A 461,373-nucleotide genomic window follows, 5' to 3' on the forward strand; every position below is an offset into this window, starting at 1 on the left:
CCTTTCGTTGTCCTTAACCTTATAGCCTTATTCTAGGGTAAATCGCAGACTTTCAAAACAGACCAACGACGGTTTTTCGTACTGGACCTTAGTCGAGGTAGCTGTACGACTACAGACCACTGTTGGGCTAGTTGTAGCTCATAACCAACCTTTGCACATATAAATGGGAATGCACCCATCAAAAATTAAAAGGACACCACCCTATATAGGTGATGCCCTTTTGAACTTTCCTTTAGGGTTAACTATGCGGCTCTTTATCAAAAAACCTCGCTCCGTAATCTTTCAATAATAGTCTTCTTAGATATGCTGTGGTAACACAAAACGGGTACTACAATAGAGATCAGCATAAAGGGGATTATACTAAGTAAAATAGGGGTTAATGTAAAAGTCCAAGTAAAATAATCAAGTTCTGCTCCCATTGCGGGTACTAGGGTAGTATTTGCCAAGCTTCCTAGCACAATCGAAAACATCAGCCCTAGGAAGGCATACCCGACCCCCTCAAAGATAAGCATTTCTTTTACCTGCTTATCCGTCATGGCTATTGATTGCAGCATGGCAATTTCTCGTTTTCTGGTTAAAATAGAAGTTTGCATGGAATTTATGAAATTCAGAATCCCAATAACACCTAGCAGAATACAAAATGCACCTCCTACCACCTCATACATAAAGATTAAACTACGAAAGGTTTCTCTAGAAGTATTCTTCGAATAGAAATCCAATCCGGTATCCGTATGTAAGCAATAGTCCTCCAGCCATTTTTCTGTCTGAGTTAAATGTTCATCATCTACATTAAAGATTGTATACATTGGCAGCATAGAATCTGCATGGGCAAGCAGTTCATCCGAAGGCAACAAATACTCTAATCCTATATCATAATATGCCACTGAGTGAATAGCTCCCGGAAAATCAACAATGGCAAGCACTTCATATTCCTTTTCCTTTCCGTTTCCAAAACTCACTTTAACTTTATCTCCCGGATGATAAATGCTGCTTGTACCATCTAGGAATTTCTTACAGTTAGTAACATAGATTCCCTCTCCTTTCTCCCAGCGTTTTTGATCCAAAGCTCCTTCCTTTACTTGAATCATCTGTGCCGGCCACTCACTGAAACCAAATGTATTCACTATTGATCTCCGTTTCACCATTTCCTGAGAACTCAGAAATTCCTCTTGGTCCTTTTCATTCATCAAGCCGACTTCTCTTTTCAGCGCAGACATTGCCTGATCACTTAAATTTTGTGTTAAAGGGAGTACATAAACATTACCGCTATTTTCAAGCCCGTCCAATGACTCTACTTGTTTTATGAACTCATTGCTTACACCGGAAGTATCAAATGGAGGCGAATTATTTATGATCGAAGTATCAGCAACCGTAAAGTCCGAAACAGACTGAAACTCAATGAACTTATTAAAATCAAAAGAATGCACAAGACCATAAGTACTATTAAGAATAACCAAACTAAGTGTAAAAGAAAGCGTGACGATGATCACTTTTCGGGGGTTCCTCTTTAAATTAGCCATTGCTAGACGAACGGATGTTATTGGTTGAGCTTTTTTCTTTTTTCTTCTTAGTTCTCCCGCCTGTTTTCCTTCAACATAACTTAGAGCTTCTATTGGAGAAACCCTTGATGCAACCTTTGCTGGCCCTAAGCAACTTAATAACACTGTGCAGAGGCTGAATATAGCGGCAATAGCAAAAATAAGCGGGTGTACACTTGTTACGACGCGCATATCTTCACCAAAAATATCGATAATAGCCGGAACAAGAAAACGACCGATCGTCCAACCTATCACTAGTCCAAAAGGAATACCGATACAAGCAAGATATATTGCCTTATAACGAACCATTCTTTTGATTTGTTTTGAAGTTGTCCCAATGACTTTTAATAAACCATAAGATTTAATTTCTTGTGCAATTGAAATATAGAATATATTGTAGATTAACAAATATCCAGCTAAGGAAATCACTATGATTACAAGGAAACCTAGAAGTATATTTTGAGGTTCAGATCCTAGAATATCATAAGAAGCGTTAACAGTTATTTGACCATCAAAATCACTTCTGCTGGCAAGTTGTTCAGATTTCGTTTCAATATCCCACGTATTCGAAAACCAAAATTGACTGTTGATATAGCCTGAGTACACATTGGGACGGTTGTTCCATGGTTCAGTTGCCACAGGAGCTATTAAATCTGCATATTCACGAGAAAGCCAAATATTTTGACGCCAAGAGAGCGGATTTCCATCCCAAATTCCACAAACGGTAAAGGTATCTGTTATTGTTTTTTCATCTGTTTTGAAGGTTAACGAAATAGATTGACCTAATGTATGGGGAAGACCCAGCGCATCCAATACCAAGGTGCTTACACTTATGTCTTTCTTTTGCTGTGGCATGTTTCCAAGCTGTGGTAAGCTATACGCCCATTTTGCATACTTTTCCTCACCATACCTCACTTCTGTAGGTAACTTAGAAAAGGCAATCCCCTGTGCATCACCGATAAGAACCGAATAGGAGATGTCCTTAATCATTAAATCTGAAGAGACTCTTTTATACTCAGGCATAGACATTTGATGAAATCCACCATGAGCATTGCTCCCCGCGATTCTCATCTTGTTGTCTTTCATTGACTCTAACAAACTCCCTGCAATAGTAAATACACTGGTGAACATAATCGCAGCCAAGGCTATTGCCAGAATAGCAAAATAATTTTTGCTAGATTTAAGAGAGCGCTTTGCCAACTTTTTCATAGTTTTTCCACTATTGTGTTTCAAAGTTCCCACCTCCCTTGCATTATTATTCTGCTTGTCTTAGCTGTTCAATAACACTTGAACGGGAAATAGATTTGTACAACAAACCAGGAATTATTGAACAGATCAACAAAACAACCCCCGAATATATGATTAAAGAGGTGACCGGATATCTAAACACTCCATAGCCTATATATTCATGCAATATATTAAAGACCAGATAACTAATGCCACTACCCACTATTAATGTAAGAACAAAAGCAATTAGAGCAAACCAGATTCCTTCAAAGGTGATCAGCCATTTAATCTGCTTCTTCGTCGCGCCAATAGATGCTAGAACAGCAAACTCCTGTTTTCTGGATACAATGCTTACTAATATAGTGTTAATAAAATTCAAAACACCGATGCTGCTTAAAATGATAATGATAACAATAGAAAGATTGGAAAAAGACTGCTTTAAGTCAGCAAACGCTTTTGCCTGTTCAATTTTTGAGGTGCCTGAAATGCTGCTGTCTCCGCTTGTAAGTAGTTTAACCTCATTCAACACATCCTGTTCTTTTCCTTTTTGCGCATTAATCTTAATAGAGTAAATCACAGCATCAGAATGATATTTGTTGATAACATTATTTGACACAATTAGCCATGGAGCAGCACCACTATTCATAGCATCACGTTCAAACGTCATTTGACCGCCAATTTTCACCTTATAGCTCTTGTTGTTGTCAATTACCGTGAAGGGTATCTGTACACCTATTGGAATGCCATTCCCATTAATATCAGTTACCAATGCTATCTTCCCTTTGGAAAAGTCGCTTAAATTAATCGGGTTCTTAGCAGTACGGTTATACTCCTCCAGTTTTTTATCATCAATGCCGATCAATAAACCCCAAAAGTTAGTTTTAGGATCTTCTTCATAATGTTTTTTATCTCTGAGTTCCTCATTCACACCTGCACGAAATTCATTGTAATTTCGCAGCCACTCACCATGAGTACTATCTGAATAATGCTGGAAAATAGATACTACCGTCGTTCGTTCGAGTTCACGGATCCCGTTTACTGCGGAAATTTGCGACAGCAACTCAGGAGTAAAGTGCTGCTCCTCTGTTGGATTAAAACTGGCTCTGGTCATTTGGTTATACATAGCAATGTCGTATTTAACCTCTGCATTGATGTATTCCTCCGCACTGAAGGATTTTAGAAATGTGGAAAGCACCACAAGTGCAGTGCTGCCTAAGAAGAGCGTTAACACAACAAAAAGCAATCTTTTTTTACTACGGAGTATATTTTTTAACGACATATACGGTATTTTCGCACCATGTCTACCTCTTGATTTTTGTTTTCCGGATTGTGTATCAGTATGTTTCGACGCTTCAATCGGAGAAATTCTCCCTGCCTTCTTTGCAGGTGCTCTATAGCTTAAAAATAGAGTTAACGCTGAGAAAAATAGGGCCAAGAGCAACACCCATAAGTTGACTTGCCTATCTATGGATGAGAAACCCTCATACGAAGATAAGGCAAGCGGCACTACGTAAAATGAAAGCCCCCATCCCAACAGCATCCCCACAGGCAGGGCAAAAAAGGCTACTTTAGCAACACTGTAATAGACAATTTGCTTGATTTGCGCACTAGTCATTCCCAGCATTTTCAGCAGCCCATAAAATCGTACGTCTCGAGTAATAGAGATATACGCAACGTTGAAAATAATAAGGTATCCATCAAACATAAAAAACAAAACCATTATTACTGCAACCAGTGAATCCTTGACATTCATATTCAATTTACCGTCATATGAAGGAATCAACTGCTGATTTCCATCCAAATCAATGGAGGCTCGAATCTGCTCGATTTTATCGTGATAATGTCTGGTATCTTTAAATAATAACCCTACAAGATTCGGCACTTCCTGCGGATGTTCTCTTAAAAATGTTTCTGAAAAAAAGACAATTCGATTGTTTTCAGAATTGATATTTGCCGTGTCCTCATAGAATCCAGACAGAGTAAAGGGAAGGCTCTGAACCTCTGCGTCGCCGTTTTTTGAAATATCACTGATAGCAACAGACAATGAAACCTCCATTCCAGTCTGCGGCTTTGAGTATCCCAACCTATTCAACAGCCATGTTGACATCATGATTTCATTGCCTTTAGCAGGATAGGTACCCTGCATATTATCTACAAGTGATCCGCTATATTCCTCCCAATTTGTAGAACTGATCATCTGTATATCAATCCCAGCCTGTCCCTTATTATTGACAAGTGATCCCATTTTGGTTTGAATATTCATTTCAGGCTTTAAAATATCAAATTTACTTAATAAATCTAATTGATTCTGTGTTGGACGACTCAAAATAACATTAGCACTTGTCCCGGTTTCTTTCATTTCTTGATGTTTAGATAATTTCAAGTAACTGTAAAATGTGCTGCAAGCTGCTGTAATCAGAATGGTCGTAAGAATGATGGCGCATGCCAATATAATATTTCTGGTTTTGTTTGCCTTATAGTATCTCTGAAATAATTTTCGGATGACGGATGAAGAATGATTTCTATACATTTTTTCCCTCTCTAATCCACGATTTTCCCATCCTCCATACGGAGAATCCGATCAGCACGCAAGGAAATTTCGTTGTTATGTGTAATCATAATGATTGTTTGATTTAGTTGGTGACTAGTCATTTCCAGCAGCTTGATTACCTCTTCACTTGTTTGACTATCCAAATTTCCAGTGGGCTCATCGGCAAGGATAATAGCGGGCTTCATCGCTAAAGCCCTTGCAATTGCTACACGCTGTTGTTGGCCCCCAGACAAATTGTTGGGTAAATTATTCAGCTTCTCCTTCAGTCCTAACATCCTTACAATGATGTTCACATACTCCTTATCCACCTTGTTTCCATCAAGTTCAATCGGCAGAACGATATTCTCGTAGACATTAAGTATCGGCATTAGATTATAATTTTGAAAAATGAACCCGATATTTTTACGTCTAAAAATCGTAAGCTGATCACTGTTCATCTTTGACAGTTCTTTCCCATTCACTTCTACGGTGCCAGAGGTAGGATTATCAAGGCCCCCGAGCATATGCAGTAGCGTAGACTTACCGCTGCCGGAAGTCCCAACGATAGCCACAAATTCACCTTGCTCCACACTCATTGTTATGCCATCCAACGCTTTGACAGGGTTTGGTTCACTACCGTAATACTTTCTCAAGTCGTTAGCTTTTAATATACTCATGCACAACCCCTCTATTTCTTTAGAATATCTGATTCTTCATGTGTCATACCGTCGTGAAATTTCTTGCAATACCAATAACTAGAATAAATAGTGTATGCTTCGACATTTTTTTCCAAGATCCATGTTATTCCAAAAATTTACTATTTTATATAAAAAAATTCGTTTACAATGTTTTTTTTGAGGACTATACTAACTATTTGTTCTAGAAAATTACATTTAATATACAATAAAACATTTTTAAAGATTATAAAGAAAAGTCCACTTTCAACTGTCTACTAAATAAAAATCTCGCTTTCGAATAAATCCCGAGAATGTATAATGATCAAATAAGAAACAAAGGAGAATTACTATGAACATACTGATCGTTGAGGACGACCGTAGTTTAAATAAAGGGATCGCTCTCACTCTTTCTCAAAACAATGTCATGATCCATCAAGCCTACGATATTGCCGCGGCGGAGCATATTTTCGCAGTTAACCCTATTGATCTCATCATTCTGGACATCAATCTGCCAGACGGCAGTGGACTGGATTATTGCGAGCAACTTCGCAAGACCTCACGCGTACCCATTATTTTCCTAACCGCCAATGATATGGAGTCCGACATTATCACCGGTTTTGCATTGGGGGGCGATGACTATATCACTAAACCATTCAGCCTAATGGTGCTTCGCGCCAGAGTAATGGCAGTGCTCAGAAGAACGGAATCACTAGGGACTGGAAAAATAACATTGGGTCCCTTAGAACTCGATTTTGAGAAACTGGAGTACAGCAAAAATAAACAATCGCTCCAGCTGAGCAAAACTGAGCAAAAACTGCTGCGGCTGCTGGTGACGAATACGGGCAATATTTTGACCCGAGAACAGCTGATAGACAAGATCTGGAGCAAGGATGCCGAATTTGTGGATGAAAACGCATTGACAGTAGCCATCAAACGGCTGCGTGCTAAACTTGAGGATGACCCGGCAGCACCCAAATATATCAAGACCATTTACGGACTTGGATACATGTGGACTGAAGGGCAAAAACCATGAAAACCAATAGCCCACCTGCTAATTTCAAGCAAATTCATAGGCTCTTTTTACTGATCATCCTTATACTAGTAGCCTGTTTTATCGGCAGTATAATGTTTCTGTACGGGTTCGACCCCACTCTGCTCCAACTGACTTCTCTATTTATCATCTGTATATTAGCGACAGGAGCCGTATGGGTCTGGTTATGGAACCGCCAGATCGCAATCTATATACAGACCTTGGACACTGCGATTGAACGGGCTATACATGACCTGCCGCCACTCACTAACTATGAAGAAACCGCTCTGTCTTCGATGGAACATAAACTAAAGCGGTATATAGGGATGGCTAAGGCGAATGAACGAAATATCCAAACAGAGAAAAACAAAATAAAAGAGCTGATCTCGGATATCTCCCATCAAACCAAGACCCCCCTCTCTAATATCATGGTATTCAGTCAGTTGCTCGAAGAGATGCCCGGACTAAATGAGAATGTCCAGCACTACATACAGCATATTAAAGCGCAGTCAGATAAGTTGGATTGGCTGATCCAGTCTCTAATCAAATTATCACGTTTGGAAACAGGAATGATCTCCCTACAGCAGATTGAGGCGAAACCGCTCATACAAACTCTGACGCAGGCTTTATCCCAGATTTATGCACAAGCGGAAAACAAACAAATTACGATCAATATTGACTGCGGGATACACATCTTAGCCTGCCACGATGTCAAATGGACAAGTGAAGCACTATTCAACCTGCTCGAGAATGCTGTGAAGTACACACCACATAACGGACAAATTTCCGTTCTTGCTGAAAGCAACGAGATGTTCACCTGTCTCCACCTTACCGATACTGGACTTGGAATCCCCAGCGAAGAAATCCCTCACATCTTTAAGCGGTTTTACCGAGGAAAGCAAGCGCGTGAATTCGAGGGGGTCGGCATCGGGTTGTTTTTGTCCAGAGAGATTATCACGGCGCAAGGCGGCCATATCAACGTCATTTCTGAAACTGGAAAAGGTACAACCTTCTCTGTTTACCTGCCCCAGCGCTGAAATAGAATGTGTCATTATGGTCAGAATTCAGACACTCTCCTGTCAGATTGATTTGCTACCCTTAAATCATGGACAAACAGATCTCATTGGAGGGGAAGAGTTATGCCGATTCTACAGACTGAAAATTTAAAAAAACACTATGGAAAGGTTGGCGCAAGCGTTAAGGCTTTGGACGGTATATCACTGTCAGTGGATAAAGGGGAGTTTGTCGCCATTGTCGGCACTAGCGGCAGCGGCAAAAGCACCCTTCTTCATATGCTTGGTGGATTAGATCGGGCAACAGAGGGCAAGGTTTACGTGGACGGGAATGATATTTTTGCGATGAGTGATGAGAAGCTGACCATTTTTCGGCGCAGATCGGTGGGGTTTGTTTTTCAGAACTACAATTTGGTACCCATACTAAATGTGCGGGAGAATATTGTGCTGCCCATTGAACTGGACGGTGGCAAAATTGACGAAACTTATCTTGATCTAATCATCCGCACTTTAGGCTTGCAGGAAAAGATGAATACTCTACCTTCTAATCTGTCTGGCGGACAGCAGCAACGGGTGGCAATAGCCAGAGCATTGGCGACCAAACCTTCAATCATCTTAGCAGATGAACCTACAGGTAATCTGGACAGCAAAACAAGCCAAGAAGTGCTGATTTTACTTAAACAGATGAGTGAAAAATTCAACCAAACCATTGTGATGATCACACACAATGAACAAATTGCTCAAACTGCTGACCGTATTATCCGTATTGAAGATGGCGTCATTTTCACTGGACAACTCCGTAGCTCCGGAGTGAGCCAGCCATGATCAGCACGAATAACCATAAGACCATTGCTACTTTAGCCAAAAAAAGCCTCAAAGCCAACCGTGCTCGCAATTTCACTATCATCTGTGCCATCGTACTGACTACGCTTTTGATCACCAGCGTGTTTACCTTGGCGCTCAGTATTAACAAATCGATGCAACGCGCACAAATGCAGACTACCGGCAGCGATTATCATGGAAGCTTCAAATATCTGAATCCTGCCGAGTTGGAGAAGCTGAAGAATCAACCATCCATCAAAGAGTATGGCGTCTTCCTTAAGGTTGGCGATATAAGCACCAGTCTGTTCAAGAATCACCGGGTAGAGGTCCTTCGAATTGACGAGAATTATGCCAAACACGGTTTTATCAACTTTATAGCCGGCGGACTGCCCTCCCAAGAGAATGAAATCGTCCTAAATACTTGGGCGCTTGACTTGCTAGGAGCAAAACATGAGTTAGGCCAGACTGTGAAGCTGGATATAGACATTGGTGAAAAAGTCATAAGCCAAGACTTTAAGCTCTCCGGATATTACGAAACCGATCAAAATTTGGCGATGTCAGGATTGGCTTTTGTATCCGAAGCATTTACACAGAAGAACATTTCCCATATTGACCCGGACATCTCTGAAGCAACGGGTTCTTATGTGAACACCGCAGGTCTAGGGGTGATGTTTAATAATTCTTATAATATTGAACAGAAGGTACAAAAGATTTTGACGGACACCGGCCTGGATGTACCTTATGGTGTCAATCCGGCTTATACAAGTGTTTCTCTCTCCGATAATCTACTGAATATCATTCCTTATGCAGTTGTCATTCTTATCACCATGCTGAGCGGCTATTTACTAATCTACAATATCTTTTTTATTTCCGTCGTGCGGGATGTCAAATTTTACGGGCTGCTAAAGACCATCGGTACCACACCCCGACAACTGAAAAAGATCATCTCCATTCAGGCCCGGTCACTTTATCTCGTCGCATTGCCTTTTGGATTGGGGTTCGGGTATCTGCTAGGTCTGCTGATTCTCCCTATGGCCTCCTCATTTTTAAACGGTTCTACTGATAATGTCTATTCTGCTAGCCCGTGGATATTTATTGGTGCAGCAGCATTCTCGTTTATGACAGTATGGATCGCCGCAAGCAAACCGGGCCGGATGGCTTCGCGAACCTCGCCGGTAGAGGCTGTAAAATTTGCCGGAGTCAGCAGCGGTGGAAAACGGAATGCCAAAAAATCAAAACATGGCGCAAAACTTCACAACATGGCGTTCTCCAACCTGTTCAGAAGCAAAAAGAAGCTGATCCTGATGCTCTCTTCACTCTCCTTGAGTATCATCTTGTTCAGTACCATTTTTACAGTAATTTCCTCACTGGATGTGAATAAATATCTGCGTGCCTTTATCTCCGGTGATTTTGTGGTTCAGAATGAAGTGCTAGTCAGTATTACAGGGCCTCGAGACGGTGATCCATATAAGCTTTCAGAGGAATTCGCCAACAATCTAAGTAAAATTGACGGTGTAGAAACTGTTGATAAGGTTTACCACAGATATGTTCCATCTCCTGTCGATGATGCTGTCCGGGCTATTTTGGAGCCAATGGCAGCTGCTGACCCACATCCTTATCTTCTCTCCACTTTAGAAAAGGTGGGGATGGTCTACAATCATTTATATGGATTAGATCCGGGCTGGTATGATCTTGTGGACAAGGATATTATTGAAGGGGAGTTTAACAGGCAGAAGTTTGCTTCAGGAAAATATGCGGTCATATCTGAGGCCATGTTTATAGAAGAAGATAGCTACCGCACCTATTATCATCCTGGAGATACAGTCACTTTCGAGAAGTCGGATAAATCTTATGAAGTGATGGCAGTAGTAAAACATGATGCAGTATATGCTGCCACAACAAAATCTTACTCTATGTTAGGTTACAACATCTTCCTCCCTGCTTCGGAGCTGCAGAAGGAAATGCCGAAGGGTACAGATCCAGCCAATATCGTTTCAGCCACACTACATGTCGATCCGACTAAGCTGGACCAGGTAGAACAAGTGGTCAAAGCTTTAACAGATTCAACTGATGAATTAACTTTAAAATCAAGGGAGGATTACAAGGATGAGCTCGGTGGATTCATTCGCATTTTTCAAACCGTCGGGTATGGGCTTAGCCTGGTCATTGCTCTAATCGGGGTGCTGAATTATATCAACACCGTACTCACCGGGGTAGTCTCCCGCCGGAATGAGCTTGCCATGCTGGAGAGTATTGGCATGACCAAAAAGCAGCTAAAACGTATGCTGATCCTTGAAGGATTCTACACCGTTTTGCTAACCGTCCTCATAACCTCAACATTAGGTGTATTGCTGACCTATAACCTTTCCAAAAGCATCACGGAAAATATGGCCTTTATGGTATTTCAGATGAGTTGGCTGCCGTTTATCCTCACCGTTCCTATTTTGTTAATTCTCGCTTACACAGTGACACTGAGAGCCTATAAAACGTTATCCCAAGCTTCCATTGTGGAACGGCTGAGAGAAGCCGAGTAATGTAAGACACACCTAAATACTCCTATTACAAAAAGGGCAGCCCGGTAAATATCGCCGGGCTGCCCTTTTTTATAGATCCATATTCAGCTTATTTAAACGCAGGCAACGCAATATCCGCGTAATTATCCTCAAGGAACTTTTTCACTTCAGGACCGCTGATCCGTTTAGCCAGCTTTTGAATGGCGTCAGAATCCTTATTATCTTCACGTGCCACCAAAGTAATTGTGAATTCGGAATCTTCGCCTTCCGTAATCAGTGCATCTTTCTTCGGTGTCAATCCTAGTGGGCTCGCATAAGCCGGAGTCATGGCTACCAGATCGCCATCATCAAGCATACGGGCCAGCATTAGGAGATCGACTTCTTCAAACTTGAATTTTTTTGGATTTTCAGTAATGTCTGCTTGTGTGGCTTGAATGCCTACGCCTTCTTTTAGCTTAATAAGATCAGCTGCAGCGAACATTTGCAATGAACGGCCGATGTTAGATGGATCATTAGCCATTACAAGCGTAGCCCCTTCAGGAAGATCAGCGATAGTCTTATAACGTTTGGAGTATCCGCCATAAATAGCGTCATAAACAGGCTGTACCTCTACCAGATTAGAGCCTTTGCTTTCATTATATTGCTTCATATAAGGAACGTGTTGGAAAAAGTTAGCGTCTACTTCTTTATTAGCCAACGCCTCATTAGGCTGCACATTATCAGAGAGAACAACGATCTCCAGATCAATGCCATCTTCCTTCAGGAGCGGCTTCACAATATCCAGAATTTCTGTCATAGGTGGGATCAGTGTAGCGATCTTTAATTTGGTTAACTCATCATTACTACCTTTTGCAGCATTGTTCTCGGCTGCTTTATTAGAGCCACAACCCGCTACGACCAATACCATTAATGTAAGCACAAGTATCATTGATTTTTTCATTAGTACTACTAACCCCCAGTTTATATATTGAACTATTTTGTATTACCGCTTATCCAACAGCCTTGCGATAGTCCCCCCGGTGAACTGAACCAATTGGACTAATACAATCATCACTAGAATGGCATAGATCATCACTTCCGTCTCAAAACGCTGATAACCATAACGGATAGCGAAATCACCAACCCCTCCCCCACCAACAACTCCCATCACGGTCGAGAAGGAGATAAAGCTAATTGTAGAAGTAGTAAGTCCAAGGACTAGACCCGAACGAGCTTCCACATACAGAAATTTAAAGATCAAGCCCAGCTTCGAGGCTCCCATCGATAATGCTGCTTCAATGACCCCTTTAGGAACCTCCAGCAACGACTGCTCCACTAACCGAGCGTAATAGGCAATAGCGATTATAGATAATGGAACCGCTGCTGCAATCGTACCAATGGCGGTCCCGACCAGGAAACGAGTGACTGGAATTAGCGCAACGACCAGCAGCAGGAACGGAAAAGAGCGGATAATATTAACGATACTGTTGAGCACCAGAGACAACGTTGTATTCTCATAAAGCTGCCCTTTTCGGAAAAAAAACAACAAGGTACCCAGTGGAAGCCCCAGCAGCACGGCCGCTCCAACAGAAATACCAACCATCACAAAGGTTTCACCAATCGAATCCCACATCTGTGCCTGATATTGAAGTACACTATCAAACATGATCTTCCCCCGCTTTACCAAGAATCTGATCGCGGTATGTCCCGGTACTGGCTGCCGCTGGACGGAATTCACCGTCTTCACGAGAGAACGAATCTACAATGCGCCCTTTTTCCATCACCGATACATGAGTACATATGCTTTTAACAACATCCATCTCATGCGTAACAATGACAACCGTTACTCCAAGACTTGAATTCACATGCTTCAGCACGTTCAAGATATCTGTAGTGGTTCCTGGGTCCAGGGAGGACGTTGGCTCGTCACACAGTAATATTCCCGGACTGTTCGCTAGTGCGCGGGCAATCGCAACACGCTGACGTTGTCCTCCGCTGAGCTGTGCCGGATATTGTTTTGCCTTATCTGCCAGTCCAACAAAATCCAGACACTCCTTCACACGCTTCATTCGTTCATGCTTTGGGACATCTGCCAGCTCCAGCGGGATCGAAACATTCCGCTCTACAGTGACGTTATAAACAAGATTAAATTGTTGAAAGATCATTCCAATCTTTTGCCTTGCTTTACGCAGTGCTTTACTAGGCATTTCGGTCAGGTTGTGGCCATCTACGGTAACCGTTCCCTCATCCGGCTGTTCCAGAAGATTCATCAGTCGCAGCAGCGTAGATTTCCCCGCACCACTCTCACCAATGATCCCATGAATGGATCCCTGCTTTACCTCCAGCGATACCTCATCTACAGCCTGATAGATGCCTTCCTTCAGCTTGAACCCTTTACTTACCCGACTCAGCGACAGTATTAGAAGCTCCCCCTTCCTTTCCCTTATATAATGAACCTCCATCAAGTGAGACATTGTATTACAATTTTCTAAAATCTGTTTTATTAAAAATCTCCTTAAATAATAAGACATTTCTTCTGCTGTGTCATCATTTTTCTTTAAATGATATACCAGGAAGGTTGATGAAAACCTAAAAACCCTTTATACCGGGCTCTTTTTACACATTTATTAATAAAATAAAAAGGGTAGCAAAGATAATCCTTCCCTCTTGAAATCATGATTCTCCTATTGCCCCACCACTAAACGCTCCACTGTTAATATAGCCATATTTGGTTTTTTTAAGTGTATGAAATGCAGTTAAAGCTACATTTGGTTCGTTGGAGTGTGATTAAAGACCTGCTGTTACGCAAAAAAGGATGTCTAAGCCAATAGCTTAAGACATCCCATAATTCATATAGTAATCCCTGAATCCCTGATCTATCGAGTCCCATACTCGCTAAATCTTTTATGCCTTTTCGCCAAGCTCTCTGCGAATCTTCAAGAACACTTGGTAGCTGCGTTCCGCACATTCCGAAATCGCTATCGGATGAAATCCGGGCAGATCGGCATATAACGTATCGTGAAGCGGTTCGATCCATGAAGCCGGCAACTTACTTGCTCCAAGCTTCGCTCCCATAATTGAGCCCACAGTAGCCCCGTTACAGTCTGTATCCATCCCACCGTATACGGAAGTAACGACTGTTTTTTCAAAATCATTCCCGCCATAAACAAGCGACGCAGCTACAAGAGCAGCATTATTATTTGTATGGACCGCATCATAGTGACTAAAAGTATCCCAAATGTTACGAACCAACTCCCGCTCACTTTTGGCCTTCTGCGCAATATCTATCCCCCGCAAAACATCACTGGCCAGACGACTGGTACGCGGAATCTCGCTAAGGCCAATCTCTAGGATCCGTTCATTATCCTTCTCTGCAAAAGCTGCCGATATCATCGCCGCATTCAACATCTCACCGTAGATGCCATTTTTCACATGTGAAAATGAAGCGTCGCGCCAGCCTAGTTCTGCCGCAAGCTCAGGATAACCTGCTGCGCCATAAGCCAGTCCATCTGCGCGTATAGCGGCACCAATCCACTCGCGGTAAGGGTTTAAGTGCATCCGCACTCTTTCCTGCCGCACCAGCCAATCCGCAGGTTTCTCGCCATGCAGATGAGAGGTCTCCTGCGCAAAATTCATATATGACTGTGTCTCCGCCGTGCACACCTGACTATATGTTAAATGTGTATGCCACAGCTTTCCGATATCCCAAGAATCCCAGTTCAGACCCTTCTGCTCCAGCAGCATAAGACCCAGGACAGTGTAGCGAATATCGTCATCGCTTTCCATATACTTGATCGTCTCACGGGTACTCGCATGTGTCCATTCACTTAAGCCAAGACCATATTCAGCCTCTGCCCGTGAATGCCCAGGCGTATAGCCAGTAATTGGCCAGGCGTCCGCACCCTGAAACCATAGCTCAATATTCTCCCAGCCCGGACGGCCATCTTTCCCATAGAGATAGTCCCAATACTCCAGCGGTTTCCCGAGTGCGCAGCCGACACTTCTACCGAGCCAGGCTCCATAGAACTTATCTCTCCATTCCGCCTCGCTCCATTCCGCCTCAAGCTTACGTGGGCCTTCTGGACGTAGATGACGAATCTCCTCCAGAGAGGATGGCTCTTGATACGGAAAATCCTCACTGATCGTAAGCTCCATTAGCTCATTGTATACCTGCATCAGCTTGAGCTCATCGGCACCAGCAGCCGCTAGCTTATCCGCAAAACCCTCAATCAGGCAACCTTCTTCTCCACGCTGAGCAATTTCAAACTGCACGGTCTCTTGAAGTCTCTCCCATCCTGCCATAGGCTACTTCCCTTCAGCCGCTAGCAGCAGCTCTTGATCAAGCTTTTCCAGTGAATCAAAGATCAGCTTCATAAATGCTTCCCGGTCAACGCCCACCAATACTTGCACATTCGCTGGACGATCCGTCTTCTTCCGTCTGTCTGCAACTGTCATTCCCCGCGTCAGCTTGCCTTCTGTCTCCACCGTTACATATAGATGCTCAGATTCAAATAGTTCCGGATGCAGCAGCCAGGCAACAGCACATGGATCATGCAGCGCACTGCCGACATAGCCCATTTTTTTACCGTAAATCGAATAGAAATCCAGCAATTCTCCGACCATTGTAGACACTGGTCCCCGCTCTTTCAATGCTAGGATCTCATCTTCAAAAATAGCAGCCTTATCGGTCACATCCAGACCACTCATTGTGATCGGAATCCCCGACTCAAACACAATACGGGCTGCTTCAGGATCTACATAGATATTAAACTCCGCAGTAGAGGTGACATTCCCATAAGAGATACCTCCCCCCATCAGTGAGATTTTTTCAATTCTGTCTTTAATCTCTGGATAAGCCGTGATTAGCAGTGCGATATTTGTTAAAGGAGCCATCGGCACGAGCGTAATCTTCTCCTCTGAAGAACGGATGATATTCAGCATAAACTCCACAGCACCCTGCTCTACAGGGCGGAATTTACTTGGAGGCAAAAGCGGCCCATCCATGCCCGATTCACCATGCGCTTCCTCACCTGTAACAAGCTTGCCGAACAGTGGGCCAGCAGCCCCTTTAGCTACAGGAATGTCAGCATTCACGAAGCTGATCACCTTCAGGGCGTTTTCCGTGATTTTATCTAAAATTTGGTTTCCACCAACCGTTGTAATCCCGCGCAGATCTAACTTCTCCGAATTTGCTATGGCAAGCAGTATCGCTATTGCGTCATCATGCCCTGGATCGCAGTCAATAATAATAGGTGTTGGCATAGTTACTCACTCCTTGTCTGTGTATCAATCATTTCAATCGCTATTTAACTAGCGGACTTTTAAGTTTTTTATTCTTTTTTCGTGTCTCAGATACTGCGTAGATCACAAGTCCAATTACTGTGGCTACATAAGGAAGAGTAGCGATTAGCTCCGCAGGAATCTTCAACACCTGTAGCGCATTCGACAATGCATCTGCAGTACCAAATAATAAAGAGGTCAGCGCCGTGCCTACGGTCGTACTTCTTCCCATCGACTCAGCGGCAATGGCAATCCAGCCCCGGCCAGCGATCATATCGCGGGTAAACAGTGACAAATACCCCATCGACATATAAGCACCGCCTAAACCGGCAAAAAATCCGCTAAGCAGCAAAGCCATATACTGTATTTTCACAACACTTACACCCACGGATTGAGCCGCATGTGGATTTTCACCCACTGAACGAATGCGCAGTCCAAGCGGTGTACGGTTTAATAGATAGTAGACAACAAACACAGCCAATATAGAAACATACGTCAGAATGTGATGCCCCGATAAAATAGGTCCAAGCACCGGGATATCTTTCAACAAAGGAATCTGGACACTAGGCAGAACTTTACTCGCCAGCGAAGTGGAAGAACCCTTGTCGCCACTAAGCAGATAGAGGATAAACACAGTGCCTCCCGAAGCGAACATATTAATGGCCACACCCCCGAGAATGATATGTGTTTTGAATTTCAGGGTGAAAAAAGCTAATATTCCAGCGATCAATGTTCCAGACAGCACCGCCCCAAGCAGACCTACCCATGCGCTATGTGTATAGCTGCTTATGATGACACCCGCTAAAGCGGCAACAAGCATGATGCCCTCCATCCCAATGTTAATGATCCCTGCACGGTTGGAGATGAGTGCGCCGAGCGCGGCAAACAGAATCGGAGTCGTCACGCGAAGGACAGAGAACGCAAAGTCAGTTGTAAAAATCACATCAAACAAACTATTCACGCTTCCTTCGCCTCCTTCAAGAGCATCCGATTTTTCCAGAATTTCAGAAATTGCTCAGCCGAAATCAGAAGAATGATAATTGCCTGTATAATTGAGATCATCTCTGAAGGTACATCAGACAGACGCGCCATCATGTCAGCCCCAATTCGAATGTACGCTAGGAATAATGCAGAGCCGATTACGGACAGCGGATTATTTTTGGCTAACATCGCTACAAGGGCACCATCCAAACCATAACCAGGCAGTGACGTCCATTGGAAACGGTTATACATCCCCAGCACTTCTACGGAGCCCCCCATACCTGCGATAAAACCTGCAATCAAGTGGACGAGAATAATAACCTTGGCTGTCTTCATACCGGAATAACGGGCAAAGTCCCGGTTGATGCCTGTCATGCGCAGCTCATATCCCCATTTCGTTTTGTATAGGAATAGATGAGCTGCAATAATAAGCACGATAACGATAATAAGACCGGTATGAATACGGGTGCCCGAGACCATTTTACTCAGCAGTGCCGTTTTCTCGAATTTGTAGGATACATTGGCAAAAGCTTTAGCATCACGCAGATGATAGTTCAGTAGGTATAGCCCTACTCCGAACAAAATATTATTGAACATTAAGGATGTAACCAACTCATTAGCATTCCATTTTGCCTTCAGAATACCAGGTATTGCCGAGAGCAACGCTCCTACAATTGAACCTGCAGCAATAGCTACCATCGGATGCAGCCAGCCGTCCAGCGTTAAATGAATAGCCAATACGGAAGTTACAACACCGGAGAAATAGAAAATCCCTTCAGCTCCCAGGTTGAACATATTGGCTCGAAACAACAAGGATACTGCCAACCCAGTGAACATGAGCGGAATCGCCATCTCAATCACATTACCAATATGACCTTTACTGGATAACGGCTCTAATAGGAATATACCAATCGTCTTCACAGGCTGATTACTGACCAAAGAGATGATCAGAAAGGCAATAGCGAGTGCAATAACGATTACCGCCGATGTCCGAATGTACTCAAAATATTTAACTTTAAACATGATTTACGGCCCTCCCGATGTGCTCCTCGTCCTGTCGATGAATCCCCAGCATATAAAGACCTAATTCTTCCTCACTAACCTTAGATGGCTCCTCGAAAAAGGCAACAATCTTACCCTCGTACATTACTAACAGACTATCGCTGATCTCCAAGATCTCATTCAAATCTGCCGACACTAGCAAAATCGCGCAATCGTCTGAACGTAATTCCAACAACTTTTGATGTATGAACTGGGCTGCGCCTATATCCACACCCCGTGTCGGCTGTTCTGCAATAAGCAGCTGCGGTTCAGTCGAACACTCTCTAGCTACGACTACCTTCTGCATGTTACCACCTGACAACATTCCTATGGGCTGAGAAGGTCCTGAACAGCGGACTTTAAATTCCTCTACAAGGGATACTGCTAGCTTGGCAATTCGTGAGCCATTCAAAAAAAGACCTTTATTCATTGCTTTTGTACGATACTGAGTAGATAGCAGATTATCAGCTATGCTTGCCTCACTAGCGATCCCTTGCCGCATCCGATCCTCCGGTATATAGGAAACGCCTAGCTTACGAATATCCAAAATATCCGATTCACGGATATCCTTTCCCTTCACTAGTACAGAACCCTGACTTGAGACACCTCTCAAGCTACCTGTAAGAGCTTCAATGAGCTGTGTCTGCCCGTTGCCTTCTACACCAGCAATCCCAACGATCTGCCCACCACGTACCGCAAAATTGATATCCGACAATAATGCTTTGCCATCTGCATCATTCACACCGAGTCCCTGCACCGTTAGTACTGGCTCACTAACAGCCAGAATCTCTTTGTCATATTTCAGCACGACATCTCTGCCGACCATTAATCGCGAGATTTCCTGTTCTGTCACATCCTGTGTTTGAAAAACACCTTCACTACGGCCGCTGCGCATAATCGTAATTCTGTCGCAAATCGCTTTGACTTCCTTTAATTTGTGCGAAATAAAAACTATCGTATGCCCCTGTTCCCTTAATTGCTTAAGCTCGCGGAACAATTCCTCTGTTTCCTGTGGAGTCAACACCGCAGTTGGCTCATCAAGCACCAGAATCTTCGCACCACGCAGCAGCGCCTTAAGAATCTCAACCTTTTGCTTCATCCCAACTGTAAGATCCTCTACTTTTGCCTTTGGATCCACGGCCAGATTGTATTTCCTTGCGGTCTCTTCCGTCATGCGCACAGCCTCGGCATAATTAATGCCAACTCCTCTGCGCGGCTCCATACCCAGCACCATATTCTCTGCCACCGTAAAAGAAGGTACCAACATGAAATGCTGGTGGACCATGCCGATGCCTCTATCAATGGCGTCCTGAGCGGATTGCAGCTTTACTTTTTCACCCTTGATATAGATCTCGCCTTCACTTGGCTCTTCCATGCCGAACATAATCTTCATTAAAGTCGATTTACCAGCACCGTTCTCACCTGCAATCGCATGTATTTCTCCCTCACGTAAAGAAAAATGCACGTCTTTATTTGCAACGACGCCATTGGGATATACCTTGGTAATTCCCCGCATTTCCAGCAGAGCTGTGTACATAGGTCTCAACGCCTTTCAACTTGGAGGTCTGCAAAAATATACAGCTGGAATTCCCCTGACTAGAAGAATCTCCAACTGTAGGTTTATCTCTATAGAGCTGATCTTAAGATTTAAAGCTTAAGGCTTAACTGCGTTACGAATAGCTTCTACCTCTGCGGTTTCCATCCCCATCGCATTATCCACTTTAATTTCTTTATTGATCAGCTTTTGCTTCACTTCTTCAACCTTGGCCTGAAGATCAGCCGGGAATACATTTTTATAAATATCATTCTCAGCAATACCTACACCATCATCTACAAAGCTCAATACATCACGTTTGCCCATTTCTAGCGTACCCTCTTGCAATCTCTTCACTGCACCTAGAATAGCCGTATCAATCTTTTTAATAGATGAAGTAACGATTAGATTTGCTTTTTCACTATCCGTATCGTTAATCAACATTGCCTGATCGGAGTCTACACCGATTGCATATTTTTTCTTCTCTTTAGCTGCGTCAAAGATCCCAAGACCTGTACCCCCAGCCACGTTAAAAATAACATCCACACCGGAGTTATATTGAATTAGAGACAGCTCCTTACCTTTTGCCGGGTTAACAAAATCACCAGCGTACGACACAGCCACTTTTACATCAGGATCAACGTACTGAGCACCTTGAATATAACCGACCAAGAAAGCATTAATCCCCGGAATATCCATACCGCCGACAAACCCAATCACATTCTCAGGGGTAGCATTCGGCATATCCGATTGTGTAGCTAATGCTGCTACGGCACCTGCCAAGAAAGATACTTCATTTGTCGCATAAGACATGTTGTACATGTTATCTGGTGCTTCATCGATGTCGGTATCATAATTAATGAATTTTTTGTCTGGATACAATTCTGCCGTTGCATTAAACATCTCTGTAATTTCAGAACCGCCAGAAATAATTACATCCCAATCCTCGGAAGCGATATCGTTAAATGTAGGCTCCCATTTCGTTTTATCAACGCCCATTTCAACAACCTTTATTTCTGCACCAAGTTCATCCTTAACCTTTTGCAAGCCGTTATTAGCGGAATCAAAAAATGATTTATCCCCAAGTGTCCCCGGAATCAGCAATACAACCTTGAGTTTATCCCCTGCACCTGTTTCTCCGCCTTCGTCCGCTTTGGATCCAGTATTCGTTGAAGAACCGTTATTGGACGTGTTATTCCCACATGCTGTGACCAGAACCATCACCATTAATAACAACAAAGAAAGAACTTTTTTATTCATTACTCTATTCCACCCCTAATTTTAGTTGGTTAGTAATCCGCAGAATCCCATCTTCACCCATTGTATAATTCACGGTTCAAATGGAAATTCTCTTTTTTCCAAATAAAGTATCATTAAAAGTAATAAATTTAACGTTTAGGCTCAAAAATAGCAATAAAAATACCATTATTATTAATAATCCGCTTTATTTCCGAACGAGATGGCCAGTCAGGTTGCGAACTTTCGGATTTATTGATACGATCATAACAAATATTATTAAAAATAATTATATGATTTCGGTCATTGTTTTGTACGATTCGGCTAAAACATAAGTATTGGAGGATCATCATGGATCGTGTTCTATATATTGTAAGTGCCACACATGAGCTAAATACTTATATCCCTCCACACCAGCATGAATGCTACGAACTAGTCTATTATTTACAGGGGGTAGGGACAACCAATGTTGGCCCACGAAGTTACCATTTTCGCTCCTCTTCTTTCGCGCTTGTGCCACCCAATCATAAACATGACGAGCACCACCGTGAGGATGCAAATGTATTATTTGTAGGCTTCCACTCGGAACACCCTAATATGAGTAATCTGCTCGGCGTATATGAAGATGATAAAGATCAGACCGTTCTTCAAATCCTGCTGCGAATGAAAGCAGAGTTTACACGCAAGCAAGACGGATTCTCTGAGCTTCTAAACCTACAAATGAGCGAGATTACCGTCCATCTTATGAGGCTTCTTAGTGCCTCTGGATATCAATCCCCAACAGAAGATCGAGTACAATATGTCCTTAATTATATGAATGAGCATTATCGCCATAAATTGTCCGTCGAAACACTATCAGAAATGTCCGGATATAGTTACGATCGTTTTCGCCATCTATTTAAAGAACGTTTCGGGTCTTCACCCCTGCGGTATTTGCTGTTAAAACGCCTGGATTATGCAAAATCTCTATTACGTCATACTCAGATGCAAATCTCTGAAGTATCTGCTGCTGCAGGTTTTGTGAACGATGCCCAATTCTGCAATATGTTCAAACGAGAAATAGGTCTTACCCCGCGAGCATTCCGCATTAATAATCAATCAGGTTAATCACTAATCAGATTAAAAAAAGCCGTTGAAATAGAGAAACTCTCTATTCAACGGCTTACTGCTGTAAACCCAAGGACATAAAGAAAAAAGGTTTGTAAGATTGCTTATAAAAGCATTCTTACAAACCTTTTTAAGATACCGGCGAGAGGACTCGAACCTCCACGGTTTCCCACTCGATTTTGAGTCGAGCGCGTCTGCCATTCCGCCACGCCGGCACATATGAACTAAATGGAGGCGCCACCCAGATTTGAACTGGGGATAAAGCTTTTGCAGAGCTTTGCCTTACCACTTGGCTATGGCGCCATGAAAACTTGGAGCGGACGACGGGAATCGAACCCGCGACCCTCGCCTTGGCAAGGCGATGCTCTACCGCTGAGCCACGTCCGCATAAAATGGCTGGGGATATAGGATTCGAACCTATGAGTGACGGAGTCAAAGTCCGTTGCCTTACCGCTTGGCTAATCCCCAATAACATTTTAAAGTAAAATGGGGCGACTGATGGGTCTCGAACCCACGAATGCCGGAACCACAATCCGGTGCGTTAACCCCTTCGCCACAGTCGCCATATTAAGTTGATATTGTTGCCATTATTCATTTTAAAGTAAATGGGGCGGCCGATGGGTCTCGAACCCACGAATGCCGGAACCACAATCCGGTGCGTTAACCCCTTCGCCACGGCCGCCATATTAAACTTTAGAAAGAACTTGGCAGGGGCAGCAGGAATTGAACCCACACCAACGGTTTTGGAGACCGTTGTTCTACCTTTAAACTATGCCCCTAAAAACTGGTGGAGGATGATGGATTCGAACCACCGAACACTCACGTGAGCAGATTTACAGTCTGATGCGTTTGGCCACTTCGCTAATCCTCCAAGGATGGTGCCGGCGAGAGGACTTGAACCCCCAACCTACTGATTACAAGTCAGTTGCTCTACCAATTGAGCTACACCGGCATGGCACTCATTCTTTTGTGATGATAAATGGTGGCTCGGGACGGAATCGAACCGCCGACACGAGGATTTTCAGTCCTCTGCTCTACCGACTGAGCTACCGAGCCATGATGAAAATGGCGGAACCGACGGGATTCGAACCCGCGATCTCCTGCGTGACAGGCAGGCATGTTAGGCCAACTACACCACGGTTCCAAAAGATATAATTGCTTAAGTTAATTGGTTGCGGGGGCAGGATTTGAACCTGCGGCCTTCGGGTTATGAGCCCGACGAGCTACCGGGCTGCTCCACCCCGCGTCAGTAAGAAAGTGTTATGGTGGAGGCTGAGGGGATCGAACCCCCGACCCTCTGCTTGTAAGGCAGATGCTCTCCCAGCTGAGCTAAGCCTCCATAAACAACAATTGTTATTGTACCAAAGTCCACTAGGATAAATCAAGTGAAAATTTGGTGACCCGTATGGGATTCGAACCCATGTTACCTCCGTGAAAGGGAGGTGTCTTAACCCCTTGACCAACGGGCCATACTAATTATAAATTTGTGGCGGAGAGAGAGGGATTCGAACCCTCGAGACGCTTGTGGCGCCTACACGATTTCCAATCGTGCTCCTTCGGCCAAACTCGGACACCTCTCCATATGGCTCCCCGAACAGGACTCGAACCTGTGACAACTCGATTAACAGTCGAGTGCTCTACCAACTGAGCTATCAGGGAATATTCATACCAGGCTTGATGCCTGAAAACTGAATCCGAAACGAATCTGCATTCTACGTATAGGATAAGCCCTCGACCGATTAGTATTGGTCAGCTCCATGCATTGCTGCACTTCCACCTCCAACCTATCTACCTCGTCGTCTTCAAGGGGTCTTACTAATTGGGAAATCTCATCTTGAGGGGGGCTTCACGCTTAGATGCTTTCAGCGCTTATCCCGTCCGTACGTAGCTACCCAGCCATGCTCCTGGCGGAACAACTGGTGCACCAGCGGTACGTCCATCCCGGTCCTCTCGTACTAAGGACAGCTCCTCTCAAATTTCCTGCGCCCACGACAGATAGGGACCGAACTGTCTCACGACGTTCTGAACCCAGCTCGCGTACCGCTTTAATGGGCGAACAGCCCAACCCTTGGGACCTACTTCAGCCCCAGGATGCGATGAGCCGACATCGAGGTGCCAAACCTCCCCGTCGATGTGGACTCTTGGGGGAGATAAGCCTGTTATCCCCAGGGTAGCTTTTATCCGTTGAGCGATGGCCCTTCCATGCGGTACCACCGGATCACTAAGTCCGACTTTCGTCCCTGCTCGACTTGTAGGTCTCGCAGTCAAGCTCCCTTATGCCTTTGCACTCTGCGAATGATTTCCAACCATTCTGAGGGAACCTTGGAACGCCTCCGTTACTCTTTAGGAGGCGACCGCCCCAGTCAAACTGCCCGCCTGACACGGTCCCCGTACCCGGTAAGGGCACTAGGTTAGAACCTAGATACGATCAGGGTGGTATCCCAACGGCGCCTCCACCGAAGCTTGCGCTCCGATTTCTACGGCTCCCACCTATCCTGTACAGATCGTACCCAAATTCAATATCAAGCTGCAGTAAAGCTCCATGGGGTCTTTCCGTCTTGTCGCGGGTAACCTGCATCTTCACAGGTATTAAAATTTCACCGGATCTCTCGTTGAGACAGCGCCCAAGTCGTTACGCCATTCGTGCGGGTCAGAATTTACCTGACAAGGAATTTCGCTACCTTAGGACCGTTATAGTTACGGCCGCCGTTTACTGGGGCTTCGGTTCATAGCTTCGGGTTACCCCTAACCACTCCCCTTAACCTTCCAGCACCGGGCAGGCGTCAGCCCGTATACTTCGCCTTGCGGCTTCGCACAGACCTGTGTTTTTGCTAAACAGTCGCTTGGGCCTTTTCACTGCGGCCCCCTCGTGCTATTCACACTACCGGGGCACCCCTTCTCCCGAAGTTACGGGGTCATTTTGCCGAGTTCCTTAACGAGAGTTCTTCCGCGCGCCTTAGAATTCTCTTCTCGCCTACCTGTGTCGGTTTGCGGTACGGGCACCTTCTCCTGGCTAGAGGCTTTTCTTGGCAGTGTGAGATCATGACCTTCGCTACTATAATTTTCGCTCCCCATCACAGCCCAGCCTTAACGATGTGCGGATTTGCCTACACATCAGCCTCACTGCTTAGACGGACATCCATCAGTCCGCGTCACTACCCTCCTGCGTCACCCCATCGCTCATAGCGGATTACGGTGGTACAGTAATTTCAAACTGTTGTCCTTCGACTACGCCTTTCGGCCTCGCCTTAGGTCCCGACTTACCCTGAGCGGACGAGCCTTCCTCAGGAAACCTTGGGCTTTCGGCGGATCAGATTCTCACTGATCTTTTCGTTACTCATACCGGCATTCTCACTTGTGTAGTGTCCAGCGCTCTTTTCAGTACACCTTCAACCCCTACACAACGCTCCCCTACCCCAGATGCAAAGCATCTAGCCATAGCTTCGGTGGTGTGTTTAGCCCCGTTACATTTTCGGCGCAGAGTCACTCGACCAGTGAGCTATTACGCACTCTTTCAATGGTGGCTGCTTCTAAGCCAACATCCTGGTTGTCTGTGCAACTCCACATCCTTTCCCACTTAACACACACTTGGGGACCTTAGCTGATGGTCTGGGCTGTTTCCCTTTTGACAATGGATCTTAGCACTCACTGTCTGACTCCCGGCAATAAGTATATGGCATTCGGAGTTTGACTGAGCTTGGTAATCCTTGCGGACCCCGCACCCAATCAGTGCTCTACCTCCACTACTCTTATACCGAGGCTAGCCCTAAAGCTATTTCGGGGAGAACCAGCTATCTCCGAGTTCGATTGGAATTTCTCCGCTACCCCCACCTCATCCCCGCACTTTTCAACGTACGTGGGTTCGGGCCTCCAGTGCGTGTTACCGCACCTTCACCCTGGACAGGGGTAGATCACACGGTTTCGGGTCTACGTCCACATACTAAGTCGCCCTATTCAGACTCGCTTTCGCTGCGGCTCCACCTTCTCGGCTTAACCTTGCATGTTAAACGTAACTCGCCGGTTCATTCTACAAAAGGCACGCCATCACCCATTAATAGGGCTCTGACTTTTTGTAAGCACACGGTTTCAGGTTCTATTTCACTCCCCTTCCGGGGTGCTTTTCACCTTTCCCTCACGGTACTGTTTCACTATCGGTCGCCAGGTAGTATTTAGCCTTAGCAGATGGTCCTGCTGGATTCATACGGGGTTTCACGTGCCCCGCACTACTCGGGATCCGTCTCGGAGAGAACACAGTTTAGGTTACAGGGCTTTTACCTCTATCGCGGGCCTTTCCAGACCTCTTCACCTACCATATTCCTTTGTAACTCCATGTGAGACGTCCCACAACCCCTAAGAGCAAGCTCTTAGGTTTAGGCTGTTCCGCGTTCGCTCGCCGCTACTGACGGAATCACTATTGTTTTCTCTTCCTCAGGGTACTTAGATGTTTCAGTTCCCCTGGTCTGCCTCTACATTTCCTATGTATTCAGAAATGAGTAACTGCGAATTACCACAGCTGGGTTTCCCCATTCGGACACCCCCGGATCAAAGCTTGCTTACAGCTCCCCGAGGCAGTTTCGTTGTTCGCCACGTCCTTCGTCGGCTCCTGGCGCCTAGGCATCCTCCGTGTGCTCTTATTAGCTTAACCTTGATTCTTCCGCAGGAAAATATCATACGATGACATTCTCTTTGGAATCATCTCACTAATAACATTTACTTGTTTGCACAAGTTGCTAAAAGATGTTCTAAAACGCAAATTCGTTTCGGTATCCAGTTTTCAAGGATCAAGTCTTACTTGAGAGCTTAAACTCTCAAAACTGAGCAACGAGTGAGTAACAGGCCTAAACCTGAGTTTTGGAAGCTTAGCTTCCGATTTGAATGTTCTCATTGCAGAGAACGATTCTCCATAGAAAGGAGGTGATCCAGCCGCACCTTCCGATACGGCTACCTTGTTACGACTTCACCCCAATCATCTACCCCACCTTCGGCGGCTGGCTCCCTTGCGGGTTACCCCACCGACTTCGGGTGTTGTAAACTCTCGTGGTGTGACGGGCGGTGTGTACAAGACCCGGGAACGTATTCACCGCGGCATGCTGATCCGCGATTACTAGCAATTCCGACTTCATGCAGGCGAGTTGCAGCCTGCAATCCGAACTGAGACCGGCTTTGATGGGATTGGCTCCACCTCGCGGCTTCGCTTCCCGTTGTACCGGCCATTGTAGTACGTGTGTAGCCCAGGTCATAAGGGGCATGATGATTTGACGTCATCCCCACCTTCCTCCGGTTTGTCACCGGCAGTCACTCTAGAGTGCCCAGCATTACCTGCTGGCAACTAAAGTTAAGGGTTGCGCTCGTTGCGGGACTTAACCCAACATCTCACGACACGAGCTGACGACAACCATGCACCACCTGTCTCCTCTGTCCCGAAGGCCGCTGCTATCTCTAGCAGATTCAGAGGGATGTCAAGACCTGGTAAGGTTCTTCGCGTTGCTTCGAATTAAACCACATACTCCACTGCTTGTGCGGGTCCCCGTCAATTCCTTTGAGTTTCAGTCTTGCGACCGTACTCCCCAGGCGGAGTGCTTACTGTGTTAACTTCGGCACCAAGGGTATCGAAACCCCTAACACCTAGCACTCATCGTTTACGGCGTGGACTACCAGGGTATCTAATCCTGTTTGCTCCCCACGCTTTCGCGCCTCAGCGTCAGTTACAGCCCAGAAAGTCGCCTTCGCCACTGGTGTTCCTCCACATATCTACGCATTTCACCGCTACACGTGGAATTCCACTTTCCTCTTCTGTACTCAAGCCACCCAGTTTCCAGTGCGACCTCAGGTTGAGCCCAAGGTTTAAACACCAGACTTAAATAGCCGCCTGCGCGCGCTTTACGCCCAATAATTCCGGACAACGCTTGCCCCCTACGTATTACCGCGGCTGCTGGCACGTAGTTAGCCGGGGCTTTCTTCTCAGGTACCGTCACTCCGGTAGCAGTTACTCTACCGGACGTTCTTCCCTGGCAACAGAGCTTTACGATCCGAAAACCTTCATCACTCACGCGGCGTTGCTCCGTCAGGCTTTCGCCCATTGCGGAAGATTCCCTACTGCTGCCTCCCGTAGGAGTCTGGGCCGTGTCTCAGTCCCAGTGTGGCCGTTCACCCTCTCAGGTCGGCTACGCATCGTCGCCTTGGTGGGCCGTTACCCCACCAACTAGCTAATGCGCCGCAGGCCCATCCCTCAGTGACAGATTGCTCCGTCTTTCATTCTTCTCTCAGGAGAAAAAAGAAATTATCCGGTATTAGCTACCGTTTCCGGTAGTTATCCCAGTCTGAAGGGCAGGTTGCCTACGTGTTACTCACCCGTCCGCCGCTAAGTTATTTTGAAAGCAAGCTTTCAAAATAACTCCGCTCGACTTGCATGTATTAGGCACGCCGCCAGCGTTCGTCCTGAGCCAGGATCAAACTCTCCAATTAGTATTGAAAAGAGCGATATGCTCATTTTGAAACATCTGACGAGAAAATTAATTCTCTAATTTTGGATTTCACTTGCGTGATTTCCTACTCACTCGTTGTTCAGTTTTCAAAGATCAAGCTGTTTATTTCGTCGATGTGTTGTTCAGCAGCGACCTTTATAATATATCACAGCGTCCTCGTTTTAGTCAACCTTTTTTTTTAATTTCTTTTTTCGGTTGTCTTTCGAATGTTTTCGAAAGCACATCTCTGTGTCAGAGGGACGAGTTATAATTTAACACATGAACAAGGAAAGAGTCAACCATTAATTTTTCTGAATAAATATGAGCGTTTCATATTAGTAAACAAACAAAAAGAGAGTGCTCAGCCTCTCCCTATCCTTGCTCATCTCTCTATAATTAAACATCTTCTGCTGTATCTAATTCATCTCTATAATGTATAGCGGATCGCATGCCCTTCTCCCTCGTGAACATCAGCCCAAGATGTAATCTCTCGGATTAGCGAACGAGAAACCAGCTTTCGTAAAACAAGGGGTAGTTCAGACTCTAATTGACTCAGACCTGAATGCTGCAGTAATTCTTTAATGCTCCATGCTTCCTTACGGCTATTCAAAATATTAAAGAGCAATAGACAACAATCCGTCATTTTGGACATAATCCCAAATTCACATGCAAGAAGCACAAGCTCAACACGTTGCTCTAAGGTCTCAGTACTGACCGTTAACTCCTCATAAAGTTTATGAACGGAGGTATTCATGCTTTTAACCTGCTCCCAAATAGCTGGCTCGGGGAAAGCACCCACTTCACTCACTTCTATTCTTGCCCAATGATATAAAGCTATCAATACACAGTTGTAAGCATCCATAATAAATCCAGCCTCTATATAGCGCTTGGATTTCACATACATATGCAAAAAGCGAGCAAACTCCATAAATGCGACCCGTTCCTTAATCGGTCCTTCAAATTGTAATATCTCGCGGCGCATTTCCTCGAGTATTCCCTTGGGGTCCCAGATCACTTCCCCCCTCATCAAACTGATAAGAAGTTCGTTATTATCCCCTGCCATAACAGCCTGCTCCAAAGCAAAAAGGCCGATATGGACTGACTGGGTCCGTTGGTCACCGGCAATGGTATGGCGAACAATATGCTCTCTATCCTGTTCTTCATGCAATACTAACACTACCATATCAAAATCTTGAAGAAGTGCGCTTTGAAACGGAATATCCCCATTCTGCCGCAAAACGACCGCTCCTAAAACATTCTCATCAAACGTTTCTCCACTCAACAAAGTTACATTGGACAATTCCATGCTTCCCTCCATTAAATTTGGCGATTTTGCGTCCAGTCAGTTATAATTCAGTTATAATTATTATTCTACATATGAAAGACAGTTCCTTCTGGACAACCCAACTATATTTAGTTAGGAGCAAACACTCATGAAGTTTAAAACGGCTAAGATCAACGCTTTTCGCACATGGGGATTACTGCTCACAATGCTCGGAATGGGACTTATGGTTTTGGGTACAGCGGGCATCGTGTTTTGGGGCTCAACTGGAAAAGTATTCGCTGGAATCGGTCTTGTAATCGGTTTAATCTCAATGATGGCAAGTCTTGCAATCTATTTCTGGGCTGGGATGCTGTCAACTAGCGCAGTCCAACTGGAATGCCCTGAATGTCACAAGCTGACCAAAATGCTGGGCAAAACAGACCGCTGTATGTTCTGCCATACCATCCTTACTATGGATCCAGCTGAGGCCAATATTACTGCGGAACAACTTAAGAGTCAGCAGCTTAATCAATAAAACACATCTTACAGAAGCTTATTACTAGCGATTTATAATGCAATCAAACATTTGCTAAATACAACAAAGGGGCCCCTATATTGGGAGCCCCTTTGTTTAATATGAATGAAATAATAATTACTTATGAATCCCTTGTAATGCCTCCCACGCAGACGGATTACTAAAGCTGCGATTCCATGAACCGATGCCACCAAGCCCTAAAGACTTAGCAAGCTCAACTCTAGCTTTTAAAGAAACTTTGTCTTCGATCCATATTTTTTTAAGAGCGCCATCCTCCTTATACTCAACGTAATTCTGCCCTGCTGCCTTATCAAAGGTTGGGGTCAGCTTCTTCTCTTTAATAATTTTTTCAACGGCATTCATACTAACCGATTTAGAGCTTACTTTGGTCTTGCCATCCACCTGGGCCTCAGTCCAGATTCTAGTATACAGTGGAATCCCTAGAATCAGCTTCTCAGGCGGCACATCGTCTTCCTCTATGATCCGGCTTAACGAGCTTTCTACCCACGGCAGAGACGCAACAGAGCCCGCTACAGGACTAGCAGCCCAATGCTCGTCATAAGCCATAACAATAAGATAATCAACTACTGAATTAAGAGCTCTACGATCAAGGAATGCTGACCACATCTCACTGTTGGATTTAGGGGTTACGTCTATGGAGACGATTAAGTTTTTGGCTTGAGCCATAGGTTTTAGCTCTCGCATAAATTGTGTAACATTCTCCCCGTCTTTCGTATATACATTCTCAAAGTCAATATTAATTCCATCCAGCTTGTATAAATCTGAATACTCGAGGATCTGTACGATCGCGTTCATCCGCTTCTCATAGCTCGACAATGCCTCAGTGGTTATGTCTGGTTCAAAGCTATTGCTGAGCAGCCCCCATACTTCCAAACCGCGCTCATGGGCCCACTGCACATACGCACTATCAGCCTGACTGCGCACATTCCCGTCACCATCTATGATACTGAACCAAGTCGGGCTAGCCACGTTAACGCCCGGAAGCTCACCGAATGTACTTGGGTCAGGTTTGCGTTGATAAACAGCTTCCCAATACAAATTCACTGACTTCCCTTTCCAGCTTCGTTCTGCCCGTGAGGGAGTGGTGCTTTTGGGTTCCACTGTCTTTTGACCGTCTGAGATAATATCACTGGCCTTGGCATAACCCTCATAACCGCTGCTTAACTGCACATACAGCCAGTCCTCATTTTCCTTATTCCAAATACTCACGATGGCGCCTGGGGACATATCGGCCACGATGGGTGCGTGAATCGACGCTTCGCTGCGAAGAGCGACTGTCTTATCACCTGCTTCACCTTTCACTTTCCCCAGCGGTACAGTCTCCCCTGCTGTCATTAACAGCACAGCCCCGGTAGTCGTATCCTCTTGAATCTCAAACCCATACAGGTCTTCTAAAACATCCGCAGGAAGATAAGTTATCTTTTCCTTAACTTCAGGTGCCAGCCGCAGCTGCAGCGGACGATTGTTCAGACTAGCATCGGTTTTATCCTCTTGCATATATAGAAGTTCACTTTCCGTTGATAGGATGACCGATTTAGTCTTTTCTTCATAACGAATAGATGAGTCCACATGTTCCTGCAGTAATGGTAGAGGTAAAAGCATGCTATCACCGGTCCCTGAGGCGGAATATCCTGTTAGCTCTCCTTTTACGAAGATAGGATGTTCTAGGCCTTTCCAGTCTGGATCGATGTGCTGGCGATTTGGCAATACAAAAAACACAACCCAATAAGCTGCTGCCGCAATGAGCAAAAGTCCAAAAAAGCGTCGGAAAAGACCTCCGCGCTTTTTGACGCGTTTCTGTCTATATCTTCTGTCCAAAATATATCCTCCAAATATTAGATGATTTTAAGTTAAGTCTAACAATACGATTATAACATCCACTTGGTTCCGGATAACCAGTATAAGTTAGTCATTTTCACTATATTTTGTTATTTTGAAAAAAAATAAAAACGTGAGTCCTCCGCTTTCGGATTTCACACGTTTATTGTGTAGCTTGGCTATACGCCCTTAAGTACAGTAGTATTCTGTCTTATTGTTGCTTCTCTCTGCAACATTTGCAAACTCCATGCAATTCCATACGCAAACCCGTAATTTTGAAGCCCGTTTCCTGCTCTGCATGTATCTCTACATCATGAAGCGAAGGATAACTAAAATCTTCAATCTTACCGCATAGCTGACAGATGACATGATAATGATCAGATACATTGGCATCAAAACGACTGGAACTATCCCCGTAGGTCAACTCGCGAACCATGCCGGCTTCCATAAACATCTTGAGATTATTATATACAGTTGCTACGCTCATGCTCGGAAATTTCGGCTCTAGCGCCCGGTATATATCGTCAGCTGTAGGATGATTCATTGCTTCCATCAAATACGTAAGAATCGCATGACGCTGGGGCGTTATACGGACACCTGTTGTCTTTAATTGTTCCAGTGCATGTTGTACTCCACTCCCCATTACTGTCACCGCCTTTTGAATTTAAAAATAAAAGAAATACTTCTTAAGATTGTAAGACCGATTTTTCAATATTGTCAACGAAGTCTATACATTATATTTATTATTATATAAGAAAAATTACTTTTTTCAATATTTCCTAACATTTAGATTGCTATTTCCTTCAACATGAAGCTTGAACTCGCCGGTCCCCACTTCACCTGATACTTTTTTCTTATCAATTGTAAGTTCAGGCAAATCTGAAGTAATATCACCATATCCACTGGATCCATTCACTGTATAGTTGCTTAACATCGGTAAATACAATTGAATGTCACCAACTGCGCTATAAATGTCCCAATCTCCAGCGACATCAGAAGAGCGAACATCAATGGTACCATTTAGAGATTCGGCATGTAGCTTGGATCTGGCTCCATCCACCTCTAAATTACCGTTTTTGGTAGTAATATCGATATCATTGCTATTTCCGATCGCACTAATATTGCCGACAGCCGTCGATAATTTCAAAGCACCGGTAACATCCCAAGCATTCATATTGCCTCCGCTCGTTGTTAAATCAACGCTGCCTTGAACAGATCTGGCACGGACAGCTCCATTCAGTGTTTTTCCCTTAACATTACCAAAGATACGATGAAGGATCAGCTCTCCATTCCCCGTTTCCAGAGAAATGTCTTCAATGGCTTCTACATTCTGCAACGTGATCCCGCCATTCATAGTGCGAACATCGAGGTTAAAGCGGCGATCCTCCGGCAAGTAAATGTCTAAATCCATGCGTGGCTGGCGTTTACCGGATTCTCCATAGGCCTTGCTATTCGAGGTGATTTTTATGTTGGGCCCTTCAACAACGTCCACAAAGGACTGTTCTGATATAGCTTCAGCCATCGGCCCATCCAACTGATCTACCCAAATTGTCGTTGTAATTTGAATATCATCCACTGGAGCACGGTGTAATAAAATATCACCATTAATACTATCAATAGATATTTTTGCTGTATTTAATTCCACCGGAACAATTAGCGGGGCTTTCTGATATTTGCTGCCTTTAGCCTCACCATAGTCCACTGCTGCTGCCGTCAGGTTTAGACTGACATTTTTCCATAGATATAAATAATGTTCTTGCTCTGCAACAATAAATACACTCGCAGCTAGCAATATAGCAGATAAAAGCCCACGTAAATCCAATCTGATTCTGGTTCCCTTGGCTGAACGGTTAGAGAAGATAAACATCAGCAGGAACTCAATCCCCCATAACACCGGGATGACTGGCCACCACTTCAAGAGCAGAAGCATATAGTCAGTTCCCTCTCTCCAATCCAAAAACAAAGGAACAGAAATAGCTATCAGTAATACAGAAGCCGTATATCTTCCCACGCGCCGCTTGCGAGGTTCATTGTCTTTACGCTGCACAACTGCTCTGGCAATTTCTCTAGCTCCTATAAATAAGCCACCGCATACTAAAATGACAGACACGACCATTTCGGCATAATGTTCAATAAAGAACTGGAGCCATGTTGGTTTCTGCTGGAACAGAATAAGCAGGGCGCCCCCTAAGAGCAATAAGAGTCCAAAGGATATCCCAGGCTCGCTGACGATACTACGACGTTTAGGAGCCTCGTTTGCTTTGGTCACAGAAATAGCAAGATCATGATCCTCTGGGAAGCGAAGAAGCCTGTCCGCTGATTGCAATACGTCATACACGTTATAAAAATAGATCACTGGAATAATGAGCGCAAGTAAAATAAGCAGTGGAACATTGATCTGCATCCCGATGGATGAGAAATACAATAAAGCTGAGATATCCAAAAGAATTAGAAAGATGAAGGTGATCCCTTTTCGGAGAAGCCCAAAATACAAATGCCCCGTCCCAGGGATGAGTGCTGCCAGCAGTCCAGCAATAAATTTACGTTTGCGGTGGCGCCGCTTCGGACGCGGAGGAATAATCCTCTTCTGTATCTCATTTTCCTTAGTCTCTATATCAACAGAACCTTGCAGTTCTTCCTGCTCTGGGAGCATTGCAGAGTCATGTTTCATTTTGGACTCCTCCTTTCGTAAATAGTTGTCTATGAATATCTTTTTTCAAAGAGAACCACTCCGATGAAATTCAATCAATTCAACTCCTGGAGCGACTTCCTCCACACCGGTAGGCAGAAAACCATGTTTACTGTACAACGAAACGGCAGGTGTATTCTTTTTGCCTGTCGACACAATGAATTGCTCCATCCCTGCAAAATGCTCAAATACATATTCCAAAAGATGGCTAGCGATACCTCTACGAAAAAAGTCCGGCCCCACCATCATTCGTGTAATCGTCAATTTTCCAGGAGATTCTTCCTCTACAGCAACAGCACCCATTAGTTCCTCATCTTTATCGAAGCAGCCATAAAAACCCTCTTTAGAGCTGCTGAGCATTTCTCTCGTCTCCATCAGAGGTGGTATTTCACGAAAGCCTATAAGTTCAGCTTCCAGTCTATAGGCCTTATGCTGAAGACTCCATAATTCATTAACGGTGCTTTCATCCTGCAGATTTAGCTTGTTAATTGTATTCATCCTAACCAGTCCCCTTATATGCCGCTAAGGGCCTGCCGTTGCCGACAAGCCCTTAGCTTATTACATAAGTATATTACCCCAATTATAAACGCCGCTGGCGTCCTTTTACAGACGACAAGCGTTTAGCTGCTCAATACCTCGATGAGAAGTTTATTAGCAAGACCCGGATTCGCCTTACCTTTACTTTCTTTCATGACTTGTCCGACCAGGAAGCCGATTGCTTTCTGTTTACCCGCTTTATAATCTTCCACTGATTGCGGATTGGCGGCTACGACTGCTTCCACTATCCCTTTAATGGCACCTTCATCGCTGATCTGCACTAGACCTTTTTCCTCAACGATAACAGCTGGCAGTTTACCGCTCTCTAGCATTTCTTTAAATACTGTTTTAGCGATTTTGCTGCTGATGGTTCCGGCTGCAATCAGCCCGATCATCTCGCCTAGCCCTTGTGGTGTAATTTGTACCTGCGACAACTCCAGATTATTACCATTCAAATAGGCAAGCAAGTCACCCATAATCCAGTTAGCTACAGCCTTGGCATCCTGCGTATAGGCAAGACACCCTTCGAAAAAGTCCGCTAACAGTTTAGAGGATGTAATGACGCCTGCATCATAAGCTGTCAGGCCCAGTTCCTCGCTATAACGTGCTTTCCGAGCATCCGGAAGTTCTGGAATCGTTGAACGAATGGATTCTTTCCAAGCATCATCAATATGCAGAACGATCAAATCCGGGTCCGGGAAGTAACGATAATCATGCGCTTCTTCTTTCCCGCGCATCGATAATGTTTTCCCTTGTGCTTCATCCCAGCGGCGAGTCTCCTGCACAACAACTCCACCATCATCCAGGATCTCAGCCTGACGATATTGTTCATACTCCAGTCCACGCAATACACCGCGGAAGGAGTTCATGTTCTTAAGCTCTGCTCTAATGCCGAATTCCTCTTGTCCTTCTGGGCGTAGACTGATGTTCGCGTCACAGCGCATCGATCCTTCTTCCATCTTGACATCGGATACGTCACAATACTGCATAATCGCACGGATTTTCTCCAGATAAGCACGAGCTTCCTCAGGGGAGCGCAGATCAGGTTCGGATACGATTTCGATAAGCGGTGTTCCCACCCGGTTAAAATCGACTAGCGAGGCAAAACCGCCATCTACGTGCGTAAGCTTACCTGCATCCTCTTCCAAATGAAGACGAGTAATGCCGATCCGTTTGGTCTCTCCGTTAACTTCAATGTCGATCCAACCGTTCAGGCCGATAGGCTGATCAAATTGTGAAATCTGATAAGCTTTTGGTGAATCCGGGTAAAAATAGTTCTTGCGGTCGAATTTGCTAACATCACCAATGGTGCAATTCAGCGCCATCGCTGCTTTCATAGCGTATTCTACCGCTTGTTTGTTGAGCACTGGCAATACGCCGGGGTGACCCAAGCAGACAGGACAGGTATGAGTGTTAGGTGGGGCTCCAAATTCAGTGGAGCATCCGCAAAAGATTTTGGAGTTGGTATGAAGCTCTACGTGAACTTCCAAGCCGATGACCGTTTCGTATTTAGACATAAGTAATCCCATTCCCTCCTTTACTACAGCTGTGGACGCTGCTTGTGATGATCTGTATTTTGTTCAAAAGCATGAGCGACACGCAGAATCGTGCTCTCGTCAAATTCCTTACCGATAATTTGCAGACCTACAGGCATGCCTTCCGCAAAACCACAAGGAACACTCACGGCCGGAATACCCGCCAAGCTTACAGGAATCGTGAGAATATCGTTCAGATACATGGTCAGCGGATCTTCAGTCTGTGAACCCAATTTGAATGCTGTCGTTGGTGCTGTTGGGCCGATGACCACATCATATTTTTTAAAGATGTCATCAAAGTCCTGTTTAATCAAAGTACGCACCTTTTGTGCTTTTAAATAGTAAGCATCGTAATACCCGGAGCTGAGTGCATAAGTACCCAACATAATACGACGTTTAACCTCAGGGCCAAAGCCGCGGCTGCGGGAATTAAGATATAGATCAAGCAATCCTCCGCCTTCATCTACACGTGCGCCATAACGCACACCGTCAAAACGCGCGAGGTTAGATGAAGCTTCCGAAGAGGACAGCAAATAATAAGCTGCTACTGCGTATTCCGTATGTGGTAATGAAACTTCCTCCCAGACAGCACCCATTCCTTCCAGCACTTTAAGTGCAGACAAAACTGTCTCACGCACAGAAGCATCGACACCTGCTCCCAGGTATTCCTTAGGAACAGCAATGCGAAGTCCGGAAACATCACCAGTAAGTGAACTCAAATAATCAGGAATTTCTACTTTAGCCGAAGTAGAGTCTTGGGCATCATAACCAGCAATTGCTTGAAGCACATAGGCAGAATCCTCTACATTACGTGTTAATGGTCCAATCTGATCTAGTGAGGAGGCAAAGGCTACCAGCCCGTAACGTGATACAAGACCGTAAGTAGGTTTGAGACCTACAACACCACAATAGGAAGCGGGCTGGCGGATGGAACCCCCAGTATCCGAACCTAGTGAGAAGAACACTTCGCCCGCAGCTACTGCTGCTGCAGATCCGCCACTGGAACCGCCGGGCACACGCTCTAAATCCCAAGGATTGCGTACAGGACCAAAGCTTGAGTTCTCATTAGATCCGCCCATTGCGAATTCATCCATATTTAATTTACCGATCGTTACGGCATCTGCTTGCTGCAGTTTAGAAGCTACAGTAGCGTTATAAATCGGCTGGAAGTCGCTCAAAAATTGGCTGGCACAAGTTGTGCGCAGGCCTTTAGTTACAATATTATCCTTGATTCCAGCAGGAAGACCAAACAGCAACCCACGTGCTGCTCCGGATGCCAGTTTGTCGTCCAAAGCGCGTGCAGTGCTACGAGCGCCCTCCTCATTCAAGGTCAAAAATGCATTTACGTTCTTATCCCGCTCAGCGATAATCGCCAGCGATTCTTCAGTCAGTTCACTGACCGATACCTCTTTAGCAGTTAACATGCGGTGTACTTCAGGCAATCGATTTTGAAACAGGCTCAAGATTCTTCCCCCTTTCTAATTATGTAGTTATTCCAAAACAGCTGGAACCTTGAAATGTCCGTCTTCATCATCTGGAGCGTTAAGAAGTGCTTCCTCTTGCGTAAGGCTATCCTTCACAACATCCTCCCGCATTACATTGCTGACTTGCAGCACATGCGTGGTCGGCTTTACATTCTCCGTATCTAGCTCATTTAATTTCTCGGCATATTGTAAAATAGCATTCATTTGTTCTGTAAAGGTTGCCTCTTCTTCCGGGCTCAGCTGCAGACGAGCCAGCTTGGCCACATGCTGCACATCTTTAACGGTAATGCTCATAAGAAAAATCCCTCCTGTTTAAAGGGCTAAAGCGCCCGGATAACGTTTTTAATTATATTGTAGAAGCTTGGACAATTCAATGATGGGCTGTAAAACAAACGCTCCTTTATCAAAGTGAAGGGGATTCCTACACATTTTAAAGGAGCGTATCGTTAGTATATTCATAGAGAAGGGTTTTGACAGTCAGTGATTTCACAGCATTTAGCAGCGGTATGACAAAACAAAAAAGCCGGCTTGCGCCGGCCTTCCTTAAATCCAAGCTCGAAGATTCACTTGTTTGATGAAATCCGCTTGGGACATGCTTTCGCTTGACGTTGATTCCGTCTCTTCTATATCCATATCTTCACCGTTCATCAAATGATGGAACAGCTTCTCATTGTACGTGGACAAAGCATAATCAATCAACGCTTCATGCGTTGCTCTCTCAGCCTCAGCTACTAATAAATGTTCTTCCGCCTCAATGTCCTCAGCCGGAACATAAAAGTTCCTATTAGCCTCTGGTACACGAATAACATAGTCAAACGCATTATCGGGATTGCGGTCGTAAGCAATTAGGTAGCCGTATTCCCCGATAGGAAGACTCTGCTCGAAAGCGTCCGCAACAATGACAATCTTCTCTCCTAAACGCAGCATCGCCCTACCTCCTAACCCCAAAATCTTTCAAGATTTTGCTTGTTTCAACAGTCTACTAAAAAAAGATAGAACTGTCTAGTTGAAGGCTGGCCGATCCTACAAATTCTATGAAAATATACTATATTTAATAAAAATATAACTTATGGTTCAAGCGGGTAAGTTATTCTTCCTTGTCAAAAGTGCAGCACCCACTAAACAAATCAAGATCAAAATAGCTGCTGAAAGATAGGGTCCAACCCTGAAGCCTTCTCCAGCCATAAGAATTCCAGCCGATAACCCGGAAAGCCCCGCAGGTGCCCATTCAAACCATGAAGGTAATAAGCTTTGCCCTAATGATAATCCTGCCATTAGCGCTAATGCTAAAAAGGCGGCAACTGGAGATTTTAAAAATCCACTAAACAACAACGTAGCTGAGACAGCACATAACAGCCATAATCCATATACTCCAGAAGCTGCGATGACATCTCCCCAAGATAGTGAACCAATCAACTGCTCCGTGTAGTAAGCTGCGCCCGCTGCACCTAATCCTAGAGCAACGATCAACAGGGTCAGCTGCGCTGCCCATTTAGCGAACACTATTGCGGCTGGAGAAACCGGCCTTACCAGAATTAATTCCATAGTTCCGCTATAGCGCTCACCGGCTAAAACATTCATCGCGCCAAGCGCCAATACTAACATTCCGATCGTTCCGTACTGTCCCAGAGATTGCGCCATCACAGCTGCGGCACTCGGTATTTCATACCCCTCTAGCAGACCTGGGGGAACATCACCTGAAGCTTTTAATATTTCCGGCAAATAATAAGTAGTTAACGGCTGCATAATACCTAATAGGATAAAAACGACAGGTATCCAGATTAACTTATAACTGCGAGCCATTTCGAGCATTTCTTTGCGATAAAGGACCCAGGCGCTTCTCATACTCCCACCACCTTCATAAATAAATCCTCTAACGTGGAAGAACCCGCTTCAAATTGCAGTAATGGAATTTCGAGCTGCGCCGCTTCTTGCAGAATCGTCCATCGGGCCATGTCTACATCGTTCACATTAAAAATCGCCTGATCTCCGAACAACTGAGTCTCTAGTACAAACGGTTTGGCAGCAAGAGACTCCAGCCACTGAATAGCTTTTTCTTGCTTCTCTGTACGTAAACGAATAACAGGAAGGCTGTATTGTGTACGCAGCTGTGATAAAGACCCCTTCTCAGCAATCAAGCCCTGATTCATTAAAATAATATCATCGCAAATTTCTTCTGCATCATGCAGCACATGTGTAGAAAAAACTACAGTTGTCTCTTCACGTATCTCCCGCAGCAGTCCCATTACTTCTCTGCGGCCAATCGGATCAAGTGCAGATACAGGCTCATCAAGCAACAGCAGACGAGGCCGGTGCACAAGCGCCTGAGCCAGACCCAGCCGCTGCTTCATCCCACCGGAGTATCCACCAATCCGGCGACGAGCATCACCTTTAAGCCCTACACGCTCGAGCGATTCCAATGCCCTGCTGGTTGCGTCTTTGGTTCCCATTCCACTAAGCTTTGCAGCGAAAACAACATATTCATGTCCAGTCATCCAACCATAAAAAGCTGGGGACTGTGGCACATATCCTAATCCTCTGCGATATTCGGCTCCAGGACGGCTCCCCTCAAATGAAATCATTCCAGAGGTGGGTTCTAGCAGCCCTGCCAGCATACGAAGTGTGGTCGTTTTCCCAGCACCGTTAGGCCCCAGTAAAGCGACGCACCGTTCTTTCTCAATTTCAAAGCTTATATCATTTACGGAAATATGCGCCCCATAGCTTTTGCGCAAATTCTTAACTTGAAGGAGTGACATCAGACATCTTTCCTTCCTATTGTGAAATAAGCTACGCTGCCTAATATATTTCCGCAAATAATGATAATAATCCACATCCATTTTGGACCACGAACGTTATCCGCTTTGGCCAGAGATATCAGACCAATAATAGCAAGCAAAGCCTGCAGAATAATTAACGGCATGATTAAACCCCATTTTACCTCTTCCATGAAGTACCACTCCTTGTAATAGGATGAAAGGAACGAGCTTTTTACTAAAGCTTCACAACTGCTTATTCCGTCTACGTCGCTCAGGAAGAATAACAACAAGTAAGTAGACTAATGCGGGTGACGGAACTGTAGTAATCGCCCACAATCCCCAGAACCAAGCTTTTTTCCCGCGCCGTCTTGCGTCCCGGAACAGTAAGGTCCCCTGCAGCATTAACGCTACTGCTATGCCAAACCACAACCAAAGAGGCACATCCTGCAGCTCATTCATTCTTGTACACCTTCTCTATTTCTTCTGATCCTGGCGATCCCTAAGCCACCCAGTCCTACAATAGGAATGATCGCCTGAATAATCCAATAGATCATTGGCGCAGAAGTGAGAATGGATAAAAATGCGCAGATCAGGATCAATGAGACCCCCCAGAATAACAGTAGTTCTTTGCGTTCCCTTCTCTTTCTCTGCACAGCTGCATCAGCCATTAACCACTCCAGTTCCTGTAACGAAGGTGGGGTGAGGTCATCATATTGCGCATCCAAACGTTCAAGCTCTTCAGTAAGCTTGTGCAAATACAGTTCTGGCTCCTTATCCTTCTCCATCCTCATTCAGCTCCTTTCGCAATTGGTTAAGACCAAGGGACACACGCGATTTGGCCGTGCCAGAAGGAATTTGCATGATCACACCGATTTCTTCATAGCTATAGCCATAATAATGCTTCAGCAGCACAGCTACCCTCTGAGCAGAGGGTAGCTTGGAAATGGAATCAAGTACTTCACTCCATTCTTCCCCCCTGCTCTCAAACCGCCAACGAATCGAACGGGTGCCCTGCGCCTGCTGTTCCCGTTTCTTCCATTCTGCCTCACGTTTCCAGCGCCGCTTTCGATCGATAAATATTCTGGTGGCTATCGTAATTAACCAAGAGGAGAACGAAGAAGAACCGTTATAGGTATTGATTTTTTCCATACATCTGACCATCGTGTCCTGTACAAGATCCTCTGCCAGCAACGGATCCATAGTCACTTTGAGTAGATATTTGAACAGAAAAGTATAATGTTCTCGCAGCAGTGAAGACAGTGCTGAAGTATCTCCCTGCTGTGCCCGTCTGATTTTCTCCAGCGCCTGATCGCTCATCTGCCCCTCCATTCAGGATTTCGTTCTTATTTGTAATACGATTATGTATAGTGATTCGTTCAATGCGCTTTAATTTTATTTTTTGAGCTCCCAGAGCTTACGCCGCCATGGCTGAAGCAATCCTGCTTCAGCAGGGAAATGCCAAAAAAGAGGCGTTCTTCTAGGCTCGCCTCCTGAATTCACTGGTATTCTCCCATCCTTATTCTCAGATTGTATGTCCCTGCGTTCTATGGAAGTACAAAAACCGCCCTTTCCAGAACATTCTGAAAAACATCGGCATTTACTGCTGCAAAAACTAGTCCATTTCTCCTTGGAGTCATACCATCCGTAATCCAACGGGTAATATATATTCTTCTCCAATCTATTTCCCCCCATGCTTTTAAACCTATATGTAGACAAAAAAAGAACGCAAACCGGGATTAATTCCGCAGTCTGCGTGCTTCGCGAGGTTAATGTTACATTTAATTAACAATATTGTAGTCCTTTTGTATCCCTTTGTCTATCAAAAATTCCTCGATTCTTGTCAGTTCTACTAGAATGATTGTTTATTGAGGGATATAAGGGTTACGAACTTTTTCAAAACCGATGGTTGTTCGGGAGCCATGACCTGGATAAACCTTCACTTCATCATCCATTTTGTACAGCTTGCCACGAATAGAATCGAACAAATCACGTTCCCTGCCACCAGGCAAATCGGTGCGCCCAACTCCCATCTTAAACAGCACATCTCCAGAGAATAAATCATTCCCGCATAGGAAGCTGACACTGCCCGGAGAGTGCCCAGGTGTATGGTACACGCGGAAGGTATGTCCGATGAATTGCAGAACTTGTCCTTCTGCCAGATCATATTCTGCAGGATCTGTAGTTAAAGGAGATGAAACATCAGGCCACATCAATGAACCATTTAGCTTAGGGCTGCTGAGCCATTCACTCTCTAGTGGATGTAAATAAACAGGGCATTTCTTAGCTTTACGAATTTCGTCTACGCCGCCCATATGGTCAAAGTGCGCATGCGTCAGCAAAATAGCCTCGATCTCCATCCCTTCAATACTCCGCACTAATGCCGCAGGATTCATACCGGGATCAATAATGATACCCTTCGTTGGATCTGCACCTGTCAGCAAGTAGGCATTGGTCTGAAGCGGACCTAAATTAAACGAACGTATATTTAGCATTGGTCTAGAATCCGGAAATCAGACTACGCAGCTCTTTTGCGATAACTGCTTGTGATTCCGTTCCTTCCCCATAAGCTTGCCCCATAGCCTTACGTACTTCTGCGATTTTGCTGTCGTAATCAGCGGCCTCGCGATCAGGATTCTCACGTTTGAACTCTCTCATTAGGCTCTGCACATGCTCTGGACGAGGACCCCAATGTCCAAGCACATATCCGCCGGTATCTGCAAAGATCACAATCGGAACAGATCTTCCGCCCATGGTCAAGAATTCATCCATAAGCTCCTGGTTCTCCTCCAAAATGAATACCTCTGTCTTCATTCCGGCAGTCTCCAAAATACGGAATACCGCAGGGACATTACGAACTACATCTCCACACCAATCAGCGGCAAGGATAAGTACTCGCAAATCATCACGATGGTTCAGGCTTTCAAAAAATTCCTTGTCACTCTCATCTTCCCAAGAAAACTTCTCATACCAGGATTCAAAAGCCTGCTGGTTCTTCGTCATGCTTTCTACAAATTGGCGCGGTGTAAGACCTTTTCCAAATTTATGAGCTACATTCGGTTTCATTTTGCAGTCCCCCTCTTCTTGGATTTAAACCACTTATACACAAAATAAATGATGATTAGTGCTAACGCTACGAGAATAATTTCGTTGGTATACTTAGCTGCTACCTCGTCAATATCTTCCCACTTATTCCCCAATGTCATACCGAGATATACGAACAAAGCACTCCATGGAATAACAGCAAGTGTAGTCAATAAAGTGAACTTACCTAAAGGCATACGAGAAATCCCCGCTGGAACGGAAATGGCATGGCGAACAACGGGAATAAAGCGTGCCGTAAAGATTACGCCTGTCCCATATTTATTGAACCACTCTTCCGAATGATCAATATGCTTTTTTTGGATAAGAATATATTTCCCGTATTTCTCCAGTACAGGCCTGCCCCCATAACGGCCAATCCAATATACAAAGATCTGGGCAATCACTCCGCCTATCGTACCAAACAATACTGCGCCGAAAAAATTAATATCTCCACTCCATACCAAGAAACCACCGAAAGCCAATACAATTTCACTAGGAATAACTTCAATCATCAGTCCGATCATAATCCCAAAATAACCAAGACTCTGAATCCATTCAAATAATGTCGAGATCAGATCAGAAATAAAATGCAAACGTGCTCCTCCTCCCTTTTCCGCAGAATATGGCTACATGTATCAAGCTAATCGCCTTTGGCATCTTTATAAGACACTAAGCGTTTAAGCGAGTGAAATATAAGAACATAAAAGCATAGATACTAATCTTATACTTTCTTATATTTTTAAAAGCTTTGCCGCTCTGCTATATTTTCCAGTTTCTCTTAGCCTATTCTAGCACAAGCAACCTTATCACTTCTACTTACGCGGCAAGCAGCTTCCATCTTCCAATCCATACTTAAAAAGAGTTTGAGTAATAGGCATAAACAAAAAAGGTGAACAAATTCCACCAATAAAGGGAAAATGAACACCTTTTTATCTGCGCTCAATCAATAAGCCATCCAGCCGGCATCCGCCGTTATCACCGATCCATTCAAAAAGCTTGCAGCATCTGAAGCTAAAAATAAAGCTACTGAAGCAATCTCACTGCTCTCTCCTGTCCGTGGCATCGACGCCATACCTTCGCCCGCTTTTTGACTCCCAAAAGGACTTGGATCAGACAGATCAATATTTGTCTTTACCCCGCCCGGCGCTATGGCATTACAGCGAATTCCAAGCTTAGCGTATTGAAATCCTATATTTTTGGTCATCCCGATTACAGCATGCTTAGAGGAAGTATAAGCCACTCCCGCCCGCGAGCCCGCTAAGCCGCCAATAGAGGCTACATTGATGATACATCCGCTTTCCTGCGCCATAAAAATCGGCAAAACCTTACGAATGGCTCTCATCGGACCGGTTACGTTGACCGCAAGCACCTGTTCCCACAAGTCATCAGTGATCTCGTGCGCTGGCGTCATTTTATCCATAATTCCGGCATTATTAACAAGGATATGAAGGCCTCCGAACTGTGTGGTTGCGGCATCAATCATTCGCTGTGTGTCCTCTTCCTTCGAGACATCAGCCTTTACGGGGTAGACGACTCCGTGTCCCTCACCCTTTTCCGCCTTTTTGGCTACCGCTTCTACATTCGCCAGATGGATGTCCGCAGCAATCACTTTAGCACCCTGTCGGGCAAAAAGCAGAGCAATCGCTTCTCCAATCCCCGATCCTGCACCCGTAACAACTGCGACTTTATTGGTTAGTATCATATATCCGCTCCTCTGCGTCGTATGTTCGGTGCATCAAAGAATGCATGCCCATCGTTAGTATTAACACGAGTAGGCTTTGGACGGTCCTTAATTTTAAAGATTCGGTGACACTTTTACACACGCTATTGCTAAGTGAATACTGCATTGACAGCTATTAAAACAAAGAGTTATTATATATTTAGATAATTATTTAAATATCGAAAGGCAGGGTGGAATATGAATGAATCCTTCAAAGCACTAGCTGACCCTACCCGTCGCCAAATCATTCGGTTACTAAGGGAGAAAGATCGAACCGCAGGTGAAATCGCAGATTTTTTCAACATGTCTAAGCCAAGCATTTCTCACCATCTGAATGCGCTGAAGCATGCCGATCTTGTACAGGATGAGCGAAAAGGACAATTTATTATGTACTCGCTAAACACAACAGTCCTTGAAGAGGTTCTCGGTTGGTTATTGGAGCTCACTGGGACAGGTAAGCAAACGGAGACGGAGAGTAAATCACTGGACGGAAAGCAGCAACATCAGGATATCGATTCCAAAAAGGAGGCGGATTAATGATGAAAGATTTCAAATGGAGATGGCAGGATACCCTCATCGTAATATTAGGTTTAGCTACATTAGCCTACGCTCTGATCAATTACAGCAAGCTTCCGCAGGAGTTACCGGCACAATTTGGAATTACGGGTAAGGTCAACAGATACTGGGACAAAAATATAGCTATTTTTGTGTTCGGAATCTTAGGCATTGTGCTCCCGCTGATCATGCAGTTCACACGCAGCATCGACCCTAAGCGGGACAATTACAAAAAATTCGAAAATGCCTATGCCATGAGCAGACTTGCTATTGGGATGCTTTTTAATCTAATGCTGGTGCTGTCGATTGCTTACGGTCTAGGTAAAGATATAAATGTTGGGAAGATCGCCATAGGCGCTGTTGGAATAATGTTTATTGCTCTTGGCAACTACATGCCACAGGTAAAAGATAATTACTTGTTTGGGGTTCGTACAGCCTGGACGCTCGCCAACCCTGAGGTATGGCGAAAAACACATCGTCTATCCGGGATAATGTGGATGATCGGTGGCCTACTTATTTTTGCAGGAGCCTTTTTGAGCGGAGCCTTGTCTCAGCTTCTTATTATTACGGCACTCGTACTTGCAATTATCGTGCCCATTCTCTACTCCTGGATGATTTCACGTCCGCTAAAATCGTAAAGCCAGCATACTAAGCCGTCGACTCAAGTCGTCGGCTTGTTCTGTCATTTGGAACTCACGGTCATTATGTTGCCCTCCTTTATTAGCCTCCTCTTCTGCCAACCTTCTATATTCCAGAAGAAGTTCATTCCCAGAGGCGACGCAGACTAGGCCTTCCTTTCGATTTCCTTCTGCAAGCTTTTTTTGCCCCATAAGAAGCATCCCTTCAATCGCCTTCACCCACTTGGCATTGTTGTACTTATCCAGCCTAAGGCTCTGGCGCATCCAATATAACGACGCCCCCGGACGGCCACTGCTTATCCATCGTTCAGCCAGCTCCCAGCTTAAGCTGGCATTCTCGGGAGAATACAACAAACTCTGCCGAAGCAGACTCACGCTCTGTTCACCCGAGAGCAGCCTAGATAATGCTATAGCCGTTCGAGGTGACCGGGGATTCCACCCCAGCGATTGCTGTAGCAACTCTACCTTCACCGAAGGATCCACCGACATAATCGCTTGTCGATAGAACTTCTCTCCTTGAGCGGCGTGAAAAGATAGCACCCCCAGCAGAAGCGAAAAACAACACGCCGCAGTTCCGATTAGTCGGCGAAGGCGGATTTGGGGCTGTTTCTTGGGTGTGGAGTTAGCGATTAGCGGATTCGCTGGTGTAGAGACATTGGTGAGCCGGTTCGTAGATGTGGATTGAGCAATTAGTGGATTCGCTGGTGTAGAGTGAGTGATCAGCGGATTCGCTGGTGTAGAGTGAGTGATCAGCGGATTCGCTGGTGTAGAGTGAGTGATCAGCGGATTCGCTGGTGTAGTGACATTGGTGAGCGGGTTCGTAGATGTGGATTGAGCAATTAGCGGATTCGCTGGTGTAGTGACATTGGTGAGTGGGTTCGTAGATGTGGATTGAGCGATTAGCGGATTCGCTGGTGTAGTGACATTGGTGAGCGGGTTCGTAGATGTGGATTGAATTGGCAGCTTGGTCTCAGACTGAGGGTGGGTTGGCGCAGATTGATGTTTCTGCTTATCCTCAGCCAGAGCAAGCGCTGGCAGCCAGAATAGCAGCAGCCAAAATAATCCGTAGCTCCAGTCAAAATCGACGACGCTGTGTAAGACGATGACCAGAAACGGCGGCAGCAACCGCGGCGATTTAGTAGCCAGCAGCCAGCCTGCTGCCAACAGCATAAGGAGTATGGCTGCAAGACCAACGAATCCTAAGTTCAACAGGATGTCGAGGTATCCATTATGCACCTGGCTGCCTACATAAGGGCGAGATTGGGCGGCAAGGTAGGCATGCCGCCAAGTCTCACCCCCACGTCCCAGCCAAGGTGCCTCTGCCGCTAGCCGCCAGGCGTCGCGGTAGAACAGCCCGCGCGCGGATACCGTCGATGACGGTCCGGTAATCCGCTCGCGCACGTGCAGGAGGACGGCGATCCCCGCCGCCGTCCAACCCGCCGCCGCCAATGCCAGCATGGCGGCTCGGGCAGTGCCCGCCGCGCTGCGCTGGCGGCGGCACAGCCACAGGCCGGCTAGCAGCGCGCCGGCCCAAAGCCCGGCCAGCAACAGCAGGCCGGGCACAGGCTCTACCGCCAACCCGGCACGGGCCAGTTGGCGGTAGAGTAGCGCCGCGGCGGCCACGGGCGCGGCGCCAGCAGCAAGAAGCGGCGCGATTAGCTGCCGCTTCCAGAGCAAGACGGCGGCGCAGGCGCAAGCCGCCGTCAGCCATGCGCCGCGCGACTCGCTGAGGAGCAGCGCGGCGGTGTACGGGAACAGCGGCAGCAAGCGCAGCAGCGCGGCGGTCGTGCTTCCCGCTTTTCCCTGCTCCGCTTCCACGCCTTCTGCCCCTTTGCTCCTCCGTTCTGCTTCTGCGCACTCCATCCCCAGCCCAACACTTCTTGCTCCCAACATATTCACGCTCTTTTTTGGCTCCCCGTAATAAACAGCAACAGCAAATAGCCGTTCCAGCAGAAAAACAGCCATCACAGCACCAAAAGCATTCGGATATTCCATCAACCCTGCCAATCTAACCCCTGTGGCGCTCACTTCCGCTGAATTGCTGTAGGCCACAGCGAAAGGCAACTTTACCACTCCGCAAACAGCCAACAAAGCGCTCATGCTCAAAAACATACCCACCATAGACCAAGTTACATTTACAATCCGCCGCCCCACCCGGTTCACCGCACAAAAACAAACCAATAATGCAAAGCTAGCATACAAGCCCCACCGCAGCATTTCATTCATAGTTCCCTGGGAGGAAAGCGGCTCGCGCAACCAATGAATCACATAAAGCGATAGAATAATTAAAGGGACGCTTAATAATATTCTTAACGCTTTATTTTCTCCGCTAACTTCACTACCTTCACTACCTTCACTAACTCCATTGACTCCCGTAATACCACTTACTGCACCTCCCCCACTTTTTCTCCATGCGCCAACCCCAACAAGATAATAAAGCGAGCACGTACAACACAATACAAACCATAAAGTTAGAAAGGGATACATCTCCTCAGTAAAAAACAATCCCCGCAACAAACAAGCACCCACCCCAGCCGCTATCACTAAGGCTCCACAAATATATGCGGTTAATGATTCCAGACTCCGGTCTTTTTTAAAACGCCACATTTAGATACCCCTGTATTCGTTAATTTATCTCTATCCTTTCCACATTTCCCTTATACAAGACTAGAACGCAAAAAGACGATACCTCTCCACAAAGGAGCCGCACCGCCCTAACCATTTGATCTCACTAGCTGTAAAATCCGAATTCCCATCCAAAAAAACTATATAGTTGTAAAAAGTGCAGCTATTCCCGTGCTCTCGCTGCTTACTTCCACTTTAATTGTACTTTCTGCAACTGTTTTTCAAGAATCCCGCCATATGCGGGGTATTGTTCGTTTTTAAGTGTACAAAGTGCAACTAAATCACTAAAACGCAGCTTCAGAGCATATCCAGTTGCACAAAGTACAACTAAATCAACTCACCATTAGACCGCACTAGCCGTACCGTCCTAACCTTTAGATCGCACTCACTGCAACATCCTAACCATTAGATCGCACTCACTGCAACATCCTAACCATTAGATCGCACTCACTGCAACATCCTAACCATTAGATCACACTAGCTGCACTATCCGAATTCTCATCAAAAAAGCTATATAGTTGTAAAAAGTGCAGCTATTCCCGTGCTCTCGCCGCTTACTTCCACTTTAATTGTACTTTGTGCAACTGTTTTTCAAGAATCCCGCCATATGCGAAGTATTGTTCGTTTTTAAGTGTACAAAGTGCAACTAAATTACTAAAACGCAGCTTCAGAGCATATCCAGTTGCACAAAGTACAACTAAATCAACTCACCATTTGATCGCACTCACTACAACATCCTAACCATTAGGTCACACTAGCTGCACTATCCGAATTCTCATCAAAAAAGCTATATAGTTGTAAAAAGTGCAGCTAATCCCGTGCTCTCGCTGCTTACTTTCACTTTAATTGTACTTTGTGCAACTGTTTTTCGAGAATCCCCCCATATGCGGAGTATTGTTCGTTTTTAAGTGTACAAAGTGCAACTAAATTACTAAAACGCAGCTTCTGAGCATATCCAGTTGCACAAAGTACAACTAAACCAACTCGCCATTAGATCACACTAGCCGTACCGTCCTAACCATTAGATCGCACTCACTGCAACATCCTAATCATTAGATCACACTAGTTGCACCATCCTAATTCTCATAAAAAAAGCTATATAGTTGTAAAAAGTGCAGCTATTCCCGTGCTCTCGCTGCTTACTCCACTTTAAATGTACTTTCTGCAACTGTTTTTCGAGAATCCCGCCGTATGCGGAGTATTGTTCGTTTTTAAGTGTACAAAGTGCAACTAAATCACTAAAACGCAGCTTCAGAGCATATCCAGTTGCACAAAGTACAACTAAATCAACTCACCATTAGATCGCACGAGCCGTACCGTCCTAACCATTAGATCACACTAGCTGCACCATCCAATTTCCCATTAAAAAAGCTATATAGTTGTAAAAAGTACAACTGATCGAATTAGGCTGCACCTATAAGTGCCCATTCTACAGTCACCGTTCTACCATGCTACAGTCCTACCGTCCTACGCTTTCTACCTTAATATCCTCTACCCTTCTACCGAACTCTCAGTAGGAAGCAGATCCGCGCATACGCGTTCGAGGTAGGGTTTTGCTCCCAGAAAATCGCGGAATGCGGTGTATTCGCGCCATTTGACGGAGTTGTCCCCGGCTGAGCTCTTAACGGCACGAATCAAAATGTTCTTCGGTGTATTCTCCAGATCGATGAATTCCAGCAGCTGGCTGCTATAACCCATCATGTCGAGCAATTTGGCGCGAATGGCGTCTGTAGCCAAGGCGGAAAAACGCTCTTTCAATATGCCATGCGAGAGCATAGGGCTCATTACTTCATTTTCGATTTGTGCGAATAATTCATGCTGGCAGCAGGGCACGGACAAAATAACAGACGCTCCCCAACGTACTGCTTTTTCAAGGGCAGCATCGGTAGCTGTGTCGCAAGCATGAAGTGTGATCACCATGTCCACCTGCTCCAGCTCATTATACTCGGCAATGTCACCCACGAAGAACTTCAAGTGATCATAACCGATTTTGGCAGCAAGTTCGTTACAATGCTCAATCACATCTGCTTTTAAATCTAACCCAATGATATTAAGCTCCCGCTTCTTGCGAACGGTCAGATAGTGATACAGCGCAAAGGTCAAATATGATTTTCCACAGCCAAAATCCACAATCGTCAACGGTCGGCCTGTTGGCAGATCGGCAAGCACGTCCTCTACCATCTCCAGAAAACGATTGATCTGCCGAAACTTATCATATCTTTTGGCCAGCACTTTGCCTTCTTTATTCATGATTCCAAGCTCCACCAGAAATGGCACAGGCTCTCCATCCTCCAGCACATAACGTTTGCGACGGTTGTGAGCTAGATCCGGCTCTTCCTTTTTACTTGGAGACTTGGTTAGGATTGATACTTTGAATTTCTTGCTAATAAGCACCTGATAATCGGCTTCTACTGTACACAACAAACCTTGCCGATACGTTTCTCTAAATAAAAGAGATATTTCTTCCGCCGCTAATTCTGCGGGTACGTTGCGATGTTCTACCTTTGTGCCAATATAGGACGCAAACTGATAATGCAGCTTCCCCTTTAGTTCAACAGGTTTAACCTGCACTTTGGTACAATTTTCGCCTTTATAACGCACTTGACTTAGGGTAGCCGTAATCAAAGTACGGTCGTTAATTAGTTGTTCAATTAGAGCTGTTAAAGATTCCACAACGCACATCTCACTTTCGGGATTAAAAATGGAGAATCTATGTCTCCTAACCATCACCGTTCATTATATCACGTGTTAACAAGAGCCGTTCCTTGTTCTAGCAGGGCTTAACATGCAGTTCTCCACTAACTATAGTTAATGCTCGCCCAGACATCTTAATCTCGTCTTTACTTACCTCTAACTGAAGCAAACCTCCACGTTTCGAAGCTTGATAAGCGGTCAACTGCGTACGATTGAGTCTATCCGCCCAAAAAGGTGCCAATGCAGTATGCGCTGAGCCTGTTACCGGATCCTCATTCACTCCTACCTTCGGCGCAAAAAAACGTGATATACAATCAATACCTTCGATAGAGCTTTCTGCGGTAACCGCGAAACCTCTCCCTTCAAGCCCGGATAAAGCTCCGAAGTCAGGGCTGAGTTCGCGAACCCGGGTTTCCTGATCCAGTCGTACAAGTACATTGTCAGCATATCGCATAGTTTCCACCACATTGGCTTCTGCAATACCAAGTGCTGCTGCGAGACCTGAAATTACAGGAGAGGGTTGAAGCTGATAAGGCGGGAAGTACAGTGAGATCAAATCTCCTGAACGAGAAGCTCTGAGCAACCCACTGCGTGTATAGAACCTTGCTTCCATGTCAGGCGCTAGCAATCCGCTCTCCCATAGTACATGCGCAATTGCTAGAGTCCCATGCCCACATAGCTTGACCTCAACTTTAGGTGTAAACCATCGCAGGCGATATCCATCTTCCTCTGGCCAGAGAAAAGCTGTCTCTGACAAGTTCATTTCCGCTGCTGTCTTCTGCATATAACCTTCATCGACAGGATGCTCCAGTAAACATACCGCCGCAGGATTGCCTGAATAAGCCTGTTCTGCAAAAGCATCGATAATATATAAAGGGATATTCATCGTATTCATCAGGTTCCTGCTTCCTTTCGTATCGCTGTTACCCTGCCCCACTCTTTTAACCCCTGCTCTACTTCCTCCAGAGGAAGGGCACCTTGTTCCAATTCTGCAGATGATTTGAGCAGCAGCCGATTGTACAGCTTATCCCCTTCTATTACAACATCTTCTCCTTGCTCCCACAGCCGGTAGAGGCTGTCCTCCGCTTTACTATATCGTCCTACCGACTCCATATACTCCAACAGTAGCCGCTCCGTTTTAGACGGGAGACGATAGGCCTGCACATCCTGCAAGAGTTCATCAATTTCCTGAGTCATATGCAGCAGCTCCCTGTCTGCTCCATGAAGATCCGCGTACAAATATAAATGTAAAGCTCTCATACTTCTAAATAATGCTGCATCCTTATCGCCATTTGCCGCATAAATGCTGCCTTCTTCCTTCAGCAGTTTGGCCAGACCTTGAAGCTTATCGGACTCAACCACACCGCCAAAACGAAACATATCTATGATATCTTCTACAGATAGTGAATTTAAAAGACGTGAATTCAGCGGAAAATGCCGGTTCAACAGCTCATCGATTTCCCATAAAGCTTCTGTCGTCTTCCGTTCCTGCTTCAGAGAAAATACCTTGGCAACCATCGCCGTCATATCTTCGATCATCCGGACAATATAGTCTCTTCGAAACATGCAATTCCTCCTTTTCCGTACTGTGGTAGCAAAAAATTCAGGACTCAGACCACTTAAGTTATTCTATTGATTTATCTTAAACCATTGCCGAATTCTATGCCAGTTAAGGAGAATACCAGATCATTAGATAGCCCTTAAAAAAAGAGGCAGCACACGCCATAATGGCGCCGTGCTGCCTCTTTGTAGATATTTTTTTTATACGCGGCTATTGTCTAAAACGGAAGCCTGAACAAAATCCTTTATGATCTCGGCTAATCGTTCAGGAGATTCAAAAAGACTCATGTGGCCTGCACCCGATATCGTTGCTTGCGTTATATTCGGTTTATCCGCAGTAAAAGTTCGTTCAGCAGGAATCAATCCATCCTGCTCGCCAGCAACAAGCAATACCGGCAACGTAGTGGCCGTAATTACATCCCGTCGATCTGGACGCTCACGCATCGCCAGTGCAGCTCCTGCCGCTCCTTGTGGAGGCGTTTTGTAGCCGATTTCTTTAGCGCGCTCCAGCAGCTGTGGGGATACAGAAGCGGTTGCTTCAGCAAACAATCCTGGTACGAAGCTGTCTACGAAAGGAGTAATCCCTTCATTTTGAATCGCGCTGACACTCTTCAGTCGTTTTTCCTTAGCTTCTTCACTATCTGGATAAGCAGTAGAATGAATTAATCCAAAGCCTTTCAATCGAGAGGCATAACGCTGAGCAAACGATAGCGTAATATATCCGCCAAGCGAATGACCAAGCATGATGCATTCAGCAATCTCCAGCGAATCTAACAGACCCAGAACATCATCTGCCATTTGTTCAATACTATAAGGTCCTAATGGAGCTTCCGAAGCTCCGTGACCACGTAAATCGGGAGCAATCACTCGGTAGCCGCTGCTTAAGACAGGAATGACTTGTTCCCAATATTCAGCGCTTCCACAAAAGCCATGCAGCAATACAATAACTTCGCCTTTCCCCTGATCACTGTAGCATATATTGCTTCCGTCACAACGAACTCTTTCCATGGCTGCTTCCCTCTTTCTAGAATACTAAGATAATGTCTAATATCTATTATTAAGCAAAACAGCCCGCCTTGAAACGGACAACTTATTTTTAAGTGCCCAATGGGTACTACTGGAGTCCGAATCCTTTTGCTGCCGCTATAGCGATATGTTCTGCCATAACCATCACTCTATGCAGTGGAGTGGTCTGCAACGTTCTATAGGGTTTCGGGCCATTCATATCTACAACGGCCGCCAAACTATAATGACCTACGGCTGGAAGATTTGCCCCCACCGATTGTGCAGGCTGCAGTGGCTCACTCGAAACGAAGTAATATCCAAGCGCGATCGGAGGGCCCAGACAAGCATCTACCGCAATTACAATATGTCCGGAGGGAATCTCAGCCACTCTGGCCACCAAATTATCTGCATCGCAAGGAGACGGCAACGTACCGATTACATGTCGGAAGCCATGTTCCACAAGTTTGCTGCCCGTCAGCGGACCGAGTGCATCTCCTGTAGACCGATCTGTTCCAATGCACAGGAACGTGACTTCCTCGGCGGAATGCAGAGCAGCTATTTCCATGAAAAAGGACACTAATCCAGCATCGTCCATTTTAATGCGTTTTCCGCTTCCCTGTTCTCTGATTGCCAATACATTTCCTCCCTTCGATGATATTTTTGATCTCATGCCTTTAATTTAACATGATTTCAGTGAACCCGACAAAAAAATGGTGGTCAAGCTGCCAAACATGGTAAAATACATGAATCAGTATACAGAGAGGATGTTTTAACCTAATGGATTTAACAAAGCCTAGTCAGGAAAATGTTGAGTATATGATCGAGGCTATCAAGAACAAATTAAAAATGGCCAGTGCCGCGGCGATGCAAGCCTCCGCTTTTTCAGTAGATCATTATGAAGATATCTATGATGTTTATGAGGTAGCCATGGGCAGCGACAGACTGAGTATTTCTCAGGTGGAAGCACTCGTCTCCGAACTCGGCCGTCTACGTCATAAATAATAGTTCTCCCTATTACAAGAAGAACCGATGTTGCCGTCCTTTAAAGATGACCACCGCTTCTCGTAGAAAAAAGCCCTTCGCTGCGTATCCAGAAGATGGATTCGTAGTCGAAGGGCTCTTTTTATATGATCCTACTTTATGAAATTAAGCTTGAACTCAGTATCTGCATGGCCTACTCGTGTACCCCCGTCATTGTAAATCACGCCTGAAAATGCATTGCGCAGCTTTTCCAAGGTATTTTTCTGACTATAACCAATTTGATTTAAAATTCCCTGTACAATAAGTCCCCACTCTTCTTCCGACCCATCCAGAATCTTGAAGGCAATCCCCAGTCGCTCACGGCGTAAGCCGAAGCAATACACACCCTTAAATCCACCCTTAGCAATAATATTATCATCTTCCAAAAGAATAGAATCAAGGCGACCAGATCCAGAAACCATCTCCGGATAAGCATTCATTGCCGTTGTAATAGTAGTAACCGCTTTGCGAGTAGCTTCATCTGCAATCAAATCCGGATTGGCTAATTTCAAATAGGCCGTCGCCAAGGCGGTCAGAGGCAGAGCAAACACCGGCAGCCCGCATCCGTCCGTACCTAAACCGATACTGTCTGGGGCCACACCGGCCATATAAGCAATGGTGGAGATAATCTCACGCTGCACCGTTTGCTCCGGCTGTGAGTATTCTTCAAGCGGCAAACCTTTGAGCTTACTGTAAGATAAGATACCCATGTGCTTGCCCGCACAGTTATGATAGAACTTTCTTTTGCCCGCACCACGAATGGCGTTCTCCCTGCTGGAATAATCCAGTGGGTAACTCGTTGCACAGATCATTTGTTGCTCATCGATGCCAATCTTGGAGGATATGCTCTCTAGCGCAGCTACATGGTAGCTCTCTCCCCGATGAGAGGCGGTCATCAGGGCAACCTCTGCGGGTGTAAAGCCGTAATGCTCCACAATCCCCCCACGTACGCCTGGAATAGCCTGAAGGGGTTTAGCAGCTGAACGGGTGAACGATACAAATTCCGGATCACCTGCATACCCCTTTAAATTTCCGTTCTCTCCTACGATGGCAATATGCCCACTATGGACACATTCCAGCAAATCCGCCCGATACTCTCGTACTAATACGGTTTCCATGATTTCTCTCCTCTTTTAACTAGATGCTCTATAACTCACAAGGACTTATTAGTATTCACATTTAATAAATGCTAGAAAATAACCCCGTGCTCCGGGATTTTTCAGTACTCTACAAACTCCCTTAAGTGTTGGTTCCATGAGGAATTCTACTCCTATTTTCATTATTCTTCAATCCTGTCCCCACCAAGAAGATTTTAGAAACCGGATAAAATATAAAAAACCGCTTCCTTCTCAGAACCTTGATCTCTGAGTAGAAAGCGGTTTTTATGGAATTCAGCGTAGCCTCACAAGGGTAGCGCAGTTCGTCTTATCCTTTGCTTGCACCTGCGGTCAGGCCATCCACCAAGAAACGCTGTAGGAAAATGAACAGCAGCGTGACTGGGAGAGCGACCAATACCGCTCCGGCAGCGAACAACGTAAACTCGGTTGAGTTGCTTTGGTTCACCATCCGGTAAAGCCCAACGGCGAGCGTTCTTGTATCCTCCGTGCGCAATACAAGGTCGGCGAATATAAAATCCACAAAGCAGCCGTTGAAAATCATAAGGCTGGCATAGGTGAGCATCGGCTTAGATAACGGGATCATGATAGAAAGAAATACTTTCATATGACTCGCCCCATCCATTCGCGCAGCATCTTCCAAGCTTTTAGGAATCGTATCAAAAAAACCTTTAGCCACAAAAACATTCGTGATAATAGCACCGCTGCTGTACACGAGCACAAGTGCCCAATGAGAATTCAGTAGCCCAAGTGTGTTCAGCAGCACGTAAACTGCTATCATAGCCATAAATCCCGGAAACATCTGCAGAACTAGGAGCGTGGTTAGTGTAGTTTTTCTGCCCGTAAATCGATAACGAGAAATGGCGTACGAAGTCAGCAGCAGCAAAAAGGTGCCGAGCAGCGTAGACAACGCCGCAATCTTTAGCGTATTCATGAACCATAACAAATATTTAGTTTGCTCAAACAGTTCCTTGTAATGAACAAAGGTGAAATTCTTAGGAATCAATGAGTCACTGAACAAACTGTTTCCTGTTTTGAAAGAAGACATAATAATCCAGAAAGCTGGGAAAAGACTAATAAAACTGAGCACAATCAGCAATAAATGGCTTCCAAACGTTTTTAACGCTTCCGTCAGTCTTAGCTTCATGCAATCATATCCTCCTCTTTAAAGGATCGCGTCCGCCGGTAGCTCCAGATGGAGAATGTCGCGACCATCAGGAAGATGACAATCCCGATGACAGAAGCAAAGCTGTACTGTGACTGGTTCAGCGCCAGTTTATAAAGCCAAGTCACCAGCAGGTCAGTGTGGCCCGCGTACTGGTAGTTGGGATTAACCGGTTCTCCGTTAGTCATTAGATAAATGACATTAAAGCTGTTAATGTTGCCGGCAAACTGCATAATCAGGATAGGCGCGGTTGCGAACAATACCATGGGCAGCGTAATCATGCGGAATTTATAAAATGACCCAGCACCGTCTACTTCTGCCGCTTCATACATATCCTTCGGAATTGTTGTCAGCACCCCGAAGGCCAGAATCATGGTCACCGGAATGCCGATCCACATATTAGCCAGAATTACAGTGACCTTAGCCCAGAAAGGATTGGTTAGCCAGGCCACACCCTCCAGTCCCAAGGCTCTTAAATAACTATTGATCGGTCCGAATTGATTATTGAACATATTGCGCATGACGAGCAGAGAAATCATATTGGGAATAGCGAAAGGAACGATCAGAAGTGTGCGCCAAAGCTTTTTGCAGCGGACACGGGGCTGGTGAATAAGTACTGCAATGAGCACACCTCCAATGTAAGTCGTCGCAGTAGCAATAACCGCCCAGATCAAGGTCCAAGTCAGCACTCCACCGAAGGTGGAACTCCAGACATCCAGACTAAGCATTTTATTAAAATTACCGAAACCCACCCAGTCTACCAGATGTGCTGGCGGTAAAATCGGGTCGGCATAGTTTGTAAACGCTAGTAGCACCGAAAAAACAAGTGGTAATATCGTCAGAAAAACCACGGCCACAAAGGGAATCGCGAGGACAAGATAGGCAAAATTCCTCCGCCCCATAGCTCTGAGCGATTCAGCGAATGAATGAATGGGCTCTTTCCGGTCCCGTGCAGCTCCAACTAGGAATGCATCTCTGATGTTCAGTAAATGAAATGCTGTATAAAAGAGCAGCGCCAGCAATGCCATTAGACCATTGATCATCATAAAAATGGAGTGGTCGCCTTCCACCATCCGGGTTAATTTGCCTACCTTGACCATACGGCTTGGAAATTCACCAAGCGTAATTAAGCCATGCAAATGTCCCATCAGATCATGAGCAATATAGTAGATTCCAGCAGACCCCACCAGCAGGAATACCAATCCTTTCAGCCACTGCCGGTTGTAGAACTGGCCCAGTCCCGGAATAATAGCCGAGAGTAGCGCTGCGCCTGTTTTTTTCCTCATGGTTAAATCACCTGCCCTTTACTTCGACTCCAGATCGGCCTGAATCGTGGTTACAGTCTGATCCAGCGTCTGTTTAACATCAAGATTTGAGTCGTTCCACAGGGACACAAACGCTGCTTTTAGGGGTTCCCAGACCGATTTAATTTCTGAAACGGAAGGCATTGGAACGGAATTTTGGAATTGCTCGAAGAATCCGCCAATAATAGGGTCATCTTTGATTTCCGGCGCTTCTCCAGCCTCTATACTCGCAGGAATCGCTCCCGTCATCTCAAAATTCTTAAGCTGATTCTCCTTATTGCTTGCAAAATGTGCGAACAAACGGCCTGCGACCGGATATTCCGTATATGAGTTGACATAATACGATTTGACCCCGGAGAAAGAAAGACTGTCTTGACCGTCAGGTCCCTTTGGAAGAGGCGCCACACCCAAGTTAACATTTTCCTTAAACGCCGCTATGGACCACGGCCCGTCGATATTCATCGCCAGCTTACCTTCTTGGAACAACTGTGTTTTCACGTCATAAGTGATATCTCCTGCATTCAAAGGCAGAATTTTTTTGAGGCTCTGCAGAAACGTAAACCCTTTGATAGTGCCTTCATTGTTCAATCCAATATCCTTGAAATTCGTATTGTTGTCTCCGTAAATATATCCGCCGAAGCTGCCAATAAACGGATAGCTGTAATATCCGACGAATTCCCACATGATTGCAAATTTGTTTTCCTTCGGATTGTTATACGTATCTGCAAAAGCAATCACATCATCCCACGTTTTAGGAGCGTCAGGAATCAGGTCCTTGTTGTAGAACAGCGCATAGGTTTCTACCGATTTAGGATAACCGTAAAGAATGCCATCATAAGACGACGCCTGAACGGCTGTTGCCACCATCGTTGATTTGGTTTCTTCCTCAAAAACATCATTTGGCAAAAGCAGCCCTGCTTTTACGGCTTGCCCGATCTGGTCATGGGGCAGAGTCAACACATCTGCAGCAAGTTTAGACGGACCATCCGTCGCCAGTCTTGCGCCTTGATCACCACCTGCCATTTCCTCAACTGTGACGGGAACACCATATTCTTTTTCGAAATCAGCAGCAACCTGCTTCATGTACTCAAGCTGCTCCTTGGCTTCCCAGACCATCAGTTTGGCCCCTGCTTCTGGTTTCATTTCCTCATCGTTGGTATTCTCTCCGGAAGTATTTGTCTCATTTGTGGTTCCCCCCGGCTCGTTCACTGCGGAATTTGGACTCGAATTCGGCTTTGATGCGGAGTTCCCATTGCCTGAACCGCATGCGGTGACCGTCAAAGTTAACAGCAGGCATAGGACTAAACTAAATGTTACCGCTTGCATTTTGGAACGTTTACTCTTCTTCATTTGCTCATCTCCCCTTCGTTCATGAGTGATTAAACCTAACCCGCATTGAAAAAAAGCATATAAAAAAGGTACAACCTCATTTGCACAAAGTGCCGAGGTTGTACCTTTCCAGGTAACAGTGCCTTTAATTTGAATGCGTGTTATGAAAAATCAAGTTCGTTCGCCCTCATTCTATAATATCCATAATTTTGATTGCAATCAGAGTATAAGTCCAAAAAATACGGTTTAACAAAGTTTATCTTATCTTTTCTTTTATTTTCTCTTTATCCCTACCACATACTAAATATTCCATATTGTAAATTATTGTGAAATAACCTCTTGCTTTACTCTTGAGGGTTATGGTAAGATGCAGACAAATTTAAAGGCAATGAAACCGCCAAGGGTTCAACCTCTGAAAATCATGAGGTTGGCCCTTTTTTGCGTTTACATGCCCGAAAGGATGGAAAATGAGTATGATTCAACCGGAAGCCGTTTATCACCGTATGGGACAAAATTGGTCATATGCCTACGATGAGTCTACACTTCATATTCGCATAAGAACTAAGCGGGACAACGTATCACAGATCGATCTTTTCTGTGGAGATAAATTTGGCTGGGACACAACGCATGAGGTCATTCCAATGCAGCGCCTCGCTTCTGACGGCTTGTTCGATTACTGGCAAGCCTCCGTCCGTCCCGTTTACCGCAGACTCGCGTATTACTTTGCGCTTTATGACAAAGACGAAGTTCTTTATTTTTTGGAAAAAGGTTTTTATCCAGAGCCACCTGCTGTTGTATATGAGGGCTTGTTCGACTTTCCATTTTTGAATCGTGAAGATGTGCACTCTCCTCCATCATGGGTGAAAGATGCAGTATTTTATCAAATATTCCCGGAGCGTTTCGCAAATGGGGATCCCACCAACGATCCGACAGATGTACTAGAATGGGGCGGCACGCCGAGTCCTCGGAATTTCTTCGGAGGAGACTTACAGGGTGTACTAGATCATTTGGATTATCTCTGTGAATTGGGCATCAATGCTATATATTTTAATCCTTTATTTGCGGCAACCACCAATCATAAATACGATACAAAAGATTATTACTTGGTCGATCCTCATTTTGGCACTAATACATTGCTGAAAGAGCTTGTGGACTCCTGTCATTCTAAAGGCATCCGTGTCATCCTGGACGGTGTCTTTAATCATTGCGGCCATACCTTCCCGCCATTTGTTGATCTGCTCGCGAACGGGCAATCTTCGCGTTATGCGGATTGGTTCCATGTACGCGAGTGGCCGCCACAGGTCATCGACGGAATTCCCACCTATGACACCTTTGCATTTGAGCCTATCATGCCTAAATTCAACACTGAGAATCCTGAAGTCATAGAATATCTACTGAATGCAGGCCGCTATTGGATCGAGGAAATCGGTATAGACGGCTGGCGGCTTGATGTCGCAAATGAAGTCTCCCATTCGTTCTGGCGGCAATTCTGCAGTACGATCAAAAGCATTAATCCAGAAGCCTATCTCGTAGGAGAAATCATGCATGATTCCTTGCCGTGGCTGCTTGGCGATCAATTTGACGCCGTTATGAATTACCCGTTAACGAATATTCAAATTAATTTTTTCGCTCACGGACAGATCAATGCTGCACAATTCTCTCAGTCGGTTGCTACTATGCTAGCGAATTATCCGCAGCAAATTACGGAAGCCGCCTTTAATCTGCTAGACAGCCATGATACAGTTCGTTTCCTGACACTTTGTGGCGGTGACATCAGGAAGTTAAAGCTGGCCGTTTTGTTCCAGATGACCTTTCAAGGAGCACCCTGTGTTTATTATGGCGATGAAATCGGCATGGATGGCGGATACGATCCGGACAACCGAAAATGTATGGAGTGGGACTCCCAGAAACAGAATCAAGAATTGTTCGAATACTATCGCTGGACGATCAGCCTTCGTAAATCTCATCCCGCATTCCGGAGCAGTGGATTTAAAGCGCTGGAGATTCCGGGTTATCCAAAGCTGCTTGTATATGAGCGGTGGGACAAACAAAGCCGGTTCATAATCGTATTGAACAATGAAGATGTTATGGCCGAAGTCATCATTCCTGTAACCGGAGCAGACACGATATGGGTAAATCTAAAGACGCAGAAGCGGACTGAAACCTCCACATCCCAGCTGCATCTGAATCTGCCTGAATTCGGCTATGCGGTACTCCAAGCCGTTAATGATTAATCCGTAACATTATAAATTCAATCGTGGAAGGATGGAGACATATGCTGCATATCACAGCCTGTCTTCGCCCTTCTTTTTGCGCATAAACAAATCTTGATAAAGCCTTAAAAAGGCGGTTTATATGACCTAAAGCCCTCTAGGTTACCGTATCCTCCCTTAAACTCCCGTAATCTCTCCCTTGCTCTTCAACTGTTTCAGCCCATACGCCAAAGTTTATATACGAAGTAAGATAAATTATAAGGAGTGATTGGTGATGAGTAACGTAGAACATGAAGTAGAGAACGGAAGCAGCTTATTAAAAGGTATCTTTATTGGTAGCTTAATTGGTGCCGCAGCAGCCCTGCTATTTGCACCAAAGCCTGGTCGTGAAATGCGCAGTGATCTGTCAGATAAACTTTCTCAAGCTACAGACAAGACCAAAGAAGTTGCTGGTGCCGTAACTGACAAAACCAAAGCTATTGCGACAACAGTTGGCGAAAAAGCAACCGATTTGGCTAGTACGGTGTCAGATAAAGCTTCTGATATCTATACCACTGTCAGTGACAGCAAACAACAAATTGCCGCCACTCTTCAAGAGGCTGGAAGTAAAATTGGTGACACTGTAAGTGAAGCCTCAAGCAATGTAAGCTCGGATGTTAAAGACGCCTCTAAAGACGTAGCTGATGAAGCTAAAGCATCCTCTAAAGAGGTTGCCAATCAGGCTAAGGATGCGAAAGAGGATGTAAAATCCTCCTATAAATCCAATTACTAATCTGCGGCATCATACAGCTATCACTTTAACAAACAACAGCCAGCTGACCGCAGCTGGCTGTTGTTTAGTTACACCTTTATTCACATCAGCAGATACAACTAGACATTTAATTAATGCCCGTTCGGGCTATAGAAAGCAGGGATGGCGCATGGCAGATTCAAATAACCAAACAAAACCTTATGAAATTGATGAACATCCTTTCGAGTTGCGACATGAAGTGAAACGCTTAAACAGTCGTCTTGATAAGATCGCTCACTCACTGGAAAAATCAGAATTCAAAGACATTCTCGACAACTATTCAGATCCGAAAAAAAGAATCATCACAAACCTGATGGCCGGTATATCTCGGGGACTTGGACTGTCTCTCGGAACATTTGTAGTCCTTGGTTTATTAGGCTACATTCTTAGTCTTTTTCTTAATGTTCCAGTAATCGGAGAGTATCTTGGCGAAATTAAAAAATACATTGATGCTAATAGCTAACCGCAAGACTATCAATCTATTCCCCAACTATCGACCGCTTCCCCCGCTTGTCCGTCTAATCCTCTAGGTTGGACGGACAAGCGGGGGAATAAGTCTACAACAGTATACAAATAAAGGACATGCGGGTCTCCAGTCAGCGGAGAGAGGCATGTCCTTATCGTCGAAAATGTATATTACCCATACAGGAACTCAATAGGAAGAGTTGGCCATAATCTGCTTTAACTTCTCAGTGGCCCGCTTCTGTATGCGTGAAACGCTCATCTGTGATACCCCCAGCTTCTGGGCGATCGCCCGCTGGGATTGTCCATCTTGGAACGCTAACAGCAGCACCTGCTGCTCCTGTTCCTTCAATTGACCTAGTGCTTGTTGCAAATCCATACGTTTCTCTACGGTCTCGTAATCATTTGCGTCAGAGCTGATCAGCTCGCCTAGTGTGGCTCCTGTCTCCTCTTGAGAAAGGGGCGAGTCTAGGGAGACGTAATGATAACATTCTCTGCCCGCCAGTACTTCTACAGTTTCTTCAACAGACAAATCAAGATAATGAGCAATCTCATCCACCGCAGGCGAACGTTCCAACTTCACTGTTAGTTCGTCAATCGCGTGTTGAACAAGTGCTCCCTTTTCTTTAATCCGTCTAGGTACCTGTATGTACCAAGATTTATCACGTAGGAAATTCTTCATATGTCCAATCATGCTTTTCATCGCATAGGGCTCAAAAGGGATTCCAAGGCTAATATCATATTGCTGTAATAACCGGATGAGCGCCATTTGCCCGACCTGATATAAATCCTCATACAAGTCGGGGCGGTTGCGAGAAATTTTTCCAGCAGCCATTTTTACCATAGGCTCATATTTCTTAATCAGCACTGTTGCGCGTTCATTATCTTTAGTCTGCTGATATTCCCAAATTTGGGTGACTGCTTCATTCATGGACTCGGGGGGAGTCACCTTATCACTCATACCTTTTCCTCGCTAAAGTTAAGGTGCTTCTTCAAAGTTACTACCGTCCCTCTTCCGGCCTCACTTACGACGCTCACGTCATCCATCAACGCTTGCATTAAGTAGAACCCTAAACCGCCGACCTGAACGTCACTTAACTCTTTATCATGCAGTGTCATACGCTCACTGGACGAGTCTTCCAAACCGTCAAAGCTCTCCCCCTCGTCTTTGACTGTAATGGATAGGGCACTTTCACCCACCTCAAAGATTACATCAACCATTCCGTCTTGTTGTCCATAGGCGTACAATACTGAGTTGTTACACGCCTCTGATACAGCTACCTTCATATCTTCAATATCTTCGTAGGTGAAGCCCATTTTTGAAGCAATACCATATAAATTCAACCTAACAATATCCACATACTCTGCGCTAGCCGGCAGCTGAAGAATTACTTTTTGCACATCATCACTCATTCTTTGTTCTATCCTTTCCTAGTGGGAATTCTCTTGGGAGGCAAAAAACTTGGTAATACCAGTCATGTCAAACAGCTTCTGAATTTGGGGAGGAACATCCTCAACCATAAACTTAACGTCCATACCTTGTCTTGATTTCAGGATCGAAAGTAGAATACCAATACCCGTGCTATCGATGTATTTTAATTCTTTAAGATTTATTACTAAATCATGCTTCGTATCACCTACAAGCGGCTCCATTACCAAACGGAAATCGGAAGCCACGGATAGATCAAGTTCACCATTCAGGAAAACCGTACATACACTTTCTTTTGTCTCTGTCTTAGCGTGAAACTTATTACTTTTATGCGTGTTCATAGACGATCTCTCCTGATAAATATTTTCTATATTAATAACCTCATAGTCCTACCTTTGAAACAAATAACATTAAAATATAAACTAGTAAATCTTGGGTTACGCCTGAAAAATAGAGGTATCTGTTTCAACCATCCGATTATCGCTGCTAGAATACCGAGAGATAATCTGCTTAATACTACTCATCTTAAGTGGCTTGCTGATATAGTCATCCATTCCTGAGGCTTTACAGCGATTCTGGATGCCATCCATGACATTCGCAGTCATTGCAATAATAATAGTCTTCTCAGCCGCCGGACCGCCTTCTCGACGGATTTGAGCGGTTGCCTCCAGGCCATCCATTACTGGCATTTGGAGATCCATAAAGATAAAATCATAGGGCTGCTTAAGCGCCATTTGCACAGCCTGTTTCCCGTCCTCAGCCATATCCGCTTCATAGCCGAGCTTATCTAGCATGCTAACCATCAGACGCTGATTGATAGGATGGTCATCTACAACAAGGATTCGGCTTCTGCTCTCCTGATTAAGAAGAAGATGAGGCGATTCCTCTTCTTGATAACCTCCTGTCAAATCTTCTCCAGGTACGGATGCTTGTATCGTAAAAATAAAGGTAGCTCCTTTTTGCTCCATGGATTCTACCCGTATTTCTCCGCCCATCATGCCTACAAGGGATTTACATATGGCTAAACCAAGCCCTGTCCCCCCGTATTTCCGTGTCATTGAAGAATCCAGTTGTGAGAACGGTTGGAACAATCGGTCGCATTTCTCTGGAGAAATACCAATCCCTGTATCCATGATCGTGAACTCGACTTCTACCTTGTTCCCAGATGTTTCTTTGATGGAAGCGACTAAATAGACACCGCCTTGATTCGTAAATTTAACTGCGTTAGCAATCAGATTAATTAATACTTGGCGTAAACGGGCCATATCTCCATATAAAAGTCTAGGCAACTTCTGATCGATAAAATAAGCGAGCTCCAGGTTCTTTTTTCCCGCTTCCACCGAAAAGAGGCTGAACACCTCTTGAATACATGTGCGAAGTTCGAACAGCTGCTCTTCGATTTCCATTTTACCGGATTCCATTTTGGTGAAATCAAGAATATCGTTTATCACCGTAATCAACGTGTCTGCACTTTTCCGAATGATCTCAGAATACTCCTTCTGCTCAGGAGCAAGGTCAGTCTCCATTAATAAATCAATCATACCCACTACGCCATTCATTGGTGTACGAATCTCATGACTCATCATAGCCAGAAATTCCGACTTCGCTTTGGAGGCGATCTCCGCCTCTTCCTTAGCCTTTACGAGCTCACTATTTATGATTTCCAGTTCTTTCGTCTTTTGCTGCAGCAGCATGGTCTGAGTCTGATGCTTCTTGCTCGTAATATACATCTCGACAAAACCTTGTATCTTAGACTTCAGAATTTGTGGAATGAAGGGCTTGACCATATAATCAATAGCCCCTGCAGAATAGCCCGCGAATAAATGCTCCGCTTCCTTACTATTCGCAGAGATAAAGATAATCGGAATTTCCTTTGTTTTTTCTCTGGCTTTAATCAACTTTGCGGTCTCGATCCCATCCATACCTGGCATCTGCACGTCCAGTACGATGACAGCAAAATCATACCTTAACAAACACCGCAGCGCTTCTTCGCCGGAGGTGGCTTTGACTAGCTCATAATGCTGGCTTTCAAGTACCGCCTCCAGCGCCAGCAGATTTTCAGGACGGTCATCTACTAGTAGTATATGAATTGGTTCTTGAAACCCCATAGGACCACCCTCCTTCATGCGTTATTTTATGTTACGGTATATTTTTTCTACTCTGTCCAAAGACTCATAACAATCGCTGTACTTCGTAAAGTGAATGGATTCTTTAGAGCCTAGAACAAGTATTCCAAAACGACTTAAACTTTCATGAAACAAGCCGTGAACATGATCCCGCAGCTCATCATTGAAATAGATCATCACATTGCGGCAGAAAATAACATTAAACTCATTAAAAGAAGTATCTGTAGCCAAGTTATGCTCAGCGAATATAATGTTTTTGCGTAAATATGGCTGTAAAATAACCGAGTTATACTTCGCTGTATAGTATTCAGAGAATGCCCGGGTACCTCCCGCCTCCAAATAATTCTTAGTGTATTGCTTCATTCTGCTAATATCATAGACGCCTTCCTTAGCCTGCTGTAAAGAACGCTCATTCATATCTGTGGCATAAATCCGAGCCTTATCGTAAAGCCCTTCTTCATGAAGCAGGATGGCCATAGAGTATACTTCTTCACCAGTGGAGCATCCAGCATGCCAGATACGAATATAGGGATAAGTCCTCAACAACGGAACTACCTTCTGGCGAAACGTTAAAAATAACCCCGGGTCCCTAAACATTTCGGTAACCGGAATGGAGAGACTATAGACAAATCGTTCAAAACAGGCACGATCATGCAGCACCTTTTCTTGCAGCGCGGATATGCTGTGTACATTCTCCGCATGCACATGATGCCAGATACGTCGCTTCAAAGAAGGCAACGCATAATTCCGGAAATCATATCCATATAAACGGTGTACTCCATCAAGGAGCAGCTCGATCTCAATTTGCTCCAACTCGTCACTTCCTACCATAACGGGCTGCTCCTCATATCCGTGTTCTATCGCTTTCATTGTTATCCCGACTCCCTTATTAACACACCGTAATTCTAGTCATGTTAGTTCTTAAAAAGGTATTACCCCAAATTTGAGTTTACGAATACAACCAGACACGCATTAACGAAAGAAGTTGACCTGTTGCGATCGGTTTCTTCATATAATCAGAAGCTCCCGCTTCAATACATTTGGCGCGATCCTCTTTCATTGCTTTGGCGGTAAGCGCAATAATAGGCAGTTTCTGATATTGCGGCATTTCACGGATTCGGCGCATAGCTTCATATCCGTCCATTTCCGGCATCATCATATCCATAAGCACGAGATCAAAATCTTCTTGCTCTACCAGCATTTCCAGCGCTTCACGTCCATTCTCCGCAAACTTCACTTCCATGTGGTATTCTTCCAGTACACTAGAGAGTGCAAAAACATTACGAATATCATCATCGACGAGCAGTATTTTCTTCCCTTCGAATAACTCTTCTTTGTTATGCAGCTTCTGCAAAATTTTACGTTTATCTTCCGGAAGATTGGCTTCTACCCGGTGCAAAAACAACGTTGTCTCATCCAGTAGTCGTTCCGGAGAACGAACATCCTTAATAATTATGGATTCAGCATACTTGCGGAGCTGTGTCTCCTCTTTGCTATCTAAATCCTTACCTGTATAAATAATAATAGGAAGATCATTTAATTCTTCATCATCACGAATCTGATCCAGCAATTCAAAGCCGTTCATATCCCCAAGCATAAGATCCAGAACCATACAATCATATCTCTGCTTGCGCAGCTCCATCAGTGCCTCATTGCCGGTTGATACCGCGGTGATAGCTACATCATCGTGACCGATCAATTCCATAATGGAACGACGTTGAATCTCATCATCTTCAACAATCAGAAGGTACTTCACTGTGCTGGACGTATAGTTCTCAATTTGTGAGAAAGCCCGCTCCAATGCTTCTCTTGAAGATGGTTTTCTAAGATACGCCATAGCTCCCATCATCAACCCTTGCTTCACTTCATCGTTCACAGAGATAACATGAACAGGAATATGACGGGTCTGAGATGCACTTTTCAGCTCTCTAAGGATGGTCCAGCCGTCCATTACGGGCAGCTGTATATCGAGAATGATCGCATCTGGCAAATAAGTTTTTGCCATCTGTAGTCCAATATCGCCTTGAAGGGCTACTAAGCCTTTAAATCTGCGACCACGAGCCATGTCTAGCAAGATTTTCGCAAAGCTTTCATCATCTTCAATAATAAGCAGGACTTTGTCATTCGCCGTCAAATTGTCACGGTCATCCTCAATCGTCAGTTGTGGAAGGGGTACATTAACGGCTGCTGGCACTAAGGTTGGAAGCATGTCTCCAATATATTCATCATATGTTGAATCCTCTTTGGACACAGCAGCTTCTATTTCTGCAGGTTGTTTACTGTAATTTGCCTTCACCGGCAAATACAAAGTGAAGGTACTGCCTTGTCCCTCACGGGATTCGAGCACAATAGCTCCACCCATTATACGAACCAATTCACGGCTGATCGACAATCCCAGGCCCGTGCCTCCATATTTACGGCTGGTAGTTCCATCTACTTGCTGGAAGGCTTCGAATACAATATCTGTTTTGTCAGCCGGAATACCAATGCCACTGTCCTTCACAGCAATAGCAATATATTCATTATCACTCGGCAGATTTAGTGGCAAGAGATTACTATCTGCCGGGCTAACTGAAAACTCGATAAAACCTTCGGTTGTAAATTTAAAGGCATTGGAAAGCAGGTTTCTTAAAACCTGCTTCAACCGATGACTATCGGCAATTACGCTATCTGGCAGCGGCTCGTTAAAGGCTATCCGTAAGGAGAGTCCTTTTTTGATCGCCTGCGGAGCAAAATTCTGCTTCACAAAACTTTTCAGCTCAGTCAGTTTAATTTCTTCATGATTCAGTTCCATTTTTCCTGCATCAACCTTGGACAGGTCTAAAATTTCATCAATCATCTTAAGCAGGTCAGCACCTGACATATAAATCGTATGGGCAAATTCAACCTGCTTCTCCGTTAAATTACCATCCTTGTTCTCGGTAAGCAGCTGGGACAAGATCAGCAGACTGTTGAGCGGCGTCCGCAATTCATGGGACATGTTCGCCATAAATTCCGATTTATACTTACTAGTCACGGATAATTGCATAGCCTGTTTCTCTAGCTGAACCTTAGCATGCTCAATTTCATCTTTTTTCTCCTCGACCTCCTGCACTTGTTCCTCTAGTGCACGAGTCTTGGCGACGAGTTCCGTATTGTAATGTTCCAATTCCTCCTGTTGACGTTGCAGCAGTTCTTCTGAACGCTTAAGTGCGTCCGTCTGCTCTTCCAAGTTCTCATTGGAACGACGCAGTTCTTCTTGCTGAGTCTGCAGCTCCTCTGACTGACATTGCAGTTCTTCCGTAAGTGCTTGTGACTCACGCAGTAATTTCTCTACAATCAGACGACGACTAATATTATTGAAAATAATGCTTAAATTATTCGCAAGTTGTTGCAGCAAATCATTTTTCAGACTGCTAAATGGCTGGAATGAAGCGAATTCTACTACACCGAGCAGCTCGTCTTCAAAAATAAGCGGATGAATGGAAATATATCCTGGCTGTGAATCCACAAAGCCGGATTTCACGGAGATATAATCTTCAGGAGCCCGCTCCAATCTGATTGGGTGCATATCAAGCGCACTTTGTCCTACAAGCCCTTCTCCAATCAAAAAACCTTCCTTTGGTTTCTTATCGTTATCTACTGCATAATAACCACTGCTTCGTAAAAAATCGGGACGATTAGCATCCTTCAAATACACAGCTCCAAACTGGGCTCCGAGCACAGGGGTGAACTCGTTGATAAAGGTCTGTGAGACCTGATCCAATGAGCTAACCCCCCGGAGAAGTTCTGTCACCTGAGCAACATTTGCATTCAGCCAGGATTGATCATTCTGTGCCTGTGCATAAGCCTGTTCCATTTGCTGTTTCTCTTCAAGATCTAACGCCATTTTCTTAAAGACAAGGGCAACCTCACCAATCTCATCTTTCGAAGTAACCTTTATGCGCCTTATGGCCCGGATTCTGCCGTTGCCAAAGCTGGTAATCATCATCGAAACGACATTAAGTCCCCGCGTAATGCTTGGAATGATCCATAGAACAACTCCAAGTCCAAGTAATAGACCTACAATCATCATTAAGATGACCATCTGGGTAGAACTTTGATAGGATTCTTTGGCTTTCGCGCTCTCTTCATTCATGATAAAGGCATTATAATCAGAGAGACTGTTCAGAGCGTTTAACACGGCATTCTGAATCGCTTGTCCCTCTGTGTTAGAATACGTACTGGCATTCTGGAAATAACCAGCTGATAGCAGCTTCAATATTTTTTCCTGATAATTTAGATAGATCGTATAAGAATCATCAATTTGATTAACGATCTGCATCTCTTCAGCGCTAGTCATTGATTCTTTTATTTTGTCGTAGTGCTCATTCGCCTTAGCTATTTTTTTATCAATCTCTTTTTTTTGTGATTCTACCGTTGATGTATCCGCACTTAACATGGTCGTCGTTAATATGCGCGCCATATCATTCACTTCTCCACGCATACCTGAAGAAGAGCGCCCCTTCATATATCTATCCTGGTAACCCTCAAGCTGACCATTCATATAATCCAAACGATCGTATCCAATCATAGTAAGTGCCAGCATAATCGCCAGCATCGCACTAAAACCAATTAAGAGTTTAGCCTTTATTTTCATCCTCATTCTGTTCCCTTCTTCAGTGAGATCCACACTATACATTTGTCATCGTCACGCTCTTTAGGAACATCAGCATTGAAAAAAGCAGCCCGTATAGTTTCTTCCTTCCATTCATGCTCAACATTTAAATGCTTAATCATAAACTTCAGCTGCTCTTCCTGTTCACCCTCAACCAGCTCCAGCAGACCATCTGTATAGAGAACCAAATGCCCTTCATCTTCGTAGGTCAAGCTCTGAGGCTGAATATCAATCCGTTCAAACAGGCCTACAGGGTGACAATTACTTTCCAGCAAGACCGGAGTCTTAGCTGCGCCCTCAAAAAATAGCGCAGGTGGATGCCCGGCGTTAACGTAGTCAATACGCTTTATACGAGTGTCGATCACAAGATAAATCGTCGTAAAATAATATTGAATCAGCTTTTTCTCAATATAAAGTTGGTTAAACCTTCGATTGAGTTCCTGAATTACCTTTTCCGGCTCTACATAGGTAGTTACCGTATCCTTTAATACTGACGCAAGGAACATGCAAAAAAGAGAGGACGATATACCGTGTCCCATAATGTCCAGGAGGATTACGCCATATCGGCCATCCCCAAGGGGATACCAGGCATATAAATCACCCGCCAATTCAGAGGAAGGCTGATAGATAGCATGCACCTCGAAATTCTCTTCCTGCAGGGGTAGGCTGAGTACAGCATTCTGCACGAGTGCAGCCAGTCTCAATTCCTCCTGAATCCGCTGATCCCGTTCCTTATGCCAATCTTTCTCACGTTTCAACCGCAGAGCAAGCCGAATCCGGGCCATTAGCTCCACTTTATTAATAGGTTTCGTAACATAATCTACTGCACCTGCATCCAGCGCTTCGGCCAATTTCTTTGAATCACCTACAGCTGTAACCATTATTATTGGAATATCCTTAAGATGTTCGTATTGCTGCACAACACGACATGCTTCGATCCCATCCATTTCTGGCATCATCATATCCAGTAAAATCAGATCAATATCTGACATCCGGGGACGTCCATCTTCACTCCCCGAACCGATTCCAAGCCGTTCCAGCATCTCTTTGGCAGAGGATGCGGTTACGAAATTTCGGTAATCTTCTTTTTTCAGGATTTCACGGATAATGATAACATTAGTCGGATTGTCATCCACGATTAAGATTCTCATCATCTTCACCTCACACGATTAGTATTACGACCGTAAAATTCTGCAAACCTACTAACTATATCATACGCTATTTCACAGTGTTATTTCTATTTTCATAATATGTAAATATAGTCATAGGATCAATTTACGTATTCAGCAAAGTAACCTCCAGCCCCACTATACCTAGTGGGGCTGGAGGTTACTCTATTCTAAAGACAGCCTATGTTTATTAACCAATTTGCTCAAATATGAAACAGATTAGGAAGAAATACTATCAAATAAATCAATTCCTTCGAATTCACCCGCCAAATTTCGATATATTTTGAGTGCGTTATTCCCTCTCAGGTATACATCCCCATCTTCGGCTATAAAATACGGTTTGCCCAGAGTATCTTGCAGATTATCTGTTAAAGGATCGATTTCTACGCCATCTACATGTAAACCGAACTGCTGTGCTTGCGGAGGTGCAACATGTACATAAAGTACAACACCCTCGCCCACACCCACTGTCACATCTGCGTAATGGTACTCCACTGTCTCTAGCAATGGATCATTTGTCACCGCAAGCGGATTGCCTTTGGTCAGAAGCAGTTCTTCCTTTGTGGTGTATAAAGCGACACCTTGCAGAGAATCAAAGCGATTTATATATGGGCTGGATTCTGAAGCATGTTCAAATGCGAGAACCGACTTAGGTTGTTCAATAAAAGTAGAGATAGGCACCAACTGTGGAGACGCATCAAAGTATGGGAAAAGAAGACCAAATAAAAGGATCATCATGTTCATGTTGTGTCCCACCTTTCTTATCTGCAGCCACCGATTACAGAAGCTTTACTATCTTATGCTTAATGACGAAATTTCTTCCAAAGAGTTGCAGCTACGTCTACACCTTTTAGCACTGTAGCTATTTTTCCCGGTGACTTCTCAGTATAAATGGCATCATAGGAGTTAACAGTACGTTCTTCAGCAGGAGTTAGCGGAGCTTCTTTTATAGATACTTCCTTACTTTTCTCCTTCAGCTCACGCGATTTACGATATTTCTCGATCACTGTGACTGACACTTGTTTGACTGTTAAGGTTAGCTCATTCATAACATCACCCAGATTCTTGACAGAATCGATGACTGGGTCAATCTTCTGAATCTTATGCTGTACATCGGCAGTGATTTCATTTGCGTGTCTGACCGTCGTTTTCACTTCATAAGTAAGCTCATCCATCGTCTTCTGTACTTCCACCAAGGTTTGGCTGACTTTGTCGAGTGAATCCTTTGCCGACTTTAAAGTTTTAATTAAAAAGAAAACAAGTACTGCGAATGCAATTGCGACGAGTGCTACACTAAGTTCAATGATCATATTCATAACCCCTTCCATATCTCATAAATATCGGCTAATCAGCCTTGTATACTGCATAGTTACCCCTGGTCCCATAAGCCGAAACATCTTGTCGAGCGTTGTCAAGAGTCCCTCTTCCCTTTTGTTTCAAAATCAAAGCCCCCGTTTATACAATGACTACATTAATCAAAAAAGGATAGGTGATATGTAATGTTAAAATGGTCCGCAATACTACTTGTAGTCGCAGTAATCGCCGGTATCTTTGGTTTCTTCAACCTAGTAGCTGCCGCTGCTGGTCTTGCTAAGATCCTGTTCTTCGTCTTCCTGGTTCTGTTTGTAATTTCTCTCTTCACGGGACGCAGAGGCAGATCTATGTAGCCCCTCTTATTAATGGTGTGACTGTTGTATCCCTCCCATATCTATCCATATATCTTATTCATCTTGCAGAAAGTATAGGTCATTCCTGCACAGATGTCACTTGAGAAAATAAGAAATGTTGAATGGGTGGTTCATCACGCATCAATTACGTTTACTAGCTTATTAACAAACAGCACTTTTGGAAAAAAATACATCCAACCCCCACAGGAGGAACCAAACATGAAAAAAATCGCCAGCCTTACAGTAGCCTTAGGACTTATGGCTTCCATCGCAGCTACAGCTTCAGCAGCTGAAGTAACAGGAACTACTACGGCTCCTGCAACCGTAACTGGAAGCACTTACAGCAATTCTTTTGAAACCATTATTACTCCAGCGGATATGAGTCCAGCTACACCGCAAATAGTGCTGACTGAGAAAACACCTTTCTACTTTTCAGTCGGAGGTATAATTCCAGCAGGCTGGCTTGGCGTTCAGACTCTTGATACAACAGGTGAAGTCATTTCGGATACTTGGGGTAATGAATGGAGAGAAATTTACACTTGGCTAGGAAAAGCATGGGTTAAGGTTCCTGTATCAGCCAATGTGATTTTGCCATAATTAATCAATAAGCGAAGAAGGGGTGTCCCAAGATGATATGCTCCCCATATAGTAGACAGGTGAAATAATAAAAACCTGTCGCTGTATGGGGAGCATTTTTATGGAACAAAAGAAGTTTACAGCACTGGAAAAGTTAACGATTCTCCAAGAAATTGAACGGGGCGACATTGGTTTGAAAACTGCGGCCCGGAAGTATGGAATATCCAAAAACTCATTAGTGAAGTGGCGGCAACGTTATCAATTGTATGGATACGAAGGGCTGGAAGTCCGAAGCTACAATCGTACATATTCTGCAGAACTTAAACTCCATGCCGTTAAGGACTATCTCGAGGGAGGATTGTCGCAAAACCAAATCATCTGCAAGTATAAGATTGCAAGTTCAACCCAACTTGCCAACTGGATTAGGAAGTATAATGGTCATAGCAACAGCTTAACAGCTCATTCAGGAGGAACTAAAGCTATGACCAAAGGACGCGTAACCACTTGGCAGGAACGGATAAATATCGTGCTGTACTGCCTTTCGAACAGAGAAGACTATGCGAAGACGGCAAGCCATTTTCACGTGTCTTACCAACAAGTATATAGCTGGGTAAAGAAGTACGAAGCTGGTGGTGAAGAGGCGTTACGAGACGGTAGAGGACGCACTAAAGCGCCTGAAGAACTTACGGAAGCAGATCGCCACAAACTCGCGATGCAAAAGCTGGAATACGAGAATGCACGCCTGCGTGCGGAGAATGCTTTTCTAAAAAAGTTAGAGGAACTCGAAAGGAGGAGGCGTTAAGAACCATTCGCCAGGTGAACATCTACCTGGCCATTCAGGCCGTACAGCAGGAACAGTCTTGCTCCATTCGGCTTTTGTGTGACATCGCAGGGATTTCACGGTCAAGTTATTACAAATGGTTGAATCGCAAACCCAGTTCTCGAGAGGCTGACAACGAGAAACTGACAGAGGCTATGCTCCTCTTGTATGAGAAGGTGGAACGAACCTTTGGGTATCGCCAATTGACCCTGCATTTGCGCAGACAAATGGATAAATCTATTAACGCAAAGCGAGTGTACCGGCTGATGAGATGCCAAGGCATCCAATCAGTCATCCGCAGAAAGAGAAAGAAGTATGTAGGCTCCACGCCTCAGCAGGTTGCAGAGAATGTGCTGAACCGTAATTTTGAGGCTGAAGCTCCAAACCAAAAATGGGTAACGGATGTAACGGAATTCAAATACGGAAACGGCAAGAAGGCGTATTTAAGTGCAATAAAAGATCTGTATGACAAGTCGATTGTTGCTTACGTTCTGGGTCATTCCAATAATAATTCGCTAGTTTTTAACACACTGGAATTAGCTTTGAAGGCAGCACCGGAGAGCCGAACCTTACTCCATAGCGACCGTGGTTTTCAGTATACCTCTCTGCATTTTAAAAAGATGCTGGACGATGCAGAACTGAAGCAAAGCATGTCCCGAGTAGGCTGCTGCATTGACAATTCGCCGATGGAATCCTTCTGGGGAACATTGAAATGTGAGAAGTACTACTTACATACCTACCAGACCTTTGAAGAACTCCAAACAGATATTGATACCTACATTCATTTTTACAATAACGAACGGTTACAGGCAAAACTAAACGGCCTCAGTCCCATTGAATTTAGGACTAAGGCCGCTTAAACTACTTTTATTTTTTGTGCTGTCTACTTGACGGGGTGCAGTTCAAGAGCCAAGAAAATGGCCGATGGTACTGCCCTTTTTTTATGTGGAGAGTACATATTCTGAACAGATAAACAGGAAGAGCTACCCCTTCAGTAGAGAATTCTACTAAAAGGATAGCTCTCTTGCGCGTACGCCCGCCATCGTTCACCCGTCACAAACATGCGATGCTGTCGCTTCCTGCATTTTCATATATTTAGCGAATGACCGAACCTCCGTAGAGAAAACGATTCATCCAAGAAGCGCTTAGTTTATCTACTCTTACCCCGCCTGAAGCTACGGAATAAGTTTGTAGAACTTGTCCATCTCCTAGATACATTGCAACATGCGATATTCTAGCTGTAGATTTGTCGATTCCCTCATAAGCAGAAGCAGAATTCCCCTTATAATCCATAAAGAACATTAAGTCGCCGCGCTTCAAATTGGAAATAGACGTAACCACCATACTATTCGACTTCACCCAATCTCCCTGTTGACGGGAATCCGCCGGCAGTTTGAGATTGGCTGCATCCATAAAAATTTGCCGGATGAAGTCCGAGCAATCAAAGGTGCTTGTATCATTTCTGCTGGAGCCATACTCATAAGGCGTTCCTAGATATCCCATACCTGCAGCAATCACCCGTTCGATTTGGGCTGAAGCCCCCGGTGTTGTTACAGGTGGATTGGGTGTAGGCGTTGGTGTAGGCGTTGGTGTAGGCGTTGGTGTTACCGTTCCTCCACCGTTTCCTGAAAGTGTACTATATTGTTCACTTGAACTTATATATCCGATGCTACCATCCGCCGCTTTAACTTGATACCAGTAACTGTTAGGCTGCGCCAGAACTTCTACTTTTTCTCCCTTATTCAAAAGCTTCATTATTTTCCCGCTTGTTGAAGGTGAAACTCGAAGATTCACACCATACTTAATGGTGCCAGTTTGTGCCGATGGTGTCGTTACTGAAGCAGAGGATACACTGATATATTTATCTCCTGCACTTGTATAACCCACTGAACCATCAGCCGTTTTTACTTGATACCAATAGCTGTTAGGCTGCGAAAGGATCTGCACTTGATCTCCCTTTTGCAAGTACTTCACTATTTCTCCGTCAGTAGAAGGGGTGCTGCGAAGGCGAACACTAGCCTCGATCACACCTGTTTGAACGGCTGAAGCTGCTGTAACTGAATTAGATGAACTTGAGGCTGCCGCTGCTTGTCCAGGAGCAGATACTCCTAAACCTGCAACAATTGCAGCAGATACTAACAAAGATGCTGTAATTTGCTTATGTGATTTGATCATACGTTCCCCCAAATTCCATGATGAGATTTCAATAAAGGATTGTACTACATTATTCCTTTATGCCCTCATTATAGGCTTGCCCGGGATTTGGAACATGCTCCAAATTTCACATATAATCATGCCACTTTATGGTAACACACAGGTCTAAAGTCTCGATTTCTCCTTGAATATGTGTTATTTTTCCTTAATATAGCATTTCGTGATTTATTTTTTAGGTTCCACGTGCACCTGCACATTCATAATATTATGCATTTTGCTCATTCTTTCTTCGATGGAATCACTTATTTCATGACCTTCCGTCACAGAAATATTCGCATCCACTTCCACTACAACATCCACATGCACATGATTACCATGAACCCGTGCCTTCACATCTTTAATCTCTTCTACTCCCGGCGTTCGAGCAATCGTACTGCGTAGATCCATCAATTTATCTTGATCAAAGCCATCGGTAAGCCGATAGGTCGAATCACGAAAAATATCCCAAGCGGTCTTGGAGATAATGAGTCCGACAAGAACAGCTGCTGCGGAATCAATCCATGGCAAACCAAACTGTGCACCCACAATCCCAACTGCGGCTCCAACACTGACCATTGCATCAGAAAAATTATCCTTAGCCGCTGCCATAAGTGCCCCACTGTTAATTTGTTTGGCCAGTCTTTTGTTATATATGTATACCCCCATCATAGCTACTGCACATACAATAGCCACCCCTGCCGACCAGAGCTGCGGCGTTTCTTTTGTACGATCGAAAAAGGAACGCACCGCCTCCACAATCACTTGAAGGCCCACTACCGCCATGATAAAAGAAGCCAACAACGCCGCTACGGTCTCTGCCCGGAAGTGCCCATAAGCGTGGTCAGAGTCAGGTGGCTTCCGCGAAATCCGTAACCCCACCAGTACAGCTATGGATGCTACGATATCTGTTAAATTGTTGACCCCGTCCGCTACGAGTGCGCTAGATGCAAATAAATAACCACAAACCAGCTTGAATGATGATAGGATGAGGTAAGCCGCTATGCTCACCCAAGCTCCTCGTTCACCTTTACGTATATCTTCGTAAATATCAGTCATTCTTGGCTCCCCCTCTTTTCTCCGATTATTTAAAATACGGAAAAGAATTCTTTCAATTATTCTTGCCCTTGTGGCAGCATTTAAAAACAATTAGAATAAAGTGTAAGGACTTGCTTCGAAGGAGGTTATCATAATGAGCGAAAGCAACGATAAAGGTAAAATCAACTTAGCGGAAGCTATCCGTAAAAAACTGGAACAGAAGAAGCAACAATCTTCCTCCAAGCCTGGATCCACATTTCAGGCCGGTTCCGCCAAACCGCTAAAAAGCCAAAATAACAAAAAGCCTAACAACCAACGCCGTCGTACTGGCGGATCTTAGTATTTACTTATACTTAAACATAAACGGCTGCGAATCCCTCGGGGAAACGCAGCCGTTTATACGTTCGTCCTGCCTGATAGGATGGATTAGAACTCTTCAAATTCATAATTGCTTCTCTTTAATGTACGATTAGCCAGCTAAAAACATGCGCTTTGGGAAACCTCAAGGGCTAAAGACTCCTGTCTTGGAAACCCCGCATACACCCCGTAGAATTCTACTTGTTAATAACTTTTCAAAATTGAAATTATAAAGACAGCTACCCTGATCCTAAAAGGATTAGTGTAGCTGCTTCATGGATTCCTTCCGCATAGCGGAAATTAAATATTATACTTCTACAGGATACATGCGCTGGCGCATTTCCTTAATTTCTGGATTCTCCAAATATTCATCGTAGCTCATGGAGCGATCAATTACACCTGTAGGTGTAATCTCGATGATGCGGTTAGCAATGGTTTGGATGAACTGATGGTCATGGGAAGTGAATAGAATCGTGCCATCGAAATCGATCAGCCCGTTATTCAGTGCCGTGATGGATTCCAGATCCAAGTGATTGGTTGGTTCATCGAACACAAGCACGTTCGCGCCGTTGAGCATCATTTTGGCCAGCATACAGCGAACCTTCTCGCCCCCGGACAGCACACTTGCTTTCTTCAGTGCTTCTTCTCCGGCGAACAACATACGGCCCAAGAATCCACGCAGGAAAGTTTCGTCCTGATCTTTAGAATACTGGCGTAGCCATTCTACAAGATTCATTTCCACACCATCGAAATAGCTGGAGTTGTCTTTCGGGAAATACGCTTGAGTTGTAGTTACTCCCCATGTATATTCGCCCGCATCCGCTTCTTGCTCACCCATGATCACATCAAACAGCAGTGATTTAGGCTGGGAGTAAGGGCCTACAAACGCAATCTTATCCCCTTTATTTACTACAAAGCTAATTTCATCAAGAAGCTTTTCACCTTCAACCGCTTTGGACAATCCGCTGACTGTCAGCAATTGTTTACCCGCTTCACGTTCTGGTTTGAAGTTAAGGAACGGATATTTACGGTTGGACGGACGAATGTCGTCCAGTGTAATTTTCTCAAGTTGCTTCTTACGTGATGTCGCTTGTTTAGACTTGGAAGCATTGGCCGAGAAACGCTGGATAAATGCCTGCAATTCCTTGATTTTATCTTCCTTCTTCTTGTTCGAATCACGCTGCAAAGCTTGCGCAAGCTGACTGGACTCATACCAGAAGTCGTAGTTGCCGACGTACATCTGGATTTTGCCAAAATCAATATCCGCAATATGCGTACATACTTTATTCAGGAAGTGACGGTCATGGGATACGACGATAACAGTACCTTCATAGTCCATGAGGAAGTTCTCTAACCAGCCAATAGATTCGAGATCCAAGTGGTTGGTAGGCTCATCTAGCAGCAGGTTATTTGGACGGCCAAACAAGGCTTGCGCCAAGAGTACCCGTACCTTTTCATTGCCGCTCAGTTCGGCCATTTTTTTGTCATGCAGTTCACGCATAATTCCGAGACCAATCAGCATGGCAGCTGCATCTGGCTCAGCATCCCAGCCGTTAAGCTCAGCGAACTCACCTTCAAGCTCCCCTGCACGCAGGCCATCCGCTTCTGTGAAATCGGACTTCGCATAAAGCGCGTCCTTTTCTTTCATAATTTCATAAAGACGTGTATGACCCATAATTACGGTCTCAAGTACTGGGAATTCATCATACTCAAAATGGTTCTGTTTGAGTACTGCGAGACGTTCGCCCGGTGTAACATGTACCTCACCGGTATTTGCTTCGATCTCACCAGACAGAATTTTCAGAAAGGTTGATTTACCGGCACCATTGGCACCAATCAAACCGTAGCAGTTACCAGGGGTGAATTTTATGTTTACATCTTCAAAGAGAGCGCGTTTTCCGTAGCGGAGTGTTACGCCGCTTGTGCTAATCATTACGCATTACCATCCTTTTCACTTAGGGTTTCGGCTCATTATAGCATAAATAGAGAGCAAAAAGCCCGTAAAATAGCCTTTTCAGCTGTTCTCTCCAATACTAAAGTTATTCCAGCTGCTGTACAGAGGTCGCCAGTTAGGAGGAATTTTTTCAATTATTGTCCAGTTATGCGATTCTCGGGTTGTATAATAAGCGTTTCGCCATAGCTGAGCGTACGGATTCGTTCTTCAGAAATACCCTGTTTAAGCCGGGCACTTTCCATCCGATCCAGCGCTTCCCGGGCCGTATCATCAGCAAGTCTATAGGTGCCGTAATGCATCGGAATCATGGTCTCCGCTCCAACATCTACAAATGCTTGTATAGCCTCTTCAGGGGTTACATGCTGCGAGGTCATGAACCACTCCGGTTCATAAGCTCCAATCGGCATGAGTGCAACATGAAGCTTATAGCGGCTCCCAATCTCCTTAAAACCCGGAAAATAACCGCTATCTCCTGCGAAATACAGGTTAGGAGGCAGCTTGTCGCTATCCGATTCGATCGGCTGCAGAATGTATCCTCCCCAATGAGAAGTATTCGTGTCCCAAGGCGTTCTCCGCGTCCAGTGCTGAGTCGGCACGAAGGTAAGCTTAATTTTACCTAGCGTATTTTCCTGCCACCATTCCATTTCTATGCAGTTATGAAATCCTTTGCGGAGCATCTTTCGTTTCAAGCCTATAGGAACAACAAGGGTTGTCCCTGCTCTATATAATTTACGGATAGAAGCCATATGCAAGTGGTCATAATGAGAGTGCGAGATCAGAATCAGGTCAATGGGAGGCACTTCGCTGAGCGGAATCCCGGGTTGCCCTAATCTTTTCTCAAAGCCTAGTCTTCTCGCCCAAATTGGATCAGTAATGATATTCATCCCTTCATATTGAAGGAAAAACGTTGAATGCCCAATCCACGTAATGGTGGTCTCCAGGCGATTCTCCGCCAGATAAGCTAACCTCGGCGGCGTACTTGGCACTACATATGAATAATCTTTTTTCTTCCGTCGACGTTCCTCCCGCCACTTACGAAACTCTTTAAGTGTTTTATCGGTACTCACATTGTCGAGGTTATTGTAGCGAAATTTAGCCATAGAGCACCTCATCTTTAGAAGTTTGCCGAGCATGCTTTACTTTAGCGAATATAATACAACTATATTGAACGGCAGAGTATTTTGCAAAATATACAAGTTACTTGGTAATGGTGCGCCCTTTTTCCGCAAAATATCTAAGTACCCTTTTGTGTTTCACGCCAGAAATGAGATAATATGTGTATAAAGTATGGCGGTGCATATACCGTTCAAGGGGGAGCTACGTATGAAGATTACTTTTATTGAACCGACTCCAAGTCCAAATACGATGAAGCTTCATTTGGACGAAAGTCTGGAACCTGGAATTCGCAGAACCTATACACCAGAAAGTGAACGTTCCGCACCGGCCTGGGCACGCGAAATGTTAACGATACCGGGCGTTATTAGCATCTATCACGCTGCTGACTTTGCAGCGCTCGAACGCAAGGGCAATGCGGATTGGGCAGCGATTCTAAGAGAAGTCCAGAACCGCTTCGGCAACAGCGAAGGCTTAAATGACGATTGGAATCTTGCCGATGAGAACGCTGGCGCTCATTTCGGCGAAGCTCAAGTCTTCGTCCAGATGTTCCGCGGAATTCCGCTGCAAATCCGCGTTAAGACCGGCGCGAATGAAGAGCGCATCTCCTTAGCAAACCGCTTCACGAAGGCGGTTATGGATGTGGCTAGCGCCGTGATGATTAAAGAGCGTAAGCTCACTGATTACGGCGTGCGTTATGGCGAGCCCGCGGAGATTGCACGCGAGGTGGAGCAAGAGGTCGAAGCGGCGTATCCGCAGGAACGCCTCGACTCTCTCGTGCAGCAAGCCATTGCGCACGGCGCCGAAGGCGAGTTCGTCGAGCAGAGACGAACCCGCAGTCAGGATGAGCTGCTGCGAGACCTGAAGCATGAGGATTGGCGCGTGCGCTACGCCGCGCTGGAGGATCTTACGCCGACGGCGGAGCTCCTGCCGGAGCTTAAGGCGGCGCTGCACGATCCCAAGCTGCATATTCGCAGGCTTGCGGTCGTGTATCTAGGCGACCTTCGCACGCCTGAAGCGATGGAGCTGCTCTATGAGGCGATGGCAGACAGCGCGCCAGCCGTGAGACGTACGGCAGGCGATACGCTGTCCGACATCGGCGATCCTGCCGCCACGCCAGTGATGACGGCGGCACTGACAGATAAGAGCAAGCTTGTCCGCTGGCGCGCAGCTCGTTTCCTCTATGAGGTGGGCACATCAGATGCCCAAGAAGCGCTGTCAGTTGCGGCGGAAGATCCGGAATTCGAGGTTGGACTTCAGGCCAAAATGGCTTTGGAACGTATCGCTTCCGGTGAAGCAGCGGCGGGTACCGTTTGGCAGCAAATGTCAGAGCGTCGTCGCAGCTAACATTCCCTACCGGATTTTGTCATTGCTTGACTTGCGAACTTGCTTTATACTAATTCCTGTTGTTTATAAATGAATGAAGTAAAGATAGCCTCGTCATACTAAGATGAGGTAGAGGTCGCGGATATAAAGAGTACGCGCGTGGAGACGTTAGAGCCGTCTATGAATCGCGTCGAAAGGAATATCTGCCGAAGTCTGCACTGTCGCTCTTACAGCGGTGCAGGCTGGGGCCGTTGCCGAAAGGCACGGAACTGTCACATTGTATAACCTGCATAGCAGCAGGTCATAATGTGTTGCGCTATCTTCACAGGGAGTATGATGCGGAGCTGTATAGATGGAAACCGCAGATATAGTCTGCGGTTTCTTTGCGTTTACAGAATTTGTATATTTAGTGTTTGTCCATAACCTTATGGAGATCACCAAATACACTCTCCCGCTCTGCGGGAGGAAGCAGCTCAGCACTCCCCGTTCATGAATTGAAAGATTAGATCATAAGGAGTGTCAAATCATGCAGGGCAAGCAGCAAAATCTAGCACAAGGCAACGTAAGTAACCCGCCTGAGCTAAAAAAATCATTTAAAGCAAGGCATTTGACCATGATTGCGCTTGGAGGATCTATTGGTACTGGACTCTTCCTGGCCAGTGGTGGCGCTATCGCTTCAGCCGGACCCGGTGGAGCACTTCTAGCCTATACGGCTGTTGGTGTTATGGTTTATTTCCTCATGACCAGTCTGGGAGAGCTCGCTACCTATTTGCCGGATTCGGGCTCATTCAGCACTTACGGCACGCGTTTCGTCAGCCCCGCTTTTGGGTTCGCCATCGGCTGGAACTTCTGGTATAACTGGGCGGTTACGATTGCAGCAGAATTGTCTGCCGCCACCGTCATTATTAAATATTGGTTCCCGGACAGTCCCTCCTTTCTCTGGAGTCTCGTGTTCCTGCTGCTGATGTTCGGTCTTAATTTCCTATCTGCTCGTGGATACGGAGAATCAGAATATTGGTTTGCCATTATCAAAATTATTACTGTTATCGCCTTCCTTATTGTCGGAGTTTTGATGATTTTCGGAATCATGGGCGGAAAAGCCGTAGGCTTCAGCAATTTCCAGATCGGGGGCAGCTCGTTCCACGGTGGCTTCTTCGCTTTCGTCGGTGTCTTTATGGCTGCGGGATTCTCCTTCCAAGGCACCGAGCTAATCGGTGTTGCAGCAGGTGAGAGTGAGAACCCTCGCCGTAACGTACCTATTGCTATTCGCCAAGTCTTCTGGCGTATATTAATCTTTTATATCCTCGCTATACTAGTAATCGGAATGCTGATTCCTTACACGAATCCAGATCTGCTGCGCGGTGGTATTGATGATATCGGAGTCAGTCCGTTTACGATCGTATTTAATAAAGCAGGACTTGCTATTGCCGCATCCGTCATGAATGCTGTCATTCTCAGCTCCGTATTGTCAGCCGGGAACTCGGGAATGTACGCCTCCACCCGCGTCCTGTACGCTATGGCTAAGGATGGAATGGCTCCACGTGCTCTAGGCAAGCTTAATCGCCGCGGTGTTCCTGTTGGCGCTTTGCTCGTGACCACAGCCGTTGGTATGTTAGCCTTTTTAGCATCATTCTTTGGTGATGGTGCTGTATACAACTGGTTGCTTAATGCTTCCGGTATGTGTGGATTTATTAACTGGCTCGGCATCGCTGTCTGCCATTATCGTTTCAGACGCGCCTTTATAGCTCAAGGTCATTCCCTTGATGAGCTGCCTTACCGGGCTAGATGGTTCCCGTTTGGGCCTATATTTGCCTTAGTACTTTGTACGGTAGCCATTCTTGGCCAGAATATGGGTGCCTTCTCAGGTGGAAACATCGACTGGTACGGTATTGCCGTTTCCTATATCAGCCTGCCATTATTCGTCTTGATTTGGGCCGGCTATCGCTTCTTCCGCAAGAGTAATATTATTCCTTTGGATAAATGCGATCTTAGTACTCACCCAGAATAAATAGACTCCTCAAAAAGGGATATCCAGAAGCCTGAAAGGCTGCGGGATATCCCTTTTTATATAAATCAATCTAGTATATTCAACTCCTGATTTTACTTAGCCCTTTGCCTATTCCCAAGTCACATACACTTTTAGATCACCCGTATTATCAAAAGAAGTGCTAGAATAAGACACTTCCTCTAGTCCAAGTTTATATAACTCCTGTAGATCATTCTTCAGCTGGGTTCCACTACCGTCATAACGGAATAATAAAGATCCCTCTCCTGAAGCGACAGCCTTATTCGCCAGCTGAATTAAATCTGCTGCTGAACGTACAATCCGTTCCTCGGCATACAGCTCATAATTAAGGTCCTTCTGAAGCTGCTTATACACCCCGGCGCTCTGTCCTCCACGCTCTACAAGTGCTGACAAGGTCTTATAATAGGCAACCGAGGCTGCCGGATAAGACTTCGTCCAGCTATGGTCCTGACGCATTTGGGCATCAGTCTTCAAGTAATACGCGATGCTTACTACGCCGGCTTTATCAGGTGTCGGGTCATCCCAAGTTGTGTCGAGATGATACCATCTCCCTTCGAGCAGCACTAGATTCCAAGCATGAGACTGGCTGCGTCCTCCCGGCTGTTTTGCAGTGCCCTCAACGATTTTATTACTGAATCCCGCTTCCTTGAGCAGCTTATAGGTCAACAGCGAATACCCTTGGCAAACGGCACTGCCACTCTTCAGGCCTTCATAAGCCGTATATTTACGATAAGAGGTATCATACTTCAGACGCAGCACCACCCAGTCGTGGATAGCCTTAACCTTCTGATGATTATTCATGCCCGGTGTAATGATCTTCTTGAGCGTTGCCTTTACTTCTTTGTTCACAAAAGCGGTCTGCTCCAGCGTTTCCAAGTATTTCACTTCTACCGTAACCTTTACAGAGCTTTTGCTCCCTCGATAAGTGTATCCGTAGCTGTCTATGATGTAATACAAATAGGGATCGCTATTCATCGCTTGATCTAGACCCGTTTGTATCTGTGTTTTTAAATTCGAGGTTTTCCCCTCATAAGTAAAAGTGATAGTCTCTCTACGATTATTCATCGCACCGGTTAGCTTCTGGGCAATCTCACTCACAGAACGAACGGTCGGTGAAGTCGTGGCCGCATAAGCATGCCCCCAGGTCCAATACAATGTCGGGGGAATGGCTGCGCAAATAATCACTCCTCCAAGAATGACTTTTGCCAACGTGAAGCGTTTTTTCCACATAATTATTCTGATCCTCCGGCTCCTACAGACTTATTCAAAACCCTCCATTTAATAGATAATGAAGACTTGGGCAAAAAAAGACTGTTCTCTGTAGAATAATTCTACTCTGAGAACAGCCTCTAAGCCAGATCAATATGAATTATTTCTTTAGGGGTGTAATGAGATAGGTCTCTCCTATTACTGTTTCAAATTCCAGCCCCGCTCCTTCAATCTGTGTACCATCAGGTTTTTGAATGAGCAAAGGCTGGTGTTGAACAATTCTGCAGGATCGGCCATGAGTCGAGGTAACCTCTGCCCTTGTTAAACAGCCCCCGCTCCATTCTATAGTCATGACAAAGCCACCACGTGCCACCAACCCTTTCACGCTGCCTTCAGACCATTCCTCTGGAAGAGCAGGTAATAGTTCCAGACCCTCCTGATGACTCTGCAAAAGCATTTCTGCTATTCCGGCTGTAGTTCCGAAGTTTCCATCAATCTGAAACGGAGGATGATTACCGAACAGGTTCGGCAAACTGGAATCTTGCAAAATGCGACGTAGACAGCTAACCGCACTCTCGCCATCCTTCAGACGCGCATAAAGATTAAGCAACCAAGCTGCGCTCCAGCCTGTATGGCCACCTCCGTGTTCTATACGTTTCTTCAGTGTTAAGGCTGCCGCCTCCGCTAGCTCTGGTGTGGAGGAAGGGCTAATTACGTTCCCAGGATACAGGTCATACAAATGAGAAACATGACGATGCCCAGGCTCTTGTTCAGCAAAATCCTCATTCCATTCGCGGACAGTTCCGTCCGGTGCGATCCCTTGGTGGGCAAGCTGTTTCTGTTTCTGCATAAGCTCCTGACGCAGCTCTACATCGGTATTTAAAATATCAGCAGCCTGAATGCAGTGCTTGAACAACTCAGCGATAAGCGATAAATCCATAGCTGAGCCAGCCGAGACACTGCATGGTGTGCCGTCAGCAGTCAGAAATACATTCTCTGGCGAGGTAGACAGACCTGTGGTCCATCTTCCATCAGGCAGCTCTACTAGCCAATCCAGACAAAACAATGCGGCTCCCTTTAATATGGGATAAGCTGTGCGCAAATAGTCCTCATCTGGACGAAAAGCGTAACGCTCCCATAGATGGCGAGAGAGCCATACCCCGCCCATTGGCCAAAAAGCCCACATCGCCTTACCGTCTGATGGAGAAGTCATCCGCCACAAATCGGTATTATGGTGTACTGTCCAGCCACGTGCGGCATAATGAATACTCGCTGTACGGCTGCCAGCCACGCTAAGCTCCGTGATAAAATCTATTAAAGGTTCATGGCATTCGCCCAATCCGCATAACTCGGCTGGCCAATAATTCATTTCGGTGTTTATATTTGTCGTATAATTGCTGTTCCATGGTGGCTGAATATAGGGATTCCAAATGCCCTGCAGATTCAGAGCTTGCGTCCCCGGCCGTGAGCCAGCAATCATCAGGTAGCGGCCATACTGGAACAGCAACGCTTCCAGTTCAGGATCTGCCTGTCCTTCGCGGTATTGTACCAGGCGCTCATCAGTCGGAAGCTCTCCTCGGGAAGCAGCAGATGCAAGCGTCAACTCCACACGGTGGAACAAGGATTGATGATCCTCTAAGTGGCGCTGCTTAAGCTCTGCGTATCCTTTAGAGGCTGAAGCTAACTGCACTAGGCACAACTCCGCTGGCAGCTTGCCACCGCTTCCCGGCATCCGGTCATACCCGGCATAATCGGTTGCCGCAGCCAGACGAAGGGTAATGGAGTGCGCGCCAGAAATCAACAGCGAGCCGTTCTCCGCTACACAAGTCCCACCTTCCGTCTGAATCTCCATAACCGCAGCAAAACTTATGCCAAGCCCCTCTTCATATAATACGGCACGCGGGTGATCCCCTACGTAGTTATCAGCCACATGCGACGGGGCACGGCCAGTCATAATCAGCATGCCATCCGGAGTAATCTCCGAGTTGAAAGGATGTGGTGATGCCAGATCCGCCCAGAAATCTGGCAGAGTAGCTTGGCCCTCCCCCCCCTCAGCACGGATATGAAGAGCTATAATGTCATCCGGTCTGCTGGCCAATACTTCACGTACGATCCTTACACCACCGGCAGTATAGGATACCGTAGCCAACGCCTGATCCAGATCAAGCTCTCTCCGGTAATCCTCTACAGGACCTGCAAAATTAAACTTCAATCGCAAATCTCCAAGCGGTTGATAGGATTCCGTCCGGCTGCCTAACATTTTGGCGTCCACCAGTGCTTCTGCTTCCTTGTATTTCCCCTCTGCAACTAGCTGTTTAGCTGGAGCCAAATGCCGCAGTGCCTCATAGTTGGCTTTATCCCGCGGGAAACCTGACCATAGAGTGTCTTCATTTAATTGAATCCGTTCTTCTTCGATTCCACCAAAGACCATGCCGCCCAGCCTCCCGTTACCTACGGGCAGCGCCTCTTCCCATACAGCCGCCGGCTGCTTGTACCATAACTCATGCCGTCCGGAGTTCTTGCTCTCTCCCATGTATATTCCTCCTGTCCTGTTATTACCGGTGAAAAGCAATCAGCGGGAGGCCCGGACTTTCGTTCGGACTTCCCGCCATCTTCATGCTTTTATTGGATTAGACGAAATTTAATAATTAATCATTCCAAAGTTTCACGCGTTGTTTAACCAGCTCTTCACGCAAATCTTCAGCTTTCGTTACACCAGCTTTATCAAGCTCAGCCATGTAAGCATCCCAAACTTTATCGAAATCAGCTGGTTTAGACAAGATTGCTTCTGGGATCCGTTTCCAACTGATATCCTTCAGCTTGTTGTCAAGAACGACAATTTCGCTATCCCCAGGAATCGTGATGTTCCATGCTGCGCCCCAAGGTTTAACTTTGAACTCATCTTCACTTGGGAAGAGGTCTTTCCAAGTTGTTGCTTTGTAAGCAGCAAGTGTTTCTTTTTCAACCGCATTGTAACCTACAGTTACTTGCTCAGGGAAACGAGTTGTGTAGTAGTTACCAGATGGATCCAATACACCGTCGCCATAGTGAGCGCTCAGCAATGCATAGTTTGATCCGACATTACCCAAACCAGTTTCTTTTTGGAAGTTGGTAGTGTCATTATATTTACGGTCGTTCACATCTTCAGGAATGACACGTTTGCCATCAACAACATTGTAGTGTTTGCCTTCAATACCCCAGTTAACCAATACTTGACCTTCGTCGGAAGCTAGGTAGTCCAGGAATTTAATTGCACGAACTGGATCTTTAGCATCTACGCTGATCCCAATTCCGTTACCACCCATGAAGCCTGTAGGCCAGAAGGAAGTTTCTTTGTACTCCTCAGACAAGGTTACAGGATAGTGTCCATAGCCTTGATCCAGCTTGCCTTCAGCTTTCAATGCTCTTTCTCCATCGCCATAACCCCAGTCTTGGTCAATCAAACCAATAACGCGGCCGGTAGCGATTTTAGCTTTGTACTGATCATACTTTTGAACGAAACTTTCTGGATCAAGCAATCCGATATCGTTCATGTGGTTGAGCCAGCGGAAATATTCTTTTTCAGCCGGACGACGGAAGTGATAAGTTACTTCTTGGGTGTCGATATCAATCGCATATTCACCATCGTCAGGAGAACCAGTAGTAATAAATGCTGGGTTAGTTACTGTAATGTACATGTACCAATCATCTGCATTCAAAGTCAGGCCGATGTTTTTGTTACCATTTTCATCGGTAGGATGTTTTTCCAGGTAAGCCTTGATTACGTTCTCATAATCTTGAACAGTTTTGATTGCAGGATATCCAGCTTCTTTAACAGCACGGTGCTGTAGTTCAAATCCGCCACCAGCATCAAAATATTTGTTGTCCACACCTGCATAGGTAGGGATGGCATAAATCGCATGATCATCGTCACTGTAACGTGAACGTTTCATGCCTTCTTCGCCCAATACTTTTTTGATATTCGGAGCATATTTTTCAATCAGGTCTGTTAGATCAAGCATTGCGCCTGCATCTACCAGCTTACTGACATCAGTCTTAGCACTGATCAAATCCGGATATTCGCCGCTCGCTGCGATCAAGGCTACTTTTTGTTGAGGATCACCAACTGCATATTCAGCATTTAGGGTTACTCCCGTTTTTTCCGTAATCACTTTACCAACTTCATCTTGCATACCTGTCCAGTTCGGGTTAGGGTCTGCACTGAAGAAGGTCATCGTGAGCGGGGAAATATCCTCAGCCGCATTGGTCGCATTTCCAGCATTAGTTGCGTTGCCGCCTGTATTTCCAGCTGCAGCATTACCATTGTTGCCATTGTTACCGCCGCAGCCTGCAAGCACACCGAGCAGCATAATAGAAGTGAGCGTTAATGCCGTAGCTTTGGCTTTTATCTTTCTATTACTTCCCATTAAATAAACCCTCCTTAAAATTGTTTATCTATCGTATCACAGGTGAAGACCTGTTAATACTTTACCCAGCTTGCCAAAAGAAAACGGATACACAATAGGTTTTAAGCATAGGGGAGACTAAGCTCCCCCGTTAAACTGTGATTAACTCTTCACAGCACCAAGTGTCATACCTTTAACAAAATACTTCTGAATGAACGGATAAACCAACAGGATTGGTACGGTTACGACAATCGTAATCGCCATTTTGAGCGACTCCGGCGAGACCTGATTGGAAGCCAGCGAAGCAATGTTGGAGCGGTAGTCGCCTCCGTTACCACTGGTTGTGGTCTGTAGAACCTTCATCAATTCATATTGCAATGTGGTCAAGTTAGGGCTTGAACCATTGTACAGATAAGTATCAAACCAAGCATTCCATTGACCTACTGCTAGGAACAGCGCGATCGTTGCTAGCGCTGGCTTCATCAATGGCAGAATAACGCGGAAGTAGATAGTAAAGTCATTGGCTCCATCCAGCTTCGCCGATTCCTGCAGCGCATACGGCAGGCCGTCGATGAAGGAGCGGATAACGAAGACGTTAAAGGCACTAACCAGTCCAGGCAATACATAGACTGCAAAGCTGTTCATCATATGCAGATCCTTGATCAGCATATAGATTGGAATCATTCCTCCTGAGATATACATGGTCATTGCCAAGAATGTGGAGACAAACTTGCGACCTGCAAAGTCAGGGCGGCTGATCGTAAACGCCAGCATCGAGGCACTGATCAGTCCGAACAAAGTACCGATAATTGTCCGCAAAGCGGATATTTTAAACCCGGTGATTAATCCGGAGAAAGTGAAGATCTTTAGGTAATTGTCCCAAGTAAAATCCCGGGGATAGATGGTCACTCCACCGCGCACACTGTCCACTGAATCATTCAGTGAGATGGCAAGCACGTTCAAAAACGGATAAATCGTGATTACAACCACGAACAGTACTACAAAATATACAAAGAAATCAAAGATCCGGTCTGACCATGACTTTCCGGTGATAGCTGAATTTCCCACTGTAACGCTCTCCTTTCATGAAAAGGGCAATTTACTGCCACGATTGGGTAGAAGGGCCTTCTGTGCTACAGAAGGCTCTCTTTTGTTGTACGTTTGAAGATTCCATTAATCGTAAACAGTAGAATTACACTGATCACTGAGTTGAATATATTGATCGCAGTACCGTAGGAATATCTCGCCATGCCCAGTCCGTATTTCAGTGAATACAAGTCTAGCACTTGAGAATAGTCGGTAACGAGGTTGTTTCCGAGCAAGAATTGCTTCTCAAAGCCGATATTGAGCAAATTACCCACCGACATAATGAGTAGTACAGTAATTGTTGGGCGAATACCCGGAAGTGTAATATGCCATACCTGACGAAGCCTGCTGGCACCGTCTACCCGGGCCGCTTCGTACAATTCAGGCCCAATACCTGCGATAGCTGCAAGGTAGATGATGGCGTTCCATCCGGTCTCTTTCCAGACATCCGATAAGGTAACGATTCCCCAGAAGAGATGGCCCTGGGCCATAAACTGGATAGGTGCGTCTATGAATCCTATTCCTAACAAGATATCGTTTACAAGACCATTTTCACCAGATAACATTTTAGTTACAATCCCCGCTGCAACCACCCATGATACAAAGTGGGGCAAATACGAGACTGTTTGAGCAAATCTTTTAAAGAAGCCAAGACGCACTTCATTGAGCAATATTGCAAACGTTATTGGAAAGATAAATCCTGCGACTAAGCCCATTCCACTCATCGCCAGCGTATTACGCAGCGCCAGAAGGAATTGCGAGTCACTGAACAGTGTCTTAAAGTGTTCAAAACCTACCCATTCTTGTTCAAAAAAGCCACGTGCGGGCTTGTACTTTTGAAAAGCCATCGTCCAGCCCCATAACGGGAGATAACTGAAGACGAATGCCCAGATCACAAAAGGTATCGACATCATCCATAAGTACTTTTGATTCTTAAAGCTTCTCCAAAACCGTCCTCCTGAAGCAGGCTTTTTGTTGCGTGTTCGGGTATCCGGCGGGATTTGAGAAGTTACTGTGTCCGCTTTCATAAAGCCCCTCCTCTCTATGTCTATATTCTAAATCTCTGTAAGCGATTGCAGTACCCTATAAATTCGACCTAAAATCAGGTGAAAATTAGAGATTTAGAGCCCAAATAAAGCGGATACATCGTTGAAAACACTGAAAACAAACATGAATTTACTGAAAATAAAATTAAGTGAAATTATTTGATTTCATAAATCAATACGATACTTAATCCCCTGTCTATTTCACACAATTAATACTTCATCCCATAATTAAAAAACGCCCCGAGCTAACGTTCTATAAGTGAACGTGGCCGGAAGCGAAGGCGCGGACTGAAATGACCTTATTTAAGCAAATTGCACATCTTATTGGGTTAGGCGGACTATAAAGACCTTATTCACTTAAAAAACCACCTTTTGGAGAACATTTGCAGCTAATAACGTACATGGAGTCCGAAAAATCGAAATTGGACTCGAAATAGCCCAAATAACGACTCTGGAGTCCGTCATACCCGCGAATGAAAACTATAATATGCTCTCAGATGAGGCGTAACAAGTATACCCGTAACCCCTGCCCTGCTCCTCAACGAAAACCTCCGTATGGTTCAATTAAAATTAATTACTTTAATATCATCTAAGCTAGAAAATATTACCTGATACATCAGTACTTCAACTATTTCAGATACATATTCCTTATATGCACATGCCGAGTCGACATTATCTGTTGTACCTGCAATTTATTTTCCTGAAGGAGGGTAATAGGAGAGCAATGAAAAACAAAAACATCAAGATATTATTATTGATTATTGCCGCAGTATTATTGACACTAAATTTATTTCAATTCAATAACAACGTAAGTCATAACAGATTAATGGATAGGCTGGACCTGAATCTGACATCAGAACTCGACGGTCTAAGAGTGGAATTAGAAAGATCCTCAACACCAAGCATTCTTGCTGTAGAGCAAGCGAGTAAAATTGCTGCCCTTTCGACGTATTCAACATTAGGGTTCGATTATGGATATACCTTGGAAACCAGAATACATGACAAATATGTACAAAATGAACCTTTTAAAGAGATGGATCAAATTCAAGAGTTACTTCTTGCCCTTCTAAAGGACCCTGCAAATCAAGAATTGCAACAAAGATTAGATTTATTATTAGTGAAGTAGCTTTAATGTAAGAAAAAAAAGCCACAGCTAAAGCTCAGGTTATACCTGAACTGCAACTGTGGCTTTTTGGGCTTCTATTTTAGATGTTTTTGCGAAAAGAACTTGGGGAGAGTCCTACATATTTACGGAACTTGGCGTTGAAGTAATCGGGGTTCATGTACCCAACTTTCTCGGCCACCTCATATACTTTCATGCCTTGCGCTAGGAATTGCTTCGCCTTCTCAATCCGCACTTTGTCCACATACGTATTGAAGTATTCCCCGGTAGTGTTCTTGAACATTTTACCTAGATATGCGCTGTTGTAATTAAATAACTCGGATAAGGTCTCAAGCTTAAGGTTCTCATTGTAACGGCGGTTGATTAGCTCCGTAATTTTTTTGATCTCATTCCCTTTGCTGCCACTGGACATTTGATCGGCGATCTCCGCCATGAAATTGACGGCCTGCTCTTGCAGGTCTGCCAGATAATGACTATGGTAGAGCTCACCGATCGGCGGGGAATGCTTAGCGGCATTGCTGCGAATCTCTGGATAGACCGGTTCGAGACGGGCCAACACCGTACTGAGAATCCGCACAAATGTATCTTTGATCTGCTGCTCCTCACTGCCCGCAGCCAGTAGCTCTGCACAGATCGTATCCACCAGCGGTTCAATGGCCGCGCGGCTTCCAGTTTCAACAGCAAGCATTAGGCGGCTCTCCGCATCCTGCCCTTCTTCAGTGTACGCCTCCGCCACTCCAGGAAACAACATACCGGAGAGATCGGCGCTGATCAGAATCCCTTTGCGGTAAAAGAATGCCCGGCGCAGCAGTTCACGCGCCACTTGAAAAGACTGTGCCGCCTCTTCTGGTCCAGCTACAGGGCCTCCCGTTGCTGCGCTGAAGTCGTATCCCTCGCGGCAAATTAAGGAAGCAAGCTCTTCCATCAGCCGCTCCTGTTCCTGCTTTCCTGGCAGCGGCTCTTGCAGCAGAAATCCAATATATGGCGGCATCGTGAAAAACATCCGCTCTTCACTGCTGCCAAAATACTGTTCTACCGCGGCCTTAACGGCCCGCTCCCCTTCCTCACTGCCGCCCGCAGGCGCGAGTAATTCGAGTAGGATCACTTCGACACGGTCTGATTTAAGACCCAGTGCTGCCGCCTGCTTAGCAGGATCATTCTCCCCCTCCTCCGCAGTTGAAGGCTGCAGCAATGTACGCAGCAGGCTTTCGCGATTACGGGCAGGCTCCTCTTCATTCCAGCGGCTAAAGCGATCTTCCTGAGCGATCGTGACTCTGAGTTCCTCCAAATAGTTGATTAGCTCTTCCTCATCCACCGGCTTCAGTAAATAGCCGTCAATGCGGTAAGAAATGGCTCGTTTAGCATACTCAAAATCCGCATGACCACTTAAAATTAGCACATGGCTGGTCGAGCCTTCCTCGCGCAGCTCACCGATTAACTCCAGCCCGTCCATACCAGGCATGCGGATATCCACCACAATCAGTTCCGGATAAAAAATATGATATTTCTCCTGAGCTTGCAAGCCGTTGGCGGCCGTAGCCACCACCGTATACCCTAGCTCTTCCCAAGGGATTAGAGCCCGAAGGCCTTCCCGCAGCTTTGGCTCATCATCAACAATCAATACTTTGATCATAGATTTATGTCCTCCATTGGAATACGAAACGTAATAGATGTTCCTTCATTCATCCGGCTTTCGATATTCAGTCCATATTCAACACCGTAGGATAACTTCAAACGGTCGTGTACATTGCGCAGCCCGATCCGTGCCTCTTCCTGCTCATCACGAACCTCAAGGGTATAACGGATCTGCTCCAGCTTGTCCGGAGTGATCCCGGCTCCATTATCGGTAATGGTAAAGACCGCATGATTCTGCTCACGCTTGATATTCACCGTAACCATTGCTCCATCCATCGTGTTGTCTAACCCATGAATCACCGCATTTTCCACAAGCGGCTGCACAATCAGCGGCGGGATGTAGAGTGATTCGACGGCAGGGTCTACAATAAATTGATATTTCAAACGATCCTCATAACGGAATTGCTGAATATCTAAATAACAACGAACCACTTCAAGCTCCTGGCTAAGCAAAATTTTACTTCGGCCTACCTCCAGATTACTGCGCATCATTTTGCCAAGAAGACGCACTACCCGTGCAATCTCCACTTGCCCTTTCATATGGGCCTCCATACGAATAGATTCCAGCGCATTGAACAAGAAATGAGGATTGATCTGGCTTGCCAGCATTTTAAAACGGATATCATTCTGTTTCTGTTCCAGCAGGCTGTTCTGGTCATTAGATTCCTGTACCTCGTACATCAAATCGTTAATACTCCGCACCATAGAATTGAACTGACGAGCTAACAGAGCAATTTCATCTTTGCCATCAATTTTTAATGAAGTGTCAAAATCACCCGTACTAACGCGGTTAATATGTCTGCTTAACTGCAATAATCGACGTGAAAATAATGAAGAGAAACTATATATGATTAAAAAGGCCAATAAAACGCTTACGGCAATCACGGTAATCGAAAGCTTAATCACCCGATTAGGTTCTTTGACTATACTATCAATAGAAAAAACAGAAATAATTCGCAGTGCGTTACGGCTGGCTTGTGGTTTAAGTTCTTCTATCACTATTTTGGAGGCTTCACCATCTACTTCTGCCTCATAGCTCCCGCTTCCTTGCCCCAAAAGCTTTGTATCAAAAGAAACATCTGCCAGTTTCTTTCCTGTCCGATCGCTCCGGTTCGCAGCAATGATATTATCCTGATCATCCACGATCATGGTATCAAATGATTCCTGGCTCAGAATTGAGGTTAGCTGGTGACTGTTTACATTAATAACGAGCACGCCAATTTTACTGGAGCCCTCCAGCTCGATTTTGCGGACAAGACTTAAATAATTCCGCTGATCACGCTCATCCTCTATATATTCCCAACCGACGAGGCTATCGTACCGCTGTGCTCTCTGATACCACTGGCTCTCCTTAATGGCAGACGAAGGATTGATCAGCTCCCAGTTGTTAAGCAGCGTAGCATTATCAGTGTATAAACGTATGTTGGATATGTCTTTATATAATCTTAGGTATTCACGCATATCAGTGTAATCCCGATAAGCCTCAACCACATCATAAGTGCTTACATACTGGCGTATGGCGAGTTTTTTCAGCCGGGCATCATTGGACAATCGATACGCTATATCTTGCGATACACCGATGACTTCTTCTGTTCTTTTTTTTACCCGATCTACGTTAATTGAAGCTTGCTCCAGTGCGTTCTCAAACGCCATGGTCCTCATCTCAATCGTAAGATAACCACCTACCAGTAATACCGGTAAAAGTGTAGTCAGTAAAAAAGCAAGCAGCAGCTTATTGCGGATTTTGATGTCATTCAGCACCTTAACAAACCATTGAAACATGGCCTTTCGCCCCCCGAAACCTTCACTATCTCATGTACAGGCTGCCACTACCTTGGAGATATTCCATACTTTACAGAAGAAAAATGAAAACGGCAACATTTTTGAATATTGCCGTTCATCACCTCTATAAAGAAGATGGTCTTTAAAAAGGCCTTCCGCCAGATGCGAAAGACCTCTTTTATATCAGACAGATTGATAAATGGCGTTTTATTGGCGATATGCAGCCAGCTTGTTATTCAATTCGCGGGTCTGTCCATAAACTTCCTGATAGAGGTTGAATAGACCGTCATAGATTGCCGTTTGTTTCGGATCTGGTTTATAAACATCAGCAGGACGGATAAACGCTTCTGCACATTCCGCAAGGGATGTGAACCATCCGCTTCCATAAGCCGCCAGCATAGCTGCTCCCATTGCCGGACCCTGTTCACTTTCCAGCTTCACGATGGATGCATTGAAAATATCAGCCTGCATTTGCAGCCAAGCCTCATTTTTAGCTCCACCACCAATTGCAATGATCTCTGTAATCTCTTTGCCTGACTCACGTACAATCTCAATGGATTCACGCAGTGAGAAGGTAATGCCTTCTAATACTGCACGTGTAAAATGCGTCAACGTATGCCCTGAATCCATACCAATAAAGCTTCCGCGAATATTCGCATCTGGATGTGGTGTACGTTCTCCTACAATATAAGGTGTGAATAACAGGCCGCCGCTGCCAGCTGGAATAGAGGAAACTCCGCTTAACAGCTCATCAAAGCTTTTGTCCGCCGCAAAGGTTTCTTTGAACCACGTAAGGCTATGACCAGCAGCTAGTGTAACCCCCATAATATAGTAGGCATCTTTTTCACCATGGTTAAAGAAATGGACTTTGCCTTCGAGATTCAAATCTTTATTGCTCTCATAAGAAAGAACTACACCAGATGTACCAATACTGCACATGGTCCGGCCTTCTCCCAATACACCCGCTCCGAGCGCGCCACAAGCATTATCTGCACCACCAGCAAATACCTTCGTTGAAGATAAAAGACCTGACGCTTCAGCAATGTCCGGCAATAAAGTTCCAGTCTGTTCAAAGGATTCTACCAATCTAGGACAAAGAGAAAGCGGAAGTTCAAAAGCCTCTGCGATTTCTGCACTCCATTCTTTAGAACCTACATCCAATAACAACGTTCCGGCAGCATCGGAGTAATCCATTGCATAATCACCCGTCAACCGATAACGAACATAATCTTTTGGCAGCAGGAACTGATGCGCCTGTGATAATACTTCTGGTTCATTCTCTTGAACCCACAGAATCTTAGGCAGTGTAAAACCTTCCAATGCTTTGTTTCTGGCGATATCGATCAACTTCGTTCCAAGCGTCTTCTCAATCTTACGGCATTGTGCAGTAGTACGGGTATCATTCCAAAGAATAGCTGGACGCAGCACTTGCCCTTCTTTATCTACTAGTACCAATCCGTGCATTTGTCCGGAGAAACTTAGACCGTCTACTTGAGACGGGTCTATGCCTGATACTTCAATCAGACGGCGCAGGCTGACCAGCGTGCCTTTTACCCAATCCTCAGGATTTTGCTCACTCCAGTTCGGTTGGGGTCTGCTTAGCGGGTAGGACTCGGAATGCTCAAAAGCCACCTTCCCCTGCGGGTCCACTAGAACAGTCTTCACTGCACTAGTCCCCAAATCAACACCTATAACGTATTTCATTTTTGACCTCCTAAAAGTTTTGTTAGCATAGACTTCATTGAATTACTTCGAGCAAAACTTACTTCGTAAGCATCTTGCTTAGTTTTTACTACAAAAAGGGGGCTGCCGAAGAATGCTCTCTTCAGCAACCCCCGTTGCATTTGTTCAAACTCGACTCAAAGCCTAAGCTTCAAGCTCCCTATAAGGACTACTCAGCCAAGATGTATTGGTTAAGGGTAGCTCTCAGGTATTCTTGACGTCCGGATTGGTTAGGACGTGGGTTCTCATTGTTCAAAGCATATTCAGCCAAAGAAGCCAATGTTGCTTTACCGGAAACGATGTCTGCACCAACGCCTTCTGTGAAGCTGCTGTAGCGTTTGTCAATGAAATCTTCGAATACGCGATCTTCGATTAATTTAGCAGCAACTTTCAAGCCTTTTGCGTAAGTATCCATACCAGCGATGTGTGCCAAGAACAGATCTTGTGGCTCGAAGGAAGGACGACGTACTTTAGCGTCGAAGTTAATTCCGCCTTTGCCAAGACCGTCATTCTTCAATACTTCATAAAGAGTAAGTGTTGCATCGTAGATGTTTACTGGGAATTCATCAGTATCCCAACCAAGCAGTGTATCCCCTTGGTTAGCGTCAAGTGATCCAAGCATGCCATTAATACGAGCTACACGAAGTTCATGTTCAAAAGTATGACCTGCAAGTGTAGCGTGGTTAGCTTCAAGGTTCAGCTTGAAGTGCTTGTCGAGGTTGTATTTTTGCAAGAACGAAATTGTTGTTGCTGCATCGAAATCATATTGATGTTTAGTAGGCTCTTTTGGTTTAGGTTCGATCAGGAATTGACCATCAAAGCCAATTTCCTTAGCGTAATCTACGGCCATGCTGAACAGACGTGCAATGTTATCTTGTTCAAGACCCATATCTGTATTCAGCAATTCTTCGTAACCTTCACGGCCACCCCAGAATACATAGTTGCTTGCGCCCAGACGTTTACCAACTTCCAGACCTTTCTTCACTTGTGCTGCTGCATGTGCGAAAACATCAGCGTTAGGTGTAGAACCTGCACCGTGCATATAACGCGGGTTAGTGAACATATTAGCTGTATTCCACAGCAATTTCTTGCCGGAAGTCTTCATGCCTTGTTCAAGGATATCAACAATAGTGTCGATGTTGCTGTAGAACTCACGCAAAGATGCGCCTTCTGGTGCGATATCTACATCATGGAAGCAGAAGTAAGGCAGATCCATCTTGTCCATAAATTCGAATGCTGCTTCAGCGCGAGCTTTAGCTTTATCAAGACCACTCAATTTGTCCCAGCTGCGAATTGCAGTTTCAGCGCCAAACGGATCAGAACCGCCAGCAGTTAATGTATGCCAATAAGCCATTGCAAATTTCAGATGTTCCTCCATAGTTTTGCCGGCTACGACTTCTTTAGGATTGTAGAATTTAAATGCATAAGGGTTGGTGGAACGGCTTCCCTCGTAAGAGATTTTGTTCACTGTCTCAAAATAAGCCATTGTGTAATCCTCCTCATATTGTGCTACGCTAGCAAGCGTTTACAGCATCATCTTAACACATCTTTTTGACTTTGTATATTGGTTAAACAAAGTTTTTTTATAAAATTTCCGCCTCTTTAAGTCTCCCTTGCCTATCCGTTTAATATTCAAAAAATCCAATAAACATAGATTTCCTCTTTTCTGCCGATGTATTGCAATTTCCAGCACATCACTCTAGACTAAGTGGCATACAACAAAAGGGAACTATGCTAAAAAGGATGTGTGATTCGTGAAGGTTACCGGAGATCAGGCGCTGGTCAAAAAAATCAATAAATCGATCGTACTACATACTATTCGAAGGAACTCTCCGCTCTCGCGCGCCAAGGTTTCAGAGATGACCGGACTGAATAAAGCTACCGTATCCAATCTGGTGGCTGAGCTATGCGCTCAAGAATTAGTGACTGAAGTTGGACCAGGTCAATCCAGTGGCGGACGTAAGCCGCTAATGCTGCATTTTAACAGCATGGCCGGCAGTGTAATCGGTATAGAGCTACGGGTGAAGCAACTGACAGCCGTCTTATGTGATTTAAGTGGTGGCATTCTTTTCGAAAGCGATTTCTCCCTGGACAATCATGCTCTGCCTTATGTACTGGAACGGATGAAAAAAACAATTTCAGACTTGATTGATAAAGCACCTGAATCCCCATACGGTATCGTCGGCATCGGAGTAGGTGTCCCCGGGATGGTGGATGAGAACGGGGTTGTTCTTTTTGCTCCCAACCTTGGCTGGGAAATGGTCGACCTGCGGGGTATTTTGGAGGCGGAATTCGCGGTTCCAGTCACTATTGATAACGAAGCTAACGCAGGTGCACAAGGTGAACTGAACTTTGGGGCGGCAAAAGATGTTAGACATCTGCTCTATATCAGTGCGGGTTCAGGGATCGGATCCGGTATTATTATTGGCGGAGAGCTGTACAAAGGTGCAAGAGGATATGCCGGCGAGACCGGACATATGACGATTGAAGCACAAGGCAAGCCGTGCAGTTGTGGGAGCCGTGGCTGTTGGGAGCTATATGCCTCGGAGAAAACCTATGACCATTCCGAGTTCTCCCTCCCTGCTCATACCACACAAGAACTGGTCCGTTATGCAGCCGCTGGACAAAAAGACGCCTTGCGCCACTTCTCATCTATGGGTGAATATCTCGGCATCGGAGTAACGAATCTAATCAATAGCTTTAATCCAGAGCTGATTGTCATCGGTGGAGCCTTATCCGAAGCAGAAGCCTGGTTAGGGGAGCCCCTTCGCCGGGTTGTAGCCGAGCGTACACTTCCTTATCATAAGCAGCAGCTCGAGATTACCTTCTCCAAGCTGGGCAGCCGAGGCACGATGATAGGCGCGGGGTTCTCTGCAGTTATGCATTTTCTAGGCGATATTCGGGTGACCGTTTAATGTAGTCTAATGGACAACGTTTTGCGGGACAGTTTCACGGGTGAAATTCAAGAGCGGATAGAATTGACGTAAAATTGCCGCATTTAGGTGGATCAAAAGTGCAGTAAAAGCAACTTAAATCCTATATAATAAAGGATAAGTTAGTGTGACATTTATCACTACAACCCCTTTTTTGAAATGGAGAGCGAGTCCATGACCTATGTTGATACGTCTGATATCTCGGCACAGATGTTCATCACTGTGTTGCTTTTTCTGCTCATTATTGCCCCTTTGATCAGTCTCGGTGTGCTCCGTTTTTTTCAAGCCAAAAAGAAATCAGGGTTCATTCTGATCGGCAGCGGTGTTGCTGTATACGTCCTATTTCAGATCATTACCTCTTTCACTCAAGCTTAAATTGAACTTTGCGATTTACATCATAAAAAATAGCCTGCGCATATTAGCGTCAGGCTATTTTTGTATACTTAGACCACAAAAAGATCACCTCCAAAATGGAAGCGACCTTTTGCAATTTCCTCACAGAAATATATTTAATTAAACAGTCGCCAATGCTTTGTCGAACTGAGTTTTATTCATCCCCACGATTTTGTGCTCACCAATTACAGTTACAGGAACAGCTCTCATTCCCATATCCCAAACCTGCTGCGCGTAATCATCATTCTGCTCAATATTACGCTCTTCATAGGCTACGCCTTTTTCACTCAAAAAGCTCTTCACCTGACGGCAATGTGGACAATTTGTTGATGTATATACAATTACATTTTCCATCATTAGACCTCCTATGGAAGATTACAGTTATGTTACAGAATAACCGCGCTATGTTCCAGACTTTCAATGTATTTCTCAGCATCCATAGCTGCCATACATCCACTGCCTGCTGCTGTAATTGCTTGTCTATAACGGGTATCCTGCACATCACCACAAGCGAATACGCCTGGGATATTAGTTTCAGAAGTACCTGGGTTAGTCATGATATAACCTTCAGTATTAGTTGTGATTTGTCCACCCAAAAATGCAGTGTTAGGATGGTGGCCAATCGCCACAAACACTCCGCTTGCTTCAATGATTTCTTCTTGTCCGGTCTCATTGTTCAGCACTTTTAGTCCACTCACGCCTTTGTCTCCAGAAGTTACTTCCAGAGGAGTACGATTCAGGCTCCAAGCTACTTTAACATTATCGCGAACGCGATCCTGCATGATCTTGGAAGCACGTAGCTCTTCACGACGGTGTACCAGCGTTACTTTGGAGGCAAAACGAGTCAAGAAACCCGCTTCCTCAAGCGCAGAATCTCCACCGCCAACAACCACGATCTCTTTATTACGGAAGAAGAATCCATCACAGGTAGCACAGGTGCTCACACCGCGTCCCACATTATCCTGCTCGCCTGGGATACCGAGGTATTTTGCCGTAGCGCCAGTCGAAATGATCAGGGTATCCGTCGTAAGAACACCCAATCCTTCAACATTAAGCTTAAAAGGACGCTCTCCAAGTTCTACACTGTTCACCCAACCCGTACGGAATTCCGCACCAAAACGTTCAGCTTGTTTACGCATATTATCCATTAAGTCTGGACCCATAATTCCATCAGGAAATCCCGGGAAATTCTCCACTTCTGTAGTGGTGGTCAATTGTCCGCCAGGCTGAGGTCCTTCGATTACTAGTGGGTTCAAATTGGCACGAGCCAAGTAGATAGCAGCAGTCAACCCCGCCGGTCCGGTTCCAACAATTATTGATTTATACATATCTATATCCTCCTTGAGTTAGACGGCAGTGACGTCGCTTCTTATTTAAAATAATTATAATGTAGTCTTAATTATGCTAACTGAAAGCAAAAATGTCAATAAGCCAGACTCCCTCAGGGAAAAATCATTTGTGAACAATTTAATTTTTGGCAATAAATAATACACAGTAACATCACTGACCTCTTACCGCAACAATCGCAGCCCATTAAGAATAACCAATATCGTACTGCCTTCATGACCGATCACGCCAAAAGGAAGGGCGATGCCCTGCACAAAGTTACTGATCATCAGAACCGCGATTACTGTTACAGCAAAAATCATATTTTGCTTCACAATACGCTGTGAGCGCCGTGCCAATGAAATGGTCGAGGCGATCTCTTCAATATTATCATTCATAAGCACTACATCGGCGATCTCAAGCGCTGCACCACTGCCTTTCATGCCCATTCCCATACCAACAGTCGCTGTAGCCAGAGCAGGCGCATCATTCACACCGTCACCCACCATCACAACATTACCGTGCTCTTCACGAAGCGCCTTAATATGCTTTACTTTATCCTCTGGTAAAAGGTCGGCAAATACTAAATCTACTCCGGTTGAAGCCGCAATAACTTTTGCTGTAGCTTCCCGGTCACCCGTAAGCATAGCCACTTTAATCCCCAGCTCCTGCAGCTTCCGCACTGCGGCTTCTGCTTGTGGGCGAACTGTATCCTGCAATGCAATCATACCTGCAATATGCTCACCGTCCAAAATAATGGAGACAGTCTTCCCCTCTTCCGCCAACTGCTGCCGTTTAGTTCTCCAGAATGCAAGCTCAGAGTTCATCGCAGATGAAGTCAGCTCATCCAGTAAATTGGACTTTCCAATTTTCCAGAGATGCCCGTCAACTTGACCTTCAATTCCCCAGCCAGTGATGGTTTTACTTTCCTGCACTCCCCGCAGCTCCAGATATTCTTCCTCAGCTTTACGCACAATGGCTTCCGCCAATGGATGGCGTGACATATGCTCAATGGATGCGCTAATCGCCAGTAATTCTTCCCGGTTGTAGCCTTCAGCTGCAATAAAGTCTGTCACCTGCGGAGTTCCCTCTGTAAGGGTCCCTGTCTTATCAAAAGCTACAACAGAGGTCCGGGCCATATTTTCGAGGTGGACCCCGCCTTTAAATAAAACCCCTTTTCGCGCACTTTTGGAAATCGCCGACAGCATCGCAGGCATAATCGATGAGACCAACGCACAAGGCGAGGCTACTACAAGAAAAACCATCGCTTTATAAAAGGTTGCGCTCCAGCTCCAGTCTAGCAAAAAGGGTGGAAGGAAAATAAGAGCCACAGTCGAGGCGACAACTACCCGTGCATAGATGGCTTCCAGTCTTTTAATGAATCGCTGTGAATTTGGAACATCCGTCTCTGCTTCTTCTACCATCTTAATGATCTTGGAAAAAAGTGTGTTCTCTGCTGATTTCGTTACTTCAATATAAAGTGGGCCTTCTCCATTGACCGTACCTGCGAATACTTCGCTGCCGGCACATTTTTCAACAGGCACTGACTCTCCTGTAATGGAAGCCTGATCTACTGCCGATTCTCCTCTGTACACCTTACCATCTGCAGGAATAAGATCCCCTGGACGTACAAGCAACAGATCTCCAATTACTAACTGATCGATAGCTACCTCGTTCATGCTTCCTTTCTCAATCCGCATGGCTGTGGCAGGTTTCAAGGCCATAAGTGAGGAAATATCCTTCTTACTCCGTTCCATCGTATAGCTCTCTAAAGCTCCACTAAGCGCAAAAATAAAGATGAGCATAGCACCTTCATTCCAGTACCCAATGGTAGCTGCGCCTAGTGCGGCCGCAATCATCAGCAGGTTCACATCGAGATCACGTTCTTTGACGAGCGTCTCAACGCCTTCTTTGGCTTTGTTCCAGCCACCAATGGTATACGAAATAACATAAAGTACTATAGAGAAAACTTCTGACCAGCTGCCCATAGCCCAAGCAAAAAGCATAAGTACTCCGCTGCCAAGCGCAGCCTGCATCTCGGAGTTGCTGAGCATGGCTCTCAGATCGAACCGGCGTTTTGGAGCGCCTGGTTTCTTCATGCTGCCGGAGATTGAGGTTTGCTGGGGTAAATGTTTTGATGTTGCTTGCATAATAATCACCATCCTGAAAGTTTTGTGTAGGATTACTTCATTGACTTCTCTTTGCAACAAAACTTGCTTCGGGAGCATACGTTTTGTTTTGTCTAAATGATAATGAGAGCCATTCTTAAGACCCCTAAAATGACACATGCTGCCCCGGCTTAGCCGGGACAGCATGAATGATAACTATGAGTAGTGAGAATGATAATCATTGTTGCAACAGTACAACTATATTTCCTTAGTGCAACTTATATTTTAATAATACCACCTTGAACGAAAAAGTAAACCCTACCTTCTAGGCTATTTGTCATAAATTTAAACTAACGTTTTCCTCTCTTAGCTGCGTATTTTATTTAAAAGCTCGGATAGGACTTGCTCTTCGACTGGCGTCGAATAAGCTCCACCTTCAAAAGACTTCATCGCTCCAATTCCAGCTTGGAACACAAACCGTATACGCCCTTTGCGAACCTTTTTATCCGTATACATCTTATCAATCAGCATTCTATTTGTAATGGTTGCTGGTATTTCAGTCGGAAGTCCCGCCTTCTTCAACAAAGCAATCACACGCTGAGTTTGGTCAGCCGTTACATACCCCAACTGCTCTGCCAGCTGCACCTGAACCGCGAGTCCAATCGCAATAGCCTCACCATGTAATAATTCATAACCACTTAAAGCCTCTAACGCCCGGCCAGCAGTATGCCCCAGATTTAGAATTTGGCGCAGGTTGCTCTCCAGTTCATCCTTTTCCACCACGCTATACTTGATCTCACAATTATGAAAAGCAATCCGTTCGCAAACCTCTCGATCTAATACAAGTTCGCCATCTGAGGAGACCACTCGCTCCATATTCTGTTCAAGAAACTCAAAAAAGTCAGCATCCGCGATGCAGGCATGTTTGATTGTTTCAGCCAAACCACTACGAAGCTCACGTACCGGAAGCGTTTTCCAAGTGGCTAGGTCGATGTAGACCTTTTTAGGCTGATGAAAAACACCAATTAGATTGGTTGCAACTGGTGTATTCACGCCCGTTTTACCACCAATTGAAGCATCCGCTGCTGCTAAAAGGGTAGTTGCATAGTTCAAACTTGGCACTCCCCGACCAAATGTTCCAGCCAAAAAACCTGCCAAATCCGTTACCGCTCCACCTCCGATGGCAAGGATACAGCAATCTCGTCCGTAAGAACGGCTTAATAGCCGGTCCTCCAGCTGTGCCTTCGTTTCTCGGGTTTTAGACTTCTCTCCAGCAGGGAAAGAAAATAACTCCGCTTGAAAATCATTCTGATGCAGTTGTTCCAGCAAGGCTTGTCCATACAGGGCTTCAACTTTTGAATCTGTAACAATCGCGAATTTGCTTACATTCTCGACAATTCCATGTTTCAAATCCTCGATCAGAGCGCCAAAAAGACCTTCCCCAATCTCAATATCGTAAGAATGATCTACAACCTTTTGCAGGCCAACTCTAAAATTTGTAGACATCTACAGCACCCCTATTCAGCAAGATGCTAATAAAATTCGAGCCTTCACTGTCATTATCCTGTTTATGTAAAATGTAAGAAGAAGCTGGAAACGTATGTGGATGTCCTAAAACTAATGTTGTCTGTAGCTACTGGTGATAGTAGAAAGGATCGGTGCAGATTAGTTTGAGTGCGGGGTTGAGTACGGAGGTTGAGCGCAAAGTATGAATACGACACGAGTGATGAACGTATGATGCAAGTTGCTCGCGTATGTTGCTACTATCGGACTCAGCTGACCCTAATCGCTGATTTTAAACACATTTGGTATTCTAACGGACTCCATTGCAGCTATTGACCTGAAAAGCACCAAATATGTACCTCTTCCTAACGAATAGTGTCTCTGGTGTCCGAAACCATGCTTAAAAAGCTAAAATCAGGCAAATAGCGTCATCTGGGTCCTTAAGCATCAGGGGGCGGAGGTTAAGTGCAGACTTTGAGTGTTGATTAGTTTAAGTGCAGAGGTGCACGATTAGTTTAAGTGCGGAGGTTGGGCACAGGGTGGGAGTGCGGAGGTTGCATCCAAAAGCATGAGTGCCAGATTAGTTTAAGAACGGAGGTTGGGCACAGGGTGGGAGTACGGAGGTTGAGTTCAAAGTATGAGTACGACACGATTGATGAGCGTATGATGCAAGTTGCTCGCGTATGTTGCTATTATCGGACTCAGCTGACCCTAATCGCTGATTTTAAACACATTTGGTATTCTAACGGACTCCATTGCAGCTATTGACCTGAAAAGCACCAAATATGTACCTCTTCCTAACGAATAGTGTCTCTGGTGTCCGAAACCATGCTTAAAAAGCTAAAATCAGGCAAATAGCGTCATCTGGGTCCTTAAGCATCAGGGGGCGGAGGTTAAGTGCAGACTTTGCGTGTTGATTAGTTTAAGTGCAGAGGTGCACGATTAGTTTAAGTACGGAGGTTGAGTATAGTGATTGAGTAAAGGGATATATGTACGCTGTTGAAGCAGGCAGCTAACGACCAAAAAAACAAAGCAACGATTCTCCTATAACCGGATAATCGCTGCTCTGAAGTCTTTTTTCGATTCTTATATGAACTGCACCGTATCGTTCATCAGAAAAAGCTTACTGCCTTCCCCCGGCGGCAGTATCCAGCGTTTCTCGCTGCCTGGCGATCCAGATCAGGCAGGCCGCTCTCAGCAGCGCTTCGGTCCGCTGACCGGCGCTGCAAAAGATCCCGCTGAGCCCGATCTGATACAGATCGGCCAAAGCCGACGCCGCCGGTGTCCCCGCGGCGAGCACCACCGCCGCCGGCTTCACGCTCGTCACGGCGGCAAAGATCTTCCCCGCCGCCAGGGCGAATTCCTCCGCGGCGGTCTCTTCCGGCGCGTGTTCGCCCGCCGCGCCGTCCAGCACTAGGAAATCGGCGATACGCGCGATTTCCGCAGCGGCGGCAGGCTCCACATCGGGCGCGATCAGCGCCCCGATGCGGCATGCCGCCGCATAAGCGTGGCCGAGTGTCTGATCGGCCACGTCTTCGATGAATTCGCGCTTTGCGGCGAATTCGGCTGCGCTTGCGGTGTAGGCGACCAGCAGGTCAAGGCGGCAATCGCCGCCTTGCCGCTGGCTCTCCGCCACCGCAGCGAACAGCGCTTCGAGCTGCGCGTCCTGAAGCGCGGCAAGCTTGGCGGGCTGCGCCACCGCAAGTGACTCTGGATGCAGCAGGGTGACTGCCGCCCATTCGCCATCCGGAGATTCGAGCAGCTCTACAACAGCTGCGCGCAGACGATAAGAGATTCGCTGCAGAATACGCGCTGTTTGGAGTTCATCCTCGCTAGATAACCAGTTCTCATAAAGACAGAACAGCTCTGGTTCCAGCAGCCATTCCTCACTCCGTATCAAACACGGGCCCGCTTGAACAGTCCTTGTTCCTTCCCGTCCAGCAAGACGTTCTTCTCTTCCTTCACGCAGCACTAGAAATGTCGATGGTTCCCCCGGCCGCTTAAAATAAGACCGCTTCAAAGGCTCAATGACATCCCTCTGCTCTACTCCAGCGATAAATTCTGCGGCAGCGGAGGCTACGGATCCAGCTTGGCTCATTTCCATTCCCACAGTCCGATCACCAGCCTTATACATGAACTTGAACGGGCGATCTTCACTACTCCGCAAACCATCCTGCTGACGTTCACCCTTCATCCTCGCACCCACCCTTTATCTTTGGATTGCTGCCGGTATGCCAAGCTATATAACATAAGCGACCGACATTTCATTACCTACCTCACTTATAAATACGGGAGCCACACCTGAAATATGCAAGCGTTGCCAAATCCGATGAATATTCCAACTTTTTTAGGCAACAAAAAAAGCATTACCGCAGAGCGGTAATGCTTTTCGAAATATAAACTTCTATTGTTGACTGGCAGCAATAGCTTGCTCCAGATCATAGATAATATCATCAATGGACTCCGTCCCGATCGACAAACGCAGCAATTCCGGCGTTACTCCGGCTGTGATTTGCTCTTCATCCGACAGCTGTGCATGAGTTGTGCTCGCTGGGTGGATGATCAATGACTTGGAATCCCCAACATTCGCTAAATGAGAGAACAACTTCACATTCTCAATCAGCTTACGTCCCGCAGCACTTCCACCTTTAATACCAAAAGTAAGGATCGCACCTTGGCCTTTAGGCAAATACTTTTGCGCCAATTCATGAGATGGATGCGTAGGAAGTCCCGAATAACTTACCCATTCCACATCTGAATGTGCCTCCAAATATTGCGCTACCTTCAGCGCATTCTGGCTATGACGTTCCATCCGCAAATGAAGAGTCTCCAGACCTTGCAGCAGCATCCAAGAGTTGAACGGAGAAATCGCCGCCCCTAAATCGCGAAGCAATTGAACGCGGGCTTTAATAATATAAGCAATCGGGCCCACCGCTTCCGTATAAACCACTCCATGATAGCTTGGATCTGGCTCCGTAAGACCTGGGAATTTACCGCTTGCCTTCCAATCAAATTTACCGCCGTCAACAATAATCCCGCCAATGGATGTACCATGTCCGCCGATGAATTTGGTTGCCGAATGGACAACAATGTCCGCGCCATGCTCTATCGGACGCAATAAATATGGACTTGGGAACGTATTGTCTACGATGAGAGGAATCCCATGTTCATGGGCGATCGCTGCAACTGCCGCAATATCCAGAACATTTCCCTGTGGGTTGCCGATTGTTTCTGCATACAAGGCTTTGGTCTTATCTGTAATCGCAGCACGGAAGTTCTCAGGATTATCCGAATCTACGAAATGTACCTTAATACCAAGCTTAGGCAGTGTTGTCGAGAATAGATTATAAGTTCCGCCATATAGGCTTGCTGCAGATACAATTTCATCCCCAGCGCCCGCAATATTTAGAATGGAAAAGGAAATAGCCGCTGCCCCGGAAGCTGTAGCAAGCGCACCTGCCCCGCCCTCAAGTGCTGCCACACGCTGTTCAAATACATCCGTAGTTGGGTTCATCAGCCGAGTATAAATATTACCGAATTCTTTAAGCGCGAACAGATCGGCTGCATGATCAGCATCACGGAACCCGTAGGAAGTGGTCTGATAAAGCGGTACAGCACGTGAGAAAGTAGTTGGATCAATTTCCTGGCCTGCATGGACAGCCAAAGTTTCAAACGACAGCTTGCGATCTTCTGACATAGGTATTTCCTCCCCTATAATTAAGTATAGAAATGATTAACAATTTTGAATTGTACCCATTCTCTCACAAACCACGTCATTTGAAAAGAAAAAAATCTCATTATTCCGGTGTGAATTATTGTACTTTGGTCAAATGCTTCTGCTAGTGTCCTCTACCTACTGGATAACGCTTTCAATATAAATTATAAAAACCTCAAACTTATGTATAAAACACAATCGCTAATCAAGCTGATCGGTTAATAGCTTGAATCAGGACAGCGGCGAATGAGCTTGTCCTCCTCACTCGCCGCTTCCGATTCAGCCCTTCGGCTTAGTAATTGCTTTGGCTTGTTTCGCCTTTAGCAATCGCTACACCACCGCTAGTTCCAATACGGCTTGCACCTGCTTGTACCATTACATGTGCATCTTCTGCACTACGTACACCACCGGAAGCTTTTACACCGATATTAGGTCCAACTGTAGCACGCATAAGCGCGATATCTTCTTTCGTTGCCCCGCCTGTAGAGAATCCAGTGGATGTTTTTACGTAATCTGCTCCGGCCTCAACAGATAGCTTGCAGGCACGAACTTTTTCTTCTTCCGTTAACAGACAAGCCTCAATGATGACTTTTGTCAGGGCTTTGCCGCGCGCTGCATCTACAACAGCTGCAATATCACGTTTAACCAACTCATCGTTGCCATCTTTTAATGCTCCGATATTGATGACCATATCCACCTCGCCTGCACCTTTAGCGATAGCATCGGTAGTCTCGAATGCTTTGCTCTCTGTTGTCGATGATCCCAGCGGGAAGCCGATTACTGTACATACTTTAACCTCAGGCGTATCTTTCAGCACTTCATGGGCAGTAGCTACCCAAGCAGGGTTTACGCAAACAGAAGCAAACTTATAAGTTTTAGCTTCCTCCGCCAATTTAATAATGTCTTCTTTCCGTGCATCTGCTTTAAGCAGTGTATGATCAATGATCCCCGATAGTGTAATTTCGCTCATTTTTATTATTCCTCCATGATTTGGATAGTAGTTTTTTTCATCTCTGTAATCATACCAATAGAACTGTGCTTTGCAAAGCAAACAGGGTGGGCATGCCTACCTCAAACCTTAATTTGTGCAGATTTTATGGATTTTAAGTAGTTTCTCATTCCCTAAATTATCTTTTTAAAAAAATAAAGGTTTAATCCCCTAAACTTTCCCAATTAAAAATACGATAATAGTCTTAGATAAATAGGTTTTTTTATCCTATTCATCAAAATTTTTCTTAGATAAAACTTAGGAGGAGATTAATCAAAAATGGGAAACTTCAATTTCGCCACAAATGCTACAGATCAAAAACTGAATGTACAAGTCGAAGGAACTATGTCGCCAGAAGATGCAGGACGTTTCATTAATGAGTACAACCAAATCATAAGTGCATTCGACCCGAAACAATATGAGATCATCCTAGATTGCAAGACATTGAATGTATCCTCAAAGGACACACTTCCCATGCTTGAGCAATGCTACATACTGTACAAACAATCCGGATTTAAAAAAGTAACCTTTATTATTGCCAAAAGCCCTGTCCTAAAAATGCAGTTAAGCCGAGTGGCACGGGCAACGAAATTAGAAAATTACGAAATTATTGAAGCATAGGAGGCGCCACTTGGGACATATAGCGATTCGCCAAGCTGCTTATTACCACCCAGAGCATATCGTAGATAACGAATATTATCTGAAGCATTTTCAGAGTATGGGCAAGGACATCAAACGATTCCTAGAAGTCATGGGTCGCGACCGGAGATACATCGTAAAAGAACAGGGTGAAAATGCTCTGACGATGGGATTAAAGGCTGCCCAAAAAGTGCTTAGCGAAGCGAATTTGCAAGGTGAGGATATGGACATGATCATGTTCGCTTCACAGACGCCAGAGTACACCTATCCTACCAATGCACTTCTCCTACACCGTATGCTTCAAGGTAAACACCGGACCATTACGCAGGATTCCAATGCTAACTGCGCAGGAATGGTCTCCGCCGTGGAGCAGACAAGTCGTTATATGCAAGCCAATCCCAGCATCAGGTACGCACTCGTTGTAGGAAGCGACTACAGCTCAGTGAACTGCAATACAGATGATGAAATTACTTACCCTAACTTTGGGGACGCCGCAGCAGCAGTGATTCTAGAGCGCAGCAGTGAGTATGCAGGCTTCATAGATTCCCTTTATTACACCGATTCTGAAGGATCCGAAAATATTATGTTCCCGGCCTGCGGCCTGTCGAATATTTATCAAGAGGGTATGACCCCAGAGCAGATTCGGATACGGTGGACCCCTTTTGACGGTACAGTGTGTGTGGATGCGGCTATAGCGGATATGAAGGAGCTTCTCTCACGCAACGGTCTGACTACGGATGATATCTCTGCATTCTGCCTTTCACAATTCTCACTGAAAAATATCGAGCTCATCCAAATCGGACTTGGGCTAACCGCAGAAAAGTTCATTTATGTAGGCGACGAGTTCGGCTACACAGCCACAAGCAGTCCTTTTATCGCCTTTCAACGCGGAGTCGAGGACGGACGAATTAAACGTGGCGATTATGTCTTCTTTTGGTCAGTTGGCGCTGGCTGGCAAATTCCTACGATGCTTTATCAATATTAATAGCATAAAAAGCCCTACTTCTATAGAAGTAGGGCTTTCCTATCAGAGGATCAGTTGTTGATACACTATGGGCTGTCCTTATTGCCAAACCCGGAATTATATAAGGTAAAATAGGGAGCTTTTTTGCGTACGAGCCACTATCGGATTCAGCTGACCTTATAGGCAGCATAATTGCACATTTGGGAAACTATCGGACCCCATAGCCGCTATTGGCATAAAAAACACCAAATCCGAACCTCTACCTAAGGGATAGCGCCACTGGAGTCCGAAGCCATGCTCCTAAGCCTTAAAACTTACAAATAACATCTTCTGAGTCCGTAAGCGTAAAGGGATAATAAATACTCTGTTGAAGCAGACAGCTACGATCTCAATCACAGAACAGCAAATTGTGAAATAGATCAGAAACCCAATAATGAATTATTTAGTCAGGGATTGAACATCCACAAAAGGTGTGGCTCCCCCTGTTACAGATGGCAACACGCCGTTCCATTTTTCCAGCGCTTTCTCCTGAACTTCAATTTGCTTCAGCTGCACCAGCTCAGGTGTAACCTCTTGCTTCTTAAGTCTTAAAGATTCAGCCTCTGCTTGCGCCTGGGCGATTTTTTGCTTCGCTTCAATCTCAATCCGCCGGAGATCATTTTCGGCCTTCAGCGCCTGCTGCTGGGCGACCTGCTTTGCTTCAATCGACTGGTTAAATGCCTCCGAGAATTTAAAGTTAACGATGTTAATATCGTTGACGATCAGGTCATATTTTGCCAGCCTAGCGGTTAAGTGCTCACTAATCTCACTAGACACTACATCACGACGCGTAATCAAATCCTCTGCTGGATATTTGGCTGTCACTTCTTTAACGATTTCTTGAATGGCCGGATTGATAATTACACTATCAAAATTACCTCCGATATTGTTCATCAGATTAAAGGCGGAAGCCTTATTTACGGAATAGTTCACCGCCACATGTGTGGACACGGGCTGAAGATCTTTTGAAGAGGCTGAAGTATCGGTCTCCGCCTTCGTTACCTGTGTATTGACCTGAATCACCGTCTGAATAAATGGAATTTTAAAATGAATGCCGGGTGACAATGTATTGTCATTTAATTTACCAAAGGTTTTGTATAAACCTACATGCCCATATTCCACAGATACAAAAGAGTTCGCGCCGATCAACAATACAATAAGCACCGCTGCAATACCGGTGACTATTTTTCCCGGACGCAGCTGTTTCAATTTCGGATTCATTTGCATATTCATCCAATACCCCTCCTAGATTATGGATACTCATTCAAGCTTAACCGTCTATACGGAGGTTTAGGGTAAATGGTCGCAGGAAATATTTCAACAGCAGTGGTCATGGCGTTACCGCTCTGGAATCAGTCCTTCTACGGTCAACCGGAATTTCTTGCTCTGCTTGTCCCCGATATTAGAAGCTTCATATATTCCTTCATCCGTTAGCACCACGGAGTCCGCCTTTAAAGCATCATTAACAAAAGTTATCTCAGCGTGATCAACATTCCAGCGGTAAATATAGGCACTCATTGGATTTCCATGTGCGGCTACACCCTCAAAAGATCCATCCTGATCAACATCCAGCTCTTTGGAATGTCCGGTATCAATTTGCAGCAAACCCGAGGGGTTACCGCTCTCGTCGATTAAATAATAGTTACTGAGCGAGTTATTTGCTCCTAGTCCCCCGGTGATTTTCAACACCTTTTCGCTAAATAGCCGCACTACTTCTACCTTCATATCCTCCGGTTGACGATAATTATAAGTTCCTATCGCCCCTAGACTGTATTGTCCTTTGGAAGTAGAAGTTCTGGCATACACATAGTCTTCGTCACTAGCCATCGTATACACACTCACTTTGACTCCTCCAAAATCCTCCAGCTTCTTCTCTGTAATCAAAGTAGCGCCTGTGGGTGGAGCACTTAGTTGAGAGACTATGGGCATTGTATCCACCAGGTTCCACTCCAGCTTAATGAGGTTAGCAGCGGTGTTTGTTGGCTTCGGTCTTGAGGTGTGGTAGTCGTTAGCCGATTGAGCGGGGGATGGGTCCACCTGATGTTGGCAACCTGCCAGTAGATTCATTAGAAGCAAGGCTGTCAGCGTAACGGATTTATGTAAAGGAAACATCCTTGATCACTTCCTAACCTCTTTTTAAAAATAAATCTTTCACTAATCATAGATGAAGTTAGGCATTCAAATGTTACTTTTAGGAGGCGGGAGGGTTAATTTATTGTCTTTTGAAGACCTACTTCGATCAAAAAAATTAAATTGGCATACAAAAAACCCGCATCAAATGCGGGTTAAGGTTAGCTATCCAGAATCAAGAGCCTAGCAGTTCACGCGCCAGTAGCCGGTAAACCTCTAGCCGTTTCTCCTGCGAATGTGGGATGCTGCATATCATTGCTTCTTGGAATCCATATTGTGCTTGTTCTTCTTGCAAACGTACGGCGATGTCTTTAACCGCACCAACTAAATGAATCTTGCGCCCTTCCTTGATTGACATCCGGTCAATTTCCGATAGCGAAATGTTCTGAGCTTCTTTTGGTGTCAGCACCTGAGTAATCCGGCCCTTACTCATCATCAACCGAAAAATATCCTGCGGTAATGCTTCATACTCAGCTTCTTCCTTCGTTTCTGCTGTGGTCACCATATAGGATACACTGATCTCTGGTTTGTCCATAAAGATAGAAGGCTGGTAGTTATTCCGGTAATGGTCCAAGATCTCATTACTCATCGCACCATTAAAAAATTGTGCGAAGGAGTATCCGACTCCCATTTGTGCAGCTTTTCGCGCGCTATTGCCGCTCGAGCCTAACAGCCATACTTCAGGGAGCGCCACCTTCGTTGGAGCAGCGAGATTTTTGGCATATAGCTCATCTTCCGGAATCTGATCACTAAGCAGCTGCATGGTAATGCCAAGCTTGTCATACATATTATGCAGCATTAACTCGCGGCCTTCAGATAAAGCGTACATGGCGCTTGTATCGCCACCAGGAGCTCGTCCCACACCAAAATCAATTCTCCCCGGGGAAAAAGCACTTAACGTTTTAAATACTTCCGCCATCTTAAGCGGAGAATAATGCATCATCATTACACCGCCGGTGCCGATTCGAATACGGTTGGTCTTGGCGGCTAAACGGGCAGCCGTTACTTCCGGAGCTGAGCTAGCAAATGTATTTCCACCATGGTGCTCTGCCATCCATATTCTGCTATATCCCAGCTCATCTGCTAAAATAGCCAGTTCTTCTGCTTTATTCAAGGCACCTTCCGCAGTGTTGCCGCTTGTCACGGGTGCCTGATCCAATAGGCTTAATCTCATGCGAATACATCCCTTCTTTGGTTAGATGACCATTTTATTACTGACCCATTCCTCTAGGGCTGCAATCTTATCTTTAAAGCGTTCACCACGCATTTCCTCCGACAACGAAGCAATAGTCTCCCGCTTTAATACGGCTTTCCAAGAGGATTCAGCTTCTTCCATCAGATTCGATAACAGGCAGCAGCTGTCTTCTTTTTCTAAATCCAACATATCTACCAGAATACCATTCGATGAATACAGCGACTGCTGGCCTTCCACCGCGAGGTAAACGTCATATACACGAATATCTTCAGGGCTTTTCTTTAATTTAAAACCGCCTTTAATGCCGGGAACAGACGTGATGATGTCTGCGGTTACCAGCTTTCTTAACAGTTTCTGAAAATAGGTCGCCGATGCTCCGAGCTGCTGGCTAATCGCTTCCCCAGACAACACCGCCTTATCCGGCAGCATGTTGAGTAGAACCAGTGCATATACCGACTGCTCTACCCCTGTTTTCATATGCATGTACAGCACCTCGATTTACGTAAATAGTTTGATTCAAACTGTAGATAATACCATCCGCGTATAAAGCGGATAAACATTATCCACTTTATACTTTATATCAGTTTGCACCAAAAGTAAAACCTTGCTGGCCTTTCTTTCAGTTAATATCTGCTATAAAAAAAAGATCGCGCATATAGCGCAATCTTTTTTCATATGGATAATCCCACCCGCTGAACCAGCTGTGAGCTCTGGTCATTAAGTCCGGTAATGGTGACTTTTTTACCATGCTCGGCGTATTTGCTCATCGTCTTCGCTATGGCATGGACAGCGGATTGGTCCCACACATGGGAGTGTGAAAAATCGATAATAATATGATCCGGATCGCTATCGTAGGCGAATTCATGAATGAAGTGGCTTGTCGTGCCGAAGAACAACTGGCCGGATACCGCATATGTTTTGGAAGAGGTTGCTTCCTGAACAGTTAGGCGAATCGAAGCTATTTTCCAAGCAAACGTTAAAGCACTTAGCAGAACTCCAAACAAAACCCCAATAGAAAGGTTGTCCGTAACCACCACAGTGACCACCGTCACAATCATAACCAGCGCATCGCTTAGCGGAACACGGGTTAAAGTTTTGAGTGAGCCCCATTCAAAGGTGCTGATACAGACCATTATCATTACGCCGACGAGCGCGCCCATCGGGATCTGCTTCACCACATCGCCAAGTACGATAATTAAGAATAATAAAAAGATCCCTGATACAAACGTGGACAGACGCGTGCGTCCTCCTGACTTCATGTTAACCATCGATTGGCCAATCATCGCACAGCCTGCCATCCCTCCGAAAAAACCAGTGACTACATTCGCAAGCCCCTGTCCCTTCGCCTCTCTGTTCTTATCACTACCTGTGCCCGTAATATCATCTATTAAGGTGGCAGTCATCAGGGATTCCAATAGCCCAACTACAGCCAGCGAAAGTGAATATGGCAAAATAATAAGCAGCGTATCCAACGTAAATGGGATTTGCGGGAGATGGAATAGTGGCAAAGTTGCTGTAATATTCCCCATATCGCCTACGGTTCTTACGTCCAGATGAAGAGCGATGCTAAGAATAGAAACAATAACAATCGCTACAAGTGCTGAAGGTACGGCTTTGGTAAACCGAGGAACTGTGTAGATAATAAGCAAGGTCAGAGCTACCAGTCCGTACATCACCCAGCCTTGTCCTTTAAAATGGGTAAGCTGTGCCATAAAAATTAGTATCGCCAGCGCGTTGACAAAACCCGTCATGACCGGCTGTGGCAAAAAGGTGATAAACCGCCCCAGCTTTAGCATCCCCATCAATATCTGAAACACACCAGCCAGTACAGTTGCCGCGAACAGATACTCTATTCCGTGTTCTAGTACGAGACTTCCGACTAACAGAGCCATAGCTCCCGTAGCCGCCGAGATCATTCCGGGTCTGCCTCCGGCAAGTGCCGTTACAATCGCAATGCAAAAAGAGGCATATAAACCAACCATCGGACTTACTCCCGCCAGGATCGAAAAAGCGATCGCTTCAGGAATCAGCGCAACGGCTACGGTCATCCCCGATAAAATATCGGTTCGAGTGTTAGAAAACCACCCATTATTTAAGGTAAGCTGCTTCAAAATCTATTTTCCTCCTGTGACTATTAAAATGTGTGGATCTTTTGTCAGAAAAGACCCGGGGCCGGTGCAACGCTAATGTTGCTTATTGTACTCGACCCACCTTCACCTTCACAAAAAGATTAGTTAGACTTGTAAGCGCTTATACACCTCATTTTCTAGCGAATCCTTAAAATATCATGCAAATTCTATATTTCTAGATTACCGGTACAATCCGGAAGCCTTCACTTCATTAAAGAAGGTGTTGAATTCATCAATGTTCAGCTGCTGAGCGGCATCAGACAATGCGGTTGCAGGATCAGGATGCACTTCCACCATTATGCCGTCAGCTCCAGCTGCGAGTGCGGCTTTCGCACATGGAATAAGGATGTCTTTGCGGCCTGTCGAGTGAGTTACATCAACCAATACTGGCAAATGACATTCCTGTTTGAGAATTGGCACTGCTGAGATATCAAGCGTATTGCGGGTCGCTTTTTCATAGGTACGAATTCCACGTTCAATCAGCATGATCTGTGTGTTTCCACGAGACATGATGTATTCCGCTGCATGGATGAATTCATCGAGTGTGGCAGCCAATCCACGTTTCAGCAGCACCGGCTTGTCGACTTCTCCGACCGCTTTTAGCAGCTCGAAATTATGCATATTACGTGCACCGATCTGGATGATATCCACATAATCAAGTGACTCTTCAATATGTCTTGGATCTACAATTTCGCTGATGGTCAGCAGTCCATATTCATTTGCTGCTTCTCGTAATATTCTTAAACCGTCCATTCCCAGTCCTTGGAAATCATAAGGTGAAGTCCGAGGCTTGAAGGCACCACCACGCATTACACGTACTCCGGCTTTTTGCAGGGCGGCAGCTACGGTGCGAGTCTGTAGTTCACTTTCCACGGAGCAAGGACCGGCTACCATCAGTGAAGAAGCACCGCCAACCGTTACATCTCCCGGCAGAACAATCACTGTATCCTCTTTGTGGCTCTTGCGGGCTACCAGTAAAGTTTTTTTATGATCATCTGTTTGTAAGTCCAGAGAAGCTGAGAAAATTTGTTTGAAGAGGCTACGGATCGTCCCGTTAGTGAAAGGGCCTTTGTTGCTCGCTACGAGCTTATCCAGCATCTGTTTTTCCCGTTCTGGATCAAATTTAGGGACACCTTGTTTTTCTTTAACTCCTCCAATCTCCTGAACAATCTTAGCCCGCTCGGAGATCAGCTCCAGCAATTGCCCATTAATTTCATCCAGACGACCTCTAAGAACATCCAATTCCACGTTACTCATTACCCTTCCACTCCCTCTTTTTGTTATAATTTGGAACGCAAAAAGGCCCCCCGTCGCAAGGGACGAGGAGCCGTGGTACCACCCTTATTTAGAATTAACCCGAATACTAGCACAAAGGAATAGAATCTCATGTTCCCCTGACTAAGAATTAATTCTGTCTTTCACCCGGTAACGCGGGGCGCGGGCCTCCCTACTCATACCTGCCACCACAACTTGTGACAAACTACTTCAGGGGCCGACTCGGAAGTGAACTTCGGCATTAATCGTCTCATGAGGGTGCTCTCAGTCTCCGGCACACCTTCCCTGTTAAGATCCGCTATAATGCTTACTCTCTTCGTCATAGTCCTTATCTATGTCAGCGCGGCTTTTGCGCTGGTTTCTGCTATCTTAATCAAAAAACGTTCCCGATGCAAGATAATAATGGAACGCAGAGTAGCTTTAACGCAATAAATTTTTTTGACTGATCCATACCCACTATCTATCCTATTCCAACCTGGCAATTACGGTTCCAATTCCTTCAAGCTGTATTGTTTGACAGCGATAATTGAATTGTTTACAATTTAATTATTATAAATATTTCCTGTTCTTTTTCAAAAAGCATAGATAACTGAAGGGATGTAGCAGCCATGAGCATTTATCAATATTCAGCACGCAGTATTCGGGGAAAAGATATCGAGCTAGAGCAATACAAAGGTAAAGTGCTACTGATAGTGAATACAGCAAGTAAGTGCGGATTTACCCACCAATATTCAGATCTGCAAAAGCTTTATGAGCGGTACGAGGAACGCGGCCTCCAAATTCTCGGCTTTCCTTCCAATCAATTTGGAGAGCAAGAACCCGGCAGCAATGAAGAGGTTAATGTATTTTGCCAAATCAATTACGGGGTAACCTTCCCACTCTTTGAAAAGGTTGACGTAAAAGGCGAAGCTAAACACCCTCTTTTCACCTACCTGACAGAACAGGCTGGATTTGAAGGGTTCGATATCAACCATTCTTCAGGAAAGCTGTTGCAAAGCATGCTTGAAGACAAAGATCCAGAGGCTCTGAACAATGACGAAATCAAGTGGAACTTCACTAAATTCCTGATTGATCGCGAAGGCAATGTGGTCACTAGATTCGAATCTACGGTGGACCCGCTGGATATTGAACCAGCTATCGAAGCCCTGCTATAAGTTTCTAATATATGAAAAATCCGCCCAGCTTTCGGGCGGATTTTTTGGGTTTAAGCATCTGCTTAATCATGTACGGTACTGCTCGGTAAATACTTCAAAATAAGGAGTCGTGTCCCTCTCCGCCATCGAACCATTCGCACCAGGTCCCCAGCCGATTTCAGCACGCCAGCTTCCCAACACACCTGACTGAATCAGCGCCTCCTCATTTACACCGATCAGCTGATCCGCCTGTGGTGCCACGTATAAAGCATCTACAGGACAATAAGCTTCACACATGAAACAGGTCTGGCAATCTTCCTGACGGGCAATGACCGGAATCTTCCCCTGCATTTCGAATACGTTCGTCGGACATACTTTCGTACACAGCTTACAACCAACACAACGCTCCAAGCTGATTAATTCGATCATATCGCTTGCCCCTCCTTCAGCGCATTCAGTTCATGAGCATGGGGCACAGCCTCTGTACTGACGCTTATATGTTGAATACCGGATAAGATCAGCCGGTGAGTCTGGCGCGGATCAAGCTCCGGATATTCCGCTAGCTTTTGCAGTCCGCGGGTCTCTTTCCGGGCGAGTGCCGCGGTGTACATCCACCTGCCGACCGCGAGCATAGCCGCGGCTTCACGCGATTGCACGATGCCCTGAACGCTGGCAGGAGCCTGCCCGTTCAAATAGGGCATCAAGGCATTCAGCCGCTTCAAGGCTGAAGAAATGCCCGGCTCGCTGCGGAAATAATTGATCTGCAGCGGCAAGATTTCACGCTGGATTGCCGCGATTAGCGGCTTCACCTCCAGCGTTTCCGAGGCATCGGCGCCAGCCGCCAGCCCGTAGCGTCCCGCTGCGGTCAGCTTGCGGCTGTTCGCCTGTCCTCGGCAGGACAGCGCATGCTGCGCGGCTCCCTGTCCAGCCCAGCTTCCGCTGCACATGGCCCAGGAAGCGTTATAAGCCCCGCCGCCGGAGATGGCGCCGGTCACTTTCTCGCGAGATGCGGCATCACCGGCCGCATAGAGTCCGGGCACGGTCGTCTGGCAATCCGTACCGCTCAAGCGCAGACCCCCAGTGCCGCGCATCGTGCCCTCATAGCGCAGGGTAAGCGGGAATTTCTGCTTAAACGCATCAATTCCCGCCCGCTCCAGCGGCATAAAGAAAATTGGATGCGCTTTGCGCAGAAAATCCTGTTTCTCCGCGGTGTCCGCCAGATCCAGCGAAGCGTAAACCGGACCCTTCAGCATCAGCTCAGGAATGCTGCCAAAGGTCCGATCCCCTCTATGCAACGGATGACCGTCCGCATCATAAAGGGTGGCCCAAGCCAGCATGCGGCCACGTGTTACGGTTCCGTCCGCAAAGCTTGGGGCGTATTGGCGGCTGAATTCCATGCCCGAAAGATCAGCACCCACCTCTGCGGACATCAACAATCCTTCCCCTGTCAGCACGTTGCAACCAAGGCCTTTGCTGAGAAAAGCACAGCCGCCGGTAGCCATCACAACGGCATTAGCCTTCACTTCCCAAGACTCTCCTGTCAGGCGGTTGATCCCACGCGCTCCACCGACACCGTGTTCATCGTGAAGAAGTTCCAGCGCTGGTGACTGATCGAGGATTGTGACCCCTGCTTTGCGCACAACTTTTCGCATAATCCGCATATATTCTGGTCCATGGAGGTGAGTGCGCAGTGAGTTTCCTTCTCCATCCTTCGGAAAGGGATACCCCCACTGCTCCACTTGAGCCAGGTTCTGTTCGACCTGATCCAACACCCGGTGAATCCAAGCATTCTCCGACAAATATCCGCCGGCCTTAAGTCTGGCCTGCACTGCCTGCTCCCGCAGCTCGGCAATGGGAGGGATAACGAGCAACGTTGTTCCTCCCGGTGCAGTTGCGCCACTAGTGCCCAAGTAGCCCTTATCCGCCAGGACTACCTTTGCACCTTGCGAGGCTGCACTCCATGCCGACCACGCCCCAGCAGGACCTCCGCCAAGCACGAGGACATCCACTGTCATTTCCTTCTTAAGCTGCGACATATTTTTTCCTCCTACACCATTAGCTGAGTTAGTTGAACTTAAAAATCACTAAAGGGAGGAGTGGCGGAGAGGCGGCCGAAAGTCCAAACATTCACCGCAGTCACTCAATTACCTTTACAGAAGAATCTTAAGTTCAATTAAAGCAGCTTTTAAGCAACTTTATTTCAGCTGCCAATCGCTAATATTGAAGTCTTTTTTCGCTAACTTCTCTTCGACGAGGAAGTTTTTGGTACCGTCCAGCAGCTTTGTTCCTTCATCAGTGAACGCAGTATCCTTGATATCACTAATCGGATTCACTTGCTTCGCCAGCTCAGGCGTTGTATCTCCGATTTCAGCCAGAAATTGATAATACTCATCTTCATGCTGCTTCAAGTCTGCCAAGGCTTTCTCTCTAGCTTCGTTCCATACCTTCGGAAAATCAGGGAATTTCGCCAGATAATCCTCAGACACAACTGTTGCGCTAGAACCAAGCAGGTTCGGGTGCTTCGAGGCATCATCCAAGTGAGTGTAACCTTGGTCAATCAGCTTCAGCGCAGGAACACCTAGATTTGTTGTAGCATCTACATCTCCACGGGCTAAAGCTGCAGTAGCATCAGGAATGAGCATATGCACGAGTTTGTAGTCGGTCACGCCTTCTTCCTGTAGTAATCCAACTACATATCGGTGCATGAAGGAGCCTTTTTGAATCGCGATAGTTTTACCTTGCAGATCTTTCACCGTCTTGGGCCCATCCTTCTTGCCGATCAAATAACCAATCGTGTTCGCGGAAGATTGTGAAATCAGACGGGTCTTGGCCCCAGAAGCGTAGGCAATAATAGCAGGTGTGTCTCCAAGACTGCCGATATCCAGCCGACCACTAATCAAGGATTCTGTCTGATCCGGACCGTTTGGAAAGCCAGTAAGCTTCACTTCAGTAATGCCGTATTTCTTCAACTCTTCTTGAATAATCCCTTTATAAAAGCCCCAACCCTCTGCACCGCCGGGCACATTCAATTTGTTGGAACCGATAAACCCAAAGTTCAATACCGCTGGAACATTGCTCGTGCTCGTGGCCTCTTCTCCCGCCTTCTCCGTATTTGATCCCCCGGAGGCAGACGCTCCATTGCCGCCCGTATTATTTCCGCAAGCCTGAAGCACCAGCATGGCCATCATAATTGTAGTTAAAAGTGCAAACCGAATCTTCCTAGAACGTTTCCCTTGAATCTCTCTGTACGCTTGTTTCATTGTTTCTCCCCCTAGGTTTATGCTATTTATTTAAATCTTGATCCAGCTCAGAACCCTGCCCTCGATGCCAATTTATACATAAATTCATGGCTTGCTACCGGCTGCCTGCCCTTACCCCAGCCTACTTTTTCACGATAACCGCCAAGTAGTCCCTGCTCCTGAAGTTCCGCTTCTGTCACACCAATAATATTCTCAGAGTCTGGTGCAACGTAGAGAGCATCGACAGGACAATACAGCTCACACATAAAGCAAGTCTGGCAATCGCTCTGCCGGGCAATAACAGGAATGCCATCCTCTACCCGTTCGAAAACATTAGTCGGGCAGACAGATACACATTGGTTGCACTCTACACATCTGGCAGCGCTGATCACCTCAATCACGATAGAACACCCTCCTTAGCCACGGCTTCCGTCTTCACCCATACCTGATCTAATCCGCCACTGATCAAGCGGTGATGCTGGCCATGATCTGTAGCCTTGAAATCCTCACGCTTATGCATGCCTCTCGTCTCTGTACGAGCAAGTGCAGAATTGTACATCCAGCGGGCTGTTGCGGTCATGGCTTCGGCTTCCCGTGCCTTGACCCCTTCTGGCGTACGCTGAATTTCGCGGCTTCGTTGCTCTTTCCACAATCCATCCAGACGATCTAGTGCAGAAGTCAGCCCTTGTTCTGTCCGGAACAAATTGATGTCATACGGCTTCACCTCAGCCTGTACAGCAGACACATACTCTGCCGTTTGGGCCGCCACTCCCGGCTTCACTTCCTGATGCACCAGTGGTGATGATGATAAGCCGACTGGACTACGCTGCGCAGCGTGCGACCCCAGACTCTGTGCATAGACAGCAGCTCCTTCACCAGCAAAAGAACCTGAAGACATCGCCCACGCCGCATTATGGCTGCCACCGCCAGTAAAACCTCCGCAAATCAGCTCGCGGGTAGCCGCATCTCCTGCCGCGTAAAGTCCGGGAACACCTGTGCCGCAGCTTTCATCTGTAATATGGATGCCACCCGTCCCCCGAACCGTGCCTTCGAGCCGCAAAGTAACCGGAAACGCATCCTTGAACGGATCAATTCCCTGGCGGTCAAAAGGAAGGAAAAAGTTCGTCTGCGCCACCCGCAGCAGCGGTCTCAAATCCTCTGGTGCCCCATCCAGCTTGGCGTACACCTGATTACCTGCCAACAGATTCCGGGCAATTACAGAACGGCCCTTCTTGGAACCGGCTCCCTCCACAACGCTTCCATCCTCATAATAAAAGCTGGCATAGCTGTAATACGCCGTCTTGGTCACCGAAGAGAACGTAGGGCAGATCGCATAGGCATTAGAGAATTCCATGCCGGACAGATTCGCCCCAGCCTCAGCAGCAAAGAGATAGCCATCTCCGGTCAACACGTTGCAGCCAAGTGCCTTGCTTAGGAAGGCGCAGCCTCCGGTAGCAATGACGACTGCTCCTGCCTGAACAGTCCAGGTTTCTCCACTCTGGGTATGAACTCCAGCCGCTCCAGCTACGCCATGCTCATCTGCCAGGAGTTCCAAGGCTGGGCTGTGATCTAGAATTTTAACGCCTGCCTTTTTCACCAGCCTACGCATTAATTTCATATATTCCGGTCCTTGCAGACTTCTTCGGAATTGATTGCCCTGCTCATCTACAGGGAATGGATAACCGGAAACACCCAGCTTGTTCATATTGGCATAGGTTTGATCCAGCACCCGGTCCATCCAGCGAGATTCAGCCAGCTGCCCGCCAAGCGCATAACGACTTGCTTTTGCCTCTTTCCGGAGCTTCTCATCCGGCTTCACATACCAGACTCCCGTTCCCGACGGTGCCGTTGCCCCACTTGAACCGCAGTACCCTTTATCTGCAAGGATTACTTTGGCCCCCTTCGCTGATGCAGTAAGGGCTGCCCACGTTCCTGCCGGACCTCCTCCGATAACGAGCACGTCTGCCACCAAATTCACCGATCCTTTTTTCACCGATCCACTCATATGTTCAAGACCTCCTCAGTTTGTTTAGCCTTCGTAACTATCTCGCCAGAACAGGAACTTTCGTTCAATAATCCGGAACAAGGAATCGATCAGCTTACCGACAATTGCGAAAATAATAATACCTACGAATACAACCTCTGTATTAGAGTTCTGCTTCGCTTCATTGATAAGAAACCCAATACCTGACTGTGATCCAATAAGCTCTGCTACAACCAAACCAATCCAAGCTACAGCCAGCGACAACCTTAGCCCTAACAAAATTCCAGGCAGCGCCGCCGGGAGTATAAGCCTGCGCAGCTTCTGATATGGACTGAATCCCAATACACGAGCTACTTCGAACAATTTATTGTCCACATTGCGGATGCCCATAAATGTATTAATATAGAGCGGAAAAAATGAGCCTGTCATAATGATCACAACTTTTGACATCTCTCCAAACCCGAACCAGAGAATAATGAGCGGCGCTATAGCTAAATGGGGAACAAGCCTAAGCACTTGTACGCTAGGATCGAGCACATATTCTACACTGCGAAACAAGCCAGTCAGTACGCCGAATAGAAGACCCAACACACCTCCAATAAGAAATCCGATGCCCGCCCTACCCATGCTGACGCCCAGATGATGAGTTAACTCTCCAGTAACCAACAAGTCGGTAAAAGCTCTTGCAATCGAAAGCGGAGTCGGCAAAAAGGTTGCTGAGACCAGCCCCGTACTCCCTGCCAGCTGCCAAAGGACTAACGTCACCACCGGGATAATTGCACCCATTCCCCAATCAGAGAGCAGGGGTTTCCATGCAACTTGTATTGCGGGTTTCTTCGGTGTCTTCTTGGATAAAGGAGCTGTGCCGCCGCTATCCAGCGTTTCTCTGGCTCTTTTAGTATTTTTGATAATAGCTTCTACTCCATCGCTCATGGTGCATCCCCCTTTTGTTTAATGAGCGTTCAAGGTTATCCGCGATAACTGTCTTGCCATCTCAACAACCGTCGTTCAATGTAACGAACAATGGAATCACTCAACAATCCAGCTACGGCAAAAATAATAATCCCCACGAACACCACTGGTGTGTCCGCAAATTGACGCGCATCGGACATCATGTACCCAATGCCTGAGGTAGATGCAATAAGCTCTGCCACTACTAACCCCAGCCAAGAAAGCCCTAGAGAGAGACGCACTCCGAGAATAATGTTCGGCAGCGCTGCTGGAAGTACTAACCTGCCAATCTGCTTCAACCGGCTGAAGCCAAGTACCCGGGAAACTTCGAACAGCTTGTTATCCACGCCGCGAATTCCCATGAACGTATTAATATAAAGCGGGAAAAAAGCTCCCTTAGCAATCAATAGCACCTTCGACTCCTCACCGATCCCGAACCATAAAATGAACAGCGGTACTACCGCCAGACTGGGAATCATGCGGATCATTTGCAGGGAGGGATCTAACAGCTTCTCCGATCTGCGGAACAGACCTACGAGAAGTCCTAACAGCAGCCCCAGTCCACCACCTAGCAGGAATCCAGAAAAGGCTCTGACCAAGCTGATCCTAAAGTTCGGCCACAAATCGCCTGAAGCCGCTAAAGTTACAAAAGATTCCGCAATCGTATACGGCGTAGGGAACAGCATCTCCGAGATCATTCCATAATGCCCGAGCGTCTGCCACAGAATCAGTACAATGCCCGGCAGCAAAAGACCAAGTCCTAGTGTTGCCGCCTTTCCGGGTCTTCCGGAAGTTCTTATGGCTACAGCCCGATTTGTCATACTTTGAACCCACCTTTTTTCAGCTTTACAATCACTTTAAATAAACAGAAAGAGACCCTCGAATGTTAATGTCTTCGAAAGTCTCCATGGGTATGGTCGACCTATTTTATATTCCGGCTCCGTCTGTAAGCTCTAGCTCATCTACCTTTTCAAAATAATTCAACACCTTCAAACGCAGCTCTTGAAAGGAGGTCGTTGTTTTTTTCCGTGGATACGGTAAATCTATCGGTACAATTTTACGTATTTTCCCGGGACGCGGCTCTAGAATCACTACCCGATTCCCCAAGAACACAGCCTCATCAATATCATGCGTCACAAAAATCATGGTTGTTTGGTTAGCCCGCCAAATGTCCAGCAATACCGTCTGCATATGAGCCCGAGTGAATGCATCCAGTGCACCAAACGGTTCGTCCAGCAGCAGTATTTTCGGATTGCGCAGAAGTGCACGAGCTATTGCCACCCGCTGGGCCATCCCTCCCGACAACTCGCGGGGATAAGATTTCTCAAATCCATTTAACTTCACCAGATCAATCAATTCATCGACCTTCCGCCTAACCTCCTTGTTCCCTAGCGGTAAATCAGAGGCAATATTCTTCTCAACGGTAAGCCAGGGAAAGAGGCGATGCTCCTGAAAAATAAAACCCTTATCGATCCCAGGACCCCCAATCTCCGCCCCTTCCAGGGTGACACTGCCAGTGTACCCGCTATCCAGACCGGCTACGATGCGTAATAGTGTACTTTTTCCACAGCCGCTGGGGCCGATGACTGTAATAAATTCGCCCTCCTGTACATGGAGATCTACATTATGGAGTGCTTGAACATGACCACCGGCAGACTCAAAACGTTTATTTAGGTTCGAAATAGACAGCAACGCTTCTCCCACCTTGACCCCTCCTTTAATCTGTATGGACAAAAAAACAGAGGCATTGCGTTTTTACATTCGCAATACCTCTGTAGGAACAGTCGGCAATCATTATTCAAAGTAAATCAATTGGAATTATAATATTTAAAATATCATCGATTTTATAAGCTGTCAACAAAAAACAAGCCCTTTTATGGAACAGAAGTGGAGTTATTTCTAGTTCATAAGTTAGAAAAGCAATGAATTTAATCACTTTTAGTAGGATGAAAGTATTAAAAAACTTTGCTTTTGCGTCGATATAATGAAGTAAGCTTATGACAAATTGGTTCTAAGGAAGGGGCTTTTGCTTGAAAAGCATATCATTAAAATGGGGAGCAACACTTGTTGCCCTTAACACCTTGTTCGGTGGTACTCTCTATGCATCTGCAGCTGAAATCACTCCACCGTTCTCCGATTTAACCGAAATACAACAGACGAAAAGTGCCGCAATCCTCGAGGCTGCTCGTCTAGGATTGCTTAAAGGCGATCCCAATGGACAATTCAGACCCACTGCGACTATGACCCGCCAAGAGCTGGCAGCCATTTTAGCGAAGACCTTAAAGCTAGATTCCTCAGTGAATTCCGCTTCTTCCTTTAGAGACGTATCTGATTCCAGTTGGAGTGTCTCCGCTATTGAGGCTGTTAAAAAGGCAGGATTTATGGAGGGTGATCTTACAGGTAATTTTAATCCATCCAGACCTGTAACTAGGGAAGAGCTTGCAGTTATATTTGTACGTGCCATCCGCGGAACTGGAGCACAAGGCGGACAAGCCAACAAGGTTAATGACGAATCCACAATCAGCAATTGGGCAAAAGAGTATACTGATGTCGCACTACGTCTTAAACTTATAGACTCTCCCGAAGATATGTTCAGCCCCAAAGGTACTGTTCAGCGGCAGGATATGGCTTCTTTTCTGCTGAATATTTTTAAAGAAGAACAACAAACTGCAACGATCGACAATATAGATGGAGATTTCGTAACGATCAATGGCACGCCTTACCTCATTGAAGGTACACTCAAAGAATTAATGGGTGATAGCAACCATGATGCTTTAAGAGGAGCTGTCCTTAAGTTCAATTCCTTGAATCGTCATGTAGATGGTTTGCAAGAGCTTGAAATTGTACAAAAAGGGGTTCAACTAAATACCTCCGGCTTACCCTCCGGTTCTTTGCTCAATATTTCTGGAAATGATGTTGTTATTAAAGGCAATGTTACCGGTGATTTGAAGATTAAAAATGGCGTTTCGAGTATAACTTTTCAGGGCCAAATTGGGCAGATCATTGTGGATTCTATAACTCCAGTTACTATTCATGGCAGCGGTCCCCTGCAAACCTTAAAAATAGTTGAAGGTGGCGCTAGGATCACCATCGATCCCTCCTTGTCTATTCAAAATCTGCAGTTGCCTGGCATGAGTCTGCCTTCACATTTCATAACAAATTACACAGCCATTCAAAAAAATATCCAAACGGTTCAAAATGCATCTGGAGCCGTTGCTCCTGCATATACTTCGTCCACGTCTGCTAACGCCGTGAGCGATCCGACTCCTGAGCCTACTCCGATAGCGACTCCTAGTCCTACTCCAGTGGCGACTCCTGAGCCTACTCCCGTAGCGACTCCTAGTCCTACTCCGGTCGCGACTCCTGAGCCTACTCCCGTAGCGACTCCTAGTCCTACTCCGGTGACGACTCCTAGTCCTACTCCGGTCGCGACTCCGAGCCCTACTCCGGTGACGACTCCGAGCCCTACTCCCGTAGCGACTCCTAGTCCTACTCCGGTGACGACTCCTAGTCCTACTCCGGTGACGACTCCTAGTCCTACTCCGGTGACGATTCCTAGTCCTACTCCGGTGACGACTCCTAGTCCTACTCCGGTGACGACTCCTGAGCCTACTCCGGCGCCGACTCCTAGTCCTACTCCGGTGGCGACTCCTGAGCCTACTCCGGTAGTGACTCCTAGTCCTACTCCGGTGCTGACTCCTGAGCCTACTCCGGTCGCGACTCCTGAGCCTACTCCGGTCGCGACTCCTGAGCCTACTCCCGCAGTGACTCCTAGTCCTACTCCGGCGCCGACTCCGGTGAACCATGCACCAGTCGTGCAAAATAATATTGATCCAATGTCTGCTCTGATCACAAGTGGTGTCCAAAACGTCGACATCAGTAATGTGTTCATTGATCCGGACGGTGACCCGCTTACATTCGCAGCTGCATCCTCTGACGCTAGCGTTGCCACTGTATCTGTAAATGGGAATCATCTCAACCTTGTGCCGATCGATTCAGGCACAGCCATGATTACAATAATAGCAATGGACGGCCAAGGTGGCGTTAACACTGCTACTTTTGCATTCACTGTAACGTCTAATCAGCCACCAATTGCGATATCTGGAATCACTACTCAACTCTTAACACCAGGTATCACTGCACCACGTACATTTGATCTGGCCCAGCTTTTTCAAGATCCCGACAATGACATGCTTACTTATTCAGCTTCTATAGATAACGTAAATGCTGGTACACTTAGCCTTAATGGCAACACTCTGACGGTAACTCCGGCAGCTAATAGTTCAGCTAGTGGTTTAGTGACCCTCACAGCAACGGATGATAAAGGAGGTTCAGCTACCTCAACTTTCACCTTGATTACAGCCCAGCTTGTAAACAACGGCTTTGTGCCAATAACCACCAAGCAAGGTGTATCCAATATTTCCTTCGATATTTCCAAGCTGATTCCTAATCAGAGTCAATTTAAAGTGTATACAGAAAGCAGCACAGGTTCATTGAGCGGACCTGCAACTCTGAATGGAGCTATATGGAATGGTCCTACAAGTCCAGGAACGGTATGGATAGTAGGTTCTGATGGCAAAGCGGTTGTATTATCTATAAGCGTGGCTTCACAGGGTACCTCCGAGCTATTCTTCTCAGAGTATCTGGACGGCGGTGACGGCAGAATCGCAGTTGAGCTGTACTATAAAGGAAATGGTAATCCCGCAGGAAAAGCAGAAGGTTACACCCTTGAAGTCCACCAATTTATGAAAGCCACCCAAACCAAACAGGTTTATTCCCGGCCATTATTTCCTGTACCTGTAGCAATGCCGTATATGTTTATAGATTCTACTTTTGGGGACGCATTTGATTTAATGAATATCTCCTATTACAATGATGAACTGAGTCTATATAATCCAAAAACATATAATATTACAGCATTAGTACTGAAGAAAAACGGCCAAATCGTAGATGTTCTCGGTGACCCTACCTCTACTCAGCAATTCCTCTCCACAGGTGGAACTATTGTCCGTAAATCCGGTATATACACTGGATCACAGCAGTATTCACTTGAGGGCGAGTGGAATCAATATCCCAAAGGAACTTACCAGTATTTTGGAAGCCATACTCCTTAAGCAGCCCTTTCTAATGTAAAAAACAAGCAGGCAGTGAGCCTCCAGATATTGGAGAAACACTGCCTGCTTGTTTATCTGCATTGCGTAGGGTTAAGTCGACTTTGGGTAAACCTCGGAATAACTCCTCCGGATCCCCCCGTATATTTTAATTACCGAATCTAAACCCAATCTTTGATTTAGTTGCATTCTGTACACTTATTTCGTATAAAAAAGGGGTTGTCCTGAATATAACTGTATTCTATACAATTAAAATCCAGAAAAATCACCTTTAGCTGAGGAAATCATGAAAATAAGTGTACTGAATACAGCTATTTTTTGGGGACAATTTATTCGATGAGTTATAACTGTACAAAATACACTTATATGCTCCCACCGTCACTCCAACCTATGTCTACCACTTCAAAATCTGCATTTTGCCTCCACTTGTTACTTATACTTCTGCATCTACTCCCTCTACTTCCACTACTCCCACTACTTCCACTACTTCCACTACTTCCACTACTTCTTCTACTTCCTCCACAACTTCTACCGTTTCAAAATATCACTTCAAGCATATCGCTCCCCCGGCTCTTAGTAACGCTGCTTACATCAGATATCTTAAATATAAATACACGCTGGAGATCACAATGGACAACAGCATTAAAGGAAATCCGACCTTCAAATACTTCATGAATGTAATCGGGTACCCCTCTTTTCCTGCCAAACCCGCCACGATCAAATTAGCACTCGCACCAATCAATGTGCCATTCCCACCCAGACAAGCGCCTAAAGCCAAACTCCACCATAACGGCTCCAAATTGCTGATCCCCATATTGCCCATCTCCTGAATCAGAGGGATCATAGTTGCTACAAAAGGAATGTTATCCAGAAATGCTGAGGTAATGGCGCTGACCCATAAAATCATCATTGAGCTCATCAACACATCACCATTCGTTATTTCAATCGCTTTTGCTGCCAGCTCTGCAATCACACCTGTCTCTACAAGCCCTGACACCAACACGAACAGTCCGATAAAAAAGAAGATCGTAATCCATTCCACGCTGTGAAAAGCTTTTTCCAGCATATGTTCCCCTCCGGTCAGCAGCAGCAGTAAAAATGCACCAGCCAGCGCAACCGTAGCGGACTCCAAATGTAACGCCTGATGTAAAAAGAACCCGGCAATCGTAATTGCCAGTACGATCAAACATTTTCGCAGCAGCTTATGATCCGTAATCATAACCTTCTCATCCATGTCCATGATGCTCTGCTGCAGTTCAGGTGTAGTTTTAATTTGTTTACCGAACATCAATAACAGCAGCGGGATATACGCCAAAACAATGATGATAATCACGGGTGTCAGATTGCTAATAAAAGCCATGAAGGTCAGCTCCTTAACCGCACTGCCAATCATGATATTAGGCGGGTCTCCGATCAAGGTTGCCGTTCCCCCTACATTAGATGCGATAATTTGTGACATCAAAAAAGGCAGCGGGTGTATGCGCAGTTGTCTTGTAATACTGAAGGTGACTGGCACCATAAGCAGCACTGTCGTCACATTATCCAAAAAGGCCGAAGCCACTGCGGTAATCACAAACAAAGCAATCAGTATTCTCTTCGGCTTCCCCTTCGCCAACTTAGCTGATTTCACAGCTGCGTATTTAAAGAGACCCGTCTCAGCGGTAATCCCTACAATCATCATCATCCCTACAAGCAATCCTATAGTATTAAAATCGATGTGCTGTAGTGCCGTCTCCTGATCCACAATGCCCATCGCTATCATGACGATAGCTCCTAACATCGCCAGAATGGTACGGTGAATCTTTTCGGAAATAATAAGTCCATAAATCAGCAGAAAAATACCTATCGCCCAAACCGCTTGCTGTTCCATAATATCCCTCGGTCCTTCTATGTAATTTCGTTAACTTACAGTCTACTCATCCTATAACCTTATTATCATAAAATAGATTTGTATTTTTCGCACTGGGATTGTGGAATCATTCCACTAAAAAACGACTCTGCCGGATGTTTATCGGAGAGCCGTTGTGGATTCGATTATTTCATTTTCAGAGCCTGAGGCTCCTTGAAAGCAGTTAACTTCCCTTTACTCTGCACAATAATCATCCCATCCTCCAGCAAGGTTGGGCCGAATACTCTACCTGATGTTTTGAGCTGCACGATAGGTTTGGCGGTAATTAGATCAATAGCAACCAATTTCCCATCGGTCTGGGCAACATACATGCCATGTCCGAGCAGATCGAAGCGGGCAATCGGATTGCTGATTCCTCCGTACTGGAACACAGATTTATTAGACATTTTAACACCATAGATGCTCTGTTCGTTACTAAAAAGAATTCTTCCATCATAAGGACCCGCCGCGTAGGATAACTTAGCTCCGATGGATTCATACGAATAATTATCTCGTGTTACGGCAGCTGGATCAACATTTACTGGGTAGCCATAGACTCCTTTTTGTCCCCCAATATATATCCTGTCCCCAATGATCCAAGCTCTGCCTCCGCTAGTCATATATTCTTCTTCTGGTTTCGGATGATTAGGATCTATATGAGCGGGGTTATACTCTACAGCCTTTACAAGCTTACCTGTCTTCACATCCAAATGATCGAGTGTCGTCAAAGGAAGAGGGTCTACCAATGTAGCTTCCCGTTGTGAGATAAGCGTAGTCCCATCTGCTGCAATCGGAAGACTATGATTACCACTATTCCAAAGCTCTTTACCTGTTGTTCGATCAAACGCATGTAAAATGTCATACGTATACGCTCCGGATTCTGAGTTTTGAGCTAGCACCAGATTCCCCTCAACCATAAATGGTTCAAACAGCATTTCGCTGAAATTATCGCGCCACTGCAACTTGCCATCTTTCAGATTGTAGGCTTGAATATCGCCATTAGCAGCGAATAGCTGCTCTTTATCAATTAACAATTTACTGACACCTTTACTGGTTGCCGATGAGCTCCATTTATTTTTGCCCGTAGCCGCGTTAACTGCATAGATCGTACCTGCCTCCGAAGTGACGTAAGCCACGCCATCCTGATAGAGCAGCGGCGTTGTTAGTTTGGAGCCGTATTTCCACATTACTTTTCCAGTCTGGACGTTAATCGCTAAAAGCTGACCCTTTTGAAGGATAAAAGCTTTGCCCGCTCCGACTGCAACAACACCCTTACCCATGATATAATCCGACGGCACATCTTTCAAAGCTGGCAAATCCATTGTTGTTGACCATTCAACCTTCGCAGCAGGCAGGTTTGCATAGTAATCATCACCATTCGAGCCTATAAAAGAGGTGTGTGGATCAACCGCAGCTGCTTGTACCGGATTTACCATAAGCAATACCCCTAAACCAATAACTGCAGTACGAAGATAAGATTTCAATATTGTTCCTCTCACCACCAAACTCCTCCTCATATAAGTAACTGCCTCATTTGGATAGCTTCTTAAAATCAAATATAATAATATTGGACGAGCAGGACATAATACTTATGGATTATTATTCCATTTTGTCAAAAACAACAGAAGAAATCAAAACATTTACTCACAAACTTACATTTTGTAAGTCATTGTGTTATAATAATCACATTCCTCCATACACGGACAGGCGTTAGCAAATATATGAATAACAAGGGGTTTGTGAGCATGAGTAAAGAAGCAACCGCAGCACCAGCATCCGATTTTGAATTTGGTATCTATACCTTAGGAGACATCGTAGCGGATTGTCATACAGGGAAGAAGATCAGTCCAAAACAACGTCTCGACGAAGTCGTGGCTGCAGCTAAGCTGGCAGATGAAGCGGGACTTGATGTATTTGGTGTAGGTGAGCATCACCGTCTCGATTTTGTAATTTCTTCGGTGCCAGTGGTGCTGGCTGCCATTTCTCAGGTTACTAACAGAATTAAACTAACGAGCGCAACAACCGTATTAAGTACCATTGATCCTGTACGGGTGTTCGAGGATTTCGCCACACTTGATTTGCTGTCGAATGGACGTGCAGAGATTATTGCGGGGCGTGGTGCTTTTGTGGAGTCTTTTCCGCTCTTCGGGTATGAGCTTGAAGATTATCACCGTCTATTCTCCGAGAACATCAATTTACTCTTGGAGCTTAACAAACATGAAGTTATGAACTGGGAGGGCTCCTTCCGTTCATCGCTGAAGGATTCGGAGATTGCTCCACGTCCATTGCAAGAGAATCTTCCGCTCTGGATTGGTGTAGGCGGTTCTCCAGAAAGCGCGGAGAAGGCCGGGATGCTCGGGACCGGAATGGCTATCGCCATCCTAAGCGGCAGTCCAGAGCCTTTTCAAGAGCTTGCCGCAACCTATCGGCGTGCCGGAATTCAAGCAGGACATCCACCTGAGGATCTAAAGATTGCGATCACTAGCCACGGCTACATTGCTGAAACCTCACAGCAGGCTTTGGATGAATATTACTCTTACTACTATAGTTACCGTAACTCTATCAGTCCAAAACCGGGTCAAGAGTACAAGGTGTCTCGTGAGGACTTTGGGCAATATGTATCTGCTGATAACACGATGGCTGTGGGCAGCCCGCAGCAAATTATCGAAAAAATTCTCTATCAGCATGAGCTGTTCGGTCATAGCCGCTTTATGACTCAGCTCGATATCGGCGGCCTTCCTTACGCTAAGGTAGCCAAAGCCATTGAACTTTTGGCAACAGAGGTTGCACCTGTCGTACGGCGTGAGATCGCCAAGAAGAACAGCCGTTAGAATGGAATACCAAAAAGGGGCCCTCAAGCCAACGGCTGAGGCCCCCTTTTTATAAAAAAAATCACGCAAAGGATGGTTTATTATTATCTACTTTTCCGCTGATAAGCTTCTTATATTCGTCGTCTCCGCCGTCCAAAGAAGGTGCAGTATAAATCTGAGCTGAAGCTGGCTGCTGAGCAGAATGACTCGAGCCTGCTTTTCTTTTGGTGCTTTTGTCATCGCCGCCTGCACTCCTGCTCCCACCACTCGCAGATCGGAGAACAGCATCGGATAAGCTGTTAATACCTTTTATTCTCTTCATGCTGAATCCTCTCCTACTAAATGATTGATGGTACGGAATAAATCCTGATTATTCCCAACTACCGCCTTAAGATCATCTGCAGATAATCCATCACTTCCTGAGAAATGAACGGAAAGAACATACTTCTTACCTAGAGGATAGCATAGGATATATACCTCTGCAACTTCCGTGCGTTGAAAAAAAGTCCATTTACTCGATAAAAATGCATCTACCACACTAGGCTGCTTCTCATTCCCTTTCGTTACAGACAAGGGATAGGAGTGACCACGTCCGACATTCCCCCCCACCTGAACAAGTTGTTCCTTCTCTTGTGCCTGCCAGATGGCTGCACCGATTACACGACAATGCTTCGGAGGTAAAAAGGAATTGCGTATCGCCTCACTAAGTGCGTGATACTTCTCTCCATTCTCGGAGATGGTCACATTACTATTATATTGCCAAAAAAAATGAAGGATACTTTCCTTGCGCCTTAAATCCATCTTTAGCTGCTCTAAATCTTTAAGCGGGTCACGGAATCTTCCACGTTCTTGAATATTATCAATAATCTTACCACAGCTCACATCCACAGCAGCCGTAGGATTATCGTGATGCACTTCATACTCTAAAGATGTAATTCCCGCTAAATCAGATAGCAGATGATATTCTTCTACATTTTCTCCAGGGATGAGATCATCACGCGCAGTTACCTGATCAGGCACTAGACAAAAAACACGGCTGCGCCGTAATCTAGCCCAAAACAAACCCATTTCAAACCCCGTATTATCGCGGGTCACATAATAATATTTACCACGGATTTTGGCGACATCATCTGGCGAGAACACAAATACGGCAAAATCGCTCTCATCCAAATTTCGCTCCAACGCCTCCATAGTGTATTCATTCGCCCGAAAAGCGTTGGCATACCAAGGATGCACTTCAGCATCCCTCTTCAGCTGCTCATGAATCGCTCTTGCATAACGTATAGACTCCCTGGAAGATCCAATGAATAGCTTTGGTTTAGTCACGGCAATGCTCCTTCATCCTCTTTCCCGATATGTAATAATTATACAAGTCTTTAGACCACCAGAAAAGAGGCCATATTCTCAAAAAATATTATTCTAAACCTCGTAAATTGGGTAAGGAATTACGACTACTCTCAAAAAGCGAGGATACTATGAACAAAATGATAGGTGTCACCCTGCTCACAGCTTGCCTTTTGGGTATAGCAGCGCCACAGTCTGCTGAAGCAAAGACAGCAGCGGGAAGTTATACCGCACAGGTATATGCGAGTTCTTTAAATGTACGCGATGAACCGGCTAAGAATGCAACTGTTGTAGGATCAATTAAGAATGGGGCTCGGGTTACTGTGACTGATGAGCAGCACGGATGGTTAATGGTTAAGGCGGGGAGCACCTCTGGCTGGGTAGCGGGTTATTACCTAAAAAAGGTGAACAGCAACTCCCTGCAATCCAGCGCTTCTGGAACGTCTATTGCTACTAAAACTAATACTGCCTCGTCAACGTCAGCCAATACTTCTAGTAGAACTTCAAAGGCTACAGTCACGGCTGATTCTCTGCGCATCCGAAGTGGCCCAGGAACTCACTATAAGGTGCTCGGTTCTTTAAAAGCCAAGGATACAGTCACTCTCCTTCTTCATCAGAACGGCTGGGCTCGAATTCGCACAGTCAGCGGTGAAACCGGTTGGGTGGCAGAGCAGTATATCCGAAGTGGAAGCACATCAAGCAGTACAAGCAGCATAAGCACCGTCCAGCATAAAGGCGGACTACGAGGAAAGCTGATCGTCATCGATCCTGGTCATGGCGGCAGTGATCCGGGCATGCTTGGCACTACATATAACACCATGGAAAAAGATTTGAATCTGCATACTGCACTTTATGTCCGCGATGCTCTTGTTGCTAAAGGAGCACGGGTAGAGATGACGCGCACCCGAGACGATCAGAAGCCGACGTTAGCTCGTCGTGTTCAGATGAGCCAAGCCCTGCGTGCTGATGCTTTTGTAAGCGTTCATTATAATTCTTCACCTAAAAATGTGTCCGGAACGTTGACCTTCTTTTATTCAGAAGCGGATGATTTGAAGCTGGCGCGGGCGATTGAAACCCGGCTGGGGCAAGGCATCGGTCTGAAAAGCAACGGGTTGTCCTTTGGCGATTATCACATCCTAAGGGAGAATCGGATTCCAGCTACCTTGGTTGAGCTTGGATTCCTTACCAATCCTACAGACGAGTCCATTGTCCGCAAGGCCTCCTATCAGAAAAAAGCGGCTAAAGCCATCGCTGAAGGCGTTGCGGATTATTTTAAATAACTGGCTGGAACAACACTCCAAAAAAAAGCCCGACCCATGTATCTCTCAGGTATGATCTGAGGAGATCTGTGGGTCGGGCTCTTTTGACTGCTTCCTTATACGAGCATTTGATAGACCAAGAACAAGTTCAACGATACAACCAGACCGGAGATAATCCAGCCCAGAGTGGCTGTCATTTTGCGATTCACTAACCCGCCCATAATCTGGCGATTGCTTGTAAACACAACCAGCGGAATCAACGCGAACGCAATCCCAAAGGACAGGATCACCTGACTGATCACGAGCGCTTTGGTTGGATTCACACCAAAACCAATGATCGCTAGTGGCGGAATGATGGTAATCGCACGGCGCAAGTACAGGTTAATTCTTTTGTTGATGAAGCCTTGCATAACCACATCGCCAGCCATAGTCCCTACGGAGGAACTCGACAGTCCCGCAATGAGTAGTCCCAACCCAAACGAGATCGCCGTTACTGGCCCAGCTAAGTGACCAAATTGTTGAAACGCGACATCCAGATCTTCAACCACGAGACCATTTTTGAAAAACAATGCCGCGGAGACAATAACCATAGCCAGATTTACTGCACCTGCGATAATCATCGCAATAATAATATCTATAAATTCCAATTTGAAAATCTGTTTTTTCTCCGATTCATTCACCCCGACGATACGGTTCTGTGTAAGTGATGAATGCAGGTAAATCGCATGTGGCATCACGGTTGCACCTAGAATTCCTGCGGCCAATAGGATGCTGTCCACCCCTTCAAACTTAGGTGTAAACATGCCTACGGCAACTGCTCCCATATCCGGTTTAGCTACAATAACTTGAAAAGCGAAGGCTAATACGACTATAAGGATCATCGCAGCAATCCCTGCCTCTAGGGAGCGGTATCCCCGGCGTTGCAGCTCTAAGATAGCAAATGAGCCCACCGCAGTAATCAGTGCTGCTGGCAGCATGGGAATATCAAATAAGAGATATAGTCCTAATGCCGCCCCGATAAACTCTGCCAGATCCGTAGCTATAATCACTAGCTCACTTTGAATCCATAAGAAGATAGATACACTCTTCGGAAAACGATCATGAGCGATCTCAGGCAAGTTCTTGCCTGTCGCAATCCCCAGCTTGGCGGATAACGCTTGGATTAGCACAGCCATTAGATTAGAGGCCACGATCACCCACAATAAGAGATATCCATATTTGGAGCCCGCCGTAATATTGGTGGCAAAATTACCTGGATCCAGATAAGCAACAGCAGCGATAAAAGCTGGGCCTAGAAAAGGAAGTAATCGTTTAATCCCTTTGATCTCCCCGTTAAGTACGGCTTGTGCTGAAACCGAGTTCTTATGTTGTTTTATATGTGGTTGTTCTACTAAAGTTTGTTCGAGCATTTCAATTCCTCCTCTTGCCCTGAAAAAGTTGTCTATATACACGAAAGTTTCCCCTGTGCAACTTATATTTAAAGTATATGCTTATTTCTGAAAAATGTAAACATGTTTCATATGGAATTTTCATTTGCTTGTTCACCAACGACTAGGCACAAAAAAAGCTGGACGATGATCAGGAATTACCCGATCTTCGCCCAGCTTAAGCTGCTTATGAATTTTTCTTCCATGTGTCCTTGAGCGGTACTATCCGGTTCAGCACTAGCTTATCTGCCGTGGTATACTTCTTATCCACACAGAAAAATCCGTGCCGGATCAATTGAAATTTATCTTCTGGCCTTGCGTTGCCCATTGATGGCTCCAGCAAACAATCCTTCAGGATCGTTAAGGAATCTGGATTAAGATACTCGTCCCAGCGCTCACCGTCTTCTTTAGGACCGTCGTTATCTTTCAGCAGACGCTCATATAGATGAACATCAGCCTTGATAGCATGGTCTGCCGATACCCAGTGAATGGTCGCCTTAACCTTCCGTTCTTTAAACCCGCTTCCGCTCTTCGTTCTCGGATCATAGGTGCAGCGAAGCTCTAGGATTTCTCCGGTAACTTCATCCTTGATTACTTCATTGCATTTTATGAAATAAGCACCCTTTAGCCTTACTTCATTCCCCATAGTCAGCCTGTGATAACCTTTTGGCGGCTCCTCCATGAAATCTTCTTGTTCAATATAAAGGGTTCGTGAAAAAGGAACCTCTCTTTCTCCAAGTGACTTATCTTCACTGTTATTCTCAATCGTCAGCCCTTCGTTATGATCCTCAGGATAATTAGTAATGACCACTTTTAAAGGCTTAAGAACAGCCATCACACTTGGAACCTTTGCCTTCAGATCTTGTCTAAGCGCATGCTCTAACATGGCAATATCCACAATGGTGCTATTTCTGACAAAGCCAATCTCCTTCACAAAATTCCGGATACTCTCCGGCGTAAAACCTCTTCTGCGTAAACCGCGAAGCGTAGGAAGTCTCGGATCATCCCAGCCATCCACATAATGGCCTGTAACCAGCTGTCTGATATATCGTTTACTCGTCACAACTCCGGTGATGTTCACCCGTCCAAACTCTCTTTGCTTAGGAGCCTCAGGGATATCCAGCTCATTCAATACCCACTCATAGAGCGGCCGATGATCCTTAAATTCAATCGAGCATAAGGAATACGTAATCCCTTCGATAGCATCTTGTATAGGATGGGCAAAATCATACATCGGATAGATACACCATTCGTTACCCGTTCTATAATGCTCCGCATGAATGATTCTGTAAATCACCGGATCACGTAAGTTGATATTAGGTGAGCTCATATCTATTTTAGCCCGCAACACTCTGGCTCCCGTTGGATAATCTCCAGCTTTCATCTCCGTAAATAACCGCAAATTCTCTTCCACAGAACGCTCCCGGAACGGGCTGTTTTTTCCCGGCTCCGTAAGCGTCCCTCTATAGGCTGTCACCTCTTCAGGTGATAAATCACAGACATACGCCTTTCCTTTTCGGATTAACGTAACTGCGCTATTGTATATTTTCTCAGAATAGTCTGATCCATAAAAAATATGGTCCGGTGGATAGCCCATCCATTGAATATCTTCGATGATGGCATTTACATACTCCAGATCCTCTTTTAAAGGATTGGTGTCATCAAAGCGCAAATGGAACTTCCCGCCATACTTTTTCGCAGTCGTATAGTTCGTATGAATAGCATACGCACTGCCAATATGCAGATACCCGTTAGGCTCCGGTGGAAATCTCGTGCATATATCTCTATTGTAAGTCCCTGCTTCCAGCTCTTCTTGAATCAATCTGTCGATGTAACTCTCTGCTAATACTTCCGGTTCCTCGCTCATTGGTGTTACCTCCTGTTTATAAGTGATATCCGCCTGCTTAATCTGCAAAATAAAAAGAACCTCACCTCCAAGACTTATGGTCTTGGGGACGAAATTCTCGCGGTACCACCCCAGGTTCATTAATATGTCGCCATATTAATCTCATCAAGTACGGCAAAACATCTTGCGCAGTGCTTATACTCTAGCTCTATAACAGGAGCTCCCGTCATACCATCCCCTTAGTCCGGTTCCGATATGCCGCTCAGAGGCTTGTTTCGATAAAATCCCCCTTACCCTGTTCTCATCATCCAGGGCTCTCTGTGAAGGAATGATTTCATGTACTCTTCTCGTCATCGCGTTTGATTATTTTGTATAGGATACCAAAAAGATAACCCTATGTAAATGTGCTTATTCCCCGCTAAGCGCCGTTAGGAGCTCCAATACTACTTCATTGTCAGGCTCTGCAGCCAAAGCTCTACGCGCGTATTCCAATGCAGCAGCTTCAGCTCCTAGCTCATAGTTACAGATTGCCATGCTATACAGCACTGATGCCAATGGTTCTTCCGTACTCGCATGCATGGAGCGTTCTAAGTAACCCAATGCTTCCGCGAATTTATCCATTTCATACAGCAGCAACCCCGCATCTAGCGACAGATCATAACTCTGTTCCATCGGATAATAGCCCGTCCACATCAACTGTATACCTCGCTGTAGATCCAGCATTTCTTCATCACTGGCACCCAGCAGCAGCTCCGAAATTTGTTCAGCGCTATGGATAAACCATTCAGCATCATACCCACCCAAACGCCAAAAGGCCAAAATTTGCTGCAGCCCCATCGTATCTAATTGCTGATCCATCCATTCCTTCATACTAAAGAAATCATCCGGGCCAAAACGTTCTATAAACCGCTTGTAACCCAGCCGAGTGTTTGTATAGCTCAGCGGTGTTGGAAGCATAAGAATACAGCCGATGTTCAGGTTTTTATAGTGATGACTGGTGAATATTGAATGCGCCCCTTTTTGTTTCAGCACATGCTCTATCGCATGATAATTCGCGGTCAAAGAGAAGCTTCCGTGATGAATCAGCAATGGAGGTTCTGCAAATTCCCAGTTCTCTAAGCGATGGTCTCCCTTATCCGCTGTAAGCAGCACGAATCCCTCTGTAGAGAGCCGCGCAAGCCGCTCCAGACAAGTAAGCCCCACCACCGGAAAGAGTATATGTGAATCCTCCAGCTTCTGCTGATAAAGCGCTATAACGTCATGATAGGGATAAGTCTCCTCTTCATAACTAGCCGCACTCCTATAATGGTACTGCGGGATGATTTTGCCGAGCGCATCGGAGGGGTTATCCGGATCAACTTCCGCCGAATACTGGATCGAAACCTCACATTCATATATTTTTCCTTCATCCACATAAATTAATTCTTGCGGAATGCTGTCAAAAAAGTAATTTGCCACAATCACCAATGGCTGCTGTAAATCACCCGGCCGAATGCTGAGCTTAGCGTGTACTAAATGTAGTTCTACATCCTGCACAGCATCAAAACGAGCGAAGTCCAAAATACCCTGCTCTACGTAAGGAAGTAGGCTCGGGTGCTGCTGCCAGCTGGATATATTTTTGGAAGGCAAATCACTCATCACATAACGAAAAGGAGGAAGAGGAATATCTGCGTAGTCTACGATTTCACATAACTTTTTAAGCACATGGAAGGCTAACCGGCCTGCTCCCGCTCCAAGTTCTAGAATCGTAACGGTCTCTGAGAGATGCCCTTGTCCAGCCCGGTCTTGCAGAAATCCAAAGATCATCTCTGCGTATGCTGTCGCAATCATAGGGTTACTCGTGATGTACTGCGGGACCTGATCATTATTCCAAGCCTTTAATCCCTGCTCTTCATAATATGTTCGTTGCAATTCCCAAATCGGTGCTTCGCTGAAGCGATATTGCTGTTCTTTGTTACCTGTCATCTGTTTCTTTACCCGCTCTCTGTCTAGCTTGTTGGAATAATCTATAGCAATTGCCTTATTGCGCTCTCAATGTGCGTGACCTGAAAATGACGTATTCAGCCTCTGTTGGAATGGTAACGGAAAATGATAATAATGCCGCCTTGGAGGTTGAGGAATCAGGTCCTTTCAACGTTTGATAAAAAGAATTCCCTTTACTGTCCACACTCACCAGCTCTAATTCCGCGTTTCCTTTGGGGATGATGAATCCGGAGGTATTTTGCACGCCTAAGGTTAATCTATATTCTTTCCCGGATTGAGCCTGCGTTAGCATAGTAGGATATAACGGATACGGATGTGCTGTCGTTTCGAGTGGATAAGGAGCAAGCGCACGATCTGCCTCAGGCTTCACCCATTCCTCCCCTTTTCTGGCTCCAATGCCAAGGGTTAATTTATTCACATTATTAAATTGCACTTCCCAGCGAAAAGACTTAAGCCCTTCTAAAATGGGAGACGCCGGAACAAACAGAGTGCCATCCTTTATCTCTGGAGCAACGCCTAATGAATCTACGGTCTCCCCATTAAAATCTGCCTCTAGCTGCCCTGCTTTAATATTTCCTACCGATCGGTCCAGCAGTGAAACAGTAATACTCTTGCTCAGAGCGTCATAGAGCAAATCTGCGCCAATCGCATTGGAGAAGGCTCGAATCGGCACCATTAATTTACCTGCTTTGAAATAAGGGGCGAGTTTACCTGGAAAAAGCACGTAATATCCCCCGTATGACAGTGGCATTACCTGTGTCCCTAACTGGACAGCTGCCGACACCGATGTAGGTGTAACCGCAGATCCCGCGGCGAACATAATCACTAATAGACCTATTACGTAAGCTTTTATTTTCCCTAATCGTTGTAAGGACTCCTTGATGTGAATCATCACAAACCCCTCTCCAGTTCATCTAGAACCTTAGCCTCTATTAGTAATAATCAATGATGACCCTACACATGTCAACTTGTACCACTTCTGCTATCCATCATAAAAGACAGCATTCCGCATATATTTTCATTGAACTCTTAAGGAACAAGAAAGGAGAACCTCTTATGACTTCTGCTGGACAGGATTCGGCAAACAAAACAAACATCCCCCAGCCCATCCGAAGCGATGGCACAGGGGGATTAGATAAAGGACCCCGCGATGTTATGCGGGATCTTGAGAATCCGGATATGTTCGTTCCTCCGGTGACTGATGCGGGCCTGGTTCCCAATTTGAAATTTTCTTTCTCTGATGCGCATATGCAGCTTAATCATGGTGGCTGGTCCAGAGAAGTAACCGTCAGAGAACTCCCTATCGCAACTACACTGGCAGGTGTGAATATGAGCCTGACCCCCGGTGGAGTACGAGAGCTTCACTGGCATCAGCAAGCGGAATGGTCTTATATGCTGTTAGGCCGCGCTCGGATTACTGCTGTGGATCAGAATGGACGGAACTTTATAGCAGATGTAGGACCTGGTGATCTATGGTATTTTCCGCCGGGTATTCCTCACTCTATACAAGGTCTTGAAGAAGGCTGTGAATTTCTCCTTGTCTTCGACGACGGAAGCTTCTCTGATCTGAATACCTTGTCTATTTCCGATTGGTTCGCCCATACGCCTAAAGAGGTACTTTCAGCTAACTTTGGAATACCTGCCGAGGCCTTTGACTCCATCCCCACTGAACAAGTCTATATTTATCAGGATCAAGTTCCCGGCTCATTACAAAGCCAAAAGGTGCAATCGCCATATGGAGAAATTCCACAGAGCTTCAAACATTCGCTGTTGGCACAGCCTCCATTAAAGACTCCTGGCGGGAGCGTCAGAATCGTTGACTCCAGCAACTTTCCGGTCTCCAAGACCGTGGCTGCTGCACTGGTAGAGATTGAACCTGGAGGAATGAGAGAGCTCCACTGGCACCCCAACAACGATGAGTGGCAATATTATCTTACCGGAAAAGGACGGATGACTGTGTTTGCCGGAAACGGTGCAGCACGTACCTTTAATTACAGGGCTGGCGATGTTGGGTATGTTCCTTTTGCATTTGGACATTATATTCAGAATACAGGAGAAGAATCGTTGTGGTTCCTCGAAATGTTCAAAAGTGACCGTTTTGCCGACGTCTCTCTGAACCAATGGATGGCTCTCACTCCCCATGAATTGGTTCAAAGTAATTTGAACGTTGGGCCCGAAGTGATCAATGCCTTACGGAAAGTGAAATGGCCAGTGGTGAAATACCCTAAGTTAAAAGAATAGGTTACTTCCTCCCTTTTGCTTATTCACCCGTCTCCGCAAATTGTTTGATTCTTTCACCAATCTGGTCACGCACATGCTGGAACACTGCCCACTTCTCTTCATCACTCCCTTGCGCTTTTGCCGGATCATCGAAGCCCCAGTGTTCCCGTTTGACCTTCGGAGGGGTCATTGGACATTTATCCGCAGCATCTCCGCATAAGGTAATGACCAGATTCGCATTATTCAGCAGATTAGTATCAATAATATCCGAAGTCTGGCCGGAAATATCTATGCCTACTTCGCTCATCGCTTGTACAGCTTTTGGATTTAGACCGTGAGCTTCAATACCTGCACTGTACACGCTCCATTCTTTTCCTAGATATTGCTTAGCCCAGCCTTCAGCCATCTGACTTCTGCAGGAATTCCCTGTACATAAAAAATAAATCGTTCTCTTGTTCATCTTGATCTTCCCCTGTCCAAATTAGTTAATCAACAACCACATATAAAGACCTAAAAGCGTAATAAATAACGTTGGAATGGTTAAAATAATACCTGTCTTAAAATACGTTCCCCAAGAAATCTTCACGCCTTTAGCCGAAAGTACATGTAGCCACAGCAGTGTGGCGAGTGAGCCAATCGGAGTGATCTTCGGTCCTAAGTCCGAGCCTATAACATTCGCATATATTAAAGCATCTCTAATGATTCCAGTGGTATGCGTCGCATCAATGGCAAGCGCGTCAATCAGAACGGTAGGCAGATTATTCATCAGCGATGAGATCAATGCAGCTATGAAGCCCATACCCATCGTTGCGGCAAATAAGCCCTGATCAGCAATAGACCCAATCATCTTAGCAAGTAAATCCGTCAGCCCAACATTTCGAAGTCCATATACTACGACATACATTCCAATGGAAAAGAACACAATCGCCCAAGGCGCTCCTGTAATCACTTCTTTCACCTTGACGTAAGGGCTTCTTCTCGCGAGAAGCAGGAACAAAATAGCTATGATCCCCGCAACCACAGATACCGGAATACCCAAAAATTCGCTGACAAAATACCCTACCAAAAGAACAGCCAATACAATCCATGACAGCTGGAACATTTTTTTGTCTTTAATCGCCTCATGCGGATCTTTTAGCTGTGAATCGTTAAAATGCTTGGGAATACTTTTGCGAAAAAAGAAATAGAGCACCACGATGCTCGCAACAAGGGAGAACAACGTAGGTATAATCATCTTGCCTGCATACTCCATAAACGTAATTCCGAAAAAATCCGCTGATACGATATTGACCAGATTGCTGACCACGAGCGGCAGTGAGGTGGTATCGGCAATAAAACCGCTGGCGATAATAAACGGAAAGACTTTTTTCTCATCAAAATGCAATGCCCTTACCATCGCAAGCACAATAGGCGTAAGAATCAGAGCCGCTCCATCATTCGCAAAAAATGCAGACACTAACGCACCAAGAACGATGACATACACAAACATTCGTCTGCCATTCCCGCGGGCAGCCCGCGCCATATGTAAAGCAGCCCATTCAAAAAATCCGATTCGATCCAGAATTAAAGAAATCAGAATAATAGCCACAAACGCTAAAGTAGCATTCCACACGATCTGCGTTACATCCAGAACATCATTAAAGCTGACTACCCCAGCTAGCAAAGCTATGATCGCGCCACCGCAGGCTGACCATCCAATCGATAAATTACGGGGCTGCCAGATTACAAGGATTAAAGTTACTAAAAATATAAGGATAGCTACAATAGCCAAAGTGCCATCCTCCTTTTACTGCAAATCCACATCTTTTTCAACACTCCTATATAAGCATGTGACTTCAATCCAACATCATTATATAACTATATGATTATATATAAATCAAAAAAATCCTTACCTGAAATTTAGTCGCAGCATGGCTCTTTAGCCTCTTTATTCAGTTCAGCCAATATCGATTTGGAACTAGGCATCTGTTGAAGAACAGCTTTAAGATGTGGTTTATCCTCGACATTTAACGAATAATGTACCCACTGTCCCCGCTTGCTTTCCCTAACGATTCCTCTACTTTTCAATTTCCGTAAATGCTGGCTAATCGCCGGCTGGGAAATGTCAAAGATATCAACGAATTCACACACGCACCATTCCCGCTCTTTCAGAAGAGAAAGCATTGCCAATCGTGTCTTATCTCCGAACAGCTTCAAGTCTTCAGCAATTTCCGTTAGTGTCTGCATTCCTTCTCTCCTCCTCTTGAAAGTATATAAGCTAATACTTATATTCTAGTGAACTTACCAATCGGAAGCAAGAGTTAATTTTTAGCGGGCTACCGTCCACTCATGCTCCAACATACTGAACATCAAAGAATCCCGCCATCCATCTTTAATAAGCAAAGCATCTCTTAATCTTCCCTCATAAGTCATACCTATCTTGGTGAGTACCTTGGATGATCCGCTATTTCTAGGGTCACAGGTCGCATATATTCGATGTAGTTGCAGTTCTTCAAAGCCAAATTTCAACATTCGTCTGGCCGCTGCTGTAGCGACTCCCTGTCCCCAGGCATCAGGATGGACAATATAGCCGATTTCGCCGCTTCTGTCCGTATGGCTACTAATATTTAATTCAATCATGCCGATCAAATGTTCAGTTCCTACTGCAACTATGGCTTGCGCGAACCGAGTTCTGGGAACTTTTTGAGAGTCTTCTATTGCTTGGTTCACAAATGAAAGGGTCTGATCAGCAGTATTTGGACCCCAAGCTTGAAAACGGCATACACGTTCTTGTGAACAATAGGCATGTACATCTTGCCAGTCCGTAAACTTCAGTTCGCGTAGATAGATAGGATTTCGCTCTAGCATCATCATCTTCCCCCTCAGCGTTTGCCTTAAGCTTCAGCCTGTTAACTATTCATAGGGTTGAGAGACAGGGATCGAGACAATAAACTGAGTTCCTTCCCCAACCTTGCTCTCCACTTCTATTTTACAATCATGCATTTTTAGAATTTTTAAAACAATGGATAATCCAAGTCCATTCCCTTTATGAACGCTGCTCCGCGCTTTATCCACCATATAAAAACGATCAAAAATGCGGGGCAATGCTGCCTCTGGTATGCCTTGACCAGAATCTTTAATAGAAACCTTCACAAACGCTATAGAACGCTCGATTTCGACATGAATGATACCCTCTTGGCTTGTATATTTTATAGCATTATTGATTAGGTTTTGCCAGACTTGATCAAACAAATCTTTATCCACCGTAATTTGGCAGGGTAATAAATCCAATTCTATCTGAATGTTTTTCTGTGCCCATTGTGGCTCCGCCAGAACGATCGCTCTTCTTAACTGTTCATCCAGCTGAAAAGTGGTGAGATTAACCGGATGATGTTCTGAATCAAGCGAGGCTAATCTAAGCAGATTGTCACTTAGGCGGGATAAGCGCAGCGTTTCCTGATAAATAATATCCAGATGTTCTTTTTGCTCTTCTACTGGAACGACACCATCTTGCAGCGCTCTAGTAAACCCTCTAATGGACGTAAGCGGAGACTGCATTTCATGAGAGACATTGCTGACAAAATCATCACGAACAGAGTCTATCTTTTGCAGCTCACTAGCCATATGATTAAAGCTTTCCATCAGTTCCCCGAACTCATCTTGATTTTTATGCGTCAAGCGCACAGATAAATCGCCTGATGCCATTTTTTTAGCTGCTTCCGTCAGACGTTTGATAGGCTTAACAATGAATCCGGACATCAAGAGAATCAGTAAACTTCCAATGACTAAAACCGTTAGAAGTGTAAAAAACACGTTGCGTCTGAATGTGATCAAGCTCGACGAAAAATCAATTTTAATGATGAGCGCAGCTTTCTCCTTATCTACGATGGGAATGCCAACAATAGCAACACCAGACTTATCATTAAGCATCACTGCGTCTGTGGAATCTGGCTTAAATAGAGCGGCAACCTTCTCCTTATCCACTGAAAAAACAGCATCACTCCACTCATTCACTCTCACTTTCGCAATATCGACCCCATATTTATTGAGCAGTTTAGTAAATGCCTGTGCTTTTTCCGGATCATCGATTAGGGTAAGCACTTTGGCTACGTCTCCAGCTACTCTAATGAAGATATGGTTTGGGGTCACATTATTTTCGGAAAACCGTACATTTAGCAAAAAAGAGATCATTAAGCTGACGATCACAATCCCAATGAACGTAATGACAATACGCAGACGCAGGCTTTTTTTCAACATTTAGGCCAACTCCAGACGGTATCCAAGTCCTCTTACCGTAGAAATAATTAGCTCGGGAATCGATTCAAGTTTTTCTCTCAGACGTTTGATATGTACATCTACCGTACGCTCGTCGCCTTCATAATCGACACCCCAAATATTTTCTATGAGCTGAGAACGCGTGAATATTTGCCCTGGCGAACCCGCCAGAGCAAATAACAACTCACATTCCTTTTTCTTCAACTCCACCGTTCTCTGAGCCGTAACAACGTTCAAATTCCCCAGATCAATCATCACTGCGCCTAGTTGAATCACACTCGAGGAGGTTAAATGATATCTTTTTAATAGTGATTTTACCCTCAGGACCAATTCAATGGGATCAAACGGTTTGACTAAATAATCATCTGATCCGGCATTAAATCCTCTGACTTTGTCCTTAGATTCTCCTCTAGCTGTAACCATCAGAATTGGAATATCGATATAAGATCGGATATCTTCGGTCAATTCAATACCATCTACATTTGGCATCATCACATCTACAATCACCAAATCGATCTTTGTATGCGCTAGAATGTCTAATGCCTCTTGACCGTCTGCTGCTTCCACTACGGAAAATTGGTTTTTTTCAAGATATAATCGTATTAATCTACGGATATGAGAATCATCATCCGCCACTAGAATCGTGTTCATCTCTCAATTTTCCTCTCCGCTAACCTATTTATTCATATCGTAGAGATTCCATTGGATCCAGTTTGGCAGCCTTAGAGGATGGCATCAAACCGGCGATAATACTAATCAGGGTACTCACAACGATCCCAAATAACACATAATAACCGGATAGATTAATAAGTTTCACTCCAAAAGCATTGTCCAAGAGAATATTTAACACATAACTAATGACAATGGCAAAGAGTACCGCAAAGATACCGCTGAATACACCTAATAAAGCTGATTCAGAAAAGAATATACGTTTGATATCTTTTTTCCTTGCGCCAATTGCCCGAAGAATCCCAATTTCCTTAGTCCGTTCCACTACACTGATATATAGCACAACCAATATCATGATCCCTGATACGAGAAGTGAAATCCCGGCAATACCAGAGAGAACTATAGTAGCCATATTCACATAAGTTGTGATTCGCTCCATGATTTTTGCCGATTGAGAACCTGAGAATCCAGCATCAACAGCGGCTGCATTAATATCATTCACATATTTCATATCGGTTGCAAAAGCATTAACTTGAATTGGACCTATTGTAGTCCCCTTGTCAGCATACATTTGCTCCAAAGTCTGCGCTGGAAGATAACCCGTGGGTTGCATTTGCGCTCTTGGATCAGTGCTTTCATAAATACCAGAGATAGTGACTTCTTGTTCCAATGTGATCGGTTTATGCTTAGCATCCATTTCATTAATATATAGATAAATCGATTTCCCTACTAAAGACTCTGGACTGTCATTTCCGCTTAATTTACTTGCCGTTTTCACGGGTAATAATATCTCTTTGCCCTCTGGAAAAGCCCCTGCGGTAATCGTCTCTTTAGCAAAAGCATCCGTTAAGGTTGTTAATTGTGTAAGACTAACCGTCTGATCTGCATAAACCATAGTAGATTTGCCCGAAATGGAAGTGATGGTTTCTACATAATCAACATTTGGAATATTTCGGATGGTTTCAATATCGGCAGCCGTAAACGTTTCGCCGGGCAACATCATTGCCTCTGGACCTTGCATGCCTTTAGCTTCTTCACTGGGTTTAGTTATATCCACGAGTAAAGGATCCATACTTGAATTAATTTCGTCATTCATATAGTTCGTAATTCCATTCCCTAAGGAAAGCATCAACAGTACGCTTAAAATACCAATAGACCCACCCAAAGCTACCAATACATTACGTTTGGCGTTGAGCTTCATGTTCTGCAGAGCCATTTTAAAAGATGCAAATAAACTGAGATTCCGGGATGACCCCTCTCCTCCATCGTAACTAATCAAAGAGCGGTCCTTTAACTGAATATCATCTTTAATCCGTCCTTCTTCCACCTTTACGATACGGGTACCAGAGTCGGCTACTTTCTGTGAGTGGGTCACGGTAATGACCAATATCCCTCTTTTGGCTATGCTGTCCAATAAGGCTAAAATTTGATCGCCGGTATCCTTGTCCAATGCCCCTGTAGGTTCATCTGCCAAAATAATATCAGGATTATTCGCTAGCGCGCGGGCGATGGACACTCTTTGCTTCTGTCCACCGGACAGCTGATTGGGACGTTTTTTCAGGTGCTCTTTCAAGCCTACCTCAGTCAAAATATCTATAGCACGTTTATTACGGTCCTTCTCACTGGTATCCGTCATCTGCATCGCCACTGTAACATTCTCCAAAACTGACAGATGCGGGATCAGATTGAAATTTTGAAAAACGAAGCCAATATTGTTCTTGCGATAATCATCCATTTCCTTTTCGGTCATCGTGCTTAAATTCTTTCCGCGGACAAGGACCTCGCCTTCATAATCGGAGTCCATTCCCCCAATGATGTTCATCAGTGTGGACTTTCCGCAGCCAGACTCACCTAGAATAGAGACAAATTCACCTGTCTCAAAGCTTAGATTCACATCATGGAGTACTGGCACCTTTTCTTTACCGTACAAAGTATATGATTTCTTTACATGTTTAACTTCTAATATTTTCATTTGTTTCTCTTCCTCTCCTGGTCATGCTCTATATCTCTTTTGATGTTTCATATCCTAACAAATTTGTGTGAACTGATAATGAACTGGATAGCCACATGGAAGAGTCAGAGCTACAGCAGATATTTAGGTTAAGCAATATAAAAAGGCGAATTCACACTCAAAATGAGTGGAACTCGCCTTTTCTATTCGGCTTATTTTCAAAAGAAATTAGTGCATGAGGTAATAAGCTAATCCTCCAACTTGTTTTCCGGCGTAATAAACGATGTCTATAATCACCACTGTTAATACAAATTTCGAGAGCAGCGGATATTTCTTAAATAAAGGCTTTATATTTTTCTCTATGTACTCCATTCGCGCGCCTCCTTTCTTAAGCTAATGCTCTTTTTCGGATCAGCCTAATCTGGCCTCTATGATTGATTTCATCCTCAAAAACGTGAAACCACATAAAATAGTAGTTCGCAGGTTTGTTATGCCAGAATTCCTCTTCAGTATATAACCAATTATCATCGACGGTTGCGAATAATTCATAAGTCTTTTGTCTAACTTCATTTAGGCGATCTAAATAATAGCTCAGGTCATTCCCCTTAATATTGGCTCGTCCTTCGTCTCCTAAATTTAATGCTGGCCCCCATCTCGTTAGCTCTTCTTCAGACAAATCTCTTTGCTCAAACGTTGCTACTTGATATGCATATTCTACAGCAGCGTAGTGCAATAATAACGCTCCAATAGAGTTACTCTGAGCATCCAATAAATAATCCAGTTGTTCCACAGTTAGACCCTTAACGGCTTCTAATGTTGTATATCTTGCATAGTTCATCATGGATAAAAGTCGGCTGATTTGCGGGGAGTAACCTGGGATATCTGTAATCAAAAATATTTGGTTCATGTCAATCATATGGATGTTCCTCCTTGATTTCTTCAGAATAATACTCTAAATACCTGAATGGTTCAGAATTATGAATTACAGGTAATGACGATCAAGATGCAAAAGTGAGGTGCTTAACACCATGAATAAAACTAACAAAACTATGTATTGGGTTGTATGGGCTTCAACTTAGAAAGTCTCCATCCTAACAAGACCTAGTCGCTTCCCTTCCACTATAGCTTCGGATCTGGAATGTACACTAAGCTTCTCAAAGATTCTCGTCAGGTTATACTCTACAGTCCTTTGTGACATTAAAAGCTTGCTGGCTATGTCTTTATTGCTTTTTCCACTAGCTACTTCTTGGAGTATTTCCTGTTCTCTTTGATTAATGGACACTTCTTCAAGCAGCCGATTATCCCGGTGATTAGAAATCTTGATATCATTTCTTCGTAGCTGTTTAAGTAAAGACACCGGAATGACCGCCTCATTCCTTAGTGCACAACGAATGGTATTTAACAACTGTTCCCGGGAAGCTGTTTTAGAGATAAATCCTGTGACCCCTGACTCCATCAAAAGATTATAATGAGCACTGATCTCATATCCGGTATAAATCACCACTTTAGATTCAGGATCACGTTGAACGGCTCTTTTGGCGAATTCAAGTCCGCTGATCGTAGGCATGTTGAGGTCGCATAAGATCACATCAAATTCTTGTTGCTCCAGCCTATCCAAAGCTTCCATCGCTGACAAAACAAAAGTAACCTCCATATCCGCGTCCTGCTCAATCATAGTTTTGGTTCCTTCTCCGACTGAAGGATGATCATCAACCAACAAGATACGTATCATCGTCATCGCCTCCTCTGTGCTTTTCTTCTACAAAAGCCATTGTCGGTAAATAAATAATAACCTCCAGTCCCTTCCCTTTCTCCGAGGTAAAAGTGCACTCCCCCTCTAAGCTAGCAACACGTTCTTTGATTCCAGACAGGCCCATATGCTGAAAAGATTCCCTGATATCAACTATATTCATGCCAATCCCATCATCCTTATATCGAAAATAGAGGTGCTCTTGCTGGTCCAGCTCAATTTCAATCTGATTCGCCTTGGCATGTTTCCCGGCATTCCGCAGGAGCTCCTGTACTATTCGATACAACGCAATCACCAGGTCTTCACTTAGATCACCAATCGGACTGGATGTAAAGGTGATAATGTAGTTGGACTGCAGCTGGGCATACTCAAACAATAGTTCCAGTGCCTTCACAATTCCGGTCTCTCTTAGCAGCGGTGGACGCAGTTCATTGCAGGTCTCCCTAATCTGATATATCACATCCAGAAGTCCCTCTTTAATCTGAAGCAGCTCTGGCAAAATATCCGCCTCAATATCATGATCGGAGATCAGTGTTTCCAGCCTGCGAAGCCAAATGAGCTGATCCTGAAGAGCAGAATCATGTAAATCCGCCGCCAGCTTTCTGCGTTCTTTCTCTGATAAGTTAAAGATCAGGCGTAGAACCCATGGTGCTGCATGTAGCTCTTTTTTCATCTCTGCTTCAAGGTCTTCAATCAAGCCTTCAATAAGATATAAATTCTCATAGACAATACTCGCATAATTTGCGAGGGTATTTAACCAGTTAAGCTCATCCGAATTAAGCTTTGTATGGTTCTTCTTATGATCAATCCAGAGGAGATGAAATTTTTTTTGGTGACGTCCGATTACGAGTAAGATCCCCTGTTTGAGTTGAACTACTTCTCCTACCTTAAAAACTGGAGATTTCGATACAAATTCTATGTTGATCTCTTGGCCCGAATTGTCGACTATTTGTTCGAGGTTACTCATATCCTCATCTCTCTCAAAAAAAGCAGAACGACTAAACGGTAAAATCTCATTGATTTCCTTGTAAATTGCAGCCTCCAAATCAGACCGCATCATAACCTTGGAGATTTGCTTCGAGAATCGCTCCAGACTACCTTGATAATGATAAAGCTCACGGAACAGTTTAGGCCGGAAATAATAATCTATTTTCTCCTTAAAGAATAAAAAGATTGTAATAGATAAATATACAACCAAAAACATCTGAATCCATTTGATCCAATCATACTCTTGCCTGCTCTGAATGATCGCAAGTACGGCTACAATCATTAGCGCCGGAAAAAAAGCAATTAATAAATAATATTTAAACCGATTAAAAGCGAAATCAATATCAAATAGTTGCCTAGCCGTCAGCAGATAAAAATAAGTAACTGGCATCAAAAACAAAAAGATCGTAGTAATTTCGTAAGGAATCAGGTTGACCCCAACAGCAATGGGTGCAGCTGAGAAGAGAACAAACGGTGTAAACGCAAGGATTTGTCCGGTAAGCATAATTTTAAACATCGATTTAAGCGCTGTGCTTCGATAAGTAATGTATAAATATAGCAGCTTAAATATGCTGTAAAAAATCCCAAAAACAAAGAACCCAATAATAATTAACCTTACAAAGGAATACAAGGATCTATCCCAGGAGTAAACCATTAGACTGGAGGTGGAAAATAGGCTTAGTAAAATGACCAGGCCATAGTATATTTTGATTACAGTAGTAGATAGAACTAATACATCAAATCGTTTCAGATATACTTGGAGAAAGTGAATAAAAACCAGTGGAATTAAAGGCAACACGCTACCCATCGCGATTCTACCTATAAGATCAGATCTACTTGAGGCATATCCCGCAAAGTAAGTTATTCCGACTAATAAAAAGAATAAAATCAGCAGCTCTGCTGAGCGATCCCCGCTTTTCCTGCGGTATAATAGAAGGCTTAACACTGCCAAAAAAACAAATGTCGCTCCAGGGACTACAAGCTGGGTAAACGTATGATAGATGGAGGACTTATTCTCAATATCATAATGCAAAGCAAGTGGAGCCCCCCCTTTGGAGTTACGAAGAAGGTCAACGGATTGAACCTGAGTTAAGCTTCCATATCTCACAGCTTCATCCACTTTATCAATCGGTTTCCCATTAACCCGTAATAAGATATCCCCTTCCCTTAGATTCTGTTTATACCCTTCGCTTGAAACGTCTGCCTCAGCAATATAATATTGCCCTTCTTCATTCTGCTCCAGACCAACGCCAAGCAAGATGTTAGAGTGAATGACCCACACAAAATGAATAATAAGAAAAACAAAAAGGCAAAGTAACCCTGATATGAATAACTGGCGGAGTTTTACTGTCATTTCAAATCCCCCGAACGAACAAAATTATACATATCTCTATTCTTATTTGGTATTCCCCTACCATTTTATATGAATCACAAAGGAAATTATATACTTTTATGCATGATATTCCTTCTCCTCTAAATATCCGCATTGAATTATAGCTCTATCCTGGCTTTTTGCTGCTTCACTCTGTGGTTTCGATCCAGAATCCATATCGCTGCGCAGCCATATAAAATCACTGGAACCCAACCACTCTCCCCGGCTACATACTCCAACATAGGTGAAGAACTGACAGTAATATTGTGCAAAACACTATCTACAGCATTATTAGTTCCGTGTAAAAGCACTGCCGGCCAAATACTACCGGAGGTCAGACGCAGTTCATTTATAATGATGCCCGCAAACATAACAGATAAGGTAAAGAGCACCACCACGAGCCAGCGGCTTCCAGAGGAATGATAAGCACGCGGCCCAAGAATCGCCGGATAATGCCATATAGCCCAGATTAAGCCCATTGTTACACTAGAACTTACTCTTCCCATCCATTGAAAACGCGGGAGCAGCCAACCCCTCCAACCGATCTCTTCCCCCAAAGCAGATAATGAACCAAGAACAATGTAAACGAGCAAATATATAGCAGTCTTGATCCATGAATCTGGAGAAATTAAGCTTGAGTTCCATCCCATCCAATAGACAGCATATCCCGCTCCCAGTGAACCTAAGGGAATAACTAAAGCCAATATGTATTCTTTGCCTCCCCTAAATTTGAAGCCCAACCTTCTCCATCCCTCAGCACTGTATCCATCTCTCACAATCAGAAACATCATGATACATACTGTGAAAAAAGGAGTAAATCCATACAGACCTTGCGCCGATTCCGGAAGCAGCAACATCCCTAACGCCATTGCCCATACGAAAATAATAAATAGAAGAGATTGTTTCTTGTCTGAGAGCAATATTATCACCTACCCTTTTTAGATATAAGGAACTATATCTTCCTATTTAATCCAATTGTATACAACCAGGCAGGACGTTTCACCGAAAACAACGTTCGTTAAAACCACAATTCTTTTGCGGTACTACTTATCTGTATGCCGCAAAGTCTTCAGTAAGGTTGTCCTAAAAATAGTGAAATGGTGAGCGATGTGCGATGTGCGATGTGCGATGTGCGATGTGCGATGTGCGATGTGCGATGTGCGATGTGCGATGTGCGATGTGCGATGTGCGATGTGCAGCGTAAGTGTAAACTAATTAGGGAAATACTCCCTGAAAATAGCCGATTTTCGCTCTAAAAGGACGAAATCAGGGAATTCCTCCCTAATAATCAGGGGGATTTCTTTATTAGTTACTGAATCGGCCAAAATTCAGGGAAGTTTTCCCTAATTATAAGTCTGATGAACAAAATTCTCTGAATTTTAGGGAGAAATTCCCTAATTACTGTATAAGTGCTTCACTTATTGCATCATTTGGAGCATCATTAGGTACGCCCCATGATTCAATTGGTTATCAAATAAAGGATGCTCCGCCGTAACATTAGAGATCAGGTGGCTTTACTTTTGCCCCTAATCTACTGAAGCAAACAGTAGTTGACCAAAAATGCAGAACAGCGATTCCCCGATATTAGGAGAATCGCTGTTCTGTTTGACTTTTATGGTTTTGGGCATGAACGTTTTGGGGACAGCCTTTTTCTAACTATACGTTATCTTAATAGGTCCACCAGTTACCAGACATAACGATCATCGAAAACAGCTTGATGCTGTCTTCATAGTAATCTTCTGCAGCACTGCTTGCTGTGTGGCTCCAGAGAGAATTCAACCAGCTTTGGTAAGTTGATGAGGTCATCGCACTGACTCCAAATGGAGCATAGAAGGCACCGCTATTGTAACTTCCAAATACGGTTCCGTTTAGCTTATACCCATCTTTTATACTACCAGGTGTACTGCTTACTTTAGTCTTAATCCAGCTATTCATCTTATTGAGCTGCGTAAGCGCCCTGCTGTCTCCAGTAATCAAATAATCTGTTGCGATCCGCCATGGGGTACGACAAGAATTGTAATTGTAATTCCCGTCATTGGCATCCTCAAGGAAATTCGCCGCAGCAGGTTTATACACACCCCCAGAGTAAACTACGAAATCAGGCAACAGCCCAGTGCTAGAGCTATAACCCGTATAAAGGCTATTTATAATCGTGTACGTTTTATCGATAACATTCGTCCAGCGGGTATCTCCTGTAGCCTGTTGGAATGCTTTTAAATGATTTAGCATGAAATCAGAAGGTCTAGTTGCCGTATTATACGAGCCGCTATTCGCCCAGTCACCTAGACGGATCGTCCACTGTGTCTGGTTAATCTCATTGTCCATAATCGCATTAATGATATCTTTTGCAGCTTGTAAATAATTGATCGTACCACTACTTCCCCACTGCTTGTCCGCAAGCAGCAATGAGAACGCTATATCCATATCTCCATCTGTAGCAGAGTCCTCGCCTTCAATATTTTGAAAGCTGCTGTTTTGCTTCCAGGACATCAAATAAGGGTTAATTGCACTTGGGTGAGCCTTGTAATAATTATATAAGCCGTCAAAATAAGTCTGAGCATTGCTGTCATAACCAGCCATCAAAACTGTGAACAACATCCCGTAACCATGTGCTTCAGATACCGTTTCTCCATCTGAATTATACTTAACGTAATATTTTCCAGTGCCAGCTGGTTTGAGATAGGCCGTTTTCCACGCATCCCATTTGGTCTTCACTGAATTATCCATACTGGTCTGGGTTACATTGTTTGGCTTGATAGATCCACTCGTGTAGGTGGTATGTTGCGGAAAAGGGTTGTTCACTGCTGCAAACGCGGAACCGGCAGGAAGAATACTAATTACCAAGCATACGACAATAAGGCTTTTCCAACTCAACCTAAGCTTTGCATCCTTCTTCATCATTCATTGCCTCCTCTTCAATTGTGGTAATAAATTTGAAAGAAAACAGCAAGCTAATTCGTATTCGCTATCATTGTAATACAGAATATGGAATTAATATATAAGCAATTCCATTAATAGATCATTAGTACTATATATCTGAGACTTAGATTTGTACTCACTCCTCAACTAAAAAAAGGATGGTTCCACAACCAACTTCATTCATGGCTGTGCAAACATCCTTTAGATAAAAATCCATTCGCTATTCTCGTAATTTATTCAATTTGAATCGATACGCAATGTATGGAAGACCCGGAAAGACCAACATACAAAGTGTGACCACTACTAACACCAGGCTGATATTCCTCACGATCTCAGGTAACCATCCATTAACGCCCAAGATTGCTAGGAAGATAAAAGCAATCAAAGCTATAAGCAATGGCAAGGCTACTTTGCCCATCGTTTTCTTTTCACGTTCATATTTGTCAATGAGGGTCCCTGTGTCCGAGTAGATAGGCGCCGTACCTGCAGCTGCCCGAAAGATATGAAACCCATTTCCGGCAGAACAGACATAAGTCCATCCGGCATCTTCAAAAATCAAATAATACTCCTCATCCACATTCGTGTGATAATCTACACTGTACTCAAGATTCTGGGGATCTCCCTTTCTTAACTTATAACCCAAAGGTGCAAAGCTCTCCAGGAGCCAGCCCCTTTTGGCATACTTACTCAATTTCTGCATATCTCCTTTTTCAGTAAAAGCTAAGCCCCCGCTGGTCACATATTTTGTATTCTTCATGCCTATTCCCCACCTTTTATTTGAGAATTTGTTCTGCATGTCTAATCATTTCTTTTCGGCGCTCTACTTCTTTTCTTAGCAATCCAATCCCTTTTTCCGTTGCAATATACGTTTTTCGTTTGTCGTCCTCTTCTTCTTTATACAGCTCAATAAATTCAGCCGCTAGCAGCTTCTTAATGGTTGTATACATGGAAGCAGGCCCAATTGAAAATTGATTGTTCGTCATCGTTTCGATTGATTTCATAATCAGATATCCGTGTTTGGCTTCGACTAAAGACAAGAGAATATAAAATGCAGTGTCTGTGAGCTCTCCCATTTCCAATGAGTCCGTTCTTGACACTTAATCACCTCCTCATATGTATCATTAAAAGATATATCATTAAATGAACTATATCTTTTAATGATACACTTGTCAACTGCTGGCATAAAATTCAAACTACCTTCTCATACTAGGTGAAGAATATGGAGGTGAATGTCATGCCCAAAAATAGTGCCAATCCCAAAGAAGCTCCAGGAAAACATCAACCAAGTAAGAAAAACAATGCGGAGAATAACAACAATTTCAATGAAGCCGCTCAGATGGTGAACATCGATAAGGCTGCTGATTATGTGCCCAGCTTAAACGGTGTCTCCAAAACTGATGTTTAAGCTATACCGCTAATAACTTCTTCAAACAAAAAAACACTCCTCAGATTTTTCTGAAGGAGTGTTTCAATCCGTAGCAGTTTCATTTCAAGCTCTCTAACTCAGCAGTCACTTTTTCAATTAAGTTCACGAAGGAAGCCAGCTCTTGAGAGCTTTTGACCTGATCCTTGGAATACATGGAGTTGTGTTCCGATTCTTTTTTCACCTTGGAAAGGGTGGCATTGATATTGTCGAGTTTCTGGTCAATGGTTACCAGTGAATCCTTTGAGCGACGGGCTAGCTTACGAACTTCATTAGCCACAACTTCAAAACCTCTTCCAAACTCCCCAGCTCTGGCTGCTTCAATAGCCGCATTCAGGCCTAAAAGATGCGTATGATCAGCCACTTCTCTAATCATCGTACCCACTTGATGAATAGACTCCACCTCTTTGTCCAAATATAATACCGTTTGATGCGTTTTCTCTTGATAATCAGCATTTTTACTAGCTAAACTTTCTATCGATTCACTGCTATCCTTTAATTGAACCATCAAAGATACCAGCTCCTGAACGGCTGAACTCACTCCTGTAAGCAGGTGATTTTGCTTCTCAAGCAAGTTTTCTATTTTTGCTTTTTCATCCACTTCATAGGCTTCAAGAACGAGCTGTGAATCGAGATTAAACATCTTGGTTAAGGCATGGATAACAGGCTTCCACTCGTTTGGTAATATCCGTTCAAAATAAGCAGTAGCCAGATCCAGATATAATATGTACGTCCCCAAATACCAATTCGTTGTTAATCCAATACGGGAATGGATTTTCCCGATAAGCAAACGTCTTTCAATAAATGCTTCATCGATCACACCAGCGGCCATAGATAAAAAATACCACTGCTGTGTTTCTTTCAATCGATCCAGTGTACTGTGCTGCTCAATGATGTGGAGCAGTTCTGGCTCCATCGTCATCTGTTTATACAGTTCCTCAACCAATGAGCTAACGATTAAGTTGAATTCTTTCTCCTTGCTTTTTAATAATTCTAAATCAGCCTCAGTAATCCCTATATAGCTAACTTGCTGGAGTCGTTCTGGACTAAGATTGATCATACCGTCGTTAACATCCCTCTCATAACTGTTTATTTTTCTCAGCCATCCCCTATGGCATCTATATCTCTTGATTATAAAGGTATTATTTCAATAAATTTTAACACTATATTTACCTATATTGCTTAATAATTTTACAAAACCTCACTAGTTGCCCTTAGATTTGGCTTCCTATTCATGAATAAAGGGCTGCCGCAGCAGCCCTTTCAGTTTCAAGCTTTAAATTACGCCGCCATTTCACGGCAAACTTTTGCACAAGCTAAGCAAGCTTCTGCACATTGCTGGCAATGTTCATGATCATGCTTTTGGCATTCGTTGCCGCAGGCTTCACAAGCTTCTGCACAAGCTAAACAAATCTCTTTTGCATATTTACTGTTCATCGACATGGCATGAGCTGCAAACTCGCATATATCTGCACATTCACGATCCAGGCGAATGCACTCCTTCATCATCCCCACATGATCCTCATCCAAACAAGCTGAGTAACAGTGATTGCAAGCTATCATACATTTTAAACACTCATCGATACACTCTTTGTAGTTTTGATGTGCCATAACACATTCTCCTCTCAATTCATTAATTAGGATAGTCCCCTACTCTATATATACCCAATTTGAGCAAATAAAAAAGGATTCCGGGGAATCCTTCCGATTGATCAATTATCTAATTAATTTATTGATGGTAACTAATAGTTCATCCAGTACCTCGTTCTCACCTTCCTGGATACGTTCCACTACACAACTTTTCATATGATGCTCCAGCAAAAGCTTGCCCACGCCGTTCAATGCAGATTGGACCGAGGAGATTTGATGCAGCACATCATCACAATAGGTGTCTTTTTCAATTAACCCTTTTAGCCCTCTAACTTGACCTTCAATTCTATTGAGCCGGCTAATCAAATTCTTTTTAGTTTTATCTGAGTGATGACTTTTCCGCTCATCCGTACTGCATGATTCATGCTCGTGAGTCAGATTATCCATGCACCGATCACCCCTTTCCTCGTATTTTTATTATACTATAGCCCCCCTATTCTATTCAAAAAATAAATCATTGATTAGATTTTCAATTCTTCATGAACTATAGCTGAAGTTTCAACCTGAATGGTTGTATGTTGAATTTTGAAATGATCGGCAATTAACCGAATCGCTTGCTGCAAAATGCGTTGGTCATCTGCTTCCTCTTCAATTAAGATATGACAGCTGAGTGAATCTAATCCCGAAGTTATGGTCCAGATATGCAGGTCATGAACATTTCTAACCCCCTCAATGCTTTCGAGGATTTCCTTTACTTCAGCTGGATTAATTGTAATCGGGGTGCCTTCCATAAGGACGTGAACGGTATGTTTGATAATTCCCCATGCCCCTCTAAGAATCAATAGAGCAACCAGTACGCTTATGATTGGATCAGCAACATACCAGCCAAAAATCATCATGATTAAACCGGCAATAATTGCCCCTACTGAACCTAAAGCATCACCAAGCACATGGAGATAAGCACTACGGAGATTAATGTTATTTTTCACATCCCCTTTTCTCATAAGCGACCATGCACTAGCCACATTGGCTAAAAGACCAATACTTGCGATCAGCATCATAGATCCGCTGGCAACTGTCGGCGGCTCAAAAAACCGCCCATAAGCTTCTACAATGATAAATCCAGCAACTACAAATAAAGTAACTCCGTTTAAGAGTGCCGCCAAAATTTCAAATCGATGAAAACCATACGTTTTGTTCGGAGAAGCAGGTTTAGTTGCAAACCAGACCGCTACTAGGCTTAATGCTAGAGAGCTTGCATCGTTTAGCATATGCCCACTGTCCGATAACAGGGCTAAGCTGTTAGTAATCAACCCACCAAAAAACTCCAAAAACATAATTCCAACCGTAATGATCAACGCAATCAAAAGCCCTTTTTTATTTCCACTAGGATCAAAATGTTGATGCCCGTGAGAGCCATGGGAGTGACTGTGTCCTTCATGAGCGTGGTCGTGGTTACTGTGATCGTGATTGGACTGTTGCCCGTGTACATTCTCGACCTGATGATTGCGTTTGTTCTTCTTGTTCATCATGCTTAACCTCCTATTACCTTCAGCTAGATAGTATTCGTAGCCCTGCGCAGTTACATTCAAAAGCTCCAGTTAATAATAACATATGAGCATGTGTTCATGTGTTCATATGTTATTATTAACTGGATTTTTCTTCTTGTCAATAAAAAAGCAACAAATGATTGTCTCTGACCTAATAAAATAAAGAGGACCCTCCGCAGCTCTTCCTGCATGAAGGATCCTCTCGAATCAGAACCGTGTATTAAATCAAATCTGATTGTTGCAGCAATCTTTGGATGATAGCCGCAACTTCTGCTCTCGTAATGAAGGCTTGTGGGGCAAGTACATTTCCGCTTCTGCCCGTGATGATTCCTGCTTGCAGGCTGTCTGCGATGCCACTCTTCGCCCAGTCTGATGCTTCATTCGCATCCGTGTAAATGCTCAGCAGCTCGCTTGCTTCTTTGGCCGGAAGTTTTGTCTTCAGATCGGTAATCACCATAGCTTTAGCAATAATACTCATCGCCTGTTCCCGAGTAATCTTGTCTGTTGGATGGAACGCTCCATCTTCAAAACCGTTGATTAGCTTATAGGAGTAAGCTGTCTGCACCGCATCATTATACCAATCTGAGACCTTTACATCCGCAAAGGATGTTGTCCCGCTTTCCAACTTCAATCCCAATCCACGTACGATAATCGCCGCAAATTCTGCACGTGTAATCTCCAGATTAGGGTTAAACAAATCGTCGCCGACTCCATTAATAACCTTACGGGAAGCCATCTCATTGACAATGTCCTTAGCCCAGTGGGTGGCGACATCCTTGAAGTTCTGTGGATCTTGAACTACAAAATACGTACTGTTCGTTAAACTGTGTATTTTCGCAAAGTGTTTGCCATCAATGGCAACAATCTGTGTGGGTACATGGCGGAACGTCCCCCCCGCTTCAAGCACTAGCCCAGTCGTGATCTTCTTAAGGTCTACACCATCCGCTAGAGGAATAGTTCTTTCCACATAGGTATTAAACTTAGTGAGTTCAACAGTTTTCCCAGCGTAAGTAACCTTCACCGTGAAATCTAATGGCTGAGCTACCAACGTTAGCTTTTCATTGGCTGCCAACATTTCTATTCTTTTCAGTGCATCCGCAGTCGGAACAGAAATTGAAATTTGCACCTTCACATCTTGTAGAGCAATGTCTGTGCCAAACTGTTTTGAAATTGCACTGATATCAATCTGTGCTGCTGATATTGTATAAGTACCTTTTGGAGTACGAATGATTAGCAGCGCCTGCTTCTGCTCCATATCTTTGATGATTTGGCCATTAAGCTCGCCAATAATCACATCTGAAGTCGCAGTCACAGGGATAGTTATAATTGCATTCTGGTCTTCCTTTTCGATACGTTGCTCTATTTTTGCCTGATCTACAACAATCGTGGTAACCGTCTGCCCGTTATGCTCAGATATCGTTGCTGTTCCGGCATTTTCAACCTTACCGTTCACCAATACCTCAACCATGCTGCTAGATGGTGTAGCTGTAGCTGTAGCAGTGGATCCTGCTGTTGCAGTTGGTGCAGTTGTTGAAGGTGGTGCAGTCGGTGTTGATGTCGGTGATTCTGTTGGCGTTGGCGTTGGCGGTGTAGGTGTAACCTCAACCTCCGTTGATGACTTCGGTGTCACGGAGTTCGAAACTTCAGAAGCTACACTACTACCAGCGCTATTAATCGCTTTAACTGTAAACGAATAAGTGGTTCCATTCGCTAGACCTGTTACCGTTATTGGACTTGTTGCCCCAACCGTTACGATATTACCCGGAGAAGCAGTAACCTCATAATTCGTAATTGGAGTTCCCCCGTTCGAATCAGGAACTGCAAATGTCACAGTCGCCTCGCCATCTCCCGCTACCGCTATTAAGTCCGTAGGTGCAGATGGTGATGTTCTTGGTTTCGTGCTGACTTCGTTAGAAGCTGCACTCTCCCCGCCCGGATTAGATGCCTTAACTACGAAATAATAAGATTGGCCATTAGTTAACCCTGTCACATCATAGTTGTAGACAGATTCGCTTACTGTAGCCACTTGGGTCTCATAGATTCCAGAAGTGATACCTTGATATATAGTGTATCCAATCGCACCCTTCACCGGATCCCATGTTAAGCCGATGAGGCCATTACTTGCCACAGGTGAATGAAGTATTGGCGCGCCCGGCGCTGGAACCTGAGGCGTTCTAGTTACTTCATTGGAAGCCGCACTGATACCATCAGGATTAACAGCTTTAACAATAAAATAATAAGCAGTTCCATTAATTAATCCTACAGCATCGTAACTGTTCTCAGAGCCACTTATAGTAGCTACCTCAGCTCCATAAACACCTGAAGCTGTAGACTGATATACAGCGTAACTATCGGTACCATATACGGGACTCCAAGTAATACGAATATGTCCGTTTCCTGCTGTTACAGACTCAATACTTGGCGCAGCAAGTTCAGGCCAGGTAAGGTCAATAACTGCACTAGTGATCTCTGTAAGTCCTGTCGCATCAAATGCCAGTTGCGCTCCGGTAACTCCAGCTGCATTCGTAGCTCCCAGATCCGTAAAGGAAATGAGGCCCGCTACTGCTGTCAACGTCGTATTCCCCGTCAACGTCCAGCTTCCTGTGTCCTTCTTCGACACAGTAACAACCGTACTGTTGTCGCCAAGGTTTACATTCCCAAACTGATCCAGCAGCGTTATCACTGGCTGCTGCGCGAAGCTACCGCCATTGGTCTGCGGGGCACTTACGCCTGTGGTCAGCTTCATTGTCGCCGTGCTACCTGCGACAGGTGTAATGTTCAGCGCTGTTGCCGCTGGCGTGGCTACGCCTGCTTGGCTGAACACAACAGCCTGTGCTCCCGCTTTATTCAGCTTCAGGTTCACCTGAGCTACACCCTCAACGAAATCAACGTTGATCTTGCTCGGTGAAGCTGCCAAAGCGGTACTTCCTAAGCTTCCGTACGTTCCGTCCGGCGCAACATCATAACCCGTTACCGTCACTTCTTTTGTTCCGGTAAACGTTGTATCCGTATTGCCCAGCGAGTTCTTCACAGTCAGCGTAATGCCATTATCTACACCTACGACAGGCGTTAACGTCGCCGCTGAGGCAGTGATGCTTTGCGCTCCCTGTGGCTCTGGAAGATTCAACGCTACACTAGTGATCTGTGGAAGTCCTGTCGCATCAAATGCCAGTTGCGCTCCGGTGATTCCAGCTGCATTCGTAGCTCCTAGATCCGTAAAGGAAATGACACCTGCTACTGCCGTCAACGTCGTATTCCCCGTCAACGTCCAGCTTCCTGTGTCCTTCTTCGACACAGTAACAACCGTACTGTTGTCGCCAAGGTTTACATTCCCAAACTGATCCAGCAGCGTTATCACTGGCTGCTGCGCGAAGCTACCGCCATTGGCTTGCGGCGCACTTACGCCTGTGGTCAGCTTCATTATCGCTGTGCTACCTGCGACAGGTGTAATGTTCAGCACTGTTGCTGCTGGCGTGGCTACGCCTGCTTGGCTGAACACAACCGCTTGCGCGCCAGCTTTGTTCAGCTTCAGGTTCACCTGTGCTACACCCTCAACGAAATCAACGTTGATCTTGCTCGGTGAAGCTGCCAAAGCGGTGATTCCTAAGCTTCCGTACGTTCCGTCCGGCGCAACATCATAACCCGCTACCGTCACTTCTTTCGTTCCGGTGAACGTTGTATCCGTATCGCCCAGTGAATTCTTCACGGTCAGCGTAATGCCATTATCTACACCTACGACAGGTGTCAACGTCGCCGCTGAGGCGGTGATGCTTTGCGCTCCCTGTGGCTCTGGAAGATTCAACGCTACACTAGTGATCTGTGGAAGTCCTGTCGCATCAAATGCCAGTTGGGCTCCGGTGATTCCAGTGGCATTCGTAGCTCCTAGATCCGTAAAGGAAATGACACCTGCTACTGCCGTCAACGTCGTATTCCCCGTCAACGTCCAGCTTCCTGTGTCCTTCTTCGACACAGTAACAACCGTACTGTTGTCGCCAAAGTTTACATTCCCAAACTGATCCAGCAAAGTAATTACTGGCTGCTGCGCGAAGCTGCCTCCATTGGCTTGCGGAGCACTTACGCCCGTGGTCAGCTTCATTATCGCTGTGCTACCTGCGACAGGTGTAACGTTCAGCGCTGTTGCTGCTGGCGCGGCTACGCCTGCTTGGCTGAACACAACCGCTTGCGCGCCAGCTTTGTTCAGCTTCAGGTTCACCTGTGCTACACCCTCAACGAAATCAACGTTGATCTTGCTCGGTGAAGCTGCCAAAGCGGTGATTCCTAAGCTTCCGTACGTTCCATCCGGCGCAACATCATAACCCGCTACCGTCACTTCTTTCGTTCCGGTGAACGTTGCATCCGTATCGCCCAGCGAATTTTTCACGGTCAGCGTAATGCCATTATCTACACCTACGACAGGTGTTAACGTCGCCGCTGAGGCAGTGATGCTTTGAGCTCCCTGTGGCTCTGGAAGATTCAACGCTACACTAGTGATCTGTGGAAGTCCTGTCGCATCAAATGCCAGTTGCGCTCCGGTGATTCCAGCTGCATTCGTAGCTCCCAGATCCGTAAAGGAAATGACACCCGCTACTGCCGTCAACATCGTATTCCCCGTCAACGTCCAGCTTCCAGTGTCCTTCTTCGACACAGTAACAACCGTACTGTTGTCGCCAATGTTTACATTCCCAAACTGATCCAGCAAAGTAATTACTGGCTGCTGCGCGAAGCTGCCGCCATTGACCTGCGGGGCACTTACACCCGTGGTCAGCTTCATTGTCGCTGTGCTACCTGCGACAGGTGTAATGTTCAGCCCTGTTGCTGCTGGCGAGGTTACGCCTGCTTGGCTAAACACCACAGCCTGTGCTCCCGCTTTATTCAGCTTAAGGTTCACCTGTGCTACACCCTCAACGAAATTAACGTTGATCTTGCTCGGTGAAGCCGCTAAAGCGGTGCTTCCTAAGCTTCCGTACGTTCCGTCCGGCGCAACACCATAACCCGTTACCGTCACTTCTTTCGTTCCGGTGAACGTTGTATCCGTATCGCCCAGCGAATTTTTCACGGTCAGCGTAATCCCATTATCCACACCTACGACAGGTGTCAACGTCGCCGCTGAGGCGGTGATGCTATATGCAAGAGTAGGTCCTAGGTTCAGGGTCATTTTAGTGAAATAATCCCCCACGACCTTAAAGTTAGTACCATCGTAAATAATGCCATTAAGATTAGAGGTAAGATCAGATGTTTCCTGAGTCCACGTGGATCCGTCTGCCGAAGAGAATAACTCCCCCTTCAATCCAACAGCCAGAAAACTTCCATTACCAAAGCTGATATTATTTAGTGCGCTAGCTGACATTGTAACCTTCGTAAAAGTTACCAAATCTTCTGTGGTTAGAATTACTGCCTGCTGGCTAAGTGTATCTTCTCCAACCAGAATATAAGCTCTACCATCATAGGCAATTCCCTTTAAAGAAGTATTGGGGAACCCAATCTCTAAGGGCACATTCCACTGTATTCCATCTGATGATTTTGCGATAACAACGCTCTCTTGCTCATAAGTAGTACTATTGTATTTCATCCCAAGAGCTACAAATTGATTATTCAAGTAAGCTACTGTATTAAATGCAAAATCCCCATTTTTAAATCTCTCTGTCCATGAGGTTCCGTTAACTGAAGAATAAATTCCGCCATAATCGGAAACAGCAACGTACTGATTTGTGCCAAAAGCAACGCCAGTCAGATTGTCCTGCACTCCGGTATCTGTCATAGTCCAAGTATCACCGTTGGTCGAGGTCACCACTTTGGCGTTAAGATTGTAGTTTTCTTTATCTGTAACCGCAATAAACTTCCCTGCTCCATAAGTGACCGCATTCATTCCCGGCAGCTTGGAGGGTGTGACATCGTTCCATACTGCGGAGCTATTAGATTTGTAAATAGAGCCATATTCCCCGGATGAGACGGCAACATAATTGCCATTACCATCCTTAGCAATACTTTTCAGATTACCGCTGACATTACTCCACGCCGATAGGTCAGAAGAAACCAGTAAGCCGTTGCCCCCTGAAGCAACATATTTTCCATTTCCGTAAACCATATTGTTCATCATCATTGTTGTATGGGTATCCGAAGATGTCCACTGGGTGCTGTCCAGCGGAGCCGCAGAAGATTTATAAATTACACCCTGCCCAAACAACAAATAGCTCCCATTTAAAGAACCTCCCCCATAAAATTGCTTGTTATCCCATGAGGCATCAACGGTCCAATTAGCACCGTCTGTAGAGGTGAATACTTTTTTAGCATACGGAGTCACGATATAACTAAAGAAACGATTATTTAAATAGATTACATTCGTAACATAAGGCCAACTAGAGTTATAGTGGTTGATCACAAGATCGGTTAAGGTGACCGTTGTCCAATTGATCAGATTCGTTGAGGTATAATAGACAGCATTGTTAGCAGAGACCACATATTTGTTGTTGCCATAAGCAATATCCGTTAAGCTTTGCATTCCGAATATTGCATTGGTAGAAGTGATTCCTGTGTCTGTCCAGTTAATGCCATCCGAGGATTGTAGTAGAGTTACATCATAAGAAGGTGGATTGGTGCCAGCTTTATATACTGACTGCCATACAAAGAACTTTTCATTGACCGCTTTCAACCTTTCCGGTGTGATAGCTAACGTTTTTTTTGTCCAATTTTCACCATCGAGTGAATTGTATACTGCCTTTTCGCTACCATCAATAGCTAAGAACAGCCCATTAGCGAACACAATAGAAGTTAGTTTGGGGTTCCCCGCCTTTTTTGAGATAGACCAATCTACGCCATTTGATGATGTAGATATCCCTCCTTGGCCCACCGTTACAAAAACATTGTTACCAAATGCAACACTGCTCAAATTTCCAGCTGATGTGGAGCTTTGATCTATGATATTGCTATTGCTGGGTACTGCATAAATTACTGCAGGCATAAACAGAGAACTGACGATAGAGAATACTAAACTTATTGCTAATAAAAGATTGCCACTCCGCTTAATCACAATTTTCCCCCTTTGGCATTACACCAAAATATAAATACTTCCACCATATGGAGATTAGATGTCTTTTCTAAGATTTGTAGCCATTTGGTTTGATTTTTATATCGGTATAATCCGAGAGAATTATTACGAATTTAACATTAAATTTTGATTAAAAACAACAATAATTTACACGCTTCACCTATCCATTTCCACAACCTTACAAATGAGAAAAAAACCTATTAAATATCAGGACTTAATCCTGAATTTAATAGGCTTTCAAGCTTTTTCTCGTAGAACTTTTTAAGCTGCTTAATCTTTTTTATTAAATAGAAATCGCTGCTTCTAAAGCTACTTCCATCATGCCGTTGAAAGAATTTTGTCTTTCTTCTGCCGTGGTTACAGCATGAGTAACTAACGAATCGGAAATGGTAAGAATACATGCAGCTTGTTTACCTAACACTTTCGCATTATGGAACAACGCATAACTCTCCATTTCTACACAAACACAGCCATGTTCATTGTAAAATTCATTAACTCCAGGCACATTGTCTTCATGATAGAATACATCGCTGGAATGAATTCTCGCCGTCAGAACTGGCTTGTTAATACGTGTAGCCGCTGCTTCAATGACTTCGTTCAATTCTTTACTTGGCAGCTGGATATCTCCTTCTACACCGCTTTGCACATAGGCATATGTAGATTCACTCCACGCGCTATCCGCCAACACCACGTCAAATAAATTCAATTTATCAGTATATGCTCCAGCACTACCGATACGAATGATGTTTTCCACACCATAGTTTTTGTATAGTTCATAAGAATAAATACCGATACTTGGCATTCCCATTCCCGAACCCATTACCGAAACCTCTTTGCCTTTATAAGTTCCTGTATATCCAAACATATTACGTACCGTATTAAATTGGGTTGGGTTCTCCAAATAGGTTTCTGCAATATACTTCGCTCTCAAAGGATCTCCTGGCATTAATACTGTTTTGGCGATTTCACCATTTTGTGCTGCATTGTGCGGCGTTGACATAATTTATTCCTCCTATGTTGATTACTCATTACTATCTTACTATACCATTCATGATTTTAAATATACGTTTAAAATTTTCTTTTATTGCGACAAAAATACTGCTACTGAATCTCTTTTTATAATTTATTAGCAAACTCATTAAGTTTTTGGGACATTATCTTTATTTCCTCAATAAATGTAGAAGTATGCTGAACAGATGCCGCCTGTTCTTGGCCGATAGCTGCTATCTTCTCTATCGAATTAGCCATTTGATTCGTAATTCCCTTAATCTGTAACATGGTTTTATTTATGTTTTGCGTCGAGGCGACGGTTTCCCTTGAAAATTTCCGGATTTCCTTGGCTACGACTTCAAAACTTCTACCTTTCTCACCTGCATGCGCTGCTTCTATTGCAGCATTCAGCCCAAGTAAATTCGTTTGATCAGCAACCCTGTTTATAATGGATAGGACTTCTGTTGTATTCTCCACATCTTTTCCAGCCTGCTGAGATTGAATGAGTAGTTCCTGAGAGTGATCGGAAAGTGAACTTACACCATAGGAAATATTATTAATTTGCTCATTGGCTTGGGATAATGATTCCGAGATTTGTTCTACAATAGCTTTTAATTCACTTTGTCTTCGAATCTGAACTGCAATCCCGCCAATGACTTGTCCCGTTTGATCGTGAAGAGGTGTTGCTGTACCTGTAAACTCAAATCCATAAAAGTGGGCTGGAACATCGGACTTCAAGGTACGATTCTCTTGTATCGCTAAGTAAAGCGGTTCTTCTTTGTGTAAAGGTTGTCCTTCGTTAATGTTTAAATTTATGGTGTCGCCAGGAAAATAAGCAACGAACCGTTCCAAATCACATATCGCTATTGATAAATCAGCGGGGATAGATAATTTTATAATTGGTATAAGTGAGATAAATTTGTCTAAAGATTCAATGTTGTTAATCACAGAAATATAGTCTCCATTCCAGCAAAACGTTATTTATAGCGCACCAAGTCTAACCAGATTATGCCTTGCAGACATGCATTTAATCTAAATCCTTAATTTTGCTTAATTCATATTTTAGATATGTATTCGCGAAAATCTTCATAAAATCCTCCAAAAAAGTTTATAAACACCCATTTCTCTCTCACAAAAGATAAAAAAAACCCCCACTTTGTGAAAAGTGAGGGCTTTCGTTCTCTTGCTGTTACTAATAATATCGATTAGTTACGGATCAGATAATCAAATGCTCCTAGCGCTGCAGTTGCACCGGATCCCATCGAGATAATGATTTGTTTATAAGCACTATTAGTGCAGTCACCAGCAGCAAATACTCCTGGTAAGCTAGTAGCACCATGGCTATCTACAACAATCTCACCTACGCGAGTACGTTCAACTGTGTCACCTAGCCATTCTGTATTTGGAACCAGACCAATCTGTACAAATACACCCTGCAATTCAACATGGTGAGTCTCTTCTGTCGCACGATCAACATAAGAAATACCATTTACCTTATCAGTTCCGGTAATCTCTTTAGTTTGCACGTTTTTATGAACAGTAACGTTAGGAAGGCTATAGAGACGATCTTGCAGTACAGCATCAGCTTTGAGCTCTGGAGCAAATTCCAGAACCGTTACATGCTTCACTATACCTGCAAGGTCAATAGCTGCCTCAATACCTGAGTTACCGCCGCCAACAACTGCAACATCTTTGCCTGCAAACAAAGGACCATCACAGTGTGGGCAGTAGGCTACACCTTTGTTCTTGAATTCAGCTTCACCAGGCACGCCCATATTCCGCCAACGAGCACCTGTAGACAGAATGACCGTCTTACTCTTTAGAACAGCACCGTTCTCGAGTTCAACTTCAATTAAGTCATTTTTGTCTAGACGTCTGACACGCTGCAATTTCATCACATCAATGCCATACTCTTTTACTTGCTCTTCAAGTTTAGCTACGAGTTGAGGACCTTCAGTGTACTTCACACTAATAAAGTTCTCGATACCAAGCGTGTCGTTAACCTGTCCGCCAAAGCGTTCAGCAACAATACCTGTACGAATACCTTTACGTGCCGCGTAAATGGCTGCACTTGCACCAGCTGGGCCGCTGCCGACAACAAGCACATCATATGGAGCTTTATTGTCAAACTCTGATGCGTCCACACTGCTGCCCATTTTAGCTAAAATTTCTTCAACCGTCATACGACCACTTTCGAAAAATTCACCATTAAGGTAGACGCTTGGAACAGACATAATTTCTTTGCTTTCTACCTCTTCTTTGAATACTCCACCGTCAATCATCGTATGGGTAATGCCCGGATTAAAGATACTCATAAGATTCAGTGCTTGTACAACATCAGGGCAATTATGACAGCTCAGGCTAACATAAGTTTCAAACTTATATTCACCACTAATGCCTTTGATCTGATCAATTACACTTTGCTCAACCTTAGGAGCTCTTCCGCTAACCTGCAACAGAGCCAATACTAATGAAGTAAATTCGTGTCCAAGCGGAGTTCCGGCAAAGGTTACGCCCGTATCTTCACCCACACGATTTACACTAAAGCTTGGGGTTCTAGACAGTTCGGTTCTTTCCACCGTAATCCTAGGTGACATTTTGGCAATTTCATCAACTAGTTCGGTCATCTCTTGTGATGCCTCGTCAGCGCCTGCACTGAGTTTCAGTACTACATCGCCTTCCAAGAGTTCAAGGTATTGCGCTAGTTGAGCTTTTATTTCTTGATCTAGTTTCATTTAGCTTTCGCTCCTTAAATCTTACCTACAAGATCGAGACTTGGTTTAAGAGTTTCTGCACCTTCCGACCATTTCGCTGGGCAAACTTCACCTGGATGATTGCGTACATATTGCGCTGCTTTAATTTTGTTAACAAGAGCGCTAGCATCGCGACCGATACCACCAGCATTAATCTCAACAGTTTGAATAACACCGTCTGGATCAATGATGAATGTACCACGATCTGCAAGACCGTCAGCTTCGATCAATACATCAAAGTTGCGGGAAACCACATGGGAAGGATCGCCGATCATAATGTACTTCACCTTGCCAATTGCTGCGGAGCTTTCATGCCATGCTTTATGTGTAAAGTGTGTGTCAGTAGAAACGGAATATACTTCAACACCTAGTTGTTTGAGGGTTTCATATTGGTTCTGCAAATCTTCTAGTTCAGTTGGGCATACGAATGTGAAGTCAGCTGGGTAAAAGCAAACTACACTCCATTTACCTTTGAAGTTTTCTTCTGTAACATCGATAAATTTCCCATCTTGAAATGCGCTTGCTTTGAATGGTAGTACTTCTGTTCCGATTAATGACATATTGTTTAATCTCCTTTGGGTTTAATTTATGAATAGAGTGGATACTATTTATAATTATTATAATTAACCAAATTAAGGCCTGTCAAGTTATTTATAATAATTCTAATATGATAATCGTTGTCAGTCGCTAAATGTTCATACAAATTCCTTTCTTTCGGATTTAAATACAACACTTTATCATCTGACTGATGCTCATTCGTGCTTATTGACTATTATGGTTTAGTTTACATGTTTTATGTAGTTCAATTTCTACAATTCGATGTCTTCTACTATTAGATTGATAATATTCAAGGATTCTTCCGCTACTGTTGGGTTAGAATAATATCGATTTCCATTATAGGTGATCAGTGCTTTCCATAAAGCCCACCCTCTTGCTCTATTCCACGTTTGTGCATCCATGTTTAATACCTTTTTAAAGATCCTTCTACTAGCCTGATCAAAAAAAGTCCACGCCATTGCAGCATCACAAGCAGGATCACCCACCCCTAATATGCCAAAATCAATGACTGCACAAAGCTGTCCGTCTTTGACTAATATATTTCCAGGTGCGACATCACCATGAACCCAAACTGGTTCTGACTCCCATTCAGAGTCTAATGCCAGTTCCCAGATCTTTTTCAATAGACCTTCATTAAAAATATCTTTATTATGCTCAATCGCATTTCTAGATTCCTCATCATATACAGCTAAGGACCCACCTCTATAAAAATTATGCTCTCCGGCTAAAGGTCCCCCACTAGCATCAATAGACTGTAATTCAATTAAAAAGCTTCCCAAGTCTCTCGCAAATTGATTGAGATCATTAATGTTCTCATGGGATAAAGTCTCTCCCTTTAGCCAATTATTAATAGACCAAGGCCAGGGATATTCTTTGGTAGGTGTCCCTTTCGCTAATGGTGTTGAAATAGGTAACGTCAGTCCTTTCTTTAAAAAAGGTAACCATTGTTGTTCTTTCTCCACTTGAGGAACATAAGCGACTGCACTTGGTAATCGCACACTCATCTGTTCACCTAAATGAAAAGTCCGATTATCATGCCCACTGAATTTCACAGGTCTGATCTCTAAATCGGACCATTCAGGAAATTGTTCATTTATTAATCTTGCTACTAAATCGACGTCTATAGTATGCATAATATCTCTCCACATATATGAAATTGAAGCAACATCAGTTGCGGAATCCGAGCTGATGTTGCTTCTTTTTAACTATGAAATGGATACAAGGTCCTACTTCAAATAGGTTCCTGACTCTCCGATTCCACCACTACCGTTCAATACATACACCCGTGCATTTCCTTTACCGGAGCAGTTGATTGTGATCACACCGTTGGTAACGGTTTTGGTATCACCAGTGACCGCATCCACATATGTTCCGTTAGGAATTCCGGTGAATGTTGCATTTCCTGAGATCGTAACCAAAGCAAAGCTATCGATTCCTTTGCTACTATCAGTGTATCTTCTTTTAAATGCCAAATCACCTGATACATTTTCTGTAGAATATTGGCCTTTTTGCAAAGCAGGAACAGCTCTTCTAATTAAATTAAGTTGTCTGATATGTTTCGCCAGAGGATAATTTAACGAGTCTGCAAGTGTGCCAGTAGCATTGGTATATTTACCGTAATCTTGAACAGTAACACTACCCTCAATATGATCGCCAAAGTAAGCACGGCCTGTTGTACTTAACGGCGCATTTGGACCTACATCAATGACTGATCCTTTTTTGAACTCAATTTCAGAACCATAATAGATCGCAGGTATTCCTCGGAAGGTGAACATCAGCGCGAGATTCTCAGCCCAAGTGTCCTGTGTGCCGGCAAATCTTTGATTTTCTGGTGCTTGGTCAGGTGCATAGTCATGAGAGTCAATATAAGTTACATTCCAGGTAGCATCATTATAGAATTGATCACCGCTTCTCATACTGAATGCTTCCTGAGCAGTTTTGAAAGCCCAGTGCATTGGAAAATCAATAACATCCATACCCGATTTCTTCGAATAATCAGGCGTATGATAAGTATTTCCTGTTAAAAAAGCATTGTTCGAGGTAGGTTGTCCTGCTGTAGTAGAGTTATCTGCCCACTCTTGTTCCACCGATAGCTTGTTGGAAGCGTAGTCATTTTGACCGTCACCTGGATAGGGTTTTGAGCTTTTCCAAGTATAAAATGGTGTTGATATCGCCGGAATTCCACTGTTCCACACATCTCTGTACCGAGTAGCCACTTCCCCAAAGACAAAGAAGTCTGAGCCCCCTCTTGTTTTCCATGCCGGCACAAAATATTTGTTAAAAATATACCGGCTTACATGCTTTACAGTATCGACCCGGAAAGCATCCACACCCATATCAATATATTGATTATAGCTGTCGATTAGATACTGATTCACTAGAGGATTCTCTGTGTTTAAGTCCACACAGTCTCCCGCAATCTGTCCTGTCTGGACGGTGTAAGACTCCCAAGAAAGACTTTTTTCCGTATGGTAAATATTATTGTTAGTCTCCGCAGTCTTCATTAAGGCAAGTCTTGCCTGATATTGCTGATCCGGGGTCATGGAATCATAGTTAGCTGGCAGCTTATCCGTAATTTTGAGCATGTTACTCACGGTGTCCGCCGCCGTTGGATCTTTTTTGAACATCGGGAACAGATTTTCTTCTCCAAAATTACCGGTATGATTGACGACAATATCTTGAATAACCTTTATCCCTCTAGCGTGTGCTGCATTGATCAAATCCTGATAAGATGCCCCTGCGGATTCATATCTTGGATCTACTTTTGCAAAATTTATTGCATGGTACCCATGATAATCATAACCGCTGGCATTCTGCACCACAGGTGTAATCCAGATGGCACTGAATCCTAAGGCTTTAATGTAATCGAGCTTTTGAATCAGTCCTTTGAAATCCCCTCGCCAAGCTGGATCAGAGTCCGGATTTCCTGCCTTGGCATCCTCCCATGCATGCTCATTGTTACTCGAATCACCATCATAAAACCGGGAAGTGATTACAAAATAAATCGTATCTTCACGAAAATCGCCCTTATTACCAATGTTATAAACAAAACTCTGTTTAGTTTCATTTCCGGCACCATCGATCACAAGGAATTTTAAGGTTGTCGTCTTATTAATCAAGATAGACGGTCCGGTAAGAGATGTCAGTGCATTGCCTGAAATATAGACTTTTGAACTCGTTGTTGGTTCCGTACCATTATCTGTGTAATATGCTGTGGTTGTTGCCGCCTTGTTGTCTTTTATATTAAAAGATACGGAAACCGCTGAGCTCGAATTCCCAACAGGCAGATTCGCAGTGATAATCGGAGCTTGCAAATCGGCATTCAGATCAATCACATAAGCAAAAGAGCCTACATTACCCGCTTGCCCTATAGAGTTAACGCCGAATGCTTTGATAGTCAAAGAAGAAGGTACTTGGATTGGAGTCGTATACAACGTTGAGGTTGTCGTAGGTGTTGATCCGTCGGTCGTATAATAAATTTTATCGCCGCTATTTGTACTGGATAGGGTCACCGTTTGGGCAGAATCATAGGTTTTGGGCACAGGAGAGACGGTTATCACCGGAACCTTAGGAACGTCTGGATTGGCGTCATACCATACGTTATCTGAGTTATACCAGCCCTCTTTTACGCTGCGAGATAAGTCAGCCGTCTGTTTGCCATTGCCGTCATTAAAGATCAGGCTTGCCCCTGTAGCATTTGGAACAGTATAGCTATACCAATCGTTCCCGTCCGATTTCATCAGTATTCCCGGCCACGCTCCACTAGTCGGAATGGTTGCCGGATTCAGATTCCAGTAATGGATGCGGATCGCTGCATTCCAGCTTGCTGGTTTCTTAAAGTGAACGGTTAGCCCCGCTGAAGTAGGTGTAGGTGTTGGCGTCACTGTTGGCGTTGGTGTAGGAGTTACGGTAGGTGTTGGCGTTGGTGTGGGTGTTATGGTAGGTGTTGGCGTCACTGTTGGTGTAGGAGTTACCGTAGGTGTTGGCGTCACTGTTGGGGTAGGAGTTACCGTAGGTGTTGGTGTCACTGTTGGGTTAGGAGTTATCGTTGGTGTTGGTGTAGCTCCGGCCGAAAGGGTCACATAGTCGATATTAATATTCCCGCTATCATCCGAGTCATATTTATAAGCAAGCGTGTTATTTCCTGCCTGTAAAGAGAGTGTTTCTGTTTGGTCTGCCCATGTATCCCAGTTGGTCAGGTTGGCTAATGTTGTCTGTGTAACCTTTATTCCATTGACATAAATGGACACTTTTTTAGCACTGCCGGATGCATTAGCATAGTGAAGCGTGGCATTATAGGACCCTGCTGCGGAAGCCTGGACGTTAAAAGTGGTGGCTGCTCCTGTAGTTGTATATCCATCAACAAAACCAGTGCCCGAATATCCAGTGTGATTCGTATTTACTTTTGCACCACCAGATAGGGATGCACTCTCTGCTTCGTATTTTCCGGCGACCGGAATAACAACCGTCCAGTTCTTCCCGCCGTTATTGTCCCAACTATCCGTTGGAGCCGTGATGTGATAACAATAAATTAGGGTGGCGCCTTCCTGAACATTGAGGTTGGCGATGAACGTGGTTCCATTTTTGGTCATCACCGTGTCCGTAGTATTAGCCCAGTTATTCGTAGTCCAATGTAAGGTCACAGCTGCCGCTGTAGGATTGGTATAGGTGACTGTATGATCCGTATTGCTGGCCGATGCTCCACCCGATAAACCAAATAAACTAAAAATGAGTGAAAAAATAATTAACCACGAAATATAACGCCTGGATTGTTTGGATACCAAGTAAATAACCTCCTCATAATTTTAAGTGCAGCTTACGATTTTAAGCCTATCGTGATGTGCAAACGTTTGCAAAAATGAGAAAAAAAGAAATACTTAATAGTTTTAATCTCCTCCTTCAATGATTAATAAGGAAAAAACTCATTGTATGCGTTTACAAACGGTTCAATATCTGATGAATTTTCCTTGTTAAGATTATAAGCGCCAAACTTTTGCTGGTCAATGCATCTTTTAGGCTATAATTCAATCGTTTTCACTATAAGTTCCCTAAGATAGCAGGTAAATTGTTCAGGTTCTTAGCCAGCCAATTCATTTCTTTTGCAAAACGTTTTGGAGGTACACTATGTTTGTCCATCGCGGCATTAATCCACCACGGGCTTTCCATATACCACAACAACTGCAATGATTTTGTTAAATCCCCTTGCTCCACCGTTCGTTCCTCACGATATCCGTCAATAAATGCTGAAGCTAGTGCTCCATCTAAATCTTCATCTAAAGCACATGACATCACTGCTCGCGCTACATCAAGCTGCGGATAATCATATTTGAACCGATCAAAATCTAGAATTGCAGACAATTGGCTATCTTGAAATAAAAGATTATCAACCCATAAATCACGATGTGCCCATCCAGCTACAAGTCCTTCGAATATTTCCGGATCTATTTCTTCAGTCGCTCTCAGTTGTATCTCTAGGTCAGTGATGAGTGAAGTTTTGCCCATTTCCTTTGATTGTTGTAGGAGTACATTCCAATGTTCTAAACGTTCCTCAGGGCTTTGGGGAATAAATTGTGGGGTTCTTTTCAAACTAAGGGTCCCATCATTTAATAAACGATGCATTTTACCTGTGGCACGACCCAAATCAAACATTTGAAGGATGTTAATTTTGCCCGGCTCTATGACACGCCCTTCACAATATTCCATAACCATAAACGTCTCTCCCATATCTGATTCCAGTAAAACTTTATGGTTATAAGCCAACAATCCGGGACATGGGAGTCCCTGTAGATACAATCTTTTCTGTTGAGAAAAGGCGAAGCTCAGTTCTTCTGGATTATACAATTTATATCTTTTTTTGTTGTATTGTTTAAGTAGAAATGGTCCTGATTCCGTTATGATTTTCCATTTAAGATTTAACCAGCCACGTTTTATTGGGGTAGCATGAAGGACTTTCAATCCAAAAAAATGATAGAAACTATTACTTAAATCCTCTAAAATGGCTTCCTCTGAACGAATCGCTTCCATTTCATCAACTCCTATCTATTCAAAGTATAAAAGAAGAAGCCGCCAATGACGACTTCTTTTAGATATTTCTTTTTAGCAGAAAAAGTTATCTATAAATGAGGCTCCCGCCTTGGAGAAACTCTTGCGCCTTCTCTTGCATTCCTGATTCAATTCTCGTCGTATTCCGGATATTATGAGAGATCTTCATACTGCAAAATTTCGGCCCGCACATGGAACAGAAATGAGCTGTTTTAGCGCCTTCCGCAGGCAATGTCTCATCATGATATTCGAGCGCTCGCTCAGGATCTAACGATAAATGAAATTGATCACGCCAACGAAATTCAAAACGGGCTTTCGAAAGAGCATTATCCCGGTCTTGTGCTCCTTTATGCCCTTTCGCCAAATCTGCGGCATGAGCCGCTATTTTATAAGTAATGACCCCTATACGTACATCTTCCTTATTAGGCAGGCCAAGATGTTCCTTCGGAGTTACGTAACATAACATAGCTGTACCGAACCAACCAATCATCGCTGCACCTATAGCAGAGGTAATATGATCATAACCAGGCGCAATATCTGTAGTCAGTGGACCTAATGTATAAAAAGGGGCTTCGTTACAAGTTTCAAGTTGCTTATCCATATTCTCTTTAATCAAGTGCATCGGCACATGTCCTGGACCCTCTACCATCACCTGTACATCATGACTCCAAGCTATAGCTGTTAATTCACCTAACGTCTCTAACTCGGCAAATTGTGCTTCATCATTCGCATCAGCAATCGAACCCGGACGTAATCCATCGCCTAGGGAAAAAGAAACATCGTACAGCTTCATGATTTCACATATCTCTTCAAAATGTGTATATAAAAAGTTCTCTTGATGATGCGCAAGACACCATGCCGCCATGATGGAGCCACCTCTTGAAACAATGCCTGTCATACGTTGTGCAGTCAACGGGATATAACGAAGCAGAACCCCCGCATGAATGGTAAAATAATCAACCCCTTGCTCCGCTTGCTCAATGAGCGTATCACGGTATACTTCCCACGTTAAATCTTCCGCTTTCCCATTCACTTTTTCCAACGCTTGATAGATAGGCACCGTTCCAATAGGAACAGGAGAATTACGGATGATCCACTCGCGTGTCGTATGAATGTTTTTACCTGTTGAGAGATCCATTATATTATCTGCACCCCAGCGGGTGGCCCATCTCATCTTCTCTACCTCTTCCTCTATGGATGAGGATACTGCGGAATTTCCTATATTGGCATTGATCTTCACTAAAAAATTGCGTCCAATAATCATTGGTTCACTCTCTGGATGATTGATATTCGCTGGAATGATGGCGCGGCCGCGGGCTACTTCATCTCTTACAAATTCCGGTGCCACATTCTCACGAATCGCAACGTATTCCATTTCCGAAGTAATAATCCCTTTGCGTGCATAATGCATTTGAGAGACATTACGCCCCTTTTTCGCTCGCAAAGGTTTTCTATGGAGCGCTGGAAACACTTCCGCCACAGCTTTTCCCGTTGCATTCCCGTTATCTTCAGGCTTCACGGTTCTTCCTTCGTACGCTTCCGCATCCCCTCGTTCCTCAATCCAGCTTAGACGATTGGGCTCTAACCCCTGACGAATATCAGTATGAATATTAGCATCCGTGTAAGCCCCGCTTGTGTCATAGACATGAATTGGGGCATTCTCCTCTTCGCCGTCTATGCCCGCAGTTGGACTAAGTGAGATCTCCCGCATAGGCACCTGAATATCAGGCCGTGAACCCTTTACATACACTTTTTGACTTGCTGGAAAAGCTGATAGATTGATTGGATCGTTGTTCAATTCGCTTGTCATCTCAATTCCTCCTATAAGGTGATTTGATCAAGCGGAGACGGTCTACTCCCCACACATAGAAAAGGCCACATCTGTATAAGATGCGGCCTTAGAGTAGACAAATAGAAATAGAGCTCCATTTCCTCCGCTGGCATTATCCAGATCAGGTTTGACGGTCGATAGTTATAACTATCCTCTCAGCCTGGTTCCACCAAGCTCCCGTGACTATATAATTGCTACTTCAAAGTATAACCGAAAAGAGAGAATTATCCAAATCTACTCAAATGTGAGATCAATGTATACGTTAGTTTAACACCAATACCCCAAATCCTTCCAGAAGAACCTCGCCCGACAATGTTGTGCCGCTCAGTAAATCTGTTTTGGTCTCATGAAGATGGATCGTGACAGGAGTCTCACTATAATTAAGCAAAAAAGCATAACTGGAAGAAGCTCCGGTACGGACTTGCAGTTCTACCTCTTCTGGGAGCTCCAGCCAATCTGCTGGCGATTGTAGATCAATTAAATTTATGATCTCAGCCGCTGCCTGTTCATTAAATACGGCTCCGTAATACCAAACCTCACCCTTGCCGCGACGATTTCTAGTTACCGCCGGTTTTCCCGCATAATAATCAGAGGCGTAAACCGCCATCACTTCAACCGAAGCTTCCTCTATTTTGAGAATATCATTAAAGTCATCTGCTCCTGTAACGACTTCAGTCACGCCCGACCAGCTAATTGTTGTTGGCTGACGACTGCCCTTAACCATTGTGAATTCTTCAACTGTGATCCCGCATAGATCCTTAGCAGCACCTGGGAAAGGACGCATATAACATTGACCGCGCTCATCCTTATAGCCGGTTCTACAGCCGAAGATCAGTTTGCCGCCTTGCTGAACATATTCATCCAGCAGTGCTGCTGTCTCATCTGTCATAATCGCTGGGTGAGGATAGATAAGCACGTCGTACCTTGCAAGCTCCTCCAGCGTTGTTTTTTTGCGTAAATAGAGTACTTCATTCGGGATATGCTTCCGCTGAAGCGCCTTGTACCACTCCTTATTGCTCTTCCACATAAACGGGCCATGCCAAACATCGTATTCTCCATCCCACTCATTGTCATAATCACGAACAATAGCAATGTTAGCCTGATTACGAGTACCGACAAACGCATGACCTGCTGCTGCCAGCTCCTGACCGATCTGCCCCGCTTCCCGCACTCTCCGGTTAGGCTGATTATGATAGTCATTGATTCCATGCCAATAAATTTCATTGCCCATCGTAGCTGTCCGCCAGCGGAAATATAACACCATATCTGCTCCATGAGCGATCGACTGATAAGTCCATAACCGCATCTGCCCGGGCTTTGGAGAAGGCATATCCATCCGGTTCACCCAGCCACCCGGGCCCGACTGCTGCTCCATAATGCAGAAATTCGGGGATATCGAACGAACAACAGATAACGACAGTCCCCAGCCTCTATCATTCAGCGGATTCCGCTCATTCGGGTCATAAAAAATAGTAGAGAACTGAGGATAGGAATCATAGCTGAAGAAATCCAACAGTTCATCCGTCATTTCATGGCTATCGAGATGCCCGAACAGACCGTTCGTGGTTACCCACTGCTTAGGGGCAAGTTTACGGATGATATCCGCTTGGTTTTTGGCAAAAGAAATTGTATTGTCCGAAATAAACCGTTTTTCATCCAATGCCTGATGAGGATTGGGTTGCTTCGGTACTGGAGTCGGACGTGGAAGATAGACCTGAGACCAGTCACTATAGCTTTGATTCCAAAAAACAGTTCCCCAAGCCTCGTTCAAATGCTCAAGTGTAACATATTTCTGCTGTAGCCATTCCCGGAAAGCCTTATGGTCACTCTCCGAATAAAATTCACTGATCTCACAGTTGAGCTCATTATCAATTTGCCAGCCAACTACACCCGGATGATTGCCGTAATGTTCAGCCATTTGTTCTGCAATACGTGCACACAGTTCCCGGTATTTAGGACTGCTGTAATTATAATGACGGCGCATGCCATGCTGAAGTGTAACACCTTCGTAGGTAACATTTAAAACTTCGGGATACTTATCAGTCAACCAAGCTGGAGGCGTCGCCGTCGGAGTACCAAGTACAACCTGAAGACCATATTTATGTGCTAGATCAATCGCCCGATCAAAGAGCCCGAACTGAAACTGCCCTTCTGCCGGTTCAAAAATAGACCAAGCAAACTCCCCCATCCGAATGATCGTAAAGCCGAGTTCACGCATCCGGCGATAATCGTCCTCCCACATGTTTTCTGGCCAGTGCTCCGGATAATAACAGACGCCAAGCTCGAATTTTTCAGTTGCGACAGGTTTCTTCATCATTACCTCCAAAGTATTAAAAATATGCTTTCAATATTTTATAATTCTATTGTAGTATCAATGATAAGAGGTCTTATATAACAAAATATTGCTATCATATAACAATCTTGCGTTCATTGCCTTAATCCAACTTGCGCTCTGTTGCGCTACAGAAACGGGTGCTGCCAAACATGAAGAAACAATGGTATTTGCCGACACCGGCTTTTTCGAAATATGTCTGTTATCCTGAATTTTTGGGACATTACACTCACTTTCCACAACATACAGAGAGAAGAAGCGAAGGTTTTCTGGGGAGTTATAACCTGCATTTGATCTTTGGTGGGGAGGGTTATGTATTCCATGAGGGCGAACGTATTCCGATGAGTAGAGGACGAGGTTTTCTGTACCCTAAAGGGGCTTATCAGCAATACGGCTCTGACCCAGGCGAGCCTTGGGATGTCCGCTGGGTTCATTTTAACACTGAAATTGTCCTTCCCTTATTAGAAGAAGTGGACCAGTCTCGTGCATACCTGTTCACTTTTGATTTGGATGCTAAGCTGGACGAACTATTCGAGGAAATGTATATACTAAGCGCTTCCTACGTGACCCGTAGCGAGCCAAGACTATCTGCTCTGCTGTATGAGCTTCTAGTAAAATTGCTGCAGAACTCCGAGCCGCTTCACGGCTCAGTACCGCACGAGGTTAGGCAGTCCATCCGCAGTGCTGCAGATATCATTCATGTCGAATGTGCCAGCCCTTGGTCTCTGGAATCGATGGCAAGATTGACCGGGTACAGCAGCTATCATTTTCTAAGGCTGTTCCGGGTGGTTATGGGTAAAACACCTAACCGTTATTTAACCGATTGTCGGCTGGCTAAAGCCAAGCTTTTACTAGTTTCCACAGGACTCTCCATTGCTCAGGTTGCTACTCAGTCCGGTTTTGCCCAGTCCAGCTATTTCATTAAAGTGTTCAGAAGGTTTGAAGGCATGTCTCCTGTGAAGTACCGGCAGGCTTTTGGGGCGTAGAGGATCTTCGATTCAATCTTAGTCTCTTGGATTTATCACCCTTAAAGATCATCCTTAAGAGAAATTTCACTCTCAATATCTAAACTTATTGTTTCAGAATGAATCTCCCCTTCATTATCATTCCATGTAATAGATAAAGTGGTATTTTCATAATTTTGTCTATTTTTATTTAATTCGTCATACGAATACGGACCTGTTATAGACGCGATATCAGTGTTACTTAATATTGAAACGGGTCCATCCGTTGACCTAGCTTCATTTACAAGAACTGTTTCATCCTTATTATTATTTTGTAATCTAAAACATCCCATGTATCCCTGTACCCTTAAGTGTATATACTTGAACACCAGTGTTTAAATTTGTTTCGACCTCTTTATTGAAATATAAATAACTCCATATCGCATTCGAAATAATAACCACAGCTACAAGCACTAGGATTAGTTTTTTCATATCTGCTCCTTTATAAATACTCCCCAGCCATTATTTATATCTTAAATTCCACTCCTTAGACCATTTCGGGAAAGCTTCTCCGGTCAATTCTTCGAGTGTATTCCCATCAATGGTATAAACCCAGCCCATATGTAATTCAGCGAAATCAGGAAAACTATAACCTCCTATCACTTCATCGTCTGCTTCTAGCAGAAAAATCAGGGTTTGTTTTTTTGTATTATCCTTCTCATTATCTAAGGGGTGGTTTTTAACGATGAACTTACTTGTAGTTATTTCCTTGCCTATATAATTGATTGGATCAACACTTTGAACACTCCAATATTGTATGTATGGCATTTCCGTCAGCAGTTTTTTATCTAATAAATATTCAGAAACAATTCCTTCATTACTAATGATCAGATAGCCCATATCGGTAATAAATTGTTCAGCTTTGCTATATTCTTTTTTTGAATTATCGCTAATTTGCTCCTTACTACATCCAAATAAAAAGATTAAGAATAACGGAACTATGATTACCTTTAATTTGTTCATAGGTTCCTCTCCTTGGATTGTTTATTATCTCCGCAATAGCCTCATAGATTAATCTTGTTGTATGAATTTAGTATCATCAAACTCTTTAGCGTCTTATAGGCTCTCCATTCCAACCTCGCTGTTTCACCGGGAGGCTCCCATGTTATCTGCCATCCTCCATCATCATCCTGTTGGTGTTCTAATACTTTTAAGTGATCAAGAATGGTTTCATCAGAAAATATGCTGCTACAGTAAGAAGTGGGTGATGGCGAAAATTCTAGAGGAGAGAGTCCATAACTGTGGGATGCGGCATCCATACAAAAGAAGTTGGCAGTAATAAGCTCCTTAGATAATTTTTGAAATAATCCTTTGATAAAATCCGATTGAGGTAAGCTTTCCAATAAATAAAATGCAGTCAAAATTGTATGCGCATCGTCATATGCTTGTGCGTGAATATCTTCCAAACAAATTTCTGTCGCCTTATCAAGCCAGGAATGTTCTATCCCTTGCCACTTAAGAAGCCCGACAAGACCAGTAAGTCTGCTAAATGATGGCTCTGTAGAAAGAGGGTTACTCCAATGTTCTGCTCTTGGATAGTTTGCTGATGAAGGAAATATTGTTGGAATCCCTTTTTTTAAATCAGCATGCTTTGAAATATAATCACATGCTTTTTGAGAAAGTTCTTCGTCTTTTATGTTACAGTCATATAAAAAACGTAGTGCAAATTCCATGAAAAGTGGCTGACTACCGGGTACCCGTAAATCCGGCTCTATTGCATTTCCAAACCCACCATCTTCGTTTTGGTAGGCTGTTAGTGAAGTCACAACATTGCTCATTGATCCACCGTGGAAAATATATTCAAAAACCCTTCTTTCTAATAATCTGCCATGTGTCCAAATGAAATGGGCTGCTTTCTCAAAATCCATCTGTTCCCCTCCTCAAAATTTAGGCTAAGTATTTAAGTATTCAATGACACTTTTAATATAGGATTCAATCGGTTCCTTTGTATTAACAATATGTATTCTGACATTAGATGGCTTTTTAGCATTTTCAATAGTTTTTAGCAATGTCTCTTCAGAAGGCACTCTTTCAATCTGGCTAATCATTCTTTTTCTATTTCGCAGTCTATTATTGAGCTCATCATAGTCATTTAATAGACATTCTACATATTTATATTCCACATTATATTTCCGGGTCAGATTCAATCCTCTCTCTATCATTTCAGAGTATAAACAAGGGCTATCGAGTATAACATTATGACCTTGAGATAAGTGGAAATCTATCAAAGCCCATTCAATGTCATACGAAATTTTTCCAACTTCCTTGAACCCAATGTTTGCTCCAAGTGATTCCATAAGAGAAGACTTTACAATGTCGTGATCAAGAATAACAGCAGAAGTATGCTGCGCTATTACTCTGGCTAATGAAGACTTCCCTGATCCGGGGTATCCAGACATCTGAAGAAAAAACAACGAGGGCCACTTCCTTTCAGAATAGATTCTTATAAGCATATATCGATTTCCATATAAGCTCCTCATCCTTAATTCCTTCATGGACAAATAACTTTATTGGAAAAAAGATTCCTTCCATAATCGATAATCTAACGTCCTCCACAAATTGTGTGTACGTGTATGCGCTCCTGATTTTATTGTTAATTGAATGAAAATACAGATCAAAAATACGTGTAGTCTCCTCACTGCCATGAAACAAATCGTGGATAAATAACATAACGAGATCCTCGGTACAAAGCCCAACCTTCACTGCTTCAAGATCAATGATGCACGGCCTTGAACTGCTGAACATCGGATATAATAAATTGCCAACATTTAGATCACCATGGATGCATGTTGTATTTTGATATCTGGAGATACGACTAATATGTTTCTGGGCATTTTCACGCAAGCTAAGTAAACACTTCTCGTAAATACTAAACTGTTCTTCCCCAAGGTTATAAGTCTGGTGCTTTCTAAAAGCCAGATAATCTCTCTCCAAATACGAAATATGCTTTAAATAATGCTCTATACTTTTCAAATGCTCGGGATGAGCTAACTCGCTTGTCTCCCAAGAAGCAGAATGAAACTGTGCGATCACATCAATAATGTTTGCTAATTTATCAGATTCAATAGGTACTTCCCAGTCAGCTAAATTGTTATGTGTCGGGGTCAGATCTTCCATCAACAATATCCCTTCTTGTCCAACTGTATCATATTTATTAAAAAAGACTCTCGGAACGGATACATCCTTGGTAGAGTAATGATTGTAAATAGTATTTTCAAATGGGATATGATCTGACTTCGTAATTTTCTCTAATAACGACAAAACCTTATTGTCTTTCGTATACACTTCTATTTTATTGAGTGCTGCTCGATTGCGTATTTCTTGTTTTGTTCTTTTAATCTCAAGAATCTCAGGAATACCCTGACCTCTTAATAGCTCTAATAGTTGATCATCGTTTAGTGGCATTTTCATCCTCCAATCTGAATTAGCTCTCGCCTACAGCAGCCATTTGTCTCACTTCCATTTTTCATCATTCATCAGGTTGAACTAACGTGTATAAATTCGCTTCCAACATTCCATCCACCTTCCAAAATATTGAATATTTCGTGCTGAGAATTCAAATAAAAAGACAAATCACATATAAAAAGTGACTTGTCTTCCGGTGCTTCCACATATAAATTTGCTTAAAATGAATTAAACGCTAAATAATACGTTTTATTTCCGCCAAAAAGTTGAACAGTCTGCCTTATCCAAAATATTAAACTCGATCATTTTTTCAAGTAATGAGAAATCAACTGGACTTTCCCACCGGATGCGTAACAACTGCTTGGTGTGATCATAACCTGCCTGCACAATTTCATCAGAAAAACGATTAATTCCTGCAATTTCAGGGGCAACCGCCAAATGATGTTTGGATACACTAAAACCAATAATAAAAGTATCGTGATCGGTAAACATAGGCTGATTCCACGCAACTTTTGGCTTTAAATCAGTAAATTTTCCAGCTACCCAAGCTAAAACCTCTTCCATTCTTTCCCTATGTTGCGGGTTATCAATCTGCGCTAAATATTCTGCAAATACTTCCATGTCATTCTCTCCTAACAAAATATTTTCGAATATTCTAATTGATGTTACGTCATTCCAATTACATTCTCTTAGCATAATAATTAAATAGGAAGATTCCTAAGGAGATTTGAAAAACAAAAACACCACATAACACAGTGACTACAGTTTGATCTACTCCCATTAAACTAAATACAACAGTTAGAGCCATTAGGATGTAAAAGTTAACAATATTAGTTTTCCAACCCGCTTTTTCTCTTATTCTTATTTTCCGTTCATCATTAGCCTCAATTTTACTCATTCTAACTTTCTCATCATTCTTTATTTTGTTCTGGGGCTTATTAAGCCATAACGAATACACCATATTTCCTACTCCAAGCACTGCAAGGACTGAACCCACACCAATGAGCAAACCGGAAATTCCTTTTAGCTTCTCGTCAGTTAAAATAAATCCACCCATATAAACCATAATAGCACCTGCAATTGTTAAGAGCACCCATTTACTCGCCGTTTTCATTACCCAGCTCCTCCTCGTAAATGAAAATATCTTCAATACTCATTTCAAAAAATCGCGCAATCTTAAATGCAAGAATGATGGATGGGTTATACCGGCCATTTTCAAGTGAACCAATCGTTTGCCTGGATACTTCCAATTTATCCGCTAGTTCTTCTTGTTTAATACCTTTTTCTTTTCTAATCTCTTCAAGCCTGTTTTTCAATATCTTACCTCCTGAAGCAATTATGGAAAGTTAACTTTCCGTAAAAATAACACATTGGATTATACATGTAAAGCTAACTTTCCATCAGCTGAAGTTGATTGCAATTTAACCCGTGATCTTTATAGGTGTAATGATTTAGGGCACGCCTTGTTGATACTACATCTGTAGAATCGGGCATGAAAAAACGCCACTCGTTAACTCCCTAATAGGAGTACGGGTGACGTTGAGTGTTTCACGGGCGACAACTTATAAAAAAACACTTCAGTTAGCTTAGTCTGCCTCAAGAATATACCCTCCGAAAGTTTGCCTTTTGGATAAAAAAGTGTCATTGTCAGCAGAAAATAAAATATTAAGACTGTCTCTGTTTCATTGAACAAAAGTCTCCTGTTAGCTTAAACGACATTACGCACCGAGTTTAGCCTTGCAGGGGTGTCTGTTGGCGTAGATATGATTTAATAAGCTGTCGGCAGCTTCTTCGACTATAGATTCAAATTTTTCTCTTACTGACTATGGTTTATTAAATGAGCAATTTCTTTAACTCTCTCCATTGTAATTCCTTCTCTTTGTTCAACTGCAAGTGGATGATTCGTTTGTTCTAATTCTATTAACGGAACAGCACCAACCTCTTGTGTATGCACCATTGTCTTTAACGATAATGTAGTTATTGGATATATTGAAAGTTCAGTCGATAACCAACCAAAATAAGGTTCTTCCGTCCCCCTTCCTTCTACGTGCAATAATTCATTAGACTTCAGAAAGTTTTCTTCACTAAGAGAAACCCACACACTCCATATAAATTTCTCTTTGCTATCGATTATTGGTATTTCAATATGGCCTCTAATAAAGAAATGCTGTTCATCAATTACACAAAAATCTCTAATTAATTCTGTTCTTTTCTCTTCTGGTACAGTGTAAAAATAATATGGTGCTTCACTTCCGTAACATAAAGGAAGTTCACTTAATTCGTTGTTACAGTGAGGGCATTTCATGTTTTCTGCTCCTTATAGTTTCTCGCCGATTTCTTATAACGTCTTATTCGGGAGCTTTGTGATAATTCCATCTTTTGAGTATTCGCGAAATTACTGAGTTATCCTGCCCCTTTACTTCAATAAAAACGGCAGCTGATCCTCTGATCGGCTGCCTTCTTGTTGCGATTAAACTATCGTGATCCGTTATTTTAATCATATCAACTCTGAGATAAACATTGGTGTAGCTCCATCCTCTGTATTAAAGCCAAACTTATTATAAAAATCCACTGCATGCGGATAAGAAATTAATACCTTTGTTTTACACCCTTTATATCTATCAAGCATTATATTCATCATTTCCTTACCTATACCTATACTCTGATAACTCGGATTAATAAGCATATAATGAAAATATACCGTTAAAACACCATCTGACAAAGCATTTATTAAACCGACAAGCTTTCCTCCTTCCCAAGCGGTAACAATTGAATGAGACCCTCCGATTGCTTGTAAAAGCTCGTTTGGATACTTGCCAGACTCCCATTCTACCGAAAGAAATAACTCTTGGAGTGCATCCTTAGTGATATCCTCTTTGCTTGAAGCGTAATAAATACTCACCCCTATACCTTCCTTTCATAAAACTAACTACGGCACACATCTGTTTTAAACTCCCATATTTCGCTGGTTTTGCAATCCTTACGAAGCCATAAAATAATACCGACAAAGCAATTTCGGATTTATCAAAGTGAAAAATCACTTTATTTACCTCAATATACTATTAAAAATATGTATAGAAAATGGATTAACTGAAGTGGAATTTGTATTTATTCACATTAGAGAATTCATTAGAATACTTTTTTCACTTAATCATACTATTCCTAAGAGGCTTATAGCGTTAATCTACCAGTTAGCTAAATAGATAACATTGAACTATAGTTAAATGTTATCTATTTAGCTAATCGGCGAAGTATAACGTTCTTGTCCTCAGCCTGGGGCAAGAAACGTGATTGCTTAATCAAAAAAAAAGCCGCTAAATTAGCGACTTTTGATCAAACGATTTTCTCTTCCTAAACCTTTTCCTTTGTATTTAATCTAACATGTGCGTTTCTTAATGAACAGTTGTATCTGATAATCCCACTGCAATATTCCAGTCACAGTAATGTTATGAAGAACAAAATCTGGACACACATCGTATTCCGTCTTTGCCCTTTCAAGTAAATTTTGTAATACAGCATTCTTATTCTCTTCGGTACAGTTTGCACACAGATAGTCCCCTTCTGGTAGCACAGTCAACCCCTCTAAAGACGGATATTTTAAGCAAACAGCAAATAACCGTGTTATTCCTTCATTCGTGAACATTCCCGCCATATCTTCAAATAGAAATTGTGAATGCAGAGAAGTCTCAATTTGTTGATAGAAATGTCTGTGATAGTCCCATAAATTCTTTAGTGTGGGGCTTTCCATTTTATTCGAAAGCATAATTACCCTTGCCTCTATGTTTCTGATAAAGTAATTTTCACTTTGACTATAACCGTTGTGGAACTTATTTTCATAATGTAGATAGGCACGTTTAATTTTCGATTTTGCATACTGCAGACGAGCAATTTTATCGTCTGCTCTTTTTTCTGCCTGTTTTAGAAATTCAATTACTTTAGAGAGATCATTCTGCTGCAATATATCTTTAATATCCATTAAAGTAAGATCCATTGCTTTGAGCAGTTCAATGGTTTGCAGCTTTACGAGCTCCTGCTCGGAATAGTATCGATATCCCGACAATTCATCTTTATGGCATGGCTTGACTAATCCAATACGATCATAGTGCCGCAAGGTCTCACTGGTCATCTCTACGATTTCTGCTGCTTGCTTAATTGTAAAATAGTTGTTCATATCTACCCTCTTGACCTTTTTGTAACACAAAAGTTTATGATGATTAAAACATATGCGACTGATAAACGCAACGAAATACAAAAATGATCCGATCCAACTCTTGCAACATATTTGGGTAGACTTTTCAAGATCATTATGTTCAACTCTAATACTTTGTTGCATATCGCAATTTTTCTGCATAGAAGCTTAGGATTGGCATTCGTAGGACTGGCTATATTAAAAAGAAAAATGATTTAACAAAGTAGCATTTTATAATGAAAAGTACTGCAAAAAAATTACTATCTACTATAGGCATATTGGTGACACTATTGATATCATTGGCAGGATGCTCCTCCCACACCACTTCCTTGGAGGAAAAAAATTACATCATCCCTGCCCAAAAGATTGATACCTTAACAATTGATGTAAAGGACAAAAAAGTAACTATCCTCCAATCTAAAGATGAACAAATTCATATTGTTTACTATGAAAGTGAGAAAGATTTTTACAAGATTGATCTATCTGACGATAAAGAACTGTCAATGGTAAGTGACAGTAATAAGGAATGGAACGACTATATCGGAGGAAAAGGTTCGCAAGTAACCAGAACTATTCAGGTATCGATACCTGATGCAACTTTAAAAAATTTGACTTTAAAAACATCAAATGAAAGTATTGTATTACCAACAATCGTGTTTTTAGGGACAGTGGAAGTAAACATAAATAACGGAAATATCCAACTGGACAAATTGAATGTAGGGACGGCTATAACCCTTGAAACAAAAAACGGAAATATTAGCGGTTCTATTCTAGGGTCATATGATGATTTCGCGATCTTAAGCAAGGTAAAGAAAGGAGATAGCAATTTGCCTGCCAATAAAGAGAATGGTTCAAAAAAATTATCTGCTTATACAAATAACGGCGATATTACCTTACAATTTTCTGAGTAGCCAGTAGTTAAATATTAGCTCGTATGAAGTCCGATACAATATTGAAAGGGATAACCTCTGTTTCACTTTTGAAACTTCTGGTCCTACCTCTTCGACTTTCCACCGGCCTATGACCGATAAAATATCCCTCCCTCTTGTAATGGAAAATCACCTTGATAAAGTTGTTAATCCGACCCGTAAATCGATTATCTTATGATGTACCCGAAGGCCAAATTTAAGCTTCATCGTGAATTCCATCAAAATAAGGTATAAGCCGTATTATAGCGGCTTATACCTTCATGATTTTGTTTGACTGTTTTGAACCATCCTTTGTAACTCAATGTATCCGATGCATATAAAAAGTACTACTATCGATATAATTAATATAATACCGTATATTGGATATTCAAACTATCCTGCCAGTTAGCTTAATGAAGCATCGTCAGTCTAATCGGTTTTCATCTGTTTCATTTAAGGTTTCATTTAAGATCAATGAATTGGGATACGATTTAAGAAATGTTGATTCATCTACTTTTAAAAAAAACTCGCCTTCAAAAATTAGTTGATTCGTATTAGGCCCGATTTGATCTAAATTTCTTGCTATCTCCGATTCCTTAAAGATACTTTGTTTATCTGCTCGCAAGAACATGCCATGAGGTGTATATAGTTGACTATAATACCCTTTTGCGATTTTTGATTCTACGGATTCTACGTTTTTTACTGATTCTACGGATTCTACGGATTTTACGTTATTTGTTGAAAAATTAGTGTTAACAGGATTTTCAACTGTCTTATTTACGGTTTCCATTTCTGGATAGGTGTCTGCTTTTGAATTTGATATTAATGCCACTCCTGAAATAATAGTCATTGCAAAGGCTATTAAATATATTTTTTTAAACATATTATCCCGCCCTTTCTATACCAATAAATTATTTCCTACTTTAAAACATTATATTCACTTAAATGTTGAACGAATGGATAAGGTCCGTAAAGGAAAATATTAAACTATAAAATGTATTATTTTCCTTATTTTATTATACTACCTTTTAAAGTGCATGTGAACATCAGTTTACTATAATATTAATTTCCTTACGCAATAATCTCCAATTCTCCTCTATGTAATATTATGTTCTAATAAGTCTTTTAATGTGTAGTCTACATGGACACAGATCAATCCACTTACAAAGAGTAGCCGAAGTATGGTGAAATTATTGAAGAACAGGTGCTTCGGTATCCTGTCCTTTGTTAAACTATTCTCCCTCTATGAGGAATCACTTTTCTCTTGAATGCTCGTAATATCTTAGGTTTCTGATTTTATTCGTTCAGTGCAGACGACTTCATGGTGGAATCAAGTTGAAATCGAAGAAAATGTTGGGATGAGGAAAAGCGCAAAAGAACATTTCCTTAACCACACCCTGAAGAAAGTGGTTATCTAGGAAAAGTATGGTTGCACTTATGGATCTCCACATTCCTCATGGAGGTCAACCCTCCCAAGTCTCACAGCCTAGCTCCCACATTCCTTCATTCAACCTGTCCATGAGGTGGAGGTCAGATATGCTGCCTGCCAGGATCTTCGTCCGTATGATAGTTTCGTTCCGACTCATCCGTGCTTCAGTTGTCTGTATCTCACTGTTTTGGTTCGAACGCTAATGAACTACTGTTTCGTTATGCTGCCGTACTTAAAACATTGAATTGAGGGATATCCTCCCGTTAGTTTAATAAAAAGAACGCTCCCGCGCCTTCGCTTGGGCTGCGTCCTCCTCATTATATTCCATTTCCAATTACCTATTAAAGAACGTACGCGGGTAGCACACCATCAACATATTAACAAAATTAAATATCCTCGTCGAATAACCAGTTTAAATCAACATTAATTTCTTTCCTTAATTCTTTTAGAGTTTCGGCAGAGGGTTTAGTCTTTCCCTGCTCAATTTCACTAAGTCGGCCTTGTGAGATCATCTTCCCCCATATAAAAAAAAGATAAAGCCGCCCTGTATTTTCAGGACGGCTCTAGATGTCAGTGTTGCTGTTCCACACTCATTTTTTTCTTAAGCTTTTCAAAACACAACTTTATTGCAATTTTGTTACTCAAAACAATACTTTAATGTTCAGAACAACACATTAATGTAATTAGTCAAACAACTGTAAAGTGACATTAATGTTGGTTACTTAGAAACTGAGGTAAATCAAGTCTTTTCTGGCTTTCAGCCCACTTTTTTAGTTACATTATAGTTGGTGTCCAAGAAAACATCCCCAAAACTCTAATTACATTAAAGATTGTAATTCGAAATAGTAAAACATTTGAGTAGTCCCTCCTATACTCACAATGTCTTTATGCATACTGAAGTGCTCTCAGCTGATTTTTATTTGTTATAAGCTCCCATACAATTTCATTTAATACTTCATCTAGTCGACAGCAGATATTTAGGTAAGTCCAATTTTCTATACTGTGCTCAAATTCATCGAATACGTAGTTTACCATAAACTCATCTCTATAAATTTGTAACAACTGTTGCATCGCTTTGTAATCCCCATGAGCTATTTTATTTCGTAACTTTCTCATTATTTCCGCAAAAGTAACTTTCTTAGTAATATCGATTCGTGTTCCGTTTAAGAATTGTGGAAGTTTCCTCTCTAACTCACCAACTAACTTTCCATTCCCGGAAGGGTTTATGATTAACATTTCAATTAAGGACATCACTTTAAAAACATGGTAAGCATTATAATCGCGATCATGATACATTGAATTTATTATGTAATCTAAAATCCAAAAATCCTCTTCCTTTTGCAAAAAATCATCTATTAGTGCTCCTACTTTAACTAATGAAGACATACACTCTTTATTATAGTTTTCAAAATCCAACTGTGAGTTTAATATTGCACGGAAAAAATTCAGAATGCGCGGCTTCTCGTTAAATTCATCTGAAGAAAAAGTTGAAAATGGTATCCTTTTGTTTAACACGTCCTTCCCTTTACTTGAATTTTGAATTTTATTGCAAAAATTTATGAACTTTAGTGGAAATGAAACTTCACATGTAGGGCTATCCATTGTGTCATTTTTTAATTGTAAATATGAATTTTCAAAATCCAATACATCAATGGCGACAAGATTTCTCGCTATTACTTCTAATTCGGAGTTATGGGAAATATTCCATTTTGCCTTTTTGACTAACTCAGCAAGATCATAATTACTAAGCTTACTGTTCTTAAATTCTCTTTTTCCCCATACCTTCAAATTATGTTCATGTACTAGCATCTCTTCTAGCATATCGTCCTGCAATCCCTTTATCCAATCATTAGGTGGATTTGATATTCCAACACCTAATTTTTTTGATATAATAGTCGGTTCAATATTTCCATAGATATTTAATATAATCATGATTTGATTTCACCTCCAATATCTAGTCACCCTTATTATTACATATAATTATATCTCAGAAGATGGTGAAAATATGGCGAACAGTAATTCTTTGATTTTAAATCATACCAATTAATCTAAAAGGTATAAGCTATAAATAAAATAAAATAAAAACGGCCATCCAAAAGGAATAGCCGTTCTTCACAAACCTTCGTTTAGTCTGCCCTTTTAAAACCATAAGACTCAAGCAGATCCCTGTCCTCTTTATTCAATACCGGAACACCCCAAACCAAAGAATATTTGGCCCTAGTATTTGCAACGTATCCTATACGCCCAGATTCAAGTTCTTTCTCGATCCACTTTTTCCAATGCCCACTCCCTGAATTTTTCAGACTAGAAACCACCATTACACTATCAAAAGCTTGCCCTTTAACTGAATGAATGGTGTTGACTGAAACCAGATTTATTTTATCCGGCATGTTGTAAACAGTAATGTCTTGTTTGGCAGTACCTCTAGGTGAGATCATCTTAGATATTTCAGAAAAACCTCTTTTCTCACTATCACAAATTGCTAAGTTTTGATATGCCTCTTGCACTATACTCAAGAAGTTATTATTGAAGTTCTTGTACCACGTTGAATAATTGATACCATCAAATCTTACTAGATCAGAAACTGCAGAACATCCATCCAAAAAATCTTTGATAAAGATTCTCCATCTATAAACAGAATCAATTGAACTTGGACAATTATAATTTTTCCTTGTCGTTGCTCCTCCAAACCACCTATGCATATGCCTACTTGCAAGCTCTAAAGCTAACATTCGTGATTTTGGTGTATTCTCAATCCAAAGTTGTAGAGAGTCTAAGATTAAATGTTTACTTTCTCTAAAATTCGTTTCTAAGTCTAGTTTCATGTTTTGTTGTCGGACTAATATAGCCGAATTATTAAAGGGTATTTCTACTTCCTTTAGAAATTCTATATACTTTTGCTTCAAGGATGCAAGATCTCGATATTCTAAATAACAAACACTCTTCTCACCATATTTATCAATCTCCAAACCACGTATAGGCAATGAAACACCTAATAACTTGTTGGATGTATTTACAATAGAATCGCAACTTCTAAAGTTATCGGTTAGAAAATGCTTCTCAAATACAGATAAATATTGTTTGGTGGTTACTGGATCTGCATCCTTAAATTCATATATTGATTGATTAAGGTCCCCAACAAAATGAAGAAAAGTACCAGCACTCTTTAATTGATTAAGAATATTAATTTCAATCCATGAGAGATCCTGACATTCATCTACAATAATAAGAGGAAACCGCGCAGCTATGAGTGTAGCTAAATGATCACTCTTCATTAAAACTCTATATGCCATATAATTCATATCTTCGAAGTTGGCAAACCCATCCTCAAAAAAAGTTTGTTTGATTTTCCCTATTTCTTTCTTTATATATTCAAAACTTAATAGATGTTTATTCCCTCTCTTTTCGCGAACGCTTTGAATAAATTCTTGTACCTCAGTTAACTTATAGTAGTCTTTTAATGAAAGTTTATAGTTCTCTGAATAATGAATTATGATGTCGTTAATTTTATGATCATAATAAATTTGATTTGCGTATACGTCCTGACTTGATGAAGCAAGGTTTAAATAAGGGAGTTTATATTTTTTTAACCAGTGATTATCATAAACAACCAAACTTTTATCAATCAGTCTATAAGAAGTATCGCCTTCTCTATTTTTATGTTTAGAAAATTTATATCCATAACTCTGCGCAATAAATCCATGTATGAAGCCTGATAGGGTTCCTATGTAGTGAGGATATAATGATGTTAATCCTGAAAATATTTTCACTCGTTCTTTGATAGTATCAGTCGCATCATTAGTAAATGTAAGCACCGCAATACCACTATTAGTTGAACGCCATTTCCTAATCTCAAATGCAGCTTTCATTCCAACAACCTCAGTTTTACCACTCCCTGCACAAGCCTCTAAGAAGATGTTTTTCTTGGCAGACGAGAGAACATACTTTAGTTGTTGCTCTGTTTTTTCTCTCACTTTACTATCAATAAGTGAGAGATAGGAATTCACGGCTTCTTTATTCAAACTCAAAGTATGTATTATTTCTTGCTCCATTTCTTCCTTATTCATACTATACCGCCACTGCATGACCATATAATTGACTTCTTAATATAATCAGGAATATCAATGATTTTGCTTATGTTTAAATAAACATCATTAATGTTTGATTTTGTAGCATTAACTTTATTCAGTTGCTCTCTTATTTTGCACTCTAAATAGTCTGTTAGTTTCTGTGCGTAGATCCCTTTCCCGACCTCATCAGTATCAATATGTTTAAAAATAAATTCAGCATCCTCTTTTAGCTCATCTTCGTTATCGTACTCATTGTTTTTTAAGGATATTGAAGTGCAACGCTGCTTTACTTTTCCCTCGGTGGGCCATAAATCACAAATAACTTTTGCCAATAAATTTGTGTTACCTTTTATCGCTAAGTCATATTCAAATGTCTTTAATGGAGAAGAAAATAATCGTCCCCAATCACTCTTGTTAATATCATCCATTAGTTGAAGTGCACTATTAGCTCCAACAGGCAATTCACTCGGTAAAGGAAATATATCTTGGAGTTTAGTTAGAGGCTCATCATCTTTATCTTTTTTTAATTCGCCTTTCTCGTCATACACGAGTACTTTTAGTTTTGGTGGATCATTATCCGTAATTCCTGAGCACAAAATTGGTAAATGTATATCACCAGTGCTACCATCACAATTCGAAAAGAATTTCATGAAATGTTTAAAGTTAATTCCATTGATATTTATCGTAGACACACCAGCTTCTTCTAGGGATGTTGGTAATAATGTATCGAAATTATCCAGAGCTGTTTTATTATATTGAGCTAGTACTATCTTAGCTAAAGTAGGTATGAGCATCGCCTCACTAATACCTTCCACAAGAATTATACCTTTTGAGAACAGCAGTGCAGATTTTGTTACATCTAGCCACCTGTTAATATAGTTTTTACTTTCACCCAGATCGATTTCTTTTAACGGAATTGCAACAACACTCTCTTCCTTCTGTGATATATGAATCAAATTATATATGTCTATAGAAGAAGCAAGTACTGGAGAATGAGTTGTAATAACGACCTGTAGATTTTCCGAGTTTCGGGTTATGTCTTCTAAATACTTTATGAATTTGACTTGAAGCTGAGGATGCAAATGAGCTTCTGGTTCCTCAATTAATAATACAGTCATCATGTTATTGTCTTTTAATAGCTCAAGCTCTGCAAATACAGTAGCTATATATAAAAAGTTATTATATCCCAAGCTATTAATAGCTATATCCCTAAATTTATCGGAGTCATTTTGTTTGATACCAGGAAAGAACACCATTTTTATACTCTCTACAATTTTATTAAAAGATGTATCCGCAAATTGAAGATTTATACTCTGACCAAGTCTTTGCCCCAGGGTCTCCTCGAGCTTGTTATTAATATTGATTTTGGCTTTTTCAATTTCATTATATTTATTCTCAGCATTACTCGTTATTTGAGAATTAAAATCAGTTACGTTCTTCACAAGTGAATCTTTATTATCACCGTATTGTTTTTTTAGTAACTGGGCTAATCTCGATCTCTTTCCATTAACCAACTTCTCCTCTGCGTCACGAAGAGGTGGGAGATAAATACAATCAATACAATCAAAGGTCTCGTCTTCAAAAATGCTTGATTTTGAAGCACCTCCCCAAACTTCCTTTTTATAATACCCTTTTATATTTGGATTCGAATTAATCTCTAAATGTAGTTGTGCATTGTAGTCGGCGTCACACCAACTTAAAAATGTAACCTGTTCATTTGGACTCAAAGACTCAAGTGTAAGATCTATTCTAATTTCCGGTGCAATATATTGCTTGTCCAAAGATATATAGAAATCATCTTCATCAATATTCATATATGAAAATTCGTTCTCTCGCAGAGCAAGTCTAAGGGCATTAACAATTGTTGTTTTGCCCGAACCATTTTCTCCAACTAGCACGTTGAGTCCTTTGTTTAGCCTTATTTCAGATCTATCTTTAGCATTCTTATATCCTGAAATGTACAACTTAGATATATGCACTTATGCCCCACCCTTCTTTTCTCCACACCAAATTCCTATTATTAACATTATACGACAAAAAAAGAGAATTGCCTCTTGATACAATAATAAAACTAACATTAAAGGAAGGACTGAATTGGATAAAAAGAAGAAACTGCTCTTGTATTATGCAATTGGAGATCTGAACCTACCGTTGAATTTGCTGATAGATAATTAGTAATAGTGTGTAGAGAGTAATTGTACTGAAGAATATGAAGGGGAGGCTAATGGGGTAAAAATCCAGTGCAGAAGAGACTGAATGCATTGCATTCAGTCTCTCAACATATTGAGGTGAGTTTCATTTCAAATCGCAAACTTAGATATTCCCTTGGAAACATTGCTTATTTATATCTATTTCATTTAATATGTCGTTCTCTAATTTATCCGCGTACGTCTTTCTTAACCCAGCAATTCGGACGACTTCCCAGGGTTGCACGGCTGCTCTATCCTTAGTTAATTCCTTTACCGCTTTCTTAATTCTTCTTTTCTGAAATTGCTCTACAGACTCCACTACTTCATCTAGTGCTTTCTTGGATTCTGGTAGTTTATCTATAGCTCGTACAAGTAGGGACTGAATTCTAAGACGCCTTCCAATTTCATTTTTTGTTACTCGTATTGTATTTTCATCTTTGAAAATATGTTTGGCAATTAAACGAATATTATCAGCAATTTCTGAATCGCGTTGTTTCCAATCAATTCTAACTTTAAGCTGACTATCTCCTAAAGTAGGTGATGGCCTATTTAATCTTTTACTGTTATTTTTCTCAGTGATGTTATTCTTAGAAAGATAGTCAAACATAGAGTCCATTGTTTCTCCTAAAAATCCAAGAATCAAAATGTGTCTTAATGGATGACACGTCACTCTTGGTGAACGTAGTACTTTATGAAACCAGGTATGCTCATCACCTACAATAACTTTGCAATTCAAACTATTCAGAAAGCTTTCACTGTAGAATTGATTAAATTTTGAGATTAACTTAATCCATCTGATTCTCTCTGATTTAGTTATTAAGTCTTTCTCCTTAAGTTTCATTATATAATATTGCCTCAATCGTTCTAATCCTACTGAACTCACTTTGCTCTTTAATAAAAAATACGATTGTTCTGCAATAAACTGATTATGGTCTGAGTTCAATAACTCATCAGCACTTTCCTGAAAATAATGATCATTAGTAAGGTAGCTGCTCAAAGTCACCATTGCATGCTTATGTCTTTGATTAGTTTCTACATTAGAAAGTTGTAACTGGCACCCATGCTTAAAACATATAGAGATACTATCTGCTTGGTGCGACCTATGCCAATATGCCTCCCCATATATTTTTTCATCATCTATTACACAACTGGAGCAAAATTTTAGAACTTTTGCTTTTTTCATTTCACTCGCTGTTATACCAAGTAACATATAGACAGAAGTTCCGTTGCCGTACATCATAATATCTTTTAATTTTTTATATCTTTCCATCGGAATAAATTTCGAATAGTAAGGAAGGAATGTATTATTTTCTATGAAGTCAGACGGAGTATGTATATTAGGAAGGGGCAATCTCTCGCATAATTGTTGTAGATGTGTAGGGAACAACTTTGTTGCACAAATATGCGAAGAACCAAACATCTCTAACATGGATGTTTTCGAATTTTCATTTCCTGAAATCCAGTGATAACGTGCCATTACACTATAAAAAAGTTCATCATCATATGTAATCGGAAAAAATATCATACCCTCACTCCAACTAAGTAGTATTGGTAGTATCTATTCTTTCCATTTATAACTTTATTAAAACTATTATTTTATTAGAGCATTTCTCTCTTCTAGAAATTTAATTATCTCTCTTTCTATTTCTATATTCTCTTCGGCCTCTACTTGATAAAAGGCAGCTGTAGCAGATTTAAATAGATAAATATTCATTGATGTAGTGCCGCGATTAACTAATTTACTATAAAATCTCGGTATGCTTCTGATTAGGAAGTCTTTCCTGGACTCAACATACTTCTCTAACTCTTGATAACTTAATGGAAGTAATGAAGCTCTGTAAGTTTTTAGTCTATTACGTTCAGTAGCCTCCAAAAGATTACATACTGTTTGTTTAGTAATTCGATAAGGGTAATTCGGATTAATATTTTTAGCAGCATTCTTGATTTTTATCAAAAGTTCATTGTCTAATTGAGCGAAATCTACTTTTCGTGCTTTTTTATCTATTTCAGGAGGTAGTCTAGCTAGTAACCATGTTCTATCATATTTCATTAACCATGTATACACAGCCTCATTCTCCTGTCGTATTTTTTTACGAGTATCCACCCCTTTATCTAAAATTCTAATTATTTCTTTTCTTCTTTCATGTAATCTTTTCTTTTCTCCCACAGTAACGATTATTCGAGAGTTGTTATCTACAGAACTAACTTTTCTTTCATACTTATCTTTATAAGTAGTAGAACAATAATCTCCATTTATGTTCCCTCTCAAGAGGGTCGCATATCCACATAAATCACAGGAATACTTCAACTTACCTAACTCATCCTCGCAGTTGTCTATTTTTCTCACACACATTTTTATTAAGGGGATATTATAATTTACACAATCGGTATTTCGACAAGTCCAAGGACCATTACCGAAAAATATTTTCGATGATATTTCCGTCTTAGCTAAAAAAAACTTTTGTAATGAGCTTTCTAAAAAGCGAATTAAAAGTAAATAGAACCCAATGAAGTTGGACATTGAAACCCGATTAAGGAATTGTGTTCTGAAATGGTTAGTTGAAATATTATCTTTTGAAATATTTATTCCATTAAGTTTCTCAATAGAATAGTGGGTTAAAAAATCTTTAATTAATATTTTTTTATGAATTTTACCCGTTATTCCGATATACTTTTCTCTATATAAATATCCTATTAACTGATGATATAGAATATCAACATTGACATCCAAATGCCGCTCTCTTAATATGACTAGATCATTATAAATTTCGCATTGAAATTTTACAATCTCGCCAGAACTCCCCACCCTTACTATTTTCATCTTACTCCCGCAGCCACAATATTTAGATCTTAAAAGGATTCCCGACTCTGAGTGTGCATAGGCTTCACCACATTCAGCGCATTTATTCTCTAACAATACATTATGTTGAGGGCATGATATAAGAAAGTCTATTTGGTCCCCTCTATGCACATAAGCTTCACCGTACATCTCTTCATCCTCATTCACGCATACAGGGCAGTATTTTATATCTTTAGATAAGATTGATTGAGCCATCCTATGAGAAAAACCGTCAAATTCACTTTTCCTCCCACTCTCACCGTTAATAATCTTCAGAGTTCTATTAAAACGTTCAGGCATATAAAAAACCTTATAGAGGCCATACCATGTGTGATTGTATAAAAGTAACTCTTTTGAAAGAGTACTGCCTATAGGTAGTTTTCCCAATAAATAATTAAGTCTTCTAGGGAAAACTGTTTGTTTGTATGAAGTTGTACCAAAAAGCTCAAATTTACTTTCAGAAAAATCTGCATTAGCTGAACGCACATGATATCTAAAAATAATGCTCCTGAAGTCCTCATCAGGAAAGGGTTCTGGAAACATAAGAATACGACTCATGAAATCCTTCCTCTCAGGACAAAATCATTTAATTCATCACATTCTCTGATAAGTCCACGCTCTTCAAGCGCTTCTTCTGTAGTCATCCCTCATTGATGACCAACCTTAACCACATAACGAATGTCCTTCTCCTCCAGAGCCGGCTTATTCTTATTTCGCGGCTTTTTTTGTTGCGGTAGGCTTTCAGTAGAAATAGGCGCTTCCTCTCCCTGATAAGGTGCTTTTATAGCTAAAGCTAATCGAGCCAATCCAGCAAACATATTATCAATATCACCTTTGCCATCGCTAGCTTCAAAGACCTGGTTAGCAAGAGTTTCCGCAACACTTCTTGATTTAACAATATGAAATGCGAAAGATGTTAATTTCTCAAGTAACTCACTTTTATTCCTCTGCTGCAGAGCCCTTTGTTGTTGTTCTATCAGATTTCCATGAACCTTTATTCGATGACTTGCTTCTTGAATATATCCTCTTAATGGAAGCCAATCAGGTTGGATATCTTCTAATTGATTATACCCTTCCGTATCTCCACTTCGTATCTTCTGGTAAATAGGCTGTAGTAGTCTCAAACTTCTTCCTGCAACCTCATTTATGAGATTAACTGTGATTGTCTCTGTACCCCCGTTTACAATTGCCCTGGACTGAACATGCATGAATAGCTTAACGGCAATATCCGGAATCCCCATACTGTGGTAATACATAGTATCCAAAATCTCTTCAGTCATTTTCGTGAATGTCTTTGTGTATTGACTATCCCATAAATTATGAATATATTCTCTCCACTCCCAACTCTCTTTTAACATGTATCCTGTTATATTCTCAGAAAATTCATCCGGTATACCACGGCGGGTATTTGCCAATGAATTATTAAATAAATACAAGGCTTTATAAGAGCCAATTAAAACCGTTGGAATACCTATTGTATTAACTAATTCAGTGATGAAATCAATCATATCTTCTTCACCACCGGAATAAGCTTTTTGAATTTTTTGTATTTCATCGATAACCAGTACACCAAGGTTAATCTGAGTAGCGACTTTTATCATTCTTCTAGCATGTGTATCTAATCTCCCCTTTTTTTCGCCGAATTTTTCGTAGAAATCTGTCCCCAATAGCCGATCTACCTCGTAATAAAAGTTTTTACATAAAGCACCCACTGATTTATTAAAGGGGCATTCAATTTTCATCCACACGATTTGTGTGTACGGTAACTTCCGACCATTATATTCAGAGTGATGTATAACTTGAGGAAATAGTTGAGTTAACATTCTTTCATATACTTTTGATTTTCCTGATCCACTGATAGCAATTTCCACATGACTTTGAGCTGTTTGTACATTCCCTGCTAAATTTGCACCATTCTCATCTATTCCAGCCTTAAAAATCTTGTCCCATCCTACGGCCAACTGCCTATTATACATAGCATGCATCGGATTTCTTGATTGGTAACCTATTTTTATCATAGTGTATAAGTTTCTATACTTATCATAGTGTGCAGGATATGGAAGCCAAAAACTTGGTTTTATTTGTTGAACAAACTCTAATCTATCTTCAATACTTAATAATTCATAATCATCAATTAAAGGAGGTACAGAATGTAGTGCATCAATAAATTCTTCTTCGTTTAACCGGTTTGGTATTGCCTCAATAAACGGGTTGCCCTGGTTTTGAGGAAGGATTTGAGTAATGTAGCTAGCCATGCAGTGGGTGCCTTTTAAGTTAGTATATTCTTCATTCATCAAGTTCACGTTTTACCCTCCTCTCACTTATTCGCCTTGAAAATAGCGTCTGTGCATCGTCGTAAAAATCACTGTTTCCCGTTTCTTCGATCTTTGAGCCTTGATTTAGTTGAATTAATCTTCCTGGATCTGCATCTTGATTCTTTTCACTGCCCTCACTGGTATTAGTCCAAGCATATGTTGCCCCCCATCTTCCCTTATCTACTTTTCTATGCTCACGTTTATCCTTTTGTTTTGCATAAAAGCTCATTTCCGCGGTTTCTTTTTTTGTTTCGATCGTTGCAGATCTAGTAAGTGCCTGAGAAAATGCATGTAGCTCTGAATTATGTTGTTTCTCATTCCGTTCCTGCAGCTTAATTTGTTCCTTTCGATACTTCATGATCAGAGATACTTCATCAAAGTGCAGATCGTTATATTCTTGATATTTTGAAGTAAGTATACATTGAATTAAATTACCATCTTTATGTTTATAGTAAATACTGCTGCAATTTCTAGGATCATAAGTAACCTCTATATACTTGCTACCCTTGACCCCTTTTTCCTCAAACCAGCCTTCCTTTATTCCTATCTCACAGGTATAGCATAATTCTTTGAACTCAATTCCGAATCTTGAAACCTTCGCTTGTTCCCGCGGCATTAGGTTATATCGAATGAGGTTTCTTGATTTTTCATGAAGAAGTCTTTTTCCGCTCCCCCAATTCCAAACTTTGAGTGGTGTTAATTCTACACCTTCTTCAAACATCTCTTTTGTTGGGAGATATTCGCGATTAAGGGCACTCTTGTTATACGTCAAAAAGAAAACTATTAAAAACTGATTGAATTCTTCAATAGTAAGTGCTGCATCTTTAGCGGGGTCTCTGTCTCCTCTAACAAGTGGCTTAGGACCAATACCTGCAGGTAATAACTGCCTAATTGTCTCATTTGTAATTCTAAATCGTCTTTCTACGAATGGTTTCAAATCTCCCCGGTAGGACGGTGCATTTAGAACATCAACTTCAAGATTCACGAATTTTTCTGCATTCTTCCCTTTCAATTCTCCTCTATCGCAGACTAATTTCCGGGGTAAATAATGACACGGCCACTCTTCCGCTTCAATTTGCATATTATATCTGGCACAGTTTTCAACTTTATTAGTTACAGCATTCTCTAGTGCAACCATAGCTTCAATCCAGGACGGTGGTGCCAAACTTACGTGATACCCTACCACAAGAAGACTGAATACATCTATTACAATGTATAGAGTTGGTCTTCCCAGAATTGTTTTCCGATCAAATGAAACTAATGAAATATCTGCTGGCGTGGAGTCGATTTCAAATAAAGCACCAATGGAAGTAGCTCTTTCAGATGCATTCCCTTGCAAGGGCCTTACATCAATTGACGCTCTACGTTTTCCATGTCTGTTTGCGTACCTTTTTGAAAATGAAGTATCTTTTTGATACCAATATCTAAATTGACGAAGTGTGGGGGATTTTTCAGGGTTTACTATAGGCACTCTAACACCAAATTTCCTATAGAAGCCACGTTTGTAGAATGTTTCACACATATGCTCATAAGTAGTTTTAATATCCATATTCTTTCTAATATGGAACAAGCGGATTGCAGAGAGAAAAATCTTCTTATCCATTTCAGTGATCAAAAAAGTATTCCCATCTTGAGAGCGAGCTCCCGGTTTATTTTGGTATGTTCGCTCTCTTCCAGGAGCTCCACAATCAAAATAATTATCTAATAATCCATTTCTCATTTTTCCGTAAAACCAATACTTTTTCAAATAATCCCTTATCACTTTTTTTGCTTTACCTGACTTTAGATGTGCTTTTGTTATCAACCTTCCCCTTGACTCAGATATATAAATATCCGGTTCTTGGGTAACGATGTCTTTAATGATTTCCCATCTTTTATCTCTACTATCTTTATATTTTTCCAGATAAGAATCTTCAGGTGAAATCAACCTTAAATCAGTCTCCATTGTGCTTATTCGACTCTTTTGTTCAGATATTTCTTTTACCAGATCTTCATAGTTTAGAAAAAAGGGTAACTCTATCTCATGAGAACTATCAATGTTTATAACAACAATATAATTTTCTTCTTCCCATACCCATAACACTCTAAGTAAGGCCACTGTTTCATTTTCATCATTCAACCGCTCAATAATCGTATTCTGAACAATAAGCATACTCCATACTCCCCTCAAGGATTTAAGCTAAATTAATATTCACAAACGGCTTTTCTATTGGTGAAACTTCTAATGGTTCCATTTCCCGAATGATTTTACTATTCATCTCGCACTTCCATCTTTTATTAGCTAACATATGTTGCAAAACAAACATGCACGTACCTGGCTGTAAACCAATATCTCGATCAGTCAACAGGCACAGTTTACCAACCGGTGTTATGCATGAATCTTTCAGTAAGACTTGTATCAAAACTTCAGAGACAAGCAATAGCAGCTCCTCATCCATCCCCGGACGTGTATCAAGGTATCTGGCCTCGCTCATCCATTCAACATTAGCGACCAATGTAGTAGGAATTCTATTTTCAGTGATTATGCACCAATCTATTCCCAGTTCTTCAAAAAATCTTCTTTCAATTTCAAATAGTTCTAAAGTTCTCGTATCTAGTTTATGTAAGGGTTTAATTGTTCTGACTGCAGGGGTAGGTCCATTAGCAGTTCGTATAGTGAGCATAAAGTCAGTAGTCATTATGACAGGGGAACCATCAACATGGGCATGTTGGATACCTAATCAGTTAGATATCTCTATAGTTCTTTCCAGAGGAAGAAGAGGGTATTGTTCTCTTATATCAATAACACTATCTAGCCATTCACAGTAGTAGAGATATTTTCTTTCATGTTCTGATAGGGTATGGTGAATTCTTTTGGTCTTCCACCCCTTATGCCTTGTTATCCATCCCTCAGATGCCACTTTATTGTCGTGTGCTTGAATAAAGGGTTGGTACTGATCTCCAGTTCCTTGACCCCTACCTTTTTTAATATAGTTCTCTTGAAGTTTAACTATGCGTGAAGCTCGGCGTGACATATATTAACCCCCCAGTTTTTGATACCATATTCAAACAACTAATGGCCTCGCCCTTAAAAAGGGCGAAGCCGTTACCTTCAAGTTGTTTATGTTTATTCTGAGGTGTTATTATTAATCTTTAACCCATTTATTTCAATTTAAACTATTTTCTATATATTCGTAATTATTTCACGAAGACATCACGAACATACAATTTCGTTAAGTTCTTCAGAAAGGAATGAAAAAATGAAGCCTTTCATTTATATGCCTTACTTTCAAAAAGAGCCACAAAGCGGAGAATACACATTTTTTTTGGAAACGCACAAAGAGCACTTGGCTCCCAATTTGAGAATATTGACAAAGAAGCTAGAGAAGTAGCTTCCAGATATTTAAGTGAAGCTGGTGCTCATTTTATTTCCGAACGAGATGATCCAACCAGGGCAGCGGAAGAGGCACAGGAGTTATTATTTCTTCAATTTTACAATAAGCTCATTTCAGTTATTTAAGTATTTTTGATCTAAAAATTTAAGAACCAAGCGATAATCTAACACCAAAAATGAACCGGCTCCTGGATCACCGTTCGTCATGATTCCAATCCACCGTATTGATTTCCTTTTAGTATCGATTTTAAATGAGGGGCTCCCACTCAATCTGTAACTTGTCCTTCCCATTCTTATACTAGCAGATACTGATACCCATATTTATACAGCGTATGATGTATCCGGTTTGAATGCCAGCCTGGAGTACGGGTTAACCATCCTTCGGATGCTACTTTATTATCATTTGCTTGAATGAAAGGAATGTAGTCTGCTCCTCTTCCTTGTCCTCTTCCATCTCTAAGTCGATTTAGATGTATTTTGTATACAGAATTTGTCATTCAATCCTCCTCCTTTCAATACAGAAAGACGCATAACAGGTTAACAGGTCTGTCATGCGTCTCTAGAAGTATTATATGTAACCAATTAACCTCATTATCATATTTTAAAACAGACTTCTTTGATGCCGGATGTCAGTTTAATTTTCAGGAACTCTAAGCTACGATCTAATAGTGAACCCTTAGTACATTTATGAATCTAGTTTGATTTCACAAAGAACATGCCAAAAAACAAATAATAGTTATACTACATATTAGTTTGGTAAACACACTTCATTGTTTCCATACTAACCATTATTGTCTAAAACCCAATATTTTATTCCGATGTATTCGTTAGAAGATTTAATACAAATACTTGTAATTTTTTATGAACACTCTTACCCTCTATCCGTTTGTCAAATAGCCTAGAGATGAATCTGTTAAAGGTCTAAAAGATTCAGAAATGAGTTATGCGTTGTTAAACCATAGCAGTTCCATTCCCCCTCATATAGGGGACTTATGTATGCATCGCATCAATCTTTACTTTAAATGCTTCTCTCAAAGAAAACTCAGATGAATATCCATAATAACCAAATAAGATTCTAACGGGCTTCATCTCTTACATTAAATTTGCTTAACAAGCATTTCTACTATGGACATTCGTCAAATATCACAAAGTAGAATTCATATAACAAATTTTTTGTTTGTAACGCGATATTCAATACCGCACTTAACAAAATAAGACTTCTACCAGAGAATATCTCTAATAGAAGTCCTGAATTTCTTGCGAATAAGGATTTTTCTTTGGCATTCATGCACAAAAATGTTGTATTAAAGTGCAGCACCAACAGAACAATACCAGTCATCCATAGCTAAAGCTTGTAACATATCCGTTGAGGCCATCCCCCCATACAATTTCCACCCGTTTCCCGGTTATCGTCTCCCACTCCAGTTTCTGGATCACGGATCCACGCCGCATATCCAGCCGCCGTATGTGTGAATGAACCTTACCGGGGAACAAACTGCATTTCTCTCTATTAATATAAATTTCAACATTCTTGATGTTCATTACGTTCAACATATATTGGTTATTTTCGGAATAACAGTAGGCTTCTTCCACGTAAGTGATGGGAACCGTGCCTTAGAATCAATTCAGGTAGGTCCGGCTCACCGAGTGGATCGTCCAGCTTCCACTCAGACCGATATATCCGTTCGCAATGGTTAACACGGTCTCATTCCGTAGATTAATCTCCCACTGGTAACCGGTTTCCGTGATCATCTACGGTTTGTTCATAATAAGGAGAGTGAATGGGGACTCTACATACACTTTTTATGAAATCATTCCTCAAGAGGAAGCGGATGCGGGCTTGCAGCCGGGCGAAGAATCGTTACGGCTGGGGTTCGGTAGATCAGCTTCAGACCAAGGGCGCTGCCGATCGAGGTCACAATGGCCATAATAACCAGGCTGACATAAATTCTCCTATCAATGACCTGGGCTTCAAGCGCAATCGAGGCGATAATTATTTCCACGGCTCCTCTGGCGTTCAGTCCCAATCCGATCGTCAGTGCCTGGTTCCAGCGCAACCCTCCCAGACGCGCACCGACCGAGGATCCGAGAATTTTCCCTATACAGGCGAACACAACAATAATCAATACCAATTGGAGGTCAAAATCCTGAAAGAAGTTGGCCTTTAGGCCGATCGTCGAGAAATACAAGGGCGAAAAAAAATACGTACAAATCGAAGACAAGCCACCTTTCAGTGTTTTAATAGTGTCGTTGTAGAATTGATGCTTGAACAGAATACCCATTATAAAAACAGCGAAAAACGGATGTACATGGTTTTTTTCAGCCAATGCGGCGATCAGGACAACCAGAAAAATAACAAAGCCAATGTTCGCTCCCTTTACACGTGTCAGCTGCTGATTGATGAACGACTTTAGCCATTTGAAGACCAGCACCATAATAAAGGGAAACGTCACGATGGTTAGCATCCGGGTTGCAATTTGAAGCCCCGACCGATTCTCCTGCGAGATCAGGAAGATACCGCCCGCGAATAGACTCCAGCCGATCAAATCATTGATGATCGCCGATCCGACTATGATCGAACCAGTCCGTGTATTCAGAATGTTCAGATCCGACAAAATCTTCAGAATGATCGGCAAGGCAGAAATGGAGAGCGCCACACCCATAAACCCGGCGAGATAAACCGGATGCAGATTTCCCGAGCCGGAAGTGAAAACTTCGGAAAAGACAAAAATGATTCCAATTCCGATCAACATGGGAACAATCAGACTTAACACGCTTGTTATGATAATCGTCTTCCGGCTATTGAAGAAATGCTTCAGTTCAATTTCCAGGCCCAGATAAAACATAAAAAACAACATCGCAAACTGGGTAAAATAACTCAGCGGCTCGGAAACGCCTCCGGTAAACCCCCACATTTTCGAATACGTTTCGGGTAGAAGGCCCATGATGCTTGGACCGAGTAAAATACCCGCGAGCAATTCTCCGATAATTGCCGGAAGATTGATTCTTCTGGCTAGTCCGCCCAGGCTAAGCGCAGCTAAGAGCAGAATACTGATCTGCATAAAAAACAGAAATAGATCGCCTTCCACCTGTCAACCCCCGTCCCGATTTTAATGATTTCTCCTACCAGTCGGTCACAATCCCTCCATGAGAAGCAGCAGCGATTTCTGACTCTTCATTATTTGTTCCAGACTTTTCTCCACTTTGCTTTGAATATAATTCTCATGTTTTCCCCGCATACGGTTGGCCTGCATGATGCTTGACAGCTTAATAATGTTCACGATCAGTTCATCCAGGTCTGATTTAATTTTCTCTACTAGAAGGGCGTCCTCCACTTCGCTGAATTCTTCGAACAACAGCCTGAGAAAATGAAAACTGAATTTCAGGTCGAAAAAACATTTCCACAGCGCTTCTCTCTCCTGAACATCCAAAACCTGCGTAATTGCGTCCCGGTAGAATGAGCCTAATTGCTGCAAGGCATTAATGCCGTAGTAAAAATCTCGATTGCCTTCCCGTACCGGGCCCCGATGGTAATGGATCTGTATGATTTCACGCAAAATATCCCGGGCCAGTACTTGTTTGTCCGGCAGTCGTTTTTTGTCCATATGGACGTGGCACACTCCGTTGACCAACTGCTCTTTTACATCCTCAAACTCGCTAATTTCCGGGATATACCTCAAACCTTTCCAGAATTGCATCAAATTATCACCGTCGATATCTCCCTGAAATTTATTTGGGACCGGGTCATACAGTTGATATGACGTAAAATCACCACCCGTAACGGCAAGCCAATGCGTCATAAGCATCAAGCGGCCATCCCGGACAATGTTATCCACGAAGTGTCGGCTGTGATAATCCTTGGATTGTGGCAAATGATACGTCGTTCCACCCATAATCAGGCAGTTGTCCTGCTTGAGATAGCGATGAAGGTAATCCTGCTTTGCACTTTCTTCGATTTCAATAAACTCCAGTGTCAAACCCAGCTTTGTCTGTAAATACTGGCGTCCTAGCCGTTGAACGTCCCACATGTATACTTCGCCTCTAAGATCCGTTCGGTCCAGGGCGAACGTCGGAACGCTCAGTAGATCGTGATTTGTCAGAAGATTAATACCAATATCATACCGGTTGGCGTTCAACCACATATTGATCAAAGGATATAGACATGGGATATAATAAGGAATATCCATATCCGGGATTGACTTTTGAACGGTTTCCAAAACGTTTGGCCTCCCTTACCTCATAATACTGTTGTTTGCTTTCCGCCATACTTACCCGAGATGAACGCGAGCACCACCGAATGATCCTCTACAGTCATTACAAGCTCAGGCGTGTTGTAGCAGACGGCCAGCTTGTAAACCTCCTCATACTTCTGTAGATACAAACGACAGTCCTCCACCGCCAACTCATCGTGCACACAGTAGCCATCCTCCATACTCGGCCTAATTTCAAAGCTGTTTAACGGCTTATTTAGGCCGTATCCCAGCATTTTGATATAAGCTTCCTTGCAGCTCCAAATGTCAAAGAACTTGGAAGTTCTGCTTACAGGATCTTCCCCGGATAAAATAAAGGCATGTTCTTCCTCCATAAAAAAACGCTGGCTGATCTCCAAATCCAACTCGTGAACGACCTGGATATCCACACCCACTACGTCCGGACTGACGGCGCAGCACACCCAATCACCCGAATGGCTGATATTGAACTGAACCCCATGCCCACCGTTTAAGTGCGGTTTACCAAATCTTCCGTTGACAAGCGCTATGTCGCCAATACCCCAGTCCTTCTCCAGCACATAATACAACAGGCATCTGGCAAACAGACTCCGCCTTCTCTCAGGCAGGGACCGAATTTCGCCGAGTTGCAACCGGCCGTACAAAAAGGTCTCGTCTATCTCCAGCTCATCGAACCGTGTTTGCATCATATACATTTGAGTACAGGTTCCCTTATGCATACCTCTCATCAAAGCACCTGCTCGTGCCGCTTTTCGGAAATGAGCCGGACGAAATCGTCAAAGGTGGAGAATCGTTCCAGACTCAAATAATCATCGTCGAATTCGATATCGAATTCTCCTTCCAGCCGCACAATCAGCATAACGAAAGTAATAGAGTTAAGGGTGTAATCGCTTAGTTCGTACTTCATAAAATCAAAGCTCAATGGTTCCCTATTAGCTTCGGCCACTTCATTCACAATTTCCCTTACAATAAGTCCGATCTCCGCTTGTTGCATTGCTTCTCACTCCTACAAGTAGTTAAATAGAGTATTCGCATGTTTTAATTTCTCGTAGAACTGCGTTTCCTTGACCAAAATGTCGTTGAGATAACGGATCACCTTCTCCTTAACCCCATCAAATTTACCGGATAGGTACAATTTGAGCATGTACTTATGGAAAATATCCCAGCTCCTGTAAATCTCATGCATGTCCGTGGACAACCCATGAATCTTTTCGGATTGGCTTCGGTGAGCGATAAAAGCAAGTAGCTTGGACATTTTGTTTCTGTTCTTCCGATAGCGGTCAAAGTTAATATAGAACAGTGAAACGTCATAGCCGGGTACACCTTCAATTTCTGTGGCAAAGTCGAAATACCGGCCGAAATCCGCAGTGAACTCCTCCAGCGATTCCAGAGATCCGTATTTCTCGTAGTTCGCCAGTATATCGGCACCGATTTGCTCGTAGCGATATATCTGGGACGAGGTCAGTTCGTATCTGTAGACTCCGAGCAGCCCATTGTCCAAGTGATTAAAGGGTAGAGTCACCCCATTTTTACCGTAGAAGCTGTCCGTACAAATGAAGCTACACCGGGAACGATCAACACCGGAAATGACAATACCATGATCGATATGTTTGGTTTGATATTCCGCGATCCACGGGCACCAAAAGCCGTCGATATCCAAGGCAACGGGCCGGGAATCCTTCAGCTCATCCATGACAAAACCGGAAATATCCGGTTCCGTAGACTTCTTAAGGTAATGAAATCGGATACCGTGGTACTGGGCCAAATATTCGAGGTTATGGCCAATCTTTTCGTCATGCTTCAGCAAAGGACCGAACATGTAAGGTCCGGCTCCCAGATCGTGGGTGACATAAGCAAAGTGCCAGGCGTCTTTGTACATCAGCATGTGATCCTTACCAAGAAAGGAGGCGATGGTGGCCAAAGACTCCTCGGTGCAATTTCTTGCGTCGTCATGATCGATTAAACTTACTGGTATGAGAAGTTCCATCCTTACCCCCTGTGTTTCAATGGACTAACGCCTGTTCTCAAGGTTCTAGACCAGCACTCGCACTCCTCGTTCAAAGGATTCTATGATTCGGTTTGCCAGATACAATACTCTGTAGCCGTGGCTCGCCTTAACGGGAGGATCCTTACCAAGCACAAGGGCTTTGCATATTTCGTTAATGTGCTTGTCCAGGTTGTAAATCACATCACAATCAACGGAATTAAAAAGACTAGGACGCCACTCTACTAGATCTTCGCTTCCCATGCTCTGGAAGCTGTACCTTTTCACGAAGTCTTCTATCCTTATTTTTCCTTTTGTTCCTGTAATTTCCATGAATTGGGAAGGCCGGTAAAAATCAATGGAGTCATAAGAACCAACAAGACTCCCCACCCCCCCGTTCTTCAGCTTAAACGCCACACTTAGCGAGGAGCACCCTTTTTGCGTCACATTTGTCATCTCGGCCATAACGGATTCAATCTCACCGCACAAATGTTCAATCAGATCCAACCCGTGGCATTGGCTCTCGATAAGATTTCGGTATTCGTGATCCGCGCAGCTGCCTTGATGCTCAAGCTTCCACAGGACGATCAAAGGATCGCCCAGCTTGTTTTTTTGGATCGCTTTATAGGCATACTGCACAGGTTTGCCAAATCTGTGCATGAAGTTGATCGAGACAAAGGTATGCGTCCTCTCGATCTCCTGTAATAACCGTTCTCCTTCCGCGAGAGAGAACGATAAGGGCTTTTCGATCAGTAGTGGCACTCCCTGCCGGATTGCATAGAGCGTGTCCAAATAATTATGCATTCCGTTCAGGCAGATACTGACCAGGTCGACCTTCTCACTGCGGTACATCTCGCGGATATCGGTGTAAGGACGAATGTTATACCGTCCGGCGATTTCCCTCGTCTTTATTTCATCCCTACCGACCACGGCACACAGTTTCGTATGCCGGTTTCGATCGAAGGAAATCAGGTGCTGATTCCCCCAGGGTCCCGTCCCTACGACGGCCACATTCAGATGTTCCTTATCCATTTAATCTCCCCACCGCTGAATACTTCAACTGATCTTCTGTTCCACATATTTCACCAGATTGCCGAAGGTCTCAAAGCTGTCGAATCCTAGCATATCAATATCAAATTCGATGGTATATTCGCTTTCCAAATCGAGCACGGATCGAATAAAATTAATGGAGTTTACGCCGATCGTATCGAGATAGCTGTTGTTCTTCACTTTGTCCATATCGACAGAAACATCAACATGGCTTGTAATAATCTCTCTGACTCTCTGTTCAACGGAATTCATCTTTTCCACACTCCTTCGTTATGGATCTCCCCGTCATTGAGGGACCGTCAGATTCTCCAAGCTTATCAAGGCGTTTCGGTCAATTTTGAAATTCGGGGTATAAGGCAACTGGTCTAGCCGGATCAACTGTTCCGGGATCATGTAGCCGGGTAATACCTTTCGCAGGCTCGAGATCAGCTGCCGCTCGTCTACACTCCCATCCGACACATAATACCCACACAAATAGGAATGACCGTTTTTCCCAGTCTTCGGCACAACGGCGACATGAGTAATAACTTGCTGCCATAACAGAACCGATTCGATCTCACCCGGTTCGATCCGGAATCCACGGATTTTGACCTGATGGTCGTTCCTGCCCAGGAACTCGAAAGTCCCCTCATCCGAGCACCGGACCAAATCGCCGGACTTGAAGATCATCCCCCCGTCTTCAAACGGATTTTTCCTGAACTTCTCGGCGGTTAGCTGTGGCTGATTCAGATAGCCCTTGGCCACCTGAGGCCCGCCGATATACAGCTCCCCGATCACCCCCGGTTCCACTTCCTTCATGTCCGGATCAAGCACGTACACCTTCACACTACGAAACGGTTTGCCAATGGTGATGGAATTACGGCTCTTCAGATTAGCAGCCATGCACCAGATTGTAGACTCGGTGGGACCGTAAAGGTTATAAATGTTGGCGTCCGTGTAGGTCCGGATATGCTCCAGCACCGGTAAAGGCAACGCCTCTCCCCCAAGTAGCACATCGGTCACCCGCCGAAGACAGTCAAGTTCCTTATCGTAATCCAGCAGTAGTTGCATAGCGGAAGGCGTCATCTGAACTATGTCTATTTCCTTCTCGGAAATGATCTTCTTCAGCAAATGCGGATTTCGCTGCTCCCTCTCGTTAGCGATTACGATCCGCATGCCGTACAAGAGGGGAACCAGTAGTTCCAGCAGTGAAATATCGAAGGAAATGGTTGTTAGGAAGAGCATTGCACCGCCGTCCGGGAATGCTATCTCGCCGGTGATGCCGTACACGAATGAAGCTAGCGCTTCCTGGGTAATGACCGTGCCCTTTGGCAAGCCCGTCGATCCGGATGTGTACAACAGGTATGCAGCCTCGTCCAGATTCGCTGTCGCGGGCTGCAGTCCGAATTCGTCCACCAGGTCGATCTCCTCGTAACCGACCGTATACTCATAGTAAGCCAGACTGGGCACAAGGCTCTGATTAACGATTATCAGTTCGCAGCCGCTGTCCTCAACAATATGTCTGATTCGCTGAGGCGGATACTGCGGGTCGAGCGGCAGGAACGCCGCTCCGGTCTTCATAATACCCAGCAACGCTACCGACAGGTCCAACGTCCGGTTCATAAAAAGACCGACAACACTCCGACTCGTAACCGCCCTCCGTTGCAAAAACGCCGCCACCCGGTTCGACCGCTTGTCCAGCTCTTCGTACGACAAAGCTTGTTCACCGCAGACGAGTGCCGTCTTCATCAGGTTACCGTCTAGACGTTCTCGAAAAAGCCGGATATAGGGAACGAGAGTGCCGGTATCCAAGTCATAACGGTCATTGGGCATGGCAATCAACCCTTATCCGCATAAATTACTTTGTTATCAGCACTTATTTGCTCAATCTCTTTCAGCCCTTTTTTCCAGCGGTACACATTCTCAGCATCCTTGATATGGTCCATCAGTAACCGGGTGCATTCGATGTCCTTGTCGCGCAATTTTTCGTATAGCTGGATGACTTTGTTCTTCACGCCTTTATCCTGGCTAACCACGAATTTTATAAGGCTGTTTCTGCAGGATAGGGCGAACTTCTCCAATTCGTCAAATGCACTTAAATCCGTGAATGATTCATCCAACACATCGAGCTCCTTCATATAGGCTGCCCGCATCTTCATAGCTTTGGCATGGCTGTACACAAAATTGAACAACCGGAAGTCCATGTATTTCTTGTCCAGCTCCTCACTGATCGCATCATAACATTTAACACCGAACCGGATGTTATTGTAGGGGTCTTCAAAACCGTCCAGATAACGTTTGAGTGCGTACTTCAGTTCACCTTTGTTGAGACTGATTTCGGTCGAGCTGTACTTGAAGGCCAGTAACCGCTCATGCTCCAGATTTTTGCTGCATTCATAGCTACTATAGGCCTTGATGAAGTCCTCATAGCTGACTTCCCTGAATTTGAAAGCTACATTCCGGTCGAAGGGCCCGTAGAAGTCGGCCACGTTCAGGATCTTTTGCTCAGTGTCAAAGCCATAGATCAGCGTGCGGCTGTTGTAATGGATTCTCTGGTTGAATAAGGCGACCGGAATGTAAAAGCAGTCAATTTCCAGAAACATATACAGTCCGTTGGAAATACATTCCTCAATCAAATCCGTTATCGTCTCATACTTTTTCTCCAGCGTATCCCGGTCCCATTCCACCCTACTCAGAAGCTGGCAATCGTGAATCGAGCTGTCCGGAAAAGGCTTGTCAAAATAATTATGCTTTGTCCCTTCCGGTCTAAAGCAATGCAGCTTGGTCGAGAATGGCTTGTCGAATGACATCGTTTGGATTCCGTCCGTTTCATAGCACCACAGATCGATAAAGTTTCGGATAAACCACTTCTTCATGTTGATATCATCCTCGTGTACCCACAGCACGGACAACAGATCCGCATCGTCCACATCACACGAGAATGGCGGCTTGGCAACATCCAATATTTTCCTCATTATTTCACCCTTTCTAAATTACCCCATAAGATTCATCAACAGTTCACAGCATTCGGCATCAAGTTCCTTCAGGTTCAGAAGCTCCTGTCTCACTTTACCTTTGAGGGTTTCGTTCTCGACCCGTTCTGTCATGATCTGATATTTAAAATGGAAATTACGAACCCGCAGGCTGTCCTCTTCCAGTTGGCCAAACTTTCGGAAGGAAGCCGATGTGAGGTCCAGAAGCCCCAGGGCTTGCAGATACTCTGCCTTCACCCGTAGCAGCATGTTACGCTCGTGTAGCACATGGAAGAAGCCCCAATTCAGACAGGTCCCATCCGACAGACTTTCTACGGCGCGATCATAAAGGGCCAGTCCGCCGATGGCTTCGGCCGACTGTGTTCCATGAACATAGTCGGCCAGGGAAGAGCGGAAGGTTGAGGTGTTCCACTCTCCGTTTTCCTCCGTGTACTTCCTAAGTAGGTAGACATCGTGAAATACCGGATTGATACCTTCATCGAATGCGTTATAGGCGTTATACACGTCCTCATAAGTAATCGGCTCCAGCGCGTATTTCCCCCCTTTGTAGCCGTCCGCTGCATACAACAGCCCGGAACGATGGTCGTATCCATAGAACATTGTTTGATGGTTGAAATGCCGCTTCCGGTATTCCGCGGCGCAAGGGAGATAATACTTGTTCAGGGACACGGCGACGTAGAAACCTTCATCTATCGCCTGTCTGATCCAACTTGCCACGCCGTCCGGTCCGACATCGGCCCTGTCGAACTTTCGGTATTCCAGTAGATCACAATTCAGCAGAAGAGACTCGCCGTAGTTTTGCGTGTAGCTGAGCGAACAATCGGCATCGGAGTATGGGTCGTTGATGATGTACAGCCCAGTATAGTGGTCGATCACCCATTGCTTAAAACGGTCGACGGTTTCATGGGTCTGTAGAACCGAGAACAAATTGGCGCTGTCGGAGTAAGAACTGAGCAACGGGTCAGCCATGTTCAAAAAACGCTTCTCTTGCGGAAATGAACCGATCAATGAATGTCACCTACCTAATTACATAATTTTGAGTAGCGATTCCGCAGTCAGCCCGTCCGCCTTCAGATAGGAGCAAAAAGCCTGCAGCGCTTCCGTCACCGCGGAGATTGTGTTGTCCGTTACGGCGACCCCCTCCTCCCACCACCATTTTTTGATACTAAGCGGCTCGTTCGCCCGGTGTTTCTCGGGCTCGAATCTGGCCACAAGTTGGTTACCGTAAAGCACCGGAAGCACATAGTAACCGTATTTCCGACTAGAAACGGGTTTGTATACTTCCCAGCTGTACTCGAAATTAAAAATGTCCTTGACCAGCTTCCGATCCCATAGCAGATTGTCTAGAGGAGCCAGGAAAAAGGCTTTCCGGTCCACATCTAAAGCCGTCTTGTTCAGAATGGCCATATCTTCGGCCCTCATGTAAAACGTCTCCTTCAGGTCCCAGACCTTAAGTCTGATCAACTCACCAGCTTCGGACAATTCATTCAGCACCTGGGCTCGCAGATGCTTGTCCGACACGAAGTGGCCGAGCCAGCCCCCTCCGTTACGGTCCCAATAGGCCCCTATGCTTCCAATCCTCCTCTTGAAATACCATTTATAAAAGGCATGGTCGTCCCCGAACGGATCTGCCCGCTCCAGAATGTCCTGTGGCAGCAGATTCTCGGTCAGATCATAGATCTTCTGGGTGTTTTTCTTTTCTTTCACCGACAAGGATCCCATGTTCCACATGTAATCCATGGTGGCGCTTGACAGTTTTCCATGGCCCCAGCGTCCGTTCTCAGCGCGGCCAAGGTCCAACCGCGAAGGGGATACGGGACCGTTGTTCGCAATGAATTCCCTGACGTTATCCACGTACTTGAGCGCTTCACTCGACTTTCGGTATGCCAGAATTCCCTCGGTCTCTTCCCTCTTTCTGACCCGAAGCCTTTGGAAGTATGGCCAATCCTCCAAAGAATAAATCGCCATCATCTTATCCCATCCGTCAATTAAATCCCTTGTCTCGTAGAGGAGCTTGTCCAGTAAGTCTGGGTCGTAATCGTTAAAGCGGGACTGAAGCACAAGATCGGGATTATGCCCGACCATGTTCAATGGGTCATACTGAATACAGCCCACTCTCTTGATGAATTCGATGATACCCAGCCGGTCAGCACTGGGCTTCGTTGGGAGCAAGCCTTGATAAGCGATCAGAAACGTTCTCAGATCTTCTTTGGAAACTTCTATACTGTCCATTTCTTCCTCCTTACAATACATTCTCTAGGGTGATGGAAAGGTTGGTGCTTGCGTTCCGGAGTGAGGCTCCCAGTCTGCGCGATCTAACGTTGTAACTATCGTCTGCCAGCAGCAATCCGATCCTGTCCAGCAGACAGAAAGATGCTACATCCCCGGACATCATAACCCCAGCCCCCAGTTCTTGAATCCTTCTGGCGTTAATTAGCCGCTCGCCGGATGTTGGAATCAGAAGCATCGGCAATCCCTCCATTGCAGCTTCACTAATGCTACTTAGTCCACCGTGGCTGACGAACACCCTCACTTGCTTCAGATATTCCTCTATCGGTAAATATGTGTGACAGACCACGTTGGTAGAAACGCACACCTCTTCCGTCGCCCATTGATCCAAATTGCGAGTGATAATATACGCGGACAAACCGGAAGCCGACAGTTGTTTAATGATGTCGTTCATTCGCTCAGCTTGCTCCACATCCTCGATCTCCCCCATGTACACCAATAAGTCTTTTAAGGGTGGGGCATTCTCCAGTACAGGTCTATTGGGCAAGTTACCGTCTGCTGGCTGTCTACCGATAAAACAATACGCCTGTTCGGCCTTCTTCAAGTAACTTTCCGGATAGAGCTCACGTGAACTTGCCACGATATTGGTCTCGCTGAAGAAGCTACTGAAGTAATCGAAGTCCATCTTCGTTTGGGCACTAAGCCTTTTGGAGAAGTCATCCAGCATGTCGACCGTGCCTTTTCTTGAGAATAAAGGTTTATCGGTGTCAAGAACATAGTTCATCCTCAGGAAATCATCAAGGTTCTCATCCCGTATCGAGCCGCACGGCAACAACGTCGGAATCAGGGATATCGGCGTCAGACCATAGGTTTTTGATACTACATATCCAAAGTAGAGATAGTAATCATACAGGAGCAAATCGTACTGACTGAAATCCTCCTCCAGATTTTTTAAGTATTTTTTGATACACCGCCATCGGTACAAATAGCTAGCCTCAAGCACCTGGCCTTTCTTCTCCGGTTCTGTTCGGGCTATCCTGTTCTTGGGGACTACCTGTTCGTTAGCCGGTGAGAGGTTTCTGCCGAAATTGAAGATATAGTCCAGAAAGTACTGATTATAAATCTTTAGCTTCATATCGGGATTATGTAGAATCGCACGGTGAGAGTCCTTAATATAAATCGTGACCTCATGTTTCAACCCCGTCAAATAATCGAACAGATGAAGAAACGGTTTAACATGACTTTCTTCAGGGAGGGTCAGGACAACAATTTTCATGTCAGACTCCCGGTTCTTCTTTTCTCTTTTCTCAATACTGACGATAGGCTCTTTAAGGTGAGTTTCTCGTCAGTACTGAATAAGATAGTTATCGATTTCTGAAGATTCCCAATCTTTTTTTTGTCGATCAGCGATTGCTGCTCCTGTTCGTCTAGCCAGCATAGGAAATCTTCATTGTCCATGATATAGCCCGTAATGTTCCGGTTTAGCCTTTTTATCAATCGTTTGAAGAAATGGAAACGCTCTATGCTGTATTTATCAATGAGCCATAAATTAAAGCTGTGATCGGGATAATCCATAATTTCCCCCATTTGAATTTTCCTGAAGGATAGGTTTCCCTCTATATTCTCAATAATCAAATATTCAAACTTGTTGAGAGCATCGTACATTTTCCTGCTGCCCGGTTCGTAGTTGTCAATCAACAGATCATTGTCCGGCGTATTGATCCAATAATTGGGGTTCGGAGCGCTCTGCCCCCACTCCACATAACCCCGATAGAGCGTGCAGTATCGGCAGGATCTTATCGGCTCCTCAAGTCTTTGCTCGATTATAGTCGAGGTCATTCCCTGCTCGAACAAGTCAATACCGTCACTCATGTCAGAGAGCGCAGTTCCATATTTCTTGTCATAATGTCTTAGACTGATTGGTCGTGGGCATTTATATATTCTCCCTCGATAAAGATTGGTGGAGTTGTATATTAAATTGCATCTTTTGAAAATCTTCTCTACATCCTCTAGATTGTCCTCAAAGGTATAATCGATCTCGAAGCATACTGGCTTGTATTCAAAATTTACGACGCCCTCGTCCTCCAACCGCTGCCGCCCCTCAGCAATATAAGGCTGATTTTTCTCTTCCGGGTAATTCGAAATTTGAACTGTAATGTCGTTCCCCCGAACTATCTCAAAAAAATCCTGAGGCATTTTTCTAAGCAGCATACCGTTCGTAACTAGATGGATGTCCGCTTCTGGTTGATAGGTTCTCGTCAGCTTGATGTATGTAGCTACATGCTTGGACAGAAGCGGCTCCCCTCCTAGTAACCGAATTTTCTTGATCTTCACGCCAAGCTGCACCAGCCGTTTCATATCTTTCTCGTAAGTTTCCACACCGTATTCATCGGCCTCGGCGATGTTTCCAAAGTCGCAGCATACGCTACAGTTTAAATTGCAATGCTCCGTAATTTTGATTTCCAGATAACTCAGGAGGAAATCGTCCATAATTATCTCTCCTTTGGATAAAATGTGTAGCTCTTCTAGCGAACATACCATTCGGCTTGGGACATATACATTTCATAGTATTTACCCTTTTGGCTCATCAGCTGTTCATGGCTACCGTCTTCCAGAATGGAGCCTGAATCCAGCACGATAATTCGGTCTGCTGATTTGACTGATGCCAGACGATGGGTTACGAAGATAGTCGTTTTGTCTTTAGCTATTTCGTTGAAGCGTTTGTACACATTGGCTTCCTCTATCGGGTCGATGGCCGAAGTAGGTTCATCCAGCACGATAAGATCGCTTGACTTGTATAGTCCTCTTGCAATAGCCAATCGCTGCCACTCTCCTCCAGACAGATCAATCCCTCCGAACGAGCGGCACATCATCGTCTCAATTCCATCCTTTAACCCGTCTTTGTTGTTGTTAAATCCCGATTTAGTTAAGGTGCTATCGAAATACTCCCCATCATAGGGTTTGTCAATTTCACTAAGCATGACATTTTCTTTAAGTGTCAGCTTATATTTGCCGAAATTCTGAAAAACCGCCGAAATCCTGCTGTACATGCTCTTCTGCTGTACGTTGGACATACTGACGTCGTTGTAAAGAACTTCGCCCTCAGACATTCGAAATAGTCCCATAATAATTTTGACAAGTGTCGTTTTGCCCGATCCGTTCGTGCCCACGATTGCCAGTTTGGTGCCCTTGGCGATTTCCAGATCGATATTTCTCAATGATTCTTTATCTTTATAAGGATAAGTAAAGGAAACATTCCGCAATGTGAGTTTTTCCAGTTCGGGCAGCTGGATTTCCTCTCCTGAACTCTCTGGAATCGCCAGATAGTCGTAGAGCTTGCCCGCCAGATTCGCATTCTGGTAGATGTTACCGAACAGTTCCATCATATCGCTCATACCGTTCATCAATTTATTCAGCGAATAATAGACAGCGGCAAATATCCCAATTGATAAATCTCCATTCAACAGGGAATAGGTGATTAAAGCGAAGGAACCAATATAGCCCAAATAAGTGATAAAACTGAGCAGCAAATCAACCAGGCCAATTTTAAGATTGGCTTTCCATTCCTTCTGATTGCATTGGTGGAGCTTCTCTTTGTATAAGTCGAAGAAATACGATCTCGCGTTCAAGGTTTTCGTTTCCTTGTAATACTCTTTATCCGTAAGACATTTTTGATAATATTCCATCTCTCTCGTGCTCTGTACAAGCTCTTCCTGTAATTTGTACAGATTGGAGCCTTTTATCAGCTGGGAGATGAACTTTGGAATGAAGAACAGGAAACACAATAAAACAAGAATGGGCTTGATCGAAAAGAAATAAATACTGATGCTAACAAAGAACACCAGATGGAAAATTACACCGTTTAACAACAGAATGGTCGATTTAATTGCGTGATGAACACCGCCTATGGCCATACTGATTTTTTCATAAAGCTCCACCGACTCGAATTCTATCAATTCGAGTCTTCCTGCCTTAGCGTTCATGTCTTTCAGGATCTTGCTCATGAATTTCAGAAAGTAGTCTTCATTTAGAAAGTTATGATAACCATCGATGAATTGATATACAATCAGAATCAAACCCGCCCAGACTATAATGGAGGCGGCCTCTCCCCATTTTCCTGAAATAAAGGCCATGGAGACGGTATCGAACATTCGCTTCATGATATCGATGGACAGGAAGTTCAGCGCCGCCAAACATAGGGAGATGAAGATGTAAAAGATGAAGTAACCAGGTAATTTCTGAAATCCATATGATAAGGTCCTGCTCATTATTTTTGGGAAAGACATCGTTTTAGGCTTTATCTTAGTTTTATAATTCATCATAGTTTTAGGATTCATAGTACCATTCCTTCTGTGAATTAAACATGTCATAGTAAATCCCTTTGTCCTGTATTAACTCCTTATGGCTTCCACATCCGATAACCTGCCCGTCGTCAATGACCAGAATAATGTCTGCAAGTTTGGTAGAACCCAGGCGATGTGAAATGAAAATGGTTGTATCCTCTGATGAAATTTTGGAATAATGCTTATACAGGTTGCTCTCTTCCAGCGGGTCAAGCGCCGCCGTCGGTTCATCCAGAATACGAACGGTATCGCTCTTCATCAACGATCGGGCCAATGCTATTTTTTGCCACTGCCCGCCCGACAGGTCGATTCCGTTCGGCAGAATTTTACCCAGGGGAGTATCGAACTGCTGAGGAAGCTGCTCAACATTTTTTTTGAGTCCCACATATTCAGCGATTTCAATCACTTTAGTCCTGTTTATCTGCTCCTTACTGCTGAAATGATGGGTATCCCCCAATGCGATATTCTCACCCACTGATAGCGAGTACTTGGCAAAATCCTGATATACAATCGAGAAAAGCGTGTGCAACGTATGGGGCTTGATCCGGTTAATGCTGATTCCGTTAATAAGAATCTCTCCCCGGTCCGGCGCGTAAAGGCCGAGCAGCAATTTGGTAATCGTACTTTTACCCGAACCGTTCTTCCCTACAACCGCATAATGCATTCCGCTCCGGATGTTAAAAGACATGCCCTTCAGGATATACGTGGACGTACCCGGATATTTGAAATACACATCCTTAAATTCAATCGTCTCTATTCGCTGGATCGGTATTTCCTTTTCTAAAGATTGAAGATCTATAGCATCCTCTTCATCCTCCAATTGAACAAACCGATTGAGATCCTTCATATATTCACTGTCCCGCGACAAAAATCCGATGATGTCAGACATCTGGTGCGCCATTTTATCCTGCAGCTGAAAGATTGCCGTTATGAGCGAGATGAAATAGCCCAGGCTGATTTCTTTGGTTTTCAAAGGTGTCAGCAGCATGAAGGTAAAGCCGATACAGGTGATAATAATAAATAAGACGGAAAATTTGTTGATCGCCAGCCATTTAAATTTGACCTTCTTCGATAAATTTATGGCGCCATTGAAATATTGCTCGAATTTTTCGTTGAAATAAACAGTGAAGCCAAATAACTTGCGTTCAGATGCCAGATCGCGACCGCGGAGCACATCAAATTCGATATACCCCGATTTCCGGTCAAGGTCGCTAGTAGACCTCAGTGTGTTGTAAATATCCCGGTGCGAGATGTAGGAAATCAGCACTAGCGGAATGGAAACGATAAATAGAATGGCACCCAGCCACCATTTCAGATTGAACACCAGCCAGCCTACCGCAACAAAGTTAATCAAAATGCCAATCAGATCCACAAGATGCCTGAACACTTCATTAATGGCGTAAAACCCGGGGTTTTTGACAATCCGGTTCAACAATTCACTGGTTTCCTCATTTTCCACATGCTCATATTTTACCGACAGCTGTTTCTGAATAATGGCCGTATTGAAACTTTCTCTCAGACTGATCGTGACCCTGGAGAAAAGAATCTGGGACACAACGGCGTACATCTGAAGATAGCCGATTAACAGAAAGATCAATAGCAGGGGCGTTAGTACATCGCCGAAAGGAGTACTTTTGTTGACGTAATCAATCGCCGCATCGATAAAGCTGGAATTCATGAGAATCAGCAAGAACGGAACAATACCATTGATTGCGGCAAACACCAGAATACAGACTACTGTAATCGGGTTTGTTCGAAAGGCAATAGAAATAGAGTCGAACAGGTTGTACTTTTTTTTCTTTAAAAGCATAATCGAGCTCCTTTGAATTCCCGAAGTCTTTTTACGTATGCTTACTCGTGTCTAATATAATGTAAAAATTCAATTTTGCGGTTGTAATCGGTTTTGAACACGCCCCGGCTGACAGATGTAGTGGTGATCACTCCCGGCTTTTTGACGCCTCTGGCACACATGCAAAGGTGCTCACCTTCCACGATTACGATTACGCCCAAAGGCTTCAAATATTGTTCGATCATATCGGCTATTTCCGTTGTCAATCTCTCCTGAACCTGCAACTTGCTGGATAGTGCGTCAACCAACCGTGCTAGCTTGCTAAGACCAACGATTCGATCATTGGCAATATAACCGATGTGAACCTGTCCGTAAAAGGGAACCATATGATGTTCGCACATGCTGAAGTATTTAATATGGCTCAGGGCTACCAGCTCATCGTAATTCTCATTGAATGTAGCCGACAGCAGCTCCTCACAATCTGCGGAATAACCTTTGAAAATTTCCGTGTACATCTTGGCCACTCTCATCGGTGTATCCAGCAGCCCTTCCCGATCCGGATCCTCTCCGATTAGCCGCAAAATTTGACGTATATAGCCGGAAATCTCCTCAGTGTTGGCTTGGTTACTGTCTGGAACAAACAGATCGCTAACTTTTACCATAAGGCAGCCTCTCCCTCATATTTTCATGCGTTTCATTTGGTGTGATGATCTTCATATAATCCGGGTATACCGCCTGATTGTGCAGGTCATGCTCCAGCACAATAACACCTTTCCCGTGATCCAATGGCACTTCGGCGAAGCCGGCAAACTTGTAGGTGGCATACATTATCCGGTTGCGGTCATTTGGCAAGAACTCAGCCAACAGCCTTACGCCTGCCAACTTCGCTTCTCTTTGGATATAACTGAGCAGAACCGTTCCCACACCCCTGGACATGACCCGGCAGGACATTAGCATCAGCTTGATGGTCCAATCCCGGGAACCACATTCCACCAGCAGGAGGCCGATTTTTCCGTAGTCCCCGTAGCGATCCTTGAGATCCGCCATCAGCAGACGATAATCCGATGACCGCCTAATGCTGTCAAGTTCCTCATAATCATATGTAATACCGGTCGAGTTCAGCTGATGGGTTCGAACAGTTAACTCCTCCGCGCGTTTCAGGTCTTCCGCTTCCGCCTTGGAAATGGACATTACCATATTTAACTCGGCCAGGAACTGCTCTTTATTCCCCGTGAAGCTATGCTCGCTCTCGTTCCTTTGCTGGTTCTGCATATACATTTCCCGGCGCCGACGGGAATCATCGGTGATAAACCTTGGCTGCATTTCCGGGTAATCAAGAATTTGGCTTATACAAACAGCGTCTATCATCATCACACCGGGCAGAAGATCTGCAACTTCATCCCGTTCAAAGGGCTGGTCATCAATAAAGGCAACCGCGTCTTCCGCAATGTTCAATCGTGTGATAATAGTCTGTACTGCCTCGGACTTGGGATTCCAATGAATTTGCGGATAAAGAAAAAAGTGTTCGATACCGAACTGTTTCAGCTTCCGCATCGCTGTGTCGTAATCGTTCTTACTGCTGATGGACTGAAGAATCCCCCTACAGTCGAGCGCCTTTATCGTCTCCAAGACAACACTACTCGGCACCACTTGATCTCCTTCGCTAAGGACGCCGTCCCACAGGGTATTATCCAAGTCCCAGACCACACATTTTATACTTTTGACCATCGTTTTCAGATGCCCCCCCCGGCCGACTCGGCCCGTCTACATTCTCCGAAAAGCGTGCGTTGCGATCATCGACTCGTGAATTTGTGAGGTTCCTTCGATAATCTCGTAAATTTTCGAATCCCGATAATGCCTCTCTGCCGGACTTTCCGCGCTGCACCCGATGGCTCCCTGAATCTGCACCGCATCAGCGGCTGCTTTAGCGACCATTTTGGACGCAAAGTATTTCGCATTCCACGTTTCCATAATGGAGTCCGGGTCTCCCTCGTCCTTTAGACGCCCCGCACTTTCACACAAGACTCGGGCTGCTTGAATGCCAACCACCATCTCGGTTATCATTTTCTGGATAAGCTGATGGTTTCTAAGCGAGTTGCCAAACTGTTTTCTCTTGCGTGCATACAACAACGATCCCTCCAGACAGGCCTGAGCCAAACCAACGCAACCGCAGGCCACTGTATATCGGCCGTAATCAAGGCAGGACATCGCGACATGGGTCAGTCCCGCGCCTTCAGAACCCAGCAGGTTCTCCAATGGTATCCGACAATTGTCCAGATGCAATTCAGCCAGCATAGACCCTCTGACACCCATCATTCCGCGGATAGGCTGAACAGTCAGGCCAGGGGTACTCTTTGGCATTAGGAAGGCGGTCACCTTCTCGTTGCAATTGGCGAAAATAACGAACAGATCGGCCAATTGCCCCATCGTAATCCATTTCTTGTGCCCATTCAGCACATATTTACCGTCCTGGATAACGGCTGTGGTCTGAATACTTTTCGCATCCGTTCCTGCCCCGGGCTCGGACAAACCAAAAGCACCGATGACGGAACCCTTAGCTAGCTTGGGCAGCCATTCCTCACGCTGCTTCTCCACGCCCCAGCGGTCGATGGCGATTTCTACCATCCCCTGCACTGTTAAGACTCCCCGGGTCGAGGAGCAACATCTGCCCAGTTCTTCGTTCAAGCGACCAACATCCACCATGTTCATCTCTTGTCCTCCGTAACGCTTCGGCAGGAATGCACCCAGATAACCTGCCTCCCCCAGCTTTCGAATCAGTTCAACCGGAAGGTGCTCATCGCGGTCAATCTGGGCAGCCAGTGGCATTACTTCTTCCTCGGTGAACCGTCTGAAATCCTCATGCCGAAAGGTCTGAAGAATCCCGGAAATCCCCATGTTTTTCCCCCCTCTATTCGCCTGATGACCGTAGCATAAGACGTTTTCTTTCCACTAGTTCGGTAATGGAAGCCAGCGTCTTGAATTGATTCAGATCCATATCTTGGTTCTCAATGCGAATTTTGAATTCCTTTTCCAGAAAAAGAATCAATTGCATCGCAAACAACGAGTTAATGGAACCAAGCGCAAAAATATCATCGTGCAGGCCGATCGTATTGACACGGAACATACGAAGCAGAAAATGTTCAATTCTCAACTGAACCTCATCCATCGGTTATTTCTCTCCTGTCCCCAAATAAGTTTAAATGTGGTACTGATAAAATCCTTCCCCCGTCTTCCGGCCATGCAGGCCGGCATCCACCATTTTCTTGAGAAGCGGACAACAGCGGAACTTGGAATCCTGATAACTCTCATACAATACTTCGAGTGAATTCTTTACAGTGTCAAGACCGATCAAATCAGCCGTCTCCAAAGGCCCCATCTTGTGGCCATAACATTTCTTGAAAATATCATCGACCTCCCGGACTGTCGCCACCTGATCCTGAACGACAAAGGCGGCTTCATTCATCATCAGATGGGATATGCGGTTAGATACAAAGCCAGGCAAATCGTTAACCACGATCGCTTCCTTCCCGAGCCGCCCCATTAGCGACGTGGTCACATTCAGCGTATCCTCCGACGTATGGTATCCCCGGATTACTTCGACGGCTGCAATCAGCGGTACGGGGTTCATGAAATGAACTCCAATAACCCTCTCCGGCCAATGTATGCCTGAAGCCAGCTCGGTAATGGATACACAGGAAGTGTTTAGCGCTATGACACAGGATTCCGGAAGAAAGGGGGCCATCTGCTGATATAGCTCCTTCTTCAAATGGGTTACTTCCGGAACATTTTCCACAATGAAATCCGCCTCATTCAAAGCTTCCAAGTGGGTTGTCCATTCTATTCGTTCCAGAATAGCCTCCGGTTCTTCAACTGAAGCTCCGGTCTGACGAAAGAGTGCCCGCATCCGCAGATCATTCCGAAGCTGCTCTCTGGATTGCTGCAACACATCTTCCTCACGGTCAATCAGGATAACTGCAATACCGGCAACGGCTAATGCCTCAGCGACCCCTCTTCCCATGATGCCGGCGCCGATGACTGCAACTTGTTTTATATCCATACCGGATACCCCTCCACCTTCAGACTTTTGCTTAAGCTGTACAACTGGTAATAGAACTGCTTCTCCAAATCAATCTGACGTCTAAATAAATCTGTCAATTGCTGAAAAAGCTCGGCCTTTTCTGAGAGAGAGGCCTTGATCACGACAGAAGAAAGCTTTTTCCATTCCTTGATCGTTTCCTCCAAGTGGTTCATGCAGCTATACAGCTTAGGTGAGGGCCACTCAGCGGCCGCCGACTTCAGATAGAATTTCAGAAACGTTTTTCGCGAAGCGGTGAAGAACAGTTGTCCGTGCAGATCTTCCAAAAAACCCTTCCGATCTCTGGAGTCGTCCTTCATTTGCTCGATCTTTTCGAAGAGGGCATGAAGGGCGTTGATTCCCCGCCGCTCGGGCCGCCCTTCATCCGGTCTACAGTAAAACTGCTCCAGGCACAATGTTAGCGCCTCATCGATCAGATGCTTCTTCGGTGAATTCCATCCGTCCCGCTCCACTTCGACCCAAAGATAGCGAATCGGATTTCCGCTTAAAATCCCGTCTGCTTCATTAGTTGAGGATCTGGCTGGATCGAGCATAGCTTGGGAGCGTTCTCCCTTGAAGAACCAGGGTGGATACCAGTCAATTACCTGATATTGCTCCGTTTTCTCCTCGTAACCCGTAAGCAGCAGTGAGTGATAGGAGTGCTTTTTGCGATAAAAGGGGGTGTAATCCAGCTCATGTACATCCGCTGCCATGATCAGCGGAACCCCTTCTTTCAACTTGCGCCGGTTGACCTCCCAGATCTCTGTAGCGGTTTCCCCGCTACCTGGATCGGAATGGAAATGAGCATGCCCTCTCCAGGAAGGGAGGAAGCTGGAAAAAAAATCTCCGGTGCTGAAACGGTAACCGTACCTACCCGTTTCTTCTTCCTCAGCAAACAGCCATTCCACTCCGCAATCCAGAAACAACTCTGGACGATCCACACCATAGAACCCTAAAAGCTTCCAATAACAATTTTTGAAGCAATAATACTCAAATTCTTTATGGAAGACGAACTCTGCCTGCATGAGTGAGCTTTCGGTCATTGAACTTGATCCGGCCATTGCAAGGCAGCTCTGACAGTTTGAATGATTTTGTTGACTGAAGTGAAATTTTCAATACCAAATTCGTTGTTGACGACTTCCTGGTCCAGGAACTCCTCTATTCCCGCGAGCAAATTGATTAGAGAGATAGAGGAGATGATTTTACTGTCTACAAGCTCGGTATTCTCATCGAACAGCTCAGCATCCACGCTCTCCTCGCTGATTTTCTTCAGAATAAAGAGGCGAAGGTCTGTTTCGGATTTTTGATTGTACAGAATTCCCATAACGTTATTCTCCCTTCAGATTGGCTGAGTGTGTTAATCCTGTTCAGGCTTTGATCTCGGCGTAGCTGTCCTGTGTTTCGTACAGAACAATCCGGTTCAAATCGTAAGGCTTGTTGCGCAATTTCTCGGACAGCACGTTGAAGATGTGCACGGCCATGATCTCGACGGTCGGCAGATCGAAATAATCATTTAGGTAGGCATGATCGTATCGTTCGATTACATTCTCTTTAACGATTGCCTTTAATTCTTTGAAGTTACACACCCAGCCCAGATCATTTACATCGCCAGTCACTTCCACAGCCAATTCATAACGGTGTCCATGCAGATTCTGACAGGATCCGTATACTTCCTCCTTCGGAAGTTTATGGGCGGCCTCGAACAGAAATTCTTTACCGATAGTTACTTTCATACTTCACTCTCCGATTCAATAGGATGATTAGAAACTTGAATCCGCTCCCGGATATATAACTGACCGTGTGCGTCTATATAGCCCCGGTCGCCCGTACCAAACCATTCGTGGCGTTTGGGAGTATTAGAGAGCCGGTCTCCGATGTAACTCCCAGAAATAGTGTCGCTGAACACTTCGATTTCATCCCCGGCACCGATCCGGATCAAGACATTGTCTACCGCTCGACCAACGCTTGCAACATTGTGCTCATCCGCATCCAGATTGCAAGAAATGGTACTGACTTCCATCATGCCATACAGTTGTTGAATCCAACGTCCATACCGCCGATGAAATGATAGACTGGTCTCCTCTTCCAAAGGCGAGCTGGAGCATAACAATAACCGGCCGTCCCTAAAACTAACGTTCCTATCGACATATTCGGCCCGATTCAGAATGTCGTAATACTCGGGAGTTCCCAGGAATACAGAAGGGCTGAGCTCTGAAAAAGCTTTGAAAAGGCGATTCGGCATGAACCAGCGCTCCAACCATACCTGAGCACCCGCCTTCAGCGGGGCCAGCAGCCCCATTGTCAGCCCATATCCATGGCATATTGGGACTGCACAATAGACGATATCCTCCCTTGTATAGGCGAAGGTTGAGATGATGTTGTCCGTGTCCGCCAACAGATTCCGATTCGTGCGGACAGCCATCTTGGGCATCCCTGTCGTCCCGGAGGAACATTGGATGATAACTGGATCTTCGTCGCCTCGTAATTGATAGTCCGCAGTTTCCCCTCCTATAGACGACGCCTCACCGGGAAAGCAAAACTGGGGAAGATCCTTACGCAAAAGCAGCCGAAACGAAAAAGATGCCTCTATGCGCAACAGGGAATCAAAAAGGTGATTCTCCATAATTACCGTATCTAACTGAATCGCAAGCAGATTTTCGCGTATTTTCTGCACATCATTCTGCGGGTTGATCAGCACCACAGACACATGCCTGCTGGACAGAGCGTACAGGCAGATGACGAATTCGAGCGAGTTGTTCAAAACTAAGCCAACCGCCTCGCCAGTTCCGATCCCCTGCTCACCCAGCCGATCTGCCGCATAATCTACCGCTCTCACCAGCTCGGTATAGCTCATGCGCTGTCCGTCACAACTGACAGCACATCGCTCAGGGGCACTATTTTTTGCTTTTAGCAAACTGGAGTATAGCATGCAGACTAAGCCTCCAGTTCCACAACTTTCATCCCTGTGTCATCTTCGTTATAGAAATTCGTCTTGTCACGAACCGACTGGAAAAAGGAACTCATATACGTATTCCATCGTTCCTCGCTGATAAAATGAGCTGCTATATTACCCGCCCAGACGACCCCTTCCTCGGTCAATTTCAACGTATCTCCGATCCATTCGGCGAGGCCCATACTGATGATTGTATTAATCTTTTCTTCATAGAAGGCATAGTTCGGGATATACTCTTTGTCAATCGCCAAAGTGATTGGGAAAAAAACCATCGTTCGGTCGTCGTGCTCTTCTTCTGAAAGCTTATGCGCCAAATTGGCCGGGAACTTGCCCAGACTTACCTGTTCCGCATACTGCTTAATATCGCATACATTTTTGTAAACATATCCGTCCAAATATCCTCTTGATGAAACTCCAATTCCCAGTACATTGTTGTTTGTCAGATACAAGCGATCGCCGATGTGTGTTTCCTTTTGCCGCAAGGAGTAGGTATTGGTCGTAATCTGTTGATAACCATGTTCTTTCAGCCATTTATGAGCTTCGCGGAAGGTGGCCAGCTGGTTCGGATTGGAGGGATTGATCCGGTAAGCCCCTTTCTTGATCTGGCGGTCGAGATAGGTGTTCGGGAAAACAGCCATATTGTAAATATCGATATGATAGGGATTCAATGCCGTTACTTTCTCAAGATCTTCGATGAAGTCGGCGATCGATTGATTCGGCATATTGTACATCATGTCGATACAGTACTCATTAAGACCGGCAGCGTTCAAAATCTCCACTCCGCGGTAGATATCATCCAAGGTCACTCTCATATTCATAGCCTCACGGATATCTTCCTTGAACGTCTGAATGCCAAAGCTGATTCGGTTGATGCCAAGATCCATCATCTGACGAATTTGATCGACACTTTTCACACAGTTGATTGAACCTTCAACCGACCAGTTATCCTTGAACTCCACCTGGAAATAACTCTGAACGGCCTGAATGATCCGCTCAAAATCCAGGGGTTGCATAAGGAGCGGATTGCCTCCACCAAAATGCACAGAATCGATCTTTTTCCCATTGAAATACGGCGTCGAGGCGTAGTGCTTCATCTCGGCGATCAGCATGTCGATGTAAGACGAAATTTTCCCTTCCAAATCCCTGCTTCCATGAACTTTGTAATAAGGGCAAAAAATACAGGCGGAGTCACAAAACGGAATGTGTATGTATAGGTTGTTCGCCGCCTTGCTATCTGAAGACGGCTGCTCCAGGAAATCAAAGAAAGTATCCTCGTACTCGCGGTTGTCATTCACTTTCGACAATTTCGGATACACCCAAAAATCGTCCATGCGTTCCTTCAAACTTAGTGGTCCTTTCATTTCATTGCCTCCTCCGTTAATTTAGAATTTCACTTTTGTTGTTCCATATTTGCAGTTGAAGACGGTTCGCGTATCTCATATTGTGGTCGATACACATTTTAAGCACCTTTTTCTGCACCCGTTGCAATTCCTGTATGGTGGCTGCCATCGGCATAATCATCACCCGGAAAGGATCATAGTCCCCAACCTCTGCCAGTATAGAAGCCACCTCGTCCATATCATCCCGTTCGCTGACCACGAACTTGATCTGATAGCTGTAATTAGCGATGAATTTACGTATAGTCTCAAGGTCAATCTTGTTTCTCTTCTGTCCGTCTGCTTCCGTAACGACAGAATTGGTCAGCTTAGGACTCATACTGATAAGATCGCACGTTACCTCCTGATACAGTGTAGCGTTAGTTTCGATGGTGATGTGGTATCCGCGCTGATGCAGTTCCTGGGTCAGCAGAGGTAGCTCCGGGTGGATAAAAGGTTCTCCCCCCGTTATTACGATATTACGGCAGTCGTAGACTGCCAGAGCGTCCATAATTTCCTCCAGGCTGTAATACGTCCCTCTTCCTCCCTGCAGAAAATCCTGAGTATCGCACCATGAGCAGGAGAGGTTGCATCCGACCAGACGAAGCAGGACAGAGGGAATACCTTGCAGAAGACCTTCTCCCTGGATAGATGCAAACATTTCATAGATTCCAATTTTCTTCATCGCTTTCACTTCCTTCTCTCATGGCGTCTTTCGCCCGTATAGGGCCTAGAGAATAAATCGACGAACCGTCTTTTTTTATTCCAGAGCGTGAACAGTTGTTCACACTCTTGCTCCAGTATCCCCCCTTCCATAGAAACAGGATGAGGAAAGGAGGCTGTCAGAACGGCGGAGTCGATATTCGCCTCCGAAAAACCGTGATGGATACATCGGTTCAGCGAAGTTCCGAAGACAACCCGCGGAATCTGTGCCCAGTTGATGGCGCCCAAGCACATAAGGCACGGCTCACTTGTGGTATAGATGACTGTTTCTTTCAGACTGGCGGCCCCGTACCGTTGGCTCCACTCCCGTATGGTGTTGATCTCGGCATGCGAAGTGGGATCACCGGATTTCAGTGAATGATTTCCGGCGAAGACATAACGGTTCCGATCCTGGGCTATACAGCAGCCGAAGGGAAATTCCAGCCGCTCAATCCCGTCACGGGCTGACGCGACGGCCAAGCGCATGAAGTCCTCATCATACTTCTTCATGTCGTAACGGCACCCACTCCTACCGATTTACCGATAAAGTCTGCAATAGATTCGATGGATTGATAGCGCAGAATGTCGGATGCTTCCACATTCAGCCCCTCGTCGGCAAGCTTCACGGCCAGCCTGAAGGCAAAGATCGAATCGCCGCCTAATTCAAAAAAGTTGTCTGTGACGTTGATTGTCTCGTAACCGAACATGTCCTGCCATGCGTTCACCAGTATCCGTTCATAGCTGGTGTATTCACCCGACAGCCTTCCCTCCAGGCCGGTATCTCTTCCCGGTTGAATAGGAAGCGGCTGGCTGAGAACTTCGGTCTGAACCGGAACTACAGCGAGCGCAGGGGCCGGGCTCTCGGAGAATAGCCCCGGCCATACGCTTACCTGCGACACACCGACCGCCGATTGCACCTCCCGGCCATGCGTCCCCTGCTCATACGGCGGTGTGACACTCATTTCCGCGGCGGCCAGCGGACGGGAGACGGGATTCGCCTTACCGTAATACTGGATCCGGGCAGTCAGTTCGTCCGACAATCGGAACGGCAAGTAATCCAGCAACTTGAATACCTGGCTGCTTACGTTCAGTTCCCCCGCGATAAGCCGGTCCGCGTTCAGGCTCAGCATACGGGAGAACGTCTCGATCCCTTGTTGGGCAGATATTTTTTTGAAGATGGACCGTCCTTCGTCGGTCTGCTTATCCTCGGTCAGGCCGATGTCTTCCCATTCCGGCCAATCAATGGCCATCGCTCCCGGCATCTGGGAGTTTCGATACCCGGCGTAAGCGTCCAGATATGCATTAGACAAAGTGTAAGTCCCGTTCCCCAGTCCTGATACCAGTGTCATCACCGATGAGAACAGGATGAAGAAGGACAGCTTATCCCCACGCGTCTCCCGGTCCAGAATCCAGGTACCGTGAACTTTTGCCCTAATCGAGCTATTCAGCATTTCCGAGGTCAGCTCGGTCAGGGTGCAGGTCTCGTCGGCAACAGCCAGATGAATCAGGCCATCGATACTTCCGTAATCGCGGCGGATGTCCCGGAACACTACCTCCACGTGATGCCGGTCGCCGATGTCGCAGGATCGAACATCAACACTGGAACCACCCTGCTCGATCTTAGCGAGCTTGACGAGGGTCTCTCTGAGCCCGTTCTCCCTTTCATCGCTTCCGGCGAGAAGATCCTGCCACCGCTCCCTCGGTGGAAATTCCGATCGCCCGAGTAGCACCAGATTGATGTTTTGGCGGCCGGACAGCATCTCGGCCAGGCGGATCCCGATCCGGCCCAACCCACCGGTAATCACATAAGTACCACCTTGGTACAGAGACGGGCCGGGCCGAGTGGACATCGAAGAAGCAGGCACCGCCTCGACCGCTTCGACGTACCGTCGTCCCCCACGAAGAGCCACAGTATATTCGCCACTCACGCACTGGATTTCAGTCATCAGATCTTCGACCGTGCTACCCCGACCGACATCAATGCTTCTACATTTCAGTTGTGGATATTCCCACCGCACTGTCTTGCCTAGACCCACCAGTGCTGCATTGTGCGGTTGGACCAGGTCACTGGATTCAATGCGTGCAGTACCAGCAGTCACGATAACAAGCTCCATTCCCACGGCGGGCTTCAGCTTGTGTAGCGTCTTGACGAGGTACAGCAAGCTGTAGACACCCGCCTCCAAATTCAACTCCAGCTGTCCGAGAGTATCGGGATCCCCGTCGCCGAAGGCGGTCGTCAAGTGGATGATCTTATCCGGTACGAACGCCTGCAAGTGCGGAAGCAACCGCTCGAAATCCGATTCGGTCAAAGCGACGCATATGCGTTCCTCTGCTATTGGCACGTATACCGGACCGATCTCGATTTCTAGCACCCGGTTGCCCTGGCGCCGCAACATGGCGGCCAATGTAGCGCTTGCGACCGAGTGGTCTGTGAAAAGGACCACCTGCTTGCGGGTCCAGGCTAACGCCGTCGAAGGAAGCGGATCGCCGTTCCAAACAGTCCGATACATCTCTTCTGCGGAATTCGGCTTCCGTTCGGCCAGCACTCGCGGATCGGTCTGAATCCAGCAACGATTTTTTTTGAACGGGTAGTGCGGAAGTGGTACCGTGTAAGCCGGAGTGTCAGAATAGAGGTTTTCCCAGGGAATATCTCTTCCCCGGACATAACTCTCGCAAATGGTAGCGGCGTCATCCATCACAGGCACCATATCTCTTCCCTCCAAGTCAGACGGAGCTGGAGTACAGCTTCCGCTGTTGGTCCATACACTGGCCTGCGGTGTATCTGGGTTCCGGCTCAGCAAGACCAGCTTACGTCTCAGATCACCAACATCTTCCGCTAAAAGCGCGATGCGATATTTCAGGTGCAGTCTGCCTACAGTAGAGGTATAGCAGAGATCAATCAACGAGTCGGAACGGTCACCGCCCAAATAGTCCGCCGTACGTTCCGCAAGTTCCCGAAGCTGTTCACGTCCGATAGCCGACAGTGTGAAAATACAGCGGCCCGGCTCGGCCTGACTCTCTCTACACAACTCCGGCGCTTCTTCCAGAACCACATGCGCGTTAGTTCCACTGATACCGAACGAGCTGACACCGCATCTACGTGGGCTTACTAACCACGGCCGCAACCGGTGATTGAGATAGACCGGAGAATCTTCAAATTTGATCTTCCGGTTCGGTCTCATCAGATTCAGGCTGGGCGGAATCTGACGCTGTTCAAGCGACAGAATCGCTTTAATCATGCCCGCGACTCCAGCCGCACCTATCGTGTGACCAATGTTGGATTTGACCGATCCGATCCCACAAAATTGCCTGCGCGGCGTGTAATTCGCGAAAGCCTTACGAATACCGAGAATCTCGGTCGGGTCGCCAAGCTTCGTCGCCGTCCCGTGCGTCTCAATATAGCTGACTGTCACCGGATCCACTCCGGCGTTTTCCCATGCCTGCATCAGCACTTGCTCCTGGGCGCCGGCGCTCGGTGCGGTAATTCCGATTGATTTACCGTCCTGGTTCACGGCACTGCCCTTGATAACGGCATGAATATAATCATGGTCTTCAAGTGCCCGGGAAAGTGGTTTCAGCAGCATGACGCCTACTCCCTCGCCTTGTCCCACCCCGTCACAGTCCTCATCAAACGACTTCGTGCGCCCGTCCGGGGCGATAATCCCTATATTTTCGACAACTTTATTCACCGTCGGCACTATGAACAAATTGATGCCACCGACCAGAGCCGTCTCGCATTCGCCGTTGATCAGACTGCTACAAGCCATATGTACAGCCGCCAATGAGGACGAGCAGGATGTGTCGACCAGCAGGGACGGCCCTTTCAGGTTAAAAAAATAGGAGATGCGCCCGGCGAGAACAGCGGGCAAGTTGCCTGAGAAAGAGTTTTCCGCTTGCTCCGGATTCAGCTTCATAATGAGATGCTGATACATAATGGCCGAGAATTCAGTTGGAAACCCTATAAATACGCCTGATTTGGTCCCCGCGATCTTCCGAGCGTAACCCGCGTTTTCGATGGCATGAAAGGCTGTCTCCAGCAGCAACCTCTGATGAGGGTCCATCAGCGCCGCTTCTTTGGGAGAAATTTTGAAAAATTCGTAGTCGAACGTATCTATCCGCTCCAGGTATGCAGCTTTCCGATAGTCAGGCACTTCGACGTCGTTATGAATGGCCCGGACATATTCCTCTGCATCCTGCATTCTTCCCTCAGGCAGGGTGCCCACACAATCCATCCCGTCGCGCAGACACTCCCAGAACGCCTTGGGATAATCCGCCCGGGGAAATTTCAAACCTATGCCGATCACTGCGATATCTTTCGTATTTTCCATGTCCTGTACTCACCTCCTCCTTTTTCGTGATCACACATCCAGATACTCGTGATAACAATCGAACAGCCCGCTGTCAAGCAACACCTCTTCTACAATCTCTTTACACTCCGCCTTCGCTACTTTTTTGGTGAGCAGAACCTGTAGAAGCATGTCCAGTCCGTTTCTCATCTCCCTGTAACTGGGCAGCCTCCCCTCTTTTTCTAAATTCTTCAACCCCGAGAGAACCTGCCTATAAGGAATCAGTACCCCCTGTTCAAACTCCTTTTCGTTGAAGTTGGAATTGGGAGCGCATACCGCCTCTTTGAGACAATCGTTAATTAGTTGGTATCGGCTGGACTCCTTCACGGCTTCCAACTTGCGAACCGCCGAGAACAATCTCACAATTTCCTGAAAATCTCGACGATTTTCTGCCCCGTACACTGTCAGGTCGAGGCGGTTGGTCAGCGAGAGATTACGCAAAACAGTCTGGGGACCTACCTCGATCAAATCTCTCATCCCTCCTTCAGCCAGACAGGCTAATACCTGTGTCCAACGGACGGGGCTAACCAGTTGAATGGCCAACTGTTCAGGAATCTCCCTTTCCGACGTGTAGAGGTTTCCCGTGATACTGGAAACGACGGGGATACCAATTGGAGCGTATGAACAGCTATCCAACTCGACCTTCATTGATGGCAAAGAAGTTTCCATCAACCGGCTGTGGTACGGCCCACGAACCGAAATCGGTAGTATTCCGCCTCCCTCTAATTTCAATCGGGCCGACACTTCGTACAGGGCCCTTTTGCTTCCGGAAATCGTCACTTGCTCATCCGAATTGTAATTGGATACGGCAGCATATCCGAGGTCGCAGGGAATAGTTTCGCATACCCGCTCGGCCGATTCGGGATCGATCCCCATAACCGCGATCATTCCACCCAGCTCGACGCTGGCTTCCTCCATGATTTGTTCCCGCTTCTGAACCAGTCTCAATGCGTCTGCAAACGTTAGCGCACCGGAACAGGAGAGTGCCGATATTTCACCCAGACTGTGACCGGCCAGAACATCGGGATATATACCGTATTCCTCCGTCAACACCTTGAACGAGCAATAACTCGCCAGTACGATCGCCGGCTGAACCACCCCGGACCTTTCCAGTTCATCCATCGTGTAATGGAGCAACACGTCCTTCATATTGCAGCCAAGCAAATCACCGGCCTCCTCATACAACGCTCGCACAGACTGAAACTCGTTGTAGAACGCTTTTCCCATACCAGCGTAGTGGGACCCTTGTCCTGGAAAAATAAATACCTTCTTCTTGTGCATGGTACTCTCCTTCTTAGCCGGACAACTCGCTGGCCATTAGTTTGATCAGTTCATCTGACTTCTCATTGATAAAAAAATGATCACCGGAAAAGGTGTAGCAATGGAATGCGCCCCGTGTATAATCCGACCATTCCCGCAAACGGTCATGATCTACTACTTCGTCCTGGCTACCGTTCACAATAGTCAAGGGCGAGTCCCATACCGAATGTTCTTGTGGAGCTTCGTAGCATTGTACAGCCTGTAAATCGGATCGGATGATTGGAAAAAACAGCTTTTGAAACTTCAGGTTAAATAGAACGGGTTCCGGTGTTCCCCCGAGTCTGTACAGGGCCTCGGCGAATTCCCGGTCGGTTAGTTGATGAATCAAATATTGTTCAGGAAGATGTGGTGGATTGCGCCCGGTCAGAAACAAGTGCTCCGGTTTGAGCAATGAGGTTCCATAAATACGGTTAACTAATTCAAAAACAATTAGTACCCCCATGCTGTGACCGTAAAAAGCATAGGGCCATCCCTCCGAAATCAGGGGATGGAGATCCAACCAGATGTCTTCTGTTGCTTCTTCGATGGATACGTAGGGTGCGCGCCAGCTCTTCTTCCCTCGTCCGCCATATTCAATCGGACAAAGTTCGATAAAAGACGGCAGCCGCTTTTTCCAGGGCAGGAAGACCGATGCCGAACCTCCGGCATATGGCAAACAGATTAACCGAACCGTCATTGGAATCACCTTCCCATAGTTTTATTGAGAGTAAATTTCTTTAAGAAGCACAACAATTAATCGAGATAATCATTATGTAAGAAGGTTAGACAATCGTTTGCATAAAACGATTGATAAGCTGAATGACTTTAGCGAAAGTATATGAGCAAATAAATGAAAGCACAATCATTGTAACAACATTGTAATTTTTTCCTAATAAAACAATTAAAAGTGATAATATTCACTTTTTTCTTTAAAAACATATGATAAACTGCTTATTCTCTCAGATAACACTTCCTCCTTCGCTTTATTTAGAGTTGGTCCGAAATACAGAGGGATAAATTATTGTATCTGACGATACACAGCCATTTTCTTGAAAGTTGTTCCTGGCTCGCTTCCATCAATATATATATATTTAAATCGCTATGTTAATCAAGGCTGTTGTTATTTGAATTTTACGAATAAACATTCTATTATAGATATAAGAATGTTTGTTCAGGCTTTATTATTGTATTTTGGGAAGTGCTGTACTTGCTTTATTAAATAATCCTATGATTGGATAAACTTGGAATACAAACTGTTCAAAGGTGGTTACGATATTCGGTGAGTTGTTAGTTTTAATTGTTGATATATTGTCATTAGTTGGATTATTCCGTTAATTTCATTTTCCATCATATTAACAATATAAATTTCAATAAAAGTAAATATATCGCATAAAATATTGCGGGAAAACGGAGCACTTATTGAATATTCGTATCTCGAAACAGCATAAAAAAATAGAGTTGACCTATTAATTTAGGTACAACTCTATTTTTCACGTAAAAAACAACAATATAATTTAACAACATATAGCCATTTAAAACAAAATAAGCCAATCTTATTTCCTAGCAGGATCAGCGGCTCAATCTAAAAATAGCGGTTGATATTTTCATCCTAATAACCGATACCAATTACACTCGAATAAAATACCGGCTTTGTAACATCGACGATTGCGCGTGAAATAGTGTCGGCGTTGATACGATTTAATGCGATTATGTCGCCCTTCTACTTTCGCGTTCGTCCAGCGGCAGTGATGGTAGTTCACGATTTCCTCTTCCCAGTTTCGCATCGTTTTCAAAGCGGATTGCACAGCTTCATGCTCAATACCTTCCCCTTGTTGGCACCAACGGGTAAAACCAAGCTGGGCCACATCGAAATTCGGTGAATAGTCATACCAACCGGAAAAGGATTCTTTCCATTCCCACACCTCGCGCAAGATCGGAGAGAAGGCCAGCAACTGCTCTAACTGAGTTTGACTCTTGTCCGTTAACGAATCTGCTGGCGGATTTAGCAGTCGGTAATGACTTTTTAAGATCCCTTTGGCCCGGGAGAAAGGGTAAATTGAAGAGATTTCTGGACAGCTTGGACACTTTCGATGACATAACCGTGAACGTGGAAGCGGTCGGCAATTCGAATCGCCCTTGGAAAACACTCGCTGATCCATGTGTGATACGCTTGAGACAGATCCATGACGACGGCCTTGGGATTTAGGTTTAAAAATTCCGGATGCTGTTTGGCATACGCGCGTAGCGCGTCCAGCTTTCGCCCCGAAAGCAGGTCTAGCATGGTTTCGCCTCGAAGATCGTGAATACCAGTGTTGTACGTGTGTCCCTTTTTTAATCGCAAAGTCATCGATACCGAGCACCAGATCCGTCTGGTCTTTCGCTTGATGCCATGCTTGCTGGAGCAAACGCTCGCTCTCAGCAGGAAGGGCTTCCTGATGCATGCGCTGAACCGTGCTAGCCGGAGCTTCTTGCATTCTCGCACTATGTGCTGCCGTGGAAACCAGCGCCTGATTTACGGTCTGCGAGCGAAAAGCACGGCTTTATTGTTCCTTGGGGCCAACACACGTATAGGTCTAAATAAATCCAATATCACACCTCGAGCAGGCCAAGCGTAACGAGGGAACATGCAAAAAAACACTTTTTACCAAAGATGCTGACATGACGAATCTTGCGCGCTGTATTACGGCCATCTCGTTTTCCCGCTTCTTCGGAGTGGCAGAGGGGACAAGGCTGTTTATAGGCCACGGTTGTGGCCTCCAAATGCACTTCAGTCTCCTGGATCGAGAGAACGCTATGAAGTTGTAGCTCTGGTAATCCTAACAGTTCGTTGATATACTGGCGTGGCATCTGTCATATCCTTTTTATTGTTGAGGTAGGACTTACAACAATACAGGATTTGCAGATATCTTTCCATTTATGTCCATTTTTTCTCAATTTAAAATTTCAACCGCTAATTTTGGTTTTGAGCCATTTTGGTTCAATCTAAAAATCTGTGGTTGACTGTACGATTGAACAGAGCGAAGGGTCGGAGGGATTCTGAAGAAATGGCAGCGTTCGCCTTTAAAGCCCCATTTCAACCGATAATTCTTTTTAATCAAGAAATAGGGATTTAACAGCGATCGTAAGAACCCTCCGAACCCGTAGCGATTCATTCAAGAGGCCTTATGCCACTGATTTTGGTTTTGAGCCGGATCAGCTTAAGATTATTTTTTTATGAAAACTACACCAACACAAAATTTTATCATAACTATCCTTAATCCAGTTTCTTTATCAATAGATTCAGAAGTTCTTCTTCATTATTCATCAAATCATCAAGTCCCTGCGTTATATGACTAATTAACCGTTGATCCTTCGTTAAACAATATTTCAATTGTACCTTTTTCATTTTATTAATATTTTTTACGAGATCAGTAAATCCATTAATCAAAGTAGAGGCTTCTTCGATATATCCTTCTTTTTCTAAATAAAACAACCTATTTACCATACATTTTTTATGTTCGAGTATAATATGTATCGGTCTAATATCCTCTCTAGAGGATTCTATTAGAGACAAACGTTTATATAGTTCTTTATAAGTACCTAAACCATAAGAAGCGCCCGGGGGGGTGTAAGTCATAAACGAATTTGTGGAGTGGACAAAATCATTGAGGTAGGACTTGATGACAGGGAGGTTAAGCTCAGGATTAGTATTTGAATAATCCACTGACGTAGAACAATCAAAAAATCCGACTCCCCCTATACTGGAATTGAGAAATGCTTTTTCAATCTCACTAAAAGACACCTCAATTTCGCCAAAATCACCTGCCCGGTTAAAACCAAGGATTAAAAAACGTTCCTTATCTTTATCATAACCGTAGATTAAACTCTGATGAGATAGATGCCATGATTGATAAGCTGGTTTACAGGATAAATAAAACTCATCCATTAGAATCTCAACATACCGGCCATTAGTAATACAACCAATAATAAAGGGTATAATCTCTGAATGCATATTTAAAAAGAACCCTTTTTCATACCAATTCTCATTAATTCCAGGATGACGGGCATATTTACCATCAAAGGAGTAGAAGTCAAGTTTAAATTCATCCAAATATTCCGCTGTGTAGAGCTGTATATAATTGCTGTAGAACCAAGGTAAATGTTTTTCATTCTCAAGAATTATTGCTAGCTTATGCGCATGATGCAAGAAGCCATATATCTCAGGAATACACAAAGGTAGAGCAAAAATACTCATATAAAATACCTCCATTTTCAATTATTATGTATACTCATACATATTATCAATTTAGTAGCATTTTATAAACTTCCTTTTCATAAAAGTATCTAAGTATGTTTTTCTTTTCTCTATATAATATAAAAGCTTATCCATTAGTTTATATTTATTGTGTCCCCTTTGTTGAGAGCCAATAGCATGAAACTGGCGCTTCAGTCGGTTAGGATACACCACGGAATGGTATAGTTGGAGCGATTTCGTTACTTTCAAATCACCGATGTGATCGAAATTCTTTCATTAACCGCCATACTTTTTTCCAGAGGGCTGTTCGCATTCGGGGCATCAGAAATAGGGATGCTCAAGTGAATGGATACCATGTGCTCCTTGATTTCGTGGTCTCGTGCATGTACTTTGGCTCGTCGCAAGAGTGTATTTCACCAATATATAATGACCCTAGATAGTCCTGCAATGGATAACAGGCGCGTCTCTTCCACTTTTTTCAAATGGTCTCTTTCGCCTTCAGAACGAACTAAGACATTAATATAATTCATCACGTTATATAACTTCATAACTTTAATGCTCACTTCATAACTTTAATGTTTACTTCATAGCTTTAATGTCTACTTCACAACTATAATGTCTTTATAGACCTTTGGGTATATTATGTTCAGTAAAATACTTTGAAATATCTTAGTTACCTAACTCCACTAAAGCAAATACAATGCTGTCTATTGACAACTTCAACTCCCCTTATTTCTATAAAAAGAACACATCATAACTTTTGTTCTTCTTCACAAAATCCTCATTCACTAAAATAGTTAACACCATTTCTATTGCGTTTCTTACGAACAGATTTTATATATCATTTATTCTCATTTACCATCGCTGTCGCTAACTTATTGAGTTCTGGAAATGTACCTTCTTTAACAATTCTAGCAGCTTGTATGCGCCCTCTAAACGAATTCCGCTGTTTACCACTTAATTCCTTGCCTTTCTCTAATATTATCTCAGAATCCCTTTTGATTTTCTGCTGCAAAGAGTTAGGTATTAATAATTCTCCGTCCTTTGATAAGCTCACTCCTGTAATAAGTTTAGCTTTATTTAAGAGTGAAGAAGAGATATTGGCACTTTCGATAATAGATTAAGTTTTAAGACACAGTTGTTCATCACCAATTTATGTAAGGATAGTGATGCGAAATGACATTCTATAACTTAACTCCACTTTATAGACAGGATAGTTTCAACTGATGGATCACAATGACCTTGTTCAATATCGCTTAAAGCTTAAAGTACCTTGTGAGATGCCAATTTGTTTGGAAAGATCAATTTGTGTTATCCCCATCCTTTTTCTTAATAACCGAATGTTATCTCCAATTCTATTCAAATAATAAATCCCTTTTTAACAAAGAAAGATAAAACCTATGAATACATCCTGCACCATTCAGATATTGTATGGAGACTTCATGAAGCCATTAGGCAATATTCTTAAACCTAATTGTGTCATCTGGACAGAATGGAACTGAACTTTATGAACAAGAAATAGCATTCCCCAATATGGATTATTCTTACTTTGTAGAATCGGCTTTAACTCCCATCTACTCAGTATATGATAAAATTGCAATTCTACTTGTGTATCATTCAGGGACAGGAAAAGCAAATAATACCTTCGAGCAGTTTATGCGTAATAATACTGAAGTTAAAAAGAATTCTGAATTCTTTAAGTTAGCACACAAATTTTATGAGAGAAAAGAATATACAAAACTAAACAAACTTAGACAAGATAATTTTTACCACTTGGTAAAAGAAAATTTCATTCATCATGTCGACAGTGAATGGAGTAATGTATACAATATGATTCTTGTCAGCAAAAACATCGAATATCTTAAATCATTAGTTAAAAAAAGCTTTAGAATTATTTATTGATGACCCAGTTGCTTTAAATGCGTCTCAAGGCTGATTTCGCGGCCTTGCTACTAGAATGCCTTTCTGAATTTACGTCACATCAATTGAACAAAGGTGATCGATTCATTGATAGGCTGCGAGCTATATTTAAGAGAATATCCAGATGAAGAAAAACTGAGTACAGAAAACTTTAGTCAGTGTACGATTATAAAAATTCCCATGCTATGAGAAGATTGATATAGAGCCGTAATAATAAAAATAACCCTCTATGAACAAAAACATAGGGGGTTATTTTTATTTAAATCGAAAGGGGAATCCATTGATCGTATTCTAATTGTGTTACATTATGATTGAACTATCTGCCCGTTAACTTAATGAAAAGCCTGCCAGTCAAATACTTTATTTTCTCAGAACATATATCCCTTCCAGGCTTCCCGTAATTCATGAAATCCTGCTGGAGTTTAGGTCTTAGCGGTATCAGATAGATACTTTAAAATTACGCCCAAGACAACCACAAATCAATCCTTGCCACTCTTTAGGAGTTTGTATGTGGCATTCAAATTATTTTTCTTCGAGTTTTAATAATACATCCTGCAAAATTGAAATTAGATTTTTTTTAGTATTAAATCTTGAATTAAGACCTCCTCTTTCACTTCCTGATATGCTCTACTCAGTATTGTCACTAGCATAAGGACTAACAATGAGAGAAGAAATATACCAATAAAAATATAACCCTGAAATAAGAGATTCGACTGGAGCCGAAAGAGCGCGAAAGGATTGAACAAGTTCTTCATGCCGATTCCACATCTGTTGGCATTCGCCGCCGTTGTCTCGTGCTGTTGCTCTCGAATGAAAATCAGGCTCGATCCCTAGACAAGCTGAAATTGCCAGTCGTTGCGGGGTCAGCAATGTAACAGTCTTTTATACGGTAAGAGACTATTTTACACGTGGGCTGGAAGAGACGCTGAACTATCGTCGCCACGCAGAACCGCCACGCCCTTCCTCCATCACGGGTGAAGTGTAAGCCCGTATCATTGCTCTAGCCTGTTCTGAGCCTCCAAAAGGGTACGCTCGCTGGACGATTCGTTTTTTGACCCGCCGAGTGATCGAGCTAAATATTTTGGAATCGGTCGGACGAGAGACCATTCGATCCACTTAAAAAAAACAAAACTTAAGCCTCACTTTTAAAAAAAGTAAGCTCTTCCTCATCATTTCTTCTGTCTTTCAAATGTAACTTCGCCGATTGATCATCCTCAGATCCCTTTAGAATTAAGTCTAAACTAACCCCATATTGTTCATGTATAGACAGGACCGTTTCAACAGATGGATTGCAATGACCTTGTTCAATATCGCTCAAAGTACCCTGTGAGATGCCAATTTGCTTAGAAAAATCAGTTTGGGTTAATCGCATTCTTTTTCTTAATAAATGAACGTTTTCTCCAATTTTGTTCATAACTCCCCCAAATTCCCGATTCTGAAAGTGCTATTCCATATTCATCCGTTAGGATCTTCAATCTTATGAAAAGACACTTTCCGAATACTTGAAATCCAAAGCAATAAACACCCAAACACCTTGATTTATCAACGTTTTTCTGAATTATCGTTGTAGTTTCTATTACAAATCTTCAGATTATCTATGACATTAGTACGTCCTACGTGTAACAACATACGTATTACCCACAGCAAGCTAAAAAGATTATAAACAGTAATCATCACAATCTATTTTGTTAAGATACAAACATTATTGTTAAGATACTCACATTAATGTCTAATAACTAACTTTAATGTCATTCTACAAACTGTACTTTCACATCACCAATTCTACTCCACAGTAACACTCTTCGCCAAGTTACGTGGTTTATCCACATCATGACCCAGCGCAAGAGAAGCATAATAGGACAATAATTGCAGAGGCACTACGGACAAAGCTGCTGTCAGCATTGGAAGTGTTTTAGGAATCACGAACACTTGATCAACTGACCTAAGCAGGTCAGTTAAATGCTCTTGGTGCGTGATTGCCAGCACGTCTGCGCCGCGAGCTTTCACTTCTTTGATGTTGCTGACGGTCTTCTCAAGTACAGCTTCCTGAGTTGCCAGGGCAATAACTGGAACGCCTTCTTCGATCAGAGCCAATGTACCGTGTTTCAATTCACCTGCAGCATAAGCTTCGGAGTGAATATAAGAAATTTCTTTCAGCTTCAAGGATCCTTCTTGAGCAACAGCGTAGTCTACGCCGCGGCCGATGAAGAACAAGTTTTTGTGCTCAGAAATTTGTTCAGCATAACCTTTGATCGCTTCTTTTTGAGCTAGGATCTCTTCTACTTGCTCTGGTAGAGATTGCATAGCTGCAAGAATCTTAGTAACTTGTGCTTCGGTTTGTGTACCACGAACTTCAGCCAAGTAAAGAGCAAACAATCCAAATGCGATCAATTGTGAAGTGTAAGCTTTGGTCGAAGCTACTGCAATTTCCGGACCCGCCAAGGTTACCAACACATCGTTTGCTTCCCGAGCAATAGAACTGCCCACTACGTTAGTGATCGCCAATACGTGTGCCCCGTTAGCTTGCGCTTCACGCAGAGCTGCCAAAGTATCTGCAGTCTCACCGGATTGGCTGACTACGATAACCAAAGTTTCTGGAGTCACGATTGGTGAACGGTAACGATATTCCGAAGCGATATCATTTTCAACTGGAATACGAACCAAAGATTCGATCATAGTACGTCCTACCACACCTGCGTTGTATGCCGTTCCGCAAGCAACGACTTGAATATTACGAATGTTCTTGATTTGTTCTTCAGTCATGTTCAGTTCAGGCAATACAACCTTGTTACCTTCGGCATTGATACGACCACGCATGGTGTCGCGGTAAGCCTTAGGTTGCTCGTGTATTTCTTTCAGCATGAAATGCTCGTAGCCGCCTTTTTCTGCGGTAACTGCATCCCAATCGACAGTAATCATTTCCCGAGAAATAAAATTGCCTTCAATCGTCATCAATTCGACAGCATCTCTTGTCAGCACAGCCATTTCGCCGTCGTTCAAAATATATACGTTACGGGTATATTCAAGCAGTGCCGGAATATCTGACCCGATAAAATTTTCTCCTTCGCCAAGACCGATAATGAGCGGGCTAGCTTGACGCACAGCCACCAGTTTATCTGGCTCATATTCAGTCAGGACACCTAATGCAAACGCACCGCGCATGAACGTAATCGCTTTTTGTACAGCCTTCACGATATCTCCGTCATATTCGCGAGCAATCAGATGTGAAATAACTTCTGTATCGGTTTCAGAGACAAAGTGGCATCCGCCAGCGATCAGCTCTTCTTTCAGATCCAGATAGTTTTCGACAATACCGTTATGAACTACCGAGAACTTCATGCTGTTATCCGTATGTGGATGTGAATTCTCATCGGATGGTTTACCGTGAGTCGCCCAGCGTGTGTGTCCGATACCTGCGCTACCTGCCAGCGGGCTGTCTTCGAGCTTCGACTGCAGATTCGCCAAACGGCCTTGAGCTTTCACTACTTGCAGTCCTTCTTGGGTAAATACAGCAATACCAGCGGAATCATATCCACGATATTCCAATTTCTTCAAACCCTCAACCAAGATCCCCTGCGAATTCTGATTACCAATATATCCTACAATACCACACATTATAATTCCCCCCGTCCGAGTTATCGTAATGTGGCGGCATGAGGAAAGAAACGTGCCGTGCGGCATGTTTTTGAGAAAAAGCAAATATTCTGTTGTATTTTAGGATCAACAAAATAAACTGTCACTTACATTCTAATGTTCATGAAATGCACAGCCTTCTCCTCTGCCGTGGCAGAAATAACGTGTTTCCTTCTGATGCGCGCACACATGAATAATATAATTTGTTGCACCCATGAAAACGTTGTGTGAAAGGTCGCCCTTTCATTTTCCGTATCCATTTACGGCTCTGGTGCATCACCGGGAGGTCCCCGCCGAACATTTCGAACACCTCCACCTCGTCAGCTTACGTCTGCCGTGATCCGTTCAAGCCATAGCCTACATAACAAGTAAGCAGCTTTCCCTTCTCCCCCGCGCTAGACCAAGCTCTGGCGCTTGCTATTGCTAACCTCACAATCCCCGCTTTCCTTCTAGAATGACACTTAATCTATTATATGCACCTTGTAGTACTTTGGCAATGGCGCATCAACCTAAATTTTACAAAACGAGTTCAAACGATCCAATCCTAAAATAAAATAACACTGGTGCAACGAGTTCGAATCGCTCCCGCTCACTGCACCAGCCTTATAGTTAAGGTAATGGATTATACCAATTCGCGTTGAACTACTTCCACAATTTGATTCACATAAAGATCTAGATCTGACTTATCTGGTCCCTCTGCCATAACGCGGATTAGAGATTCCGTACCTGACGGACGTACAAGCACACGGCCATTGTCACCTAGCTTACCTTCCACTTCAGCGATAGCCGCTTCTATAGCCGGGTTATTAGGGTAGTTAGTCTTATCCTGTACACGAACATTAACCAGCACCTGCGGGTATTTAGTCATCATACTCTTAACTTCGCTAAGCTGTTTGCCTGTAGCCTTAAGCGTATCTACCAGCTGAATAGCTGTAAGAATACCATCACCAGTTGTATTGTAATCCAGGAAAATAACATGTCCAGACTGTTCTCCACCTAGATTAAAGCCCCCACGACGCATTTCTTCCATAACATAACGATCCCCTACAGCTGTCTTAGCAGTATTCAGGGATAATTTCTCGGTAGCTTTATAGAATCCGATGTTACTCATAACGGTTGACACAATCGTGCTATCCTTCAGCTTACCTGCACGGTTCATGGCATCACCACAAATACAAAGGATAAAGTCACCATCGACTTCATCACCGTTATTATCAATAGCGATCAGGCGGTCAGCATCTCCGTCAAAAGCAAGTCCCAAATCGGCTCCATGCCGCAAGACTTCTTCACGCAAAGTCTCTGGATGTGTCGAACCAAATCCATCATTAATATTCAATCCATCCGGCTCAGCCCCGATAGAAATAACCTCAGCGCCAAGCTCTCTGAACAGTCTTGGAGCAAGCTCATACGCTGCGCCATGCGCACAGTCCAGTACAACCTTGATTCCCTTAAAGTCCTGAGAAATGGTAGTTTTCAAATACTCCAGATAAAGATACTTAGCATCATTATCTACGGTAACCATACCTAAACCCGAACCGATAGGACGTGGCAATTCATCTACCTCAGCATCCATAAGCTCTTCAATGCGCAGTTCAGTTTCATCTGTAAGCTTGAAGCCATCCCCACCAAAGAACTTAATGCCGTTATCCTCTACAGGATTGTGAGAAGCTGAAATCATGACGCCTGCGTCTGCTTTTAACAATCTCGTAATATAAGCAACAGCAGGGGTACTCACTACGCCTATACGGATTACATCGGCTCCAATAGACAATAAGCCCGCTATCAGCGCGGATTCCAATAAAGGACCGGAAATACGTGTATCCATTCCGATAACAACCTTCGGTTTATCCAAGTTACCCGCTAGTACATATCCTCCACAACGGCCAATACTATAAGCCATTTCTGCAGTCAATTCACGGTTTGCTACTCCCCGCACACCGTCAGTTCCAAAATACTTCCCCATTATTTTTCTCCTTTGAATACGCTACGTTAGCTTAATGTACTATCATATGAATTGCATACTATTTTGGTGTACCTCTGGGCTCAAAAGATTACGTCCCGCCTGTACCTACAGGATTCTCGGAATTCGTACTTGTGTTAGCTGTGCCGTTATTCTCCGGATTGCTATCCGTCGGGACAGGCGTTGGTGTTGCTCCACCAGCCTCTCCACTATGCGTGGGCTTCTCCGTAGGTTCCACATCGCCTATAACAGGTTCAGAACTCGGTTCAGGAGTAGTTACACCCCCCGTATCTGGATGAGGCGTAGGGACTGGTGCTGCAGGCGATAGCAGTTGCACGGTCACAGTAAGTGGCACCCCTGCATTGGCTAGTGCGATGAACTTGGGTAATGATACCCGCAAAGAAACCTCGTGAGTTCCAGCTGAAAGTCCGCTAACATCAGCCACAACCCCTATATTTTTCTTATCAAGTTGATCAAGTAAAGCAGGTGCACCCTTTAAGGTAAGCGCAATTTCCTTGCTTGAAGGATTAACGATACTTCCTTCCAATTCATCCCCCACGCCTTGGAGCTTGATAGGTACCGCCTCAATCGTCCGCTCAGCAATTTCTGAGATGGTTAATGAAACGTTTACGGCTTCGGGCATAACTTTCTCCGTTCCAGCCGGAGCCTTCAGATCCACCTTTACTTGTTTCGTCCCCGCAGAATCTATTGCACTAAGGTCAACTGTAGCTTCATAAGCAGATAAAGCTTTTAAAGCCTCTGCTTGTCCATACACTACGACCGTTTCCTGCTCAGGGGTCACTTTGGATAATACGAGTGAATCTGGAAGTTGCCCAGTAAAGCCAATCTCCAGCGGCACACTCTTAAAAGGTAAGGTAATCGGCAATTCCACTGATACAGTAGAAGGCTCAATTACAGCATTTTTAATTTCATTTCCATTATTATCATAAGCGTGTAGCTTCAGCTTTTTTTCTACAAAGGTTTCGTTCTCACCGTTAAGCTCAATAGTCCCTTGTATCTTGGCTACCTTGCTTAGTTCATTATCCGCAAGTGTCACTTTTACAGTATCTGTAGGCTGCAAGACAGGCGTGCCTATTTGATAACCCGCTGCAGGTTTTCCCTTTGTAACCAATGTTATGGGAAAAGACTTCGTGTTTCGCGGTTCTACATGTACAGTAACCTCTTTAGGATTCATTCTTACCAGAGATACACCTTTGGGTAGTTTATAGTAAAGTGGCAACGTGGTGTCCCCAGGTTCAACCTTACTCAAATCAAGCATCACTTTATAGTCATCCGAGAACTGAAAGGAGATATCGGAATTTTTACCCGCTACCTCCAGACTGACACTATCGACAGCCAAGGGTTCAAGGACATATTTGTCCTCGTCAAGGCCGGTCACTTCAATCTTCACATTCTCAATAGTTTTTGTTTTAATATCCACTGTTGTCTGTCCAGAAGGCGCAGTATCGACATGAACCATCGTAAACAAAATGATCCCAAACACAAGGGCCAGAATCTTATTGAAATTGTTATTATTCATCCACTTATCCATGATTCTTGTCCCCCTTCCGTTTCCAGAAAGTTGAACCCTTCTCCTTCAGCGATGAACTTACACTAAGCTCTTGATGGAGCTTCGATATCATGGATTCTTCCTTAATGTCTCTAACGATCTGGCCATTGATGGCAAGGGAAATCTGCCCTGTCTCCTCCGAGACAATGACAGACACCGAGTCCGCAACCTCACTTATTCCTATAGCAGCCCGATGCCGGGTTCCCAGTTCTTTGCTGATAAAAGGATTCTCGGACAAAGGCAAGTAACAAGCAGCCGCAGCAATCTGATTTCCCTGCATAATAAGGGCTCCGTCATGCAAAGGTGTATTGGGAATGAAGATGTTAATAAGCAATTCGGAGCTGACCAGGGAACGCATGGGTATGCCTGACTCTGTATATTCGTTTAGCCCCGTCTCCCGCTCAAAAACGATTAACGCCCCTATTTTTCTGCGAGATAAATAATTCACGGCTTTAATCACTTCGCCGATTAACTTACTGATCTCTTCGTCACTTTCTCCAGCCCGTCCGAAAAATCTGCCCCGTCCAAGCTGCTCCAGTCCCCTTCGTAGTTCCGGCTGAAAAATGATAAAGACAGCTAGGACCCCGAAAGTAAACATTTGATTCATTAGCCATTTAAGTGTATACAAGTCCAAGATTGTGCTTACCGCCCAAATCAAGACCAGAACCAGTATCCCTTTTAAAAGCTGAATCGCCCGCGTCCCGCGTACCATATTAAGCACTTTATAAATAATGTAACTGACGATTAGGATATCAATTATATCTTTAATGGAATCTTTCCATGTTAGCTCAGTAAAATAACTCATTGCCTAAAACCCCCGTCATTTCAAATTAGCTGGGTTTATGTAAAATGTCTGTTAGCTCTGTATCATATCTAGGTTATAACGTTCGGGCTTCAGTTGCAAGTTTAGTCCCTCAATCCTTTCCGAAACCACCCAATTTAAGGAAACAAAAAAGCGCCATCTTTCCGGAAAAAGAGGCGCTAATTAATATTCCTGCTCAAGGTAACCACTGCCCGCATTAACGGTAGGCAACTTCAGAGAACATGTTCGTCACTTTATACCAGAACCAGCTTACTGCCTGGTCTATGCTTTTGACTTGCCCAGAAATATGAGCTGTTGAAGCCTGATATAGAGATCCGTCAATGACTGTCACGTTGCCGTTCACTTCTCCATATACCTGTGCTTTACCGTTCTCTATGGTAAGGTCTCCGGTAATTATTTTGCCGGAAGGTACAATTACAGTATCCCCTTTGATGACCACTTGATCCAAATCAACACCTCTAACTACAAGTTGTCTGTCTGGACTCCAAAAAGTTACGGTGCTCATCAGCATAACGACAAGGAATAGAGATGCCGCTGTAAGTGCAGGGTGTCTCTTGATCCAGGTAATAAAGGCTTTTTCTTTCTTAGTCTTTGGCAATGAACTCATTATCCGGCTCACAAGATCATCTGAAGCTACAGGATTCTGATGCATTAGGGAGAACATCAACATATCTGTCTGTTCCAATTCTTTAAACTTTGCACGGCAATCTGGACAGGATAGAAGATGCTCCTTCAATTCCCTCTGCTGCTGTTCGGGCAAGTCGTCATCCAAGTAGTCATGCATCATAGAGACGGCCAGTTTGCATTCCATAGGAGCCAATCCTTTCATGAGTGCTATTTAATTATCCTAAGACAAAGGGTCAGGACACATAAGACTTGCTTAACTTACATACGTCGCTCTCGAAAAGATGTTTCATAAATAAAATCTATTTTTACATTTTTGGGCCTAATTTTTTACGCAAAAATTCACGGCCTCGATGTACACGCGTCTTAATCGTGGTCACGGGCATATCCAGGACATCACTAATCTCCTGAAGGGACAGATCCTGCAGGTATCTCAGAATCATCACCGACCTGTATTTCACAGGCAGACTGTCAATCGCTTCATAGATTAGCCCCTGCGTCTCAGAGAGCAATAGTTCGGTCTCAGGTGTCACATTGTCGCTCGGAATCAACGAATAGCCATCAAGGCCCTCCTGATCGTTCATTTCAGCATCCAGCGAATAGGTTGGTTTTCGTTTACGTAATCTATCAATACAGAGGTTCGTTCCAATCCGGTAAATCCATGTGGAGAACTTCTGTTTATCATCATAACGATCCAAATTCCTATACACACGCAAAAAGGTCTCCTGAACAATATCCTCCGCCTCATGGCGATTGTTCAACATCCTGTAAGCTAAATGATATATTTTGTCTTTATATAGTTCCACAAGCTCGGCAAATGCCCTTTGGTCGCCCTTCAAGGCGAGCTTTGTCAATCTGCCTTCCAAATTCTCCACCTGTTAACTCCCCCAGACTTGCCGCCCTTGGTATTTCTTCGCAAATATCCACGGTACAAGCAATTAAATCGTAATTCAAGTTTGTGTAAAAATCAAGGATTGTATTGTAACCTTCTATGTAAACTGAGTTAAAAACTGGACAACTTGGTATAGGCGATTAAGTGCAGCTCCGAGAAATATTTGGACTTCCGGTCGCTGTTATCCTCACATTTCCTGATTATAAACCGCATATAGCGGTCGAAATCTGAGGATAAAGGCGAACGCTGGCGCTCCTACAGTTCCAAATATCCTCTACGCTGCTCCATCACCGAAGTAATAAGTGCCACGTTAATTACCTCCGATTACATCTCGGTTACTTGGGTAGGGTAATAAAGAAATATCGGGTTTGACTCTCCAATATTTAGGAACAAGTAATGTTCACAGCAGCAATATACAGTTTATGATCACAACAACTTGTATTAGGCAAAAAAAGTCCGCCCCAAATAGGGCGGACTTTTTGTTGTTAAGACTATATCAGCCGGTATTCCGAAGACCGGCGGCAATGCCGTTGATGGTAAGCAATACTTCGCGAAGCAGCTCGCTATCATCTCCATCAATTTCACGGAGCGCTCTAAGCTCAGATAGCAATTGAACCTGCAGGTAGCTAAGCGGATCAACGTATGGATTGCGGAGTCTGATCGACTCTTGAATCACAGGAACGTTATCCAGAATATCCTGCTGGCCTGTAATCTTCAGGATTAGCTCAGAGGTCAGATTAAATTCATCTTCAATCTGGCCAAAGATCCGTTGACGTGCTTCCTCGTTCTTGCCCATGCTGGCGTATTCCTTAGCAATGATCAAGTCCGCTTTTGAAATAGCCATTTGCAGCGTATCTATCAGTGTAGTAAAGAATGAGAAGTTCTCATACATATGTTGCATTATCTTCAGATTCTCTTCCTTACCCTCATAGAAACTCTGCAGTCCGGTTCCAGCAGCGTACCAGGCTGGGAGCAAATAACGGCTTTGTGTCCATGCAAATACCCAAGGAATTGCGCGCAGATCTTCAAAACGGTCGCTGTTCTTCCGTTTGGAAGGACGGGAACCGATATTAAGCTCTCCAACCTCAGGCAGAGGTGTTGATTCTTTGAAATAAGTCAGGAAATCCGGATCACGGAAGATCAAATCCTGATATTTGTTCAGCGAGACCTCAGAAATACGGGCAACAATCTCTTCCCATTTCTCTTCATAAAGATCCGCTTGTGGCACTCTCGCACTAATTGCTGCTGTTACAAGCGCAGATGTCGCTTGCTCCAGACTGCGGTAAGCAATCCCTTGCATGGAGTAACGGGAGGAGATTACTTCTCCCTGCTCGGTAATCTTAATCCCGCCGCCAATTGTCGAAGCAGGCTGAGCAAGAATACTGCGGTTAAGTGGCATACCCCCGCGGCCGAGCGCTCCACCACGACCATGGAAGAACTTCAGCTTGATTCCGAACTTATCCGCTGTCGCTGTAATTTCTTTTAGGGCAACACGCAGTTCCCAGTTAGCAGTAACCACGCCGCCATCTTTATTACTATCTGAATATCCAAGCATGATTTCCTGCAAATCATTCATTGCTCTTACCGCATCACGGTAGATCGGCATATTGAGCAGTGTGTTCATAATTTGCGGTGCTTCATGCAAGTCATCAATCGTTTCAAAAAGTGGCACTGCTTGCAGGGTACATACAACTGTACCGTCGTTATCCTTGCGGAATAGTCCTACCTCTTTGGCGAAGACCATAACCTCCAGAATGTCACTCGCAGCTTCAGCCATACTGATCAGATAACTGGTGATACATTGTTTGCCGTACTCTTCCTGCGATGCGAAGATCGTCCGGTAAACAGCCAGACACTCCTCTGTACTTTCAGTATAAGTCTGGTAAGAAGAGGTCAACGGACGTGGATCATTCAGCAATTTCTCCAGCAGATCAATCTTCTCGATCTCCGTCAACTTAGAGTAGTCCGGCGAAATGTTCATCTTCGCCAAAATTTCTGTCATGGCATTCTCATGTTCTTGACTGTGTTGACGCACGTCAAGAGTTGCCGTATGGAATCCGAACAGCTCCACTTGGCGGATTAGCTTTTTAATATAAGTATCGGCCACATAGTCGGCGTAGTGATGCCGTAGACTGCGGTCAATGACATTCAAATCATCTATGAACTCCTCAGGTGTAGCATAACGCTCAGGAGTATCTTTTTTCTCATCATCTAAAACATTTTGTGTCTTAGAGATCATGTAGCTAAGCTTGATACGGTAAGGTTCATTGTCATTGCGCCATTCTTCCATCTTGCCTAGGTTAATGATCTGACGATCAGCTTCGATGGATTCTACTAGCTCAGGCGTCACTTTAACAATACTTGTGCTAAAGCTTAGATATTTCATGAGTTCACGCATAATACGCTGATATTCACGAATGGCCAGCTTACGCTGCATGCGTAAAGTCTGCGCAGTGACTGTTGAGGTTACCGAAGGGTTACCATCACGGTCTCCGCCAATCCATGATCCAAAACGCAAGTAGGTTGGCACATGCCAATTCTGTCCTGGATAATATTTGCTCAGACAGCGTTCAAGCTCTTGATACACGTCAGGCAATACATGGAAAATCGTCTCATGAAAATAGTACATTCCATTACGCACTTCATCGAGTACTGTAGGCTTGCGGTCACGCAGCTCATCCGTTTGCCAAAGCGTAATCACTTCATTCAATAACTTCTCGCGAAGCTGTTCACGTTCACGGAAAGTTAAGGTAGGGTTATCAAGACCCATAACATCATCGGATATCCGTTTATGAATATCGAGAATCGCACGGCGCATAGCTTCCGTTGGATGTGCCGTCATTACAAGTTCCAGAGACAATCCTTCAATAATCTCGTTGACTTCCTCATGAGAGAAATCACGTTCACGAAGCTCTTGAATAGCGCTTTCTATAGAACCGGGTTGTACTGTCTCCCCAGCTGAACGTTCATAGTCACGTTTACGGCGAATCCGGTGGTTCTGTTCGGCAATATTCACCAATTGAAAATAAATGGCGAACGCTCTTATTACCTGATGACGGTTCTCCGGATCCAAAGAATTGATTAACTCCTTAAATTCACTATGCAGTTCAGGTAAAAATAGTGAGCGTAGCGATTTACTGGTCTCGCGGATCTTCTCCACGATCTCTAGCAGTTCGTTACCGCCTTGGTGAACCAAGACCTCTCCTAAAATGTTCCCCAAGAACCGTACGTCCCGTCGCAGCAGATTGTTAGAGTTGCTTTTGCTGACGGTAGTCGTAAGTTCGGTCATGCTGCTCCCCCCATTCTCTTCCGGATCAATGTGTTAAGTTTGTCTGTCTAAATATCGTCTATTAAAGCTTCCTCATATCATACAATAAAACCGTTTGAAAATCTGCAACTTTTTTGTGCTGTAAAGCGACACAGCACCTAAGATTATACACCAATTTCTGAATTTATACAGTCCTTATATTTTATGTATTCTTTCATATATATAATGGCTCTATCGTATATTCTCTATGTATGCTTATATTCGGATTGTACGGAGCTGATCAATGAACAGTCCAATTAAAGGAGAATAATGGCGATCACGGTTATACGAATAATAAATATGTCTTTCAAAATTATAATCCGGAATGGCTCGCATTAGCAATCTTCCTCTGGCTACCTCGTCCTCCACAGCAAGGCGTGAAATAAATGAAACATGTTGTCCACTCATGAGCGATTGCTTAATTGCCTCCAGTGAATCGAGCAAAATATGCGGTTTTGATTCTTTTCCCTCTCGTTCAAACCATTTATCCGTCAACTGGCGTGTGCTTGATTCCTTGTCATGTAAAATAAAGCTCGCTGAAGCAATCATCGCTGAGTTTAAATTAGAAAATCCGGCAAAATCATGTGTAGGTGCAAAAACAAGGACAAGCTCATCCTCACATAAGGCTTGAGTATGCAGATCAGGCAGATAAAAAGATTCCGTAGACAAAATACCAAGATCAATCTCATGGCTGGCAAGCATTTCTTTGATCACCGGTGAAGGCTTAACCGATAAAGAAATGGTAATCCCCGGATGCTGTTCGCCAAACTGCCCCAATATTTGTGGAAGAATATAAGTAGCTGGAACATAACTGGCGCCAATTTTCAGTGTCCCCCGACCTGCCTGACTGAACTCTTTTACCACCCGCTCCGCTTCCGCAGTAAGCGCATTGATTTTGATCGCATAATGAAGAAAAGCTTTGCCACTCTCCGTAAGAATCATTTTATCCATTCTGGATTCAAATAACTTCTCCCCCAATTGCTGCTCTAAATTCTTCAAATGATACGTAACGGTGGGCTGCTTTAGTCCGAGTTTATCTGCTACCGTGGTAATTTTTTTATGTTTATTCAGCAGTTCTACAATTTCCAGCTTCATTAGATTAAGGTTCATTCTCTTCCACTCCCTCGCCTTTTCCTAAACGGTAACATAGAAGAATTCTATGAATGTTAAAATAAATCGGCAAAAAAGTTAATATCACAGTTACATTCAGCAAATATAGCGGGAATTCTTTACCTTTACACTAAGAACAAGCTTAAGAACAGGCAGGTAGATAGAATGAAGGAAATTACAATCCACAGATTGGAAAAGAAATTCGGAGATGTGCATGCCTTGAAAGCTGCAGATCTAAAGATTCCCGCTGGAAGCTTTACGACATTACTCGGTCCTTCAGGTTGTGGAAAGACGACACTACTCCGTCTGATTGCTGGGCTGGAAACACCGGATGCAGGAGAAATTCTGATCGATGATGAGTTTATTTTTTCAGGCAGCAAAAGAATTAGCCACCCCATTCATCGCCGTAACTTTGGCATGGTTTTTCAAGATTTCGCCCTCTGGCCGCATCTGACTGTGTTCGAGAATGTAGCCTTCGGACTTCGAGCTTCCAAACAAAAAAAGAATTTACGGATTCGGGTACAGGAGGCGCTTCGATCGGTCAAGCTGGAGGGGCTGGAGCTGCGTTTTCCACATCAGCTGTCCGGTGGACAACAGCAGCGGGTTGCTTTTGCCAGAGCCGTAGTCATGCGCCCTCAGCTTGTATTATTCGATGAACCATTAAGTGCGCTGGATGCGGTCTTGCGAGATGAAATGAGGCTGGAGTTAATCTCCTTGGTAAAAAACATGGGCATTACAGCCCTGTATGTGACGCATGATCAAACCGAAGCGATGTCTATGTCAGATGAAGTAGTTGTAATGCAAGGTGGTACTATTTTACAAAGTGGATCTCCTGAGGACATTTATCGTAAACCGAGTCATCCTTTTGTAGCCCACTTTATTGGTAAATCCAACTGGATCGTTCCGGATAAACAGATGCTGCGTCCAGAACATTTACGCTGGTCTCAGGAGAATGCTTCCTCTCTTCCTTTTACAGGGACTATTCAGCATGTGAGTTATATGGGGGATCGCTATGAGATCATTCTGGACATGGAGCACAATGGGACTTGGACCGCTTATCATGAGCGGCGCCTACCTGTAGGGGAAAAGATTCAGCTGTACGCTTCAGAGCACCAAATCCATCATCTGAATTAAGCGTCCACTGCATGGAATGGCTCTATATGATGCTGTTCCATGCAGCAAGATGCACACAACAATATTAGGGAGGCAATAACATTGAATCAAATGAAAAAGACAAAAGGGTTAAGTTCACTTCTTCTAACAACTGCACTTGGTATTACTTTAGTGGGCTGCGGCTCCTCGAACACCCCTGCGGCTAACGCAAGCAACAACCAAACCGATACTGCGGCGGCGACGCAAACTGAAGCCCCACAACCAACAGAAAAGACACTAAGCGGCAATCTTGTCGTTTACAGTGCAGGCCCTGAAGGCTTAGCCAATAAAATCAAAGACGGGTTTGAAGCCAAAACCGGCGTTAAGGTTGAAATGTTCCAAGGCACTACAGGAAAAATACTTGCCCGCATGGAAGCAGAAAAATCCAATCCGGTCGTTGATGTTGTTGTCCTCGCCTCTCTTCCGTCCATGCAAGGAATGAAAAACGACGGATTATTACTTCCATATAAAGAAGCGATTAATTCAGACAAGCTGGTTAGCGATTGGTCAGATATAGATGAAGGTAACTATTTCAGTTACAGTGCATCCGCACTCGGTATTGTCTACAATACCAAAAAAGTAAGCTCACCGCCGACCTCCTGGGATGATCTCAGCAAAGCGGAATGGACGGGTGCAGTCAATATCCCCGATCCTTCACTTTCCGGCTCGGCTCTTGATTTCATGACTGGGTATTTAAGTGCTAAGGGGGACAGTGGCTGGGATCTTTTCAAACAATATAAAAGCAATGAAGTAGCTATGGCAGGCGCCAATCAAGAGGCACTTGATCCTGTGATTACCGGTGCTAAATCCGTAGTTGCTGCTGGCGTAGATTACATGGCTTATAAAGCAAAAGCTGACGGAGAACCTGTGGATATCGTCTACCCTGCTGAAGGAACTGTAATCAGCCCTCGTCCGGCTGCGATCATTAAGACAAGCCCAAATGTAGATAACGCTAAGGCTTTTATCGACTACCTGCTCTCCGATGAAGCGCAAGCCCTTGTTGCCAAAGCTTATTTGCTGCCAGGCAGAACTGACGTGAAGGCAGAAAATCGTGCCAATCTTGAAGAAATCAAAACATTTGATGTGAATTGGGAATGGATGAATGAGCACAGCGATGAAGTTTCCTCGACCTTCACACAAATTTTTAAATAAGCGTAATGAATACTAACTCTTTGCGCTCATTTAAATGGGTGAGCGGTGGACTGGCTTTATTTATACTAACCGTGATCGTGCTGCTGCCACTCCTGCTCATTTTCTGGACCAGTATTTATCCAGAGGAGCATCTCGACATAGCCGCACCACTACGAACCATTATGGGGAGCAATGACCTAGTAGAGGTGCTGCTGAATTCTATCGGGCTTGGGGTAAGCGTCATTCTGCTAACTACTTTGTTTGCGCTGCCTCTAGCCTGGATTATGGCAAAAACCGACTTAGGGCGCCACAACTGGCTGGATGTCGTGCTGTTAATTCCATTTATGACGCCGCCTTACATTGGTTCTATGGGCTGGATGTTGTTTATGCAGACGGGTGGGTATATGGAGCAGTTTCTGCCCTCCTCCTCCGTGTTGACACCGTATTTCTTTAGCTATGGGGGTATGGTGCTGATCATGAGCCTTCACCTGTTTCCCTTCCTGTACCTGCTGCTGCGCAATGCGCTTTTGCAGATCGGGGGCAATCTGGAGGAAGCAGCCTCTGTTCACGGCGCCCCCTTCTTTTACAGATTTAAAAGAGTGATTATTCCTTTACTGCTCTCTAGCTATGGGCTTGGAGCACTGCTCATCTTCGTCAAAACAATTGCTGAATTCGGTACCCCTGCGACCTTTGGCCGCAGGATCGGCTTTTACGTGCTGACCTCTGAGATCCATAAATATATCTCCAGTTGGCCGATTGATTTTGGTAAGGCTACTTCACTAGCCTCCTTGCTGCTCGGAGTTTGTCTTGTCATGTGGTACATCCAAACTATAATTAGCAGCCGCTACTCTTACCGTCTGATCGGTGGAAAAGGAACTCGTACTAAACGTTATAAGAGTACAGGAATCGTAGGGTTTCTTAGCTGGGGTTATGTTCTTCTATTGCTTCTGGCATCCATCGGCATTCCTTATTTCTCTATCATAACAGCCTCATTATTGAAGCTTCGGGGAGAAGGTGTATCCTGGAGCAATCTAACCTTAAAACATTATGCAGAGCTGTTATCCCCGGGTTCGCAAGGACTAGAGGCCTTATTAAATAGCTTTACATTAGCTATCGTTGCTTCCAGTATCGCTGTTATTCTCGGGACTTGGTTTGCCTTAACGGTAGGAAAAGGGGCTACATTCAAGCAGAAAATTACAGATTTATTCAGCTTGCTTCCAAATACAGTCCCTGGAATTGTAATTGTAGTAGGGCTAATTCTGCTGTGGAATGCCCGCTGGATGCCTATCCCGCTCTATAATACCTACTGGATGGTTGTACTGACTTATGTCGTACTTTTCCTTCCTTATACTGTTCAGTATGTAAAAGCAAGCTATGGGCAAATCGATTCCTCTCTGATGCAAGCGGGACAAGTATTCGGAGGTAGTAAGCTGTATGTGTTCCGCCGTGTCCTGCTTCCCCTCATCCTTCCGGGGATGGTGGCTGGCTGGATGATGACCTTCACCATTTCCAATCGGGAACTGGTAGCCTCATTACTCATTCTTCCGCCTTCAATGCAGACCTCGGCAACATATATTTTCGCCCAGTTTGAACAAGGTGCGGTAGCGATGGGGATGGCCATGGCTGTAATTTCAGTAGGTATCACCACCATACTACTATTAGTCTTAGAATATTTAAGCCCAGATAGAAAGCGGAGACAACAATGAGCAGACTAACGATTTGGGGAGGGGCCGGAGAACATGGCCGTTCCTCCTATCTTTTGCAGGGCAAGGATTCACGAAATGGCATCCTGCTCGATTGTGGCGTAAAAAAAGAAGGCCCAGGGGAATACCCCCTACTTGATAAGGATATTATTCCACATTTGCAGGCAGTATTTCTGTCTCATGCTCATGAGGATCATTCCATAGCGCTGCCCTTACTTTATAAACACGGATACAGAGGGAAGGTATGGACTACTAGATCCACCTCATTACAGCTTCCTGATTATTTCGAGGCCTGGGATAAATATGTGGCGGCTCAATCCGCCCCGCTCCCCTATGAAGAAACGGATAAAGAAGCTATTCAATTCAAGTATTTAGAGGAGCATGTCTCCCCTCAAACTTGGCTGACGCTTGCGCCTAACCTTCGAGTTCAATGGGGACGTAGCGGGCATTTAGCAGGTTCGGTTTGGCTGGTTATCCAATGGGACGGAAAATTCATATATTTCTCGGGGGATTATACAGAGGAGTCGCAGCTGCTCACGGCAGACACCCCAGCAATTATGGAAGCCGAAGCTAAAAATGTGGCTGATCTGTCCATTATCGATGCCGCTTATGGGGCTGATCCTGATGAGCAGCTTGTAAAATTACAGCAATTAGAGATAGCCATCCATAACACCTTGCAAAAAGGGGGCTCAGTCCTCCTTCCTGTGCCTATCCATGGCAGAAGCCAGGAATTGGTCGTATGGGCAAATGAATGTTTTCCAGATCATCAATTGATCGTTGAAGAAGTACTCGTCGCTCCTTTACGAGCATTAAGCGACAAGGTGGAATGGCTGAAAGAGGACGCTATTCAGCGTGTAAATGCGCTTTTTAACAGAAAAAACTTGTGTGTTGTATCTAATTCGGACGAACGCGCGAAGGCAATGCTGAATCTTAAGGGAGCTATCGTATTCACCAATGACGGGATGATGCAGTCGGCAAAAGCACAAGAATACTTTCACCAACTCTCTGTTTCTCCTGACAACCATGTGATTTTTACGGGACATTTAGCGGCGGGAAGCTTTGGACATCGTCTTGTTGAGCAAGCTATGATCGGAGAATCTAGCAGCGTACGCTGTACAGTCTCACTTATCCGCTATAAAGTCCATCAAGGCTTGCCGGACATTCGCAAAATGCTCCAAACGATTCCCAGCCACCGGACAGTACTTGTCCATGCTCCCAAACCACATATCGACCAAGTAGCTTCTATATTAAAAGGAGAAGGTTTCACAGGACTATATTCTTTACAACCCGGCAGCACGCTTTCGTTCTGAAACTTATTTATGTAATATCATGAGAAAAACAATGGGGCTCTTCCTTAGGTCTTTTTCAGACTTTTTGGAACAGCCCTTTTTATAATTCGTACCTATTATCCACTTACCCTTTCGTCGTGCCCGGGCGATCCTTAAAAGCTAGCTCAAACAACCCCGTCGCAGATAAACCTGCAAGGCCCCCAGCCCAAAGGCGAAGCACTAAATCTAGTTCGGTAAAAGGATACGCTACTACGCCGATGAACAAACCTATCAATAGTCCGATAATCGGTACTGCATTACGCGGGATGTTGATACTATTTTTGACCAACTGAACCAGTGCCAGTACGAATACTGCTAATATAGAGGCGAATGCCACAACATTATCTAAAATTGTTCCAGTTTCCATCCTTTTCCCTCCTTAGCGGGTACTTATAATCTCAACCGTTCGAGTCGCAGAATCATAACCTACCTGAGCACCCAGCGCTTCTGCAATAACACGTACAGGGACGTAGGTGATGCCTTTTTCAAGCACTCCATCTGCAACCTTAACCCCGTTAACCTTTACGACAGCAATAACATCACTCTTCAATTCTTCCTCCTCCTTCCGATTGATGACCTTATACGCTGACTCCACCGCAGATGTTGAGGGCTTTGTCCCTGCTCGTAACTGTGTGAGTGTTAACCCAAACGCCATTTGAAAATGGGGGTAATCCTTGAAGCTTGTCCAGTCGCCACCCCACTCGAAGCCCAGCCCTTTTGCCTCCTTCACAACCTCCTGCCAATCTGCGATCTGGTTGTTATTGCCGTCCCGGCACATATCCCATGACACACTCGATCCATTCGGCAGCAAAAGAGCAAAATCTACGGCCAATCCAAAATTGTGATAGCTATACCCGCCTCGCGCATTGGTTACAATCGCTCCGGGCTTGGTGCGGCCTTGTGCATAAAGAGCATCCTGCTCGGCAATTGTGCGAAGTCCCTGCGTAATGAGAATGGGGATGTTGAGTTTGTAACAACGTTCGATTAGAGCAGTAGCAGCGGAACGAACTACGGGGTGTAGGTTGGTTAGGCGTTGGGCTGATTTATTTTTCACCTGAGTTAATGTCAGCATGATGTTCCTCTTTTCTGTCTATCTTTTTCAGATAAATAAATTGGTCGTATTTCCCGGAACGTGTCAGTATCGCTAATATGATAATTCCACCAGTTGTACCGAATTGGGCAATAGCCCAGCTATAATGAAGCCAAGTCAGCCATGTTGTCATGTCCACTCCTAGTAATTCTGCCAAACGGAATAGTAGAACGATAAGCATATTGAATGTATAAGCCAATAAGAAAAAAAGCATAGCCAGCATAAAAACGCTGACCACACCTTTATGAAATCTTTCGTAAAAATATTGCCTGTGGCAATGAATAATGTATATTCCGCAGGCCGTAGTAGTGCCATATAGCACCAATAATAAAAAATCAATCATGTGCATCATGATCCCCTCGATCATAAACTAAATATTTGGCGAACCGGTTGCGATCAATCTCCTCCTGAATTTCCTGCGAGACATTTTTATAATGACTTATGGTCAGTGTAACGCTGGTAGAGGCTCTGCGGAGCTCCATCTCTTTATCAACATGCCGGGGGAGAAGCAGCCGCCGAATCCATTGTGACAGCATTCCTAACTCCCCCTGTCTTCCGTATGGTCAATCTTCAGTTTCTTTAAGACGTCCAGTGTGGGCTGCATAAACTCCGAGCGCTCCTTATCCAAAATCGCTTGCAGACGATCCCGATCCTCCTCTGCCCGATCCAGCATTTCTCGCGGTACAAGGTTCCCTTTGACAATCGCACGCAATAACACCATCAGCACGATCATCAAAATGAAAGCAACGATATAAGCCAGCCCATACTTATCTGCCAGCGGCAGCAGCTTCTCCAATTGCGCAATATCCCCTTCGCCCATTCGTCCGCTCCTTTCTGTAATGATGTTAATGCGTAATAGCCCCCGGCACCACCGAGGGCACAAAAAAACACGCTCCTGTGTGGATGCGTGCTAATTATTTGGCTGATGAAGCTTGCTCAGTCGAATCGTTTTCAGCAAAATGAATATCTGATCGTTTCTCGAGAATCTGATCCTTAACCAAATTCTCATTATCCGGCTGCATGTTATAGGAAGAAATGATATTCTTTATCGGACCCTCCTCACGATCATAACGAGTGATGCAGGCATTGGCCATCAACCGAATTTTGGCGGCTGTTAATGAATTCATTGTCATGATTACAACTCACCTCCCTCTGGGTTTATATGCTGAGTAATTCAGCCATAATGACTTCGACATCTTGAAGCCTGTCTTGCAAAGCAGTATTTTCAGCACGGAGTTGCTCGACTTCGCTTAATTCTGGTGGTTTGTTAGCTTCTGCTTCTAGATATGCTTCCCACGCGGCTTCGAGTTCTTCTTCCGTTGGTTGCGGGACATCTAGGTTCCAAGCTGCGATGTATGGGCCACGTTCAATAATGTCGTAGTCTACGCCCTTTTTCAATCGGTTAAAATCCACTACATAACGATAGTGTACATCTTCTATATACTCGGTTTCGTCTTGATCTAATAGTCGGATTTCGTAGCGTGTGCGTCCGTGTACGCCTTCGTGTAATACGGGTTCAGCTCCGTTATCTTGCACTATGAAATCTTTTATTGGGTCGGCGTTTGGGTATAGATACATAATTGCTTGTGCTATATTCATCGTTCCTCATCCCCTTTTCTATGCAACTTTAACTATTCTCAAATGACTGAAAAGACCGTCACCAGTTACCCCAACGTTAGATGTTCCGTAATGATAAATGTAAAATTCAAGCGTATGCCCAGCGCTAAGATCTGTATTAGAAACCCCAAGGACGGAAACGTCTTGCCCACTAGCTGACGCAACGGTTCTTCCAATGCACTGATCCCGCGCTCCGTTTTTATAAATTTGAATCTGAACCACAAATGGCAAGGGTACGGATGTGCATGTAGCCATAACATCAATAGCGTATATACCAGCAGCTTTTGCAGTGAAAATCCCGGTGGTCGCATTCCATTCACCTAAACGATCATAGTAAACCGATGGGAATAAAAGTTTAGTGAATGTGAGCGGTACGATTGTTTGTGTAGCGCTACCGCCGCATGCAATATTACTTCTAGAATTCGTTGTATTATCTCCCCATGGGTTAAGAACCCCACTTGTGATGATACCATTTAATGAGCCTTCGGGAGTTATTCCTGATGGCTGTGAGCCATATTTATAGATTGAACCGCCATGACTAGTGTAAAGACCTACGCCATTCGCTTGCCCCGTGTTTTCGAGTGATGTAACAATCGAAGCACTTCCGACTATTATTCCAAAGTTTCGTCCAGATACCGAAGAATTTCTAATGTCTGCGTTTTGACCTGCAATATTAATGCCCGGATAATTAGCGGTAGTTCCACAGGAGCAATTTTTAATGTCGATGTTTCCACCGTCATATGCATTAAAACCCATTGAGGTTGTGGTATTAGCAGAAAAACCGTCTATAACAATACGATTGCACCGTTCAGCCACGAAGGAGCGGATAGTTACAGAAGTACCCATAAATTGAACATGACCACCGCCTACTTTGCCGCTAATCCTCACATCTTCGGCATAGGTTCCAGATGTAACATTTATAGATGCAGTATGATTAACAACTTGAGGAATCATGCCGATAGCCCTATTGATTGTTTTAAATGCCCCTGCTGCCGTATTGGCTAAACCGTTGTTTGTGTCATTCCCGTCCGTCCGTACGTAGTACGTAATATCCGCTGTCGTCTGCTGAGGCGTAGTAACCAACGGCGCCTTACCATTCAGCTGCCCCTGAATCCCACTAGTCACCCCATCCAAGTACCCAAACTCCGCGTTAGAGACCACTCCCGTTCCAATCTTCGAAGCATCAATTCCGGCTGAAGCATTAACATCGGCGTTTACAATCACCCCAGCCGCAATTGCGGTCCCCCCGTCACCAGTACTTATAACATCCCCCGTGTGATTAGGATGCACATAATTATTCGCTCCCGTTGCAATCCCCCCCAGCTTCGTTTTCTCAGCTGCGGTGTAGTCGTTCGTAGATAGCTGTTTGCCTGTTACTTTATCGACCTTGCCATTAACGGCATTGTCCAAAATGTCCATATTCCCGTTCAAATCGGCAATATCAACGATATCTGTTCCCTCTGGCTTTTTTAAGCCCAAATTTCCTGTGGTTTGCATATGTCACTCTCCTATCTATAAGTTCTTAATTCGTTCCATGTTTTACTGTGAGCACTCTCCCAAGTCAAGGCTTTAACAGAGTCCCACCAGGTATAGCTGAACACAAATTCATAAGCTAAATGCGCAGGTTTAATCTCTTCGATGATTTGAATCAACCCTGCCATATTTGGAGGAATCCCCAGTGTACTCACAAAATGAATCTCAAAACGGTACTCCTCAGGCACTTCCTTTACTTCAACCACTCCACCTGAAAAAGCTGACGCCGTCCGCTGAATCATCTCCGGTGTGGTCGTCCCATTTCCACGCAGCTTTGCCTTAATCATCTCTCGGCGTGTGGCATATGACTTGGATGAATCGATATTTAGTCCAAGCTCAGCTTCCCATCGTCCAAGGCTCACCGTTGCCGTTTCAACAAAAGCCTGATCCAGTACGTCTATAGTGCCCAGCTTCAGTCCACCAATTTCTAGCCCGATGGTCTCCTGAAGCTTCTCCATTTCGCGGACATCCTTATAATAGTCCGGCAAATACTGCATTAGATCAGGCGCCTCGACTTCACAAGGATGGCTCGAATCTTTATCTGCGGAATATTGCAATTCGCTGTATAAAGAGCTGCCGTAACTCATCCTCTACACCCCCTTCAGTTGATTCCAGGTTAGGGGGCCTTTGGGCAAATAATCATGTGTATGCGCCGCCGGAGGAAATACCACTGGTTTACCTGCTACCCCCGCCCAAGCTACACTATCCGCTTGTTGTGCAAAATCCACCTTGCCATTGTTATTCGTATCGTAAATGCTTTTCAGCATATCCCCGGTACTCTGCGCGGCTACCAGCAAGACATTACCAGCGGCAGAACCAATGTACAGCTTGCCACTGTCTGTACAATACCCAAGCTCACCAATAGCCAGCGCTCCAATGGCGCTTTCCAAGCCGCGGCGTATTTGAATCAATGTTTTTAGAGCCATTGTCCCGCCCCCTAGAATGTTCCGCCATCAATACTGGCTACGGTAAGTCTATTGCCATTCGCTGCATCATAAATGATGCTGCTTCCATCCACACTTACAACTACACCGGATCCATCTACGGTGATTCCTTTTCCTGCCGTAACCGCAATCGCGTCTGCAGTAACCGTGATTCCATTGCCTGCACCAATATTAAGTGCCACAGCATCGGCCTGACCCCCACCAATTAGCCCGTTCCCAGCTGTAATGGTCTGTAGTGCACCACCCGTGCGTACCCATGCGCTGCCATTCCAGCTATAGATCTTTTGCTCATCATCGACGTAAGCGGTCCAGCCTACGGTAGGAACATAAAATACCCAAGCAGCAGATTGGTATTCAACAATTTGATTCGTTTTGCCCGCCCATGCCCCGGTTGCCCCTGCTGGAATAATATATCGATCCCCCTCAACCGGACTGGCAGGTGGAGCCAGCAGGTTCTGGTCTTTTACCGACGCTTGCGGTTCGATGTTATGCTTAGCCAGCTCAATTTCATTTTTAATCTTTTGTGCAGACCACAAGTCTGTAATCGTAGTCCCTGTATCATTGATTGTCCGGTGCTTGGCCACATCATCAATGTGAGTCTTGATCTCAGCGGCAGTCTTTACGCTTGTGCCATCCGATACTTTATTGATATGTCCCGCACTAATATCCGCTTTAAGCACCTTCGCATAGGTTGCTCCATCAGCGATATCATCAATTGTACCTGTCAGATCGGTAAGCTTCTGCGCATTCACCCGCCGCCAAGCTGCCCCATCATCAAAATATAAATATCCGCTATTCGAACCCGTAGTCACGTAATACAAACGACCAACGGATCCTGCAACCGGACGCGAAGCTTCTGGCCCTGACAGCGCCCTGCCGACCATGGAATTGGACGTGCCGTCACCAATATAAACTTCCTTAGTATCACTGCAAAAACCAAGCTCGCCTGCCTTCAACACGCCATAACTCGTTAGCTCAGCCTTTGTACCCCGCTTTATTTGTATGGTCTGTGCCATTTTACACCTCTCTTCTAAATGATCCTCCGTCAATCTGGCCCTTGTTCTTATAACGCTCTATTTCAGTCTGGACAGCAGTAAGACTCACCTGCAAACCGTTAATATCCTCTGCTTCAACCGTATCGCCGGGAGTTTCGTAAGTCACATATACCTCAGGCACATCGGCAAAAATCTTAATCAACCGCCGCCAGGGCGCCTCATCCGGAAAAGATACAGTGAAATTGCGTAGCTCGATCCCGGAATACTGTGACCCTGTGTACACCGCAATGGTCTGATTATTAATATTGTCATGCGCTAGAAGACCACTGTAAACGCCATTTACAAGCGGTAATCTCTCTTCGATAACATAGCTGCTACCGTTTACTTTTTTATTAAGTTTTTCTTGAAAAATATCAATTTGCTCTGGATAACCCATGCTACACCTCCAGTAGAACGTTGCCGAACAACGGTACTTCTTCTTCGTTCAACATCACATTGCCCGCTCCACTGTTCAACTTCAGCTCTGTGTAATCCGCAACTCCTTCAGTAGCAAGCAATAATGCCCCGATGACAGACTGACTGATATAGGTTGCTGAAAAAGCCTTCTCCTTGCGATATTTCTCAAGCATCACCTGAAAGCCTTGGTTTACAGCTTGCAGTGCATAGCCAGAAGCAAGGGTTACTTTGGCGCTTATACTGATGTTTTTGCCCGCAGCCGGTGCCACGGTCACAACAGCCCCTACCGGTGCTTGTCCCTCACCCGCTCCTGAGACCGGATCAATGTATTGCTGCACCTGAGCCGCCAACAGCTCGGATGCTGGTTTTTTTTCGGCGTCCACAATAATCACCTTCACAGTTTTAGGACCTTTCCATAATGGAAAAACACGTGCGCCTCCCACACCCGGAACTTGTAGTGCCCACTCCATATAGTGATATTTATTTCCGCTAGTAGCTGGGCGTCTGACTGAATCCAAATAACGCTGGCGTAGTGCATCATCCGTTTCAATGTCCTCCCCAGGGATCAGAAGAGAAGCTATTTCTCCGCGCGCTAGGTCTGAGATATAATCCACTGGCAGTAAAGAGCCAAAATATCGATTTCCTTCTTCTCCAGCGGTTTCACTTTCCAAGCGATACACTCCAGGAGATAACTTCTCCACAGCCGTATAATTCAGCATTTCGAGTGAGAAGCGGCTGCCGAGTGGAACATCTAACAATCCTCCATCCGCCTTATAAAAAATCCCTTTCAGCTGCGCCTTGCTAGCTTCACGTCTTACAATGCCTGACCAGGAGATACTTCGCTCTAAGTACTCTCCGGTAGCCGTATCTGCAAAATACAGATTATTATTCACATCCAGCTCAATATACATCTGTGCCAACTCAGCGGCTGCTGGAGCCAACGCGTCATAAATGATGCTGCCCCCGCGTTTATCCAATCCTGATGGAATCCGGTCCAGCATCCGCTCCAAAAGAGCCTCATACGTCTGATCCTCATACATCCTCATTCCACTCCTTTCTCAGCTGAAAATTTCCGTAACGTGTGACGACCTTGCAGTCAAAAGTTAGATTATCTCCGGTAAACGAAACAACAATATTCTCTAAGCTAAGGATTCGTTCATCCTGAAGTAGTGCCTCACTTACGATACGTCTGATTTCAGCTCTAACCAGCAGCCGATCCTTGCCAAGCACCAACCGCCACTCTGTTCCGTAATCAGAACTGTAAATCAGATGTTCTAACCGATCGGTTCGCAATATTTTAGCCGCCGCCTGTTGAACAGCTTCTAGTCCATCCGTTTGGCCTGTAATCCTTTTTCTCTCCCAATCCATCCGGTACGTAAGACTAGGACTTTCCCCACGCTCAAGGTTGACCTCCCCCTCAAGCAGGGCCGTTATCGGTCCAGCTTTTCCAATCGCAGGGATCATATCGGGCTCACCAGCCGATCCAGAACAATGTAGCTTTGTCCGCCCTGCATTCGAACCATTAATACGCGGTCCCCACTCGCTAGTCCTCGCCGAAGTATTACTTCTTTGCCCTCGATGTCGATCTTGCTTTCCATTACCGATTCAGGCAGCACTAACGCATTCCCCGATAAAATAAACCGCTGATCCACCTGAATCTGCAAAGGAGCTGCCTCCGTTACCGTTCCATAAGAAAAAGCCACGGGATTTGTACTTCCCACGGCTCCTAGACTTGCTTTTTTAATAATATCTAACATTATTTCTACACCACCTTAATATCGAGGGACATGGTATGCTCCCCTCCAGAAATCTTATGGCTGCATTGGTCCACCAGAAACAATTGAGTCTCGAATTCATCCAATAGGACATAAATGAAATTGCCTGCTCTTACGCGCATATCACCAATCGCCTGTACGGAGAGACTGAGCTTTTCACGGTTGTGCATTTTCAGTAAATTGTTTGCCTTCTCCTGAATTTGGGCAGCATTCGCTTTGTCATCAGCCTTCTGATACAAGTGCAGGATACCCCAGCGTTTCACATTGTCCTTGTCACTAACCGGATAGAAATCGCGTTTGCCCGATGCCTCGTTATCCTTGTACAGAAAAATCGTGTTGTACGTATCGTCATCAATACTTTTTTTGAGCGAATAATCGTACAGATAATGACCCGCTCCGAGCACCAGGTTAAGCAGCATAGAATCCGGTTTACGCAGCGTCAGCTTCCCAAAATCATCGTAAAAAGCCATCAACCGCCCCTTATACTGAAGCTCACTGCCGATGGCTCCCATAATGATGTCCAACAGCTTTTTGTCATCTTCAATTAAAGAAGGAATCCGGTACTCTGTCTCCTCCAGCACACCTGTCTTTAATCCGTAGTCCGTTGTTATTTTCTTGATCACATCACTAGCCGTAACATCCTGCAAAACATAACTACCATTGCCCAGCAAATAACGAATCTGATCATAGGCAGTCAGCTTAATCTCCTGATCCGAGCCCGTATCAATGCTGAACACAAATCCGTAAAATACATCCACATTATCTTTACTGAACTGAATAATATCACCATTGCTGATCCCGAACTTGGGGAGCTGATAGATTCCGCTGTCCACAAGCGTTAACTCTAGCGTTGACGGTTTACCTGACCGTGCGGTTTTCCAAGAAATATCTGAGACGATGCCAGAAATATCCCATAGATTCCCTTCTTTATTCTTCACTAGCAGTTCCATAACATCCTCCTACGGCAGCTTGATGACTTTACCGATGGGCAGCTTTTTCAGCTCACTATCCGGAATGCCATTAAGCTTTTGAATGGCTTTGTACTTCGAGCCATCTCCTAGGTTTTTTTGAGCGATACTCCATAGACTGTCTCCAGCTTTTAAGGTATAGGTAGTAGGCTTTGCTTTTTCATTGGCCCGCTTCTGTTCCGCCTTCACTTCACCTTTGACAACCTTCACAGCTACCGCCTGATAGAATACGTATTTTTTGAGAGATAACGAATATTCAATATCCCCTGACGTACCCGCACTAAGCTTCCAAGTGAAACCTTCAATGCTCATAGCCATATTCACAGCAAAATCAATTTCTAAAGATCTATCCTCACTAATTGAAGATTCCTCTAGCCATTTCTGCGGTTTGTTTAACTTCTTTTCATCCTTTTTCGTATCATCGGGATACCTCACACCGGAGAACACAAACCGAATGGGCCGACGACTCGTCATCCATTTCTTAATAAGCTCCACATATTCAAAAGGCCTTTTCAGTCCATCCTCTTGCACCAATACGAACGGATACCTTTGTGCCGGGAAAATACTTTCAATTGTGATCTCCGTAAGCTTTGGATAAGCAATCGTATTGATCTCACCCAGATCGATAATGGTATAGCTTTTTCCATCCCCACTCTCCTTGATTTCCAAGGTCTCTGGATTGACTGGCAGCCGAATTGCATCCTCCTGATTATTAAAACCCAAAAAAATCCCGTACTCTTCCACGTTACGTATACACCCCCTGCGCCGTAGAGACAAACTCCTCGTTCAGCTTTTGCCCGATCTTGTTGATAATCGTATCAATGTCTCCGGCATTGTTAATATTCCCGGTCGTCACCTGCACCGTCGGCGTAAGCTCCACAAAATTCTGGATCGCCTGAATCTCGGCCAGCTCGCGCAGCATTTTCAGATCATCACTGGAGATGTCTACGGTGTCGTTGATGGAGCCGAGCTCGTTCACACGGTTGACGGTGTTCAGATTATTACCCTGAGTAGCTAGTAGACCTGTTGAATCCATTGATTTTGTACTGCTGATCGGATTCAACATATCCTTCACTTTTTCAGTAGCATCGCGCCCTTTGTCCATCAACTTGTTCGTGGCATTCTTTCCTTTTTGACTGGCGCTATTAAAACTATCTTCAAGATTAACGTACTCGATCTTAGCAGTCTTTTGCTCTGGAAAATTATCAGCGGTAGGAGCAAACGCCTTAAAATTTTGCCGGTATTTATCGATCATATCGCTTGCCGCATGAGGAATTTCCGGCTCCTTCCTCTCAACTTTTAGTTTACTTATCCCCAATTCGTCGAAGAATGGAATATGACTTAAAGCCTCAATCATGGAATTAAATTTGTCTAGTACCCAATTGATTGCTTTTGCCATTACCTTCATGAATCCCCCGGCAAAGCCCTCTGCTCCAACTGTCATATTGTAAAGAACATTAAGGGCACCCATACCCAGATCATATAGCAGTTGCTTCATAAAATTGACCGCTTCATGAAATTTATTCACTATATAATCCCATGCAGAGATAGCTGCATTCTGTATAAAAATCCAAATGTTATCCATCACTGCGCTTAACCATCCAAATGCTCCCACTATAGCTCCAACGACATCCCCCGCAGAAATACCTAACATTTGAAAAATATAAATAAGAACAGCTATAACAGCGATAACCACTAAAATAGGCCAGTTTACTACCAACCATGCTGCTGCAAGCTGATAAGCGGCTGCTACAAGTAGAGCCACTTGTACGATCATAGCTACGAGATAGACAATGGCTATCGCTTCAAGGATCGGTTTAATCCAAGACCAGTTCTCCTGCACCACTCCAACCAACCATAATAAGCCATCCACTACCATGCCAATCACATTAGCAATGATCAGAAAGCCGTTAGCCATAGCATCTATAATCGGCATAAATTGGCTTGAAGTCAGCGCCTCGTTCAATGTATCCATCACTGGCCTCAAGGCTCCCATTGCTTTCTCACCGATTTTCCCAAGTGCAACATCTGTATTGTCATTCAGCTTATTCCAGTCAGCGATATCTCCTGGCTGTGCCGCAGCTTTTACAGCTTTCTCCCCAAAAGACTTCACGGCATTAAATGGCTTTACCACATCAACTGTCTTGAGAAACTTCATAATTCTCGAGTCAGGAGTTGGTGGGGATGGTGGAACCGGAGGTTCCTTTTTCAGATTAATTTTGGGCTTGGGGACCGGATCAGCCTTAACCTCCGGCTTTTTCTCCTCTTCTTTCTTTTTCTCCTTCGCTTTTAGCCCTTTCCACCACTCTACCTTTTTCGCCTCTTCTTCTTCAGCCTTACCTTTTTGCACACTTGGGGAGCTATTTAATGTTCGAAGCGCTAACTGTTGTGATTGCCCTGCTTGTTGGCTTTGCTCGATAACTATATCTCTAGAAACTATGACCTTAGGAGGAAGTCTCTTAAAGCCTTCAAGCAGCGAATCATTGATATCCTGCAAAGATTGGTTCACTAGATTCAGAGAACGGCTCATCTCATCGCTTGACCGCTTAACAACTACCTGCACTCCCTTGACCAATCGATTAACGATATCCAGATTGCTGTTCACACGAACACATTGTTTATTAACACTCTTCCAAATTCCCAGAGATTTCATCGGTAGCATTACGGCTTTAGATGCGTCTATCTTCATTCTCTCACCCCCTAACTATCTCTTCCTCGCCTTACTCCGTGCCTGATCCCGCTTCTCCTTCTCCACACGAACAGCAATCATCGCATATATTGCGGCGCGTTCGCGGGAAGACAGCTTCATCAGCTCATGGGGTAAAATGTGCAGCTCATGGAGGGCGTAATAAGCAAAATTGGCTTCACTATCGCCCTCGTTGATTAGTTTTTTACTTCATCCACCAGCTCGTTCATGTCCGTGCCAAAACCATTTAAGGCCTGCACCCGCTCACCCAACGCCGCGAATTCACCTGGTAGCAGCATTTTACGCAGCAGTGTCTCAGCGCCAAGTACGCCATAAGAACGCTGCAATTCAGCATTTTTCAGATCCGGATGCACTACACTTGAGGTCATCAGCTTCGCCATATAATCGTTAGGCTCAATTTCGGAGGTATACACTCCGTTTTTACCTTTGACTTTGCGGGTTGCGGCCTTGCGGCATTCCTGATTCTCATCCTCAGTCATACTGCGCAGCTTCCAAGCTACCGCATTTCCTTCCTTATCCTTAAAACGCTGGGATACTACAAACTCCTCGGTCGTGTCACATGCTACATTTTGGGCAAAAAACAAACTTAATTCGCTCATTGTCTTCCTCCTAGAATTATTTATTTAGATACTTCTCCTGCTACTAGCTGCCAATAGACAGAGAAGAGACCCGCCGCTCATTCTACGTTCGGGTCTTGCTTGCTCCAATCTATCTAGTTGTCTTAATTAAAGCCCGGAACCTGCCGGAGCACCAAAAGCTTGCACAATCTGCACATCTTCAAAGGTAAAGCTAACTTCTTCTTCCAGAGCGTCTGACTCTGTATCGAGTGAGGCCATGATGACACTATCAAGGTTCACGCCTTTTAAAATAATACGCTGTGCTCCCACGCTGGACGATGGATCTTCGTTCGTAACCTCAATATCGAAGTACTGATCAACACCCGTATTCATATAATCGAGCATCATCTGGCGGAAACGACTAGTCATATAAAAAATCGTCATCAAACCGCTGCCCGACCATCCAGTCGCTTTATGCTGAACACCCCGGCGGCCCAGTGTTTTCACCTCTGCCTTTGTTTTTTCTACTGTAGCTTCAAGAGTTTTCACATAGAACATCTCTTCGGTTTGTGTACCAATCACAGCATAAGCACGGCCCTCCTGGCCGGAAATCGTATCACTAGCTTTTAAAAATGCCATCTTAAACCACCTTCACTTTCATATATACTTTTTCTACGGAATCTACCGGTTTCACAGCCACATCCAGCACGATACTATCACTATCTGCACCAGCCACAACTACAACATCTGTCTGCGCGTTAAAGCCCTCAATCGCACCCATATCCTGCAAATCATTCATATAAGTCGCACACTGTGACCAGAAAAGAGCACGGCCATCTTCATTATTCGCGACCTTACCGATATAGTAGTTCTCAAAAATACGCTTCATATCATTTGCAATTCCATCCAGCACGCGCAGTACACGATTTTTGGAGAATGCTTTGTCTTTGTCCGGTGAAAACGCGGTAAATGTATTGATATCCTGTTCCACCACAGCCCGTCCGCCACTGTAAGTAAAGATAAGCTCTCCTTTTAGCAACGCAGCTGTAGTCTCAGAATGACTAAGTCTTACATCAGCATCCAACGAATCATCATAACCCTGATAAGTCAGCGATTCATTAACAGCAGCTGCTGCTGTAGCACCAGCTACCCAAGCAACGGCATTGACGTTATCAATCGTAGTTCCGTCGCTCAGTACTACCCCATTATTCACGCTAATCACACCTTCATGACCTGCAGCCGCATAATCGGATAGTACAGCCTGTACCTTTTTCCCTTCTGTATCCCGAAGCCGTCTCACAAAAGAACTGTAGAGTGCCTTCAGAGCACTATCCTGCGATACTAGACCCACGGTTTGGAATTCCTGCACCTCAAGAGCAGACAGGAAGTCACTATGTGCTCCATTCGTCACGGTTCCGTTAGCCCCCCCTGTAAGCGGCATGCCTGCAATTAGCTTCAAGCCTTCTGCACCATTTTTCTGGAATTGAACATAATCGTTCGCGACCAACTCTTCAGCCGTTCCGACCGTTTGCTTGTTCAGTTCGGTTCCATTAAGCAACGTCTTTACATCAAAAAGAGCAGCATTCTCTATATTTTTCTCAATCACAATCAAAAGATCATTTCCGCGTACACCGCCATATTTAGCTGTTACCTGAAGGCCGTTATTTGTGACTGCCGCTTTAACACCTTCATTCAATCGATAGAGCAGCAAGGTTCCCGCCCGTTTCAGCGCTTCACGCACTGGCAGTAGAGTTGGATGTTCCAAATCCACTCCTAGCAGCTTATTCACATCATCCTGCGGGGTAATCTTCATGATTACTCCCGGCTCTCCCCAAGATAGGGCAAGCGCCAATGCCGTAATCCCGCGTTCTCCCATTTTGCCGATGGCACCTTGATTTGATGCTACATTTACGTACACCCCAGGGCGCACCTTATTTTGCGTTGTCCATGTTCCGCCTGCCATTAGTTCATTACCTCCTTATTTTTGAACAATCCCATAGATTGCTTTGCTTCTTCGAGCGTATAGTTCTTGCCATCCTGCAAAATAACGTTCAATATATCCTTTTCCCTCGGCGTAAAAAGTGGGGAATTCACAATCTGTTCCTTACTGAACCCATTCCCGTTACTCCCTTTAGTACTCATTTTAATCGTTCTCCTCCAATCATTTGTCCCATCTTAATGCTGTCAGGCTTGTCGTTTTGCAAATACAACATATAGTCAACTGTAAACAGCGGCCCATGCCCTTCAGTTCCAGCTTCCCAAGCTTGCCTAACTACACGAAAAGCTCCACCATCCTGCTCCATTCCTGCCATCACCTCACTTAGCTTATCTGCCATTCTCTCAGCCTCCAGCATATTGCCTTGCTCATAACGGATGCCAAAACGGTAGACCGCTAAATACCTGCCCTCCCGCTGCCGATCCAGTGTTGCTGAGATCAATCCGGGATGAAAATAAGCGGTTTGAGGTTTTTCTCCTTCTACATATACAGGCACATCAGGAAAATACCGTTCAAGTGTACTTGTAATATGTTCTCGCAATTGTTGTACCGACATCACTCCATTCCTTTCTGATCTGCGACCGTTCGTCGATCCTTGATGGTGTTAACCTTCAACTGCATGAACATTAAGCAGACACCCCCTCAACTAGATTTAAGAAAAAAGGATACTATCCGAGGTTGGATAATATCCCTTCTTCATTAGGTAAATGCGAGAAGAATCTTTCACCGCTAGGTTTGTTCTCATGACCCTTAGGGCGGAACTATTAGCAGAGCATTCATGCTCTTGCGGTGTTCTTTTGCTTCATTTGCCATGTTATAATCATACCCCCATATTATCCTTGCGGAGAGGGTAAACGGACGAGGTTTTGGCTAGCTTTGGGATGGTATAGAGCGGTTTTTTGGAGGTACACAATTGAAGACAAGCTAAAGAGCCTTCGACCCTACTTTTATGGACGGCAAGCATTTGTGCGAGGATTATAAGGATAAAGTACACCCTGAAACTTATACTTTCTTATAATTCAAAAAAAGACCGCATCATCCGCTCGGACGATACAGTCTTCTTTACTAATCAAACTATTCTACTTCTATTAAGTAATACTCATTTTCTCTTTCTTTACCCTAGGCGCTGTTGTTACTAAAGTTTGCAGAGACAGTAAGCCGAGATCCGTTAACGCTAATGCCATCTTGTAAAAAGCCTTCGAGCGTATCTTCACGTAAGTGTCCTTACTTACCGGTGGATCAAACACATGATTGTAAATCGTATAATCGTACATCTCGTCTCTTCTCATATACCTTTCCCGTACCAGCTGCTGTTCTCTCGTATCGAGTCTCTCTACCACAGAGTCTATTGCGGAACAATAAGCTCTCCTTGCGGCGGGGATGTCCACATTATAAGAAGCTATCGCAGCAGTCTGATCAGTTACAGTGTTAGTAGGACCATGAAATCTTTCTGTGTATGAATAAGTTGTGCTTGCTTCCTTAGCTTCAAATGTAACGGTCTTAAAAATACGGTATTTCTCCAACATGCTCTCTATAGCGACCTGGGTTCGGCGACGGTCCAACTCTGGTAAAGTTGATATGTTCATCATTTATGCACTCCTTTTGGGTTTAACTGAATGAGATTTAATTTGCGGAATTTTCCAGCCCAATGTGATAAAATAAATCTTGTTCGTATTCTGTTCGTATTTTTCTATAATATACCACTTCTTTACCAATCTCGTAAAACCCCGTTTTAAGCTGTTTTTATCGAAAAAGAGCGTATATCCCTCCATTATCTTGCCTTTTGGCAATAATATACGCTTTGTTGTTTACCTATTGGCAAAAATGGCTTATATTATTATCATAAGGTTACAGCCAATAAGGAGTGAGTTGAGATGAAACAGGAATTCGGGGATTATATGAAGCATCTTCGGGAAACAAAGGGACTCACCATTAATCAATTAGCAGCAGCAGCCGGAATTAGCGGTTCGCAAATTTCCCGGATTGAGAATGGATTAAGAGGGGTTCCTAAACCAACCACGTTACGCAAAATTGCTGAGGCCACTGGCGTCCCCTACGAGGAGCTAATGGATCAGGCAGGGTATTTGCAGGACCAGACTCTTTCAAGCGATGAGGCTGTCCCAGATTGGGCTACAAGCAAAGATAAAAGAGACTTTCGAAAAATGCTAGAGGATGATGGAGAACTGATGTTTGACGGGATTCCATTAGACAAAGAAGATAAACAGAGGATAAAAGATGTACTAACCGGATTGTTCTGGGAAGCCAAACAGATGAATAAGAGAAAAAAATCCAAAGACACTAAATAACTATACTAACATGCTGCAGGTGAAGAACATGGATGAACTGATCAATAGTCTGATTAAAAAATATAAAACCAACTGCCCGTTCGAGCTTGCCGCAGCACTAGGCATTCAAATTCGCTTCATGAACCTGGGGACTGGCACAAAGGGATTATATTATCGAAAACTAAGAAGAAGGTTTATCGTCATTCATAATGAGTTGCCTGTAGAATGGCAGCGCTTCGTTTGTGCGCATGAATTAGGACATGATCGGCTTCACAAGGGAATCAATCGCTTTTTTCTGGAGGAAAGCTCCTATTTCTCTCCTGGGAAGCTTGAACGTCAAGCTAATGTCTTTGCTGTAAAATTACTATCTTCGGGCAGAAGCCCCGAACAAGAGGAATCATGGAGAAACTATTATCTACGGATTGGAATTCCACCGGAAGTCCGATTTTTTTTGGAGGAATAATAGAACATACGTTCCTCGGATGTATTTATATGTATATTCAATACATAACAAAAAAGCCCTTACCGAAGTAAGAGCTTTTGAGCAGCTATTAAGCTGAGTATCGGGATGACACGATTTGAACATGCGACCCCCTGGTCCCAAACCAGGTGCTCTACCAAGCTGAGCTACATCCCGTTACTATAAAATTATGGAGCGGGTGATGGGAATCGAACCCACGCTATCAGCTTGGAAGGCTGAAGTTCTACCATTGAACTACACCCGCAAAGGTGAAAATCGGGATGACACGATTTGAACATGCGACCCCCTGGTCCCAAACCAGGTGCTCTACCAAGCTGAGCTACATCCCGTTATAAATACTATAATTGCTTAATAATAAAAATGGCGCGCCCTGAGAGATTCGAACTCCCGGCCTTTTGATTCGTAGTCAAACGCTCTATCCAGCTGAGCTAAGGGCGCAAAATTATGGAGCGGACGACGGGAATCGAACCCGCGACCCTCGCCTTGGCAAGGCGATGCTCTACCGCTGAGCCACGTCCGCAATAAGTGGTGCGCGTGAAGGGACTTGAACCCCCACGTCGTGAAACGCCAGATCCTAAGTCTGGTGCGTCTGCCATTCCGCCACACGCGCATGATAATAATAAAAGTGAGCCATGAAGGACTCGAACCTTCGACACCCTGATTAAAAGTCAGGTGCTCTACCAACTGAGCTAATGGCTCGCACTTGGCTGGGGATATAGGATTCGAACCTATGAGTGACGGAGTCAAAGTCCGTTGCCTTACCGCTTGGCTAATCCCCATTGATGGTACCTCTATGTTGCCCATAATCTCTTAGGAAGATTATGGTGGAGGCTGAGGGGATCGAACCCCCGACCCTCTGCTTGTAAGGCAGATGCTCTCCCAGCTGAGCTAAGCCTCCATATCTATGGGACCCTCTAAGGGTAAGTACAAGTAAAAGTTGGTGACCCGTATGGGATTCGAACCCATGTTACCTCCGTGAAAGGGAGGTGTCTTAACCCCTTGACCAACGGGCCTTGCAAATCTGTGGAGCTCTCAACCGGATTCGAACCGGTGACCTCTTCCTTACCATGGAAGCACTCTACCTGCTGAGCTATGAGAGCATGGCTCCCCGAACAGGACTCGAACCTGTGACAACTCGATTAACAGTCGAGTGCTCTACCAACTGAGCTATCAGGGAATATCCGCTTGGCAACGTCCTACTCTCCCAGGACCCTTCGGTCCAAGTACCATCGGCGCTGGAGGGCTTAACGGTCGTGTTCGGGATGGGTACGTGTGGAACCCCTCCGCTATCGCCACCAAACGGGCATTTACAGCGTAAATGCTCAGGCTTAATCGCCTGAAAACTGAATCCGAAACGAATCTGCATTCTAAGTATAGGATAAGCCCTCGACCGATTAGTATTGGTCAGCTCCATGCATTGCTGCACTTCCACCTCCAACCTATCTACCTCGTCGTCTTCAAGGGGTCTTACTAATTGGGAAATCTCATCTTGAGGGGGGCTTCACGCTTAGATGCTTTCAGCGCTTATCCCGTCCGTACGTAGCTACCCAGCCATGCTCCTGGCGGAACAACTGGTGCACCAGCGGTACGTCCATCCCGGTCCTCTCGTACTAAGGACAGCTCCTCTCAAATTTCCTGCGCCCACGACAGATAGGGACCGAACTGTCTCACGACGTTCTGAACCCAGCTCGCGTACCGCTTTAATGGGCGAACAGCCCAACCCTTGGGACCTACTTCAGCCCCAGGATGCGATGAGCCGACATCGAGGTGCCAAACCTCCCCGTCGATGTGGACTCTTGGGGGAGATAAGCCTGTTATCCCCAGGGTAGCTTTTATCCGTTGAGCGATGGCCCTTCCATGCGGTACCACCGGATCACTAAGTCCGACTTTCGTCCCTGCTCGACTTGTAGGTCTCGCAGTCAAGCTCCCTTATGCCTTTGCACTCTGCGAATGATTTCCAACCATTCTGAGGGAACCTTGGAACGCCTCCGTTACTCTTTAGGAGGCGACCGCCCCAGTCAAACTGCCCGCCTGACACGGTCCCCGTACCCGGTAAGGGTACTAGGTTAGAACCTAGATACGATCAGGGTGGTATCCCAACGGCGCCTCCACCGAAGCTTGCGCTCCGATTTCTACGGCTCCCACCTATCCTGTACAGATCGTACCCAAATTCAATATCAAGCTGCAGTAAAGCTCCATGGGGTCTTTCCGTCTTGTCGCGGGTAACCTGCATCTTCACAGGTATTAAAATTTCACCGGATCTCTCGTTGAGACAGCGCCCAAGTCGTTACGCCATTCGTGCGGGTCAGAATTTACCTGACAAGGAATTTCGCTACCTTAGGACCGTTATAGTTACGGCCGCCGTTTACTGGGGCTTCGGTTCATAGCTTCGGGTTACCCCTAACCACTCCCCTTAACCTTCCAGCACCGGGCAGGCGTCAGCCCGTATACTTCGCCTTGCGGCTTCGCACAGACCTGTGTTTTTGCTAAACAGTCGCTTGGGCCTTTTCACTGCGGCCCCCTCGTGCTATTCACACTACCGGGGCACCCCTTCTCCCGAAGTTACGGGGTCATTTTGCCGAGTTCCTTAACGAGAGTTCTTCCGCGCGCCTTAGAATTCTCTTCTCGCCTACCTGTGTCGGTTTGCGGTACGGGCACCTTCTCCTGGCTAGAGGCTTTTCTTGGCAGTGTGAGATCATGACCTTCGCTACTACAATTTTCGCTCCCCATCACAGCCCAGCCTTAATGATGTGCGGATTTGCCTACACATCAGCCTCACTGCTTAGACGGACATCCATCAGTCCGCGTCACTACCCTCCTGCGTCACCCCATCGCTCATAGCGGATTACGGTGGTACAGTAATTTCAAACTGTTGTCCTTCGACTACGCCTTTCGGCCTCGCCTTAGGTCCCGACTTACCCTGAGCGGACGAGCCTTCCTCAGGAAACCTTGGGCTTTCGGCGGATCAGATTCTCACTGATCTTTTCGTTACTCATACCGGCATTCTCACTTGTGTAGTGTCCAGCGCTCTTTTCAGTACACCTTCAACCCCTACACAACGCTCCCCTACCCCAGATGCAAAGCATCTAGCCATAGCTTCGGTGGTGTGTTTAGCCCCGTTACATTTTCGGCGCAGAGTCACTCGACCAGTGAGCTATTACGCACTCTTTCAATGGTGGCTGCTTCTAAGCCAACATCCTGGTTGTCTGTGCAACTCCACATCCTTTCCCACTTAACACACACTTGGGGACCTTAGCTGATGGTCTGGGCTGTTTCCCTTTTGACAATGGATCTTAGCACTCACTGTCTGACTCCCGGCAATAAGTATATGGCATTCGGAGTTTGACTGAGCTTGGTAATCCTTGCGGACCCCGCACCCAATCAGTGCTCTACCTCCACTACTCTTATACCGAGGCTAGCCCTAAAGCTATTTCGGGGAGAACCAGCTATCTCCGAGTTCGATTGGAATTTCTCCGCTACCCCCACCTCATCCCCGCACTTTTCAACGTACGTGGGTTCGGGCCTCCAGTGCGTGTTACCGCACCTTCACCCTGGACAGGGGTAGATCACACGGTTTCGGGTCTACGTCCACATACTAATTCGCCCTATTCAGACTCGCTTTCGCTGCGGCTCCACCTTCTCGGCTTAACCTTGCATGTTAAACGTAACTCGCCGGTTCATTCTACAAAAGGCACGCCATCACCCATTAATAGGGCTCTGACTTTTTGTAAGCACACGGTTTCAGGTTCTATTTCACTCCCCTTCCGGGGTGCTTTTCACCTTTCCCTCACGGTACTGTTTCACTATCGGTCGCCAGGTAGTATTTAGCCTTAGCAGATGGTCCTGCTGGATTCATACGGGGTTTCACGTGCCCCGCACTACTCGGGATCCGTCTCGGAGAGAATACAGTTTAGGTTACAGGGCTTTTACCTCTATCGCGGGCCTTTCCAGACCTCTTCACCTACCATATTCCTTTGTAACTCCATGTGAGACGTCCCACAACCCCTAAGAGCAAGCTCTTAGGTTTAGGCTGTTCCGCGTTCGCTCGCCGCTACTGACGGAATCACTATTGTTTTCTCTTCCTCAGGGTACTTAGATGTTTCAGTTCCCCTGGTCTGCCTCTACACACCCTATGTATTCAGGTATGAGTAACTGCGAATTACCACAGCTGGGTTTCCCCATTCGGACACCCCCGGATCAAAGCTTGCTTACAGCTCCCCGAGGCAGTTTCGTTGTTCGCCACGTCCTTCGTCGGCTCCTGGCGCCTAGGCATCCTCCGTGTGCTCTTATTAGCTTAACCTTGATTTTTCCGCAGGAAAATATCATACGATGACATTCTCTTTGGAATCATCTCACTAATAACATTTACTTGTTTGCACAAGTTGCTAAAAGATGTTCTAAAACGCAAATTCGTTTCGGTATCCAGTTTTCAAGGATCAAGTTGAAAAAGTTATTCATTTAAAAATTTATGGTGGAGCCAAGCGGGATCGAACCGCTGACCTCCTGCTTGCAAGGCAGGCGCTCTCCCAGCTGAGCTATGGCCCCATAAAATTACTCTATAATGTTATATGGTGGGCCTTGGTGGACTCGAACCACCGACCTCACCCTTATCAGAGGTGCGCTCTAACCAACTGAGCTAAAAGCCCATATAACATATATAACATTGTGAATCAACCAATCAATTGGTTGTCCGCTTGGCAACGTCCTACTCTCCCAGGACCCTTCGGTCCAAGTACCATCGGCGCTGGAGGGCTTAACGGTCGTGTTCGGGATGGGTACGTGTGGAACCCCTCCGCTATCGCCACCAAACGCATACGAAAGAGACTTGCTCTTTCAAAACTGAACACGAGTGAGTGTTCGAACCCGAAGGTTCTATTGCGGAAGCTAAGCTTCCGATTTGAATGTTCTCATTGCAGAGAACGATTCTCCATAGAAAGGAGGTGATCCAGCCGCACCTTCCGATACGGCTACCTTGTTACGACTTCACCCCAATCATCTACCCCACCTTCGGCGGCTGGCTCCCTTGCGGGTTACCCCACCGACTTCGGGTGTTGTAAACTCTCGTGGTGTGACGGGCGGTGTGTACAAGACCCGGGAACGTATTCACCGCGGCATGCTGATCCGCGATTACTAGCAATTCCGACTTCATGCAGGCGAGTTGCAGCCTGCAATCCGAACTGAGACCGGCTTTGATGGGATTGGCTCCACCTCGCGGCTTCGCTTCCCGTTGTACCGGCCATTGTAGTACGTGTGTAGCCCAGGTCATAAGGGGCATGATGATTTGACGTCATCCCCACCTTCCTCCGGTTTGTCACCGGCAGTCACTCTAGAGTGCCCAGCATTACCTGCTGGCAACTAAAGTTAAGGGTTGCGCTCGTTGCGGGACTTAACCCAACATCTCACGACACGAGCTGACGACAACCATGCACCACCTGTCTCCTCTGTCCCGAAGGCCGCTGCTATCTCTAGCAGATTCAGAGGGATGTCAAGACCTGGTAAGGTTCTTCGCGTTGCTTCGAATTAAACCACATACTCCACTGCTTGTGCGGGTCCCCGTCAATTCCTTTGAGTTTCAGTCTTGCGACCGTACTCCCCAGGCGGAGTGCTTACTGTGTTAACTTCGGCACCAAGGGTATCGAAACCCCTAACACCTAGCACTCATCGTTTACGGCGTGGACTACCAGGGTATCTAATCCTGTTTGCTCCCCACGCTTTCGCGCCTCAGCGTCAGTTACAGCCCAGAAAGTCGCCTTCGCCACTGGTGTTCCTCCACATATCTACGCATTTCACCGCTACACGTGGAATTCCACTTTCCTCTTCTGTACTCAAGCCACCCAGTTTCCAGTGCGACCTCAGGTTGAGCCCAAGGTTTAAACACCAGACTTAAATAGCCGCCTGCGCGCGCTTTACGCCCAATAATTCCGGACAACGCTTGCCCCCTACGTATTACCGCGGCTGCTGGCACGTAGTTAGCCGGGGCTTTCTTCTCAGGTACCGTCACTCCGGTAGCAGTTACTCTACCGGACGTTCTTCCCTGGCAACAGAGCTTTACGATCCGAAAACCTTCATCACTCACGCGGCGTTGCTCCGTCAGGCTTTCGCCCATTGCGGAAGATTCCCTACTGCTGCCTCCCGTAGGAGTCTGGGCCGTGTCTCAGTCCCAGTGTGGCCGTTCACCCTCTCAGGTCGGCTACGCATCGTCGCCTTGGTGGGCCGTTACCCCACCAACTAGCTAATGCGCCGCAGGCCCATCCCTCAGTGACAGATTGCTCCGTCTTTCATTCTTCTCTCAGGAGAAAAAAGAAATTATCCGGTATTAGCTACCGTTTCCGGTAGTTATCCCAGTCTGAAGGGCAGGTTGCCTACGTGTTACTCACCCGTCCGCCGCTAAGTTATTTTGAAAGCAAGCTTTCAAAATAACTCCGCTCGACTTGCATGTATTAGGCACGCCGCCAGCGTTCGTCCTGAGCCAGGATCAAACTCTCCAATTAGTATTGAAAAGAGCGATATGCTCATTTTGAAACATCTGACGAGAAAATTAATTCTCTAATTTTGGATTTCACTTGCGTGATTTCCCACTCACTCGTTGTTCAGTTTTCAAAGATCAATATCTCTCATTTCGTCGTCGTTATTTATCAGCGGCGACCTTTATAATATATCACAGTGTTAAGCTGTTTGGCAAGTCTTTTTTTTGAAAAATCTTTTTTTCAATTTTTCTTGCCTTCCGCTTTCCTTTTACACAAGCAAAAGGAGCGCGAGATATAATTTATCATGAGCACTCCTTTTTAGTCAAGCTATTTTATTAAATAATCTGAAAACTTTATAAAACTGTAGCAATTCTCGTATATCTTCAGTGTTTATACTGAGAAGAACGCCCACCCCATGCATACTTGGAAAGCTCTTTCTGAGGAGCGAAGCGAGCATACATCCGGAATACAGTCTTATATCTATTAGCGATGGCGTGCCTGATATTTTGGTCCAAGCGCTGATCACTCAAATCTAACAGCATCTCATCTAGTTCTTTTCTCAAAACATAATCCAGTTCCTTGCATTCCTTTTCGTTAAACAACATTCCCAACATATGCTTGGCCTCCTTCATGAAGTTGCAATTAACACCTTCTCTAAACCCCCAAAACCTTTTTTGCATAATCAGTAAGTACATCTCATGGAGAAAGCTGCCTTAAGATCCTCTTACACTAGATTAACCGGAGTCCTCTTTTTATAACCATAATTATTAAAAATTCCCTTTATGGTTTCGTCTCGATTATATACTCCTTACCTTTAGGCAATCCTTGGATGAACGCCCTTAATGTTATGCTCTATTCCCTGAAGTTTTATGATAAAAGTGAAAAAGTAATTGTACTTTCAATAATGGCTGCAACAAATAACAGGATTACAGTCCATATGGAAGCCGTAAGTGTTTGACGCATGAATGCAGACCAGTCTGCGCTTCTCTCCTCTTTTCTATCTGTAGATCGAAATAAACTTGAAATCACTTTCCCGCCAAAATGCAGTCCAAAGGCACAAGCGATAATGATTGCCGGAATCTCTATAATCCCGTGTGGCAGCAATCCTTTTACGATTAAATCGAATAAATCCTGTCCTTGCAGTGCGGATAAATGTATCAAGTAGCCAATTACCGCTCCGTTTATAAATAAGAATATAGCTGGCAATATGCCGAACAACGCTCCCAGGAAAATAATAACCACGCCCTTGATGGCGTTATTCAGAAATATAAATACAAAGAAGTTCCATTGCGGATTAGCGGTGTCTCTTAAGTTCCCACTGATCTCACTAAGCCCTTCCAATTGCTGAACCAATAGTTTTTCCAGACTACTTGTCGCTACCCAGCCAACAACCGCTCCTATTACGAAGAGCAGACAGGATAGCAGCAAAGCCTTGCGGATCGATTTAATATCTTTAACAAACGTGAAGAACGACAACATAAATACCTCCTGAAATTGTGATCTCTGTTTCTTAGGTCATAACCGTGCGGTACGAGCATACATTTAGAACAAACAAGCATTTCGCATGGGAGAGGAGCGCTGTCATTAATGAATTCTTTTTATGTATTCAGCGGCAAAAAGATCAAAAGGTTCATCTATATCTTCGCCGCTGTGCTTCTTGCTGCTGGAGTTGTCTATGTCGAGAGGGGTAATATCACCGTTTTTTCTGAGGCTGGACCTTCTGCCATTTACAGTGTGCCAACAGAGAAGAAGCTGATTGCCCTAACCTTCGATATTAGCTGGGGAGAAAAGAGACCCGAACCAATTTTGAAGGTACTTGAAGACAAGAAAGTGGACAAAGCCACCTTCTTCCTATCGTCACCATGGAGTAAGACTCACCCGGATATTGTAACAAGCATTAAAAACGCAGGATTCGAAATTGGCAGCCATGGCCATAAACACGTCAATTACAGCACTCTAAGTAACGAAGAGATTCGCACTCAGATCACAACGGCTCACACTGTGCTTACAGAATTAACCGGTAAAGAACCCAACTTAATTCGTATGCCTAATGGCGATTTTGACAAAAGAGTTCTGCAAGTGGCCAATGATCTTGGTTACAAAGTCATCCAGTGGGACACAGACTCTCTGGACTGGAAGAACATAGGTGTAGACAATATCGTGAAGCGTGTAACGACTAAAGCACATCCTGGTGATATCGTTCTACTACATGCCAGTGATTCCTGCAAACAAACTCACGAAGCTCTTCCGCAAATTATCGATGAGCTCCGCAGACAAGGTTATGAATTCGTTACCGTCTCTGAGCTGATCAGCCAAAGCAACGCAGAGGGTAAAGAGGTTCGTGACTCGGCCTCACTAAATAGTGCCTTAGAGGATGCTGCCGGGCTGTAACGCTCCTCCCAATCTTAGGTACCGCAATAGATGTTGGTTTTATCCAAATATTAATGACGCGGGGAAATGAGCTCCGATATGTCGGGTGTGGGGGTATTCAGCTTCGGATAGCTCAGATCCAGACTCTCCAGTGTCTTTACAACGATGGATAAGGCCAAATAGTTGCGGTACCATTGATGATTGGCTGGTATCCAGTACCAGGGTGCTTTATCAATACTAGACTCCTTAAAAACATCTACATATGCCTCTTGGTAATCATCCCAAAACTCCCGCTCCTGTAGATCACTTGCGTCAAATTTCCAGTGTTTTTTGGGATCTTCAAGCCGTTCTTTGATTTTCTTAAGCTGCTTCTCTTTTGAAATATGCAGAAAAAGCTTGATAATTGTCGTTCCCTCTTCCACCAGCATCTCCTCAAACTGCCGTATGTAACGAAAGCGGCGCTTCAAGTCATCCTTTTTCAGTCCCCCATGTACCCGCGGTACCAATACATCTTCATAGTGTGAGCGGTTAAATGCAGAGATGTAGCCTTTAGGGGGTGTCTTTTGATGCACTCTCCATAAGAAATCGTGAGCTTCTTCCTCCAGAGAAGGTTTCTTGAAACTGGTCACTATAAAGCCTTGTGGATTAATCCCTGAAAAAATATGTTTAACTGTTCCATCCTTACCGCTGGAATCCATCCCTTGCAGAATTACGAGCAGTGAATGCTTTTTCTGTGCAAAAAGAATATCTTGAAGCTCTGCCAACCGTTCCTTTAACTGCTCTGTTTTGGCTTCTGCTTCTTTTTTTGATTTAAAGTTACCTGTATCGTCCGGGTCCAGCTTGTTAAGCTGGATTTCATTTGTGTCTTTTATCATATAACGCTTGATGTCCATATATTCCCCTCCTGAAAGTTTTGTGAGCGTTGCTACGCTAGTATTACTACGTACAAAACTGCTTCGGAAGCATACGCTTAGTTTTGTAAAGCATATGCATCATTGAAAAACTTCGTACAAAACTCGCTTCGGAAGCATCTGCTTAGTTTTGTGAGCGTTGCTACACTTGTATTACTTCGTACAAAACTCGCTTCGGAAGCATCTACTTAGTTTTGTGAGCGGTGCTACACACAAAGAATCCGCTCTATTGTTCTTTAAGATTAACCTCCTCCAGCAGATTTTAATCGTTAGGATACATTCTAGAGCAAAAAACCCCGTCTTCTGAAGGCCAGAGCACGGGGTTCATGATTTGCTGAATTCGCCCCAGCCTTTATCCGGCTGCCGGCTTGAGAATACGGTGAAGCATCAAAATTTGGAATGCATTACAGGCGATGAGCGGAACAACAATAAACACTGTCGCACTATCAACACCTATACGGAGCACGCCGATAATTTCCACAATTGAAATAGCTGTCATAAAAAAGAGGGTTGGAATCCAAGCTGAGATGTTTGTACTTTTCACTTTGAAATAAGACACAATAATGGCAGCTAACAAAATAAAGATTCCTAATATTAGATCAGACAAGACACTTCTTTCCCCGCCAACGACGGTACGCAAAAAAATCAGTTCAAGCAATGCGAGCACAGAAAGCACCAGTTGTATGTATTTCCAAATTTTTGGCGGGAAAACACCATTGCCCATGTAATTTAAAATTAGATAAGCAAAAAAACCAAGTTGCGCATAAACACTGACAAGCATACCGTAGCCGAATAGTATCAGCGGGTATAAAAAGAAATCAGCGACACTTTTGAAATCAATTCGACCGTTCACGAATTGCAGTGCCAGACCTGCGATTACTGCTCCGCCCGCTCCTATTAGAAGGGTTGTCCAAAATAAATAAAACCATTTTTTTATACTCAGCCACTTCACCTCCCCCTATGTCAGATTTATTTTACCAAGGATACCGACAAAACACCATTACATCAGCAACATAAATGTGTGTTAATGCGGCATAATACAACTGGAGAATCCTAATAAAGGAGGGCAGCGCCAATGAAATGGAGATTTATCGGATCTGTGGGTTTGGCTTTAAGCTTTGTTATGGCCTTAACGGCTTGCGGAAGTGAGCAGAGCAGTTCTTCTTCTGGTCAGGGCAGTTATAAAGAAATGAAGACCATGGTTATTGATATATTAAAAAGTGAAGATGGAAAAAAAGCAGTTGAGGAATCATTATCAAATTCCAGTTCTGGAGGCACCAGCGGAATGAGTATGAAAATGATGCCACTTCAAACAACAGAGGATATAAAAACCGCTGTTAAAGATACCCTCACTGCACCGGAATATCAAAAGGAAATCGAGAAAATTATGACTGATCCCAAGTTCGCAGGCGATTTTGCTAAAGCCATTCAATCACAAAGCAAAGAATTGCACCTGCAACTAATTAAAGATCCCACCTATCAAAAATCCGTCGAGGAAATCATGAAGTCTCCAGAAATGATGACCATGTTTCTTAATCTCACCAAAACACCTGACTACCGAAAGCAATCCATGAAGACCATCCAGGAATCTATGCAGACTCCATTATTCCGGATGGAGGTATTGAATTTACTTAAAAAGGTCGTTCAGGACGAGCTCGAACCGAAGGAACAGAAAAAGGGCGGCGAAAGCGGCGATAAACAGGAAGGCAGCGGCAGCGGTGGTGAAAGTGGCAGCGGTAGCGGCGATGATTCAAGCACATAACCAAAAAGAGGCCTTATCCCACCTAACAAAGTGGGACGGCCTCTTTTTATGCATAATAATTAGTGCTCATATTTCGCAATCAGCTTATCGGCGATATCAGCAAACAACAACGCAGTTGCTGTGTCTTCCTTGTATACGGAAGGTGAGAAATCCGGTTCAGAAATATGGTTGTCCGGTGCGCCCAATGGAACTTGTGCAAGCAGCTCCGTATGGAGTGTCTCCGCAAGCCGAGCGCCTCCGCCTCTGCCAAAAATATAATCTTTTTTACCGCAGTCTTTACACTCATAATAAGCCATGTTCTCAATGACCCCAATAATCTCATGTTCTGTCTGCAGAGCCATAGAGCCCGCTCTAGCCGCCACAAACGCTGCGGTAGCATGAGGGGTAGTAACAATAATCTCTTTGCTGTGAGGAAGCATCTGATGTACGTCAAGCGCCACATCACCTGTACCTGGAGGAAGATCAAGCAGCATATAATCAAGTTCTCCCCAGCCCACATCACCGAAGAATTGGCGCAGCATTTTGCCAAGCATAGGTCCCCGCCAAATTACCGGACTATTCTCACGGATAAAGAAGCCCATAGACATGACCTTCACTCCGAAACGTTCCACAGGAATAATGATTCCCTCTTCTACAACGGGTCCCTCTTCGATTCCCATCATATCAGGGATGCTAAACCCATAAATGTCCGCATCAATCAATCCAACCTTTTTACCTTTTCTAGCCAAAGCTACTGCCAAATTCACAGTAACTGTAGACTTTCCAACACCGCCTTTACCACTGGCAATGGCGATAAAGTTAACACCAGAGTTCTCATTGATTAATTCATGATCGTCAAGGCCAGCTGCATGTCCCTTAAGTTTCCCCGGTTCTTCAACCAACGGCTCTTCCCCGGCACTCTCTCCGCGAAGCAGAGCACGTTCATAATCGGTTGCATCACGCAGCCGGATATGCACATTAGTGACTCCACCCGCTTCAAGCAACTCACGAACCCGTTGTTCTAGATCCATGCGACTTTGCTCTTCAGGATCCAGACATACGATTGATAAAGATATACGATCTTCTTTAATCATAATGTCACGGATCAGCTGTAGTTCCACAAGGCTTTTTCCGGTTTCCGGGTCTGTTATTGACTGCAGTATTTCCTGGATATGTTCCCTAGTCAGCATGGAAAGCACCTCTGTTTCCTTTCCGGAGGAGAAATCTTCCGGAGTTTTTGTCTATTATAGCATTACCCATCTCCTGATGAGTAGTCCCGGCTACTCGGAAGCATAACGAAGAATGCCACGATATATGCTAGTCGCTACCTTGCGTTGATAAACATCATCTCCGAGTAGAACTGATTCCTGAGGGTGCGACAAAAAACCGACCTCTACAAGGATCGCAGGTATTTTTAATGCTTTTAGTAGATAAACAGTATTTACAGTCTTAGCTACACGATCAGTATTCTCCAGTGTAGTCTTCAGCTCACTCTGTACAAACTCTGCGATAGCTTTATTATCCTTGTGATTGGGATAGTAAAAGGTCTGCGCCCCGCTCCATCGGTTCGAAGGCACACTGTTCATGTGAACGCTTATAAAAAGATCTGCGCCCTTCTCTTCAATACTTCTTACTCTTTGCTTAAGATCTTCAGTCTTGCGCTTAGAATAGCCCTTAGTGCCCTCCTGAGCCAAATCATAATCCCCTTCACGGGTCATTACAACAATAGCCCCTGCCTGTTGCAGGTAATCACGTAAATAAAGAGAGACCGCAAGATTAATGTCTTTCTCAATTAGCCCTTCCCGGCTAACTGCCCCTCCATCTGCTCCCCCATGTCCAGCGTCGATAGCGATCACTTTACCAGACAAAGGCAGACTCCAATAATTTAACGTTTTGGCAGTAGGCATGTCATACGCTATAATGCCGATCATTATAGCCAGCAGTGTCGCGCCCAGCATACATTTTTTGATACTGCTCCATGAGATCCAGACCGAGACTTTACTGTGTTTTCGGCCAGACATAACAAAGACCCCCTCGTCCCGATAGATAATACTCATCTATATGGGACAAGAAGGCCAAATAGTACTAGCTAACGATGATTAAGCTGTTACTTCTTGAGTCATGCCTTCAATTAGAATCTGCGCAACCTCAGGTCGCGTAAATTCAGGAGGCGGACATTGACCCTCCCGAAGCAAAGCCCGTACCTTTGTACCCGACAAAGTCATATGATCGTCGCCAGGATGTGGGCAGGTTTTACTGGAAGCCATATTTCCGCATTTTTTACAGAAGAAGCTGTGTTCAAAAAATAATGGAGTAATATCAAGTTCCTCAGCGGTGAAATTCGCAAAAATTTCTTGCGCTTCATAAGTTCCGTAGTAATCACCTACGCCCGCATGGTCACGTCCGACAATAAAATGTGTGCAGCCGTAATTTTTGCGAACCATAGCATGAAAAATCGCTTCTCTCGGACCAGCATAACGCATGGCCGCCGGGAAAACACCTAGAAAGGTACGATCCTCAGGATAATAATTCTCCAAAAGCGCCAGGTAGCTCTTCATTCGTACATTTGCCGGTACATCATCAGACTTCGTCTCACCCACTAGCGGGTTTAAGAACAGAGCGTCTACAACCTCCATAGCGCATTTTTGAATATATTCATGTGCACGATGAACTGGGTTACGCGTCTGGAAGCCTACAACTGTTCTCCAGCTCTTGTCTGCAAATATCTTACGTGTAGCTGAAGGGTCAAAATAAAATTCTCCGAACTTTTCTGGCTGTGGTCTATTCAGCACTGTAATTGGTCCTCCTACATAGATAGCCGGGCGGGCCAACAGCTTACTTACTCCTGGATGTTCAGGGTCTGTTGTTTTGAATACATTTTGCGCTTCAAGGTTTTGATCAACCGTATAAATACTCTCAATATCCAATAAACCGTAGATCTCGCCATCCTCTTCACCGATTAGAGATACCTTGTCTCCAATAGCTAAACCAGAGGCCACATCCTCTTCTACAGCAAGTGTTATTGGAATGCTCCACACTGTGCCATCTGCTAAACGCATGTTTTTGACTACGGAGTGATAATCTTGTTCATTCAAAAATCCAGTCAGTGGAGAAAATGCACCTACCGCAATTAGATCCAAATCAGATAAAGTCCAGGTGTTCACGGCAATCGCCTTATAATCACGTGCAAGCTGCAGTAATTCTTCTCTTTCTGTACCCTCTACTACACGGTTAACTAATGTTCCGCCATGCGGACGTATTGAAGTCATTATCGTCTCTCCTTCTGTGTTCTCACGGGGATAGGTCCTACTTGTGTAATCCGCACTCAGTCTTCTCTGATCCAGCCCAACGTCCAGCACGCGGATCTTCACCAGGCATAACCTGACGTGTACATTGCTCACAGCCGATACTTGGATAGTTACGGTCATGTAGAGGGTTATAAATTACATCATTTTCACGAATATAGTTCCATACATCTTCGGTTGTCCAATCCGCAATTGGATTAAACTTAACCAAACCAAATTTATAATCATACTCAACCTTTTTGGCATTAGCACGGGTAGGCGCTTGGTCACGACGAATGCCTGTAATCCAAGCTTCATATTGAGATAGGATACGAGTCAGCGGCTCTACTTTACGAATCCCACAGCATTGGTTAGGATCTACTGTCCATAACGCATCACCGTGTTGAAGTGCTTGCTCCTGCGGAGTGATTTGTGGAGACACTCGTACGAACTCCAGCCCGTATTTATCTGCCATCAAATCTCTGGTTTCATAGGTTTCCTTAAAATGATAATCTGTATCGAGATAAAAGACGTCTGTAGACGGACTAACTTTGTGAAGCATATCAACTAGCACTACATCTTCGGCACCAAAACTGCAGGCAAAAGTAATGTTAGGAAATGTTTCTACAGCCCAGCGGATAATTTCCTCGGGTGAAGCAGTTTCTAATTCTTCGGCCTTAACTTTGATTAAATCCTCTTTCTCGAGCAGGTTCATTAAGGTATTCCTCCATCCAAAATATTAATCGTATGAATAAATGAGGTAAAAGAAGTAATAAAACCAACTAATTCTATATGAAATAGTATATAACTTTTACTGAGGAAGTCAATGCGTTTCAACCGTTAGAATTAGTAAATAGATGCAAAAAAAGCCCATTTCTTGTGGAAAGAGGCTAAACAACAAAAACCCTTAACCATAAAGGTTAAAGGTTTCTTATTTGCTTTTTTATCTCCCGTATTTTTCTAAGGCTTCTTTAAATATAGTATTTAACGCTTCAGGATACTCACCATAGATTTCTAAATCTTGAGAAGACTCTTCCTCAGACTGTTCCAATATCTTATTCACTTTGGGTTCACTCAAAGGAATTTTACCGTAGTAAACTCCTTTAACAAAATAAACATTAGGATCGGTTAAACTTTTATCTAAGAATAATAAATACTCTTCATTTTCATTCATTAACTGATAACCTTCAATTCCATAGATCAATGTTCCATCTTCTGTTGTTTCGATAGCTCCATTTTCTTGCACTGTAACTTCAGAGCCCTCTACAATATCTTGATTATCGGATTTGAAAATCTGATTAATCTTTATTGCAGATTGCGTATGATAATCAATCGTTTCACCAAATTCATTTTTATCGATAAATGTACTTATGACTTTAGCTTTTGTGCCTTTCAGTATCAATTCAGCCGTGTTGTCTAGCTCATTAAAATCACGATAACCAATAACTTTTGCTTCAGAACTGATAAATGCAGGAGAATTATCTCCCTTTACAGCTTTGTTATTGTTAATGAATCCTGCAGCACCGACAACCAATACGAAAGCCAACACACCTATTGAAAGAAACTTATTTTGTTTTTTCATATATTGACCCCCTTAATCAAATTGGTAAATATGCGCTATACCATCTTTATCATCTTGTACTGGGTAAGTTCCATATAACCAAGCTGGTCCAGAAAGCATAATGGACGGAACTGTATCTTCATGAGTTAAGCCTAGTACATGTCCCATTTCATGAGCAGTGGTTTCTTTTTGTCTATTTCCATCTACTGTCTTGAATCTTACCGTGTTAATTCTAACGATTGATGTAGAGGTTAGTGTACCTGAAGTAGAGGTTTGCGCATAAAATTGTCCAAGATCATTTGTTTCTGACGAAGCGTACCACTTTACGTCAGCAGCAGAGGCTGAAGTTGTTGAAGTAACGTTAATAGACAGTCTACCAGCAGTAAGACCATTCCACGCTGTACTTCCATGTATGGCAGCGGCATTGTAGCCAATTGATGATATAGAGGCATCAAGCCAATATTTAACTTGGTTAGGTCTATCCACTCTGTTTCCGCGAAGTACATAAGCATCTACCTGTGAGATAAAAATCGAAGCAACAACCATTAGAACGATTGAAGACAAAATAAATTTCCTCTTACTCAAAGAACTCTCAATTTCCATAAATTCAACTCCTCCTTTATAACCTCAAACGCCTATAATTGGAAAAAGTTTCTATGATTAAATAAAAATATTAATAAAAAAAACCTATTCCCGAAAGAATTAGGTTTTTTTGGAACACAGTTCTAAATATAATTCTGTTCTGATATAAAAAAATAAAACCCTTGGCCATATGGCCAAGGGTTGAATTCTGTAGATATTAACGTTTCGAGAACTGAGGCGCACGACGTGCAGCCTTCAAGCCGTATTTCTTACGTTCCTTCATACGTGGGTCACGAGTCAGGAAGCCGGCTTTCTTCAATGCACCGCGATATTCAGGGTCAACTTTAAGCAATGCACGGGAGATACCGTGACGAATTGCTCCAGCTTGACCGGAAATGCCGCCACCATGTGCAAGAACGATTACATCGTAGTTGCCCAGTGTTTCAGTCAGGTTCAAAGGTTGTTTTACGATCATTTTCAGTGTTTCCACACCGAAATATTCGTCCATCTCACGTTTGTTAATGACAATGCGTCCTTCACCCGGTACAAGGCGAACACGTGCTACCGAATGTTTACGACGACCTGTCCCATAGTATTGTACTTGTGCCATGAAACTGTCCTCCTCTATTCTTATCCGCGAAGTTCGTAAACTTCAGGTTTTTGTGCTGCATGTGGATGCTCGGCGCCTGCATATACTTTCAATCTCAGCTTCATGTGGTCCCCTTGACGAGTCTTAGGAATCATACCATGAACCGCGAATTCAATTACGCGTTCTGGTTTAGTATTCAGCAGAGTTTCAGCATTAGTAACTTTCAAACCACCTGGGTGCATCGAGTGACGGTAGTATTTTTTGTTTTGCAATTTCTTACCGGTCAAGTGAATTTTCTCAGCGTTGATAACGATAACGAAATCTCCTGTATCAACGTGTGGAGTGAATTGCGGTTTGTGTTTGCCACGGATCAAAGCAGCGGCTTCGCTGGCCAAACGACCGAGTGTTTTGCCTTCGGCATCAATAATGTGCCAATTGCGTTCAACTTCGTTCGGCTTCGCCATATAGGTGGTACGCATGAATGTTTCCTCCTTGTTCTCGTACGAAAATCTTCTGTTTCGTATATCTTGTTTCTCATTGAATTACGATTATGTGAGTTAAGCAAAGCATTTTTTTGGCATTTTCTCGATCGGGGCTGTGGGATAGCCATCAAGAAAACACAACTTTTATATTACAGTATAAACATAACAAGTGCAAGTGATTTTTAAACATTTAGCCTATTAATCAGGAAGAAATTTATAGAAAAAACTATTCACTTTCAATCTCGTCATATTCAACACTCCACAAAGCTAACCCCATGGCCACAGCTGTTGGACCAGCATGTGATCGATCACATGCTGCTAATATTTCAGCAACCTTATCAGCAGGTATTTTACCTTCCCCCACATGGATCAAAGTCCCCATAATAATGCGAACCATGTGCTGAAGAAATCCACTACCCGTTATATAAGTATGGATAACTCCTTGATCTGATGAAGAGGGTCGGCACATACTGCGATCTACTTCCATATGAGCTTCAAAGATCGTTCGTACATGAGAAGTCTTCGTAGACCGTCGTGATGCAAACGAAGTGAAGTCATGTGTCCCTATAATTTGCGTTAAGCCTTGCTGCATCGCAGGAATATCCAACTTCACTGGATGGTGAAGCTGCCAGCGCCGCTGAAACGGATCTGGAAACCTGTTGCCATTGATCGTGTATCGGTAAGTTTTACGCTTAGCCCCTCTACGAGAGTGAAACGTTAGCGGAACTTCCCTAGCCTCTGTAACCACGATGTCTTGTGGCAGCCGGGCATTAAGCGCTAGACACCAACGTTCAGTTGGGATTCGAGAGGAGGTTGTAAAGTTAAAAGGCTGGCCATAGGCATGTACTCCGGCATCTGTGCGGCCTGAAGCAGTAATCTTAAGCTTCTCACCTGTCAGATGGAGTATGGCTTGCTCCAGCCGATCCTGAATCGTATTGCCCTGAGGCTGGGTCTGAAAGCCATCATAATTCGTTCCGTCATAATTGACCTTCATCAATAGATTACGCATTCCGTTCTCCTTTTTAAACCGGTCAGCAGAACGTCGATCGAAGCACTGTCTGATCTTCTATTTGAAGAAATGGCTTCGCCGTCCCTAGAAGGACGGCATCCATTTTTCATATATAGAACTACAAGTCCTATAGGATCCTTAATTTCAAAAAAAAGAGCCCCTGCGGGAGCTCCTTCAATTGAACCAAGGTGATTCCCACGGTTATTAGTACAGCAGAGTCTTGCGCCTCTGCAGCACAATAACGCTGATATTTCCCCCATCTTTACTCCAAAGAGGGCTGGATGAAAGGGAAGCATCGGAAATCAATACTTGTGATACTACGCGCGGTCTACCAATTCAAGATAAACCATAGGCGCAGCGTCGCCACGACGAGGTCCTAGTTTAAGGATACGAGTGTATCCACCTGGACGCTCAGTGTAACGAGGAGCAATGTCAGAGAACAATTTTTGAATTGCATCTTGTTCACCATCAACAGTCTCGCGGCGAACAAATGCAGCTACTTGACGACGAGCATGAAGATCACCTTTTTTAGCTTTAGTGATCAGCTTTTCAGCGATAGAACGAACTTCTTTCGCTTTAGCTTCCGTTGTTTGGATGCGCTCGTATAAAAACAGATCCGTTACCATGTCGCGAAATAACGCTTTACGCGCACTGGAATCACGGCCCAATTTTTGGTATGCCATTGTGTTTTCCCTCCTTTACTAAAGCAATCTGCAGCTATTCTTCTGTGCGGAGACCCAAACCAAGTTCCTCAAGCTTTTCCTGAACTTCTTCCAAAGATTTGCGACCAAGGTTACGCACCTTCATCATATCTTCTTCAGTCTTCGTGGTAAGCTCTTGTACGGTATTAATACCAGCACGTTTGAGGCAGTTGTAGGAACGAACAGAAAGATCAAGCTCTTCGATTGTCATCTCAAGTACTTTTTCTTTTTTGTCTTCTTCTTTTTCAACCATAATTTCGGCGTCTTTCGCTTCGTCCGTAAGACCTACGAACAGAACGAGGTGCTCGTTCAAAATTTTGGCTCCAAGGCTTACAGCCTCTTCCGGTCTGATACTTCCATCCGTCCAAATTTCAAGCGTCAATTTGTCGTAGTTAGTCACTTGACCAACACGTGTATTGTCTATGCCGTAGTTAACGCGTGAAATTGGAGTGTAGATGGAGTCAACTGGAATAACACCAATTGGCTGATCGTCACGTTTGTTCCGGTCCGCTTGGACATAGCCGCGACCACGGCCTGCAAAAATACGCATATGAAGTCTCGCACCAGGTCCCAGCGTTGCAATGTGAAGATCCGGATTGAGGATCTCAACATCGCTGTCCGCACGGATATCACCTGCGGTAACGATGCCTTCCCCTTCAGCATCAATCTCGAACACTTTTTCCTCGTCTGAATGAATCTTCAGAGACAAGGCTTTAAGGTTCAGAATGATTTCCGTCACATCTTCCATTACGCCTGGAACGGTCGAGAACTCATGCAGAACGCCGTCAATTTGGACCGAAGTCACTGCGGCTCCTGGAAGCGAAGAAAGCAATATCCGGCGAAGCGAGTTCCCCAGAGTCGTGCCATACCCACGTTCCAGCGGTTCAACTACGAATTTCCCATAGGTACCTTCATCATTAGCTTCTACGGTCTCAATCTTCGGCTTTTCGATTTCTATCACGAGTTTACCCCTCCTTCAACGTCGCTCCTATATGAAACTGTCACCCCATCAGGTGCATCATGTAGTATGCCTAAACACCTATTATTAGCAGATGCGTCAGAATTATACCACATTCACAATACTGATTTCACTATACGCGACGACGCTTAGGCGGACGGCATCCATTGTGAGGAACCGGAGTTACGTCTTTAATAAGGTTAACTTCAAGCCCTGCAGCTTGAAGGGAACGGATGGCTGCTTCGCGGCCCGCGCCCGGTCCTTTAACCATAACCTCAACCGACTTCATGCCGTGCTCCATAGCTGCTTTAGCTGCTGATTCAGCTGCCATTTGCGCTGCGAATGGAGTGGACTTACGGGAACCTTTAAATCCTTGGCCGCCGGAGCTTGCCCAGGAAATTGCATTTCCGTGAGGATCCGTGATGGTAACGATGGTGTTGTTGAACGTGGAACGAATATGTGCCACGCCGGATTCGATATTTTTACGGTCGCGACGTTTGGTACGTACGACTTTTTTCGGTTTAGCCATTGTCTCTTATCCCCCCTTATTATTTCTTTTTGTTTGCTACCGTACGACGCGGGCCTTTCCGGGTACGGGCATTCGTTTTAGTACGTTGACCGCGAACAGGCAATCCACGACGGTGGCGAACACCGCGGTAACAGCCGATCTCAGTAAGACGTTTAATATTTAAGGAAATTTCACGACGCAGGTCACCTTCAACCTTAACCGTTTTGTCGATCGTTTCACGCAGTTTGCTGACTTCATCTTCCGTCAAATCACGGACACGTGTATTAGCGCTAATGCCTGTTTCATTAAGAATTTTCTGAGAAGTCGTTTTACCGATTCCGAAAATATAAGTCAAGGCGATCTCAACGCGTTTGTCACGTGGCAAATCCACTCCAGCTATACGAGCCATTTTACGCTACACCCCCTTCTTAACCTTGTTTTTGTTTGTGTTTCGGATTTTCGCAAATCACCATAACAGTCCCTTTGCGGCGGATTACTTTACATTTCTCGCAAATGGGCTTTACAGAAGGTCTTACCTTCATGTTAATTACCTCCTCAAAGTTTTGCGAAGCAAAACTTTTTTCGTAGTTCCCATCTATTTACGGTAAGTTATACGACCTTTTGATAAATCATAAGGCGATAACTGCACGACCACTTTGTCTCCGGTCAAAATACGGATAAAGTGCATCCGCAATTTACCGGATACATGGGCAAGTATTTGATGACCGTTCTCAAGCTCAACCTTAAACGTTGCGTTTGGCAACGGTTCAAGGACAGTACCTTCTACTTCAATGACATCTTCCTTAGCCACAGTTAGTCTCCTTTCTCATCAGCACTTATTCCGGTGGGTCCAGCATACTTCATGACTGCGAATCGCAGCTTTCCGTTTGTTACCCGCCCAGTTTCCTTCAAACTGTCCACAACCTCACTGCTGATGAAGGGTATGAGCTCAAGATGAAGAATATTCTTCTTCTTTGGCCCATCAAACTTACGTTTGTCTCCATCTGCAATGTATACAAATCTGCTATCAACAACTGCGATAACAACGGCTGCCTCTCCGGCATCTTTGCCTTTGAGAATTCTCACTAATTGACCAACCTGCGGGCTGCTCACAGTATTCAAGAGGAGATCACCTACGCATTCAGTTTTGTGAAAATTTCCATGCCGTCCGGAGTAACTGCTACTGTATGCTCGAAGTGAGCACATAGTGAGCCATCAACCGTAACGACAGTCCAGTTATCTTCCAGTGTTCTGACATGTCTCTTTCCTGCGTTTACCATCGGCTCAATCGCGAGCACCATACCCGGTTTCAGACGTGGTCCGCGGTCCGCTATGCCATAATTCGGAATTTGCGGTTCTTCATGCAGTTTTGCCCCAATACCATGACCAACATACTCACGTACGACTGAGAAACCAGCCTCTTCGATGTATTGCTGAATAGCATGGGAGATTGTAAACAAGCGCACATCCGGCTTAACTAACGCCAGTCCCGCGTACAAGGAGCCTTCCGTAACGTCCAGCAAACGCTGAGCCTCTTCGGAAATGCTGCCCACACCGTAGGTCCAGGCGGAATCACCGTGATAACCGCGGTACTCTGCACCGATATCCAGCGTAACAATATCGCCTTCGATCAGTTTACGTTTACCTGGAAATCCATGCACCAATTGTTCGTTGACTGAAGCGCAAATGCTGGCAGGAAAACCGTTGTAGCCTTTGAAAGACGGCACAGCATCTTGACTGCGAATGTATTGATCGGCGATTCTGTCGAGCTCGCCCGTTGTAATGCCAGGCTCAATGGTCTGAGCAATAAGACGGTGACTCTCGGCAACAATTCGACCAGCTTCCCTCATAAAGGCAAGTTCCTGTTCGGATTTACAAATGATCATTACATTAACCCCGCATTAAAGACACGATTTCAGAAGTAACGACATTAATTTCGTTTTCCCCGTTTACCTGACGCAAAAGACCTTTATTATCATAAAACGCAAGCAGCGGCGCTGTTTTATTATCATACTCATCCAGGCGCTTGCCTACACTTTCTTCGTTGTCATCCGGACGTTGATATAATTCACCGCCATCAATGTCGCAAATGCCATCTTGCTTCGGCGGGTTGAAGATTAAATGGTAGGATGCTCCGCAAACGCTGCAGATACGACGTCCAGTAAGACGCGCCATTAGCAATCCACGGTCAACATTCAAGTTGATGACATGATCCAAAGAAGTGTTCAAACGGCTAAGAATATCATCCAGCGCTTCCGCTTGCGAAAGAGTTCTTGGAAAACCATCCAATAGAAATCCTTTTTCGCAATCGGACTGCTGCAGCCGTTCTTCGACTATCCCAATGGTCACATCATCTGGTACAAGCAAACCTTGATCTATAAATGATTTGGCCTTCAATCCCACCGGAGTTTCCTGTTTGATTGCCAAACGGAAAGCATCTCCTGTTGAAATATGAGGAATACCAAATTCTTTAACGATTTCTGCCGCTTGTGTTCCCTTGCCTGCCCCAGGAGGGCCCATGAATAAAATGTTCACGATTTCTCTCTCCCCCCAAAAGTTCGCCACCAAGCAAGAAACAGCATAATAGGTGCCGGGAAGAATAAAAACTTAAGCTTCACCGGAACCTATCACCTATTTATTGATGAAGCCTTTGTAATGGCGTTTGATCAATTGGCTCTCGATCTGCTTCATAGTATCCAATGCCACACCGATTACGATCAGCAGTGATGTACCGCCAATTCGAACTTCTTTAGGCAATCCAGATAAAGCACCGAAGAACATCGGCAGAACAGAGATCAAAGCTAGGAACAAAGCGCCGGACATAGTCAGACGAGACATTACTCTAGTCAGATATTTCTCTGTAGCTTTACCAGGACGGATACCTGGAATGTAACCACCATTCTTCTTCATGTTATCGGCCATCTGCTGAGGATTCATCTGCACGAACGTATAGAAGAACGTGAACCCGATGATCATCACTACATACAGAAGCATACCAAGTGGAGCATCGGTTGCTAAATACTTAGCAATCCATTGAGCCCAGGCATGTGTTGACCAGAAACTGGAGAGAACAACTGGGAACTGAAGCAATGATACGGCGAAGATTACCGGAATTACACCTGCCGCATTAATTTTCAATGGGATATGTGTATTCTGTCCACCGTACATTTTATTGCCGACTACGCGTTTAGCGTATTGAACAGGAATCTTCCGAATACCTTGCTGTACGAAGATAACTGCTGTAATAATCGCTACAATCACAATCAGCACGATAACGACTTTAAGAATATTCAGGAACACCTGATCCGGCTGAATAAAACTTGAGTTAGCCGTACTTGTGATATATCCCGGAATGGCGGCGACGATTCCCGCAAAAATCAGGATCGAAATCCCGTTCCCGATTCCCTTTTCGGTAATCTGTTCACCAAGCCACATCAAGAAAGAAGTACCCGCCGTCAAGATAATGGCAACCAGCAAGTAATCAGCAAATGTCGCATTCGGCATCATTTGAGTATTATATATCCGGTTAAACCCTATCGACGTAGCAAAACCTTGGATCAGGGCTAATATCACTGTACCGTAACGAGTGATTTGCGCCAATTGTTTTTTCCCGTGCTCCCCTTGTTTAGCCCATTCAGCAAACTTAGGAACAACATCCATCGACAGCAATTGCACGATGATGGATGCTGTAATGTACGGGTAAATACTGATCGCAAATATCGAGAAGTTTTTGAGCGCTCCGCCCGAAAAGGTGTTCAAGAGTCCCATCAAAGCGTCACCGCTCTGATTTGCTGTTTGCAGTACATCTTTGTTCACACCAGGAACCGGAACAAACGAACCGATACGGTAGATAATCAGAATGAACAAGGTAAACAGGATCTTTTTGCGCAAATCTTCAACATGCCAGATATTCTTAAGCGTCTTGAACATTAGATCACCTCGGTTTTACCGCCGGCAGCCTCGATTTTCTCTACCGCAGATTGAGAGAACTTATTTGCTTGTACAGTCAATTTTACGGTCAACTCACCGTTGCCGAGAATCTTGATGCCGCTTTTGGAATTCTTGACAACACCAGTTTCAAGCAACAACTGCGGAGTCACTTCAGTTCCTTCTGCAAAGCTATTCAGATCTTCCAGGTTCACAATCGCATACTCTTTACGGGTAGGATTGACGAAACCACGTTTAGGCAGACGACGATAGAGCGGATTTTGTCCACCCTCGAAGCCCGGACGAACACCACCGCCAGAACGTGAGTTTTGACCTTTGTGACCGCGACCGGAAGTTTTACCATTTCCGCTACTAGGACCACGACCAACGCGATTGCGTTCTTTGCGGGAACCAGGAGCTGGAGCAAGTTCATGTAACTTCATCGTTTGCACCTCCTTATGTTTGTTAATTTATGCGAGGCGTTTAGCCTTCAATTTCAGTTACAGATAGCAAGTGACTCACTTTATTGATCATTCCGCGAATTGCAGGACTGTCATTGTGAACCACTGTCGTGTTGAGTTTACGCAGGCCGAGCGTCTTAACAGTAACACGTTGTGTTTCTGGACGTCCGATTACACTACGTACGAGGGTAATTTGCAATTTTGCCATTGACGTTCCCCTCCTTAACCGCGCAATTCTTCGACAGATTTGCCGCGAAGTTTCGCGACCTCTTCAATGCGTTTCAGACGGGAAAGTCCCTCCAAAGTTGCATTGACCATGTTCATGGAATTCGAAGAACCCAGTGATTTTGTCAAAATGTCGCCAACGCCTGCCAATTCCAATACCGCACGAACTGGACCGCCAGCGATAACGCCAGTACCCTCTGATGCTGGTTTCAGCAACACGCGTCCTGCGCCGAAGTGTCCAGTAACGAGATGGGGAATCGAAGTTCCTACGATTGGGATGTGAATCAGGTTTTTCTTGGCGTCTTCAATGCCTTTACGGATGGCATCCGGAACTTCGCCGGCTTTACCGATACCAGCACCGACGTAGCCGTTGCCGTCGCCCACAACAACAAGTGCACTAAAGCTGAAACGGCGTCCGCCTTTTACAACTTTTGCAACACGGTTAATGTGTACAACTCTTTCTGTCAGTTCTAAACTGTTCGGATCTACACGCAAGTCGTTAACCTCCTTTTAAGAATTATTCTAGAATTCAAGACCAGCTTCACGAGCTGCATCAGCCAATGCTTGAATCCGTCCATGGTACAAGTAACCTCCGCGGTCGAATACGACCACTGCATATCCTTTTTCTTTGGCACGCTCAGCGACCAATTGGCCAACTTTCGCTGCAGCTTCAACGCTACCGCCATTACCGATATTAGCGCTCAGATCTTTATCAAGTGTAGAAGCGGATACGATAGTAACCCCTTTAACATCATCGATCAGTTGAGCATAGATGTGTTTCGAAGAACGGAATACGTTCAAACGTGGACGCTCAGTAGTTCCCTGGATCTTCTTACGAACACGCAGGTGTCTTTTGAGACGAGCCTTGTTTTTATCTTCTTTTGTAATCATGACTTCCCTTTCACTCCCTTCAGTTTGCCGTAAACAGCTTCACTTTAAGATGCACGGGGTATCTTACAATTAAGTTTAAACTGGTTATTTCTTCTTACCAGCTTTACCTTCTTTGCGGATGATACGCTCGCCTTCATATTTGATACCTTTACCTTTATACGGTTCTGGTTCACGAACGGAACGGATTTTAGCAGCGTATGCGCCAACGCGTTCTTTATCGATACCTTTAACGATGATCTTCGTGTTCGCAGGAACTTCGAACTCGATACCAGCTTCCGGTGTAATTTCAACCGGGTGGGAATAACCAACGTTCAGAACGATTTTATCTCCGGATTTGCTTGCACGATATCCGACCCCAACCAGTTCCAGAGATTTCGAGAAACCTTCAGTCACACCTGCTACCATGTTGTTGACAACGGAGCGGGTTGTGCCGTGAAGTGAACGATGCAATTTGTTATCCGACGGGCGAACAACGGTAATTTCGTTATTTTCAACTGTAACCTTCATGTCTTTATGAAGCTCACGAGTCAAAGAACCTTTTGGACCTTTTACTGTAATAACGGCGTTGTCCAAAGTGACATCTACACCGCTAGGTACTGCGATTGGTTTGCGACCAATACGAGACATGTGTTGCACCTCCTTATCTTGTGACGTTTATTACCAAATGTAGCAGACAACTTCTCCGCCAGATTTTGATTGACGAGCTTCTTTGTCGGTCATAACTCCCTTAGATGTGGAGATAATCGCGATTCCTAGACCACCGAGTACACGAGGCACTTCATTGCTCTTCGTGTATACGCGAAGGCCTGGTTTACTGATTCTTTTCAAACCAGAAATAACACGCTCTTGGTTAGGGCCGTATTTCAAGAAGATACGGATAATCCCTTGTTTGCTATCTTCAACGAATTCCGCATCGCGGATGAAACCTTCACGCTTCAAAATGTCAGCGATTTGTTTCTTCATAGTAGAAGCAGGCATTTCTACCGTCTCGTGACGCACAATGTTAGCGTTACGAATACGAGTAAGCATATCTGCAATAGGATCAGACATAGTCATGTGTGTAAACCTCCTTCCCGTTTATAAACTTCTTACCAACTTGCTTTTTTCACGCCAGGGATCTGGCCTTTATAAGCTAATTCACGGAAACAAATTCTGCAAATTTTGAACTTTTGCAGTACCGAATGTGGACGACCACAACGTTCGCAACGTGTATATGCACGTACTTTAAACTTAGGCGTACGTTGTTGTTTAACTTTCATCGAAGTTTTTGCCACTTAGCCTGACACCTCCTAAACATTTTCGGAGAAAATGGATTAACCGACTTTATTTTGCGAAAGGCATTCCCAGCTGACCCAGCAGCTCGCGGGATTCCTCGTCCGTCTTAGCAGTCGTTACAATAACGATGTCCATACCGCGGACTTTATCCACTTTGTCATATTCGATCTCGGGGAAGATCAATTGTTCTTTAAGACCAAGTGTGTAGTTACCACGGCCGTCAAAGGCTTTAGTGGAAACACCACGGAAGTCACGTACACGTGGAAGTGTTACGTTGAACAATTTGTCCAAGAAGTAATACATACGCTCTCCGCGCAGTGTTACTTTAACCCCAATCGGCATATTTTCGCGTAGTTTGAAACCAGCGATGGATTTTTTAGCTTTAGTGATTACTGGTTTTTGACCAGCGATCAACTGCATGTCATTAACTGCAGCATCAAGTACTTTGGAGTTTTGAACAGCGTCACCCACACCCATGTTGATGACAACCTTCTCGATCTTAGGTACTTGCATAACAGTTGTATAGTTAAACTTCTGCATCAAAGCAGGTGTAATTTCGTTAAGAAAACGTTCTTTCATTCTTGCTGCCATGAAGATTTAACCTCCTTTCTTAAGGGCTAGATTAGTCGATAATCTCTCCGGATCTTTTAGCAATCCGAACTTTTTTACCATTGTCCAAAACTTTGTAACCGATACGGGTTACTTTGCCGGTCTTCGGATCGATGTGCATTACGTTGGACACATGAATCGAAGCTTCCTGCTCAATAATTCCACCCTGTGGATTCAGCTGGTTCGGCTTTTGGTGTTTTTTCACCATATTGACGCCTTCTACCAGAACGCGGTTTTCACGAGGATAAGCAGCGATGACACGGCCTTTTTTGCCTTTGTCTTTACCACTGATCACAAGCACCACGTCATCTTTCTTCACGTGCAGTTTATTGTTATGGGATTCCAGAACTTTTTTCACTCTAGGCATTTATTACACCTCCTATAACTAACCTTCAACTTATTGGTGCCGTGTTTATTAGATAACTTCCGGTGCCAAGGAAACGATCTTCATGTAGTCTTTATCGCGAAGTTCGCGAGCAACTGGTCCAAAGATACGTGTTCCACGAGGGCTTCTGTCGTCTTTAACAACAACAGCTGCATTTTCGTCGAATGCGATGTAAGATCCATCTTTACGACGAACGGAACGTTTCGTACGAACAACTACCGCTCTAACAACATCACCTTTTTTGACAACGCCGCCTGGTGTTGCTTGTTTAACGGAACAAACGATCAAATCACCGATTGCTGCTGTACGGCGTCCAGTACCACCCAGTACGCGGATACACATCAGTTCCTTCGCACCAGAGTTGTCAGCCACATGCAAACGTGTAAATGGTTGAATCATTATAATTTCCTCCTTCCGGAAAAACTCTCTTGATTATCTTAGATGATAACCGCTGCTTCTACCACTTCAACTAGTCTCCAACGTTTGTCCTTAGACAACGGACGAGTTTCCATGAGTTTTACGGTATCGCCAATCTTTGCAACATTTCCCTCATCATGTGCTTTGAATTTCTTCGTAGACTTGATGCGTTTGTGGTACAAATTGTGTTTCTTATAGGTTTCAACAGCAACTACGATGGTTTTATCCATTTTATCACTGACCACTTTACCGATTAGCACTTTACGTGCATTACGTTCTTCACTCATTAGTTAGCCTCCTTCCTGAATACGGATCTGCGATCCGTCTCACTTAACTAATCCCAAGCACTCTTTGATGGATCACGGTTTTAGCACGAGCTATTTCCTTACGCACGTCACGAATCCGAGTTGGGTTGTCCAATTGGCCAGTTGCCAATTGAAAACGGAGATTAAAAAGTTCCTCTTTGAATCCAGCGATCTTTTGTTCAATCTCAGCAGTGGTTAAGTTGCGAAGTTCATTAGCTTTCATTTGCTTCACCACCCAATTCTTCACGTTTCACAAACTTAGTCTTTACAGGCAGCTTGTGAGCGGCAAGACGCATCGCTTCACGAGCGATTTCTTCCGACACGCCTCCGAGTTCGAACATAATCTTGCCCGGTTTAACTACGGCTACCCATTTCTCAACGTTACCTTTACCACTACCCATACGAACCTCGAGAGGCTTTTGAGTAATAGGTTTATCTGGGAAAATCTTGATCCAAACTTGACCGCCACGTTTGATATAACGTGTCATCGCGATACGAGCAGCTTCGATCTGACGGTTAGTGATCCAAGACGGTTCAAGTGCAACCAGGCCGAATTCGCCGAAGTTCAATTCAGTACCGCCTTTTGCCATACCCTTCATGTGTCCGCGTTGTTGCTTGCGGTGTTTTACGCGTTTTGGTACCAACATGATTAGTTGCCTCCTTCCTGAGCAGCTTGTTTCTTAGCTGGGGGAAGAACTTCTCCACGGTAGATCCATACTTTTACGCCGATAAGACCGTAAGTTGTATGTGCTTCAGCCGTTCCGTAATCGATATCGGCACGAAGCGTATGAAGTGGAACTGTTCCTTCGCTATAACCTTCTGAACGAGCAATCTCAGCTCCGCCAAGACGTCCGCCCACTTGAGTTTTAATCCCTTTTGCGCCAGAACGCATAGTTCTTTGAATCGCTTGTTTGAGGGCACGACGGAACGATACACGACGTTCCAATTGTTGAGCAATGCTCTCAGCTACAAGAATTGCATCCAATTCAGGGTGCTTGATTTCATTGATGTTGATGTGTACTTTTTTGCCACCAGCGATTGCTGTAACTGCACTGCGAAGTACTTCTACTTCTGCTCCGCCTTTACCAATAACCATACCTGGTTTAGCTGTATGAATTGTAACGTTCACGCGGCTAGCCGCTCTTTCGATCTCGATATGGGAAACAGCGGAATCCTTCAATTTGCCTTTAAGGTATTCCCGGATTTTGACGTCTTCCATCAGAAGAGTACCGAAATCTTTTCCTGCATACCATTTAGATTCCCAATCGCGAATAATACCGATTCGGAGTCCGATTGGATTTACCTTTTGACCCACGTGTTATCCCTCCTTATTTCTCAGATACCACCAGTGTAATGTGGCTCGTGCGTTTATTGATCCGACTTGCGCGGCCCATGGCGCGCGGACGGAAACGTTTCATAGTAGGTCCTTGGTTAACGAAAACCTCGCTAACGAACAAACTGTTCACGTCCAAAGAATAGTTATGCTCAGCATTCGCAATTGCCGAATTAAGCAACTTTTCAACGACCGGAGAAGCGGATTTCGGAGTGTGGCGAAGAATAGCAATTGCTTCCCCCACTTGCTTACCGCGAATCAAGTCAACAACCAGTTTCGCTTTACGAGCGGAAATTCGCACCGATCTTGCATGTGCTTTTGCTTCCATTGTTTAACCTCCTTTCAAACAGAGACCTTATTATTATCTTCTTGTTTTCTTATCGTCACCCGCGTGGCCTTTGTAAGTACGTGTTGGCGCGAACTCGCCCAACTTGTGACCTACCATATCTTCTGTTACGTATACAGGCACGTGTTTACGGCCGTCATATACACCAAACGTATGTCCGATAAACTGAGGGAAAATGGTTGAGCGACGGGACCAAGTTTTAACTACAACCTTTTTCTCAGCCTCGTTCAGTTCCTCAACTTTTTTAAGCAGGTAGCCATCGATAAACGGCCCCTTCTTTAAACTGCGACCCATGTGTGAATCCTCCCTTCATCCGGTTCTTCAAACCGCGAATCGACGCTTCGCGCTTTATTAACTTGCCAGAAGCGTCTTATTTAGTGCGGCGGCGAACGATATATTTATCAGATGCCTTGTTTTTCTTACGCGTTTTGTAACCAAGGGTTGGTTTGCCCCATGGAGACATTGGCGATTTACGTCCGATTGGAGCGCGACCTTCACCACCACCGTGTGGGTGATCGTTAGGGTTCATTACTACCCCGCGAACTTCAGGACGACGGCCGAGCCAGCGACTACGTCCAGCTTTACCGATTTTGATCAATTCGTGATCTTCATTACCTACGGAACCGATAGTTGCACGGCATACGCTAAGGATCTTACGAACCTCACCGGATGACAAACGAACGGAACAGTATTTTTCTTCTTTACCAAGCAATTGAGCTTCTGTACCAGCTGCACGAACCAATTGTCCGCCTTTACCTGGTTTCAACTCAATGTTGTGGATAACTGTACCTACTGGAATGTTCTCCAGTGGAAGACTGTTACCAATTTTGATGTCGGCCGCAGGACCGGACTCTACTTTATCCCCAACTCTTAGACCTTTAGGAGCGATGATATAACGTTTCTCTCCATCAGCATAGTGGATCAAAGCAATATTAGATGTGCGGTTCGGGTCATACTCGATTGTAGCAACGCTACCTGGTATGCCGTCTTTAGTCCGCTTGAAGTCGATAATACGGTATTTACGTTTATGTCCGCCGCCATGGTGACGAACCGTAATTTTACCTTGGTTATTGCGTCCCGCATGTTTGAACAGCGGAGAAAGCAACGATTTCTCTGGCTGGTTTGTTGTAATTTCTTCAAACGTAGACACGGACATAGCGCGTCTTGCCGGAGAGGTCGGTTTGTACTTTTTGATTGGCACTGTAGTTCCCTCCTTACTTCAACAGAGTATTATTCTACCGCTTCAAAAAATTCAAGCGGTTTGCTGTCCGGGCTAAGCTTAACGATGGCTTTTTTCCACTCTGGAGTGTAACCAGAATATTTACCATAACGTTTCAGTTTGCCAGGTACGCGCATTGTGTTCACATTAGTTACTTTTACTTTGAAAATAGCCTCGACAGCTTTTTTGATTTCGGTTTTGTTAGCACGGATATCCACTTCAAAAGCGTATTTCATTTCGCTCATGTAGTCGGAAGTACGTTCCGTAATCACCGGACGTTTGATAATATCACGAGGATCTTTCATTACGCGAACACCTCCTCTACCTTCAGAACTGCTTCTTTAGTGATGATCAGTTTGTCGTACGTCAGTACGTCAAGAACATTAATGCCGTCAGCCGCTACGAATTTCACCCCAGGGATGTTACGAGCGGAAAGTGCTACGTTATCATCATAGCTAGTAGCTACGATCAACGCTTTACGATCTACTTTCAGGTTGTTCAAGATTGCTGCGAATTCTTTCGTCTTCGGAGCATTCATTGTCAAGCTATCCAATACGATAATGTCATTCTCGAGTACTTTCGAGGACAAAGCGGATTTGATCGCCAAACGACGAACCTTCTTAGGCAGTTTCCAGGAATAGCTACGTGGTGTTGGTCCGAAGACAACGCCGCCGCCCTTCCATTGTGGAGAACGAATGGAGCCTTGACGAGCGCGACCTGTACCTTTTTGTTTCCAAGGTTTACGTCCACCGCCACGAACTTCAGAACGTCCTTTTACTTTGTGTGTACCACGACGTAGGGAAGCTCTTTGCATAAGCGCAGCTTCATGTAGAACGTGCTCATTCGGTTCAATACCGAATACTGTATCGCTCAGTTCCACTTCACCAACTTCGTTGCCACTAATATTAAAAAGTGTTACTTTTGGCATTTCATGTTCCTCCTTTCTTCAATAATTATTTCTTAACGGTTTGTTTAACTTTCACGAAGCTGTTTTTAGGACCTGGGATAGCGCCTTTAACCAGCAATACGTTACGTTCAACATCAACCTTGATAATTTCAAGCTTTTGAACCGTAATAGTCGTGTGACCCATATGTCCTGGAAGGCGTTTGCCCTTAGGAACACGGTTAGCTTGGATAGAACCCATGGAACCCGGTCTTCTGTGGTAACGCGATCCGTGTGCCATTGGTCCGCGGCTTTGTCCCCAACGTTTGATGTTACCTTGGAAACCTTTACCTTTAGATGTACCAGTTACGTCAACAAATTCGCCCTCAGCAAAGATATCAGCCTTCAGCTCTTGTCCAACCTCGAGAGACCCGAGATCAACACCGCGAATTTCACGAACGTAGCGCTTAGGTGTTGCATTTGCCTTTTTGGCGTGACCCTGTTCAGGCTTATTGGAGCGTTTTTCTTTTTTATCAGAAAAGCCCAATTGCACTGCTTCATATCCGTCGATATTCAGGTCTTTCTTTTGCAGTACTACACAAGGGCCTGCTTCGATAACAGTAACAGGAATTACGTTACCTTCTGGAGTAAACACTTGAGTCATACCGAGTTTTTTTCCTAAGATACCTTTCAATGTTGACACCTCTTTTCTTTTCCTAAATTACTTAAAATAGAATTACAATTTGATTTCGATATCTACACCGGACGGTAGATCCAAGCGCATCAAGGCATCCACAGTTTGTGGTGTTGGGTTCACAATATCGATCAAACGTTTGTGAGTCCGTTGTTCAAACTGTTCACGGGAATCCTTGTACTTGTGTACCGCACGGAGAATAGTAATGATTTGCTTCTCAGTTGGTAACGGAATCGGCCCGGACACACCTGCACCCGAACGTTTTGCTGTTTCAACAATCTTCTCAGCGGATTGATCAAGAATTCTGTGGTCGTATGCTTTCAAGCGAATACGAATTTTTTGCTTTGCCATTTTAGTCCCTCCTTCTATCGCCCAATTTGGTATCGGACATACTCCGTGAAAATTTTCTGACCTCGTCCCCATGGCAAAGGGGCCGGGTGTGTCAGTAACCTCTCACATCATCGCAACGTCTCAGAACAACATTTATTATTATATATAATAGGCAGCAGTATTGCAAGCGAAAATAGAAAAACAACGCATATTTTTTTCATGCGCTGTTCTTCTACTATATATATGTTAAAGATTCTCTGTGGCAGACTTAAAAAACTCTGCGGAGGAAGCAGTCTGAGCCGTTGCTGTTCCGATCCCCTCAATGGTTTGGATTAAGGTTCTTATTTCTTCTTCCACTATTACAATCTCCTGTGTACTGCTACGCATAGCGTCTACAATATCAGAGAACAAAAGACTAGTCTCGACCGATTGGTGCTTCCCATTCTTAGTTAACTCCTGCACCTTACGAATCTCTTCTACAACCTGCTGAGTGAGTAGACCAGATTTATTTGTTAGCTCTACGATCTGAATTACAGTACTCTTAGTATCCTCTGCAAGCCGGCTAACTTCTTGAGCAACCACACTAAAACCTCTACCATGCTCACCGGCTCTAGCGGCTTCAATCGTTGCATTAAGTGAGAGGATTTTAGTCTGATCGGCAATTTCCCTTACTGAGTTCACAATTTTTTGAATTTGCTTAGAGGAATCGCTTAACTCAATGATCGAGTCTTCCATCTCACTGGTGGTCTGATATATAAGATTAATTTGCTCAGTCAAATCACCCAAGTGTTCATGCCCATCTGTAGCTAATCCCTGTGACTCCAGGGCGGATGCAGCCGTACGTTGGAATGTTCTACTTACTTCATTGCTGCTTGCCACTAGCTGCTTTACAGCAGCATTAGTATCGATGCTATAATCTATCAATTCAACGCTAAACTCTGAATTTTTTTGTTTTAATTCATTTTTCACCAATAGATATTGCTCTTCCTTCTCTTTTATGTTCTCCTTCTCATATTCTTCTAGAACCAGCTGCTGCTCAAGGTTAAGGAGTTTGGTCACGGTCTGAACCACTCGAAGGCGTGTATTATCATCGTTTGTTTCATTATATATAACGCGTATAAATACGTTCTGAAGATTCTGAAAAGCAGATAAATACCATTTGGGCTCAAGCCCAACTTTTTTATGAATATTAGCGATCATTAGACGCTTTGCTATGTACTCATCATCAACCTTTCCATTAAAAATCTCTAGAATATGCCCACGAAGAGTAGTTTTTAACCTGTCTATACTGCTATGCTCTAAAATAATAGCTTCAAGTTTATTTACGCCTAATACCGAATTGTAAAATTGATCAATGATATAGTCTATATTTTGCTCAACAACAGGTTTCACCCTGCGTAGTAAGTTCAAATCTGCTTCAGTTAGATCAATCATTCTCATCTGCTCGTTAAGCTCACCATGTCCATCCAGCTTATGAAAAGACTCTGCCACAGAATGATTCTGATCCTTGAAGTCTAAGGAATGAGAGGCAGGAGAATCCACATTATTATTACGTGCAGTTAACGCATGCATGAAGGAAAAAGGACATTTCCCCATATTACCACTCTCCCACAATTCCTATTATTTTACATTATTATTCCTCCTTCATTTTACTCTATCATTAGTATAATTGTAAACAATTGATTGTTGTAATTTGACGAATTATGTAGAAAAAGATCATATTGTTATGCTTTATTATCAATTGGTGTCGAATAATACATTATTCTCAGAAAAAACAAAAAAGCCCCTGATTCTCCGCAAGAAGAATCAGGGGTGTTTGTAATTCGGAATCTACCCGCAGATAGAAGTCGAATTATTATTTTTGGATAGAAGCTACGCTACCAGCACCAACTGTACGGCCACCTTCGCGAATGGAGAATTTAGTACCTTCTTCAATAGCGATTGGGGAGATCAGTTGTACGGTTACGGAGATGTTATCACCAGGCATAACCATTTCAGTACCTTCTGGCAAGTTGATGATACCAGTTACGTCAGTTGTACGGAAGTAGAACTGTGGACGGTATCCAGTGAAGAAAGGCTTGTGACGGCCACCTTCTTCTTTTGTCAGAACGTAAATTTGAGCAGTGAACTCAGTGTGTGGTTTAACGGAGTTCGGCTTAGCCAATACTTGACCACGCTCGATCATGTTACGGTCAACACCACGAAGCAATGCTCCGATGTTGTCCCCAGCTTGAGCGGAATCCAGCAATTTACGGAACATTTCTACGCCCGTAACTACGGATTTCTTAGTATCTTCGTGAATACCAACGATTTCGATTTCTTCTCCGACTTTAACTGTTCCGCGTTCTACGCGACCAGTTGCCACAGTACCGCGGCCAGTGATGGAGAATACGTCTTCGACAGGCATCAAGAAAGGCTTGTCAGTTTGACGCTCAGGAAGTGGAATGTACTCATCGATTGTTTCAAACATTTCGATGATTTTTTTAGCGTAATCACCATCTGGGTTTTGCAGAGCTTCACGAGCAGAACCACGGATGATTGGAGTATCGTCGCCTGGGAAGTCATACTCGCTAAGCAAGTCGCGAACTTCCATTTCAACCAATTCCAACAACTCTTCGTCTTCAACCATGTCGCATTTGTTCAAGAAGACAACGATGTAAGGAACGCCTACTTGACGGGACAACAGGATGTGCTCGCGAGTTTGTGGCATTGGGCCATCAGCTGCGGATACAACCAGGATAGCTCCGTCCATTTGCGCTGCGCCAGTGATCATGTTTTTAACATAGTCGGCGTGACCAGGGCAGTCTACGTGAGCGTAGTGACGGTTAGGAGTTTCATATTCAACGTGGGAAGTGGAGATTGTGATACCACGTTCGCGCTCTTCAGGAGCTTTGTCGATTTGATCGAATGCGATAGCTGCGCCACCGTAAGTTTTGGACAATACAGTAGTGATTGCAGCAGTCAGAGTCGTTTTACCATGGTCGACGTGACCAATAGTACCGATGTTAACGTGCGGTTTGTTACGTTCAAACTTTGCCTTTGCCATTTGAACAGTTCCTCCTTAATGTGGGGTTCCTTATATTTGAGCCGCCCGCATACCTGTAATCTTAGATGACTGAGTGTTTATACCCGGGACGGCAAGTTAAAACTGGTAATTATTCAGCGCCTTTGTTCTTTGCAGCGATCTCTTCCGCAATGGATTTAGGAACTTCTTCATAGTGAGAAAGCTCCATTGAGAATACGCCACGTCCTTGTGTACCAGAACGAAGTGTTGTAGAGTATCCGAACATTTCGGAAAGAGGCACCTTAGCACGGATAATTTGCGCTCCACCACGGGAATCCATACCTTCGATACGGCCACGGCGGGAGTTCAGCATACCCATTACATCACCCATATATTCCTCAGGAACAGTTACTTCTACTTTCATGATTGGCTCAAGCAGGACAGGCTTACACTTGTCTTTAGCTGCTTTGAGTGCCATCGAACCGGCAATTTTAAATGCCATTTCGTTGGAATCGACATCATGATAAGAACCATCTACGATGGTAGCTTTAACGTCTACTAGCGGGAAGCCAGCAAGTACGCCGTTTTTCATTTGTTCTTCAATACCCGCAAGTGCAGGAGCGATGTACTCTCTAGGAACCGAGCCACCAACAACTTTACTTTCGAATTTGCTACCAGTACCTGGTTCGAGGGGTTCAAATTCAACCCATACGTGACCGTATTGACCACGACCACCAGATTGGCGTACAAATTTACCTTCGACGCGAGCAGGTGCCTTGAACGTTTCGCGGTAAGCTACCTGTGGTTTACCCACATTAGTTTCTACTTTGAACTCACGACGCATACGGTCGATGATGATGTCCAAGTGAAGTTCACCCATACCAGCCAGGATTGTTTGGCCTGTTTCTTCATCAGTGTGAGCACGAAGAGTTGGATCCTCTTCAGTCAACTTTCCGAGAGCAACGCCCATTTTATCTTGGTCAGCTTTAGTTTTTGGTTCAACAGCGATCTCGATAACTGGATCAGGGAAGTTCATTGATTCCAGAATTACTGGATTCTTCTCATCACACAGTGTATCACCTGTACTGGTATCTTTCAAACCAACAGCAGCTGCGATGTCGCCAGAATACACGATGGAAATTTCTTGACGGCTGTTCGCATGCATTTGAAGGATACGACCAATACGTTCACGCTTGTTCTTAGTTGCATTAACTACGTATGATCCGGACTCAAGTACGCCTGAGTAAACACGGAAGAACGTAAGTTTACCAACATAAGGGTCTGTCATGATTTTAAATGCCAAAGCTGCAAACGGCTCTTCATCCGAAGAGTGACGAACAGCTTCTGTACCGTCATCAAGATGTCCAGTGATAGCTGGAACGTCAAGAGGAGATGGCAAGTAATCAACAACAGCATCCAGCATAAGCTGAATCCCTTTGTTTCGGTAGGAAGATCCAGCAATTACAGGGAACAATTTAACTTCAACTACGCCTTTGCGAATTGCAGCTTTAATTTCCGGAATTGTAATTTCTTCGCCTTCCAAATACTTCATAGTCAGATCCTCATCAAGTTCAGCAACTTTCTCGATCAACTCGAGACGCAGCTCCTCAACTTTGGCCAAATATTCTTCCGGAATATCCGTTACTTCGATGTTTTGGCCCAGATCATCTCTGAACATGTGTGCTTTTTGCTCAACTAAGTCGATAATACCAGTGAAATCACTTTCTGCACCAATTGGCAATTGAATAGCAACTGCATTGGCTTGAAGGCGATCACGCATAGTTTCGATTACGTTAAGGAAATCCGCACCGATAATGTCCATTTTGTTTACATATGCAATCCGGGGAACGTTATAACGGTCAGCCTGTCTCCATACGGTTTCAGACTGAGGCTCAACGCCCTCTTTTGCACTAAATACACCAACTGCCCCATCCAATACACGCAGGGAACGTTCAACTTCAACAGTGAAGTCAACGTGTCCTGGGGTATCAATGATATTGATGCGGTGACCTTTCCACGCAGCAGTCGTAGCAGCGGACGTAATCGTGATTCCGCGCTCTTGTTCTTGCTCCATCCAGTCCATTGTAGCAGCACCCTCGTGAACTTCACCGATTTTGTGCGTACGGCCTGTATAGAAAAGAATCCGCTCTGTGGTAGTTGTTTTACCAGCATCAATATGCGCCATGATCCCGATGTTACGTGTATTTTTTAAGGAGAACTCTCTAGCCATGAAATGGATCTCCCTTCAAAATATAAGTTATTTGAATGACCTTTATCCTACCAACGGTAGTGAGCGAACGCTTTGTTTGCTTCAGCCATTTTGTGTGTATCTTCACGTTTCTTAACAGAAGCGCCTGTGTTGTTGGAAGCGTCGATGATCTCAGCCGCCAAACGCTCTTCCATAGTCTTCTCACCGCGGTTGCGAGAGTAGTTTACGAGCCAACGTAATCCCAGAGCAGTACGTCTCTCTGGTTTAACCTCGATAGGTACTTGATAGTTAGCACCACCGACACGACGAGCTTTGACTTCCAAAACCGGCATGATATTCTTGATGGCAGCTTCGAAAACTTCCATCGGATCTTTACCCGTACGTTCTTCAATCAATTTGAATGAATTGTACAGAATGCTTTGAGCGACACCTCTTTTACCACCCAGCATAATGCGGTTAATCAAACGAGTAACCAACTTGCTATTATACAACGGATCTGGCAATACGTCTCTCTTTGTAACTGGACCTTTGCGTGGCATGGATATCCCCCTTTCTTAAATGTTTATTATTCAGATATTGTTATCTTACTTCTTAGCTTTAGGACGTTTTGCACCGTATTTAGAACGAGCTTGCATCCGGTTAGCTACACCTGCTGTATCCAAAGCACCACGAACGATATGGTAACGAACCCCTGCAAGGTCCTTTACTTTACCTCCGCGAAGTAATACAACACTGTGCTCTTGTAAGTTATGTCCGATACCCGGGATATAAGCTGTTACCTCGAGACGGTTCGTCAAACGAACACGGGCATATTTACGAAGCGCTGAGTTTGGTTTACGTGGAGTCATTGTGCCTACACGAGTGCACACACCGCGTTTTTGCGGAGCGCTCAAATTTGTAGCCTCACGCTTGAGGGCGTTATACCCTTTTTGAAGAGCGGGAGATTTAGATTTTTCGATTTTGGCTTGACGGCCTTTACGAACCAATTGGTTAATTGTTGGCATGTTGTTGCCACCCCCTTCCTGAAATGATAGTCGATTTAAGAACTCTAAGCCCACAGACCCAGGCGGTTCATAAAAAGACAAATGAAAAGTTCTTGCCGCTGGTGTTCACCCCAGTACAAAAACATTTCTGTAGCTATTGTTTTAAGACGGCTGCCATCGCAGCGCCAACTTCTATTCCGCAGGCCTTGCCCAAATTCAGCATCGTATCCACATATGTGATCTTAACACCTTGTTTGTTACAAAGCAAAACTATCCTGGAAGTAAGCCTTTGATCTCCGTCCTCTGCCACATAGACTTCTGCGGCTAGGCCCAACTCTACCGCCTTGACGGTTTGTTTGGTACCGATCTTGACCTGAGCATCCTGTAGTCCTCTATCATCAGTCATTCTCTTTACCTCCAATGAACAAGGATAACATGGCTACTCACGCACCTTAGACATTTTAGCATTATCAATAGATGGTGTCAAGAAATTCAGCAACAATTTTTATAGAAATTATACACAGCAGAACACTCATGCCACACCTATGAGTAGGTATGACATGAGCACACTACCATGATTGCTAATTTATTCAGCAGGAACCGTCTCTAAAGATTCAAGTTCGCTTTCTGCATTTGGATCACTTAGCTTAACGTTACGGTAACGGTTCATCCCAGTACCTGCAGGAATCAACTTACCGATAATAACATTTTCTTTAAGTCCAAGCAACTTATCTACTTTACCTTTGATAGCAGCGTCTGTTAGGACACGAGTAGTTTCTTGGAATGATGCAGCTGACAAGAAGGAATCCGTTTCAAGAGACGCCTTGGTAATACCGAGCAAGACTGGTTTAGCAACAGCAGGCTCTTTACCAGACAAGATAGCTTCCTTGTTAGCACCTTCGTACTCATGAATATCCGCAAATGCACCTGGCAACAGACTTGTGTCACCTGCGTCAATGATACGGATCTTCCGAAGCATTTGCTTGATCATAACTTCAATGTGCTTATCATTGATCTCAACGCCTTGGTTACGGTATACACGCTGTACTTCTTGCAGAATGTAGTTTTGTACCCCACGGATCCCTTTGATACGCAGCATTTCTTTAGGGTCAATCGAACCGTCTGTCAGCTCATCGCCGGCTTCTATTTCTTGGCCTTCGCTAACACGTAGACGTGAACCATAAGTAATGGAATAAGTCTTGGATTCTGCTTCACCTTGAACCTCGATTTCGCGACGGTCTTTGGTTTCACGGATTTCCTTAATTACGCCATCGATCTCACTGATTGTAGCTTGACCTTTAGGGTTACGAGCTTCAAACAACTCCTGAATACGCGGCAAACCTTGAGTGATGTCATCACCGGCAACACCGCCGGTATGGAACGTACGCATTGTAAGCTGGGTTCCTGGTTCACCGATAGATTGTGCGGCAATAATACCAACTGCTTCACCAATCTCAACGTGTTTACCAGTTGCCAAGTTACGTCCGTAACATTTCTTACAAACACCATGACGGGCACGGCAGCTCAGTACAGAACGAATTTGCAGCTTAGTTACACCTGCGTTTACAATTGCCTCCGCTTTATCGGAGTCAATCAAATCATTGCGGTGAACAATGATTTCGCCTGTTTCTGGGTGACGAACAGTTTCGAAGCAGTAACGACCTTCAATACGGTCATACAGATCTTCGATAACTTCTTTACCATCCTGAATACGACTAACTGTGAAGCCTTTATCGGTTCCACAATCTTCTTCACGGACAATAACGTCCTGGGCAACGTCAACAAGACGACGAGTCAGATACCCTGAGTCAGCGGTACGAAGTGCGGTATCGGCAAGACCTTTACGCGCTCCGTGAGTGGAGATAAAGTACTCCAAGACGGTAAGACCTTCACGGAAGTTCGCCTTGATTGGCAATTCGAAAATCCGACCTGAAGGTGTTGCCATCAGACCACGCATACCACCCAGCTGAGTGATCTGCGATTTGTTACCACGCGCTTTAGAGTCAACCATGAGCATGATAGAGTTGAAACGGTCCATCGACTTAAGCAGGATGTTCGTAAGATCATCCTTAGTCTTCGACCAGATCTCAATAACACGGTCATACCGTTCGTCATTGGTGATCAAACCACGGCGATATTGGTTAGCAACCACATCAACCTTAGCTTCAGATTCTTTCAGGATGGTAACTTTCTCCTCAGGAACAATAACGTCCGACACGGCAACTGTAACACCAGAACGTGTGGAGTAAGTGAATCCGAGTTGTTTGATTTTATCCAAAATCATAGAAGTTTTGGTTGTGTGATAAGTTTCAAAACAACGAGCAATAATCAGACCCAGATATTCTTTACCTACAGCACTGGCTTCTGGAGCGGATTCAATCAGCTCGCGAATGTTCGCGCCTTTTTCGTAGATAAAGTATTTCTCTGGTGTGCCGTGCAGCAAGTTAGTTTTGGTTGCTTCGTTGATATAAGGGAAACTACTTGGGTAGATTTCATTAAAAATGATCTTACCGACCGTAGTAATCAACATTGCATTTTGTTGTTCTTCCGTAAAGCATGTTTTGCCAAGTGCTTTAGCCGGAATAGCAACACGAGCATGAAGTCCTGCAGTTCCGCGTTGGTAAGCTGATACAGCTTCGTTAACGGTACGCAGAATCATACCACTACCCTTTTCTTCCTTGTTATCCATGGTCAAGTAGAAAGTACCAAGGACCATATCCTGGGAAGGTGTTACAACTGGCTTACCGTCTTTAGGGTTCAAGATATTACCAGATGCAAGCATAAGAATGCGTGCTTCCGCTTGAGCTTCTGCAGACAGAGGAACGTGCACCGCCATTTGGTCACCGTCAAAGTCGGCATTGTACGCCGTACATACGAGTGGGTGAAGACGAATAGCGTGACCTTCCACCAAAATCGGTTCAAATGCTTGAATACCGAGACGGTGAAGTGTTGGTGCGCGGTTTAGAAGTACTGGGTGTTCTCTAATTACTTCTTCGAGTACATCCCAAACTTCAGGACTTACGCGTTCAACTTTACGTTTCGCGCTCTTTATGTTGTGGGCAAGGCCCTTATTAACCAATTCTTTCATAACAAAAGGCTTGAACAATTCTAACGCCATTTTCTTAGGAAGTCCGCACTGATACATCTTGAGGTACGGTCCTACTACGATAACGGAACGTCCAGAGTAGTCAACCCGTTTACCGAGCAAGTTCTGGCGGAAACGTCCTTGTTTACCTTTCAGCATATGGCTGAGCGATTTAAGCGGACGGTTACCAGGACCGGTTACCGGACGTCCCCGACGGCCGTTATCGATGAGAGCATCGACAGCTTCCTGGAGCATCCGTTTTTCGTTCTGCACGATAATGTCAGGAGCACCGAGATCAAGCAGTCTTTTCAGACGGTTGTTCCGGTTAATAACACGGCGATAGAGATCATTCAAATCAGACGTAGCAAAACGGCCACCATCCAACTGAACCATCGGACGAAGCTCCGGAGGAATAACCGGAAGAACATCCATGATCATCCAATCAGGCTTGTTGCCGGAGTTACGGAATGCTTCAATGACTTCCAGACGTTTGATCGCCCGGTTACGGCGTTGGCCTTGGGCCGTACGCAGTTCTTCTTTGAGGAATTCCAGCTCTTTATCAATGTCGATATCTTGAAGAAGCTTTTTAACAGCTTCAGCACCCATGCCGGCTTGGAAACCATAACCGTATTTTTCACGGTAGCTACGATATTCTTTCTCGGACAGAAGTTGTTTCTTTTCCAGTGGAGTTTCACCTGGATCCGTTACAACATAAGATGCGAAATAGATAATTTCTTCAAGTGATCTTGGAGACATATCTAGTGCAAGCCCCATGCGGCTTGGGATACCTTTGAAATACCAGATATGAGATACCGGAGCGGCCAATTCAATGTGACCCATACGTTCACGACGAACTTTAGCACGGGTAACCTCAACACCACAACGGTCGCAGACTACGCCCTTATAACGGACACGTTTGTATTTACCGCAATGACATTCCCAGTCTTTTTGTGGTCCAAAGATACGCTCACAGAAAAGACCCTCTTTTTCCGGTTTCAATGTACGATAGTTAATGGTTTCCGGTTTCTTAACTTCTCCGCGGGACCATGAACGAATCTTCTCCGGAGAAGCGAGTCCGATTTTCATAAATTCAAAATTGTTAACGTCCAACAAGGAGCAACCCTCCTTAACCTAATCCTGATTTAGTACCGCTTTGCCCTCTTCTGACTGTTACATCAAAAGAGGGCGTGCGGTCCTTTATAAAATGGAACTTTTAAGCTCCAGCTTGATTATTCTACTCCGACTTCTGAACCTTCTAAATTGAGGCTTAGTTTGTCGCCTGACGTCTCGTCCTCATCGTCCAATTCTCTCATTTCAATTTCCTGCTCGTCACCGCTAAGAATCTTAACATCCATACCCAGGGACTGCAGTTCTTTGATCAATACCTTGAACGACTCAGGAACACCTGGTTCCGGTACATTTTCACCTTTGACAATAGATTCGTACGTCTTCACGCGACCAACCACGTCATCGGATTTCACGGTCAAAATTTCTTGCAATGTATATGCAGCACCGTAAGCTTCAAGCGCCCACACTTCCATCTCCCCGAAACGCTGTCCACCAAATTGAGCTTTACCACCCAATGGTTGCTGCGTAACTAGTGAGTAAGGTCCTGTTGAACGGGCGTGAATCTTATCATCAACCATGTGCGCCAGTTTGATCATGTGCATGACACCAACAGTAACTTCACGTTCGAAGCGTTCACCTGTACGGCCATCATACAGCACGGTTTTACCATTACGCTGCATACCTGCTTCTTCCATCGTATCAAACACGTCGTACTCACGCGCTCCGTCGAATACCGGCGTTGCAATGTGAATTCCCAGACGCAATGCGGCCATACCAATATGGACCTCAAGCACCTGTCCGATGTTCATACGAGAAGGAACGCCCAGAGGGTTAAGAACAACCTGTACTGGCGTACCGTCCGGAAGGAACGGCATATCTTCTTCTGGCAGGATACGGGCAACGACACCCTTGTTACCGTGACGTCCGGCCATCTTGTCACCCTCAGAGATCTTACGTTTCTGAGCGATGTAGACACGAACCAATTGATTTACACCAGGAGGCAGCTCATCGCCGTTCTCACGTGTAAAGACTTTAACGTCCACGATAATACCATCACTACCATGAGGAACGCGTAAAGAGGTATCCCGTACTTCACGAGCTTTCTCACCAAAGATAGCGTGCAGGAGACGTTCTTCTGCTGTCAGTTCAGTTACACCCTTAGGAGTAACTTTACCCACCAGAATGTCACCAGCGCTGATTTCCGCACCGATGCGGATGATTCCGCGCTCATCAAGATTGCGCAGAGCTTCTTCGCCGACGTTCGGAATATCGCGCGTAATTTCTTCAGGTCCCAATTTAGTGTCGCGAGCTTCAGATTCGTATTCTTCGATATGAATCGAAGTATATACATCTTCCTTAACCAGCTTTTCACTTAACAGGATCGCATCCTCGTAGTTGTAACCTTCCCAAGTCATGAACGCAACGACTACGTTACGGCCAAGAGCAAGTTCGCCCATTTCTGTGGAAGGACCGTCTGCCAGGATATCACCCTTCTTAACAATGTCCCCTCTTTTAGCTAGAGGACGTTGGTTAATACAGGTACCTTGGTTAGAACGCATAAATTTGTGTAATTTATATTTAACGATATCGCCTTTAACTTCCTTGCCTTCGACAGTCTCAACGCGACGCAGCCAAATTTCATTAGCTGAAGAACGTTCGATAATACCGTCATACTTGGAAACGATACATACGCCAGAATCCTTAGCGGATTTATGTTCCATCCCTGTTCCGACCAGCGGAGCTTTTGGAATTAGAAGCGGAACAGCTTGACGTTGCATGTTAGATCCCATCAGTGCGCGGTTGGAGTCATCGTTCTCAAGGAACGGAATGAGCGCCGTAGCGACAGATACAACCTGTTTAGGCGAAACGTCCATGTAATCGACACGATTACTTGGCATCGTTGTAATGTTGTCTGAGTCTTTGTTGTAACGAACGATTACCATGTCTTCTTTAAAGGTGCCATCTTCTTCGATCAACACGTTAGCCTGAGCAACTACATAATTATCTTCCTCATCAGCAGTCAGATAGTCAATTTGCTCAGTCACCTTACCAGTCTTCGGATCCACCCAACGATACGGAGCTTCAATAAAGCCGTATTCATTGATGCGGGCAAAGGTAGACAAGGAGTTGATCAACCCGATGTTTGGACCTTCCGGCGTTTCAATTGGACACATCCGACCGTAGTGACTGTGATGGACGTCACGAACTTCAAAGCCCGCGCGTTCACGTGTCAAACCACCAGGTCCGAGGGCGGACAGACGACGTTTATGCGTAAGTTCCGCAAGCGGGTTCGTCTGATCCATAAATTGAGACAGCTGGGAGCTACCGAAGAACTCTTTAATAGACGCGATGACCGGACGAATATTGATCAGAGCCTGAGGCGTAATCGCATTAGCATCCTGAATCGACATTCTTTCACGTACAACACGTTCCATCCGGGACAAACCGATACGGAACTGATTCTGCAAGAGTTCACCTACAGAACGCAGACGACGGTTACCCAAGTGGTCAATATCATCGGTATTGCCAATTCCGTGAAGCAAATTAATAAAGTAGCTGATTGAGGATATAATATCAGCTTGAGTAATATGCTTAACAGATTTGTCGATATTGCCGTTAGCGATCAGCTTAATAACCCGGCCTTCTTCAATCGGCGAGAATACGTCAATTGTTTGAAGAGGAATATCTTCGCTGTCCATAACTCCACCAGTAACACGGTAGTTTTTAAAGGCAACATTCTTTTCGAAATATGGAATCAATTCATCAAGCAGTCTACGATCGACCATTTGGCCGGATTCTGCCAGGATTTCTCCAGTAGAGTCGTCAACCAAAGGCTGAGCAAGACGTTGATTGAAAAGACGGTTCTTAATGTGTAGCTTTTTATTGATTTTGTAACGGCCTACATTAGCTAGGTCGTAGCGTTTTGGATCAAAGAAACGCGCAACCAGCAAACTTTTGGCATTGTCTAGTGTCGGCGGTTCGCCCGGACGCAAACGCTCATAAATTTCAATAAGCGCCTTCTCCGTGGAGTCCGTGTTGTCTTTATCCAGCGTATTGCGAATATATTCATCATTGCCAAGCAATTCCAGAATTTCGGCATCACTACCGAAACCGAGAGCACGCAAAAGTACGGTAACAGGAATTTTACGAGTCCGATCGATACGAACATACATAATGTCCTTAGCATCGGTTTCAAGTTCCAACCAGGCTCCGCGGTTCGGGATTACTGTGGCGGTGTAGGTTTTTTTGCCGTTCTTATCCACTTTTGTGCTGAAATAGACGCTTGGAGAGCGAACCAACTGGCTGACAATAACCCGTTCCGCACCATTAATAATAAAAGTGCCGGTCTCCGTCATCAGCGGGAAATCTCCCATGAACACTTCCTGCTCTTTAACCTCACCGGTCTCTTTATTAATGAGCCGCACCTTTACACGCAGAGGAGCCGCATACGTTACGTCCCGCTCTTTAGCGTCGTCAACCGTATATTTCGGTTCACCCAGGCTGTAATCAATGAACTCTAGTACCAAATTACCTGTGAAATCCTGGATCGGCGAGATGTCCTGAAACATTTCCCGCAATCCTTCCTCCAAAAACCAATCATAAGATTTTTGTTGGATCTCGATCAGGTTCGGGACCTCGAGTACCTCGTTAATTCTCGCATAGCTCCGCCGAGTGCGTCGACCATACTGAACAAGATGTCCTGCCAACTTTACTCACCCCTCATGTCTACTCACTTAAAAATTGATTGCGAACCCTTGTTTGGAACCGTATAATGGAACCATACTACAAGGATTCAGTCATAAATAAAAGAAAAGCCCTTATCGAAATCTTCGAAAAAAGAGCGCATTTATCCATGACCAAAATACTCCTCATCAAGTAGATTTGCCCAAAACGTACATATTATACGTCACCAAGCAATAGTTTATGCGCTATTATCTATTACCACGTAGCATTCGCTGCGTTAGAGCATAGACAACCAACTCGCAAAAACTTGCCGTGCGGCATGCGCTAGCCGGGCGACAATATATTGCTTGACATTTCAGCAAACTAAAGACATGGAGCCTATCTTAATACTGACATTTTATAATAATACCATTATCACTATCACATGTCAATAACCTATTGTATTTTATTTTTGCGCTTTAATAATACGATAGCCTTTGTCTTTCCCCACTTCTTCCACCATTGAGAACAAGCTTTCTAGTTTTGCCACTGCGGATGGAGCGCCCTGCTTCTTCTGAATCACAATCCACAGATAGCCACCCTCATTTAAATGTTCATACGCATCTTCAAAAATCTTATGCACTACAGCTTTTCCTGCACGAATCGGAGGATTAGTTAGAATCACATCGAACTTCTGCTGCTCATTCAATGCGCCGAGCACATCGCTTTCCATTATCGTAACATTCCGGATTCCATTGTGCTGAGCATTCTCACGCGCCAGTTCTACCGCACGACTGTTAATATCAATCATGGTTACATGTCCTTTGGGAGCTAGGTATGCTGCACTTAATCCAATCGGCCCATAACCACAACCTACATCAAGCACCGCTGAACCGTCCGGAATTATCATAGCTTCAATAAGAACTCGGCTACCGTAATCGATGTCCCCTTTAGAGAATACACCGGCATCGCTCGTAAAACGAAAGCTTTTGCCTCTTAGTACGGTATCAATGCTACGTCTGTCATGACGTACTTCCGGCTGCTGCGAATAATAATGTTGCGACATCTCTTTCCTCCCTTTCCTATTATGTTAGCAGTTGGTATATACGCCCTACTAACTCTATTTATAAAACAAACCCCTTGAACAAGTTCAAGGGGTTTTCAGTAATAGAAGGAATTACTTCACTTCTACAGCTGCGCCTGCTTCTTCCAATTTTGCTTTAGTAGCTTCGGCTTCGTCTTTGCTTACTTTTTCTTTGATTGCTTTTGGTGCGTTGTCTACAAGATCTTTAGCTTCTTTCAAGCCAAGACCAGTGATTTCGCGAACGATTTTGATAACGTTGATTTTGGAAGCGCCAGCGCCTGTCAAAATTACGTCAAATTCGGATTGCTCTTCAGCTACTGCTGCTACTGCACCGCCAGCTGCTACTGGAGCTGCTGCAGTTACGCCGAATTCTTCTTCAATTGCTTTAACCAGGTCGTTCAGTTCCAATACGCTCATGCCTTTAATTGCTTCCAAGATTGCTTCTTTACTCATGATTGAACCTCCATTTTATATTTAAATTTATTTGTGGTATTGATTATGCTGCAAGAGTCAAAGGCTTACGCGCTTTGTTCTTCTTTTTCAGCAACAGCTTTAACTGCAAGCGCGAAGTTGCGCATTGGAGCTTGAAGTACGCTAAGCAGCATGGACAGCAAACCATCGCGGGATGGAAGCTCAGCCAGTGCTTTCAGTTGTTCCGCGTCAATGACACGACCTTCAACTACGCCGCCTTTCAATTTCAAAGCGTCGTTTTTCTTGGCGAAATCGTTCAAAATTTTAGCTGGTGCTACTGCATCAGTTGTGCTGAATGCGATAGCTGTTGGACCAGTCAAAACTTCATCCAATTCACTCAACTCAGCCGCAGCAGTTGCGCGACGTAGCAATGTGTTCTTCAGGACTTGAAACTCAACGCCAGCTTCACGAAGTTGCTTACGCAGTTCAGTCACTTGGGAAACGTTCAATCCACGGTAGTCAGCTACAACAGTCGAAAGACTGTTTTGCAGTTTTGCAGTAACGACGTCAACCGCGTCTTGTTTTGCTTGAATTACTTTTGCATTTGCCAATGTATACACCTCCTGAAAATTTATGTGTCGGCGTTCTTTCCAAGGAAAGCTTCACCGCTCCTACGCAGGCAGTAGAAAAGCCTCCGCAGAATCACGAAGGCTTGATAAAACGAAAGTTATACGAGCGAGCTCGTTACTTCTTGTTTCTATCACAACACCTCGGTAGGAAATTAAGCACTAAGGCACCTACTGTCTACGGTAAGCATATTCAAGGTTAAGATTGATACCTTAAGTTTCACAACTGTTATAGATTATCAAAATTGACTCAAAGAGTCAACCCTTAATTATCTGAAGACGGTTGTGTTCACACGAGCGCTAGGTCCCATTGTGGAAGAAATCGAGATGCCTTTAAGGTATACACCTTTAGCAGCAGCTGGTTTCGCACGGTTCAAAGCGTCGATAAGAGCTTTAAGGTTATCGTTCAATTGTGCAGCATCAAAGGACACTTTGCCGATTGGCGCGTGAATTTGACCTGCTTTGTCGAGACGGTATTCGATTTTACCGGCTTTGATTTCTTGCACAGCCTTGGAAACATCGAATGTAACTGTGCCAGCTTTAGGGTTAGGCATAAGACCTTTACCACCAAGCAGACGACCCAGTTTACCGACTTCACTCATCATATCAGGTGTAGCTACGCAGACATCAAATTCAAACCAGCCTTGTTGAATTTTGTTGATCATGTCTTGATCACCAACAAAATCAGCGCCAGCAGCTTCAGCCTCTTTCGCTTTTTCACCTTTTGCAAATACAAGCACGCGTTGTGTTTTACCAGTGCCGTGAGGCAGGACAACAACACCACGAACTGCTTGGTCTTGTTTACGTGGGTCTACACCCAGACGAACTGCTGCTTCAACGGTTTCGTCGAACTTAGCAGTCGCTGCCTTTTTCACAAGCTCTACAGCTTCTGAAGGCTCGTAAGTTGCTTCGCTGTTGATCAGCTTAGCAGCTTCTTGGTATTTCTTACCATGTTTAGCCATGAAAATGTTCCTCCTTTGTGGTGTTAGCGGAAATTCCTCCCACATACTTGCGGGTCACGAATGACCGATTCTTCGAAAACTACTAGTCTTCGATTGTGATACCCATACTGCGGGCAGTACCTTCAACCATACGCATTGCAGCTTCAACAGTTGCAGCGTTAAGGTCAGGCATTTTTGTTTCAGCAATTTCACGTACCGCAGCGCGGCCGATTTTTGCTACTTTTTTCTTGTTTGGTTCGCCGGATCCTTTTTCTACTTTAGCAGCGATGCGAAGCAGAACAGCAGCCGGAGGAGTTTTAGTGATGAAAGTAAAGGAACGGTCTTCAAATACTGTAATTTCAACCGGAATGATCAAGCCAGCCTGGTCGGCAGTACGAGCATTAAATTCCTTACAGAATGCCATGATGTTGACACCTGCTTGACCTAACGCCGGACCTACTGGAGGCGCTGGATTCGCTTTCCCTGCAGGAATCTGCAGTTTCACCATTTTAATAACTTTTTTAGCCATGAGTGACACCTCCTTGCAAAAATAGTGGTCTTCGAACGCCAATAGCGCTCTCCCACAAGAAACCCTAGCTTATGTTATATTTTCTCCACTTGAGTGAAATCCAACTCTAGCGGGGTTTCCCGTCCAAACATGTTAACATGCACTTTGATCTTGCTCTTGTCAGCCAAAATTTCTTCCACGGAGCCCACAAAATTCGCAAACGGACCAACCATAATACGTACGGATTCCTTGATTTCGAAATCAATCTTCGCTTTAGGTTCAACCATGCCCATATGCTTCAGAATTTGTTCTACCTCTTCCGGAAGCAAAGCTGTTGGTTTAGACCCTGAGCCTGTCGAACCAACAAATCCAGTAACGCCCGGAGTATTGCGGACAACATACCAGGAATCATCAGTCTGAACCATTTCCACCAAAACATATCCGGGGTAAACTTTACGCATAACGGTTTTTTTCTTACCGTCTTTGTTTACGATTTCTTCTTCCATAGGAACAAGAACGCGGAATATTTTGTCTTCCATGCCCATGGACTCAACGCGCTTTTCCAAATTGGCTTTGACCTTATTCTCATACCCAGAATAGGTATGAACGACATACCATCTTTTTTCCATATCAAGCCACCTGGGACCTCTCTAAATAATCGCTTCAATCACAGCGGAAATACCGATGTCCAGAACCCAGAAGTAAATAGCGACAACTACAATCGTACCGAGAACGATCAATGTATAGTTGGTCAATTCTTTACGACTTGGCCAGCGAACCTTTTTGAGTTCACTCCAGCTCTCAGTGAAAAAGGAAAACATAGACTTGAAACTACGTTTCATGCCGACTACACCTCCACAGACTATCTGGTTTCGCGATGAGGAGTTTGCGAGTTACAATACTTGCAAAATTTCTTCATCTCCATGCGGTCGGGGTGATTTCGCTTGTTTTTGGTAGTCGCATAGTTTCTTTGTTTGCAACTTGTACAAGCCAAAGTGATAATTACCCGCATGATGTGCACCTCCCGAGACGTCCTTCTAATTCACATTAGAAGACGCAAATATTGATCCTAAAAAAAAGCCGCGAATTTAGGCCTACCTAAAACACTTTAGCATAATGTCAAGGTCTGTGTCAACGAAAGAATTCCGTTCTGCACTGGGTAATTCCGGGTTTAGTAGTCATATGGCCGTACCCTGTCTTTGGGTCTATCTCTTCCTCACACTTCGCTGTCTTCCTTACCATTATGGGGTATTCCGTCTGTGTATAAACCTACCTTCAACGGCAACGACTAAAATCGGCTCAAATAGTAATTTATGGTACAAGCACCTAATTCTATCCGAGTGATTTCAAAAAGACTAAAAAAAAGAACTCGATGTCCGAGCCCTCTCTTGTTCATTATATCATCAATTGTCACGTACTTCTAGATATCTTTCTAATTTCCTTTTTACTCGTTGTAGAGCGTTATCAATAGACTTTACATGCCGTTTAAGATCTTCAGCAATCTCTTGATAGGATCTTCCGTCTAAATACAACATCAGAACCTTGCGCTCCAAATCACTTAGAATCTCCGCCATCTTATCTTCAAGACCAATGAATTCTTCTTGATTAATAATTAGCTCTTCTGGATCTAGAACCTGTGTTCCACAAATGACATCCATAAGTGTTCTATCAGAATCTTCGTCATAAATGGGCTTGTCCAAGGAAACATAAGAGTTCAGCGGAATATGTTTCTGACGAGTGGCCGTCTTAATAGCCGTTATAATCTGTCGTGTAATGCAGAGCTCAGCAAAAGCCTTGAATGAAGAGAGCTTGTCACCTTTAAAGTCACGAATAGCCTTGTATAGACCAATCATTCCTTCTTGTACAATATCTTCACGGTCTGCCCCGATCAAGAAATAAGAGCGGGCTTTAGCACGTACAAAGTTACGGTATTTATTAATCAAGTGTTCTAATGCGCCACTGTCGCCACCACGGAAAGCCTCGACAATATCTTCATCACTTATGAAATCATACTCAGACAGCATTATTTCCTTGAGGTCGACACTCACCAAGAATCCCCCCGGCTGCAACGCAAGACACATCGTTACTTCGCGAAATATAGGATCAGTATATATTATGTTACCTTCCACCGTCAACCGGAGTTTGTCCAAAATCAATCTAGAATAGCATAAATTGGAATAAAATATTTCCTGATTCTTCCTCGATCTCACTGTCTGCGCCATTTTTCCAACTTACTGCGCACATCGGGAGGCAGTTTGTCTTCCAAAGAATGACGAGTAGAACTGACACCGCCAGGTTCAATAGCTTTTTTCACTTGTTTCTGATTCTCTTCAATTTCCAGATGCAATTCCCTTGCCGAAATTCGCAATGCACCTTGTGCAAAAATAATATGCTGCTCTATAAAATCACTCGTAGCCACATAGATCTGCCGGCGCCGATTGCTATATTCCCCAACCAGTCGCTCAATGCATTCATCTGCGGTTTCTTTTTCCTTGGTGAAGTACACCTGGACCTTACCCTGGACAAAAGACCTTCCCAACCCCGGAACACGGTATGCATCAAAAACAGCAATAACTCTTCGTCCAGAGAAAGCCTGGTAATCTGCCAGCAAATCCATCAAGCGGTCGCGTGCTTCCTGCATACCAATCTGGGACAGTGCCACAAGTTCCGGCCAGCCACCGATCATGTTATATCCATCCACAAGCAGCACATCGCGCCAGTCGGCCATAGCTATCCCTGCTGTTGCCGGCGGCGTATCACTTCATACATAATGACTCCTGCGGCGACAGAGGCATTTAATGAATTGATCTTTCCGGCCATCGGCAGCTTAAGAAGTACATCACATTTTTCACGAATCAGGCGTCCCATTCCTTTATTCTCATTGCCGATTACAACAGCTACCGGACCCGTGAAAATATCGGATTGGTATAGATTCTGATCGGTATCCACGTCTGTTCCTACTACCCAGACTCCCTGCTCTTTTAGACGGTCAATGGTCTGACCCAGGTTTGTAACCCGGGCAACCGGAACATACTCCACAGCACCCGCGGATGTTTTGGACACGGTCGCAGTTATCTGAGCCGAACGGCGTTTAGGTACGATTACCCCATGTACTCCAGTACAATCCGCCGTCCGCAGAATCGAGCCCAGGTTATGAGGATCTTCAATTTCATCAAGCAAAATAAGGAATGCCGGTTCTCCTTTGGCTTCTGCTATAGCTAACAGATCATCCACTTCAACATAGGCAAATGGTGCTGCTTGTGCAACCACCCCTTGATGCTGCACGCCTGGTGCCAGTTGATCCAGCTTACGCTTGTCCACATGCTGAATGACAATTCCCGCTTTCCGGGCTTCGGCAACGATGGGTGCTGTCAGATGCTTCTGGGCTGTCTCTGCAATCCAAATTTTATTTAATGTACGACCAGCACGAAGCGCTTCAAGCACAGAATGCTTCCCTGCCAATATTTCCTCTTCAGTCTTCAATTCTTCTTCCATGTTCACTTCTCCTATTTTCTATTTCGCCAAAGCCTATCACGGCTGTTTCAACATAAACTGTATACCCTTGTGCACAATTTCTTCTATTCTCTCCTGTTGTCCTGTGTAGTACAAGTGACCAATCAAGCACTCAAAAGCTGTAGCATGACGGTATTCAAGCACATCCGCATTCTTAGGAACACTTCCCGATTTCGCATTTCTTCCCTGACGGGCGACATCCTTCTCTTCTTCCGTGAGACTAGGCTCCAAAAAGTTCAGAATTGCACACTGTGCTTTAGCGGATACCAGCCCTGTAGCAGAACGATGCAAATGGTTCGGACGCAAATTCGGAAGAGATACTAAATACTGGCGAACAGCCACCTCATAGATAGCATCTCCTACATAAGCTAGAACAATAGGCGAAAGTAGTCGCGCAGGTTTGGAAGGCTCATAAGGAAACCATCCGTTATCAAACTTGCGTTCCTCACTCATTTACGACGCCACCGCATTCCTTGTGGAGTATCCTCAAGCAATATGCCCAAGCGGCCTAATTCATCACGGATCTCGTCAGACCGGCTCCAATTCTTATTCTTACGAGCTTCAACCCGCTCGGCGATCAACCGTTCAACTTCTTCACTTGCAATTTCCTCTTCCAGTTCAGGCGTCAATCGCAGCACAGCATTCATTTCGCCAAAAGCTTGCAGTAATGCAGCAAAATCAGCAGGAGCAGCCTCGTTATTCGCAAGCGTATGGTTTGCCAGGCTCACCCAATCGAACATAGCCGTGATCGCATCAGGCGTATTAAAGTCATCCTGCATTCTAGCATGGAAATTGGCCACTATAGCCGACAGCTTATCATTAATCTCTAAGTTGACCTCACCTTGAGCACCATCAGCAGCGAGTTCAAGCCGATGTTTAACGTTACTCTCTGCAAGCGTGATCCGTTCAACGCTCTTTTCGGCGGAAGTCATAGATTCCTCTGAGAAATTCAGCGGGTTACGGTAATGAGTCGATAGCATGAAATAGCGGATAGCTCCTGCTTTAAAACGCTCACGGATGTCTTTTACAAGCCAGCCATTACCGAGCGATTTCGACATTTTCTCGTCTCCGATGTTGATGAATCCGTTATGCATCCAGTAATTAGAGAGTGGTTTACCAGTCAGAGCTTCGGTCTGAGCGCATTCACATTCATGATGCGGGAACTGCAAATCTTGTCCACCACCATGGATATCAATCGTATCTCCCAAGAACTCTCGCGCCATAGCCGAGCATTCAATATGCCAGCCGGGACGTCCGTCTCCCCAAGGGCTACTCCAGTGCACTTCACCAGGTTTGGCTGCTTTCCAAAGCACAAAATCCTCCGGTTTTTCCTTACGTGAGTCCACCTCAACACGGATACCAAACTGCAGCTCATCCAGATTCTGACGAGATAATTTACCGTAGTCTTCAAATTTTGAAGTGCGGTAATATACATCGCCGCCGCTTTCGTATGCGTATCCTTTTTCCTCAAGCTCTTTAATAAATCCAATGATCAGCTCCATGCTTTCCGTTACACGGGGATTCAAGGTTGCCGGTTTAACACCAAGCCCTTCCAGGTCGTCACGGTAAGCAGCTATGAAAGTTTCCGCTACCTCTGCTACAGTAGTGTTCATTTCTTCGGCTTTGCGAATCAGTTTATCATCGACATCCGTGAAATTCGTAACATACCGCACCTCATTACCTAACAGCTCCAAGTAATTCCGGACCATATCAAAAACAATTATAGGTCTAGCATTTCCGATATGCATATATCCATAAACGGTTGGACCACACACATACATCTTAACTTTGCCCGGCTCCTGGGGCACAAACTGCTCCTTGCTGCGTGTCATTGTGTTATATATTTGTAAAGCCATCCTTATTCCAGCCCTTTCTGTTCTTCCGGATTCCTTAATACCGGGATGCTTAAATTTCGTAGTCACCAATATACTGCTGAGCTTCTGCTATCCGCTGTGCGGTTTTTTGTTTATCTTCTGCGCCAAGCTTTTCCCTAATTTCTTCGATTTCTTTCTGCAAAAACCGCAATGAATCGACAAGCGGGTCAGGCATCTTCGTATGATCGAGCCGATCGGATACCCGTTCTCCATTACGTTTTACCACACGACCTGGATTCCCTACTACTGTACTGTTGTTAGGCACTTCACGCAACACAACTGCATTCGAACCTATATTTGAATTGTCACCAATACGAAAAGATCCTAAAACCTTCGCACCGGAACCAATAACTACATTGTTGCCGACCGTGGGATGTCGCTTACCTTTTTCTTTTCCTGTTCCTCCAAGCGTAACCCCTTGATAGATTATAACATCATCACCGATTTCGCAGGTTTCTCCAATAACAATCCCCATACCATGGTCGATAAACAGCCTATTTCCGATGACAGCTCCAGGATGGATCTCAACACCAGTCATAAATCTGCTAAACTGCGAAACCATACGAGCCATTGTATACCAGCGGCGTTTGAAAAAAGAGTGGGCGATCCGGTGACCCCAAATGGCGTGCAAGCCGGCATATGTGAAGACAACCTCGAACCAGCTGCGGGCAGCAGGATCGTTATCAAATACCGCCCGAATGTCCGACTTAATATGCTTAAACATCACGGTTCCTCTCTTCTTAACTTCCTTATCTCCTGTTTACAGGTACACAAGAAAGGTATTGTCTCCAGGCCCATCATCCTTATCATACATATGCGGTGAGTGTTCGCTTGGTTTGTTATCTCGTAGAAATATAAGACAAAGAGTATTGTATGAAAATTATTTTTGCTTATATTTAGACAAAAAACGCCCCTGCAGCATAATGCTGCAGAGACGTTTAACCGCGGTTCCACTCTGCTTGAACGAATCAAATGAGCCGCTATTGTAACAAACGGCAGAATTTCTTCGTTCCACTTGGCATCATTAACGGCGACGTTCCCGGCGCGATCTAATGAGCCTTAAAAAGGTCATTCAACCGTGCAGCTCACAGGCGCATGTTCTGCCCCGGACAAATGAATAACTCCCAGCCCGAAAGGGTGTCCCTTTCTCGGTTATTCTCTCTGGCAATTGTCTTCAATGGACGTACTTCTCCTGATCACAGCTATTATCATATAATTCTATCTTAGCGCAAAAGACAAGATACTGACAAGGGGGTTTAGTCGTATGAAATACGACCTTAAGCGCCCTTAATTTGTGATTTCAAACGTTCGATGACCCGGTTTTTGCCGAGCAAAGCAATGGTTATATTAAGATCACGTCCGTGCGTTTGTCCGGTCAGAGCCACACGAATTGGCATAAAGAGTGCTTTGCCCTTATGACCTGTTTCTTTCTGTACTTCCTTAATCAGAACAGCCATGTTGCTTGCACTGAAATCCTGACAGGCTTCAACCTTAGCCAGAAAAGCAGACAATACCTCAGGAACTTGGCTTTCAGCCAGAACCTGTGCTGCTTCCGTTTCTAATTCTAGGTGACTGCGGAAGAACAGTTCCGATAGCGCCACGATGTCAGAAGCTGCAGTCATCTGCTCTTGATACAACGCGACAAGGCTTTCCGCCCATGCTTGTTGCTCTTCGTTCAGCTCAGCAGGTATTTTACCCGCTTTTTGCAGATGTGGAATAGCTAGCGCAGAGATCCGTTTAGGATCAGCATGCTTAATATAATGATTATTCAGATGCGCCAGCTTGTTTTTATCGAATACAGCCGGGCTTTTGGACAAACGGTCCGCATCAAAAATAGAAATAAGTTCTTCTTTACTGAAGATCTCTTCTTCTCCCTCTGGAGACCAGCCAAGCAGAGAAATGAAGTTAACCAGAGCCTCAGGTAAGTAACCCAATTCATCATATTGCTCGATAAACTGAATAACGGATTCATCCCGTTTGCTGAGCTTCTTGTGGTTGTCGCCAACAATAAGCGTCATGTGACCAAATAAAGGTGGCTCCCAGCCAAGCGCTTCATAGATCATAAGCTGGCGGGGTGTGTTGGAAATATGGTCTTCTCCACGCAATACGTGAGTAATAGCCATCAGATGATCGTCAACAGCTACCGCGAAGTTATAGGTCGGAATTCCGTCCTTCTTCACAATAACAAAGTCACCCATTTCTTTTGTGTCAAAAGAAATACTGCCTTTTACGAGATCATCAAACGCATACGTACGATCTTCTGGCACACGGAAGCGAATGCTAGCCACTCGTCCCTCAGCTTCAAAAGCTAAACGTTGCTCTTCAGTCAGATCACGGTGTTTGCCAGAATAACGAGGCGTTTCTCCGCGGGCAGTCTGTTCTTCACGTTCCGCTTCCAGCTCTTCCTCTGTGCAATAGCAGCGGTAAGCCAAACCTCTGTCCAGCAAATCCTGCCAATGTACACGATATAAGTCAAGACGTTCTGTCTGACGGTAGGGTCCGTACTCTCCGCCAACATCAACGCTCTCATCCCAATCCATACCCAGCCATTTCAAATACTTAAGCTGGCTCTCTTCACCACCAGCGACATTGCGCTTTACGTCTGTATCTTCAATTCTGATAATGAATTTACCGCCTTTATTACGGGCGAACAGATAGTTAAACAGCGCCGTTCTGGCGTTACCTATATGTAAATGTCCCGTAGGGCTCGGTGCGTAACGCACCCGGACTTCATCCGTCATTGTATTCCCTCCGCTTCATATGGTTGAACTTAATTTACTACTTAGACCATCTCAAGATGATATCACATCTTGGAGTAGACAGACAATAGATTGTGCGGCAATTCCTTCGCCGCGTCCGGCAAAACCAAGCTGCTCAGTTGTAGTAGCTTTAACATTCACCTTGGACGGGTCGGCATTAAGCGCACGTGCAATAATCTCGGTCATTTGTGGAATGTACGGAGCCATCTTAGGCTTTTGGGCGATAATCGTTGAATCAATATTTCCCAGCTTATATCCTCGCTCACGAGCAAGTGCCCATACCTCTTCTAATAACTTCAAGCTATCTGCGTCCTTAAAAGCTGGATCTGTATCCGGAAAATGTCTGCCAATATCACCAAGTCCAAGTGCGCCTAGAATCGCGTCACTAACTGCATGTAGCAGCACATCTGCATCGGAATGCCCAAGCAATCCTTTTTCGTAAGGAATCGTAACTCCCCCAATAATACAAGGCCTGCCCTCTACCAGCTGATGCACATCAAATCCTTGTCCTACAGCGATCATGATTGTCCCTCTCCCCTGTTTCTTTCTGTGAATTCTGCATAATCCAAATCATCAGGTGTCGTAATCTTAATATTTCTGTAGCTTCCCTCTACCACAGAAACCGGAATCCCCGCACGCTCCGCCAAGCTGGAGTCATCGGTGCCCAGAAAGCCATCCCGCTCCGCCGCTGCATAAGCCTCCAGCAAATCAGAAAGACGAAAAGTCTGCGGGGTTTGAATCGCCCACAGACTTCGCCGATCCGGCGTAGACAGTACTTGTCCTTCATTATCCACCTGTTTGATCGTATCCTTGACGGGTACAGCAAGAACCGAAGCACCCATCTGCTTCGCTCGTTCGTAGCAAGCCTCAATTTCATTTGGCTGTACAAACGGACGAACACCATCATGTACCATTACCCACTGTGTCGTAAGGTTCAACAACCCTTTATGTACGGAATGCTGACGCTCAGATCCACCAGTTACTATAGCCTTAACCTTGTCCAGCTTATAGAGCTGTATCCATTCCCGGCAGCGTTCAATATCCTCTTCACCGGTTACGAGCACGATTTCAGAGATCAATTCGTGCTGCTGGAATACCTCCAGCGTATGAACGATAATCGGCTTCCCCTGCAGTAACAAATATTGCTTGCTCTCCGCAGTTCCCATTCGCGTTCCTCTGCCTGCCGCCACAATGACGACGCCCACACTGTTTGACATTAATCTGGCTCCTGTCTTTCACGTATAATCCCATCATAACGTGTTTGGCGGGCATTTCCAACCCATAGGACAGTCCCCATACACTTTATCTTCACTTATTGCGCTTTTTCCAAAAGTTTTGGCTTAGCAAATATCATTCGGCCAGCCGAAGTTTGCAGCACGCTAGTGACCAGAACCTCCATCGTAGTCCCGATATATTCACGTCCGCCTTCTACAACAATCATCGTTCCATCGTCTAAGTAGGCTACCCCTTGCCCATGTTCTTTGCCATCCTTAATGACCTGAACTACGATTTCCTCACCAGGCAGCACTACAGGCTTCACAGCATTCGCCAGATCGTTAATATTCAGAACGGAAACACCCTGCAATTCGCAAACCTTATTTAAGTTGAAATCATTTGTGACTACTTTACCTTGGAGTACCTTCGCTAACTTCACTAACTTACTGTCAACCTCAGAGATTTCTTCAAAATCTCCCTCATAGATCAATACCTTCACATCAAGCTCTTTTTGAATTTTATTGAGAATATCAAGCCCACGCCGTCCCCGGTTCCGTTTCAACAGATCCGAAGAATCAGCAATATGCTGGAGCTCTTCAAGCACGAATTCAGGTATGACAATGGTTCCCTCAATAAATCCCGTCTTACAAATGTCAGCGATTCTTCCATCGATAATAACACTTGTGTCGAGGATTTTATGTTCCTCAAGCCCGCGGCCTTCCGGCTCAGCCGCTTGGCCCCAGCGTCCAGATGTCCACAGCGCAGCAAGCTCCTCTTTTTTCTCCAAACCGATCCGCAGCCCCAGATATCCAAAAGCTAACGTAGCTGGCACTTGCAGCAGCTGCCCAGCTTTCCCAAGCCAGATCATTGCAGGGTATAACAGGAGAGATAACAGAAGCCCCCCTGTAAGCCCAGCTGCACTTGCAGCTAATTCATTCATTGGAATACGCGAACAGTAGTGAACCGCCTCCCGCAGTTTTGAACCTCCCCATTCCGCGCATAAAGACCCCGCAAACAAAAAAATAATGGCACCCAGCACCGTAAATAAAATGCTTCCTTCTACAGGTAAGCTTTCACCCAGCTTTTCCATCCCCTTGGGGAATCCTCTTTCGAGCGCATGGTATAGCGAAAAACCTGACCAAGCACCACATATTAAGGCAAAAGACAAAATCACTTTTTTCCACATAACCTAACGCACCTCCTTTTTATTCATCCTAAATGGATCTATTCCTCACCAGTATGTTCCAATTTTCAAGACGATAAACTTGGGGTAGCGCTGGAAATGCAAAAAGGCTTTGCCATCCCCTAGGGAAGACAAAACCTTTGGTCATAATTTATTCAGTTACCTTACCTTATGGACCGATTAACCGTTCTTGGAATGATACACTTTATCCTCTGAACGGCTACGACGACGATGACGGCGTCTGGCTGTCAACCGATCAATATTTTGCTTAAAGCCGTATAATGCATAAATTCCAAGTAAGACAAAGATCAGCTTAGCGATTTGCTCTGGGAACACAACAGCTACAGCCACTGCAACAACAATAACCACTGGCGCTCCAACCACCGCTTTTTTCGGCAATCCAATCTTTTTGAAATTAGGATATTTAACAGTGCTGACCATCAAATAGGATAAGAGCAGTGTAGCAACGATCATAAACGGAGCCGAAACATCTTTATTAAAAAGAGCTAATGTGGCCAGTACACCACCTGCAGCAGGAATTGGCAAACCGATAAAATAACCCGGAACCCCCGGACGAACATTAAAACGGGCTAAGCGCAAAGCACCAAACACCGGAAAAATCGCAGTTACTGTCCAGCCTAATGCAGAGTTTAAATCCTGCAGGCTTGAGACGTACAAAATAACGGCCGGTGCGACTCCGAAAGAAACGACATCAGATAAGGAGTCCAACTCCTTGCCAAATTCGCTTTCGCATTTTAGAGCGCGAGCTACTCGACCATCTAAGCCGTCTAACAGCATAGCAATAATAACCATGATAGCGGCCATGCTAATCTTACCGTCAAACGCCATCATGATACCAAACATTCCGAGCATCAAATTACCTATCGTAAAAAGACTCGGAATTGATTTTTGTATCATTTCTTCACCTCAATTTTCTAACTTTGGCCTTTAACGTCCCCAATATTACGTGATTGTATGTTATTTACATTTGCCTGTCAATAAGAACTTGCTTCTGTAAACGTTTGAGCCCATCCTGAATATTACGGGCCCGCACCTCCCCAATTCCGTCCACTTCATCCAATTCAGCTATACTTGCGGACATCAAATTAGGCAGCATTTCAAACCGCTCCACCAGATTGTGAATGATCACATTCGGAAGCCGCGGAATTTTGTTTAGCAGGCGATAACCACGTGGAGTCACCACTTCTTCAGAGGTAATTGCCGTAGAGGAATAACCCAGTATACGGGCAATATGGTTATCATCCATCAGATCATCATCGCTTATCCGTTTGAGACCGGCGATAATTTCACGGATTTTATCTTCCTGCTCTTCCTTAGCATAGTCTCTGTATAGAAGCCATGCTTCTTCCTCTGTATTTCCAACCAGTTCTTCCATCTGCATGCTGATCAGGCGTCCTTCGTTGCCCAATTCGTTGATATAGCGTTTGATCTCCATTTTTATGCGCAAAACCATCTCTACACGCTGGATAACACCCACTACTTCAGCAACGGTAACAATGCCCTCATATTCTGAAGCTGACAAATTCGTCAGTCCTTGCGTGAGCACTGCTTTATACTTCTCGAGTGTCTGAATCGCTTGGTTAGCCTTTGCCAAAATAGCCCCGATCTCTTTGAGTGCATAACGTATCGAGCCTTGATAAAGCGTGATGATATTGCGGCGTTGTGAAATGGAAACCACCAGCTTACCCGTTTGCTTCGCTACCCGCTCCGCGGTCCGGTGACGGATCCCCGTCTCGATGGATGAGATTGAGGAATCTGGTATAAGTTGTGTATTAGCATACAATATACGCTTTAAATCCTCGCTTAGAATAATAGCTCCGTCCATTTTAGCTAGCTCATATAAATAATTGGGCGAAAAATCGCAGTTAATGGAGAATCCACCATCCACTACATCCATCACCTCAGGACTGTACCCTACGACAATAAGTGCCCCTGTCTTAGCGCGCAGCACATTCTCCAAACCTTCCCGAAAAGGTGTACCCGGTGCCGCCAGTCTGAGCAGATCATTCATATTCTCTAATTGGTTATATTCTTTCATATCCCTGTGCCCCCTAATCTAACGCGACCGATAGTGCATCTGCTACGGTACTGACGCCAATAATCTGGATATCTTGCGGGTGCTTCCATCCCTTCATGCTCTTTTCAGGCATAATCACCCGCCGGAAGCCAAGCTTTGCGGCCTCCTTAACGCGCATTTCCGCGCGCGAAACGCCTCTTACCTCACCGGTAAGTCCTACTTCTCCGAAGAAAACGTCGTAAGGTTTTGTTGAAATATCACGAAAACTGGAGGCGATACTAATAGCTACAGCTAGATCAATCGCCGGTTCATCCAGCTTTACTCCCCCGGCAACATTCAGGTATGCATCCTGATTCTGCAGGAACATGCCCATCCGTTTCTCGAGTACAGCGATAATAAGTGCCATCCGCTGGTGATCCATGCCTGTGCACATTCGCCGTGGGGAAGGGAAGTGGGTGGCAGCAACAAGTGCCTGAAGTTCTACAAGCACAGGTCTAGTTCCCTCCATACTGGCCACCACAGTAGAACCAGCCACGCCAAGCGGACGTTCCGATAAAAAGAGCTCCGATGGATTCTCTACTTCGGTAAGCCCCGCTTCACCCATTTCGAAAATGCCGATTTCATTCGTAGAGCCAAAGCGGTTTTTTACAGCCCGCAAAAGTCTATACGTATGATGCCGCTCACCCTCAAAATACAGCACGCAGTCCACCATATGTTCAAGCATCCGTGGTCCAGCAATAGCCCCTTCCTTGGTAACATGACCAACGAGAACTGTTGCAATTCCACGAATCTTAGCGATACGCATAAATCTTGTCGTACACTCCCGAACCTGGGTCACGCTGCCTGGCGCACTCGTTACTTCTGGCATAAATACGGTCTGAATAGAATCGATGACAAGAAATTGTGGCTGGATTTGTTCGATCGCTTCTTCTATGCTTTCCATATTTGTCTCACAAAGTACATAAAGCTCCGTTGACAACGCATCGAGGCGATCCGCGCGCAGTTTAGTTTGCCTTACCGATTCTTCGCCCGAGATATACAGTACTCGCAATCCCTGTGTTGTAAGGGCGTGCGAGGTCTGTAATAAGAGCGTAGATTTACCGATTCCTGGGTCTCCCCCTACTAGTACCAGCGATCCTGGTACGATCCCCCCACCGAGAACACGGTTAAGCTCACCTATACCTGTCAGTATGCGCGGTTCCTTGTCACTTTCTATACTTATGATCGACTGTGCCTTTTCTTTACTATGAAAAATAGGGGCATTCATTCCCTGTGTTTTGACTACGCTTTCCGTTTCCTCCACCATGGAGTTCCAAGCCTGGCACCCTGGGCATTTCCCGAACCATTTTGGCGATTCGTATCCACAGTCGGTGCAAAAAAATTTTGTTTTTGCTTTAGCCATTTGTTCTCCTTACGGTCCGAACTGTTTACAATTCGGATCATTTTCTTCTAATGAAAGTTTACCATTTCTACCCCTTTAACGAAAGGTCATTCGGTATTTGCATTAAATGTATATTTTAAATTGATCTATTTCCAATAAAAAAAGCTTCCGCTCCTCTATAAATAAGGAGCGAAAGCCTTGTTTATTTTATTCGGATTCTACTTCTTTTTCAAGCGCTGGCGCTACTGGAGCGTCCACTTTAGTCACCACAAGTTCTCCGCCGACCTCATCAATATTGAGGGAATCACCCTTTTGGATATTTCCTCTCAACAATTCCTCAGAAAGACGGTCCTCAATATGCTTCTGAATTGCCCGGCGCAATGGACGTGCACCAAAGGCTGGGTCATAACCTTCTTTAGCCAAGAAGGCCTTCGCTGCATCCGTGAGTACGAAATCAACATCATATTCACGCAGGCGCTTGCGCAGCTCATCAGACATCAACGTAACGATCTCAGCGATATGTTTCTCATCGAGTGAGTGGAAGACGATGATTTCGTCGATCCGGTTCAAGAACTCTGGACGGAAGCTCTTCTTGAGCTCTTCCATAACCTTGCCCTTCATATTGCCGTATTCTGCTCCTGCATCTTGCACAGCCGTGAATCCAAGCGTTGAATTCTTCTTGATTGCCTGTGCGCCTACGTTAGAGGTCAGAATGATAAGTGTATTGCGGAAGTCAACTACCCGGCCTTTGGAGTCGGTGAGGCGACCATCTTCAAGCACTTGCAGCAAAATGTTGAATACTTCCGGATGTGCTTTTTCAATTTCATCAAGCAGTACTACCGAGTATGGTTTACGACGTACCTTCTCTGTTAATTGGCCGCCTTCTTCATAGCCGACATATCCAGGAGGGGCACCAACTAAACGGGATGTGGAGTGCTTCTCCATATATTCCGACATATCAATACGGATGACCGCATTCTCATCGCCGAACATGGCTTCAGCAAGCGCACGAGCCAACTCAGTTTTACCTACACCCGTAGGACCGAGGAAGATAAAGGAGCCCATTGGACGTTTCGGATCTTTAAGACCCGCACGCGCCCGGCGCAATGCCCGGCTGACAGCCTTAACAGCTTCGTCCTGACCAATCACTCGTTCATGCAGCAGAGCTTCCATGTTAAGCAGACGGTCGGTCTCTTCTTCTTTCAGCTTGCTTACAGGGATTCCCGTCCAGCTTGCAACAACCTGTGCGATATCTTCAGGTGTAACTTCAGAATCGGTGCGTCCTTGTTTTTCTTTCCACTGGTTCTTAGTCGTATCAAGCTCTTCACGGATTTTTTGCTCCGTATCACGCAGGGCAGCCGCTTTCTCAAACTCTTGGCTCTGAACAGCAGAATCCTTCTCCTTGCGGATATCATCCAAGCGCATTTCTAGTTCCTTCAGATTTGGCGGGATAGTGTAAGAGTGAAGCCTTACTTTAGACCCTGCTTCATCGATAAGGTCAATGGCTTTATCCGGCAGGAAACGATCCGGAATGTAACGATCAGACAGCTTTACAGCTTCCACGATAGCTTCATCCGTAATTTTCACACGGTGATGTGCTTCATAACGATCGCGAAGTCCAAATAAAATTTGTACCGCTTCTTCTGGAGATGGCTGATCCACCGTAATCGGTTGGAAACGACGCTCCAAAGCTGCATCTTTTTCAATGTATTTACGATATTCATCCAGCGTAGTCGCACCGATGCACTGAAGTTCTCCGCGGGCTAAAGCCGGCTTAAGAATGTTGGAAGCATCAATAGCACCTTCTGCGCCACCAGCACCGATCAGCGTATGAAGCTCATCGATAAAGAGTACGATATTCCCCGCTTGGCGAATCTCATCCATGATTTTCTTGAGGCGGTCTTCAAACTCGCCGCGATATTTAGTACCAGCCACTACCGAGCCCATATCGAGCGTCATTACGCGTTTGTCGCGCAGTGTTTCTGGGATTTCATTATTAATGATCTTTTGGGCCAAGCCTTCAGCAATAGCTGTTTTGCCAACCCCAGGTTCACCTATCAACACCGGGTTGTTCTTCGTCCGGCGGCTCAGTACCTGAATAACACGTTCAATTTCCTTGCTACGACCGATAACTGGATCCAGGTTACCATCCTTGGCATAAGCCGTCAAATCGCGTGCTAGGCCGTCTAGAGTAGGTGTGCTGACATTAGCAGGTGTTCCGCTATGACTGGATGCAGCCTCGCTGCTTCCCAGAAGCTGAAGCACTTGCTGACGAGCTTTGTTCAAGCTGATGCCTAGGTTATTAAGCACACGAGCCGCGACACCTTCTCCTTCACGAATAAGTCCTAGCAGAATATGCTCAGTGCCGACATACGTATGTCCCAGCTTGCGGGCTTCGTCCATCGACAACTCGATTACTTTTTTGGCGCGAGGAGTATAAGCAATGTTCGTAGGTTGTTCTTGGCCTCTGCCAATCAGTGTCTCCACTTCGTCCTGGATTTTTTCAAGACCCAGACCCAAAGCGATTAATGCTTTAGCAGCAATGCCGTCTCCTTCACGAATAAGTCCTAGCAAAATATGTTCTGTGCCAATATTGTTGTGTCCTAAACGAACAGCTTCTTCCTGCGCTAGCGCTAGCACTTTTTGTGCGCGTTCCGTAAATCTTCCAAACATCATATCTCCTGCACCTCCATGAATAATAAATATCTATATTAATGTTGTGTTCCCAGTGTTTCTCGGAGCAGTTTCGCCCGATACATATCCCGTTCAGTGGCGTTCATCTCGTCACCGAACATTTTTTGCAGAAATCCTGGCTGTGTCTTAACGTTAAGCTCATTAAGCACGGAAATCGAAGGGCCTTCCAGTATGCCAAGGTCAATCCCAAGTCTCACATCAGACAGCCGTTGTGCGGATTCTTTAAGCTCCATTAGAGCAGCGTAACACAAAATCCCATAAGATCTTTTCACTCGGTCTGTAATTCTTAAAGCGGAATCTACAAGCAGCCTTTCACGGGCATTTCGTTCATGCTCTATAATCTGGGTGACTACACTGTGAAGGTTCTCGATGATTTCACTTTCTGTTTGACCGAGAGTAATCTGATTGGAAATTTGAAAGATGTTCCCTACTGCTTCGCTGCCCTCACCATAAATTCCTCTTACAGTCAATCCCACTTGGTTCACTGCTGACAATATGCGATTGATCTGTTGGGTCATTACTAGTGCTGGCAAATGCAGCATTACTGAGGCACGCAGCCCTGTACCCACATTGGTGGGACAACTGGTCAAGTATCCTCTTTTATCATCAAAAGCGTAATTCACAGCCGATTCGAAGATATCGTCGATGGCTGTCGCACGTTCCCATGCTTCTCTTACCTGAAGACCCGGGAACAGACATTGGATCCGCAGATGGTCTTCTTCGTTAATCATGATGCTGACCGACTCATCTTCATTTAATATCACAGCTGCGCCACGTGAATCATTAGCCAGATTAGGACTGATGAGATGTTTCTCGACCAATACCTTTTTATCCAGTTCATTCACTTCAGCAAGCTTTATCAGTTGAAAAGATCCGAATTCGGCAGCAGTTTCCCCATGAAACACAGGGGCCAGCAGCTCTAATACTTCTTCCGATTGCTCTAAGGAAGCAAGCATAGGGAATGGAAGATGCTCTAAATTACGTGCAATACGCATACGGCTGCTAATTACAATCTCGGAGTGACTGCCTCCCGAGCGCATCCAATCACTAAGCGCTTGTTCAGTAAATCGGAGACTTGACATGTCATATCCCCCCTATATATCAAAGACTTTACTCTTGTGCCATTTCTTTTTCAAGTTGGCGAATTTGATCCCGAAGCTCTGCCGCAGTTTCGAATTCCTCTTGTGCGATACTTTGCTGTAATTCCAGCTTCAATTCATCAATTTGCCGCTTGAACACAATTTGTGCTCCAGCACGTTTAGGAATCTTGCCTACATGCGAAGTGCTGCCATGCACCCGTTTAAAGAGCGGGTCCAGTGCACTGTTAAAATATTTATAACAGGAGCTGCAGCCAAAACGACCCAATTTGCTAAACTGCGAGTACGTCATTCCACAATTCTCACATTGCAGACTTTGCGTAGTTTTCGTAGCAGCCGTCTTTTCCTTACCGGCCCCTTCAAGATCAAGCAGACCAGACAGCAAGCTGTGAATGGAGAATCCTCCAGCAGTTCCCGGGATCAGTTCACCCTTCTCCCGCGCACAGCTCTCGCAGATATGAAATTCTGTCTTCTCTCCATTCACGATCTTGGTGAAATGGAGTGTTGCTGGCTTGACGCCACATTCCTGACATTGCATAAGCGAAAGCCCCTCCCTTATGATTGACAATTATTTGCCTAACAAAGAGATTAACATCGCCTTCATAATCTTGGCCCGAATCTCATCCCGATATGGAATCTTAACCGTTAGGCAATCCCGAGAAACAGCAGCGCGCATAAGACACGCCTCACGCTTGCTTAGAAAACCAGCTTCCTCCAGTTGATAAATCAACCCTTCGGCAGCGTTCTGATCTATCCCGCCACCTATAGTATGGTTTAAATGGGCATGCAGTGCCACGTTGGGCGGCAATTCAAAACGTTGAATACGAATATATCCCCCGCCACCACGCTTACTTTCCACCACATAGCCTTTTTCCAGTGTAAAGCGTGTACTAATAACATAATTGATCTGTGACGGTACGCATGAGAACTGGTCCGCCAGGTCATTTCGCTGGATTTCCACCGTACCTTCGGGACTTTCATGCAAAATATTCTTCAGATATTGTTCAATAATATCAGAGATATTGCGCATCACTCATCCTCCAGTGCTCTTTAAAGCTTCATAATATCGCTTGCGCCCGCATCCTTAATGACATTCATTAGTGAACATCATTCATATAAGTCTGAAGAAAACTTCACAAATTCAGAGGATCGCACTGTATGTCATCAGGTGCGTTGACTTTGACTTTCTTTGACTTTTTAATATTATAACATATTCTGTGCTAATTCCAAGAGGATTCTCTTATTTTTCACTTTTTTCAGCGAATGTATTCGGAAATAAAGAACTCTCCCAGCATCTTTCGAAGGGGAGAGCCTAATTATTTTCTAAAAATGATCAAAAAGTGCAGTTTCAGCTTGCGGTATGATTTCTTCGAGCCATTCCAGAGCCCTCGGATTACCAGTCACACGTCCATAACGAGCCAGCTCTGCCGGGCGTTTATATCCAAACATTAGAATCGTCAGCGTACCAATATCACAGCTTAAGTCAGCTGCATCCCGTTCACCCTCTATACGCAAGAAAGCTGCTGCTCCCTTTTCGGAGACAGTCCATTCCCACAACCCGTCATTCCATGGGGCATATTTATCTTCAATATAGATAACCTGTTTCTTCTGACTGTTGTGACGCTTAAAAGAATAACTCTCCACGAATGCTTTAGCATTAACAATACGCGCCATAAAATAAGGATAATTCTCCTGCTCTATACGCGGATCAGGCAGCAAAAAAGGTAACATATCATCGGATGGCACCAGTTTTAGCGATGCACCGGTCACCATCGAATCGTGATTCGCAAGAAATGTCCACAGCCCCTGCCGGGCCTGTTCGTTCAAAAACACAAATTCATCAATGACCAGTTCTCTATTTTCTATCTTATATAGTACGTATCCTTCAGGTTCCCCAAGCTGTGAATAAAATACCGCAGTCTGACCTTCATCATCCAGAACAGAGCTCTCCCACCAGTCCAAATCACGCTTAAGTGTTCCGTTATATCTAACTGCAAAACGATTGTATAAGTTGTCCAATACTTCGATATCTATAACACCACGTCTTACCTTGCCCTCAACTTCAACCTTCTTGGGAAACTTGGCAACAGGAATGGAGTATTTCTTATATTCACAATAAACTTCCCAACCAAATTTGCGATAAAAGGGGATCAAGAACGGATGCAGAAAAGATAATGTCTGCCCCGCCTCATTCATCGTTTGCAGCGTATGCGCCAGGAGCTTTGCCACATGCCCCTGTCTGCGATTCTCTGGCCATGTCGCTACCCCTGCGAGCCCTCCCATAGGTACTAATCTACCTTGTATGTACACTTCGAACGGAAGAAGAGTAAGTTTAGCTTCCAAAGTACCTTCTTCAAAAGCACCCCATACGCGTTCTGCTTTAAATCTTTCCTTAGCATTCGCCCTTTTCTCACTAGGCAGCTTGTATTGAAAAGCATATTCAGATAAATCCATGCTTAGATCAAACTCTTCTGAGTGCAACTGTCTGATATCCACAAAACTCACCTCATCATTTATGAATTTACTTTTATGGTTAGTATAACAAGAGAGTGTATTGTGTGCGAATTATAAGGATATTTTTCGAACTTTTTTCAGTTATCCACAGCCTTAGGCAGTTTTAAAAATAGTCTTGTAATCTTGTTCTATTCAAGTTAAAATAATTATCCACTTATCAATCCCTCTATCCACATAAATATGACTATATCCACAGCAACCCGTGTATTACTTAGGTTTTCTGTTGACAGATCTACATAAATATGTACTTAATCCACACCATTTGGTGATTTTTTGCCTTTTAATCATCTATCCACATGTGCGTAAGTTTTCTGCAAATTCCAATGAATTATCCACAAGTTTTCCACAATCTATAATAGACGCAAAAAAGCCACTGTCGAGTTATCAACAGTGGTCTATTTGTGCTTGGCAACGTCCTACTCTCCCAGGACCCTTCGGTCCAAGTACCATCGGCGCTGGAGGGCTTAACGGTCGTGTTCGGGATGGGTACGCGTGGAACCCCTCCGCTATCGCCACCAAACATGCATCTGTGAAACAGACGCTGCCGCGTGAAATTCAGTTCATCACCAGAAGTGACAATGAATTTCTAAGCGTATTTCAGGCTTGATGCCTGAAAACTGAATCCGAAACGAATTTGCATTCTACGTATAGGATAAGCCCTCGACCGATTAGTATTGGTCAGCTCCATGCATTGCTGCACTTCCACCTCCAACCTATCTACCTCGTCGTCTTCAAGGGGTCTTACTAATTGGGAAATCTCATCTTGAGGGGGGCTTCACGCTTAGATGCTTTCAGCGCTTATCCCGTCCGTACGTAGCTACCCAGCCATGCTCCTGGCGGAACAACTGGTGCACCAGCGGTACGTCCATCCCGGTCCTCTCGTACTAAGGACAGCTCCTCTCAAATTTCCTGCGCCCACGACAGATAGGGACCGAACTGTCTCACGACGTTCTGAACCCAGCTCGCGTACCGCTTTAATGGGCGAACAGCCCAACCCTTGGGACCTACTTCAGCCCCAGGATGCGATGAGCCGACATCGAGGTGCCAAACCTCCCCGTCGATGTGGACTCTTGGGGGAGATAAGCCTGTTATCCCCAGGGTAGCTTTTATCCGTTGAGCGATGGCCCTTCCATGCGGTACCACCGGATCACTAAGTCCGACTTTCGTCCCTGCTCGACTTGTAGGTCTCGCAGTCAAGCTCCCTTATGCCTTTGCACTCTGCGAATGATTTCCAACCATTCTGAGGGAACCTTGGAACGCCTCCGTTACTCTTTAGGAGGCGACCGCCCCAGTCAAACTGCCCGCCTGACACGGTCCCCGTACCCGATTAGGGCACTAGGTTAGAACCTAGATACGATCAGGGTGGTATCCCAACGGCGCCTCCACCGAAGCTTGCGCTCCGATTTCTACGGCTCCCACCTATCCTGTACAGATCGTACCCAAATTCAATATCAAGCTGCAGTAAAGCTCCATGGGGTCTTTCCGTCTTGTCGCGGGTAACCTGCATCTTCACAGGTATTAAAATTTCACCGGATCTCTCGTTGAGACAGCGCCCAAGTCGTTACGCCATTCGTGCGGGTCAGAATTTACCTGACAAGGAATTTCGCTACCTTAGGACCGTTATAGTTACGGCCGCCGTTTACTGGGGCTTCGGTTCATAGCTTCGGGTTACCCCTAACCACTCCCCTTAACCTTCCAGCACCGGGCAGGCGTCAGCCCGTATACTTCGCCTTGCGGCTTCGCACAGACCTGTGTTTTTGCTAAACAGTCGCTTGGGCCTTTTCACTGCGGCCCCCTCGTGCTATTCACACTACCGGGGCACCCCTTCTCCCGAAGTTACGGGGTCATTTTGCCGAGTTCCTTAACGAGAGTTCTTCCGCGCGCCTTAGAATTCTCTTCTCGCCTACCTGTGTCGGTTTGCGGTACGGGCACCTTCTCCTGGCTAGAGGCTTTTCTTGGCAGTGTGAGATCATGACCTTCGCTACTATAATTTTCGCTCCCCATCACAGCCCAGCCTTATCGATGTGCGGATTTGCCTACACATCAGCCTCACTGCTTAGACGGACATCCATCAGTCCGCGTCACTACCCTCCTGCGTCACCCCATCGCTCATAGCGGATTACGGTGGTACAGTAATTTCAAACTGTTGTCCTTCGACTACGCCTTTCGGCCTCGCCTTAGGTCCCGACTTACCCTGAGCGGACGAGCCTTCCTCAGGAAACCTTGGGCTTTCGGCGGATCAGATTCTCACTGATCTTTTCGTTACTCATACCGGCATTCTCACTTGTGTAGTGTCCAGCGCTCTTTTCAGTACACCTTCAACCCCTACACAACGCTCCCCTACCCCAGATACATACGTATCTAGCCATAGCTTCGGTGGTGTGTTTAGCCCCGTTACATTTTCGGCGCAGAGTCACTCGACCAGTGAGCTATTACGCACTCTTTCAATGGTGGCTGCTTCTAAGCCAACATCCTGGTTGTCTGTGCAACTCCACATCCTTTCCCACTTAACACACACTTGGGGACCTTAGCTGATGGTCTGGGCTGTTTCCCTTTTGACAATGGATCTTAGCACTCACTGTCTGACTCCCGGCAATAAGTATATGGCATTCGGAGTTTGACTGAGCTTGGTAATCCTTGCGGACCCCGCACCCAATCAGTGCTCTACCTCCACTACTCTTATACCGAGGCTAGCCCTAAAGCTATTTCGGGGAGAACCAGCTATCTCCGAGTTCGATTGGAATTTCTCCGCTACCCCCACCTCATCCCCGCACTTTTCAACGTACGTGGGTTCGGGCCTCCAGTGCGTGTTACCGCACCTTCACCCTGGACAGGGGTAGATCACACGGTTTCGGGTCTACGTCCACATACTAATTCGCCCTATTCAGACTCGCTTTCGCTGCGGCTCCACCTTCTCGGCTTAACCTTGCATGTTAAACGTAACTCGCCGGTTCATTCTACAAAAGGCACGCCATCACCCATTAATAGGGCTCTGACTTTTTGTAAGCACACGGTTTCAGGTTCTATTTCACTCCCCTTCCGGGGTGCTTTTCACCTTTCCCTCACGGTACTGTTTCACTATCGGTCGCCAGGTAGTATTTAGCCTTAGCAGATGGTCCTGCTGGATTCATACGGGGTTTCACGTGCCCCGCACTACTCGGGATCCGTCTCGGAGAGAATACAGTTTAGGTTACAGGGCTTTTACCTCTATCGCGGGCCTTTCCAGACCTCTTCACCTACCATATTCCTTTGTAACTCCATGTGAGACGTCCCACAACCCCTAAGAGCAAGCTCTTAGGTTTAGGCTGTTCCGCGTTCGCTCGCCGCTACTGACGGAATCACTATTGTTTTCTCTTCCTCAGGGTACTTAGATGTTTCAGTTCCCCTGGTCTGCCTCTACACACCCTATGTATTCAGGTATGAGTAACTGCGAATTACCACAGCTGGGTTTCCCCATTCGGACACCCCCGGATCAAAGCTTGCTTACAGCTCCCCGAGGCAGTTTCGTTGTTCGCCACGTCCTTCGTCGGCTCCTGGCGCCTAGGCATCCTCCGTGTGCTCTTATTAGCTTAACCTTGATTTTTCCGCAGGAAAATATCATACGATGACATTCTCTTTGGAATCATCTCACTAATAACATTTACTTGTTTGCACAAGTTGCTAAAAGATGTTCTAAAACGCAAATTCGTTTCGGTATCCAGTTTTCAAGGATCAAGTGTATAGACATAACAAATAGATGAAGTTTGTTGGTGGAGCCAAGCGGGATCGAACCGCTGACCTCCTGCTTGCAAGGCAGGCGCTCTCCCAGCTGAGCTATGGCCCCGCAAATTCCATCAAAACCGAACAAATGGATACACGTTAATTGGTTGTGGAAGTTAAACTTCCGATTTGAATGTTCTCATTGCAGAGAACGATTCTCCATAGAAAGGAGGTGATCCAGCCGCACCTTCCGATACGGCTACCTTGTTACGACTTCACCCCAATCATCTACCCCACCTTCGGCGGCTGGCTCCCTTGCGGGTTACCCCACCGACTTCGGGTGTTGTAAACTCTCGTGGTGTGACGGGCGGTGTGTACAAGACCCGGGAACGTATTCACCGCGGCATGCTGATCCGCGATTACTAGCAATTCCGACTTCATGCAGGCGAGTTGCAGCCTGCAATCCGAACTGAGACCGGCTTTGATGGGATTGGCTCCACCTCGCGGCTTCGCTTCCCGTTGTACCGGCCATTGTAGTACGTGTGTAGCCCAGGTCATAAGGGGCATGATGATTTGACGTCATCCCCACCTTCCTCCGGTTTGTCACCGGCAGTCACTCTAGAGTGCCCAGCATTACCTGCTGGCAACTAAAGTTAAGGGTTGCGCTCGTTGCGGGACTTAACCCAACATCTCACGACACGAGCTGACGACAACCATGCACCACCTGTCTCCTCTGTCCCGAAGGCCGCTGCTATCTCTAGCAGATTCAGAGGGATGTCAAGACCTGGTAAGGTTCTTCGCGTTGCTTCGAATTAAACCACATACTCCACTGCTTGTGCGGGTCCCCGTCAATTCCTTTGAGTTTCAGTCTTGCGACCGTACTCCCCAGGCGGAGTGCTTACTGTGTTAACTTCGGCACCAAGGGTATCGAAACCCCTAACACCTAGCACTCATCGTTTACGGCGTGGACTACCAGGGTATCTAATCCTGTTTGCTCCCCACGCTTTCGCGCCTCAGCGTCAGTTACAGCCCAGAAAGTCGCCTTCGCCACTGGTGTTCCTCCACATATCTACGCATTTCACCGCTACACGTGGAATTCCACTTTCCTCTTCTGTACTCAAGCCACCCAGTTTCCAGTGCGACCTCAGGTTGAGCCCAAGGTTTAAACACCAGACTTAAATAGCCGCCTGCGCGCGCTTTACGCCCAATAATTCCGGACAACGCTTGCCCCCTACGTATTACCGCGGCTGCTGGCACGTAGTTAGCCGGGGCTTTCTTCTCAGGTACCGTCACTCCGGTAGCAGTTACTCTACCGGACGTTCTTCCCTGGCAACAGAGCTTTACGATCCGAAAACCTTCATCACTCACGCGGCGTTGCTCCGTCAGGCTTTCGCCCATTGCGGAAGATTCCCTACTGCTGCCTCCCGTAGGAGTCTGGGCCGTGTCTCAGTCCCAGTGTGGCCGTTCACCCTCTCAGGTCGGCTACGCATCGTCGCCTTGGTGGGCCGTTACCCCACCAACTAGCTAATGCGCCGCAGGCCCATCCCTCAGTGACAGATTGCTCCGTCTTTCATTCTTCTCTCAGGAGAAAAAAGAAATTATCCGGTATTAGCTACCGTTTCCGGTAGTTATCCCAGTCTGAAGGGCAGGTTGCCTACGTGTTACTCACCCGTCCGCCGCTAAGTTATTTTGAAAGCAAGCTTTCAAAATAACTCCGCTCGACTTGCATGTATTAGGCACGCCGCCAGCGTTCGTCCTGAGCCAGGATCAAACTCTCCAATTAGTATTGAAAAGAGCGATATGCTCATTTTGAAACTGACGATTCATTAATTGAATCTTTTTAAAAATTAACGTGTTCCATTTGTTCAGTTTTCAAAGAACTTGCTCCTAGCATTTCGACATTCAATGTCTCTTGCACAGGAATTAGAGTATATCATGTTTGTTTCTATCTTGTCAACTTATTTCTTCATCGCTTGTGTTTCGTATGTGCGATGCGTCGTAAGCACAAGAGATAATATACCATGCTGTCATTGAGTTTGCAAGCTTTTTTTGAAATAAAAAAATCATTCGTATAAATAACTTCGATACAACACAAATTGATACCATTCATCCATTATTTGTGGCTAAATAGAATTTATCGTATTCGCCAATCTTACCTTTTAACTATCAGTACAGAGAGGAGTCAAAATGAAGACCAAACTTACAGACGCTGCGTCCACGGTAGACAGCAAGGACAAGGAGCAGCGTAATCTGCAGCAGGCAACGATTTATAAAATTTTGTTAGCTGTCAGTTTTGTTCATTTATTTAATGATTCTATACAGGCAGTCATTCCAGCAATCTTCCCTATTCTCAAAGATAATCTACTGCTCTCTTTCGCCCAGATAGGATGGATCTCATTCGCTTTAAATATGACGTCATCAGTAATCCAACCCGTCATTGGATATGCTGCAGACCGTAAACTCCGTCCTATATTATTACCACTGGGTATGTGCAGCACATTTTTAGGTGTACTTCTATTGGCTTATGCCAATAGCTATTTTCTGGTCTTATTCTCGGTTATCCTGATCGGATTCGGTTCAGCCACCTTCCACCCAGAGGGTATGCGTGTTGCTCATATGGCCGCAGGTCAGCGAAAGGGATTGTCGCAATCTATTTTTCAAGTGGGCGGCAATGCTGGACAGTCCCTGGGTCCAATGCTTACGAAATGGGTATTCATCCCCTTTGGCCAGATTGGTGCCCTAGGCTTCACGATCGTCGCGGCTGCCGGAATCGCTGTTCAGACCTATGTAGCTCGCTGGTATAGAGAAATGCTAGATGCCGGTTATACCTTTCATAAAAAATCAACAGCACGGGCAATCGACCCTGCCCGCCGAAAAAGCATACGAACAGCAACGATTATTCTTGTATTCCTCGTCTTTGTCAGGTCTTGGTATGGCGCTTCTATCGGCAGCTACTACGCCTTCTATCTAATGGACAAATATCAAATGACGCTGGATAAAGCCCAAATCTATATTTTTATATATTTGGCTGCTGGCGCAGTGGGCACATTTTTTGGAGGTCCGCTGGCTGACCGTTTTGGACGGCGTAATCTCATCTTACTATCAATGGTAGGAACCGTTCCCTTTGCACTTGCTCTACCCTTTGTAGGTCCATTATGGGCGGCTATATTGCTGCTGATTGGCGGTTTCATCCTTCTGTCCAGCTTCTCTGTTACCGTCATTTATGCTCAAATGCTATATCCGGGCAACATTGGCACAGTTTCAGGTCTGATCACGGGACTTGCTTTTGGACTCGGCGGGATCGGCTCATTAGTCCTCGGCAACCTCATTGATAGTATCGGGATTGCTAAAGTGTTCATCGCTTGCGGCTTCCTCCCGCTGCTTGGGTTTCTTGCCTTGCTGCTTCCTAGAGATGAGAAATTAGAAGAATGGGCGGCGCAATAACTTCTCAATGATCACTTAAGGCTTTACTCATTACTGTAGAAAATAGAGCGGCAGCCTTCCCGCTGCCTTCAGTCATGTAATTATCCTGATTCGTACGATCAAAACCCATCCATACCGCAGCTGTCCACTCCGAAGTATAGCCTACAAACCAAAGATCCCGATTGGCTTTCTTGCTCACGCCAGCCAAGTCCAATTGGGTCGTACCGGTCTTTCCCGCTACTGGTCTGTTCATCTGCGCCTTTTTCCCTGTTCCTTCATTAACAACATTGCGTAACATAGCCGTCATCGCTTCTGCGGTACGCGGCGAGATTACCTGACGTGATTCAGAGGGATGAGTATACAAGACCTTCCCTTTTGAATCCGTTATGGAGCGCACCATATGAGCCGCATTAAATTTCCCTCCACTAGCAAAGACACTGTAGGCCTGGGCCATTTTTAGTGGAGAAACCCCATTATGAAGCCCCCCCAAAGCTATTGATAAATGATTGTCCTCCTCCGTCAGTACAATTCCTAATTTGGCGGCAAATTGCCGCGCAGAAGAGATTCCAACCTGCTTCAATACCCATACGGCTGGTGCATTGATGGATTTTTGCAAAGCTGTGTTCATTGTGACCTGACCCTGGTATATACCGTTCAAGTTCTCAGGCTTGTAGCTGCCATAAGCAACTTTACGGTCGGACAGCATACTATTCGGGTTGAATTTCCCGCTCTCCAGTGCAGGTCCATAATCAATGATCGGCTTAAAGCTAGAACCCGGCTGACGTGCATCAATAATAGCTCTGTTCAAATTGCCCTCGTTTTGATCTCGCCCACCAATCAATGCCACTACTTCTCCTGTACGATGATCCATTATGGTCATAGCTGCTTCTACCTGCTGATCTTTTCCATCAGGTGGAAATGAGGCATCTTTGAGAACGGCCTGCTCAAGTGCCTGCTGTGCTTTGATGTTCAAACCTGTAACTATAGTGTAGCCGCCTGTACGAAGCTCCTCTACGGATTTCCCTGTGATCTGAGCCGCTTCCTTAAGGGCGGCATCCACATAGTACACTCCGGCAACCCCATTTTCGACCGCAGCTGGAGGCTGATATTGTTTATTCATAGCTTCCTGCATTTGCTCATACGTGATTAGTCGCTGATTGAACATCATCTTTAGCACTAGATTTCTTCTCGTTTTGGATAATGCACTATTGTCTACTGGGTTATAAATAGAGGGGCCTTTAGGGATTCCCGCCAGAGTGGCTATTTGCCAGATCTCCAATTTTTTCAGATCAGACACGCCGAAGTAACGCTTCGCTGCTGCTTTTACTCCATATTGTCCCCGCCCCATATAAATCTGATTGAGGTACAGCTGCAAAATCTCACGTTTCGTCAGTCGCTGCTCCAAGGCAAAAGCAATAGAGGTTTCATTTAACTTGCGCAGCATATTCTTATCTCTGTTCAAATAAAGATTGCGAGCAAGCTGTTGAGTAATACTACTGCCACCTTCTGATAAACTCATGTCCAAGATATTTTTTAAGAACGCGCGTGATATCCCTTTATAATCGACCCCTTGATGGCTATAAAAACGGCGGTCTTCTACTGTTAAAAAGGTATCTATTAATAAAGCCGGCATCTCCTCAAGCTCTGCTGTAAGCCTATAACCCGAGCTCGGTAGCGGAGTCATTCGTATAACTGTTCCATCTGAAGCTGTGATGAGGCTTGATTCTGGCAATTGCAGCCTATCCTCATGCCGGTTAAGTACAATCCCACCATACTGGTATACATAGAACAAAATCAAAAGCACTAATACCGTACTAATAACACTCATATCAAATAATAGGTACCCTACTCGCAATATCCGGGTGCGTGCATTCCATCTGCTCATGATTCGATAATCAGGTTCTCCAGGAACCGCTCCATACTCCGCACTTCATCATTCGCTGCTGCAAGAAGTGTATGTACTTCCGCCTCATCCTCTTCAACCTCACGGAGAGTGCGAAGTATCGCCCTAGTCCTTATTAATAAAGCTACTGCTGGTGTGTCCTCTATCCGCTTTGAGCTTGCACCTCTATCTGGAACTTCTATTCTTTGCATTCGATTGAGGTTAGCAGCAATTTCACCTATTTCTCCTCCAGAGAGAACCTTGATGTTCTGGGCGACTCCTTTATCTGCCAGCTCCGAGGTTCCCACCACTAGCGAGCGCAAATCATCAGCCATTTTCTGTGAACGAAGAACATACAGCCCACCGAAGACTAGAATAAATAGAAGGATGGCACTAGGGGTTTGACCCATATGATTAATAACCCAATGAATAAGCCGGACAAAAAAGGCTCCTGGTTGACCCGAATAATGAGAATACAGCAAATCGACAGCCCGCTGGACAACAAAAAGAAAGGCAGCACTCAAAAGAGCGCAACCCATAAAAATATATAAATAGCTGATACGAACCGTCCGAAGTTTTGGCATGGTAGTTCCCTCCTTGTGCCACAAGGATAACTTCCAAATCTTAAGAACCCGCCATAGTTTTCTTAAGATTCTATGAAGAATGGGAAACGGGTAATAAAATCCGTGCGAAGAGATGTACTTTCTACATAAATAACGCCATTGTGGCGTTCGATGATACTTTTGGCAATCGCAAGTCCAAGCCCTGAGCCGCCTGTATGCTGTGAACGCGACTTTTCTGCCCGATAGAATCGTTCAAAAATAAAAGGGATATCACTTTCCGCAATTCTCTCTCCGAAGTTGCTAATTCGGACCACAGCATCATTTTCCTTTTTACTGAAACCTATCTCCAATTTTCCGCCGCTTCTGCCGTAACGGATCGCATTAGTAATCAAATTTTCATAAGCACGTACTAATTCTTTAGGCGAAGCCTCTATCCATAACTCATCAGCAACGTCCTCGATTTCATAGATCATATCCGCCTTTGTTAGTTCAGGAACTGACTCCTCCGCCAGCTGCCGTATGAAGGCCTTCAAATCCAATCTCTGCATAACCAAAGGGTACTCTCCACTATTTACACGTGTGTATTCAAAAAGATCATCGATCAGTTTACGCAGCACCAGGGATTTGTTGTAGGCTATATCCACGTAATACCGGATTTCCGCTTCTTCCTGACATCGATCTTGTTCGATGTATTCCAGAAAGCCCAAGACAGAGGTAAGCGGGGTGCGTAAATCATGGGAAACACCTGTGATCAAGTCATTTTTCGCATTTACAGCTTTACGTTCCTCCTCTATGGAGTGCTGCAAACGCTCAGCCATTTCATTAATATTCTCAGCCAGCACGCCCAGCTCATCCGTGGTTCTGACTTCAATTCTATGGGACATCCCGGAGCTTGTAATTTCTCGAATCCCTTTTGTGATCTCTTCCAGATACAGCACAACTTTACGAGTGTAGATAAAAAAGAATAATAAAAAGCTGATAATACCCGCTGCTGTCATTAGTGGCATAGAGCCAATATGATTAATAATCCAGCGCAGTATGCGTGAATAGGGAGCCGACTCTGAAGCCGGATTTAGATAGATCATAAAGTTGACGAGTTGGTACCCTGCCATGAGCAGCAAAGCGCCCGAAAGCACACTCAGCAAAAAAGCAAACATAAACTTCCAGCGAATCGTCGTTATATATTTAGAATTCAAGAAGCCTCACCTAATCCTTTCAGGAAGGTCCGTCCAATTTATAGCCAACTCCCCAGACGGTTTGTATGTAACGTGGGCGTTTCGAATCGATTTCGATTTTGTCTCGGAGATTACGAATATGTACCATCACTGTGTTACCGCCATCTAGAAAAGGTTCATTCCATACCTTATTGTAAATTTGCTCCAAGCTAAGCACTTGACCTTGGTGTCTCGCCAAAAGCTCTAGAATAGAGAATTCCCGCGGAGTCAGTTTAATCTTCTGCTGGTCTACATACACCTCATGCTTAGACGTATCTATAGTCAGATCCTCAAAGCTTAGTTTGCTGTCGTTTCCCAAGGTATTACTATCCTTATTGAATCCGTGATAACGGCGCAACTGTGATTTTACTCGTGCCACAATCTCCAAAGGATTAAACGGCTTGCCCACGTAGTCATCTGCCCCGAGGCTCAGGCCGGAGATCTTGTCCATATCTGTATTTTTGGCTGATAGTATGATAATTGGCATTTTCCGCTCTTCACGGATCTTCATACATGCAGCTAGCCCGTCCATTTTAGGCATCATGACATCAAGAATAATTAGATCAACTTCCTCTTTCTGCAGACATTCCAGCGCTTCCATTCCATCATAAGCCTTTAGCAGTCTATAGCCTTCATTACAGAGATAAATCGTTAACAGTTCTACAATTTCCTTCTCATCGTCTACTAACAATATCGTTTCTCTCTTCACAGGAAGGGTTTCCTTTCAAATATAGTAATAAATATCTATAGCTATATATTAGCAGATCATCCGAATTTTTTTCTAAAAATGAAACGTTTAGTTGTAATCCACGCAAAAAAGGCCCCTGCTCCTCTCGTACTTAAACGAAATGGAACCGGGAACCTTTTGGAATCGAATATAGTTTGTTACTTACATATCCAACAAGCGAATTAGCTCATCTTCATCCTCAATGACCTGAATGCCTAACTGCTGCGCTTTAGCCAGCTTACTGCCAGCTTTTTCACCAGCAATAACTAAATCCGTCTTCTTCGACACACTTCCCGACACCTTTGCTCCGAGTGCTTCCAGACGTTCAGCTGCTTCATCTCGGGTAAGCTTTTGCAAGGAACCGGTCAATACGACCGTTTTGCCACTAAAGAAGGAATCGGTACTAACAGGACGTGGCGCCTCAGGAGCCTTTGCTTCCACACCCAACGTCCGCAAGCGGGAAACATTAGCTACTACAACTGGGTCTGCGAAGAAGCTGACAATGCTCTCGGCGACAATCCCACCAATGTCTGGTAACTCAGCGAGCTCCTCGGCTTTGGCCTGCATCACAGCATCCAGATCGCGGAAATGATCAGCCAACATCTTCGTCGTTGCCTTACCTGTGTTAGGGATCCCTAACGCAAAGAGAAATGAAGCAAGATCTCTACCTTTGCTATCTTCTAAAGCTTGCAGCAAATTCTGTGCTTTTTTCTCACCAAAACGGTTCAGCTGTACAAGCTGCTCAAAGTTCAGTTCATACAGATCCGCAGAGTCATGTACATTAAGCTCATCATAGAGCTGACCCGCCGTCTTCTCACTAAACGTCTCGATATCCATCGCATCACGCGAAGCAAAGTGGGTGATCCGACTGATAATCTGCGGCCTACAATTCAGTTTATTGTTACAGAAAAGATGTGCTCCGCGCATTTCTAACGGATATCCACAAGCTGGACAGTCCTCAGGGAAAATAATCTCTCCACCGTCATTCTCCTCTGTTACCTTGCCGAGAATTTCTGGGATAACATCATTGGAACGGCGAATAAAGACCCGCGAACCTAAGGCGAATTTCAAGTTTTTGCGCTCAATATCACCCACATTATTCAGGGTGCAGTTCTGAACGGTAACTCCGGCAAGCTCTACAGCCTCAACCCGAGCCAGCGGAGTCACTTTACCTGTACGACCTACATTCCAGCTAACAGACTCCAGCACGGTCGTCGTTTCTTCGGCTTCAAATTTATAAGCAACTGCCCAACGCGGGAACTTGTCAGTGTAGCCAAGCACCTCACGGATCCGGAAATCCGTGACCTTAATTACAGCCCCATCAATGAGGTAATCAAGACTCGAACGACTCTCCTCGATTCCAGCGAGCTGCTCAGTTACATCATCAAAATCATTGCAGTAGGTCAGGTATGGGTTCACTTTAAATTTGTTATTCCGCAGAAAATCCATCATTTCCTGATGGTCAGCGAACTCCGCGCCTTCTGCAAAGCCTACATTATAGAAAAAAGCGTTCAAACGGCGGTCCGCAGTAGTCTTCGGATTAAGATTACGCAGTGCACCTGCTGCTGCATTACGCGCATTCTTCAGCGGCTCTGCAGCCCTTGTATTATAATCAGCCAGCACAGACAGATTCATAATCCCTTCACCCTGAACCTCAATGACCCCATCCTTGAAGGGAATCGTCAATGGAACGGATTTGATGGTCTTCACCTGTGCAAGTATTCCTTCGCCAACTACACCATTGCCACGCGTTGATGCCTGTTCGAGAACACCATTACGATAGGTTAAATTCAGCGTCAAGCCATCGAACTTCAGTTCTACTGCATAACAAGGATCAGGAAGAGGGGTGTCTGGATTCTTAAGATTGTATTCATTCACTAACCGGAGCACCCGGGTATTCCAGCTGCGCAGCTGTTCAATATTCTGTGCTTTATCCAGACTCCAAAGCGGTGCCAGATGCCGATGCGGCGTGAAGCCCTTAAGCAGCTCTCCACCTACACGTTGTGTAGGCGAATCCGGTAGTACGAAGCCACTCTCAGCCTCCAGTGCTACAAGCTTGTCGTATAAAACATCGTATTCCTTATCGCTGACTAGCGGTGCATCCAGCGTGTAGTAGTGGTAATTATAGTTATTTAATTCCGCAACAAGCTCTTCCATCACATGCATAGCATCCATGCAGGTACATCCCTCCGTCAATAAGTTTCCTAAAGTTAGCGTGGTCTAAATATCCGTTCGTTAATCGTTGTCTGTTATTATTCCACTTTGGTAATCGGCGCAAACCCCGCAAGCAGGCGTTTCACACCCACGGGAGCCGGAAAAGCAATCTGTAGCTCCGTGTCATTCCCGCTGCCTTTAACAGATACAACGGTGCCCGTGCCCCATTTGCCGTGGGAGACCTTGTCACCGGCTTTGTAATCGCCAGCTGCAGCAGCCCCTGCTCCGGTAGCACGCTGTGCGCCTCCGGAGGTCACGGTCACGCTGCTCTTGCTTGCCGCCGCTGACGCCGTGCTTCCGCCGCCTGCCGGCGTAGCTCCGGCGGCGCCACCCCGGCCGCCAAAGTTCCCACGGCCACCACTGCCGAAGCCGCGTCCGCCGTAAGCACCGCCTGCCTCCGCGCCTCCGCGCTGGAAGCGGTCTTGAGTCTTAACGGTATCTTCCTTCAGTTCCTCCGGAATCTCCTCTAAGAAGCGGGACGGTTGGTTCGCCGTCGTCCGGCCAAAGAGCGTACGCATCCGCGCACAAGAGAGAAACAGTTGTTTCTCCGCGCGGGTGATCCCCACATACGCAAGCCGGCGTTCCTCTTCCAGCTCGTCGTTGTCCTGGAAGGCACGGCTGTGTGGGAACACGCCTTCTTCCATTCCGACGATAAATACCGTCGGGAACTCCAGACCTTTGGCGCTGTGCATCGTCATTAACACAACCGCATCACTACGATCCTCTTCATCATCGTTCACACTATCGATATCTGCGATAAGTGCAAGATCTGTGAGGAAGGAGACCAGCGACTTGTCTTCGTTGTTCTTTTCAAACTCCATCGTCACCGATAAGAACTCATCGATATTCTCTAGCCGCGAGCGTGATTCGAGTGTGTTTTCATTTTGCAGCTCCAAACGGTACTGCGACATTTCCAGTATTTTTTCCGTCAATTCGGTTACAGACAAGAACTCCACCATACGGTGTAGAGCTTCAATCATATCGTAGAACTCTACTAGCATATTCCGCGTCCGTCCAGCAAAGCCCAAATCATCGACCGTTTGCAGCACTCGGAAAATAGAAACACCACGTTCACCAGCAGCAGCTGCCAGCTTGCCAACCGTGGTATCTCCTAATCCACGCTTAGGAACATTAATAATACGCGTCAGGCTGATATCATCATCAGGGTTAGACAGTAAACGTAGATACGCCAGCAGATCCTTGATTTCTTTACGATCATAGAACTTGATCCCGCCAACGATTTGATATGGAATATCTGATTTGATCAAAATTTCCTCTATTACCCGTGACTGGGCATTCGTCCGATACAGAATCGCGTGATTCTGGTAAGCTTGACCTTGCTTCACATTTTTGCTGATTTCTCCGGTTACAAAATACCCTTCGTCATGCTCGGAATCCGCCCGGTACACCTTAATCTTGGCGCCTTCCTCGGAATCGGTCCACAGCTTTTTCGGTTTACGGCCACTATTAAGCGCGATTACCCCATTGGCTGCATTCAGGATATTAGCGGTTGAACGGTAATTCTGTTCTAGCAGAATCGTCTTCGCTTCCGGATAATCCTCTTCAAAATTAAGAATATTTGTAATATCCGCACCACGCCAGCGATAGATCGACTGGTCACTATCCCCTACCACGCAAATGCGGTGGTGGCTGTCTGCCAGCATGCGGCACAACATGTATTGTGCTCTGTTCGTATCCTGATACTCATCCACATGGATGTATTTGAACTTCTTTTGGTAAAAATCCAGAACCTCGGGAACTTCCTTAAATAATTCGATAGTCTTCATAATCAAATCATCAAAATCAAGCGAGTTATTGCTTCTCAAACGCCGTTGGTACATTTTATAAACCTTGGCAACTAAACCTTCGAAATAATCACCGACTTTTTGCTCATACTGCGCCGGAGTAATCAGTTCATTCTTAGATGCGCTAATTATGGCTTGTACAGCTTTCGGTTCGAATTTTTTCGTATCAATATTCAGTTCCTTCATGCAATTACGAATGACTGATAACTGGTCTGTAGAGTCCAGAATCGAGAAGTTGGAAGTAAATCCAATGCGCTCAATATCCTTCCGCAAGATCCGAACACACATAGAGTGAAAGGTGGATACCCAAATATCTCTTCCCTCAGGTCCAACGAGCTTAGATACACGTTCCTGCATTTCCCTCGCAGCTTTATTCGTAAATGTAATCGCCAAAATCGCCCAAGGCGGCGCCTTTCGATTAGCAATCAGCCAGGCAATTCTGTGAGTCAGCACTCTCGTCTTCCCACTGCCCGCACCAGCCATAATCAAAAGGGGTCCTTCAGTAGTTTCGACAGCCTGCCTTTGTGGAGGATTCAATCGGCTGACCGCGTCTTGTATGTTAATAAGTTGCATGTGTAACATGCTCCTTTCTAAAAATGAAATTACAAATCATAAGTAGTCCATAAGCTAACCGCTAGTCGAACTGCTCTTGCACCGTCTTTTTAACAGCAAATACCGTACGAATTGCCTGCTCTACATCCCGATAAATAATATTGCCGACAACTACTGTATCACATAGAGCTGCTGCCTGCTCGGCCTCTGCCTCACAAGTAATGCCGCCTCCATAAAATAGTTGGGCTTGCTCCACCATCTCACGCACTATACGTACTGTCTCCATATCCCCAAATCTACCGCTATATTCAAGATAGACTATTGGCAGGGACATCAGCTTGTCCGCAACCTGGGCATACGCAGCCGCCTCTTCAGCATTAATGGTTGTCTCGGCCCCTGTAATCCGCGCAACTGAAGAATCACTGTTCAAAACGACGTAACCTTCAGTTAGCAGCTGATCCCATGGGATCATAAATCCATAACGCTCTATAGCTCGACGATGATGGCCTACAATCCAAGCTGGATCAGGTGTATTTAGCACCATAGGAATCATATAAAGATCAAATCCGGGTACAGCAGCTTCAAGTTCGGATACCTCGAGTGCACAGGGCAGCTCAAAACGTCTTACTCTTGATAAGAGATCTACTGTATTCTCATAAGTAACTCCTGTAGAGCCTCCTATCAATATGGCATCCGTGCCGGACAAGCAAACGGCCTCCAAATCCTCATCTGAAATCATACGATCTGGGTCCAACTTAAACACATGCCGCCAAGGTTTGATCATTTGCTGTACTGATTTCATGGGAATCATCCTTAATTGTCATTTGGGCAAGACAAAACACTCCTGCCGCCGCAAAAGATATAGATCTAGTCTATGCCAGCACAGGAGGTGTGTCAATTTAAAGCGAACAAAAATACGAACATTTTTTCGTATGTAAATTTGAGGTCCCCGCAAAGTACCTGAATACACATCTGAGGAAAGCAACACTTTGCAGGGATATATTAGTTGTAATGAGTGGAGATAAATTTCAGCGTATACCTCTGAGGTTATTCAAATCATTTTCAGGCACAAAATCACTATAAAATCCGTCTACACCCATACGAGATAACGCTCTAATCTCATCCTCTTCATCCACTGTATGAACGTATACACGAGCTCCGATATTTTTTAACTGTTTGACAAAACTCTTGGTGGCCCGGCTAACTGGCATCGTAATATCCACACCTGTTTTTTTAACAAACTCAATAACTTGTTCATCCGTATCCTTAGATTGGTACAGGGTGTAAAGCACTTCTGGAAAAGAATACACCTTATTGATCTCATCAAGCATCGGCTGATTGTAGATCTGTGGAACTATCCGCTCCAACAACGCTGGATCCCGACGCTGCGCCGCTTCGGTCAGCAATGTAAATTGCTTCTCTATAAGTTCCGGTTGGATTTCTTTGGTATCCGTAACGATATAAGCATCTGGATAATTCTGCATTAGATCAAGCACCTTCTCAATATCAAGCGGAGAGTATATATTCAGGATGGGGCTGTCCATAAATTCCTCGTAATCTAGTGCCACACCCTGTTTATTAGCAGGGAGAACCTCCAACTGACCTAAAAGCTTGCTCATATTGCCTGTCCATTCATGCCGAGCAACCAACTGATCATCCTTCGATAACAAAAAATCAACTTCAAATACGCGAGTTCCCCGTTCATAGTTAGCGACAAAGGCCTCCCAAGCATTGGTATACGTATATCCGTTAATTCCCCCCATGGCATGTGCAACGATTCTGTGCGCTTCAAAACCGCTCGTGGGTTGCTCTTCCTCTTTGTTCAACGTTATTACAAGAATCATTATTAGTGCGACAATCATTACTACGGTTGCAATAATCTTTTTCTTATTCATAGTTGTGAGTTTCCTTTGCAAAGTTTAGATTAGAAAATTAATACCCCGCTCTGCCAGTGGCAAAACGGGGTATTATTAAAATTTCACAAATCTAAATAAGTGCAGGTCTCAATATGCGTTTTTGTTAACGAAGCCGTTGCGAATCGTTTTGAAAATAATTCGAATATCGAACAGTAAGGACCAGTTTTCGATATAGAAAATATCGTGCTTAATCCGTTCCTCTATTGAAGTGTCCCCGCGCAGCCCATTGCTCTGTGCCCAGCCCGTAATTCCTGGACGCACATGGTGCTTCACCATATACTTCGGAATTTCATCACGGAATTGTTCTACATAAAATGGTCGTTCTGGCCGTGGGCCAACTACACTCATATGACCGAGTAATACATTAAAAAATTGCGGAAGCTCATCCAGACTTGTCTTACGGATAAAGGTTCCAAATCGAGTTCTACGCGGATCTTCCCGCGTACTCCAACCTGTATCCTCTTCCCCGTCCTGCTGCAGCTTCATTGAACGAAACTTATACATCATAAAATTACGCCGATTAAGTCCCACCCGTTCCTGCCGGAATATGATCGGTCCCGGTGAGGTAAGACGTACGCCGAGAGCTACGATCAGCATCACGGGAGATATCATAATAATAGCGAATAGAGAGAACACGATATCAAACAAACGTTTTGCCATCTTATTCCCCGTCATATCCAGTGGAATATCACGAACATTAATCATTGGCATACCTGCAAAGTTATCAAAGTAAGGACGCGCCGGTAAATAATCAAAGAAATCCGGAATAATCAATGTGCGTACCCCTGCTTTTTCACAGGCCGCAATAATCGAAGGATATTTAGAATGCGCATCGAGCGGCAAAGCAAGAATAACCTCGTCCACAGGCAGCATCTCCAGCATTCCGGATAACTGATCAACCGTACCTAGAATCGGTTTATAGCGCTGTTCTTCAATTCCATCCCAAGTATGATAGTCGTCTAAGAAACCAATAGCTTCATATCCGAGCTCTGGATATTGCTCCAAATTGTTGTAGAATCTTTTGCCGAGTGTACCAGCGCCGATGATAAGTACGAACTGGCGGTTCAATCCTTTTTCGCGCAAAGATTTAAGCATCTTCTTCAACACATAACGGTAAAGCATAATGGAAAGAACGTTAAATCCCATATAAATAGCCAGATATGTACGGGAGATATCAATTTCTTTCACGAAAAACATTAGACCGAGCAGGATGAAGATGCTCATGATATGCACTTGGAAAATCTTAATAAATTCATCGACAAAACGTTTCTTACGCTTAGGCAAATAAAGCGATAAAAGGATACCGATTAAGACAGCTACTCCGCCATAGATCATACTCCAATAAGCGTACGACTCTACGGGTAGAGGATTGTAAAATTCCATCCATCCACTCTTAAACTTAAGCCACCAAGCCGCCAAAAAAGACAGCTGAATGACAATGAAATCAGCAACCATATAGAGCTGTGTCAAAAATTTCTGATTCCGCCGAATCATAATCTCACCTCAGTATTCTTATCGTTACGAGTGCCTGTTTCAGGGGCAGAGCTAAGACTCTGTGCAGGTGATGGAACTGCTTTAGGAAAGATTAGGGCATTCCGCAAAAGGGACAGAGCAAACTTCATACCAACACCAGCATATACTGTTCCATTTATAATACTGTTGTACTTCCTACTATAATGCTTACGATGAAATAAAATCATTGCCCTGTGAAATTCATAGACGATCTTGAACGGTCTACGTCTGGCACTGCCGCCTTTGAGATGGACGATGGAGGTCTTCGGATAATAATAAATCTCCCAACCAGCCTCTTTAATACGATAGCACCAGTCTAAATCCTCACCGTACATAAAAAACTCTTCATCTAATCCGCCGACCTGATCAATCGTCTCCCGCCGCAGCAGCATAAACGCACCCACCAGACAATCTATCGGGTAATCAAGATCAGGGTCCAGATAACCTAACTGGTAACCGTTAAACTTCGGTCGATCCGGAAACAACTTACTGAAACCAAAAGCATAATAGAAGGAAGCTGACGGTGTAGGAAATCCTCGCTTACACGCTTTATCCAGCGACCCATCTGGCAAAATAATCTTACATCCTGACGCCCCAACATCGGGCCGACCATCCATAAAGGAGATCATCGTCTCCAGCGTATCCCTGCGTACCACCGTATCTGAATTGAGCAATAGTACATACCGTCCGGATGAAGCTTCCATCCCCTGATTATTTGCACGGGCAAAACCGACATTGTCGTTATTTGCGATCAACATGACACTTGGAAACTCTCTACCAATCATCTCTACCGAATCATCATGGGAATTGTTGTCTATCAAAATAATCTCATAGGAATAGTTCGTTTCTGAGTCATATACCGACCTGATACAGTCCATCGTCAGGCGACACGTGTTGTAATTGACAATAAGTATGCTTACATCTACATTCACTGCGTAACGCTCCTGACAAATATAGTAATCTACCGACAATTATTATAACATAAAACCTCCCTGAGAGGAGGTGACCTTTCAGGGAGGTTTTTCCAGATACTGTTTGATTTACGTGTTCTTTCGCTCTTTTACGATGGTCTGTATATATTTTCGTTTCTTTTTTAACGCTGGGAGCTGAGTGAAAAAGGATTTCCACGCTACGATTAACTTTGGCTCTCTCAGAAGCATATAACCATGCGCGGCAATTTCATAGGGAAGAGAAACCAAGATTGTCTTCAGCATAGTTCGAGCCGATTCATTCTTGTAGATCATTTTGTAGCGATTAATGTAAGATATTCGCCGGATGAACATTGGTTTGGTACTACGGCCAGACGTTTTCCACCCACGTTCATGATACCCAATTGCCTCAGCATCATAATACCCCTGCCAGCCAAATAGCTGGGCTCTCCAAGCCACATCCACATCTTCCTTATATGCAAAAAAATCTGCATCAAAAAACTCCCCATCAACACTAACGTCTTCAATCATCCGTCGAGAATACATCGCCGCCGCCCCAGATACACCAAATACTGTACCCGACTGTGTCCATAGTTCTGCTGGATCCCCCGCACCACGGTCAAACGCACGCCGTGCCTTGTTCATCTGAAGACCAGTGCTATCCACTAATCCGTGATCAGCCTTTAGCAAAAGCTTACCTGTGGCGCTGCCAATTAAAGGATTTTCCTCCAGCCGTGTAACTAATCTAGATACGTAATCCTTCGCTAGTATCAGATCTGGATTTAGGACAAGTACGTAGTCAGTATCTGTGACACCGATAGCTTTATTATGAGCATGCGCGAAACCAGTGTTACATAAGTTCTGATATACAAACAATTGTAGGTCAGTGATTTCAGATGATTTTTTATCAATATTTAAAATTTTCTCATCCGGGAAGATAGCCATAAGGGGTTTACCCATAGGATCGAAAAAGCTTGATGCTTCTCTTAATTTCTCTATAGTATCATCTTCAGAGTCATTATCCACAATCACAATACATTTTAGTGGATAATCCTGTGCAAGGACTGCCTTTAAACAACCTACAATATCATCAGTACTATTATATGTAACTAGTTGTACACTAACGGTTTTGGTAAGCATGATAATCCTCAGATCCTTATGATGTTGACATTATTCAAGAATTTTTTTCGATTTTGTTCTTATCAATAAAGAATGATATAAAAGGTGAGATGCCTCAGTGCCAGAAAAACTAAAATAGCTTCATAATAAATCCAAATTCTAAATAGAGCTTTTGACTCTGTTATAGTATTTAATAAAACAGAAAGTAAAGTCGCTAGTAGTATTAATAAGAGAATGTCAGTCGCATAAAAAACTCTATGCCCTGAGGCATATATAGTTGGTGAAAAACTAATAACAATACTTGAGGCTAAAGCAGCCATATAAAAGAGAACACTCACAATTGTTATCCTAGAATTTCCAAATAACTTCACAATAGACAAGGCAATACAAAGAAAAACTAGTAAGCCCAATAATATCGAAACATTCATACTTACTGATTTTGAATTATAATCACTGAATATTTTGGGGAGATCATATAAATTATCAAACATAGAAATTTTATTGCTTTTAATGAACATTTCAAGAGTTTGATCAAATGCCGTAGTAACATTCCCTGGTCTGCTTTTTGCAGAAATCATGCGTATACCGAAATATGCCACCGGTACTAAGGACATTATTCTATACATTATTCTTTTATTTTTTGTGAACATCAATATTGTAATGAGTAATGAGATTATAAACATTATAGAACTAGCCTCATTAACAAGATGCCAAAGACTATAAAACAACCCATAAAATAATTTCTTAAACAAGGAAAACGTTTCATATTCCGGGAATAATGAAGCTTCCGAGGCAAATCTTTTGACATTCCCAGGTGCTGTATAACCTATAATAGCATTAATTATGACAACTGCTAAAACAAGCATAGAAGGTATATGTATTTTCTTTTTCTTAAGAGCAGAAAGTAAAATTAGAATTGTGCTAAAAGTAATCACAATCGCAGCTATTTGCTCTGAGTATGCAGCATATATCCCAGCCAATAAATTAAAAATTATTAACTTATTATTATACTCCTTCTCGAAATAATTATAAATTATAGGAATTAAACTAAATAAACCAAGAGCAGTAGGCCAAAGATAATTAAAAGATCCAGTAACCCAAATGCTACCACTCCAAAAAACTGCATCAGGTAATAAAAAAATGGACAGGCAAATAGATATTATCAAGTATGTCTTTTTTTCTCTTCTATCTCCAGTTATGGCTAATACAATCTTATACATAGTTAAAAATAGCAAGATAAAAATCATGGTATTTAGTATTTTCCAAACAATTGGATCTAGAACTATTATACTTGTAAGGAAATAATTAATCATAATTCTGCCATTCCAATTTAAATAGTAATTTTTGACAAATTCAAAAGAACTCACATCAGTTAGAGCCTTTTTAAATTCAATATCATCTGAAATATTACTATCCACATGTAGATTCACTATAAACATAATAATTGAAAAAAATATAAACAGTAATGTAACATTATATTTATTGGAAAACTTTTTTATATGATCTATCATATGTCAAATCCTTTACGATTATTTTCTAAATACTAATAAACGCTGTCCTAAATAGTTCAAAATTGTATATAACCCCATACCGAATAACATTGCTAGTTGTTCATTAGTTTCTATTGAAAACTTTAAAGAAAGTAAATTTATAATTTCTAGTATAAGGCGCTTAGATATAAGAAAACCAACTAAATAAGATACTGAGCTTACTAAAAAGAATTGAAAAAATGATTTGTAGTCGAAGTTACCATATTTAAAAGTAAAGGTCTTGTTTAAGAAATAACTAATAACCCCACCAAATAAATAGCTCAATGCACTTGAACTCCAGTATCCAAATCCAAAGTAATTATACAACAGGAACATAGTGATTGCGCCCAAAATTGTATTAAATACACCAACGAGTAGGAACCTTATGAGCTTATTGTTAGTTAGTTTCATACATACCTCTTGTGTCTTTTCCACAACTATATTTTTCATGCTATCCTTCTTGTTTTACTATATATATTGGACGCCCTTTTGTTTCCAGATAAATATTCGCCAAATAATTCCCTATAATTCCAGTGCAAAAAAGTTGAATCCCTCCAACAAAAAAAACTATAGATGCTAGTGAAGGCCAGCCAGTTACAGGATCCCCCCACAATAAAGTTTTAGAGATAATAACCAAAATAAGAACAAAAGAAGCAAAACAAAAAAACAAGCCTATTAATGAAGAAAGAGCAAGCGGAACAGTAGAAAATGCGACAATTCCTTCAATCGAGTAAATAAAGAGCTTCCAGAAAGACCACTTAGTCTCACCAGCTACCCTTTCAATATTTTCGAATTCAAACCATTTGGTTTTAAAACCTACCCAACCAAAAATACCTTTTGAAAAGCGATTGTATTCTCCCATTGATAATACTGCATTAACCATTTGACGAGTCATTAGTCGGAAATCGCGCGCTCCATCAATAATTTCAGCCTTTGATATTTTTTTTACGATTCTATAAAACATTCTTGCGAAGAAAGAACGTATTACGGGTTCGCCATTTCTTGAATTTCTTCTTGTAGCAGCACAATCATATCCTTCCTCTTTAATAGACTTAAGCATGTTAGGAAGGAGTGCTGGTGGATCCTGCATATCCGCATCCATTACTGCAACATAATCGCCTTTTGAATATTTAATACCTGCATATAAAGCTGCTTCTTTTCCAAAATTCCGTGAGAAAGATATAAATCTAACGCGATTATCTGAATTAGCAAGATCTTTAATAATATCTAAAGTGTTATCAGATGACCCATCATCCACAAAAACAAATTCAAATTCAACCTCGTTCATTAATTTAGCAATCCGTATTATTTCATTATAAAAAATAGGAAGACTTTTCTCTTCATTATAACAAGGGATACAAATGCTTATAATCTCCATAATTCATAGCTCATCCTTTATATTTAATACTAATATGGCAGTTAACATTAATTAATTAACCCTTATTTAGTACCTAATACTAAATAAGGGCTATTCATAGACCTAGTTCTCTTCCCGTTACGGGGATAATGCTACCACTATTAATTTTTAAGTTCTAGCAGAAAGCTTCTCAAACCTTCACGCCAGTGACGTATATCCTGAAAACCGTTTGTACGTATTGACAAATGCTCCATCACGGAATTACGAGGGCGTGGTGCAGGACGTATAAATTGTTCCGTAGAACACGGGTTAAGTTTGGCCGTAAAACTCAAACCCAAAATAGCCTCAGCCTCTACAAAAATCGCTTGTGTAAATTCAAACCAAGTACAAGAATCACTATTTGACGCATGGTATACACCATACTTCTCAGTTTGGATAAGCTCAACCAAGAATTGAGCTAAATCGACTGTATATGTTGGCGAACCTTTTTGGTCATCGACAACTTGAAGCATTGGCTTTTCTTGACCAAGCTTTAGCATTGTTTTGACAAAGTTATTTCCGTATTTGCCGTACACCCATGACGTTCGTACGATGAAATACTTAGAGGAGAGGGATTGAACGAGTACCTCACCCGCACGTTTCGATTTGCCGTATATACTCTTAGGGTCTGTATTATCATATTCATGGTAAGGCTGTGCACCCATACCATCAAATACATAATCCGTGCTAATATACACCAGCTTGGCTCCAGCTTTTTCAGAAGCAAGCGCTACATTTCGGCTGCCAGTAGCATTAATTAAATAAGCTGCATCAATATCACTTTCTGCCGCATCTACTGCCGTATGAGCAGCACAATGAATAACCGCATCCGGTCCAAACCCGCCAATAACTTGGATGCACTGATCCAGATCAGTAATATCCATCTCCTGACGATCGCAAGCCAACACTTCGTGACCTTGATGCTGGAGCAGTAAAACTACGTCCTGACCTAGTTGTCCGGCCGCACCTGTAACAAGTACCTTCATAGCTATTTTACCCCCGTATCAAAATTACAATGAGTCACCTAAACGATCACCATATTGCTGTTCAGCATATTTTTGGTATTCCCCAGATTGAATACGGGTCCACCACTCGCGGTTATTGAGATACCATTGGATAGTTTCTTTAATACCTGTTTCAAACGTATGTTTCGGCTTCCATCCCAGTTCATTCATAATCTTAGTTGGATCAATCCCATAACGGCGATCATGACCAGGACGGTCTTGAACATAAGTAATCAAAGAATTAGGCTTGCCTAGTTCCTGCAATACCGTGTTTACAATATGCACATTCGTACGTTCATTATTGCCACCAATGTTGTAGACTTCGCCGTTCACACCCTTGTGAATAACCAGATCAATCGCGCTGCAATGATCCTCAACATACAGCCAATCGCGGATATTCATTCCATCGCCATAAACAGGCAACGCTTGATCAGCAAGTGCACGGGAAATCATCAGCGGAATAAGCTTTTCCGGGAATTGGTACGGGCCATAATTGTTTGAGCAGCGGGTAATATTCACTGGCAGTCCAAACGTTTCGTGATACGCACGTACTAGCAAGTCTCCGCCTGCTTTGCTTGCTGAATATGGACTGTTAGGAGCCAGAGGAGTTTCTTCGGTGAATAATCCAGTCGCTCCCAGTGATCCATATACCTCATCCGTAGATACTTGAACAAACTTAGTGATACTGTATTTTTTCGCCGCATCCAAAAGCACTTGTGTTCCAAGTACATTCGTCTTCACAAACACTTCCGGCTCTAAAATACTCCGATCCACATGCGACTCCGCCGCGAAATTGACAACGACATCCACACCCTGGCTAATCAGTTCATCCATCGCAGTAACATCTGTAATGTCGGCCTTCACAAACGTATAGTTCGGATGATTCTCCATCGATTTTAGGTTCTCCAGATTACCTGCGTAAGTCAATGCATCCACGTTGACGATCTGGTAATCAGGATGTTGTTGCAGCATGTATAATACAAAGTTGCTGCCGATAAATCCGGCTCCGCCAGTAACTAGCAGTTTCATTTATAGCCCACCTTTTGTTCAATGAGATGTTTACATTTCGAAGTTTAACTCCGCATCCTTCAGTAAAGGATGACGTTGATCTTTATCCGATAATATCGCACTAGAAGTTGGCCAACCAATACCCAGCGCTGGATCATTCCATAATATGCCACGATCATTCTCAGGGGAATAATATTCGTCCACCTTATATAACACTTGGGTATTAGGTACTAATGTACAGAAGCCATGAGCGAATCCTTTCGGAACAAGCAACTGTCGCTTATTATATTCGCTAAGTATTACACCTACCCATTGCCCAAAGGTAGGCGAATTAAGACGAATATCAACAATCACATCGTAAATAGCACCCGATAAGACACGAATTAACTTAGTCTGAGATTTGGGATTAAGTTGGTAATGGAGACCACGCAAAACACCCACCTCAGCAGATAGGGAGTGGTTGTCTTGAATAAAATTATGAGTTATACCTAACTTGTTCATTATTTCTTCATTATAACTTTCCATAAAAAAACCACGATTATCACCATGAACCACAGGCTCTATTAAATTTGCACCAAACAGTTGAAGAGGAATTACCTTCATAGCCTCTCCTCCTTCACCATTATAATTTCAGCTTACCGAGCTCATTTCCAAACACAACAGATTGTGCTAGTTCATTCGCCTTAGCTAAGGACACATGCGTACCAACATCTGTCCACCAACCTTGCAGAATATCATAGGTTAACTCATCTCTTACAATATATGCATTATTTAAATCTGTGATCTCTAATTCACTACGTGCGGATGGCTTTAAGCTTTTAACTATTTCAAACACATGACTATCAAACATATAGATACCGGTTACTGCGTAATTCTATTTTGGTTCAGCCGGTTTCTCTTCTATTGAAAGAATTCGCCCATTGCGAAGTTCGGGAACACCAAATCTTTTGGGTTCAGATACTTCTTGAATCAATATTTCGGCCCCTTGTTTTTGATCAACAAAGTTCTGTACATATTGCGTAATATCATCTTCAAAGAAGTTATCTCCAAGTATTACAACCATTTGATCATTACCAACAAATTGCTCAGCTAAATCTAAAGCTTGTGCAATCCCACCTGCTTCATCTTGTACTTTATATGTAAAGCACACGTCCATTTCACGACCACTACCTAATAGGTTAACCACATCACCCATATGCTCTTTACCAGTAACAATTAGGATATCATTTATTCCAGCTTTTTATAACTTATATACGGAATGAAATATCATAGGATATTTACTACAGGTAGCAAGTGTTTATTAGTAACTTAGTCAAAGGAAATAGACGAGAACCAGTACCTCCAGCAAGAATTATGCCTTTCATAATGACCTTCTATGGATTATATCTATATTTTTACATATTAAATCAACTATGTCATAACTTAAATCAGGATATATAGGGAGAGTTAGGATGTTATCACTTATTTTCTTAGCATTAGGCAATTCAATATTTGAATACTCCTCTTTAAAACAACTATAATCAGTTGCCAATGGATAAAAGTATTTTCTAGTGAAAATATTATTGTCCCGAAGGATTTCATATAGAGTATTTCTGGATACTCCGTACTTTTCTTTATCAATTACAATAGGAAAGTAAGAGTAGTTATAAACTATATTTGACTTTTTGTAATCCAGAAGACTTATTCCTGGAATCTCCCCAAGTAAGTCTACATATCTTTCTGTTACCAATTTTCTTTTTTCAATATTTTCCTGAACATGATTTAAGTTCACGAGTCCCATTGCTGCTTGGAACTCATTCATTTTTGCATTATAACCAACAATTTCAACAGTTTCAGGACCGCTAATACCAAAGTTTTTATAAAGATCAATTATTCTTTTATATTCGTCATTTTTATAAACTAATACTCCACCTTCAATTGAATGAAAGAGTTTCGTAGCATGAAGACTAAACATCGAAATATCTCCGAACTGACTTATAGGTTTACCATTAATCTCAACCCCAAATGCATGTGCAGCATCATATAATACTTTTAAATTGTATTTCTGAGCAATCCTCTCAATAGCGTCTACATTACATGGAGTTCCAAATACATGTACGGGCATTATGGCACTCGTATTTTCATTAATAAGTGCTTCTATTTTGGTACAATCAATATTATAGTCACTTAAATCAATATCACAGAAAACTGGTTTTAAATTATTATTGACAATAGCATGAGTAGTTGAAGCAAATGTAAACGGAGTAGTTATAACCTCACCAGTGATCCCTAAAGTCTTAATGGCTGTTTCTAAAGCCAAGTGTCCATTTACGAGAAGACTAACATTATTAATGGATAAAAAATCAATTAGCTTTTTCTCGAATTCTTGGTGCAACTCTCCATTATTCGTAATCCAAGAATTATTCCAGAGACGTTCAATTTCTGCAGTAAACTCCGAAAAAGGAGGCATATAAGTCTTTGTTACATTGACAGGTGTTTCTAATTTAATTAATTCATTCATTATGAGTTGCCCTCCACTTATAAATCATGTAGACATTTTTGTTGCAGCCTTAGAAATAACTATTGTAGAATCCTCAACATTCTTAATTATTATTGCCCCTAACCCAACAATACTTTTAACACCTATATTAGTTTTTTCTCTAACACAAGCTCCTGCACCAATTAATGTTAACTCACCAATAGACACATTCCCTGAGATGACTGCTGCAGGATTAATAGTGCAGAAATCACCAACCGTAGAATCGTGACCAATATTACAGGATCGATTTAATAATATAAAATTCCCTAGTTTCACATTAACAGTAAGATTTACTCCTGAACAGATTACATTTCCATACCCCATATTATTATTAGAACTTTTAGACAATTTAGAGAGAGGGTGTATTAAATTAGGAAAAACAATATTCGATTTATTTAAATCCATAATTTCTTGATATATCTTTTCTTTAATCTTTGGATCCGCTAAACCAATTATCACACCGATCACCGAGAATTTGTCGCTATACCCGGAAAATTCCATATTAGAAGTAATAATCTCTACATCTTCAATAGATTTACCAATTTCATTTGGATCATTAGTCACAAAACCAACCAAATGATATATATTAGTATACGAATAATCATTTATTTCATCTATTAAAGCTTTGATTTCTTTAGCACACCCTCCAGTACCATAAATAACAATCGGTAATCCATTCCACTCATTTGACATGCTTACCGACTCCTATTTTTTAAAAAATTTCCTGATCGTTGAATATAGGTTTGTATCTTTTTGAATTTTCCGTTTAGCACTTTCCACTACTACCTGATGAAATGACGTTTCAAACACATCAATAATATCAAGTTTACCAGTATATGCGAAGAAATCATTGGCACTAAAATTATACTTTTCTTTTAAAACTCTTCTTGTGTTTTCATTTTTCAAAAGAATGCTAAGTTTTCGTAAACCAATAAGAACGTAAATAGGTTTGATATCAGGAGATATTTCTTTTAAATAAGCGAATGCTTTTTCACATTCAATTTCTTCTTTCGTATATAAGGCGTTCGATTCATCTAGAAAACCTTCAACAAAATCTTCGTCTTTTATTTCATCAAAAAAGTTACTCATAATAATAAAAAGCTCATTTTTATTCCTAATTCTATTTTCATAAGTAACAGAACTAGTATTCATTTCATTAGATAATATTCTAAAGTTAACTAATTTTTCTTCCATTACATGAATATTGAATTTTTTAATAACATTTATCCACATTGAAAAATCCGGTAATTGTCTCAAACTCGGATCATACAATCCAACTTCGTTATAGACTTCCTTTTTAATTAGCATCGATGGATGACAAAAGCAATTTAATTTATAAAATAATTGTTTTAACCATTGCCCCGAAGACTTATTATTTTGAGTGAATGCATCTGCCCAAAAATAATCTGTTTTTGATAATACTTTTCCTGCTTCATCAATAAAATTGGCGTCTGAGAAAACACAATCCACACTATCACTTTCTTCTAGAAAGTGTACTTGTTTCTCTAATTTATCTATTTCCCAATAATCATCTGAGTTTAACAAAGCAATATACTCTGATGATGAGTTTATTATTCCATGATTAAGTGTATCAACTGCTCCCTGATTTGTTTCAAATCCATAAAATTTAATCCTGGAATCTTCATATTTCTTTATCACATCTACAGAGTTGTCAGGTGATGCATCATCAATAATTAGTAATTCAAAATTTTCATACGTTTGGTTTAAAACACTCTCTATAGCTTTTCCAATGAATTTTGAATGATTATAGGATGGAATAATTATAGAAACTTTCGGATTAGTACTTTTCAATTTCTGCACCTGCTCTATTTATAAAATTTTGGGGGTATTATACCTTTTAAGAGTGATGTTGCAAATGGAGGAAGGTATTTCTTTACTTTTTGTTTAATACTCTCTTTACTAGTAATAATCAAAGGACCATCTATATTATCTATTCTATCCTGAAGTCTTCTTTTATGAGCATTGAACTCTTCATGATACAGACCATCTAGAAATTTATCATACTGCTCTATTAAGGAAATAGTATCTTTCAACTTTTCCAATTCCTTCTTTTGACTCCAAGTTCCGTTCGGATGCAAGCGATACACAGACATCACTTCTGGGAGATAGGCAATCAGTCCATTCTGGGCTACCATTATATTCGTCATCCAGTCATAAACTGTCAACTCATATAAAGAGCTATCTAATTGCTTCAAATACTTAGCCTTATATACGCAAGTAGAGAAATTACCTATAAAATTGTCCAGTACAAGTTCAGAGACTGTGATCAACTGGAAACTACGATCCCAATTCCAAGGTTGAACATTATATCTCTTTTTCTTCATGTCATGTACCACAAATTGATTAAAGGTCATAACACAAGCCTTATTAGACTCTAGAAAATCCACATGTTTTTGGATTTTCAAAGGATCAGTCCAAAAATCATCACCTTCTAGAATAGCTATGTATTCTCCCTTACATGCAGCAAATCCTCTCTTATAGTTTAGCGTTATCCCCAAATTACTCTCATTAGCTAAAATTCTAAATTTCCCAGGATGATTCTCAGCATATTGCTGAATTATACTCATAGTACTATCTTTTGAGCAGTCATCTGCTACTACAATTTCATAATCAAACGTCGTTTTTTGTTCTAGAATACTGTCTATTGCTTGATTGATATAACTCTCGTGATTATATGTCACCAATAGAATACTACATTTTGTAATTGAATCAGTCATATTTTGTTCTCCTTAATTTATCAATGATTGGTTCTAATCTTGTTATTAACTTATAGGCCTTTCTATTCTTAATAGCTTCGATTTCTTTTTCTAATTCACTTTTCTCTTTTGAAATCCCCAAATTATTCAACTCAATCATTTTAAGTACTTCATCTTTCTTCTTAAACTCATCATCAAACCAATTTTCTCGTGACTCATTCATTTCTTGCATTTCTTGATTTCTCTGTATCAGATCTTCATTTGTTAACTTTAAAGTCTTAATCCTTCTTTTGAGAGTTTGATTCTTCATCCGTAATTTATTCACAAAATTCATATATTTATATTTAGTATGTTCCCAATCACTATTCGCTTGTAATTTTGAAATTAAATCCTCTGATATATCTAGTACAGGAGTACTATATTTAAGCAGACACGAAACTGATCTAATATAAGTGCCTTGCATAACCTCAATAACAATTTGAGGGTCATTATTAAGAAACATATATTGGTTATTTTCTGTAGAGAAAGCATTTGAACTCAGTGTATATTCTTTGTTTTTTAAATTATCTTGATTTGTTAATTCTAAATCTAAAATTTCAATAATGCACTTAGTAGCAGAAGGATCTATTCTAATCTTATTGGCTAAAGCAGGAAGATCGAAATTAACTTGAAATATTTTTTGGGATTTTTCTACTTTAAAAGATTCACTTTTTGATTCACTGTACCCCTGACCATCATCCCAGTATATTTGAAGGTATAAATTATCTTTATCAAGATCACCTCCGTTTTTTTTGTTGTTATCTGCATTCATTTTATGAGTTGACATAAAGTCAATCATATTTTCATGATGCGATATCATTGCATAATCTTCCGAGGTCATTTCTGCACTTATTTTTTTGAAAAGCGAAGGCAAGTTATCAATTCTTTTTTCGAATCCATTTTTGCCATATATAATAAACGTACGTACTGATTCTTCATTATTAAAATCTTTATAAAATAATTTTTCATTGTAAAAACTATTTACCGTATTCCAGTACTCATATATATCAGGATGTAATCCTGTCTTAAACTCCATTTGCATAAATTTCTCGAACAGAAAAATTGAAGCATGGTTAAATTGATTCCACTCTCCATTAAATTGATCCATCTTATCTTTAATTAATTGAAGATCAGGCAAACCATTTTCCTGATGTTCTTTACTCCATAGTATTTCACCGTTATATAAATAATGAAAAAAAGCACCTAATCTCTCTTCCACTTCCTCTATCCCGTTATTTGAAAACGGCGCTGAAATTATAAATCCATATTTAGATACTCTTTCAATTTCAGATAGAAAATCATTTCTCTTATTCAGAGGAATATGTTCAAGGACATCCAGCCCAATAACAAAATCAAAGTAATTATTATCAAAGCTAAGGTTAGTAGCATCACCCTGTATGAATGATGGATCATTTAATAACTCTTCAGGAAGGAGTAAATCCAAATATTTTATATTCTTATTTTCAACAAAGTTCTCTAAATTTTTATGTTCATTCGCCCCTACTTCCAGAATAGAAAGTTCAAGTTCTTTAATCCCCAATAATTCAAAAATAATCTCTACCATCTTATAACGTTGAAATTGATGAAATGGAATCACAACTCAAAATTCACCTCCTAATTAACTCTACTTATCTGTATTTCATTTGGAATGTATAACTTGTTCCAGATCTTATAAGGATCCCTTTCGCGCATTTCAAATATATATGAGTTCTCTGTATAGTCTACGAATAACGATGTTCTATTTTTTATAGTTGAGGTAGAAAGAACAGTAGAAAAATTATACATTCCTTCTACTAAGGGTAAGCGCGTTTTGAATTCAACAATTATCTTCTGACCTGCTTCGCCAGATATTTCGCCGATTTCCTCAATCAAAGTATTACTGCCTAAATATTCGATGTTTTGTTTATCTCTAATATGATACCCAACAGAAATTTGACATTTTTTATCAAATTTTATATGCATTCTAATTTTAATTTTGTCATTAAAATCAGCTGTTATAACTGGATTATTGTTGCTATCTAACACTTCTAGCTCTGTTAAAATCGCATCACGGGTCCCCTGCCTGAAATATTCCACTTTCTCCATAAACTCAGAATTCTCTTTGAAAACAAGATTGTCATCCAGGGAAACCTCATCGAGATGGTACAGTTTATCTTCCGAGTTCACTCTCCCCTTAGTATTATTGTTCATTTGATCTCTAACATATTTAGCATACATATCTACTACCTTTTCAGCATCTCCGTAAGCTTCAAGATTTCCGTTTTTCAAATATATAGCCTTTTTGCACAAGGACTTAACAGAATTCAAATCGTGACTTACATATAAAACTGTAACTCCCTGTAGAAATAATTCTTTCATTTTCGTTATACATTTCGCTTGGAAATACATATCTCCAACACTCAGAGCCTCATCAACTATTAAAATATCAGGTTGTACATTGATAGCAACAGAAAAGGCTAACCTTGCAAACATACCACTACTATATGTTTTAACTGGTTGATAAATATACTCCCCTAGTTCTGCGAACGAGAGGATTTGCTCAAGTCTTTCTTTTATTTCTTCTCTTTTAAAACCCATCATCAAACCATTTAAATAGATATTTTCAATACCTGTATACTCAAAATTAAATCCGGCACCAAGCTCCAAAAGTGCAGCTACTTTTCCATTCACTTCTGAGATACCACTTGATGGCGTTAATACTCCGGTTATAATTTTTAACAAAGTTGATTTACCAGATCCATTCTCTCCAATAATACCTACAATATCTCCCTTATCTATAGTGAAATTGAGATTCTGAAGAGCATGGTGCTCAGAATACAATGTCTTCTTGCGATAAAATAAAGACTCCTTGAGCCTATCCATAGGAGTTTTATATAGTTTATAAGTTTTGCTGACATTTTGAGCGCTGATCGCTATAGTTTCCATTTCCAAACCACCTTATCAAAGCACATCAGAAAGATGTGGTTTAAGTTTTCTAAATACTTTTATTGATATAGCAAAATTAACTATCACTACTAATGCAAAGTAAAGTGTCAATTTGTATTTCTCATAAAACCAAATTTTATTAATCATAGAATCTCGAAAACCTTCTACGATATAATAGAATGGATTTAATTTAAACAAAAAAATCATATGCGGAGACAAAACATCTACAGACCAAAGAATTGGCGTTAACCACATTCCAAACTGCAAAATAATAGACAATACGTACGAGAAGTCTTTAAAAAATGGAGTAATTGCTGCAGTTAACCAAGATATACTAGAAATAAGAATTATATTACATAGGGTATAATATATAATTTGAACTGCAAAAAAACTGATAGGATAACCATAACTAATAAAAAAGGAGAATAAGATTATAATGAAAAACAGATGCACTAAGAATGCCGAGAATATCTTTACTAATGGTAATAATTCAATTCTAAAAACAACCTTCTTAACTAAATAATTATACTCTAAGAAACTATGTGTCGCTGTTGTTAATGCTTCAGAAAAATAGAACCAAGGTATAATCCCAGATACAAACCATAAAACGAAAGGTGCGTTTAAATCAGCCGGGGCGCTGACTTTCAAACCTTTTTCAAAAACAAACCAATAAACCAGTATAGTAACTAATGGCATTAGTAACGCCCATAACAATCCAAAATATGAACCTGCATATTTTGATTTGAAATCATTAATAGCTAAACTTTTAGTTAAGGAACATATATTTTTGATCCTCTTCATGTACGGTTCTTTCCTCATTTGTGCGTCTCCTTAGTAAAATCATATATATATTATTATTGCATTTATTACCTATACGTTTATTATTAATGTATTTATTATTAATGATAAAAAGTAGTTAGGTCGCCTTACATATGTTAAAATATCCACGTACCTACAGGAAAAGGAGATTATAACGTGTCGAAACCAGTATACGGTAAAAACGCCGCTCAGTCGAGAAATGTTGAAAAGATAGCAAGTCCGATATGGGCATTAGTTGTTGGTTTTATTCTATTTTTGTGTTGGACCCCATTTCAAGTGGGATTGTTTAATGGATCGCTAGTAGATTACGAGAAGCCAATATATGTATCCGCACTATTAAGCGCACTGATGCTGCTGGTCTGTGTTGGCTTGAACTACAAACAATTCAAGCTTGAAGAGCAGAGTGATTTAGTAGCTTGGGCAGCATTATTGCTCCCTGTGACCTATGCTCTGTCACTGTTTGTCGCAGTTTCGCATTATACGGCGATGAATATGCTGTTCATTCAGTGTACATATGCCGCAGTTTTCATTATAGCCTTTTATCTCATGAAGCAAAAGCAAGTAAATGTTGTCATTCAAAATGCTATATTAGCGATTGCCTATTTTATAGTGGGTTTTGGACTTTTAAATTGGCTAGGCAGTAGTAAGTTAGCAGGAAATCTTATAGGTTGGTTCTCAAACACCGTCCGAAATGATGTCTATTTAGATGCTGTTATGACTGACTCTAACGGACTTCGTCTGACTTCGATCTTTCAGTACGCAAACACGTACGCTGCCTTCTTGATGGCCTTTCTATTTGTAGCAATATTCGCGCTTATTCGCTCTAAAAATTGGTATGGATCGTTAACTCATGGCTTTATGTTAGTTCCCATTATTGTGTCGATCTTGTTAACCTTATCTCGTGGCGGCTTAGTCCTGCTACCTGTAGTATTCATACTCCTACTTTTATTCCTAAAACCTGCACAGCAAATCCTTTGGATTCTGCATCTAGGAGTTGCTGGTATTGTAGCTTTGCTCATTACGACACCCGTTACTAACCTAGGAATAGAGTTAAATGCTAATTTCACTTCTTCTTCAGCTTTAAAAGGTTGGACGTATCTATTAGGAGCCTCAATAGTTGTGGCTGGCCTTTCTTGGGTCATTCAGCGTTTTGTCGCTCCATGGTTGTATGCAAAACTAGAGAATTGGTCGTCACGTAAACGGACAGGTCTTTGGATTCCGCTCGGATCTGTCGCTCTAGTTGCTATTGTAGCTTTCTTGCTTATCGGTACGAGTGCAAAAAGCATCTTACCCGACAATATGGAGACTCGCCTAGAGAACATCAACTTCCAACAACATAGCGTACTCGAGCGGATTACTTTTTATAAGGATGCCTTGAAGGTGGTTAAGGATTATCCGATCCTCGGTGCTGGTGGAGGAGGCTGGGCATCACTCTATGAGCATTATCAGAATAATCCTTATACAAGCCGGCAGGTGCATAACTTCTTCTTACAATTTCTCATTGAAGTAGGTATTGTTGGATTTCTCATATTTATGAGCTTCATTCTGTATATCTTCTATAAATATATTCGTGGTTATGTAAAACGGGATAAAAACGAATTTGAGAATGGTTTCTTCTATCTAATTATTGCTCTATCTATTCTTGTGCACAGTCTACTTGATTTCAACATGAGTTATGCCTTTATGGGCATACTAGTTTTTATTGGTCTTGCTGGAATGGCAGCTGTTATGGATAGCAAGCCACTACGGAAAAATTGGAATAAAGCGGGCATCCGTTTTGGATACCTCGCTGTGTTTTCTTTAGGAACCTTGTTCCTAGTGTTCTTATCAATTAGCTATATTGGCTCCAGTAACTCCGCTTTGAAAGCTAAACAATTGAGGAGTTATAGCAATTCTTACGAAGAGCTTAGAGCTCCCTTGATAGAGACTTTGAACAAACGTCCAAGCCATCCAGAATCGACAATTTATCTTTCAGCCTTAGATCAGCAGGTATTTAGCCAGACCCAAGAGGAACAGTTCCTTGACGAATCTTACAATGTTTTAACTCGTGCACTCAAAGATGAGCCATACAACAAAAATCTTCTGCTCCAATTAGTGAGCTACTACGATCTGAAAGGTCAAAGCGACATCGCCTTGGGTATTTACCGTGACAACGCAGATAAGTTCAACTGGGATATCGATTGGTATGATGCAATAATCAGCCGTTCATTTGCCTTAGGTCAGCAAGCACTTAATCAAAAGGATGAGACAAAGAAACAAGAGTATTTCAATGAAGCGCAAGAAGCATATAATCACGTTCTTGCTGGAATAGATCATCTGAAGACTCTTCCACCAGAACAACTGCAAGGGCGTCCTTTCTCAGTAACGCCAACTATCGCTTTGAACGTTGGCAAAATGCAGCTTTTATCCGGACAAGAGGATGCAGCGAAGACCACCCTCAAGCTTAATTCAGATGCTAATTACACGGATATCATGAACAGTGAAACTCCATGGGATATAAATTGGTACAGTTCACTCATCAGCCGTTCATTTGATTTGGGGCAGACAGCTTATGCACAACAAGATAATCCAGATAGAATAGACAATATGAAAGCTGGTTTTGTCATTGGGCTTTTGGCCTACGATCATGTACTTGCGGATAATGATCCTTCGAAGACATTTAATCCGGATGTAACACTGAAGGTAGGAAAGATGCAGTATATGTCTGGAAAGATACAAATTGCCTCCTCCATCTTAAAAACAGCTTTAAGCCAAGATTTCGCAGATGCAACTAATCGAGAGATTGCTCGTTGGTACCTAGCTGCACTGGCGAAAACTGGTGGCGAGGATCAGGCACTATACGGTTCGCTGATTGCAGCTGACCCTGCGGAAGCAGCACAAGTTGAGGCCATTACAAATTCACAATTTTAAAAAAGAAAGAAACCATAAAAGCGCGCCACTGTTAATAACCGTGGCGCGCTTTTTTTTCGATTATACGAGATTTAATTATAGCCCGGTCTTAGCCGCTTCACTCTCAACAAGCTCTTTCATATAACGAAGCAAGTCATCTTTAAGCTCCTTGTGTTGAAGTGCATAATGAATGGTGGTCTGGATAAAGCCCATTTTCTCACCCACATCATGACGTTTACCTTCAAAGTCATAGGCAATAATTCGTTCAACCTCGCTTAGACGTGCTATCGCATCAGTAAGTTGGATCTCTCCACCTACACCTACCTGCTGCTCACCTAGCATATCAAAGATACGTGGGGTTAAGATGTATCGTCCTAAAATTGCTAGATTAGAAGGAGCCTCTTCTCTCTTTGGCTTTTCTACTAGACGATTAGCTTTATATACCCGTTCTGCCAAAGGCGAAGCATCTACAACACCATACCGTGATACTTCTTCCCATGGAACAGGCTGAACACCCACGATAGAAGATTTATACTCGTCATAAACATCTATCATCTGTTTGAGACAAGGTTTATTCGCTTCAACAATATCATCGCCTAGCAGGACAGCAAACGGTTCGTTTCCTATGAATTTACGTGCACACCAAATTGCATGTCCGAGACCTCTTGGTTCTTTTTGACGAATGTAGTGGATATCTGCCATTTCGGAAGATTTACGAACGGATTCAAGCAGCTCCCACTTCTGCTTCTCTGCTAAGTTAAATTCCAGTTCAAAAGAGTTATCAAAGTGATCTTCAATCGCACGTTTACCTTTCCCTGTTACAATAATAATATCCTCGATCCCAGAAGCAACAGCCTCTTCAACAATATATTGGATCGTCGGTTTATCTACAATCGGGAGCATTTCTTTAGGCATTGCTTTGGTCGCAGGCAAAAAACGGGTACCAAGACCTGCGGCGGGTATAATGGCTTTACGGATCTTCATCACATTAACTCCTTCTGTCAGATACTCTTCCATTCTAAATACTCAGTATGTAAAATGGCATATTTCCTTCAATTATAGCAATTATAGCAGATTTATGTCAGAGTGTTTGTTATATTTGTATATCTATTCCATCTAAATAAGAGAGAAGGAATTATAAAATCATTTACTGCTAGAATAAACACTTTGCTGACCCTCATGATATATTATTTAGTATATGCAAATTAGGATGAGGACGAGATCAATTTTAAAAAAAGGGCTAAGCAATACCAGCATCTACCTGGTAGTTACTTAGCCCTTTTTCTTCAACTCTTAACTCTTATTACTTCGCGTTCACCAATTGCCCACGCGTTACTCCAAGTTGGTTAGTAGCCTTTAGGCTCTTCCATACCTGTGTACCAGAGATTTCACCACGCAGAGCGCGGCTGTAGAGGCTGATTACCTCAGCCACTTGCTCTGGCGTCTCTTCCAAGAACTCCACACGGTATGAAGATACTCCTAGGTCACGGAAATTATTCAGATACTCCGCACCAGACTGCTCAACAGCGTTATAGACGGTATTACGGCAGCCTTCATCCACACGAACTGGATGTGACATTCCAATACGGTCTTGCAAAGAAGCACGGTGCTCTTCACAAGGACGACCACAGTTCGTATAGTCTGTGCCTTCACTCATAAAGGTACAGTACACGCAGTGTTCAGTATGGAACATCGGCAAATGCTGATGAATAACAACCTCCATCCGGGACGTATCACTGTGTTCAAGCAGATCAACCATCTGTTGAATGTTCAAGTCATAGGATGGCGTTACTATGTCACAGCCAGCCTCAAGGAACAAATCCACTGCTTTATGATTGGCGATATTCAGTGAGAAATCACCGATCAGGCATGGATGCACAGCATCCGGCTGCTCCTGGCGGCGGCGCAGATAATAATATAACGCGCCTGTATTACGCACGAGCACAGCATCCGGCTGCAAGCGAAGAATATTCGCGTGGTAGCCGTTCTCGCCCGGCATATGAATGCGCGGCGTGGCCAGCGCTATGCTGGCCCCTGCAGCCCGTACCGCATCTACCGCTGCCGGGAACTGCTTGATAAACTCGAAGTCGGCGTAGATGTTTCTCACGCCGGCCTCGAGCGCAGCCTGCACCTGCGGCAGGCTGCGGCACAGCGCGGTGAGCTCCGCTTCACCAGCGCGCTGCGGAGCGACGCCCTTGTGGGTGGCGTCGCCGTAAACCTCGATCGCCCGTTTCACGTAGACGGGCGGTTTCGGGCGCTCGCCCGCAAGCAGCTCCACCGCTTGGCGGCGGATACTGTTCAGCTCGCGCATAGGGACGATGACGTCGCCTTGCAGATGCGACTCCAACGCGTCAAGCTGGAACACGGTCCCGCCCAGGCGGCCGAATTGTTCTTCCAGCAGCGCGGTATCCATCGGACGCTTTTGCGCGGCTTCCAGCGCGAGCTCCGAGTCCACACGGACGGTAACGTTCTTCTGAACGTCCGTCCACCAAGTCGTCAGCTTCTCGCCGACGCAGCCCTGCACTCTAACATGTACCGGAAATACCCGGTACGGCTTTTCAGTTTCATAAGTCTGGCGCAGCGCCTTATCTAACGCAGGGTCATTTGTCTTCCAAATGCGGTCACCGACATTTAGACGACGAAGATCCACATCATTACGACCGGCTACGATGTCAATGATCCAGCCTTCTCCGGCTTCGCCTTCCAGCTTCACACCTTTACGACGAAGGTCGTAGACACGACCGCCTTCTTCTTTTTTCGTCGGATCCCCAGCGTCAAAAACAATTCCGTCCCCACGCTTAAGCGGTGCATGAATACGGCAGACCACTCCGTCACGCAGAATTTGCTCAACCGTCCCCAAATATACGCCACGGCTTTTTGGAAAAGTCCCGTCTACCAGTTTCTTATTGTTCGTTCCATCCAGGAAACCATGTGTAAACCCGCGGGAGAAGCTTTGTTGCAGCTCGCGCACCTCCTCCTTCGAAGGTTTGGACAGATCGCCTTCAAAATACCGATCAATCGCTTTACGATACTTACTAACTACATTCGCTACATATTCCGGGCTTTTGAGGCGACCTTCGATTTTAAAAGAAGTCACACCCGCCTCGATCAGCTCAGGCATTAGATCAATTGCTGCCAGGTCCTTAGGAGAAAGCAAATAAGTTACGTCTCCCATAGGTTTTACCTCACCATCCACCATCAGATCATAAGGCAGGCGGCAAGCCTGAGCACATTCACCGCGGTTGGCAGAACGTCCGCCCCACATTTCAGAAGTCAGACATTGACCTGAGTAGGAAACACACAAAGCACCGTGTACGAATACTTCCATCGGTAAGCGGGCTTGCTCTCCGATCGTACGAATTTGTTTCAGATTGTTCTCACGACCTAATACCACACGTTCCAAACTGAAAGGTTTAGTAAACTCGACCGCTTCCGGCGAAGTAATGGTCATCTGTGTCGATCCGTGAATCGGGAAATCCGGTGAGATTTCGCGGATCATTTTGACCAAACCTAAATCTTGTACAATTACTGCGTCCACGCCAGCATCCACGCACGCATCAATCAGTTCTTTTGCATCAGACAATTCATTTTCAAAAACCAGTATATTAAAGGTCAAAAAGCCCTTCACACCATAGCTATGCAAAAACGCCATAATTTCCGACAGCTCGTCCATGCGAAAGTTGTTCGCTCTGGCCCGTGCATTAAACTTCTCTACGCCAAAAAAGATAGCATCCGCTCCGTTTGCTACCGCTGCACGCATGCAGTCCCAATCACCTGCGGGTGCCAATAGCTCCACGTCTTCTCTGCGTATTTGTTGCTCTTTCATTTATATCCTCCCAAACCGCCATTTGACGGGTCATTTCTAGTTGATTAACTTGATAATTGTATCAAATATCACACTTGAGCGCTATGCGTTTACCAACATTTATATAGAATAAAAGTCATAATGCTGTCAGGAAGCTGACTTCTTGCTTATTGCACTTTACTCCATGAATGTTGTAGAACATGCAACTTTATTGCCTAATCCAGCGCTTCGACAACTAAATGTTGTACATAAAGCATCATTCTCACACTCTAGTATCGACAACCGGCACAAAAAGTTGCAACATTTACAACAATTCACTAGGAATTCCGTGACATACGGGACATACGATAGAATGTTTTATCAAATACATCAATCCACCCTTTAGCTATTCACATTATACCCAACTTGGATAACATTGGCTCCGAACCTAGCGATATCAATAAATTGTGACAAACGATTCCAATCGTACACCTCATATTACTTTTCCCCCTTTATACAAAAAAAGAACGCCCCAAGCCAAATCGGCAACTGGGACGTTCTTCGTCTGATTAAATTACACGCTTCTATTCGTGTGTCAACTACGACATTGGTACTCTTTTAACTACTTGCTGCCTGTAAACCGAAACGATTGTAGTGTCTTGTCTAATAGAGCCTGCTGTTCTGCAGTGGCATTGGCATCATTCAGCGTAACGGTAATCGTGTAGACCACATCATTTTTACCAAACACAACCTGCTTACTGCGAAGAGGGATACCATTTTTGATTTGATGTGCAGTTATGATCGTAGCAGGGACATCTGCAATGGTAGACTCCACTACACTTTCTATACGAGGGCCTTTGGGATCATTATTTTTATTTTGATAAGCATCTTTGAGCACATTAACTGTATACTCCACTGAACCCTCGGGTTTTGAGTTGATCTGTAGACGTCCTCCGCTGAACCGATATTCAATCGACTGCGTCTCAAAAATATCCTGATAAGGTGTCCATAAACTTGGAATATCAATGGCATAACCGTAGGTTTTGGATACTTTGGTTAATGTCTTATTTTTGAGCGTCTTATAATCATCACTAGCGAGTCGCCCGAAGTTCTCCTTCAGCAGAGCAAAATCAATATCAATAGAGGATATGATGGCTTTGAATTTTGCCTTATCGTCATCTTGCCCAGCAGCTGTTACATATTCAAAATAGTAACGATACCCATTTTTGAGTATGAGAGCTTGATATTCTGTAGTAACACCGTTGCCGTAATTTAGCTGTAGCTCATTAATTTGTGCGGATACGCCCGAGATCTCCGACTTGTTGCTGTCTTTCAGAATATAAGCATCCGCTACAAAGTTTTCTTTAGTTTTCATTTTCAGATCTTCAGCCCAGCTCTCTAGTGTAGAACCAGCAGGTGCCGAGGTAACTGCCACACTCAGATGACTTCCCTGCTTACTCTCGTAATAGAGATGCTGGTCGTCCTTACTCCAATCTGCGGGAACCTGTAGTGAAATCCCATAGTCCTCATTGTACGCGTCTCGCAATCCACTTTTCACCGTAGAAAGATCACGGATTTTTTTGCTTTTAGTATCAAAAGAAGGCTGGAAAGAGTTAAGTAATCCTGTATATTTAGCAAAATCCTTATAATTAACTGCTTTGTTATCCGTCAAATAAATCTCGTAGAGTCGACCTTCAGCATATAACAGTCTGCTTTCCCAGAGCGCTCCACTGGAATCTTTACTGATCAATCTAGCATATGGTACCGCGGCTTTGGGGAACGACTCCCGATCCAATATCAACTCCCCACCTGCCTCGACCTCCCGAACCAGCTGTTCCAGCAGCCCATCCGCATCCACCGCAACCGCCTGGTCACTTACATGAATCTCCACATAATATAGATTGTCCGCACTTGAAAAGGTAGCCACACTTTCATCTCCACCGCTATTTCCAGCAATCAGCCCAGAGGGATAATTCAGTGTCCAATGAAAATAGCTGTTCCCAATTTGAGTCTTACCAACATCGCTGTCAATCCCAGTCTCCTCTGGCGTTTCTTCTTCGTTGTCTATAGGCACTAGGGTAACCATTAGCTCACCCCCACTCCCTTGAGAGAGAGTCGCACCTAACACATCAGCTACAAAACGTAGCGGTACCATCAGCACGTCTGAAACCATCCGGGGCGCTGAGCCCAGTTTAACTTTGATCCCATCCTTCCAAGCGATATCACTCCCAATCGTCATCACCCCTGAATGAGCACCATAGGTTACTTTTACAACATTGTTCTGCTCTAAGGAAACAGTGCTGCCAAACGTCTTTTTAAAAACCCCAAGCGGGACCATAACCGTTCCATTCTCCGTATAAGGCCGCTCGATAGCCACCTTCTTACCATTCACCGTAGCTGAAGTACTGCCAACTTTTAGACTCAGCTGTAGCTTATCTCCTTGTGAAGCTAATACTGTTTGTATGGGTAATATAGAAAATAGCAGTAATAAGGCCAGCATCGCACAAAATCCTTGTTTTAAAATTTTCAAGCCCATTTACCGTCCCCCTCTCCAGTTTGCTGATCACTCTTCCGCGTGCTCGTCCCCATCCGTTTCATAATCATCTCCGCTTAACAACGGATCACCTTGAGTGAGCACGAGTTTACGGACGACGATATCCCCATCGCTTTGCATAACCAGCCGCACAGTTGCTCCCGGCAGGTAGCTTTTGAACAATTCATTAATATCAACTAGTGAGACCACACGATGCCCATCGATGCTATACAAGACGTCCCCTTCAGCAACCCCTGACTTGAGCGCTTCTGAAGACACCACCTTAGTGACGGACAGCGGGTCCAGCGTTGGCAATCCCACAATCGTAGACCAGCTTGCCTCCAGCTCTAGCCCAAGACTCGGATGCTGTACCTCACCATATTTTAAAAGCTGGTTCATAATATACTGCACAGTATTCGCTGGAATCGAAAACCCCATATTTTCCACACCCACCGCTGAGTATTTCAGGCTGTTGATTCCCAGCACCTCACCCTTCATATTTACAAGCGGCCCTCCGCTGTTTCCGGGATTAATCGCAGTGTCACTCTGGATAAGACGATACGCCGCATCTACCTCACGGTTAAGACCACTTATAACGCCTACTGTCGCTGAGTTTCGTAGAGAAAAGCTAATCGGTGTTCCGATAGCAATAACCTTCTCCCCAACCACTGTTTTGCTATTCGCTGGAATAAACTTGGCGGGCTTTAAATGGGTGGCATTAATTTTGATCAGCGCCAGATCACTAACTTCATCCAGATAGGTTTCTTTAACGCTGTAGGTTTTGGAGTCCGAAGTGACCACTATGGCATTTTGCAGATCCTTGATTACATGAGCATTGGTTACAATCCATCCGTTCGATTTCACAATGATGCCGGAGCCATGCGTCAGATTGTACCGATCATCCGGGCCACTATTCCCGCCACTCTCGTCTTTGCCGATAATGCCCACAACAGAAGGAGTGATACTTTTAATAATTCCAGGTATCGGATCTTCTGCCGCTGCTTTACTAACCACCTTACTAGTACTATCAAAAGCAAACACCGACTGACTCCATACTCCCGACAGCACTACGCCGCACAGTAATAGACCTAATCCTTTCTTCACCAGCTTCTCCCCAACACTCCTCATTCCTCACCAGACCCTCTCTTTGCTCATGGATAAATTTTACATTATATTATTTGAAAAAAGACGCCTTCAATGCGCCCATGGCGTTAAAGGAGTCTTTTGGTGCAAAGCTGTTCAATTTAGTTCTTTCATTAACTTAACCAATGCATCACCATGGCATAGTCAGAGATCACAAAAACCAGCAAACTAACGGCTCCAAAACCAATGGCAAATTTGTTCTTCTGGGGAGCTTTCAATAGTCGAACAACCCCGACCAAAATCAAGATGGTAAATAAAATCATAAACACATCAAAGGTATGAAATTTAGACGGTCCTTGCGCGGCAACTTCTGCAAGCAGCATAACCTTACCTCCTCAAAAATGTTGTCAAGCAAGATCCAGTAATCCCCATATCACCTTCTATGTTATCGCTACCATTTGGGCGATGCAATAGGTTTTGTAGAAAAATTATGTATTTGTCGCAAAAAATATATTTTATCCCTGCAAAATCCGTAATAACGATGAGATTGATCACTGACAATTGGGTGTGCTTAGGGAAACGTTGTGAGCCCAATCAACTCTTTCGTCGTGAAGGTTACAATAGAAAGTCCGTTAACTGCTTTAGAGATGAGATAAATTGAGCAGTGAATTGGAATTGGAATTCAGAACTTAGAACTTAGAACTTAGAACTCTGGGCTCGAAATTTAGGCTTTAATGAATTAGGGAAATTGTCCCTAATATTGACCGATTATCAGCTCATTTTGTGATTATCAGGGAGGTTTTCCCTAATCTAATAAACAGTTATTTGATAGAGTGATATGAATGATTAATTATTCGGTTTTCAAGGAACTTTTGACCCTAATGTTAATCACTTACCCGTTAACCCTATCAACAGAATACTCCTCATTGAATCTTACTACGAACATGTCCTACATATGCCTACCTTACCTATTATTAAATCCATTTTTTCTATAGAATCCGTATAACTTTTGCTAGAAAGATCACATCATATATCTATGAGCCGTCTTTCGTATAATTACCGGATAATCCTACAACAAAAGCCCCGGCAAGATACCGAGGCCTTATATACATAGGTTATATTACTTACTGTTTATTTAGAGGGTTTCCGCCGTCTCAAGCATAAGCGCTTCGGTTCGCTCTGTATCACGAATCAGAACCGGCTTCAGATACTTACCTGTGTAAGACTCTGTGACTGTAATGATCTTCTCCGGTGTCCCTGTTGCCAGGACGGTACCACCGCCGCTACCACCTTCCGGTCCCATATCGATGATATAATCCGCTGTCTTGATTACATCCAGATTATGTTCAATAACAAGAACCGATTCTCCGGAATCCACCAAACGATGCAATACCTCAAGCAGACGACCAATGTCATCTACATGCAGGCCTGTTGTAGGCTCATCCAAAATATAAAGTGTTTTACCCGTGCTGCGACGGTAGAGCTCAGAAGCCAATTTTACCCGCTGTGCTTCACCACCGGATAAAGTGGTTCCCGGTTGACCAATCTTAATATACCCAAGTCCTACATCCATCAATGTTTGCATTTTACGATGGATACGCGGGATATTTACAAAAAACTCTGTTGCGTCCTCTACCGTCATCTCTAACACATCTGAAATGTTTTTGCCTTTATATTTCACTTCTAGTGTTTCCCGGTTATACCGTTTGCCCTTACATACTTCGCAAGGGACATACACATCCGGCAAGAAGTGCATCTCAATCTTAATGATCCCGTCTCCACGGCAAGCTTCACAACGTCCGCCTTTTACGTTAAAGCTGAAGCGTCCCTTTTGGAAACCACGTACCTTAGCCTCATTTGTCTTGGAGAACAGGTCACGGATGTCATCGAATACACCTGTATAGGTTGCTGGGTTGGAACGCGGCGTCCGCCCGATTGGCGACTGATCGATTTCAATAACTTTATCGAGATTTTCTAGTCCACGAATTTCTTTATGCTGACCAGGACGCACCTTCACAGCCTTATTCAACTGCCGTGCCAGACTCTTGTAAAGAATCTCGTTGATAAGCGAGGATTTACCAGAACCCGATACACCTGTCACCGCTGTAAATACACCTAATGGAATCTTCACATTCACATTTTTCAGGTTATTCTCTTTAGCACCACGTATTTCCACCCAGCGATCATCGGTAGGACGGCGTTTAGCGGTAACCGGAATAAATTTACGTCCGCTTAAATATTCACCCGTTAATGAATTCGGATCTTTCATAATCTCTTCTGGCGTCCCTTGAGCCATAACTTGTCCACCATGAATACCTGCGCCCGGACCAATATCAATAATGTAATCCGCTGCCATCATCGTGTCTTCGTCATGCTCTACAACAATCAGCGTATTGCCTAAATCACGCATATGCGCAAGCGTAGAGATCAGGCGATCATTATCTCGTTGATGTAAACCAATACTTGGCTCATCCAGAATGTACAATACACCCATGAGACTTGAACCGATCTGAGTAGCCAACCGAATACGCTGCGCCTCACCACCGGAAAGCGAACCCGCTGCACGGCTAAGCGTCAAATAATCCAAGCCTACATTCACAAGGAATCCAAGCCGATTGCAGATCTCTTTTAAAATGAGATTGGCGATGGCTGTTTCTTTTTCGCTCAATTTTATCTCTTCAAACCAATGCTGACAGTCTCCTATTGAAAGGTCCGTAACATCAGAAATATTATGATCATTGATAGTCACAGCTAATATTTCTTTTTTCAGACGTTTACCTTTACATACATGACATGGCTTAGCACTCATAAATCCTTCGATAAATTCACGAATGCCATCCGAAGCAGTTTCACGGTAACGCCGCTCGAGGTTAGGTATAATCCCTTCAAAAGCAACCATCGCATCTTTCTTTTGACCGAAATCATTTTCATAACGGAAGCGAACCTTCTCACTGCCTGTACCATTCAGTAATTTATTCATATGATCAGGTGTCAGACTGCTTACCGGAACGTTCTGAGGAATTTTAAAGTGTTCACAAACCGACTTCAGAAATTGCGGATAGTAATTAGAAGTACTTCCAGTCCAAGCTAAAAAAGCACCTTCTTCAATGGATTTCTCAGCATCAGGAATAAGCAGGTCTGGATCGACCACCATCTTCATGCCAAGTCCATCGCACTCTGTACAAGCTCCAAACGGACTGTTGAAAGAGAACATCCGTGGTGCCAACTCTTCAATACTAAAACCACAAATTGGACAAGCAAAGTTAGAGCTGAAAAGCAGCTCTTCCTGGCCGATGATATCCACAAGGATTTTACCGCCCGAAAGCTTAAGCGCCGTCTCCAGTGAATCCGTCAGCCGGGTCTCCACATCGTCTTTAACAACGATCCGGTCTACCACAACTTCTATTGTATGTTTTTTATTCTTTTCTAGTTCAATATCCTCAGACAGATCTCTTAGCTCCCCGTCCACACGCACACGTACGAAGCCTTGCTTAGAGATATCTGTGAAAAGTCCTTTATGCTCACCTTTACGTCCTGAAATGATTGGCGCCAGGATCTGTAACCGAGTTTTCTCTGGATACTGCATAATCCGGTCTACCATCTGTTCAACGGTCTGGGAGGTAATCTCAATGCCATGCTCTGGGCAATGAGGATGACCAATACGTGCAAAGAGCAGCCGCAAATAGTCATAAATCTCCGTAACTGTACCTACCGTGGAGCGTGGGTTCCGGCTTGTTGTCTTCTGATCTATAGATATCGCCGGGGACAAACCATCAATCGAATCCACATCTGGTTTCTCCATTTGTCCCAAAAACTGACGTGCATAAGCCGACAAAGATTCAACATAACGCCGTTGTCCTTCAGCATAAATCGTATCAAATGCAAGCGATGATTTACCTGAGCCGCTAAGTCCCGTCAGCACGACGAAACGGTCACGTGGAATCGTCACATCGATGTTTTTGAGATTGTGCGCCCTCGCGCCTTTAATTACAATATTTTCGTTCGCCAACGGAACCTCTCCTTTTAAAAAAACTATTTCAACTTTATTTCAAAATATTCTCAAAGCCTTTTCAAAGCCTTTCGATCCCTCCCAAACCCTCCCTTCCAAGGGAGGGCCCCAAGGGTTGCACCCTCTGGACACCCGCATTTTCTGGAGAAGGAGTATGGTGGGACGTAACTTAGTGACTACAATGCTCAGAGCGCTTATCCCTACGGGACCGCTTGGACGTTAGCGCACTAACTAAAGACAGGTACATGCAACTGTCATAAACGTTGCATGGTGCTGTCCCTGCGGGATACGCATAAGTGCCAAGTTCATTGCATGGTGCTGTCCCTGCGAATACGCATAAGTGTCATAAACATCGCGGGATACGCGACCCTCTATTGATTCAAAAAGAACGGTCTAGGACAGCACCGTTCAATACCTATTTTAAATATCGGTGATACATTAATAGTTTATTACTCAGCCCGAAGCTCCAGCAATGCGTCGCGTAGCTCTGCCGCGCGTTCGAATTGCAGGTTCTTGGCAGCGTCCTTCATTTCAGCTTCCAGACGCTGGATCAGACTTTGTTTTTCTTTCTTATTCATCTTGCCACCAACACCTGTGAGATAATCAGCTTTAGACTCAGCAACCTTCGTTGCCTCGATGATGTCACGCACTTTTTTATTAATAGTGGTTGGGGTGATGCCATGTTTCTCATTATGGGCAATCTGAATGGCGCGACGGCGCGATGTTTCGCTCATCGCCTTCTCCATCGAATCAGTGATCCGATCACCATACATGATTACACGACCCTCAGAGTTACGAGCCGCACGGCCAATCGTCTGAATTAGTGAACGTTCGGAACGAAGGAACCCTTCTTTATCGGCATCGAGAATTGCAACTAAAGATACCTCCGGTAAGTCGAGACCTTCTCTCAGGAGGTTAATCCCTACCAGTACATGGAACGTACCGAGACGAAGATCCCGCAAGATCGCCATCCGTTCCAGCGTCTTGATGTCAGAGTGCATATAACGAACCTTAATCCCGATTTCCTTAAAGTAGTCTGTCAGATCCTCCGACATCTTCTTCGTCAAAGTGGTAACGAGTACACGTTCATCGCGTTCAACCCGGTCACGGATTTCGCTAATCAGATCATCAATCTGACCTTCTGTAGGACGGACCTCGATGATTGGATCCAATAGACCAGTCGGACGGATAATCTGCTGCACCATAGTTTCGCAGTGTTCCATTTCATAAGGTCCAGGTGTCGCGGAAACGTAAATGATCTGGTTTACTTTATCTTCGAACTCTTCGAACTGAAGCGGACGGTTATCCAGTGCAGAAGGCAGACGGAAACCATGCTCTACCAACACTGTTTTACGCGCCCGGTCACCGTTATACATCGCCCGAATTTGCGGAAGGGTAACATGGGATTCATCTACGACGATTAACATATCATCAGGAAAATAATCCATTAACGTATATGGAGTTGCTCCCGGTTCCCTGAAGGTTAGTGGCCCGGAATAGTTCTCGATCCCCGAACAGAAACCCACTTCCTTCATCATTTCAATGTCGTAACGTGTCCGTTGTTCCAAACGTTGCGCTTCCAGAAGCTTGCCTGCGTCACGAAGCACGGTCAGCCGCTCTTCTAGCTCCCGTTCAATATTGACTATTGCTACACGCATCGTTTCTTCCTTGGTAACAAAGTGAGAAGCCGGAAAAATGGCGACATGATCGCGTTCACCGATCAATTCGCCCGTTAAAACATCTATTTCAGTGATCCGCTCAATCTCATCCCCAAACAATTCAACACGAATCGCATGTTCACCCTGAGAGGCTGGGAAGATCTCAACCACATCACCACGTACACGGAATGTTCCGCGTACAAAATTGATATCATTGCGCTGGTATTGAATATCCACCAGTCTGCTCAGAATCTCATTGCGCGGTTTCTCCATCCCAACCCGCAAGGACAACAGCAAGCTTCCGTATTCCATTGGTGAACCGAGACCGTAAATACAAGACACACTCGCTACAATAATAACGTCACGCCGTTCGAACAAGGAGCTTGTCGCGGAGTGGCGAAGTTTATCAATCTCTTCGTTAATACTGGAATCTTTCTCAATATAAGTATCGGAGGAGGGAATATACGCCTCTGGTTGGTAATAGTCGTAGTAGCTGACGAAATAGTCTACCGAATTATTCGGGAAAAACTCCTTAAACTCACTTGCCAGCTGGGCAGCCAGTGTCTTGTTATGCGCAATAACCAGCGTGGGGCGATTTAATTTGGAAATAACTTGCGCGACAGTAAAGGTCTTCCCTGTACCTGTCGCTCCCAGCAGCGTCTGGTGCTTCTTACCCTGCCGGATGCCTTGTAGTAATTCATCTATGGCATGAGGCTGATCGCCCTGGGGTGTATACTCGGACTCCAATTCAAAAGTCTTCGTACTGACGACAATATCACTCATTTGCCCGTCTCCCCTCTATCGTCTAAACTAGATTAATATATTATAATTGTTGTCTGAATCTTCTCTCTCCATACGACAGTAAAAAATATGGAAGATAAGAATATGTGTTCCCGTTCATTATACAGTGTTGCTTAGATCGATGCAAACCATAATACACAGAAATGTTAGGAGCTTGAAGCATGGATATTACCGCAATAATCGGCCTAGTGGCCGGACTGGCTGCGCTAATCGGCGGCTACCTCTGGGAAGGCGGAAGCCTTTCCGGACTGCTGCAGCTTAATGCAGCTTTGATTGTATTTGGAGGTACGATTGCTGCCGTAATGATCAGCTTCCCGGCAGCTAAGCTACGCTCCATTCCCGCCGCTCTGCGCATGGCTTTTGGCCGCAATCCTGAACGTGATGAAGAGAAAGCAGAAGAGCTTATCGCAATGGCCACAGTGGCCCGCCGTGGCGGCGTTTTAATGCTCGAAAAACAAGCGGAACTGCATCCTGATCCTTTTACACGCGAAGGACTGTTGCTTATCGTCGATGGCACTGACCCTGAGCAGGTAAGACAGATTTTGGAATTGGAAATGGATGCGAAAGAATTGAAGCATGAAAGCTACGCCAAGATTTTTGAAGCCGCTGGCGGATATGCTCCAACGATGGGGATCATCGGTACAGTTATGGGACTCATTAGGGTACTGGGCAACCTTACGGACCCATCAAATCTAGGTACCTCTATCGCAGTAGCGTTCACTGCAACACTGTACGGAGTAGCCATCGCTAATCTAATATTTTTACCCATTGCTTCCAAAATCAAATCCCGCAGCCAAAGTGAGCTGCATAGCATGGAGATGCTGCTAGTAGGCATTCTTTCTCTACAGAACGGGGATCATCCGCTGCTGGTGCGTAAAAAACTGAACTCCTTCATTTCAGACACCACCACAGATGACCGTGCAGAAGCAAGAGGTTTTATATGAGACAAAGAGACCGGCGCAAACGGCGGTTAGAGAATCGAGAAAGCCGTGATCGTTGGATGATTACTTACGCTGATCTAATTACACTTTTACTTATATTTTTCGTTATATTGTATGCGATGAGCAGCCTGGACACTCACAAATATAATATCGTGACCGGCTCTTTATCCCAGACTTTCAAGTCGAGCAGCACTGTTCTTGAAGGCGGGGATGGTATTTTAGATGCTGGAAAGACCCCTGACAACAAACCAGAGAGTACAGATGGGAATGCGAACGCAACTGCAAAACCAAATGACGGTTCTGATGAGCAAACGGAGAATGAAACACCTTCAGCGCGGGAGTTGGCTTTTCGAGAACAAGAGGCGAAGCTTGCTGAGTTAATGGGTGTGATCACCCACTATGTGGAGGAGAATAATCTCGGTGAACAAATATTTGTAGCCGACAAACCGCAGGGCATAGAAATCACGCTCAGCGACCGTTTTCTATTTGATGTGGGTAAAGCAGATGTGAAGTCACCAGCCCTTCCTGCTCTTCAGCAGTTGTCTGGCTTATTCAAAGATATCGGAGCAACGATCAGCATTGAAGGACATACGGATAATACACCAGTGTCATCAGCTTCACGTTATAACGACAATTGGGAGCTATCGGGTGCTCGTGCGCTTTCTGTGCTGCGCTTTTTCTTAGATAATGAAGGACTGAACCCGGACACTTTTCAATATGCAGGTTATGCCGATACCCGACCAACAGCAGATAATACTACGGTAGCAGGCAAACAGAAAAATCGACGCGTAGAGATCATTGTACTTCGACAGCTTCAAGAGGTGGAATAAAATATAGTTGCTTGCGCTCAGAGCTAAGTTCGGCGGCAGGGGCCTTTGCAATTACCACATTGAGCTTACAAGGGGCTTCATCCAATTTAATTAGGGAAAACCTCCCTGATTATTCACCTTTTATCGTATCCAATCGCGGAATGAGGGAATTTCTCCCTGATTATTACTCTTTTTAGTCTGAAATAGTGGTTTTACCGAGATGATAGGGAGGAATTCCCTAAAACCCTAACTCTCACGCTATAATCGTCTAAAATGAGGGAGGTTTTCCCTAATTCCATACTCCACTAGACCCTCAAACCACTCGATTGGGTTTACGAATACTCGCACAATCCACATAAGAAACACAAACAGCAAGTCCCCGAATCACAGAAACTTGCTGCTAAGAATATCACACTTGATCAGACTATTTTCCGTCCCCGATTTCCAATTATTCAGCAACTAACGCGCTATAACCAGCTGCATCTAACAGACCTTTTACAGCATCAGCATACTCTCCATCAACTTCAATCTCAAAAATCCAACCCCCGCCATATGGCTGATCATTGATAAGCTCCGGACTAGCTTCTAATCCATCATTCACCTTGGTAACCGTCCCAGAGACGGGCGAATACAACTCCGATACCGTCTTAACGGATTCGATACTGCCTACGCTGTCACCGGCCGAAATGGTCGATCCTACCTCAGGAAACTCAACAAATACGATGTCGCCTAATAAATGCTGAGCATGGTCCGTAATCCCAACACGTACTACTCGTCCTTCTACTTGCTGTGCCCATTCATGCTCTTCGCTGTAAAGAAGGTTGTCTAATACTTCACTCATTTCAAGCCGCCTCATTTCCAATTTGGAGTTCTAAATTTAGTTATAGCCTAAGTTATCCCGGCTCACAATGTCAATATTACTAACAGGAAATTTAAATTTGTCATTTTTTCGACGTTTTCTTGTTGACAGCGCTCGACTATACCCGTTTAATGGAGACATACAAGTAGAAATGACGTTGTCGTCTTTTTATAGACAATAACCGTTTCTCGAAGAAATATAATTGCGGATGATGGCATAGGGAGAGACTGTCTCACTTGAAGACGGCGCCGAAGGAGTAAGCCCTAACAGGGGTGAATCTCTCAGGCAAAAGGACCTTTGTCGGACGTATCTCTGGAGAGCATCAGACGCAAGGCTAGATGCGTCAGATCACCAACGGGGAAACCTGCAAGCTAGTTACGGCAGGGTAACTCTCAGGTACAAAGGACAGAGCAGAAAGCGATTTGTGCATTTATGCATGATTGCTTCTGCCTGTCCTTTTTTCGTATGTAATCAGATCAAGGGGAGTGACGACATGGATACTTTGAGAAGAACACCTTTTTATGATCTCTATTCCGCTTATGCGGAGTCCAGGTGCATTGACTTCGGTGGCTGGGAGCTGCCAGTACAGTTTACAGGTATCGTGAAAGAGCACGAAGCCGTTCGCCAGCAGGCTGGGCTGTTCGATGTCTCGCATATGGGTGAATTCATGGTGATTGGGAGCGGTGCAGAAGACTTTTTGCAAAAAATGACAACCAATGATGTCAGCCGCCTTACAGATGGTGCGGCGCAATATACGCTGCTCTGTTATCCAAATGGCGGAGTTGTCGACGACCTACTCGTGTATCGCCTAAGCGAAGGGCGTTATATGCTCGTCGTTAATGCCTCCAACATCGACAAAGACTTACAGTGGCTGCAAGAGCATTTGACCTCTGAATTCGGCGAAGTCACGCTCACAAATGTCTCTGACGAGACGCTTTTGCTCGCCTTGCAGGGTCCTCTGGCAGAGACCATTCTCGCGGAAGTTACTGATGCTCCTATTTCAGCACTCAAGCCTTTCCATTTCATCGAACGCGCCACCGTTTGCGGTGTAGAGGTACTTATCTCCCGTACGGGTTATACCGGTGAAGATGGCTTCGAGATTTACGCTCCGCTGGAAGGTGCAGAAACGTTATGGAACGGACTGCTTGCAGCAGGCGCGCCCCACGGATTAACACCTGCTGGACTGGGTGCACGGGATACCCTGCGTTTTGAGGCGAAATTACCATTGTACGGTCAGGAGCTATCTGCTGACATCACCCCGCTTGAAGCAGGAGTACAGTTCTTCGTGAAGCTGGACAAAATAGACTTTATCGGACGCGATGCACTAATACAGCAAAAAGAAGCTGGCATTCCCCGTCGCCTTGTCGGCCTAGAAATGATTGATCGAGGCATTCCACGCTCCCATTATCCTGTCTGGGCAGATGGCGTTAAGATTGGAGAGGTCACAACCGGAACACAGTCTCCTACGCTGAAACGTAACCTGGGGTTGGCATTGCTTGATGCTGCTTACAGTGAAATAGGCACAGAGGTTTACGTAGAGATACGCGGCAAGCAGCTTAAGGCTGTAGTGATTAAGGCCCCTTTTTACAAGTATAAACGCCTTTAGCGTCCATATAAGGACGGTGAGCTTTTAAGCGAGAAATAGAAGAATAAAGTATAGCGTGAAAATTGTACTTTCTTATATTTTAAAAAAGCCAAGGAGTGAAACCTTAATGAAGCACCGTTATCTGCCCATGACAGAACAGGACCGCGTAGAGATGATGGAGGCCGTCGGGATTCAGTCTATAGATGAGCTGTTCTCCGATATTCCTGAAGCGGTACGTTACCAAGGCACTATGCCGATGTCTGAACCACTCGATGAATACGCCCTGCTGCGCCACATGAAAGGTTTGGCTGACCAAAATGCCGACTTTGATTCTCACGCCAGCTTCCTCGGCGCCGGATTATACGATCATCACATCCCTGTGGTCATAAATCATGTCATTTCCCGTTCTGAATTCTACACTGCCTACACTCCTTACCAACCGGAGATCAGCCAAGGTGAGCTGCAAGCGATCTTCGAATTCCAATCCTACATTTGCGAACTAACCGGTATGAAAGTTGCCAATGCCAGTATGTATGATGGTGCTACAGCTTTATCCGAAGCAGCGGTTCTCGCGGCTGGTGCTACCAAACGCAAAAAATTAATCGTCTCCCGTACCGTTCATCCTGAGGCTCGCCAAGTGCTACGTACTTCGGCTAATGCTTGGGGTCTGGAGGTGGTGGAGATTGACTATAAAGACGGTGTTACCGATCAAGCTAAGCTTGCTGAAGCTATCGATGGTGATACTGCCGCAGTACTGATGCAATCGCCTAACTTCTTCGGTAGCATTGAGGATCTTCGCTCGGTTGAGCCGCTGATCCACGCGGTTAAAGGTCTTCTTGTAGTCAGCGCGAACCCAATAGCTCTTGGTGTACTTGAAGCTCCGGGCAAACTTGGAGCCGACATCGTAGTCGGTGATGCTCAACCACTCGGGATTCCAGCTTCTCTCGGGGGTCCAACTTGCGGATTCTTTGCCGTAGCTGATCACCTGATGCGCCGCATGCCAGGCCGGATCGTTGGCCAAACGGTAGACCGTAATGGTAAACGTGGCTTCGTTCTTACACTTCAAGCGCGTGAACAGCATATTCGTCGTGAAAAAGCGACATCGAATATCTGCTCCAATCAGGCACTGCTGGCTCTCTGCGCATCCGTCTACTTGTCCGTTATGGGCAAAGAAGGCATGCGTGAAGTAGGCGAACTAAATATTCGCAAAAGCCATTACGCTGCTAATAAACTTAGCGGACTAACAGGTGCTGAACTTGCCTTCTCCTCCCCATTCTTTAACGAATTTGTTGTGAAGCTTCCTGAAGGCAGCAGCGTGACCGCTATTAATTCTAAGCTGCTGAAGGACGGTTATCTCGGCGGTTATGATCTGGGTCGTGATTATCCTGAACTTGCTGGACATATGCTGGTTGCCGTAACGGAAAAAAGAAGCAAAACCGAAATCGACCAATTCGCTAGCGCACTGGAGGGCTGTTTATGAAACCGGAGCAAAGTCTAATTTTTGAATTAAGCCGTCCGGGCCGCTCGGCCTACTCCTTGCCACTATGCGATGTACCACAGGAAGAAACCTTGGAGTCCCTGATTCCATCAGGTTTACTCCGTAGCGAACCCGTCGTACTTCCAGAAGTATCGGAAGTGGATGTCATTCGCCACTACACTTCTCTTTCACGTCGTAACTTTGGTGTAGACAATGGCTTCTATCCACTCGGTTCATGCACGATGAAATACAATCCGAAGATTAACGAAGATGTTGCCCGCTTCTCCGGCTTCGCCAAAATTCATCCCTACCAACCGGAAGAAAGTATTCAAGGCGCACTGGAATTAATGTATACCCTGCAAAATGATCTGTCCGCGCTGACGGGCATGGATGCTGTATCCTTACAGCCTGCCGCAGGTGCTCATGGTGAATGGACCGGCCTCATGATGATCCGCGCCTACCATGAAAGTCGCGGCGAGACGCGTACTAAGGTTATCGTGCCGGATTCCTCGCACGGAACCAATCCTGCTAGTGCCTCAGCAGCAGGACTTGAAACGATCACGATCCCTTCCACAGATAAAGGAATGGTCGATCTTGAAGCACTGAAAGCAGCCGTCGGTAGCGACACAGCCGCACTAATGCTAACTAACCCAAGCACACTCGGCTTGTTCGAAACCCAAATCGTCGAGATTGCTGAGATCGTGCATGAAGCAGGGGGCTTACTCTATTACGATGGAGCCAACTCCAATGCCATTATGGGCATTACCCGACCTGGCGACATGGGCTTTGACGTTGTGCATCTGAACTTGCATAAGACAATGAGCACCCCACATGGCGGTGGCGGCCCTGGAGCCGGACCAGTCGGCGTAAAATCCATCTTGATTCCATTCCTACCACAACCTACTGTGGTGAAGAATGAAGATAGCAGCTTCTCACTTCACTTCGGTGGTCCTGAATCTATTGGACGCGTAAAAGCTTTTTATGGAAACTTTGGTATTCTGGTTCGTGCCTATGCCTATATCCGCACCTATGGTCCAGACGGACTGCGTGAGGTATCCGAAAATGCTGTGCTGAATGCGAACTATATGATGCACCGTCTGGCGCCGTATTTTGAAATCCCATATCCGGGTGTATGTAAGCATGAATTCGTTATGTCCGGCAAAAACCTCAAGCAATATGGCGTGCGCACCTTAGACGTTGCTAAACGATTGCTCGACTTCGGCTACCACCCGCCAACCGTGTACTTCCCTCTGACTGTTGAGGAATGCATGATGATCGAGCCGACGGAAACCGAAAGTAAAGAAACGCTAGACGGCTTCATCGATACGATGATTCAGATCGTTAAAGAAGCGCAGGAGACACCGGAAATCGTAATCAACGCACCGCATACCACAGAGATTAGCCGTTTGGATGAGACACAGGCTGCGCGTAAGCCGGTTTTGAATTGTTCTTGCGGTTAATATTTCAATAATAAATCGAGTAGGAGGGGGCGGCGAGCCCCCGGCCTCTCACACCACCGTACGTACCGTTCGGTATACGGCGGTATTCCGTAAGGAGTTGTATCTGTCCAATACACTCTTTAATCCATTGGATTCCCAATATTGGTTATTCAATGCACGTTGCAGAATTGGACTCCCTGCAATTCGCCAATACCCTTTCCGAGTATTTCCCCACTCAAAAGGCTTATATCCTTAGGCACGCCTAAGGATATAAGCCTTTTGACTTTGGTTCTCGGGTTCTTCCATTGCTTCCAGAGACACATTCGCAATCTCCTTCGAATCCACATATCCATCGCTTTAAAGGCACTTGGCGTATCCGCCAGCGAGAAATATCCGTGCCATCCCATCAAGTATCGATTGAGCTCCTGGATTCGCTCTTCCGTTCGCATCGCTTTCTTCCGGGACGTTATCTCCCGAATTCGAGCCTTCGCTTTCTGCAAGGACTGTTTTGCTATCCTCACCTTGGGCTCTTTATCGCTACTAAAGCAAAACCCAAGAAATTTCCGTCTCCATGGGCGGTCCACCGCACTCTTCGCTTGGTTCACCTTTAGTTTTAGTCTTGTCTCAATGAATCTGGTGACGGATGCCTTCACTCGCTCTCCTGCTCTTAGTGTTTTCACATAGATGTTACAGTCGTCCGCATAACGGACGAAGCGGTGTCCACTTTTCTCGAGTTCCTTGTCGAGCTCGTCCAAAACGATGTTAGATAACAACGGACTGAGTGGACCACCTTGCGGTGTCCCTTCTGTTGTCGTATTTACTAGCCCGTTCTCCATCACACCTGACTGAGGATATTTACGAATCAGCAGGAGAACTTTCTTGTCCTTCACTTTAGCCGAAATCTTCATCATCAGTCGGTCATGGTTGACGCGATCAAAGAATTTCTCCAAGTCTAGATCGACTACGAATCGATATCCCTCTTTCATGAATGCTCTGGCTTTCCTTACCGCATCATGCCCTTGTCTTTTCGGACGAAATCCATAACTATCGGCTGGGCACACTAAATAAAGGAGACCACTTAACACGTGGTCTCCTTTTCTCATATTAAAAAATGCTATTTTACATACAGAAGTTCTGGATTATGTACGGGATTAAATGAAAGTTTCTTAGTGAACTGCCAACGGTCAGTTACATTCATTTTGTTATATATGCTCTTCACTACATTTCTAACTGTACCTTCACTAATTCCCAACTCGTTAGAAATAAGCAATGCACTTTTTTCACATAACCACATTTGAGCCACCTCTTTTTCTCGGGCAGTCAAGTTGAATTGTTCAAAACCAAACTTTAGTCTAAGTAACTGCATCTCAGGGTTACTCCACATCCATTTCTCGGTAACGTTTTCAGCTATCTGTTGCATAAATGGAATAGCAAATTCGATTTGCAGTCCTTTGTAGAAAGAAATATCTACATAGCCTCTTATAACACCATCTGAGTAGAGAGGAGAACATACACAGTTCCAATTAGAAAATATAGAATTCGTATGTTCGCTCCCTTTAACTACTCCAATAGAATTCATTTCCATAGAAAGTGAAACACCATTTAGCCCGAAATCCTGTTTGGCAAAACTCTTCCCAACTCTTATTCCTGCCTTATCAGATTCTTCTTTTATATGTACTGAAGAGAAATACAGATCGAGAATTCCCCCCATATCATCTGTTAGAAAAGCCGCAAAATCTACCGATATATACTTACTAATTTTAATCATCTCGTTATGTAGGGAAAGAATCATTGCCTCGTGATAAATAGATTCCTGGCCAATCTCCTCAAAAGAGTGCGCACTCGTTCTTTGTGGGGCCTTTGAACTTTTGACTTTACCCAATGAAGAGATAGAATCCATTTGTTCCTTTTTTAGATCTTCAGCTGAACACCAAAGTTTTGTCTGATCGTATGTTACTGTCAATTCCAACTCCTCCTGATTTCCATCATTTATAATGTAAAATGATACCATTATATATTTAAATATTGAAGATTCAACCAACTATTAACATATTTATTCATATTAGTAAATATCCAATGGGGGATATTTTCAAACTTTGTTATAAAGACCATAATTACATTTGTAGAACTTAAATAACCGCTAGATGCCCCATTTATTATTAATAATTATCCTTACACTCTCTTCTATTCAATGTGCCTTAAGTCATAGAAAAAAGAAACCTCTAAGGAGATAACACAGTGGAATTGTATAAAATTAATGAAAAACAAACATTCCAGTATTTTAATTTAGTCTCATATCGCAACACTATTCCTTCCAGTTGTTTACATCATAAACTAAACGAATTTATCCTTTCACTAAACAACTATAACCTCCAAAAGAATGGTCCTTTAATCACTTCTACTCATTCTGTATCCCGAAATAATGGCATAGAGATGGTGGATTTTGAGATTATGGTACCAGTAAAAGGAGAAATTAAAAAAATCCCCCTTTTATATATAAGCAAGAATTCAAGTTAATAAATGCAATTTGCTTGATGTATGAAGGTAAAATGAATGGCATCAATTCTGCTTATGAATTTTTAGTCAAATATATCTCTCAAAACAATCTACATCAAATAACATCCGCATATAATATAAACTTATCTGAAGGTACTAGTGAAAATATAAAAATAGATATTTGTATTGGCATCAATCCTAGTCTTCTTTAACTAGTCAAAACTCGTCTATCTCGAAAGGAGGTGAATAGAATGGAACTGAGTCTTAATAGTCAATTTTCAACATTGTCCAACATTGAAACGATGGAGATTTCCGGAGGTATAAATTGGGATAATGTTGCTTATGGAGTCTTGGGAATGGTAACCGTGGTAGCCGCTGTTACCACAGCACCAGTAACGATTCCTACTGCGATTATGGCAGTGGGTGGATCAATAGTATCTGGATATCTTACTGGTAGCGGACTAAAACATTAAATATCTGTTATAAGGAGTGAGGAATTAAATGCTTTCATATGCCCCTAGTTTTTCAGAACTTACACTTGAAGATAGTATCAATATTGATGGTGGCGTTGATTGGGCCAAGGTAGGTGCAGGAGTGTTAGGTATGGTTACAATCATGTCTGCTGTTGCTGCCGCACCAGTAACAGCCACAGCCGCAGTTGTCTACATAAGTGGTACAGTGGCTGCCGGATATTTAGTGGGTACTTCATTCTAAATTTTGATGGAGACATTCATCTTCAGATGGATATGTCTCCATCTTTTCTTCTATAAAAGAAGAGAATAATCATAAATAGATTGCGAGTGATTTTTTTGAAAATAGATAAATTAATATCGTATCTAATTAGAATAGACATTACTTTAGGGCTAGTAATATCATTCTTATTAATTGTAAGACCTAATATAATCCTCCCATCCCAATGGTTTATAATGAATTTCTTAATTTTTCTAACAGGTATATATATATATAAGAAAAATAAAAACAAGACATTTATAGCAGTTTTTATTTATGCTTTCATCTATTTTTCTTTAGTCATATTAGATATGTTAACTTCAAAAGGTATTATTCGAAGTGACAATAGATCTGGAGATATTTTATTAAGCGTAGGATTAGTGGCGTTAGGCCTGATCGGATTTTTCATTGCATTTTACATGAGCAACAAAGATAAATGATTCATTGTATAGCACAGGTCACAATATAAAATCATCATTTAATAATTGCTTTTCGGAGGATTATATGGCATTCACTAAATACCAATGTGTCAAACAACAAGATATTAAAGACTGCGGGGCTGCCTGTCTCGCCACTATAAGTAAAAACTATGGTCTCAACTATCCTATAACTAAAATTCGCGAGATGTCGGGAACCGATAAAATGGGTACCAGCGCCTATGGCCTTGTTAAAGCTGCTGAAAAATTAGGATTCACTGCCAAGGCTGTAAAAGGGACTCACGAGGCATTCTTCGAAGATTTCCCCCTTCCGGCTATTGCTCATGTGGTCATAGACCAAACTTTATTGCATTACGTTGTTATTCATAAAATCACAAAAAAAACAGTTGTCGTTTCGGATCCTGCGAAGGGCATTGTTAAATATACACCAGAAGACTTCTTTAAAATCTGGACCGGTGTTCTCATATTAATGGTTCCTACCCCTCAGTTCAAAAAGGGTGGTGAGTCCAAGGGTTTATTCACTCGTTTTTTTGGTTTACTTATTCCTCAGAGAAGAATGCTACTAGGAATTTTTTTGACATCCATGCTCTATACAATATTAGGTATATTATCAGCCTTTTATTTTCAATTTCTGCTAGATGAGATTCTTCCTTTTGGCTTAAAGAAGACTCTGAATATAGTATCCATTGGAGTAATCATTCTATATCTATTCAAAGTTTTATTGAACGCTTTTCGTAGTCACATTCTACTAACATTGAGCCAAAAGCTTGATATTTCGCTAATTCTCGGCTATTACCATCATGTGTTGAAGCTACCCATGAACTTTTTTGGTACTCGCAAGACGGGGGAAATCATCTCAAGACTTATGGATGCCTCTAAGGTACGGGATGCCATCTCCAGCGCAACCCTAACCATCATGATCGATATTATCATGGTTATTGCTGGGGGGATCATTCTTTATTCGCAAAGTGCCCTTTTATTTGGTGTAACTGTGCTGCTGGTTCCTTTGTATCTAGCGTTAGTGTGGGGATTCCACAAGCCATTCGACCGGTTAAACCGTGAACAAATGGAGAAAAACGCCCAACTTACCTCCTACATCGTTGAATCCATAGACGGTATCGAGACGGTCAAAGCCTACCATGCGGAGTCTAAAGTTGGCTTTGAGACGGAACAGAAATTCATCACGTTTCTGAAATCCGTGTTCAGCTTTGGTATTTTCAATAATATACAAGGCTCGCTAAAAGGTGTGGTTCAGTTGCTTGGAGGTGTAGCAATCCTCTGGGTAGGTGGTAATCAAGTAATAAAAGGAAATATGACCATGGGTCAACTTATCACTTATAACTCATTACTTGCTTACTTCCTTGAACCTATTCAAAATCTCATCAATCTCCAGCCTACCCTGCAAACAGCTGTTGTAGCGGCGGACCGATTGGGGGAAATACTCGACTTAGAAGCGGAGAAGCTTGAGGATGAGGACAAGAAGATTCAACCTGCTTCATTAAAAGGTGATATTAGATTTGATCGTGTCAGCTTCAGATATGGTACACGTTCCCTTGTACTTCATGATATTGATTTGAGACTTAGACAGGGCGAGAAAGTCGCCTTTGTCGGTGAGAGCGGCTCGGGTAAAACCACCCTGATCAAATTGATCATGCAATTTTACCAACATGAAAAAGGCGATATCTTAATTAACAACTACAATATTAAAGATATTCATTTAGATAGCTTGAGACAGCGAATCGCATATATATCACAGGATACTTTCTTTTTTAGCGGAACAATCCGGGAAAATTTATGTCTGGGTGTCAATCAGGATACGGATCTGGAACAAATTGTTTCGGCCTGCCAGACCGCACAGGCACACGAATTCATTAATCAGCTTCCACTCCGCTACAACACTTTGTTAGAAGAAAATGCTACTAACCTTTCCGGGGGACAGAAGCAGCGACTAGCTATCGCCAGGGCAGTTCTTAAACAGCCCGATATTCTTATAATGGATGAAGCCACTAGTAATCTGGATTCTACAACGGAGAAGGCTGTATCGGAGACGATTAATGCTTTTGAAGACATGACTACGATTATTATCGCTCACCGGTTGAGTACAATCATGCGTTGTGATCGGATTTATGTCATGGATCAAGGACGGATTATTGAGCATGGAACTCATCAGGAGCTTCTGGATTACCGTGAAAAGTACTATGAATTGTGGAAAGATCAACTCCCTGGAGTTGAACAAAAACAAGAACATAACAATCAATATGCCGCAGGAGTAGGCGAGGTGTCTCTTGTATGAGCGCACAAATACATAACTTATCAGAAATGACAGATAGCAGAGAAATCATGGAATCCAAGACCAGTCCTGTGATTTCCATTTTCATACTTATCTTATTCATTCTATTGGGGGCTGCGTTAGTCTGGTCCTATTTTGGCCAGATCGATGAAGTTGCCAAAGCCTCTGCTGTAGTTAGACCCAATGAAAAAGTCAGTACCATTCAGACTTCATCTATGGGAAAAGTGGAACAGGTATATGTCCATGAAGGGATGCAAATTAAGCAGGGCGAGCAGTTAATTTCCTTTGAGCATAAAGAACTTGATATAGAATTATCAAATCGTAATTCAGAAATCAATAAGCTCACTAAGAAACTGCACTATCTCGGGCTGTATAAACAAAGCATTAGCAATTTAGATAATCAGTTTTCTTCTGAACGTGCAGATGAGGGTTACTATTATGACATGGTAGAACAATTTCTCCTTGAATACAGCCAGCAGCAGCAGACCTTTCAAGGAACCCAGGATCAGCTTACAGCTGCCATTCACGAGAATATAGGCTTGCAAGATTCTGCTACCTTTAGTGCCGAATCTAGTTCGGATAAATCTCTTCAGAATAAAATTGAATTGGAACGAAAAAAGAAACTGCTAAATGTTGAAATTGCAAACGAGAAATTGCTTGTGCAATCCATCAAAGAGAATCAAAATCTTCTTCCAATTGAAGATACCAAACGGACGGAACAATATAATACATACCAAATTAAATATGTCCAACTGTCTAAACAATCTGCTGAGAAAAAAGAAATCTACAATTGTTCGCTCAGCTTGGGGGACCGCCTTGTGCCTCAATCCCAGATTACAGATGAACAGCATCAATATGAAAGTTCATATTTGCAAATCAACCAATTCCAAACCGAAGCCGTGCTCAGCTCAGAAAGCAATATCACCAATTACAATCAGCAATTGGTTGAAATAGAGGTCAGCCTCGATTTTCTAAAAAATGGGCACGATCCATCAGTTTCAGAACGAAAAACTTTAGAAATGCAAAAGAAACAGCTGGCTGAGCAGCAAAATGATCTACTGAATCAAGAGAAGCTTAACCGTTCATCTGAAGCAACCTCATTGAAAAAACTGAAACTTGACCGTATTGTACAGATTCATTCAGCAGTAGAAGAAAATAAAAGAACCTTAATTACGCTGCAAGAGGCTGTTAAGGGACTTGAGCTTGAACGAGACAAAAGACTGCTGATAGCACCAATTTCCGGGACCATTAATATTTTAAAAGAAACCAGCATCGGGGACATGGTACAATCCGGCGAAGCCTTGATCTCCATTATACCTAGCAACGAGTCAAAATATAAAATGAGCATCGCTGTACCTAATGCTGAAGCAGGAAAAATAGCGATTGGCAATAAAGTTGATTTCAGCTTTTCAGCCTTTCCTAAACAAAATTTTGGTTCCCAAAAAGGTACGATTACATCTATCAGCACAGATTCAATTGTTCAGCAAGACGGTCTAAGCTACTATCTGGTGGAGGCAACGATATCCAATGACCCACTTGTTAATCGCAGAGGTGAACGTGGAGAGCTTCGTGTAGGAATGATAGCGCAAGCCTCTGTTATTACCGACTCCAAGAAGATCATTGATTTTGTTCTTGAAAAAATCAACTTAAAGGAATAGTGAGGTTGCCAGCTAAATGTTAAAGAAATCAGCTCTCTTGATACTCTCCTTCTTATTACTCCTATTGCCGCATTCCATTACAGTTTATGCTAATACGCAGGTATCTAGCGCAATAAAATCGCTTTCCATGGAAGAAGCAATCCAGCTAGCATTAACTAACTATGTAGATATCAAGCTCTCACAATGGAATATTGCAGAAACGGATTCCAAATTTTCATATGTATCATCTGAAGAGAAAAAGTTGGAGCAAAAAAATGTAGTCACAACCAGCGGGCTGCTGCCAGTAAATCCTGATATTTTTATCAATAGTATTCCTGGTTACGGTGATTTAAGTGAAGAAGAACAGGCAGGGGTCAATCAATCCATTCTCATTCAAATTATGATTAACACATCTCTGAATCAATGGGTTAGCGCTCAGAATGAAAGCCAAAACAGTTACAATCAAGAGACTAAAACAGTGCAGCTTAAGGAATTTCATGACCAGTTACGCACATTAGAAACAGATAAAGTAATTAATCAGTTACGACTTCAAAAAACAGAAGCCCTCATCCGCTACTATGCTGTGCAGAAATATTATCAACTCTCTTCTCTAAAAAAAACGATTGAATATGACAAACAAGAAAGCCAATATTGGTTTCAACAGTCTGAGGATACCTTGCGGTCCTATGAGCATGGTCTTCTGTCTAAGAGAAGTTTGGACGATTTTAATCGTAAAAACATAGTACAAAAATCTATTTTTGAACGTAACCTTCGAAGTTATGAAGCTCAGTTAGAACAATTTAAGCTTGAGTTAGGATTATCATCCTATTCAGAAGTCCTTCTAGATGATGTCATTTCCAGTACACCAGAGCCTGTGAATTGTAATACAGTAATTAGCCTCTCTAGTAATTATGATTTACGCGAAGAAGATGCACGTATCACACTCGCCAAAGATAATCTTGACGCAGCTAAAGCTTCCGATGCTGAACTCATCACTTATTATTCAGTCCTATGGTCTAGCCAGATTGCACACAAAAATATAGTACAACAACAACTCGAAGAAAAACTGGCTAGTTATAAGCCGGAAGCAAATGAAATTGATTTTGAATATTCAGAACTAAAAGAGCAGCAATTGGAACTCGTACGCGTCTCCCAGGATAATGATACTCTCCTAAATAGCGGGTTAATCTCAGCGGCTCAGGCAGATCAGGACAAGCTGGATTTACTAAACTTAAATCGGCAATTCGATAAGCAAAAAGTAAAGTACGGTTTATTCCAAGCAAAAGTTACTTTGGCTCTTAGTGGAGTTATCCTCTAATAACCATTAATTTATCATTCATAACCCAAAGGAGATATCACAAGATGAAAACCATATCTAGCCTAATCGCAGCAACTCTTCTTTCTACCGCTATCGCCTGGCCTGTCCATGCCGCAGAGAAGCCAATCTCCATTCAGATCAATCAGCAACAGCTCGCACTGAAGGGACAGGCTCCCTTCAATGATAATGGTACAATTGTCGTTCCTTTTCGCCCGGTTTTTGAAAAACTAGGACTTTCAATCGATTGGAATCAAACCACAGGTACCATAACGGGTACTAAGGAAGGGCTTACGATTACACTGCAACTAGGCAGCAAGCAGGCCAGCGTCAATGGTGTAATAACCCAACTTTTTGTTGCCCCTAAGCTCATCAATAATTCCACTTACATTCCGCTGCGCTTCGTTGGGGAGGCTACAGGTAATGAAGTCTCCTGGAATGCACACTCGAAGACAGTAACCATTACAGGCAAGACTAACCAGGTAAACCCGCAGGAAATCAATGCTTTTTTTGAAAAATACGTAACCTATACCAACAATGAGAATTATGAAGGGTTCATGAGCCTAATCGATAGCAAGTCTCCTCTTGTGATCATCAGGCCACAGATTAAGAGCCAAATGGAACAATACGATCTGACCACTTCACTTGATCAATTAGAGGTTATCAGCCTTCAACCCACAGAGGCTACGGTTCACACCGTTGAAACGACTACACACCTCAGCGGTCCATTCACCTTAGACAATACCTCTGAATATATTTATAGCTTAACGCGTACTGCCAGCACTGAAGACTGGAAAATCAACAACCTGCAGATTAAAGGCGTACAATATATACTCCCAGATAAACTGCTGAACGCTAAGCCAGCTGTGACGAAGTCGGATGAAACGGATATATTAGCTGTGCTTAAGAGCAACTTGGACTATACCAATGCAGAGAATATTCAAGGTGTGCTATCTACTATTGATCCTGAGTCCCCTGCTCTCGAACAAACCAAACAGCTCTTCAGCCAAATTTTCACAGTCTATGATCTAAAGTTCACTCTGGAATCTGCCAAAATCATTCATTATACCCAGGATACCGCAGCCGTATATATGGTTCAGACGAGCATCAAGCTTAAGGGTCCTGAGTTTCAGGATAACCGCTCCACCTCTGTCACAACGCTGAAGAAATCCAAAGCAGGCAAATGGATGCTGGATCAGACCTATCCGATTAGTGTAGACAAGTTAACTCCATAATTATAAGGATTTGTAACAAAACAAAAAAACGGCAAGCCCCATTAACCCGGAGGCTTGCCGTTTGCTTATCTAAAGCGCCGGAGCTCAATCTTACCCGCTTCCCCTACGTTCTCTGGCTGATACGGATATAGAACAGTTCCTAAATAGTTGGGACCACAATGGCCAATCTTTCAATCAATTCCCATCTCTCGCTGATATTCATCTTACTGTAAATACTCTTAACGATATTCCGCACAGTTCCCTCTTTCACATTAAGGTCGTTGGAAATTTGCAGCGCCCCTTTTCTTAGTGCCCAGTGATACGCTACCTCTCTCTCTCTAGGGGATAATCGATACAAATCACACTTCTCCTGAAATATGTACTCAATTAACTTCGGGCTTCGTTCCTTCAACTTCAACACAATCTTTTCGGATAATTGTTTAATAAAGAGAATCGAAAAACCAAGTTGCCTCTCGGCTTCAAATGAGATGTCTATATATCCACATATACAATCATTTATCATTATAGGAGCGCATACACAATTCCACTCTTTAAACATTGGCATACTATGCTCTTCTCCACGCACTACTGCAATTGACTCAACCTCCATCGCTAAAGAAACTGCATTCACTCCAGAGATTTGCTTCGAAAGATTAGTTCCACTCCTAATTCCATAATGATCTACTTTCTCCTGAAACGTTTCGAACGGACTGACAATATTAATAATATTGCCGGCTCGATCTGTTAAGAAAAAGACAAAGGGCAATAAGAGAAATTCCATTACTTTCGCCAATTCTGAATGTAATACTTCAACTAAAATCTCGTAGGGAACCAGCTCTTCTATAGAAAAGGATTTTTCTGTTTTGAGGTTACTCCAGGGTTGGCAAAATTCACACACGGAATTATTAGATTCTTTATCTACATCATCTACCGTAAACCAGGCACGTTCGCATTCAACAATATTCAAACAATCCATTCTCCCAACTTATGGTATTAATGAAACAGAGCATATCATATCACTCCCTTCAAAGGAAAACAATGACATAATTAGTTAGGGTTGTGGGAGATTAGTAAGAATTGAAATAACATTGTTTAGATTATTTTTCTATGGCCGATTATTTGATAAGAACTTTTCACCTGTCCTGTATTCTTTAAATTTCGTCAAAAAAGAATAGAGCATAACAATTACCACTTGTCTATATCCTACCTAGAATATATACGAAATCCATTTTTTCTATGAAAATAGGGATATTCGTTGATTAGAAAAAAATTTCACAATGGAGTCTGAGACTAGCGAGAAATCATGCTCAACATATTTATATCTGTTACCCTGAAAGGAATGAATTTTATCAAGAGTTTAGTAGGGATTTTCAGTAGAAAGTATACAAAGTCTATTCCATTTTTACTTTTGTTTTCATTATTTATATTGGCGTTTTCTGCGGTAAATAGAATATTCCCAATAATATCTTTTTTAATAATTATGTTAAATGCTCTGTACATTGTTGTGAAAATAGCAATATTTAAAATTAAAAAATAAATATTTATTTCAGGGGGGGATATTGCAATCTGGCAAAGCGCCTTTCAGCCTTTCCTAAACAAAGTTTTGGCTATTAGTTTAGACAAGTTAACTCCATAATTATAAGAATTTGTAACAAAACAAAAAAAAACGGCAAGCCCCATTAACCCGGAGGCTTGCCGTTTGCTTATTTAAAGCGCCGGAGCATTAGTCTTTTCTGCTCCTTTACGTTCTTTTGCCGATTTACGGAAGTAGAACAACTCGTAAATCGCCGGCACTACAATCAGCGTAAGCAGTGTTGCTGCGGTTAATCCGCCAATGACTACAATCGCCAAGCTTTGCGAGACGATGCTGCCCATCTCGGCATGGCCGAACAGCAGCGGTGTCATGGCGCAGATGGTGGCAATCGCCGTCATGAGAATCGGACGCATCCGTGTTCCGGCAGCTTCTAGAATAGCCTCGTGGATACTCATATTGGCTTCATTTTGCTTAATCCGGTCAATGAGCACAATGGCATTCGTAACAACAATACCTATTAACATCAACGCCCCGAACAGAGCAGTGAAGTCAGGCGTTACACCGGACACGATAAGTCCAACAATCGCACCAATCGCCGCGAGCGGCAAGGAGAACATAATCGCCAGTGGAGCCCGAAGGGTTTTAAAGGTGAGTACCATAATCAGATAGACCAACCCGATGGAGATCAATGCCGTCATGCCCAAGTCGTTGAAATCCTCTGACTGATCAACTGACGCTCCGCCTGCAAATAAGGTCACGCCTTTCGGAAGTGTAAGACTATCGGTTTCTTTTTTAATATTCGCACCGATCTCAGATACCTTCTTCGGATCAACCTCTGCTGTAATTCGTACATACGGCTTCCCATCTTTATGGAACAACATTGCTGGTTCATTCCGAACCTCGTAAGTTGCGAGCTGAGACAGTGGCTTCGGCCCCTCAGCCGTCATGAGCGTCAGCGCTTTTAAATCCTGCTCCGTTTGCGGCTGAACCATAGGATCTAACACTACACCTGCTGCGTCACCATCGAGCTCAATTTGCCCCATTGGAATCGGATTAAGCATCGCTGACAGCTGCATTGAAATCTCTTGCGCATTACTTTGCGCCGGATCTACCTTAAAGGAAAATACAGGTTTCGTATCCTCCATATTGCTGCTGACTTTTTGAATTCCCTCTACGGTCTTCAGCTTAGCGGTGACTTCTGTTGCTACAGTAGTAATATCCGCAAGATTATCTCCGACAATATCAATATATTCACTGGTAGAGCTGGATCCCATCATACTCATTTGGTTAGCAACAAGTGTTGCTCCAGTGTATGAATCTTTTACCTCACGAACATGATCAATAAAAGCCTGAGCATCTGCACCTTTTTTCATAACAACGGTATAGTCCACTAAGGTTTCAGAGGTAACACTCCCCCACTTAGCGGCGTCCGCACTATTCCCTGATTGCATGATTACCGTTTCTGCTTGTGGCTGCTTCATCAAATCTTGTTCTAACTGCTTTCCCTTTTCCAAAATATCTTTGACAGGAACATCCTTCGGATAATTCATCTGAACAGAAACATAGCTGGCATCCGAAGCATCGAGCGCCCCTTTGGGCATAGTCACATAAGCAGCAATGGAGCCAATCAGAAGCAGGAGACCCAACGATAAGCTAACCCATTTACGGCGAAGATTCCAGTCCAGAAAGCGGATAAACCATTTAGAAGGTTCGTGTTCTTTCATTGATGTTCTTCTCAGCAGCCATGAGCTTAAAAGAGGAACAACCGTCAAAGCTACTACTAGTGAAGTAAGCAATGAATAGGTCACTGTTAAAGCAAACGGCAGTAGGAAAGCTTGCAAACTACCACGCAAGAGACCCATCGGCAAAAATACTGCTACGGTAGCAATGGTTGATGAGGTAATCGCTCTAGCCACTTCCCCAGTTGCACTAATGATCATTTCACGGGAAAAGGGTTCTTTTTGCAGCCTACGGTAAATGTTCTCAATCACCACGATACTATCATCGACCAAACGGCCTACCGCAACCGCGACTCCCCCGAGTGTAATGATATTCAAGCTTATGCCGGAAATATTCAGCAGATATAAGGTGACTGCTAACGAAAGTGGGATGGATACTGCCGTAATCAGAGTAGCCCGCAGGTTACGCAGGAACAACAGAATCACAATCGTCGCAAATAATGCACCTAGCAATACCTCACGCATCATACTGTTCACCGAGCTAACTACCATATCCGATGTACTGAATACCACTGCTGCTTCTGCATTAGGAATGGTTGTATTAATATGATTTACGGCAGCCTGAATGTTATCTCCGACACTGACTGCATTCGCATTAGCCTCTTTGGTCACTATGGCGAATAGAACGTCTTTCCCGTTCGAACGACTGACACTTTCCTGATCCTGCTTCAATTCGACAGCAGCGATATCCTGTAGCTTAACGCCCGCAGATACAGGAAGCTTTTTCAAAGTATCCATACTATCTATCGTAGAAACTACGTTAACATTGCCGGTCTGCCCACCAATCGTTTGCTCCCCAAGGGATGCCGATACATTACGTCCTTGAAGTAAACCTAATACTTGTGGAGTCGTGACTCCCTTCTCAGCCATTAATTTCGGGTCCAGCTTAACGCTGACCTGCGGAGTTACCTTACCATATAAAGCAACGTTCGCTACCCCTTCAGCTTTTTGCATCTCTGGAATGATAGTTTCTTCCGCAAGCTTAAGATTCTCTTTAGTCAGGCCTTCGTCAAAAGCAAGAGTAACCTGTGATACAGGAATCATGGAGGTATTCAACTGAAGTACAAAAGGAGCCATTACCCCTTCCGGGAACTTCAATGAATCGACGACCTTCTGAACCTCCTGCGCAGCATCCTTCATATTCGTTTTCGAATCATAAAAAATATTTACCTGCGCATATCCGTCTCCGGAAGTGGACAGTATTTCCTTCTTCCCTTTCACAAAAGCTGCTCCAGCTTCTATCGGCTTCGTTACATTAGTCTCCATAGCATGTGTATCCTGGCCAGGACCCAGCACAGTTACAGTCACTTGAGGATTATCCGCCTCTGGCATAAATTCCATCGGTAGCGAAGTGTAGCTCATCCCTCCCACCACAAGAGCCATGACTACTAAAAGCCCCACCGCAGCCTTGTTACCGAACGACCATTTTGTTAACCATTTCATTTTCTTTTTCCCCTTCCACTCCACATGATTTCTGGCACTCCCCTTATGTCTGTTTGATTATGTATTAATTTCCATCCCGAGATTTAGTTTAGTCATTTTTGGCTGAACTCAAAACAGCCCTACGGCTGGTTTCGTACTCAGTCTTAAGACGGGGAACTTTCCCCTTCTGTAGACAGATCCCCGTCCTTTTTCTTGATGATGGCAACTGGAACGTGAGCATAAAAAAAGAGCCCCGTTAGCCATATAAATGACCAACAGGACTCCCTTTTGTAATGGTTTATTTCCCTTCCGCACGTACTGGATCACGGAACATAAATTTCAATAGTGGCGGCGTTACAAGTGTAGTTACAATGACAACAATAATGACCGAAGTAAAATACTGTTGCTGTAACAAGCCGCTTTGCAGCCCTGTGGCGGCAATGATCAACGCAACTTCCCCCCGTGAAATCATCCCAGACCCAATAATGGCAGACGAGTGGTTATCAAAGCCTGTAAGACGCGCACCCAGACCGCCACCAAACAGCTTGGTCAGAATGGCAACAACCGTAAGCAAGATCACGAAGCCTATTTGACTGCCTACTCCTTCAAAGGAAACACTAAGTCCTATACTTACAAAAAAGACCGGCACAAAAATCGAATAAGCAATCGGCTCGAGCTTGGATTCTACCGTGTGCTTAAAGGAAGTTTGCGAGATAGCAATCCCAGCCGCAAAGGCACCAATGATTCCTGCCATCCCCATGATTTCAGCAAAATAGGCGAATGCGAAACAAATCATTAACGCTGCTGAAATAATCGCCTCTGTCACCTTCAACGGAGCCATCCATTTCATGACCCGAGGAACAATGAACCAGCCGGCAATAATCGCTACGGCAAAGAACAACACCTTTTTCCCAATTAAAAGACCAATAGAAACGTCTGTACCTGTACCAAAAAAGCTCATCAGAACAGCGAGCAAAATAACAACTAGAATATCATCTACTACGGCAGCCCCCAGAATTGTAGAGCCTTCACGTGTGTTCAGCTTATTCATATCTTTTAACACCTGCACCGATATGCTGACCGATGTTGCACTAAGAATAACGCCCATAAACAAAGCATTATGATAAGCAAAACCAAACATTTCTCCTAAGGCGAACCCACCCAAAAAGGGTAATATAATTCCACCGACGGCTACTGCAAAAGCTGATTTCCAGTTCTTGCGCAATTGATCCAGATCCGTCTCAAGCCCCGCTATGAACATTAACAGTAGAACACCGATCTCAGAGATATAATGAATAAACTCTCCATCCTGAACCCAGCCCAGTACCGCAGGCCCCAGTATGATTCCCACAATAAGCTTACCTAGCACAGCTGGTTGCCCAAGCCGCACAGATAGATCACCAGCTACTTTGGTGAACAATATGATCAGCATAAGATATAAAACAAACTCCATCTTTCAATCCACTCCCTTGTTGTATATAAGAACTGCCAACCAGGAGCTTCTCCAAGCCAAAAAAAGACAAAGAGGAGCCCTTGTTGACAGGCTCCTCCAAAAAACAAATAATTATTCAATTTAACTTTATAAATTATATTATACCTATATTTAAAATAACTGTAAACCAGATGCGCCGATAATATAAATTATGCACATTTGATTTGTTCTAGAATTGAATTGCTTATTTCAGATAGAACACTTCACGTAAGGGCTGCATAGGCACCTCATCATTGAAATCAAATGAACCTTCAACCATCTTAGAGGTAATCGCATTCCAGCGGTTGCAAGCATCACTTTTGGCAATGTAATCGAAAGCCGCCTTACTATCCTCACACTCATAACAGTAAAAAAATTGATTGCCATTCTGAAAGATGGAATAGTTAGAAATACCAGCCTTACTGTGCTCCTCCAAAATTTCTGGCCAAGGATTTAAATGCATAGCTACATACTCCTCTAAACATTCTTCCTTCACCCGCCATGTCCAAGCCAATTTATTGCTGCTCATCTGCTCATCCTCCTAGAAATCCCCTCTTTTACACATATTAAGAACTAGGGACATTTGATACCTATTATTGTACCTGAATAGAGTAGTCCAAGCTATGCATATCTATATGATCTGTAAATTTTTTAAGCGTTAATTCCGGCTTCACTCGGACGTAGAATAGCAGAACCAATCGCCAGCAGCACCGCGGCCATAAGACCCAAGATGGCAAAAGGCAGCCATAATTCATTCCAGCCTCCACCTGTAGCAGCGATATCGATCGCTTGGATCGCCCATTTTTGCGGTACAAAATTAGCTGCCTTCTGCATATAATCCGGCATAATGGATAACGGCCAGAAACAGCCTCCAAGCATACAGGTCGGGGTCAGGATCAGCGAATTAAGCATGCCAGTATTATTGGGATTGCGAATCAGACCTGCTACCGTACTGGCTAAGCCCATGGAAACGAGCATAAATGCTGCAAGAACCAAAAAATACAAGTAGAGCGGTAATCCAAAGTCAAACTGCAGTACATAACGGCCCAAAGCAAGTACTACAACAATTTGAATTAACCCAACAATGAAGCTTCCCAGAAAATTACCGAGGGCAATCTCATACGAACGAACCGGGGCACTGAACATACGTTTCATTGTTCGTTCTCTTCGATCATCCATAATAAGCGACACTGAACTTGTAACCAGCCCCATTAAGAACATCAAAGTAAATCCTGTGACGATGCTTAAGCCCTCTTTGGGATATAAATCATAATCTGTTCTTATACTGCCTACACTATGTTGCTCAGCTCTTTGCATTACGGCAGCAAACTGTGAGTCCGAGTCCGTAGCCTCAGTCCGAGCTGCTCCAATTAGTCCAGCAGTGTTTCGCATTTCATCAGCAATTACACTGATTTTCATTTTTACCATAATGGATGTTTCAGTAGCCTTAAGCTCATACACACTAATTTGTGGCTCTTCTCCAGCAAGCAGTGCGGAGGTGAAGTTTTGCGGTATCAAAATACCGGCTTCTCCGTTCTGATCGATAATACTCTCCCTCAAATCAGCCTCATCTGTCTTCTCTACCAGCTTATAATCACCGGTATTCTCCAGCTCGGTAAGCAAATGTTTGCCCGCTGCACCATCGTCCATATTCGAATATAAAATAGTAGCCGGTCTCTCACCCATACTTCCACTAATTGCTACTACCCCGGCCACGACAAGACATGGCAGAAGAATATACGAAAGCAGCCCATTCCGAGAACCAATCGTTCTTTTCACCATATTCCAAGCAATCGTTAAGATCTTATCCATGGTAACCTACCTTCCGGTACGAGATAACCGCTGCACTGAATAGAACCAGACAGATGATCGACAAGACCAGCAGATTCGGCAAAATCTCTGAGACCTCTGCATGCAGCATCATTTTTAGAACAGCTTGTAGTACCCAGTGATTCAGGGTAAATGCCCCGACCGAGTTCACCCATGATTCCGGAAGTGGAGCCATCCCTCCACTAATGAAGGTCATGACCACAGTGATAACATTAACAATACTTCCTGCACTTGCTTTAGTTTTGCAAAACATTGAAATAACAATCGATAATGTCATGGAAGCTATGATCATTAAGAGACAGAAGAGCAGCAGCAAGCCCGGACGATTGCCCCAATTTACGCCAAACAACAAATGAGTCAGGATAATAATCGCTGCGCACTGCACTACACTTACAACCCCTACGCCTAGCATTTTACCAATAAACAGCTCAGAACCTTTTACCGGCATTGAGGTTATTCGGAAGAGGGTGTGATTTTCTTTTTCATTAAAAAGAGAGGTACTGACGGTCAAACCGCTATATAGCAGAAACATCAGCATCATGGATACCGCATAGAATTGGGAGGCTGTATAGGATCGGCCACCTTCACTGAGCGCCCCAACCTTAACAGATGGCTGCTCTCCCAAACTTGGTGCAGTAGCAGTCAAAGCTTCTGGACCCAACGTCATAGCTACGGATTGCTTATAGTTAATATTGTTCAAAAAGTTATCGAATACCGTCCCCGCAACCATGTTATCTGTCCGATCTTTGCCCAGAACAAACTCTAGCTTTGCAGTTTCGCCGCTTTGTACTTTCTTATCGAAGCCTAGGGGAACAATAACTGCATAACCATATTTCCCGGCGCGCAGGCCACTTTCCGCTGTCTCTCGGCTCCCTACTTTGACCGGAATAATGATATCCTTAAGCTCCGGCGTCTTCAAAAAGCTGTCTATCATCGCCGAGCTTTCATACCCTTCTCCAGAAAGATTAACTACACCAACACGTACAGGGTCAATCTTAGACGCTGCCTTATCACCGATTACACTGGAGAGGGAAGCACCCAGCAGAAAGATCAAAAGCAGCGGTAGCAGAAACATATTAATGATGATTGAGCGTGAAATAAACAGCCTGCGAAGCTCATAAATCATAATTGTCCAAATATTTCTCAAAGCGTTCTCTCCCTCCTTTAATCGCGCAATGTCCGTCCTGTCAAACTAAGGAATAAAGTCTCCAGATCCGGCTCCTCAATATTTAAAGAACCAATAACGCCTTCATGTTTAGCAAAAATAAATAAGATATCCTGCAGCTCATCCTGTGAGGAGGGGAGATACATTTCTACCGTTCCCTCTTTACTTTCCACTCTCGTGATCCGCGGGTGTAGACTAAGCTCATTGATTAGCTCCGGGGTGATGTTCGTTGCTTTGACCACTATTTTTTCTTCCTGAGAAACCCGTTCCCGCAGCTCCTTTTCCGTGCCACAAGCAATGATATGTCCCTTATCCATAATCGCTACCCGATCACAAATGGCTGCAACCTCTTCCATATAATGACTAGTGTAGATGACGGTTGAGCCAAGCCGATTCAGCTCTTTGACCGACTCAAGGATATGATTACGAGACTGCGGATCAATTCCTACGGTCGGCTCATCCATAATAATCAGCTTTGGATGATGCATGATGGCACAAGCGATATTCAAACGTCTTTTCATCCCTCCGGAGAAGGTGGCTGGTTTTTCTTTGGCCCGGTCACTAAGTCCTGTGAAAGCAAGAGCTTCCGCCACCCGCTCTTTCAGCAATTTTCCCCGCAAACCATACAATCTTCCGAAAAAAGTTACATTTTCTGCTGCTGTCATTGTATTGTACAAAGCCAAATCCTGCGGAACTAAGCCGATCTTTTTCTTAACCTCCAGTGCATACGAAGAGACTGATAACCCATCAATAACAATGTCTCCACTATCAATCTTTAGCAGGCCGCAAATCATACTTATAGTTGTACTTTTACCTGCCCCGTTCGGGCCTAGCAGGCCAAAGATCTCTCCTGCTTGAATCGTAACATTCACATGATCTACCGTTAATTTGTTCTCATACCGTTTCACCACATCGGTCAACACCGCGATTGCCATCTCTTATCTCCCCTGTCGTGTGTGCTTCTATATTTTCAATTTTATTCTAGGTTGAATTTTTGCGGATGTACGAAAGGTCATTTTTTGAAGGTGACTAAAGTCATCTCCTGAAGTAGTGGGATAATATGCTAAGATTATTAAAAAACATAAAGGATGACTAAGGCGTGCCCAGAGAGCTAAACTTATTGCGTTACGGACTCATCTTAATCCCTGCGTTTATTACCATTTATGTCTATCAATATAACGATTATGGAATCTTCACGCTGCATATCCTGATGCTTCTATTCCTTGTGGTCATGGTGCCAAAGCTCCCTCGATCCATTCATGCTTTGATTAGTATCATTGAAATCTTGTTCACGGCCTGGTTATGTTATCAATATGGCAGCATGATGATTTTCCCCGCTATATCAGCACTGCTTTATTATTCCAGACTCCAGCCTAAAGCAGTGCCTTACGTGTTCACAGGTGTACATCTGATAGCTTTGAACGTTGCACTCCAGAATTCTCCATCGCTCGTAGTGACTTACATTAACCTTTCATTTCTGCTCACTGCCTACCTAAATAAGCTATTATTGAAAGCTGGCCAGCGGCGCGAAGACACTCTTCTTCTATATGATGAGTTGCGCAAAAAGCATTTCGAGCTTGATGAAGCTCGCAACCGCCTGCTGGAGTTCAGCGCGCAAGTAGAAGAGTCTGCCCAGTCCAAAGAGCGCGTCCGAATCTCACGCCAGCTCCATGACGATATCGGCCACCGGCTAATCCGGATTAAAATGATGATGGAGGCCGCCCTCCAGACCTTGCCCACCTCTCCCGAGAGTGGAATGCAAATGATGGAACTGATTCGTGACCAGCTGTCGGCCAGCATGGACGATATGCGGTCCGCAGTTAAACGTATCAACTACACCCCGAAGCTTGAGGGAGCTTATGCGTTAGACCGGCTGCTCGAAGAGATTGGGCGTGAGACGGGGATCGAGACCTCATACCAAGTTCAGGGCATACCTTATCCGCTCTATCCTAGTATCCAAGTGATCCTGTACAAAAACGCCCGTGAGGCTATAACCAACGCCTTGCGGCATGGAAAAGCAACGTCCATCCGGATCAAAATTGACTACGCGCAAGCAGGAATCACTATGGAGGTTAGCAACAATGGATCACTTCCAGAAGAAGAGAAGCTCCGCAAATTATTGGGGAGTGGTGGGGACGGGATGAAAGGCATGTACGAGCGCACTCATCTGATCGGTGGAACACTCGAACTAAGGCAGGAGCCACATTTTACAGTCATTACGCGGCTGCCCATTTATAAGCAAGATGAGATTGTATAACGAAAGGAGCCATGCTAATGATTAAAGTGTTAATTGTTGATGACGACCCCTTTATTCGCCAAAGTCTGCAAGTATTGCTAGGGATGGACCCAGATATTGAAGTTGTTGGAGCAGCTTGTGAAGGTAACGAAGCCTTGGAATTACTTCAAGAAGGATTAATGGCCGATTTGGCTCTGATGGATATCCGCATGCCCGGCTGCGGTGGCGTTGAAGGAACGGAGAAGATTAAGCAGGCTTTTCCGCAAATTGCGATATTGATGCTGACCACCTTCGACGACGATGAATATATCATTGAGGCACTACGTAACGGAGCTAGTGGATATTTGCTCAAAAACATACCGCCAGACCGGATCATCCAGGGCATTAAAACGGTTTTTGAAGGGAACATGCTTATCCACCCTGATATCGCCCGCAAGCTGGCAACCTTTCTGCAGCCTACGGCACGGCAAGAATTGCCACAGGTACAGCCACTGGAATCCTTCGGATTGACCAAAACAGAGCTGGCTGTAGTGGCTTCTATCGCTGAGGGGCATAGTAACAAAGAAATCGCCGGACAGCTTTTTTTAAGCGAGGGCACCGTCAAAAATTACATAACGGATATATTAAGCAAATTAGAGCTCCGCGATCGTACGCAAATTGCAATTTTTTATTTGAAGAATAGGCAAGGTTGAACTAGTAACATATAGCATATGAATAGTCCACTGCCAAAGTTAGTTTTTCTTACGGACTCCAGTGACGCGCTGCTCCTTGGACGCGGGTTCGGACTCCAGTGACGCGCTGCTCCTTGGACGCGGGTTCGGACTCCAGTGACGCGCTGCTCCTTGGACGCGGGTTCGGACTCCAGCGACGCTATTTACAATTTTATCGGCGTTTGAGCAGAGTTTCGGACCCCAGCGACGTTATTCCTCAGAAAGAGGCTCATTTGGGGTGTTTTTGATGCTAATAGCGGCTTTGGGGTCCGTTACCATTCTAAAAAAGCGAAAATGCTGCGATTAGGGGCAACTGGGTCCGATAGCAACTTCTCGCACGCGAAATTACCATCTAATCAAAAACAAAGATACCCCATTCACCATTTCATGGCTTATAGGGCATCTTCTAGTTATCCTTCCGCTGATTCCTGCTTGGCTTCAGTGGTTTTTTTTCGTTTAAGTTGGCCGTCCGGAAGATTCCGGCTGCGTATGCCTGTCTTCATCCCGATGATGCTGTAGATGCTGGAAGGCTTCGCCTCAGCGGTAATCATCCCATCTGTCTCCGGCACCAAAATAATGCCGAGCTGATGGTGATCCCCATCATAGATCGGGCTTTGAAGGTATTTACTCTCCCCTTCACGGTTCAGCACCTCCAGCTTGCAGAACGCTGGATTCATGCGCAGCGCCTCATGTAGCTGCGCCGCATCGGTCAACAGGACCCCGTTGACCTTCAGTAAGATCTCGCCGGGCAGGATGCCCAGCTCCTGGCCGGGACTGCCCGGCAGCACGGCCAGCACTTTGCGGCCGCGCGGTGGATGCACGAAGATGGGGCTGATGCTGCGCTCTTCCAGAGCGCTGTACCAGCTTAACCCTTCGTGCAGCACAATAGCTGCGAGCGCCGCGACCAGAGTCAGCGGGCTCCACCAAGCGGCAAGCAGGCTTAAGCCGAGCAGGACGATGCTGTAGATCAGCAGTCGTCCTGCAGTGCGGGCCGCCTTGCGCCCGGGCAGCATGCCCTGTGTCATCTCGCTGAAGCCGATGATGACGGGCAAAGAGACGATGCCAAGGCTGCCGCCGAGCAGCGAGTGCCATGGCAAATCCGTTCCTGCTCCCGATGGGAGCAGCAGGAACAGCGGCAGCGGCCAGAAAGCCTGCAGCTGATAGCCGCCGACGACCATGCCGCGCTTTCCCTTCAGGAAGAGCGGCGTTGCAAGCTTGGCCCCTTGTCTGCGGGCCAGCAGTGCCTCCGCCATATGCAGCAGCGCAGCTAACACTAGCAAAGCAGGAATATCCATCTCCCGTATGGCGGTGGTAATATTCCCTACCGTTCCACTATCTAAAGCATCTGGAAAGAAAGAAATTACAAACTGAATGATACCTAACAAGCCTATAGAATACGCAAAGCACAAATACCGTACACGCAATAGCGACAACACGAGACTAACTACCCAAATGCAGGCTACAGCCGTACCTGATAATGATATTCCTAGCAGAACGGCTGCTATAGAGACGACCAAACCCATGACTAGACCACTCCATACCGTCCGCCACGTTTCCTGACCCCAGCTATGTAATTTCACATGTATCAGCTTTCGTTCTAATGCCACCTGCCTACGGTAATATAACGCAATAAATATAATAGCAATGTAGTAATACGGCTGGATCAATAAGTGTAAGAACGCAGTGCCCAAGCTTCCTAACAGTTCCTGAATCACATTCAAACTGTTCGTCACACTCCTTTTCGTCCGATGACTGATTTGTATATATTCTAATTCCTCTACGTCGGTTGGCATTTTCTTATCTAAAAGAAAAAAAGAAGGCTGAATTCAGCCTTCTTACTTTTTCGACGCTGCCGCCTTAATTTCCTTCTGAATCTCAGCAATCCCTTTATTCCGTTGGTTGTCGTGAACAGGGTCTTGAATGACCTTGATCAGCGCCGCTTCCAGCGCCTCGGCTGTCTTGGCGTCAATTATGCCTGTGACTTGAAGCTTTGCTGTACTTTGGAACTTCTTCACTGCGTCCTTAGTGCCAGCATCGAAATAGCCATCTTTACGTCCAGGCTTATAACCCAAACCGTCCAGCATCGTCTGTGCACTCTTCACATCAGCGTTGTTCATATTATATTGCAGCGCCACGCTCTTGTTAATTGGAGCCACCGAGAAGTAATCCGGCTGCGCTACCGCGATATCCGGTTTAATGCCCTTACCGTGAATCCATGTGCCGTCTGGCGTAAGCCATTTGGCAATGGTAACTTTCAGCAAGCTGCCGTCTCCAAGCTGTTTGTCAAAGCTCGTCTGCACGGTACCTTTACCGAAAGAATTGTCACCGATCAGCTTAGCTCCTGCCGACTGTTGCAAAGCACCCGCCAATATTTCCGAAGCACTTGCGCTACCTTTATTCATCAGCACGACCACTGGATAAGCTTTACTCGATCCTTTTGAGGTACTAACTTCGCGTTTTTTGTCTTTATATTCTATTTGCACTATAGATTTGCCAGCTGGAACGAATTGCTCTGCCATTTCAATAACAATCGGAAGAACACCACCTGGATCATTACGGACGTCAATAACAAGTCCCTTCATGCCTTGCTTCTCCAGCTTCTCCAGCTCTTCCTTGAATCGTTCTGCGGTATTCAGGGAGAACTGCGTAACCTCGATTACACCCACATTGTCCTTTTCCATGGTAGCGTAGACTGTTTCAAGCTTTACATCATCCCGGGTAAGAACAAATTCGAGTGGCTCTACAGAGCCGGAACGTTGTATTTTCAAAGTGGCCTCACTGCCCTTAGGACCGCGAATCTTGGCAACAGCTGCATTCAGCTCCATGCCTTCCAACGATTCACCGTTAACGGACAGAATAACATCTTTGGCCTGAATCCCAGCTTTCTCAGCAGGTGAGCCCTTGATCGGAGAGACCACGACTACCTTGCCATTATCCGAAGAGACCTCCGCACCGATACCTGAAAAGGAACCCTCAATGCTTTCTTCGAATTTCTCAGCTGTTTCTTTGCCCATATAGTTGGAATAAGGATCGCCCAGCGCTTCCATCATACCGTTGACAGCACCGTCTATCAGCTTCTCCCGATCTACTGTCTCGTAGTAATTGCTCTCAATCAGACTGAGAGCCGTTCCAAGCTTCTGGGATTCCTTCTGCTGAAGGCCAGTAACCTGCAATGCTGAGGCCAGCCCTTCTCCTGCAGCTTGTCCGATAACATGACTATAACCCGTCACGCCCAAGGTCACCAGACTACCGCATAGCAGGGCGGCGATAATCATAAACGCCGCTGTGCTTTTTTTTAACATGATGTTCCCACCGTCCCTTCTTGTCCATCTCGCAAACAACTCCATAAGTCCGTCCTGAAAGGTACGGTATCTCTTCCAGTATATGCCGTACGCTCAAATAATATGAGTTATAAGTTCTTAAAAATTAGAGATAAGGCATCGGATTTACTGTCTTGCCGTCGATCCGAACTTCAAAATGGAGATGGGGGCCCGTCGAATTACCTGTAGAACCGGATTCAGCAATCACATCCCCACGATTGACTCTATCCCCAGGACTAACCTTGATACCACCTTTACGGATATGTCCGTAGAGGGTCCAAACTCCGCCGCCATGATCAATAATTACACAATATCCATAACCGCTATACCATTCAGCTACGATTACCGTTCCCGAATCAGCCGCATGAATATTGGTTCCTTGTGGAACTGCAAAGTCTACCCCGGTGTGTACTTTCCCCTTCTCCCCCGTAATAGGGTGTGTCCGTGGTCCGTAGGAGGAGGAGATTCTTGCCGAGCCTACAGGGAGCAGGAAGGGTCCATCTCCACCAGCATACGCGGTTGAGGAGCTGGAGCTTGAACTGCTGCTTGCCTTGCTGGCTGCGGCTTTCTTGGCAGCTGCTGCTGCCCGGCGTGCCGCTTCTGCTTTGGCGGCTGCTGCCTTGCGCGCTGCTTCCTCAGCTTTAATCTTATCCTTTTGGGTTTCCAAAGCAGAACGTTCGCTTGCCAGCTTAACCAGCTTCTCATTCTGCTCTTCACTTAGATCATCGCTTTCTTGAATCTGCTTATCATAAAATGCGATAAGCTCCTGCTTCTCCGCTTCCTTCTCTTTCAGCAGGCTTCTCTGATTTTCCAAGGAGGTGTATAACTGCTTGGCTTGAGCATATTGCCCCTCAAGCTCCTGCTTTTTCTCTACAACTGTCTGCTTGTCCAGCTTGTGTTGGACTAACAGCTCCTGATCCTGATCCACAATCATCTTAAGCGAATCGGTGCGGCCCAGAAAATCAGAGAAGCTTGTCGATGAGAGCAAAACATCTAGGTAAGATACCGCTCCATCGGTGTACATCAACCGGACACGGGATCCTAAGAGTTCTTCTCTTGAGGCCACTCGTGCCTCTGCTTCATCCAATTCCGTTGCTGTAACATTAAGAGATTCTTCTGTGTCGGAAATTTTGTTAGAGATTTCGGTCATTTTGCCTTTAACTTGATCCACTTGCTGCAATACATATTGTAAATTGATATTTGTCTTATTCTTATAGTGCTGCGCTTCCTGCGTTTGGGACTCCGCTTTCTCTTGCTGCGCCTTAGCTTCCTGCACCTCTTGTTGCAACTGCTTTAATTGCTTATCGATTTCGGCAACACTTGTTTTTTTGGCATATCCATCAGAGGGTTGGAATATAGTGACAGCTAGTAACATTACGGCTAGTCCGGCGGCAATCTTCTTCAACTCGCACTCCCCATCCTTCACTCTTAAATTAAACTTTCAAAAACTTACGAATAGAAACCGTACTTCCCCAGACGCCGATCAACACACCTAGTCCAACTAACAGACCTACGAGCAGCAGCCAAATATCACTGAAAGGGATCAGCTGCAATCCGAGCATTGGATCTCCCTGTATCGAAGATTCCAAACCCTTGTAGCCGGCATATAAAACACCCGAAGTAATCAATGATCCAATGAGTCCAATTAATGCCCCTTCTATAAAGAAAGGCCAACGAATAAAATAATTTGTCGCGCCTACCAGCTTCATAATCCCAATCTCTTTACGCCGGGCAAGAATCGTTACCCGAATAGTATTGGAGATGAGGAACATAGACATAAGTGCCAGCCCCGCTACAAAAATAAAGCCAATGTTGCGTACGGCACGCGTGATTTTAAACAATGTTTCTATCGAGCCTTTGCCATATTTCACTTTGTAGATAGGCTGTTCGGTATGTGTCTTGTTAAGGGCTTGAATCTTCTCAGCCACAAAAGCAACGGTAGTAGGTTCAATAACTTCTACCTGAAGGGTATCTGGAAGCGGGTTATTGTCTTCATCGAACCCTTCCAGAAGCTCTGCTGCCTCCTCGCCCATATCTGCGCGGAGATCTTTAAGTCCCTGTTCCTTGGAGATGAACGTAATCTTGCTGATCTCCGGCATATTGCCAATTTCAGTCTGCAGGGTCTCACGCATCTTCTGATCTGTATTCAAAGCTAGATGCACTTTGATCTGTACCTGACTGTCTGCCTCATCAGCTACAGAATTTACGTTAAGAACAAGAAGAATAAATACACCTAGAACAAAAAGAGAAACAACAATCGAAGTGATTGAGGCGATCGACATCCAGCCATTACGGAATACGCTTTTGAAGCCTTCCCGCACATGTCGCAAGAAGGTTTTAAAACTCATAACCATATTCCCCTCTCGCTTGGTCTCTGACAATGTTTCCATTCTCAATCGCAAGCACCCGTTTGCGCATTTTGTTCACAATATCTCTGTTATGGGTAGCCATTACAATCGTTGTTCCACGAAAATTAATCTCGTCAAGCAGCTGCATAATGCCCCATGAAGTCTCGGGGTCTAAGTTACCTGTAGGCTCGTCCGCAATAATAACAGAAGGATTATTGACGATAGCCCGTGCAATAGCGATCCGTTGCTGCTCACCACCAGAAAGCTGTGAGGGCTCACGATTCGCTTTACTTCTCAGCCCAACCAAATCAAGAACCTCATTCACACGTTTCTTGATGACTTTTTTCGGCGCTTCAATAACTTCCATAGCAAAAGCTACATTCTCGTATGCCGTCATTCTGGGCAAAAGCCGAAAATCTTGAAATACAACGCCGATATTACGGCGGACATAAGGGATTTTGCGTGGTTTTAGCTTTCCTATATTGAAACCTCCCACCGAAATCTGTCCTTTGGTAGGCACTTCTTCTCTATAAATCAATTTCATAAAAGTAGATTTACCCGCGCCGGAAGGGCCGACAACGTACACGAATTCATTGCGGTCGATTTTCACTGAAACTCCTTGCAGTGCGTGAGTTCCGTTAGGGTACGTTTTCCATACATCTTGCATTTCAATCATTTTCTCACTTCCCAATTATGACATTTTCCACTTGTGCGAATCGACATTGTCCACCTCAAGTTTCCATAAACTTCAATATTTCCGCAATGTATCTATTGTAACAAATCTGTAACTGATTGAGTACCCCGTAACTGCACGACTATTCGAAAGTTTTGTAGTGACTGGACATATACATATAAAAAAGCACCTAGCGGTGCCTGTTATCAGATGTCGTAACTCCCTTTATTAGAGACTACTTATTTCTTACTAATTTATTATCGGTATCCCACGAAGTGTTCTTTAAGTTCTGTTACAGGGCCGCGCCTGCTTAGCGCAATCCAAATCCCCAAAAGGAGATTAATCATGAAAAAAATCCATGCTGCCCTCATAGTGGTCATCGCACTCGTCCTTATCGGCTCCTGTATTTACGGAGGGCTTCATCTATATGGCAGCAAAACCACGCTTCCAAAGGGTACAACCCTTGCCGGCTGGCAGGTCGGAGGCATGACCCTCACCGAGGTCCACTCCCAGCTGGATAAACGGCTGCATGCCCTCGAATCCGTCCCTCTAATGCTAAAAGTGGAAGGCAATGCAGATTTACCCCTAACTCTTAGTAAGACTGGATTGAGCTATGATGCCTCTGCTTTTCAGCAGGGCTTAAAAGAGCTTGCCGAAGGAACACTTTGGGAACGGGTAAAGGCACGCTATAACTTTCCTCAGCTGTGGAGGCTTGAAACCCATCTTGAAATCGCACAATTTCAAAAGATTCTAAGTCCCAGTTGGGAGAAGGAGTCCTTTGGTGAACCAGTGGACGCTACACGACGAATTACAGGCGATGACCGAATCGTATATACTTCTGAGAAAACTTCCCTGGAGGTTGATTGGACAGCTCTGGAGACTTCCTTAGGAGCAGCTGCCCCCACCAGTTTTAATCATCTGAATGCCCTGCTGGAGAAGGGAATCACGATGGAGGTCCCTTTGTTAATCCTGCAGCCTGACATAACTTTAAAGAAATTAAAGGAACAAGGTATCGAGCGAAAAGTAATGCAGTTCAGCACCTCTCTAGGTGCAAGTGGACCTGGACGAAGCTACAACGTGGAAGCTGCTGCCAAAGCTGTGGATGGAACCATTCTCCCGCCTGGAGCCGTCTTTGATTATGGAAAAGCTATAGAAAAAGCAAAGGTGAATTACGGCTTCCGTGAAGCGCCGGTGATTGTGAACGGCAAGCTGCAAGCAGGTGTTGGTGGAGGGATCTGCCAAGTGTCGAGCACTCTTTACAATGCCGCACTGCGTATAGGGCTAGAAATTGTGGAACGCCGTAATCATTCCTTGCCCGTCAACTACTTGCCCAAAGGTCAGGACGCAACATTCGCTGAAGGTTATATCAACTTTCGTTTTCGCAATACGACTGGCAAATATCTCATAATTAAAGCAGCTGTGCAGGGTAAATCACTGACCATAAAGCTGTTCGGCACGTTTCCGCAAAATGTCACTTACAAAGTTCATTCAAAAACAGTAGAGGTGCTCCCTCCAGTCGATAAATACGTAAACGATTCTTCACTGCCTCGTGGCAGCTCACGCGTTATTCAAAATGGGAAAACCGGATATATTGTTGAAACCTACATTACAAAGTATGTTGACGGTAAATCCACTGAGGTGAATAAACTGTCCCGCGACGTATATTACGCACAAAAACGATTAATCGCCATTAATCGTGGAGGCGTGAGCAAATCCATAATCCCGGATGTCCCCCGAAAGCAGCTGGTGGAGGACGGCGTCCGCAGTGAATAGCTAACAACAAATAACCGGTCAGAGCCCCTAAGGTCTGATCGGTTATTTGTGCCAGCCATCTATTTTACCTGTAGCTTACGTTACCCGGCTTTGAAATTTACGATTCAGGGGTACATTAGAAGTAGACCCATAATCAGAAAGGATGAACATCCTATGACAACAGCTCTTGTAAATGATCTTACTGGTATTGTCCGCAGTGCTCCTGCTATTTTTGCCTCACGCACTTGCAGAGAAGCCCTTCGCGTCATGTTTCAGCATCCAGAATCCAAATGTATCGTCGTCTGCAATGCTATGAATGAACCCCTAGGAATGTTGATGAGCGAACGTTTCTTTTTGAAAGCTACCGGAAGATCCGGAGTAGATCTATTCTACAGAGAACCTGCCATGAAGCTTATGAACAAAACCCCGCTCATTCTTGATATTTCCACTCCACTCGATATGATATTGAGCCTCGCTATGAACCGCCCAGATCCTATGAAAAATGATTGTGTCATTATCACTCGCAAAGGTAAATTCGCTGGTGTTGCATATACCTCTGACCTTATCCGCGCCCAAGCGTAGAACCTCTTTACCTTTCCTCTTCTACCCTAAACCTTCCTCAAAAAAGAATATCCGGTGACGTATCAATTCTCCAGTATCCATTCACCTTTTTCAGCTTCACATACACCGACTCACTGCCTTCCTGCCCGCTCGAATAAGGAACTGTTAAGTCAAATTCAGCGGTTGTTGCAGTTTTGGAGAGCATTCGGGCGGTGGCTTTTTCAAACATTAATGAGTTTCCAAGATCCGCATTCACCTGTGACATTCTACCTTCATGCTCCAAAAATTGAGTCTGCACATAATAAGCTGCTGCATTATGCGTGTAGGCTTTTTTTATGTAATTCATCAGCTTCGCCTTTGTCCCAATATCATTGGAAAGGTAACGGTACTCTTGCGCTTTATACATGAAGGTTTCCATCGGGAAAAAGTTGCCCCCGCGGCTAGTATAGAAATAGATTGCTCTGGCATGCACAACAAGCGGTACAACACTTTTTACCGTCAAATTGTTTATGGTAGCTGGACCTTCTTTTCCTGTACCAATCACAGCCACATTTTTTATTGCCGAGCTTCCCACTGATGATGAAGCTGCCATAACTCCGCTACCTGCTGATAAAAGGCCTAAGGATAGGGCCAACGAACCAAGCATCCATTTTTTGTTCATCTGAAGTTCCTCCTCTTTCATCTAAAAAATACAGGCGATCGCCACTGTTTCAGCTTATGCACCCCGCAAGCTAAAATACCCAATAAACAGAGGAATGAAAACGTATTACAACTCTTTTGAAAATATAAAAAAACTCCACCCTCCTGATTCACAGGAAAAGCGGAGTAATATAGTTAAATAAAGTAGCACAAGAACCCTAATTGGATGCTGCTGCGGTGGCCTCAAAATACGCTGTAAAAGCTACGTTAGCAGTCAAAATACTCTCCGTATTGTTCTTAGTACGATCCTCGTAGGACTGCTGAAAATTGAAAGAGTCCACATTCACAATACGAGGTAAGGCTTGTATTTCATCCATCCATTGCCGTATCCCCGAATATGTGCCCTCCACCACTGCAGTCATTTTGATCTGTTTGACCGTCGGGAATGACACCTCAGCTGAACCTGTCATTTGCTGAATCGGATTAGCCTCATCCAAAACAAAACTAAGATCCTTTAGCCGCGCTTGTGAGGACGTGCTAACCTCCCGCAAATCAACAATCAGACCTTCGCTGTCATCGCCCTTTGGGAGTTCCCCCAGTAATTCCTTCTGTTCTAGATCTCCCTCATTGCCGCTGCCCTTCAGCTCATTGATTTTGGTTTGGAGGACTTCTGCTTCCTTTTCCAACTGACTGATCTCGCTGCTCTGTGCGGAAATTTCCTTATTAGTCGGCTGAACACCCAGCATATAGAATGCAAACAATATCAGGAATAGAATTAACACCCCTAGTACGATGGGAGAGCGATATTTATTGATCTGTTCCATCGCTGCTCACCTCCCCTTGGCTGGCATCCGTTTCACTGTTTTGCTGCTTAGCCGCTGCTAAGTTCACTTTATAAATAGCCGTATACGTATTGTATGAAATGGCATCGGCGGCACCTTCAGTAAGCTTTTGAATAGAGGCATCGGCCGTAAAAGACATTTGGCGAAGTTGTCTTAAATAGTTGGAAGCATCCTCCATAGTGGATACATTTACAGTCAGATCTATAGATGTCCGGTAGGTATAGTTAATATCACGGATTAGTGCCTCCTTAGGCAATCCTTCCACTAATTCGTCCAAGATAGGGACTGCAATCACCTTATTGTCCTGAAGCACTGTGATGGCTGCTTTCCGATCTAGCTGTCCAGGTCCGCTGTTCTTAAGCTTCGCGAGCTCTACTTGGAGCATTAAACTGCGATCCTGCAGGCCTTGCAGCTCTTCTTTACCATTAGAAATTTGACCCTTATTGGCCGAAAAATAAATCCCCGTTCCGATCATCCCCAGCAGCCAGATCGCTACAAGCCCCATCGTGACATAAGGAAATAGCAACGTCTCTCGATCTTCTCTCGGCAATAGATCAATCGTATCCGTGTTGATGCTATTTTTTAGAGCGGTCCCGGCAGCTACACGGTAATCATTTAGATCAGGGTCAGAAACAGCAGCACTAGCCATCTGTTCCAGACTTATTGGTGTTATTTCAAGTTCAGCTAGGGACTGCTGGAGCTCCAGGTCCAGTTGTTTACGAATCGAGGGAGTGCCCGTAATCACTAAATTGTTGATACGAGTGGAACCGTCATGCAAGCTGTATTGATAAAAGCTGAGCATACGGGAGATTTCCGCAGTGATTTCCACCATTTGCTCGGGTGATAAATGTTCTTCCACAGCGGCAGCTGTTTCTGCCAAGGTTTCACTGTCTGTCAAAAGATCCATTCCCGCTAAATTTCTTCCTTTATGTAGATCAAGTAAGTTTATCGTACGAATGAAGACCGGATTCCCGTTTCTGAACATATAAATGTCCATTACCGATGGCTCCATATTAATCAGCATCGTCTCCGCAAAGCTCTCCCCGTGCCCAGTGGTTATAGCACGCGCTAAGGCGGTTGCCGAAATTTCGACACTACTTATCCGAAGACCCGCCCGCTCCAGAATTTCTACGTAATCCTGAATCGATTTTCGCGGAGCAGCAAATACGAGCAGGTGACTTTGCTCCTCATCCACTTCGAGCGTTACATAGTCGTAGACAGGATTTTCAAAAGGTAAATGCAGTCCCGTCTCCACTTCCAGCTTCACGAGTTGTTCTACCTGTTTGTCATTGGTACTAGGAATACTCATTTTACGGATAATGATCTGCGAAGGTGGAATGGACAAAGAAACCTTACTTCCCCTTAACCCTTCCTTCTTCACCCACTGCCTTACCCGATCATAAAGCGCCTCGCTATCCGCCACCTGATTCTCAATGATCATGCCTGGAAGGAGCGGGAGAAACCGTTTTTTACGGACTTCCCATGACTGTTTATTCTTAAAACTAATATAACGGATTCCGGCAGCTTCAATTGAAAGTCCGGCCACTTTGGGGCCTAATCCAAGCATGTGATCGATGTCCTCCTATCCGATGAGCGAGAGATACGCGCCGATGATGTGTGAACCATATCCAAAACTAATTAAAGCTCCTATAGCTAACCATGGGCCGAAGGGTACCGGCTGTTTACGTTTGATTACACCGAGCAGCATCAGCAGTCCGCCCACCACGCTCCCAAGCAGACAAGCCACAAAAAAGGCCAAAATCACATTCGGAAAGCCAATCACCAAGCCCAGCAGCGCAAATAACTTCACATCTCCAGCCCCCATGCCACCTAATAGAACAAAAGGGATAAGGCCCCCTCCCCCAAGCACAGCTCCTAGCAGATGATGCCATATCGGTCCTTCTGGAAATAGCAGTACAAAAATCAGCAGCAGCGGTAAAAAAAACAACAATACCTTGTTGGGAATCAGCATGTACTTCAAATCCGCAACCGTCACGATAACCGCTAAACTCACAAGAATGAACCCGATGATTCCCTTACCCGTCAGGCCAAATTGCAAATACACCCATAAAAAAAGCAAACCCGTTGCCGCTTCTCCAAGCGGGTATAATGGCGAAATCCTTGTGCCGCAGTATCGGCACTTGCCTCCTGATAGCAGGTAGCTTAGCACCGGAAACAAATCCCGCGCTTTTAGCCGCGTGTTGCAGTTCGGACAATGTGACGGCGGATTAAGCAAGGATTCCTTGACCGGCACCCGCAGCGCTACTACGTTATAGAAGGAGCCTAGAACCAGGCCCAGTAATGTGATGTAACTTGCGATAAATATCGTCATGGCTGTCCTCTGTTAGCTTCTGGATTTTAAAAAAGGAATCGGGAAGTCCGATTCCTTAGGGGGTTTCATATAGACTTGATTTTCGAATAAAAACCAATTTATTCTTTCTGAGCGTTCAATACTTCTTTTGATGTAAAAGACTTAGGAGTAGTAGAAGTAAATGTGGTAGCAGTCTGTATTTGAACAGCATCGGCAGCAGCTAGAACACCTGCAACAAAGTTTACAGATCCTCCATTTATAGTCTCTTTATTACTAGGTAGCACAATACCAGACTCAAGATATTTTTTTGAGATCAGATCAGTAATAGCGATCTTTTCTGGAGCAGCCGCAGTAGAAGTCGAACTATAGATTCCATTTTTCTCACTAACTACATAAAGTCGAGCCGCATCATAAATTTGACGAGCAGTAGCTGCATCCGAGTCCTCTCTAGTATTATTAATTATTCCACCAATCATCGGAATTGCAATTACCGCAATAATCCCTAAAATAACGATAACCGCCAGCAACTCAATCAGCGTAAACCCCTTTTGATTTTCCTCTTTGCTTAATCTTCTCTTAATAGCTTGTGCTAACATTTGATTTCCCCCTCTAAGTGGTGTGTGAGTGATAAAACTTATATTCTTAATTTCAGTGAATCCAGCATCAGCTTTCTTGTGCTTACGGAAACAGCTCGTCCATCGTCGTCTAATCGCCAGCGTAAGTTCGTGGATCTTGCCCCGCCTCCTCGGCGTCACCCCTCTCAATATATACAAGGAACCAAGAGGTTCACATATTACCGTACAGACTGAACATCGGCAGCATAATGGCGGCCACAATGACACCTACAACAGCGGCTAAAAAAGCAATCAGCAGTGGTTCAAGCAGCGATTTCAGACGGTCAACGGTATTCTCCACGTCCATCTCATAAAAATCAGCTACCTTGGACAACATCGTGTCGAGCGCCCCTGTCTCTTCGCCAATCGCTATCATCTGCGTAACTAGTGGCGGGAAGACCCAAGCTTTTTTTAGCGGCTCAGATAGTGGATTTCCTTGTCTCAGCGAATCTCCTGCACTACGGATGAATTTCCCGATGACCTTATTTCCTGCTACCTCCTCAACAATCACCAAGGACTGTAGAATCGGTACAGAGCTGGCATAAAGAGAAGAAAAAGTGCGCGTAAACTGAGCAATCGAGCCTTTTTGATTCAGCTTACCGAACACAGGTATCTTAAGCTTGGCATAATCCAGAGCGTAAGCACCCTTTTCCGTACGTTTTGTAATCTGAAAAGCTATCACTAGGAGAAGTACTCCGAGTATCCAGAAATACCATTGACCTTGAATGCTTTTGCTAAGTGCCAAGACCATCTGTGTAATTGCCGGAAGCTCGGCATCCATCGATTCAAACATCGTTACAAACTGCGGCACAATCGCCCAAAGTAGATAGATAACCGCGGCAATCGCCATAACTCCTACGGTAATGGGGTACGTAAGCGCTGATTTTATCTTCTCTGTCGTGGTGTGCTGTTTCTCAAAAAACATAGCCAACTTGTCCAACGTCCCCTCAATATCACCGGATTCCTCACCGGCACGGATCATGCTGACAAATAGCTGCGGGAAGATTTTTTTATGATCCTGAACGGCTTGTGAGAACGATATCCCGCGCATCAGGCTGGAATTAACATCTACTAACGCTTTGCGCAGTGGCTTACTCTCGGTCTGCTCTGCCAAAATACGCGTTGCATCCACAATCGATACCCCCGCCCGCATAAGCGTGGCAAACTGCCTGCAATAAATGATGAAATGAAGCGGCTTAACGGGATTACCAATATAAATGTCCATCGATAAAATTGTGGTTTTGCGTTCAATCAGTGAAAATACCGTAAGTCCCCGCTTGCGTAGCTCCTCCATCGCCGTAGGTTTATCGGTTGCCGTTAGTTTCCCTTTGATAGATTTGCCTGCGGATGTCTTCACCTGATATTCAAAAAGAGGCATCAGCTGCTCACCTCCGCCATAAACGCCTTAGCTGCTGTTGGATCAATAAGCCCCTGCGATAAATAGTCACGAATGCTCATGTCCAAGGTGTGCATGCCTTGTGAGCGTCCGGTTTGCATCACATTTTTGATCTGATGTGTTTTTTCGGTACGAATAAGATTGGCTACGGCTGGTGTATTGATCAAAATTTCCGTAGCGCATAAACGCCCCCGACCTCCAGCCCTTGGGAACAACCGCTGACTGACTACTGCCAGCAGCACTGATGCTAGTTGTGAACGAATCTGTCCCTGCTGATGGCCCGGAAAAGCGTCGATAATTCGGTCAATCGTCTGTGGTGCGTCTGTTGTGTGTAAAGTTGCCATCACAAGATGACCTGTCTCTGCGGCCGTAACCGCTGCTGAAATGGTCTCCAAATCCCGCATCTCACCAACGAGAATGACATCCGGATCCTGACGTAAGGCAGCACGCAATCCATTAGCAAAACTAGCCGTATCACTTCCCACTTCACGTTGATCTACTAGACAGGTTCCATGGTTATGTAGAAATTCTATCGGATCTTCCAACGTCACTATATGCTTGCTCTCCGTCTGGTTAATATAATTCAGCATAGCTGCAAGCGTAGAAGATTTGCCGCTGCCTGTGGGTCCTGTAACCAAAATTAGACCTTGTGGCTTAAGCGACAAAGTAGTTAAAATCGAAGGCATCGACAGCTGTTCCAGACTCGGAATCTCTGCAGGAATGGCCCGGGCGGCGATACTAACCTCGCCCCGCTGACGATAAACGTTCACCCGGAATCTTACCCCACCATCAAGCGGATATGAAAAATCCAACTCGCCCGCATTCCGAAATGCTTCAATTCGTTCATTACCAAGTAGCGTTTTGGCCATATCTGCCGCTTCTTCAGCAACCACGGATTCACCCTCAAGCGAGTGCAGCTTTCCATCCATCCGAATAACCGGCGGTGATCCTACAGAAATATGTAAGTCAGAAGCTTTGGAGGAGTAAGCCGTTTGTAATAGTTGTCTAATATCCCGCGTATACGTTGGCATTAGCCGCTCCCCCTAAGTTAATATGCTAAATCCCTGTTAACCTCTAATGTGAGACCGTCTCGCGCATGACTTCTTGAATCGTTGTAATTCCTTGACTGACCTTGAGCAGTCCGTCATCCATCAGTTGAACAAGCCCACGCGCTTTACCTGCTGCACGCAGTTCTTCTACTGAGGCAGTGTTTGTAATGAGCTGCCGTAAGTGATCATCAATACTGAGTACTTCATGAATCGCTATTCGTCCACGATAGCCAGAATTGTTACA

General features: G+C 44.2%; 398 protein-coding genes, 31 tRNA genes, 9 rRNA genes, 3 pseudogenes, 3 riboswitches and 2 other annotated features (1 of these 446 cut by a window edge). Of the genes and pseudogenes, 56 read left to right on the forward strand and 385 right to left on the reverse strand.

Going from position 1 to position 461,373, the window contains the following annotated elements; translation table 11 throughout:
- Positions 1-257: 257 nt before the first annotated feature.
- From NSQ91_RS27465 to NSQ91_RS27475, 3 genes are read right to left on the reverse strand one after another with little or no spacing between them, the layout of a single operon-like run.
- The gene (locus NSQ91_RS27465; RefSeq protein ID WP_218641832.1) at positions 258-2,771 is read right to left on the reverse strand and encodes an ABC transporter permease; all 2,514 of its coding nucleotides are present in this window, start codon (positions 2,769-2,771) and stop codon (positions 258-260) included.
- Between the two features lie 22 nt (positions 2,772-2,793).
- Positions 2,794-5,295 (reverse strand): ABC transporter permease, encoded by a 2,502-nt coding sequence (locus tag NSQ91_RS27470; RefSeq protein ID WP_076304975.1) that lies wholly within the window; start codon positions 5,293-5,295, stop codon positions 2,794-2,796.
- Between the two features lie 11 nt (positions 5,296-5,306).
- Positions 5,307-5,972: an ABC transporter ATP-binding protein gene (locus NSQ91_RS27475; RefSeq protein WP_076130305.1), complete on the reverse strand. Its 666-nt coding sequence runs from the start codon at positions 5,970-5,972 to the stop codon at positions 5,307-5,309.
- A gap of 349 nt (positions 5,973-6,321) precedes the next feature.
- Between NSQ91_RS27475 and NSQ91_RS27480 the strand changes: the two genes are divergently transcribed.
- The 4 genes from NSQ91_RS27480 (at position 6,322) to NSQ91_RS27495 (ending at position 11,371) form a co-directional block, all read left to right on the forward strand.
- Complete coding sequence (locus NSQ91_RS27480; RefSeq protein ID WP_076130304.1) at positions 6,322-7,005, forward strand: response regulator transcription factor; 684 nt, start codon at positions 6,322-6,324, stop codon at positions 7,003-7,005.
- Positions 7,002-8,039 carry a sensor histidine kinase gene (locus NSQ91_RS27485; RefSeq protein ID WP_076304976.1) on the forward strand — a complete coding sequence of 346 codons (1,038 nt, stop codon included), beginning with the start codon at positions 7,002-7,004 and terminating at the stop codon, positions 8,037-8,039. Before NSQ91_RS27480 ends, NSQ91_RS27485 begins: the two co-directional genes overlap by 4 nt.
- A gap of 102 nt (positions 8,040-8,141) precedes the next feature.
- The gene (locus tag NSQ91_RS27490) at positions 8,142-8,840 is read left to right on the forward strand and encodes an ABC transporter ATP-binding protein (protein ID WP_076184824.1); all 699 of its coding nucleotides are present in this window, start codon (positions 8,142-8,144) and stop codon (positions 8,838-8,840) included.
- Positions 8,837-11,371 (forward strand): ABC transporter permease, encoded by a 2,535-nt coding sequence (locus NSQ91_RS27495; protein WP_076304977.1) that lies wholly within the window; start codon positions 8,837-8,839, stop codon positions 11,369-11,371. The genes NSQ91_RS27490 and NSQ91_RS27495 overlap by 4 nt, the downstream gene beginning before the upstream one ends.
- Positions 11,372-11,459: 88 nt before the next feature.
- On the opposite strand, the gene NSQ91_RS27500 is transcribed toward NSQ91_RS27495, so the two are convergent.
- The 9 genes from NSQ91_RS27500 to NSQ91_RS27540 all read right to left on the reverse strand — a co-directional run bounded on the left by NSQ91_RS27500 (position 11,460) and on the right by NSQ91_RS27540 (position 21,425).
- On the reverse strand, positions 11,460-12,290 hold the full coding sequence (locus NSQ91_RS27500) for a MetQ/NlpA family ABC transporter substrate-binding protein (RefSeq protein ID WP_036685556.1): 831 nt from the start codon (positions 12,288-12,290) through the stop codon (positions 11,460-11,462).
- Between the two features lie 42 nt (positions 12,291-12,332).
- The gene (locus tag NSQ91_RS27505) at positions 12,333-12,995 is read right to left on the reverse strand and encodes a methionine ABC transporter permease (protein ID WP_036685560.1); all 663 of its coding nucleotides are present in this window, start codon (positions 12,993-12,995) and stop codon (positions 12,333-12,335) included.
- Positions 12,988-13,749 carry a methionine ABC transporter ATP-binding protein gene (locus tag NSQ91_RS27510; RefSeq protein WP_081387310.1) on the reverse strand — a complete coding sequence of 254 codons (762 nt, stop codon included), beginning with the start codon at positions 13,747-13,749 and terminating at the stop codon, positions 12,988-12,990. Before NSQ91_RS27510 ends, NSQ91_RS27505 begins: the two co-directional genes overlap by 8 nt.
- Positions 13,750-14,233: 484 nt before the next feature.
- Positions 14,234-15,631: an ADP-ribosylglycohydrolase family protein gene (locus tag NSQ91_RS27515; protein WP_076304978.1), complete on the reverse strand. Its 1,398-nt coding sequence runs from the start codon at positions 15,629-15,631 to the stop codon at positions 14,234-14,236.
- Between the two features lie 3 nt (positions 15,632-15,634).
- Positions 15,635-16,591, reverse strand: a complete 957-nt coding sequence (locus NSQ91_RS27520; protein WP_076184827.1) for a nucleoside hydrolase — start codon at positions 16,589-16,591, stop codon at positions 15,635-15,637.
- A gap of 40 nt (positions 16,592-16,631) precedes the next feature.
- Positions 16,632-17,570, reverse strand: coding sequence for an ABC transporter permease (locus tag NSQ91_RS27525; RefSeq protein ID WP_036685567.1), 939 nt, complete (start codon positions 17,568-17,570; stop codon positions 16,632-16,634).
- Entirely contained in the window at positions 17,567-18,613 is a 1,047-nt protein-coding gene (locus NSQ91_RS27530; protein WP_036685569.1) for an ABC transporter permease, read from the reverse strand. The genes NSQ91_RS27525 and NSQ91_RS27530 overlap by 4 nt, the downstream gene beginning before the upstream one ends.
- Positions 18,606-20,168, reverse strand: a complete 1,563-nt coding sequence (locus NSQ91_RS27535) for an ABC transporter ATP-binding protein (RefSeq protein WP_076130297.1) — start codon at positions 20,166-20,168, stop codon at positions 18,606-18,608. The genes NSQ91_RS27530 and NSQ91_RS27535 overlap by 8 nt, the downstream gene beginning before the upstream one ends.
- A 117-nt stretch (positions 20,169-20,285) precedes the next feature.
- Complete coding sequence (locus tag NSQ91_RS27540) at positions 20,286-21,425, reverse strand: BMP family ABC transporter substrate-binding protein (RefSeq protein WP_076304979.1); 1,140 nt, start codon at positions 21,423-21,425, stop codon at positions 20,286-20,288.
- A gap of 327 nt (positions 21,426-21,752) precedes the next feature.
- Here NSQ91_RS27540 and NSQ91_RS27545 point away from each other — a divergent pair, with 327 nt between their 5' ends.
- Positions 21,753-22,508, forward strand: coding sequence for an AraC family transcriptional regulator (locus NSQ91_RS27545; protein ID WP_076130295.1), 756 nt, complete (start codon positions 21,753-21,755; stop codon positions 22,506-22,508).
- A 136-nt stretch (positions 22,509-22,644) separates the two neighbouring features.
- Here NSQ91_RS27545 and NSQ91_RS27550 read toward each other — a convergent pair.
- From NSQ91_RS27550 to NSQ91_RS27640, 19 genes are all read right to left on the reverse strand, one after another.
- Positions 22,645-22,723 (reverse strand) — tRNA-Leu (locus tag NSQ91_RS27550).
- Positions 22,724-22,737: 14 nt separating this feature from the next.
- Positions 22,738-22,811 (reverse strand) — tRNA-Cys (locus NSQ91_RS27555).
- 9 nt (positions 22,812-22,820) lie between these two features.
- Positions 22,821-22,895 (reverse strand) — tRNA-Gly (locus tag NSQ91_RS27560).
- Between the two features lie 6 nt (positions 22,896-22,901).
- Positions 22,902-22,976 (reverse strand) — tRNA-Gln (locus NSQ91_RS27565).
- Between the two features lie 19 nt (positions 22,977-22,995).
- A tRNA-His gene (locus NSQ91_RS27570) sits at positions 22,996-23,071 on the reverse strand.
- A 43-nt stretch (positions 23,072-23,114) separates the two neighbouring features.
- Positions 23,115-23,190, reverse strand: a tRNA-His gene (locus tag NSQ91_RS27575).
- 23 nt (positions 23,191-23,213) lie between these two features.
- A tRNA-Trp gene (locus tag NSQ91_RS27580) sits at positions 23,214-23,287 on the reverse strand.
- A 6-nt stretch (positions 23,288-23,293) separates the two neighbouring features.
- Positions 23,294-23,379 (reverse strand) — tRNA-Tyr (locus tag NSQ91_RS27585).
- 5 nt (positions 23,380-23,384) lie between these two features.
- Positions 23,385-23,460 (reverse strand) — tRNA-Thr (locus NSQ91_RS27590).
- A gap of 28 nt (positions 23,461-23,488) precedes the next feature.
- A tRNA-Phe gene (locus tag NSQ91_RS27595) sits at positions 23,489-23,564 on the reverse strand.
- Positions 23,565-23,574: 10 nt separating this feature from the next.
- Positions 23,575-23,652, reverse strand: a tRNA-Asp gene (locus NSQ91_RS27600).
- Positions 23,653-23,677: 25 nt separating this feature from the next.
- Positions 23,678-23,754 (reverse strand) — tRNA-Met (locus tag NSQ91_RS27605).
- Between the two features lie 17 nt (positions 23,755-23,771).
- Positions 23,772-23,847 (reverse strand) — tRNA-Val (locus NSQ91_RS27610).
- A 55-nt stretch (positions 23,848-23,902) separates the two neighbouring features.
- Positions 23,903-23,977 (reverse strand) — tRNA-Glu (locus tag NSQ91_RS27615).
- Positions 23,978-23,995: 18 nt separating this feature from the next.
- Positions 23,996-24,088, reverse strand: a tRNA-Ser gene (locus NSQ91_RS27620).
- 3 nt (positions 24,089-24,091) lie between these two features.
- A tRNA-Asn gene (locus NSQ91_RS27625) sits at positions 24,092-24,167 on the reverse strand.
- A 60-nt stretch (positions 24,168-24,227) separates the two neighbouring features.
- Positions 24,228-27,153 (reverse strand): 23S ribosomal RNA (locus tag NSQ91_RS27630).
- Between the two features lie 262 nt (positions 27,154-27,415).
- Positions 27,416-28,973, reverse strand: a 16S ribosomal RNA gene (locus NSQ91_RS27635).
- The 16S and 23S rRNA genes sit together here with 16 tRNA genes alongside, the layout of an rRNA operon.
- Positions 28,974-29,399: 426 nt before the next feature.
- Entirely contained in the window at positions 29,400-30,278 is an 879-nt protein-coding gene (locus tag NSQ91_RS27640; protein ID WP_076128632.1) for a nucleotidyltransferase-like protein, read from the reverse strand.
- Positions 30,279-30,405: 127 nt separating this feature from the next.
- Here NSQ91_RS27640 and NSQ91_RS27645 point away from each other — a divergent pair, with 127 nt between their 5' ends.
- Positions 30,406-30,771 carry a DUF2614 family zinc ribbon-containing protein gene (locus tag NSQ91_RS27645; RefSeq protein ID WP_036680151.1) on the forward strand — a complete coding sequence of 122 codons (366 nt, stop codon included), beginning with the start codon at positions 30,406-30,408 and terminating at the stop codon, positions 30,769-30,771.
- A gap of 117 nt (positions 30,772-30,888) precedes the next feature.
- Here the strand turns inward: NSQ91_RS27645 and NSQ91_RS27650 are convergent, their stop codons facing one another.
- The 18 genes from NSQ91_RS27650 to NSQ91_RS27735 form a co-directional block, all read right to left on the reverse strand.
- Positions 30,889-32,610 carry a glycosyl hydrolase family 18 protein gene (locus NSQ91_RS27650; RefSeq protein ID WP_076304770.1) on the reverse strand — a complete coding sequence of 574 codons (1,722 nt, stop codon included), beginning with the start codon at positions 32,608-32,610 and terminating at the stop codon, positions 30,889-30,891.
- A gap of 211 nt (positions 32,611-32,821) precedes the next feature.
- Positions 32,822-33,253 (reverse strand): peroxide-responsive transcriptional repressor PerR, encoded by a 432-nt coding sequence (gene perR / locus NSQ91_RS27655; protein WP_036680160.1) that lies wholly within the window; start codon positions 33,251-33,253, stop codon positions 32,822-32,824.
- A gap of 126 nt (positions 33,254-33,379) precedes the next feature.
- A complete protein-coding gene (locus NSQ91_RS27660; protein WP_256716548.1) occupies positions 33,380-35,281 on the reverse strand; it encodes a DUF4097 family beta strand repeat-containing protein in 1,902 nt (633 codons plus the stop codon).
- Between the two features lie 45 nt (positions 35,282-35,326).
- Positions 35,327-35,797 (reverse strand): GNAT family N-acetyltransferase, encoded by a 471-nt coding sequence (locus NSQ91_RS27665; RefSeq protein ID WP_076146333.1) that lies wholly within the window; start codon positions 35,795-35,797, stop codon positions 35,327-35,329.
- A gap of 122 nt (positions 35,798-35,919) precedes the next feature.
- Positions 35,920-37,365, reverse strand: coding sequence for an Asp-tRNA(Asn)/Glu-tRNA(Gln) amidotransferase subunit GatB (gatB, locus tag NSQ91_RS27670; protein ID WP_036680163.1), 1,446 nt, complete (start codon positions 37,363-37,365; stop codon positions 35,920-35,922).
- 11 nt (positions 37,366-37,376) lie between these two features.
- Positions 37,377-38,834, reverse strand: coding sequence for an Asp-tRNA(Asn)/Glu-tRNA(Gln) amidotransferase subunit GatA (gatA, locus tag NSQ91_RS27675; protein ID WP_076128638.1), 1,458 nt, complete (start codon positions 38,832-38,834; stop codon positions 37,377-37,379).
- Between the two features lie 27 nt (positions 38,835-38,861).
- Entirely contained in the window at positions 38,862-39,149 is a 288-nt protein-coding gene (gatC, locus tag NSQ91_RS27680; protein ID WP_036680166.1) for an Asp-tRNA(Asn)/Glu-tRNA(Gln) amidotransferase subunit GatC, read from the reverse strand.
- Positions 39,150-39,398: 249 nt separating this feature from the next.
- Positions 39,399-39,782 (reverse strand): hypothetical protein, encoded by a 384-nt coding sequence (locus NSQ91_RS27685; protein WP_036680170.1) that lies wholly within the window; start codon positions 39,780-39,782, stop codon positions 39,399-39,401.
- A 147-nt stretch (positions 39,783-39,929) separates the two neighbouring features.
- Complete coding sequence (locus NSQ91_RS27690) at positions 39,930-40,700, reverse strand: ABC transporter permease subunit (RefSeq protein ID WP_076128640.1); 771 nt, start codon at positions 40,698-40,700, stop codon at positions 39,930-39,932.
- A complete protein-coding gene (locus tag NSQ91_RS27695; RefSeq protein WP_076128642.1) occupies positions 40,697-41,611 on the reverse strand; it encodes an ABC transporter ATP-binding protein in 915 nt (304 codons plus the stop codon). Before NSQ91_RS27695 ends, NSQ91_RS27690 begins: the two co-directional genes overlap by 4 nt.
- Entirely contained in the window at positions 41,611-41,802 is a 192-nt protein-coding gene (locus NSQ91_RS27700; RefSeq protein WP_036680175.1) for a PLDc N-terminal domain-containing protein, read from the reverse strand. The genes NSQ91_RS27695 and NSQ91_RS27700 overlap by 1 nt, the downstream gene beginning before the upstream one ends.
- Positions 41,803-41,854: 52 nt before the next feature.
- Positions 41,855-42,070 (reverse strand): hypothetical protein, encoded by a 216-nt coding sequence (locus NSQ91_RS27705; protein WP_076128644.1) that lies wholly within the window; start codon positions 42,068-42,070, stop codon positions 41,855-41,857.
- Positions 42,067-42,396: a YxlC family protein gene (locus NSQ91_RS27710; RefSeq protein ID WP_076128645.1), complete on the reverse strand. Its 330-nt coding sequence runs from the start codon at positions 42,394-42,396 to the stop codon at positions 42,067-42,069. The genes NSQ91_RS27705 and NSQ91_RS27710 overlap by 4 nt, the downstream gene beginning before the upstream one ends.
- Positions 42,383-42,928: an RNA polymerase sigma factor SigY gene (sigY, locus tag NSQ91_RS27715; protein WP_076128647.1), complete on the reverse strand. Its 546-nt coding sequence runs from the start codon at positions 42,926-42,928 to the stop codon at positions 42,383-42,385. Before sigY ends, NSQ91_RS27710 begins: the two co-directional genes overlap by 14 nt.
- 545 nt (positions 42,929-43,473) lie before the next feature.
- Entirely contained in the window at positions 43,474-44,103 is a 630-nt protein-coding gene (locus NSQ91_RS27720) for an MBL fold metallo-hydrolase (RefSeq protein ID WP_076128651.1), read from the reverse strand.
- A 4-nt stretch (positions 44,104-44,107) separates the two neighbouring features.
- Positions 44,108-44,674, reverse strand: coding sequence for a thioredoxin family protein (locus tag NSQ91_RS27725; protein ID WP_076128653.1), 567 nt, complete (start codon positions 44,672-44,674; stop codon positions 44,108-44,110).
- Positions 44,671-45,285, reverse strand: coding sequence for a DedA family protein (locus tag NSQ91_RS27730; protein WP_036680184.1), 615 nt, complete (start codon positions 45,283-45,285; stop codon positions 44,671-44,673). The genes NSQ91_RS27725 and NSQ91_RS27730 overlap by 4 nt, the downstream gene beginning before the upstream one ends.
- Positions 45,286-45,635: 350 nt before the next feature.
- Entirely contained in the window at positions 45,636-46,394 is a 759-nt protein-coding gene (locus tag NSQ91_RS27735) for a glucose 1-dehydrogenase (protein ID WP_076128654.1), read from the reverse strand.
- A 216-nt stretch (positions 46,395-46,610) separates the two neighbouring features.
- On the opposite strand from NSQ91_RS27735, the gene NSQ91_RS27740 reads away from it, so the two are divergent.
- Both NSQ91_RS27740 and NSQ91_RS27745 read left to right on the forward strand, forming a co-directional pair.
- A complete protein-coding gene (locus tag NSQ91_RS27740) occupies positions 46,611-46,949 on the forward strand; it encodes an autorepressor SdpR family transcription factor (RefSeq protein WP_076179758.1) in 339 nt (112 codons plus the stop codon).
- On the forward strand, positions 46,949-47,605 hold the full coding sequence (locus tag NSQ91_RS27745; RefSeq protein WP_052097330.1) for an SdpI family protein: 657 nt from the start codon (positions 46,949-46,951) through the stop codon (positions 47,603-47,605). The genes NSQ91_RS27740 and NSQ91_RS27745 overlap by 1 nt, the downstream gene beginning before the upstream one ends.
- Here NSQ91_RS27745 and NSQ91_RS27750 read toward each other — a convergent pair.
- From NSQ91_RS27750 to yyaC, 6 genes are all read right to left on the reverse strand, one after another.
- On the reverse strand, positions 47,594-50,212 hold the full coding sequence (locus NSQ91_RS27750; protein WP_076304771.1) for an O-antigen ligase family protein: 2,619 nt from the start codon (positions 50,210-50,212) through the stop codon (positions 47,594-47,596). The two genes, NSQ91_RS27745 and NSQ91_RS27750, sit on opposite strands and share 12 nt — an antisense overlap.
- 1,509 nt (positions 50,213-51,721) lie before the next feature.
- A complete protein-coding gene (locus NSQ91_RS27755) occupies positions 51,722-52,912 on the reverse strand; it encodes a class I SAM-dependent methyltransferase (protein WP_076303094.1) in 1,191 nt (396 codons plus the stop codon).
- Positions 52,913-53,000: 88 nt separating this feature from the next.
- On the reverse strand, positions 53,001-53,819 hold the full coding sequence (locus NSQ91_RS27760; protein WP_340920783.1) for a PhzF family phenazine biosynthesis protein: 819 nt from the start codon (positions 53,817-53,819) through the stop codon (positions 53,001-53,003).
- A complete protein-coding gene (locus tag NSQ91_RS27765; RefSeq protein WP_076128661.1) occupies positions 53,819-54,490 on the reverse strand; it encodes a DUF6483 family protein in 672 nt (223 codons plus the stop codon). Before NSQ91_RS27765 ends, NSQ91_RS27760 begins: the two co-directional genes overlap by 1 nt.
- Before the next feature lie 195 nt (positions 54,491-54,685).
- Complete coding sequence (locus tag NSQ91_RS27770) at positions 54,686-55,492, reverse strand: alpha/beta fold hydrolase (RefSeq protein WP_076304772.1); 807 nt, start codon at positions 55,490-55,492, stop codon at positions 54,686-54,688.
- Positions 55,493-55,598: 106 nt separating this feature from the next.
- Positions 55,599-56,123 carry a spore protease YyaC gene (yyaC, locus tag NSQ91_RS27775; RefSeq protein WP_256716550.1) on the reverse strand — a complete coding sequence of 175 codons (525 nt, stop codon included), beginning with the start codon at positions 56,121-56,123 and terminating at the stop codon, positions 55,599-55,601.
- 143 nt (positions 56,124-56,266) lie between these two features.
- Between yyaC and NSQ91_RS27780 the strand changes: the two genes are divergently transcribed.
- On the forward strand, positions 56,267-56,491 hold the full coding sequence (locus tag NSQ91_RS27780) for a DUF1128 domain-containing protein (RefSeq protein WP_036680203.1): 225 nt from the start codon (positions 56,267-56,269) through the stop codon (positions 56,489-56,491).
- A gap of 131 nt (positions 56,492-56,622) precedes the next feature.
- On the opposite strand, the gene NSQ91_RS27785 is transcribed toward NSQ91_RS27780, so the two are convergent.
- The 4 genes from NSQ91_RS27785 to NSQ91_RS27800 form a co-directional block, all read right to left on the reverse strand.
- The gene (locus NSQ91_RS27785) at positions 56,623-57,627 is read right to left on the reverse strand and encodes an asparaginase (RefSeq protein WP_076185432.1); all 1,005 of its coding nucleotides are present in this window, start codon (positions 57,625-57,627) and stop codon (positions 56,623-56,625) included.
- Positions 57,628-57,934: 307 nt separating this feature from the next.
- Entirely contained in the window at positions 57,935-58,771 is an 837-nt protein-coding gene (locus tag NSQ91_RS27790) for a sugar ABC transporter permease (RefSeq protein ID WP_076128667.1), read from the reverse strand.
- Positions 58,768-60,075: a carbohydrate ABC transporter permease gene (locus NSQ91_RS27795; protein WP_076128669.1), complete on the reverse strand. Its 1,308-nt coding sequence runs from the start codon at positions 60,073-60,075 to the stop codon at positions 58,768-58,770. Before NSQ91_RS27795 ends, NSQ91_RS27790 begins: the two co-directional genes overlap by 4 nt.
- Before the next feature lie 18 nt (positions 60,076-60,093).
- A complete protein-coding gene (locus NSQ91_RS27800) occupies positions 60,094-61,443 on the reverse strand; it encodes a sugar ABC transporter substrate-binding protein (protein ID WP_256716551.1) in 1,350 nt (449 codons plus the stop codon).
- Between the two features lie 446 nt (positions 61,444-61,889).
- Between NSQ91_RS27800 and NSQ91_RS27805 the strand changes: the two genes are divergently transcribed.
- The 3 genes from NSQ91_RS27805 (at position 61,890) to NSQ91_RS27815 (ending at position 64,888) form a co-directional block, all read left to right on the forward strand.
- Entirely contained in the window at positions 61,890-63,656 is a 1,767-nt protein-coding gene (locus NSQ91_RS27805) for a glycoside hydrolase family 13 protein (protein WP_305953701.1), read from the forward strand.
- Between the two features lie 253 nt (positions 63,657-63,909).
- Complete coding sequence (locus NSQ91_RS27810) at positions 63,910-64,407, forward strand: YtxH domain-containing protein (RefSeq protein ID WP_076128671.1); 498 nt, start codon at positions 63,910-63,912, stop codon at positions 64,405-64,407.
- A gap of 148 nt (positions 64,408-64,555) precedes the next feature.
- Positions 64,556-64,888, forward strand: a complete 333-nt coding sequence (locus tag NSQ91_RS27815) for a DUF5665 domain-containing protein (RefSeq protein WP_036680215.1) — start codon at positions 64,556-64,558, stop codon at positions 64,886-64,888.
- 189 nt (positions 64,889-65,077) lie between these two features.
- Here NSQ91_RS27815 and NSQ91_RS27820 read toward each other — a convergent pair whose 3' ends face one another.
- The 9 genes from NSQ91_RS27820 to NSQ91_RS27860 all read right to left on the reverse strand — a co-directional run bounded on the left by NSQ91_RS27820 (position 65,078) and on the right by NSQ91_RS27860 (position 75,557).
- Positions 65,078-65,848, reverse strand: a complete 771-nt coding sequence (locus NSQ91_RS27820; protein ID WP_076128673.1) for a sigma-70 family RNA polymerase sigma factor — start codon at positions 65,846-65,848, stop codon at positions 65,078-65,080.
- Positions 65,845-66,300 (reverse strand): anti-sigma B factor RsbW, encoded by a 456-nt coding sequence (gene rsbW, locus NSQ91_RS27825; RefSeq protein WP_036680217.1) that lies wholly within the window; start codon positions 66,298-66,300, stop codon positions 65,845-65,847. Before rsbW ends, NSQ91_RS27820 begins: the two co-directional genes overlap by 4 nt.
- A gap of 18 nt (positions 66,301-66,318) precedes the next feature.
- On the reverse strand, positions 66,319-66,657 hold the full coding sequence (locus NSQ91_RS27830) for an STAS domain-containing protein (protein ID WP_076128675.1): 339 nt from the start codon (positions 66,655-66,657) through the stop codon (positions 66,319-66,321).
- Positions 66,658-66,753: 96 nt separating this feature from the next.
- Positions 66,754-68,424, reverse strand: a complete 1,671-nt coding sequence (locus NSQ91_RS27835; RefSeq protein ID WP_076128677.1) for a response regulator — start codon at positions 68,422-68,424, stop codon at positions 66,754-66,756.
- Between the two features lie 21 nt (positions 68,425-68,445).
- Positions 68,446-69,312, reverse strand: a complete 867-nt coding sequence (locus tag NSQ91_RS27840) for a CheR family methyltransferase (RefSeq protein ID WP_051491113.1) — start codon at positions 69,310-69,312, stop codon at positions 68,446-68,448.
- A 79-nt stretch (positions 69,313-69,391) separates the two neighbouring features.
- A complete protein-coding gene (locus NSQ91_RS27845) occupies positions 69,392-73,060 on the reverse strand; it encodes a response regulator (RefSeq protein WP_076304797.1) in 3,669 nt (1,222 codons plus the stop codon).
- A 2-nt stretch (positions 73,061-73,062) separates the two neighbouring features.
- Positions 73,063-74,229 (reverse strand): SpoIIE family protein phosphatase, encoded by a 1,167-nt coding sequence (locus NSQ91_RS27850; RefSeq protein WP_076128679.1) that lies wholly within the window; start codon positions 74,227-74,229, stop codon positions 73,063-73,065.
- A gap of 237 nt (positions 74,230-74,466) precedes the next feature.
- A complete protein-coding gene (locus tag NSQ91_RS27855; protein ID WP_076128682.1) occupies positions 74,467-74,991 on the reverse strand; it encodes a hypothetical protein in 525 nt (174 codons plus the stop codon).
- Positions 74,992-75,050: 59 nt separating this feature from the next.
- The gene (locus tag NSQ91_RS27860) at positions 75,051-75,557 is read right to left on the reverse strand and encodes a DUF948 domain-containing protein (protein WP_076146325.1); all 507 of its coding nucleotides are present in this window, start codon (positions 75,555-75,557) and stop codon (positions 75,051-75,053) included.
- A 189-nt stretch (positions 75,558-75,746) separates the two neighbouring features.
- Between NSQ91_RS27860 and NSQ91_RS27865 the strand changes: the two genes are divergently transcribed.
- The 3 genes from NSQ91_RS27865 to NSQ91_RS27875 all read left to right on the forward strand — a co-directional run bounded on the left by NSQ91_RS27865 (position 75,747) and on the right by NSQ91_RS27875 (position 78,170).
- Positions 75,747-75,914 carry a DUF1328 domain-containing protein gene (locus NSQ91_RS27865; RefSeq protein WP_036680225.1) on the forward strand — a complete coding sequence of 56 codons (168 nt, stop codon included), beginning with the start codon at positions 75,747-75,749 and terminating at the stop codon, positions 75,912-75,914.
- A gap of 219 nt (positions 75,915-76,133) precedes the next feature.
- Positions 76,134-76,511, forward strand: coding sequence for a hypothetical protein (locus NSQ91_RS27870; protein ID WP_076128684.1), 378 nt, complete (start codon positions 76,134-76,136; stop codon positions 76,509-76,511).
- A 100-nt stretch (positions 76,512-76,611) separates the two neighbouring features.
- Positions 76,612-78,170, forward strand: a protein-coding gene (locus NSQ91_RS27875; protein WP_340917237.1) for an IS3 family transposase whose coding sequence is annotated in 2 segments (ribosomal slippage) — positions 76,612-77,245 and positions 77,245-78,170 — 1,560 coding nt in all. Because the reading frame shifts where the segments join, the coding sequence is not laid out codon by codon here.
- Between the two features lie 235 nt (positions 78,171-78,405).
- Here the strand turns inward: NSQ91_RS27875 and NSQ91_RS27880 are convergent.
- Positions 78,406-79,485, reverse strand: a complete 1,080-nt coding sequence (locus NSQ91_RS27880) for a C40 family peptidase (protein ID WP_076304774.1) — start codon at positions 79,483-79,485, stop codon at positions 78,406-78,408.
- 204 nt (positions 79,486-79,689) lie between these two features.
- Complete coding sequence (locus tag NSQ91_RS27885) at positions 79,690-80,559, reverse strand: cation diffusion facilitator family transporter (protein ID WP_076128688.1); 870 nt, start codon at positions 80,557-80,559, stop codon at positions 79,690-79,692.
- Positions 80,560-80,692: 133 nt separating this feature from the next.
- Between NSQ91_RS27885 and NSQ91_RS27890 the strand changes: the two genes are divergently transcribed.
- Positions 80,693-80,878 (forward strand): hypothetical protein, encoded by a 186-nt coding sequence (locus NSQ91_RS27890; RefSeq protein WP_036680230.1) that lies wholly within the window; start codon positions 80,693-80,695, stop codon positions 80,876-80,878.
- Between the two features lie 324 nt (positions 80,879-81,202).
- On the opposite strand, the gene NSQ91_RS27895 is transcribed toward NSQ91_RS27890, so the two are convergent.
- A complete protein-coding gene (locus NSQ91_RS27895; protein WP_036680232.1) occupies positions 81,203-82,828 on the reverse strand; it encodes an ABC-F family ATP-binding cassette domain-containing protein in 1,626 nt (541 codons plus the stop codon).
- 155 nt (positions 82,829-82,983) lie between these two features.
- Positions 82,984-83,949 carry an MBL fold metallo-hydrolase gene (locus NSQ91_RS27900; protein ID WP_076185434.1) on the reverse strand — a complete coding sequence of 322 codons (966 nt, stop codon included), beginning with the start codon at positions 83,947-83,949 and terminating at the stop codon, positions 82,984-82,986.
- Between the two features lie 223 nt (positions 83,950-84,172).
- Between NSQ91_RS27900 and NSQ91_RS27905 the strand changes: the two genes are divergently transcribed.
- The gene (locus NSQ91_RS27905; protein ID WP_076128692.1) at positions 84,173-85,309 is read left to right on the forward strand and encodes a virulence factor; all 1,137 of its coding nucleotides are present in this window, start codon (positions 84,173-84,175) and stop codon (positions 85,307-85,309) included.
- A gap of 101 nt (positions 85,310-85,410) precedes the next feature.
- Positions 85,411-85,615, forward strand: a riboswitch (Lysine riboswitch).
- Positions 85,616-85,814: 199 nt separating this feature from the next.
- Positions 85,815-87,296 (forward strand): amino acid permease, encoded by a 1,482-nt coding sequence (locus tag NSQ91_RS27910; RefSeq protein WP_076179353.1) that lies wholly within the window; start codon positions 85,815-85,817, stop codon positions 87,294-87,296.
- A gap of 108 nt (positions 87,297-87,404) precedes the next feature.
- On the opposite strand, the gene NSQ91_RS27915 is transcribed toward NSQ91_RS27910, so the two are convergent.
- From NSQ91_RS27915 to NSQ91_RS27935, 5 genes are all read right to left on the reverse strand, one after another.
- Entirely contained in the window at positions 87,405-88,544 is a 1,140-nt protein-coding gene (locus tag NSQ91_RS27915) for a transglutaminase domain-containing protein (RefSeq protein ID WP_076304776.1), read from the reverse strand.
- Positions 88,545-88,683: 139 nt separating this feature from the next.
- Entirely contained in the window at positions 88,684-91,056 is a 2,373-nt protein-coding gene (locus NSQ91_RS27920) for a glycoside hydrolase family 95 protein (protein WP_076185436.1), read from the reverse strand.
- Positions 91,057-91,171: 115 nt separating this feature from the next.
- On the reverse strand, positions 91,172-92,929 hold the full coding sequence (locus NSQ91_RS27925; protein ID WP_080742630.1) for an ABC transporter substrate-binding protein: 1,758 nt from the start codon (positions 92,927-92,929) through the stop codon (positions 91,172-91,174).
- Between the two features lie 141 nt (positions 92,930-93,070).
- Positions 93,071-93,976: a carbohydrate ABC transporter permease gene (locus NSQ91_RS27930; protein WP_076128700.1), complete on the reverse strand. Its 906-nt coding sequence runs from the start codon at positions 93,974-93,976 to the stop codon at positions 93,071-93,073.
- A 65-nt stretch (positions 93,977-94,041) separates the two neighbouring features.
- On the reverse strand, positions 94,042-95,022 hold the full coding sequence (locus tag NSQ91_RS27935; RefSeq protein ID WP_076100584.1) for an ABC transporter permease: 981 nt from the start codon (positions 95,020-95,022) through the stop codon (positions 94,042-94,044).
- 742 nt (positions 95,023-95,764) lie between these two features.
- Here NSQ91_RS27935 and NSQ91_RS27940 point away from each other — a divergent pair.
- On the forward strand, positions 95,765-96,166 hold the full coding sequence (locus NSQ91_RS27940) for a hypothetical protein (protein WP_340920807.1): 402 nt from the start codon (positions 95,765-95,767) through the stop codon (positions 96,164-96,166).
- A gap of 79 nt (positions 96,167-96,245) precedes the next feature.
- On the opposite strand, the gene NSQ91_RS27945 is transcribed toward NSQ91_RS27940, so the two are convergent.
- The 4 genes from NSQ91_RS27945 to xylA form a co-directional block, all read right to left on the reverse strand.
- Entirely contained in the window at positions 96,246-97,796 is a 1,551-nt protein-coding gene (locus tag NSQ91_RS27945; RefSeq protein ID WP_340392887.1) for a response regulator transcription factor, read from the reverse strand.
- Positions 97,793-99,580 carry a sensor histidine kinase gene (locus NSQ91_RS27950; protein ID WP_076128708.1) on the reverse strand — a complete coding sequence of 596 codons (1,788 nt, stop codon included), beginning with the start codon at positions 99,578-99,580 and terminating at the stop codon, positions 97,793-97,795. The genes NSQ91_RS27945 and NSQ91_RS27950 overlap by 4 nt, the downstream gene beginning before the upstream one ends.
- A 207-nt stretch (positions 99,581-99,787) precedes the next feature.
- Positions 99,788-101,284: a xylulokinase gene (gene xylB / locus NSQ91_RS27955; RefSeq protein ID WP_076128710.1), complete on the reverse strand. Its 1,497-nt coding sequence runs from the start codon at positions 101,282-101,284 to the stop codon at positions 99,788-99,790.
- A 187-nt stretch (positions 101,285-101,471) separates the two neighbouring features.
- Positions 101,472-102,788, reverse strand: a complete 1,317-nt coding sequence (gene xylA, locus NSQ91_RS27960; RefSeq protein ID WP_076128712.1) for a xylose isomerase — start codon at positions 102,786-102,788, stop codon at positions 101,472-101,474.
- A 268-nt stretch (positions 102,789-103,056) separates the two neighbouring features.
- On the opposite strand from xylA, the gene NSQ91_RS27965 reads away from it, so the two are divergent.
- The gene (locus NSQ91_RS27965; protein ID WP_340920813.1) at positions 103,057-104,217 is read left to right on the forward strand and encodes an ROK family transcriptional regulator; all 1,161 of its coding nucleotides are present in this window, start codon (positions 103,057-103,059) and stop codon (positions 104,215-104,217) included.
- Positions 104,218-104,409: 192 nt separating this feature from the next.
- Positions 104,410-104,610 (forward strand): hypothetical protein, encoded by a 201-nt coding sequence (locus NSQ91_RS27970; protein ID WP_036680251.1) that lies wholly within the window; start codon positions 104,410-104,412, stop codon positions 104,608-104,610.
- Between the two features lie 138 nt (positions 104,611-104,748).
- Here the strand turns inward: NSQ91_RS27970 and NSQ91_RS27975 are convergent, their stop codons facing one another.
- The 7 genes from NSQ91_RS27975 to deoC form a co-directional block, all read right to left on the reverse strand.
- Positions 104,749-104,982: a glutaredoxin family protein gene (locus tag NSQ91_RS27975; RefSeq protein WP_076128716.1), complete on the reverse strand. Its 234-nt coding sequence runs from the start codon at positions 104,980-104,982 to the stop codon at positions 104,749-104,751.
- A gap of 32 nt (positions 104,983-105,014) precedes the next feature.
- On the reverse strand, positions 105,015-105,956 hold the full coding sequence (gene trxB, locus NSQ91_RS27980) for a thioredoxin-disulfide reductase (protein ID WP_076128718.1): 942 nt from the start codon (positions 105,954-105,956) through the stop codon (positions 105,015-105,017).
- 183 nt (positions 105,957-106,139) lie between these two features.
- Entirely contained in the window at positions 106,140-108,104 is a 1,965-nt protein-coding gene (locus NSQ91_RS27985; RefSeq protein WP_076304777.1) for a heavy metal translocating P-type ATPase, read from the reverse strand.
- 324 nt (positions 108,105-108,428) lie between these two features.
- Entirely contained in the window at positions 108,429-109,568 is a 1,140-nt protein-coding gene (gene aroB, locus NSQ91_RS27990; RefSeq protein ID WP_076185442.1) for a 3-dehydroquinate synthase, read from the reverse strand.
- 1,120 nt (positions 109,569-110,688) lie between these two features.
- Positions 110,689-111,759, reverse strand: coding sequence for a hypothetical protein (locus tag NSQ91_RS27995; RefSeq protein ID WP_340920818.1), 1,071 nt, complete (start codon positions 111,757-111,759; stop codon positions 110,689-110,691).
- A gap of 210 nt (positions 111,760-111,969) precedes the next feature.
- On the reverse strand, positions 111,970-113,262 hold the full coding sequence (locus NSQ91_RS28000; RefSeq protein ID WP_036680260.1) for a homocysteine synthase: 1,293 nt from the start codon (positions 113,260-113,262) through the stop codon (positions 111,970-111,972).
- Between the two features lie 310 nt (positions 113,263-113,572).
- Positions 113,573-114,250 carry a deoxyribose-phosphate aldolase gene (gene deoC, locus NSQ91_RS28005; protein WP_036680262.1) on the reverse strand — a complete coding sequence of 226 codons (678 nt, stop codon included), beginning with the start codon at positions 114,248-114,250 and terminating at the stop codon, positions 113,573-113,575.
- A 297-nt stretch (positions 114,251-114,547) separates the two neighbouring features.
- On the opposite strand from deoC, the gene NSQ91_RS28010 reads away from it, so the two are divergent.
- Positions 114,548-114,889: a hypothetical protein gene (locus NSQ91_RS28010; RefSeq protein WP_076185444.1), complete on the forward strand. Its 342-nt coding sequence runs from the start codon at positions 114,548-114,550 to the stop codon at positions 114,887-114,889.
- A 10-nt stretch (positions 114,890-114,899) separates the two neighbouring features.
- Entirely contained in the window at positions 114,900-115,892 is a 993-nt protein-coding gene (locus tag NSQ91_RS28015) for a ketoacyl-ACP synthase III (protein ID WP_076219606.1), read from the forward strand.
- Positions 115,893-116,309: 417 nt separating this feature from the next.
- Here NSQ91_RS28015 and NSQ91_RS28020 read toward each other — a convergent pair whose 3' ends face one another.
- From NSQ91_RS28020 to NSQ91_RS28045, 6 genes are all read right to left on the reverse strand, one after another.
- Positions 116,310-117,143, reverse strand: coding sequence for a prohibitin family protein (locus NSQ91_RS28020; RefSeq protein ID WP_076128733.1), 834 nt, complete (start codon positions 117,141-117,143; stop codon positions 116,310-116,312).
- 105 nt (positions 117,144-117,248) lie between these two features.
- Positions 117,249-118,022, reverse strand: a complete 774-nt coding sequence (locus NSQ91_RS28025) for a hypothetical protein (protein ID WP_076185447.1) — start codon at positions 118,020-118,022, stop codon at positions 117,249-117,251.
- A 193-nt stretch (positions 118,023-118,215) separates the two neighbouring features.
- The gene (locus NSQ91_RS28030; RefSeq protein ID WP_340920823.1) at positions 118,216-119,214 is read right to left on the reverse strand and encodes an LLM class flavin-dependent oxidoreductase; all 999 of its coding nucleotides are present in this window, start codon (positions 119,212-119,214) and stop codon (positions 118,216-118,218) included.
- Positions 119,215-119,235: 21 nt separating this feature from the next.
- Entirely contained in the window at positions 119,236-119,718 is a 483-nt protein-coding gene (locus tag NSQ91_RS28035) for an RrF2 family transcriptional regulator (RefSeq protein ID WP_076137019.1), read from the reverse strand.
- A gap of 188 nt (positions 119,719-119,906) precedes the next feature.
- A complete protein-coding gene (locus tag NSQ91_RS28040; protein WP_076185450.1) occupies positions 119,907-121,349 on the reverse strand; it encodes a SulP family inorganic anion transporter in 1,443 nt (480 codons plus the stop codon).
- A gap of 195 nt (positions 121,350-121,544) precedes the next feature.
- Positions 121,545-122,621 carry a bifunctional 3-deoxy-7-phosphoheptulonate synthase/chorismate mutase gene (locus NSQ91_RS28045; RefSeq protein ID WP_076185451.1) on the reverse strand — a complete coding sequence of 359 codons (1,077 nt, stop codon included), beginning with the start codon at positions 122,619-122,621 and terminating at the stop codon, positions 121,545-121,547.
- Positions 122,622-123,247: 626 nt separating this feature from the next.
- On the opposite strand from NSQ91_RS28045, the gene NSQ91_RS28050 reads away from it, so the two are divergent.
- Positions 123,248-123,793 carry a glutathione peroxidase gene (locus NSQ91_RS28050; RefSeq protein ID WP_038573366.1) on the forward strand — a complete coding sequence of 182 codons (546 nt, stop codon included), beginning with the start codon at positions 123,248-123,250 and terminating at the stop codon, positions 123,791-123,793.
- 66 nt (positions 123,794-123,859) lie between these two features.
- Here the strand turns inward: NSQ91_RS28050 and NSQ91_RS28055 are convergent, their stop codons facing one another.
- The 8 genes from NSQ91_RS28055 to NSQ91_RS28090 form a co-directional block, all read right to left on the reverse strand.
- Entirely contained in the window at positions 123,860-124,201 is a 342-nt protein-coding gene (locus tag NSQ91_RS28055) for a 4Fe-4S binding protein (protein ID WP_076099941.1), read from the reverse strand.
- On the reverse strand, positions 124,198-125,808 hold the full coding sequence (locus NSQ91_RS28060) for an FAD-binding protein (protein WP_076185452.1): 1,611 nt from the start codon (positions 125,806-125,808) through the stop codon (positions 124,198-124,200). The genes NSQ91_RS28055 and NSQ91_RS28060 overlap by 4 nt, the downstream gene beginning before the upstream one ends.
- A 159-nt stretch (positions 125,809-125,967) precedes the next feature.
- The gene (locus tag NSQ91_RS28065; RefSeq protein WP_076277137.1) at positions 125,968-127,032 is read right to left on the reverse strand and encodes an ABC transporter substrate-binding protein; all 1,065 of its coding nucleotides are present in this window, start codon (positions 127,030-127,032) and stop codon (positions 125,968-125,970) included.
- 47 nt (positions 127,033-127,079) lie between these two features.
- The gene (locus NSQ91_RS28070) at positions 127,080-127,412 is read right to left on the reverse strand and encodes a 4Fe-4S dicluster domain-containing protein (RefSeq protein WP_076128750.1); all 333 of its coding nucleotides are present in this window, start codon (positions 127,410-127,412) and stop codon (positions 127,080-127,082) included.
- Positions 127,409-129,016 carry an FAD-dependent oxidoreductase gene (locus NSQ91_RS28075; RefSeq protein ID WP_076128751.1) on the reverse strand — a complete coding sequence of 536 codons (1,608 nt, stop codon included), beginning with the start codon at positions 129,014-129,016 and terminating at the stop codon, positions 127,409-127,411. The genes NSQ91_RS28070 and NSQ91_RS28075 overlap by 4 nt, the downstream gene beginning before the upstream one ends.
- Positions 129,017-129,040: 24 nt before the next feature.
- Positions 129,041-129,928 carry an ABC transporter permease gene (locus NSQ91_RS28080; protein ID WP_076185455.1) on the reverse strand — a complete coding sequence of 296 codons (888 nt, stop codon included), beginning with the start codon at positions 129,926-129,928 and terminating at the stop codon, positions 129,041-129,043.
- 35 nt (positions 129,929-129,963) lie between these two features.
- Positions 129,964-130,767, reverse strand: coding sequence for an ABC transporter permease (locus NSQ91_RS28085; RefSeq protein WP_076304780.1), 804 nt, complete (start codon positions 130,765-130,767; stop codon positions 129,964-129,966).
- A gap of 106 nt (positions 130,768-130,873) precedes the next feature.
- Positions 130,874-131,650, reverse strand: coding sequence for an ABC transporter ATP-binding protein (locus tag NSQ91_RS28090; protein ID WP_036680296.1), 777 nt, complete (start codon positions 131,648-131,650; stop codon positions 130,874-130,876).
- 326 nt (positions 131,651-131,976) lie between these two features.
- Here NSQ91_RS28090 and NSQ91_RS28095 point away from each other — a divergent pair, with 326 nt between their 5' ends.
- Positions 131,977-135,060, forward strand: coding sequence for an S-layer homology domain-containing protein (locus NSQ91_RS28095; protein ID WP_076304781.1), 3,084 nt, complete (start codon positions 131,977-131,979; stop codon positions 135,058-135,060).
- 583 nt (positions 135,061-135,643) lie between these two features.
- On the opposite strand, the gene NSQ91_RS28100 is transcribed toward NSQ91_RS28095, so the two are convergent.
- Both NSQ91_RS28100 and NSQ91_RS28105 read right to left on the reverse strand, forming a co-directional pair.
- Complete coding sequence (locus NSQ91_RS28100; protein WP_036680299.1) at positions 135,644-136,927, reverse strand: ArsB/NhaD family transporter; 1,284 nt, start codon at positions 136,925-136,927, stop codon at positions 135,644-135,646.
- Between the two features lie 164 nt (positions 136,928-137,091).
- Positions 137,092-138,444 carry an outer membrane protein assembly factor BamB family protein gene (locus NSQ91_RS28105; protein ID WP_076304782.1) on the reverse strand — a complete coding sequence of 451 codons (1,353 nt, stop codon included), beginning with the start codon at positions 138,442-138,444 and terminating at the stop codon, positions 137,092-137,094.
- 246 nt (positions 138,445-138,690) lie between these two features.
- Between NSQ91_RS28105 and NSQ91_RS28110 the strand changes: the two genes are divergently transcribed.
- Positions 138,691-139,776, forward strand: coding sequence for an LLM class flavin-dependent oxidoreductase (locus NSQ91_RS28110; RefSeq protein ID WP_076304783.1), 1,086 nt, complete (start codon positions 138,691-138,693; stop codon positions 139,774-139,776).
- A 61-nt stretch (positions 139,777-139,837) separates the two neighbouring features.
- Here the strand turns inward: NSQ91_RS28110 and NSQ91_RS28115 are convergent, their stop codons facing one another.
- On the reverse strand, positions 139,838-140,077 hold the full coding sequence (locus tag NSQ91_RS28115) for a hypothetical protein (protein WP_036680302.1): 240 nt from the start codon (positions 140,075-140,077) through the stop codon (positions 139,838-139,840).
- Positions 140,074-141,081: a TIR domain-containing protein gene (locus tag NSQ91_RS28120; protein WP_179088208.1), complete on the reverse strand. Its 1,008-nt coding sequence runs from the start codon at positions 141,079-141,081 to the stop codon at positions 140,074-140,076. The genes NSQ91_RS28115 and NSQ91_RS28120 overlap by 4 nt, the downstream gene beginning before the upstream one ends.
- 149 nt (positions 141,082-141,230) lie before the next feature.
- Here NSQ91_RS28120 and NSQ91_RS28125 point away from each other — a divergent pair, with 149 nt between their 5' ends.
- Positions 141,231-142,379 (forward strand): N-acetylmuramoyl-L-alanine amidase, encoded by a 1,149-nt coding sequence (locus tag NSQ91_RS28125; protein WP_076304785.1) that lies wholly within the window; start codon positions 141,231-141,233, stop codon positions 142,377-142,379.
- Positions 142,380-142,474: 95 nt separating this feature from the next.
- Here the strand turns inward: NSQ91_RS28125 and NSQ91_RS28130 are convergent, their stop codons facing one another.
- The 4 genes from NSQ91_RS28130 to NSQ91_RS28145 all read right to left on the reverse strand — a co-directional run bounded on the left by NSQ91_RS28130 (position 142,475) and on the right by NSQ91_RS28145 (position 148,506).
- Positions 142,475-143,767 carry an Nramp family divalent metal transporter gene (locus NSQ91_RS28130; protein WP_076104178.1) on the reverse strand — a complete coding sequence of 431 codons (1,293 nt, stop codon included), beginning with the start codon at positions 143,765-143,767 and terminating at the stop codon, positions 142,475-142,477.
- A gap of 205 nt (positions 143,768-143,972) precedes the next feature.
- Positions 143,973-145,652 carry a glutamine--tRNA ligase/YqeY domain fusion protein gene (locus tag NSQ91_RS28135; protein WP_076193638.1) on the reverse strand — a complete coding sequence of 560 codons (1,680 nt, stop codon included), beginning with the start codon at positions 145,650-145,652 and terminating at the stop codon, positions 143,973-143,975.
- An 81-nt stretch (positions 145,653-145,733) separates the two neighbouring features.
- Positions 145,734-145,994 (reverse strand) — a binding site (T-box leader).
- A 45-nt stretch (positions 145,995-146,039) separates the two neighbouring features.
- Positions 146,040-147,596: an SAM-dependent methyltransferase gene (locus NSQ91_RS28140; protein ID WP_340920840.1), complete on the reverse strand. Its 1,557-nt coding sequence runs from the start codon at positions 147,594-147,596 to the stop codon at positions 146,040-146,042.
- Positions 147,597-147,651: 55 nt separating this feature from the next.
- Positions 147,652-148,506, reverse strand: coding sequence for a copper amine oxidase N-terminal domain-containing protein (locus tag NSQ91_RS28145; protein ID WP_076128771.1), 855 nt, complete (start codon positions 148,504-148,506; stop codon positions 147,652-147,654).
- 164 nt (positions 148,507-148,670) lie between these two features.
- Here NSQ91_RS28145 and NSQ91_RS28150 point away from each other — a divergent pair, with 164 nt between their 5' ends.
- Positions 148,671-149,855 carry an oxalate decarboxylase family bicupin gene (locus NSQ91_RS28150; RefSeq protein ID WP_076128773.1) on the forward strand — a complete coding sequence of 395 codons (1,185 nt, stop codon included), beginning with the start codon at positions 148,671-148,673 and terminating at the stop codon, positions 149,853-149,855.
- Positions 149,856-149,874: 19 nt separating this feature from the next.
- Here the strand turns inward: NSQ91_RS28150 and arsC are convergent, their stop codons facing one another.
- The 15 genes from arsC to NSQ91_RS28225 form a co-directional block, all read right to left on the reverse strand.
- Positions 149,875-150,294 (reverse strand): arsenate reductase (thioredoxin), encoded by a 420-nt coding sequence (gene arsC, locus NSQ91_RS28155; protein WP_340920843.1) that lies wholly within the window; start codon positions 150,292-150,294, stop codon positions 149,875-149,877.
- Positions 150,295-150,315: 21 nt separating this feature from the next.
- The gene (locus NSQ91_RS28160) at positions 150,316-151,605 is read right to left on the reverse strand and encodes an arsenic transporter (protein ID WP_076193629.1); all 1,290 of its coding nucleotides are present in this window, start codon (positions 151,603-151,605) and stop codon (positions 150,316-150,318) included.
- Positions 151,606-151,733: 128 nt separating this feature from the next.
- A complete protein-coding gene (locus NSQ91_RS28165) occupies positions 151,734-152,060 on the reverse strand; it encodes an ArsR/SmtB family transcription factor (RefSeq protein WP_076128778.1) in 327 nt (108 codons plus the stop codon).
- 81 nt (positions 152,061-152,141) lie between these two features.
- Complete coding sequence (locus NSQ91_RS28170) at positions 152,142-152,687, reverse strand: GNAT family N-acetyltransferase (protein WP_340920846.1); 546 nt, start codon at positions 152,685-152,687, stop codon at positions 152,142-152,144.
- Positions 152,688-152,726: 39 nt separating this feature from the next.
- Positions 152,727-154,070 carry a sensor histidine kinase gene (locus tag NSQ91_RS28175; protein WP_081392613.1) on the reverse strand — a complete coding sequence of 448 codons (1,344 nt, stop codon included), beginning with the start codon at positions 154,068-154,070 and terminating at the stop codon, positions 152,727-152,729.
- Complete coding sequence (locus tag NSQ91_RS28180; protein ID WP_076282682.1) at positions 154,071-154,739, reverse strand: response regulator transcription factor; 669 nt, start codon at positions 154,737-154,739, stop codon at positions 154,071-154,073.
- 28 nt (positions 154,740-154,767) lie between these two features.
- Positions 154,768-156,729, reverse strand: a complete 1,962-nt coding sequence (locus NSQ91_RS28185; RefSeq protein ID WP_076185467.1) for an ABC transporter ATP-binding protein/permease — start codon at positions 156,727-156,729, stop codon at positions 154,768-154,770.
- A gap of 207 nt (positions 156,730-156,936) precedes the next feature.
- On the reverse strand, positions 156,937-157,080 hold the full coding sequence (locus tag NSQ91_RS28190) for a hypothetical protein (protein WP_162636847.1): 144 nt from the start codon (positions 157,078-157,080) through the stop codon (positions 156,937-156,939).
- 16 nt (positions 157,081-157,096) lie between these two features.
- Entirely contained in the window at positions 157,097-157,615 is a 519-nt protein-coding gene (locus tag NSQ91_RS28195) for a DinB family protein (protein WP_076128815.1), read from the reverse strand.
- Between the two features lie 168 nt (positions 157,616-157,783).
- Positions 157,784-158,440 (reverse strand): response regulator transcription factor, encoded by a 657-nt coding sequence (locus NSQ91_RS28200; RefSeq protein ID WP_038573390.1) that lies wholly within the window; start codon positions 158,438-158,440, stop codon positions 157,784-157,786.
- On the reverse strand, positions 158,418-160,799 hold the full coding sequence (locus NSQ91_RS28205) for an ATP-binding protein (RefSeq protein WP_076193624.1): 2,382 nt from the start codon (positions 160,797-160,799) through the stop codon (positions 158,418-158,420). Before NSQ91_RS28205 ends, NSQ91_RS28200 begins: the two co-directional genes overlap by 23 nt.
- 137 nt (positions 160,800-160,936) lie before the next feature.
- Positions 160,937-161,737 carry a CPBP family intramembrane glutamic endopeptidase gene (locus NSQ91_RS28210; RefSeq protein WP_076303116.1) on the reverse strand — a complete coding sequence of 267 codons (801 nt, stop codon included), beginning with the start codon at positions 161,735-161,737 and terminating at the stop codon, positions 160,937-160,939.
- A 748-nt stretch (positions 161,738-162,485) separates the two neighbouring features.
- Complete coding sequence (locus NSQ91_RS28215) at positions 162,486-163,718, reverse strand: glycosyl hydrolase family 8 (protein WP_340920852.1); 1,233 nt, start codon at positions 163,716-163,718, stop codon at positions 162,486-162,488.
- 238 nt (positions 163,719-163,956) lie between these two features.
- Positions 163,957-164,493 (reverse strand): DUF2812 domain-containing protein, encoded by a 537-nt coding sequence (locus NSQ91_RS28220; RefSeq protein ID WP_076193619.1) that lies wholly within the window; start codon positions 164,491-164,493, stop codon positions 163,957-163,959.
- A gap of 16 nt (positions 164,494-164,509) precedes the next feature.
- On the reverse strand, positions 164,510-164,833 hold the full coding sequence (locus tag NSQ91_RS28225) for a PadR family transcriptional regulator (protein WP_036681391.1): 324 nt from the start codon (positions 164,831-164,833) through the stop codon (positions 164,510-164,512).
- Between the two features lie 137 nt (positions 164,834-164,970).
- On the opposite strand from NSQ91_RS28225, the gene NSQ91_RS28230 reads away from it, so the two are divergent.
- Complete coding sequence (locus NSQ91_RS28230) at positions 164,971-165,141, forward strand: hypothetical protein (RefSeq protein ID WP_155288200.1); 171 nt, start codon at positions 164,971-164,973, stop codon at positions 165,139-165,141.
- Positions 165,142-165,220: 79 nt separating this feature from the next.
- Here NSQ91_RS28230 and NSQ91_RS28235 read toward each other — a convergent pair whose 3' ends face one another.
- From NSQ91_RS28235 to NSQ91_RS28300, 14 genes are all read right to left on the reverse strand, one after another.
- Positions 165,221-166,219 (reverse strand): globin-coupled sensor protein, encoded by a 999-nt coding sequence (locus NSQ91_RS28235; protein WP_076137072.1) that lies wholly within the window; start codon positions 166,217-166,219, stop codon positions 165,221-165,223.
- 221 nt (positions 166,220-166,440) lie between these two features.
- Positions 166,441-166,770, reverse strand: coding sequence for a four-helix bundle copper-binding protein (locus tag NSQ91_RS28240; RefSeq protein ID WP_076193614.1), 330 nt, complete (start codon positions 166,768-166,770; stop codon positions 166,441-166,443).
- 105 nt (positions 166,771-166,875) lie between these two features.
- Positions 166,876-167,196, reverse strand: coding sequence for a metal-sensitive transcriptional regulator (locus tag NSQ91_RS28245; protein ID WP_076128794.1), 321 nt, complete (start codon positions 167,194-167,196; stop codon positions 166,876-166,878).
- A gap of 74 nt (positions 167,197-167,270) precedes the next feature.
- The gene (locus NSQ91_RS28250) at positions 167,271-168,278 is read right to left on the reverse strand and encodes a cation diffusion facilitator family transporter (protein WP_076303123.1); all 1,008 of its coding nucleotides are present in this window, start codon (positions 168,276-168,278) and stop codon (positions 167,271-167,273) included.
- 241 nt (positions 168,279-168,519) lie between these two features.
- Positions 168,520-175,326 (reverse strand): S-layer homology domain-containing protein, encoded by a 6,807-nt coding sequence (locus tag NSQ91_RS28255; protein ID WP_340920856.1) that lies wholly within the window; start codon positions 175,324-175,326, stop codon positions 168,520-168,522.
- A 301-nt stretch (positions 175,327-175,627) separates the two neighbouring features.
- A complete protein-coding gene (gene deoD / locus NSQ91_RS28260) occupies positions 175,628-176,344 on the reverse strand; it encodes a purine-nucleoside phosphorylase (protein ID WP_036681380.1) in 717 nt (238 codons plus the stop codon).
- 116 nt (positions 176,345-176,460) lie between these two features.
- A complete protein-coding gene (locus NSQ91_RS28265; RefSeq protein WP_076129804.1) occupies positions 176,461-177,282 on the reverse strand; it encodes a methyl-accepting chemotaxis protein in 822 nt (273 codons plus the stop codon).
- Between the two features lie 257 nt (positions 177,283-177,539).
- A complete protein-coding gene (gene ahpF, locus NSQ91_RS28270) occupies positions 177,540-179,069 on the reverse strand; it encodes an alkyl hydroperoxide reductase subunit F (protein WP_076194054.1) in 1,530 nt (509 codons plus the stop codon).
- Between the two features lie 14 nt (positions 179,070-179,083).
- Complete coding sequence (gene ahpC / locus NSQ91_RS28275) at positions 179,084-179,647, reverse strand: alkyl hydroperoxide reductase subunit C (RefSeq protein ID WP_036681373.1); 564 nt, start codon at positions 179,645-179,647, stop codon at positions 179,084-179,086.
- 249 nt (positions 179,648-179,896) lie between these two features.
- Positions 179,897-180,778, reverse strand: a complete 882-nt coding sequence (locus tag NSQ91_RS28280; protein WP_340920859.1) for an aminoglycoside phosphotransferase family protein — start codon at positions 180,776-180,778, stop codon at positions 179,897-179,899.
- A 93-nt stretch (positions 180,779-180,871) separates the two neighbouring features.
- On the reverse strand, positions 180,872-184,429 hold the full coding sequence (locus NSQ91_RS28285; protein WP_340920862.1) for an alpha-amylase family glycosyl hydrolase: 3,558 nt from the start codon (positions 184,427-184,429) through the stop codon (positions 180,872-180,874).
- 253 nt (positions 184,430-184,682) lie between these two features.
- On the reverse strand, positions 184,683-185,669 hold the full coding sequence (locus tag NSQ91_RS28290) for a phosphotransferase (protein WP_076194052.1): 987 nt from the start codon (positions 185,667-185,669) through the stop codon (positions 184,683-184,685).
- Between the two features lie 85 nt (positions 185,670-185,754).
- Positions 185,755-187,497 (reverse strand): phosphomethylpyrimidine synthase ThiC, encoded by a 1,743-nt coding sequence (thiC, locus tag NSQ91_RS28295; protein WP_076194050.1) that lies wholly within the window; start codon positions 187,495-187,497, stop codon positions 185,755-185,757.
- A 102-nt stretch (positions 187,498-187,599) separates the two neighbouring features.
- Positions 187,600-187,709, reverse strand: a riboswitch (TPP riboswitch).
- A 71-nt stretch (positions 187,710-187,780) separates the two neighbouring features.
- A complete protein-coding gene (locus tag NSQ91_RS28300) occupies positions 187,781-189,832 on the reverse strand; it encodes a beta-galactosidase (RefSeq protein WP_076194047.1) in 2,052 nt (683 codons plus the stop codon).
- A 170-nt stretch (positions 189,833-190,002) separates the two neighbouring features.
- Here NSQ91_RS28300 and NSQ91_RS28305 point away from each other — a divergent pair, with 170 nt between their 5' ends.
- Positions 190,003-190,836 (forward strand): helix-turn-helix transcriptional regulator, encoded by an 834-nt coding sequence (locus NSQ91_RS28305; RefSeq protein WP_076129799.1) that lies wholly within the window; start codon positions 190,003-190,005, stop codon positions 190,834-190,836.
- A 41-nt stretch (positions 190,837-190,877) separates the two neighbouring features.
- Here the strand turns inward: NSQ91_RS28305 and NSQ91_RS28310 are convergent, their stop codons facing one another.
- The 12 genes from NSQ91_RS28310 to NSQ91_RS28365 all read right to left on the reverse strand — a co-directional run bounded on the left by NSQ91_RS28310 (position 190,878) and on the right by NSQ91_RS28365 (position 198,430).
- On the reverse strand, positions 190,878-191,147 hold the full coding sequence (locus NSQ91_RS28310; protein WP_076194044.1) for a hypothetical protein: 270 nt from the start codon (positions 191,145-191,147) through the stop codon (positions 190,878-190,880).
- Positions 191,134-191,286, reverse strand: coding sequence for a hypothetical protein (locus NSQ91_RS28315; protein WP_179086325.1), 153 nt, complete (start codon positions 191,284-191,286; stop codon positions 191,134-191,136). Before NSQ91_RS28315 ends, NSQ91_RS28310 begins: the two co-directional genes overlap by 14 nt.
- Before the next feature lie 30 nt (positions 191,287-191,316).
- The gene (locus NSQ91_RS28320) at positions 191,317-191,817 is read right to left on the reverse strand and encodes a hypothetical protein (protein ID WP_076194041.1); all 501 of its coding nucleotides are present in this window, start codon (positions 191,815-191,817) and stop codon (positions 191,317-191,319) included.
- A gap of 41 nt (positions 191,818-191,858) precedes the next feature.
- Positions 191,859-192,722, reverse strand: coding sequence for a hypothetical protein (locus NSQ91_RS28325; protein ID WP_076194038.1), 864 nt, complete (start codon positions 192,720-192,722; stop codon positions 191,859-191,861).
- A 24-nt stretch (positions 192,723-192,746) separates the two neighbouring features.
- Positions 192,747-193,268 (reverse strand): AAA family ATPase, encoded by a 522-nt coding sequence (locus tag NSQ91_RS28330; protein ID WP_076186542.1) that lies wholly within the window; start codon positions 193,266-193,268, stop codon positions 192,747-192,749.
- Positions 193,269-193,284: 16 nt separating this feature from the next.
- Positions 193,285-194,259 carry an aminoglycoside phosphotransferase family protein gene (locus NSQ91_RS28335; protein WP_076186544.1) on the reverse strand — a complete coding sequence of 325 codons (975 nt, stop codon included), beginning with the start codon at positions 194,257-194,259 and terminating at the stop codon, positions 193,285-193,287.
- 249 nt (positions 194,260-194,508) lie between these two features.
- Positions 194,509-194,880 (reverse strand): iron chaperone, encoded by a 372-nt coding sequence (locus NSQ91_RS28340; RefSeq protein ID WP_076138373.1) that lies wholly within the window; start codon positions 194,878-194,880, stop codon positions 194,509-194,511.
- A gap of 58 nt (positions 194,881-194,938) precedes the next feature.
- Positions 194,939-195,373 carry a hypothetical protein gene (locus NSQ91_RS28345; RefSeq protein WP_076129794.1) on the reverse strand — a complete coding sequence of 145 codons (435 nt, stop codon included), beginning with the start codon at positions 195,371-195,373 and terminating at the stop codon, positions 194,939-194,941.
- The gene (locus NSQ91_RS28350; RefSeq protein ID WP_038573407.1) at positions 195,357-195,575 is read right to left on the reverse strand and encodes a helix-turn-helix transcriptional regulator; all 219 of its coding nucleotides are present in this window, start codon (positions 195,573-195,575) and stop codon (positions 195,357-195,359) included. Before NSQ91_RS28350 ends, NSQ91_RS28345 begins: the two co-directional genes overlap by 17 nt.
- A gap of 500 nt (positions 195,576-196,075) precedes the next feature.
- Positions 196,076-196,564, reverse strand: coding sequence for a DUF2199 domain-containing protein (locus tag NSQ91_RS28355; RefSeq protein ID WP_076194036.1), 489 nt, complete (start codon positions 196,562-196,564; stop codon positions 196,076-196,078).
- A gap of 192 nt (positions 196,565-196,756) precedes the next feature.
- Positions 196,757-197,161, reverse strand: coding sequence for a GNAT family N-acetyltransferase (locus tag NSQ91_RS28360; protein WP_038573410.1), 405 nt, complete (start codon positions 197,159-197,161; stop codon positions 196,757-196,759).
- 474 nt (positions 197,162-197,635) lie between these two features.
- Entirely contained in the window at positions 197,636-198,430 is a 795-nt protein-coding gene (locus NSQ91_RS28365; RefSeq protein ID WP_076304933.1) for a MerR family transcriptional regulator, read from the reverse strand.
- A 254-nt stretch (positions 198,431-198,684) separates the two neighbouring features.
- On the opposite strand from NSQ91_RS28365, the gene NSQ91_RS28370 reads away from it, so the two are divergent.
- Complete coding sequence (locus NSQ91_RS28370; protein WP_340920887.1) at positions 198,685-199,359, forward strand: DUF4097 family beta strand repeat-containing protein; 675 nt, start codon at positions 198,685-198,687, stop codon at positions 199,357-199,359.
- A gap of 421 nt (positions 199,360-199,780) precedes the next feature.
- Here NSQ91_RS28370 and NSQ91_RS28375 read toward each other — a convergent pair whose 3' ends face one another.
- The 55 genes and pseudogenes from NSQ91_RS28375 to NSQ91_RS28635 all read right to left on the reverse strand — a co-directional run bounded on the left by NSQ91_RS28375 (position 199,781) and on the right by NSQ91_RS28635 (position 268,991).
- Entirely contained in the window at positions 199,781-200,239 is a 459-nt protein-coding gene (locus NSQ91_RS28375) for a hypothetical protein (RefSeq protein ID WP_076194028.1), read from the reverse strand.
- A 932-nt stretch (positions 200,240-201,171) separates the two neighbouring features.
- Complete coding sequence (locus NSQ91_RS32125) at positions 201,172-201,297, reverse strand: helix-turn-helix domain-containing protein (protein ID WP_081383471.1); 126 nt, start codon at positions 201,295-201,297, stop codon at positions 201,172-201,174.
- Between the two features lie 373 nt (positions 201,298-201,670).
- Positions 201,671-202,717 (reverse strand): hypothetical protein, encoded by a 1,047-nt coding sequence (locus NSQ91_RS28380; RefSeq protein WP_076194026.1) that lies wholly within the window; start codon positions 202,715-202,717, stop codon positions 201,671-201,673.
- A gap of 194 nt (positions 202,718-202,911) precedes the next feature.
- Positions 202,912-204,852 carry a UvrD-helicase domain-containing protein gene (locus NSQ91_RS28385; RefSeq protein WP_076194024.1) on the reverse strand — a complete coding sequence of 647 codons (1,941 nt, stop codon included), beginning with the start codon at positions 204,850-204,852 and terminating at the stop codon, positions 202,912-202,914.
- Positions 204,849-206,834, reverse strand: a complete 1,986-nt coding sequence (locus NSQ91_RS28390; RefSeq protein ID WP_076194022.1) for an ATP-dependent nuclease — start codon at positions 206,832-206,834, stop codon at positions 204,849-204,851. Before NSQ91_RS28390 ends, NSQ91_RS28385 begins: the two co-directional genes overlap by 4 nt.
- Before the next feature lie 334 nt (positions 206,835-207,168).
- A complete protein-coding gene (locus NSQ91_RS28395; RefSeq protein WP_076194020.1) occupies positions 207,169-208,569 on the reverse strand; it encodes a TnsD family Tn7-like transposition protein in 1,401 nt (466 codons plus the stop codon).
- A gap of 66 nt (positions 208,570-208,635) precedes the next feature.
- Entirely contained in the window at positions 208,636-210,441 is a 1,806-nt protein-coding gene (locus tag NSQ91_RS28400) for a TnsD family Tn7-like transposition protein (RefSeq protein WP_076194017.1), read from the reverse strand.
- Between the two features lie 89 nt (positions 210,442-210,530).
- A complete protein-coding gene (locus NSQ91_RS28405; RefSeq protein ID WP_256716577.1) occupies positions 210,531-212,177 on the reverse strand; it encodes an ATP-binding protein in 1,647 nt (548 codons plus the stop codon).
- Positions 212,170-214,350, reverse strand: coding sequence for a Mu transposase C-terminal domain-containing protein (locus NSQ91_RS28410; protein ID WP_340920893.1), 2,181 nt, complete (start codon positions 214,348-214,350; stop codon positions 212,170-212,172). Before NSQ91_RS28410 ends, NSQ91_RS28405 begins: the two co-directional genes overlap by 8 nt.
- Before the next feature lie 22 nt (positions 214,351-214,372).
- Entirely contained in the window at positions 214,373-214,912 is a 540-nt protein-coding gene (locus NSQ91_RS28415) for a TnsA endonuclease N-terminal domain-containing protein (protein ID WP_256716578.1), read from the reverse strand.
- Positions 214,913-215,864: 952 nt separating this feature from the next.
- Positions 215,865-216,068, reverse strand: a complete 204-nt coding sequence (locus tag NSQ91_RS28420; RefSeq protein WP_076194010.1) for a hypothetical protein — start codon at positions 216,066-216,068, stop codon at positions 215,865-215,867.
- A gap of 838 nt (positions 216,069-216,906) precedes the next feature.
- Positions 216,907-217,164 (reverse strand): hypothetical protein, encoded by a 258-nt coding sequence (locus NSQ91_RS32130; RefSeq protein WP_076194006.1) that lies wholly within the window; start codon positions 217,162-217,164, stop codon positions 216,907-216,909.
- A gap of 27 nt (positions 217,165-217,191) precedes the next feature.
- Complete coding sequence (locus tag NSQ91_RS28425) at positions 217,192-217,323, reverse strand: hypothetical protein (protein ID WP_256716575.1); 132 nt, start codon at positions 217,321-217,323, stop codon at positions 217,192-217,194.
- A 59-nt stretch (positions 217,324-217,382) separates the two neighbouring features.
- Entirely contained in the window at positions 217,383-218,660 is a 1,278-nt protein-coding gene (locus tag NSQ91_RS28430) for a cation:proton antiporter (protein WP_076194004.1), read from the reverse strand.
- Between the two features lie 45 nt (positions 218,661-218,705).
- Positions 218,706-219,788 carry a hypothetical protein gene (locus tag NSQ91_RS28435; protein ID WP_076194003.1) on the reverse strand — a complete coding sequence of 361 codons (1,083 nt, stop codon included), beginning with the start codon at positions 219,786-219,788 and terminating at the stop codon, positions 218,706-218,708.
- Positions 219,789-219,808: 20 nt separating this feature from the next.
- A complete protein-coding gene (locus NSQ91_RS28440) occupies positions 219,809-220,528 on the reverse strand; it encodes a 4'-phosphopantetheinyl transferase family protein (RefSeq protein ID WP_076194002.1) in 720 nt (239 codons plus the stop codon).
- Positions 220,528-220,794, reverse strand: a complete 267-nt coding sequence (locus NSQ91_RS28445) for an acyl carrier protein (RefSeq protein WP_076194001.1) — start codon at positions 220,792-220,794, stop codon at positions 220,528-220,530. The genes NSQ91_RS28440 and NSQ91_RS28445 overlap by 1 nt, the downstream gene beginning before the upstream one ends.
- 12 nt (positions 220,795-220,806) lie before the next feature.
- The gene (locus NSQ91_RS28450) at positions 220,807-221,787 is read right to left on the reverse strand and encodes a hypothetical protein (protein ID WP_076194000.1); all 981 of its coding nucleotides are present in this window, start codon (positions 221,785-221,787) and stop codon (positions 220,807-220,809) included.
- A gap of 45 nt (positions 221,788-221,832) precedes the next feature.
- Positions 221,833-222,816, reverse strand: a complete 984-nt coding sequence (locus NSQ91_RS28455; protein ID WP_076193999.1) for a Gfo/Idh/MocA family protein — start codon at positions 222,814-222,816, stop codon at positions 221,833-221,835.
- A gap of 24 nt (positions 222,817-222,840) precedes the next feature.
- Positions 222,841-223,086, reverse strand: a complete 246-nt coding sequence (locus tag NSQ91_RS28460; RefSeq protein WP_076193997.1) for an acyl carrier protein — start codon at positions 223,084-223,086, stop codon at positions 222,841-222,843.
- A gap of 33 nt (positions 223,087-223,119) precedes the next feature.
- Complete coding sequence (locus NSQ91_RS28465; protein WP_076193995.1) at positions 223,120-224,646, reverse strand: amino acid adenylation domain-containing protein; 1,527 nt, start codon at positions 224,644-224,646, stop codon at positions 223,120-223,122.
- A gap of 5 nt (positions 224,647-224,651) precedes the next feature.
- Positions 224,652-225,788, reverse strand: a complete 1,137-nt coding sequence (locus tag NSQ91_RS28470) for a hypothetical protein (RefSeq protein WP_143762778.1) — start codon at positions 225,786-225,788, stop codon at positions 224,652-224,654.
- An 18-nt stretch (positions 225,789-225,806) separates the two neighbouring features.
- Positions 225,807-226,814, reverse strand: a complete 1,008-nt coding sequence (locus NSQ91_RS28475) for a hypothetical protein (RefSeq protein WP_076193992.1) — start codon at positions 226,812-226,814, stop codon at positions 225,807-225,809.
- A gap of 18 nt (positions 226,815-226,832) precedes the next feature.
- Complete coding sequence (locus tag NSQ91_RS28480; RefSeq protein WP_076193990.1) at positions 226,833-228,038, reverse strand: DNA glycosylase AlkZ-like family protein; 1,206 nt, start codon at positions 228,036-228,038, stop codon at positions 226,833-226,835.
- A 10-nt stretch (positions 228,039-228,048) separates the two neighbouring features.
- Positions 228,049-229,311, reverse strand: coding sequence for a glycosyltransferase (locus tag NSQ91_RS28485; protein ID WP_076193988.1), 1,263 nt, complete (start codon positions 229,309-229,311; stop codon positions 228,049-228,051).
- Complete coding sequence (locus tag NSQ91_RS28490; protein ID WP_076193986.1) at positions 229,308-230,525, reverse strand: radical SAM protein; 1,218 nt, start codon at positions 230,523-230,525, stop codon at positions 229,308-229,310. Before NSQ91_RS28490 ends, NSQ91_RS28485 begins: the two co-directional genes overlap by 4 nt.
- Before the next feature lie 35 nt (positions 230,526-230,560).
- The gene (locus NSQ91_RS28495; protein ID WP_076193984.1) at positions 230,561-232,372 is read right to left on the reverse strand and encodes an ABC transporter ATP-binding protein; all 1,812 of its coding nucleotides are present in this window, start codon (positions 232,370-232,372) and stop codon (positions 230,561-230,563) included.
- Positions 232,362-234,188: an ABC transporter ATP-binding protein gene (locus tag NSQ91_RS28500; protein WP_081391916.1), complete on the reverse strand. Its 1,827-nt coding sequence runs from the start codon at positions 234,186-234,188 to the stop codon at positions 232,362-232,364. Before NSQ91_RS28500 ends, NSQ91_RS28495 begins: the two co-directional genes overlap by 11 nt.
- A 41-nt stretch (positions 234,189-234,229) precedes the next feature.
- Complete coding sequence (gene folE / locus NSQ91_RS28505) at positions 234,230-234,829, reverse strand: GTP cyclohydrolase I FolE (protein WP_076193982.1); 600 nt, start codon at positions 234,827-234,829, stop codon at positions 234,230-234,232.
- Positions 234,816-235,895 (reverse strand): HAD-IIIC family phosphatase, encoded by a 1,080-nt coding sequence (locus tag NSQ91_RS28510; RefSeq protein WP_076193980.1) that lies wholly within the window; start codon positions 235,893-235,895, stop codon positions 234,816-234,818. Before NSQ91_RS28510 ends, folE begins: the two co-directional genes overlap by 14 nt.
- A gap of 36 nt (positions 235,896-235,931) precedes the next feature.
- Positions 235,932-237,062, reverse strand: coding sequence for an acyl-CoA dehydrogenase family protein (locus tag NSQ91_RS28515; protein ID WP_076193978.1), 1,131 nt, complete (start codon positions 237,060-237,062; stop codon positions 235,932-235,934).
- A 13-nt stretch (positions 237,063-237,075) separates the two neighbouring features.
- Positions 237,076-237,333: an acyl carrier protein gene (locus NSQ91_RS28520; RefSeq protein WP_076193975.1), complete on the reverse strand. Its 258-nt coding sequence runs from the start codon at positions 237,331-237,333 to the stop codon at positions 237,076-237,078.
- 30 nt (positions 237,334-237,363) lie between these two features.
- Positions 237,364-238,224, reverse strand: coding sequence for a 3-hydroxyacyl-CoA dehydrogenase family protein (locus tag NSQ91_RS28525; protein ID WP_340920917.1), 861 nt, complete (start codon positions 238,222-238,224; stop codon positions 237,364-237,366).
- Positions 238,215-239,285, reverse strand: a complete 1,071-nt coding sequence (locus NSQ91_RS28530) for a BtrH N-terminal domain-containing protein (RefSeq protein ID WP_076193971.1) — start codon at positions 239,283-239,285, stop codon at positions 238,215-238,217. The genes NSQ91_RS28525 and NSQ91_RS28530 overlap by 10 nt, the downstream gene beginning before the upstream one ends.
- Positions 239,282-239,566, reverse strand: coding sequence for a hypothetical protein (locus tag NSQ91_RS28535; RefSeq protein ID WP_076193969.1), 285 nt, complete (start codon positions 239,564-239,566; stop codon positions 239,282-239,284). Before NSQ91_RS28535 ends, NSQ91_RS28530 begins: the two co-directional genes overlap by 4 nt.
- Before the next feature lie 43 nt (positions 239,567-239,609).
- A complete protein-coding gene (queD, locus tag NSQ91_RS28540; RefSeq protein WP_076193967.1) occupies positions 239,610-239,975 on the reverse strand; it encodes a 6-carboxytetrahydropterin synthase QueD in 366 nt (121 codons plus the stop codon).
- Positions 239,972-241,171, reverse strand: a complete 1,200-nt coding sequence (locus NSQ91_RS28545) for a class I adenylate-forming enzyme family protein (protein ID WP_076193965.1) — start codon at positions 241,169-241,171, stop codon at positions 239,972-239,974. Before NSQ91_RS28545 ends, queD begins: the two co-directional genes overlap by 4 nt.
- A 5-nt stretch (positions 241,172-241,176) precedes the next feature.
- Positions 241,177-242,556 (reverse strand): coproporphyrinogen-III oxidase family protein, encoded by a 1,380-nt coding sequence (locus NSQ91_RS28550; RefSeq protein ID WP_076193963.1) that lies wholly within the window; start codon positions 242,554-242,556, stop codon positions 241,177-241,179.
- Between the two features lie 16 nt (positions 242,557-242,572).
- Positions 242,573-243,256, reverse strand: coding sequence for a 7-carboxy-7-deazaguanine synthase QueE (locus NSQ91_RS28555; protein WP_081387933.1), 684 nt, complete (start codon positions 243,254-243,256; stop codon positions 242,573-242,575).
- 5 nt (positions 243,257-243,261) lie between these two features.
- Entirely contained in the window at positions 243,262-243,783 is a 522-nt protein-coding gene (locus NSQ91_RS28560; protein WP_076193961.1) for a nucleoside deaminase, read from the reverse strand.
- Entirely contained in the window at positions 243,780-247,601 is a 3,822-nt protein-coding gene (locus NSQ91_RS28565) for a beta-ketoacyl synthase N-terminal-like domain-containing protein (RefSeq protein ID WP_340920925.1), read from the reverse strand. The genes NSQ91_RS28560 and NSQ91_RS28565 overlap by 4 nt, the downstream gene beginning before the upstream one ends.
- 30 nt (positions 247,602-247,631) lie before the next feature.
- Entirely contained in the window at positions 247,632-248,900 is a 1,269-nt protein-coding gene (locus tag NSQ91_RS28570) for an ACP S-malonyltransferase (RefSeq protein WP_076193957.1), read from the reverse strand.
- A gap of 13 nt (positions 248,901-248,913) precedes the next feature.
- Positions 248,914-249,615, reverse strand: coding sequence for a thioesterase II family protein (locus NSQ91_RS28575; RefSeq protein WP_076193955.1), 702 nt, complete (start codon positions 249,613-249,615; stop codon positions 248,914-248,916).
- A 907-nt stretch (positions 249,616-250,522) separates the two neighbouring features.
- Positions 250,523-251,765: pseudogene (locus NSQ91_RS32135) on the reverse strand (ISL3 family transposase).
- Positions 251,766-252,171: 406 nt separating this feature from the next.
- Positions 252,172-253,152: a hypothetical protein gene (locus NSQ91_RS28590; RefSeq protein ID WP_076193953.1), complete on the reverse strand. Its 981-nt coding sequence runs from the start codon at positions 253,150-253,152 to the stop codon at positions 252,172-252,174.
- A gap of 1,246 nt (positions 253,153-254,398) precedes the next feature.
- Positions 254,399-254,515, reverse strand: a complete 117-nt coding sequence (locus NSQ91_RS32140; RefSeq protein ID WP_081387932.1) for a helix-turn-helix domain-containing protein — start codon at positions 254,513-254,515, stop codon at positions 254,399-254,401.
- Positions 254,516-256,204: 1,689 nt separating this feature from the next.
- Entirely contained in the window at positions 256,205-256,486 is a 282-nt protein-coding gene (locus NSQ91_RS28595; RefSeq protein ID WP_076304937.1) for a helix-turn-helix domain-containing protein, read from the reverse strand.
- A gap of 368 nt (positions 256,487-256,854) precedes the next feature.
- On the reverse strand, positions 256,855-258,687 hold the full coding sequence (gene glmS, locus NSQ91_RS28600) for a glutamine--fructose-6-phosphate transaminase (isomerizing) (protein WP_076129781.1): 1,833 nt from the start codon (positions 258,685-258,687) through the stop codon (positions 256,855-256,857).
- A 640-nt stretch (positions 258,688-259,327) separates the two neighbouring features.
- The gene (gene glmM / locus NSQ91_RS28605; RefSeq protein WP_076129780.1) at positions 259,328-260,668 is read right to left on the reverse strand and encodes a phosphoglucosamine mutase; all 1,341 of its coding nucleotides are present in this window, start codon (positions 260,666-260,668) and stop codon (positions 259,328-259,330) included.
- A gap of 88 nt (positions 260,669-260,756) precedes the next feature.
- A complete protein-coding gene (locus NSQ91_RS28610) occupies positions 260,757-262,217 on the reverse strand; it encodes a CdaR family protein (protein ID WP_081391917.1) in 1,461 nt (486 codons plus the stop codon).
- Complete coding sequence (gene cdaA, locus NSQ91_RS28615; RefSeq protein WP_036681290.1) at positions 262,210-263,040, reverse strand: diadenylate cyclase CdaA; 831 nt, start codon at positions 263,038-263,040, stop codon at positions 262,210-262,212. The genes NSQ91_RS28610 and cdaA overlap by 8 nt, the downstream gene beginning before the upstream one ends.
- Positions 263,041-263,254: 214 nt before the next feature.
- Positions 263,255-263,869: a zf-HC2 domain-containing protein gene (locus NSQ91_RS28620; protein WP_036681404.1), complete on the reverse strand. Its 615-nt coding sequence runs from the start codon at positions 263,867-263,869 to the stop codon at positions 263,255-263,257.
- A gap of 121 nt (positions 263,870-263,990) precedes the next feature.
- Positions 263,991-264,557 (reverse strand): RNA polymerase sigma factor SigW, encoded by a 567-nt coding sequence (sigW, locus tag NSQ91_RS28625; RefSeq protein WP_036681288.1) that lies wholly within the window; start codon positions 264,555-264,557, stop codon positions 263,991-263,993.
- A gap of 513 nt (positions 264,558-265,070) precedes the next feature.
- Positions 265,071-267,863 carry a phosphoenolpyruvate carboxylase gene (ppc, locus tag NSQ91_RS28630; RefSeq protein WP_038573414.1) on the reverse strand — a complete coding sequence of 931 codons (2,793 nt, stop codon included), beginning with the start codon at positions 267,861-267,863 and terminating at the stop codon, positions 265,071-265,073.
- 234 nt (positions 267,864-268,097) lie between these two features.
- Positions 268,098-268,991: a LysR family transcriptional regulator gene (locus NSQ91_RS28635; RefSeq protein WP_076304939.1), complete on the reverse strand. Its 894-nt coding sequence runs from the start codon at positions 268,989-268,991 to the stop codon at positions 268,098-268,100.
- A 165-nt stretch (positions 268,992-269,156) separates the two neighbouring features.
- Here NSQ91_RS28635 and NSQ91_RS28640 point away from each other — a divergent pair, with 165 nt between their 5' ends.
- The 4 genes from NSQ91_RS28640 (at position 269,157) to NSQ91_RS28655 (ending at position 274,287) form a co-directional block, all read left to right on the forward strand.
- Positions 269,157-270,125, forward strand: coding sequence for an ABC transporter ATP-binding protein (locus tag NSQ91_RS28640; RefSeq protein WP_076304940.1), 969 nt, complete (start codon positions 269,157-269,159; stop codon positions 270,123-270,125).
- Between the two features lie 90 nt (positions 270,126-270,215).
- The gene (locus NSQ91_RS28645) at positions 270,216-271,295 is read left to right on the forward strand and encodes an ABC transporter substrate-binding protein (protein ID WP_076304954.1); all 1,080 of its coding nucleotides are present in this window, start codon (positions 270,216-270,218) and stop codon (positions 271,293-271,295) included.
- Between the two features lie 5 nt (positions 271,296-271,300).
- Complete coding sequence (locus NSQ91_RS28650) at positions 271,301-272,980, forward strand: ABC transporter permease (protein ID WP_076304941.1); 1,680 nt, start codon at positions 271,301-271,303, stop codon at positions 272,978-272,980.
- Positions 272,977-274,287, forward strand: a complete 1,311-nt coding sequence (locus NSQ91_RS28655) for an MBL fold metallo-hydrolase (RefSeq protein WP_076186563.1) — start codon at positions 272,977-272,979, stop codon at positions 274,285-274,287. The genes NSQ91_RS28650 and NSQ91_RS28655 overlap by 4 nt, the downstream gene beginning before the upstream one ends.
- Before the next feature lie 103 nt (positions 274,288-274,390).
- Here NSQ91_RS28655 and NSQ91_RS28660 read toward each other — a convergent pair whose 3' ends face one another.
- From NSQ91_RS28660 to NSQ91_RS28775, 24 genes are all read right to left on the reverse strand, one after another.
- The gene (locus NSQ91_RS28660) at positions 274,391-274,672 is read right to left on the reverse strand and encodes a holin (protein WP_076280160.1); all 282 of its coding nucleotides are present in this window, start codon (positions 274,670-274,672) and stop codon (positions 274,391-274,393) included.
- A gap of 12 nt (positions 274,673-274,684) precedes the next feature.
- Positions 274,685-275,377, reverse strand: coding sequence for a M15 family metallopeptidase (locus tag NSQ91_RS28665; RefSeq protein WP_076304942.1), 693 nt, complete (start codon positions 275,375-275,377; stop codon positions 274,685-274,687).
- On the reverse strand, positions 275,349-275,738 hold the full coding sequence (locus NSQ91_RS28670) for a hypothetical protein (protein ID WP_076304943.1): 390 nt from the start codon (positions 275,736-275,738) through the stop codon (positions 275,349-275,351). The genes NSQ91_RS28665 and NSQ91_RS28670 overlap by 29 nt, the downstream gene beginning before the upstream one ends.
- Positions 275,731-275,931, reverse strand: a complete 201-nt coding sequence (locus NSQ91_RS28675) for a hypothetical protein (protein ID WP_036681274.1) — start codon at positions 275,929-275,931, stop codon at positions 275,731-275,733. Before NSQ91_RS28675 ends, NSQ91_RS28670 begins: the two co-directional genes overlap by 8 nt.
- Positions 275,932-275,933: 2 nt before the next feature.
- Positions 275,934-276,215: a hypothetical protein gene (locus tag NSQ91_RS28680; protein WP_036681272.1), complete on the reverse strand. Its 282-nt coding sequence runs from the start codon at positions 276,213-276,215 to the stop codon at positions 275,934-275,936.
- Between the two features lie 94 nt (positions 276,216-276,309).
- Positions 276,310-276,528, reverse strand: coding sequence for a hypothetical protein (locus NSQ91_RS28685; RefSeq protein ID WP_081387930.1), 219 nt, complete (start codon positions 276,526-276,528; stop codon positions 276,310-276,312).
- A gap of 25 nt (positions 276,529-276,553) precedes the next feature.
- Positions 276,554-276,994: an XkdW family protein gene (locus NSQ91_RS28690; protein ID WP_076304944.1), complete on the reverse strand. Its 441-nt coding sequence runs from the start codon at positions 276,992-276,994 to the stop codon at positions 276,554-276,556.
- An 18-nt stretch (positions 276,995-277,012) separates the two neighbouring features.
- A complete protein-coding gene (locus NSQ91_RS28695; protein WP_076304945.1) occupies positions 277,013-278,509 on the reverse strand; it encodes a hypothetical protein in 1,497 nt (498 codons plus the stop codon).
- An 11-nt stretch (positions 278,510-278,520) separates the two neighbouring features.
- The gene (locus NSQ91_RS28700; RefSeq protein ID WP_076304946.1) at positions 278,521-279,132 is read right to left on the reverse strand and encodes a putative phage tail protein; all 612 of its coding nucleotides are present in this window, start codon (positions 279,130-279,132) and stop codon (positions 278,521-278,523) included.
- A 3-nt stretch (positions 279,133-279,135) separates the two neighbouring features.
- Positions 279,136-279,471 carry a hyaluronate lyase N-terminal domain-containing protein gene (locus NSQ91_RS28705; protein WP_076099872.1) on the reverse strand — a complete coding sequence of 112 codons (336 nt, stop codon included), beginning with the start codon at positions 279,469-279,471 and terminating at the stop codon, positions 279,136-279,138.
- A gap of 11 nt (positions 279,472-279,482) precedes the next feature.
- Positions 279,483-280,505, reverse strand: coding sequence for a DUF2793 domain-containing protein (locus tag NSQ91_RS28710; protein ID WP_076304947.1), 1,023 nt, complete (start codon positions 280,503-280,505; stop codon positions 279,483-279,485).
- Position 280,506: 1 nt separating this feature from the next.
- Positions 280,507-280,920 (reverse strand): phosphoglucomutase, encoded by a 414-nt coding sequence (locus tag NSQ91_RS28715; protein WP_076304948.1) that lies wholly within the window; start codon positions 280,918-280,920, stop codon positions 280,507-280,509.
- Position 280,921: 1 nt separating this feature from the next.
- Positions 280,922-281,980, reverse strand: coding sequence for a baseplate J/gp47 family protein (locus NSQ91_RS28720; RefSeq protein ID WP_076304949.1), 1,059 nt, complete (start codon positions 281,978-281,980; stop codon positions 280,922-280,924).
- Positions 281,973-282,404 carry a DUF2634 domain-containing protein gene (locus NSQ91_RS28725; protein WP_340920945.1) on the reverse strand — a complete coding sequence of 144 codons (432 nt, stop codon included), beginning with the start codon at positions 282,402-282,404 and terminating at the stop codon, positions 281,973-281,975. The genes NSQ91_RS28720 and NSQ91_RS28725 overlap by 8 nt, the downstream gene beginning before the upstream one ends.
- Positions 282,401-282,697: a DUF2577 domain-containing protein gene (locus tag NSQ91_RS28730; protein ID WP_076099903.1), complete on the reverse strand. Its 297-nt coding sequence runs from the start codon at positions 282,695-282,697 to the stop codon at positions 282,401-282,403. Before NSQ91_RS28730 ends, NSQ91_RS28725 begins: the two co-directional genes overlap by 4 nt.
- 5 nt (positions 282,698-282,702) lie before the next feature.
- The gene (locus NSQ91_RS28735; protein WP_076099867.1) at positions 282,703-283,665 is read right to left on the reverse strand and encodes an XkdQ/YqbQ family protein; all 963 of its coding nucleotides are present in this window, start codon (positions 283,663-283,665) and stop codon (positions 282,703-282,705) included.
- A 9-nt stretch (positions 283,666-283,674) separates the two neighbouring features.
- Complete coding sequence (locus tag NSQ91_RS28740; protein WP_076304950.1) at positions 283,675-284,427, reverse strand: LysM peptidoglycan-binding domain-containing protein; 753 nt, start codon at positions 284,425-284,427, stop codon at positions 283,675-283,677.
- A 1-nt stretch (position 284,428) separates the two neighbouring features.
- Positions 284,429-286,372: a hypothetical protein gene (locus NSQ91_RS28745; RefSeq protein WP_076304951.1), complete on the reverse strand. Its 1,944-nt coding sequence runs from the start codon at positions 286,370-286,372 to the stop codon at positions 284,429-284,431.
- 194 nt (positions 286,373-286,566) lie between these two features.
- Positions 286,567-286,989: a phage tail assembly chaperone gene (locus NSQ91_RS28750; protein WP_076129761.1), complete on the reverse strand. Its 423-nt coding sequence runs from the start codon at positions 286,987-286,989 to the stop codon at positions 286,567-286,569.
- Between the two features lie 126 nt (positions 286,990-287,115).
- Positions 287,116-287,586, reverse strand: coding sequence for a phage tail tube protein (locus NSQ91_RS28755; protein ID WP_340920953.1), 471 nt, complete (start codon positions 287,584-287,586; stop codon positions 287,116-287,118).
- 1 nt (position 287,587) lies between these two features.
- Entirely contained in the window at positions 287,588-288,910 is a 1,323-nt protein-coding gene (locus NSQ91_RS28760; protein ID WP_076304952.1) for a phage tail sheath family protein, read from the reverse strand.
- Positions 288,910-289,089 (reverse strand): hypothetical protein, encoded by a 180-nt coding sequence (locus NSQ91_RS28765; protein ID WP_076220512.1) that lies wholly within the window; start codon positions 289,087-289,089, stop codon positions 288,910-288,912. Before NSQ91_RS28765 ends, NSQ91_RS28760 begins: the two co-directional genes overlap by 1 nt.
- Entirely contained in the window at positions 289,086-289,499 is a 414-nt protein-coding gene (locus tag NSQ91_RS28770) for a phage tail terminator family protein (RefSeq protein WP_076303124.1), read from the reverse strand. Before NSQ91_RS28770 ends, NSQ91_RS28765 begins: the two co-directional genes overlap by 4 nt.
- Before the next feature lie 532 nt (positions 289,500-290,031).
- Positions 290,032-290,529, reverse strand: coding sequence for an ArpU family phage packaging/lysis transcriptional regulator (locus NSQ91_RS28775; protein ID WP_038574900.1), 498 nt, complete (start codon positions 290,527-290,529; stop codon positions 290,032-290,034).
- A gap of 288 nt (positions 290,530-290,817) precedes the next feature.
- On the opposite strand from NSQ91_RS28775, the gene NSQ91_RS28780 reads away from it, so the two are divergent.
- Together NSQ91_RS28780 and NSQ91_RS28785 are read left to right on the forward strand one after the other, a co-directional pair.
- Positions 290,818-291,249, forward strand: a complete 432-nt coding sequence (locus NSQ91_RS28780) for a helix-turn-helix domain-containing protein (protein WP_038573442.1) — start codon at positions 290,818-290,820, stop codon at positions 291,247-291,249.
- A 28-nt stretch (positions 291,250-291,277) separates the two neighbouring features.
- Positions 291,278-291,691 carry an ImmA/IrrE family metallo-endopeptidase gene (locus NSQ91_RS28785; protein ID WP_036681396.1) on the forward strand — a complete coding sequence of 138 codons (414 nt, stop codon included), beginning with the start codon at positions 291,278-291,280 and terminating at the stop codon, positions 291,689-291,691.
- A gap of 100 nt (positions 291,692-291,791) precedes the next feature.
- Here the strand turns inward: NSQ91_RS28785 and NSQ91_RS28790 are convergent.
- From NSQ91_RS28790 to NSQ91_RS28885, 20 genes are all read right to left on the reverse strand, one after another.
- Positions 291,792-291,865, reverse strand: a tRNA-Pro gene (locus NSQ91_RS28790).
- A 14-nt stretch (positions 291,866-291,879) separates the two neighbouring features.
- Positions 291,880-291,953, reverse strand: a tRNA-Gly gene (locus NSQ91_RS28795).
- 11 nt (positions 291,954-291,964) lie between these two features.
- Positions 291,965-292,038: transfer RNA gene (locus NSQ91_RS28800), tRNA-Pro, on the reverse strand.
- A gap of 32 nt (positions 292,039-292,070) precedes the next feature.
- Positions 292,071-292,147, reverse strand: a tRNA-Arg gene (locus NSQ91_RS28805).
- 7 nt (positions 292,148-292,154) lie between these two features.
- A tRNA-Gly gene (locus tag NSQ91_RS28810) sits at positions 292,155-292,229 on the reverse strand.
- A gap of 6 nt (positions 292,230-292,235) precedes the next feature.
- A tRNA-Leu gene (locus NSQ91_RS28815) sits at positions 292,236-292,319 on the reverse strand.
- Positions 292,320-292,335: 16 nt separating this feature from the next.
- A tRNA-Lys gene (locus NSQ91_RS28820) sits at positions 292,336-292,408 on the reverse strand.
- 5 nt (positions 292,409-292,413) lie between these two features.
- Positions 292,414-292,488: transfer RNA gene (locus NSQ91_RS28825), tRNA-Gln, on the reverse strand.
- Between the two features lie 43 nt (positions 292,489-292,531).
- A tRNA-Val gene (locus tag NSQ91_RS28830) sits at positions 292,532-292,607 on the reverse strand.
- A gap of 40 nt (positions 292,608-292,647) precedes the next feature.
- A tRNA-Glu gene (locus NSQ91_RS28835) sits at positions 292,648-292,722 on the reverse strand.
- Between the two features lie 11 nt (positions 292,723-292,733).
- A tRNA-Thr gene (locus tag NSQ91_RS28840) sits at positions 292,734-292,809 on the reverse strand.
- A gap of 1 nt (position 292,810) precedes the next feature.
- Positions 292,811-292,886 (reverse strand) — tRNA-Asn (locus NSQ91_RS28845).
- Between the two features lie 6 nt (positions 292,887-292,892).
- Positions 292,893-293,009 (reverse strand): 5S ribosomal RNA (rrf, locus tag NSQ91_RS28850).
- Positions 293,010-293,083: 74 nt separating this feature from the next.
- Positions 293,084-296,009, reverse strand: a 23S ribosomal RNA gene (locus NSQ91_RS28855).
- A gap of 169 nt (positions 296,010-296,178) precedes the next feature.
- Positions 296,179-296,254 (reverse strand) — tRNA-Ala (locus NSQ91_RS28860).
- A 24-nt stretch (positions 296,255-296,278) separates the two neighbouring features.
- Positions 296,279-296,355 (reverse strand) — tRNA-Ile (locus NSQ91_RS28865).
- 46 nt (positions 296,356-296,401) lie between these two features.
- A 5S ribosomal RNA gene (gene rrf / locus NSQ91_RS28870) occupies positions 296,402-296,518 on the reverse strand.
- A 124-nt stretch (positions 296,519-296,642) separates the two neighbouring features.
- Positions 296,643-298,200 (reverse strand): 16S ribosomal RNA (locus NSQ91_RS28875).
- Between the two features lie 359 nt (positions 298,201-298,559).
- Entirely contained in the window at positions 298,560-298,790 is a 231-nt protein-coding gene (locus NSQ91_RS28880; RefSeq protein WP_036680631.1) for a hypothetical protein, read from the reverse strand.
- A gap of 253 nt (positions 298,791-299,043) precedes the next feature.
- A complete protein-coding gene (locus tag NSQ91_RS28885) occupies positions 299,044-299,655 on the reverse strand; it encodes a stage II sporulation protein M (protein WP_076138447.1) in 612 nt (203 codons plus the stop codon).
- 108 nt (positions 299,656-299,763) lie between these two features.
- Between NSQ91_RS28885 and pdaB the strand changes: the two genes are divergently transcribed.
- A complete protein-coding gene (gene pdaB / locus NSQ91_RS28890; protein ID WP_036680629.1) occupies positions 299,764-300,567 on the forward strand; it encodes a polysaccharide deacetylase family sporulation protein PdaB in 804 nt (267 codons plus the stop codon).
- A 50-nt stretch (positions 300,568-300,617) separates the two neighbouring features.
- Here pdaB and NSQ91_RS28895 read toward each other — a convergent pair whose 3' ends face one another.
- Positions 300,618-301,439, reverse strand: coding sequence for a PPK2 family polyphosphate kinase (locus NSQ91_RS28895; RefSeq protein ID WP_052097348.1), 822 nt, complete (start codon positions 301,437-301,439; stop codon positions 300,618-300,620).
- Positions 301,440-301,809: 370 nt separating this feature from the next.
- A complete protein-coding gene (locus NSQ91_RS28900) occupies positions 301,810-302,400 on the reverse strand; it encodes a KinB-signaling pathway activation protein (protein WP_038574906.1) in 591 nt (196 codons plus the stop codon).
- A 132-nt stretch (positions 302,401-302,532) separates the two neighbouring features.
- Between NSQ91_RS28900 and gerD the strand changes: the two genes are divergently transcribed.
- Positions 302,533-303,219: a spore germination lipoprotein GerD gene (gene gerD, locus NSQ91_RS28905; protein ID WP_036680627.1), complete on the forward strand. Its 687-nt coding sequence runs from the start codon at positions 302,533-302,535 to the stop codon at positions 303,217-303,219.
- A 59-nt stretch (positions 303,220-303,278) separates the two neighbouring features.
- On the opposite strand, the gene NSQ91_RS28910 is transcribed toward gerD, so the two are convergent.
- The 78 genes from NSQ91_RS28910 to NSQ91_RS29295 all read right to left on the reverse strand — a co-directional run bounded on the left by NSQ91_RS28910 (position 303,279) and on the right by NSQ91_RS29295 (position 369,504).
- Positions 303,279-304,388: an Mrp/NBP35 family ATP-binding protein gene (locus NSQ91_RS28910; RefSeq protein ID WP_076305237.1), complete on the reverse strand. Its 1,110-nt coding sequence runs from the start codon at positions 304,386-304,388 to the stop codon at positions 303,279-303,281.
- A gap of 90 nt (positions 304,389-304,478) precedes the next feature.
- Positions 304,479-305,219 carry an N-acetylmuramoyl-L-alanine amidase CwlD gene (gene cwlD / locus NSQ91_RS28915; protein WP_038573445.1) on the reverse strand — a complete coding sequence of 247 codons (741 nt, stop codon included), beginning with the start codon at positions 305,217-305,219 and terminating at the stop codon, positions 304,479-304,481.
- Positions 305,220-305,297: 78 nt separating this feature from the next.
- Positions 305,298-306,467: a sulfate adenylyltransferase gene (sat, locus tag NSQ91_RS28920; protein ID WP_076305238.1), complete on the reverse strand. Its 1,170-nt coding sequence runs from the start codon at positions 306,465-306,467 to the stop codon at positions 305,298-305,300.
- Between the two features lie 37 nt (positions 306,468-306,504).
- Positions 306,505-307,197: a phosphoadenylyl-sulfate reductase gene (locus NSQ91_RS28925; protein WP_036680616.1), complete on the reverse strand. Its 693-nt coding sequence runs from the start codon at positions 307,195-307,197 to the stop codon at positions 306,505-306,507.
- Positions 307,198-307,425: 228 nt separating this feature from the next.
- Complete coding sequence (locus NSQ91_RS28930) at positions 307,426-308,064, reverse strand: hypothetical protein (RefSeq protein ID WP_076305239.1); 639 nt, start codon at positions 308,062-308,064, stop codon at positions 307,426-307,428.
- Between the two features lie 12 nt (positions 308,065-308,076).
- Entirely contained in the window at positions 308,077-308,646 is a 570-nt protein-coding gene (locus tag NSQ91_RS28935) for a matrixin family metalloprotease (protein WP_076194820.1), read from the reverse strand.
- 196 nt (positions 308,647-308,842) lie between these two features.
- Positions 308,843-309,235 carry a 30S ribosomal protein S9 gene (gene rpsI / locus NSQ91_RS28940; RefSeq protein ID WP_025706574.1) on the reverse strand — a complete coding sequence of 131 codons (393 nt, stop codon included), beginning with the start codon at positions 309,233-309,235 and terminating at the stop codon, positions 308,843-308,845.
- A 20-nt stretch (positions 309,236-309,255) separates the two neighbouring features.
- Positions 309,256-309,693: a 50S ribosomal protein L13 gene (rplM, locus tag NSQ91_RS28945; protein WP_036680589.1), complete on the reverse strand. Its 438-nt coding sequence runs from the start codon at positions 309,691-309,693 to the stop codon at positions 309,256-309,258.
- A gap of 229 nt (positions 309,694-309,922) precedes the next feature.
- On the reverse strand, positions 309,923-310,705 hold the full coding sequence (gene truA / locus NSQ91_RS28950; protein ID WP_036680587.1) for a tRNA pseudouridine(38-40) synthase TruA: 783 nt from the start codon (positions 310,703-310,705) through the stop codon (positions 309,923-309,925).
- A 317-nt stretch (positions 310,706-311,022) separates the two neighbouring features.
- Entirely contained in the window at positions 311,023-311,388 is a 366-nt protein-coding gene (rplQ, locus tag NSQ91_RS28955; protein ID WP_019908254.1) for a 50S ribosomal protein L17, read from the reverse strand.
- A gap of 34 nt (positions 311,389-311,422) precedes the next feature.
- Complete coding sequence (locus NSQ91_RS28960) at positions 311,423-312,367, reverse strand: DNA-directed RNA polymerase subunit alpha (RefSeq protein WP_036680585.1); 945 nt, start codon at positions 312,365-312,367, stop codon at positions 311,423-311,425.
- A 130-nt stretch (positions 312,368-312,497) separates the two neighbouring features.
- Positions 312,498-312,893 carry a 30S ribosomal protein S11 gene (gene rpsK / locus NSQ91_RS28965; protein WP_019908251.1) on the reverse strand — a complete coding sequence of 132 codons (396 nt, stop codon included), beginning with the start codon at positions 312,891-312,893 and terminating at the stop codon, positions 312,498-312,500.
- A 19-nt stretch (positions 312,894-312,912) separates the two neighbouring features.
- Positions 312,913-313,281, reverse strand: a complete 369-nt coding sequence (rpsM, locus tag NSQ91_RS28970; protein ID WP_036680583.1) for a 30S ribosomal protein S13 — start codon at positions 313,279-313,281, stop codon at positions 312,913-312,915.
- Between the two features lie 19 nt (positions 313,282-313,300).
- On the reverse strand, positions 313,301-313,414 hold the full coding sequence (gene rpmJ, locus NSQ91_RS28975) for a 50S ribosomal protein L36 (RefSeq protein WP_003322638.1): 114 nt from the start codon (positions 313,412-313,414) through the stop codon (positions 313,301-313,303).
- 53 nt (positions 313,415-313,467) lie between these two features.
- Entirely contained in the window at positions 313,468-313,683 is a 216-nt protein-coding gene (gene infA, locus NSQ91_RS28980; protein ID WP_036652996.1) for a translation initiation factor IF-1, read from the reverse strand.
- Positions 313,684-313,685: 2 nt separating this feature from the next.
- Positions 313,686-313,994 carry a KOW domain-containing RNA-binding protein gene (locus NSQ91_RS28985; RefSeq protein WP_036680581.1) on the reverse strand — a complete coding sequence of 103 codons (309 nt, stop codon included), beginning with the start codon at positions 313,992-313,994 and terminating at the stop codon, positions 313,686-313,688.
- An 11-nt stretch (positions 313,995-314,005) separates the two neighbouring features.
- A complete protein-coding gene (gene map, locus NSQ91_RS28990; RefSeq protein WP_076305240.1) occupies positions 314,006-314,758 on the reverse strand; it encodes a type I methionyl aminopeptidase in 753 nt (250 codons plus the stop codon).
- 4 nt (positions 314,759-314,762) lie between these two features.
- The gene (locus NSQ91_RS28995; RefSeq protein WP_038573451.1) at positions 314,763-315,407 is read right to left on the reverse strand and encodes an adenylate kinase; all 645 of its coding nucleotides are present in this window, start codon (positions 315,405-315,407) and stop codon (positions 314,763-314,765) included.
- A gap of 96 nt (positions 315,408-315,503) precedes the next feature.
- Positions 315,504-316,802 (reverse strand): preprotein translocase subunit SecY, encoded by a 1,299-nt coding sequence (secY, locus tag NSQ91_RS29000; RefSeq protein ID WP_076130016.1) that lies wholly within the window; start codon positions 316,800-316,802, stop codon positions 315,504-315,506.
- Entirely contained in the window at positions 316,802-317,242 is a 441-nt protein-coding gene (rplO, locus tag NSQ91_RS29005) for a 50S ribosomal protein L15 (RefSeq protein WP_036680569.1), read from the reverse strand. The genes secY and rplO overlap by 1 nt, the downstream gene beginning before the upstream one ends.
- A 40-nt stretch (positions 317,243-317,282) precedes the next feature.
- The gene (gene rpmD, locus NSQ91_RS29010; RefSeq protein ID WP_036680567.1) at positions 317,283-317,468 is read right to left on the reverse strand and encodes a 50S ribosomal protein L30; all 186 of its coding nucleotides are present in this window, start codon (positions 317,466-317,468) and stop codon (positions 317,283-317,285) included.
- A 14-nt stretch (positions 317,469-317,482) separates the two neighbouring features.
- Positions 317,483-317,980, reverse strand: a complete 498-nt coding sequence (gene rpsE, locus NSQ91_RS29015) for a 30S ribosomal protein S5 (protein WP_036652980.1) — start codon at positions 317,978-317,980, stop codon at positions 317,483-317,485.
- Positions 317,981-318,007: 27 nt separating this feature from the next.
- Entirely contained in the window at positions 318,008-318,376 is a 369-nt protein-coding gene (gene rplR / locus NSQ91_RS29020) for a 50S ribosomal protein L18 (protein WP_036680564.1), read from the reverse strand.
- A gap of 84 nt (positions 318,377-318,460) precedes the next feature.
- Positions 318,461-319,003: a 50S ribosomal protein L6 gene (gene rplF, locus NSQ91_RS29025; RefSeq protein ID WP_036680562.1), complete on the reverse strand. Its 543-nt coding sequence runs from the start codon at positions 319,001-319,003 to the stop codon at positions 318,461-318,463.
- Between the two features lie 30 nt (positions 319,004-319,033).
- On the reverse strand, positions 319,034-319,432 hold the full coding sequence (gene rpsH / locus NSQ91_RS29030; RefSeq protein ID WP_036680560.1) for a 30S ribosomal protein S8: 399 nt from the start codon (positions 319,430-319,432) through the stop codon (positions 319,034-319,036).
- 32 nt (positions 319,433-319,464) lie between these two features.
- On the reverse strand, positions 319,465-319,650 hold the full coding sequence (locus tag NSQ91_RS29035; protein ID WP_013312154.1) for a type Z 30S ribosomal protein S14: 186 nt from the start codon (positions 319,648-319,650) through the stop codon (positions 319,465-319,467).
- Positions 319,651-319,699: 49 nt separating this feature from the next.
- A complete protein-coding gene (gene rplE, locus NSQ91_RS29040; RefSeq protein ID WP_036680558.1) occupies positions 319,700-320,242 on the reverse strand; it encodes a 50S ribosomal protein L5 in 543 nt (180 codons plus the stop codon).
- A gap of 31 nt (positions 320,243-320,273) precedes the next feature.
- On the reverse strand, positions 320,274-320,627 hold the full coding sequence (rplX, locus tag NSQ91_RS29045; protein ID WP_076099615.1) for a 50S ribosomal protein L24: 354 nt from the start codon (positions 320,625-320,627) through the stop codon (positions 320,274-320,276).
- Between the two features lie 48 nt (positions 320,628-320,675).
- Entirely contained in the window at positions 320,676-321,044 is a 369-nt protein-coding gene (gene rplN, locus NSQ91_RS29050; protein ID WP_036680556.1) for a 50S ribosomal protein L14, read from the reverse strand.
- A gap of 38 nt (positions 321,045-321,082) precedes the next feature.
- Positions 321,083-321,349, reverse strand: coding sequence for a 30S ribosomal protein S17 (gene rpsQ / locus NSQ91_RS29055; RefSeq protein WP_036680554.1), 267 nt, complete (start codon positions 321,347-321,349; stop codon positions 321,083-321,085).
- A 43-nt stretch (positions 321,350-321,392) separates the two neighbouring features.
- Entirely contained in the window at positions 321,393-321,590 is a 198-nt protein-coding gene (rpmC, locus tag NSQ91_RS29060; RefSeq protein WP_019908232.1) for a 50S ribosomal protein L29, read from the reverse strand.
- The gene (rplP, locus tag NSQ91_RS29065) at positions 321,580-322,014 is read right to left on the reverse strand and encodes a 50S ribosomal protein L16 (RefSeq protein ID WP_036680552.1); all 435 of its coding nucleotides are present in this window, start codon (positions 322,012-322,014) and stop codon (positions 321,580-321,582) included. Before rplP ends, rpmC begins: the two co-directional genes overlap by 11 nt.
- Positions 322,015-322,016: 2 nt before the next feature.
- Entirely contained in the window at positions 322,017-322,682 is a 666-nt protein-coding gene (gene rpsC / locus NSQ91_RS29070) for a 30S ribosomal protein S3 (RefSeq protein ID WP_038573452.1), read from the reverse strand.
- Between the two features lie 13 nt (positions 322,683-322,695).
- Positions 322,696-323,028, reverse strand: a complete 333-nt coding sequence (gene rplV, locus NSQ91_RS29075; protein ID WP_036680546.1) for a 50S ribosomal protein L22 — start codon at positions 323,026-323,028, stop codon at positions 322,696-322,698.
- Between the two features lie 33 nt (positions 323,029-323,061).
- Complete coding sequence (gene rpsS, locus NSQ91_RS29080) at positions 323,062-323,340, reverse strand: 30S ribosomal protein S19 (protein WP_036652940.1); 279 nt, start codon at positions 323,338-323,340, stop codon at positions 323,062-323,064.
- A 76-nt stretch (positions 323,341-323,416) separates the two neighbouring features.
- A complete protein-coding gene (rplB, locus tag NSQ91_RS29085) occupies positions 323,417-324,247 on the reverse strand; it encodes a 50S ribosomal protein L2 (protein ID WP_036680541.1) in 831 nt (276 codons plus the stop codon).
- Positions 324,248-324,276: 29 nt separating this feature from the next.
- Positions 324,277-324,570: a 50S ribosomal protein L23 gene (rplW, locus tag NSQ91_RS29090; protein ID WP_036680537.1), complete on the reverse strand. Its 294-nt coding sequence runs from the start codon at positions 324,568-324,570 to the stop codon at positions 324,277-324,279.
- Complete coding sequence (rplD, locus tag NSQ91_RS29095) at positions 324,570-325,193, reverse strand: 50S ribosomal protein L4 (RefSeq protein WP_036680536.1); 624 nt, start codon at positions 325,191-325,193, stop codon at positions 324,570-324,572. Before rplD ends, rplW begins: the two co-directional genes overlap by 1 nt.
- Positions 325,194-325,218: 25 nt before the next feature.
- Positions 325,219-325,842, reverse strand: a complete 624-nt coding sequence (gene rplC / locus NSQ91_RS29100) for a 50S ribosomal protein L3 (protein WP_036680532.1) — start codon at positions 325,840-325,842, stop codon at positions 325,219-325,221.
- 42 nt (positions 325,843-325,884) lie between these two features.
- The gene (gene rpsJ, locus NSQ91_RS29105) at positions 325,885-326,193 is read right to left on the reverse strand and encodes a 30S ribosomal protein S10 (protein WP_017692074.1); all 309 of its coding nucleotides are present in this window, start codon (positions 326,191-326,193) and stop codon (positions 325,885-325,887) included.
- A gap of 225 nt (positions 326,194-326,418) precedes the next feature.
- Positions 326,419-327,768 (reverse strand): globin-coupled sensor protein, encoded by a 1,350-nt coding sequence (locus NSQ91_RS29110; protein ID WP_076305241.1) that lies wholly within the window; start codon positions 327,766-327,768, stop codon positions 326,419-326,421.
- A gap of 259 nt (positions 327,769-328,027) precedes the next feature.
- A complete protein-coding gene (tuf, locus tag NSQ91_RS29115; RefSeq protein WP_036680523.1) occupies positions 328,028-329,218 on the reverse strand; it encodes an elongation factor Tu in 1,191 nt (396 codons plus the stop codon).
- A 109-nt stretch (positions 329,219-329,327) separates the two neighbouring features.
- Positions 329,328-331,406: an elongation factor G gene (gene fusA / locus NSQ91_RS29120; RefSeq protein WP_036680521.1), complete on the reverse strand. Its 2,079-nt coding sequence runs from the start codon at positions 331,404-331,406 to the stop codon at positions 329,328-329,330.
- Positions 331,407-331,453: 47 nt separating this feature from the next.
- Positions 331,454-331,924 carry a 30S ribosomal protein S7 gene (gene rpsG, locus NSQ91_RS29125; RefSeq protein ID WP_036680520.1) on the reverse strand — a complete coding sequence of 157 codons (471 nt, stop codon included), beginning with the start codon at positions 331,922-331,924 and terminating at the stop codon, positions 331,454-331,456.
- Positions 331,925-331,969: 45 nt separating this feature from the next.
- Entirely contained in the window at positions 331,970-332,389 is a 420-nt protein-coding gene (rpsL, locus tag NSQ91_RS29130) for a 30S ribosomal protein S12 (protein ID WP_036680518.1), read from the reverse strand.
- A gap of 133 nt (positions 332,390-332,522) precedes the next feature.
- Positions 332,523-332,774, reverse strand: a complete 252-nt coding sequence (locus NSQ91_RS29135) for a ribosomal L7Ae/L30e/S12e/Gadd45 family protein (RefSeq protein ID WP_038573459.1) — start codon at positions 332,772-332,774, stop codon at positions 332,523-332,525.
- Positions 332,775-332,954: 180 nt separating this feature from the next.
- The gene (gene rpoC, locus NSQ91_RS29140) at positions 332,955-336,566 is read right to left on the reverse strand and encodes a DNA-directed RNA polymerase subunit beta' (protein WP_076130019.1); all 3,612 of its coding nucleotides are present in this window, start codon (positions 336,564-336,566) and stop codon (positions 332,955-332,957) included.
- 116 nt (positions 336,567-336,682) lie between these two features.
- On the reverse strand, positions 336,683-340,228 hold the full coding sequence (rpoB, locus tag NSQ91_RS29145) for a DNA-directed RNA polymerase subunit beta (RefSeq protein WP_038573461.1): 3,546 nt from the start codon (positions 340,226-340,228) through the stop codon (positions 336,683-336,685).
- Between the two features lie 422 nt (positions 340,229-340,650).
- Positions 340,651-341,250, reverse strand: coding sequence for a class I SAM-dependent methyltransferase (locus NSQ91_RS29150; RefSeq protein WP_076186625.1), 600 nt, complete (start codon positions 341,248-341,250; stop codon positions 340,651-340,653).
- Positions 341,251-341,361: 111 nt separating this feature from the next.
- Positions 341,362-341,721 (reverse strand): 50S ribosomal protein L7/L12, encoded by a 360-nt coding sequence (gene rplL, locus NSQ91_RS29155; protein ID WP_036680508.1) that lies wholly within the window; start codon positions 341,719-341,721, stop codon positions 341,362-341,364.
- A 65-nt stretch (positions 341,722-341,786) separates the two neighbouring features.
- Positions 341,787-342,290: a 50S ribosomal protein L10 gene (rplJ, locus tag NSQ91_RS29160; RefSeq protein ID WP_076099619.1), complete on the reverse strand. Its 504-nt coding sequence runs from the start codon at positions 342,288-342,290 to the stop codon at positions 341,787-341,789.
- Between the two features lie 64 nt (positions 342,291-342,354).
- Positions 342,355-342,507 (reverse strand) — a sequence feature (ribosomal protein L10 leader region).
- Between the two features lie 67 nt (positions 342,508-342,574).
- The gene (gene rplA / locus NSQ91_RS29165; protein ID WP_036680504.1) at positions 342,575-343,267 is read right to left on the reverse strand and encodes a 50S ribosomal protein L1; all 693 of its coding nucleotides are present in this window, start codon (positions 343,265-343,267) and stop codon (positions 342,575-342,577) included.
- An 82-nt stretch (positions 343,268-343,349) separates the two neighbouring features.
- Complete coding sequence (rplK, locus tag NSQ91_RS29170) at positions 343,350-343,775, reverse strand: 50S ribosomal protein L11 (RefSeq protein WP_036680502.1); 426 nt, start codon at positions 343,773-343,775, stop codon at positions 343,350-343,352.
- A gap of 74 nt (positions 343,776-343,849) precedes the next feature.
- Positions 343,850-344,383 carry a transcription termination/antitermination protein NusG gene (gene nusG, locus NSQ91_RS29175; RefSeq protein ID WP_036680499.1) on the reverse strand — a complete coding sequence of 178 codons (534 nt, stop codon included), beginning with the start codon at positions 344,381-344,383 and terminating at the stop codon, positions 343,850-343,852.
- Positions 344,384-344,404: 21 nt separating this feature from the next.
- A complete protein-coding gene (gene secE / locus NSQ91_RS29180; protein WP_036680497.1) occupies positions 344,405-344,596 on the reverse strand; it encodes a preprotein translocase subunit SecE in 192 nt (63 codons plus the stop codon).
- 20 nt (positions 344,597-344,616) lie between these two features.
- A complete protein-coding gene (gene rpmG, locus NSQ91_RS29185) occupies positions 344,617-344,766 on the reverse strand; it encodes a 50S ribosomal protein L33 (protein ID WP_076099620.1) in 150 nt (49 codons plus the stop codon).
- A 391-nt stretch (positions 344,767-345,157) separates the two neighbouring features.
- Positions 345,158-345,802: an RNA polymerase sporulation sigma factor SigH gene (gene sigH, locus NSQ91_RS29190; RefSeq protein WP_036680496.1), complete on the reverse strand. Its 645-nt coding sequence runs from the start codon at positions 345,800-345,802 to the stop codon at positions 345,158-345,160.
- A 158-nt stretch (positions 345,803-345,960) separates the two neighbouring features.
- The gene (locus tag NSQ91_RS29195) at positions 345,961-346,482 is read right to left on the reverse strand and encodes an NYN domain-containing protein (RefSeq protein ID WP_036680494.1); all 522 of its coding nucleotides are present in this window, start codon (positions 346,480-346,482) and stop codon (positions 345,961-345,963) included.
- Positions 346,483-346,484: 2 nt separating this feature from the next.
- Positions 346,485-347,249 carry a 23S rRNA (guanosine(2251)-2'-O)-methyltransferase RlmB gene (rlmB, locus tag NSQ91_RS29200; RefSeq protein WP_076105935.1) on the reverse strand — a complete coding sequence of 255 codons (765 nt, stop codon included), beginning with the start codon at positions 347,247-347,249 and terminating at the stop codon, positions 346,485-346,487.
- 36 nt (positions 347,250-347,285) lie between these two features.
- Positions 347,286-347,720: a Mini-ribonuclease 3 gene (locus NSQ91_RS29205; RefSeq protein WP_076099622.1), complete on the reverse strand. Its 435-nt coding sequence runs from the start codon at positions 347,718-347,720 to the stop codon at positions 347,286-347,288.
- On the reverse strand, positions 347,717-349,123 hold the full coding sequence (gene cysS, locus NSQ91_RS29210) for a cysteine--tRNA ligase (RefSeq protein ID WP_076305243.1): 1,407 nt from the start codon (positions 349,121-349,123) through the stop codon (positions 347,717-347,719). The genes NSQ91_RS29205 and cysS overlap by 4 nt, the downstream gene beginning before the upstream one ends.
- Before the next feature lie 49 nt (positions 349,124-349,172).
- Positions 349,173-349,865 (reverse strand): serine O-acetyltransferase, encoded by a 693-nt coding sequence (gene cysE / locus NSQ91_RS29215; protein ID WP_036680489.1) that lies wholly within the window; start codon positions 349,863-349,865, stop codon positions 349,173-349,175.
- Positions 349,866-350,418: 553 nt separating this feature from the next.
- Positions 350,419-351,882, reverse strand: coding sequence for a glutamate--tRNA ligase (gene gltX, locus NSQ91_RS29220; RefSeq protein WP_036680487.1), 1,464 nt, complete (start codon positions 351,880-351,882; stop codon positions 350,419-350,421).
- A gap of 51 nt (positions 351,883-351,933) precedes the next feature.
- Positions 351,934-352,422, reverse strand: coding sequence for a 2-C-methyl-D-erythritol 2,4-cyclodiphosphate synthase (ispF, locus tag NSQ91_RS29225; protein ID WP_036680486.1), 489 nt, complete (start codon positions 352,420-352,422; stop codon positions 351,934-351,936).
- Positions 352,419-353,117: a 2-C-methyl-D-erythritol 4-phosphate cytidylyltransferase gene (ispD, locus tag NSQ91_RS29230; RefSeq protein WP_340920970.1), complete on the reverse strand. Its 699-nt coding sequence runs from the start codon at positions 353,115-353,117 to the stop codon at positions 352,419-352,421. Before ispD ends, ispF begins: the two co-directional genes overlap by 4 nt.
- Before the next feature lie 95 nt (positions 353,118-353,212).
- Entirely contained in the window at positions 353,213-354,301 is a 1,089-nt protein-coding gene (locus NSQ91_RS29235) for a PIN/TRAM domain-containing protein (protein ID WP_036680481.1), read from the reverse strand.
- Positions 354,302-354,478: 177 nt separating this feature from the next.
- Entirely contained in the window at positions 354,479-355,216 is a 738-nt protein-coding gene (pssA, locus tag NSQ91_RS29240; protein WP_036680477.1) for a CDP-diacylglycerol--serine O-phosphatidyltransferase, read from the reverse strand.
- Positions 355,217-355,280: 64 nt separating this feature from the next.
- The gene (gene disA / locus NSQ91_RS29245; protein WP_036680475.1) at positions 355,281-356,357 is read right to left on the reverse strand and encodes a DNA integrity scanning diadenylate cyclase DisA; all 1,077 of its coding nucleotides are present in this window, start codon (positions 356,355-356,357) and stop codon (positions 355,281-355,283) included.
- 13 nt (positions 356,358-356,370) lie between these two features.
- Positions 356,371-357,738, reverse strand: a complete 1,368-nt coding sequence (gene radA, locus NSQ91_RS29250; RefSeq protein ID WP_036680472.1) for a DNA repair protein RadA — start codon at positions 357,736-357,738, stop codon at positions 356,371-356,373.
- Positions 357,739-357,924: 186 nt separating this feature from the next.
- Positions 357,925-360,393, reverse strand: a complete 2,469-nt coding sequence (clpC, locus tag NSQ91_RS29255; protein ID WP_036680471.1) for an ATP-dependent protease ATP-binding subunit ClpC — start codon at positions 360,391-360,393, stop codon at positions 357,925-357,927.
- Between the two features lie 35 nt (positions 360,394-360,428).
- The gene (locus NSQ91_RS29260; protein ID WP_340920975.1) at positions 360,429-361,493 is read right to left on the reverse strand and encodes a protein arginine kinase; all 1,065 of its coding nucleotides are present in this window, start codon (positions 361,491-361,493) and stop codon (positions 360,429-360,431) included.
- Positions 361,494-361,521: 28 nt separating this feature from the next.
- Positions 361,522-362,046 carry a UvrB/UvrC motif-containing protein gene (locus tag NSQ91_RS29265; protein WP_036680467.1) on the reverse strand — a complete coding sequence of 175 codons (525 nt, stop codon included), beginning with the start codon at positions 362,044-362,046 and terminating at the stop codon, positions 361,522-361,524.
- 30 nt (positions 362,047-362,076) lie between these two features.
- Positions 362,077-362,538 carry a CtsR family transcriptional regulator gene (locus NSQ91_RS29270; RefSeq protein ID WP_036680465.1) on the reverse strand — a complete coding sequence of 154 codons (462 nt, stop codon included), beginning with the start codon at positions 362,536-362,538 and terminating at the stop codon, positions 362,077-362,079.
- Positions 362,539-362,831: 293 nt separating this feature from the next.
- Positions 362,832-364,004, reverse strand: a complete 1,173-nt coding sequence (locus tag NSQ91_RS29275) for a GNAT family N-acetyltransferase (protein WP_340920979.1) — start codon at positions 364,002-364,004, stop codon at positions 362,832-362,834.
- A gap of 421 nt (positions 364,005-364,425) precedes the next feature.
- Positions 364,426-364,542, reverse strand: a 5S ribosomal RNA gene (rrf, locus tag NSQ91_RS29280).
- Between the two features lie 128 nt (positions 364,543-364,670).
- A 23S ribosomal RNA gene (locus NSQ91_RS29285) occupies positions 364,671-367,597 on the reverse strand.
- 172 nt (positions 367,598-367,769) lie between these two features.
- Positions 367,770-367,845: transfer RNA gene (locus tag NSQ91_RS29290), tRNA-Ala, on the reverse strand.
- 101 nt (positions 367,846-367,946) lie between these two features.
- Positions 367,947-369,504: ribosomal RNA gene (locus tag NSQ91_RS29295) — 16S ribosomal RNA — on the reverse strand.
- Between the two features lie 404 nt (positions 369,505-369,908).
- Between NSQ91_RS29295 and NSQ91_RS29300 the strand changes: the two genes are divergently transcribed.
- Positions 369,909-371,165 (forward strand): MFS transporter, encoded by a 1,257-nt coding sequence (locus tag NSQ91_RS29300; protein WP_340920982.1) that lies wholly within the window; start codon positions 369,909-369,911, stop codon positions 371,163-371,165.
- A 4-nt stretch (positions 371,166-371,169) separates the two neighbouring features.
- Here the strand turns inward: NSQ91_RS29300 and NSQ91_RS29305 are convergent, their stop codons facing one another.
- From NSQ91_RS29305 to NSQ91_RS29425, 25 genes and pseudogenes are all read right to left on the reverse strand, one after another.
- A complete protein-coding gene (locus NSQ91_RS29305; protein ID WP_340920985.1) occupies positions 371,170-372,972 on the reverse strand; it encodes a transglycosylase domain-containing protein in 1,803 nt (600 codons plus the stop codon).
- Between the two features lie 53 nt (positions 372,973-373,025).
- Positions 373,026-373,610: a hypothetical protein gene (locus NSQ91_RS29310; protein ID WP_340920988.1), complete on the reverse strand. Its 585-nt coding sequence runs from the start codon at positions 373,608-373,610 to the stop codon at positions 373,026-373,028.
- Between the two features lie 62 nt (positions 373,611-373,672).
- Positions 373,673-374,785, reverse strand: coding sequence for a sensor histidine kinase (locus NSQ91_RS29315; protein ID WP_076099628.1), 1,113 nt, complete (start codon positions 374,783-374,785; stop codon positions 373,673-373,675).
- Positions 374,786-374,804: 19 nt separating this feature from the next.
- The gene (locus NSQ91_RS29320) at positions 374,805-375,512 is read right to left on the reverse strand and encodes a response regulator transcription factor (RefSeq protein ID WP_036678667.1); all 708 of its coding nucleotides are present in this window, start codon (positions 375,510-375,512) and stop codon (positions 374,805-374,807) included.
- A gap of 180 nt (positions 375,513-375,692) precedes the next feature.
- Positions 375,693-377,705: an NAD-dependent DNA ligase LigA gene (gene ligA, locus NSQ91_RS29325; RefSeq protein ID WP_076099629.1), complete on the reverse strand. Its 2,013-nt coding sequence runs from the start codon at positions 377,703-377,705 to the stop codon at positions 375,693-375,695.
- Positions 377,706-377,782: 77 nt separating this feature from the next.
- Positions 377,783-380,122 carry a DNA helicase PcrA gene (gene pcrA, locus NSQ91_RS29330; RefSeq protein ID WP_076276865.1) on the reverse strand — a complete coding sequence of 780 codons (2,340 nt, stop codon included), beginning with the start codon at positions 380,120-380,122 and terminating at the stop codon, positions 377,783-377,785.
- A 61-nt stretch (positions 380,123-380,183) separates the two neighbouring features.
- Entirely contained in the window at positions 380,184-380,903 is a 720-nt protein-coding gene (locus NSQ91_RS29335) for a heptaprenylglyceryl phosphate synthase (RefSeq protein WP_139330100.1), read from the reverse strand.
- A gap of 226 nt (positions 380,904-381,129) precedes the next feature.
- Entirely contained in the window at positions 381,130-381,996 is an 867-nt protein-coding gene (locus NSQ91_RS29340; RefSeq protein ID WP_076303630.1) for a phosphatidylinositol-specific phospholipase C/glycerophosphodiester phosphodiesterase family protein, read from the reverse strand.
- Positions 381,997-382,104: 108 nt separating this feature from the next.
- Positions 382,105-383,511, reverse strand: a complete 1,407-nt coding sequence (locus NSQ91_RS29345; protein ID WP_076179706.1) for an undecaprenyl-phosphate glucose phosphotransferase — start codon at positions 383,509-383,511, stop codon at positions 382,105-382,107.
- Positions 383,508-384,407, reverse strand: coding sequence for a glycosyltransferase family 2 protein (locus tag NSQ91_RS29350; protein ID WP_249267659.1), 900 nt, complete (start codon positions 384,405-384,407; stop codon positions 383,508-383,510). Before NSQ91_RS29350 ends, NSQ91_RS29345 begins: the two co-directional genes overlap by 4 nt.
- A 162-nt stretch (positions 384,408-384,569) precedes the next feature.
- Positions 384,570-385,598, reverse strand: a complete 1,029-nt coding sequence (locus tag NSQ91_RS29355) for a glycosyltransferase family 2 protein (protein ID WP_076179705.1) — start codon at positions 385,596-385,598, stop codon at positions 384,570-384,572.
- A 62-nt stretch (positions 385,599-385,660) separates the two neighbouring features.
- Positions 385,661-387,088, reverse strand: a complete 1,428-nt coding sequence (locus NSQ91_RS29360; protein ID WP_076179704.1) for a DUF6056 family protein — start codon at positions 387,086-387,088, stop codon at positions 385,661-385,663.
- Between the two features lie 18 nt (positions 387,089-387,106).
- Positions 387,107-387,556 (reverse strand): GtrA family protein, encoded by a 450-nt coding sequence (locus NSQ91_RS29365; RefSeq protein ID WP_081383742.1) that lies wholly within the window; start codon positions 387,554-387,556, stop codon positions 387,107-387,109.
- Between the two features lies 1 nt (position 387,557).
- A complete protein-coding gene (locus NSQ91_RS29370) occupies positions 387,558-388,484 on the reverse strand; it encodes a glycosyltransferase family 2 protein (RefSeq protein WP_036678648.1) in 927 nt (308 codons plus the stop codon).
- A gap of 140 nt (positions 388,485-388,624) precedes the next feature.
- The gene (gene rfbD, locus NSQ91_RS29375) at positions 388,625-389,488 is read right to left on the reverse strand and encodes a dTDP-4-dehydrorhamnose reductase (RefSeq protein ID WP_076179703.1); all 864 of its coding nucleotides are present in this window, start codon (positions 389,486-389,488) and stop codon (positions 388,625-388,627) included.
- Positions 389,489-389,512: 24 nt separating this feature from the next.
- Complete coding sequence (rfbB, locus tag NSQ91_RS29380; protein WP_076179702.1) at positions 389,513-390,535, reverse strand: dTDP-glucose 4,6-dehydratase; 1,023 nt, start codon at positions 390,533-390,535, stop codon at positions 389,513-389,515.
- A gap of 30 nt (positions 390,536-390,565) precedes the next feature.
- On the reverse strand, positions 390,566-391,117 hold the full coding sequence (gene rfbC, locus NSQ91_RS29385) for a dTDP-4-dehydrorhamnose 3,5-epimerase (RefSeq protein WP_036678644.1): 552 nt from the start codon (positions 391,115-391,117) through the stop codon (positions 390,566-390,568).
- A 19-nt stretch (positions 391,118-391,136) separates the two neighbouring features.
- Positions 391,137-391,878 (reverse strand): annotated as a pseudogene (locus NSQ91_RS29390) (sugar phosphate nucleotidyltransferase).
- Positions 391,875-393,014, reverse strand: a complete 1,140-nt coding sequence (locus tag NSQ91_RS29395) for a DegT/DnrJ/EryC1/StrS family aminotransferase (RefSeq protein ID WP_076179701.1) — start codon at positions 393,012-393,014, stop codon at positions 391,875-391,877. Before NSQ91_RS29395 ends, NSQ91_RS29390 begins: the two are co-directional and overlap by 4 nt.
- 24 nt (positions 393,015-393,038) lie before the next feature.
- Entirely contained in the window at positions 393,039-393,725 is a 687-nt protein-coding gene (locus NSQ91_RS29400; RefSeq protein ID WP_076179700.1) for a PglD-related sugar-binding protein, read from the reverse strand.
- 12 nt (positions 393,726-393,737) lie between these two features.
- Entirely contained in the window at positions 393,738-394,844 is a 1,107-nt protein-coding gene (locus NSQ91_RS29405; protein ID WP_076179699.1) for a glycosyltransferase, read from the reverse strand.
- Positions 394,845-394,858: 14 nt separating this feature from the next.
- Positions 394,859-395,770 (reverse strand): glycosyltransferase family 2 protein, encoded by a 912-nt coding sequence (locus tag NSQ91_RS29410; RefSeq protein WP_076179698.1) that lies wholly within the window; start codon positions 395,768-395,770, stop codon positions 394,859-394,861.
- Positions 395,763-397,385: a class I SAM-dependent methyltransferase gene (locus NSQ91_RS29415; protein ID WP_076303629.1), complete on the reverse strand. Its 1,623-nt coding sequence runs from the start codon at positions 397,383-397,385 to the stop codon at positions 395,763-395,765. The genes NSQ91_RS29410 and NSQ91_RS29415 overlap by 8 nt, the downstream gene beginning before the upstream one ends.
- Positions 397,386-397,402: 17 nt before the next feature.
- Entirely contained in the window at positions 397,403-398,713 is a 1,311-nt protein-coding gene (locus tag NSQ91_RS29420) for an ABC transporter ATP-binding protein (RefSeq protein ID WP_036678636.1), read from the reverse strand.
- Between the two features lie 15 nt (positions 398,714-398,728).
- Positions 398,729-399,532, reverse strand: coding sequence for an ABC transporter permease (locus tag NSQ91_RS29425; protein WP_076179696.1), 804 nt, complete (start codon positions 399,530-399,532; stop codon positions 398,729-398,731).
- A 156-nt stretch (positions 399,533-399,688) separates the two neighbouring features.
- Between NSQ91_RS29425 and NSQ91_RS29430 the strand changes: the two genes are divergently transcribed.
- Positions 399,689-402,442, forward strand: coding sequence for an O-antigen ligase family protein (locus NSQ91_RS29430; protein ID WP_076179695.1), 2,754 nt, complete (start codon positions 399,689-399,691; stop codon positions 402,440-402,442).
- 75 nt (positions 402,443-402,517) lie between these two features.
- Here the strand turns inward: NSQ91_RS29430 and galU are convergent, their stop codons facing one another.
- From galU to uvrB, 7 genes are all read right to left on the reverse strand, one after another.
- Positions 402,518-403,405, reverse strand: coding sequence for a UTP--glucose-1-phosphate uridylyltransferase GalU (gene galU / locus NSQ91_RS29435; protein WP_076179694.1), 888 nt, complete (start codon positions 403,403-403,405; stop codon positions 402,518-402,520).
- A gap of 319 nt (positions 403,406-403,724) precedes the next feature.
- The gene (locus NSQ91_RS29440) at positions 403,725-406,247 is read right to left on the reverse strand and encodes a U32 family peptidase (protein WP_076303628.1); all 2,523 of its coding nucleotides are present in this window, start codon (positions 406,245-406,247) and stop codon (positions 403,725-403,727) included.
- A gap of 580 nt (positions 406,248-406,827) precedes the next feature.
- Complete coding sequence (locus tag NSQ91_RS29445; protein WP_076303627.1) at positions 406,828-408,741, reverse strand: copper amine oxidase N-terminal domain-containing protein; 1,914 nt, start codon at positions 408,739-408,741, stop codon at positions 406,828-406,830.
- Between the two features lie 27 nt (positions 408,742-408,768).
- Positions 408,769-409,866: a S1C family serine protease gene (locus tag NSQ91_RS29450; RefSeq protein WP_076123778.1), complete on the reverse strand. Its 1,098-nt coding sequence runs from the start codon at positions 409,864-409,866 to the stop codon at positions 408,769-408,771.
- A gap of 128 nt (positions 409,867-409,994) precedes the next feature.
- Entirely contained in the window at positions 409,995-410,204 is a 210-nt protein-coding gene (locus NSQ91_RS29455; protein ID WP_036678627.1) for a DUF2759 family protein, read from the reverse strand.
- 752 nt (positions 410,205-410,956) lie between these two features.
- Entirely contained in the window at positions 410,957-413,830 is a 2,874-nt protein-coding gene (gene uvrA / locus NSQ91_RS29460) for an excinuclease ABC subunit UvrA (protein ID WP_076137311.1), read from the reverse strand.
- Positions 413,831-414,279: 449 nt separating this feature from the next.
- Entirely contained in the window at positions 414,280-416,271 is a 1,992-nt protein-coding gene (gene uvrB / locus NSQ91_RS29465; RefSeq protein ID WP_036678623.1) for an excinuclease ABC subunit UvrB, read from the reverse strand.
- Positions 416,272-416,450: 179 nt separating this feature from the next.
- On the opposite strand from uvrB, the gene NSQ91_RS29470 reads away from it, so the two are divergent.
- Positions 416,451-417,233, forward strand: coding sequence for a flagellar motor protein (locus tag NSQ91_RS29470; protein WP_076123782.1), 783 nt, complete (start codon positions 416,451-416,453; stop codon positions 417,231-417,233).
- Complete coding sequence (locus tag NSQ91_RS29475) at positions 417,230-418,060, forward strand: flagellar motor protein MotB (protein ID WP_076303625.1); 831 nt, start codon at positions 417,230-417,232, stop codon at positions 418,058-418,060. The genes NSQ91_RS29470 and NSQ91_RS29475 overlap by 4 nt, the downstream gene beginning before the upstream one ends.
- 427 nt (positions 418,061-418,487) lie before the next feature.
- Here NSQ91_RS29475 and gcvH read toward each other — a convergent pair whose 3' ends face one another.
- Positions 418,488-418,880, reverse strand: a complete 393-nt coding sequence (gene gcvH, locus NSQ91_RS29480; RefSeq protein WP_036678614.1) for a glycine cleavage system protein GcvH — start codon at positions 418,878-418,880, stop codon at positions 418,488-418,490.
- Between the two features lie 226 nt (positions 418,881-419,106).
- Positions 419,107-419,205: riboswitch (glycine riboswitch) on the forward strand.
- A 186-nt stretch (positions 419,206-419,391) separates the two neighbouring features.
- Between gcvH and gcvT the strand changes: the two genes are divergently transcribed.
- From gcvT to gcvPB, 3 genes are all read left to right on the forward strand, one after another.
- Positions 419,392-420,504 carry a glycine cleavage system aminomethyltransferase GcvT gene (gene gcvT / locus NSQ91_RS29485; protein WP_076123790.1) on the forward strand — a complete coding sequence of 371 codons (1,113 nt, stop codon included), beginning with the start codon at positions 419,392-419,394 and terminating at the stop codon, positions 420,502-420,504.
- 106 nt (positions 420,505-420,610) lie between these two features.
- On the forward strand, positions 420,611-421,963 hold the full coding sequence (gene gcvPA / locus NSQ91_RS29490; protein WP_076123791.1) for an aminomethyl-transferring glycine dehydrogenase subunit GcvPA: 1,353 nt from the start codon (positions 420,611-420,613) through the stop codon (positions 421,961-421,963).
- Positions 421,960-423,420, forward strand: a complete 1,461-nt coding sequence (gcvPB, locus tag NSQ91_RS29495) for an aminomethyl-transferring glycine dehydrogenase subunit GcvPB (RefSeq protein ID WP_076279168.1) — start codon at positions 421,960-421,962, stop codon at positions 423,418-423,420. Before gcvPA ends, gcvPB begins: the two co-directional genes overlap by 4 nt.
- A 48-nt stretch (positions 423,421-423,468) precedes the next feature.
- Here the strand turns inward: gcvPB and NSQ91_RS29500 are convergent.
- Positions 423,469-424,445 (reverse strand): annotated as a pseudogene (locus NSQ91_RS29500) (reverse transcriptase domain-containing protein); the annotation flags it as partial.
- Positions 424,446-424,513: 68 nt separating this feature from the next.
- The gene (locus tag NSQ91_RS29505) at positions 424,514-425,362 is read right to left on the reverse strand and encodes a helix-turn-helix domain-containing protein (protein ID WP_076303624.1); all 849 of its coding nucleotides are present in this window, start codon (positions 425,360-425,362) and stop codon (positions 424,514-424,516) included.
- A 784-nt stretch (positions 425,363-426,146) separates the two neighbouring features.
- On the opposite strand from NSQ91_RS29505, the gene NSQ91_RS29510 reads away from it, so the two are divergent.
- The 6 genes from NSQ91_RS29510 to NSQ91_RS29535 all read left to right on the forward strand — a co-directional run bounded on the left by NSQ91_RS29510 (position 426,147) and on the right by NSQ91_RS29535 (position 433,538).
- On the forward strand, positions 426,147-426,368 hold the full coding sequence (locus NSQ91_RS29510; protein WP_076123799.1) for a hypothetical protein: 222 nt from the start codon (positions 426,147-426,149) through the stop codon (positions 426,366-426,368).
- A 28-nt stretch (positions 426,369-426,396) separates the two neighbouring features.
- Positions 426,397-426,609, forward strand: a complete 213-nt coding sequence (locus tag NSQ91_RS29515) for a hypothetical protein (protein ID WP_076123801.1) — start codon at positions 426,397-426,399, stop codon at positions 426,607-426,609.
- 519 nt (positions 426,610-427,128) lie between these two features.
- Complete coding sequence (locus NSQ91_RS29520) at positions 427,129-429,354, forward strand: peptidase domain-containing ABC transporter (protein ID WP_076303623.1); 2,226 nt, start codon at positions 427,129-427,131, stop codon at positions 429,352-429,354.
- Complete coding sequence (locus tag NSQ91_RS29525) at positions 429,351-431,009, forward strand: HlyD family efflux transporter periplasmic adaptor subunit (RefSeq protein ID WP_076303622.1); 1,659 nt, start codon at positions 429,351-429,353, stop codon at positions 431,007-431,009. Before NSQ91_RS29520 ends, NSQ91_RS29525 begins: the two co-directional genes overlap by 4 nt.
- Positions 431,010-431,025: 16 nt before the next feature.
- Positions 431,026-432,306, forward strand: a complete 1,281-nt coding sequence (locus tag NSQ91_RS29530) for a hypothetical protein (RefSeq protein WP_076303621.1) — start codon at positions 431,026-431,028, stop codon at positions 432,304-432,306.
- A 44-nt stretch (positions 432,307-432,350) separates the two neighbouring features.
- The gene (locus tag NSQ91_RS29535; RefSeq protein ID WP_076303620.1) at positions 432,351-433,538 is read left to right on the forward strand and encodes a copper amine oxidase N-terminal domain-containing protein; all 1,188 of its coding nucleotides are present in this window, start codon (positions 432,351-432,353) and stop codon (positions 433,536-433,538) included.
- A 139-nt stretch (positions 433,539-433,677) separates the two neighbouring features.
- On the opposite strand, the gene NSQ91_RS29540 is transcribed toward NSQ91_RS29535, so the two are convergent.
- The 7 genes from NSQ91_RS29540 to NSQ91_RS29570 all read right to left on the reverse strand — a co-directional run bounded on the left by NSQ91_RS29540 (position 433,678) and on the right by NSQ91_RS29570 (position 443,613).
- Entirely contained in the window at positions 433,678-434,484 is an 807-nt protein-coding gene (locus NSQ91_RS29540; RefSeq protein ID WP_076123811.1) for a helix-turn-helix transcriptional regulator, read from the reverse strand.
- A 740-nt stretch (positions 434,485-435,224) separates the two neighbouring features.
- Positions 435,225-438,233, reverse strand: a complete 3,009-nt coding sequence (locus tag NSQ91_RS29545) for an efflux RND transporter permease subunit (RefSeq protein WP_076303618.1) — start codon at positions 438,231-438,233, stop codon at positions 435,225-435,227.
- Between the two features lie 277 nt (positions 438,234-438,510).
- The gene (locus tag NSQ91_RS29550; protein WP_076123814.1) at positions 438,511-439,665 is read right to left on the reverse strand and encodes a cation:proton antiporter; all 1,155 of its coding nucleotides are present in this window, start codon (positions 439,663-439,665) and stop codon (positions 438,511-438,513) included.
- A 223-nt stretch (positions 439,666-439,888) separates the two neighbouring features.
- On the reverse strand, positions 439,889-440,212 hold the full coding sequence (locus NSQ91_RS29555; protein WP_038573529.1) for an L-rhamnose mutarotase: 324 nt from the start codon (positions 440,210-440,212) through the stop codon (positions 439,889-439,891).
- Positions 440,213-440,334: 122 nt separating this feature from the next.
- The gene (locus NSQ91_RS29560) at positions 440,335-441,495 is read right to left on the reverse strand and encodes an ABC transporter permease (protein ID WP_076192450.1); all 1,161 of its coding nucleotides are present in this window, start codon (positions 441,493-441,495) and stop codon (positions 440,335-440,337) included.
- Complete coding sequence (locus NSQ91_RS29565) at positions 441,488-442,660, reverse strand: ABC transporter permease (RefSeq protein ID WP_081383168.1); 1,173 nt, start codon at positions 442,658-442,660, stop codon at positions 441,488-441,490. Before NSQ91_RS29565 ends, NSQ91_RS29560 begins: the two co-directional genes overlap by 8 nt.
- Positions 442,661-442,677: 17 nt before the next feature.
- Positions 442,678-443,613 (reverse strand): ABC transporter ATP-binding protein, encoded by a 936-nt coding sequence (locus NSQ91_RS29570; protein ID WP_036678569.1) that lies wholly within the window; start codon positions 443,611-443,613, stop codon positions 442,678-442,680.
- Between the two features lie 164 nt (positions 443,614-443,777).
- Between NSQ91_RS29570 and NSQ91_RS29575 the strand changes: the two genes are divergently transcribed.
- Positions 443,778-444,935 carry a sensor histidine kinase gene (locus tag NSQ91_RS29575; RefSeq protein ID WP_076279161.1) on the forward strand — a complete coding sequence of 386 codons (1,158 nt, stop codon included), beginning with the start codon at positions 443,778-443,780 and terminating at the stop codon, positions 444,933-444,935.
- A gap of 17 nt (positions 444,936-444,952) precedes the next feature.
- Positions 444,953-445,606: a response regulator transcription factor gene (locus tag NSQ91_RS29580; protein WP_076303617.1), complete on the forward strand. Its 654-nt coding sequence runs from the start codon at positions 444,953-444,955 to the stop codon at positions 445,604-445,606.
- Positions 445,607-446,034: 428 nt separating this feature from the next.
- Here the strand turns inward: NSQ91_RS29580 and NSQ91_RS29585 are convergent, their stop codons facing one another.
- The 5 genes from NSQ91_RS29585 to ftsE all read right to left on the reverse strand — a co-directional run bounded on the left by NSQ91_RS29585 (position 446,035) and on the right by ftsE (position 451,968).
- Entirely contained in the window at positions 446,035-447,345 is a 1,311-nt protein-coding gene (locus tag NSQ91_RS29585) for a PDZ domain-containing protein (protein ID WP_076144674.1), read from the reverse strand.
- 114 nt (positions 447,346-447,459) lie between these two features.
- The gene (locus NSQ91_RS29590) at positions 447,460-448,926 is read right to left on the reverse strand and encodes a S41 family peptidase (protein WP_076123824.1); all 1,467 of its coding nucleotides are present in this window, start codon (positions 448,924-448,926) and stop codon (positions 447,460-447,462) included.
- Between the two features lie 124 nt (positions 448,927-449,050).
- A complete protein-coding gene (locus NSQ91_RS29595) occupies positions 449,051-450,349 on the reverse strand; it encodes a murein hydrolase activator EnvC family protein (protein ID WP_076123826.1) in 1,299 nt (432 codons plus the stop codon).
- 28 nt (positions 450,350-450,377) lie between these two features.
- The gene (gene ftsX / locus NSQ91_RS29600; protein ID WP_076123828.1) at positions 450,378-451,292 is read right to left on the reverse strand and encodes a permease-like cell division protein FtsX; all 915 of its coding nucleotides are present in this window, start codon (positions 451,290-451,292) and stop codon (positions 450,378-450,380) included.
- Complete coding sequence (gene ftsE / locus NSQ91_RS29605) at positions 451,282-451,968, reverse strand: cell division ATP-binding protein FtsE (RefSeq protein WP_036678556.1); 687 nt, start codon at positions 451,966-451,968, stop codon at positions 451,282-451,284. The genes ftsX and ftsE overlap by 11 nt, the downstream gene beginning before the upstream one ends.
- Before the next feature lie 342 nt (positions 451,969-452,310).
- On the opposite strand from ftsE, the gene NSQ91_RS29610 reads away from it, so the two are divergent.
- Positions 452,311-453,738, forward strand: coding sequence for a VanW family protein (locus NSQ91_RS29610; RefSeq protein ID WP_076303616.1), 1,428 nt, complete (start codon positions 452,311-452,313; stop codon positions 453,736-453,738).
- Positions 453,739-453,891: 153 nt separating this feature from the next.
- The gene (locus NSQ91_RS29615) at positions 453,892-454,299 is read left to right on the forward strand and encodes a CBS domain-containing protein (protein ID WP_076303615.1); all 408 of its coding nucleotides are present in this window, start codon (positions 453,892-453,894) and stop codon (positions 454,297-454,299) included.
- Positions 454,300-454,336: 37 nt separating this feature from the next.
- Here NSQ91_RS29615 and NSQ91_RS29620 read toward each other — a convergent pair whose 3' ends face one another.
- The 8 genes from NSQ91_RS29620 to NSQ91_RS29655 all read right to left on the reverse strand — a co-directional run.
- Complete coding sequence (locus NSQ91_RS29620) at positions 454,337-454,939, reverse strand: DL-endopeptidase inhibitor IseA family protein (RefSeq protein WP_051491029.1); 603 nt, start codon at positions 454,937-454,939, stop codon at positions 454,337-454,339.
- 196 nt (positions 454,940-455,135) lie between these two features.
- Positions 455,136-455,741, reverse strand: coding sequence for a type IV pilus inner membrane component PilO (locus tag NSQ91_RS29625; protein ID WP_076182144.1), 606 nt, complete (start codon positions 455,739-455,741; stop codon positions 455,136-455,138).
- Positions 455,725-457,326 carry a pilus assembly protein PilM gene (pilM, locus tag NSQ91_RS29630; RefSeq protein ID WP_076303614.1) on the reverse strand — a complete coding sequence of 534 codons (1,602 nt, stop codon included), beginning with the start codon at positions 457,324-457,326 and terminating at the stop codon, positions 455,725-455,727. Before pilM ends, NSQ91_RS29625 begins: the two co-directional genes overlap by 17 nt.
- Positions 457,327-457,341: 15 nt before the next feature.
- Complete coding sequence (locus NSQ91_RS29635; protein ID WP_076303613.1) at positions 457,342-458,091, reverse strand: prepilin peptidase; 750 nt, start codon at positions 458,089-458,091, stop codon at positions 457,342-457,344.
- A gap of 98 nt (positions 458,092-458,189) precedes the next feature.
- On the reverse strand, positions 458,190-458,666 hold the full coding sequence (locus NSQ91_RS29640) for a type II secretion system protein (RefSeq protein ID WP_076303612.1): 477 nt from the start codon (positions 458,664-458,666) through the stop codon (positions 458,190-458,192).
- A 190-nt stretch (positions 458,667-458,856) separates the two neighbouring features.
- A complete protein-coding gene (locus NSQ91_RS29645; protein WP_076303611.1) occupies positions 458,857-460,062 on the reverse strand; it encodes a type II secretion system F family protein in 1,206 nt (401 codons plus the stop codon).
- Entirely contained in the window at positions 460,062-461,111 is a 1,050-nt protein-coding gene (locus NSQ91_RS29650; RefSeq protein ID WP_076303610.1) for a type IV pilus twitching motility protein PilT, read from the reverse strand. Before NSQ91_RS29650 ends, NSQ91_RS29645 begins: the two co-directional genes overlap by 1 nt.
- Before the next feature lie 43 nt (positions 461,112-461,154).
- A protein-coding gene (locus tag NSQ91_RS29655) for a GspE/PulE family protein (protein ID WP_076303609.1) crosses the window boundary here: on the reverse strand, positions 461,155-461,373 show its 3' end. The gene runs 1,446 nt beyond the window's last position; the window shows 219 of its 1,665 coding nt (coding positions 1,447-1,665); the start codon falls outside the window, past its right edge — the gene reads right to left on this strand; it ends in the stop codon at positions 461,155-461,157.

It is taken from the genome of Paenibacillus sp. FSL R7-0048 (assembly GCF_038004505.1).
GTDB classification, from domain to species: Bacteria; Bacillota; Bacilli; order Paenibacillales; family Paenibacillaceae; genus Paenibacillus_AQ; species Paenibacillus_AQ odorifer.

Excerpts from the sequence above, each read along its gene's own strand:
- NSQ91_RS28195 (WP_076128815.1), bottom strand. The coding sequence starts at position 157,615 with ATGAACCAAATATTTTTGATTACAGATATCCCAGGTTACTCCCCGCAA.
- ppc (WP_038573414.1), bottom strand. The coding sequence starts at position 267,863 with ATGACCGAACTTACGACTACCGTCAGCAAAAGCAACTCTAACAATCTG.
- NSQ91_RS27835 (WP_076128677.1), bottom strand. The coding sequence starts at position 68,424 with ATGGGGTTTCAAGAACCAATTCATATACTACTAGTAGATGACCGTCCT.
- rfbB (WP_076179702.1), bottom strand. The coding sequence starts at position 390,535 with ATGAAACTGCTAGTTACTGGCGGAGCCGGATTTATCGGCAGCAACTTT.
- NSQ91_RS28545 (WP_076193965.1), bottom strand. The coding sequence starts at position 241,171 with ATGCTATACTCCAGTTTGCTAAAAGCAAAAAATAGTGCCCCTGAGCGA.
- rplA (WP_036680504.1), bottom strand. The coding sequence starts at position 343,267 with ATGGCTAAACATGGTAAGAAATACCAAGAAGCTGCTAAGCTGATCAAC.
- clpC (WP_036680471.1), bottom strand. The coding sequence starts at position 360,393 with ATGATGTTTGGAAGATTTACGGAACGCGCACAAAAAGTGCTAGCGCTA.
- NSQ91_RS28760 (WP_076304952.1), bottom strand. The coding sequence starts at position 288,910 with ATGGCAGGCGGAACATGGACAACGCAAAATAAGGTGCGCCCTGGGGTG.
- NSQ91_RS29350 (WP_249267659.1), bottom strand. The coding sequence starts at position 384,407 with ATGGACTGTATCAGGTCGGTATATGACTCAGAAACGAACTATTCCTAT.
- NSQ91_RS28665 (WP_076304942.1), bottom strand. The coding sequence starts at position 275,377 with ATGCTGACATTAACTCAGGTGAAAAATAAATCAGCCCAACGCCTAACC.
- NSQ91_RS28555 (WP_081387933.1), bottom strand. The coding sequence starts at position 243,256 with ATGAAGAAAATTGGAATCTATGAAATGTTTGCATCTATCCAGGGAGAA.
- rpsS (WP_036652940.1), bottom strand. The coding sequence starts at position 323,340 with ATGGGTCGCAGTTTAAAGAAGGGGCCGTTTATCGATGGCTACCTGCTT.
- NSQ91_RS28515 (WP_076193978.1), bottom strand. The coding sequence starts at position 237,062 with ATGGGGATTTCCGGGATTCTTCAGACCTTTCGGCATGAGGATTTCAGA.
- NSQ91_RS28235 (WP_076137072.1), bottom strand. The coding sequence starts at position 166,219 with ATGATCAATCTTAGTCCAGAACGACTCCAGCAAGTTAGCTATATAGGG.
- NSQ91_RS27905 (WP_076128692.1), top strand. The coding sequence starts at position 84,173 with ATGAAGATTACTTTTATTGAACCGACTCCAAGTCCAAATACGATGAAG.
- queD (WP_076193967.1), bottom strand. The coding sequence starts at position 239,975 with ATGAAAGTAACTATCGGTAAAGAATTTCTGTTCGAGGCCGCCCATAAA.
- NSQ91_RS27515 (WP_076304978.1), bottom strand. The coding sequence starts at position 15,631 with ATGGCAGGATGGGAGAGACTTCAAGAGACCGTGCAGTTTGAAATTGCT.
- NSQ91_RS28175 (WP_081392613.1), bottom strand. The coding sequence starts at position 154,070 with ATGTTGAAAAAAAGCCTGCGTCTGCGTATTGTCATTACGTTCATTGGG.
- NSQ91_RS28485 (WP_076193988.1), bottom strand. The coding sequence starts at position 229,311 with ATGAAAATTGTTGTCCTGACCCTCCCTGAAGAAAGTCATGTTAAACCG.
- NSQ91_RS27760 (WP_340920783.1), bottom strand. The coding sequence starts at position 53,819 with ATGAATACGATGAATATCCCTTTATATATTATCGATGCTTTTGCAGAA.
- rplO (WP_036680569.1), bottom strand. The coding sequence starts at position 317,242 with ATGAAGTTACATGAACTTGCTCCAGCTCCTGGTTCCCGCAAAGAACGC.
- NSQ91_RS27535 (WP_076130297.1), bottom strand. The coding sequence starts at position 20,168 with ATGTACACAGCTCTGCTGGAAATGCGGGGAATTACCAAGGTATATCCC.
- NSQ91_RS27505 (WP_036685560.1), bottom strand. The coding sequence starts at position 12,995 with ATGTTTGATAGTGTACTTCAATATCAGGCACAGATGTGGGATTCGATT.
- NSQ91_RS28755 (WP_340920953.1), bottom strand. The coding sequence starts at position 287,586 with ATGGCATTTTTAAAAGCTAGTGATACGATTTCCGGCCAGGAGGGCCGT.
- rpmG (WP_076099620.1), bottom strand. The coding sequence starts at position 344,766 with ATGCGGGTAATTATCACTTTGGCTTGTACAAGTTGCAAACAAAGAAAC.
- NSQ91_RS28125 (WP_076304785.1), top strand. The coding sequence starts at position 141,231 with ATGAACAAAATGATAGGTGTCACCCTGCTCACAGCTTGCCTTTTGGGT.
- NSQ91_RS29110 (WP_076305241.1), bottom strand. The coding sequence starts at position 327,768 with ATGGGGAAATGTCCTTTTTCCTTCATGCATGCGTTAACTGCACGTAAT.
- secE (WP_036680497.1), bottom strand. The coding sequence starts at position 344,596 with ATGAAACGTAGTTTCAAGTCTATGTTTTCCTTTTTCACTGAGAGCTGG.
- deoC (WP_036680262.1), bottom strand. The coding sequence starts at position 114,250 with ATGAGCGAAATTACACTATCGGGGATCATTGATCATACACTGCTTAAA.
- NSQ91_RS28465 (WP_076193995.1), bottom strand. The coding sequence starts at position 224,646 with ATGCCCAATGACCGTTATGACTTGGATACCGGCACTCTCGTTCCCTAT.
- NSQ91_RS29640 (WP_076303612.1), bottom strand. The coding sequence starts at position 458,666 with ATGTTAGCACAAGCTATTAAGAGAAGATTAAGCAAAGAGGAAAATCAA.
- NSQ91_RS28910 (WP_076305237.1), bottom strand. The coding sequence starts at position 304,388 with ATGCTGACTAGGGAACATATCCAGGAAATACTGCAGTCAATAACAGAC.
- NSQ91_RS28370 (WP_340920887.1), top strand. The coding sequence starts at position 198,685 with ATGAAAAGTACTGCAAAAAAATTACTATCTACTATAGGCATATTGGTG.
- ahpC (WP_036681373.1), bottom strand. The coding sequence starts at position 179,647 with ATGTCATTAATCGGAACAGAAGTACTACCATTCAAAGCAAGCGCATTT.
- NSQ91_RS28345 (WP_076129794.1), bottom strand. The coding sequence starts at position 195,373 with ATGAAAACGGCGAGTAAATGGGTGCTCTTAACAATTGCAGGTGCTATT.
- NSQ91_RS27785 (WP_076185432.1), bottom strand. The coding sequence starts at position 57,627 with ATGGAAACCGTATTAGTACGAGAGTATCGGGCGGATTTGCTGGAATGT.
- NSQ91_RS28300 (WP_076194047.1), bottom strand. The coding sequence starts at position 189,832 with ATGAAGAAACCTGTCGCAACTGAAAAATTCGAGCTTGGCGTCTGTTAT.
- NSQ91_RS27695 (WP_076128642.1), bottom strand. The coding sequence starts at position 41,611 with ATGTCACTCCTTCAAGTTAAGAATTTGCGCAAAAGCTATGGGGCGCAT.
- NSQ91_RS27780 (WP_036680203.1), top strand. The coding sequence starts at position 56,267 with ATGGATTTAACAAAGCCTAGTCAGGAAAATGTTGAGTATATGATCGAG.
- ligA (WP_076099629.1), bottom strand. The coding sequence starts at position 377,705 with ATGGATGCTATGCATGTGATGGAAGAGCTTGTTGCGGAATTAAATAAC.
- rpsH (WP_036680560.1), bottom strand. The coding sequence starts at position 319,432 with ATGACTATGTCTGATCCTATTGCAGATATGCTTACTCGTATTCGTAAC.
- rpsK (WP_019908251.1), bottom strand. The coding sequence starts at position 312,893 with ATGGCTAAACCGAAAAAAGTCGTACGTACCAAACGTCGCGACCGTAAA.
- NSQ91_RS29425 (WP_076179696.1), bottom strand. The coding sequence starts at position 399,532 with ATGAGGAAAGAACCGTACATGAAGAGGATCAAAAATATATGTTCCTTA.
- gcvH (WP_036678614.1), bottom strand. The coding sequence starts at position 418,880 with ATGAGTGAAGTATTAGACAACCTTCTTTACAGCGAAGAGCATGAATGG.
- NSQ91_RS28510 (WP_076193980.1), bottom strand. The coding sequence starts at position 235,895 with ATGGTCAAAAGTATAAAATGTGTGGTCTGGGACTTGGATAATACCCTG.
- NSQ91_RS27820 (WP_076128673.1), bottom strand. The coding sequence starts at position 65,848 with ATGAGTGATAAGGTGACTCCCCCCGAGTCCATGAATGAAGCAGTCACC.
- NSQ91_RS28060 (WP_076185452.1), bottom strand. The coding sequence starts at position 125,808 with ATGTCGCAGCTTAAGAAGGAAATGACAGTGGATGTCCTCGTGCTTGGC.
- rpsJ (WP_017692074.1), bottom strand. The coding sequence starts at position 326,193 with ATGGCAAAGCAAAAAATTCGTATTCGCTTGAAAGCATACGACCACAGA.
- NSQ91_RS27885 (WP_076128688.1), bottom strand. The coding sequence starts at position 80,559 with ATGACTGATATTTACGAAGATATACGTAAAGGTGAACGAGGAGCTTGG.
- NSQ91_RS28570 (WP_076193957.1), bottom strand. The coding sequence starts at position 248,900 with ATGCACAAGAAGAAGGTATTTATTTTTCCAGGACAAGGGTCCCACTAC.
- rplD (WP_036680536.1), bottom strand. The coding sequence starts at position 325,193 with ATGCCAAAAGTAACACTTTTTAATATTAGTGGCAACGAAGTTGGTGAA.
- NSQ91_RS29530 (WP_076303621.1), top strand. The coding sequence starts at position 431,026 with ATGTTAAAGAAATCAGCTCTCTTGATACTCTCCTTCTTATTACTCCTA.
- NSQ91_RS28115 (WP_036680302.1), bottom strand. The coding sequence starts at position 140,077 with ATGAAGAGAATAAAAGGTATTAACAGCTTATCCGATGCTGTTCTCCGA.
- xylA (WP_076128712.1), bottom strand. The coding sequence starts at position 102,788 with ATGGCTTATTTTGAGACAGTGAACAAAATCTCTTACGAGGGAAGCCGT.
- rpmD (WP_036680567.1), bottom strand. The coding sequence starts at position 317,468 with ATGGCAAAATTGCAAATTACCCTCGTACGTAGTGTAATCGGACGTCCA.
- NSQ91_RS27770 (WP_076304772.1), bottom strand. The coding sequence starts at position 55,492 with ATGGAAAGAGTTCGTTGTGACGGAAGCAATATATGCTACAGTGATCAG.
- NSQ91_RS29265 (WP_036680467.1), bottom strand. The coding sequence starts at position 362,046 with ATGCAATGTCAGGAATGTGGCGTCAAGCCAGCAACACTCCATTTCACC.
- rplM (WP_036680589.1), bottom strand. The coding sequence starts at position 309,693 with ATGCGTACCACCTATATGGCGAAGCCGAACGAAGTTGAACGCAATTGG.
- rfbD (WP_076179703.1), bottom strand. The coding sequence starts at position 389,488 with ATGAAGGTACTTGTTACAGGTGCGGCCGGACAACTAGGTCAGGACGTA.
- NSQ91_RS28010 (WP_076185444.1), top strand. The coding sequence starts at position 114,548 with ATGGGAAACTTCAATTTCGCCACAAATGCTACAGATCAAAAACTGAAT.
- NSQ91_RS27705 (WP_076128644.1), bottom strand. The coding sequence starts at position 42,070 with ATGAATGAGCTGCAGGATGTGCCTCTTTGGTTGTGGTTTGGCATAGCA.
- NSQ91_RS29365 (WP_081383742.1), bottom strand. The coding sequence starts at position 387,556 with ATGAAAAATATAGTTGTGGAAAAGACACAAGAGGTATGTATGAAACTA.
- NSQ91_RS28200 (WP_038573390.1), bottom strand. The coding sequence starts at position 158,440 with ATGATACGTATCTTGTTGGTTGATGATCATCCTTCAGTCGGAGAAGGA.
- galU (WP_076179694.1), bottom strand. The coding sequence starts at position 403,405 with ATGAAGATCCGTAAAGCCATTATACCCGCCGCAGGTCTTGGTACCCGT.
- NSQ91_RS28680 (WP_036681272.1), bottom strand. The coding sequence starts at position 276,215 with ATGGGCGAAGGGGATATTGCGCAATTGGAGAAGCTGCTGCCGCTGGCA.
- NSQ91_RS27890 (WP_036680230.1), top strand. The coding sequence starts at position 80,693 with ATGAGCGAAAGCAACGATAAAGGTAAAATCAACTTAGCGGAAGCTATC.
- NSQ91_RS27500 (WP_036685556.1), bottom strand. The coding sequence starts at position 12,290 with ATGAAAAAATCAATGATACTTGTGCTTACATTAATGGTATTGGTCGTA.
- NSQ91_RS28735 (WP_076099867.1), bottom strand. The coding sequence starts at position 283,665 with ATGGAACTGCTAGTGAAGAATAAAGAAGGGAATCTATGGGATATTTCT.
- NSQ91_RS29335 (WP_139330100.1), bottom strand. The coding sequence starts at position 380,903 with ATGAAATCAGTACAGCAAATGATCAAACCTTGGCGGCATGTGTTTAAG.
- NSQ91_RS28315 (WP_179086325.1), bottom strand. The coding sequence starts at position 191,286 with ATGAAAAAACTAATCCTAGTGCTTGTAGCTGTGGTTATTATTTCGAAT.
- NSQ91_RS29545 (WP_076303618.1), bottom strand. The coding sequence starts at position 438,233 with ATGAAATGGTTAACAAAATGGTCGTTCGGTAACAAGGCTGCGGTGGGG.
- NSQ91_RS27815 (WP_036680215.1), top strand. The coding sequence starts at position 64,556 with ATGGCAGATTCAAATAACCAAACAAAACCTTATGAAATTGATGAACAT.
- NSQ91_RS28400 (WP_076194017.1), bottom strand. The coding sequence starts at position 210,441 with ATGAGTCGTATTCTTATGTTTCCAGAACCCTTTCCTGATGAGGACTTC.
- NSQ91_RS29235 (WP_036680481.1), bottom strand. The coding sequence starts at position 354,301 with ATGTGGAAAAAAGTGATTTTGTCTTTTGCCTTAATATGTGGTGCTTGG.
- NSQ91_RS27490 (WP_076184824.1), top strand. The coding sequence starts at position 8,142 with ATGCCGATTCTACAGACTGAAAATTTAAAAAAACACTATGGAAAGGTT.
- ahpF (WP_076194054.1), bottom strand. The coding sequence starts at position 179,069 with ATGAAACTAGATCAAGAAATAAAAGCTCAACTAGCGCAATACCTTGAA.
- NSQ91_RS29555 (WP_038573529.1), bottom strand. The coding sequence starts at position 440,212 with ATGAGCAGCAATAAATTGGCTTGGACATGGCGGGTGAAGGAAGAATGT.
- NSQ91_RS28220 (WP_076193619.1), bottom strand. The coding sequence starts at position 164,493 with ATGAAGAATACAAAATATGTGACCAGCGGGGGCTTAGCTTTTACTGAA.
- NSQ91_RS28045 (WP_076185451.1), bottom strand. The coding sequence starts at position 122,621 with ATGAGTAACGTGGAATTGGATGTTCTTAGAGGTCGTCTGGATGAAATT.
- rpsI (WP_025706574.1), bottom strand. The coding sequence starts at position 309,235 with ATGGCACAAGTACAATACTATGGGACAGGTCGTCGTAAACATTCGGTA.
- NSQ91_RS28590 (WP_076193953.1), bottom strand. The coding sequence starts at position 253,152 with ATGAGTATTTTTGCTCTACCTTTGTGTATTCCTGAGATATATGGCTTC.
- NSQ91_RS27795 (WP_076128669.1), bottom strand. The coding sequence starts at position 60,075 with ATGAGGAAAAAAACAGGCGCAGCGCTACTCTCGGCTATTATTCCGGGA.
- rsbW (WP_036680217.1), bottom strand. The coding sequence starts at position 66,300 with ATGAGTGATGATGTGCAAAAAGTAATTCTTCAGCTGCCGGCTAGCGCA.
- NSQ91_RS28140 (WP_340920840.1), bottom strand. The coding sequence starts at position 147,596 with ATGACAGGTAACAAAGAACAGCAATATCGCTTCAGCGAAGCACCGATT.
- NSQ91_RS28185 (WP_076185467.1), bottom strand. The coding sequence starts at position 156,729 with ATGAAAATATTAGAAGTTAAACATGTAAAGAAATCATATACTTTGTAC.
- NSQ91_RS28785 (WP_036681396.1), top strand. The coding sequence starts at position 291,278 with ATGGATGAACTGATCAATAGTCTGATTAAAAAATATAAAACCAACTGC.
- NSQ91_RS28705 (WP_076099872.1), bottom strand. The coding sequence starts at position 279,471 with ATGGCTCTAAAAACATTGATTCAAATACGCCGCGGCTTGGAAAGCGCC.
- thiC (WP_076194050.1), bottom strand. The coding sequence starts at position 187,497 with ATGACAAGCGAATTGAACAACGATCCAATCAATCTATCAGCTTTTCCA.
- ftsE (WP_036678556.1), bottom strand. The coding sequence starts at position 451,968 with ATGATTGAAATGCAAGATGTATGGAAAACGTACCCTAACGGAACTCAC.
- ispF (WP_036680486.1), bottom strand. The coding sequence starts at position 352,422 with ATGATCGCTGTAGGACAAGGATTTGATGTGCATCAGCTGGTAGAGGGC.
- rpsG (WP_036680520.1), bottom strand. The coding sequence starts at position 331,924 with ATGCCACGCAAAGGTCCAGTTACAAAGAGAGACGTATTGCCAGATCCG.
- NSQ91_RS29535 (WP_076303620.1), top strand. The coding sequence starts at position 432,351 with ATGAAAACCATATCTAGCCTAATCGCAGCAACTCTTCTTTCTACCGCT.
- NSQ91_RS28215 (WP_340920852.1), bottom strand. The coding sequence starts at position 163,718 with ATGATGAAGAAGGATGCAAAGCTTAGGTTGAGTTGGAAAAGCCTTATT.
- fusA (WP_036680521.1), bottom strand. The coding sequence starts at position 331,406 with ATGGCTAGAGAGTTCTCCTTAAAAAATACACGTAACATCGGGATCATG.
- NSQ91_RS27765 (WP_076128661.1), bottom strand. The coding sequence starts at position 54,490 with ATGTTTCGAAGAGACTATATTGTCCGGATGATCGAAGATATGACGGCG.
- NSQ91_RS28445 (WP_076194001.1), bottom strand. The coding sequence starts at position 220,794 with ATGCAACAAGCGGAGATCGGACTTATTGTAAGGGAAATTGTGAATGAA.
- NSQ91_RS28380 (WP_076194026.1), bottom strand. The coding sequence starts at position 202,717 with ATGATTATATTAAATATCTATGGAAATATTGAACCGACTATTATATCA.
- NSQ91_RS27495 (WP_076304977.1), top strand. The coding sequence starts at position 8,837 with ATGATCAGCACGAATAACCATAAGACCATTGCTACTTTAGCCAAAAAA.
- NSQ91_RS28470 (WP_143762778.1), bottom strand. The coding sequence starts at position 225,788 with ATGAGGAAAATATTGGATGTTGCCAAGCCGCCATTCTCGTGTGATGTG.
- NSQ91_RS27545 (WP_076130295.1), top strand. The coding sequence starts at position 21,753 with ATGGATCGTGTTCTATATATTGTAAGTGCCACACATGAGCTAAATACT.
- gcvPA (WP_076123791.1), top strand. The coding sequence starts at position 420,611 with ATGAAGCACCGTTATCTGCCCATGACAGAACAGGACCGCGTAGAGATG.
- NSQ91_RS28780 (WP_038573442.1), top strand. The coding sequence starts at position 290,818 with ATGAAACAGGAATTCGGGGATTATATGAAGCATCTTCGGGAAACAAAG.
- gatB (WP_036680163.1), bottom strand. The coding sequence starts at position 37,365 with ATGGGATTACTTATGTCTAAATACGAAACGGTCATCGGCTTGGAAGTT.
- NSQ91_RS27755 (WP_076303094.1), bottom strand. The coding sequence starts at position 52,912 with ATGTGCGTTGTGGAATCTTTAACAGCTCTAATTGAACAACTAATTAAC.
- NSQ91_RS29410 (WP_076179698.1), bottom strand. The coding sequence starts at position 395,770 with ATGACTGATTCAATTACAAAATGTAGTATTCTATTGGTGACATATAAT.
- NSQ91_RS29635 (WP_076303613.1), bottom strand. The coding sequence starts at position 458,091 with ATGACGATATTTATCGCAAGTTACATCACATTACTGGGCCTGGTTCTA.
- NSQ91_RS28655 (WP_076186563.1), top strand. The coding sequence starts at position 272,977 with ATGAGCAGACTAACGATTTGGGGAGGGGCCGGAGAACATGGCCGTTCC.
- NSQ91_RS27710 (WP_076128645.1), bottom strand. The coding sequence starts at position 42,396 with ATGGAGAAGGATAAGGAGCCAGAACTGTATTTGCACAAGCTTACTGAA.
- NSQ91_RS28405 (WP_256716577.1), bottom strand. The coding sequence starts at position 212,177 with ATGAATGAAGAATATACTAACTTAAAAGGCACCCACTGCATGGCTAGC.
- NSQ91_RS29520 (WP_076303623.1), top strand. The coding sequence starts at position 427,129 with ATGGCATTCACTAAATACCAATGTGTCAAACAACAAGATATTAAAGAC.
- NSQ91_RS29270 (WP_036680465.1), bottom strand. The coding sequence starts at position 362,538 with ATGCGCAATATCTCTGATATTATTGAACAATATCTGAAGAATATTTTG.
- NSQ91_RS28620 (WP_036681404.1), bottom strand. The coding sequence starts at position 263,869 with ATGGAATGCAAACTGGCCGTCTCTATGATGCATGACTACTTGGATGAC.
- NSQ91_RS28245 (WP_076128794.1), bottom strand. The coding sequence starts at position 167,196 with ATGGATAATCTGACTCACGAGCATGAATCATGCAGTACGGATGAGCGG.
- NSQ91_RS27645 (WP_036680151.1), top strand. The coding sequence starts at position 30,406 with ATGAAGTTTAAAACGGCTAAGATCAACGCTTTTCGCACATGGGGATTA.
- NSQ91_RS28375 (WP_076194028.1), bottom strand. The coding sequence starts at position 200,239 with ATGTTTAAAAAAATATATTTAATAGCCTTTGCAATGACTATTATTTCA.
- NSQ91_RS27790 (WP_076128667.1), bottom strand. The coding sequence starts at position 58,771 with ATGAAGCTAAGACTGACGGAAGCGTTAAAAACGTTTGGAAGCCATTTA.
- xylB (WP_076128710.1), bottom strand. The coding sequence starts at position 101,284 with ATGAAATACGTTATAGGTGTTGATTTGGGGACTAGTGCAGTGAAGACT.
- NSQ91_RS28075 (WP_076128751.1), bottom strand. The coding sequence starts at position 129,016 with ATGAGTGGATCGGTGAAAAAAGGATCGGTGAATTTGGTGGCAGACGTG.
- NSQ91_RS27475 (WP_076130305.1), bottom strand. The coding sequence starts at position 5,972 with ATGAGTATATTAAAAGCTAACGACTTGAGAAAGTATTACGGTAGTGAA.
- sigY (WP_076128647.1), bottom strand. The coding sequence starts at position 42,928 with ATGAGCGATCAGGCGCTGGAGAAAATCAGACGGGCACAGCAGGGAGAT.
- NSQ91_RS27470 (WP_076304975.1), bottom strand. The coding sequence starts at position 5,295 with ATGTATAGAAATCATTCTTCATCCGTCATCCGAAAATTATTTCAGAGA.
- NSQ91_RS27485 (WP_076304976.1), top strand. The coding sequence starts at position 7,002 with ATGAAAACCAATAGCCCACCTGCTAATTTCAAGCAAATTCATAGGCTC.
- arsC (WP_340920843.1), bottom strand. The coding sequence starts at position 150,294 with ATGAACAAGAGAACGATTTATTTTTTATGTACAGGGAATTCCTGCAGA.
- NSQ91_RS28365 (WP_076304933.1), bottom strand. The coding sequence starts at position 198,430 with ATGAACAACTATTTTACAATTAAGCAAGCAGCAGAAATCGTAGAGATG.
- NSQ91_RS28745 (WP_076304951.1), bottom strand. The coding sequence starts at position 286,372 with ATGAAGATAGACGCATCTAAAGCCGTAATGCTACCGATGAAATCTCTG.
- NSQ91_RS28020 (WP_076128733.1), bottom strand. The coding sequence starts at position 117,143 with ATGAATATGCAAATGAATCCGAAATTGAAACAGCTGCGTCCGGGAAAA.
- NSQ91_RS27870 (WP_076128684.1), top strand. The coding sequence starts at position 76,134 with ATGAAAAAAATCGCCAGCCTTACAGTAGCCTTAGGACTTATGGCTTCC.
- NSQ91_RS28690 (WP_076304944.1), bottom strand. The coding sequence starts at position 276,994 with ATGAATATAGCACAAGCAATTATGTATCTATACCCAAACGCCGACCCA.
- rpsQ (WP_036680554.1), bottom strand. The coding sequence starts at position 321,349 with ATGAGTGAAGAACGTAATGCACGTAAAGTGCTAATCGGTAAAGTGGTC.
- NSQ91_RS27865 (WP_036680225.1), top strand. The coding sequence starts at position 75,747 with ATGTTAAAATGGTCCGCAATACTACTTGTAGTCGCAGTAATCGCCGGT.
- NSQ91_RS28460 (WP_076193997.1), bottom strand. The coding sequence starts at position 223,086 with ATGAATTCCGTTGAACAGAGAGTCAGAGAGATTATTACAAGCCATGTT.
- NSQ91_RS28575 (WP_076193955.1), bottom strand. The coding sequence starts at position 249,615 with ATGACGGTTCGGTTAATCTGTTTGCCATATGCCGGAGGTTCGGCATCG.
- NSQ91_RS29300 (WP_340920982.1), top strand. The coding sequence starts at position 369,909 with ATGAAGACCAAACTTACAGACGCTGCGTCCACGGTAGACAGCAAGGAC.
- NSQ91_RS27950 (WP_076128708.1), bottom strand. The coding sequence starts at position 99,580 with ATGTTTCAATGGTTTGTTAAGGTGCTGAATGACATCAAAATCCGCAAT.
- NSQ91_RS27985 (WP_076304777.1), bottom strand. The coding sequence starts at position 108,104 with ATGCAAGCAACATCAAAACATTTACCCCAGCAAACCTCAATCTCCGGC.
- NSQ91_RS28230 (WP_155288200.1), top strand. The coding sequence starts at position 164,971 with ATGCCCAAAAATAGTGCCAATCCCAAAGAAGCTCCAGGAAAACATCAA.
- NSQ91_RS28520 (WP_076193975.1), bottom strand. The coding sequence starts at position 237,333 with ATGGATGAGGTTCAGTTGAGAATTGAACATTTTCTGCTTCGTATGTTC.
- NSQ91_RS29610 (WP_076303616.1), top strand. The coding sequence starts at position 452,311 with ATGAAAAAAATCCATGCTGCCCTCATAGTGGTCATCGCACTCGTCCTT.
- NSQ91_RS29625 (WP_076182144.1), bottom strand. The coding sequence starts at position 455,741 with ATGGAACAGATCAATAAATATCGCTCTCCCATCGTACTAGGGGTGTTA.
- NSQ91_RS29570 (WP_036678569.1), bottom strand. The coding sequence starts at position 443,613 with ATGGCAATCGCGGTGTTGACCGATGTGGTGAAACGGTATGAGAACAAA.
- NSQ91_RS28150 (WP_076128773.1), top strand. The coding sequence starts at position 148,671 with ATGACTTCTGCTGGACAGGATTCGGCAAACAAAACAAACATCCCCCAG.
- NSQ91_RS28305 (WP_076129799.1), top strand. The coding sequence starts at position 190,003 with ATGAAGAAACAATGGTATTTGCCGACACCGGCTTTTTCGAAATATGTC.
- NSQ91_RS28495 (WP_076193984.1), bottom strand. The coding sequence starts at position 232,372 with ATGAATCCTAAAACTATGATGAATTATAAAACTAAGATAAAGCCTAAA.
- NSQ91_RS28715 (WP_076304948.1), bottom strand. The coding sequence starts at position 280,920 with ATGGGTTATCCAGAGCAAATTGATATTTTTCAAGAAAAACTTAATAAA.
- rpmC (WP_019908232.1), bottom strand. The coding sequence starts at position 321,590 with ATGAAAGCTAATGAACTTCGCAACTTAACCACTGCTGAGATTGAACAA.
- NSQ91_RS28395 (WP_076194020.1), bottom strand. The coding sequence starts at position 208,569 with ATGATATTTTTTCCGATTACATATGATGATGAACTTTTTTATAGTGTA.
- NSQ91_RS27640 (WP_076128632.1), bottom strand. The coding sequence starts at position 30,278 with ATGGAATTGTCCAATGTAACTTTGTTGAGTGGAGAAACGTTTGATGAG.
- NSQ91_RS27840 (WP_051491113.1), bottom strand. The coding sequence starts at position 69,312 with ATGAAAGCGATAGAACACGGATATGAGGAGCAGCCCGTTATGGTAGGA.
- NSQ91_RS28000 (WP_036680260.1), bottom strand. The coding sequence starts at position 113,262 with ATGTCAGAAGATCGCAAGCTGTCGTTTGAAACTTTGGCTGTCCATGCA.
- secY (WP_076130016.1), bottom strand. The coding sequence starts at position 316,802 with ATGTTCAAGACGCTTAAGAATATCTGGCATGTTGAAGATTTGCGCAAA.
- NSQ91_RS29340 (WP_076303630.1), bottom strand. The coding sequence starts at position 381,996 with ATGAATAAGAAAAAGATTATTGCAACCGTAGTAATGATTGTCGCACTA.
- NSQ91_RS27750 (WP_076304771.1), bottom strand. The coding sequence starts at position 50,212 with ATGTGGCGTTTTAAAAAAGACCGGAGTCTGGAATCATTAACCGCATAT.
- NSQ91_RS28240 (WP_076193614.1), bottom strand. The coding sequence starts at position 166,770 with ATGGCACATCAAAACTACAAAGAGTGTATCGATGAGTGTTTAAAATGT.
- NSQ91_RS29135 (WP_038573459.1), bottom strand. The coding sequence starts at position 332,774 with ATGACTGATGATAGAGGACTACAGGATGCTCAGGTCAAGATCGGTACC.
- perR (WP_036680160.1), bottom strand. The coding sequence starts at position 33,253 with ATGGGGAGTGGAGTACAACATGCACTGGAACAATTAAAGACAACAGGT.
- NSQ91_RS27720 (WP_076128651.1), bottom strand. The coding sequence starts at position 44,103 with ATGCTAAATATACGTTCGTTTAATTTAGGTCCGCTTCAGACCAATGCC.
- NSQ91_RS28500 (WP_081391916.1), bottom strand. The coding sequence starts at position 234,188 with ATGCTTTTAAAGAAAAAAAAGTACAACCTGTTCGACTCTATTTCTATT.
- NSQ91_RS28130 (WP_076104178.1), bottom strand. The coding sequence starts at position 143,767 with ATGCTCGAACAAACTTTAGTAGAACAACCACATATAAAACAACATAAG.
- NSQ91_RS27920 (WP_076185436.1), bottom strand. The coding sequence starts at position 91,056 with ATGGGAGAGAGCAAGAACTCCGGACGGCATGAGTTATGGTACAAGCAG.
- rplV (WP_036680546.1), bottom strand. The coding sequence starts at position 323,028 with ATGGAAGCAAAAGCACATGCAAGATCGGTGCGAATTTCCGCTCGTAAA.
- NSQ91_RS28610 (WP_081391917.1), bottom strand. The coding sequence starts at position 262,217 with ATGGATAAGTGGATGAATAATAACAATTTCAATAAGATTCTGGCCCTT.
- cysS (WP_076305243.1), bottom strand. The coding sequence starts at position 349,123 with ATGGCTTTACAAATATATAACACAATGACACGCAGCAAGGAGCAGTTT.
- uvrB (WP_036678623.1), bottom strand. The coding sequence starts at position 416,271 with ATGAGTGATATTGTCGTCAGTACGAAGACTTTTGAATTGGAGTCCGAG.
- NSQ91_RS29590 (WP_076123824.1), bottom strand. The coding sequence starts at position 448,926 with ATGTTAAAAAAAAGCACAGCGGCGTTTATGATTATCGCCGCCCTGCTA.
- NSQ91_RS27745 (WP_052097330.1), top strand. The coding sequence starts at position 46,949 with ATGATGAAAGATTTCAAATGGAGATGGCAGGATACCCTCATCGTAATA.
- pilM (WP_076303614.1), bottom strand. The coding sequence starts at position 457,326 with ATGCTTGGATTAGGCCCCAAAGTGGCCGGACTTTCAATTGAAGCTGCC.
- rplF (WP_036680562.1), bottom strand. The coding sequence starts at position 319,003 with ATGTCTCGTATTGGTCGCAAACCAATCGCAGTACCTAGCGGTGTAGAT.
- NSQ91_RS28725 (WP_340920945.1), bottom strand. The coding sequence starts at position 282,404 with ATGATCCCTGCGATTGGAAAAGCTGGACCGATAACGGCCCTGCTTGAG.
- NSQ91_RS28565 (WP_340920925.1), bottom strand. The coding sequence starts at position 247,601 with ATGGAAAATACGAAAGATATCGCAGTGATCGGCATAGGTTTGAAATTT.
- rfbC (WP_036678644.1), bottom strand. The coding sequence starts at position 391,117 with ATGAAGGTAATTCCTCTTCAACTGTTTGGTGCAAATTTAATAGAGCCT.
- tuf (WP_036680523.1), bottom strand. The coding sequence starts at position 329,218 with ATGGCAAAGGCAAAGTTTGAACGTAACAAACCGCACGTTAACATCGGT.
- NSQ91_RS28085 (WP_076304780.1), bottom strand. The coding sequence starts at position 130,767 with ATGACAAATCGGGCTGTAGCCATAAGAACTTCCGGAAGACCCGGAAAG.
- disA (WP_036680475.1), bottom strand. The coding sequence starts at position 356,357 with ATGAAAGAATATAACCAATTAGAGAATATGAATGATCTGCTCAGACTG.
- NSQ91_RS29550 (WP_076123814.1), bottom strand. The coding sequence starts at position 439,665 with ATGGAGTTTGTTTTATATCTTATGCTGATCATATTGTTCACCAAAGTA.
- NSQ91_RS28750 (WP_076129761.1), bottom strand. The coding sequence starts at position 286,989 with ATGAGCGAATTAAGTTTGTTTTTTGCCCAAAATGTAGCATGTGACACG.
- NSQ91_RS28730 (WP_076099903.1), bottom strand. The coding sequence starts at position 282,697 with ATGTTAGATATTATTAAAAAAGCAAGTCTAGGAGCCGTGGGAAGTACA.
- NSQ91_RS28250 (WP_076303123.1), bottom strand. The coding sequence starts at position 168,278 with ATGAACAAGAAGAACAAACGCAATCATCAGGTCGAGAATGTACACGGG.
- NSQ91_RS28205 (WP_076193624.1), bottom strand. The coding sequence starts at position 160,799 with ATGACAGTAAAACTCCGCCAGTTATTCATATCAGGGTTACTTTGCCTT.
- NSQ91_RS27915 (WP_076304776.1), bottom strand. The coding sequence starts at position 88,544 with ATGTGGAAAAAACGCTTCACGTTGGCAAAAGTCATTCTTGGAGGAGTG.
- NSQ91_RS27855 (WP_076128682.1), bottom strand. The coding sequence starts at position 74,991 with ATGAACATGATGATCCTTTTATTTGGTCTTCTTTTCCCATACTTTGAT.
- rplN (WP_036680556.1), bottom strand. The coding sequence starts at position 321,044 with ATGATTCAACCATTTACACGTTTGCATGTGGCTGACAACTCTGGTGCG.
- NSQ91_RS27945 (WP_340392887.1), bottom strand. The coding sequence starts at position 97,796 with ATGATCAAAGTATTGATTGTTGATGATGAGCCAAAGCTGCGGGAAGGC.
- glmS (WP_076129781.1), bottom strand. The coding sequence starts at position 258,687 with ATGTGTGGTATTGTAGGATATATTGGTAATCAGAATTCGCAGGGGATC.
- rplR (WP_036680564.1), bottom strand. The coding sequence starts at position 318,376 with ATGATTACAAAAGAAGATAAAAACAAGGCTCGTCTCAAAAGACACCTG.
- NSQ91_RS28135 (WP_076193638.1), bottom strand. The coding sequence starts at position 145,652 with ATGAGCGAGGAACCGGAAGTATTAGCAGAGAGTTACATCGACAGATTG.
- NSQ91_RS27665 (WP_076146333.1), bottom strand. The coding sequence starts at position 35,797 with ATGAATACAATTAACAAGCTAAATCTGCAGGATGAAAGCACCGTTAAT.
- NSQ91_RS28335 (WP_076186544.1), bottom strand. The coding sequence starts at position 194,259 with ATGCCACTAAACGATGATCAACTATTAGAGCTATTAAGAGGTCAGGGT.
- NSQ91_RS28050 (WP_038573366.1), top strand. The coding sequence starts at position 123,248 with ATGAGCATTTATCAATATTCAGCACGCAGTATTCGGGGAAAAGATATC.
- rplQ (WP_019908254.1), bottom strand. The coding sequence starts at position 311,388 with ATGGCATACCAAAAATTGGGCCGTGATTCCAGTGCGCGTAAAGCGTTA.
- NSQ91_RS27700 (WP_036680175.1), bottom strand. The coding sequence starts at position 41,802 with ATGGAAGAGGTAAAATGGGGTTTAATCATGCCGTTAATTATTCTGCAG.
- NSQ91_RS29360 (WP_076179704.1), bottom strand. The coding sequence starts at position 387,088 with ATGATAGATCATATAAAAAAGTTTTCCAATAAATATAATGTTACATTA.
- NSQ91_RS28560 (WP_076193961.1), bottom strand. The coding sequence starts at position 243,783 with ATGAAGAAGTATGATGAGGACTTCATGCGCTTGGCCGTCGCGTCAGCC.
- NSQ91_RS27910 (WP_076179353.1), top strand. The coding sequence starts at position 85,815 with ATGCAGGGCAAGCAGCAAAATCTAGCACAAGGCAACGTAAGTAACCCG.
- NSQ91_RS27895 (WP_036680232.1), bottom strand. The coding sequence starts at position 82,828 with ATGATTAGCACAAGCGGCGTAACACTCCGCTACGGAAAACGCGCTCTC.
- NSQ91_RS28385 (WP_076194024.1), bottom strand. The coding sequence starts at position 204,852 with ATGAATAAGGAAGAAATGGAGCAAGAAATAATACATACTTTGAGTTTG.
- gcvPB (WP_076279168.1), top strand. The coding sequence starts at position 421,960 with ATGAAACCGGAGCAAAGTCTAATTTTTGAATTAAGCCGTCCGGGCCGC.
- rpsM (WP_036680583.1), bottom strand. The coding sequence starts at position 313,281 with ATGGCTCGTATAGCTGGAGTGGATTTGCCACGTGACAAACGCGTTGAG.
- NSQ91_RS28925 (WP_036680616.1), bottom strand. The coding sequence starts at position 307,197 with ATGAACCTGCTCGAGAAAGAGGATTTAATCAAAGTTAAGGCCGAAGAA.
- NSQ91_RS29650 (WP_076303610.1), bottom strand. The coding sequence starts at position 461,111 with ATGCCAACGTATACGCGGGATATTAGACAACTATTACAAACGGCTTAC.
- trxB (WP_076128718.1), bottom strand. The coding sequence starts at position 105,956 with ATGTATAAATCAATAATTGTTGGAACCGGACCGGCGGGGTTGACTGCT.
- NSQ91_RS28885 (WP_076138447.1), bottom strand. The coding sequence starts at position 299,655 with ATGTTGTCGTTCTTCACGTTTGTTAAAGATATTAAATCGATCCGCAAG.
- NSQ91_RS28145 (WP_076128771.1), bottom strand. The coding sequence starts at position 148,506 with ATGATTCACATCAAGGAGTCCTTACAACGATTAGGGAAAATAAAAGCT.
- NSQ91_RS28765 (WP_076220512.1), bottom strand. The coding sequence starts at position 289,089 with ATGAGTACTAAAGGGAGTAACGGGAATGGGTTCAGTAAGGAACAGATT.
- NSQ91_RS28035 (WP_076137019.1), bottom strand. The coding sequence starts at position 119,718 with ATGCATATGAAAACAGGGGTAGAGCAGTCGGTATATGCACTGGTTCTA.
- NSQ91_RS28490 (WP_076193986.1), bottom strand. The coding sequence starts at position 230,525 with ATGGACGATTTCCTCCTGAGTTATCTGGAAATCAAAATTACGGAGCAT.
- NSQ91_RS27900 (WP_076185434.1), bottom strand. The coding sequence starts at position 83,949 with ATGGCTAAATTTCGCTACAATAACCTCGACAATGTGAGTACCGATAAA.
- cwlD (WP_038573445.1), bottom strand. The coding sequence starts at position 305,219 with ATGTCTGGCCGAAAACACAGTAAAGTCTCGGTCTGGATCTCATGGAGC.
- NSQ91_RS28660 (WP_076280160.1), bottom strand. The coding sequence starts at position 274,672 with ATGGAAACTGGAACAATTTTAGATAATGTTGTGGCATTCGCCTCTATA.
- NSQ91_RS29370 (WP_036678648.1), bottom strand. The coding sequence starts at position 388,484 with ATGGAGATTATAAGCATTTGTATCCCTTGTTATAATGAAGAGAAAAGT.
- NSQ91_RS29445 (WP_076303627.1), bottom strand. The coding sequence starts at position 408,741 with ATGGGCTTGAAAATTTTAAAACAAGGATTTTGTGCGATGCTGGCCTTA.
- pcrA (WP_076276865.1), bottom strand. The coding sequence starts at position 380,122 with ATGCAACTTATTAACATACAAGACGCGGTCAGCCGATTGAATCCTCCA.
- NSQ91_RS29305 (WP_340920985.1), bottom strand. The coding sequence starts at position 372,972 with ATGAGTGTTATTAGTACGGTATTAGTGCTTTTGATTTTGTTCTATGTA.
- NSQ91_RS28290 (WP_076194052.1), bottom strand. The coding sequence starts at position 185,669 with ATGGAAGCGATTCGTTCAGAGGAAGCCATTTTAGAGGATTTAAGTAAT.
- NSQ91_RS27810 (WP_076128671.1), top strand. The coding sequence starts at position 63,910 with ATGAGTAACGTAGAACATGAAGTAGAGAACGGAAGCAGCTTATTAAAA.
- NSQ91_RS28895 (WP_052097348.1), bottom strand. The coding sequence starts at position 301,439 with ATGGACATCAAGCGTTATATGATAAAAGACACAAATGAAATCCAGCTT.
- NSQ91_RS29355 (WP_076179705.1), bottom strand. The coding sequence starts at position 385,598 with ATGCTTACCAAAACCGTTAGTGTACAACTAGTTACATATAATAGTACT.
- ispD (WP_340920970.1), bottom strand. The coding sequence starts at position 353,117 with ATGTCAAACAGTGTGGGCGTCGTCATTGTGGCGGCAGGCAGAGGAACG.
- NSQ91_RS28425 (WP_256716575.1), bottom strand. The coding sequence starts at position 217,323 with ATGATCACGGAAACCGGTTACCAGTGGGAGATTAATCTACGGAATGAG.
- NSQ91_RS28685 (WP_081387930.1), bottom strand. The coding sequence starts at position 276,528 with ATGACAATGAATTCATTAACAGCCGCCAAAATTCGGTTGATGGCCAAT.
- NSQ91_RS28280 (WP_340920859.1), bottom strand. The coding sequence starts at position 180,778 with ATGCATACTATAGACGTCGATTTAGTAGCAAGATTAATAAATGAACAA.
- gcvT (WP_076123790.1), top strand. The coding sequence starts at position 419,392 with ATGGATACTTTGAGAAGAACACCTTTTTATGATCTCTATTCCGCTTAT.
- NSQ91_RS29150 (WP_076186625.1), bottom strand. The coding sequence starts at position 341,250 with ATGTCGCAACATTATTATTCGCAGCAGCCGGAAGTACGTCATGACAGA.
- NSQ91_RS28530 (WP_076193971.1), bottom strand. The coding sequence starts at position 239,285 with ATGACCGAAAGCTCACTCATGCAGGCAGAGTTCGTCTTCCATAAAGAA.
- ftsX (WP_076123828.1), bottom strand. The coding sequence starts at position 451,292 with ATGAGTTTTAAAACCTTCTTGCGACATGTGCGGGAAGGCTTCAAAAGC.
- NSQ91_RS28065 (WP_076277137.1), bottom strand. The coding sequence starts at position 127,032 with ATGAAACAAGCGTACAGAGAGATTCAAGGGAAACGTTCTAGGAAGATT.
- NSQ91_RS27975 (WP_076128716.1), bottom strand. The coding sequence starts at position 104,982 with ATGGAAAATGTAATTGTATATACATCAACAAATTGTCCACATTGCCGT.
- rplE (WP_036680558.1), bottom strand. The coding sequence starts at position 320,242 with ATGGCAGCAAGAATGAAAGAACGTTTTCTTAACGAAATTACACCTGCT.
- rpmJ (WP_003322638.1), bottom strand. The coding sequence starts at position 313,414 with ATGAAGGTAAGACCTTCTGTAAAGCCCATTTGCGAGAAATGTAAAGTA.
- NSQ91_RS28930 (WP_076305239.1), bottom strand. The coding sequence starts at position 308,064 with ATGAAAAAACAAAATAAGTTTCTTTCAATAGGTGTGTTGGCTTTCGTA.
- rlmB (WP_076105935.1), bottom strand. The coding sequence starts at position 347,249 with ATGGAAGAAGAATTGAAGACTGAAGAGGAAATATTGGCAGGGAAGCAT.
- NSQ91_RS29205 (WP_076099622.1), bottom strand. The coding sequence starts at position 347,720 with ATGAGTGAGGAACGCAAGTTTGATAACGGATGGTTTCCTTATGAGCCT.
- NSQ91_RS28190 (WP_162636847.1), bottom strand. The coding sequence starts at position 157,080 with ATGGAGTACATAGAGAAAAATATAAAGCCTTTATTTAAGAAATATCCG.
- NSQ91_RS29195 (WP_036680494.1), bottom strand. The coding sequence starts at position 346,482 with ATGGCCGACTGGCGCGATGTGCTGCTTGTGGATGGATATAACATGATC.
- NSQ91_RS28055 (WP_076099941.1), bottom strand. The coding sequence starts at position 124,201 with ATGATCGAATTAATCAGCTTGGAGCGTTGTGTTGGTTGTAAGCTGTGT.
- NSQ91_RS28355 (WP_076194036.1), bottom strand. The coding sequence starts at position 196,564 with ATGAAATGCCCTCACTGTAACAACGAATTAAGTGAACTTCCTTTATGT.
- NSQ91_RS28550 (WP_076193963.1), bottom strand. The coding sequence starts at position 242,556 with ATGAAAGGACCACTAAGTTTGAAGGAACGCATGGACGATTTTTGGGTG.
- gatC (WP_036680166.1), bottom strand. The coding sequence starts at position 39,149 with ATGAGCATTACCGTTAAAGATGTGCAGCATGTGGCCAAGCTGGCTCGT.
- NSQ91_RS28170 (WP_340920846.1), bottom strand. The coding sequence starts at position 152,687 with ATGATGATGCTAGAGCGAAATCCTATCTATCTACGCGAACTGAAGTTT.
- NSQ91_RS28110 (WP_076304783.1), top strand. The coding sequence starts at position 138,691 with ATGAGTAAAGAAGCAACCGCAGCACCAGCATCCGATTTTGAATTTGGT.
- folE (WP_076193982.1), bottom strand. The coding sequence starts at position 234,829 with ATGGTAAAAGTTAGCGATCTGTTTGTTCCAGACAGTAACCAAGCCAAC.
- NSQ91_RS28440 (WP_076194002.1), bottom strand. The coding sequence starts at position 220,528 with ATGAGAGGTATGCATAAGGGAACCTGTACTCAAATGTATATGATGCAA.
- NSQ91_RS28695 (WP_076304945.1), bottom strand. The coding sequence starts at position 278,509 with ATGCAAACCACAGGAAATTTGGGCTTAAAAAAGCCAGAGGGAACAGAT.
- NSQ91_RS28025 (WP_076185447.1), bottom strand. The coding sequence starts at position 118,022 with ATGTTTCCTTTACATAAATCCGTTACGCTGACAGCCTTGCTTCTAATG.
- map (WP_076305240.1), bottom strand. The coding sequence starts at position 314,758 with ATGATCATTTGTAAATCCGAACAGGAACTTGCCTTTATGAGGGAAGCT.
- NSQ91_RS29455 (WP_036678627.1), bottom strand. The coding sequence starts at position 410,204 with ATGCTGCTTGCAGAAGTTGCCGCGCAAGGACCGTCTAAATTTCATACC.
- NSQ91_RS27530 (WP_036685569.1), bottom strand. The coding sequence starts at position 18,613 with ATGTTTAAAGTTAAATATTTTGAGTACATTCGGACATCGGCGGTAATC.
- NSQ91_RS28180 (WP_076282682.1), bottom strand. The coding sequence starts at position 154,739 with ATGAACACGATTCTAGTGGCGGATGATGATTCTCATATCCGTAGATTA.
- NSQ91_RS29395 (WP_076179701.1), bottom strand. The coding sequence starts at position 393,014 with ATGAATGAATTAATTAAATTAGAAACACCTGTCAATGTAACAAAGACT.
- NSQ91_RS28165 (WP_076128778.1), bottom strand. The coding sequence starts at position 152,060 with ATGCAGACACTAACGGAAATTGCTGAAGACTTGAAGCTGTTCGGAGAT.
- NSQ91_RS32125 (WP_081383471.1), bottom strand. The coding sequence starts at position 201,297 with ATGATCTCACAAGGCCGACTTAGTGAAATTGAGCAGGGAAAGACTAAA.
- sat (WP_076305238.1), bottom strand. The coding sequence starts at position 306,467 with ATGACTTCAATACGTCCGCATGGCGGAACATTAGTTAACCGTGTAGTA.
- NSQ91_RS28645 (WP_076304954.1), top strand. The coding sequence starts at position 270,216 with ATGAAAAAGACAAAAGGGTTAAGTTCACTTCTTCTAACAACTGCACTT.
- NSQ91_RS29645 (WP_076303611.1), bottom strand. The coding sequence starts at position 460,062 with ATGCCTCTTTTTGAATATCAGGTGAAGACATCCGCAGGCAAATCTATC.
- NSQ91_RS27540 (WP_076304979.1), bottom strand. The coding sequence starts at position 21,425 with ATGAATAAAAAAGTTCTTTCTTTGTTGTTATTAATGGTGATGGTTCTG.
- NSQ91_RS29345 (WP_076179706.1), bottom strand. The coding sequence starts at position 383,511 with ATGATTCGGCGGAATCAGAAATTTTTGACACAGCTCTATATGGTTGCT.
- NSQ91_RS29515 (WP_076123801.1), top strand. The coding sequence starts at position 426,397 with ATGCTTTCATATGCCCCTAGTTTTTCAGAACTTACACTTGAAGATAGT.
- NSQ91_RS28675 (WP_036681274.1), bottom strand. The coding sequence starts at position 275,931 with ATGCTGTCACAATGGATTCGGCGGCTGCTTCTCCCCCGGCATGTTGAT.
- NSQ91_RS27735 (WP_076128654.1), bottom strand. The coding sequence starts at position 46,394 with ATGATACTAACCAATAAAGTCGCAGTTGTTACGGGTGCAGGATCGGGG.
- radA (WP_036680472.1), bottom strand. The coding sequence starts at position 357,738 with ATGGCTAAAGCAAAAACAAAATTTTTTTGCACCGACTGTGGATACGAA.
- gerD (WP_036680627.1), top strand. The coding sequence starts at position 302,533 with ATGAAATGGAGATTTATCGGATCTGTGGGTTTGGCTTTAAGCTTTGTT.
- NSQ91_RS28420 (WP_076194010.1), bottom strand. The coding sequence starts at position 216,068 with ATGACAAATTCTGTATACAAAATACATCTAAATCGACTTAGAGATGGA.
- NSQ91_RS28880 (WP_036680631.1), bottom strand. The coding sequence starts at position 298,790 with ATGTTGGGAATGTTGTTTAACGAAAAGGAATGCAAGGAACTGGATTAT.
- NSQ91_RS28455 (WP_076193999.1), bottom strand. The coding sequence starts at position 222,816 with ATGGATAAGGAACATCTGAATGTGGCCGTCGTAGGGACGGGACCCTGG.
- NSQ91_RS27520 (WP_076184827.1), bottom strand. The coding sequence starts at position 16,591 with ATGCCAACACCTATTATTATTGACTGCGATCCAGGGCATGATGACGCA.
- NSQ91_RS28450 (WP_076194000.1), bottom strand. The coding sequence starts at position 221,787 with ATGGAACTTCTCATACCAGTAAGTTTAATCGATCATGACGACGCAAGA.
- NSQ91_RS28310 (WP_076194044.1), bottom strand. The coding sequence starts at position 191,147 with ATGGGATGTTTTAGATTACAAAATAATAATAAGGATGAAACAGTTCTT.
- NSQ91_RS28640 (WP_076304940.1), top strand. The coding sequence starts at position 269,157 with ATGAAGGAAATTACAATCCACAGATTGGAAAAGAAATTCGGAGATGTG.
- rplP (WP_036680552.1), bottom strand. The coding sequence starts at position 322,014 with ATGTTGGTACCAAAACGCGTAAAACACCGCAAGCAACAACGCGGACAC.
- pssA (WP_036680477.1), bottom strand. The coding sequence starts at position 355,216 with ATGATACAAAAATCAATTCCGAGTCTTTTTACGATAGGTAATTTGATG.
- NSQ91_RS29470 (WP_076123782.1), top strand. The coding sequence starts at position 416,451 with ATGGATATTACCGCAATAATCGGCCTAGTGGCCGGACTGGCTGCGCTA.
- NSQ91_RS29510 (WP_076123799.1), top strand. The coding sequence starts at position 426,147 with ATGGAACTGAGTCTTAATAGTCAATTTTCAACATTGTCCAACATTGAA.
- NSQ91_RS27925 (WP_080742630.1), bottom strand. The coding sequence starts at position 92,929 with ATGGGAAGTAATAGAAAGATAAAAGCCAAAGCTACGGCATTAACGCTC.
- NSQ91_RS27690 (WP_076128640.1), bottom strand. The coding sequence starts at position 40,700 with ATGAGAAGCGCCTGGGTCCTTTATCGCAAAGAAATGCTCGAAATGGCT.
- NSQ91_RS27660 (WP_256716548.1), bottom strand. The coding sequence starts at position 35,281 with ATGAAACATGACTCTGCAATGCTCCCAGAGCAGGAAGAACTGCAAGGT.
- NSQ91_RS27800 (WP_256716551.1), bottom strand. The coding sequence starts at position 61,443 with ATGAAGAAGAGTAAACGTTCCAAAATGCAAGCGGTAACATTTAGTTTA.
- NSQ91_RS29420 (WP_036678636.1), bottom strand. The coding sequence starts at position 398,713 with ATGGAAACTATAGCGATCAGCGCTCAAAATGTCAGCAAAACTTATAAA.
- NSQ91_RS27970 (WP_036680251.1), top strand. The coding sequence starts at position 104,410 with ATGACCTATGTTGATACGTCTGATATCTCGGCACAGATGTTCATCACT.
- NSQ91_RS28720 (WP_076304949.1), bottom strand. The coding sequence starts at position 281,980 with ATGTATGAGGATCAGACGTATGAGGCTCTTTTGGAGCGGATGCTGGAC.
- NSQ91_RS28320 (WP_076194041.1), bottom strand. The coding sequence starts at position 191,817 with ATGAACAAATTAAAGGTAATCATAGTTCCGTTATTCTTAATCTTTTTA.
- NSQ91_RS27830 (WP_076128675.1), bottom strand. The coding sequence starts at position 66,657 with ATGAACACGCATAAAAGTAATAAGTTTCACGCTAAGACAGAGACAAAA.
- NSQ91_RS28325 (WP_076194038.1), bottom strand. The coding sequence starts at position 192,722 with ATGGATTTTGAGAAAGCAGCCCATTTCATTTGGACACATGGCAGATTA.
- cdaA (WP_036681290.1), bottom strand. The coding sequence starts at position 263,040 with ATGAGTTATTTTACTGAGCTAACATGGAAAGATTCCATTAAAGATATA.
- NSQ91_RS27850 (WP_076128679.1), bottom strand. The coding sequence starts at position 74,229 with ATGAGAATCTTAATCGTGGATGACAATCCGACTAATGTTATCATTATC.
- rplL (WP_036680508.1), bottom strand. The coding sequence starts at position 341,721 with ATGAGTAAAGAAGCAATCTTGGAAGCAATTAAAGGCATGAGCGTATTG.
- NSQ91_RS28535 (WP_076193969.1), bottom strand. The coding sequence starts at position 239,566 with ATGGGAATTCTGTACAATCAAAAATCCGAAACAGACCTTCGCCTCTTT.
- NSQ91_RS29260 (WP_340920975.1), bottom strand. The coding sequence starts at position 361,493 with ATGTCAAGTCTCCGATTTACTGAACAAGCGCTTAGTGATTGGATGCGC.
- NSQ91_RS28650 (WP_076304941.1), top strand. The coding sequence starts at position 271,301 with ATGAATACTAACTCTTTGCGCTCATTTAAATGGGTGAGCGGTGGACTG.
- aroB (WP_076185442.1), bottom strand. The coding sequence starts at position 109,568 with ATGTCTACAAATTTTAGAGTTGGCCTGCAAAAGGTTGTAGATCATTCT.
- NSQ91_RS27995 (WP_340920818.1), bottom strand. The coding sequence starts at position 111,759 with ATGAAGGGTGAACGTCAGCAGGATGGTTTGCGGAGTAGTGAAGATCGC.
- NSQ91_RS28100 (WP_036680299.1), bottom strand. The coding sequence starts at position 136,927 with ATGGAACAGCAAGCGGTTTGGGCGATAGGTATTTTTCTGCTGATTTAT.
- rplK (WP_036680502.1), bottom strand. The coding sequence starts at position 343,775 with ATGGCTAAAAAAGTTATTAAAATGGTGAAACTGCAGATTCCTGCAGGG.
- NSQ91_RS29475 (WP_076303625.1), top strand. The coding sequence starts at position 417,230 with ATGAGACAAAGAGACCGGCGCAAACGGCGGTTAGAGAATCGAGAAAGC.
- NSQ91_RS29560 (WP_076192450.1), bottom strand. The coding sequence starts at position 441,495 with ATGGATAAGATCTTAACGATTGCTTGGAATATGGTGAAAAGAACGATT.
- NSQ91_RS28935 (WP_076194820.1), bottom strand. The coding sequence starts at position 308,646 with ATGGAAATTGAGAGTTCTTTGAGTAAGAGGAAATTTATTTTGTCTTCA.
- NSQ91_RS27940 (WP_340920807.1), top strand. The coding sequence starts at position 95,765 with ATGAAAAACAAAAACATCAAGATATTATTATTGATTATTGCCGCAGTA.
- NSQ91_RS28525 (WP_340920917.1), bottom strand. The coding sequence starts at position 238,224 with ATGGATATAAAACAAGTTGCAGTCATCGGCGCCGGCATCATGGGAAGA.
- rpsL (WP_036680518.1), bottom strand. The coding sequence starts at position 332,389 with ATGCCAACAATTAACCAATTGGTTCGTAAAGGCCGTCAAGCCAAAATC.
- NSQ91_RS28080 (WP_076185455.1), bottom strand. The coding sequence starts at position 129,928 with ATGAGCGATGGAGTAGAAGCTATTATCAAAAATACTAAAAGAGCCAGA.
- NSQ91_RS29310 (WP_340920988.1), bottom strand. The coding sequence starts at position 373,610 with ATGCCAAAACTTCGGACGGTTCGTATCAGCTATTTATATATTTTTATG.
- NSQ91_RS28030 (WP_340920823.1), bottom strand. The coding sequence starts at position 119,214 with ATGAGATTAAGCCTATTGGATCAGGCACCCGTGACAAGCGGCAACACT.
- NSQ91_RS28595 (WP_076304937.1), bottom strand. The coding sequence starts at position 256,486 with ATGAACAAAATTGGAGAAAACGTTCATTTATTAAGAAAAAGAATGCGA.
- NSQ91_RS27935 (WP_076100584.1), bottom strand. The coding sequence starts at position 95,022 with ATGAAAGCGGACACAGTAACTTCTCAAATCCCGCCGGATACCCGAACA.
- NSQ91_RS27805 (WP_305953701.1), top strand. The coding sequence starts at position 61,890 with ATGAGTATGATTCAACCGGAAGCCGTTTATCACCGTATGGGACAAAAT.
- NSQ91_RS28700 (WP_076304946.1), bottom strand. The coding sequence starts at position 279,132 with ATGAGTTACGGCAGCTCTTTATACAGCGAATTGCAATATTCCGCAGAT.
- NSQ91_RS29580 (WP_076303617.1), top strand. The coding sequence starts at position 444,953 with ATGATTAAAGTGTTAATTGTTGATGACGACCCCTTTATTCGCCAAAGT.
- gltX (WP_036680487.1), bottom strand. The coding sequence starts at position 351,882 with ATGACGGATGAAGTCCGGGTGCGTTACGCACCGAGCCCTACGGGACAT.
- NSQ91_RS28670 (WP_076304943.1), bottom strand. The coding sequence starts at position 275,738 with ATGATTGATTTTTTATTATTGGTGCTATATGGCACTACTACGGCCTGC.
- NSQ91_RS29525 (WP_076303622.1), top strand. The coding sequence starts at position 429,351 with ATGAGCGCACAAATACATAACTTATCAGAAATGACAGATAGCAGAGAA.
- NSQ91_RS27685 (WP_036680170.1), bottom strand. The coding sequence starts at position 39,782 with ATGCTGCGTTTAGGAGAGAAGATTGTCATTGTTGCGGACGCTTTCGAG.
- rplX (WP_076099615.1), bottom strand. The coding sequence starts at position 320,627 with ATGCCTAGAGTGAAAAAAGTTCTGGAATCCCATAACAATAAACTGCAC.
- pdaB (WP_036680629.1), top strand. The coding sequence starts at position 299,764 with ATGAATTCTTTTTATGTATTCAGCGGCAAAAAGATCAAAAGGTTCATC.
- deoD (WP_036681380.1), bottom strand. The coding sequence starts at position 176,344 with ATGTCAACGCCGCACAATGCAGCACAAAATGGTGAAATCGCCAAAACA.
- NSQ91_RS27480 (WP_076130304.1), top strand. The coding sequence starts at position 6,322 with ATGAACATACTGATCGTTGAGGACGACCGTAGTTTAAATAAAGGGATC.
- NSQ91_RS28775 (WP_038574900.1), bottom strand. The coding sequence starts at position 290,529 with ATGAACATATCAACTTTACCAGAGTTGGACCGTCGCCGAACCCAGGTC.
- NSQ91_RS28710 (WP_076304947.1), bottom strand. The coding sequence starts at position 280,505 with ATGGCACAGACCATACAAATAAAGCGGGGTACAAAGGCTGAGCTAACG.
- NSQ91_RS28770 (WP_076303124.1), bottom strand. The coding sequence starts at position 289,499 with ATGTCGGTACAACAATTGCGAGAACATATTACAAGTACACTTGAACGG.
- NSQ91_RS28340 (WP_076138373.1), bottom strand. The coding sequence starts at position 194,880 with ATGGAAGTATTTGCAGAATATTTAGCGCAGATTGATAACCCGCAACAT.
- rplW (WP_036680537.1), bottom strand. The coding sequence starts at position 324,570 with ATGAAAGATCCTCGTGATATTATCAAACGTCCGGTGATTACGGAACGT.
- cysE (WP_036680489.1), bottom strand. The coding sequence starts at position 349,865 with ATGTTTAAGCATATTAAGTCGGACATTCGGGCGGTATTTGATAACGAT.
- truA (WP_036680587.1), bottom strand. The coding sequence starts at position 310,705 with ATGCGTAATCTATTGATGAAGGTCAATTATGACGGAACGAATTATGAT.
- NSQ91_RS27860 (WP_076146325.1), bottom strand. The coding sequence starts at position 75,557 with ATGATCATTGAACTTAGTGTAGCACTCGTCGCAATTGCATTCGCAGTA.
- NSQ91_RS29450 (WP_076123778.1), bottom strand. The coding sequence starts at position 409,866 with ATGAGGAGTGTTGGGGAGAAGCTGGTGAAGAAAGGATTAGGTCTATTA.
- NSQ91_RS28480 (WP_076193990.1), bottom strand. The coding sequence starts at position 228,038 with ATGGACAGTATAGAAGTTTCCAAAGAAGATCTGAGAACGTTTCTGATC.
- NSQ91_RS29615 (WP_076303615.1), top strand. The coding sequence starts at position 453,892 with ATGACAACAGCTCTTGTAAATGATCTTACTGGTATTGTCCGCAGTGCT.
- NSQ91_RS28410 (WP_340920893.1), bottom strand. The coding sequence starts at position 214,350 with ATGCTTATTGTTCAGAATACGATTATTGAGCGGTTGAATGATGAAAAT.
- NSQ91_RS27725 (WP_076128653.1), bottom strand. The coding sequence starts at position 44,674 with ATGAAACCGAATGTAGCTCATAAATTTGGAAAAGGTCTTACACCGCGC.
- NSQ91_RS27880 (WP_076304774.1), bottom strand. The coding sequence starts at position 79,485 with ATGATCAAATCACATAAGCAAATTACAGCATCTTTGTTAGTATCTGCT.
- nusG (WP_036680499.1), bottom strand. The coding sequence starts at position 344,383 with ATGGAAAAAAGATGGTATGTCGTTCATACCTATTCTGGGTATGAGAAT.
- NSQ91_RS27845 (WP_076304797.1), bottom strand. The coding sequence starts at position 73,060 with ATGAAAATAAAGGCTAAACTCTTAATTGGTTTTAGTGCGATGCTGGCG.
- NSQ91_RS27740 (WP_076179758.1), top strand. The coding sequence starts at position 46,611 with ATGAATGAATCCTTCAAAGCACTAGCTGACCCTACCCGTCGCCAAATC.
- NSQ91_RS29400 (WP_076179700.1), bottom strand. The coding sequence starts at position 393,725 with ATGTCAAATGAGTGGAATGGATTACCGATTGTTATTTATGGTACTGGA.
- NSQ91_RS29620 (WP_051491029.1), bottom strand. The coding sequence starts at position 454,939 with ATGAACAAAAAATGGATGCTTGGTTCGTTGGCCCTATCCTTAGGCCTT.
- glmM (WP_076129780.1), bottom strand. The coding sequence starts at position 260,668 with ATGGGGAAGTATTTTGGAACTGACGGTGTGCGGGGAGTAGCAAACCGT.
- NSQ91_RS29440 (WP_076303628.1), bottom strand. The coding sequence starts at position 406,247 with ATGAAAGAGCAACAAATACGCAGAGAAGACGTGGAGCTATTGGCACCC.
- NSQ91_RS28635 (WP_076304939.1), bottom strand. The coding sequence starts at position 268,991 with ATGAACCTTAATCTAATGAAGCTGGAAATTGTAGAACTGCTGAATAAA.